This is a genomic window from Pectobacterium parmentieri, from assembly GCF_001742145.1.
Lineage (GTDB): Bacteria > Pseudomonadota > Gammaproteobacteria > Enterobacterales > Enterobacteriaceae > Pectobacterium > Pectobacterium parmentieri.
In genome coordinates this window covers 3341915-3803287 of sequence record NZ_CP015749.1, presented here as the reverse complement: position 1 = coordinate 3803287, position 461373 = coordinate 3341915, and the positions used below count along the sequence as shown (strand labels likewise).

Genomic DNA, 461373 nt, shown 5'->3' with positions numbered 1-461373 from the left:
GTACTTATTTCAGTGGTAGCCTGCAGTAGCCGCACTGCACCGCCGGACGTTTTCTCCAGCGGTTACGTTGCCGATCGTGGCATCGTGCGTATCTGGCGTAAGGATGATGCGCAGAATACGACGGCGCTGACCACCGTGTATAACCCGCTTCAGGGCAATGCTCTCGTGGTGACTCGCTATACATTCCAGCAGGATAAACTACGCGAAATACAGCGTAATCAGCTCGGTGCACAACAAGAAGATATGCGCTTACGCTTTGCTGAAGATGGAACCGTCAGCTTTATGCAGCGGCAGCTTGCCGAAAGACGTGAATCGGTTTCCGATGATGATGTCGCGCTCTACCAGTTTGATGCTAAGCGCATGCTGGAATTGAGCGATGTCCTGCGTGCAGGCAAGGTGGTGTTAAAGCAAGGGAAATGGCTGGAAGGGCCGGTGCAGTCTTGTGACGGCACGGTGGTTCGCCCTGACTTTGACAACGACTCGCGTGAATGGATCGCGCAGCAAAAAACGCATGCCACACGTCCGCTAAACGTGGCGTGGCTGGAAGCACCAGAAGGAACACAGCTATTGCTAGTAGTGGAAGATGACGTCTGCCAGTGGCAGCCATAGCTATAAAAAACCCGGATTTCTCCGGGCTTCAGTATTTATCAGACAATCGTTATCGGACCATCTCTAATCAGGCTTGCTCGCGCTCAATGGCACGGTAGCCGATGTCTTTGCGACAGAATACCTCTTGCCACTGAATACCTGCGGCTATTTCATACGCGCGTTGTTGTGCTTCAGCCACGGTATTACCCAATGCTGTGACGCACAGTACTCGCCCGCCGTTGGTAACGACATTAATCCCATTCAGCTTGGTGCCAGCATGGAAAACTTTGCCATCTTCTGCATCCTGCTGCGGTAAACCAGAAATCACATCGCCGGTATTGTAGTCAGATGGGTAACCGCCTGCGGCCAATACCACGCCCAGAGACGGACGTTCATCCCAGACTGAATCTTTCTGACCCAACGTTCCGTCACAGCCTGCCAGACACAGTTCCACCAGATCGGAGCGCAGGCGCAGCATAATTGGCTGTGTTTCTGGATCGCCAAAGCGACAGTTGAATTCGATCACTTTTGGTTGGCCATCGGCAGAAATCATCAGACCGGCATACAAGAAACCAACGTAGGTATTTCCCTCTGCGGCCATGCCGTTCACGGTCGGCCAAATAACCTGATCCATCACGCGCTGGTGGATTTCATCGGTCACGACCGGTGCTGGCGAATAAGCGCCCATACCACCAGTATTCGGGCCCGTATCTTTATCCCCAACGCGTTTATGATCCTGACTGGTTGCCATCGGTAGCACATTCTTGCCGTCCACCATAACGATGAAGCTTGCTTCTTCACCATCAAGGAACTCTTCTACCACGATACGGTGTCCGGCATCGCCGAATGCATTACCTGCCAGCATATCCTGAATGGCGTTTTCGGCTTCCTGCAACGTCATGGCAACAATCACGCCTTTACCTGCGGCTAATCCGTCTGCCTTGATGACGATAGGTGCGCCTTTGCTGCGTACATAGGCTAGCGCTGGTTCCACTTCGGTGAAATTCTGGTATTCCGCCGACGGGATGTTATGGCGTGCCAGAAAATCTTTAGTAAAGGCCTTAGAACCCTCTAATTGTGCTGCGGCCTGTGACGGGCCAAAGATTTTTAGACCTGCGCTCTGAAACGCATCCACAACCCCGATAACTAACGGCGTTTCTGGGCCAACGATGGTTAAATCGATGTGGTTTTCCTGGGCAAAGGCGACTAACGCCGGAATATCGGTTGCGGCGATATCGATGTTGGTCAGCGCGGGTTCAAGCGCGGTGCCCGCGTTTCCCGGAGCAACATAAACCTGTTTTGCCAGCGGTGACTGTGCAGCTTTCCACGCTAGCGCGTGCTCGCGTCCGCCATTACCAATTACTAAAATGTTCATTTCGGTCAGCTCCAGAATTAATGGCGGAAGTGGCGCATGTCGGTAAAGATCATCGCAATGCCGTGTTCGTTGGCGGCGGCAATGACTTCATCATCACGGATAGAGCCGCCCGGTTGGATCACGCAGGTAATGCCAACGGCAGCGGCGGCATCAATACCATCGCGGAATGGGAAGAATGCATCGGAGGCCATGGCGGAACCTTTGACTTCCAGCCCTTCATCGCCCGCTTTGATTCCGGCGATTTTCGCGGAGTAAACGCGGCTCATCTGACCGGCACCTATCCCGATGGTCATGTTGTCACGTGCGTACACAATCGCATTGGATTTAACGAACTTAGCCACTTTCCAGCAGAAGAGGGCATCGCGTAATTCCTGCTCGCTCGGCTGGCGCTCGGTCACGACACGCAGTTGAGACGCATCGACCATACCCAAATCGCGATCCTGTACCAACAAACCGCCGTTGACGCGTTTGAAGTCCAGAGCCGGAACGCGTTGCAGCCAGCTACCGCTGGTCAGGACACGCACGTTTTGTTTGGCTGCGGTAACCTTCAAAGCAGCCTCGCTGGCGGATGGCGCAATAATGACTTCGACAAACTGACGGCTGATGATGGCCTGTGCCGTTTCTTCATCCAGTTCGCGGTTGAAGGCGATAATGCCGCCGAATGCGGATGTCGGGTCGGTTTTATAGGCGCGTTCGTAGGCATCAAGAATTGAGCCGCTAATCGCGACACCACACGGATTCGCGTGTTTAACGATAACGCAGGCTGGCTCGGCAAATTCCTTCACACACTCCAGTGCAGCATCGGTATCGGCGATGTTGTTATAAGACAGCGCCTTGCCTTGTAACTGTATAGAAGTGGCGACCGAGGCCTCGCGAATATTCTCTTCTATATAGAAGGCCGCTTGCTGATGGCTGTTCTCGCCGTAGCGCATGTCCTGCTTTTTGATATAGTTCAGGTTCAACGTGCGCGGGAAGTGGCCAGATGGCTTATCGGTATCACCGTGGTAAGGCGGAACCAGTGCGCCAAAGTAGTTGGCAATCATACTGTCATATGCGGCGGTGTGTTCGAAGGCTTTAATGGCTAAATCGAAACGGGTTTCGTAGGTCAATGAACCTTCGTTGGCGTCGATTTCATTAATAATAGTGTTGTAGTCACTGCTCTTAACCACGATAGCGACGTCTTTATGGTTCTTGGCGGCGGAGCGTACCATCGTCGGGCCACCGATATCGATGTTCTCAACGGCATCTTCTAACGTGCAGTTCTCACGGGCGACGGTCTGAGCAAACGGGTACAGGTTCACAACAACGATATCGATCGGCTTGATGTCGTGCTGCGCCATGATCGCATCATCCTGATCGCGCCGTCCCAGAATGCCGCCGTGTACTTTCGGGTGCAGGGTCTTTACTCGCCCATCCATCATTTCCGGGAAACCGGTGTAGTCGGAGACTTCTGTCACGGCTAAGCCAGCATCAGCCAGCAAACGGGCGGTTCCGCCCGTTGAAAGGAGCTCGACGCCACGGTGGGACAGAGCTTGAGCAAATTCGACAATACCTGCTTTGTCAGAAACGCTGAGCAGAGCGCGGCGAATTGGACGACGTTGTTGCATGATGGTGTTATCCCCTGGATTTGGGTAGTCAGTAAAGAACGGTATGTGAATATCGTCTTTGTCAGAGCAATGATTGCGGAATAAAGAGAAATATTCAGTTAGCGTTCGCAAAAATACGACGATTTTGAATGGGGTGAATTGTAGCGAAAACGTTTGCGTGATGCTCGTCAATTTTTGAGTAGAATGCTTTCTGTGGATAAGTTTGTGCAAAAATAGGTATAAGGTGGGGTTTTGCTGTGGAATGCAGCAAACAGTCATTTTTCTTTAAAATACCTATTGCGGCAGGTCGAGAAGTCCCTATAATGCGCCTCCATCGACACGGCGCTGTGACTCACAACCGGGTCGATAAAGAAAGAGAAAACGCTTTAAAATAAACGTTGACTCTGAAGGTGATAAGCGTAACATACGCCACCTCGCGAAGCGGATAAGACCGCAACGCACTGCTCTTTAACAATATAATCAGACAATCTGTGTGGGCACTCACAAGACCGTATCTTAACGATATAAAAAGTCTTGAAGAGTGAACAACAGTGAAATTCATTACGAATAAACAGTTTTAATTCTTTGAGCATCGCTGACGAGTTCAGCAAATCAAACAAATCTTAAATTGAAGAGTTTGATCATGGCTCAGATTGAACGCTGGCGGCAGGCCTAACACATGCAAGTCGAGCGGTAGCACAGAAGAGCTTGCTCTTCGGGTGACGAGCGGCGGACGGGTGAGTAATGTCTGGGAAACTGCCTGATGGAGGGGGATAACTACTGGAAACGGTAGCTAATACCGCATAACGTCTTCGGACCAAAGAGGGGGACCTTCGGGCCTCTTGCCATCGGATGTGCCCAGATGGGATTAGCTAGTAGGTGAGGTAATGGCTCACCTAGGCGACGATCCCTAGCTGGTCTGAGAGGATGACCAGCCACACTGGAACTGAGACACGGTCCAGACTCCTACGGGAGGCAGCAGTGGGGAATATTGCACAATGGGCGCAAGCCTGATGCAGCCATGCCGCGTGTGTGAAGAAGGCCTTCGGGTTGTAAAGCACTTTCAGCGGGGAGGAAGGCGATAAGGTTAATAACCTTGTCGATTGACGTTACCCGCAGAAGAAGCACCGGCTAACTCCGTGCCAGCAGCCGCGGTAATACGGAGGGTGCAAGCGTTAATCGGAATGACTGGGCGTAAAGCGCACGCAGGCGGTCTGTTAAGTTGGATGTGAAATCCCCGGGCTTAACCTGGGAACTGCATTCAAAACTGACAGGCTAGAGTCTTGTAGAGGGGGGTAGAATTCCAGGTGTAGCGGTGAAATGCGTAGAGATCTGGAGGAATACCGGTGGCGAAGGCGGCCCCCTGGACAAAGACTGACGCTCAGGTGCGAAAGCGTGGGGAGCAAACAGGATTAGATACCCTGGTAGTCCACGCTGTAAACGATGTCGACTTGGAGGTTGTGCCCTTGAGGCGTGGCTTCCGGAGCTAACGCGTTAAGTCGACCGCCTGGGGAGTACGGCCGCAAGGTTAAAACTCAAATGAATTGACGGGGGCCCGCACAAGCGGTGGAGCATGTGGTTTAATTCGATGCAACGCGAAGAACCTTACCTACTCTTGACATCCACAGAATTCGGTAGAGATACCTTAGTGCCTTCGGGAACTGTGAGACAGGTGCTGCATGGCTGTCGTCAGCTCGTGTTGTGAAATGTTGGGTTAAGTCCCGCAACGAGCGCAACCCTTATCCTTTGTTGCCAGCGAGTAATGTCGGGAACTCAAAGGAGACTGCCGGTGATAAACCGGAGGAAGGTGGGGATGACGTCAAGTCATCATGGCCCTTACGAGTAGGGCTACACACGTGCTACAATGGCGTATACAAAGAGAAGCGATCTCGCGAGAGCAAGCGGACCTCATAAAGTACGTCGTAGTCCGGATTGGAGTCTGCAACTCGACTCCATGAAGTCGGAATCGCTAGTAATCGTAGATCAGAATGCTACGGTGAATACGTTCCCGGGCCTTGTACACACCGCCCGTCACACCATGGGAGTGGGTTGCAAAAGAAGTAGGTAGCTTAACCTTCGGGAGGGCGCTTACCACTTTGTGATTCATGACTGGGGTGAAGTCGTAACAAGGTAACCGTAGGGGAACCTGCGGTTGGATCACCTCCTTACCAAAAAGATGTGTGTTAAGTGAAGTGCTCACACAGATTGTCTGATGAAAATACTGAGCAAGCGCACCTGTTGATGTCATGAGTGTAGACTCATGCTGACGCGATAGTGCCGAATTTCTGATTCGGTACGGATTTTTCGTGTCCCCATCGTCTAGAGGCCTAGGACACTGCCCTTTCACGGCTGTAACAGGGGTTCGAATCCCCTTGGGGACGCCAATCCGATAATGAGTGAAAGACATTATCACCGAATATCTTAAAGATGATTCTTTGGAGTCATGTTTACGATATTGCTCTTTAACAATCTGGAACAAGCTGAAAATTGAAACATGACGGCTGAGAAAACACGATGACCTTCGGGTGCGTCGTGATGCATCAGTCTGTCAATGAGTCTCTCAAATAATCGCAGCGCGAACGTGACCTTGATTTATTCAAGACACCTTCGGGTTGTGAGGTTAAGCGACTAAGCGTACACGGTGGATGCCTAGGCAGTCAGAGGCGATGAAGGGCGTGCTAATCTGCGATAAGCGTCGGTAAGCTGATATGAAGCGTTATACCCGACGATACCCGAATGGGGAAACCCAGTGTGTTTCGACACACTATCATTACGTGAATACATAGCGTAATGAGGCGAACCGGGGGAACTGAAACATCTCAGTACCCCGAGGAAAAGAAATCAACCGAGATTCCCCTAGTAGCGGCGAGCGAACGGGGAGGAGCCCAGAACCTGAATCAGTTTGTGTGTTAGTGGAAGCGTCTGGAAAGTCGCACAGTAAAGGGTGATAGTCCCGTACACAAAAATGCACAAGTTGTGAGTTCGATGAGTAGGGCGGGACACGTGACATCCTGTCTGAATATGGGGGGACCATCCTCCAAGGCTAAATACTCCTGACTGACCGATAGTGAACCAGTACCGTGAGGGAAAGGCGAAAAGAACCCCGGCGAGGGGAGTGAAATAGAACCTGAAACCGTGTACGTACAAGCAGTGGGAGCCTACTTGTTAGGTGACTGCGTACCTTTTGTATAATGGGTCAGCGACTTATATTCTGTAGCAAGGTTAACCGAATAGGGGAGCCGCAGGGAAACCGAGTCTTAACTGGGCGTTAAGTTGCAGGGTATAGACCCGAAACCCGGTGATCTAGCCATGGGCAGGTTGAAGGTTGGGTAACACTAACTGGAGGACCGAACCGACTAATGTTGAAAAATTAGCGGATGACTTGTGGCTGGGGGTGAAAGGCCAATCAAACCGGGAGATAGCTGGTTCTCCCCGAAAGCTATTTAGGTAGCGCCTCGTGAATTCATCTTCGGGGGTAGAGCACTGTTTCGGCTAGGGGGTCATCCCGACTTACCAACCCGATGCAAACTACGAATACCGAAGAATGTTATCACGGGAGACACACGGCGGGTGCTAACGTTCGTCGTGAAGAGGGAAACAACCCAGACCGCCAGCTAAGGTCCCAAAGTCATGGTTAAGTGGGAAACGATGTGGGAAGGCACAGACAGCCAGGATGTTGGCTTAGAAGCAGCCATCATTTAAAGAAAGCGTAATAGCTCACTGGTCGAGTCGGCCTGCGCGGAAGATGTAACGGGGCTAAACCATGCACCGAAGCTGCGGCAGCGACACTTAGGTGTTGTTGGGTAGGGGAGCGTTCTGTAAGCCGTTGAAGGTGGCCTGTGAGGGTTGCTGGAGGTATCAGAAGTGCGAATGCTGACATAAGTAACGATAATGCGGGTGAAAAACCCGCACGCCGGAAGACCAAGGGTTCCTGTCCAACGTTAATCGGGGCAGGGTGAGTCGACCCCTAAGGCGAGGCTGAAAAGCGTAGTCGATGGGAAACAGGTTAATATTCCTGTACTCGGTGTTACTGCGAAGGGGGGACGGAGAAAGCTAGGTTATCCGGGCGACGGTTGTCCCGGTTTAAGCGTGAAGGTGGGTGACTTAGGTAAATCCGGGTCATCGTTAACACTGAGGCGTGATGACGAGTCACTACGGTGATGAAGTAACCAATGCTACGCTTCCAGGAAAAGCCTCTAAGCTCCAGGTAACATCAAATCGTACCCCAAACCGACACAGGTGGTCAGGTAGAGAATACTCAGGCGCTTGAGAGAACTCGGGTGAAGGAACTAGGCAAAATGGTGCCGTAACTTCGGGAGAAGGCACGCTGGCGCGTAGGTGAAGTCCCTTGCGGATGGAGCTGAAGCCAGTCGCAGATACCAGCTGGCTGCAACTGTTTAATAAAAACACAGCACTGTGCAAACACGAAAGTGGACGTATACGGTGTGACGCCTGCCCGGTGCCGGAAGGTTAATTGATGGGGTCAGCCGCAAGGCGAAGCTCTTGATCGAAGCCCCGGTAAACGGCGGCCGTAACTATAACGGTCCTAAGGTAGCGAAATTCCTTGTCGGGTAAGTTCCGACCTGCACGAATGGCGTAATGATGGCCAGGCTGTCTCCACCCGAGACTCAGTGAAATTGAACTCGCTGTGAAGATGCAGTGTACCCGCGGCAAGACGGAAAGACCCCGTGAACCTTTACTATAGCTTGACACTGAACCTTGAGCCTTGATGTGTAGGATAGGTGGGAGGCTTTGAAGTGTGGACGCCAGTCTGCATGGAGCCAACCTTGAAATACCACCCTTTAATGTTTGATGTTCTAACGTAGGCCCGTAATCCGGGTTGCGGACAGTGTCTGGTGGGTAGTTTGACTGGGGCGGTCTCCTCCCAAAGCGTAACGGAGGAGCACGAAGGTTAGCTAATCCTGGTCGGACATCAGGAGGTTAGTGCAAAGGCATAAGCTAGCTTGACTGCGAGAGTGACAGCTCGAGCAGGTGCGAAAGCAGGTCTTAGTGATCCGGTGGTTCTGAATGGAAGGGCCATCGCTCAACGGATAAAAGGTACTCCGGGGATAACAGGCTGATACCGCCCAAGAGTTCATATCGACGGCGGTGTTTGGCACCTCGATGTCGGCTCATCACATCCTGGGGCTGAAGTAGGTCCCAAGGGTATGGCTGTTCGCCATTTAAAGTGGTACGCGAGCTGGGTTTAGAACGTCGTGAGACAGTTCGGTCCCTATCTGCCGTGGGCGTTGGAAGATTGAGAGGGGTTGCTCCTAGTACGAGAGGACCGGAGTGAACGCACCACTGGTGTACGGGTTGTGATGCCAATTGCATTGCCCGGTAGCTAAGTGCGGAAGAGATAACCGCTGAAAGCATCTAAGCGGGAAACTTGCCTCGAGATGAGTCTTCCCTGGGCACTAGATGCCCCTGAAGGGCCGTTGAAGACGACGACGTAGATAGGCTGGGTGTGTAAGTGTAGCGATACGTTGAGCTAACCAGTACTAATGACCCGAGAGGCTTAACCTTACAACACCGAAGGTGTTTTGTGGGTGATGAAAGACTTATAGATTTTGATGTTCAGCTTGTTCAGAGATTGGTTCTGATGGTTGTACTGATGAGAAGCGAAAGCGACTTGGGTATGACGGTTGGAATGAAACAGAATTTGCCTGGCGGCGATAGCGCGGTGGTCCCACCTGACCCCATGCCGAACTCAGAAGTGAAACGCCGTAGCGCCGATGGTAGTGTGGGGCTTCCCCATGTGAGAGTAGGGAACTGCCAGGCATCAAATAGAACAAAAGGCTCAGTCGAAAGACTGGGCCTTTTGTTTTATCTGTTGTTTGTCGGTGAGGGCTCTCTGGAGTAGGACAAATCCGCCGGGAGCGGATTTGCACGTTGCGGAGCAACGGCCCGGAGGGTGGCGGGCAGGACGCCCGCCATAAACTGCCAGGCATCAAACAAGTGGAAAGCCTCTGTCGAAAGACAGGGGCTTTTTGCTATGAGAAATTTGAGTGGATATTTTAGGTAACTGCCCAATGATTCGGTATGAATGGCAGTCTGCTCCGCACAGTGCGAGCGGTGAGAACCATCATACTGGTGATGCAGAGGAAAGCCTGCGCAGATACGCAGGCTGATTGTTCTGCATTAGTGCAGGATTTGTGAAAGAAATGACTGCGTGCGTTCTGAGCGGGGACTAGAAAAGAAGATATCCGGTGGTGCTTGTTCTACGATCTCTCCCTGATCCATAAAGATCACTCTGTCAGCTACAGTTTTTGCAAACCCCATCTCATGCGTTACACATAGCATCGTCATTCCATCCTGTGCCAGCCCCAGCATAGTATCTAGCACTTCTTTCACCATTTCAGGATCCAGTGCGGACGTCGGTTCGTCGAACAGCATAATCTTGGGCTTCATGCACAGCGACCGTGCGATTGCCACGCGCTGCTGCTGGCCTCCAGATAGTTGGCCCGGAAACTTATGGGCATGTGCGACGATGCGTACTCGTTCCAAATAGTGCATGGCCAACTCTTCCGCTTCTTTCTTCGGCATGTGCCTAACCCAGCATGGTGCTAGCGTGCAGTTCTGTAATACGGTTAAGTGTGGAAACAGATTGAAGTGCTGAAATACCATGCCAACTTCAGTCCGAATTTTTTCGATGTTGCGTAAATCGTTATTCAATTCAATACCGTCAACAACAATCCGCCCCTGCTGATGTTCTTCAAGATGATTAATGCAGCGTATAGTGGTCGATTTGCCCGAGCCTGAAGGGCCGCAGAGCACAATTCTTTCCCCCTGTCTGACCTGCAAATTGATGTCTTTCAGTACATGAAAGTGTCCGTACCACTTATTCACACTCTCTAAGGTAATCATGTGATCGGTTGATTGAGTTAATGCAGTCTGATTCATGGATGGCCTCAGTGTGACTTGTGTCCGGTGTTGAAACGATTTTCAAGATGTTGGCTATAGCGCGACATACTGAAACAGAAAATCCAATAGACCATGGCGGCGAAGACATAGCCTTCCGTCGACATGCCCAGCCAGGTGGGATCGACGGTTGCCTGTTGGATGCTGCTGAAGAGATCGAAAAGGCCGATGATGATCACCAGGCTCGTGTCTTTAAAGAGCGAAATAATGGTATTCACTAGTCCTGGAATAACCATTTTTAGCGCTTGGGGGAGAATGACCAGCCCCTGCATGCGCCAATAGCCTAAGCCCAGAGATTCAGCGGCTTCATACTGTCCTTTAGGAAGTGCCTGTAAGCCACCGCGAACTACCTCGGCGACATAAGCGGATTGGAATAAAATCACGCCAACTAATGCCCTGAGCAGTTTGTCGATCGTGGTGCCTTCCGTTAAAAACAGCGGCAGCATCACGGATGACATAAAAAGTACGGTGATTAACGGTACGCCACGCCAGAATTCGATGAATACAACGGACAGCATACGGACAATCGGCAGTGTGGAACGACGGCCTAGCGCGAGTAGGATGCCAAGCGGTAGTGCACCAGCGATACCCACCGCGGCGATAATCAGCGTTAACGTTAATCCGCCCCACTGGTAGGTTTCCACTCGACTGAGCCCGCCAAAACCACCGTAAAGCAGCCACCAGGCGATGAGTGGGTAAGCCACTGTCCAGACGGCAATGTAACGCCCGCGATAAGGAATGGTTTTCAGGAACATCGGCAGGATACTGAGCAGTCCGATAGCGAGTGCAAAGTTAATGCGCCAGACTTCCGTTGCCGGATATAGTCCATACATGAAATGACCAAATCTGGCATGAATGAAGACCCAGCAGGCACCGTCACGCGTACAGTCATTGCGCGTTGTGCCGATCCAGTTAGCCTGAAAGATTGTCCAGTTGAGCAGCGGCGGTATGGCAACCCACAGCAGCCAGAGGCAAAACAGCGTTAACAGGCTATTGCTGATACTTGAGAAAAGATTACGCCGCGCCCACTGGATCGATCTGAGCAGAGGCGGTTGACGGTCTTGCGTAGAATGGTTCATCGTCATGACGTCCTCTTAGCGTTCGACTAACGCGATCTTGCGGTTATACAGATTCATCAGCAGCGAGATCAGCAGGCTGATAATGAGGTAGACCGACATGGTAATGGCGATGGTTTCGATAGCCTGACCCGTCTGATTCAACACGGTTCCCGCGAACAGTGACACCATATCGGGATAGCCAATCGCAGCAGCCAAGGATGAATTTTTCACAATGTTGAGGTACTGGCTGGTCAGCAGTGGAATGATGACGCGTAACGCCTGGGGAAGGATGACTTTACGCAGCGTCACGGGATTGGGTAAGCCAAGAGAGCGCGCCGCTTCATGTTGACCATGAGAAACTGATTGGATACCAGAACGAATAATCTCGGCGATAAACGATGAGGTGTAGACCGAGAGTGCAACAGTCAATGCGGCGAGTTCAGGGATCAACACCATACCGCCGCGGAAGTTGAATCCTTTTAATTCCGGCACATCCCAGTGAAAAGCAGGGCCAAAAATCAGATGGCTGAGTGCGCACAGGACAAGCAACAAGCCCAACGTCAGCGGCCAGGTTCTACGCACCTGACCGGTTAACGCGTGATAGCGCTGATTACGCCGCAGGACGGCCCATGTCACCACCAGTGTAATCAGTAGAGAAAGAAAAAACGCAGCGGTGCCCGGCCCCATCTCGGGGGATGGCAGATAAAAACCTCGGTTGCTGAGGAACGCGATATCAAACGCACTGATTGACTGGCGTGGGCCCGGCAGATTCCGCAGCACAGCAAAATACCAGAAGAAGATCTGCAATAACGGCGGAATGTTACGGAATATCTCAATGTAAATATTGGATATTTTCCGTAATAACCAGTTGTCGGATAGTCGAGCAAGACCAATGGTAAAGCCGAGAATAGAAGCGAATACGATGCACAATGCCGAAACCAAAAGCGTGTTGAATAGACCGACAAGAAACACGCGGGCGTAGGTATCGCCTTGTTGATAGTCAATCAGGTGTTGGACGATGCCAAAGCCGGCGCTTTTATTCAGAAAATCGAAGCCAGAGGTAATGCCTCTTTGTGCCAGATTGGTTACTGTGTTGTGCAACAGGTAGGCTGCGATAGCCAATACCGCGATCACAACGATAATTTGATACAGCCAGGCGCGCACCGCTGGATTAGTCAGTGATAAATCACCTTTTACGGTTGGGCGTTGTAGCATGCTGAAACCTCGATACGGGGGCACTGAGGGGTGCAGCAATACACTGCACCCGGGTTGTTCTGATAATTAACGTACCGCTGGCGCGTACTGGATCCCGCCTTTGTTCCACAGTTCGTTCAGGCCGCGCTTAATTTTCAGCTCGCTGCCCATGCCGACATTACGTTCAAAGACTTCGCCGTAGTTACCGACCTGTTTGATGATTTTGAAGGCCCAATCGTTCGGTAATTTGAGGTCTTTACCGTAGCTGCCTTCATGGCCAAGCAGGTGTGACATATCTGGCGTGGTGGGTTTTGCTGCCAGTTGGTCGACATTTTTCGAGGTCACATCCATCTCTTCTGCATTTAGCATGGCGAACAGTGTCCAGCGGACGATAGAGAACCACTCTTCATCACCACGGCGTACGACTGGGCCCAGCGGTTCTTTGGAAATGACTTCTGGCAGAACGATGAATTCAGCAGGTTTGCTCAGCTTGATACGCAGTGCATAGAGTTGCGACTGGTCTGATGCCAGGGTATCGCAACGGCCGGATTCCAGTGCTTTGGCACTTTCATCAGAACGGTCGAACGTGACAGGGGTGTACTGCATTTTATGGGTTTTGAAGTAGTCAGCGACGTTCAATTCGGTATCGGTGCCGGCCTGAATACAGACGGTTGCGCCATCCAACTCTTTCGCACTGGTCAAGCCCGCCTTATTGTGCGTCAGGAAGCCAATACCGTCGTAGTAAGTCACGCCAGTAAAGAGCATACCCATGCCGCCGTCGCGGGAGGAAGTCCAGGTAGTGTTGCGTGATAGCACGTCAACTTCGCCGGATTGCAGTGCAGTGAAGCGTTCTTTTGCCGTCAGCGGCGAGTATTTGACTTTATTGGCATCGCCAAATACGGCGGCAGCAATGCCACGACACACGTCAACATCAATACCAGAATATTTCCCGTTGGCATCCGCATAGGAAAAACCGGGCAAGCCATCGCTGATGCCACATTGCACAAATCCTTTCTTTTGAATGGCATCCAGCGTTGTACCAGCATGGGCTTGGTTGATGGCGGCAAAGAGTGACGCGCCAGCAACCAGAGTAGAAATCACTATTCTTTTCATAATCATCCTAGCGTCTAGAGTTATCTGCTGTTGTTGCAGTACACAGTTGTGTTGCGGCGCACAATAAGGTGCACCCTACCTGTCTGTCGGTATGCCGACGTAAGCAGAGCAAAGCAAATAAAATGCCAGTTTTCTATTTGATTGATAATGAAGACGAAATGGAATGGTTGTTGATCTAAGTAGGTACTTCTGATTGGGTATGCGCGCACTGTGATAAATGCAAAGAGGCCAATGCGCCCTTTTTTGGTGCGCCAAGATAGCGAGGGCGGAGCATCTTCAGTCTGTTTGCATATTTTCAGGTGTGGAATTGCCTGTTAAGCAGGGAGCAATGGGGGCGTAATAACGTCATCAGCCCAGCGGATGGCGTGGGCTAAGGTAGAAAACGTTAGTGTGTGATGTGGCGCTGATAATACTTTTCGAGCTTAACCTGTAATTGGCTTAGCACCGTGCTGAACATCAGATAAATCAGCGCAGCCTCGACATACAGAATCAGAGGTTCATAGGTAACGGAAACGATGCGCTGAGCGGATAAAAACATCTCTGGCACGGTGATGACGGCGGCCAGCGACGTATCCTTGATTAAAGAAATAAACGTATTGGAGAGCGGCGGCAGCGAAACGAAAACGGATTGGGGGAAGATGACCCAACGAATAGCCTGCCTGCCATTCATGCCGAGAGAATAGGCGGCACTCCACTGGCCTTTCGGGACAGATAAAATTGCCCCACGGACGATCTCCGAACTATAGGCTCCCACACTGACGGTGAAACCAATCAGCGCAGCAGGGAAGGCATCTAGGGTAATGCCTGCACTGGGCAGCCCATAAAAAATCAGGAAAAGCTGCACCAGCAACGGCGTTCCACGAATGACCCAAACGTAGAAATCACCCAGCCATTTCAGTGGCTTTGGGCCATAGAGGCGGACCAGCGCGATGAGAATGCCGAGAGCTAAGCCAAAGATGAAAGACAGGATAGCCAGAGGGACGGTAAATTTCAGTCCCGCAGACAGCAGACTCCAGAAAGAGTCTGCCATGAGTTGTAGCCAAGGCGGCATGAAAACGAGCTCCGATAACGGTATGCGCTAATCACAGCGCGCGCTGATATCATGATATTGATAACAACGCGCTCTGGTAACAGTGCGATTATTGAGAAACATCCTCCCCGAAGTATCGCACAGATATCGTTTTATAGGTGCCGTCTGCTTTGATTTCATCCAGAGCTTTATTCAATGCTTCCACCAGTGGAGCCTGATCTTTACGCACCAGAATAGCGGAAGGTTCGCCGTCCTTTGAGGTCGCCGCAATCTTCACGTTGGCATCCGGCTTATGCTTTTTAAAATCCAGGAATGACAGATTATCGTTTAATGTAGCGTCGGCACGGCCGCTGAGAACCAGATCCAGCGACTGGTTAAAGCCGTCCGTTGGTACAATTTCCGCGCCGTAGCTGGTGGCTTGCTTCGAGTAATTACTGGTCAGGCTTTGGGCTGATTTTTTACCTTTCAGATCGCTGAAATCCTTGATTGCGGTGTTATCACCACGGACAACCAGCACGGCTTTGGAGTCGATATAAGGCTTGGAGAAATCATACTTGACCTGACGTTCTTTGGTTACGCCAACCTGATTGATGACCGCATCGTAGCGCTTAGCATCAATACCGGCGATTAAACCGTCCCAACGTCCTTCAATGAACTGGGCTTTCACGCCGAGCTTCTCTGCCACCGCGCGACCAACATCCACATCGAAGCCAACCAGTTGCCCTGATTTATCATGATAGGTGTAAGGCGCGTAGGTGCCTTCTGTACCGAACTTGATAACCCCTGCGGACTTGATGGCGCTAAGGTCATCGGCATGAGCGAATACGCTGGTAGCAAGCAGGGCGCTGGTCAGTAAAGCAAAACGTATTTTTTTCATTATGAATTCCTGTGAGTGGTATGCAGCAGTGTGCTTATAACTTTTGTTAATAATGAATCTACGCGACAACACATCTGTTTATAAATCACGTTGTGTGATGATTTATATCAGAAGTGAATATAGTCCTGAACGTAGTTTGTAGTGAATATAGTGCGCCTGTCAGGTTTTAACCATCTTGTGCGAAAGGACGATAGAAAAAGTCTGTTGCTGCCGTAATGTTACCCAACTGACACAATCGGCTTCTATCCTCAAAGGACATCATTGCTTTTGCCACAACCCAGCAGGAGATAACAATGAAGATCCGTATCGCCAGCTATAATGTTGAGAACCTGTTCCATCGCACCGCGATCCTCAATCTCCCCGATTCCCAGCAGATCGATGCCTTATTGGAACAGGTCAGGCAGCTTCAGCAGCTTCTTGAGCAGCCCCAATACGATGATGCTTTGAAGGGTAAGGTGTTCCGCCTTTCTATCGATCTACGTCCTTATATTGATATCCGTACCGATGCAGGAACGCTGGGGAGATGGAAAAAGGAGGAGGCCGGTACGGGGTTCAGAATCAATAAAAGCTGCCGTGGCCGTGGGGATTGGATCGGTGAAATCGTGTTTAAATCGCAGGAGTTCAGCAGCCAACAGCGTAAGAATACAGGCAAGATTATTAACCTGCTTAACGCCGACATTCTGTGCGCCGTTGAAGTCGAAAACATGGATGTCTTGCGTGATTTCAACAGCCAGGTACTCGGGAAAAAGAAATTTAGTCAGTTCGTGATGATCGACAGCCCGAATGACCCACGCGGCATTGATGTTGCTTGCCTGACGCGTTATCGAATCGCCCAGCTACGCACCCATATTTTTGATGCCGGAAAGCAGTTCGACCCCGTATTTAGCCGTGATTGTCTTGAAGTCACGCTGGATGCTGGCCTCAAACAGCCCATTTATATTCTGTGTAACCATTTCAAAAGCCAAAGCGGTCAAACAGAGCAAGAACGACAGCGTGGGGCGCAGAAGCGCCGTGACCAATCCGAACGTGTCGCAGAGATTGTCCAACAGACTTACGATCTCAAGAAGGATTACGTGGTCATTCTCGGCGATTTGAACGAAGACTCGTCAAACCCCTGGCAAAGTTTGGCTCCGCTGTTTTCCCTGTCGGACTTGCATCCCGTTATTGACCCTGAACGCCCGGAAAAAGAGCGTTATACCTACTATTTCGCTGGTGGCAAGAAAGGTGCTCGGTTAAATCAACTGGACTACATATTTTTGTCTGCTCCGTTGCATCAGGCGATGGTGGGTTGGGGCGTTGAACGTCGAGGCATTTATAATATCGACAAGATTGCCGCCAAAGAGGGTGCTGAACCTGTTACGCCGCTACCCGAAGTTACCTCATGGGACACCGCCGCGTCCGACCATGCGGCGCTCTGGGTGGAAGTGGATATTACCTGATGGCTTATGATTGCGTGAGAGAAGAGAGCAATCATAGCCGTATAAACCGAGGAAGATGATGAGCCATAAACAAGGATTGGAAAACTACCCAGACGCGTTGCGCTGGTCATTTGGCGACAGCCCCGAGCTGGCAGATGAACTTCTGCAACTGGTGCGGGAAGGGCATAAAACGGCAACCTGTAGCTCGTATCACGCGTTCAAAAACGAGGAAACGCCGCAGGTCGGCGATTACAACATCATTCTGGACGGTGCCGGACAGCCCTCCTGCGTAATTCGCACGCGCTCGTTAACGCTGGTGCGCTACTGCGACGTCACTGCTGAGATGGCGGCGAAAGAGGGCGAAGGCGACAAAAGCCTGGCTTTCTGGCGCGAAGGCCATCAGCGGTATTTTGAAAGAGAAGGCAGCTTCGCCCCAGATATGCTGCTGGTGTTTGAAGAGTTCGAGCTGGTTGAGGTGTTTTGATTCTGGGTTAGCTAGCCAACATTGTATCAATCAAACGAAGTGTCTTTACACGCTGCGCTGCAACGTTCAAACAGAGAAGTACGCCGACTCAACAAACCGCCTAGGGGGCGTTGAGTCGACGTGTTTCGTGAATTCTTGCGTACACTATTCTTCAGATAGTGAAGACTGTAATGGAAGCAGGTAGTCAGAATCATAATCATCCATGAGATCATTTCTGTAGGACGATAATAATCGTAATGCGAAACTGGTCTGTTCAAGGTTTGCTTCATCCATCGCGGCAAATACCGTGAGTTTTACCAGTTCATAAGACTGATTCAGATCGTAAGATCTGGCTTCAGGATCGTCAGCAATTTCAGGATCTATGTTCATCAGCAAAAAAATAGCTGCGGCCTGAAATGCGGTTCTTTTGTTTGCATCATTAAAAGCATGAGCTTTAGCAATGGCTATTAAGTAAAGAGCCGCAAGTTTAAAAATATCGTTGCATGACTCGTAGAAATGTAAATTCTCGACTCTTGAAAGTGCTCCACCCAATCTGTTTCTGTCAGGAGGACCGCTACTAGCCAATGTATCTTGTTGAATTTCAATTACCTGGTCCATAGTGAGAAATTCAAACATTATTTATCTCCGAGTATTTTTATGACACCCGCATGCCGTTTTTGTGTTCTCGTTTTCGCCTCGACAAAACTTAGTTTTTTGGGCAGCGATACTGTTTGTCTTTTTTCATAATGCTCAGCACTGCTACCTCGGCGGGTACTTCCACTTTTAGATACAAAGACAGTCCCGTGTGTACTGGGCGCTGGGAATACCGACACCTCTTCGCCAGTTTTAACTCGGCTACTCCCTCTGGGAGCAGAAGAATACGCACCAGTGCTTTCCTCTGGGAAGTCTGAGATCTGGTTCCCCTGCAACTTGATATCGGGCTTACCTCGCTGAGTAACAATAAAATCTACACCATTACGAAGTTCATCAAGAACTTCGGTCAGATGTTCACGCATGTAGGTATAGGTTATCGATTTCATAAAAATTCCGATGCAGCAAACTTGTACATGTACAGATTAGCAAAAGGAATGCTCTTGCATAAGCTTGTGCCACCCAAAACGCACATTTACTACATTGAAATGGCCGCTGGCTTACGCCATTGTTGAATTGGACAACCTAGAATCGAAAGAGATTTTAACGTTCGTGTTAGCGGAACGGCTAGATAGCCTGCACCGACTCTTTCATGCGTCAGAAACGGATAAACAAGAAGGGATGAGTCATTAACAACGAATTCCTCAACTCGCGGACGAAATAGCTCAGGTTGCCACGCAAATAGAAGGCAAAGAAAAAGGCGCTTAACCCAAGAGGTAAAGCGCCTTTTTTCAAATGCTTAACTGATTAGTATCAGTTCATGCCGTATTTTTTCAATTTCTTACGCAGAGTACCGCGGTTGATGCCCATCATCAGGGCAGCGCGGGTTTGGTTACCGCGGGTGTATTGCATCACCATGTCCAACAGTGGCTGTTCAACTTCAGCCAGTACCAGCTCATACAGGTCACTTACATCCTGACCGTTCAATTGAGCAAAATAGTTCTTCAGTGCCTGTTTAACCGAGTCGCGCAGGGGTTTTTGGGTTACCTGAGCCTGAGAGTTTACAGTGGAAACGGTCAGTACGTCAGAATTCACGCGTTGTTCGAACATAGTTCTGTCAGCTCTTTTTCTGTTTACGCAAGATTTTCAAAATATGCCTTCAACGCCTCCAGCTGCTCGCTGGCATCCTCAATGGCGTTGAATGTGCGCCTAAACTGGTCGTTTGGGGCGTGTTCCTGGAGATACCAGGATACGTGCTTACGAGCGATACGAAATCCCTTGCCTGGACCATAAAAGTCGTGCAATTCCCGTATGTGCTCGATCAACAAGCGCTTGACCTCTACCAACGGCAGTGGTGCCAGCAACTCCCCTGTGTCCAGATAATGCTGGATTTCCCGAAAGATCCAGGGTCTTCCCTGAGCGGCTCGTCCTATCATCAGGGCGTCAGCCCCAGTGTAGTCAAGAACCGCTCTGGCTTTATGCGGGTCTGTAATGTCGCCATTCGCAATAATAGGAATGGAAACGGCCTGCTTAACTGCCCGAATGCTGTCGTATTCGGCGAAACCATTGAACAGGCACGCACGAGTGCGTCCGTGAATAGTTAACGCCTGAATGCCACAGTCTTCAGCCAATTTGGCAATTTCTACACAGTTGCGGTGCTCTGGTGCCCAACCGGTACGGATCTTCAGTGTTACCGGTACGTCTACCGCTTTCACTACCGTAGAGAGGATCTGTTTGACCAAATCCGGATACTGCAACAACGCAGATCCTGCCATCTTGCGGTTCACCTTCTTCGCCGGGCAGCCCATATTGATGTCAATGATCTGCGCGCCGGAATCAGCGTTGATTCTCGCTGCCGCCGCCATCTCATCGGGGTCACAACCGGCAATCTGCACGGCCCTGATACCCGGTTCATCACTATGTACCATTCGCAAACGCGACTTGTCTGAACGCCAGACTTCCGGATTGGAAGACAGCATTTCAGACACGGTCATTCCAGCGCCCATCGCGTGACAGAGTGCTCTAAATGGGCGATCGCTAATACCAGCCATTGGGGCTGCTATCAAACGATTGGTAAGCTGAAATTGTCCAATGTGCATAGACAAAAATTGACCATACTGTGCCTGCAAGGGCGCGTATATTACGCATTTTTTACGTCAGATGAAAGGCCAAACTTTGACCAATTTACGGCTATCGATCAATGAAAATGCAGTTCGTAGAGGCATATGAAAATATTATTCATATTTAACAGTATGTTATGTTTTTGTGTCGATTTTTTGCTCTGTAAAATATTCATCTGCTTACAGAATTTTATCTGTAAGCGAGGTCGTTTTTACTGGAGATACAACAGGCTAGCCATGCTTTATCAGTGAAATGCGTTGGTTAATGCGGCAAAAAAGGGCACCAATTTACCTGAGGCTGGCCGGCAAATGCTCTGACCAGCCTCACGGAGTCTCTTAATGGATGATGATTCGACCATTAAGCGGCTGTATAGGGCGATTATTGGCGTGATGCATGACTGAGCTGAACTGGCTTATTTGTTCAGCAGAGGCGGTGACGGGATGATCCAGCACCAGCCAGCGGATGCCTTCTGAGCACGGTGGCGTGGTGAGTGACCCACTGAACCGATAGTAGTTTAATGACGTCGGTAACAGGGCCTGAATTGCAACTGGCGTGCGCACGTCCTCCGCCTGATCGACACGAGCCGGAATCTGCTGCCATGCCGTGGCTAGCTGTGGATTGGCTGCTCCCTCCTGAAACATCAGCGCAATAACGGTGAGCGCGCCATCCGCGTTTTTATAGACAAAGTGGCCTTCCAGCGGAAATTGTTTACCGTCAATTTCATTTTCACTCGGTGCGTGAAAGTGGAATTGCTGCAAGGTGAATGTCTCGTTATCCAGCAGCAGCGTATTTCCAGGGCTAACGTTGACCTGAATGGTATGCCCGTTGTTGATAATCTGCTGTGTTCCGGACTGGAAAGCCAACTGTAGGGGATCGTGCTGGGTGTTTAGTGCTTGTCGGATATTAATGGGAGATTGATTTTTCCCCGTTTCACACAGCGAAAAATCCGGGGAGAGTTTTCCCCAGTGCGCCGGATCGCCGTTGCCTTCGTAGCCCCAGTGAACCGAATCTGTTGCCGACGCGGAAAAGCAGACCGACAGCATCAATGCGATAGAGAGTTTACCTTTCATTTTTCATCCCTTAAAAATAATGATACGGCGTTGTTGAGTGCCGGGCGTAGGTGCGTCCGGTCGCAAGCATCATACGCCTGTGTATGGGGATCAATCGTGAGATATGACAGGAAGAAGTGCGCCCACCGTTGCATAGACGGTGGGCGGGACTAAAAGGGAATGTTATTAAAAGAGAACGTTATTACGATGCGCGGCGTTGGCCGGTAATGCGGCACCATTCTTCGCGTTCAGCCACGGGGTCGAGCGTGAACTTGTCTGCGTAGGCTTCTGCGACGCCATCGGCCTGCGTGGACAGCACGCCGGATAGGCCGAGGTGACCGCCTGCTTTTGGCAGATCGCTAATCAGCGGTGCCAGTTCGCGCAGTGGGCCAGCGAGGATGTTGGCGACGACGACATCGGCAGACAGGTCGGCAGGTTGGTCTTTCGGCAGATAAAGCTCAAGACGCTCAGAAACGCCGTTGCGCTGTGCGTTGTCGCGGCTGGCCTGAATTGCCTGCGGATCGATATCAATCCCGATAGCGCGTGCTGCACCCAGTTTCAGAGCGGCAATTGCCAGAATGCCGGAGCCGCAGCCGAAATCGATGATGGTTTTCCCTTCAAGATCCAGTCCATCGAGCCATTGCAGGCACAGTGACGTCGTTGGGTGGGTGCCGGTACCGAACGCCAGACCGGGATCGAGCATCACGTTGACGGCGCTCGGGTCAGGAATTTCACGCCAGCTTGGGCAAATCCACAGACGTTTACCGAACTGCATCGGGTGGAAGTTATCCATCCACTCACGTTCCCAGTCTTTGTCTTCCAACTGTTCGATCTTGTGCTTAAAACCCACGCCCAGCAGCGGATCTTGTTCCAGCATGGAGATAACCGCGTTCATGTCGATTTCGGCATCGTACAGCGCAATCGCGTCGGTATCGCCCCACAGACGGGTCTCGCCCGGCAGCGGTTCAAACACGGGAGTATCGTGCGTATCCTGAAACGTAACGGATACCGCACCGCTTTCTATCATGGTGTCACCCAGTTGTTCAGCAACCTTTCCTGAGGTGTTTATTTTCAGTTGAATCCACGGCATAGCAGTCTCTATTACATTTAAAGTGAAGATGAAGCGGCAACTGGCGCTGGTGGGTTATGACCAAAGCGATTGCCAATAATAAACGCCATCAGGCTGAGTAACAGCGATGGCACGATAGGGTGGTATCCGGCCAACTGAAGATTGAAGCTGGCCAGTAAGGTATAGCAAATGGCACCGGAGAACATGGCGCTAAGCGCACCCGCAGCATTCGCGCGTTCCCAATACAGGCCCAGCACCAGCGGCCACAGGAACACCGCTTCCAGCCCGCCAAACGCCAGCAGATTCAGCCAGATAATCATATCCGGTGGCCGTAAGGAGGCCAGCAGTACCAGCAGCCCCAACAGCAGGGTTGTCACGCTGGACAGGATCTTGATGCGACGTTCGTTATGGATCTGCTCTGGGCGCACGCTGAGATAGAGATCCTTGACGATCGTGGCAGACGCCTGAAGCAAATGCGCATTAATGTTGGACATGATAGCGGCCATTGGCGCGGCGAGAAAGATCCCCGCGGCCAGCGGCGGCAGCACGGTGACCATCAGCGCCGGTAGAACCTGATCGGGAATCGTCAGATTTGGCATAACGGCACGCCCCAGCGCCCCAGCCAGATGCATGCCGAGCATCAGAATACCGATGACAATTGTACCGATGATAATTCCACGGTGCAGTGCTTTGCTGTCGCGGTAAGAGATGCAGCGAACGGCGGTGTTCGGCAGGCCGATGACGCCGAAGCAGACTAGCACCCAGAATGAAGCCATAAACGGCATCGACAGAATGCCGCCGCTGCCCTGTGGCGATACCAGCATCGGGTCGATTTGTTGCAGCTTATCCACTGCGCTGTGTAAGCCGCCAGCGGCATAAATCACGCCGACCAGCAGGATGACCGTACCGATTAACATCACGATGCCCTGCATCGCATCATTGAGCACGCTGGCGCGGAAGCCGCCAAACGTGGTGTACAGCGCGATGGTGACGCCGAAAATCAGCAGGCCGATGTCATAAGGAATGTTCGCGGCGGTTTCCAGAAGGCGTGCGCCGCCGATGAACTGCACGGCCATCGCACCGATAAACGCCACCAGCAGGCTGATGCTGGCGAACCATACCAGCAGCGGGCTGTTGTAGCGGGCGTACAGCATGTCATTCAGCGTGATGGCATTGTAACGTCGAGCCAGAATGGCGAATTTTTTCCCCAGAATGCCGAGCGATAGCAGCATCGTGGGAAGCTGGATCATCGAAAGCAGCACCCAGCCCAGCCCGTATTTATACGCCGCACCCGGCCCGCCGATAAAAGAACTGGCGCTGACGTAGGTGCCAATGAGCGTCATCGCCAGCACAAACCCGCCCATCGAGCGGCCACCGAGAAAATACTCATTAAGAAAGTTACCCGCCTGACGGCGACGGTACGCATAGACCGACAGTCCAAAGACCAGCAGCAGGTAGCCAATCAGCGGTAATAAAATCTCAATTTGCATCGTCACTCTCCAGTGAGATATCGCGGAAAATAACGCGCACCATGAGCCAGCACAGCAGCGTAAACACGAGCGGCAGCAGCAGGCAGGCCATCTCAAACCAGTGTGGAAGGCCGGTTATCCCTTGTGTGTTGTCAGGCAAATAGGCGGCAAGCACCCAGGCCACTAAATAAACCAGCGTCAGGCCGAAAGCCCAGCGTGCCTCTTTGTGCGCCTGAGGAAAGCGTGTATCCATGTTCTTCTCCACCGTAAATGGGAGCATAGGTATTGTTATGAGTGTCGTGATGACGAAAGCGGGAATTTTACGGCATGTGGGCCAATTGACTAGTAAGAATTACGTCATAGGTGCAAAAGCCAGCAGCAGGGTACTCAGTAGTTGGTGAAAAAAACGCTTTATCAGAATGTGTCAAAAAGCGGTGTGGCGTGGAATATCATCGTTTAAGTATCGAAATACATGGGGTGACCACATAGAATTCATCCCCCCTGCGGAAACCTCCCCCTGTGTTTCCCCTAACAGCGGGGTTAAGTGACCAGTATTAGGCATGTCACTTTCTTATTTCGGCAACATCACCGATCGATATGGGCGAATATAGCAGATATCTCGCCATGGAAATAACTCTAATTAGGTATGTGGTTTGTTAATGTTGAGGTAATTAGCGAATGATGGAAGTCGTATCGCATAATTTTCTCAGGGGAAAGCATACTATTCCGCTATTATTTCACCTTCAGGTACGACAACGCTGAATATTGGTGATGCGGAAGCGAAATAATAGTCGTGCCACCCGATTGATGGGGCCGCGCATCATGTTGCTTATGTATCGGTGGATATAACAATCAGACAATTCATCATGTCGCAGCTTCCCGCTATCAGTGTGATATTGTGTCTACCGTCTATGTTAAAGATGAACCCAAAGGAGTCGTTATGTCAGTTTCAGCAAGAAATCAATTATCGGGTACGGTATCTTCTATTGTTGAGGGTGCAGTAAACAATGAAGTCGCATTGACGCTGGAGAGCGGAGATAAGCTAACGACAGTCATTACGCGAACCAGTTGTGATTCGATGGCGTTGGCTGTCGGTAAGCCCGCCATTGCCTTAGTGAAAGCACCCTGGGTCATTCTGGCATCGGCTGAATGTGGTTTGACTTTTTCTGCCCGCAACCAGTTTCACGGTAAGGTGAGTTCTGTCATTAAAGGTGCCGTAAACTCGACGGTACAGTTGGTTACCAGCGGTGGTTTGACGTTGACATCAACCATTACCAATGAAAGCACGGAAGATATGCAGATTGAGGTGGGCAGTGAATTGATCGCGTTGGTGAAGGCTTCCAGCATTATTCTGGCTACCCGGAAATAATTACTGCTTTTTTGCGTAAATCATATCGCGCTTAGCCGATAAAAAACCGACGGATACGGGTTTATCGGCTTATTCTTTCCCGCAGATTATTTCTCCCTTCTTTCCCATTCTCTTTGTGAATTGATAAAACGCATCGCATTTATTGTACTGGTTATCAACGTCTAATATCGCTGGAAATGTGATCCGAGTGATTGACCCTGAATTTAGTGTGTGGATAATGTCGGTATATAAAAATATATATAGCGTTGTTATTTAACTTTGGGATCATCATGGGAATGAACAGACGGACTTTCTTGTCGTATCTGGCGACACTTTCTGCGTTGTCTTTCTTACCTGCTTCTTTTGCGCATGCGTTTGACCGAATTGCTGGGCGGTTTGGCCAGATTCCTGAACCTTCTGATATTCAGCGTGTGATCAGCGCAGGGCCTCCTGCTGATCTGCTGCTACTGGCGTTGGTACCGGAAAAGCTGCTGGGTTTTTCATCATTCGATTTGTCGGGTGAGTCGGGGGCATTATTTTCTGAAACTGTCCGTCGATTGCCACGCTTGGGGCGCTTATCAGGCCGAGCGAGTACGTTATCGCTGGAAAAGCTGCTGACGCTGAACCCCGATATCATTATTGATTGCGGAAGTGCCGATGAAACGTATCGCTCACTGGCGCAGAGAACCTCGCAGCAGACCGGCGTGCCTTACGTGCTGGTGGATGGTGGTCTTCAGGATACGCCTTCACAGCTCCGGCAGGTGGGGCAGTTATTGAATGTTACGGTGCGGGCAGAGCAGCAAGCACAGTTTGCTGAGGCTATTTTACAACGAGCCAATGCTTACCGTACCAGCGCACAAACCGAGAAACCGCGTTTTTATTTTGCTCGTGGGGCGATGGGGCTGGAAACGGGTTTGCGTGGCTCGCTTCATACCGAAGCGGTAGAGCTGTTGGGTTTTGATAACGTCGCGACCGCTGGAGAATTAAACACGCTGACTCAGGTGTCGATGGAGCACATTCTGACGTGGAACCCGGATCTTATCATCACGCAGGATGTGCAGAGCTATCAGCACATTACACATTCCGCGCAATGGCAAGGTGTAGATGCGGTGGCACAGCAGCGCGTTATCCTGATGTCCGGTCTGCCGTTTGGCTGGCTGGATGCGCCGCCTGGTCTAAACCGGCTGCTGGGGCTGTGTCGTTTACAAAGCCATTTTGACCCTGCCGCAGCCCAGCAACTTAAAAGCGATACCCGAGCGTTTTTCCGCCTGTTTTACCATACCGATCTCAATGATGAGCAGCTTGAACACCTGCTGAGAGTGGCATGAGGATTCACACTCTTGCTCTGTTGCTGGGGGTTTTGCTTATCAGCAGTGCACTGCTCGCATTAGCGGTGGGGCACTATTCCCTCTCTGTGCATGAAATTCTGCAAATTATCACTTCTCCGCAGGGAACGTCGTCGATTGAACCACGTAAAGCGACCGTATTCTGGAACATTCGCTTGCCGCGCATGTTGGCGGCGATGCTAATTGGTGCCGGATTGGCCGCCGCCGGTGCGGCTTATCAAGGTATGTTCCGTAATCCTCTGGTGTCCCCCGATATTCTCGGCGTCTCTGCGGGAGCTGGCGTGGGGGCGACGTTCGGGATTTTCCTCGGCTTACCCATGCTGTTTATTCAGCTTCTGGCGTTTGCTGGTGGGCTGGGAGCGGTGACGCTGGTCTGTCTGATTGCGCGTATGGCGAAGCGACACGATCCCGTATTGGCATTGGTGTTGGTCGGCATGGCGATCGGTGCATTAGGTGGCGCGGCGATCGCGTTGATCAAGATCCTGGCCGATCCCTATACTCAGTTACCATCAATTACCTTCTGGCTATTGGGCGGGCTCTCCGCCACCACTGTTCAAGACTTAAAGGTTGCAGCGATACTAATTATGATTGGGTTGGCTCCGCTCATGTTACTGCGCTGGCGTATGAATCTGTTGAGCCTGCCGGATGAAGAAGCCCGCACGCTGGGGGTGAATATTCGTTATACCCGGCTGTTATTCATTTTTGCTGCGACGTTAATTACCGCCAGTGCCGTGTCGATTGCGGGAATCATCGGGTGGATAGGGCTGGTGGTGCCACACATCTGCCGTTTGATCGTCGGAGACAATTTCAATCGGCTATTGCCCGTTTCTATTGCTGTCGGTGCGCTGCTACTGTTACTCACCGATACACTGGCACGTACGCTGGCCGCGATTGAACTGCCTTTAGGCATTCTGACATCGTCCATTGGTGCGCCCTTCTTTCTGCTCCTGCTGTTGAGAGGGGAAAGAGCATGATGGATACCTGTATCGCCACGCTTCAGGCGGTTAGCGTCGGATATGGCCGCACCGTGGTGAATCGTGACATCTCATTTTCACTGCCATCCGGGCAGATTACCTGCTTGCTGGGCGCGAATGGCAGCGGCAAAACTACGCTGATGCGTACCCTGCTGGGCTTGATCCCTGCCTTTTCCGGCCAGATACACATCGCCGAAAAACCCATTACTGCATGGTCTGCCAAGGCGCTCGCGAATGTTGCGGCCTATGTGCCTCAGGCGCATGACTCTCCCTTTGCTTTTCGCGTGTTGGATATGGTGCTGATGGGATGCCACCCCCGTTTGTCGATCTTTTCCACACCGGGAAAGCGTGAAATCGCGTGTGCTGAAGCGGTGTTATCCCAGCTTGGGATTCTGTCGTTGAGCCAGCGCTCATACGCGACGCTGAGCGGTGGAGAGCGACAGCGCGTGCTGATTGCTCGCGCATTAGTACAACAACCTTTGCTGATGGTGATGGATGAACCGGCAGCCAGTCTGGATTTTGGCAATCAGATTCGATTATTGGCACACATCAAACGGCTTAAAGAAAGCGGTATTGCGGTGCTGATGTCCACACACCATCCCCAGCATGCGCGAGCTGTGGCGGATAACGTGGTCTTGCTGCACCCCGGGGCGGGTACGGAACAAGGAAGCCCGGACGTGCTGCTGGCACCCGCGAGGCTCGCGGCGCTGTATGGCGTCAAAGAAGCGGATATACACGCCCATTTCCGTACCTGAGTGCAGGTAAGCGGCATCTAATAAAAAGAGAAGTCAGGAAGAGAATATGATTATTGATGAGATTGATTTTTCAGCGCTTTATCAGGCGCATATGGCGCGGGCGGCCAGAACGGCCAAAACACCTGAACACTGGGATAAGCGCGCAGAAAACATGGCAGTAGAGTGCGCAGGGCCACGCGATCCGTATCTGGAGCAGTTCATCGCCAATATGGATTTTTCGGATGCTAAAACGCTGCTGGATGTAGGATGCGGGCCGGGTTCGGTGTGTTTGAATGTAGCGTCGCGGCTTGAACAGGTTTACGGCATCGATTACAGCGAGGGCATGCTGGACGTGGCACGCCGTCGGGCTGATGCCATGGGGATAACGAATGCAACGTTTGCTCACCGAGCCTGGGAAGATGACTGGGCGAATTTGCCCGACTGCGACATTGTCGTGGCGTCGCGGTCTACGCTGGTCATGGATTTGGCGGCTGCACTCTACAAGCTAAACCAGAAAGCTCGACTGCGGGTGTACACCACCCATACGGTTTCTCCTACGTTTGTCGATCCACGGATTTCGGCGGCTATCGGCCGAACGTCGACATCGCTACCGAACTATATCTATGCCGTAAATATCCTCTATCGCATGGGGATTTACGCCAACGTGAGCTTTATTCGCGGGCAGAATTGCCAAAGACATGCCGAAACATTCGAACGTTTTGCGGAAGGCGTGGCCTGGTCATTAGGCAAGCTGAATGAGGAAGAAATACAGCGCCTGAGAATCTATTACGATGCACACCAACATGATGATATTCCGCTCGTTTCGCCGACGAGGGATTGGGCGTTTGTCTACTGGGATGTGGTGCCACATGCGGAGTTTACACGATGATTTACATCCCAGATGCGTACCTTGACCAACTCCTGCTGGAGGATATTCAGTACGGCGATGTCACCACCCGTGCGCTGGGAATTGGGCAGGGAGAGGGGGAAATCACGTTTTTCCATCGTCAGGGCGGATGTGTGAGTGGCATGCCAGTGGCGGAACGTTTGTTGCAGCGGTTGGGACTGCAAGTGACATATGGCGTTCAGGAAGGTGCACGCGTGCAGCCCGGTGAGGCGATGCTGGCTGCGACAGGAAAGGTTGCCGCGTTACATCAAGGGTGGAAGGTCACACAGAACGTACTGGAATGGTGCTGTGGTGTCAGCGAATATCTGTATCAAATGAAGGCTATTTATATTCGCGAGGTTCCATCCGGGCAGATTGCCTGTACGCGTAAAATTATTCCCGGCACGAAACCGCTCTCGACACTGGCCGTGCTGGCTGGAGGCGGTATCGTGCATCGCCTGGGGTGCGCAGAAACTGTTCTGCTCTTCACAAATCACCGCCGTTTTTTGCCGCATCAGGATGATTGGGTCTCTCACATTGCTCAGTTGCGTCACGCTGCACCGGAGAAAGCGATCATCGTTGAAGTGGATCATCCCGATGAGGCGATACAGGCGCTCAACGCTGGACCAGATGTCCTACAGCTTGATAAGTTTACGCCTGAGCAGGTGGCATCCACGTTGTCTTACGCGGCCCGGCATGCGCCTGCTTGTAGGGTGTCGGCGGCGGGGGGAATTAACCTGCAAACGGTTCAACGTTATGCCGCAACGGGGGTGTCGTTGTTGGTCACTTCTGCACCTTACCATGCGCCTTCCGCCGATATTCGCGTTGTTTTAACCCCAATACTCTAACGCCGCTTTCCCGAACGATCGGGTCGGGAGAAACGGTGATATCTATCGTTATATAAAAATTTATACAGCAATGTGTTTTTTTAAGGGAACAATGTCATGCAAATAAAACAATTAAGTTGGTTGTTGTCCGTCAGTTTATTACCAGCCTCTTGTGCTTATGCCGCCGCTGGTGAAACGGCTGAGGCCACGAAGGATAAGGACGTGATGACGGTGTGGAGCAGTCCGGTCGCGGCGACCAACGATGTGGTCAATCAGGAAACCATTAACCGATTAAATCGACGCAACGTGGCGGAAGCGCTGAATATCGTGCCGGGTGTGATGTTACAAAAGTCAGGCGGACGCAGCGAGCAACAGGTGAAAGTCCGCGGATTTGATAGCCGACAAGTGCCGGTTTTCCTCGACGGCGTGCCGATTTATGTTCCCTATGATGGGAATCTGGATCTTGGCCGTTTCCAGGCTTCCGACTTGGCAGCGGTTGAGGTGTCTAAAGGGTATACCTCTTTGCTGCAAGGCCCGAATCAAATGGGAGGCTCGATTAACCTCACGACGCTGCGGCCGAAAAAAGAGTTGGAAGCCAATGTGCGTGTGAATCAGGGTTGGTCACGCGGGCGTGACAATGCCCATAACATGGATGCATCGTTTGGCGGGAAAAGCGAGCTGGGGTTCTTTCAGATTAGCGGTAGCCGCCAGAAGCAACGGTTTACCGGGTTGCCCCATGGAGTTGATAACCCGACTGCCGGTAGTGAAGGCCAACGGATGAATTCCGCCAACGATGATAAGCGCGGCATGCTTAAGGTTGGGTTTACACCACGTGAATCAGATGAATATACGTTCACCTACATCAATCAGGAAGGTGAAAAGAATACGCCGCCTTATGCGGGCAACAGCAGTCAGTCGGCACGTTATTGGCAATGGCCGGACTACAACAAGAAAAGTTATTACTATCAGGGTACGACAAAGTTAAGTGACAGAATGACGTTAAAAAGCCGCTTCTATCACGATGAATTTGAAAATACCTTGCTGATGTATAAAACGCTGGCGGATTTCAAAAGCAAGGTTGGGAACTATAGCCACTATGCGGATTTCAGTAACGGCGCGGGGCTGCAATTAGGCATTGATATGCGCGAACTGGATCAACTGTCGTTTGCCATACACTGGAAAGATGATGTGCATCGTGAAAAAGGGGCATTGGATGCGCCTTACGATCGCTATAAAGATCGTACCTGGTCGATGGCAAGTGAATACCAGTGGAATCTGTCCGACAAGCTGGACGCGGTATTTGGCGTGAGCTACGACTGGCGCGACAGTAAGCAGGGTATGAAGCATGAGAAGAATGGCACCCTGACGAATTATGACCAAAATAATCAGGATGCGTTTAACTGGCAGATGATGACGAAATATCGCTTCGATAATCGCGATGAGCTGCAATTATCGCTGTCTGAACGCAGCCGTTTCCCCACGCTGAAAGAGCGTTACACCACGTCTAAGCCTGCCAAAAATCAGACCGCATTGGTTAATCCAAACTTAAAACCAGAGCGTGCACAAAACCTTGAGCTGAACTATCGCGGTGGCCTTACCGAAGGCTGGGGCTACGATGCCAGCGTGTATTACAACCGGGTATCGGATGCGATTCTGGCGCATAACATTACGCCGAGCCTGATCCAAAACCGTAACAGTGGCCGGGTGGATTACTACGGTATGGATCTGGGCATTCACGGTGATGTCAAAGACTGGCTAACCGTCGGAGTTAACTATGGGCTGATTCATAGTGATGCGAAACGCAAAGACATTGGCAACATTGTGGATCTGCCGAAGCATAAGGTATTTGCCTGGGCAACGATCACGCCTGTTGAGCCGGTCAGCATTACGGTGATGGAAGAAGCGCGTAGCTGGGGATTCAATAATTCAGATAATAACGATAAAACGCGCGGATTTGCGATGACCAATGTGCGGGTGGATTATCGTCTGGGTGCGGGTTTCAGCGTGAATGCATCCGTAAATAATCTGTTTGATACGGCTTACGCTTATCAGGAAGGGTATGTTGAGGAAGGACGGAATTATTGGTTAGGTGTTGCTTACCAATACTAATACCGCGTAGGCATCAATAACAAAAGGCCAGCATGTGCTGGCCTTTTAGCTCAATCGTGCAGCGTTACTGCAAGCCGAGTTTCTTCTCCAGATAGTGGATATTAGTGCCACCTCTCTGGAAGTTTTCATCACTCATGATCTTCATCTGAAGTTCGATGTTGGTTTTGATGCCATCGATGATCAGTTCAGCCAGCGCGTTCTTCATACGGGAAATCGCGATCTCACGGGTTTCACCGTAGGTGATCAGCTTGCCGATCATGGAATCGTAATACGGCGGTACGGTATAACCGGCGTAAATATGCGATTCCCAACGGACACCAAAGCCGCCCGGTGCGTGGAAACGCGTAATCTTACCCGGGCTTGGCAGGAACGTGTTTGGGTCTTCCGCGTTGATACGGCATTCTACCGCATGGCCGCGAACCTTGACGTCTTTCTGCTTGATGGACAGCGGTTGACCAGCAGCAATACGTAACTGCTCTTTGATCAGATCCACGCCGGTAATCATCTCGGTGACCGGATGCTCCACCTGAATACGGGTGTTCATTTCAATGAAGTAGAACTCACCGTTTTCGTACAGGAACTCGAACGTACCCGCACCACGATAGTTGATATCGATACAGGCTTTGGCGCAGCGATCGCCGATATTGCGACGCAGCTCGTCCGTAATGCCCGGTGCTGGCGCTTCTTCCACCACTTTCTGGTGGCGACGCTGCATAGAGCAGTCACGCTCGGCCAGATAGACGGCATGGCCCTGACCATCAGCCAGAATCTGAATTTCCACGTGACGTGGGTTTTCCAGGTACTTTTCCATGTAGACCATGTCGTTGTTGAAAGCCGCTTTGGCTTCCGCACGGGTCATGTTGATGGATTGTTCTAGCTCTTTGTCGCTACGCACCACGCGCATGCCACGACCGCCGCCGCCGCCAGAGGCTTTGATGATGACCGGATAGCCGATGCGTTTTGCATGAACACGGTTAGCGTCCATGTCGTCGGTCAGCGGGCCATCAGAGCCTGGTACGGTTGGAACACCTGCTTTTTTCATTGCGGTGATGGCAGACACTTTATCGCCCATCAGGCGAATGGTTTCTGCGCGTGGGCCGATGAAGATAAAGCCAGAACGTTCAACCTGCTCGGCAAAATCCGCATTTTCGGACAGGAAACCGTAGCCGGGGTGGATCGCGACGGAGCCGGTGATTTCTGCAGCGGAAATAATCGCTGGGATATTCAGATAGCTTTTTGTTGACGGTGCTGGGCCGATACACACGGTTTCGTCCGCCAGCAATACGTGTTTCAAATCGCGATCCGCACTGGAGTGAACGGCGACGGTTTTGATGCCTAGCTCTTTACAGGCACGCAAAATACGCAGCGCAATCTCTCCGCGGTTAGCGATAACGATTTTATCTAGCATGATAAGCCTCGTTATTCGATGACAACCAGTGGCTCGTCAAATTCAACCGGTTGACCGTTTTCGACCAGGATGGCTTTAACCACGCCCGCTTTGTCGGCTTCGATCTGGTTCATCATTTTCATGGCTTCGACGATGCACAGGGTATCGCCAACGTTGACGTGCTGACCCACTTCCACGAAAGATTTAGCATCCGGGCTTGGGGTGCGGTAGAAGGTTCCAACCATTGGAGAACGAACGATGTGCCCACTGATGGCAGCCGGTGCGGCTACAGTTTCCACTGGCGCTGGTGCAACGGCGGCGGCCAGAGCAGGCTGTGGCTGCATCATTGGCGTTGCGTAGGCCTGTTGCATCATCGGGTAGTTAACTGCGGCTGGGGCACGACTGATACGTACTGATTCTTCACCTTCAGAAATTTCCAGTTCGGCGATGCCGGACTCTTCAACCAGTTCGATCAGTTTTTTGATTTTACGAATATCCATGGATGTGGTTCCGTACTCTTTTGTTTAATTGGAAGTTGACAGGCGTTTTACCGCCGTCTGTAAAGCATACTGATAACCATCTGCCCCCAGGCCGCATATCACGCCTACCGCAACATCAGAAAGATAGGAGTGATGACGAAAAGGCTCACGTGCGTGCACGTTGGACAGATGAATTTCGATAAACGGAATGGCGACCGCCAGCAGAGCATCACGTAGTGCAACGCTGGTGTGGGTAAATGCCGCCGGGTTAATCAGAATGAAGTCTGTGTTTCCTCTGGCCTGATGGATGGTATCGATCAGGACATGTTCCGCATTGGATTGCAGATGGGAAAACTTCACGTTCAGTGTCTGCGCCTGTGTTTCCAGTCCGCTGACAATGTCTGCTAACGTCGTCTTACCGTATTTGTCTGGCTCCCGGGTACCTAGCAGATTCAGGTTTGGACCATTCAAGAGCAAAATGTGAAAATTTTCTGCCATTGTGCTGCTATCTCCCGCGATTGACTTGGTGTCGCACAAAATAGCGCGAAGCTATTCGTTTGTCACCTTTCGTGACGAAAATTGTCCGGCCCGAGAAGGTAAAGTCGAGCATTATAACCATATCGTGGCAATTCGCAGCTAATTACTGGTCTTATCTGCGGAGATATTCCTGCGCCAGGTCGTGAGAAGACGTAGATCTTGCGGTGGTTAGCAAGCGCTTTTTCCTGTGTTAACACCGCGCTTAGCGCCACCATTGACGGAATTTCTTATAGCGGAACAGCAGTAATATCAGCGCCGCTAACGCATACAAAATGGGCTGTGGGGACAGCGTTTTAACTGACCAAAGATAGTGGATAGGTGCAAGGATGGCGACTAAATAGACGAAATTATGCAGTTTTTGCCATTGAGATCCCAACTTGCGCATCATGGCTTGCGGTGAGGTTATCGCCAGTGCCAGTAAAATCAGCCAGCTTATGATCCCCAGCGTTAAATACGGGCGGGATATCAATTCCTTACCCAACAGAGCCAAATGGTCCAGGCCCAGTTCCAGCAGCGAATAACTCACCAGATGTAGCGTCGCCCAGAAAAAACACCATAGCCCGAGAAGACGTCGGCAGCGAATTAATAGTGGCTGTTTGCCGTAGCGCGCCAGCGGTGTGACCAACAGCGTCGCCAGCAACAACTTTAGCGCCATTCGGCCAGTAAAGTGCTGGATATCTTTGGCGGGATCGGCACTGAACCACCCCTGATCGACCGACAATATCAGCCACAGCAGCGGCAGAAAACCTGCCAGATGGAGTAGCACTTTTAGCCGATTAATATGTTGTAAAGTCAGTCTCATGCTGAGGTGAGTTCCTATCCCGGTAGGATATTATGGCTAAAAATTGTCGCGCAAATTCAGGCCGCGGTACAGTGAGGCGACCTGTTCTGCGTAGCCGTTAAATAGCAGCGTGGGTTGGCGTTCAACGTTAAGCAGGCCACCTGAACCGATGACGCGCTCTGTGGCCTGCGACCAGCGCGGATGATCCACATGCGGGTTAACGTTGGCGTAGAAACCATATTCGTCCGAGGCCGCCAGATTCCATGTGCAAGGGGGGCGCTCACGGGTAAACCGGATATGGACGATGGATTTGATGTTCTTGAATCCGTATTTCCACGGCGTGACTAAACGGATGGGCGCGCCGTTCTGCGGTGGCAGTGTCTTGCCATAAACACCGACAGCCAGCAGTGCCAAGGGGTTCATCGCTTCATCCATCCGCAGCCCTTCTACATAGGGGTACTCCAACCCGCCGCCCATGAAGCGATCTTTTTGCCCCGGCATCTGTTCTGGGTCGTAAAGCGTCTGAAATGCTACGTAGCGCGCGTTACTGGTAGGTTCGGCGAATTTAATCAGCTTAGCCAGCTCAAACCCGACCCACGGAATCACCATCGACCATGCCTCGACGCAGCGAAAACGGTAGATCCGCTCTTCCAGCGGAAAGCGTTTTAGCAAATCGTCAATATCCAGCGTGAGAGGTTTAGCGACATCGCCATCGATTTTGATGGTCCAGCCTTCGGTTTTTAATCCACCTGCATTGGCTGCCGGATCGGCTTTGTCTAAGCCGAATTCATAGAAGTTGTTATAGCCCGTGACCTTATCTTCCGGCGTGAGTGGAAGATCGAGTTTCCAGTCCGCAGGTTGGCTAAATGTGAGCGGTTTACCCGGCGGGGCTTTGGGTTTATCGCTGCCTTTAAACCAGGCAAGCAGATCGGCCTGTGCGGAAAGCGGCAATGCGAGCGCCGCCGCAGAAATACCCAGTGCTTTTAATATGCGCCGACGCTGATAGAAGAGGGATTCCGGAGTAACGTCGGCTTCAGTGGGTTTGCGATGTTTATGCATGTGAACTCCTGCCAGTTATTATTGTTGATGCAGGGTGGCGTTTCTACTGCTTACCGTTCACTTAGTTATAGATGAATTGCGGTAGAAGAGATGAAATACTTTCTTGCAGGGTGTAACAGCTCAGTCCGATGCCACAGTTGGTGTTCTTGAATAACGCTTTGCCGTCTACCACTGCAATACCATTGATAGTGACAGCCGGCTTCCCACATTAATAATCGGTTCACCCCGCAGTGGCGCTGGGTTCGGTTCGATTTTTAGGCAAACGTGCTTCTACCCGTATAAATTACAACGCATCTTCTGATGTTGGCATGCTTAGAAATTCTTTCAGTGAGTGAGCAATTAATCCTAATCCTTCGCCCATAATTAAATTATCAACATAATGTCGCCAGTGGAATACATGTTTATATGTAACAGAGTCAGGTCTTACATCGTAAATCAGGCAAGCATAACCCGCATCATCATAACTTGAACCTATAACAATTAATCCATTTGGTAACAAAAATCGTTTTTCATAAATGGATTCTTGGGACAGCTTTGTATATTCGACGATATAATTACTGCTATAGGTGATTTCTATGTTAATAATTATTGTTTTATCATTATATTTAACCAAAACACTATCAATACCCTCTGTCGGACCAATCGGTTTATCATTTGTCAAAAACATCAGTTCTTGCATTTCATTAGGAATGATTACTTTCAACTCATTTTGAATGAATGTTATAGATGAATTTATTTTATTCACATCTGGAATGAAATTAGGTTCATCCATATCCCAATTATTAAGGTCTGTTTTCTCAATTGTCATTTAGCATCCCCATTTCGGCACATTGAATGCCCACTATGTATTGATTCTGAGTTATATGCTTCTGTCTGTACCGATGATACCTTTAGCATAAATTACAACGCATCTATCGCTGTTGGTGTGCTGAGAAATGCTTTCAAAGAATGAGCAAGCAGTCCCAGGCCTTCGCTCACAACTACATTATCAACATAATATCGCCAGTTAAAAACGTGTAAATATGTTGGCGAATTAGGTCTAACATCGTAGATGATACAAGAATCAGAGTCACCATCATAGTTCGAACCGATAACTATCAGACCAGTAGGCAACAAATATCGTTCGTCGTATATGGACTCTTGGGATAGTTTTGTATACTCGATGACTTGCTCTGATGGGAATAAAACAGATGTGCGTACAGATCTAACGCCTTGAGCATATTTGGCAAGGCAATACTCTTTTTTTCTAATAGGTGCAATGGCCTCGTCATTTGTTAATGTTAAATAATCATTGAATTCGATTGGTAACTTTACCATGAGTTTATTTTCGATAAGGATAATTGCACTTTTTACCTTATTTAAATTGGAGTCGAAATTTGAGCTATTCATTCTCCAACCAACAAAATCTTTTTCAACTATTCCCATAATTAAAGCTCCGTCTCTCCCTGCATTGAATTCTTGCCACGACTATATTGCGCCTGTTAAAAACAGGTAAGTATGTTGGTGAGTTAGGTCTAACATTGTAGATGATACAAGAGTCAGAATCACCATCATAGTTCGAACTGATAACTATCAGTCGCTTACTGATTAAAGTGCGTCGATCGATGATAATGGATAGGTCGTAAAGACGCTTTACTCTTCTATTCCATTATCATCGTTTTCGTTCTGCAAATTGATGCGTCAACGAAAGGCGTTAGCTGATTTTCACCAGCGTGCGGCCAGTGACTTTGTTTTCCAGTAGCGCGGCGGCAGTGGCAGGTACGTCTTCCAACCCGATTTCCTGCGTCACCTGCTGGTAAAACGACTCCGGCAGGATGGTAGCCAGACGATCCCACGCTTGCTGGCGGCGAGCCAGCGGTGCCATGACGGAATCCACACCTTGCAGGCGAACATTACGTAAGATAAATGGCATCACGGTCGTTGGCAGTGCAATACCGCCAGCCAGACCGCACGCGGCGACCGTCGAGTTGTAATCCATCTGCGCCAACAGCGTCGCCAGCACGTTATCGCCGACGGTATCAACCGCACCAGCCCAACGTTGTTTCTCCAACGGGCGAGGACTTCCGCTGAATTCGCTGCGATCCAGTACCTGTTTGGCACCCAGCTTTTTCAGATAATCCGTATTGTCAGCACGGCCGCTGACGGCGGTAACCTGATAGCCTAGCTCTGCAAGCAGAGCGACTGCCGTGCTGCCGACGCCGCCGCTGGCACCCGTCACAATAATGTCGCCGCTTTCCGGCGTCACGCCGCCGTCTTCCAGTGCCATTACGCACAGCATCGCGGTAAAGCCTGCCGTACCAAGGATCATGGCGTTACGTGCATCCAGCGACGTGGGGAGCGGCACCAGCCAATCGCTCTTCACGCGTGCCTGTTGTGCCAGGCCGCCCCAATGGTTTTCACCCACTCCCCAACCGGTCAGGATGACGGGCTGACCGACAGTAAACCGATCGCTGTCGCTGTGGCGCACGGTCCCGACAAAATCGATCCCTGGAACCATTGGGAAGTTACGAATAATTTTGCCTTTGCCCGTAATGGCAAGCGCATCTTTATAATTAATGCTGGACCAACTGATATCAACAGTCACATCCCCGGCGGGAAGCTGCTCGGCGTCAATCTCGCGAATCTGAGCGTGGGTCAGTCCGTCTGACTGTTCAAGAACTAAAGCCTGCATGGGCTATCTCCTGTGGCAGGATTAAAATGGGGAAGTCATTAACGACTATATACCCGTCATACTTCAAGCCGCATGTGCGTTGGCGTCGTTCAGTCACCCGAATCACTTACTCAAGTAAGCTCATCGGGATTCCCTCGCTCGCCGCCTTCCTGCAACTCGAATTATTTAGGGTATAGTTATTACAGATACTATTTGTTAATACAGTTACCTTCGCTAGTGCTGGTACTATGCGTTGTAGCTGACTTATGCGAACTGATAAAAAACAACAAACTCGCAGAAATGACAATTATTTGGAATAGGACGCAGGGATGGGATTTACGACCAGATTCTCTATACTCGTGATATTGCTGACGGCACTCGCCATTTTCCTTATGCTTTTCAGTAGTATATTTAGCCTCTGTTATTATAGCCAGTCGCAAACAGCGCAGCAGTTACGTGAGGTCACGGCCAGTATCGATCAGGCGTTATTAGTGCAATCGCCTGAAAATATCCGGTATTGGCTGCCGGGGATGATGAAAACGGCGGGAATTGTCGCGCTGGAGATTCAGGATAGCGATTCGATCCTCTATGCAATACAGTTGCCCGAGGCCAGTTGGGAACGGGCGCATCTCTATCATGAAGTCGAATTCCCGCTGATGCATCATTTGAACATGACGATCGCCTTAAAGTATGTCGATCCGCTGATTGGTTTACCGCGCTTTGTGGTGTCGACGCTGTCGGTGTTACTGGCCGCAAGCCTGATGCTCCTGATGCTTTACTTCTCCATTCGCTGGCTACGCCGCCAGACTGCCGGACAGGAAGAGTTGGAAAAGCGAGCGCAGCGTATTCTCAAAGGCGAACGTGAATCGGTGATGCAGGGGGCAGTACATGAATGGCCCGTCAATACCAGCGGGGCACTCGACCAACTGTTGTCTGATTTAGTGGAAGCGCGTGAGGAACGCGGGCGGGTTGATACCTTAATTCGTGCCTTTGCCGCGCAGGATGCTGAAACCGGGCTGAACAATCGTCTGTTTTTTGATAATCAACTGACCACGCAGTTGGAAGATGGCGAAGAGGTGGGGACACACGGCATCGTTATGATGATCCGCGTGCCTGATTTTGAAACGTTACAGGAAACGCATGGCGATAGCGCTATCCTGCAGGAATACCGTTTTACGCTCGTCAACCTGCTGTCGACGTTTGTCATGCGCTACCCCTCTGCGCTGCTGGCGCGCTATTTCAGCAGCGATTTCACCGTATTACTCCCCCACAGTACGCTAAAGGAAGCTAATGCGATTGCCACGCAGTTGGTGAAAGCCATTGATATTCTCCCTGCCTGTTCGCTTATCGATCGGGAGGAGGTTCTCCACATTGGTATTTGCGCCTATCGCGGCGGGCAAAGTGCTGAGCAGGTTATGGAAAGCGTGGAGGATGCGACGCGTAATGCGGTATTGCAGGGGGGCAACAGTTGGTGCGTGTTTGACAGGCAGGTGCCGGATAAAGGGCGCGGCAGCGTGAAATGGCGGACCTTGCTGGAACAAACGTTGGCGCGTGGCGGGCCGCGATTGTACCAGAAGCCCGCTGTCACCAAAGAGGGCGTTGTGCATCATCGTGAAATGATGAGCCGGATTTACGACGGGGAACAGGAATTGCTCGCCGCAGAGTATATGCCTCTGGTTCAACAGTTGGGGTTGGCGGCTAGCTATGATCGCCAACTGGTCGCTCGAATTGTTGATTTGTCAGCGAACTGGCCCGGAGAAACGCTGGCTCTTCCAGTAAGTGTGGACTCACTTTTGCAAAAACCTTTCTTGCGCTGGTTGAACGAAATATTGCTGCAATGTCCGAAAACACAGCGGCAGTGCATTTTATTTGAACTTGCAGAGGCTGATGTTTGTCAATATATCGGTCGCCTGCGCCCGGTTCTTAATGTGATCCTGGAATTAGGCTGTCGCTTGGCGGTAACGCAGGCGGGTTTGACACTGGTCAGCACGACGTATATCAAGTCGCTTCCCGTGGAGGTCATCAAGCTTCATCCCGGTTTGGTGCGCAGTCTTGAACGTCGCCCGGAAAATCAGCTTTTTGTGCAAAGCTTGACCGAAGCCTGTAAAGGTACGCAAACTCGGGTGTTTGCCGCTGGTGTGCGTACCAAAGAGGAGTGGCGGATGCTGTTGGGTAAGGGGGTTTATGGCGGGCAAGGCGATTTTTTTGCCGCATCAATCCCTGTAACGGATGAGCTGAAAAAATATTCACCGCAGCATCGTGTTTAGTATAAACGTCCTGTTCAAATTGACGTAGAATGAGGCGGTTGTTAAATCGGTTAGTGTGTGCTTACGTTAGCGCCAATCCGATTAAATGTTAGATTTTATGTCCTGTGTTAGCGCAATTCTGTCGGGTGGATAGGGGTAAAATGCCTTGCTGCCTGAGGAGAAGGCATTCTGTGCCTACATCCCTGATGTCGACGTGCGCAACTCAGACTTATTTTTCACCGAAGCAGAGCCTTTTCGTGCCTTGTCGCTGCTTCGTGTGGTTGGTAAAGTAGGCGGATTTATTTTTCGCCCCCAGCTTGCAGGATTATCCTTTAGTTATGTTTAAGAAATTTCGTGGCATGTTTTCCAACGACTTGTCCATCGACCTGGGTACCGCCAATACCCTGATTTATGTTAAAGGGCAGGGCATCATACTCAATGAACCCTCTGTGGTTGCGATCCGTCAGGATCGTACTGGTTCCCAAAAAAGCGTGGCAGCAGTAGGCCATGACGCCAAGCAGATGCTGGGCAGAACCCCTGGGAATATTGTGGCAATTCGCCCGATGAAAGATGGCGTTATTGCCGATTTCCAGGTCACGGAAAAAATGTTGCAGCACTTCATCAAGCAAGTGCATAACGACAGCTTTATGCGCCCGAGCCCGCGTGTGCTGGTGTGTGTGCCAGTCGGCGCGACGCAGGTTGAACGCCGTGCCATTCGCGAATCTGCACTCGGTGCCGGTGCCCGTGAAGTGTTCCTGATCGAAGAGCCGATGGCGGCGGCGATCGGTGCTGGTATGCCAGTATCTGAAGCGACGGGTTCCATGGTCGTGGACATTGGTGGTGGTACGACAGAAGTCGCGGTAATCTCGCTGAACGGCGTGGTGTACTCCTCTTCGGTACGTATTGGCGGTGACCGCTTTGATGAAGCGATCATCAACTACGTTCGCCGTAACTATGGCTCACTGATTGGTGAAGCGACGGCAGAACGTATTAAGCATGAAATTGGCTCCGCTTATCCGGGTGACGAAGTCCTTGAGATTGAAGTGCGTGGTCGTAACCTTGCAGAAGGCGTTCCGCGTGGGTTCACGCTGAATTCCAACGAAATTCTGGAAGCGCTGCAAGAGCCGTTGACGGGTATCGTCAGCGCAGTTATGGCGGCGTTGGAACAGTGTCCACCGGAGCTGGCCTCCGACATTTCCGAGCGCGGTATGGTGTTAACTGGCGGCGGTGCGCTGCTGCGTAACCTGGATCGTTTGCTGATGGAAGAAACCGGTATTCCGGTTGTGGTGGCTGAAGATCCGCTGACTTGTGTCGCCCGTGGTGGTGGCAAGGCGCTGGAAATGATCGACATGCACGGTGGCGATTTGTTCAGCGAGGAGTAATCCTGTCTGGAAAAAGGGGGGGACCGGATGGATGAACGCTTGCGTTTTTCATCTCTCGTGGTTACCCCTTTTTTATTTGCCTGTAGCCCTACAGGGTGCTGCTTTGTGACGTTAAAAATCGCCAGGAGCGATTTGAGGTTGCTGTCGAGGAATACGCAAACTTTATGAAGCCGCTTTTTAGCAGGGGGCCTTCCCTGCAATTACGACTTTTCCTTACTGTCGTTACCGCGATTATCGTGATCGTTGCGGACAGTCGGCTCGGTTCGTTCGTTAAAATCAGAACGTACATGGATACCGCCGTCAGCCCATTCTATTTTTTGGCCAATGGGCCGCGTCAGGCGCTGGACAACATGTCCGCCTCACTGGCAACCCGTGAGCAATTAGGTCTTGAAAATACCGCGCTGCGTCAGGAACTGTTGATGAAAAACAGTGACCTTTTGCTGCTAGGTCAGCTCAAGCAGGAAAATGCGCGGTTACGCGAATTGCTGGGTTCTCCACTGCGTCAGGATGAGCAGAAGATGGTCACGCAGGTGATGTCCGCTGGAACGGATCCTTATAGCGATCAGGTGGTGATTGATAAGGGTCAGGCGAACGGCGTGTATGAAGGGCAACCAGTCATCAGCGATAAAGGCGTGGTGGGTCAGGTTGTGGCGGTTGGTCAGTTTACCAGCCGGGTTTTGTTGATTTGTGATGTTTCCCATGCGTTGCCGATTCAGGTGCTACGCAATGATATCCGCGTGATTGCCGCTGGCAATGGCTGTACCGACGATCTGCAACTGGAGCATCTGCCTAATAATACCGATATCCGAGTGGGTGATGTGTTGGTCACATCGGGTCTGGGTGGGCGTTTCCCTGAAGGGTATCCGGTCGGGGTAGTGTCATCGGTCAAAGCAGATACGCAGCGAGCCTATACGATTATTCAGGCGCGTCCGACGGCGGGGCTACAGCGCCTACGCTATCTGTTGTTGCTGTGGGGCGTGGAAAATAATGCCAATACGTCGCTGCCGCCAGCGGAAGTGCATCGGGTTGCCAATGAGCGCCTGATGCAGATGATGCCGCAGGTGTTACCTTCACCTGATGAAATGGGGCCGCCGCTTCCACCTAATGCCCCTGCGCCCACCGCCGAGCCGCAGAGAGGCCGCCAATGAACCGTTATCGCAGGCATGGCAACTGGATTATCTGGCTTTCTTTTCTGATCGCCATGGTGTTGCAGATTATGCCGTGGCCGGATGAGATCTACATGTTTCGCCCCTCCTGGCTGACACTGTTTCTTATTTACTGGGTGATGGCATTGCCACATCGGGTAAACGTTGGTACCGGATTTATATTGGGTCTGATTATGGATCTGATCCTGGGGTCTACACTGGGCGTGCGGGCGCTGGCGTTGAGCATTATTGCTTATCTGGTGGCCTTTAAATTTCAGTTGTTCCGGAATATGGCGTTATGGCAGCAGGCATTAATCGTCATGGTCTTGTCACTGTTGATGGATCTCACGGTGTTCTGGGCGGAATTTTTAGTTATTAATGTCTCTTTCCGACCGGAAACGCTCTGGAACAGCGTCGTTGATGGGGTACTCTGGCCGTGGCTGTTCCTGCTGATGCGTAAAATTCGTCGTCAGTTTACTGTGCAATAAGGTGATTCATGACCCAGCTTTATCTGGCTTCCGCTTCTCCCCGTCGCCGCGAACTGCTCGCGCAGCTCGATATTCCTTTTTCTGTTTTGAATGCGGCGGTGGAAGAACAGCGTTTACCGGAGGAAGCGGCGGACGTTTACGTCCGGCGTCTGGCGCATGAAAAAGCGACCGCAGGCGTTGCGGTTGCTCCGTTGGATTTGCCCGTTCTGGGGGCCGATACCATCGTGGTACTGAACGGACAAGTATTGGAAAAACCGCAGGACGAAATCCATGCGGCAGAGATGCTGAGCCAACTGTCCGGGAAGCAACACCAGGTGATGACTGCCGTCGCGTTGGCGGATAAAGACGACATATTGAGCTGCCTGGTGATAACCGATGTCCTCTTCCGTCCGCTTTCGTCGCAGGATATCGAGCGATACATTGCCAGCGGTGAGCCGATGGATAAAGCCGGGGCTTACGGCATTCAGGGCAAAGGCGGGTGCTTTGTCCGGTCGCTTAACGGAAGCTATTACGCGGTGGTTGGACTACCGTTGGTAGAAACTCACGAACTATTCAGTAATTTTGCTGCGTTGCGGAGTGCAAGAGGAAAACATGACTGCTGAGTTACTGGTAAACGTTACACCGTCAGAAACGCGCGTTGCCTATATCGACGGCGGTATTCTGCAGGAAATTCACATTGAGCGTGATGCGAAACGCGGTATTGTCGGCAATATTTATAAAGGCCGAGTGAGTCGCGTCCTGCCGGGCATGCAGGCGGCGTTTGTGGATATTGGCCTGGATAAAGCCGCATTCCTGCACGCGTCCGATATTATGCCGCACACCGAATGTGTCGCCGGTGACGAACAGAAGAATTTTCACGTCCGTGATATCGCCGAACTGGTGCGTCAGGGACAGGATCTCATGGTTCAGGTGGTTAAAGATCCACTGGGGACCAAAGGCGCACGTCTGACGACTGACATCACGCTGCCATCGCGTTATCTGGTGTTTATGCCCGGAGCTTCACACGTTGGGGTTTCACAGCGTATTGAGAGCGAAGCGGAACGTGAGCGCTTAAAGAAAACGGTCGCGGAGTATTGCGATGATGATGGTGGTTTCATTATTCGTACCGCTGCGGAAGGGATCGGTGAAGAAGAGCTTTCGCAGGATGCCGCGTTTCTGAAGCGTCTATGGGGCAAGGTCATGGAGCGCAAAAAACGCAACCAGACCAAATGTAAGCTCTACGGCGAAGTGGCGCTCGCACAGCGAATTTTGCGTGATTTCGCCGGGGCGGCGCTGGATCGCATTCGGATCGACTCTCGGCTGACGTATGAAGCGCTGCTGGAATTTACCTCCGAATATATTCCGGAGATGACGCGTAAGCTCGAACACTATGCCGGAAAACAGCCGATTTTTGACCTGTTTGATGTGGAAAATGAGATTCAGCGTTCTCTGGACAGAAAGGTTGAATTGAAGTCTGGTGGCTATTTGATCATCGACCAGACAGAAGCGATGACGACCGTCGATATCAACACGGGGGCCTTCGTCGGCCACCGCAATCTGGATGAAACCATTTTCAATACCAATACGGAAGCGACACAGGCGATTGCGCGACAACTGCGCCTGCGCAACCTCGGCGGCATCATCATTATCGATTTCATCGATATGAATAACGAAGATCATCGTCGGCGGGTGTTGCATTCACTGGAGCAGGCGCTGAGTAAAGATCGAGTCAAAACCAGTATTAACGGCTTCTCTCAACTAGGATTAGTCGAGATGACGCGTAAACGCACGCGCGAGAGTATCGAACACGTGCTGTGTCATGAATGCCCGACGTGCCATGGTCGCGGCACGGTGAAGACGGTGGAAAGCGTCTGCTATGAAATCATGCGTGAAATCGTGCGCGTCCACCACGCCTATGATACCGACCGTTTCCTGGTCTATGCTTCACCGGCTGTCGGGGAAGCGCTGAGAAGCGAAGAGTCGCACGCCTTAGCTGAAGTTGAAATTTTCGTCGGCAAGCAGGTCAAAGTACAAATCGAACCCCTGTATAGCCAGGAGCAGTTCGACGTCGTCATGATGTAAATTCGTGCGCTCGTCGTCGGCGACGAAAGAAGGAGAAATTAGTGAGGCGACTGCCCGGAATAGTAGTCATCACGGGTGCCACTCTTGTCGTGATGGTTGCGCTGTTAGTCAGCGGCTTAAGACTGGTGTTGCCACAACTCGACCATTTTCGGCCACAGTTGGTGGCTTGGGCGCAGTCCGCTGCTGGCGTCCCGTTAGAAATCGGCTCAATGACCGGGCGTTGGGAGTCCTTTGGCCCCACGCTGGAAATTGAAAAATTTCGCACTTCTCTGCCGGAATCGGACTGGCAGGTTGAGCGCATTACGCTGGCACTGGACGTGTGGCAATCGCTGCTGCACGGGCGCTGGCAGTTTCGCGATCTCACATTTCATCAGCTAAAGCTCGATCTTAATAGCCAATTTAATGGGCAGCAGCAGGATAGAAAACTGATGGAGTCAGGAAAGGTCAGCGATCTTTTCCTGCGCCAGTTTGACCACTTTGACCTGCGTGATAGCCGGATTACCTTTCTTACCCCTTCTGGTTCCCGAGCGGAACTCAGCGTACCTCAACTGACCTGGCTGAATTCTGACAAACGCCATCGTGCGGAAGGCTTGATTAGCCTGTCGAGTTTTAACGGCCAGCACGGCGTGGTGCAGATGCGTATGGATTTGCACGATGAGCAGGGACTGCTTGGCAACGGCACGTTCTATTTGCAAGCCGACAACATTGATATGAAGCCTTGGCTTAGCCGCTGGATGAAAAACAATACCGGGCTGGAAAACGCTGATTTTAGTCTGGCTGCGTGGCTCAACGTCCGTGATGGTGATATCCACAGTGGCGATGTGCTCCTCAATCAGGGGACGGCAAATTGGGGTGAAGGCCATGATGCGCACCGCCTGAATGTGGATGATATGACGCTACATGTCAGCCGTCAGGAAAATGGCTGGCAGGTGGAGGTTCCTGAGTTGAATCTGGCAACGGATGGCGTTGCCTGGCCGAAAGGTCGACTCTCTGCTCTGTGGCTGCCAAAAAACGAGCACATGCTGGGGCCCGATCGACAGGAAGAGCTACGCGTTCGGGCCAGCAATCTGGCGCTGGAGCGCGTAAGCACGCTGCTTCCGCTGTTGTCCAGTACGACGCCAGCCTTGAAAGCGCGCTGGGATGAACTGCAACCGACGGGCACCTTGAATACCGTTGCTGTCGATATCCCTTTGCAACAGCCGGAGAGAAGCCGTTTTCACGCCAACTGGCAGGATGTGAGCTGGAAGCAGTGGGAATTACTGCCGGGAGTCGATCATTTCTCCGGTTCTGCACGCGGTAGCGTCGAGCGTGGTCAGGTCAGCGTCTCGTTAAAGCAGAGTACGCTGCCCTATGTGGATATGTTCCGCGCGCCGCTAGAAATCAAGCAGGCCAGTGGCACGATAGACTGGCGTAATGATGCGCAAGGTTTGTCACTCTGGAGCCACGGTCTGGATGTACAGGCTAAATCACTGTGGGCTAACGGTGATTTCCGTTATGAACAGCCTGCTAAGCAGGAACCGAAGCTGGATATTCTGGCGGGTATCCGGCTGACCGATGCGGCTGATGCCTGGCGCTATTATCCTGAACTGTTTATGGGTACTGAACTGGTGGATTATCTGAGCGGTGCGCTGAAAGGCGGTCGAGTCGATAATGCGACGCTGATCTTTGCCGGTAACCCGCAGCATTTCCCGTTTACGCATAACGAAGGCCAGTTTGAAGTCTGGGTGCCGGTGAAAGAGGCGACTTTCGAGTTTCAACCGGGCTGGCCTGCGCTGACGCCGCTGGATATCAATCTGGATTTTGCTAACAACGGTCTGTGGATGTTTGCGCCACAAACCTGGCTGGGTAAGGTTGAAGGCAAAAATATTAGCGCGGTTATTCCCGATTATGAAAAAGAGATGCTGCTCGTTGATGGTGAGCTAGACGGTCCAGGACCGGAGGTGGGCAACTATTTCCATCAGACGCCGCTGAAATCCTCGCTGGGTATGGCGCTGGATGAACTAAAAATTGGCGGGTCGGTGAAAGGCTCACTGCATTTGGATATCCCACTGGTTGGTGATGATGTCCGCGCCAGTGGTGACATTGCGCTGAACAATAACACCCTGTACATCAAGCCATTGGATACCACGATTAAGGATCTTACAGGTAAATTCCGCTATGAAAACGGCAATTTGCGCAGTGAGACGCTTCAGGCAAATTGGCTGAATCAGCCAATGGCGGTTAATTTCACGACGGAAGAGCAGGCGCAGGCTTTTTTGGTGAATGTAGACTTGCAGGGTGACTGGCAGCCTGCACTATTGCCCGGTTTACCGGCATCGGTAAGCAAAGTTCTGTCTGGTGCGGCTAACTGGAAGAGTACGGTAGCCATCAATCTGCCGCACTCGGGTAAAACAACCTATAATATTGATGTACAAGCTGATTTAAACAAAGTAAGTAGTCACTTACCTAACCCGTTAAATAAGCCCGCTGGCGAGAACTTGCCGCTGGAGGTCAAAGCCGGCGGTGACCTGAATGGTTTTACGATGCAGGGGCGAGTGGGCAAGGATAACCGCTTCAATAGCCAATGGCTGCTGAAAGGCGACACCGTGATGCTGGCGCGGGCAAGCTGGCAGAATGCGGCAACGGTGGCACCAGCATTGCCAGAGGATGCCGCGCTGATGCTCGATCTTCCGCCATTGGATGCTGAAAGCTGGCTGGGGCTTTTGCCTTCGCTACGTTCCTCGACGCCAGTGGAAGGGAAAAAGGCGCATAGCTCTCTTCGTTTCCCAGACGCGGTGACGCTGCGAACGCCTGAACTGCAACTGTTGGGGCAGCAGTGGCACGATCTGGAAATTACGCGCAAAAATACGCTTGGCGGCAGTGAAGTGCGGGCGAAAGGACGCGAAATTGACGGAACGGTCGCGATACCTAATCGCGGCATGTGGCGCAGCGACATCAATTATCTTTACTACAATCCTCAGTGGAAAGGTAATGAAGCGACCAATCCGGTGGCTCTGGCGGAGAAAAAATCGCCACTGAACGATCCGAGTATCAGCTTTGAAGACTGGCCGTCGCTGGCGGTTAACTGCCGGCAGTGTTGGATTATCGGGCAGAATATGGGGCGTATTCAGGGAACGCTGTTGCCAGAGAAGGAAAAATTGACGCTGGCGGACGGTATTATTGATACAGGCAAGGCTCGCCTGACGGTAAACGGGTCCTGGCAGGAAAATGCAGAAGGCGTGCGGACGGCGCTAAAAGGCCGCCTGACGGGGGAGAGTCTGGAACAGAATGCTAACTGGTTTGGCGTAGCTTCACCGTTGAAGGCCGGTTCTTTCGATGTGGATTACGATCTGTATTGGCGTGGGACACCTTGGGCGCCGGATATTGCTAGCCTGAGCGGAATATTGCACACGCGCATTGGCAAAGGCGAAATTGCTGAAGTCGGCACCGGTCAGGCAGGGCAGTTGCTGCGTTTATTGAGCTTCGATGCGCTGATGCGTAAGCTGCGGTTCGATTTTAGTGATACGTTTGGTCGTGGGTTTTACTTCGATTCGATTAGCAGCACCGCATGGATTAAAGACGGTGTACTTCATACTGATGATATGCTGATCGACGGGCTGGAGGCAGATATCGCGATGAAAGGCGATCTCGACCTCGCTCAGCGACAGGTCAATATGGAAGCGGTTATCGCCCCGGAAATTTCTGCAACGGTGGGCGTAGCAACCGCATTTGCCGTCAATCCGGTAGTGGGGGCTGCGGTGTTTGCTGCCAGTAGAGTGCTGGCACCGCTATGGAACAAGATTTCGCTGATTCGCTACCAGATTTCCGGTAGCCTCGATCAGCCAAAGATTCAGGAAGTGCTGCGTGAGCCGAACAAAAAGAAAGGCGAATAATGCCGTTAGGGCGGCGCAGCGTACTCAGCCAATTATCTGATAAAGAGTGAAAAACTATGAGCCTTTCGTTTGTCAGTGAGCAATTACTCACCGCCAACAAATTGAATCTTGACGATCTCGCCGCTGTGCTGGGGTCGCTTAATGAACGTCGGCTGGACTATGCCGACCTCTATTTCCAATCCAGCTACCATGAATCTTGGGTTCTGGAAGATCGCATCATTAAAGACGGTTCCTATAACATCGATCAGGGCGTGGGTATCCGTGCGATTGACGGTGAAAAGACTGGGTTTGCGTATGCCGATCAGATCACGCTGAATGCATTGCATCAGAGTGCTCAGGCCGCGCGCAGCATTGTGCGGGAACAGGGCGCCGGTAAAGTTCGCACGTTGGGTGAAGTGTCGCATCGCGCGCTCTATCCAACCTTGAATCCGCTGGATAGCCTGACACGTGAAGATAAGATTGCACTGTTGCAGCGTGCGGATACGGTCGCGCGTGCTGCGGATACGCGGGTGCAGGAAGTCTCTGCCAGCCTGACTGGTGTGTATGAGCTGGTTCTGGTGGCTGCAACTGACGGCACGCTGGCGGCAGATGTGCGCCCGCTGGTTCGTCTGTCGATCAGCGTTCTGGTCGAAGCGGAAGGTAAACGTGAGCGCGGTGCCAGCGGCGGCGGCACGCGTGGTGACTATGCGTATTTCTGGGAAGTGACGGACGGCGAGCCTCGCGTCGATGCGTGGGCAAAAGAAGCGGTGCGCATGGCGCTGGTTAACCTGTCGGCGGTAGCTGCCCCCGCAGGGCCGATGCCTGTCGTGTTGGGCGCAGGCTGGCCGGGCGTGCTGCTGCATGAAGCGGTCGGTCACGGTCTGGAAGGTGACTTTAACCGTCGCGGTACGTCAGTATTCAGCGGACAGATGGGGAAACTCGTCGCGTCAGAGCTGTGTACCGTGGTGGACGATGGCACGTTGAGCGGACGTCGTGGCTCCATCTCAATGGACGATGAAGGCGTTCCGGGGCAATACAATGTTCTGATCGAAAACGGTATTCTGAAAGGCTACATGCAGGACAAGCTGAATGCTCGTCTGATGGGCGTTGCGCCGACGGGCAACGGTCGCCGCGAATCTTATGCGCATCTACCGATGCCACGTATGACCAACACCTACATGCTGGCTGGAAAATCCACACCGGAAGAGATTATCTCCAGTGTCGAATACGGCCTGTATGCGCCAAACTTTGGCGGCGGTCAGGTTGATATCACCTCTGGTAAATTCGTTTTCTCGACATCCGAAGCCTACCTGATCGAAAAAGGTCGGATTACCACGCCGGTCAAGGGCGCGACGCTGATTGGCTCTGGCATTGAAGCAATGCAGCAGATCTCGATGGTCGGCAACGATCTGGCGCTGGATAAAGGTGTCGGCGTATGCGGCAAAGAAGGGCAAAGCCTGCCAGTCGGTGTTGGTCAGCCTACGCTGAAGCTGGAAAGCCTGACTGTCGGCGGGACCGCGTAATTTGTTCTGATCCCCCGGTTAAAACCGCGCTTTATGAGCGCGGTTTTTTGTCCTCGCTATCATTCTCACTATAACCTTGATAGATCAGAGCGACGTTTTTGAAGTATTCCGTCATGTAGTTAATGCAGACCTGCACTTTTAGCGGCAGATTGTCCTTACGGGTGTAAAGCGCGTAAACCGGACGCGGGTCGGAGTGGTAGCGGTTGAACAGAATCTCTATTTCGCCGCGATTGATTTCGTCCACGATCCACATGAGCGGAACATACGCGATACCTGCCCCTGTCTTGAGCCAGCGCACCAGCGTTTGCGGGTCGTTAGTGACAAAGCGCCCCTGTGGTGTGATGCGGGTCGAAATGCCTTCCGGTGCGATTAGTTCGAATTCGCTATCGAGTCGTACACTGTATTCCAGCCAGGAAAAATTCCCCATATCTGTCGGTTTCTCCGGCGTACCGTGTTGCGCCAGATAACTTTTCGCGGCACAGACCACCATCGGCATTGAACCCAGACGCGTCGAGAACAGGCCGGAATCCTGCAGCGGGCCGACACGGATAACGATATCTAAGCCGTTGGCGATCAGGTCGGGAGCGGGGATGCCAGCAACCAGATTGACGGACAAACCGGGATATTCTTTTAGCATCTTGGCGGTCATGGTGGACAACACATGCTGCGCCATGGTGGAAGAACTGCCGATGCGCAGCGTGCCGATCGGCGTGTTGTTAAAGGCATAAAGTTGTTCGTGTACTTCATGAGCTTCATGCAGCATGCGGCGACAGCCGTGATAGTAAATTTTTCCCGCTTCCGTCAGCCCAATGCTGCGCGTGCTGCGGTTCAGCAGCTTAACTTGTAGTTCATTTTCAAGCTTGCTGACGGTCTGGCTGACGGCGGATACGCTCATCTGCAACTGGCGGGCGGCGGCGGTAAAAGAACCACATTCCACCACGCGAGCAAACACTGACATACTTTTTAGTCTTTCCATTATTCACTCTGGCTTAAAAGTGATTTAGATCACACTATGTAGATAAGGCGATAATAAGTATTCATAATATAGCCTATCCGTTGGTGTCGGGTGGAGCATTGTCCACCCAAGACTATCCAATGATTATGATTATTTACCCAATAGAGAGTAATACACTGATTTCCCATCGCTAGTCAGCCCCCTGCTGATATCGCTACTCATCAGTTTAACGCTATCTCCTTCGTTGGCCGTCAGCCTGCGGGATGAGGCCCTGTTGTCAATGCAGAACGTCAGCACGACGCAATGGAGCCGCACGACATAATTTACTACCTGGTAGCACACTTGTTCGTTACCGCTATCTACGAGAAAAAGGAAAAGAGGATGAGTTCACTCCCAGTTATGGTGTTGTTCGGGCTGTCATTTCCCCCCATATTTTTTGTCTTGCTGGTGTCGTTGACCCTGTTCTTTGTCGTGAACCGCCTACTGCTACCGACGGGTATCTATGATTTCGTTTGGCATCCGGCGCTGTTTAACAGCGCGCTGTTCTGCTGCTTATTCTATTTACTGTTCCGTTACGGCCTGTGAGGCGTCTGTGAAAAATTTCTTTTTAACCTTGTTTAGACGGCAGGCTACGCTGGCTAAAAAATTGAGCCGTATGGCCATCACGCTAGCCGTTGCGCTGTGTGCAATTGTGGCCATTTTTCGTGTCTGGGCGTTTTATACCGAATCGCCCTGGACGCGTGATGCCAAGTTCACTGCAGATGTGGTGGCGATTGCATCGGATGTCAGTGGGTTATTGACGGATGTGCGCGTTACGGACAATCAACTGGTGAATAAAGGTGATGTGTTGTTTGTTATCGATCAGCCGCGCTACAAGCAGGCTGTGACGCAGGCGGAAGCCGATGTCGCCTACTATCAGGCGCTGGTGACGGAAAAACGCCGAGAGTCAGGTCGTCGGGCGCGATTGGGCGTCAGTGCGATGTCGCAGGAAAATATCGATCAGTCCAGTAACGCATTGGAAACCGCAACGCACCAGCTTGCTAAAGCGCAGGCAGTATTGGTACTGGCGAAATTGGAACTGGAACGTACCGTGGTACGTGCCCCGGCCGACGGCTGGCTCACCAATCTGCATGTGCAAAACGGCGAGTTTATCGAGCGTGGTAACACGGTAGTGGCACTGGTGAAAAAGGATTCGTTCTACCTGCTGGCATACATGGAAGAGACCAAGCTTGAAGGCGTGCGCCGCGGTTATCGTGCGGAAATTACCCCACTCGGTAGCGAAAAGATATTTTACGGCACGGTGGATAGCGTAGCGGCTGGGGTCAATAACAACAGCAACAGTGCAAATACGAAAGGCTTGGCAAATGTAGATTCCAACTTGGAGTGGGTGCGTTTGGCACAGCGCGTGCCGGTGAAAATTCGCCTGGATCGTCAAATGGGTGACCTCTATCCGGCGGGCACTACCGCGACGGTGTTGATTACTGGCGAGCAGGTCAACAATGACAAAAGGCCTTCGCTGCTCATCAGCCTTTTCTATCGCCTGCGTGAGTTCGGTTAAGTGAGGCGATGATGAAAACCTCGTTGTTGGCAGACCCCCTATTCTTTACGACACCACAGCTTGCGCGCTTTCGCTTTGCTTTTAAGCTGACCTTTGCCGTCGTACTTTCCCTGTTCCTGGGGTTTCACCTGCAATTGGGGACCCCGAATACGGCAGTTATGACGGCGGCGATTGTCGCTGGTGGCCCTGCGTTCGTGGCAGGTGGTGAGCCGTTTTCTGGTGCCATTCGCCATCGTGGCATGTTGCGTATTGTCGGTACATTTATCGGCTGTATTGGTGCACTTGCCATCATTATCTCCACTATTCGCGCACCTGTTGTGATGATGCTGCTGTGCTGTATTTGGGCTGGCCTCTGCAATTGGATTTCTTCGCTGGTTAAAATCGAAAATTCCTATATTTTCGGGCTCGCAGGCTATACCACGTTGATTATTATTCTGGCGACGCAAGGGACGCCGATGTTGACGCCGCAGTTTGCTGTGGAGCGCTGTAGTGAGATTGTGTTGGGTATTGCCTGTGTCATTTTTGCGGATTTACTGTTCGCACCGCGATCGATCAAGCAGGATGTTGACCGTAGCCTTCGCGAGCTGATGGTAGGTCAGTACCGGTTACTACAACTCAGCATGAGTGGAGCAGACGAGGGGACGATAGACACGACATGGCACGCGTTGGTGCGCAAGACTACTGCACTAGACGGCATGCGCAGCAATCTGATGATGGAGTCATCGCGCTGGCAGAACAGCAATCGTCGCTTAACGTCGCTGCACACACAATCACTTACGATGATTACACAAGCGTGTGAAACCTATCTGACATTGCAAGATGTTCCTACGCATGTAAAAAGTAGCCTGAAGCAGGTGTTGGATCCGCCCGTCGAATCGTTTGGTGATGTGCATCACCATGTGAAAGCATTGCGCCACCTGATTGCCGCCGACAGTCGCGACGTGCCGCCTACACTGGCTAGTTGGGTTGGGGCGGCAACGCGCTACCTGCTGTTGGCGAAGGGGGTGCAGACTAACGGACGTATCAGTAAGATCGAAGCTGATGTGTTGAACCACGATGTGGAAATTAAAGTACCATCAGCCGAAACCCACCATGCGATGATCAACGGCTTACGCACTGGCGTGGCGACCGCATTGGGCTGCCTGTTCTGGCTCAGCACGGGATGGAGCTCTGGCGGTATTTGTATGATGATGATTGCGGTAGTGACGTCGCTTGCGATGCGCCTGCCGAATCCTAAGATGGTGGGGATGGATTTTCTGTACGGGACGATCTATTCGCTACCGCTGGGGGCGTTGATGTTTATGTTTATTCTACCGTCAACGCAGCAAAGTATATTACTGCTGTGCCTAAGCCTGGGCGCAATGACCTTCTTTCTCGGCGTTGAAGTACAGAAGCGTCGGCTGGGCTCGCTGGGGGCATTGATCAGTACGATTAATGTTCTCTTACTGAATAACCCGATGACGTTTAACATCAGCTTATTTCTGGACAACGCGATCGGTCAGATTATTGGCTGTTTCGTGGCGTTGATGGTGATCCTGCTGATTCGCGATAACACCAAATCGCATACGGGAAGAACGCTACTGAACCGTTTTGTGTATGGCGCGGTTTCTGCGCTGACAACCGATACGACGCGGCGTAAGGAAAATCATCTACCAGCGCTGTACCAACAACTGTTCCTGCTGCTGAACCGCTTCCCTGACGACATGGCTAAGTATCGCCTTGCCTTATGGATGATCATCATGCATCAACGCCTGAGAACGCTGGATATTCCGCAAAACGCGGCGCTGTCTGCCTTTCATCGTCAGATTCGTGCGACGGCTGAGCAGGTGATTTTGGCCCGCCGCGATACCACGCGCAGCCGCTATTTCACGCAGTTATTAGAGGAACTTGAACGCTACCAACAGATACTGACAGAACAGCAACTTCCCCCTAACGTGACGGTACCTGTGGGACGGTTGACTGGGATTCTACGTGATTATCAGCATGCGCTGAGCGACTAATATTGATAACACACAGGATGAGTGAGCTATGCTCCTCATCCTGCGCTTACCGTTAGTCTTTGGTTTCAGCTAGCTCGCGCAGATACTGGAAGATCTGACGGGTGGCTTTCGGCGGTTTGTTCGCTGCTTTCTCTTTCTGCGCATTACGCACCAGAGAACGCAGTTGCTGACGGTCGGCATGGGGATACAGCGTCAGAATCTCTGGAACCACATCGTCTCCCTCGGTAATTAGCCGGTCGCGCAGTTGTTCCAGTTTGTGGAACAAGGCCACCTGCTGATTATGACGGTTATTCAGCTTATCCAGCGCAGTTTGGATCGGTTCCGGATCGCGGGCGCGCAGCATCTTGCCAATTAGCTGTAGCTGACGGCGACGGCCTTCTTTCTTGATCCGCTGCGCCAACTCCACCGCCGCACGCAGATCGTCGTCCAACGGGATCTTCTCCAGGGCGTTTTTCCCCAACTCAACCAGTTCCGCGCCGAGATCTTTCAGCGCTTCGGCATCGCGCTTTATTTCGCTTTTGCTGACCCAGATAATTTCATCATCTTCGTCGTCTTCTTGATTGTCTGAAGCGTCGTTCAGCCAGTCTTCGTACTTTTGCTTCATGGTTGGCTCCTAAAAAGTGTCCAGGAGCAATGCCTAACGCGATGCGCGGTGGCTCCGGGATGGTGAACAGCGTGCCCACCAGAAAAAAGAGGCTGATACTAACAGGTTTGGGCTTTGTGCGAAATTGTCCGTAGATCCTGTTAGACTAGAAAGCATTATGCTACACCATTTTATGCTCGTCATACTTCAAGTTGCATGTGCGTTGGCTGCGTTTAGCCACCCGAATCACTTACTTGAGTAAGCTTATCGGGACTCCTTCGCTTGCCGCCTACCTGAAACTTGAATTATTTAGAGCATATTTCTCTACTACTCATACGGTTCGAGTGAAGATGATGGTGAGCTTTCTTCCACTCATTATGGCAGAACAATGACGATAACTACTCAGGTTGCAGAGCAGCGTAAAGCGCTGGAACTCGCGGTTGCTCAGGCGTTGGAACTGGCGCGTGCCGGCTCCGATGCAGCAGAAGTCGCGGTGTCAAAAACGACGGGCATTAGCGTCAGTACCCGTTATGGTGACGTTGAAAATGTTGAATTCAACAGCGATGGTGCGTTGGGCATCACTGTTTATCACCAACAGCGTAAAGGCAGCGCATCATCAACCGATCTCAGCCCGGATGCGATAGCCCGTACTGTGCAGGCCGCGTTGGATATCGCACGTTATACTTCAGTCGATCCGTTTGCTGGTCCGGCGGACCGCGATCTTCTGGCGTTTGATGCGCCGGATCTGGATCTGTTTCACCCGACTGAGCTGGATGCGGATCGCGGCATTGAGTTAGCTGCCCGCGCAGAGCAGGCTGCATTACAGGCTGACAAACGTATCACCAACACCGAAGGCGGCAGCTTTAACAGTCACTACGGCGTTAAGGTGTTCGGTAATAGCCACGGCTTGCTGAAAAGCTACTGCTCCAGCCGCCATTCCATGTCCAGTTGCGTGATTGCCGAAGTGAATGGCGATATGGAACGGGATTATGCTTACACCGTCGGCCGTGCGCTGGAAGATTTACTTAGCCCTGAATGGGTGGGCGAAGAGTGCGCGCGTCGGACGTTATCTCGTCTGTCCCCGCGTAAATTGCCAACCATGCAGGCACCCGTGATGTTTTCTGCGGAAGTGGCTACGGGTCTGTTTGGTCATTTGGTTGGTGCCATCAGCGGCGGCAGCGTTTATCGCAAGTCCACTTTCCTGTTGGATAAGCTAGGTCAGCAGATTCTGCCGGAGTGGCTGACGATTGAGGAACTGCCACACTTGTTGAAAGGACTGGCTTCTACGCCGTTCGATAGCGAAGGTGTGCGGACGCAGGCGCGTGAAATTGTGACGGCGGGCGTGTTGCAGACGTGGCTGATGACGAGCTACTCCGCGCGTAAGCTGGGGATGCAGAGCACTGGTCACGCGGGGGGGATTCATAACTGGCGGATTGCCGGGCAAGGCTTGGATTTCAACGGTATGTTGAAACAGATGGGCAAAGGCCTGCTGGTGACCGAACTGATGGGGCAGGGCGTGAGCGGTGTGACGGGGGATTATTCTCGTGGGGCATCTGGCTTCTGGGTCGAAAACGGCGAGATTCAGTATCCGGTCAGCGAGATTACCATCGCGGGCAACCTGAAAGATATGCTGCGTAATATTGTGACGGTGGGGAACGATATCGAAACCCGGAGCAATATCCAGTGTGGTTCTGTGTTGCTGCCTGAAATGAAGATTGCAGGGGAATAAACCTGGCCTGTATGAGTAACCGTCGCCGTCGGCAGTGCCCGACGGCTGTTACTCTACTGCGTTTCTCTGGCTTAGCGGTGGTACTCGCCCGCGGCTTCTGGCTGATAGAGTAGTTCTAACACTTCAATTCGCGCTTCTTCACCGTTTGGCAACTGCCAGGTGATAGCGTTTCCCACATGCATTCCCAATAGTGCTGCGCCCAGCGGAGCCATCACCGACAGCGGTTCTTTACTGTCTTTCACCGCGGCGGGATAAACCAGCGTGCGGATATGCTCTTCGTTGGTATTCAGATCGCGGAAACGCACCCGACTATTCATGGTGACGACATGCGAGGGAATCGATGCTGAAGGCAGAATTTCTGCGCGATCCAGTTCCTCATTCAACGCCTGTGCGATATCGCTGTCCGCAAAGGCGGGCTGCTCCAATAACTTATCCAGACGTTCTGCATCTAATTCACTGATTGTCAGGTTAGGTTTCGTCATACTCCTCTCCAGTTGGTATTTTCAGATGATATAAAAATAACCCCCCGCGGATTAACGCAGGGGGTATAAGAAAATATGATATATGTGGATAGTAGGAGGTTCGGAGGGGAAAGTGAAGCACTAAGGTATACAGATAGCCAGCTAAGGAAATAGCTAGTCTTCGTCGAACCCGGCTTCAAACAGCCCGATGACGGCTGCAAGCGCTTGATCTTCATCTGGGCCGGCGGCTTCGACCTCAATGAGACGTCCTTTAGCCGAGTCCAGCATCAGCATGGCAATCACGCTACTGGCTTCGGCTTCGGTGCCGCTGTCATTACGCAGTATCACTTCTGCATCAAAGCTCTGCACCAGCTCGAACAGCTTCATCGCTGGACGAGCATGCATACCGAGCTTATTTTTGATTTCAACCGTTTGCCGGACTGTCATGGGTTACCTGGCTATACTGGTTTGCCGAAGATTACGAGGGTTTACGCTTTTCCAGTGTACGGTGGCGCGACTGTACGTTCTTACCGCGTGAGCGGAAGTAGTCTGCCAACTGCTCCGCGACGTACACCGAACGGTGTTTACCGCCGGTACAGCCAATGGCGACGGTCAGATAGCTACGGTTATTGGTTTCCAGCATCGGCAGCCACAGTTCCAGATAACTGCGAGTCTGGTAGATGAAATTGTGAACTTCGGTATGTCTATCGAGGAAGGACGCTACGGGCTTATCCAGACCCGTCATCGGGCGCAATTTTGGGTCCCAGTGCGGGTTCGGCAGGAAACGCACGTCAAAGACGTAATCCGCATCGATAGGAATGCCGTGCTTGAAACCGAACGATTCGAACACCATCGTAAGCTCGCGTTCCCGCTTGCCGAGCAGCCGTGTGCGCAGCATTTCGGCCAGCTCGTGCACCGACATCTCCGAGGTGTCGATAATCAGATCGGCGCGCGAACGCAGTGGTTCCAGCAGGTCGCTCTCTTCATCAATCGCGCTTTCCAACGACAGATTCTTGCTGGACAGCGGGTGTAGGCGACGGGTATCGCTATAGCGACGGATCAGCGTATTGCGATCGGCATCCAGAAACAGCAGTTGAGGCGAGAAGCTTGATGGCAGTTGCTCCATGGCATGCTCGAAGATCTCTGGAGATTCCGGCATATTGCGCACGTCAATGCTGACCGCTGCGGAAATATTACGAGCAGCGAGCGTATTCGCCAGTTCTGGCAGCAGAACCACTGGTAGATTATCTACGCAGTAGAACCCCATATCTTCCAATGCGCGCAGGGCGACAGATTTTCCTGAACCTGAGCGACCGCTGACAATCATCAGCACCATCTGACGACTCCCCTCTGGCAACGTGATGGCGAATTTTCATTGCCACTATTTTTATGATGTATCGCTAGAAAATGACGGCTTAGCGCATGGATTGCAAGCATTCTCTCGTTCTACCGCGAATAGCCCGTCATCGTGAGTATGGCTATCATCCAGCTTAATCCGCTTCCGTCATAATCTGGTATAGCTCTTCATCGCTTTGCGCCGCCCGCAGACGTCGGCAAACTGTTTTATCCGCTAGCCGCTTGGCAACAAGCGACAGGGTATGCAAATGGGTTTTACATTGTTCCGCTGGAACCAGCAAGGCAAAAAGCAGATCAACGGCCTGATTATCAATCGCATCGAAAGCGATCGGTTGCTCTAGCTGGATGAAAACACCGATGGCACCCAGCGCATTATCGTCTTCCAGCTTACCGTGAGGAATGGCAATGCCGCCGCCGATCCCCGTGCTGCCCATCCGCTCCCGGGTCAGAATGGCATCAAAGATAACCTGCGAGGGAATGTTAAGCTGTTTGGCGGCCAGCTCGCTGATAATTTCCAATGCCCGTTTTTTACTCTGGCAATGGACTGTGCTTCGGGCGCACTCAGGACGTAATACGGTGCTGAGTTGCAATACGGGATCGTGGCTCATTTTATTTTCACTTCTGGTGATCCCGCTCCATCCAACAGATGGGGCGGGTTTGTTCCTTTACCAAATGGTAAAGGAGAAAATTAGTGCTGCTTGAGTTTATCTTTATGCTTATTGAGCTGTCTTGCCAGCTTATCAATCAATAAATCTATCGCAGCGTACATATCTGCTGCTTCGGAGGTTGCATGCAGCTCCCCACCATTAACATGGAGCGTGGCCTCGGCAATTTGCTGAACTTTTTCCACTCTCAATACCACATTGACCTGATTAATCCGGTCAAAATACTGCTCTAATTTGGCAAATTTACCATTTACAAAATCACGCAACGGTTCAGTGATCTCGATGTGGTGTCCGGTAATGTTGAGCTGCATAGTGTCTTCCTTCTCTGTTGAGATCAAATCAGTTGTTTACGCTGATTTGATGGTGGGATAGATAAAGACTCTCGGTATTTTGCGACGGTACGGCGTGCCACGATGATGCCCTGCTCGGAGAGCAGCGTGGTGAGCTTGCTGTCACTTAATGGCTTCGCAGGGTTTTCCGCTGCAATAAGCTTTTTCACCAGCGCGCGGATAGCCGTTGACGAAGCTTCTCCGCCGCTATCGGTATTAACGTGGCTGGAGAAGAAATATTTTAGCTCAAAAATGCCGCGTGGGCTGTGCAGGAACTTCTGTGTTGTCACGCGTGAGATGGTGGATTCATGCATATCTACCGCTTGGGCGATGTCTGCCAATACCATGGGCTTCATGAATTCTTCACCCTGCTCGAAGAAATCCTGCTGCTGCTCGACGATGCGACGGGTTACTTTCAGCAGCGTATCGTTGCGACTTTCCAGACTTTTGATGAGCCAGCGTGCTTCTTGCAGGTTACTGCGGATAAATTGCCCGTCGCTGTCGTTGCGCGCGCTGTTACCCAGTGCTGCATATTGTTGGTTAATCTGCAAACGGGGAACGCTGTCGGTGTTCAATTCAACGACCCACACGCCCTGTATCTTGCGCACCAGCACATCAGGGATCACATATTCGGATTCACCGGTGTTAATTGACTGACCCGGACGTGGATCGAGCGATTGGATCAGCGCCAGCGCTTCTTTCAGCACTTCCTCTTTCAGACGGGTCACGCGGATCAGGCTACGGAAATCATGATTGGCTAACAGATCGAGATGATCGCTGACGATCAGGCGAGCTTCGAGCAAGCGTGGTGTACGGTTGTCAAACTGAGAAAGCTGTACCAGTAGGCAATCACGCAGATCGCGAGCGGCGACGCCAACGGGATCAAAGCGCTGCACGCGTTTAAGTACGGCTTCGACCTCTTCCAGCGTCACGTCGTCGTCACCGATGCTGTCAAGAATGTCTTCCAGCGGCACGGTAAGGTAGCCGGTGTTGTCCACCGCATCAACAATCGACGTTGCGATGGCCGCATCAGTATCTGAAAACGGCGTCAGCTCAACCTGCCACATCAGGTAATCCTGAAGCGTTTGCGTGGTTTCGCCTTGATAAATGGGCAGTTCTTCGTCGCGATAGTCAGAACCCGTGCCCGACGGTGTGCCTGCGGAATAAATCTCATCCCAGGTGGCGTCAAGCGGCAATTCTTCCGGCATATCCCGTTGTTCAAGGGCTTCACCGGTATCCAGTGAATCGCTGTCTGCCTTTTCGAATGACTCGATTTCGTCGTGCTGATCCGTTTGCTCGAGCAACGGATTGCTTTCCAGCGCCAGTTGAATCTCCTGTTGCAATTCAAGCGTGGACAACTGCAACAGCCGAATTGCCTGTTGGAGCTGTGGAGTCATGGCCAGTTGCTGGCTAAGCCTGAGTTGCAAACCTTGCTTCATAAATCGCGCTAACGTCCCATAAGTACTGCAAAGAGAAAATATTACCCTATCAGAGTCGGAAGCCTTCGCCCAGATAGACGCGCTTCACCTGTTCATCGGCCAGAATATCGGTCGGTGAACCGTGGGCGATCAGGTTGCCCTGACTCACAATGTAGGCTCGTTCACAGACATCAAGCGTTTCGCGGACGTTATGATCGGTAATCAACACGCCAAGCCCGCTGTCACGCAGATGCTCAATGATTTTTTTAATATCCAGTACGGAGATCGGGTCTACGCCCGCAAACGGTTCATCCAGCAGAATGAATTTGGGATTTGCTGCCAGCGCTCGCGCAATTTCTACGCGGCGTCTTTCCCCGCCGGACAGCGATTGTCCCAGACTATCGCGCAAATGAATAATATGGAATTCTTCCATTAGTTCATTGGCACGATCTTCCTGCTGTTCTGTGGTCAGATCTTTACGGATCTGCAATACCGCCATCAGGTTGTCATAGACGCTTAAGCGACGGAAAATAGAGGCTTCCTGCGGCAGATAGCCGATGCCGCGCAAGGCACGTTCGTGCAGGGGGAGCAGGCTGATGTCGTCGTCGTCAATGACGATGCGCCCTTCATCGCGCGGGACGATGCCCACGACCATGTAGAACGTGGTGGTCTTCCCCGCCCCGTTCGGCCCTAGTAGGCCGACGATTTCACCGGAATTGACGGTGAGGCTGACGTTTTCCACGACCTTACGGCCTTTGTACGCCTTGGCCAGATTTTCTGCGGTTAATGTTGCCATAACTTATTCAGTGACCCGTGGTTGCGATTGTTGAGAACGAGAAGGCTGGCTCTTTTTCTCTTTCTCCTGAAGCTGAGAGGGGACTAACACCGTCGTCACGCGTTTTCCTTTATCGCTGGTCGCTTCCATCTGCTGCTGTTTCACCAGATAGGTGATGCGATCGCCTTTTACATTGCTGTCCTGCTGTTCCAGATAGGCATTGCCTGTCAGTACCAGAAAATCAGTAGCCAGCTCGTAACGGATTTTTTGCGCGTGGCCTTTTACTGGTTTGCCGTTGTCCTGCATCTGGTAGAACGTCACAGGGTTACCGTAACCTTCCACTACTTCGCTGCCTTGCGTGCCCTGTGGGCGCGTCACGACAACCTTGTCGGCTTTCACTTCAATCGTCCCTTGCTTCACGACAACATTGCCCGTGAACGTCACGGTGTTGCCCTGCATGTCCAGAGATTGCTGTGCTGAATCAATGCGAATCGGTTGGTTGCTATCGCCCGTGACGGCAAAGGCGGAAACGCTGACGGCGAACAGCGAGCTGGCGATCAGGGTGTTACGCATCAGATTATTGGTTTTGGATTTCATAAGAGGTTTTTACCTTTTCGATCAACTCGGCCGTTTTATTACGCAGATTTCCGCGCATTTTCATTCCGCTTGAGGTAAAGCTGGTGCCGTACAGGGTGACTTCATCATCGGAGGAGACGTCCTGCGTTACCAGATTCACCTGGGCATTATTCGTTGTGATGCGCTGAAGCTGCGCGTCCTTCGTCAGGCTATTCACCTCAACGTGGCCGTACAGATAGAGCATCTTGTCTTTTGTCAGCTTGGCGCGATCGGCGCGTACTGACCAGGTTGCAATGCCCTGTTCATTAAACAGCGTGGCAACGGGGGTCGTAAACCAACTCAATTGCTCGTCGTTGAAATACTCCGCTTTTTCCGAAATGAGTCTGTAGCTCAGTTTACCCGCAGGGCTGTATACCTGAGTGTTGGTCTTTTCGCTGGTATAGACTGGCACTGTAGGATCATTTGCATTCGGTGCCGGTACGGTGTCGTCATCCGCAATATTCCAGCCGATGAGGACAAGCACCAACAGGGCCAGAAAAGCGGTCAGCCAACGCTTGGTGTTACTCATATTGACAACCCTTTGGCATGCTCCAGCTTATTCTGCGAGAACAGAATCAAATCACACAGTTCACGTACGGCACCACGGCCACCCGCAATGCGAGTGACATAATCCGCACGCGGTAACAGTAATGGGTGTGCGTCTGCTACAGCAACGCTCAGACCAACCTGTGCCATTACTGGCCAGTCGATCATATCGTCACCGATGTATGCCACCTGATCCGCTGTTACCGATAGTTTATCCAACAGATCGTTGAAGGCCAAAACCTTATCTGATTGCCCCTGATAAAGGTGGTTAATGCCCAGCGTTTTACACCGATCGACCAGCAGCTTTGCGGAACGCCCGGTAATGATGGCAACCTCAATACCAGATGTCAGCAGGCAGCGAATGCCATAACCGTCACGGACGTTAAACGCTTTCAGCTCTTCGCCGTGGTTACCCATGTAAATCAGACCATCGGACATCACGCCGTCAACGTCGCAGATTAACAGGCGAACTTCACGGGCTTTATCCAGTACCTGTTGATCGACAGGCCCATAACAGGTATCGGTTTGCGCCCTGGTTTCACTCATTCACAATTATCCTTTCTTTTTAAACCACGCCAGCCCGCAACATATCGTGCATATGAACAATACCGACCAGACGATCGTTTTCTGCCACCAGCACTGAGGTGATGTGGCGCGACTGCATCAGGTTAAGTGCATCTACCGCCAGCATGTTCGGCGCGACCCGGATGCCGCCCGCGGTCATCACATCAGCAATGCGCGCGCTGTTCAAGTCAATATTCATGTCGAAGATGCGGCGCAGGTCACCATCGGTAAAGATACCCTGAATTTTCATATCCGCTTCGCAGATTACCGTCATACCCAGATTTTTGCGCGTAATTTCCACCAGCGCATCACGCAGTGAGGCATCGTGTGAGACATGGGGGATCTCGTCGCCCGAATGCATGATATCGCTGATACGCAGTAAAAGTTTGCGGCCAAGTGCGCCACCGGGGTGAGATAGGGCGAAATCTTCGGCAGTAAAACCGCGCGCCTGTAGCAAAGCCACGGCGAGTGCGTCGCCCATGACCAGTGTTGCGGTGGTGCTGGTGGTGGGGGCCAGACCGAGCGGGCAGGCTTCCTGCGGAACGTGGACGCACAGGTGTATATCCGCCGCTTTACCCATCGTACTTTCTGGTGCGCTGGTCATGCAGATCAGGAACACTTTCTGGCGTTTCAGAACAGGGATCAGCGACAGGATTTCATGGGATTCGCCAGAATTGGAAATCGCGATCACGATATCGTGCGGCGTCACCATGCCGAGGTCACCGTGGCTGGCTTCGCCCGGATGAACGAAAAAAGCAGGTGTACCCGTGCTGGCGAAGGTTGCGGCAATCTTGCAACCGATGTGACCGGATTTGCCCATTCCCATCACCACCACTTTGCCCTGGCAGTGAAAGATCTTTTTGCAGGCGAGGGTAAAATTGTCGTCAATATACTGATCTAATTGCGCAAGCCCATCGCGTTCGATACTCAGTACCTGCTTGCCCGCCTGCTGGAAATCGAAATCGGGTTGTAGTCTATGTTCGGATAGTGCACGGTCAGACTGCTGTTTTAGGTGAGCGTCTTGTTCAAACTGTGACATACCAATAGTCCTGATTATGGTTAAAAACGGAACAGCGTAATTATGAAAAACAGAACAACACCGTAAGGTAGGCGATAAACGCGCAGCATAATAATACGCCAGCGCCCTGTCCTATACGGCGTTTTTTGCTGAGGCACAGTGCAGTTAACAGCACGCTTGCCGCCAGCATGACCCAGTAGTCGCGCTGAAAAACTTGAGGATTCAGCGCGCCCGGCGAGAGTAGTGCGGGTATGCCGAGTACAATCGCAATATTAAAAATGTTCGAGCCAATCAGATTGCCCAGCGCGATATCATCTTCTTTTTTCAATGTTCCGACGATGGCCGTAGCGAGTTCAGGCAGGCTGGTGCCGATCGCTAATATGGTCAGCCCGATGGTCAATTCGCTGACATCGAAGTAGCGCGCAATGACGGTCGCGTTATCCACTACCATACGGGCGGCCATGGGTAAAATAATCATACCGAGGATCAGCCACAGCACGGCAGCCATCTGGTTGCTGTCGTCTTGCGGGAGCTCTGCCAACTGTTCACGAGTCAGGCTGTCGCCGCCTTCCCGCTGCGCCTGTCGTGCCATACGCAGTATTAACGCCAGACACAGAATAGCGGCAAAGAGCAGCATCATGCCGTCGGCACGGCTCAGATAGCTATCATGCAGTAAAACGCCACACAATAAAGTGACGGACACCATGAGCGGCAATTCCCGGCGCAACAGGGCCGAATGTACGGTTAGTGGGCGAATGAGCGCTGCGCTGCCAAGAATGAGTAAGATATTGGTGATATTGGAGCCAATCACATTACCGACGGCCATGTCGTTCTGATCGTTTAAGGCTGCGGTAACAGAAACGATCAGCTCAGGTAGCGAAGTGCCGAAGCCAACAATGGTGATGCCGATGACGAAAGGCGGTAAGCCGAGAGAACGCGCAAGCACAGCCGCGCCATAGACAAGACGATCGGCACCGTAAACCAGCAGTAGCAAACCAACGAACAAGAGTAGTGTTGCAAAAAGCATGCAGCGTCCTTTAATAGGATATATACCCATCATACTTCAAGCTGTATGTGCGTTGGCTGGGGTAAGTTTCTGGAGACCCACTGCGCCGCCGCCTTCCTGCAACTCGAATTATTTAGTGTATAATCACTGGCTTGTTGTCGAATAAGTCAGTATTTCTGGACGATTTTCGCACAAAAAGCATTTTTCTGTGATGAGTGCTAATTCTGACGGCGCTTGGCGAAAAAGTAAAACCTGTCGCGATAAGTAAAATCAGGTAACGGTTTATGCCGCCATTTTGGACAAGAACTTACGGTAAGTTTTTGTAAAACTCTCACTCTGATTAAAGCCAGCCGTTAGGCTGGAGTGAAAGACCTCTATATGCGTACTGATTGGTAAGGAATGGAAATAATGAACCATGAGGCAACTAATCTGGTCGAGATCCGTGGTCTTAGCTTTCGGCGCGGAGAGCGAGAGATTTTCACGGACATCACACTTAATGTCCCTAAAGGCAAAGTTACTGCAATCATGGGGCCTTCTGGTATCGGTAAAACCACGTTGCTGCGTTTGATCGGCGGGCAACTATCGCCGGACAGCGGTGAAATCTGGTTTGATGGCGAGAATATCCCGGCGCTGTCGCGTAGCGAACTGTACAACGCGCGCAAGAAAATGAGCATGTTGTTTCAGTCTGGGGCGTTATTCACCGATTTGAACGTGTTTGATAATGTCGCCTGGCCGCTGCGTGAGCATACCCAACTGCCGGAATCCTTACTGCGTAGCATCGTCATGATGAAGCTGGAAGCGGTAGGGTTGCGTGGGGCTGCCGAACTGATGCCAGCGGAGCTTTCTGGCGGCATGGCGCGGCGTGCCGCACTGGCGCGAGCCATTGCGCTCGACCCGCAGATGATTATGTTTGATGAGCCTTTTGTCGGGCAGGATCCGATCACATTGGGGACGCTGGTGAAGCTCATCGATGAGTTAAACCATGCATTGGGCGTGACCTGCGTTGTCGTTTCTCACGATGTACCGGAGGTGATGAGCATCGCCGATTACGCCTATATCGTGGCCGACAAACGGGTGATAGCAGAAGGGACTGCGGATCAACTGAGGGCGAACGATGACCCGCAGGTCCGTCAGTTCCTGGATGGCATCGCCGACGGGCCAGTGCCTTTCCGTTTTCCTGCCGGTGACTATAAAACGTCGCTGCTAGGTTCAGGGGGTTAACGCAGTCATGTTATTACGGACGTTGGCGTCGCTAGGGCGTCAGGGGATCTTCGCCAGTGCTGCGTTTGGGCGCGCTGGGCTGATGCTGTTTAATGCGCTAGTGGGTAAGCCCGAATTCAGAAAACAGTGGCCGCTGTTGGTGAAACAACTTTACAGCGTTGGCGTGCAATCACTGCTTATCATCATGGTTTCCGGTCTGTTTATCGGTATGGTGCTGGGGTTACAGGGCTATATCATCCTGACGACGTACAGCGCTGAAGCCAGTTTGGGCATGATGGTGGCGCTGTCGTTGCTGCGTGAACTTGGCCCGGTGGTGACGGCGCTGCTGTTCGCCGGGCGTGCGGGTTCCGCGCTGACGGCGGAAATCGGGCTGATGAAGGCAACCGAGCAGCTCTCCAGCATGGAGATGATGGCGGTCGATCCGCTGCGCCGCGTTGTCGCACCGCGCTTTTGGGCGGGGTTAATTAGCATGCCGCTGTTGGCGGTGATTTTTGTCGCCGTGGGGATCTGGGGGGGCGCGTTGGTCGGTGTGGACTGGAAAGGTATCGACAGCGGGTTCTTCTGGTCTGCCATGCAGGGCGCGGTTGACTGGCGTCAGGATGTGCTGAACTGCGTGATTAAAAGTATCGTATTTGCGATTACCGTGACCTGGATTGCACTGTTTAACGGCTATGACGCGATCCCGACGTCTGAGGGGATCAGCCGTGCAACGACGCGAACCGTCGTGCACTCGTCGTTAGCGGTACTGGGATTGGATTTTGTGCTGACAGCACTGATGTTTGGGAACTGAGTCGATGCAAACAAAGAAAACTGAAGTTTGGGTTGGTGTGTTTATGTTGATCGCGCTGGCTGGCATTCTCTTTTTATGTCTGAAAGTGGCCGATCTCAAATCGATCGGCAGTGAGCCAACGTATCGCCTGTACGCGACGTTTGACAACATTGGCGGGTTGAAAGCGCGTTCTCCGATCAGAATTGGCGGTGTGGTTATTGGTCGCGTAGCGGATATCTCGCTGGATGAGAAAACGTATTTGCCACGCGTGGCGATGGATATTCAGCAGCGCTACGATCATATTCCCGATACCAGTTCTCTGGCTATTCGTACCTCTGGCTTGCTGGGCGAACAGTATCTGGCACTGAACATGGGGTTTGAAGATGAAGAGATGGGCACGACGATCCTGAAGGACGGTGGTGTGATTCAGGATACCAAGTCTGCCATGGTGCTTGAAGATCTCATCGGCCAATTCCTATATAAGAGCGGCGGCAATAGCGAGGATAATGCCGGTCAATCGGGTACGGAGCCGGGTGCCGATCCTGCGGCAAACCCTGAGCACAGCAACGAACCTGTTCCTTCACATCCATAAGAGGATATCTGCATGTTTAAACGCTTACTGATGGTGGCTTTACTGGTGGTTGCGCCATTAGCCAACGCGGCGGATCAAACGAACCCTTATCGTTTAATGAACGAAACGGCAGCAAAAACGTTTGATCGTTTGAAGAACGATCAGCCGAAAATCAAGCAAAATCCTGACTATTTGCGTACCGTCGTGCGCGAAGAGCTGTTGCCGTATGTGCAGGTAAGATACGCCGGTGCGCTAGTTCTCGGTCGTTACTACAAAGATTCGACGCCGGCACAGCGTGATGCCTATTTCAAAGCGTTTGAAGCCTATCTGGAGCAGGCTTACGGTCAGGCTCTGGCGATGTATAACGGGCAGAACTATCAAATCGCCCCTGAACAGCCACTGGGTAATGCTGATATCGTTTCCATTCGCGTCACTATCGTTGATAACGGCGGCCGTCCTCCGATACGTCTGGATTTCCAATGGCGTAAGAACAGTAAAACCGGTAACTGGCAGGCGTATGACATGATTGCCGAAGGTGTCAGCATGATCACCACTAAGCAAAACGAGTGGGCGGCAATACTGCGTCAAAAAGGCGTTGATGGCCTGACTCAACAGCTAGAATCCTCGGCGAAGCAGACCATCACGTTGGATCAGAAAAAGTAATTTGGGTACGAATATGGCGAACGCATTGAACTGGCAGGCGCAGGAATCAACGCTGGCATTAATCGGCGATCTCGATCGTGAAACGCTGTTACCGTTCTGGCAGCAGCGTGAATCGTTGCTTGCGGAGAAAACTACGCTGGATGTGTCTGGTTTAAACCGTGTCGATTCTGCCGGGTTGGCATTGCTGATGCACGTTTACCAGCAGCCGTCTTCAGGCGATGAGATCACGATTGTCGGTGCCAGCGATCGGCTAAAAACGCTCATTGCGCTCTATAATCTGAATGAAATCATTCCTGTGTCTTAAACTGTCTCGCCGATGCCTCATTTCTCCTTCAGGCATCGGCGCATTCCTTGTTTAAGATAGCGCCATATTCATCTAAGATACCTCCCTGTAAATCACTCCCCCCTGACATAGAAATAGAGAGCGATGGAAAATAACGAAATTAAAGATGTGCTGATGAGCGCATTAGCACTGGAAGAAGTTCATGTTTCTGGCGATGGCAGCCATTTTCAAGTCATCGCGGTGGGCGGACTTTTTGCTGGAATGAGCCGAGTCAAAAAACAGCAGGCTGTTTATGCGCCGCTGGCGGAGTGCATCGCGGATGGCCGTATTCATGCATTGTCGATCAAGGCCTATACGCCGGAAGAGTGGCAACGCGACCGTAAACTGAACGGCTTCTAAGTATTCCCCGAGCGAGCGGGGAGAGAACGCCGATATCAGTGTGACGAAATATTGAATTAAGACATTGAGATACAACGACTATGGATAAATTTCGTGTTCAGGGGCCAACCCGCCTAGCGGGGGAAGTGACCATTTCCGGCGCCAAGAATGCTGCGTTGCCCATCTTATTCGCTGCGCTACTTGCAGAAGAACCGGTAGAGATTCAGAACGTACCGAAACTGCGCGACATCGACACCACCATGAAACTGCTTGGTCAGTTGGGCGCGCGCGTTGAACGCAATGGTTCCGTTCATGTGGATGCCAGTGAGGTGAACGTGTTCTGCGCGCCGTACGATCTGGTGAAAACCATGCGTGCTTCTATCTGGGCTTTAGGGCCGCTGGTGGCGCGTTTTGGGCAAGGACAAGTATCGCTGCCCGGTGGCTGCGCGATTGGTGCGCGTCCGGTAGATTTGCATATTTATGGCCTTGAGCAGCTTGGTGCGCAGATCGTTCTGGAAGAAGGCTATGTGAAAGCCACGGTTGATGGCCGTCTGAAAGGTGCGCACATCGTGATGGACAAAGTGAGCGTCGGTGCCACGGTAACTATCATGAGTGCGGCAACGCTGGCGGAAGGCACCACGATTATTGAGAACGCGGCGCGTGAGCCGGAAATTGTCGATACGGCAAACTTCCTGAATACGCTGGGTGCGAAAATTAGCGGTGCAGGCAGCGATAAAATCACCATCGAAGGCGTCGCGCGTCTGGGCGGCGGTGTGTATCGCGTGGTGCCTGACCGTATTGAAACCGGGACATTTCTGGTCGCGGCGGCGGTATCTCGTGGTCAGATTATCTGTCGCAATACCCGTCCTGATACGCTGGATGCGGTATTGGCGAAGCTGCGTGAAGCTGGCGCAGAAATTGAAATCGGCGAAGACTGGATCAGCCTGGATATGCACGGTAAGCGCCCGAAAGCGGTTACGGTTCGCACGTCGCCGCATCCGGGGTTCCCTACCGATATGCAGGCGCAGTTCAGCCTGCTGAATCTGGTCGCAGAAGGAACGGGTGTGATTACCGAAACCATCTTCGAAAACCGCTTCATGCATGTGCCTGAGCTTATCCGTATGGGCGCACAGGCGGAGATCGAGAGCAATACGGTGATTTGCCACGGCGTTGATAAGCTGTCGGGTGCACAGGTTATGGCGACCGACTTACGTGCGTCGGCCAGCTTGGTGTTAGCGGGTTGTATCGCGGAAGGTGTGACGACGGTAGATCGTATTTATCATATCGATCGTGGCTACGACCGTATCGAAGATAAGCTGCGCGCGCTAGGCGCAAATATCGAACGCGTTAAAGAACACGAATAAGCGCTTCACCCGTTTTCTCTTTAAATGATATTTTCCAGCCGGGTGGGGCCCCACCCGGTTTCTTGCTTACCTGCTGATATTTTTATCAACTAGCCTTGGATACCACTATTGGGTGGGGAATTCCTGAATCGTCATTTGTAGCGTGATTTGTTTGTTATCGCGCTCAATCGTGACGGGAATGACGGTGCCGGGGGAGATTTCCGAAACCTGTTCCATGGTTTCGATAATCGAGCGCGCGGGCTTATTGTTCACGCTAACGATGACATCTTCAATGCGGATACCCGCTTTATCCGCCGGGCCACCGGGATCGATAGTCTGAACGAGAATGCCAGTCAATCGACCCTGAGCACCACGATTGTTGGTTAACGTGCTGTTCTCAATATTTTCGAGCTGTACGCCGTTGATACCAATATAGCCGCGCACCACACGGCCATCGCGGATGAGCTTGCCCATCACTTTGGTAGCCAATGCCACAGGGATCGCGAAGCTAATGCCTTCCGGCGTTTCGCCATTGCTGCTTTTATCAAAAGAAAGGGTATTAATACCAACCAGTTCACCGAGCGTATTGACCAGCGCACCACCAGAGTTTCCGTGGTTAATGGACGCATCGGTTTGCAGCAGGTTTTGGCGTCCTACCTGGCTTCTTTGTTGACCGTAAGTGCTGAGGCTGACGCGGCCGGTGGCGCTAATAACGCCCTGTGTAACGGTTTGCCCCAGGTTATAAGGGTTGCCGATTGCCATCACAACATCGCCGACGTGCGGGATACGATCTGGATTCATGGGAATGACAGGCAGATTAACCCCATCAATTTGCAACACCGCCAGGTCGGTCAGGGTATCGGAGCCGATCACGCGGGCTTCGTACAGCCGGCCATCGGACAGCTCGATCTGGATCTGCTGTACATTATTAATCACATGCTTATTAGTTAAAATATACCCTTTGTCGTTCATGATGACGCCAGAACCCAGAGGATGAATAGCGACTTCATTGGGCTTTTCTGTATTGGCAACCCGATTATAAATATTAACCACAGCAGGAGCCGCACGGTTGACGCCCTGATGGTAGCTTACGGGCGAGCCATCAGTATTTCTGTCGTTGCTTTTCAGAAACGACGTGCCAGATCCGATAAACGGCAGTACGGCCAGAATAATTCCGGCGACAAGGGCACCAAATAGTGCTGAACGTAATAATTTAGCAAGCATGGCCGTGAGTTACTGTGGAAAGGGAGGTAAAAGGAGGATATCACGAGAAGTTCGGACACCGCATGATTCGGTGTCCGATTTTTTATGGCGTGGCATCCCTGGCCAGTTAGGCTGTCGTAAAAAAAAGACGAGCGATTAACGTAGCAGCAGATAGATCGTTTCTTCTCCTCGGACGATATTCAGCGCCAGAACGGAAGGTTTCGCTTCCAGCAACTTGCGCAGTTGCGTGATGTTTTCAATACGTTCGCGGTTTACGCCGATGATGATATCGCCTTTTTGCAGACCCACCTGTGCTGCTGGCGTGTCCTTGGCGACGTTATCAATCTGCACGCCTTTGCTGCCGTCTTTCAGTTGACCGTTAGTCAGAGAGGCGCCCTGTAATGAGGGTGAAAGCGTTTCGGCACTAGTCGATGCCGATGTGCTGTTATCCAACACGACGGACACTTCCTGTAGTTTGCCATCACGCAGCAGGCCGATCTTCACGGTTTTACCTGGCGCAGTGGTGCCGACTTTGGCTCGCAGTTCTGCAAAGCTGCTGATCGGTTTACCATCCAGCGTAGTCAACACGTCGCCTGCTTTGATACCTGCTTTGGACGCGGCAGATTTCGGTAAGACTTCGCTGACGAAAGCACCACGCTGGGCATCGACGTTGAAAGCTTTCGCCATTTCCGACGTCATCTCGCTGCCTTTAATACCCAGTAGCCCGCGTTTAACTTCGCCGAATTCAACCAACTGCTGCGCCAGATTCTGGGCCATGTTGCTGGGGATGGCGAAACCGATACCGATATTCCCGCCGCCCGGAGCCAGGATCGCGGTGTTAATACCGATCAGATCGCCGTTGAGGTTAACCAGCGCCCCGCCGGAGTTGCCGCGGTTGATAGAAGCATCGGTCTGGATGAAGTTTTCTAACCCTTCAAGATTCAGACCACTACGTCCCAGTGCGGAAATAATGCCGGACGTTGCCGTCTGACCAAGGCCGAACGGGTTACCAACCGCAACGGCAAAATCACCGACGCGCAATTGATCGGAATCTGCCATTTTCACGGAGACCAGGTTTTTGGCACCATTCAACTGTAGCAGGGCGATATCGGTCTGTTCGTCACGACCGATCAACTTCGCATCATATTCACGCCCGTCATTAAGCTGGACGCGGATTTTGTCGGCGTTATTGATAACGTGATTGTTGGTGAGCACGTAGCCTTTTGCGGCATCAATAATCACGCCGGAACCCAGTCCTTCAAACGGACGAGAATTTTGTTTGTCCGTTGGGAAGTTCGGGCCAAAGAAGAACTTGAACTCTTCCGGTACGCGCTGGCGCTGTACCTGTGTACCTTCAACATGCACGCTGACGACGGCTGGTAAGACTTTTTCCAGCATCGGGGCCAGGCTTGGCGTCTGTTGCCCTTGAACCACGGCAGGCAGCGCAGCATTCGCTGCGGGAAGCGTGGACAGGGTCAAACCTATACTCATTGCCAGTGCACTAAATAATAATGACGTTTTTTTCATTGTTATTAACTCTCTTGCGGCCTGCGGATGAATAAAACGATGATATATAAACTTAAAGACTCGGTGAAGAGTCAGACTGGCGATCAATGTGTAAAGTTCACTGCTGTTTCGTCAGCAGATTGTAACTCTTGCTTTTCATGATGTGTGAGCGGGCGATGGCAGCCTGCGGTGCGTGTCTTAATAAGCGTAGAACAAGGAGAAAAGCGTGGGGCCAGAATGCCCCACGTTTAGGATATATGAGTTGATACTATTTGCGGATTGGGCGTTCGCCCCGCAACAGGCCTGACGCACCATCGGAATAATCGCGTGGTGGCATGTTCACCGGTGCCTGATCGTTATCCGCTTCCGACTCGGTCAGACGGTATTTAAACGGATTATCCTGGCCGGGAACGTTAGGTAACAGGTTATTGGAGCTTTTCGCCATGTGCTGATAAAGCTGGCGATAGTCATCCGCCATGTTATCCAACAGTTCCGCACTGCGGGCAAAGTGTCCAACCAATTCCTGACGATAGTCTTCCAGTTCGGTTTTGCTTTTCTCCAGCTCATTTTGCAAGACCTGCTGTTGCCGCAGCTTACGGTTACCAAAGCGCATGGCGACAGCACCAATAATAATACCGACGACTAAACCTATCAGCGCGTACTCCCAAGTCATAATAGCTCCTATTTTGACGTTGTTGTCCCGTAGGGTTTTTCACTTAATAATAGCCACTATAACCGTTAACCTTGCCTGAGTGGAATCCTGATACTCGATGACTGAGGGGAATGTTGACCTGCCGCAGACATCAAGGTTGTTAACTGCGACGATTACGGCTTAAATCGATGGCAACACACAGCAAAACACGACTAACTTTTTTCTCAGGGATTGCGATGGCTACTCCACAGACAACACCGCAGCAAACAACCCCCTTGGCGCTTTACCAGCAGGCGCTTTCCGCTGGTGAATATCAACCGGACGAGGTACAGCAGCAGACCGTTGCGCGTCTGGAGGCAATACATCAGGCGCTATGCGAACGTGCAACGGATGACGGCGTGGGAGCCCCCGGTCGCGCAGGGAAATGGCGTAACTGGCTGGGGCTACGTGATAAGCGTGAGCCTACCCCGGTTCAAGGGCTGTACATGTGGGGCGGCGTCGGGCGTGGTAAAACCTGGCTGATGGATATGTTTTTCCATAGCCTGCCCGCCGAGCGCAAGATGCGCCTGCATTTCCATCGCTTTATGTTGCGTGTGCATGAAGAGCTGAACCAGTTTCAGGGGCAGGAAAATCCGCTAGAAAAAGTCGCTGATGGCTTCAAAGCCGAAACGGATGTGCTGTGTTTCGATGAGTTTTTCGTCTCTGACATTACCGATGCGATGCTGCTGGCTGAACTGCTGCGAGCGCTGTTTGCCCGTGGTATTGCACTGGTGGCGACGTCGAATATCCCACCAGACGATCTCTATCGCAATGGATTACAACGTGCACGCTTTCTTCCTGCGATTGCGTTGATTAAACAGCACTGTGAAGTGCGTAATGTCGATGCCGGTATCGATTATCGTCTACGCACGCTGACACAGGCACACCTTTATCTCTCGCCGCTAAATGAAGAAACGAGTACTGCAATGCAGCAGATGTTTACGCGTTTGACCGGGAAGAAATGGCAAACGCCGGGACCGGTGCTGGAGATCAATCATCGTCCGTTAACGACGCTTGGCGTGAGTGACGGCGTGCTGGCGGTCGATTTCCACACGTTGTGTACGGAGGCGCGGAGCCAGAATGATTACATCGCGCTGTCGCGTCTCTACCATACGATGCTGTTGCACAATGTGACGGTGATGGAAACGAAGGAAGAGAACACCGCCCGCCGCTTTCTGGCGCTGGTGGATGAGTGTTACGATCGTCGCATTAAGCTCATTATCTCTGCGCAGGCACCGATGTTTGCTATCTACCAGGGAGAGCACCTGAAATTTGAATATCAGCGCTGTTTATCTCGTTTGCAGGAAATGCAAAGCGAAGAGTACTTACGGCAGCCACATTTGGCGTAACACAGGCTGTGGTTTTTCTTGATTTGCGTGTGAAAAAAGGTCGATTTTTGAGAATGACTTCTCTATAATCTTGCGACCCCACGTTACAACAAAGTTTTTTTCCCAAAAACTTTATAGTGCCGGCAATGGCTATTCGAAGGGGTAGGTTTGCTGGACTTGATGGTCGTGTGAGCCTCAACTGTTTTCGAGCGTTAGGGTGTTCACCAACGTGTAACTAATTATTGGGTAAGCTTTTAATGAAAACTTTTACAGCTAAACCAGAGACCGTAAAACGTGACTGGTACGTTGTTGATGCGAACGGTAAAACTTTAGGCCGTCTCGCTACTGAACTGGCTCGTCGTCTGCGCGGCAAGCATAAAGCGGAATACACCCCGCACGTTGATACGGGTGATTACATCATCGTCCTGAACGCTGACAAAGTTGCTGTAACTGGCAACAAGCGTACTGACAAGATTTATTATCATCACACCGGTCACATCGGTGGTATTAAACAAGCGACCTTTGAAGAGATGATTGCCCGCCGTCCTGAGCGTGTGATTGAAATCGCGGTTAAAGGCATGCTGCCGAAGGGCCCGTTGGGTCGTGCTATGTTCCGTAAACTGAAAGTTTACGCGGGCACCGAGCACAATCACGCGGCACAGCAACCGCAAGTTCTGGACATTTAATCGGGATTATAGGCAATGGCTGAAAATCAATACTACGGCACTGGTCGCCGCAAAAGCTCCGCCGCTCGCGTGTTCATCAAACCGGGCAACGGTAATATCGTTATCAACCAGCGTAGTCTGGAACAGTACTTCGGTCGTGAAACTGCCCGCATGGTAGTTCGTCAACCGCTTGAACTGGTCGACATGGTTGGTAAATTTGATCTCTACATCACCGTTAAAGGTGGTGGTATCTCTGGTCAGGCTGGTGCGATCCGTCACGGTATCACCCGCGCTCTGATGGAGTATGATGAGTCTCTGCGTGGCGAACTGCGTAAAGCAGGTTTCGTTACTCGTGATGCTCGTCAGGTTGAACGTAAGAAAGTCGGCCTGCGTAAAGCACGTCGTCGTCCTCAGTTCTCCAAGCGTTAATTTCTGGCTGCTTTGCAGCGAAATCAATGCGAAAAACCCGGTGCTTGTCACCGGGTTTTTTATGCCTAAAAATAAATTTCTTCGAAATATACGCTTTACTTTCCGTATGTTAACGATGAAATTGCGCTTATCTCCCCACAAAACGAACAAAATCTGATAAGCTATTCGCCGATTTTATGCCCGTGTGTCAACTGTCGTCGCTGTTTGAAACGACGTGTTTTTTCAGGTGATGTTTACACATTGGCGAGCAAAATTTCGAATAGCGGTTTGCAGATTACCCATTGCACGGCTATTCGCCGTATTTTCTCGATAAATTTGGAGGTTTTCATGGCTGTCGCTGCCAACAAACGTTCGGTAATGACGCTGTTTTCTGGTCCATCCGACATTTTTAGCCATCAGGTCCGCATCGTATTGGCGGAAAAGGGTGTGAGTGTCGAGATTGAACAGGTGGACATGGATAATCTGCCTCAGGATCTTATTGACCTCAATCCTTACGGTTCTGTGCCGACGCTGGTCGATCGCGAACTGACGCTCTATGAATCACGAATTATCATGGAGTATCTGGATGAACGTTTTCCTCATCCGCCGTTAATGCCCGTCTATCCGGTTGCGCGCGGTAACAGCCGCCTGATGATGCATCGCATTGAGAGCGACTGGTATTCTTTACTGAAGAAAATTACGCATGGCAGCGCTCAGGAAGCGGATGCGGCGCGTAAGCAATTGCGTGAAGAGCTGTTGGCTATTGCCCCGGTGTTCAATGAAGCGCCTTATTTCATGAGCGAAGAGTTCAGTCTGGTAGACTGCTATCTGGCTCCGTTGCTGTGGCGTCTGCCGCAGTTAGGTATTGAACTGAGTGGGTTGGGCGCGAAGGAGCTGAAAGGCTACATGACACGCGTCTTTGAGCGTGATGCGTTCTTGGCTTCCCTGACGGAAGTGGAACGTGAAATGCGTTTGCAAACCCGAGGTTAAACTGTATGGCGTTGTCTCAACTGTCTCCGCGTCGTCCGTATTTATTACGGGCTTTTTATGATTGGTTGCTGGATAACCAATTAACGCCTCATCTGGTCGTCGATGTCACTTTGCCGGATGTTATGGTGCCGATGGAGTTTGCCCGTGACGGCCAGATCGTGCTGAACATCGCACCGCGTGCTGTTGGCGGCCTTGAGTTAGCTGATGACAGCGTTCGTTTCAATGCCCGTTTTGGCGGCGTACCGCGTCAGGTTCATGTGCCGATGGCGGCCGTAATGGCGATTTATGCGCGTGAGAATGGGGCTGGAACGATGTTTGAGTCCGAACCTGCTTACGAAGGCGCAGGCGAATATGAAGACTTTCAGGAAGGCGCACCCGCTTCAGGGACGGTCATGTCTATTGTCGATAGCTCGCCTGATTCTGAAGCACTTGAGGATAGCTCAGGTTCTGATGACGAACCGCCACAGCCGCCTAAAGGTGGCAGGCCCTCGTTGCGGGTCGTTAAATAAATTCGTTCCTAAGGGCACCTTTGCGGTGCCCTTTCTTATATCCGTCATACTCCACGCAACGGTGGGTCGGTTGTGTTAATTGAACACCATTCCGCCATCAATGAGTAACGACTGTCCTGTCATATAGTCTGAATCGTGGCTGGCCAGATAGGAGACGCAGGCAGCAACATCCTCCGGTTCTGACAGACGACCCAGCGTGATGCGTTTGGCAAACTCTTCCGTTGCATACCCACGTGGTTTCCCTGCTGATTCAGAGATCTTCCGATCGATTTCATCCCACATCGGTGTTTTTACGATACCCGGACAGTAGCCATTGACCGTGATGCCCAGTGGCGCTAAATCGCGAGCGGCAGTCTGCGTTAATCCACGAACCGCGAATTTACTCGAGCTATAGACGGCGAGTTCAGGGTTGCCCACATGTCCCGCCTGTGAACAGGCATTGATGATTTTTCCGCCGTGCCCCAGAGATTTGAAGGCATCAAGAGCGGCCTGAATACCCCAGATAACGCCTTTAACGTTGATGTTGTAAACGCGATCGATGACTTCTGGCGTGATATCTTCAATCAAGGTTGAGGGGGCAACACCGGCGTTATTGACGATGACATTAAAGTCACCAAAGCGTTTTTTGGTTTCTGCGACGGCAGTGAAAACTGCCTCACGATCTGCGACGTCGGCCTGTAATGCGATGGCCTGTCCGCCGGATTTTTCGATTTCTTGCGCCACACTGCGCGCGGTTTCTTGGTTATAGTCCACAATGGCGACGGCAAACCCGTCCTTCGCCAATCTGAGAGCAATAGCGCGGCCGATCCCCTGACCTGCTCCTGTTACAAGTGCCACTTCGGTTGTCATATTTACTCCTTAATGAAATCCAATCTCAATAAAGACAAGTAAATGCCGAAGATAAGTGTACGCCTTTATCGTGATGCTGAAGGATTTATTACGAAAAGTTCTTTAAAACGAAGTGGAAAGATGACGGGTTTATTAGCTTATTTGGTGTAAATTCTAAAGAAAAAGAGTGGGTTGCTGACAGGCGCTTCAGATACAGCCGGAAAAGAAAAGGGCAGCCAGCGCTGCCCTCAAGAGACGCGGTGTGTTTCTACACTTCCAGATAGTTCATGATGCCGTCAGCGGCTTTACGACCTTCTGCGATGGCGGTAACCACCAGATCGGAACCGCGTACTGCATCGCCGCCCGCAAAAATTTTCGGGTTGCTGGTTTGGAAGGCGTTATCGCAGCTTTCCGGTGCGACAATGCGACCTTGATCGTCCAGTTTGACGTCATGTTCTGCCAGCCATGCCATTTTGTGCGGACGGAAGCCGAACGCCATGATGACCGCATCGGCTTCCAGAACATGCTCGGAACCCTCTACGATTTCAGGACGACGACGCCCGTTGGCATCCGGTGCGCCCAGCGCGGTACGCGCCATTTTCACGCCGCACACTTTGCCAGCACCGTTGACCTCTACGCTCAGCGGTTGCAGGTTGAATTTGAACTCGACACCTTCTTCACGCGCGTTTTTCACTTCGCGCTTGGAGCCCGGCATGTTCTCTTCATCACGACGATAGGCGCAGGTAACGTGCGTTGAGCCCTGACGAATCGAGGTACGCACGCAGTCCATCGCGGTGTCACCACCGCCCAGCACGACAACACGTTTACCTTGCATGCTGACATAAGGCTCGTCCGCTGCGGCTTCAAAGCCCATCAACTGCTTGGTGTTGGCGATCAGGAACGGCAGAGCATCGTAGACACCCTGAGCGTCTTCATTGTCCAGTCCGCCACGCATAGACTGATAGGTGCCGACACCGAGGAACACGGCATCGTACTCGTCCAGCAGCGCCTTCATCTGCACGTCTTTACCAACTTCGGTATTCAGACGGAATTCGATTCCCATCTCAGTGAAGATTTCACGACGTTTCACCATTACCTCTTTTTCTAACTTGAAAGAGGGGATGCCGAAGGTCAGCAGGCCACCGATCTCAGGGTGACGATCGAAAACAACAGCCTGTACGCCACTGCGTGCCAGCACATCGGCACAGGCCAGCCCGGCAGGGCCAGCGCCAATGATAGCGACGCGTTTGCCGGTCGGTTTAACGTTGGCAACGCTCGGCTTCCAGCCCATCTCTATCGCTTTATCATTGATATAGCGCTCGATGTTGCCGATGGTGACCGCACCGAACTCATCATTCAGCGTGCAAGACCCTTCGCACAGACGATCCTGCGGGCATACGCGGCCGCAGACTTCCGGCAGGCTGTTAGTCTGGTGCGATAACTCAGCCGCTTCGATAATGCGGCCTTCGTTCGCGAGCTTCAGCCAGTTCGGGATGTAGTTGTGTACCGGACACTTCCATTCACAGTAAGGGTTTCCGCATGACAGGCAGCGATCTGCCTGTGCTTTGGACTGGCTTTCTGAGAACGGCTCGTAGATTTCAACAAATTCAATTTTACGAATCTTCAGCGGTTTCTTGGGCGGATCAACGCGCTGTAAGTCGATAAACTGGTAAACATTCTGACTCATGATGACCTCTTACTGCGCCTGAACCCGCAGCTCGGCTGCGGAACGACTACGGTGACCCAACAATGCCTTCACATCACTTGACTTCGGTTTCACCAGAGCAAATTTCGGTGCCCAGGTCGGCCAGTTAGCGAGGATCTCTTCTCCGCGGTGTGAACCGGTCTGATGCACATGCTCGGTGATCAGGCCACGCAGATGCTCTTCATGAATAGCCAACTCTTCAACAGCCAGCACTTCTACCAGCTCTGGGTTTACGCGTTTACGGAATTCGCCGTCTTCATCCAGCACGTAGGCGAACCCACCCGTCATACCTGCGCCAAAGTTCACGCCAGTACGACCCAGCACGCAGACGATACCGCCCGTCATATATTCACAGCCGTTATCACCGATACCTTCTACCACGGTGATACAGCCGGAGTTACGCACGGCGAAACGCTCACCAGCGCGGCCTGCGGCAAACAGCTTACCGCCGGTAGCGCCGTAGAGGCAGGTGTTACCGATGATGCTGGCTTCGTGGCTACGGAAAGCTGAACCTACCGGAGGACGCACGGAGATGCTACCGCCCGCCATACCTTTGCCCACGTAGTCGTTGGCATCGCCCGTTAATTTCAGTTCAAGGCCGCCTGCGTTCCAGACGCCAAAGCTCTGTCCTGCCGTACCGGAGAAGTGCGCTTTAATCGGATCGCCAGCTAGCCCTTGATCGCCATGTTTCTCTGCAATTGCACCAGACAGCGTCGCGCCGACGGAGCGGTCGGTGTTACGGATATCGAAATAGAGCGCTTTGCCCTGTTTTGCATCAATGTGCGGCTGTGCTTGTGCCAGCAACTCTTTGTTCAACAAGCCTTTATCGAACGACAGATTGCTTTCAGTACAGTACAGCGCTTTGCCCGGCTGAGGCTGTGCGGCGTGCAGCAGCGGCGACAGGTCCAGTTTGTTCTGCTTAGCGCTGAAACCGTCCAGTTCAACCAACAAGTCAGTACGACCAATCAGATCCACCAGACGGCTGACGCCCAGCTCTGCCATTAGCACACGGGTTTCATGTGCAATGAAGTGGAAGTAGTTGGCCACACGCTCAGGCAAGCCGTGGTAGTGATCGCGGCGCAGTTTCTCATCCTGCGTTGCAACACCTGTCGCACAGTTATTCAGGTGGCAGATACGCAGGTATTTACAACCCAGCGCGACCATCGGCCCGGTGCCGAAGCCGAAGCTCTCTGCACCCAGAATCGCCGCTTTGACGATATCCAGACCGGTTTTCAGGCCACCATCCACCTGAAGGCGGATTTTGTGGCGCAGTCCGTTGGATACCAGAGCCTGCTGTGTTTCAACCAGACCCAGCTCCCACGGGCAGCCTGCGTATTTCACTGAGGACAACGGGCTGGCACCGGTACCGCCGTCGTAGCCGGCGATGGTGATCAGGTCGGCATAAGCCTTAGCAACGCCGGTGGCGATAGTCCCGACGCCCGGTTCGGACACCAGTTTTACCGAAATCATCGCTTTCGGGTTGACCTGCTTCAGATCGAAAATTAACTGCGCCAGATCTTCGATAGAGTAAATATCGTGGTGCGGCGGTGGCGAAATCAGCGTCACGCCCGGCACGGAGTAACGCAGACGAGCAATGTACGGCGTGACTTTATCACCCGGTAGTTGACCGCCTTCGCCCGGCTTCGCGCCCTGTGCCACTTTAATCTGAATTACATCGGCGTTGACCAGATAGGCTGGCGTGACACCAAAGCGGCCAGAAGCAACCTGCTTGATACGTGAAACTTTATTGGTGCCGTAACGCGCCGGATCTTCACCCCCCTCACCGGAGTTGGAGAAACCACCCAGTCCGTTCATCGCTTCTGCCAGCGATTCATGCGCTTCGGGGCTAAGTGCGCCGATAGACATGGCTGCGGTATCGAAGCGTTTAAACATTTCAGTGGCCGGTTCAACGCTGTCGATAGCGATAGCCGCGCCTTCTTGTGGTTTCAACGCCAGCAGGTCACGTAATGTTGCCGCTGGGCGCTCGTTAACCAGTTTAGCGTATTGCTCGTAATCGCTGTATTCACCCGTTTTTACTGCGGTTTGCAGCGTGGTGACGACATCCGGGTTGTAGGCATGGTATTCGCCGCCGTGAACAAACTTCAGCAGGCCGCCTTGTTCCAGTGTTTTACGCTTCAGCCAGGCCCGCTTGGACAGGTTCAACAAATCTTGCTCGAAGTCGCTGTAGTTTGCCCCGCCGATGCGGCTGACGACGCCAAGGAAGCATTCCGTCGAGACATCTTTGTGCAGGCCCACGGCTTCAAACAGCTTGGAACAGCGATAAGACGCAATCGTCGAGATGCCCATTTTGGACATAATCTTGTACAGGCCTTTATTGATGCCGTTGCGGTAGTTCAGCATCACGGCACGATAAGGTTTGTCGATGGTGTGGTTATCCACCATCCGCGCCAGCGTTTCGTAGGCGAGGTAAGGGTAGATAGCCGTCGCACCAAAGCCTAACAGGACGGCAAAGTGGTGCGGGTCGCGTGCACTGGCGGTTTCGACAATGATGTTGGCATCACAGCGCAGGCTCTTTTCCACCAAACGGCGCTGAACGGCACCCACGGCCATCGGCGCAGGGACCGGCAGGCGAGATTCGCTAATACCACGGTCGGACAGCACCAGCAGAACGGCACCGTCTCTGACCTTGCTCTCGGCTTCGTCACACAGTTTTTCGATGGTCTGTTGCAGCGTTTGCTGTGACGGATCAAACGTCAGATCCAACGTGTCGGCGCGATAGTGCAGCTCATCCTGCGACGTCAACTGGGTGAAATCGGAGTAAAGCAGGATCGGTGATTTAAAGCTCAGGCGGTGAGCCTGACCTTCTGCTTCACAGAACACGTTCATCTCGCGACCAATACTGGTCGCCAGTGACATCACATGCGCTTCACGCAGCGGATCGATCGGCGGGTTGGTCACCTGCGCGAACTGCTGACGGAAGTAGTCATAAATGATGCGTGGACGGCTGGACAGCACGGCGAACGGCGTGTCATCGCCCATCGACCCCGTGGCTTCCTGACCGTTCTCGCCCAGCACGCGGATGACCTGATCCAGCTCTTCGCTGCTGTAACCGTACTGTTTCTGGTAGGTTTCCAGCAGCTCGTTGTCGAATTCACGACTGCCCACCTGATCGTCTGGCAACTCTTCAAACGGCACCAGACGTTTAACGTTTTTCTCCATCCACTCTTTGTAAGGATGGCGACTTTTCAGATCGTTATCGGTTTCGGCAGAGTGCAGAATGCGGCCGCTACGGGTGTCGATCACCATCAGCTCGCCCGGACCAACGCGGCCTTTTTCAACCACCTCATCCGGCTGATAATCCCAGATACCGACTTCAGACGCGCAGGTGATCAGCTTGTCTTTGGTGATGACATAGCGCGCGGGGCGCAGACCGTTACGATCCAGGTTACAGGCCGCATAGCGCCCGTCGGACATCACGATACCGGCTGGGCCATCCCACGGCTCCATGTGCATGGAGTTAAAGTCGAAGAATGAGCGCAGCTCAGGGTCCATATCCGGGTTGTTCTGCCAGGCTGGCGGAACCAGCAGGCGCATGGCGCGGATGATATCCATCCCGCCGCTCAGGAACAGTTCCAGCATGTTGTCCAGCGAGCTGGAGTCGGAGCCGGTTTCGTTAACGAACGGCGCGGCATCCTGCAAATCTGGAATCAGCGGGGTTTTGAATTTGTAAGCACGTGCGCGCGCCCATTGGCGGTTACCGGCAATGGTGTTGATCTCACCGTTGTGCGCCAGATAGCGGAACGGCTGCGCCAGTGGCCAGCGCGGTACGGTGTTGGTTGAGAAGCGCTGGTGGAACAGGCAAATTGCTGATTCCATACGCAGATCGGCCAGATCGAGGTAGAAACGTGGCAGATCCGCTGGCATGCACAGACCTTTATAGATCGTCACCAGATTGGAGAAACTACACACGTAGAACTCTTTGTCTTCGATGCGCTTTTCAATACGGCGACGCGCCATGAACAGGCGGCGTTCCATATCACGTTGACGCCAGCCTGCCGGGGCGTTAACGAAAATCTGCTCAATACGCGGCATAGATGACAGGGCAATTTCACCCAGGACATCCGGGTTGGTCGGAACTTCACGCCAGCCTAGTACGGACAGCGTTTCGTTCTGCAACTCTTCTTCTACAATCCGACGCGTGGCGCGAGCCAGGTCTTCGTCCTGATTGAGAAACATCATGCCAACGGCGTAATTTTTGGCTAAACGCCAGCCGTGCTCTTCTGCCACCAGGCGAAAGAAACGATCGGGCTTCTGAAGTAATAAACCGCAGCCGTCGCCAGTCTTGCCGTCAGCAAGGATTGCGCCACGGTGCTGCATGCGTGCGAGCGCGTGAATGGCAGTACGCACTACTTTATGGCTCGGCTCACCTTCTATATGGGCGATTAGTCCGAAACCACAGTTATCTCTCTCTTGGGATGCATCGTACAACATATTAGTGAACCTCCCCAGGCTCTGTGTGACTCTCACAACCTACTGCGAGAAAGCACCGTGGCGTTGAGCGGCTAGTATTACGCTCTCTTCTTCGGCCTCTCGTGACGGTCTCACAAGTGGTAAATGACTTGTTTTTAGAGGGAGTCTTCATTTACTGCATAAATATGACGAATCATGGACCCGTCAGGAAAGCTTCCAGCGGATCCCCAAATTAGCGAGAAACCCTGTTCAGGTCAAATACCAGTGCAAAATGTGCTGATAAGCGATAATTTTTAATTATATCTATGAAACATAATGATTTTTTTAGAAAAACCATCTCAGGAAATGAATATGGGATCATATTGAAATGTGAGCTGTATCACTATACAAAAGCATAAGAACCCTTATCCATGCTAGGTTCTTTCTGCGTTGTAGAATATTCTGCTGTATATGGCTACTTTTAGATTTTATGAAACTATTTTTAAGTATTGCTTCATCTTTTCATCAGTCGTGTCGACGAGATAAGAAAAATTAATTGCCACAGACGTGAGTTTATTTTCACTAAAAGCGAATAAAAATGCATTTCATTGGCATGTGTGTGATTGATCGCGGTCATCGCGAAGGGGGCAAGAGAGAGGTAGTCTGCTGTTCCTTAAGGGAGCAGGCTAGAATATGCAATTGCAAAAATTAATCAATATGTTTGGCGGAAATCTTCAACGTCGCTATGGCGAGAAGATCCACAAGCTGACACTACACGGCGGGTTTAATTGCCCCAACCGCGATGGCACGCTGGGACGAGGTGGGTGTACGTTCTGTAATGTTGCCTCGTTTGCTGATGAACAGATGCAGCAACGCAGTATTGCGCAGCAACTGGAAGCACAGGCAGGAAAGGTGAATCGCGCCAAGCGCTATCTGGCTTATTTTCAGGCGTATACCAGTACCTATGCCGAAGTTCAGGTACTGGAGAGTATGTATCAGGAAGCGTTGAAGCAGGCCGAAATGGTGGGGCTTTGTGTGGGGACGCGTCCCGACTGTGTACCCGATGCCGTACTGGATTTATTGTCCCGCTATCACGATCGAGGTTATGAAGTATGGCTGGAGCTTGGGCTGCAAAGTGCCTGTGACAAAACGCTGCATCGGATTAATCGTGGTCATGATTTCGCCTGCTATCAGGAAACCACCCGCCGTGCGCGTGAGCGCGGTTTGAAGGTGTGTAGCCATCTGATTGTGGGTTTACCGGGAGAAGACGCACAGCGCTGTCTATCGACGCTGGAGCAGGTGGTCGAGACCGGGGTGGAAGGCATTAAGATTCATCCTCTCCATATCGTGGAGGGCAGCACGATGGCGAAGGCCTGGCGAGCGGGAAGGCTGCCCGAATTAGCCTTGGATCGCTACGTGGAGACGGCGGGAGAGATGATTCGCCATACGCCGCCAGACGTGATCTATCACCGCATTTCCGCCAGCGCCCGACGTCCGACCCTGCTGGCTCCGCTCTGGTGTGAAAATCGCTGGACGGGCATGGTAGAGCTGGACCGCTATCTGCAAACACACGGTGTACAGGGTTCCGCACTCGGCACACCTTACCGCTACGATGGCGTCTGATGTGCTAAAAGACACGGACAGCAGGTGCCGACATTTCGTGTTGTGAATCTACGGTGCAGCCCGTATAGGCCGCTATTTTGCGTTATGATGCGTGGGTTGGTGACTAAGGGAAATCGCTATGAAGCAAATTCGTCTGTTGGCTCAGTACTATGTTGATTTAATGGTAAAACTGGGGCTTGTCCGTTTTTCACTGCTGCTGGCCTCGGTATTGGTGCTGCTGGCGATGGTGGTGCAAATGGCGGTCACCCTGTTGCTCAGTGGGGAAGTCGAAAATATCGACGTTGTCCGCTCTATTTTCTTCGGGCTGCTGATTACGCCCTGGGCCGTTTATTTTCTTTCTGTGGTGGTGGAACAGCTTGAAGAGTCGCGCCAGCGGCTATCGAAGCTGGTGGCGAAGCTGGAAGAGATGCGCCATCGCGATCTGGAACTCAATGCGCAGCTTCAGGAGAACATCGCACAGCTCAATCAGGAAATTGCCGATCGTATCAAAGCAGAAGAAGCCCGTGTGCTGGTGATGAGCCGCCTCAAAGAAGAGATGTCCCGCCGAGAGCAAGCACAAATTGAGCTGGAGCAGCAATCTGCGCTGCTGCGTTCGTTCCTTGATGCCTCGCCAGATCTGGTTTACTACCGTAACGAAGAAAAAGAGTTCTCCGGCTGCAACCGCGCGATGGAGTTGCTGGTGGGCAAAAGCCAGAAGCAACTGATTGGTTTGACGCCGCAGGATGTTTACGCCCCTGATATTGCCGAGAAAGTGATGGAGACGGATGAAAAAGTGTTCCGTCATAACGTTTCTCTGACCTACGAACAATGGCTGGTTTATCCCGATGGGCGCAAAGCCTGTTTTGAGCTGCGTAAAGTGCCGTTTTATGACCGGATGGGCAAACGTCACGGGCTAATGGGATTCGGACGCGATATAACGGAGCGTAAGCGTTATCAGGACGCGTTAGAGAACGCCAGTAGGGAGAAGACCACTTTTATCTCAACAATCAGCCACGAGCTTCGTACGCCGCTTAATGGCATTGTCGGGTTAAGTCGTATCCTGCTGGATACACAACTTGACCCTGAACAGCAAAAATACCTGAAAACTATCCACGTCAGCGCGATTACGCTGGGCAATATCTTTAACGACGTGATTGAGATGGACAAACAGGAGCGCCGCAAGGTGCAACTGGATAATCAACCGATCGATTTCACTGGCTTTTTGGTGGATCTGGAAAACCTCGGTGGCCTGCTGGCAGAGCCGAAAGGCCTGAAGCTGATTATGGATCAGCACCCGCCTCTGCCGCAGAAAGTGATTACCGACGGCACGCGCCTGCGGCAGATTCTGTGGAACCTGCTCAGTAACGCGGTGAAATTTACGCCGAAGGGTGAGAAAGGCGAAAAAGGCGAAATTGTGGTGCGTGTCTGGCATGAAAAGGGTGACCGCCTGCGCTTTGAGGTTGAAGATTCCGGGATGGGCATTCCGGCCGATGAATTGGAAAAAATCTTCGCTATGTATTATCAGGTCAAAGACCAGCACGGTGGGAAGCCTGCAACGGGCACGGGAATTGGTCTGGCGGTGTCGAAGCGTCTGGCACAGAACATGGGGGGGGACATCCAGGTTTCCAGCACGCAAGGCAAGGGCTCCTGCTTCACCCTGACGGTGATTGCGCCGAGCGTCGATGACGCGGGAAGCGATCTGGAAGATGATGATGACATGCCGCTACCCGCGCTGCACGTTCTGCTGGTGGAAGATATCGAGCTGAACGTGGTGGTTGCGCGTTCGGTGCTGGAGAAACTGGGCAATAGCGTGGATGTCGCCATGACCGGGCAGGACGCGCTGGATATGTTCGATCCCGATGAGTTCGATCTGGTGTTGCTTGATATTCAACTGCCGGATATGACCGGGCTGGACGTGGCGCGTCAGCTACGTTCGCGTTATGCCAACCGCAACATGCCGCCGCTGGTGGCGCTGACGGCGAATGTACTGAAAGATAAACGCGAATATCTGGATGCCGGTATGGATGACGTGCTCAGCAAACCGCTGTCGGTGCCTGCGTTGACGGCCGTCATTAAACAATATTGGGATAATCACACAGTGTGGGCGGAAGAACCTGTGGCTGAGGACGGTGATGAAATGGCAAAAGCAAAAGAAGATCTGCTGGATATCCCGATGCTGGAACAGTATCTGGATTTGGTGGGGTCGAAATTGATTCATCAGAGCCTGGAAATGTTTGAACAGATGATGCCAGGCTATCTGGCGATTCTGGATTCCAACATGACGGCGCGCGATCAGAAAGGCATTACGGAAGAAGGGCACAAAATTAAAGGGGCGGCGGGTTCCGTTGGGTTACGGCATCTGCAGCAGATTGCTCAGCAGATTCAAACCTCATCGCTACCGGCATGGTGGGATAACGTACAGGAATGGGTCGATGAGCTTAAGCACGACTGGCGTCATGACGTTCAGGTACTGCGTGATTGGGTAGCAAAAGCAGAAAAAGAGTCCTGATTCGGTATTTGGGCTGATTCAGAGTGCTGCGGCCACAAGGATGTGGCAAGTAACGCGGTTAGAAATTTTTTTTCGTATCATATGACATCATGTGAAAAATGCAGAACGGCGTCAGATTGAGTGGTGTTTACGATGGAAGAGGGATGGGAATGCGGGGGCTTTGCACGTTTTCATACGGTAGAAAAAAATGACCCCGGCCGAAGCCGGGGTGCGCGAATTATGCGCCAACACCAGGGAAAACATGCACCTGCATTTAGATCTCAGGGTTTGTAAACTCGCAAGTGCGGATATTCGTGTCTTTAACGTGTCTTAACTACAACAACAACTTACAACAGTAACCAAACAACTTACAACAACAAGTAAAGCCCAAGTACTGTACATCTTCATCAAGCAACAAAATAGCAAATGTAGAAATCTTTGTTACAAGAATCATTAAAATGTGTGATGTAGATTAGTGTTTGTCAATTAAAAAATCAATTAGTTGATGTAATGAAATGAGGGAAAAGATGATGAAACGAGTCGGCATTGTCCTCAGTGGTTGTGGTGTTTATGACGGTTCTGAGATTCATGAAGCCGTGTTGACGTTACTTGCGCTGGATCGCGCGGGTGCACAAGCCGTTTGCTTTGCGCCAGATAAGCCGCAATTACAGGTGGTTAATCACCTGACGGGGGACGTAACTGGCGAGAATCGCAACGTTTTAGCAGAATCAGCACGGATCGCCAGAGGAAACGTCCAGCCGCTTTCTACGGCGAATGCACAAGATTTAGACGCGCTGATTGTGCCAGGTGGTTTTGGCGCTGTGAAAAATTTAAGTGACTTTTCTACGCAGGGTTCGGCCTGTCAGATCGATAAAACGCTACAATTGCTCACACAGGAAATTTATAAGCAAAGTAAACCAATTGGTTTGCTTTGCATCTCGCCTGTGTTACTGCCGAAGATTCTGGGTATACCTGTTCGTGTAACCATTGGTAACGATATCGATACCGCTGAGGCCGTCGAAGAGATGGGCGGTATCCACGTCGTTTGTCCGGTCGATGATATCGTGGTGGATGAGGAACATAAAATCGTGACGACACCGGCCTATATGCTGGCTAACTCCATCAGCGAAGCCGCACAAGGCATTGATAAGCTCGTTGCCCGCGTATTGGATCTCATCGAATGAGGTGGAGCCGAAGGCGTGGAGGCTTACTCACGTGGCTGAAGCGTCTGGTTGTTCGGAGCATAGTGGTTGTCATCGGTGCGTGGCTGGCTGGCATCCTGCTGTTTTCCTTTCTGCCCGTACCGTTCTCAGCGGTAATGGCCGACAGGCAGGTCAGCGCATGGCTGAACGGCGAGTTTTCCTATGTTGCCCATTCAGATTGGGTGGCGATGGACGATATCGCACCGGAAATGGCGCTGGCGGTGATGGCGGCGGAAGATCAAAAATTCCCCCAGCATTGGGGCTTCGATATTGATGCGATTGGCCGGGCGCTGAAACACAACGAGCGCAACACGCAACGGGTTCGCGGTGCGTCTACGCTGTCACAGCAGATGGTGAAAAATCTGTTCTTGTGGGATGGGCGCAGTTGGGTGCGTAAAGGGCTTGAGGCAGGTATTACTACCGGTGTTGAGCTAGTCTGGACAAAGCGGCGAATTCTTACCGTGTATCTGAATATCGCTGAATTTGGCCCTGGAATTTTTGGCGTGGAAGCGGCTGCCAGACGTTATTTCAACAAACCTGCCAGCAGGCTGACGGCAAGCGAGGCTGCTTTGCTGGCGGCGGTACTGCCTAACCCCATTCGTTTTCACGTCAATGCGCCCTCCAGCTATGTCATTCAACGTCAGCAGTGGATTTTGCGCCAGATGCGGCAGATGGGCGGTGAGGCGTTTTTGCGAGATAACAATCTGAATTAATCAGGCTTACACGTTTAGTATACCGAGAATTTTTTGCGTTAACGGTCGTGTTTTCGACATCAGGAGAAAGTATGCGGTTACGTTATTGGTCAGGTTTACTGGTTGCATTGTGTTGTGTGGCTTCCGTTGCCCGTGCGGACGCGGAGCCTAAAGCGTCATCCCCCGATAATCCCTACGCCTTCTTGCAGCAGTCCCAGCTATCCGTAGTAAAACAGCAACTTCAGCAGAAAACGGAAAAGCCACAGACGCGAATGGCATACGAGCAGCTTATTTCGGAAGCCGATCGTGCGCTGAAAAGTGCTAACCCTAACGTGACGGAAAAAAAATCCACCCCACCCAGTGGTTCAAAGCATGATTATTTGAGCCTCAGCGCCTACTGGTGGCCCGATCCCGATAAAGCTGATGGTTTACCTTGGATTCGTCGTGATGGGCAGGTAAACCCTGCCAGCAAGGATGAAGAGACGGACGGGGTACGGTTGGCTAAATTCACGGCTCAAACGCAGGCCTTGACGCTGGCGTGGTATTTCTCGGGCAAACAGGAGTATTCCGATAAGGCAACGTCAATGATCCGTAGCTGGTTCATCGACCCGGCAACGCGCATGAACCCTAATCTCGATTTTGCACAAGGCGTGCCGGGCATCGCGCCGGGCAGAGGGTCGGGCGTGTTGGACGGGCGCTATTTTTCCACTCGCATTGTCGACTCGCTGATTATGCTGCGTCAGGCACCGGGTTGGACGGCGCAGGATGAGCAGCAGATGCAAAAATGGATGAGCGATTATCTGCACTGGCTACAAACCAGTAAATTGGGGAAGAAAGAGGCAACGGCTCAGAACAATCATGGTAGCTGGTACACCGTACAAGTTGCTGGCATCGCCTGGTATCTGGGAAAAATCGATGTGGTGAAATCCATGGCGCAATTGCAGCGAGAGAAATTGGATCATCAACTGCAACCGGATGGGGCTCAGCCGGAAGAGTTGGCGCGTACCCGCTCTTTCCATTACAGCTACTTCAATCTTCAGGCGATAACAGATATGGCGATGTTAGCGTCTCGTGTCGGGGAGAATGTCTGGCAATACCAAACGCCGAAGGGCAGTGGTGTGATAAAGGCGCTGGATTTTATGGCGCCGTATCTGGACGAGAATAAGGCGTGGCCGCGTAAGACGATGGATAGGCAAAGCAGCCGTCTTATTCCGCTGTTATTGCAGGCGGAGCGTGCTCTGAAAACGCCGCGTTACCAGTCGCAAATCAAACAGGCGGGTTTTACTGAGCTACTGACCGGTGAGGCTGGCACGCGGGATAAAGAACAGAGCCATATCAGTGTCGACACGCGTCGTGCGCTCTGGCTGCTGAATCCTGTAACGCCTTGATTCTATTAACCCCTGATTCTCTCGGGGAAAAAGATGCTTTCGCTGCACAGAAATAAAAACCGCTGATGAGATCATCAGCGGTTTTTGTTCGTAAAAGTGTTGCGTTATTGCAGGTAGGTAAAGGCTGTCGTTACGTGCTTCACACCGCCAACCTTACTGGCAATTTCTGCGGCGGAAGTGCCTTCACGCGGTGTCACCAAACCTAACAGGAAGACTTCGCTGTTTTCCGTGGTGACTTTTACGTTAGAGGATTTAACGGTATCACTTGCCAAAATTTGTGAGCGAACTTTGGTGGTGATCCAGGTATCCAGGGAGGCGGTTCCCATTGAAACTGGGGTGCCTTGACGTATTTCGTTGTAGACTTCGGCTGCACCTTCCACGCCGAGGGCGATTTGCTTAGCCCGGCTTGCCATTTCTGTGCTTGGAGCCTGCCCCGTTAACAGTACTTTCCCCTGATAAGCCGTCGCAACGATACGGGCATCTTTTTTCAACTGCTCGTCTTTGCTGATCGCATTCGTCACGCGGACTTCCAGTGTGCCATCGTCAACCTGCGTGCCGACGGTACGCGGGTCAGTGGCCGTCTTGGTTGCCACGGCACTGCCAACTGCGACAACCCCGACACAGCCTTGTAGCAGCAGGGCGATAGACAGCACGGCAAATGCAGAACTTATCCTCATGTAGTGCTCCTTCAATCGTTCTGGTGTGGAAAAAGTGTGTTATCAATCAAATCGCACAGGCAATTTACTGTCAACATGTGCATTTCCTGAATACGGGCGCTGCGGTGTGACGGGATGCGAATCTCCACATCCTGCGGCCCGAGCAGCCCGGCCAGTTCTCCGCCATCGTAGCCAGTCAAGGCGACAATCGTCATGTCGCGGGTAACGGCAGACTCTACGGCTTTAACAATATCGCGGCTGTTGCCACGAGTTGAAATCGCCAGTAGTACGTCGCCTGCCTGACCTAACGCTCTGACTTGTTTGGCATAGATTTCTTCATGCAAGCGGTCATTGGCTATCGCAGTTAAGACCACATTATCGGCATTTAGTGCGATAGCGGGTAAGCTGGGACGCTCTGCTTCAAAGCGGTTAATCATGCTGGCGGCAAAGTGCTGTGAATTGGCTGCCGATGTTCCGTTACCGCAGCACAGAATTTTGTTGCCGTTTAGCAGAGATTGCACCATTGCAATCGCGCCACGGGAAATAGCGTCAGGCAAGGCTTCTGCCGCTGCAATCTGCGTTTGAATACTCTCGGTAAAACAAACTTTTATTCTATCCAGCACGTTGAGTTAACCTACGTAAATTGAAATCCATCAAGGATATATTATCCCTGTGCAGCAAAGGCATTGGGGAGCCAGTTGAACGCTTTGCCCGTAATAGCCAGTACGTCAAAACGGCAATCTACCGTGTCAAAACTGGCACCTCGCTGCGCTAACCACACGGCGGCGGCATGCAGCAACCGCTGCTGTTTGCGTCGGGTGATGCTGGCTGCCGCATCGCCAAAATGCGCGTTGCGCCGATAGCGTACTTCGACAAACACCCAGATATGACGATCGCGCATGATCAAATCCAGTTCGCCGCCACGTAGCGTAACATTCGCAGCGGTGAAGGTCAGGCCCGCACGTTCAAGATAGCGCCGAGCCTGTTGTTCGTAAACTGCACCAGTCGCTCGCTGATTCAGAGCACGGGTACCAATTGGCCCTGACGGTATTGCTGCCAGGTGAGCTGCCGGTTAATGGTGCAATCCGGTCCTGCGCTTAACATTCCCGTTGCACCAGAAATCTGGTGGCCCGGAATCTGGCGCATTTCGCCAAAGTGGCTGGCGAGCGTCCAGGCATCCATCCCCATGGCATACAGGCGGACTAACGAATAATCGTTTTTAAACTGGCTGCTGACTTGCTGCATCAAGGCCGGGTTCGCGCCTGCTAACAGCGGGATATCGCTGAACTGTAAACCTTCCATTTCGAGGCGGAAGTCAGGGCCTAATCCAGCCTGGAAGCTGCGTGAGCTGGCGTAGAGCGCAGGACGAGCACGTGACGAGGTACGCATATCGATCATCGGCTTAATTAGTGCCAACTCATCTGGCGTGGCGATGATATAGACCGCATCGATATTACCGCTGACGGACGAGCTGGCCGTTGGTTGAACCTGCGATGGGATGGTCAAGCCCCCGATGGTCGTACCCGCCTGTGCCTGCTGCTGCGATACGTTGACGGGCTGGCCGTTCAGGCTTAAACCTGCGCCGCTATTGATGGCCTGTTTTAACTCTGCCGAATTGCCAAAGCGCTGTTGCAGAGCGCTGGTACCGCTTTGCTGGTTCCAGGCCTGTGCGAAGGCGTTGACGATACGGTCGCCCAGCGCGCCGCGAGGGGCTAAGACCAGAGGCTGCTGTTTACCCTGCTGATGGATAAACTTAGCTGCGTCTCTGGCTTCATCTTCTGGCGAGAGCGCGAAATAGCAGATGTTAGGGCTATTTTCTACACGTTCCGGCTGGTTCAACGCCAAAATATTCAGTGGCGACGGGTTGCTCGCCAACTGATCCACTTCATTTTTCAGCAGTGGACCGATAACCAGCGATGCACCATCTTGCTGTGCCTGAGTGAGAATATTAGCCAGCGGCTGTGAAGAGGTATCATACACTTTTACCGGAAGCGAGCTGGACAGCCCTGCGCTTGTAGCCTGTGCTGCAGGTGCTGGCGTCGTTGAGGCCACCGCCTGATCGCTGTATGGCGTGGGCGATTGGGCGTTCTGACCATCTGATGATGGGGTTACCTGTCCGGCTTGTGCGGTATCCGTTGGCGGTGCGACGGGCGCAGAGACGGCCGCTGTGGCTATCTGACCATTCTTTGCTGCGTTAAAACCTTGCTGGATAGCATTAGCGAAAACCTGCGCCTGGCCGTTAAGCGGTAACAGCAGCGCGATGCTACTTACAGACGATGGCTGATAATTGATGACCTGATTTAACTGCATAGGCAGGTTTTTCGCGGCAGGATGATGCGGATAACGGGTTTTCCAGTCCTGAATCGCGCTCTGCAACTGGTCAGGAGACTCGCGGTTGTTCTGGTAGTTATTCAGCAAATCCACCCAGCCCTGGAGTACGTTTTCATCCGCGTTAATCAGCAGCGCCCCAGACTCCTGCGGTGACATTTGCGTCAATGCCAGCCAGGTTTGATCGAGATTCATCTGGTGCTCGTCGCCTTTCAGCAGCGGCTCTTGAGCAATGTAGGCTCGCAGTAGCTCAATGGAAGGACGCCCTTGTGCCGTTTTGATTTGTGTCTGGTAGTAACGCGATTTCTGCTGCTCGGAAAGTGCGCCCACATCAAGCTGACTCAGCGCTGCCTTGGCCGCATCCATATTGTTTTGGGCGGCGGACAGTTCCGCACTGAGTAACTGCTGCTCTTGCTTTTGCGCCGCGCTCAGTTTTTCTGGCAGGGTGTTGAACTGCTGGCTTGCCTGAGGGGCTTTTCCTTCCTGTAACAGGGAACGAATAGCAAGTAATTGCCAGTCAGCCTTGTTATTATCGCTACTTTGCTGCATCTGTTGCAGATAATAATCGGATGATGCGTCAGCTTTGCCCTGAACCTCGGGTGGCGGGCTCTGCGGTGCATGGCTTGGACAGCCTGCGAGAAACAGTGCCGCTAACAAAACAGGGATAACACGCCCTGCCTGGGTACGGACTAAATGAAAGGGAAGCATACTGTATCCAGTGGTTTCTTTTAAAGATGCTCAATATTAAATCGGCAACCCGGATGAAACAATGAATCAAGACCAACAAGCAAACATTTCTGCATCTACCCTCTATATTGTCCCCACACCAATCGGCAATCTGGGCGACATCACGCAGCGTGCGCTGGCGGTATTGGCGAGCGTTGATCTGATCGCCGCAGAGGATACCCGCCATACCGGTTTGCTGTTACAACATTTTGCGATTAATGCGCGACTGTTCGCATTACACGATCACAACGAACAACAAAAAGCGGATGTACTGCTGGCTAAATTGCAGTCAGGGCAAAGCATCGCGCTGGTTTCAGATGCGGGTACGCCGCTGATTAATGACCCCGGTTACCATTTGGTTCGGCGCTGCCGCGAAGCGGGCGTGCGCGTGGTGCCGCTGCCGGGCGCTTGTGCGGCGATAACGGCGCTCTCCGCGTCCGGTCTGGCGTCTGACCGTTTTTGCTATGAAGGTTTTCTGCCCGCTAAGACCAAAGGGCGCAAAGATAAGCTGCGTGAGTTAGGGGAAGAACCCCGCACGCTGATTTTCTACGAATCCACACACCGCCTTTTGGACAGCCTACAGGATATCAGCGAAGTGCTGGGCGCTGGGCGTTATGTGGTGCTAGCGCGCGAAATTACTAAAACCTGGGAGTCGATTCACGGTGCACCTGTAGGCGAATTGCTTGCCTGGGTGAAAGAAGATGAGAATCGCCGCAAAGGGGAAATGGTGCTGATTGTCGAAGGGCATCAGATTGATGACAGTGCGCTCTCTTCTGAAGCACTGCGCACGCTAGCGCTATTGCGTGCTGAACTGCCGCTGAAGAAAGCGGCGGCGCTGGCGGCGGAGATTCACGGTGTGAAGAAAAACGCACTGTATCGCTATGGGCTGGAGCAAGAAGGCGATAGCGATGAATCGGGGGATGACAAGTAGGGTAATTTGCCCTATTATCCGCGCCGGAGTTGACCAGACAGTCGCCGCTTCACTGCCGTCCCTTTCGGGGGAGACAGGTGGAGGGGAGGAAAGTCCGGGCTCCACAGGGCAGGGTGCCAGGTAACGCCTGGGAGGCGCAAGCCTACGACTAGTGCAACAGAGAGCAAACCGCCGATGGCCCACGCAAGTGGGATCAGGTAAGGGTGAAAGGGTGCGGTAAGAGCGCACCGCGCGGCTGGCAACAGTTCGTGGCACGGTAAACTCCACCCGGAGCAAGGCCAAATAGGGGTTCACATGGTACGGCCCGTACTGAACCCGGGTAGGCTGCTTGAGCCAGTGAGTGATTGCTGGCCTAGATGAATGACTGTCCACGACAGAACCCGGCTTAACGGTCAACTCCCTTCATCATAAAACCCCGCTTCGGCGGGGTTTTGCTTTTCCTCATCTTGGAATAGTAGATATTCAGCAATTTCAAATTAATTGATGTTCTCCATCACATAACTCTGACTTTTTCTGTGTCATAAAGCGCGTAAAGTAAGGCCATCGCGTGCTGCGGCACGTTTGCTGACATCTTTCAGAGGATATGACTATGAACAACACTTCCCGGATGCCTGCACTGTTCCTCGGCCACGGTAGCCCGATGAACGTGTTGGAAAATAATGCGTATACTCAGGCGTGGCAAACGTTGGGTGAGGCGCTACCACGCCCGAAGGCGATTATTGCGGTTTCCGCTCACTGGTATACCCGTGGTACGGCCGTGACGGCGATGGAAAACCCACGCACCATTCATGATTTTGGCGGCTTCCCGCAGGCGCTGTTTGATACACAGTACCCGGCACCCGGTTCGCCTGAACTGGCAGCGAGGATCCAGCAGGTGTTGGCTCCGTATCCCGTTACCGCCGATCAAAGCCAATGGGGATTGGATCATGGTTCCTGGGGCGTGCTGATAAAGATGTATCCCGACGCGGATATTCCCGTGGTGCAACTGAGCGTCGATGGCACGCAGCCTGCCGAGTATCACTACGAATTAGGGCGCAAGCTGGCGGCACTGCGTGATGAAGGCATTATGATTGTTGCAAGTGGCAACGTGGTACATAACCTACGGATGGTTAAATGGGACGGCGATGCGGATGCGTATCCGTGGGCAATATCATTCAATCAATTTGTGCGTGATAACCTGACCTATCAGGGTAACGACCATCCGTTGGTTAATTTTATGCAGCATGATGGTGCCGCATTATCCAACCCGACGCCCGATCACTATTTCCCTCTGCTTTATGTACTGGGAAGTTGGGATGGCAAAGAAGCGATCGGTATTCCGGTCGATGGGCTAGAAATGGGATCGCTGAGCATGTTGTCGGTGCTGGTGGGCGGCTAAGCGTTCATGTGAACATGGCACGGTTTTCACCGTGCCTTCTCTTGTTGCCACCATGCAACTCGAATTATGTAGAGTATATTTTGCTGCTTAATCCAGAATGGTGTGTGGATAAAAGCGCGAGAGATCCTGAGTGATCAAGGCGCGATCTTCACGTACACCGATACCACAGGGTAGATCGTTCACCAGCCAGCTACCAATCAGCGTGTAGCTGTCGCCGAACTTCGGCAATTGATGGTATTGCTGGACGATCATGCCTTCTTCGCCGTAAGGGCCATCGGCTGACGCTATCTCTTTTCCGTTTTCGACGATCCGAATGTTCGCCCCTTCACGAGAAAACAGCGGTTTGATGACGTAACTGCCCAGCTCGGGATGTTCATCTTCCGCAAAGTAGGCAGGAAGCAGATTGGGGTGATTGGGGAACATTTCCCACAGCATCGGCAGCAGCGCTTTATTGGAAATGATACTTTTCCAGGCGGGCTCCAGCCAGCGCACGCCAGCATCTTCCAGCTTGGTGGAAAATACCTCACGCAGCATGAATTCCCACGGATACAGCTTGAATAGGTTACTAATTACCTGATTTTCAGGATCGGTAAACTGGCCTTTCTCACCGAGGCCGATTTCCTCGATGTACAGAAATTCGCTCGGCAGGCCTGCTTCCAGCGCGCAATCCTGAAGATATTGCACCGTACCGCGATCTTCTTCCGTATCCTGACAGCAGGCGAAGTGCAGCAAACCAAAGCCATGATTCAGCTTCAGATCCTCAAAGCGTTCAATCAGCTTTTCCTGAATGCTGTTGTACTGGTCAGAATTCTGCGGCAACTTCCCGGCGTTGATTTGATCTTCCAGCCAGAGCCATTGGAAAAAGGCGGCTTCGTACAGCGACGTCGGCGTATCCGCATTGTTTTCCAGCAGCTTAGCTGGGGATTTACCGTCATACGCCAAATCGAGACGTGAATACAGCGAAGGCTGATGGGTGCGCCATGAGTGTCTGACGAATTCCCAGGTGTGTTTGGGAATACGGAATTTGGTGAGCAGTGCGTCGCTGCTGACGACTTTTTCCACCACTTGCAGACACATTTGGTGCAGTTCTGCCGTGGTTTCTTCCAGTTCTTCGATCTGAGCAAGCGTGAACTGGTAGTAAGCCTCTTCACTCCAGTAGGGTTCGCCGTACATGGTGTGAAAACGAAAACCAAACTCGGTGGCTTTTTCCTGCCAGTCAGGACGTGCTGTAATATCTATCCGCTTCATTCGATACGTCCTCAGCCGCCCATACTACGGGAAGAGCTGGAGCTTGAACTGGCGCTGCTACGCTGCATGCTGGTTTGTTTGGCGACGGTTTCGCCAAAGCCACCGCGCGTAATAGTGGATGTCGTTGCAGGCTTCGGTGCCAGTGCGGTTTTAGGCACTGTCATCGTGCGGCCAGTCGTCGCATTGCCGTAGTTTTTGCCGGTAGCATCGACGAATTTGCCGTTAGCTGGGCTGGTGGGGGATTTTGAACTGAACAACGGTTGCTGTGTGAAACCGGCCCCGCCACTCATCATGCGGCCCATCATGTAACCGGCCATCAGCGGCATCCAGGACATGCCAGCGCCCTGTTGCGATTCTGCTGCCATACCTGCCTGTGCAGGAGCTTGGGTACACTGTGCTTCGCCAAATTCCGCTACGCAATCTTCTTTTGTTGCATATTTTGGTGCCGTTTTTTCCGCTTCTTTTAACGCATTATTATACGCGGTGGTGCATTGGGCAGCCATTGACGGGTTAGCTGACGAACAGTCATCTGCATTCTGGTAAAGGGAGACGGTTTCATCGGTTTGTTCGCAGCCCGCGAGGAAAAATACAGCGCTGACGGCTAGGGCAACGGGTGCCAGACGGTACGTTCGCCATTCTTTGCGGAACGTTTCCTGATTAATATTTTTTGTACGTTTCATTGTGTTTATCCCAGAGCAAAGTGTCATGATTAATGACAAATATGTGTCGCTAAGAATAGGGGAACGTTGCCTGAATTTAAAGCGCCAATGGGACTAATGGTCCTAACGAACAGACTCTTTACGTTGTTATACACTCTGTTGTGCGACATTTCGCGTTATGGAGCACGTAACCGTTTCGGTATTTTGGTGCAGCCACATGCTTCTGTGGGAAGCGTGTAGGTATGAAAAAGGGGGAACGGTGGTTCCCCCTGTATTGGATATTGGTTAAAAAGTCGCTACGGATTAACGCTGCGCCGAGGCGGTCGTCGTCTGCGGGGCGCTGTCGTCCGTTATGGTCGGCGTGGTTGACACCGGTTGACCCAGCGACGCATTCAGCGCTTGCAGATCGCTTTCATTCAGCGTTCCCTGCGCGGATTTAATGTTTAACTGGTTGATCAGATAATCATAACGCGCGCTGGAGAGCTGCTGTTTGGCGTTATACAACGTGGTGGTAGCATCCAGTACGTCAACGATGGTACGCGTCCCTACCTGATAACCCGCTTCCATCGCATCCAGAGAGCTTTGTGCAGACACTTCAGCCTGCTTGTAAGCGTTGATGCTGCTGATGGAAGCAGAGATGTTGTTGAACGATGAACGGACAACTTGGATCACTGAACGGTGCGCACTTTCTAGCTGCTCACTGGCGCTGACATAGCTGTGCTGTGCCTGCTTGACCTGAGAGTTGGTGATACCACCGTTGTACAGCGGGAGCGTAAAGTTGATGCCGACTCTGTGTTGCCCAGCGTCGGTGTCGTTGAAGTTGCCGCTATTCGTCCGTGAGCCGGAATAACGGGTATCGCTTACGCCCGTCGATGCGGTGAGTCCTAGTGTCGGCATATAGCCGGTTTCGGATGAGCGAATTTGCTCACGGGCCAAATCCTGACTCAAACGTGCGGACAACAGGTTCAGGTTGCGGTTTTCCGCTTCTTTTAACAGATTGTTGACGGCTTCGGGTTTCTGAGTAGAAAAATGCGTGATGTTCAGGCCAGCAAGCTGTGGGTAGAAATTGCCGGTAATCTGGCGCAGTGATTCCAGGGCATTGTCCAGCGTATTACGCGTCAGAACCTCATTGGCCAGTACGCTGTCATACTGTGCCCGGGCGTTCTGGACGTCGGTAATCGCAACCAGACCCACGTTGAAGCGCTGTGTCGTCTGGTCTAACTGACGATAAATTGCCTGTTTCTGAGCGCTGATATAGGACAATGAGTCAATCGCGCGCAGCACATTGAAATAGGCGGTCGCTGTGTTCAGCATCAGATTTTGCTGCGCCGTCTGGTACACGACATCCTCGATACCGGCTTGTTTTTCCTGCAGCGTCAGCGCACGCCATCTCGACATGTCGAACAGCGTTTGGGTCAGTTGTAATGACGCGCTTTTCTCATTGTTATTGACGCCGTTACTGTCACGGTAACCCTTGTTATAGGTATACTCTGCGTTGATCCCCAACTGCGGCAGTAACGTGCTGCGTGCTTCGTTGATTTTTTCAAACGCGGCGTCTCGTGTTGCCGCAGTGCTGCGTAAATCAGGGTTGGTGCTTTTTGCCTGTTGGTAGACCTGTAACAGGTTTTCAGCCTGGCTCATGGCGCTAAAACCGCCCAGGCTCAGACCAATAAGAAGAGGGAGCAATTTCTTCATTTGCATTCCTTGTTGTGCAGCAATCTCGCTATGGTAGCGCTGTCTGTAGACGAATAATTGTCGATTCTATCAGAATCTGCCAATAGGATAAGGTAGCTGAACGTGCCATCTTTCAGCGCAATACGTTCGAAGAGTCAGATAAATTGACCTTTCGGGTGATTCAGTGTGACGCTTTGTTGTTCAGTAAGATACCGAAAAGCGATGCGGTGTACGGGGATAACCCTCGGTTTCGCTGACGTCACGCCTAATAAATGCTCAAAAACAATGATGAGTATAATGACAGTGGGTTCCGTCCTACAATATTGGATTCCATTAATACTCGTTACAGGAGTGCAGCCGTGGTGTCTTCCGTGTCCGGTCCCGTTACTTTCACCAAAGATGATGTAGAAATTATTGCACGTGAAAAACTGTATGACGGTTTTTTTGCGCTGGAGCGTTATCGCTTCCGCCACCGCCTGTTTAATGGCGGTATGAGCGGCGAAGTCAGCCGTGAGATCCTGGAGCGTGGCCACGCAGTCGTGCTGCTGCCTTACGATCCGGTGCGGGATGAAGTGGTGCTGATAGAACAGATTCGTATCGCCGCCTATGACACCAGCGCGTCTCCCTGGCTGTTTGAACTGGTGGCTGGCATGATTGAGCCAGGAGAAAGCCACGAGGAGGTGGCGCGGCGTGAAGCAGAGGAAGAAGCCGGATTAAGGGTTGGCCGCTGCCGACCGATAATCAACTATCTTGCCAGCCCCGGCGGCACCAGTGAACGCCTGGCGGTGATGGTGGGCGAGGTGGACACGCGTTCGGCGCAAGGGATCCACGGCCTGGCGGAAGAAAACGAAGATATCCGCGTGCATGTGGTGAGCCGAGAGCAAAGTTATCAATGGGTTGAGGAAGGCATTGTTGATAACGCCGCCTCTGTCATTGCCTTGCAATGGTTAGCGTTGCACCATGAAGAACTGAAACGTGCGTGGGTGGGTTGAATTGATGAAACGTTATACCCCGGATTTCCCAGCCATGATGAGGCTATGTGAAACTAACTTCATGCAATTACGGCGTTTACTGCCAAAAATTGATGAAGTTGGTGAAATCGCGGTTTATCACGTCAATAATGCGGTCTATCAACTGACGATCCTTGAATCTACTCGCTATACGTCATTGGTTGAGATTAAGCAGACGGCACCTGCTGTCAGCTATTGGAGTCTGCCAATGATGAGTGTTAGGTTGTATCATGACGCGTTGGTTGCGGAAGTGTGTGCCAGCCAGCAGATCTTTCGCTTCAAAGCACGTTATGATTATCCTAATAAGAAGTTACACCAACGTGACGAAAAGCATCAAATTAATCAGTTTCTTGCTGATTGGCTAAAGTATTGTTTGGCGTATGGTTCGATGTCGATACCGGTTTTTGATACCCAATAGATTTCAATGTGCAGGAAGGTGGCCGTCGAGCCATAAGGGAAACCAACGTACTCTGCAATTTGAAAGATGACGGGTAGAGACAGATTTACGTAACCAAGGACACCATTTGGAAAGCCTGTTGACACTGCCTGTGGCGAGTGGCGCCAGAGTCAGAATTTTACAAATAACAGATACTCATCTTTTTGCGGGCGAGCATGAGACCTTGCTGGGTATCAACACCTATCGTAGCTATCACGCTGTGCTGAATGCCATCAAGGTTCGGCAGGAGGCGGTTGATTTGATTGTCGCGACGGGCGATCTGGCGCAGGATCATACGCTGCAAGCTTATCACCATTTTTCGAGTGGGATTGCACAGATCCCAGCTCCTTGCGTATGGCTTCCGGGTAACCACGATTTCCAACCCGCGATGGTAGACGCGCTGGCTGACGCCGGTATTGCGCCATCCAAACACGTGCTGCTGGGTGATAAATGGCAGATCATCCTATTAGACAGCCAGGTGTTCGGCGTGCCGCACGGTGAACTGAGTGAATACCAGCTTGAATGGTTGGAGCGTAGCCTGCAAGGCCAGCCTGACCGTTTTACCTTGCTGCTGCTGCACCATCATCCGCATCCTTCCGGCTGTACCTGGCTCGATCAACATAGCCTGCGCAATGCGCATAATCTGTCTGCGGTACTGGATCGCTATCCGAAGGTGAACACCGTGCTGTGTGGGCATATTCATCAAGAGATGGATTTTGACTGGCATGGTCGCCGCTTGCTGGCAACGCCGTCAACCTGTGTGCAGTTCAAACCGCACTGTACCAATTTCACCATTGATGACGTGGCACCGGGATGGCGCTATTTGGACCTGCTGCCGGATGGCCGCCTGGAAACGGAGGTCTATCGTCTGTCGGGCAGCGAGTTCCTGCCTGACATGAATTCGGACGGTTACTAATGCCTACGCTTCTTTATCTGCACGGCTTCAACAGTACGCCACAGTCGGCGAAAGCGACCGCGTTAAAAACGTGGCTGGCAGAACAGCACCCTGAAATTGACATGGTGATCCCACAGCTTCCACCTTATCCGGCGGAGGCGGCCGAAATGATGGAATCGTTGATTATGGCGCGGGCGGGTCGTCCGGTGGGGATTGTTGGCTCTTCCCTCGGTGGTTATTATGCCACCTGGCTATCCCAGTGTTTTATGCTGCCTGCCGTGGTGGTGAATCCTGCTGTGAAGCCGTTTGAACTGTTACTGGACCATCTGGGAGAATATCAGAACCCCTACACCGGTGAACAATATGTGCTAGAGTCTCGGCACGTTTACGATCTAAAGGTCATGCAGGTTGACCGACTGGAATCGCCGGATTTGCTCTGGCTGCTGCTGCAGACGGGGGATGAGGTTCTGGACTATCGTCAGGCAGTCGCGTATTACACGGCCTGCCGTCAAACGGTGGAGTCAGGGGGCAGTCATGCCTTTGTCGGATTTGAGCACTTTTTCACATCGATCGTGAATTTCTTAGGGCTTACGACAGACTGAACCGCTGCATATGCATTGAAAAACGAATCGCTGAAGGCGGTTCGTTAAACACCATTCACTGAACTCAAAGAATTAACGCAAACTATGGCTCAATCAAGTTATAACGCTGATGCGATTGAAGTACTCAGCGGGCTGGAACCGGTGCGCCGTCGTCCGGGAATGTACACCGATACCACGCGTCCTAACCATTTGGGACAAGAGGTCATAGATAACAGCGTTGATGAAGCGCTGGCGGGTCATGCACGCCGTATTGATGTGATTTTGCACGCCGATCAGTCGCTGGAAGTGATTGATGATGGCCGTGGGATGCCGGTAGATATCCACCCAGAAGAGGGTGTCCCCGCTGTTGAGCTGATCTTGTGTCGTCTGCATGCGGGTGGCAAATTTTCCGGTAAGAATTACCAATTTTCAGGGGGCTTGCACGGCGTAGGGATTTCCGTGGTGAACGCTCTGTCTACCCGTGTTGAAGTCACCGTGCGTCGTGACGGTCAGGTCTATGACATCGCCTTCGAAAACGGCGATAAAGTACAGGAACTCACTGTAACCGGCACCTGCGGACGTCGTAATACCGGGACTCGCGTGCATTTCTGGCCGGATGAGACATTCTTCGACAGCGCACGTTTTTCTGTCTCTCGTTTGACGCATCTGCTGAAGGCCAAAGCGGTCTTATGCCCCGGTGTAGAAATCGTCTTCAAAGACAAAGTGAACAACACTGAGCAGCGCTGGTGCTATCAGGATGGCCTGAATGATTACCTGTGTGAGGCGATAAATGGCCTGATCACGCTGCCAGAAAAACCGTTTTTGGGCTCGATTACCGGCGAAACTGAAGCCGTAGACTGGGCTCTGCTCTGGCTGCCGGAAGGCGGTGACCTGCTGACGGAAAGCTACGTTAACCTTATTCCTACACCGATGGGAGGGACGCACGTTAACGGCCTGCGTCAAGGGTTGCTGGATGCGATGCGTGAATTCTGCGAATTCCGTAATATTCTACCGCGCGGCGTGAAGCTGAGCGCAGATGATATCTGGGAACGCTGTGCCTATGTGCTGTCGGTAAAAATGCAGGAACCACAGTTTGCCGGGCAGACCAAAGAACGTCTGTCTTCACGGCAGTGCGCTGCGTTTGTATCCGGTGTTGTGAAAGACGCGTTCAGCCTGTGGCTGAATCAGAATGTGCAGGCTGCGGAACAACTGGCGGAGCTGGCAATTTCCAGCGCTCAGCGCCGTATGCGCGCCGCCAAAAAAGTGGTGCGTAAAAAACTGACCAGCGGACCGGCGTTGCCTGGCAAACTGGCGGATTGTACCTCGCAGGATCTGAGCCGGACGGAACTGTTTCTGGTGGAAGGGGATTCGGCGGGCGGATCGGCGAAGCAAGCGCGCGAACGTGAATTCCAGGCGATCATGCCGCTGAAAGGTAAGATCCTGAATACCTGGGAAGTCTCGTCCGATGAAGTGCTGGCTTCGCAGGAAGTGCATGATATTTCGGTGGCTATCGGTATCGATCCCGATAGCACCGATCTCAGCCAACTGCGTTACGGCAAGATCTGTATTTTGGCGGATGCGGATTCCGATGGCTTGCACATCGCAACGCTGCTGTGTGCGCTGTTTGTCCGTCATTTCCGTGCGCTGGTTCAAGGTGGGCACGTTTATGTCGCGATGCCGCCGTTGTACCGTATCGATCTGGGCAAAGAGGTTTACTACGCGCTGGACGAAGAGGAAAAAGCGGGCGTGCTGGAACAGCTTAAGCGCAAGAGAGGCAAGCCGAACGTACAGCGCTTTAAAGGTCTGGGTGAAATGAACCCGCCACAACTGCGCGAAACCACGCTGGATCCCAATACCCGCCGTCTGGTGCAACTGACTATCAACGACGAGGAGATGGAGCAGACGATGGCGATGATGGATATGCTGCTGGCGAAGAAACGCTCGGAAGATCGCCGCAACTGGCTGCAAGAGAAAGGCGATAAGGTGGAGCTCGAAGTATAACGCCTTGATCGGATACCTCATCGACGGCAGGTATATTCGCTTATGAAAGTCACGCTTGAGGAACTTCAGGCTTTTGTTGTCGTGATTGAGACGGGTTCGATCACGGCGGCGGCGGAACAGCTTGGGCAAACCACGTCTGGCATCAGCCGGGCGTTGCGGCGTCTGGAGGACAAGCTGGGGACGACCCTGCTGCACCGTACCACGCGACGTCTCTCTCTTTCCGAAGAAGGTTCAATGTTCCTTGAGCACGCCCGTGGCGTGATTCACGCTGTGGAACATGCCGAAGAACAGGTGTTATTGCGGCACGAGCAACCGAGCGGACGGCTGCGGATCAATTCGGGTTCGGCGTTTATGCAGCATGTGATTGTGCCTCTGGTGCCGGAATTTCGCCGCCGTTATCCCAAGATCGTTCTTGAACTCAACACCGATGATTTCATTATTGATTTGCTAGAGCAGCATACCGATATTGCGATTCGTATCGGCACACTCAAAGACTCCACTATCCATGCGCGGCCGCTCGGTGCAAGCAAGCTGCGTATTGTTGCCAGCCCTGATTATTTACAGCAGCACGGTACTCCCGCGACGGTCGAGTCATTGGCCGATCATCTTTGTCTGGGGTTTACCCAGTCGGAGTCGCTGAATCACTGGCCGCTGCGGCATGGGCTTCAGGACTTCTATACCATCAAACCAGTACTATCAGCCTCAAACGGCGAGATCCTGCGTCAGCTTGCGTTGCAAGGCGAAGGGATTATGCGTATGTCTACCTTCCTGATCCGTGACGATTTGGCTGCGGGGAGGCTGGTGCCGATCCTCACTGAGGAGACGGTGGAAGCCAGTTTGCCGGTTTACGCGGTGTATTACCGCAATAGCCAACTGGCGGCACGTATTACCTGTTTTCTCGATTTTATGAGCGAGAAGCTCACGGAAAACCCGCTGTGAGGCGTGATTCACAGCGATGTAAAAGCGCATAAGTCGCCGATTAGGCAAAGAGTTTTTCCAGATGCTTACGGTAGTTTGCAAGATAAGCGGGGACGTCCGGTGCCTTGATTACATCGTTACAGATGAAGGTCGGCAGTGGGGATAACCCGATAAACTGGTTCGCTTTATGGAACGGTAGATAAACCCCATCCACCCCTACACCGTGGAAGAACTGATCGGGATCGTCAAAGGCTTCCAGCGGCGCATTCCACGTCAGAGACAGCATGTATTTCCGGCCTTGCAATAACCCACCAGAGCCGTATTTCTTGGTGGCATCTGAACGGCTGCGGCCATCGCTGGCGTAAAGCGAACCGTGGCCGGCGGTAAACACGTCATCGATGTATTTCTTCAAAATCCACGGCGTATCCATCCACCATCCCGGCATCTGGTAAATGATGGTATCTGCCCACAGGTAGTTCTGAATTTCCTGTTCAATATCATAGCAGTTGTCCACGACCGTCACGCGGATATCGTGGCCTTGATCGCGCAGAAAACTGGCGGCGACATCGGTAAGAGTATTGTTCAGTTCACCTTTGGAATGGGCGAACGATTTACCTGCGTTAATCAGCAAAATATTCTGCATAGGTTTGTTCTCGAATGGGTTATCAACGAAGAGGTTGGGCGTAGTCTAGGGGAGCGAGCGATGAAGAAAAATGGGTGATGGCGCATAACACTGTTGACTGAATATCAACAATAAGAAACAGAATGACGCTATGTTGAAATAATACATAGAGGGTAAAAGGCAAGAGACTCTTCCCCTTGCCTTGTTCAGATCGTGTGGCGTATCTATCAATATAAAGTGGCTTTTCCTGTTGAGCCGAAGAGCGCCATTTTGTAGCGGATCACCTCTTTTGCCGCGTTAATAGGTTCCGGGTAGATGGCATTAGGATCCCACCAGGTTTCACGGCTGAGTATTTCCCGCGCTTTTTGGAAATAGGCGAATTTCATATCGCTGGAGATATTGATTTTGCCGACGCCCAGCGTCACCGCTTCGGCAATCTCGGCGTCCGGGTTTGCCGAACCGCCGTGTAGAACGAGTGGGATAGAGACCCGCTGCGAGATATCCCGCAGGATATGCATTTGTAGCTCTGGCTTCAGATCTTTGGGGTAGATACCGTGCGCGGTGCCGATGGCAACGGCTAATGTATCGACGCCCGTCCGGTTGACGAAATCTTCCGCCTGCTCGGGATCGGTATAGATCACTTTGCTGACGCCGCCTTCTATCGTGGTGCCCGTATCGCCAATCGTGCCTAATTCCCCTTCAACGGAAACGCCAACGGCATGCGCCAGTTTCACTACTTCGGTGGTGAGTGCCACGTTCTCCTCATAAGGCAGGAGTGAGCCGTCGATCATCACGGAGGTAAACCCGCATTGGATGGCGCGTAGAACGTGCGCAATCGAGGCGCCATGATCGAGGTGGATGACAAATGGCACCGGACTGCGCAGCGTTCTTTCTCGCACATAAGCGAAGAACTCATCGGTGACGAAAGCCAACTCGCTCGGATGGATAGAGATGATGGCGGGGGTATTCGTTGCTTCGGCTTCTTCCACCACGGCGCGGATAAAGCAGCTATCGGCCACGTTAAACGCCCCGATAGCGAAGCGATGTTCACGCGTGGGCTTAAGCATATCGGTCATAGAAATCAACATGATGTGTCTCTCCTGTGTCGGATAAAGGGCAAAGCATTCCTGTACCAGTGGATAACCACTGATGGTGAAAGTCGGTAAAGAGCGAACGGTCAGGCTTTGTTAGTTGAACCAGACCAACTGAGATAATCGACGACCACGTCGCGGCAGGCGGTTTCCATCGTCGCTAGCAGGTCAGATAGTTCCATCGTTGGGTGCTGATGTAGTGCCTGCTGCAATGCCGTTTTTCCAGCCTCAAAAACGGCCGCACCGACGTTGATTTTGGCGACGCCGTGACGGCTGACGCGACGAATGTCGTCGGCTTTAGTGCCGCTACCGCCGTGTAGCGCCAGCGGCACCGTGGATCCCCGATGCAGCGCTTCCAGACGTTCAAAATCAATCTGTGGCGTCACTCCTGTAGGGTAAATACCGTGGGCGGTGCCGACCGATACGGCAAGCAGGTCGATACCGGTTTGACGGATAAAGGGAATGACATCTTCCACCTGCGTCATTTTCACGGTGGCATCCTCAAGGTCGTAGACGGGGGCATCGGCGATATGTCCAAGCTCACCTTCTACGCAGACGCCAGCAGTCACGGCTATCTTCACCACCTGCTGCGTGCGCAGGATGTTCTCCGCCAGTGGGTAGCTGGAAGCATCGATCATCAATCCAGTAAACCCCGCGCGGAACGCCTGCCCAATCAGGCTGAATGCTGTGCCGTGATCCAGGCTGAGCGCCACAGGAATGGTTGCCTGTTCAGCCAATGCCTTGATCAGCGGGACCGCGAGAGGCGGTGGAAAGTGCGTACTGTGCCCTTGGTACACATTAAGGATCAGCGGCGCACGCTGTTGCTCGGCGGCGGTAATGGCCGCACGAGCAGTTTCCAGATTGAAACAGTTGATGGCGAGCACGGCATATTGCTGTTGATACGCGTCATCAATGAGGGTTTTCATTGCGGCATACATGGCGGCTCCTGTTATTCGATAGTGAATTTAATGTCTTCGTCACGCACGCGACTGTCGTCAACGTCGTCGAACTCTTCATCAGCCTGTGTGACGCGTTTTTTAATCAACGACAGCATCACGCCGCAGATTACGGTGCCGATACCGAGCGCCAGACAGAACATCAGCGGCTTGGTAAACAAGGGGACAACAAACATGCCGCCGTGTGGCACGGGTGCCTCCACACCCCAGACCATGATCAGCCCGCCCGCAATGGCGGAGGCGACGACGCAACTGGCAACGACCCTGAACAAATCGCGTGCGGCAATCGGGATTACCCCTTCGGTGATCATGCAGATCCCCATCGGGAAGGCGGCTTTCAGCGCTTCTTTTTCTGCACGGGTGTATTTGTAGCGGGTCAATAGGAAAGAAAGCGTGATGCCAAAAGGTGGAATGATTGAACCGACAAATTTGACGGCTTCCGGCCCATAAATGCCATCGACCAGCATACCGTCCGCGAAGAGCGACATCGTCTTGTTCACTGGTCCGCCGAAATCGAAGGTCGCCATCGCCCCCAAAATCGCGCCCATCAGGAATTTCGAACCGCCCTGCATGGATTCCAGTAGGTGAATCAGCGTTTTTTGCAGCCAGACGATGGGTTGACCGATAAACGTCATCATCAGCAGTCCGGCGATAATGGTGCTGAGCAGCGGCAGGATCATGACTGGCATCAGCCCCTGCATCGACGTGGGTAGCTTGATGTAGCGGCGCAGCAGCAACACCGTGTAGCCGACTAAAAAGCCACCGAGAATACCGCCGATAAACCCGGTTTGAATCTGGCCGCAGATAAAGCCCACAATCAGGCCGGGTGCGAAGCCGGGGCGATCGGCAATGGAGTAGGCGATCGCGGCGCTGATCAGTGGAACAATCAGGCCCATTCCCCAGCCGCCGATCTGATTAAGCATCCATGCGATGCTGCCGGTTTGCTTACCGACATCCGGGCCACCGATGACCTGACCAAGTGCAATGCAGATCCCGGCGGCGACAATCAGTGGGATCATCCAGGAAATACCGGTAAGGAGATGCCGTTTTATTTCCTGTCCAACAGTTACTTTTCTGGTGTTCATAATGATTACCCCGAAATGGATATATTCAGGCACCCGCTAAAGAGCTAGCGACTTTTTCCAGAAACTTGATGGGAGATTTAATAACGACCTCCGTTTTTACCCGAACGATAGGTTTGCCTTTAAATCGCTCCTCTCCTGTTATTTTGATATCGATAGCCAGAATAACGACATCGGCAGCGGCTATTTCATCGGGAGTTAATTCATTTTCGGTGCCAATCGTGCCTTGGGTTTCCACTTTGATCGCGTAATTTAACGCGTTGGCACCTTTAATCAGTTTCTCGCGTGCTATATAGGTATGCGCGATACCCGCCGTGCAGGCGGCAACACAAACAATATTCATTTTGAGCCTCGTCTTATGTCGGAGTGATAGGCGCTGTTTCTGCATACTGACTAAACAGCCGAATAATTTTATGGGGATCGGATTCGTCCAACAGTTGAGCAATCACCTCATCATCGGCCAGTGCACTGGCAACCTGAGACAGCAGGCGAATGTGTGTCGTGTTCTGATCTTCCAGACGCACGGCAAAGAGAATAATGCAGCGAACCTGGCTACCGTCGAGTGTTTCCCAGGGAATATCCTGACGGGTACGGCCAATCGCGAGCGTGGTTTGTTTTACAGCGGATGATTTCCCATGAGGGATCGCAATATGGTTTTCAAAACCGGTCGACCCTTCAGCTTCGCGTAACCAGACATCGTGAATAAAATCCTGTTTGTTGATAATGGCGCCATCGGCATACAACAGATCGGCTAATTCATTAATCGCTTCATCTTTATTAGTCGCGGACATATTTAATTTTACGCGGTTGGCATTCAATATTTTATTGATATCCATTTATCACACCTCATCTCTAAATTTAAAAAATTAACGTTCGGCCAATAATCAATGGGGGACGGCCTGATGCAGTTGATTAGCGATAACTTTTTCGGTAACGCGTTTAATGTCATCGTCATTAAAAAAGGCAGAGACATAAACAACAGGAATCTGTTGCTCTTCCAGATGAATCGTAGAAATAACCAGCTCAATATCTTCCTGTTGGCAAAATATCTGCATATTACTGGCCGAAATAACGCCAACAATAATCCAGTCAGGAAACGCGCGTAGAATTCGATTTTTTAGTAGATGTGACGTTCCTACTCCACTGGAGCACACCACCAGAATACGTTTGTGAGCAATTTGACGTTCCAGCGCAGCTTGAAAATGAATGGTTAGGTAGCCGATTTCATCTTCAGCGACCGGTTTTAATTGAAATCGCTGACAGATTTCACTCATGGCTTGCTGAGTGATGTCATAAATATCGATAAACTCGCTTTTGATATCGTCTAATAACGGATTGCGAATGTGTATGTGATATTTTAACCGGTTAAGCAATGGCTTGATATGAATAAGCAATCCTTCATGTAATAACTTATCCGTGCGCAGATCGATATTGATTAAATCAGAAAATATCTGTGTTAGTACTCGCGTAATTTTTCGTGATTCACCGTTAGAGAATGGGTAGCGGAGTTGTGGATTGTCCGCACGTTCTTCCATCACAATGCCTGAAGAAATAATATATTGGTAAATAAACCAGACCTCATCAGACGGGAGCGTACTTTCGACGCGTTGCTCTATTTGGGTCACCATATTTTGAGCGATGGATAATATGTGATTATCAACCTGCTGATGAACCGATTCTTCCGCCATGATGAGCGCTTTTCCCTGTGCAATGCGGTGCATCATAATTAAGGTATGGGTGAAAATATTGATGTAATAAGGCTCCCCGAGTGGATAAGAAAGCTGTTTTTCCATGTCCTGTAACAGCGCTTCGACGAAGGAAACGTTATTTTCTCCGAAATAGTTAATCAGTGCCCTATAGCTGCCGGGGTCAAGACGAGAGTGGTTAAGCGGGCCGGGTTCTTTATGATGCATAACGTCATTAATCAGTGATGCCATCGCCTGACGCACCTGATTCTCACTGCCTTCAATGTGCGTGCCGCTCTGGCTGCGCACCAGCGACAATCCCAGTGGATGTAGCCAGCTTTCGATGATTTTCAGATCGTTAACGATAGAGGCGCTGCTGATGAAATAGCGTTCAGACAGCTTGCTGATGGAGGTTTCGTGAGGCGTGTCGCTTAACAACTGTGAGGCGATTTTGACGCGACGCGCATTATTGATCAGGGCATCGGTATCTCCATCATCCACGACGAGTTGCTGTTCCAGCAACGTGAGGTGTCTGTCGTTATTCGCTGTTAGCATGATTCCCGCACCGACCTTTTTGTCTGGATAAATATTCCAGACAGAAAGGAAGGCTTCAACAAATTGCATATCACGATAGACGGTTTTTTCAGACACATCCAGGTAATGTGCAATATCTTTAACCGTTACATATCCCTGGTGTTGTAACAGATATTTCAATAAACGGTTCTGGCGGGAGGTGAGTGGTTGCATCATATTACCCTCTGTGATTCGTTAGATTTTCTGATGCTTATCGAATTGATAATTTTTTCTAAATAATTTCCTGTTTTATTTTCTTGGTTCGTTTATTTAAATAGGATGGTGTAGTGATTAATCTAGTCGCGATAGTCGATAGGGACAATACTAAATGCTGTCCGTTGAATAGGACAAAATTAAAACATGATGCTTGCCGAATGTTAATTGAGACGACGATCACGTTATCAGATGGAATAACTGTGATCCCCTCTGCATATTAATTATTTCGTTGAGTCATGTCGTGAGAGTAAAAATATCAGTAAGCCAACGCGGTGAAATAAAAAGGCAAGAAAGCCGTACTGCGCATTCTTGCCTGATGACGGCGGCGATGCCTGAACTGAACATCGCCTTATTTCAGAGGGTCATCGTGTCTGCCGATTAGAAATCGACATTCACACCCAGTTGGAAGGAACGGCCGGGGGCTGTAGACAGGGCGCGATCGTATTGCCCCTGTCGGTCATTGGTTTCGATCTGACGGCTGCTCAGGTAGTCCCAATATTTACGGTCAGTCAGGTTATACACGCCACCACTGATTTTCACGTCTTTGGTCACGCGATAGTAGGCGGTCAAATCCACCATGCCATAACCGGGGATCCGCATATATTCGGCGGTAGAGTCAGTGATTGCCGTGCCTGCATTAGGGTAGTTTTGACGATTCGTATCCTGCGCTTGTTTTCCTTTCTGGAAAGTCGACGTCAGGGCGGCACCATAGCGCTGGGAAGGATCGTCATAGGCGATGCCAATAACCGCTTTCATCGGGGCGACGCTGTCGAGATCGACATAGCGGTCACCAAGATAGCGAGACTGTGATTGACCTTTGGTGTAGCCAAATGCCAGCGTGGTGCTAAGCCCATCCACCGCTGGGAACCAGGTGCCTAGCTGTACTTTGCTACTGATTTCACCGCCGTAGATGTAAGCTTTATCACGGTTTTCTGCCTGAAATATGGTACTGATATTGCTCGGAACCATGGTAAATCTATCTGGATTAGCTCCACGACGGTAGCGGGTATTGGCGATAAAATTCTTATACGTGTTGTAGAACAGCGCTGTGCGGAACGTGACGCCCTCCGTTGCTTCGCCTTTTAATCCCCATTCTATGTTGTTGCTGGTTTCCGTTTTGAGGTCGCTATTGCCGATAAAGGCATACTGAAACGGACCGGCAAAGTTGGCGTCAAGGTTGGTGCTGCCATAAAGTTGGCTGGCATCGGGGAACTGTGCGCCACGACGGTACTGCAAATAGGTCGTCAGCGTCGGGGTAATATCGTAGAGGAAGCTCAGTGAAGGCAGAATTTGTGTATCGCTGTTGGCTTTACCGTACAGTCTGTTGACATCGGATCCACTGATTACGCTACCGTCACCGCTCAGGCGAACTGTGTTGGTCGCTTTGGTACGCTGATGGATGGCGCGCACGGCAGGGACGACCGAGAAGGCGTGCCCAGCCAGATCCCAAGAGACGGTATCCTGCACGAAGCCGCCGATGGTGTAGCTGTCGCTATCGGCTTCTGGCTGCATAATGTTATTCGCACCCGTTTGGTTAGGCGATTGCCTGAACGGACGCTCTGTTTTGGTTTGGCTGGTATTGAGGCCCCAGCTAAACTCGTGACGATCCCAGCTTTTCACCAGATGGGTATCGAAGCCGTAAGTTTTTACATTGTAATCAGAATAGACACGATGGCTATCGGCGGCAGCCATTCCCGTGGTTGCAGGTAGCCAAGTGTTGTCATGCGATTCGCTGTTTTGGAAGTAAATGCGGCTATCAACTAAATCAACCAGTGTGTTGTTGGCGGGCGTCCAGCGGTCTTTCAGGCTGGTGCTCCAGCGGCGAGTCTCGCTGCTTTGTTGCGCGGTGCCATAAATCGTATTATTGCCGCTTGGCAGGCTACCCCAGTAATCGTAGTGGGTGTGGTTGGTTTTATGATAGTAATCCAACGTACCGGTGAGTTGGTGTTCATCATTCGGTTGCCAGATGGCCGATGCCAGAATGGCGTTAGAGTGCCAGTTTGCTGGGTAAGCGGCGATCTCGTCGCTGTTGTTACGCGTTTGCTGGCCGTCACGACGACTGAGAACGACAATGCCGCGCAGTTCGGCATCACCGCCTGCGGCGGTGATGCCGTTATGCCAACCATGGTTGGCAGAGTCATAATCACTCTGGAAGCCGACATACTCCTGTTTATTCGCGCTTAAATAATCATCTGCTGATTTGGGACGGAACGAAACACTTCCGCCTAGCGCATTGATCGCATTTTCCGCTGAGGTTGCACCGGATTCGATATTCACCCGTCCATAAATATAAGGGTCGACATAGTCACGCCCCATGCCAAACGTATTAAACCCAGCTCTGCTGGCATAACTGCGCCCTGTTGCATTAGGCAGAGCGATGCCGTCGGTATCAATGGCGACGCGATTGCTTTCTATTCCGCGAATGTTGTAGCCCGTGTAGCCGCCGCGATCGAAGCCACTTTTCCCTGTATTACTGCCACCGCTGGAGCCCGTGGCGCTGATTAACGGCTGGTAACGCATAATGGTGCCAAAATCGTTACCGCCATTCTTTTGCATATCATTGGCAGTGATTGAGACGGATGAGCCCGCTTTTTTCTCAATTTCAGGGGCGTGTACGGTCATGACGTCACCCGTCGGTTCCGTTTTAGCCGCCGCGTTGTCTTCATTCTTGCCGTTGAGTGCGCTATTGCCCGTGGTGCTATCCGCTGCCATGCTGTGAAGCGCGACGCTAGTCAAGATGCCGGTGAGAAGAATCTTATTTAACTTTTTGTTAATTAACATAATGATACTCTGCTATAAGGTTGTTCTGACCAGCGGCGTTGGGGAAACATGGCGTGCTGGTAGCTAACGTCTGCAAGGGAAATGCAAAACGGCGAATAACATTAATTATCATGTGGTAATGATAATTATTATCAATATGTTAATCATTATCGTTTGTTGCGGCAATGAAGATGAATAATTCTTAATGAAACGGTCTGTGGGTTAGCAAGGTGGCTAACGATGTTGATTGAAATACCTGAGTCCGTTCTTCCCCTTTTTCAGGCGGCAGGCTGGCCACATAACGTCGCGCAATCAGCCCCGTTGTTTGTGTCTGAGAACCATCCGGCTTGCGCGATCCTGCAAGCATTCGGTGAGCTGACGGTTGGGCAATGCGGTACTGGGGAAGAGTGCGCCAGCGGCGATATTGTTTTTGGCGGCAGTGTAGATTTGCAGGGGGATGAAACGCTGCTGGAGTGGCAAGATATTCTAAGCACGACGCTGATTCTTATCGGTGAGACACATCATTCGCACGGTGCTCTGCTTATGGATGCGACGGGGGCCTGCTACGGAATGAGTTTTGTGCATGAGGCGTTCTGGTTTGAAGGGCCGTCTTTCGGCGCTGCCGCTGAGCGCATCCTGTTGGGGCGCAAGGGGCAACCAATGTTGCGGCCAGATCAAACGTCGATTTCCGTCTGGGGTGAAACGGTGACTGCCGATCACCCGAGCGTTTACCACTATCGCTAGCCACCTTCTCTGGCAACCGTCGGATTCATACCAACAATCGCCTGTGGGGCAATGACGTTGTTCCTTGTGACATCACCTCATCAGATAAGGTACTATTCCCGCCAAACATACCGCCGCTATGGCGTGTCGGAAAGCGTAACAATCGCGCCGCGATGTGAGGAAAGTGAGATAAATGAGTGAGATGACTCATGACGGCGCAGAAAGCCTTGCGCTGCGCACGTTTACCGAAAATGCATACCTGAATTATTCCATGTACGTCATCATGGATAGGGCATTGCCGTTCATTGGCGATGGCCTGAAACCTGTGCAGCGTCGCATTGTGTATGCGATGTCCGAGCTGGGGCTGAATGCCAGCGCCAAATTTAAAAAATCTGCCCGTACCGTGGGTGACGTGCTGGGTAAATACCACCCGCACGGCGACAGCGCCTGTTATGAAGCGATGGTGCTGATGGCGCAGCCGTTCTCTTACCGTTATCCGCTGGTGGATGGTCAGGGGAACTGGGGGGCACCGGACGATCCGAAATCGTTCGCCGCCATGCGTTATACCGAATCGCGGTTGTCCAAATACGCGGAAGTGCTGTTGTCAGAATTAGGGCAGGGCACGGTCGATTACACCCCGAATTTTGACGGCACGATGCAAGAGCCGAAGATGCTGCCTGCGCGCTTGCCGAATATATTGCTGAACGGCACCACCGGGATCGCCGTCGGTATGGCAACGGATATTCCGCCGCACAATGTGCGTGAAATCGCTGCGGCAGCCGTCATGCTGCTGGAAAACCCGAAAGCCTCGTTGGACGATTTGCTTCAGCATGTGCAGGGACCAGATTTCCCGACGGAAGCCGAAATCATCACGCCGCGTGATGAAGTGCGCAAACTCTACCAGAATGGTCGTGGTTCGGTGCGGATGCGCGCGGTGTGGAAGAAAGAAGACGGTGATGTGGTGATTACCGCGTTGCCACATCAGGTTTCGGGTGCCAAAGTGCTGGAGCAGATTGCCAGCCAGATGCGTGCGAAGAAGCTGCCGATGGTGGAAGACCTGCGTGATGAATCCGATCACGAAAATCCAACCCGCCTGGTGCTGGTGCCGCGCTCGAACCGTATCGATATGGATCAGGTGATGAACCATCTGTTCGCCACGACCGATCTGGAAAAGAGCTACCGCGTTAACATGAACATGATCGGTCTGGATGGTCGCCCCAGCGTGAAAGGGCTGGTCGAGATCCTGAGCGAGTGGCTGGTATTCCGTCGTGACACCGTGTGCCGCCGACTGAACTACCGCCTGGAAAAAGTGCTCAAGCGCCTGCATATTCTTGAAGGCTTGCTGATTGCGTTTCTGAACATTGATGAAGTGATTCATATCATCCGCACGGAAGACGAGCCAAAGCCCGTTCTGATGCGCCAATTTAGCCTGAGTGAAACACAGGCTGAAGCGATCCTGGAGCTGAAATTACGTCACTTGGCCAAGCTGGAAGAGATGAAAATCCGCGGTGAGCAAGATGATTTGGCAAAAGAGCGCGATCAGTTGCAAGCGCTGCTGGCGTCAGAGCGTAAGCTCAGCAATCTGATCAAGAAAGAAATTCAGTCAGATGCGCAGGCCTATGGTGACGATCGTCGTTCGCCGCTGCATGAGCGCGGTGAATCAAAAGCGATGAGCGAGCATGACTTTGTGCCGTCTGAACCGGTCACCATTGTGCTGTCGGAAATGGGCTGGGTACGCAGCGCCAAAGGGCATGACATCGATCCTACTGGACTGAGCTATAAAGCGGGCGATAGTTTCCGCGCAGTAGCGAAAGGCAAGAGCAACCAGCCCGTGGTGTTCATTGACTCCACCGGCCGCAGCTACGCGCTGGATCCGATCTCGCTGCCTTCTGCGCGCGGTCAGGGTGAGCCGCTGACGGGCAAACTCACGCCGCCGCCGGGTGCGACGATTGAACAGGTGCTGATGGCTGCAGACGATCAGCCGTTGCTGATGGCATCGGATGCGGGTTATGGCTTCGTATGTACCTTCAACGATCTGGTCGCACGTAACCGCGCAGGTAAAGCGATTATTACGTTGCCGGATAATGCGAAAGCGCTGACGCCGATCGAGATCAAAGGCGATGATAATCTGTTAATGGCGATCACCGCCGCGGGCAGAATGCTGCTGTTCCCTGTCTCTGATTTGCCACAGTTGTCGAAAGGCAAGGGCAATAAGATCGTGTCCATCTCCTCGGCTGATTTTGCGGAAGGTAAAGACCGTCTGACCTGGCTGTATCTGCTACCACCACAGGCTTCCGTCACACTGTATTTCGGTAAGCGTAAGCTGGTGCTGCGTCCGAACGAGCTTCAGAAATATCAGGGTGAGCGCGGGCGGAAAGGCACATTGCTGCGTGGGCTACAGCGTATCGACCGAATTGAGGTGGATGCACCGCAGCAGGTTAATACTGGCAGCAGCGAAGAATAAATCCTCTGTATATAAAAGAGTGCAAAGGCGGTGTTATACCGCCTTTCTTTGATGTCTGGTTGCTATCCAGCAGCAAATTGAATCACCGTGTGTTTTAGCGCGAAATCGCTATACTAGCGGCGGCTGTTGGTTAATGAGGTTGCTATGTTATCCATTTTGCGTTTTTTTGTTGTTGTTATATTTTCGATTTTGATCTGTATTTTCGGCTTGTTTTACTGCCTGTTCAGCCCTCGAAATCCCCGCCATGTGGCGACCTTTGGTCATCTTTTTGGTCGCTTATCCGTGGTGTTTGGCCTGAAAGTCGACATGCGGATACCGGAAGACGCGGCGCATTACGGCAACTGTATCTATATCGCGAATCATCAGAACAACTACGATATGGTCACGGTATCCAGCGCGGTTCAGCCTCGCACCGTTACCGTGGGTAAGAAAAGCCTGCTGTGGATCCCGTTCTTCGGCCCGCTCTATTGGCTGACGGGTAATTTGCTGATTGACCGTGAAAACCGCACCAAAGCGCATGGCACCATCGCTCAGGTGGTGAAACACATTAAAGAGCGTAATACTTCCATCTGGATGTTCCCCGAAGGTACACGTAGCCGTGGGCGCGGTCTGATGCCATTCAAGACGGGTGCGTTCCATGCGGCGATTAGCGCAAACGTGCCGATCGTGCCGATTTGCGTTTCTACTACCAGTAATAAGGTGAAATTAAACCGCTGGAATAACGGCCTCGTTATCGTAGAAATGCTGCCACCCATTGATACCAGTGCGTATACCAAAGATCAGGTCCGTGAGCTGGCTACACATTGCCATGATGTGATGGCTGCCAAGATTACGGAGCTGGATGCGGAAGTTGCGGCGCGCGAAGCGGCAGATAAAAAATAAGTTTACCCCATCAGGTTCTACCCGAAATCATTCGAGCGGCAGGAGGCCAACGCCCTGGTCGCTTGAGGGATGACGGGTGTCCAGGATTATTTCTTCCGAATATCTAATCGGAAGTTAAACTTTGCTTACGGTTTATTGGATTTACGGAGTCATTATGTCACTCAACCGACGTCAGTTTATTCAGGCATCGGGCCTTGCGTTATGTGCGGGTATGACGCCACTGGCAGCGAAAGCCAGTGGGAATCCCACCGCATTGCCGATACCGCCATTACTGGAGTCGCGTCGAGGCCAGCCTCTTTTTCTGACGATGCAGCGTGCTCATTGGGCATTTTCTGGCGATCGTAAGACGCCCATTTGGGGCATTAACGGCCGTTATTTGGGGCCGACGGTGCGAGTCTATGACGGCGATGACATTAAGCTGATTTACAGCAATCGCCTGAATGAGCCTGTTGCGATGACGATTGGCGGATTACAGGTGCCAGGGCCGTTAATGGGCGGCGCAGCCCGCATCATTTCGCCGGGGAGCGACTGGTCGCCTGTATTACCGGTTCGTCAGCCGTCGGCGACCTGCTGGTATCATGCGAATACGCCGAACCGCATGGCACCCCATATCTATAACGGGTTGGCAGGGCTGTGGCTGGTGGAAGACAGCATCAGTAAATCCCTGCCGTTGCCCAATCACTACGGTGTCGATGATTTCCCATTGATTATTCAGGATAAACGGCTGGATAACTTTGGCGTCCCCCTCTATAACCCGCCTTCTAACGGTGGATTTGTGGGGGATTCGCTGTTAGTCAATGGCGTCCAGAATCCCTTTGTTGAAGTTTCTCGCGGCTGGGTTCGCCTGAGATTATTGAACGCGTCGAACGCCCGGCGTTACGTAATGCGGCTGAGTGATGGCCGGGCGATGCATGTAATCGCCAGCGATCAAGGGCTGTTACCGGCACCCATGGCGGTGAACCAACTGTCGCTCGCGCCCGGAGAACGACGAGAAATATTGGTCGATATGTCGCAAGGTGAAGAGGTTACGCTGACGGCAGGCGAGTCGGCCGGAATTATGGATCGCCTGCGTGGCTTATTTGAGCCTTCCAGCATCCTGATTTCCACCCAAATCGTTACGCTTAAACCGACGGGGCTGTTGCCATTGGTAACGGACAATCTACCGATGCGTTTGCTGGCCGACAACATCATTGAAGGTAGCATCAGTCGCACGCGCGAATTCCGTCTAGGTGACAGTCTGCCTGGTATCAACGGTGCAATGTGGGACATGACGCGTGCCGATGTGCAAACCCAGCTTGGTCGATGTGAACGCTGGATTATCCACGCCGATACGCCGCAGGCTTTCCACATTCAAGGCGTTAAGTTTCTGGTGCGCAGCGTTAACGGTGGTCCACCGGCAGTAGAAGATAGCGGATGGAAAGATACGGTATGGGTGAATAACGATGTCGAGCTGCTGGTGTATTTCATGCAGCCTTCTTCCATGGCGTTCCCCTTCCTCTATTACAGTCAGACGCTGGAATTGGCCGATCGCGGCTCGACGGGACAGCTCATCGTACAGACTGCGATGTAAATCTCTATCCTGCCTGCAACCCTCCGCCGTTATGGACGTAACGGCAGTGTTTCCCATCTCCGTTTGCTTCTTAATGTGATCCACCTCTATTCAGACAAACCAAAATTAAAGATGCGGAGTCGTGCGGACGATACCTTATAGAGAGAGGTTGCTCTGGACTAAGGGAATATTGCGGCTCGGATACTGGGTTTAATGCGTTATAAAAATATTTTTTATTACAACAAATTCAGAGTCAGAGTGTTTCGTGGCGCCATGGAATTAGGTTCACTTTTGTTTTAACTCGTTCGCAGCCAGAACGCTGCGTCACTGAAAAGGTTGCACTATGCGGGAATTACTGCTTTGGGTCAGGGAGCAACTGACCGGAATGCCGTCGGCGCCTCGCTATATGCAGCTCGCGTCGTTGCTTGAATCAGAAATCAATCGTCGGAAAATGCTGTCAGGCCAGTTCTTACCTGCGGAAAGATTGATTGCACAACATCTGGGATTATCGAGAGTGACCGTCTCCCGTTCCTTATCGTTGCTGGAAGATAAGGGGCTGATTGTTCGCCAGCAGGGGGTCGGAACTCGCATTGCCCAACGGCTTAATTATGCGTTGAGTGCTGAAGATGAAGGGTTCACCGCGCTGGTGTTGAAGCAAGGCGGTGTTGCCGGCAGCCTCTGGCTGGAGAAGGCAATACAGGTTCCGCCCGCGGCTATTGCTGCAAAAATGTCTCAACCGGAGGATGAAACCGTTACCTACCTGCGGCGCGTCCGGCTCAGCAATAGTGAGCCGGTCTCGCTGGAAACGACCTGGATCCCGCAAAAATTTTTACCCGACCCAGAAACGCTCGAACAGTCCCTCTACCAATATTGGATGGCACGTGGGATCACGCCGGACAAAAAACGCTATCGTTTTAAAGCGATGTCCTGTGTGGAAGAGGTTGCTGAACTTCTTGGTATTGTAGCAGAGGCTCCCATATTGTATTGCCAACTGCATGTTTATAACGAACAAGGCGAACTGTTGGAATACAGTGAGGCGCACTGCCGTAGCGATGTGTATGAGATTCAGTTTGCTGATTAGAGAAAAAATGCCAGCAGGGAGAATGCTGGCATCTAAGGCGAGTTAATCGTTTCTTGGCTCGTCAGGGTTCGATCCCAGACGTTTTCCGCAGTCCAGTTTGGCAATCTCACCCAGTTCGTCTTTATCCAGACGGAAATCGAACACCTCGAAGTTTTCCTTGATACGCGAAGGCGTTACCGATTTAGGGATCACCACTAGCCCGCTGTCCAGATGCCAGCGGATCGCAATCTGGGCGGGCGTTTTCCCGTATTTCATCGCCAGTTTACGGATAATAGGGTGATCAAAAACCCCTTCGCCACCCTGCGCCAGTGGGCTCCAGGATTCAGTCTGGATATGGTGTGTAGCATTCCAGGCGTGGAGCTGTTTTTGCTGGAGAAGCGGATGTAGCTCAACCTGATCGATGACAGGCAAGACGCCCGTTTCTTCTTTTAACCGCTGTAAATGATGAATATGGAAATTACTGACGCCGATGCTTTTCGCCAGACCTTGTTCCTGAAGTTTGATGAGCCCGCGCCAGGCATCCACGAAGGTATTCTGTTGCGGCAATGGCCAGTGAATCAAGTAGAGATCGACGTAGTCTAATCGAAGCTTGCGTAGACTCTCTTCCAGCGCTTTCTGAGGGTCGGTGTGATCGCCGTTCCAGAGCTTGGTGGTGATGAACACTTCTTCACGCGGCAGATTCGCGGAACTCAACGCCTGACCGACGGCTTCCTCGTTCTTATAAATCGCGGCGGTATCGATCGCCCGATAACCGATGGACAATGCTTCGGACACGGCGATCACCGTGTCCTCACTGCTTGCTCGCCAGACCCCAAGGCCCAACTGGGGCATGATATTGCCGTCCGCCAGTTTAACTTTCGGTTGCGTCATCTCATTCTCCTTTTATATCCGTTAATCCATAAACGTATCATAGGCTTAACTGGATGGGCGACCTGTTCATATCACGAATAGAGAGGAACGTGATCCCTCGCAGGAACAGGCATATCATTTCAGTCTAGTAGAAAAATGCGTCGGCTATGCGTTACCTGATGAAATCAAACCCATAGCTATTTTGCACAACCAATGTTAGTAATTACTCACTTACACTCTTCGTAAGGGTGCACAAATTATCACCTTATTTGCCATTAACCTATCAATACAACACATTTAAATTGGTTATTCCTTTGGTTAATTCAGCGCTAAGGAAAACTTTCAGCATTACTGCGCATTCTGCGCAACTTCTTGCTCACTTTCTGGTGGAAATCACTGTTTGCGCAATGGATGCCGTTTTTTCGCGAGGTCTGCGCAACTTCTTGCTCAAATTTGGCTTAAGGAAAATATGACTTAAGTTATTATTCAGCAAAAACAATAGGATAAAAATTGGCATGCGAATTGCTATACAGAACGTGAAGTTATTCATCCCGTTCAACAACAAGGAGCAATACCATGCCAACTCCATGCTATATCAGCATCGAAGGAAAAACTCAGGGCAACATTACCGCGGGTGCTTTCACCTCTGACTCTGTCGGCAACATCTACGTGGAAGGCCACGAAGACGAAATGCTGGTGCAGGAATTCAAGCACATCGTCACCGTACCAACCGACCCGCAGTCCGGTCAGCCATCCGGTCAGCGTGTCCACAAACCGTTCAAGTTCACCGTCGCGCTGAACAAAGCGGTGCCGCTGATGTACAACGCCCTCGCCTCCGGCGAAATGCTGCCAACCGTCACCCTGAAGTGGTATCGCACCTCAGTGGAAGGCAAACAGGAGCACTTCTTCTCTACCGTGCTGACCGATGCCACCATCGTTGACGTTAACTGCCAGATGCCACACTGCCAGGACCCGGCCAAGCTGGACTACACCCAACTGATTGAAGTCTCGCTGGCCTACCGCAAAATCGACTGGGAGCACACCGTCGCGGGCACCTCTGGCTCTGACGACTGGCGCGCGCCGGTCGAAGCCTAATCGTTCTGTCTCCAACCCGGCCACCGTGCCGGGTTTTTTGCCTGCCCTACACTGAGGTCTGGTATTCCCAGACCTCAGTGTAGACAACGCGGTTTTCATCACGGGAAGCGAGGGAATAAACGTGGCCAACAGTACAGGATTACAGTTCACCGTGAAGGTCGGCGCATTACCGGCCTCGACGTTTGCGGTGGTCGATTTTCAGCTCAGCGAGGCGCTTAACCAGTCGTTTGCCCTGTCCCTCAATCTGGCCAGCGCCCTGCCGGATGTGGATTTTGGCGCCGTGCTGGACCAGCCCTGTGAGCTGCTGATTTGGTTCGAAGGCGAGTTGAAGCGACGGGTGAGCGGGATAATCAGCGGCTTTGCCCAGGGTGACACCGGCTTTCGCCGCACCCGCTATCAGGCGGAAGTGCGTCCGGCGTTGTGGCGACTCGGCTTACGCACCAACGCCCGCATTTTTCAGGCGCAGAAGCCGGAGGCGATTATCGGCACCCTGCTGGAGGAAGCCGGGATTACCGACTACGCCTTCTCGTTACGTCATGACCATGCCCCGCGTGAATACTGCGTGCAGTACCGGGAAAGTGATTTGGCGTTTGTCATCCGACTGGCCGCAGAGGAAGGGCTGTACTTCTTCCACGAGTTTGAGGAAGGCAAACACCGGGTGGTCTTTGCCGATGATGCCGGGGCGCTGGCCAAAGGCCCTGAACTGTTCTTCAATTTGGCGACGCAGGGGTTGAGTGAAGGCGAATATGTCCACCGTTTCCGCTACGCCGAGCGGGTCAGCATCGCCGAGGTGGCGCTCAAGGACTACAGCTTCAAAACCCCGGCCTATGGCCTGCTGCACAAGAAGATGAGCAGCGAACTGGCACACCAGCGCGAAAGCTATCAGCACTTTGACTACCCCGGACGCTTTAAAAAAGACCCGAGCGGCAAGGCGTTCAGCCGCTACCGGCTGGAGGCGTTACGGGCGAATGCCATCACTGGCGCGGGGGACTCCAACGCGGCGATGCTGATGCCGGGCAGCAGTTTTACCCTCACCGAGCACCCCAACCTGACCCTCAACACCGGCTGGCAACTGGTGGCCATCACCCACAGCGGGCAGCAACCGCAGGCGCTGGAAGAAGAAAGCGGCGGCGAACCGACCACCTACAGCAACAGCTTTGAGGTCATCAGCGCCAAAACTACCTGGCGTGCGGACCTGCCGTACAAGCCTATGGTCGATGGCCCGCAGATTGCCACGGTGGTGGGCCCGGCCGGTGAAGAAATCTACTGTGACGAATACGGCCGCATCAAGCTGCAATTTCCGTGGGACCGCTACGGGGCGAGCGACGACCAAAGCTCCTGCTGGGTACGGGTGAGTCAGGGCTGGGCGGGCGGCCAGTACGGGCTGATAGCCATCCCGCGCATCGGCCATGAGGTGATTGTCAGCTTCCTCGAAGGCGACCCGGACCAGCCGATAGTGACCGGCAGAACCTTTCATGCCACCAATCCGTCGCCGTACCCGTTACCGGCCAACAAGACACGTACCTCGCTGCGGACCGCCACGCACAAGGGGGCCGGTTTCAACGAGCTGCGCTTTGAAGACCAGGCCGGGCAGGAGGAAGTGTTTATCCATGCCCAGAAGGACATGAACACCGTGGTGTTGAATAACCGCAGCACCGGTGTCGGGGGGAGTCATGAGGAAAAAGTCAGGTACGATCAGCTCAGCGTGGTGGGACGAGATCAGACGATTGAGGTTGTCCACAATCAGGAGACCAAGATCCAGGGCACCCAGGGGATCTTCGTCGGTGAGGGCCGTAAAACCGATGTCACGTCCAACGACACGCTGACTGTGACGGGCCACATTACCGTGACATCTACCGGTGGCACCATCACGCTGAAGGCGGGAGCGAGTTCGCTGACCCTTTGCAATAATGGCGACATTGAAATCAAGGGCGTGAACGTCAATGTGATCGGCAGCTCGCGTATCGATTTGAATAAATAATCAGGAAAGGCGTCATCCCGCTGAGGCGAGCGTGACGTCCTCCATCACCCTGTGAGACACCGTACCATGACGACACCCTCTGCTTCTTATTGCCGCTTTACCGAAGGCGGTATCACGCTCCCTGATGGCTATCAGGATCGCACCCTGAACGCCTTCACCCCCTGTCAGGAAGGTGAGCCCGCGTTGACGATTTCACGCGACAGGCTGAACGACGGGGAAGCGTTAGGCGATTATATCGACAGGCAACTGGCGCTGATGACACAGCATCTCAAGGGCTGGAAAACGCAGAGCCGTGACGCCATCTGGTTAGGCGACCGTCTGCTGGAAGGGGAACGTATCCAGGCGAGCTACCTGCGCGACGGTCAGCGTCTCTGGCAACAGCAGGCGGTATTCGCGCTTGCTAACGCCCAGATCCTGGTTTTCACCCTCTCAAAAACCACCACGCTTTCGACTGCCGATGGATCCCGCTTCAACGCCCTGCTGGGGAGTTTTACGTTTAACCAATAACGATAAGGAATATTGTTATGTTTGAAGCTGCGCGCGTTGGCGATGGAATAGGACACTCCAGTGCTCTGACTGGCATGATCCTGGGCACCATCGCTGGCGGATTGATTGCTGCCGCCGGCGGTATTGCAGCCGGTGCTCTGCTTGTGGCGGGGCTGGGCTCCTGTGTGGTGGGTGGCGTGTTACTGATTGGCCTCAGTGCTGCGGTGGGGTGGGCGACGGGCGAGCTGGCAGAAAAGGTTCGTGACGGCATTGCCGACTCCTTTGCCAGCAGCATGTCAAAGGCCGGCACGATTGACGAGGGCTCACCCACGGTCTTTATCAACGGCATGAAGGCCGCCATGGCTATCCTGAGTATAGCCAGTTGCAATAAAGACGGCCCTTCCATGCAGGTGGCGGAGGGCTCCGCAACGGTCTACATCAACAACCAGCCCGCCTCCCGTCTGGGGGACAAGGTGAACTGCGGTGCCACTATCACAGAAGGCTCATCCAATGTGTTCATTGGGGGGGCGACGAAACCCATGCTGCCAATCCGGTCAGAAGTGCCGGCCTGGCTCTATAAAGCCTCTGATTTAACGCTGCTTTTCGCCGGGCTGATTGGCGGGGTGGGGGGCATGGCGGGCAAAGCCGGAAAACTGGGTAAGCTGCTGCGGGAACTTCCCGGTCTCAACAAGCTCCAGCGTCTTGCCTGCCGTTTTGGCGTACTCATGACCAGTATCGCCGCCGGGGGGATTATTGCCCGCCCAATCGACATCGTGAGCGGGCAAAAATTTCTGGCGGATGAGGAGGAGCTGGATTTCGTCCTACCTTCCCGCTTGCCCGTCTATTGGCAACGCTGCTGGCGTAGCGGCAATCCCGGTGATAGCGTATTGGGAAAGGGATGGAGCCTGTTCTGGGAAACGACACTGACCTGCTATCAGGACGGTCTGGTCTGGCGCGCCCCGTCAGGCGATCTGATTTCCTTTCCTTTTGTTCCCGTCGGCCAGCGAAGCTACTGTCCGGCAGAAAAGCGCTGGCTGGAGCACCATCAGGATGAAAGCTGGTCGGTTTATGGGCCGGACGGCGAAGTATGGTCTTACACCGCTTTGTCTCCACAGGGGAAAGCGGTTCTGGCACGCATTGCCGAACCGTGTGGTCATGACATTCTCTTTTTCTGGAACGATGATGACACGCTTCAGGCGCTAACGGATAGCGCCGGACGGCACCTCACCTGCCGGTATCGTGACGGGCGACTGGACAGTGTCTGGCTGGATGAATCGACCTGTCTGGTGCACTATACCTACAATGCGCAAAGGCAGTTGATTACCGTCACCGGGCGGGGCGGTAGCGTGCGCCGTCGTTTTACTTGGCACGATGACGGGCTGATGGCCAGCCATGAAGAGGCGAGCGGCCTACTCAGCGAATATCAGTGGCAGGAGATTGCCGATTTACCGCGTGTGGTGGCCTACCGCAACAGCGCGGGTGAGCAGCTTACGCTGGAGTATGATTTCGCCGGACAACGGCGAACCGCCCGCCGAGAGGATGGTCTCATCGCGCAGTGGTTACTTGACGACGAAGGTCACGTCACTCACTTTACCGATTACGACGGCCGTGAGACCACTCTGAGTTATGCCGATGGCGAACTGTGTGACGTCATCATGCCCGGTGGGGCGAGCCGCAAAACGACCTGGGACGATTATGGTCGTTTACTCAGCGAGACCGATCCGCTGGGTCGGGAAACTTGCTACCAGTGGTATCGGCTGACGGGTCACATTACGCTGGTCACGTATCCCGACGGCAGCCGCGAGCAAATGCAGTATGACGACCTCAATCGTCTGGTTGAGGAAATTGACGCACGGGGTAACTCAACTCGCTACCAGTACCCCACGGCACAGGAAAGTTTGCCGGACAGCATCACCGACGCACTGGGCGGCACCGTCACGCTGGTCTGGAACCGACAGGGGCTGCTTACGGCACGTACCGACTGTTCCGGGCAGTGCAGCACCTTTGAGTATGACCATGACGGGCAGTTGCTGGCATCTGTTGATGCCGAAGGTCACACCACCCGCCGGGAATGGGATGCCTGCGGGCACCTGACAAGCGTTATCTACCCGGATGGTCGCCGGGAAACACTGCGCTGGAATGCCCGGGGTCAGTTGCAGGCCTGGCGTGACGCACAGAACAGCGAAGTCCGCTGGCACTATAACGTCCTCGGCCAGCCCGTCAGTGTAACGGACCGTCTTCGCCGGACAACGCGCTGGCACTATGACGCTCGCGGGTTGCTGTTACGGCTGGAGAACGGCAACGGCGCAGCGTACCAGTTTGGCTATGATGCCGTCGGCCGACTGGTTAACGAGCAGCGCGTGGATGGCGTCGAGCTGACTTTCCACTACGACGCCGCCGGTCACCTGTGCCAGCGGTCGCAGCGCGGTCATGCCGCGAATGACGAAGCTATCTCACACATTTATCAGCACGATGCGGCCGGGCAACTGGTGCGTCGTGAACATGCCCACGCCGTGTTCCACTACCAGCACAACAACAGAGGGCAACTGCTTTCCCTGAAGCGTGAACCAACCGGGGAAGGCCTCGCGCTGGGTCTCACCGCCGATGAGGTCAGGCTGACCTATGACGCAGCGGGCGACCTGTCAGGCGAACACGGCAGTGAAGGCGACATCGGCTATACCCGGGATGCACTGGGCAACGTGAGTGCCCTGTCGCTACCGGATGGTGACACGCTGCGCTGGTTGCGCTACGGCTCCGGCCACGTCAGCGCGGTAAAATTCAACCATCAGGTGGTCAGCGAGTTTACCCGTGACCGGTTGCACCGGGAAATCAGCCGTACTCAGGGCCGCCGCACGCAGCAACGGGCGTATGACAGCCTCGGTCGCCTGACCTCGCAGCGCAGCGGTCTCTGGGATGTCGCGGAGCCGGAGCAGCAACTTCTCTCGCGGGCGTTACGCTACACGGCTTCCGGCGAACTCGCTTCAGTCAGGGACAGCCTGCGGGGTGACGTGCAGTATGATTACGATGCAGAAGGTCGCCTGCTGAAACGGATTGACGTGCACTGGCAGGTGCATCATCGGGCATATGGCTATGATGCGGCTGACAATCTGCAGGATAGCGCTTATTCACCGTCTGCCCGCCCACTCTCCGACAACCGCCTGCTGAACTGGCGTCATCTGTGGAACCAGTATGACGGCCAGGGCAACCTGATACGGCGGCGTGAAGGCACAACGGAGCAGTTTTACCAGTATGATGCGGACAACCGTCTGGTTGAAGCCCGGGGCCGGGGGCCACAGGGCGAGTTTGTGGCCCGCTATGGCTATGATGCGCTGGGCAGACGCACCCGTAAAACGGTCACCTGGGGTGACAGCGGGAAACAGGAAGAGACGCGTTTCCTGTGGGAAGGTTTTCGGCTGTTGCAGGCCAGACAGGCTGACCGGACAGAAACCTACCTTTATGACCCGACTATCTGGTGGTCGCCGTTAGCACGTATCACACAGCAACCGGGCGCGCCTGACGGTGATATCCGCTGGTTCAATACCGAGCTGAACGGCGCGCCGCTGGAGATGACGGATGCGGAAGGTGCGGTCCGCTGGAGTGGAGATTACGGCAGCTTCGGTGCCATCAATGGACAGACGCAGGACAGTGAAGGACTGCGCCACGGCAAGCCGGTAGAATCCCAGTCGCTACGCTATGCCGGACAATACGCGGATGAGGAAACGGGGTTACACTACAACCTGTTCCGCTATTACGACCCCACCGTAGGCCGCTTCACGACACAGGACCCGATAGGCCTGGCGGGAGGGCTGAATCTTTATGCTTATGCGCCGAATCCGCTGGGGTGGGTGGATCCGCTGGGGTTGGCCAAAATATTAACCGATGGTGTTGTCTATCGTATGGGAAGTGGAACCGACTCAAATTTGACCCCTCGACCAGGAAAAGATACAACGACAGGACTATCTACAACTATCGAGAAACCTTCTAATGGTAAATATCAAACTCTTGATGTGAAAACGCTAAATGATGGCGGATTAGATGTAGTTAAAGATGGTAAAAATCATGCTTCTGTCAGGCCAAGTAATGATCCAGATATGTCTAGATTGAGAGAATGGGCTGATACCAGAGGAACCGAGAAATCGTCTTCTTATACAAAGACTGTAAAGAAATCATGTGGATAATAAAATGAACAACTTAATTTTCAATAAAATTAATTCATTAAGAGATCGATATGATTTTAATGCTATTCAATCCTCATCAATTGAAGTAAAAATTGTTGGTTCACACTCTGCTTTCTATTTTAGTATTTTAATTAAGAAAGAGTGTGTTTTAGATGAAGATTGTGATGAGGTTGTTATTGAGGTACGTTCTAAAGATAGTATATCTTATAGCATAGATGTCTCAGATTCTCATGGGAATATATATTATGAAAAGCATAGTGTTAATGATTTACTTGGAATCAATGACTCCATAGAAGAATCATATGCCATAACAATAAAAATATTGAGGGAAATCTCGAATATTAGTTAGATCTTATAGAAAAATACCCTTGAGAATAACCGGAAGCGATCTCCAAGATCCTTCCGGCTTTATTTTATCTGCTGTTTATCGTGTGCGGCGTCAGAGATTAATCTCAGTCTCAATCACCAACCTCCCACGCTTCACGGTAATAGTGATGGGCACCCCGTCATAAACCTCGATTCTTCCAGCCAGCGGCCCTTAAGGTTGTTGGCGGACGGCAGCGCCACAGGGCGAGTTTGTGGCCCGCTATGGCTATGATGCGCTGGGCAGACGCACCCGTAAAACGGTCACCTGGGGTGACAGCGGGAAACAGGAAGAGACGCGTTTCCTGTGGGAAGGCTTTCGGCTGTTGCAGGCCAGACAGGCTGACCGGACAGAAAGCTACCTTTATGACCCGACTATCTGGTGGTCGCCGTTAGCACGTATCACACAACAACCGGGCGCGCCTGACGGTGATATCCGCTGGTTCAATACCGAGCTGGACGGGGCGCCGCTGGAGATGACGGATGCGGAAGGTGCGGTCCGCTGGAGCGGAGATTACGGCAGCTTCGGTGCCGTCAATGGACAGACGCAGGACAGTGAAGGACTGCGCCACGGCTGTAAGTATCCCTGCAAAACGGCCCATTCACTTTTAGAGATCTTCCGACATACTGATTATGTCACTTGAGGAGATCGTCATGCGTAAAGCCCGATTCACTGAGCACCAGATCATCGCCGTTCTGAAGTCCGTCGAAGCTGGACGTACCGTCAAGGATGTCTGCCGCGAAGCCGGCATTTCCGAAGCCAGCTATTACAACTGGAAAGCGAAGTTTGGTGGTATGGAAGCTTCTGATATCAAAAAGATGAAAGATCTGGAGGATGAAAATCGTCGTCTGAAACAGATGTTTGCCGATCTGAGTCTCGAGTGTCGTGCTCTGAAAGATGTCATCGAAAAAAAGCTTTAAAACCAGCGATAAAGCGTGAGCTCGTCAGTTACCTGACCGCGCAGTTTGCGATGAGCATACGCCAGGCATGCAGGACATTGTCGCTGAGCAGGACGGTGTATTTTTATCAGCCGGACACCTGTCGTGATGAACCGGTGATCCAGGCTCTGGCGGAGGTGGCTGAACGCTATCCCCGTTACGGTTTTAAGAAGCTGTTTCAGGTGCTGCGCAGGCAAGGCAATGCCTGGAATCATAAACGCGTTCATCGCATTTACTGCCTGCTGAAACTGAATTTTCGCCGTAAGGGAAAGCAACGTCTGCCGGTGCGCAATCCGACTCCGCTGGCGACGCCGGAAGCACTGAACCAGAGCTGGTCGATAGATTTTATGCATGATGCGCTGGTCTGCGGCAGACGCTTTCGGACCTTCAATGTGGTGGATGACTTTAACCGCGAGGCTCTCGCAATAGAAATCGATCTGAATATCCCGGCGCAGCGGGTGGTCAGAGTACTGGACAGGATCGTGGCAAACCGTGGTTATCCGCTGAAACTGCGGATGGACAATGGCCCGGAGCTAATCTCGCTGACTTTGGCACAGTGGGCTGAAGAGCATGGCGTGATGCTGGAATTTATCAAACCGGGAAAACCAACGCAAAATGCCTTCATCGAACGTTTTAACCGAACGTACCGGACAGAGATACTGGATTTTTATCTGTTCAGAACCCTGAATGAAGCGAGGGAAATCACAGAACGCTGGCTGACGGAATACAACAGCGAGCGGCCTCATGAATCCCTGAATAACCTGACGCCGGAAGAGTACCGGCTGATGGCTGAAAATCCGGAAATCTCAAAAAGTGTGTGGAACTAAAACAGGTGTGCTTACAGAGCCACTGGGACTCAAATGTACTCATTCAGCCAAAAATCCTAAGCAGGCTCATGCTGCCATTAAAGATAAGTGGGGGCAATCTATGTCTAAAAGAGATATGCGTGAACTCCAGAATACTGTTGATAGAATTAAATTGAATAAACCTCATTACTCAAATGATGGAACAACTTTTGATAATTTCTACAAAAAAGCAATCCGAATAGTCAGAGGCTTGATACCGGAAGTGGGCCATATAAAGAGTGGACTGTAAAAACTCCAGACCTTGGTGGTAATGGTGCAAGGCGTATAGTTGTTGATACTAAAACTGGAAAGGCTTATTACAGTCACGATCACTATGACTCATTTATTGAGATAAATACTGGAGGATGGAATTGATGAAAATAGGGAAAACAGTTCAGATTGATTTTTCACACATAAAAACAGTAGATCAATTTTATACTGAGCTATCTAATCTATTTGGGTTTCCTGGCTTTTTTGGTAGGAATGTTAATGCACTAATAGATTGTTTATTTAGTCTTCGCTATCCACATGATGAGATGACAAAAATTCACATAACGACCTCTGAATATTTATTGATGGAGTTGAATTATTTTTCATCCGCACCGGATGAAATAAAAGAGTTGCTGATGATTGCTATTGAGAATGTTAGTTTGAAATGTAGGGAGAAAAATCAGAAATCGTCAATAGTCCTGCTGTTAAATTAATAATAACCCGGAGGGTTATTATTAATCTTCCGGTTTTTTATCTATAGTCCATCAGAATTAAATACATTGATTTTATGTTTTTTCGTCAGAAATAATAGTCGGGAATCCCTCCGCAACTTTCACAATAACACCAGAACAAATCGGCGATCCACATTTTAAAGGGAAAGGATGGTCTAAGATGGAAAAAAATCAATGATATAAATATACATTATATGGCTAAAATAGATAAGACGGGTAGAATGACACACGTTACTGATTTCAAGATAAAGGATTAATTATGAAATTTACTTATAAAAATAAAAAAGAAAAAAATGATCACTGGCTTAACTGTGAAAAAAATCGCGCCCCCTATATAGAGTTAAGTAATGTAAACAAGGAGTATGTTAATATTTTTTATGATGTAAGTAATTATAATATCGATTTGGAATTATTATCCAATGACATAAAAAACATGTATTCCACATATTTGAGTTTTTTTATTATTAGCGATCAAATAATAGAAAACTTAGAAACCCAATATTATTTTTTTAATTTTATAGTTAAAGCTGAGCATGCTTGCTATTTGGCGGATAAATTGTATGACTACCTAGAATATAAATTAATGAGATGAAAAGGCATTGAGATATATCATATTGATAATATTAAGGACAATACACGGATGAGGAAACGGGGTTACACTACAACCTGTTCCGCTATTACGACCCCACGGTAGGCCGCTTCACGACGCAGGACCCGATAGGGCTGGCGGGGGGCTGAATTTTTATCAGTATGCAGCGAACCCGCTGGGGTGGGTGGATCCGCTGGGACTCGAATGTACTCATTCAGCCAAAAATCCTAAGCAGGCTCATGCTGCTATTAAAGATAAGTGGAGGCATGATATGGCTCCGAAAGAAATGAGAGAAATACAGAACACAATAGACAATATAAAATTAAACCGTCCGGCCTATGCTAGAGATGGTATAAATTTTGAAAATAATTATCGTATATCTCCTAATAGTCAACGACTCGATACAGGTAGTGGTCCTTACCAAGAATGGACAGTAAAAACGCCTGGGGTAGGTAACCGAGGGACCAGACGTATTGTTGTTGATAAAAAAACTGGACAAGCATATTACAGCTACGATCACTATGATTCCTTTATCGAAATTAATCTTGGGGGGGGTAATGAAGTTAAAAAAATTGTCTATCGATTTTTCCTATATTAAGACTGCTGATGAATTTCACAATGCGATGAAGGTGTTATTTGGATTTCCTGATTTTTACGGAATGAATTTTAATGCATTTAATGATTGTTTGAATAGCCTTCGGTATCCAGAAGATGGTATGAGTAGTATTCAGCTCAAGAAAGATGAATGTTTATTGTTGGAAGTAAAGAAAATAGACCATATATCTGATGAGCTTAGGTATAATTTTTTGTTATCAATAAAGACAGTTAATTATGGTTCAATATCATTTGGTGATAACCCTTTAATATATTTATTACTTGATTAATAAGAACTGTAATTTAATAAACCGGAAGCGATCTTAACGATCCTTCCGGCTTTTTATTATCCGCCGCCTACAGATTAATCTCGGTCTCAATCACCAACCTGCTCCGCTCCACAGTAATGGTGATGGGCATCCCGGTCATAAACCCTGACTCCTCCAGCCAGCGGCCTGCTTATCAAAGAAACCGCGCCGGACGATACGCTGTATTACCGCTATGATGCGGCAGGTCGGCTGACCGACGTGGCATCGACCACCAGTCATGTCCAGTTGGCGTATGACGAGCGTGACCGTGTGGTACAGGAACATAACAGCGGCACGGCAATCCGACGCCACTATCAGGACGCATCGCACACCGTTACCTGCTGTCGGTACTGAGCGGTGGTGCGGGGCGCACCGTTAACACCGAAGAGCAATATCGCTACACCCGCAGTGGGCTTCCGCAGGATGCGACAAGGCTGACCGACTGGCAGGCCGGACGGCTGACCCAGCAGGACAACACTCACTATCAGTACGACAAAGCCGGGCGGCTGATACGCAGGCAGGTGGTGCAACCGGGCTATCGGCCGCAGGTGTGGCACTACCGCTGGGACAGCCGCAACCAGTTGCGGGACAATACCGTGACGACGAAAGTGGCTTATGCTATAACCGTTTCAGGTATTATGACCCGAGAGGTGGTTGTTATATCTCGCCTGACCCGATAGGGGTATTGGGTGGTGAAAACAATTATGGATATGTGCATAATCCCAATGAATTAATCGACCCATTAGGATTAGCTGGATGCAGTAAGTACCTAAAAGGATGGGGAAGAGGAAAAGCAGGATTTGAGAACTTCTGGAATAACTCGACACAGAAGCAATTCATGAACGCATGGAGTAATCCAAAGTTTAACGAAAATATCATGGATCGACTTCGTAAAACTGGTGGTTCAAAAGGCGGGGGTTTCCATGAATGGTTACCTGTCTCTCAAGCTGACAAATTTAAACAAATGGGTGTGTCGTTTAACGACTATATGAAGTGGAGAACACCGACTGGCCAAGTCAAATTCTTGGATGATCTTGGTGTTATGGGGATGCATACTCTACCACATAGCGATGGTGTTACATCAGCATCGAAAATAGCTCATGCTGAGTTAATTGACTTTGTTAAATCGTCTAATTCGATAGGTGAATATATTAGCGGTGTAAAATATTGGGCCGGTTCGCACCTACCATTTGGTATATTTGACCTTCCTTTTTAAGGTGGAAAAATGATATATAAAACCATTGAATCAAAACATTCCGTGTGGGTTTCTCAAGAGCCTTCTTTTGATAAAATCAAACTTAATTTTATCAAAAAAAAAGGAGGCTCTAAATTCGAAAAAGATTTTAAAATAAAAAATAGATTTATAGATTACGATCATGCTATTTCCATATGGTTGCTCGATGGGATATCGTCTGGTTTTGAAAGCATAGTGGATGAAGTTAAAAATGCATGTAAAGGATATATTGGAGACGATGATATAACATATATTTATGCTCTAGAAGAATTTGAGTATGATGCTTGCATTCAGGAAAATGACACCTTGAAATTCTTAGGTAATATTACCTTACATTTAAAAATTAGAGATTGGAATGCAGAGAGGAGAGAAATAGAGGGTTATTAGAAATTAAATCTATGGCCGACAGAGGGTAGCTTAGTAGATAAATATATCCTCTTTTTTCGCCAACTCAATTTAGACATCCGATATTTGGTGGCGCTGGAGACTCTGCGGTAAAGCAACCAAATCGCCGAGGTGCGTCATTATCGCAACGGCGAGCTGATTGCCTGTCGGCACTGGGTACACAACGGCTGGGAACTGCTGGTTCAGCAACGGCAGGATAATCACGGACGCTGGGACACCGATTTTGTCGCCAGCAGCCAGAACGGTGAACCCCAGGCCCTGTACAAGCCCGACGGTACCCTGCGCTGGCAGGCACCCAAAAGCACCCTCTGGGGCCAGCGACGCAGCGCTTATGCAGACAATGCCGACCCCGGACTCGGCTTTGCCGGACAGTACCGTGACACCGAAAGCGGGCTATGTTATAACCGTTTTCGGTACTACGACTCGAACGGTGGATTTTACGTCTCGCCTGACCCGATAGGGGTAGCGGGGGGAGATAACAATTACGGCTATGTTCAGAATCCGCTGGATTGGGTCGATCCGCTGGGGCTTGCTGGTTGTTCATCTAAAGGATTTAATAAAAGAGATAGAATTACCAGTCGCTGGACTGATCGTTTGACAGGGAAAAAACCTGCGGATGTTCATGATTATTTAACGTCGAAAGGCTGGTCGAGAACATATCCTCAGGCTTGCAAGCCAGGCGCTATCCAGCATACTCAATACGTTAAAACAACAAAGTCAGGTACTACTTATAAATTAGACTATCACCCAGGTGGATCTGGCTCTCAGAAGAACATTCATGGGAATGACTACTGGAAAGTTTATCGTGATGTTAATGGTAAAGATGTCGTTTATGGTCGAATAGGTCTCGGTGGGTTTAAAAATTATGATCTTATTACAGAGTCGCCAGTTTATATTGATGGTGCCTTAATGAATGGTGGGCTATAAATGTTCGATATCAATGCCGATATTATTTCCAATAAATCGATTGGAAATATCGTTTTAGGCGATAATATTGAAAAATATTTCAGTGAAATGTATTCAAATCATGCCGTTAGGGTTTTCGATTATTTTTTGCCTGATGATGAAAAAAGAATTGCGTATGTTGTTAATGAAACAATTACGATAGCTACATTATCTAACGGTTTAATTATATCTGTCGGATGCAATGAGATATATAGAGGTCATTACATGAACTCTTTGCATACTGGAATGAGAATGTCCGATATAATTAAATTGACTGGTAAACAACGTATCTTTAATGGCTGTATTATAATAAATGATGATTTTGGCTTTTCAATTGATCTTCCTGAGCCATATGATGAAATAGCAGATGATATAGATCACATTCCTTTAGATCTTATTCTAAAAGAAATGAGAGTTTCTGATTATTATTCATGGAAACCTAAAAAATAGGTAATAAACCGGAAGCGTTCCCAACGATCCTTCCGGATTATTTATTTTTACTGCCTGCTACAGATTAATCTCGATCTCAATCACCAGTCTTCCCCGTTCAACGGTAATGGTGATCGGCATCCCGGTGATAAAGCCGAACTCTTCGAGCCAGCGGCCTTTAAGATTAATCGCCGACGGCGGGTTGGGCTTGCCGTTTTACTCGTCTCATTTTGAGACTCGCCCTGCGAGCTAGCTAAAGCTGTTCAAACCTGTTTATAACAGGTTTGTGCGGGGCGTATCCCACCGTGTAGTAACGCTATGTTTTGGTTGCTTTATTTACTGTGTTGCGTGACATAGAATCGTGCGCAGCCATAGTAACTACTCCTGTTAGTTGCTTGTGGTGAGCGGCGCTAACGGGCTGCAACCCGTTAACGCCGCGCTAGTTATCGTTTACTGGTGATGTTCATCACCTGTTCCACCATTGCCTTCTTAACGAAATAACCTCTTGTCTTGCGGGCCTCGCCAGCCCGCGCCTGGCAGACGCTTCTCCGTCCCACAGGCAATCTGTGGAACGGCTCGCGCCGCGATAAACGCCGGTTCAACAGCAAACGAACGACTAATGGCAGTAGCGGCTGCTATGATGTGGCGCAGGCAGACAGGGACGTCACAGCGTGGCGGTAGCGTGTCTGCGGGTAAAAGTGCGCGTCGGGTCGTTGGGGTTATGGGGCTGTTAATGTGGACAAAAATGCTGCCTGAAAGGCCGTTGCTTCAAGGAGTTAAGTGCGCTAAAAAGTACGACTGCATCAGGATCGTCCCTATGGCCCGATAGGGATAGCAAGGGGTGAGAGTAACTGCGGATATGTGGCGAATCCCAATACGTGGGTTGATCCGTTTGGGCTGGCTGGGTGTGCAAGTGTTGATAAAGATGGGGTGCTAAGCATTAAAAACAAATTTTTGCCAGATTCAGCCGAAGACTTGGCACTACAGAAGCATGTTGCAGATTGGAATGCGCAAATTCAGGCTAATGGAGGCTCAATGACAAGGCAAGTTGTCAGTCCAGAAATGCGCGCTTCTGCTAATAATGCAGCTAACGCAGCGAAGAGAGCAACACCTGAATTATATCCAAAAGGCACAGCTCCGGATCATACCCCTGATGTTGGATGGGGCGGTGCAACTGAAGGGCCAATAATTTCGCTCCTGTCTAGAGTTAATAGTTATATCGGTGGGGCTACTCAAGCAGTTCCTGCTGGGACTATATGCTCTAAAATGATTATTATTTAAATTCCGAAGTGTTTTATGAAAGAAAAAATAAATTCTGTAATTGAAAAGAAGAAAAAAATTGATAGTGATTTTTTTATCAAACCAAATTCTCCTGAATCTATTTTTCAGGGGAAGATACCGACGCTAATCAAAGGCGTGTATAGAGATGCCAGCCGGTGCAACAGCGCCAGACTGTAAATAGAAGCTGGGAAACCGACTTTGTCACCAGCGGCCATAATGGTGAACCGCAGGCTATATTTAATCAGGAAGGCATCGTATTCAGGATGCTGATATGGTTCATTTAACTGATGCTGTTAAATATTGGAATCAAAAGGGTGGGTACTATGGGGCGAAGTCTAAAGAGGTTAGAGCCTTTATGCGAGACCCCAAAAACTATGAGTTAGAGTATTTTGGACATAACCGTTCTCAGGGTGCAAGCCTACCTGATAGATATAGAAATCCAAGTGATTTTATTGGGCCTGCGGAAATCGTGAAATACTTTCTATGATTGAATAGGTGCGTAATGAAGATTCTTTCTGATGTAAGTCAAGAGTTAGAGGGATTAATAGTATCTGTAGTCGAAAAGGGTAATCACCTTCATGATGAAAAATCTTATGGACAGGCATTAGAAGAATATAATGAAGCTTGGAGATTACTCCCTGAACCAAAGCTAGATTGGGAAATTTCCAGTTGGATTTCTGCGTGTATATATAGTGCATATTCCGATATGGAGGATTTTCATGAGGCTAAAAAATGGGCAGAAATTGCGTTACAAACCAGAGGGTCAGATATAGATACGGCTCCGCTAATTGATCTTGGGATGGTTTGCTATGAGTTAGAAGAATATGATATGGCTTATAAACATTTTCATGATGCGTATAGCTACGGAAAGAAAAGAGCTTTTCAGGATCGACCTAAAAAATATCTTGATTTTTATTTGAATAAAATATCGAAGAATTAAACTTTCTGTAAAATTAAAATGGCATAGAGTTTCTTATTTCGTAAATGTCGTGATTATTAAATGAAAAATGGCAGATTTATTTTTTGACCAGTCAAATTTTTTAGTAAATCTGTCTTTTTTAATACGCAGGCAGGTGACTCAACCGAACTACCTGCCCACAGGTATGGGTACCATTGGGACAGGCTAGAGGCTAATCTCCATATCAATCACCAACCTCCCCCACTCAACCGGCACGGCGATCGGCGTCCCGGTCATAAATCTCGACTCTTTTAGCGGCCAGCCTTTAATAATGATGGATGGTATGCCTATTCGGTCTAAAGATATGTGGAATGCAGACATCTTTAGTAAGGACATAGGCCAAGTTGGTAGGCAGGGGGTGTTTATACTCTAAAAGAAACTATAAGAAAAAGGAAAGAGTATCTTTTGAGGAAAAAGGCAGGGCTAGCCGATAATTCTGAATATGATAAATTTGTTAAGGAAGTAGATGATTAGTGTCATTATATTTTAATGATGGTTAGTGTGCAGAGATATCTGAAATGGGATGGAATTAAAAATAAACTCGAAGAACTTTTTGATATTTTAAAAATAGGTGTTTTTCCCTGTGGCGTGAAAAAAAACTCTAATGAGATAGTTGTTTTTGATCCATCTATATTGAGGTCAGGTTAACTCCTCGATCATAGGGGGTATTATAGCAAGAAGATGTAATTCACCTAATAGGTTGTAAAGCTGTATGCGATAAAACATGTATTGTGCTTCACTAATTTATCCACCCTATTATTCCGAGTTGTCAGCGGGGCAGACGCAACCCCTTCAGAGTGGTGTATACCCTGAATAGCAAACACTACGACCAGACCCATGAAGATATCCGCTATCTGTGGGATGGGGACCAGATCGCCGAAGTGCAGCATGACCGCGACGGCGAACTTGTCTCACGCCGCCACTGGATACACAACGGCTGGGAACTGCTGGTGCAGCAGCGCCAGAACGCCGCAGGGAAATTATATGTAACAGATACTTTGATGTCTCCCAACGATATTATGAGATATCTTCTAATTACTGATCCCTTACATGCAGGACGTAGTGACTATGCAATCATTTTTAAAGCAGATTCCGTCCAAATGAGTAACATTAAGAGATTTTCTATGTTGGAATATATTCATTCGGGTAAGATAGAATTAAATGATGTTTTATACTCTGGAAGCAATCCATACTCAATAACGTCTAATATAAACTATGAGGCCAGGAATAAGCTAACCCTCAATCAGATAAGTATGCGAGGTAAATGCGGTGTTAGAAAATGAGAAAAACATAATCATTACGCAGGATGAGATCAGTGCATTGAAAAAGCTCATTATGTATACTAAATTTTCTTGCAGTGATGTCGAATCACTCCAATTCGCTGGCAGTACTGCTATAAATTCACTATTCGATAAAATTATTGAGGCCGATTATCTTGGAAAGTATGAGAAAGAATTTTATAGCCAAAGAAATATAGCTAATGAAACTTTCTTAAAAGAAAAAATGGAAGGGTATAAAAATAAATCAATTAATAAATCAAGTGATGAACTATTAAGAGAAGCATTTAAAGAGTGTATTCATCCATTCCCATCGGAATGATTTTATTAATTAATAGTAATAATTAAAGTAAAATCCGAAAGTGATTCCAGCGATCCTTCTGGCTATTTTTTATCTGCTGTTTATTCCTTGATGTGTGACGTCAGAAATTAATTTCGGTCTCAATCACCAGTCTCCTGCGCTCAACTGTAATGGTGATGGGCATCCCGGTCATAAACCCCGACTCTGACGCGCGTTATCTACCCGGATGGTCGCCGGGAAATTCTGCACTGGAATGCCCATGGTCAGTTGCAGGCCTGGCGTGATACACAGAACAGCGAAGTTCGCTGGCAGTATAACGAGCTCACGCTTTATCGCTGGTTTTAAAGCTTTTTTTCGATGACATCTTTCAGATCACGACACTCGAGACTCAGATCGGCAAACATCTGTTTCAGACGACGATTTTCATCCTCCAGATCTTTCATCTTTTTGATATCAGCGGCTTCCATACCACCAAACTTCGCTTTCCAGTTGTAATAGCTGGCTTCGGAAATAGCGGCCTCGCGACACACCTCTTTGACGGCCTTGCCAGCTTCGACTGATTTCAGAACGGCGATGATCTGGTGCTCGGTGAATCGTGCTTTGCGCATGGCGATCTCCTCAGTGACATATTCAGTATGTCGGAAGATCCCTAAAAGCGAATGGGCCGTTTTGCAGGGATACTTACAGCACTGCCTATCCGTTATTTCCAGATAGGCAGTGCTGTCGCTAAATACGAAGTGCTTTAACGCGCGGCTTCATAAATCTTCTGGCTTTCTTCCAGTGTGATATCGCCATGTTCGCCTAATGCGGTCAGGCCATGCTCGCTGAGTTTGGCGACCAGCGTGGGAATAGAACTGCCATCCAACTGATAGTCAGACAGGCGGGTTGGTACGCCCATTTTCTCGAAGAAGTCACGAGTAGCGGCAATCGCGCCGTTGATGCGCTGGTCTTCGCTACCGTCGCGCAGATTCCAGACGCGTTCGGCGTATTGCAGTAGTTTGTCTCGCTTCTGGATTTTTCTTGCCGTCAGCATGGCGGGCAGGACGATAGCCAGTGTCTGGGCATGGTCGAGGCCGTGTAATGCCGTTAATTCGTGTCCCAGCATATGAGTTGACCAGTCCTGCGGTACGCCTGCGCCAATCAAGCCGTTCAGCGCCATGGTCGCGCTCCACATTACATTGGCTCTGACCTTGTAGTTTTCCGGTTCAGCCAGCGCGCGCGGGCCTTCTTCAACCAGCGTCAGTAGCAAACCTTCCGCAAAACGATCCTGTACTTTGGCATCAACGGAATAGGTCAGATACTGCTCAACCGTGTGAACGAAGGCATCGACCACGCCGTTCGCGATCTGGCGAGCGGGCAGGGTGTAAGTCACGACCGGATCGAGTACGGCGAAAAGCGGCTGTGTGTGTGGTGAACGGAAAGCGAGTTTATCGTTGGTGGATTTACGGGTGATGACCGCACCGTTGTTAGATTCCGAACCGGTCGCTGGCAGAGTGAGTACCGCAGCGAGTGCGATGCCGCGATCGATTTCCGCTCCACCAGTTTGCAGAATATGCCATGGATCCTGTGCCGCCTGATAATCTGCGGCGGCAGCGATAAATTTCGTGCCATCAACCACTGAACCCCCGCCAACCGCCAGCAGGAAATCAATCTTCTCCGCACGGACGACTTCGACGGCTTTCATCAGCGTTTCATACGTTGGGTTAGGCTCAATGCCGGAAAATGCGTGTACGTTGCGGCCTTCCAGTGCGCGATAGACCTGATCCAGCACACCATTGTGCTTCACGCTGCCGCCGCCGTAAGTGATGAGAATACGGGCATCGGCAGGAATTTCTTTGCCTAATTCAGCAATCTGGCCTTCGCCAAACAAAATCTTGGTAGGGGTATGGAGTGTGAAATTTAGCATAGGTTATTTGTCCAGTTTAAAGCCCTGTTGAAGGATCGCGGGCAAGACTTTAGGGAAGTAGATGTGTTGGTAATAGCTGGCGGTGTTATCGCCCCAGTTGTCGCCGTCAGCGCGGCCAGTTTGCTGCCAGTGCGCCACCAGCGTGTGGTTATATTGTTCAATCGCTGCAGGCAGAACGTCCTGATGATAGGTTTCATCATGGCGGAATGAACTCAGCGGCAGGCGCGGTTTCTGATGCGCAGGGGTATCGATGTAGCCGATAGCAACGCCGGCGACAGGGAACGTCAGCTCAGGAAGCTCCAGAAAGTCGATCATTGCTTGTGGTTCACGACGGATGCCGCCAATCGGGACGATACCCAGCCCAAATGAACGTGCGGCGGCCATCAATGTGCCGAGCGCGATGCCGACATCCGTTGTACCAGCGATCAGGCTTTCGAGACTTTCATGCGCGTGCTGCTGTTTGCCGCTCATGGCAATCCCAACCTGCGTTTTATGCATATCCAGCACGACGGTGATGAATACAGGCGCTTTGGTAATCCACGGTTGGCCACCGGCCAGTTCGGCAATGCGTGCTTTGTGCGCGGGGTCGCGGGTGACGATGAGTGAAACCTGCTGAGAGTTCACGGACGTTGGTGCCAAATGTGCGGACTGAATAATGGCATCCAGCACGTCATCGGGAATCGGTTTATCAAGATAGCTACGTTCGCTGCGATGTGACGTAAACAGTTCAATCGTTTTATTCATGTCTTTTCCCGAATGATAGTGGGCAAATGTATGCTTAGTATTGTCATCAACCGAGGGAAGACGTTCAATGCACATTTCTGTTTGGTTATTGCCTATTCCTACAAAATACAGGAGAAAAGGGTGATAATAATTCGCAGGTATGCCATTTTGTTTCTCCTGTCAGGAGAAAGGCTTCAGGCAGGAAAAAATAACGGGTAGCGAGATAACAACTATGTTGATGGAAAACCAAGGCATGTTGACGAAAGGCCAGGGCATGTCGATGGAGAGCCAATGCGAGCGGCTTGTTCAGAAACAAATAATTCAGAAACAAACAGAACAGCAACAGGCTGCGCGGCAACGCATCGTGCAGCAGGCTATACGCTGTTCAACCAAAAGCTGGGTCACGCCTTCGCTCGTGCCACAGGTTCGAATTCTGTATACGGAACAGCATCATCCTCGAGTGCCAGTGATGTATGATCCGACGATTGTCATCATTCTTCAGGGCAAAAAAATTGGCTATCTGGGCGGAAAAACGTTCCTGTATGACCCCGAAAACTACCTGTTGATGACCGTTCCGCTGCCGTTCGAATGTGAAACGATAGCCAGCGTTGAGAACCCGCTGGTAGGGATTGCGATTAGCATCGATATCCCGATGCTTCAGGATTTGCTGATTGACATCGGTGATGATGACAGCGCGATCCGCCCCTGTTCCTGTACCTGCGGGGTGAATAGCGCACCGCTGAACGATGAGATTCTGTGTGCCGTTGAGCGGCTGCTGGATGCGATGAATAACCCGCGCGATGCCCGTGTGCTAGGCCCGACGATTGTGCGTGAGATTATCTATCATATGCTTTGTGGCGAACGTGGTGCGGCATTACAGGCGTTGGTGAATCGGCACACGCACTTCAGCCAAATCACCAAAGCACTGCGACGCATTGAGAATCACTACGCCGATAGCCTGAATGTGGAACAGTTGGCTGCCGAGGTGAATATGAGTGTCTCCGCGTTTCATCATAACTTCAAGGCGGTCACTAACACATCGCCGCTGCAATACCTGAAGTCCTACCGCTTACATAAAGCACGCGTGATGATGCTCAATGATGGCCTGAGAGCGGGCGTTGCGGCAGCTCGTGTCGGGTATGAGAGTGCGTCGCAGTTTAGCCGGGAATTTAAGCGCTATTTTGGTGCGACGCCAGGTGATGAAGTCACGAGATTAAAGGCCAATAATATGGCGGTTGAAGAAGGCTGATTGCGGCAATAAATCGAACGGTTGACCGATTAGGCGACCGTCCGTTTTTTACGCCACACCACAACAGCCATGCCGATAAGGCCGCTGACCAGTAAAATAATAGGCAGCAGGATCAGCGCGGTCATCACCTGATCTTCATAGCGTTTGACCAGCGGAATATGGCTAAGCGCATAGCCGAGCGTGACGATCCCGCCGACCCACAGCAGCCCGCTAAGCCAGTTGAAAATTTGAAAACGCGTATTATTTAACCCAGAAATTCCCGCCATCGTTGGCAGTAACGTGCGGATAAAGGCTAAAAATCGCCCCACCAGCAGCGCCGTCAGGCCGTGGCGATGGAACAGGTGATGGGCGCGCTGGTGGTAATGTGCAGGAAGTTGCAACAGCCAGCCTTTTACTAATCGGGTATCGCTCAGCCAGCGCCCTTGCAGATAACTGAGCCAACAGCCGAGACTGGCGGCGATGGTAAGCAGAATCATTGTGGGGAAAAAGCTCATCACGCCTTTGGCAATCATGGCTCCGGTGAGCAGCAGTAGGCTATCGCCGGGCAGAAAAGAGGCCGGTAGCAGGCCGTTCTCCAGAAACAGCGTTGTGAACAGAATACCGTAAATTACCCAAATGACGTGGGGATCGGCCAGCGCACTAAAATCCTGCTGCCAGAGCGCCTGAATAATGTCGTGAACCATACTCATATTACTTCCCGCGTGACGATATTCATTATTTCTCAGGCAGCGGCGGTAGAGCGCTGGGTTACCTGAAATCTATTGCCTATCAAGCCCTAAAATCGGTATGGGGCAAATGCCTTGTCGCATTGTGATAATACGGCAGGGCTTAATGCTACATTTTGGTTAAGGTAACGCCGTTTTTTGGTAAGCGTTGACTCACGATTATCATAACGCATTACCCACTGCGCCGCAGGGGAAATCAAGACGCGGCGGCTTTATGGTCGTCACACTTTCTGTATTTTTTTCCTGCCGTTGGCCTAAGCATCCGCTTGCTGACGCCTTGTTAGGCGCTCAGTCTGCTGAAACCTGCGGTCAGATCGTCGATCAGATCGTCACTGTCTTCAAGTCCAATATGTAACCGAATAAGTGTACCGGTAAAATCCACGCCGCTCACAGGACGAATGGCCGCAAGTTCTTCTGGCTGATTCGCCAGAATCAGGGACTCAAAGCCCCCCCAGGAATACGCCATACTGAAATGCTCAAAATGGTCCAGATAATGTGCCAACGTTTCTTTGCTTAATTTCTCTTTCAAAACAAAGGAGAACAAGCCGTTGCAGCCGTTAAAATCGCGCTTGTAGAATTCATGCCCTTTGCATCCTGGTAACGCGGGGTGGTTAACGACCGCCACTTCTGGCCGTTCCGCCAGCCACTTCGCGATGCGGATGCTGCTTTCCTGATGCTGTTTGAGCCTAACGCCCAATGTACGCAGGCCGCGGCTGGCGACATAAGCGGTATCTGCATCTACCATTTGCCCCATCAGGTAAGAGTGCTCACGTAGCTGTACCCAGCAGCGTTCGTTAGCGACTGCTGTGCCGATCATAGCATCGGAATGGCCGACGATATATTTCGTACCGGCCTGAATCGAGATATCAATATCGAAGTCGAACGCCTTGAATAAGATGCCCGCAGCCCAGGTATTATCAATCATGATAACGATCTCGGGATTGATACGGCGCACGGCTTGGACGATGGCCGGCACATCGTGGACTTCCATGGTGATAGAGCCCGGTGATTCAAGAAAGACCACTTTGGTATTCGGCTGGATCAGCTCGGCAATTCCGGCACCAATGAGCGGATCGAAATAGGTAGTGCTGACGTTCAGCTTGCTGAGTACTTTCGTGCAGAAATCTTGCGTGGGTTCGTAGGCCGATTCCGTTACCAGAATATGATCGCCTGCCGCAACGAAAGAGAGGATTGCGTTAGAGATGGCTGCTGCTCCACAAGGGTACAGCGCACAGCCAGCGCCACCCTCCAGTTCCACCATCGCCTCCTGAAACGAGAAATGGGTCAACGTGCCACGGCGACCGTAGAACAGCGCGCCGTTGGCCCGGTTAATCGTGGCATGTTTCTTGTCCTGCACGGTATCGAATACCAGAGAAGAAGCGCGTTGAATAACGGGGTTTACGGAGCCGTGGGTGAATTTCTTGCTGCGTCCTGCGGCGACTAACGCGGTTGCCGTTTTTTTGCTTGTCATAACCACTATCACCTTTTTCTGTTCAGTCTTGCCGAATGACTCACTGCGCTGACTATTTCCGACGGTGAGCGCGGTGGGAATCGCGGGGCATGATTGGATTCATGAGCGTTCAATTTATAAGGTCTACGTTATCACGGCTTGGGCGGCGTGTGGTCGGGTTTTGTCGCGACAGAGAAAAGGCTCAGCACTGCTGATATCCAGCAGCGAAGGGGCTTTTCGCCGATTTTTCTGGGATAAGATCGGAGGTAGGTGAAAATATTTCAGGTAAGAAAAGCGCCATGTTTTTCTGCATTGCTACGAATAACATGGCGCAATTAGGAGGGGTTAACCCGTGTGGACGCCAAAGAATTTCGGCAACCAGAGCGAGATAGCCGGAATATAGGTGACCAACATCAGTACAAAGAAGAGCCCACAGTAGAAAGGCAGCATCGCTTTAACGACCTGTTCTATCTTCTGTTTACTCACCGCACTGGCGACGAAAAGTACCGACCCTACCGGCGGCGTGATCAGGCCGATCCCAAGGTTAACCAGCATGATCATACCGAAATGCACTGGATCGATGCCGAGCGAGTGGGCGACAGGCAGCAAAACGGGGGTCAGGATCAGGATCAACGGTGCCATGTCCATCAGCGTACCGACCAGCAGCAGCATGATGTTAATCCACATCAGGATGACGTACTTGTTATCCGAAATGGAGGTGAAGAACTCGGTAATGCGGGCGGGCAACTGCATGTAGGTCATGATGGCACCGAATGCGGCGGCGAAGCCGATCAGGATCATGACGATCGTGACGGTTTTTACCGTGCGGTACATCAGTTTGGGCAGCTCAGACCATTTATAATCTTTATAGATAAACATGGTCACGAAGAAGGACCATAGGCAGGCGATGGCCGCAGACTCCGTCGCGGTAAAAATGCCGGACAAAATCCCACCCATGATGATAACAACCGTCATCAACCCCCACAGGGTATCGACAAAGATTTTCAGCGCCTGACGGAACGGTACGCGTTCACCTTTCGGGTAACCCCGTCGATGTGCGAAACCAACACACATCACCATCAAGGTCAGGCTGAGCAGCAGACCGGGCAGGATCCCGGCGATAAACAGCGAGGCGATCGAAACCGTGCCGCCGGTTGCCAGCGAGTAGATTACAGAGTTGTGGCTCGGTGGTGTCAGAATTGCCTGCACGGAGCCGCTGGCGGTGACGGCAGCGGAGAAGTCGCGTGGGTAGCCCTTCTTCTCCATTTCTGGGATCATCACTGAGCCGATTGAAGCCGTGTCTGCCACAGAAGAGCCGGATATCGCCCCGAAAAACGTCGATGCGACGATGTTAACGAGTGATAAGCCGCCGCGAATAAAGCCGACAAAAATATACGCGAAGCTGACCAGCCTGCGGGCGATGCCGCCTTCGGCCATAATGGCCCCAGCCAGAATAAAGAAGGGGATCGCCAGTAGCGAAAATTTGTTCACGCCGTTGGTAATCTGAATCATGACAGCCTCAAGCGGCAAATCGATCCAGAAGGCACCAACAATTGCGCTCAACCCTACCGCGTAGGCGACGGGAACGCCGACCGCCAACAGCACTGCCAGCGTGGCAACAAGAATAAATGCATCCATGGTGTATTGGCTCCGAATTAAGAACTGCCAAGCATGACCACAGGGCGTTTATCCTGCGGGCCGAAAAACATTTTTTCGATGATGAAAAGCACAGTAATTAACGAGCCGATAGGCAGCGGTAAATAACTTTCACCCGCAGTTAATAATGGGAATTCTGCGACGGGCTGTTCCCATAATTCCAGACAGAGCACTGTGCTGTAATAAAGAATAAACAGGCTGATCAAGAGCATCAGGAGATTCGACAGATGAACGCAAATCTTCTTACCGGATTCTGGCAATCTGTCGGTCAACATGCTGACAGCAATATGTGAATTAGAACGATAGCTGACCGCCGCACCTACAAAAGTAAACGTCACCATACAAATAATTGAAATGGGTTCTGGCCAGGATAATGCCGCATTTAAAACATAACGTGCGAATATGCCGATAGGAATTATTAGCGTCATAATGAGTAACGCCAGACCAGAAACCCACATGGCAATACGATAGAGTACATCCATACTTAAGTGATAAGACTGTGCCATTGTGTCACCTATATTCACTCAGTGAGTGATAAGCGAAGGATAATTTTTTTATCAAGCTATTAAGGGTGGCGGATAAATAGAGTTATCAACGTTCCTCTATTTATCCGCTGAGATGAGATATTGATTATTGGACGTCGGCGACGGCTTTAATCAGATCCTGATATTTGGCACCAAATTGATCGCGTACAGGCTGTGTCGCTTTGAAATAGTACTCGTTATCGGTTTCATGGAACTGAACGCCACCGGCCTTCATTTTATCCAGGGATTGCTGAGTATATTCATTCCACAGTACGCGCTGCTCTTGCTGCGCTTCTTTCGCCAGTTTCAGGATCAGATCCTGATCTTCCTTGGAAAGCTTATCCCATTTGGTTTTGGAGTACAGGAACAGCTCAGGAATAATGAAGTGGCGACTCCAGGTGAAATTCTTGGCAACAGGCATGTAGTTATGTGCCACATAAGTTGGTGGATTATTTTCGGTGCCGTCAATCACTCCGGTTTGCATGCCGCTGAAGACTTCGCTGGTGCCCATAGCGATGGCGTTAGCGCCCATAGCTTTCAGCGTTGCGAGAGCAACCTGGCTGGTTTGAACTCGAATTTTCATACCTTTGAGGTCTTCTGGTTTCGCCACGGGTTGCTTGGTGATTAAATTACGCGTTCCCGCATCCATCCAGCCCAGGAAAACCAATTTTGATTTACTGCTATGGGTAATTTTGTCACCAATTTCCTGACCGATTTTTCCATCCAGCACTTTATGCAGATGATCTTCATCACGGAAAATATAGGGCAGGGTGAAGACTTCTATTTCTGGTAAAATAGCGGCAACGGGCGTCATTGAAACACGGATAATATCAATTGCACCGAGCTGAGCCTGTTCAATCATTTGCTTCTCATCCCCTAATACGCCGCCGGGGAAGGTTTTAATTTCCAGCCTGCCATTGGTAGCAGATTTTAATTTTTCTCCCATTTTCTGTACGGCGACGATATTAGGATAACCTTCAGGGTGAACATCAGAGGCTTTAATTTGTTGTGCCTGAATCGCTTGGCTCATCAGGAATGCAGTAGAACCCAGACAAATGCCGATCAATGTTTTCGACAGCTTCATTGAATTATCTCCAGAGGTAGGGGGACATTATCGATAATAAAAGGGTGATTAAAAAATCAAACCCATGAAAAATAGAATAATTTATTGTGGTGCATCGGTGAGAAGACGGCATCCTTGTATAGCTATTATCGTGGCGCGCGTCGGGATTCTCTGTGGGTTAAGCTAACCTATTATACAACTTCGTAGAATGACTCGTGTCACAAAAGAAAAAGCTAATATGAAATGCTGTTTTATAGGGTTTTTATTCCTATTTTCTTAATCTAAATCTTCATAACATGATGTTTTTATTTGTCTTGTTGTGTGTTTGTGTTTCTATTCATTTCATTGAACTTATCGCCAGTCACCATGAAATGGTGTGATAACTTAATGTCGATCACAAAAACCTTACAGTATAAGGCAGTGTTTTAGGCGAGTACCTGCAGCTATCGCCTGCCAGATATATTCCTGAATGCGATTCTTCATGCTTCTTTATGCATTTTCCGTCGAAATGCAGGTAATACCCCCAAAAACCCTGTCAGAACGCAAGAAAAAGTGTGTTATCTGACGTAAATAATAATGAGAACGACTATCAATTCGTTCAGGGTTTGGTATCATTTCAGGCTGCGTTATTGCGGCATGATACCTACGGGTGTGTGCGCGTTATTGTACAGAACGAATGGTGGAGGCACAGCGTGAAAACGGCTGTCAGTAATACAACTCAACAGGTGTTATCAACCTGGCAAAAAAAACGTGGTGCGTTCAGCGCATTTTCCCGTAGCGTGCTGGTTATCCTGCTATGTACGGCGGGACTAAGTGGAAATGCGTTTGCGGCTCCGGCAACGACGCCGTTATCGACAGAGAATGCGGCACCAACTGCGGCACCCTCTCCAATACCCGTGACAACCGAAGCATCCGCGCCGACGTCAGCGCTTACGCTTCCGGCTAGTGCGGTGCCGGGTACGAATAACCTGATGAAAACCGATTTATCCGTCTGGGGTATGTACCAGCACGCCGATGCCGTGGTGAAAACGGTGATGATCGGTTTGCTGCTGGCTTCCGTGATTACCTGGTCGATTTTCTTCAGTAAAAGTGTCGAAATGTCTGGCGCGAAACGTCGCTTGCGTCGTGAGTATCTGGCGCTGGAGCAGGCGAAAACGCTGGACGATGCGCTGGAGACGGCTGATTCGTTCAAAGCAGGCAGCGTAGCGCAGCAATTGCTGGAGGATGCGCAGAACGAACTGGAACTTTCTGCACGTTCAGATGATAACAACGGGATTAAAGAGCGCACCGCGTTTCGTCTGGAACGTCGCGTGGCGGCAACTGGGCGTCATATGGGGCGTGGTAATGGCTACCTGGCCACGGTCGGTGCAGTTGCACCGTTCGTAGGGCTGTTCGGTACGGTATGGGGCATCATGAACAGCTTCATCGGTATCGCACAGACGCAAACGACTAACCTGGCGGTGGTTGCCCCGGGGATTGCAGAAGCTCTGCTGGCGACGGCGATTGGTCTGGTCGCGGCGATCCCTGCGGTTGTCATCTATAACGTCTTTGCGCGCTCGATTGCTGGTTACAAAGCGACGGTCGGTGATGTGGCGGCACAAGTGCTGCTGCTGCAAAGCCGCGATCTCGACGTGGCTGCCAGCAACGATAACCGGGCGTCTTCAGCAGCGCATAAACTGCGGGTGGGTTAAGTCATGGCGATGCATTTGAAGGAGGACGTAGGTGATGATGGTGAAATGCATGACATCAACGTCACGCCGTTCATTGACGTCATGTTGGTTCTGCTGATCATCTTCATGGTGGCAGCCCCGCTGGCAACGGTGGATATTCGTGTCGATCTGCCAGCATCATCAGCCGTGCCGCAGCCGCGCCCAGAGAAGCCGCTTTATCTGACGGTAAAAGCGGATAAGCAAATGTTTCTGGGGGAAGAGGCGATTAACGAGCAGTCTCTGGCTCAGGTGTTGGATGCAAAAACCAGTGCCAACAAAGAAACAACTATCTTTTTTCAGGCGGATAAAAGCGTCGATTATGAAACCATCATGAGCGTGATGGATTCACTGCGTAAAGCGGGTTACCTCAAGGTTGGTTTGGTCGGTGCGGAAACCGCTGCTGCTAAATAACGATTACGAGTGATGTTTTAAGAAGGAATGCGGGGTGAAGGTTCAAACCGCATTCCTTTTTTTATTTCAACGTGAAGTCCGGTGCCGCATGAACGCTGGAAAGCGCCGCTAGTCCAGCGTTCAGAAAGGCAACCAAGGCACCATTTCCCGCAGCCTTTATCAAGACGCGCGACAGGGTTAACTCGCCGCGCGGTCGTCTTTCTATGCAACGTGGTCGCATGAATCAGCGCTGGCGGTTGCTGCTTTCCACCAGAGAGTTGTAGTTCCTGATGAGCCTGTCGGCGCTGCCATGTACCATCCAGCCGGAGTTCTTGGACAGCAGTATACGATCGCCTTGGCTGTAGGGCGTCTTATCACGCACTCGGCGCAAGCGCTCTTTAGCGGACATACGATAATCTTCCAGTGGCAAATTCATCAGAGACCATGTCGCGGGTTTCACTGTGTTGGGCTGCTTGGTCAGTTCGATCAGTGCGTCGACGTTGTCCTCATAGGCTTTAAGCCGGGCCGTGGCGGTGTTGATGTCGAAGTCATCCTGCGTTAGCACATTTACCAGTTGCTTGGCGCTGAGCATAGTGGCCATATGCCAGTAATTGAACTGGCGGCCTTCGCTCTTCTCGATTTCTGCCAGTTGCTTTAGTTGGCGCTCGTCGTTAGCTTCTTCCAGAGCCTGATTGAACTGGCGACTGGCTGTGTTGAATGCCGCATAGTGCTTGACGATGTCGCCGTGCATCGCCTTGCCGCGTGCCATCGCATCATCTTTATAGTTCTCGCGATCGTAGTAAGTCGAGGCTTCCTGCAGCGTTTGGCCCCAGGCGATTACTGTTGCAGAGTAGTCTTTGGCGGCCGTGTCCAGCGCGGGCATGGCTGGCTCGCTTTGGGCCGCGCTGATAACGGGGTCTCTACAGTCTTTCAGGCTGGATTCCGATACCGAGTAGGTGCCGTAAATAACGCGTTCCTTGCCCGTAGGGCCTGCTTTCATATCTTTTACCCAGGATGTGTAGCGCTCCATCGCCTTGTGGGCAGAAACATGGGTGGAGTTGAAGCATTCGATGTAGATATTGAGCTTCTGGTTAGCATCCACCTGAGGTTTCGCCGCCGGTGCGGGTGCTGCGCTGGCGGTGGCAGAAGCGGGCTGGTCTGGGGCTGCTGCGACGTCGGGCTTGTCTTCGCAGGCCGTTAAGCCGATGGTGGCGGCAACGAGCGCGGCCAGCCTAGCGGGTGTCCGGATAGTGCGAACGTTCATGTGAATCTCCCTTTTCTTTGGTCGTGATATATGATGGTTATGCCGTCACATCAGGGCTACCGTTAGACGCCCTTGGGTGATGCGCTACATGTGGTGATGACTGTTTTTGAAGAGGTGATGCTTCTTTGAACGCAGAGTGGCTGAGGAAAGCAGCGGGGGGCTAATTGGCTGAGCGGTGCCTTATTAATTACCTTATTTATCATCCAGATGAACCTTAGCGTCTTCCTTGACCATCATGCTTAGACAAAATGATTCCGCATTATTGCTATCAATGCAACCCTTAACTTCCCGCTAGGTCAAGCCGTCGTGACGGGAATATTTGCGTTAATAGCAGAAGACGCCATAGACCTGCTAGCAATAAGGTGATTGTAGCGAATAACCGCTTGAGAACCGTTTTGAACTATGCCCGTGAGTCAGGGTGACGCCAGTGAATACGCGTCGGGATATAGCGCCGGTCTTCTTCAAGCGGCTGTTGCGCAATCAAACTTGTAATCATTTCAAAGCTGTTGCGCGCCAGATTTTCACAATCCTGTGCCACGGTATCGATCTTCAGCGGTAAACAATCGAACAGATAGTGATCGTCAAAGCAGCACAGCCGGATACCGCTTCCCATCAGGTTATGCTGGTTCATATAGCGCAGCACGCCTTCCATTAGGCCGCAGGCGGCAACAAACAGTGCTTTTGGCGGACGTCCCAGTGTCGCACACAACTGAGCAAACATTTCATAGCCCGCGCTGGGGTGATAGCTGCCATGAAGGATCCACTCTGGCTGGCAGTCGATACCGGCACGCGTCAGCCCAAGCTGGAAGCCTTCCAGACGGTGGCGAGTCGGGGAAATACGCGGCTGGCCGCCAAGGAAATAGAACTCATCACGGTGCTGACGGGCGATACGTTCGACCATTTCCGCCGTGGATTCTACCGCTTCGGAAATCACCATCGGCAGCGTGGAATCACCAATAACCCGGTCAAATTGTACAACGGGCAGTTGCTGATTAATTTTTTGATATTCGACGTCGCTCAACAGGCTGGAAGCGACGATCAAGCCATCGACCTGACGCTGTACCAGACTGTTAACTGCCATCATCTCCTGACTGGCATTCTCGTCGGTACAGGCAATCAGTAACTGTAACCCTGCTTCACGGCACCGCATCTCCAGTTCGCGGGAAATCACGGCGAAGCCGTAGTTGGTCATTTCCGGCACTACCAGCCCTAGCGTGTTGCTGCGTGAGGAACGCAGAGAACGTGCGTGAATGCTGGGTTGGTAACGCTGCTCGTGCGCAACGGCCAAAATGCGATCGCGGGTTTCATCAGAAACGCGAAACTCTTTACTGCGGCCGTTAAGCACCAGACTGGCGGTGGATTTTGATACACCGGCTAGTGCGGCGATGTCACTGATTGTTATGCGTTTAGTCGGTTTCACCGCGTGGTCTGCTATCAGAAAAAAGGGATGTTATTCTATCACGCATGGCGCTAACAGCCAGTGTTGTAGCGTTAATCGTCCAGAGCCGCTGAACATGATGGTCGCCTCGCTTTCCGGGAAGTAGCGTGCAGACATCACGGCCTCGCCATCGTTGATAAAAATCTCAATGCTGGAGCGATCGCACAGTATCTGCAATTGACGCAGATCGCCGCGCCAATAGCGATGTTCGGGTTCGCCAGTGCGACGGTTGTGTCGGCTCATCGTGACGCGTTCGCCGTCCCAACAGAGAACGATCTGCGAGGCAAGGTTGAACTGGAACTCTCCCTGAGCGGTGATGAGTATTTCCGCGCGGCTAATGGCGAACTGCGGCGCGTAGTCTGCGGCACCCTGCCAGATATCATGCTGCTTGCGTAACTGTTGCAATTCTCGGGCAGGACGTTGATAAACGCGATCGCCATGCCGTGTGAGTTCACGCGGGCAGGTCATGGTATGGATCCAGCCATGTTCGATTGTCGGTTCAAAAAACTCATTGTCATCAGGAATCGACATCCAACCGAACAGCAGGCGTCGCCCGTCTTCACTCAGCGTAGTTTGCGGTGCGTAAAACTCGAAGCCGAGATCCAGTTCGTGAAACCCCTGATGCGGATAAGTACCGCTTTCGTAGTCGAGTGAACCAATAAAATAACCAGCCTGAAAGGTATTCAGGTAGCGTTCCTCTTCGGCGGGAATACCCTGTGGGCAGCAAATCAGTACATCTTTGCCATCCAGCGGGAACAGGTCTGGACACTCCCACATATAGCCAAAATCACCGAGCCCACCTAAACGGGAACCGGCGATCTCGCCGATCTTGTCCCATGCCAGCAGATCGGCAGAACGATAAAGCAGTACTTTTCCCTGAAGATCGAGATCTTGTGCACCGAGCACCATGTACCACCGATCGTCATGACGCCACACTTTCGGATCGCGGACGTGGCCAGTGTAGCCGTCGGGGAGCGTTAGCACTGCTCCCAGCTTGTCATATTCACCGTTGGGGTTTTCGCGGGCGAGGCACTGAAACGCGGTACGTGAGCCATCGTCGTATTTCACGTTACCCGTATACATCAACATGATCGCCTCCTGATCTACCACGGCGGAACCGGAGTAGCAGCCGTGGCTTTCATAGCTTTCGCTCGGCACCAGCGCCACGGGTTCATGCTTCCAGTTCACCAGATCGGCGGAGCTCCAGTGCCCCCAGAATTTTGCTCCGTGGGCACAGGCTAAAGGATTCCACTGATAAAACAGATGGTAACACCCGTTGTGATGAATAAACCCATTCGGATCGTTAAGCAGGCCAACGCTCGGGGACAGATGCCAGTCCGGGCGATAAGGATCGTCTTGTTTCCGTGATTGGCCTGACATCAGGGCGTGCGCCATGCGCTTGAGTAAGTGGATTTCCTTCATGATTCGCTATCCGTTTTGTATTTCAGCAGTAAGGAAATGACAAAGGCGGCACCGAATGCAATCAACATCCCAATCAGGTAGTTAAGCATCGATCCCCCTTGCACAATCGCCAGCCCCGGAAAACCAGTCAGCCCGACGGCCGTCATATTGACGTGATTGAAGACTACCCATGCACCACCGAGCGCACCGCCCGCCAGTGCTGCCAGGAACGGCTTAATGAAGCGCAGGTTGATACCAAAGATCGCTGCTTCCGTAATCCCCAGCAGACAAGAAAGCCCTGCCGGAACGGCAATGGCTCTGGTTTTGGCATCACGCGTTTTGAAATAGACCGCCAGACATGCGCCACCCTGCGCCACGTTGGCCATCGCCCAAATCGGCAGCAGGAAGTTGACGCCGATAGCCGGGTTGCCAAGCAGACCAGCTTCAATCGCATGGAAGCTGTGATGGACGCCAGTGATTACAATGGCGGAGTAAAGGCCACCAAACAGTAAACCCGCGAACCAGCCAGCGTGAGCAATCAAGGTGCTGAGGACGAGAGAAATGCCATCACCCAGTGCACGCCCCGCCGGCCCGATGATCAGCATGGCGACAAAGCCGGAAATGATGACCGTCAGGAACGGCGTGACGATAATGTCCAGTGCATCGGGTACGATTTTACGCAGACGTTTTTCCACGATGCTCATGAACCAGACGGCCAGCAGTACCGGGAATACGGTGCCCTGATAGCCAATCATGGCAATGTCCATGCCGAAGAAATGCATGGTCTGGAAACCCCCTGCGACGCCCCAGGCGTTGGTCAGTGCCGGATGGGTCAGAATGCCGCCCAGCGTTGCACCCAGATAGGGGTTGCCGCCGAATTCTCGTGCGGCGGTAAAACCGATCAGAACAGGCAGGATAATAAAGGCTGCGGAACTGAACATATCGAGCATCACGAAGATCGCGCTGCTGGCATCGACCCAGCCGTAGGTTTTGATCATGCCGAGCAGCCCCATCAATAGGCCGGAAGCGATAATCGCTGGCATGATAGGGACGAAGATGTTTGATAGCAGACGTGCCAGCCGTTGCAGCGGGTTCAGCTTTCTCGCCGCGATCGAGGCGGCTTCGGACTTGCTTGATTCACTGATGCCAGCGGCTTTAATGAACTCAGCGTAGACCTTATTCACCAGCCCCGTTCCGAAAATAATTTGCATTTGTCCGGCGTTCTGGAAGCAGCCTTTAACACCGTCAACATTCTCGATCGCTTTTTTGTCTGCCAGGCTGTCGTCGTTTAGCACCAAACGTAGGCGAGTGGCGCAGTGGGCAGCGCTGGCGATATTCTCTTTTCCGCCAAGCAAGGGGATGAGCGCGGAGGCAGTTGCGTTGATATCCATGTTATTCCTCTGTGTATACCGTTTCTTTGGCGTCGATTAGCGTGTCATCGACGCCAAGGCTAGCCAATCATCAGAACCAGGTTTCCATCTGGATGCCAAAGTTCCATTCGCCGCCTGCTTTAAAGCCGGTGGAGCCAAACGTATCTTCGCTGGAGTAATTATCCAGTCGTTTATCCCAGTCCATATAACTGGCAAACACGCGCAACTCAGGGCGGCTGAAGAAGTTGCCGATATCACCGACTTTGAACGTCGGCGCGAAGGTCAGTTTATAGAAGCCGCCGCTAACCTGATTCAGGCTCCGATAACCGCGCGGATCGAGGTCCATGTATTGATAGCTGCCTTCATAGGCCAGTGCAAAATTTTCGGTGATTTCCTGAATCAGGCGCGCATTAAAAGTCACCCATTCGTAGCTGTCGCCGTTGACGTAACGGTCTTTGCTGGTTTGCGCCAGAATGGACGGCGCGAAGCTCCAGGTCTTGTTCAGCGCTGTTGTGCCGTAGGTCGCAAACCGCCAGGTGTTGGCGTCATTGGTCAGGTTGCCGTCGGAGCCGATGACCTTCACTTCACCGCCCAGTCCGTGGCCGTAAAGGATCGCGGTTTTTGATGTCCCGTCGCGTAAGCCGTAGAAGCTGTCGCCGTGGTACGCCACCATTGCGTGATAGCCTTTATCGCCCGCATTAGGGTTACTGACCCACGTAGAATAATCGCGGTTGGTTCCTGCCCTTGCGATATCACTGGCTCTGGCTGAGTCGATATCGTTGTTTTTCGCCTTCATGCCGCTCAGCATGAACTGGAATGGCCCGACGTAGTTGTTGGCGGTAAAGACGTAGTTTTTGATGTCGTTGTCCAGCGCGGTAATTTCGCCGAGGCTGCGGCCATACAGCGAGAAATTACTCTTGGCGCTATCTGCCCATTTCACGTCATAGATCCCGCCACCCGTGCCAGCAAGGAACACCACGTCGCTATCGAGCCAGTGAATATCGAAGTTATCGCGATCGAAGCGTTTACCTGCCCACAGCGTGGTGTCTTTAAACGCGCCAGTGAAGGTCGGCAGCGATCCCAGCTCGACGAAGGCTTCGCGGATGTTCAGGTCGCTGGTGGCGGCTGTCCAGTCGTTATAGCTGCGCTGGCCGTCTGCCATCATTACCTTGAAGCGCGTGGTCGCGCCGTTATCCAGCTTTTGTTTGTGCTCTAGTTTGAGCTCAACGTAGGTGTCATCTTCATTCCCCAGGCGACCAATATGTCCACCTGTCTGACCGGCAGGGGACATGCCCGGCCCGATATCGGTTTTGGAACTGGTCGCGGAATCATTGATTGACAGACCGGAACGCGCATAGCCGTGGAATTCAAATCCATCGGCGAACGATTTCTGCTTGGCCAGCGCCGTCGTGCGCTGTTCCACCTGCTGAGTTTTCTGTTCGGTTTGTGTGGTACGGGTGGCGAGTTGCTGGGTTTGTTTCTCGGCGGCAGTGGCTCTGGCCTCGGCGGCTTGAGCGCGGGCTTCAGCCTGTTGTAAACGCTGTTCCATTGCGTTCAGACGTTCTTCGATACTATCGGTGTTGGCAGCAGAAACATAAAGCGGGGAGGAGAGTAATAATCCTATCGTCACAGCAAGGTGGCTTGGTTTCATTTTTTCGTTCTCGTCGTGAAGGAGATTTATTGTTTTTGGATTTCTCATGTTTAGCTAAATTGCTAAACCGGTTTTTCATGAGGAAAATAAAAGCCAGAAGAAGGGTTAGCAAGAAATTTCACTCGCCCGATTCTGTAACTGTGATCCTGACTACAAAACCGGGCGGTAGCGGCACGAAACGGAGGGATTAGGGTTTGATTACGGGGAGGGCGTGCAGCGCTTGGGCGTAGGGGAGTGCGGTCATTGCGCCTTTTGCCGTGGTGGCTAGCGCACCGCACCGCTGTGCCTGCTCGATAATCGGATCCCAGCTAAGCGGCTGCGATAGATCGTCATATTCCGCCAGGCCGTGCAGTAAACCCGCAACGAAGGCATCCCCCGCGCCAGTGGTATCGACAGGCGTCACCGATGGCGCAGCAAAGTGCCGTAGCTGGTGGCGATCGTGCAGCCAGACGCCTTCACTGCCCAACGTCACCAGCAACAATCGAGTAGGGTAGCGCTGTATGAACTGCTGGATGCCTTCTTCAACGTCGAGCGTTGAACAGAGAAAGGCCAGTTCTTCACGCGACAGCTTCACCACATCGGCCAGCATGAGCGCCTGTGTCAGACAGTCGCGCAGCTCCTGCTCGCTTTGCCAGAGATCGTCACGGATATTGGGATCGAAACAAACCCGCCCCAGCGCGGCTTTTATCTGCCGCATTGCCTTAAATGCGGTATTACGCGACGGTTCCTGCGACAGCGCGATGGAACAGAGGTGCAGCCACTCTCTCCGATTAAACACCGGTAGATCTTCCGGCTGTAAAAATAGGTCAGCGCTGGGGCGTACCATAAACGTGAAGGTGCGTTCCCCTGCCTCATCAAGGTTTACGACCACGGTTGATGTTCGGTGGTGCCTGTCGTGCGCCATGTAGTGGGTATCGACGTTTTCCTGTTCCAGCACCGTTTTTAGAAAATGCCCAAACACATCGTCGCCGACGCGACCGACAAAGGCGCTGTTTCCCCCCAGTCTGGCAATGCCGACCGCGACGTTGGCTGGCGCACCGCCGGGGCATTTCAGATAGCGTTCCGTACCTTCTGGGATGAGATCGACAACGGCGTCGCCCATGACCCAAATTCTGTTTGCCATAAAGTTACTCTTATCAGCGATAGTTAGACTGTTTGCTAACATAGAAGAATCGGTTTAGCTAAGCAATCCTCTTCACTGCGGAGATGCACTTACATCAAGATAATTTATATTTCCACGTCTCATTGGTGAAAATTTATGCGATAGTCATCACGCGCTACGGTCGCCGGGCTAAATAAAAAGGCTGACTATCCGATATCTATGGGGCGTGGCCGGATGAAACCGAAAATTAAGCCGCAAAAAAGGACGAATGGAGAAGGATATGTATTACCCCACCTCTTTCTGGGTTTATCCCGGTGCGTAATTACAACCTGCTTTGGGGAATATGGGCGATATGGGCGATATTGGTTGTCGCCTGGCTTGTTGATATTTATAGCGAATTTCCCCTTCGCTATTATGGTCAGGGAGTGGCAGTCGTGCTGGCCGCGAGTGCTGTGATTGCATTTTTCTATACTGTTAAAAGGAATAACACCATGTTTTCATTTGATAAAAATAAAAAAGACGTAAAAGAGCCGCAAGGGCGCAGTGAAATAAATAACTCTCCCGCCATCAGCCCATCGAACGAGTTGATTAATTCAGTGAACCCTGTGCGCGTGAAAAAGGATACCTTCATTTCTCAGGGTGCGCGGATGACGGGCTCTCTAAGCGTTGATGGCAACATCACTGTAGAAGGTCAGGTAGAAGGTGATGTGCAGTGTGATAACACAATTAAAGTGGAGCACACCGGTCAGGTAAACGGTGAAATGAAATCGCAACAGATCGTCATTAACGGTCGTGTGGAAGGTCGTGTAGTCGCCAGCGTTGTGGCGATTCTGGCGCAAGGAAAAGTGTTCGGCGATATTTTTACTGATGAGCTTTCCATCGAAAAAGGCGGTATTTTCACCGGCCAATCCCACCCGTTAACCCCGCCAACGCAAAATCAGGAAAAACTGACCTACGTGGAAAAGAAAAAAGAGAAAACCAGCAAAGCGCCAGCAGAGCAAGAAAACGTCGTGGCATTAGCGGGAAGTACACCGACGGCGTGAGGCAGTTGGTAAGAGGTGGTAAAGTCTATGGACAAGGAGGGCATCATCGACCGGCGTTATTTCCACTATTGGGGCAAAGCGAATAGATCAACGGATGCGCTGGTGGGTGACGATTATCACCTACTGCCTTATCACTGTTTGGATGTGGCGGCCTGTGGTTATTTCTTGTTAAAGGGAAATTATTTTCAGGCTAGCCATGTACTGCGCGAACTGGCATCTGGTGATGATGATGTTGCTCCATGGTTTGCGTATTTTCTCGCCTGGCACGATATCGGAAAATTTGCCCGTGGTTTCCAGCGTAAATATATCAACCCGGATTCCCCGCTGGTTCAGTCTTCAGGGCAGGTCGATACGGCGCGGCATGACGCGTTAGGTTTCTGGCTTTGGCAAGAGCGTGATGACTTTCCCGATCTATTACCTTTCTCTGCGGACATGCTCACCTCTGACTCCCAAAAGACGCTTGATATCTGGCTGAACATCGTTACCGGGCACCACGGCAAGCCGCCAGAGGTGGTGAAAAAAGGGAGTCTGGCCTTTCATCGTGACGATTATCGGGCAGTGCAAGATTACCTGCATGATGTAGCAACATGCTTTCCTGAAGTGTCCGTTTTTCCTATGTGCTTTGCGAACAAGAGCTGGCGAAACAGGTTGAAGCAACAAAGCTGGGGATTGGCTGGTTTGACCGTACTGGCAGACTGGCTGGGTTCGCGTCAGCAGGACTTTTGGTATTGCAGTACGCCAATGCCGCTCGAAACCTACTGGCGTGAGCATGCGCTACCGATAGCGGAAAAGGTTGTCTCGCGTTTGCCGCGTACTCCGTCTCCCGCTTCTTTTCATTCTATCCAACGGCTCTTTCCCTTTATGCAGCAACCGACGCCGCTACAACAGAAAGCGCTAGAGGCTGATATTTCCGCTGACGGTCCGCAGCTTTTCATTCTGGAAGATGTGACGGGGGCCGGGAAAACGGAAGCGGCAATGATACTGGCGCATCGACTGATGGCGCAGCGAAAAGCGAGCGGCATTTATGTCGGTCTGCCGACGATGGCGACGGCAAATGCCATGTATAAACGGCTGGCGCAAGCCTATCGCGCATTATATTCACCAGAACATAACCCTTCGCTGATGCTGGCGCACGGTGCGCGACATATGTCATCGGCCTTTATGCAATCGCTATGGGAAGGTGACAGTCAGGGGCAGGCGCAGTACGACAAGGAAGAAAATGCCGCCAGCAAAGACTGCAACATTTGGTTTGCGGACTCACGCAAGAAAGCGCTGCTGGCCGATATCGGCGTGGGTACGCTCGACCAGGCACTGATGGCGGTGATGCCGTTCCGCCACCAGTCGCTACGGGTGCTAGGGCTACAGAATAAACTGCTGATTCTGGATGAAGTACATGCGTATGACGCCTACATGAGCAAGCTGATCGAGCTGTTGATTGGTTTCCATGCACAGCAGGGCGGCAGCGTGATTATCTTAACGGCGACGTTACCGCTTACTCTGCGAGAAAAGCTGACGCGGGCGTTTGCGCAGGGCATAGCCTGTGAGGCTGCTCCGCCCGATCCCAATGCCACGTATCCGTGGCTGACGCAGTTAACGCGTGAAGGATTGCGGGAAACGAAGTTGGAAACGCGGAAGGAAGTGCGGCGCGAGGTCAAGATTGGCTGGCTGACTGAGCGGTTGCAGGGCATTGATTGCGTTAAGGCTGCGGTGGCGGCAGGGCAATCGATCGCTTGGATTAGGAACACGGTGGATGATGCTATCGCGGTTTATCGCCAACTCATTGAGGCGGGTGTCGCAGAGGACAATATGCTGCTATTCCACAGCCGTTTTGCCTTTTGCGATCGGATGGCGATTGAAGAGCGGGCGCTGGCGTGGTTTGGCAAAGACAGTATGCCGGATGAGCGTGCTGGTAAGGTGCTGATTGCCACGCAGGTTGTCGAGCAGTCGCTGGATATTGATGTCGATAACATGATTAGCGACCTTGCGCCCATCGATCTGCTGATTCAACGCGCAGGGCGGCTACAGCGACATATTCGGTTTCTCGACGGGCGTCGTAAAACTGAGGCGGACGCTACACCGCTAACGGATGAGCGCCCGGCAGCGGTGCTGCATATCATGGCGCCAGTCTGGCAGCCGGAAGCGGAGGCTGACTGGTTGGGCGATGAACTGCGCAATAGTGGCTATGTTTACCCCGATCATGCTGCGCTGTGGCGCACGCAGGCGATGTTGCGTGAGTGCGGTGCGATCAAAATGCCGGAAGCGGCGCGTCTGCTGATCAACAGCGTGTATGAAGAACAGATCGCGGTGCCTCCGGCATTGGAGGCAATAGCCAACAAGGTACTGGGCGAGCGTTACGGCCAGCGTTCAGTGGCGAGTCAGTCGTCGTTAGCGCTTGTCCACGGTTATTGTGCCCAATCCAGCGAAGCAGGCTGGAGCGATGCAGTGGACATTTCCACCCGTCTGGGGGAGGAAACGCTGGATCTGTATCTGGCATGGAAACCAGAAAACGATGGTGAGCTACCTCAGCCTTATGCCATATCGGACACTTTTGCCTGGGAACAGAGCCGCGTGCAGGTACGAGTTAGCTGGTGGCAGAAACGTAAAACCGGATTACCGATACTGGAAGGTGAGGCACTGGAACGGTTTCGGCAGCAATTACACCGCCCACAGGCGGAAGTGCTGCTGTTGCATCGAGGGGAAAACCACGCATTTTATAGCGAACAGGTGGGGTTGATGCTATTGGGCTCGTGAGAGGAACGAGCTGCATTGTGAGGCGTCGTCGCAGTATTCACCGATAGGTATGAAATGCGCTTTTTTGATGGCCATCCTGCCGTTATTGCTTTTGACTCGGAAATTGAAATGTTCCGGGGAGAATTTATTGGCTTGAATGGCGGCGCTGATTTTTATGCCTATAGCGTTGATGAACTGAAAAAAGAAGGGGCAACCTCTCTCGCTATTTTTCTTCTCGCGGTTTGTCCCCGCTGGCGCGGGGAACGCAAGAAAGATCTTATTTCATCCTAGCGGCGCATTTCGTGGAAATCAAACTACGACGGAAGGAATGAATAGATTGTTAATTATTCCAATTGTCCCTATTACGATAAACATCACCATTTATCAAACCAAAGCGGAGGCACCGCCGCCGCATCCCACCTGTATTGTCCCGTCTCTCAACCACAAACGTGAGCCATCTCTCTGGCGTCGCGGCTTGAATGCGTTAAAAAAGAGACTGTAGAACCAGCCTGAATCTGGCTTGCCGCAGGGATGCGGCACACACAGGAGGTACGATGTTTTCATTGATTGAAGAACCTTGGCTGCCCGCCGTATTTGCGGATGGCCGAATGAGTAACATTTCCCCGTTGCAACTCCCCGACGACAATATTATCGATCTCGCCTGGACGCGTGCCGATTTTCAGGGGGCGAGCTATCAGTTGCTGATCGGTTTACTGCAAACCGCCTATGCGCCCGCCGATGATGATGACTGGGATGCGATTTGGGAAGATGGTCTTGGCACCGATTTCTCGCAGGCGTTAGCCGCGCTAGCACCGGCGATGCAGTTTGGTGCGCAGAAGCCCGCGTTCATGCAGGATTTCGCCACGCTCGACAGCGACCCGACGCCGATTTCCGGCCTGCTGATCGATGCCCCCGGCGGCAATACGCTCAAGCTGAATAAAGATCATTTTATCAAGCGCGGTACGGTCAACGCGATATGCCCGCACTGTGCGGCAAGGGCGCTATTCACGCTGCAAACCAATGCGCCATCCGGCGGGCAGGGGCACCGCACCGGGATGCGCGGCGGCGGGCCGATCACCACGCTGCTTATGCAGGAAGACGCCAGGCTACCGCTGTGGAAAAAGCTTTGGATGAACGTGCTAACGCAGAAGGTGATGCCAAAGGGCAAGCCTGATGCCACGGTGTTCCCGTGGTTAGCGGCTACACCCACCAGCGATGGTACTCACCCGCCCGTGACGCCGGAAAATTCGCATCAGCTACAGGCTTATTGGGGCATGCCGCGTCGTATCGAGCTGGATTTCACCACGTTACAGACGGGGGAATGCGATCTGTGCGGTACGGAATCGACTGCGTTGCTCACGCAGTATCGCACCAAAAACTACGGCATTCAGTACGATAGCTGGCGGCATCCGCTTACCCCTTATCGTCGGGCGCTGAAAGGCGACGATGCCCCTTTTCTGTCGGTGAAAGGGCAGCCGGGCGGGCTGGCGTACCGTGACTGGCTAGGGATGATGGTGTCAGTGGAAGATAAGCTCAACCACACCTATCCCGCCGCCGTTGTGCAGCACAATGCTGGCAAGCGGGCGCTGCGCAACGCGGGGTTATGGTGTTTTGGCTACGACATGGACAACATGAAGGCGCGTTGTTGGTATGAACACCACGTTCCGCTGCTGTTTTCCCCGGCTCGCTTCCAGAGCGATGCGCTTTCGTTGCGGGAATATAAAGATCACTTACAACTGGCGGTGGAGCTGGCGCGGGACAGCGCCACGCTGCTGCGTCAGATGATTAAGGAAGCCTGGTTCTCGCGTCCGAAAGACGCAAAAGGGGATTTCAGCGCTATTGATGTCGCGTTCTGGCAGGAAACGCAGCCCGATTTTATGCGGTTGTGCCGGTCGTTGGCGCAGGGTGATACACCCGCTACGACGCTGAATATCTGGAAAAAATCGCTCTATCGCTACCTGTTGAATAACTACGATACCCGTGTTTTTAGCAACCCGGATGAACACCGCGATTTGGCCAAAGCGGCGGAAACGCGGAAAAAACTGAGCGTGTTTTTCGGTAAACAGAAAGCGGCAGAAACCATTAAACAAATGCAGGAGGCAGTGGATGGCGAACACGGCTGATTTTTTAGTTATCACCAAGGATGACGCGAAAAAGATTAATGATTGGTTCGACGGTCTACAAAACCGCCACGGCACTCCCGGTAATGGTCGTGCGCGACGGGCAGAGTTGCGCCGTGCCAAACAGCCCCCCTACGGTGTGCTGACCTGTCAGGGGTATCACGATCTGGCGGGGAAATTAGCGGCGCGGTTAACACAAGAGCATCACATTGTGGCGCTGGCGATGTTTGTTTCTGTCGCGGCACATGCAGAGAAAAATATGTTGAAGACCAGTTTCGCTGCCCAGCTAGGTGAAAAACAGGGCGGCGACCGTCCTTTTCTTTCCCCTTTGCGTTTTGAACGGCTACAGCGTGCGCAAACGCCGGAAGAACTGCATCGCCAGCTTTTTCGCGCGGTACAAATACGCGGTGAGGCAGGCGTAAACCTTCCTTCACTGGCGGACGGCATTTTCCTATGGGTAGAAGAGTGGCAGGCACGGCAGGAAAACCGCGCACCTAACCTTCATCCCTTGCGGCGCAATGCTGTGCGCTGGGCATGCGAATATGCGCGAGCGTCACAAAACATCACGCCCGATGAGCCAGACACCACAGAAACGTCAACGACAGCTTCAGACAAGGAATAACTGATGACCACTTTTATCCAGCTTCACTTTTTAACCGCTTATCCTTCTTCCAATCTGAACCGTGATGACGCGGGTCGTCCGAAAACCGCAATGGTCGGTGGAGTGGAGCGACTGCGGGTTTCCTCGCAAAGCCTGAAGCGTGCATGGCGCACCTCTGAGGTATTTGAAGACGCACTCGATGGACATATCGGCACCCGCAGCCGCCGGGTAGGGCGTGAGGTATACAACGCGCTGATTGCCAGAGGCATGGTTGAAAAGCTGGCAGATAAAGCGGCGCTGAGTATCGCAGCCCAGTTTGGTAAACCGAAGAAAGAAGAGAAAGACAGTAAAGATCCACTAGAAAAATATGATATCGAACAGCTTGCACATATCAGCGTGCAGGAAAAAGCGCGGATCGATCGCTTGATCGCCCAGCTAGCGACAGAATCTCGTGAGCCAAATAGCGAAGAGCTGAAATTACTGCGCAAAGATGCCGCCAGCGTCGATATCGCGCTGTTTGGTCGTATGCTAGCCTCCAGCCCAGAGTTCAATATTGAAGCGGCGTGTCAGGTCGCGCACGCGCTGGGCGTGAGTGCCGTTACCATCGAAGATGACTTCTTTACGGCGGTGGATGACTTGAATACGGCAGCCGACAGCGGATCGGCGCATATGGGCGAACAGAGCTTTGCCTCTGCGCTGTTTTATCACTATGTGTGCATTAACCGCGATCTGCTGCTGGAAAACCTGAACAACGATGAAGATCTGGTGGCACGAACCCTACGTGCGCTGACCGAAACAGCATTAACCGTGTCGCCGGGCGGCAAGCAGAACAGCTTTGCCAGCCGGGCGCTGGCGACCTATGCGCTGGCAGAAAAGGGAACCGATCAGCCGCGAACCTTGTCCGTCGCATTTTTCAAACCGATTCGCAGTGCTGATCAGGTTAATGATGCCATCGATCTGCTGTGCCAACAAAAGGCCAAATTTGACCGGGTGTACGCCTCTGGGGGCTGTGTTCCTTCCTATGAGCTGAACGTGGAAGCGACCAATGAGGGCGGATCGCTGCAAGGGTTACTGGATTTCATCAGCCAGTAGGAGCGTGCTATGGATAACTATCTGGTTTTCCAGATCTATGCCCCGCTGGTGTCATGGGGAGAAGCGGCGGTCGGTGAAGTGCGCCACACCTCAACGGTGCCTAGCCGTTCCGCCCTGTTGGGGTTACTGGCGGCGGCGCTAGGGATTCGACGTGACGATCGGGCTGCTCTGACGGCGTTTAACCAGCATTACTCTGTGGCGGTGCGGCCGCTTTCCGATCGCGAAACCTGGCTGAATGACTACCACACGGTGCAGATGCCGAAAGAAAACCGCAAAGTGCCACGCTATACCCGGCGTGATGAACTGCGGCCGGAGGCGGGGCAATCACTTGAAACCATGCTGACCTCACGCGAATACCGCTGTGATGCCTATTACCACATTGCCATTAGCGTCACACCGGATGCGCCTTATTCGCTAACTGCGTTGCGTGACGCGCTGTTATCTCCGGTGTTTGCGCTCTATTTTGGGCGTAAAAGTTGCCCGCCCGCTCTGCCGCTGGCACCGCACCTATTTTCAGGCTCGCTGGCCGAGGTGTGGCAGCAGGCAAGGCAGACGCCTGCACTGAACGATCTCGCGTTACAGTTAATCGGTCGCGCCGAAGGGCTGTGCTACTGGGAACAGGAAAGCGACACCGGGTTAACGCCGCAATACCGTGTTGTGCGCAACGATCAGCCTGCCGATCGACGGCGCTGGCAGTTCACTTCCCGCGTGCAATACGTCGGTAGTGAGAAGGGAGAGGAATAATGTATTTTTCCAGAATAACGCTGAACCTTAATGCGTTACCGCATGCTATGGCGACAAAGCGGTTACATGCAGGGGGCTATGCCAGCCATCAATGGCTCTGGCAACTGTTTCCCGACCAGCCACAGCGGTCATTCCTCTTTCGCGAAGAGGAACAAGAGACCAAGAGCTTGTTTTATCTGCTCTCCGAACAGGCACCGCAGGTTGACCATAATCTGTTTCGGGTTGAAACCAAACCGTACCAACCGCAGTGGCGTGACGGTATGACGCTGGCGTTTTCACTGCGTGCTAACCCGGTTGTCACGCGGGATGGCAAGCGTAGCGATGTGTTGATGGATGCGCGGCATCAGGCGAAAGCCGCTGGGCTTTCTGGTGTGGAATTGTGGCTGCACCAGCAGCAGCGTGCTCGCGACTGGTTGGTGCGTCAGGGTGAAAACGCAGGCTTCACGCTGTCGTCGTGTTGTGTGGATGGCTATCAACGTCACCGCCTGAATAAACCCGGCCAGTCGGCGGCGATCGTGTTCAGCAGCGTGGATTATGACGGGATGCTCCACATTACGGATGCCGAACGGTTTGCGGCATCTGTCCAGCAGGGATTAGGAAAAAGCAAAGCATTGGGGTGTGGCCTGCTGCTATTGAAACGGGCGTAGCGCACCCAATTACAGGGAGAGTTGACGATGTATGTTCCGCTCAACCCTATCCCTCTTAAGGATCGGGTTTCACTGATCTTTCTGCAATACGGGCAGATTGATGTTATCGACGGTGCGTTTGTGCTGGTGGATAAAACCGGCGTGCGCACGCATATTCCCGTTGGCTCGGTGGCCTGCATCATGCTGGAACCGGGTACGCGGGTTTCTCATGCTGCGGTGCGGCTGGCGGCAACGGTTGGCACATTGCTGGTGTGGGTCGGCGAAGCGGGCGTGCGGCTGTACGCGTCTGGTCAGCCCGGCGGCGCACGGTCGGACAAGTTGCTCTATCAGGCTAAGCTAGCGCTGGATGAGGAATTGCGTCTGAAGGTGGTGCGCAAAATGTTTGAGCTTCGCTTTGGCGAACCTGCACCGAGCCGCCGTTCGGTCGATCAGCTCCGAGGGATTGAGGGTGCCCGCGTGCGCCAAACCTATACGCTGTTGGCACAGCAGTACGGCGTGAAATGGAATGGCCGCCGCTACGACCCGAAAGACTGGGAACGTGGGGACAAAGTGAACCAGTGTATTAGCGCGGCGACATCCTGCCTGTACGGTATTACGGAAGCGGCCGTACTGGCGGCGGGTTACGCCCCTGCGATCGGGTTTGTCCACAGTGGTAAACCGCTCTCTTTTGTCTATGACATTGCCGACATCATTAAATTCGAGGGCGTGGTAGCGAAAGCCTTTGAAATTGCTGCCCGTAACCCTGCCGAGCCGGATCGTGAAGTGCGGCTTGCCTGCCGTGATATTTTCCGCAGCCAGAAAACGCTGAGCAAACTGATTCCCTTGATTGAAGAGGTATTGTCTGCGGGAGGGATTACGCCACCGCTGCCACCGGACGATGCTCAGCCGCCTGCGATCCCTGAACCGAAACCGTTTGGTGACAGCGGCCACCGAGGACAGGGTTAAATGAGCATGCTGGTGGTTGTGACGGAAAATGTTCCGCCGCGTTTACGCGGCAGGCTGGCGGTGTGGTTGCTGGAGGTTCGTGCGGGTGTTTATGTGGGTGACACCTCGCAGCGGGTGAGGGAGATGGTCTGGCAGCAGATTATCGAACTGGCAGAACAGGGCAACGTGGTAATGGCGTGGGCGACGAATACGGAGTCCGGTTTTGAATTCCAAACCTGGGGTGAAAATCGCCGAATGCCGGTAGATCTGGATGGCCTGCGGTTAGTCTCTTTCTCACCTATTGAAAATCAATAAGTTAGCGATCTTTAACAACATGGAAAAATCGGTGGGATTTTTTCTACCGAAAAAAGTGTTATAAAACAACTCTCTACTTTTAGAGTGTTCCCCGCGCCAGCGGGGATAAACCGCATTTACCCGACAGGAATAAATAATATGGCGAGTGTTCCCCGCGCCAGCGGGGATAAACCGCGCTCGGCAGCAGCAGGCTCTATATGCTGGACGTGTTCCCCGCGCCAGCGGGGATAAACCGGCGCATCGCAAGGTCGAAGTCTGATTTAGTGTGTGTTCCCCGCGCCAGCGGGGATAAACCGCAGTTGGGCCTCAAGTCTGGAGGGGATGAATCGTGTTCCCCGCGCCAGCGGGGATAAACCGGACATGGAGAACATCAAGAACCTTGTTTGGATGTGTTCCCCGCGCCAGCGGGGATAAACCGAGACTGCTTAACTCTGCTGCCGTCTGGCGCTGGTGTTCCCCGCGCCAGCGGGGATAAACCGAGCGGCACCGATTTGCCCTGACATTGACGTGTGTGTTCCCCGCGCCAGCGGGGATAAACCGGTTCGTGGATCATTCGCCACTGGTGGATACCTGTGTTCCCCGCGCCAGCGGGGATAAACCGATCGCAAATAAGCCCAATAGGTCGATTCATTGGTGTTCCCCGCGCCAGCGGGGATAAACCGAAATCGTTATCAGGGACGCCCATGTTTACGGAGTGTTCCCCGCGCCAGCGGGGATAAACCTGGTTTAATGGCGAATCGGTGCCAAGAAAGGAGGTGTTCCCCGCGCCAGCGGGGATAAACCGGCTGCAACTGAGTTTGCAGATCAAAGAAACTTGTGTTCCCCGCGCCAGCGGGGATAAACCGCCTCCGAAGAGGCTATTCATCTGGTTTTAATTGTGTTCCCCGCGCCAGCGGGGATAAACCGTCGTATGTATCGATCGCTGATAACAACACGTCGTGTTCCCCGCGCCAGCGGGGATAAACCGGGGGCTGGTGTGTTTGGAGAGGCGGGGCCAGAGTGTTCCCCGCGCCAGCGGGGATAAACCGGTTAGATAGCTCTCTCGTAACGGAGGTGATCGGTGTTCCCCGCGCCAGCGGGGATAAACCGTGCTAATTTGTAACCTTCCGGTATTACCGGAGAGTGTTCCCCGCGCCAGCGGGGATAAACCGTTCCAACCCTTTCAGCAAGCTCTACCTGAGTAGTGTTCCCCGCGCCAGCGGGGATAAACCCTAATCCGTGGAAGCGGCTACAGGATTAGCTGTTCTGGTTCGCAGTGGTACAGCTTAGCCAGCTTTTCTCGGGTGCGCTTCTGCGGCCTTGAATCTGGGGATTCAAGCTGAGAGACGGCCGCTTGGGTCATGCCAAGCGCGGTTGCAACTTCTTGCTGAGAGAAGCCTCTGAAAATTCTCCAGGCTGCCTGTAAGCTGACGTCTTGATCAATGTGGATGCTAACCACTTCATGAGGAATAGAGACGTCATCCTCTGCGCTATGATCGTAGGGAATGCTCTCATAGAGGGCGGGGTCGTCAGCATTTTCAATAAGTTTCTGATATAACTCGTACGGAACAACAGCATATTCAGGTTTACCGCTTTTATCCCGAATGACTTGTATGCTCATAGTGTATTGCTCCAACATTTTCTTTCGATGGGTGAAAATCAGTTGTGGTGTAAAGAAGGACGCATTTTCCTCCTCAATATGTCGTCGTTGTCCTGCGTTTGATTTCAAGTATCTCGCACACTTGTGGTACATCGTTGATTAGCTCAAAGATAATGCGGTAATCCCCAACCCGTAGCCGATATTGTTTACCAGACGATTCGAGTTTTTTCAGGTCCAGATTCACATCTGGAAATGTACTCAGCTCACCCACTTTTTCTTTGATTCGTTTTCGATATCTGGTGTCAATGGTGCCGAGTTGTTTTAATGCCCGTTTTGACCAACTAACCTTAAGCATGAATCCCTCAAACGAAACCCTTCCTTGATATAAGTTAATTATAAGATAATTTCAGGTTTTTTTCATTTTTTCTTATTTCTTGTCGATGATTATGCTGCTCCTTCAGGGATAAACCGCAGTGACGCAATACGGTGAAGAGAGGCAATGTAAAGTGTTCTCCCGGGCACCTTTTGACACTGCAATCGCCCAATTCCCTAATCAGGCGGCAGCACTGGCTGACCTATACCGGACGATAAAGCGTGAAATATATGCAACGCCGGACGATATGAAAAAACGTTTCCCCAGCTTAGACAGGATGAAGTACAGGGAAAAGTGGTGGGTTATTGATATTGGTGGTGGGCATCTTCGGGTGATGTTTTTCGCTGATTTTGAGCGAGGGAAAATTTTTATCAAACACATCACATCCCATGCAGAGTACGGCAGTCTGACAGAATATTACCGGAGGAATAAAGAATGATGTACGCAGACGCAATCAAGGCCGCTAACAATCTGACGAGTATCGTACCGCTCCTCGGAGGTAGCACCTCTTGTAAAGATTATGAGGATGCGCTGAAACTCATTGAATATTTACTCGAGAGCGAGCCTGATAGCCCGCTAATCGATATGCTGACGGCTAAAATTGACAAATATGAAGAGGATGCGCCAGAGTTTGTAGCTTTCAACGAGCGTATTAAAGCGCTCCCTGCTGGTATCGCTTTGCTGCGCATACTTATGGATCAGCATGGGCTAACGCAAAGTGACTTTGAAGCTGAGATCGGTAAAAAATCTCTGGTATCCCGAATTCTAAATGGTGAGCGTACACTAACGGTTGATCACATGAGCGCACTTGCTAAACGATTTGATATTCCCGTGAGTGCTTTTGTTGATTAGTACGATTTTTGCCAAGTACAGCATGATGCGTCATGTAATAAAGACTGCCGTGCTGGAGTGTTATCTGAATAATCCCTGCGTTAGCAGGGATTACTTTATGGCTGAGACGCATTGTAAGAAATTATTGAAAGGAATGCCGGTAGGTCTGGACGGCCTGCTGTTAGCCTCTTTTTCATCTATTGAAAATCAATAAGTTGGCGATATTTAACAACATGGAAAAATCGGTGGGATTTTCTCTACTGAAAAAAGTTTTATAAAACAAACCTCTACTTTTAGAGTGTTCCCCGCGCCAGCGGGGATAAACCGATTGTTGTTGAACTGCTCCAGTTTCATGCCCAGTGTTCCCCGCGCCAGCGGGGATAAACCGGTGTCGTACTCCACTGCCCCCTGTGTGGCTCAGTGTTCCCCGCGCCAGCGGGGATAAACCGCCCTCTCCGGAGGGTTTTTTTACGTCTGGAGAGTGTTCCCCGCGCCAGCGGGGATAAACCGGAAATCAGAGCCCTTGGTGGAGATGGGAGCGCGTGTTCCCCGCGCCAGCGGGGATAAACCGCAGGTTCGCGGTTTGCAAGAATACGTCCGCGAGTGTTCCCCGCGCCAGCGGGGATAAACCGCGCGATCCTGCCGTTCAGGTAATGTCCTACCGGTGTTCCCCGCGCCAGCGGGGATAAACCGGGCGCTAGACTGGCTAAGACTGGATTCATCAAGTGTTCCCCGCGCCAGCGGGGATAAACCGGTTTTTTTGATCTCTCGGAATCTACCAATGCAGTGTTCCCCGCGCCAGCGGGGATAAACCGTCCTGTTGAGTTAACGCTATGGATTTAACTGAGTGTTCCCCGCGCCAGCGGGGATAAACCGGAACATCATCCAACCATATTTTTTGGCGATATGTGTTCCCCGCGCCAGCGGGGATAAACCGCATGAAAGACAGATACCGTGATTTATCTAGAAGTGTTCCCCGCGCCAGCGGGGATAAACCGGGCGGAAAAGCCGCATTGCCGTGGCAAGTTGCGTGTTCCCCGCGCCAGCGGGGATAAACCGTTATTGAATGTTGTGATTGCCGGAATCAGATCGTGTTCCCCGCGCCAGCGGGGATAAACGGTTATACCCCTTGTTGCATGTTGGTCTAAATATTCCCCGCATGCGGACAAATCCCGCTTCTAGCTGGCGCGATGGCAAATTGCGTGTCAGTATTACAGAACGCTGTTTTTGTGCTCACCGTACTGGTGCGGCACGATATCCATAATTTTTTGTCTTCCATACGTTACCCGTAAGGAGGTGGTATGAAAGTTGAAGCCGCAGAGTCCTCCGTTTTTGCCAGCCAGCAGGTGATGGCGAAGCGTTCCACAGAGCATGCGGAGAAAGTGGCGCTGTCCGAACAGCTTCAGCCTTATCAGGCGGGCAGCGGTGCCGTTCCTGCTGGTCAGACGACACGCTATGATTTTACCCGCATCAGCCCTGCCGAACTGTATGAAACGGTAGAAGGTCTTGTCAGCAGCGGACAACTGGGGCGCGAAGAGGGCTCCGCACTGCTGGGTTTTATTTCGTCGCCGCGAGAGAATATCGGCAGTGTGCCGCCTTCTAATGTGTTCCAGCCAATTAATGTTTTCGACACCATCCAGCAAGGTGCTGCGGGTGCATCATCCCGTAGCGAAGTGCAAAATACCGAAAGCCTGCAACGTGCGGCAGAGGCGCTGAATCGCTTTCAGGGGCAAGTCTCCAGCATTAGCGTTTACGTCTAGCGCATCGGTATGCAATGGTCTGATGACGTCGTCCTTTATCTTCTCCCCGTGTTTGCGGGGAGCGTTGTTTTACGCTGCGATCAGCGTTGGGTCTGAGCTTTGATTTCCGTCAGCAGCGTGATGAGCGCCTGCACGTTGTCGTCCTGTGTGCGCCAGGATGACACGCTGATACGCAATGCTGGACGCCCTTGCCAGACGCTGCCGCCAAACCATGCCTTGCCCGAAGCCTGTAACGTCTCCCGTATTGCTGTCGTTTGACCGTCGGTTTCCCCACGCAGCAGAACCTGATTGAGTACCACCCGATTTAATATTTCAAAACCCGCATGGCGCAGGCCCTCGGCGATTAACGTTGCCTGTTGGCAGTGCCGTTCGATCATCTCAGCTACACCATCACGCCCCAGCGTGCGTAGCACCGCCCACACGGGGATCCCGCGTGGGCGACGGGAAAATTCGAGCGTTAGATTCTTCTGGGCATCGCGTGCCGCACTTGAGTAAACCGCATCAGCGTTCATTGCCTCGGCTAACACGTCCGCACTGCGGCAAATTGCCATCGCACAGTCGTAAGGAGTGTTCAGCCATTTATGCGCGTCCGTTGTCCAACTGTCGGCCAGCTCGATACCCTCTGTGAGCGCTGAGTGGGATGAAGCTCTGGCCCATAGCCCGAATGCGCCATCAACGTGAACCCAGGCACCCGCTGCTTTAGCGGTTGGAATGATCTGCGCAAAATCATCGAACTCGCCCGTGTTTACCTCACCGGCCTGCAAACAAAGAATCATGCGCTCGTTGAGCGGAGGAAGCTGTGTCACATCGATCTGTCCAAACGCATTAACAGGTGTGACGATGATATGGCGTAGTCCAAAGCCGAGTACGCGTAGCGCTTTCTTCACGGTGATGTGCGTCAGTTCCGAAATCACGACCTTAATTTCAGGTGCGCCGATCAGCCCATCGTTGTCAAAATCCCAGCCCTGTTTTGCCAGAAGAGCACGACGCGCGGCCGCCAGGCAGGAAAGCGTGCAGGCGGTGGCGCTGGTGCCGAATCCAACGGCGCTTTCTTTTGGTAAGTTCAGGGCGTCGAGCACCCAACGGCTGGTGAGGCGTTCCAGCGTGGCTGATATTGGTGAATTATCAAAGGTGGAGGCGCACTGATCCCAGGCGATCATCAATCGCTCGGAGGCGGCGGCAATCGGTAATGCTGCACCGATAACAAAGCCGAAATAGTTTGGGCCATTGGATGCAGTGGTGGCCGGTGAACCGACCTCATCCAGTAGCGTCAGAGTGTCTTCAGCCGAAAAACCCTGTTGAGGCAACGCCTCATCAAAACGCGCCAGCGCCGCGAGAGCCTCTGCATCGGGGAAAACCCGACGCTGTGCATTCTCTACCAAATAACGTCGGCCGCGCTCATCGGCATCGGCCAGTAATGTCAATTCGCTCATGGTTTTTCCTTCATCAATAATCATTTTTTGTTATCTCGACGGTGTGAATGCTGCCGGTGGCGACGCTGAAATGTGCCGCGTTATTTTCCAGAAGAGTAAGGCCAGCAGACTGACTGCGGCACCAAGAAAGCATACGCCTGACCAACCGGCAGCGTCATACGCCACCGTCGTTGCCATCGCGCCAAGCCCGCTGCCGATGCTATAAAACAGCATATAGCAGCCAACCAGACGGCTGTGTGCATCAGGGTGAGTCTTGAAAATCATGCTTTGGTTGGTCACGTGAATGGCCTGTCCGCCCAGATCGAGGGCGATGATACCGACGACTAATGCGAAGAGAGAATAAGGGGCCAGCCACAGCGGTAGCCACGATGCCAGAAGCAATAATAGGGCGATACCGCTGAGCCACTGTTCGCGGCCTTTATCGGCCAGCGAGCCTGCTTTCACTGCCGCCAGTGCGCCGAGAATACCCACCAGACCAAACGCACCGATAACTGTATGAGAAAAGAAATAGGGTTCGCGACTCAGCAGCAGAACCAGTGCGCTCCAAAAAATGCTCAGGGCAGCAAACATCAATAGAGCGATGATGCCGCGTATTTGCAACACGCGTTCTTTACGCAGCAGGATCAGCATCGAAAGCAGCAGCGCGGAATAGTGTGGGCGCTGCTGGGCTGGCGGCTGATGTGGTAGTGCACGCCACAGAAATACGGCAAGCAGTAGCATTAGTAGCGCGGAGAAAAAATACACGCTGCGCCAGCCTGCTATATCGGCGATGAAACCGGACAGTACGCGAGCCAGCAAAAGCCCAATCACCACGCCTCCCTGCGCTGCACCCACAACGCGCCCACGCTCCTGCGGTGCAGCAGCCGTCGCGGCATAAGCAATCAGGCCCTGAGTCATGGCCGTGCCGAACATGCCCACGGCTAGCATGCCGATCAATAAATACAGGGATGTGGTGGCTAGTCCAACGGCAATCAGCGCCACGATGAGCAGACTTAACTGGGCCAACATCAAATAGCGTCGATTGAGGATGTCGCCCAGCGGCACTAGCAGAATTAACGCCAGCGCACAGCCAAGCTGTGTTGCTGTCATCACACCGCCAACGGCGGCGATACTGATGTGAAAATCTACCGATAACGCATCCAGCAGTGGCTGTGCGTAATAAACATTGGCGACACTGAGAGCGCTGGCACAGGCAAACAGCAGCACTAACGCGCGCGGTAATCCCGTCTGCGCAGGTAGCCTTTTGCTGTAAAGATCATATTCAGTGACGGATGACGTGGTATGAATAGGACTATTTTTCATAATATTGGCTTTCATTACTCATTTTGGTTTCAAAATAAAACCAGTTGAAGCATGGGCGATCTGGTTTTACTCTGCAACCAAAAAATGAACGGTCGGTTTTTCAGCTTGTGGATAAGGCAGGCAGGATGAACAGGAAAAAGGGGAGGAAATAGGTATGGTGAAGCGCAAAAGTCTGAAAGAGGATGTGTGCCCCGTCGCGCGCGCGCTGGATGCCGTTGGCGATCGTTGGACATTGCTGATTATCCGCGATGCTTTCGATAATCGCCGCCGTTTCAGCGATTTTCAGCGCAGTTTGGGCGTTGCCAAAAATATTCTTACCGACCGTTTGCGTACCCTGGTTGACGAGGGCATTTTGTCCGTTCAGCCCGTTTCCGAAAGCTCGGCCTATCAGGAATATGTTCTGACGCCAAAAGGTGAACAGCTCTTCCCACTCGTTGTGGCGCTACGTCAGTGGGGCGAACAGCAGCTATTTGCTGAAGGGGAATCTCACTCCCTGTTATTGGATAAGCGTACTGGCCAGCCTCTGCAAGCCATGTTGCCGCATTCTGCGCAAGGCCAACGATTGGTCGGGCAGGATACGTTCGTTCAGAAAATCGATTGAGGGGCCGTGATGCAGACAGAATCGAGAGAAACAGATAGCGATCTTGAGGCAATCACCCGCTATCTGAAGAAGTCGCACGTACTGACGTTATGCGTGGGTGAAAATTCGGAATTATGGTGTGCGAGTTGCTTCTATACTTATGACGATCAACAGATAGCCTTCTATCTAATGACGGAGTTACACACGCGCCACGGTGAAATCATGGCAAGGTTGCCGCAGGTGGCCGGTACGGTCAGCGGCCAACCGAAGAGCGTGATGCTGATTAAAGGCGTGCAGTTTCGGGCGCAGGCGGTGCAGTTGGAAGGGGATGACGCACTGCAGGCCAGGGCGCGATACAACGCGCGCTTTCCTATTGCTCGTGCATCACAAGCACCGATCTGGAGGCTCGACCTGATAGAAGTCAAAATGACGGACAATATGCTGGGTTTTGGTAAGAAACGTTACTGGCAGCGCGATGAACAAACGGGCCAGAAAGCACACGACAAGCATGAAAAGATGAGAGAGTAAAAGACGCAAAGCAAGGGGGAAAACGGATGAGCCAGGTACTGTTATTAGGTGCAACGGGGTTAGTGGGACACGAACTGTTAGAACTGCTGAAAGTTAATAACCGGGTAGAGACGATCTATGCGCCGACCCGTAAACCGTTAATGCTTTCTGATAAAGTAGTCAATCCGTACAACACCGATCTGTCTGCCGCACTGGCGCAGTTGACTGAGCCTGTCGATATTGCATTTTGTTGCCTGGGGTCGACGCTCAAGACGGCAGGCAGTAAGCAGGCTTTCCGCTATGTGGATTACACGCTGGTCGTGGAAGGATCAAAAGTAGCGCTCGCGCTGGGCGCGACGCACCTTTTGGTGGTCAGTTCACTGAGCGCGAATGCAACATCGCCTTTCTTCTACTCGCGAGTGAAAGGGGAAACGGAAAAATCGCTGCGTCAGCAGGGCTGGCAGCATCTGACATTGGCACAGCCGTCGATGCTGCTGGGGGAAAGAGAGGACAGTCGCACACTGGAGAGCCTTGCCGCGCCGCTGTTTCGCCTGTTTCCGGCGAAGTGGCGGGCGATTGAGGGGAAAACGGTGGCGCAGGCGTTGTTGAATCAGGCGTTCTCGCCAGAGCCAAAAGCGCGGGTGACGGTACTGGAATCCGATCAATTACGTTCGCTAGGTCAGTGGCAACCGCTTCAGTAGCTCTTTATCGATCAACGCAGGCGGTGGACAACCTGATTGCTGCTGCCGCGCCAAATCAGTGCGGGATCTTTCAGATCTTGCACAAATTTTCCATCGACTAATACGTTGATGAGATCGACCACCTGCTGTTGTTCCGGCGTGATGTCTGCCAGCACGTAGCCGGTCCAAACCCAGATATCTTTGCCTGGGCATTCCGCACGGATACGTTCGACCAGCCGCAGAATATCAGGCACATTTTGTGGGTGAAGCGGATCGCCGCCAGACAGTGAAATTCCCTGACGTGGAACCGCTGTATCCTGAAGGTCGGCGATGATCTGGTCTTCCTGTTCCTGCGTAAACGGCTGACCGGAGTTCAGTCGCCAGGTGCTTTTGTTGTAGCACCCAACACATTCATGCACACAGCCAGCGACAAACAGCGTGCAGCGAGTGCCGGGGCCGTTGACTACATCAACGGGATAATATTGGTGGTAATTCATACGGTAGAGCCCATGTTATGAAGCGGGCGTGTGCTAACGGTGCCGCGAAAGGTGGGCCGCATTGCTGCGACCCAGAAGGGATCATCCCAGTTGACCGTTACCCAGATGCTTAATCCGGCGTTTAACTTCTTCCTGCTTACCGGCGTTGAACGGGCGTGCATCCGGGCTACCGAGATAGCCGCATACGCGGCGCGTCACGGAAACGCGAGCCGAATCGTGGTTACCGCATTTCGGGCAGGTGAAGCCTTTACTGGTGCACTCGAATTCACCGGTGAAGCCACACTCATAGCATTCGTCGATCGGCGTGTTGGTACCGTAGTAAGGCACGCGGGTGTAGCTATAATCCCACACGTCTTCCAGCGCTTTGAGGTTGTGCTGTAGGTTCGGGTACTCGCCGTAGCAAATGAACCCACCGTTAGCCATCGGCGGATAGGGCAGCTCAAAGTCGATTTTCTGGTAAGGATTCACCTTCTTCTCTACATCGAGGTGGAAGCTATTGGTGTAATAACCTTTGTCCGTCACGCCCTGTACGACGCCAAATTCGGCGGTATCCAGGCGACAGAAGCGATCGCACAGGTTCTCGCTCGGCGTGCTGTACAGACTGAATCCGTAACCCGTTTCGTCTTTCCACTGCTCGGTGGCGGCTTTCAGACGAGCGATAACGGCGACGGCTTTGGCTCGCAGCGCTTCATCATCAAACACGTGTGTTTGGCTACCGAAAAGCGCATTGATGGTTTCATGCAGGCCGATATAGCCCAGTGAAATTGAGGCGCGTCCGTTTTTGAAGATGTCTGCGATGCTGTCGTCCGCGTTTAAGCGCACGCCGCAGGCACCTTCCATATACAGGATCGGCGCGACACGCGCTTTCACGCTTTCCAGCCGCGCAATGCGCGTCATCAGTGCTTTCTTCGCCAACGTCAGACGCTGATCGAGCAGCGTCCAGAAGCGGTCTTCATTGCCCTCGGCTTCAAGCGCAATACGTGGCAGGTTCAAGCTGATGACGCCCAGATTATTACGACCGTCGTGAATCTGCTGGCCGTCTTCTTCATAGACGCCGAGGAAGCTGCGGCAGCCCATTGGCGTTTTGAACGAACCGGTGACCTTGACGACCTGATCGTAGTTCAGGATATCGGGATACATGCGTTTGCTGGCGCACTCTAGCGCGAGCTGCTTGATATCGTAATTCGCATCGCCTGCTTTATGGTTCAGGCCGTCGCGGATAGCGAAGACCAGTTTCGGGAATACTGCGGTTTTGTGATTTTTACCCAGCCCGGCAATGCGGTTGCGCAGGATGGATTCCTGAATCAGACGCGATTCCCAGCAGGTGCCAAGCCCGAAGCCAAAGGTGACGAACGGCGTCTGGCCGTTCGCGGTGTGCAGTGTGTTGACTTCATATTCCAGTGACTGAAAGGCGTCGTAGCACTCTTTTTCGGTGCGGGTTCGGGCATAGTTTTCTGCATCTGGGATCTTCCACTCTTCCGCCACCGCTTTGTGCTTTGCATGGCTGGCGGTGACGAACGGGGCCAGAATTTCATCAATACGGTTAATGGTGGTGCCGCCATAAATGTGGCTGGCGACCTGCGCGATAATCTGCGCGGTGACAGCGGTAGCGGTTGAGATCGACTTCGGTGGCTCAATTTCCGCATTGCCCATTTTGAAGCCGTTGGTCAGCATGCCGTTCAGGTCGATCAGCATGCAGTTGAACATCGGGAAAAACGGCGAGTAGTCGAGGTCGTGATAGTGAATCTCACCGCGTTCGTGTGCCAGCACCACATCACGCGGCAGGATGTACTGTTTGGCGTAATGCTTAGCGACGATACCCGCCAGCAGATCGCGCTGGGTTGGGATCACTTTACTGTCTTTGTTGGCGTTCTCGTTCAGCAGCGCCATGTTGCTCTGCTCGACCAGACCGCGAATTTCCTGATTCAGGCGACCGTGGCGTTCACGCGCAATATCTCGGTCATGACGGTATTCGATGTAGGTACGCGCCAGTTGCTTATAGTTGCCAGACATCAGCAGATTTTCGACCGCATCCTGAATATCGCGGATATCCACACGCGATTTATCCTGCATTTGTTGAGCGACCGCACAGGCCACCGTTGCACAGTAGTCTGCATCATTGACATCGGCTGCACGTGCCGCGCGTTCGACCGCCTCTTTGATACGAACTTCATCAAAAGGCACCTGGCAACCGTCCCGTTTAATCACAACTGGTTTCACGTTTTTTTCCTCTAGAAAGGTTATCCACAGGCGAAAGCCCTAGCCGACAAGGGTTGATGAGGGCTGTGGATGACACTGTGGATAAACACTATATATGGGTCGTGTTTATAGGATAGGCACTATATATTGAAATTGCGTAGGGGTGTTTGCGCTTTTATCGCTGCAAAATTGATGTAGAGCAAAGAAATCATCATGTCGGAGTGAATTTGAACCTGAACAAAAAATAGCCAAAAAAGGCGATTGAAGCGTGAAGGCTTGCTACGCGCGGGTTGGCAGAAATTCGTCTGTTTTTTGGCCGTGATGTGTGTCTGAGATGTCCATAATCTTGTTGTGGTGAAAGAAAAAGCAGAAAAAAGCGCACTGGTTACCGTGCGCTTTTCGGGGATTGTACTGCCGATCGTTAGCGGCGAACGGCGATCGCTTCGATTTCGATTTTCACATCTTTCGGCAGACGGGCGACTTCAACGCAAGAGCGAGCCGGGAACGGTGCATCATGTTCCTTAAAGAAGGCTTCATACGCGGTATTCACGAGGGTGAAGTCGTGCAGATCTTTCACGAACACGGTCATTTTCACGATATCGGAAACTTTCAGGCCGGCAGCTTCCACGATCGCCTGAACGTTTTCCAGTGACTGGCGGGTCTGAGCGGTGATGTTGTCAGCGACCAGACCGCTTTTCGGGTTCACGGGGATCTGACCAGAGGTGAAGATCATGCTGCCAAGGTCGACGCCCTGAACATAAGGGCCGATGGCGGCTGGGGCGTGCTCAGTGCTGATAATGCGTGACATGGTATCTCCTTGATGGGGGCGTAAAAGGAACGCGGACTCAGCCATTATTCAAAAAAGCCCCGTGGCAGGCAATGTCCATGACGGGGCAAAGCAGAAAACTAGCGATCTTGCAGCACCGCTTGACGCTCAAACTCTTTCTCACAGTACTTACACTTCAGGTGAACGTCGCCGTCGCGTTGTTTAACGCTGAACGACGATGACACCGGTTCGCTGCGGCTGATGCAATTGCTGTTCGGGCAAGTGAGCACACCAGTAATGTGGTCTGGCAGCGTCGGCACTAGCTTTCGCACCACGTCATACTCATCGATCTGATTGACGGTTGCCTGCGGTGCGTAGATCGCCAACTGATTCGCCTGCTGCTCAGTCAGAAATATGTTTTCGATCTTGATCAGATCTTTGCGGCCAAGATGGTTGGACGGCAAATTCAGGCCGATGGTGATGCGCTGGTCTGTCGCAGTCAGTTTAAACAGCGTCAGCAGCTTAAAACCGACCTGTGCGGGAATATGGTCGATCACCGTGCCACGTTTGATCGCTTCAACCTGTAATTTATTATCGTGTGTCATGATGGTTTCTTCCTCTTACAGAACCAGTTCGCGATTCAGGACCAGCGCCAGCAGCGCCTGACGGGCATAAATACCATTACCCGCCTGTTGGAAATAATAGGCGTAAGGCGTGGCATCCACATCAATGGTGATCTCATCGACGCGCGGCAGCGGGTGCAGCACTTTCAAATTCTGACGGGCGCTGTCCAGGTCGGCAGCGCGCAAGACAAATTGGGATTTGATGTTGATGTATTCGGACGGGTCCAGACGTTCTTTCTGAACGCGCGTCATATACAGAATGTCCAGTTCGCCGACAACTTCATCGATGCTGTTGTGCAGGCTGTAAGCAATATTCTTCTCTTTCAGCATGCTCAGAATGTAATCCGGCATCGCCAATGCGTCCGGGGCGATGAAGTAGAAGCGGTTGCCTTCGAACTTCGCCAGCGCCTGCGTGAGTGAATGCACGGTACGGCCATATTTCAAATCACCGACCATCGCAATGTTGATGTTGTTCAGTCGGCCTTGCGTTTCCTGAATGGTGAACAGATCGAGCAGCGTTTGCGTCGGGTGCTGGTTCGCACCGTCCCCGGCGTTCAGCACCGGAATGCCGCCGGAAAATTCGGTGGCAAGGCGTGATGCGCCTTCCTGCGGATGACGCATCACGATGGCATCAACATATTGGCTGATAACAGAGATAGTGTCGGCCAGCGTTTCGCCCTTTTTTCCCAGCGACGTGTTGTTGCTGTCAGCGAAACCGACGACGGAGGCGCCCAGGCGGTGCATCGCGGTTTCAAAAGATAAACGCGTCCGGGTGGAGGCCTCGAAGAAGCAACTGGCAATCACTTTATGTTTTAACAGCTCAGGCTGAGGTTTGGCTTTCAGGCTGGCGGCGACATTCAGCGCCAGTTCTAAATCTTCCCGACTGAGGTCGTTAATCGAAATGATATGTTTTTGATAGAGCGGATTGACCATGTTGTCTTTCTCCTAACGAGTAAACAGGAAATGTCGTATCTGGCGGCCCGAACGGCGGGCAAAAAAAAGCCCCTCATTGAGGGGCTTTCTTAATTGATCGATTGAGCGACGGAAAGGAAAACGCTGGCTGGCTGCCGGATGGCAGTTGTGGTTGAGAACCAACATAAGCAGCGGATTTTTTGGTGTAACAGTGCATAACCCCTCCCGGCAAACTGTCGGGAATTATACGCGCCGACTAGGCTATTTCAAGCATAAAACGTGGTTTTTTACGCACTGCAATCGGTTGCGGAGCGAATGCTCTCTGCATGATGGCCGTAGGCGAGAGAAGGCTGGCCGAGAAGAGTGATGAACAGTTCACTTTTTTGGATTAACGTGCTGGCGGGTGTCACGTTTGCAGCGTATAAGGTTTGTAAAACAGGGTTTCATTTTTCATATCAATGAGGTTTTTATGATTACTGGCAACGTCCACCATCTTGAACTGGTTCCTTATCTGCCTGCTAAACTGCGTGAAGCGATTGAGTACGTGAAGCAAAACATCACGGCGGATACCCCGCTGGGCAAGCATGATATCGAGGGTAACAACGTATTCGTGCTGATTTCCAACGACAGCACCGATCTGCTGGAAAAGCGCCGCGCCGAGTATCACGCCAAATATCTGGACATTCAGATTGTGCTGTCTGGCGTAGAAGGGATGACGTTCAGCAACCTGCCTGCTGGCAAGCCAGATACCGATTGGCTGGCTGATAAAGATATTGCTTTCCTGCCTGCGGGCGAACAGGAAAAACTGTTTGTGATGCAGGAAGGGGATTTTGTCGTCTTCTTCCCAGGGGAAGTACATAAACCACTGTGTGCCGTCGGTGAACCGGCGCACGTGCGCAAAGCCGTGGTGAAAATCGACGCATCGCTGGTGTAGGATTTCTGTGAACAATGACCGGAAAAATGTATTCATTCAGCAATTGATTAATGCCGATCGGGTTCGCCAGATACACCGGAGAACCACGTCACCTTCCCAAGAGCAGTAAAGGAAAAACCAGGTAAATACGGTCAGGCCTGGAAAAAAACAGCCAGTCAGTTGCTTAACTGACTGGCATATTCAGAAAATAATTTTCTTGCTAGAATATTTCATGATCTTTCGATTAGAGGTATGTTATTACTTTAAACTATGTAGGATGTTTGCCCTGGTATTGGCCTGTCACAGACTTTTTATTCTATTTTAGTTTTGATAAACAGGTATATATCAGGTACGGCATATTTTATGTAGGGTAATTTTAATGTAGGGATACTCTGATGAAGCCAATTACATTACCTGACAGATTAATCGCAATGTTCGAAAGCGATCCTCTCGTCGGCTGGGCAATAAAAGACACAAGCTCCCGTTTTATTTATGTCAATAACACCTTTAAAACCTGGCAAACCATATCAACTCGTTATGATTATGAAGGCTTGAATATTAGGGATATCCCTGTTCCTGTAGCCGAATTTTCAGACATTTTTAACCAGCAGGAACGAGAGATAGAACGCACAGGTAAGGCGGTGAGAGCCATTACCACGCATATTCAAGGCACGGAAAAAATAATGCAGCCTGCCTACAATATTCAGGAGCCAATTTATGATGAACATCGCAACTGTGTAGGCACAGTTATCAGCGTCAGACATGTTAGGATCATCACGCCGACCTCGTTGCTAAATGGAACAATAATGCAACACTCCACCTTCGAGCCCCCTTCTGAAATATTTACCGAGAAGGAATGGGAGGTTATTTACCTACTGGTCTGTGGGATGATGCTTAAAGATATAAGCAGCATCCTCTCAATCACCGTCGATGCCGTTAACAGCAGACTCCGAAGCTGCTACAGAAAAACAGGCTTGAATTCACTATCAGGCCTAAAAGAATACTGTAGAGATAACAAGTTTGATAACTACATCCCGCTGTTCTTTCTGAAAAAAGGACATATCATTATCAGAGGCTAACCTGATGGATCCAGATTTGACTCCTGTTGAGTATTACTTTGATAACTCTTTGTTTGGCTGGGCAATAAAGGACTGCAACTCCCAGTATGTTTATGGCAATAAGATGGTATGTCAGTATTTCGGTGTAACAGAAAATAAACTTTTAGGCTGTCTCGACACTGACTTAACGCCCGATGTCAGCGAGCACTATGACCATATACTGTATGACGACCAAAAAATATTGACCACAAATGAAATGAGTATCGTCCTCAAAACATTTGATTACGGAAGACGAAATAGACTCAGATCTTTTCTGGTGGAGAAGCGTCCTTGGCGGCTCAATGATGGCACTGACGGTATTGTTTGCACTTACATAGAAATCACCAATGTTTACTTTTCAACTTTTCTTATGCCATGCGAAAGGAAGCCCTTTGTGTTCACCCGACCGGCAAATATTTTTACAGATAAAGAGTGGGAAGTCGTTCTTTTGCTGCAGTGCGGGGTGAAGCAGAACAGTATTCCAGACATACTCGGTATAAGTTCTTCAACGCTTCGTAACAGGATAATGCGTTGCTGTGATAAAACAGGTGTGGCAAACAGCGCCACCCTGATCCAACACTGCAACCAAAAAGGATGGGATAACTACATTCCCCCTTTTTTTCTGATAAAAGGGCATGTGTCGATTACCTGAGGGGCGGTAGTTCAGTTGAGCGATCCAACTGCTGTGCAAGAATCCGAAAACGCGCCTGGTTTTCGGATTTTTTTATGTACATTGCTCAGACTATCGACTTTGTTTCCCGCTACGACGCTACCTGTAATCCTCTGATCTGTTTTTAAAACATCTCAAAGGCAGGCTAAACCTTAATCCTGCGCCAGCGTAGCGACCATCACTGCTTTGATGGTGTGCATACGGTTTTCCGCCTGATCGAACACGATACTGTGCGCGGATTCAAAGACTTCGTCCGTGACTTCCATTCCACCGTGCAGGCCATACTGTTCCGCCATTTGTTGACCCATGGTTGTCTGGTCATCATGGAACGCTGGCAGGCAGTGTAGAAACTTTACCTGCGGATTGCCCGTTGCAGCGATCATCGCCATGTTCACCTGATAAGGTTTCAGCAGCGCGATACGCTCTTTCCAAGTTTCTTTTGGTTCACCCATAGAAACCCAAACGTCGGTATAGATGAAATCTGCGTCCGCGACGCCTGCGGCGATATCTTCCGTCAGCGTGATGCTGCCACCCGTTTGCTCTGCCGCCGCCTGACACTCAGCCACCAGACCGGCATCCGGCCAGCAGGCTTTTGGCGCAACAAGGCGTAAATCCAGCCCGGTCAGCGCCGCCGCTTCCAGCATGGTGTTACCCATGTTGTTACGCGCATCGCCAGCGTAGACGAGCGTCATGTCTGACAACGCTTTACCCGGCAAATGTTCCTGCATTGTCAACAGATCGGCCAACAACTGCGTGGGGTGGAATTCGTTTGTCAGTCCGTTCCACACGGGAACGCCCGCATATTGTGCTAGCGTTTCAACAATGTGCTGGCCGTAGCCGCGATATTGAATGCCGTCGTACATTCTTCCCAGTACGCGGGCGGTGTCCTTAATGGATTCTTTATGGCCAATTTGACTGCCGCTTGGGCCGAGATAGGTCACTTGTGCGCCCTGATCGTATGCAGCAACTTCGAAAGAGCAGCGAGTACGAGTCGAATCTTTTTCGAAGATGAGTGCGATGTTTTTACCTTGTAGGCGGCGGGTTTCGGTCCCGCTTTTTTTATCGGCTTTCAGTTTCGTCGACAGGGCTAAAAGATGGGCAATTTCTGCAGGTGTAAAATCCATTAACCTTAAAAAGTGACGCTTATAGAACGGTTGCATGATGTACTTCTCCATGTGACCCAAGATTATCTATTGAATTAAAATTCACTTTATATGTGTAATTATTCAAATTCAAGTGGTGATATCAAACTTTGTGGTGGAGCAAGCCGCAGGGCTGTGGGACAATAAGCAATATTACGTCGATTAATGAGGACTGAGGCATGGCAAATCGCGAATTACTGGAAGAGCAACGGGAAGAGACACGCCTGATCATTGAAGAACTGCTGGATGATGGCAGCGATCCTGACGCGCTCTATACCATTGAACACCATTTCTCTGCTGAGAAGTTTGAAGTGTTGGAGAAAGTTGCTGTAGAAGCCTTCAAGCTGGGCTATGAAGTGACGGATGCGGAAGAACTGGAAGTGGAAGATGGTGTGTTGCTGATGTGCTGTGATGCGATCAGTGAAGTTGCGCTGAATGCGGAACTGATCGACGCACAGGTAGAACAGCTACTGGCGCTGGCAGAACGTCACGGTGTGAATTACGACGGGTGGGGTACTTACTTCGAAGATCCAGATGGTGAAGGCGAAGAAGGGGATGATGAAGATTTTTATGACGAAGATGATGACGGTAAGCGCCATTAATCATTGAGCTTCAACCCTGCCTCACAGAATGCCGCGGGAATATCCTGCGGCGTTTTTATTTGGTTTTTACGCGATCGTTATGTCGATCGCTTAAATGCGGATACCGTATTTCCCTCGGAATCTCGATCCTGAAACAATCGGTATGGCTGTCTACAGCACTTTCAGCATCGTTACTTCACAATCGGTGTGGCCTGTGTTGCCCATTGAATGGGGGATCGCATCGAAGCCCAGCGACGCATATAGCCGAATTGCGCTGGTCAAGTGGCCCGTCGTTTCCAGATAACAGCGGCGAAAGCCATGCTGACGAGCAAAATCAAGTGCTTGTATTGCTAACTGACGTGCCAGACCTTTGCCCCGCACGACGGGTAAGAAATACATTTTCTGTAATTCACAGACATCTTCTTCACCCGCAACCAACGGCGCAATCCCACCACCGCCAACCACGCGGCCTTCATATTCAATAACCCAATAGGCGCTTTTCGGCTGGTTATACAAGGCAAACAACGCATCCAGATTAGGGTCGGAAACGGTGTAACCTTTATCGGCCGTTAAACCAAATTCAGCAGAAACCTGACGGATGACCTGTGCAATCGTGGCATCGTCCTGCGCAGTGATTAGGCGTACCTGAAGATTAGTGGAGGTCGCAGTTGTCATAATACATACTCTTGTTCTTACGGTTTATGAGGGTAATGATCTTGACCGATTGTAATACCATTTCAGACCACCTCGATGCAACGTCTATACCTGTCATAGTTCAAGTGGCAGCACGTCAGTTTCTCTATGAATTACCCTATTCCTAATAATTAATCAGTATATAAATTTGTTTAATTGCTGTTAACTTTTATTGTTGTCGTTAACAGGACATGCTTAAATAAGCCGCTTTTTGTATGCCGATAGCGTGTCCAATAAAGCATTTATGAGGTTTATTTCTTTTAGGATGAAAGGGTTATGACTACCAATACTTCAAAAAATAACACGCAGCATCGCGTGCAGTTTCATGGTAAGGCTGGGGAATATTTTGCAATTTGGCTGGTGAATGCGTTATTAACGGCAATCACCTTGGGAATTTATTCTGCATGGGCGACAGTGCGCCGCCGCCGTTATTTCTACGGCAATACGGAAATTAATGGTGACCGTTTTGACTACCACGCCGAGCCTATTCAAATCTTAAAAGGGCGTTTGCTGGTTATTGCCGGTATTATTCTTTTTTATGCCGTAATGGCCGCGTCACCGACGCTTGGCGTACTGCTCGCGTTGGCATTTGCGGCCCTCATTCCGATTATTGTAATCCGTAACTGGCGTTATAACGCCATTATGTCCAGCTACCGTGGTATTCGTTTTAATTATCATTGCCAGACAGGCCGCGCATATTGGGTATTACTGCTTTGTCCTATTTTGCTTCTTCTGGCTTTGTATGCCGTGCTGGTTGTTGTGATGGTTATTGGTATGCAGAGCAATAGCCCGATTCTGGCTATATTCATCGCCCTAGTGCTTGCTACTCCGGGTTTTGCTGTGGTGAATGGCATCATGAAAATGATGCAGCTTGATTTCTATGTGAATAACCTGTTTTTCGGTAAAACGGCGTTTAACGCGGAATTGACGAAAGCGGCATTCATTAAAATTGGCCTGATTGGCGTACTGATTATTATTCCTTTTGTGATCGTAGGACTGTCATTCATGAGTTCGTCCTTCTTAACATCATTCCAGACCGCGATAACGGGTGGCGGAAATGAAGATGAGGTGATCAGTATGATGGCGAGCAATACTCTTAATCTGATGATCACGCTGCTTGTGCTGCTGCTGGGGGGGCTGGCTTCTACTTGCTACCAACTGGTCGCACAGCGTAATTACCTGTTCAATCAGACATCGCTGAGCGGCGGTGTGAAATTGCACTCTTCCATGCAAACGCTGTCTTACATATGGCTGCTGATAACCAATAGCCTGATTACGGTCTTTTCTTTCGGTTGGGCTGCACCGGTGGCAGAGATTCGTCATGCTCGCTACCTCGCGAATGCGACGATGGTTGAAGGTGATCTGGCACTGCTGCACGTTCAGGCGCATCAAGACACGGCAAACAGTGCTCTGGCCGAAGAAGCCGTACAAGCCCTCGATTTGGGTGTCGGCCTGTAAGTTATAAGGCAGGAATATGAATATTGAGGGGCATTATCAATACCCCGGATTGGCGGCCCGCGTGGCCGCTTCTCTTCATTTAACGGACAATGGTTCGATGATGGTGCTGAGCACGGAGTCATCGAATACGACATTTACACTGGAGCAGGTCGCGGTTTCCGATGCGCTGGGATCCATTCCCCTGACGTTAACGTTTCCTGACGGCGGTCGCTTTGTTCCTGCCGACGATCCTACATTTCGTGCGTGGTATTCCGCGCGCCGTCGCCCTGGGCTGGTCCATCGTCTGGAACGCCATAAGCGTGGCGTGATTCTCACGTTATTTGCCACGCTATTCATCGTCATAAATTATGTCTATGTGGTGTTGCCGTGGGCGAGCTCCGCGTTGGCGCTACACATTCCTACCGCGATCGAACAGCAATTGGGGCAACATACGCTAACGCTGTTACGGCACAGTGATTTTAAACCTTCAAAACTGCCTATTGCTCGCCAACAGGCGATGCAAACGCTGTTTCAACAGGTTATGCCCGCTGACATGCGGGAAGACAAAACGCCGCTGCGCCTGGAGATTATGTCGGCGCCTATTGGGCCGAATGCCTTTATGTTGGCAGATGGCACGCTGATTATCAGTGACGATCTGGTAACGCTGGCGAAAAGTGATAACGAGCTGGCTGCGGTGATGTTGCATGAAATGGGACACCACGCCTACCGCCATCCAATGCGTATGGTCGTGCGTTCGTCATTGGTATCGCTGACGTTCATGTGGATGACAGGAGATGTGAGTGGCGTGGGGGATATCGTGTTGCAGTCTGCCGCTTTTATCAACGAGATGCAGTTTTCTCGCGATATGGAGCGGGAAGCCGATGCATGGGCAATAGCAAAAATGCAACAGCAAGGGCGTTCGCTTCAGTCCATGCAGGCAATGTATCAGGCCTTGATCAATCACGACCGCAGCGAGGATGAAGTTGAATCGCTGGATTTACCTGACTGGCTGAGTACACATCCAGATATGGACGAGCGGCTGAGAACGATTGAAAGAGAAATGAATAAGCACTGATCCTCAACGCTGATTTTACCCCCTGCCATATGCCGATAGTGCGCGGATATTACTGTGCACTATCGGCATTCTTATTCGTGATGTGAACAACTTCCCCCTGCTTTTTGCTGTTTTTATGGACGTTAATGTCGAGCGGAAAGTATGAGCGGCGTAGTCAGTTGATTAACAGGAATGTGTTAAATATCATTCTATTGGAAATTTCTTATAGAATCGTTCGCTATAAATAAAAAATCCAGATAATAATATCTTTTTATTATTAGCTCACTTATGGTGATTGGGATTTTTCCTAATAGACATTAAAATCGCGGCTTCACGACGTCATGATTACCGAAGAGCTATTTATGGTTAACCGAATACTATCAGGGGTGGTGGGTGCATTTCTGTTAATGCTGTCACCATTAACGTATGCACAGATAAATTTTTCAGCACCACAAGAAGGCGACTGGATCGCGCCTGAATTTACCTTCAGCAGTGGCGAAAAATTAAAAGATCTGCGCATTCACTATTACACGCTCGGTGATAAAACCAAGCCCGCCGTGTTATTACTGCATGGAACAAACCAGCCGATTAAAGCGCTGTTAGCAAATGGTTTTGGCGGGGAGTTGTTCGGGCCGGGGCAGGCACTGGATAGCAGCAAATACTTTATTATCATGCCGGAAAGCATTGGTTCTGGAAAATCCTCCAAACCGTCAGACGGCTTACGGATGGCATTTCCCCAATACGATTATAACGATATGGTGCAGGCCCAGTACCGCTTAATCAAAGAAGGACTGGGTATTAACCACCTGCGTCTGGTGATGGGATATTCCATGGGGGGAATGCAGACCTGGCTCTGGGGGGAAAAATACCCGGACATGATGGATGCATTGGTGCCAATGGCGTCGCTGCCAAATGAGCTGTCTGGCCGTAACTGGATGATGCGTCGCATCTTGATTGAGTCCATCAAGAACGATCCGGCCTGGAATAATGGTGATTACACGCAGCAGCCGCCAACGCTGAAAACGGCTAGCATCATGTTCAGTATCGCCACTACTGGCGGAACGCTGGCCTATCAGAGCAAAGCGCCGACGCGAGCACAGGCAGACAAACTGGTAGAAGATCGCCTTGCTGCACCGTCAAGCAGCGATGCCAATGACTTTATTTATATCTGGGGGTCGTCTGCAAATTATAATGCTGCCCCGGAGCTGAATAAAATTAAAGCGCCTGTTCTGGTGATTAACTCTGCGGATGATGAGCGTAATCCTGTTGAAACAGGCATCCTGGATAATGAGCTTAAGAAAATTAAGCAGGCAACCGTGTTCCTTATTCCCGCCAGTAGCGAAACCAGCGGGCATGGCACGATGATGTCGGCGAAGTTTTATAAAGATGAGTTGCAACGTTTCTTAGACAAAAATCAGTCTCAGAAAAAGAATAAAAAATAAATTTTAATGGCCGACAGAAAATAGGTTTTCTGTCGGCCATGATCTTCTTTATTTGTTCCTTTATTTATTACGCTTTTACAATGGATTTATTTCAGTTCGTGGAATCAACACGTCTGGAAATTGAAATATAACGACTATTACGTAAATAACTGAACGGCTCTGCTCTGGAGCTGGCACCCACCCTTCCTTATTTTCAGACTACAGGGATAATTTATGTTTCGTAAGATAAAGATCCGTACTGCCCTCAGCATGATGGTGTTTTCGTTAGCGGCGCTACTGCTTTTTGTCGGCGTTTTAGGGTTGGTTGCAGTTCAGTCGGGGAATAAATCATTTGCCCGTGTCGATATGGAAGTGCTGCCAGGGCTAGTCGCGTTGAATGATAGTTCCGAACTGCTGTTGCGTGGTCGGTTAGATTTACGTCTGTACGAATCATTAATGGGGAAAGGAGACGTCGAGGCAGCGAAAGTTGCACTGGGACGCGCCAGAGGCAAGGTCGATGGTGCCAGCGAGAAATGGCAGAACTACCTGAAATATCCACAGTCTGCAGAAGAAAAAATCATTTCTGCGGACATGGCTGAGAAACGTAATACGCTGATGCAGGAGTTTATCGATCCAGCATTTGCGGCGCTTAACGCAGGGAATTTGGATGAATATCGCCAGCGTGCCGGGAAATCGACGGTGCTGTATGCCGCGTTTGATAAATCGTCTAAAGCGCTGGTTGCCTTTAAGCTGAAGAGCATTGATGAAGCCTACGCGGATTCGAATGGGCGTGTGGAGTTGATGGAAACTATCCTGTACGCCGCCATTGCCTGTGCGTTGCTGCTGGCAGCACTGGCCTGGTCTGTGATGACCAACCTTATTGTAAAACCATTGAATCAGGCTATTTCCGTCTTTGACCGCATCGCGGAAGGTGACTTGCGCGCACAGATTGATAGCAGCGGGAAAAATGAAATTGCACAGTTGTTCGCCGCGGTTCAGCGCATGCGTGACGGGCTGGAAAACATGGTGCGGGTGGTACGTAACGGCACTGATGCGATCAGCGTTGGTGTTGAGGAAATCGCATCCGGCAATATCGATCTCTCTAGCCGTACCGAGCAGCAGGCGGCCTCGTTGGATGAAACGGCTTCAAGCATGGAACAGATCATGTCAACGGTGAAAAACAACGAAGACAACACGCGTAAAGCCAACGATCTGGCGTTGAAAGCCTCGGATTCTGCATCTCGCGGCGGGAATGTTGTCACCGAAGTGGTTGATACGATGCGTTCTATTAAGCAGAGTTCTGCCAAGATTTCCGACATTGTTGGAGTGATCGACGGCATTGCCTTCCAGACCAACCTGCTGGCACTGAACGCTGCGGTGGAATCTGCCCGTGCGGGTCAATACGGCAAAGGCTTTGCGGTGGTTGCTTCTGAAGTACGGATGTTGGCTGCGCGCAGTGCGACGGCAGCGAAAGAGATTGGCACCATGATTGATGCTTCCCTCAGCCGCATTGAAAAAGGCGCAGGGCTGGTTGAACTGGCCGGTAACACCATGGACGAAGTGTTGATGGATGTGAAAAAAGTGGTTGATATCATGGATGAGATCACGCTGGCTTCCAGCGAGCAGAGCCGCGGTATTTCGCAGATTAACATCGCTATTAATCAGATGGACGGTGTGACGCAGCAGAATGCGTCACTGGTATCAGAAGTGGCGACCTCAGCAAATGCGCTTCAGGAACAGGTTATTAACCTGCAACAGTCTGTTTCCCGTTTTCAGATCGCAAGAGAAAACGTGGAAATGAACGGTATTCTGCCCGGCTTGCGTCAGAACATTGCACTGTCCGATGCCCGCTAATCGTTAAATGCCCCACCGTCTGTTCCCTTACCCGTTTTCGCTAAGGGAACAGACGGTTAATTCCTCAGAACCGCAGCATTATGCGGTACATATCTCGATGCTCAAACCTATCTGAACGCCTCTCTCACCCATTCGTTTTCCCCGCGATCCTGCCAATTACCCATAAGAACGAATAAGACTGTTCCCATTCCTAATATTTTTATCTGAGATGAAAATGTAACTAATTATTTTAATGCTCAGGTTTATTTACCATGACAAGGAACGTTTTCATTGGTTTTTTTTCATTAAAAATCAATAAAATAAAATCCATCCCATTAACGCTCTCTGTATTGTTTCGTCCGTTAGCCTTCACGCTGCCTTTACCTTTCTTTGCAGTCATGGTGAATGCCGCCACGCCAGTTGAGCTGCAACAGCTCGATCAACGTCAGATCAACCAGCAGCAAATTAATCAGCAGGAACGGCAGCGTGCGCAAGAGCGACAGCTCTCACCTCAGGCTCCAGATGTCCGCCTGCAAGAGCCGGGGGCATTTCTGACACGGTTGCATTTTCCCGTGGAGATGACGCCCTGTTTTCCCATCAACAAGGTGGAATTACAGGGAACGAAGGATTTCCCCAGTTGGCTACCGTTGCAGCGGCTGGCCGATCAGGCAGTGAACCAATGTCTGGGCGGTAAAGGCATTAACTTGTTAATGAGCGCGTTGCAAAATCGCCTGGTGAATCACGGCTATGTAACTGCCCGCGTATTGGCGCCCGCTCAAGATCTGAAAAGCGGTACGCTGAAGCTGGTGGTGATGGCTGGTAAGGTTGGCAAGATAACGCTGTCGCCGGACAGTGACCGCTATATTCATCTCTATAGCGCTTTGCCTGCACGTGAAGGTGAACTGCTTGATTTACGCGATATCGAGCAGGGGCTGGAGAATTTGCAGCGCGTGCCGACAGCACGGGCTGATATGCAACTGGTTCCAGGAGAGAAACCGGGCGAGAGCGATATCGTTGTTAGCTATAAACAAGCAAAACACTGGCGGCTTGGTGCGACGCTGGACGACTCCGGCACCAAAAGCACAGGGCGCTATCAGGGCGGTCTGACGTTTTTCCTCGATAATCCCTTTTCACTGAGCGACACGTTCTATCTCTACGGTGGTCACGATCTACAAGGGCGTACCAGCAAAGGTAGTAAGAGCTACGTTGCCCATTACTCGGTGCCGTTTGGCTACTGGCAGGCTGGGATGACCGCCAGCGGTTATGACTATCACCAGACGATAGCCGGATTGAATGAAAACTATACCTATAAAGGTGAAAACGAGAGCCTCAATTTTCAACTGAGTCGAATGTTACATCGTAGTGGTAGCCAGAAGACGTCGGTGAGTTATGAGGTCATGACGCGTGAATCACGCAATTTTGTCAATGATACCGAGGTTGAGGTACAGCGGCGTAAAACGGCGGGATGGCGTCTGGGCTTACAGCATCGTCACTATATTTCCCAAGCCACGCTGGATGCTGCCGTTAGCTATCAGCGCGGTACTCGCTGGTTTGGTGCGCAACCCGTTCCAGAAGAAACCAATAATGAAGGAACCGGGCTATCAAAAATTATTCAGTTCTCTTCCGAGTTGGATGTTCCCTTCGCCGTGTTTGATGAAACTTTCCGCTACAACGTGCAATACCGTCGTCAGCTCGCGAGTACCCGCCTGACGGCACAGGATCAATTCTCGATTGGTAACCGCTGGACGGTTCGCGGCTTTGACGGTGAGCTCACGCTCAGCGCCGACGACGGTTGGCTGGTACGCAATGAGCTCGCCTGGCGCACGCCGCTTCGGAATCAGGAACTGTATCTGGGTGTGGATTACGGTGAGATCAGTAACAACAGTAAAGAGCGGCTGATTGGTAACCATTTGGCAGGTGGTGTCATTGGAGTACGTGGCAACGTATTGAACACCGGCTATGACCTGTTTGCGGGGATTCCGCTTTCCAAGCCTGATGGTTTTGAAACCAGCCCGGCTGTCTTCGGTTTCAGCCTGAACTGGCGGTACTGAAGCAGCCGTTGGAATGCACCAGTCGTAAACCGGTTTGTTGAAAAATTTCCTTCTTTGAATGGATAACAAGAATGAATAAGTACCTGTATCGCATCGTTTTTAACCGCGCTCGCGGCGTGTTGATGGTGGTCTCTGAACTGTGTCGCGGCTGCGTCAAGGATTCCTCTCCGTTGGGCCTTGGGCCAACGCTGAGTCAGATAACCGGGCGACTCTCTCCACTGACGTTCCTATTGCTGGGGGTGATGGGATTTGTCACGCTTGCGCCTGTGGCACAGGCGAACATTGTCGCGGACGGCAACGCGCCCGGTAACCAAAAACCTAACATCTTACAAACGGCAAACGGGACGCCACAGGTCAATATTCAAACGCCAAGTGAAGGTGGCGTATCGCGCAATGTCTACAGCCAGTTCGATGTGAATCAGCAGGGTGCCATTCTCAATAACTCGCGTAATCAGGTGCAAACACAGCAAGGTGGTTGGGTTGCGGGTAACCCGTGGCTGGCTAAAGGCGAAGCAAAGATCATTCTGAATGAAGTGAATTCACGCGATCCCAGCAAATTAAACGGATATATCGAAGTCGCAGGGAAAAAAGCACAGGTCGTCATCGCCAACCCGTCTGGCATCACCTGTGACGGCTGCGGTTTCATCAATGCGAACCGGGCGACGTTGACGACCGGCAAGGCGATGATGGAAAACGGTCAACTTAAGGGCTACCAGGTTGAGCGAGGCACTATTCGCGTTCAAGGGGCGGGGATGGATTCCAGCCGTCAGGATTATACCGACCTGATCGCACAGAGTGTAGAAATCAACGCCGGGCTATGGGCGAACGATCTGAAAGTGACGGCAGGGCGCAATACCGTTGATGCCGAGCAGCAGAAAATTGAGAAAGCAGCGACGGCCTCAGCGTCAACGGCTAGCACAGAGCCGAAGCTGGCGGTGGACGTAGCACAACTCGGCGGTATGTACGCGGGTAAAATCCAGCTCATTGGTACGGAGAAAGGCGTTGGGGTACGCAACGCGGGGGCGATTGGCGCACAGGCAGGAAGCGTAACGATCTCTGCCGATGGCCGCATTGAGAACAGTGGCAGCATTAATGCCTCACAGGATGTACAACTGGCAGGCCGTGAACTGGATAATAGCGGCAAGGTTTACGCCCAGCGTGATGTCGGTGTCAGCACTCGGCAACAGACCGCTAACCGTGGCGTACTGGCTGCGCAGCGCAATGCGACAGTGAAAGCAGCAAATATCACCAACCAGAAAGGCGCAGTGCTGGGGGCGGGAATCAACAGTGACGGCTCGGTGGCGCAAACGGGCAATCTATCTCTGACAGCTAGCCAGCGTGCTGATGCTAACGGCCAGCAACTTGCGGGCGGGTCGCTGACAATGGCGGCGGCAGAGGTGAATACCGATGGCGGTCAGACGCAGGCGACCGATGTTACGCTCAACGCCACCAGCGGATCGGTTTCAAGCCGTAAAGCGAAAGTCAGCGCGGATAACACCCTTAAGGTGACGGCGGCGAAAGCCGTCAATAATACTGGCGGCACGCTCATCGCCGGGAAAAAGCTGGATGTACAGGCCGATAGCCTGAGCGGCGACGGCCAACTGTTGTCACTGGGTGACATGTCGCTCACGGCCGCACAGCGCTTCGATAACCAGAGCGATGTGATTGCAAACGGTAAACTCGATCTCTCGGTGGCAGGGGACGTCACCAACAGCCAGAAAATTCAGTCCGGCAGCGAACTGACGCTGACGGCAGCACGTCTCGATAATCAGGCCAATGGTGAAATCAGTAGTCAGAAGACGCGGTTGGCACTGTCGGATTCGTTAACCAACCGTGGCCTGATCGATGGGGGGCTAACCCGTATTGATGCGGGCATGCTAAACAATATCGGTAGCGGTCGCATTTATGGCGACGGGATCAGCCTGCAAGCGCAGACGCTGAATAATCTGAATGAAGCTGGCATGGGGGCGACGATCGCCGCACGCCAGCGTCTGGATCTGGGCGTTGGTACGCTCAACAATCGTCAACACGGCCTGATTTATAGCGATGGCGTGATGGCGTTGGGACGTAATCTGGATGCGGAAAGTAGAGCGACAGGCCAGGCTGATGCCATCAATAACCATAGCGCCACGATTGAGTCCATTGGTGATATGACGTTGTCCGCTGGCCAGATTAATAACGTTAACGATAATTTGGTGACGGAAATCGTTACCAGCGCGACCCACATCGATGAAGCCGTACTGCGTGGACATACCACACGCTACAACTGGAGCGATATTTGGCTTACAGACAATAAATACGGTGTGAACACTGCACATATGCCGGATGGATATGCCAGTGAGGACTTCTATCGCTACATCTATACCCGAACGGTGAATGAAACCCGGGTGAAAGAGAGCGATCCGGGGCAGATTCTGTCCGGTAATAATCTGTATCTGACAGCGGCACGGATGACCAACAGTGATAGCCGTGTGATTGCGGCAGGTCTGTTGATTGACGGTGTGAAGGAGCTGAGCAATCTGGCGACGCCGGGCGAACGTACTACGTCTGAGAGTGGGTGGCAGGAACGCTGGTATGCCAAAAAGAAAAAGAACTGGCGCGGGGTAACAAAAACCTCACAGGGGATTGACGGTAATAACTATGCCCCAGCCGCGCAAGTCGAAACGATCGATCTAAAAGTGCATGACTGGCGCGATCAGGCTGCATTTGACGGTTCGGGTTATGTAGTGACGGCGCTGCGTGCCAACGGTGTTAATCAACAGGTTGGTTCGCCGACGATCAATTTGCCAAACAGTAGTCTATTTACGCTGCAACCCGCCGCAGAAAGCCGCTATCTGGTGGAAACGGATGCGCGCTTCACCAACCAGAAACAGTGGCTTAGCTCTGATTATATGCTACAGGCCTTCAGTATCGAGGGGCAGGATAAACGACTAGGCGATGGCTTCTACGAACAGCGAGAAGTACGCGAACAGATCGCCCAACTAACCGGGCAGCGCTATCTGGCGGGTTATAACAGCGACGAAGCACAGTACAAGGCATTGATGAATGCGGGTATCGCATTTGGTCGTCAGTTCTCATTGACGCCGGGTGTGGCGCTGACGCCGGAGCAGATGGCGTTGCTCACCACCGACATGGTCTGGATGGTGAGAAAATCGGTGACCTTGGCAGACGGATCTTCACAGACTGTACTTGCTCCGCAGGTTTACACCAACGTCCGCTCGAATGAACAAATCGGTGCGGGTAGTCTGCTAGCAGGGAATACGATCTCTGTTGGGCTAGCGGGTGGAATGCTGAACAGCGGACGTATTGCTGCGCGCGATACCCTGTTTATCTCGTCTGATGCGTTGGACAATCAGGGAGGTTCTCTGCTGGGTAAACAGGTGCAGCTACAGGTTCGTACTGATCTGAATAATGTCGGTGGCGTCATTCAGGCGGAAGATAAATTGACCGCACTGGCGGGCGGCAATATCACCAGTACCAGCACGTTGGGTGGCGGTGAGGATAATCGCATTCTGGATCGCATAGCGGGTATGTATGTTCAGAATGATAAGGGTGAACTGACGCTGGCGGCCAGCAAAGATATCAACTTGATCGGTAGCCAGGTGATTAACTCGGGGGCCGACAGTTCCATGCTGATCAGCGCGGGGAATAACCTGAACCTGGCGACGCTGACGACCACGGAAACGCAGAATAGCGACTGGGACAGCAATAATTATCGCCATTATCAGGCGAGCAAAGATATCGGTAGCGAAATTGCCGCCAATGGTCAGATAGCGTTACGCGCGGGACAAAATCTGAATGCGACGGCGGCATCCGTCACCGCGCAGCAGGGGTTACAGGTTCAGGCGGGCAATGACATCAATCTGACCAGCGGTGAGTCATCCTATACGTTGACGGAGCACAGCAAGCAAAGCAGTCGCGGTCTGCTCTCTGCGCAGTCCAGTGAACGCCATGATAGCATTCAGCACCAATCGGCGGTGGGGAGTTCGTTCAGCGGCGAGACAGTGGCGATCGGTGCTGGCAATAACGTGCAGATCGTGGGTAGCTCCGTTGCGGGTACGCAGGATGTCAGCATTACCGCCGGGCGCGATATTACCGTGACGACGGCGAATGAAAATCATCAGGAAACTCATTTAAAGGAAGAGAAAAAATCCGGTCTGATGGGCAGTGGCGGTATCGGATTTAGCATTGGGCAGGCCAGCCAAAAGAGCACGACCGATACCGATGGCATGAGTGAGAAAGCCAGCATCATAGGCAGTGAAAAAGGCAACACGACGCTGCTGGCGGGTAATCAACTGACTGTGAAAGGTAGTGACGTGGTTGCCGGACAGGATCTGGCGCTGCAAGGTAAGACGCTAGCGGTGACGGCGGCGGAGAACAGTCAGACGCAGCGGCAGACCTATGAACAGAAGCAGAGTGGGTTAACGCTGGCGCTGAGTGGCACGGTTGGCGGAATGGTGAATACGGCGGTACAAACGGTACAGACGGCTAAAGAGACGGAGGATAGCCGTCTTCAAGCTTTGCAGGGTGTGAAAGCGACACTAAGTGGCGTACAAGCGGGGCAGGCTGCCTATCTGGCTGCGCTGAAAGGTAAGGACGATCCTACGAATAACAATGTTGTGGGGGTCAGCGTCTCGCTGGGAAGCCAGTCATCGAAATCCGAGCAAACCGTGGAGCAGCGCACCGCGCAAGGCAGCAGCCTGAACGCTGGGAGGAACCTGTCTCTGACCGCAACGGTTGATGATATTCGGGTGCAGGGAAGCGAGCTGCGCGCGGGTCAGGATGTGGCGCTGGATGCCGCTCGTGATATCCAGCTAGTGTCCGCGCAGAACAGTCAGCACACGGAAGGAAGCAACAAGAGTAAAGGTGGCAGCATTGGCCTGAGCCTTGGTGCTGGCAGCGGCGGCTTTAGCCTGAGCGTAAACGCCAGCATGAACAAAGCGAAAGGCAACGAACTGGGTGAAGGGCTGAGCCACACTGAAACGCTGCTGGATGCGGGGCGTCAGGTACGGCTAAACAGCGGTCGCGATACCACATTGCAGGGTGCACAGGTCAGCGGGCAGCAGGTAACGGCACGCGTCGGACGCGATCTGCTGTTGCGTAGCGAGCAGGACAGCGACGTGTATAACAGCAAGCAGCAGAGCATGAGTGCAGGCGTCAGCATTCCGATTTATGGTGCGGGAAGCGCGTCAGCCAGTTTCAACATGAGCAAGGACAAAATGCACAGCGATTATCGCAGCGTGCAGGAGCAGACCGGGCTGTTTGCCGGACAAGGTGGCTACGATGTACAGGTGGGCAACCATACGCAGCTTGATGGTGCGGTGATTGGCTCCACGGCAGAGGCTGCGAAAAACCGATTAGACACCGGGACGCTAGGCTTTAGCGATATTGAAAACCGAGCAGAGTTTAAGACCTCGCATAGTGGCGTCGGTATCAGTACTGGCGGGCCGGTAGGCATGCAGATGCTCAGTAACTTGGCATCCAACTCGCTGATAAGTGGAAATAATGACGGTAATGCGGCGAGTACCACGCGTGCGGCGATCAGCAATGGACAGCTAGTCATCCGTGATGAGGCCAACCAGCGTCAGGATGTTGCACAACTGAGTAACGATGTCGAACATGCAAACCAGACGCTGAGCCCGATTTTTGACAAAGAGAAAGAGCAGAAACGCCTGCAACAAATGCAGGTGATTGCAGAAATCAGCAGTCAGGTGATGGATATTGCCGGTACGCACGGGGCAATCATTGCGACGAAAGCGGCGAAAGCGGAGGCCGATGCGAAGGCCGCAGGTCTCTCTGATGCTGACAGGAAGATGGCGAGAGACGCGCTTGCGACAGGTAATAAGCCGAACCTGAATCCGACAGAGGCCGAGATTCGGCAATATGTTTATCAGACGACGTATGACAAAGCCTATACTCAGGCCTTGAACAGTTCGGGTCTTGGCACGGGTGGTGCGATCCGTCAGGGTATAATGGCGGTCTCGGCGGCGGTGCAGGGACTGGCGGGGGGTAACGTTGCACAGGCGATAACGGGTGCAGCGGCGCCGTATCTGGCGGCAGAAATCAAGAAAGCGACGACGGATGCAAATGATAACGTCAATATTGCAGCCAATGCGGTAGCGCACGCGGTGCTGGGCGGGATAGTGGCGGAAGCCAGCGGTAACAGTGCGCTGGCGGGTGCTGCGGGTGGGGCGACGGGTGAGCTGGCGGCGCGAGTCATTGCCGACAGGCTATACCCGGGTAAAGCTATCTCGGAGATGACGGAAAGCGAAAAACAGACGGTCACCACGCTTTCGCTTCTGGCAGGTGGTCTGGCGGCCGGCACGGTGGGCGACTCGACGACGAATGCGGTAGCGGGTGCGCAGGCAAGTCAGAATGCGGTGGAGAATAACGCGCTGAGTGACATTATCGAGAACAAAGTCTCTGGTGTGTCACAGGAAGAGAAGTATCAGAATGCGCAGAAACAGCTTGTTGCAGCGGTTGAGGAGTTCAAGGCACAGCACTGTGCTGGAATGAGTGCAGAAGCGTGTTCGGCCAAGATAAGTGAACATCGCAATGAATTGCTGAAAGGCGCTGCTGGTTTTGGAGTAGACTTCGTGCCTGTGGTCGGTGATATCAAAGGCTTTGCGGAAGCGCAGAGTGCGATTGATTATCTTGCCGCAATGGTTGGGTTAATTCCGATTGCGGGCGATGCTGCGGGTAAAGCGATTAAAGCAGCAGAAATGGCGCTGAAGAAAGGGGATGTTGCTGAAGCGTCTAAGCTGATCAATAAGGCTAGTGATGAAATTGCTGGCTCAGTCGCTCATACGGGAGCCGCTGTTAACCTTGACGAAGTAAACCGATTGAAGTTTGATCCTCACGCTGGCAAGAACAAGCTTGCAGAAGGTTCAGCCGCCACCGAATTGCAAAATACTATGGGTGGGAAATTGGAACGTGTTGATCCTGATGCCAGTGGTGCCGATTTTGTATTTTCCAGCGGACCAAATAAAGGGAAAACTGTTGACTTTATGTTTACAACAGCAAAAGGATCAGAGAAAGAAATTGAAGGGATGAATAAGTTTTTTAATAACAATTGGGATAGAAATATTACACAGTTACGTACACACTTAGATAAAGCAGATATAGTCCCCTTAGATTTCAGGAATTTAAATGTTGAAAATCAACATAAGCTATTGAACCACATCAACTCATTGTCGCAGGCAGATAAAGCAAAGATTGTTATCATGAGGTGAAGATGGCCGGTTTTTTATTTTTTTCAAAAAATAATGGTGTGTCATTGGGGTCTTCAGCCATAGATATTATGGCTGATTATTTACGCCCCTACATGAGCCAAATAAGCAAAGAGATTATGGAGGAAATCTATGAAACTTATGATTTCTATGATCAAACCTTAGATTTTTCTAAGCTATCGAAATCCAATTATATGCAATGCTATAGAAATATAGAGAAAGCAATAGAAATAGACCTCAAAGCTAATCCTGTAATAAATAGTCGTCCACAAGACTGGATTTTTAAGGCTTGGTATGAAGAAATCAAGCCCAAAATGCAGGCCTCGCCTTTGTACGATCCTAACATGTTGGATAAGTAATTCGGACGTTATAAATAGTTCTGTATGCAGGTTTCTCGATTGGTTATGTTGAATTAAAAAATCCCGGCCCCTAAAAAGGCCGGAATTTTTTTGTTTGCCAGTCAGAACCTTAGCTCAGTCTCAATGACCAGTTTACCGTGCTCAACGGTGACAATCACCGGCTGTCCGGTGTTGAAGCCGAGGTCTTCCAGCCACTTGCCGCTGAGCTTAAGCTGCGGGCTGGGCGGTTTTTGCCCGCGGTTGTGGTTCTTTTACTTCAGTTGTGCAGAGGGCTGACTTGACGTCGTGTTCAGCCTTATCAACGTCGAGAACCGAAAGCGAAGACTGCGGGGCATCTCTGATGCTGACAGGAAGATGGCGAGAGACGCGCTTGCGACAGGTAATAAGCCGAACTTGAATCCGACAGAGGCCGAGATTCGGCAATATGTTTATCAGACGACGTATGACAAAGCCTATACTCAGGCCTTGAACAGTTCGGGTCTTGGCACGGGTGGTGCGATCCGTCAGGGTATAATGGCGGTCTCGGCGGCGGTGCAGGGACTGGCGGGGGGTAATGTTGCACAGGCGATAACGGGTGCAGCGGGTGGGGCGACGGGTGAGCTGGCGGCGCGAGTCATTGCCGACAGGCTCTACCCGGGTAAAGCCATCTCGGAGATGACGGAAAGCGAAAAACAGACGGTCACCACGCTTTCGCTTCTGGCAGGTGGTCTGGCGGCCGGCACGGTGGGCGACTCGACGACAAATGCGGTAGCGGGCGCGCAGGCGAGTCAGAATGCGGTGGAGAATAACGCGCTGAGTGTGCAGGAAAACAAATCCCGTAGTCAGGAAATGGCTCAGTGTCAGGGCAGTACTGCCTGCGAAAATCCCATTATTGATAAATACAAGAAAATTAACGCCGAACAACATGAAAGTGTTGTGGGATGTACAGGTGCCAAGGACTGTGTTGATAAGGAGAATGAAGTTAGCAAGTTACAAGCTGATTATGCTAATCGCACCAATCAGTTGTTGGAGCAAGCGCGTGTTAATGGTGGTTTAAGCTCGGAAGAGCAGGATGAATTATCTATTCTTCAGGTGACGACTATCCAGCTTGAGTCGGACAGAATTGCGGCGATACATAATGCACTGTCGTCCGGTGATTCTCCTGGGGCGAAGCAACTTGCGATAAACTCGTTGGCACAGGTTGCAGGAACTAGTGCGGCGGGGATTGCGGCGGGGATTGGGAAAAAAGGAATCAATGAGCCAGTCACGGTTAAACCGACAGGAAATACTTCCTCATTTGATGCTAATGAAATCCGTTTTTCACAAAATACCGTTTCCCACAATAAAACAGATCGAGGTACAGGTGTGAAATACACTTATGATGATCTTGTTTCCAGCATGAAAAAGGATGGCTGGAAGGGTGATCCAGTTGATGTTATAAGGATGCCTGATGGCAAAATGACCAGTATGGATAATACAAGGATCAGTGCCGCCAGAGAAGCTGGCGTCAGAAGCTATAATGAAAAATTAACGTATTCTGAAATCGAACGGTTTTCAGACAGAAAACGTGGATTTGTGCCTCAAACGTGGGGAGAGGCAATCACGGGGAGAATAAATAAACAATCTGGAGGCTTTGGTACTCAAAACCCTTATGGTTCAAATGAATATCCCAGAATTACAGGAAGAGGAAAATAGAAGATGAGCGCGTATTTATATACAGAGGATGAACTTCCTGAAAAGTTTAAGTATCCATCCTCTTATATCGAAATAATGTCTATGGATGTCATTCCTGATATCGAGCCGTGGTCATTTATTTGTGAATTTAAGGAATCTTCTGCTTTCTGGATGAGGGAAGTAAAGGGAAAGTACCCAACCCGGAGGTTAGTGCCTTTTGCCAAAGTAAATTACTCTGATGATATAGCTTGTTTTGATGGAGCAGATACATCAGGAGAACCAAAAGTATATTATGTTCATGCCTTTGCTTCTGCTGGTTGGGAAGACAGAGGTTATACAGATAACTTTGCAGAATGGTTAAAAATGGCTCGCTTTGAGTCAGCCCGCTATAAAGCAGAGCAGGCTGAAGATGATGTGTAATTATTCTTGAATAAACCGATAAGGAACGATGTCTGTTAACCAGACCCCGTTATCAGCTTGGTAGAATTTAAAACCCTGTTCATACATAGTCAGGGCTTTTATTTTTAGTACAATCGGTTTTCCATGCCGACTTCCAACTTGAATTGCTGTCTCTTCATCGGCAGATAGATGAACATATTGTCTATCTTTTGCATGTAATCCCTGAGCACGAATTGATATTAGAAATCGTGTTGCAGTTCCATGATATAAAAACTCGGGGGGAGTTTTTTCTTCATACTTTATATCAACCTGTTGTGATGAATGTCCCTGAGCTGCCCGGATACGTAATCCATCATCTGAAATCGTAAAGCGTTTTTTATCACTATTATTAACGATACTCTGAATAAGATTATTGTCGAGTGTATAGCCTTCTTCCGCGGCACAAAGAACAAGATCGCTTATAACGGCCCATCCTTCCTTGTCCAAAGATAAACCAATAGCTTCAGGTTGATGACGTAATATGTAACTTAAAAATTTACTGATATCTGTGTTTTTTTTGCTCATGATAATAATCTCAAATGAGTCCCGGCCACTAAAGAGGCCGGAATTTTTTTGTCTGCCAGTCAGAAGCGCAGTTCCGTCTCAATCACCAGTTTACCGCGTTCAACGGTGACAATCACCGGCTGTCCGGTGTTAAAACCGAGGTCTTCCAGCCACTTGCCGCTGAGCTGCTGGCTGGGCGGTTTTTTTCCGCCATTGGGAGGAAGCACACTCGTTTTAGTTCCACACCTTTTTAGAGATTTTTTGACATATTCATTATGTTCCTTTAAGGAGATCGCTATGCTTAAACCCGATTCACCAAGCATTAGATCATCGTCGTTTTGAAACCCGTTGAAACTGGACGCATCGTAAAAGATGTTTGCCGCGAAGTGGGGATAGTATCCTTTCCTTGCGAAAGAGGACTGTAGATAGTCAATTACATCTTTTTTTATAGTAATAATGTCTATCTTAAAAAATAATTGAAAGTGGATGGTACGGGAGGTAGTGTGTTCTCTGTTTTTATTAATTAATGATTAGCTTGTTAATTTAAAGGGTGGTAAATATGAACATGGATAAGTTTATTGAAGCGTGTAGAAAAGCGCCTAGAGTGAATGAAATGGCTGATTTTTTTTCTCTTACTGCGGCAGGAAAGGAAAATGTTCCAATTAAAGAAATATATCCAGACACCCGATTATTTGATAATGATAAGAAAGTTGCTGATTTTTCTAAAGTTTTAAATAAAAACATCGGCCCATTTGTTCGGCACTATTTTTCAAGCATTCCATATAGTTTAGAGGAGGAATGCAGATTAGGCTCTACTATTTGTCAATATTTTGAAGAAAAGGATAAATCTGATTTTTTTGATGTTTATTGTCTTGGGATGGCTGAAGGAACTATGGCTCGGACAATTTCTGAAGTATCAAAAGGTAAAATAAGAACATTAACAAGCAGTCCGACTAAAATTAATGAAAAAAATTTCTATATGCATGGTGAACCTTATAATTCTTTCTTTATTCATTCGCCTTTTTTTCTCATTACAAAGAATAGCTTGGGAATGCATGATAAGCTTTCACATTTTAAATGTGGTTTTGATCTTCTCATTGAAGATACGACATTTCAAATGTATTCTAGAGAGCGGGAAGAAAAAATACAATTTGTATCCGAGTTAATAAAGCCAGATGGCCTAGCTATTTTTACTGAAAAATGCAGTTGTGATAGTGATGAATATACAATGAGAGAATTGCAAAAAGATTATTCTTTCAAGCATCGTTTTTTCTCAGATGATGATTTACAAAAAAAGAAAGAAATTATTCTCTGTCGAATGAATAAAAATGAAGCTACCGTAGATGAAGTTGATAGTGCAATAAGAAAATTTTTTAATTATTCTGTTATAATATGGAACTCTGGTAATTTTTATACTTTCCTTGCTGGGAATTCGTATCGTGAAATAAAAAAATTCGTATCTAAAATGATCCAGCCGTGCATTCCTTATGAGTATGTTTATTGTGATTTGCCAAATATGTTATCTACAGATAATGTTCCTCTCGTTTCATTCAGAATGCCGGTATTTTAATAATGTTAACGCTATCGACAATTATTTATTTCAGTATGATTGCATCTCTGCAAACACTTTCTCCAGGTCCGGCGGTAACGCTTTTAATTAACGAAGGGATTAGTAACGGGTTTAAAAAAACACTTCCTTTTATGATTGGTTTTCGTTTAGGTGAGGTGATGTTGATTACCGCATCTTTAGTCATTACCTATGTTGGGGCTAAAGCATTTAGCGAATATGTTTATCTTATAAAATTATTTGGTGGCGCTTATCTTTTATTTTTAGGTTGTAGAATTATTTTAAATAAAAGAAGAGTGAGTAGTGTCAATAAAAAGGATGATGATAGATTTTTTGTTAATTTAATAAAGGCAATGGTGACGACATTATCTAATCCTAAAGCTATTATTTTTTTCTCCACATTTATCCCGTCATTTTTATACTCTTTATCTGACTATGAGTTTAATTTTATTATATTAGGTGCTGTCTTTATTTGTGTGAGTATGACGACAGATCTTCTATATGCAGCGGTTTCTTCTATTGGGAAAAATATTGTTAATGCTTCATTTATTAAAATTCTCTCTGTCATTAGTGGGAGTTCGTTAATTCTTACTGGCAGCTATTCTATTTTCTCTGGTTTGTCTTAATTAATACTGATGCGCACGAGAAAAAATAAAAGCCCCGTTTTGCAACGAGGCTTTCATATTAAGATACTACTGCTGGGAATCGGTTAGTGTTACAGCGCCGCGATGACTGCTTGCTGCTCCAGCAGCTTAGCTTTGTCTACGGCGTAGCCGTCCAGCTTCTCACGCTCTTTGGCAACAACCGCTTCCGGTGCACGCGCCACAAAGCCTTCGTTGGACAGCTTGCTTGCGATGCGCTCAATCTCTGCTTCGATTTTCGCCACTTCTTTCGCCAAACGATCCAGCTCTGCCGCTTTGTCGATCAAGCCTGCCATTGGGATCAACAGTTCGGCACCATCGATGAGCTTAGTGACGGAAACCGGACCCTTGTCGCCCGCTGGCAGCAGCGTAATGTTTTCCAGACGCGCCAGCGTTTGGATAAAGCTGCGGTTCTCTTCCACACGACGCTGTGCTTCGGCAGTGGCATCGCGCAGTAAGACTTCCAGCGGCTTGCCCGGTGCGATATTCATTTCTGCACGAATGTTACGCACGGCGATGATCGCCTGCTTGATCCACTCCAGATCGTTCAGCGCCAGCGTATCTTCCTGCGCGGTATCGAACTCAGGGAAGGGCTGCAACATGATCGTGTCGTCGTTAATGCCTTTCAGCGCTTTAACGCGTAGCCAGATGGTTTCGGTAATGAACGGAATAATCGGATGTGCCAGACGCAGCAATGCTTCCAGTACGGTAACCAGCGTGTGGCGTGTACCGCGCAGTTCTGCTTCCGTACCACCGTTCATCACGGGCTTCGTCAACTCCAGATACCAGTCGCAGAACTGATTCCAGGTGAATTCGTACAGAATGTTGGCGGCAATATCAAAGCGATAACCGTCCAGCGCATCGCGATAGGCTTTCACCGTGCGGTTGAATTCCGCCAGAATCCAGCGGTCAGCCAGAGACAGCACTTTTTCACCAGCACCAAAACCGCAATCCTGATCTTCGGTGTTCATCAACACAAAACGGCTGGCGTTCCACAGCTTGTTACAGAAGTTGCGGTAACCTTCCAGACGCTTCATATCCCAGTTGATGTCGCGACCCGTTGAGGCCAGCGCCGCCAGCGTGAAGCGCAGGGCGTCCGTACCGTGAGGCTCGATGCCGTTCGGGAATTGTTTCTCAGTACGCTTGCGGATTTTTTCCGCTAGCTGTGGCTGCATCATGTTGCCAGTACGTTTTTCCAGCAGCGCTTCCAATGAGATACCGTCGACCATATCCAGCGGGTCGATCACATTCCCTTTGGATTTGGACATCTTCTGGCCTTCTTCATCACGGATCAGGCCAGTCATGTAGACGGTGTGGAATGGCACCTGTGGTTTGTTGTCTTCATCTTTGATGAAGTGCATGGTCAGCATGATCATGCGAGCAATCCAGAAGAAGATGATGTCGAAGCCACTCACCATCACGCTGCTTGGGTGGAACGCTTTCAGATCTGGCGTTTGTTCCGGCCAACCCAATGTAGAGAACGTCCACAGCCCGGATGAGAACCAGGTATCCAGCACATCTTCGTCCTGATTCAGAACGACATCGTCAGCAAGGTTGTTTTCACTGCGTACTTCCGCTTCGGTACGGCCCACATAGACGTTGCCATTGGCATCGTACCAGGCTGGGATACGGTGGCCCCACCACAGTTGGCGGGAGATACACCAGTCCTGAATGTCGCGCATCCAACTGAAGTACATGTTTTCGTACTGTTTTGGCACGAACTGGATGCGGCCATCTTCTACCGCTTCCACCGCAGGTTTAGCCAGCACGGCAGCACGCACGTACCACTGGTCAGTCAGCATCGGTTCAATAACAACACCGCCACGATCACCGTAAGGAACAGTCAGATCGTGTGCCTTGATCTCTTCCAACAGGCCGAGTTCATCGAATGCGGCGACGAGGGCTTTACGTGCGGCAAAACGTTCCAGACCCTGGAAGGCTTCTGGAATTTCGCTGCTGTAAGCAGTACTGGCTTCGCCATTGGTATCAAAAATTTCTGCGCTCTGGCGGATATCGCCGTCGAACGTCAGGATGTTTACCATCGGCAACTGATGGCGTTTACCCACTTCGTAGTCGTTGAAGTCGTGGGCTGGCGTGATCTTCACGCAGCCAGTGCCTTTTTCCATGTCGGCATGTTCGTCGCCAACGATCGGAATACGACGGCCAATCAGCGGCAGGATCACTTCTTTGCCGATCAGATCTTTATAACGCGGATCTTCCGGGTTAACGGCAACGCCGGTATCACCCAGCATCGTTTCCGGGCGGGTGGTGGCAACGACCAGATAGTCTTTCCCTTCGGCGGTTTTCACGCCATCGGCCAGCGGATAACGCAGGTGCCACATTGACCCTTTCACGTCGCGGTTTTCGACTTCCAGATCGGAAATCGCCGTGCGCAGTTTTGGATCCCAGTTAACCAGACGTTTGCCACGGTAAATCAGGTCTTCTTTATACAGGCGGACGAACACTTCTTTCACCGCGTTGGACAGGCCTTCATCCATGGTGAAGCGTTCGCGCTCCCAGTCAACGGAGTTGCCCAGACGGCGCATCTGATTGGTAATGTTGCCACCGGATTCGCCTTTCCACTGCCAGATTTTGTCGATGAACGCCTCGCGGCCATAATCATGGCGAGTTTTGCCTTCTTCTGCGGCGATCTTGCGCTCAACCACCATCTGTGTGGCGATACCTGCGTGGTCAGTACCTGCCTGCCACAGGGTATTTTTTCCCTGCATACGTTGATAACGGATCAACGTATCCATAATGGTTTGCTGGAAAGCATGACCCATATGCAAGCTGCCAGTGACGTTGGGCGGCGGGATCATAATGCTGAAGCTTTCTTTACTCGTGTCGCCGTGCGGCTTGAAGTAGCCTTGCTTTTCCCAGTGTTCGTAGAGCGGCTGCTCGATATCTTGCGGGTTATATTTCGTTTCCATTATGCTCAAAATTCAGTGAGTTGGCGGCGTAGCCGTGGTCAATTGGAAGCCGACGCTGCGATAGGTTTTATAGCGGTCGCGCGCCAACTGTTTTAAGGATTCTTCGTAAGGGACAAAGTCTATCACTTCATGGAAAGCGGTGGCAAAATCTGCGAACTGCGGCAATAGGCTGATCAGCAGGTCACGTGGTGCATTACCACGCCGTTGCGGCCACGCCAGTTCGACCGGTGCGCCGTGACGCGGCCCTTCGCCTGCCAGATTATGTGGCACGAACGCGTTGGGATCGCGCTGCCATAATGCTTCATCCAGCCTGATAGCCTGCTGTTCGTCTTCGCAGGCAATCAACACGCGTTTTCCTGCTCGCCAACGTTCTGCCGCCAGATCGCATGCCAGTACCTCATGGGCGCTGAGCTCACCGCTTTTGCTGTCGTGTTCGAGAAGATAGAACGTTGCGTTTTTCATTGTTTACACTATGGATTGCTAAGAGCCAGAAAGTGATAAGGGCCGGAAGTCCGGCCCATAAGACGACAATGACATGATAAGGCCATCGCACTGACGTGAAAGCCTTATTCTACGTCGTTCTGTCCGGCGCGGTTCAGCAGGAACTGTGATAACAGCGCGACTGGACGGCCCGTTGCCCCTTTGGCTTTGCCGGAACGCCAGGCGGTGCCTGCGATATCCAGATGCGCCCAACTGTACTTACGCGTAAAGCGCGACAGGAAGCAGCCTGCGGTAATCGCACCGCCAGGACGACCACCAATATTCGCCATGTCGGCAAAATTGGATTCCAACTGCTCCTGGAATTCGTCGGTCAGCGGCAGACGCCATGCACGGTCGCCAGATTGCTCGGACGCGCTCAACAGCTCGTGCGCCAGCGGATTGTGGTTCGCCATCAGCCCGGTGATGTGGTGCCCTAGCGCAATCACGCACGCCCCCGTCAGCGTCGCGACGTCAATCACGACATCTGGCTCATAACGCTCAACGTAGGTCAGTGTATCACACAAGACCAGACGACCTTCCGCATCGGTGTTCAGGACTTCTACCGTTTGGCCGGACATCGTCGTCAGCACATCGCCCGGACGGTATGCACGCCCGTCGACCATGTTTTCACAACCTGCCAGTACGCCGATGATGTTCAACGGCAGCGCCAGTTCGGCTGCCATACGCATCACGCCGTAGACTGTTGCCGCACCGCACATGTCGTATTTCATTTCGTCCATGCTGTCGGCAGGTTTGATGGAGATACCGCCGGAATCGAACGTCAGCCCCTTACCAACCAGCACAATCGGACGCGTTTCCGGGTTCGGATCGCCTTTGTATTCGATCACGGACATCAGCGATTCATTCTGTGAGCCCTGACCCACGGCCAGATAGGCATTCATGCCCAGCTCTTTCATCTGCTGTTCGCCAATCACGCGCGTGATAATATTCTGGCTGTAGGTGTCGGCCAGTTGACGCGCTTGCGATGCCAGATAGGCGGCATTACAGATGTTCGGCGGCATATTGCCGAGATCTTTCGCGGCTTTGATACCGGCAGCAATCGCCAGACCGTGCTGGATGGCGCGTTCACCGCTGGTCAGCTCACGGCGCGTCGGCACGTTGAATACCATCTTGCGTAGCGGACGTCGCAGCTCGACCTTATTGCTCTTAAGCTGATCGAAGGTATACAGCGTCTCTTTCGCGGTTTCGACCGCCTGACGCACTTTCCAGTACGTGTTACGGCCTTTCACGTGCAGCTCGGTCAAGAAGCAGACCGCTTCCATCGAACCAGTTTCGTTCAGGGCGTTGATCGTTTTCTGAATCACCTGTTTGTACTGGCGTTCATCAAGCTCACGCTCTTTCCCGCAGCCAATCAGCAAAATGCGCTCAGAAAGAATGTTAGGTACATGGTGCAAGAGCAGTGATTGCCCCACTTTGCCTTCTAATTCACCACGGCGAAGCAACGCGCTAATATAGCCGTCGCTGATTTTATCGAGTTGTTCGGCAATAGGGGACAGACGACGCGGTTCAAACACGCCGACGACAATGCAGGCACTGCGTTGTTTTTCCGGGCTACCGCTTTTTACGCTGAACTCCATGTACTCTCCTGAATCTTAAAGACAAAGGCGGGGGCAACGGCTAGTATGTGATACTCCGTAATACTTTCCCGCCGTTGCGTTAACATAACCTGTGTTAATCTTAACGACGTAACGAACCTGTTTTGGTGACTATAAGCAGGTTCTGATACAACAGCTCAAACGCAGTGTGTTGTAATACAGTCTTAGCTAAGAGGGCTGCCAAAATGAGTATAAATGGCGCGTTAGCGAAGAAACTATCGATTTTCCTGCAAAAAGACAAGTTTTCACAGGCGTAATTAAGCGTGATCATCATTCGATATCTGGTACGGGAAACCTTTAAGAGCCAACTGGCCATCCTTTTCATTCTGCTACTGATTTTCTTTTGCCAGAAATTAGTGCGGATACTGGGTGCAGCCGTTGATGGTGAAATCCCGACAAATTTGGTTATCTCCCTTCTGGGATTGGGCGTACCAGAGATGGTGCAACTCATCCTGCCATTAAGTCTGTTTCTTGGCGTATTGATGACGTTTGGCCGCCTCTATGCGGAAAGCGAGATCACCGTCATGCACGCCTGTGGGCTGGGAAAACGCGTGTTGCTGAAAGCTGCGCTGGTCTTGGCGGTGTTCACTGGCATTATCGCAACCATTAACGTCATGTGGCTCAGCCCGTGGTCGTCCCGGCACCAGGAAGAAGTGCTGGCGGAAGCGAAGGCGAACCCTGGCATGGCTGCGCTGGTAGAAGGACAGTTCCAGTCCGCACAAGGTGGCAACGCGGTACTGTTTGTCGGTAATGTGAAAGGGTCAGAGTTTCAGCACGTCTTTCTGGCGCAACTACGCCCCAGCGGTAACGCACGGCCTTCTGTCGTCGTGGCCGATCGTGGTCATATAACCAACGAAGAGGGGGCGCAGGTTGTGACATTGGACAACGGCTCGCGCTACGAAGGCACCGCGCTGTTGCGTGACTTCCGTATTACGGATTTCACTAATTATCAGGCCGTGATTGGCCACCAGGCGGTGACGCTAAATAATAGCGATGTACAGCAAATGGATATGCGTACCCTGTGGAACTCGGATGCGCACGATGCACGAGCAGAGTTTCACTGGCGGCTGACGTTGATTCTTTCCGTGCTGATTATGGCGCTGATGGTGGTGCCGTTGAGCGTGGTGAACCCACGTCAGGGCCGGGTGTTGAGCATGCTGCCTGCGATGCTGCTGTACCTGATTTTCTTCCTGCTGCAAAGTTCGCTGCGCTCTAACGCCAGTAAGGGAAAAATCGACCCGATGGTATGGGTCTGGCTAACCAACCTGATGTACTTTGGTATTGCGGTCATGCTCAACCTGTGGGATACCGTGCCGATGCGCAAAATGCGCGCCCGCTTTAAGCCTCGTACTCTTAGAATACAAGGAGCGGCCTGATGTTTGGTGTATTAGACCGCTATATCGGCAAAACGATTTTCACTACCATCATCACGACGCTGTTCATGTTGGTGTCGCTCTCCGGCATCATCAAGTTTGTTGACCAGTTGCGTAAAGTCGGGCAGGGCGAGTATTCGGCGCTGGGCGCGGGGCTGTATACACTGCTTAGTGTTCCAAAAGACATTGAGACTTTCTTTCCTATGGCCGCACTGCTCGGTGCGCTGCTGGGGCTGGGTCAGCTTGCGACCCGCAGCGAGCTAGTGGTGATGCAGGCTTCTGGTTTTACCCGCCTGCAGATTGCGACTGCCGTGATGAAAACTGCGATCCCGCTGGTATTGCTGACGATGGCGATTGGCGAGTGGGTCTCTCCGCAAGGGGAGCAGATGGCGCGTAACTACCGTTCTCAGATGATCTCCGGTGGGTCGATGATCTCTACGCAGGGCGGATTGTGGGCAAAAGATGGCAATGACTTTATCTATATTGAACGGATAGTTGGCGATAAAGAACTGTCTGGCGTCAATATCTATCACTTTGACGAGCAGAACAAACTGCTATCTGTACGCTACGCGGCCTCCGCCGAGTTTGACAAGGACAGGAATGTTTGGAACCTCTCGCAGGTTGATGAATCCGATCTGAGTGACGGTAAACAGATTGGCGGCAGCCAGACGCTCAGCGGCGAATGGAAAACCAACCTGACGCCGGATAAACTGGGCGTGGTGGCGCTGGAGCCTAACGCGTTGTCGATCCGTGGGCTGCATGATTACGCCAAATATCTGAAACAAAGTGGTCAGGAATCAGGCCGCTACCAGCTCAATATGTGGAGCAAAATCTTTGCACCCGTCTCGGTGGCGGTGATGATGCTCATGGCAGTCTCTTTCATCTTCGGCCCGTTGCGTAGCGTGTCAGCGGGTTCACGTATCGTGATAGGGATCAGTTTCGGCTTCTTCTTCTATTTGTTGAATGAGATTTTCCGTCCGCTCAGCCTGGTCTATGGCATTCCGCCGATATTGGGCGCGGTTTTGCCTAGTTCGGTGTTTTTGTTCATCAGCGTGGCGTTGCTGCTGAAACGGCGATAATGCTAAACGAGTATGAAAAAGCGTCGAGCGGATAAATCCCCGGCGCTTTTTTGTTGTTCACAACCACGTTCGCACCACACAATATTGACGACAAAGTAGCCATAACGCGTTGCTGAAGATGATTTTTTCAGCACTTAACCGAGTGTAGAGTGGATTAACGTTGCGCATGGGCCGTCAAACGGTATAATGCCCACGTTTTCCGCATACTACTTCTGTGCCGAAGTGGCGAAATCGGTAGACGCAGTTGATTCAAAATCAACCGTAGAAATACGTGCCGGTTCGAGTCCGGCCTTCGGCACCATCGTATGAAAATTAAGTCACCTCAGGGTGGCTTTTTTTATGTCCGTAATCGTCCAGTAATGTCCATATCTATCTGTAAAATAACGATTTTAATTTCATTCCACACTCTGCAATTTTGTCTATTTTATCCACAGTGGTCTTTTCCCGTCCATTGACATCCAGATGATTTGGGGGTCAAGATAAGGGTCAATTCACTTCGATTATGAGTTGACCCCCAAATTATGGCACTGACCGACGTTGTTGCCCGTACCGCAAAGCCCCGCGAGAAAGCCTATAAGCTCGCGGACGCGCACGGCTTGTATCTTTTGGTGAGTCCTAACGGCTCTAAGCGCTGGTATCTCAAATATCGCTTTGAAGGTAATGAAAGCCGGATTGCGTTCGGTGCCTATCCGCTAGTCTCGCTGGCAAAGGCCAGAGAAAAGCGCGATGAGATACGATTGCTGCTGTTGGAGGGCATCCACCCAACGGAAAAGCGCGAAGAAGAAAAAGAGCAGGCGCAAGAGGCTTTGAATACTTTTGCGAAGGTCTCGCAGGACTGGCACCGAAACATTAGCCAAAATCGGTGGTCAGAAACACACGCCGGACGGGTATGGCGCGATATGGAACGAAATCTACTGCCTGCTATCGGGCATCGCCATATTACCGACCTGAAAACCAAAGACCTGCTGGAGCCGCTGAAAGTCGTCGAACAGAACGGTCATCTTGATTTGGCGTCACGGCTGCGCCAGCGCGTCACCGATATCATGCGTTACGCGGTGCAGAACGATCTAATCGAGCGCAACCCTGCGCAAGATCTCTCCGGGGCGATAGCCGCGCCAAAAGCTACCCATCGGCCAGCCCTGAAGCTGAATAAACTGCCGGATTTTCTGGCAAGGATAGAACGCCACAAAGGGCGGGTGTTAACCAGACTGGCGTTAAAACTCACGCTGTGCGTTTTTATCCGCTCCAGTGAGCTACGTTTTGCCCGCTGGCCGGAAATCGATTTTAAACGCGCCATGTGGACGATACCGGCTGAACGCGAAGCCATTCCCGGCGTGAAGCATTCGCAGCGTGGCGCAAAGATGCGCTCAGAACATCTGGTGCCGCTATCCCGACAAGCTTTAGCGCTACTGGAAGAGATTAAGGCTATCAGCGGCGCTCATGAACTAATCTTCCCCGGCGATCGTCGACCAACCAAACCGATGAGTGAAAACACCGTCAACAACGCATTACGAACCATGGGCTATGACACCACTACAGAGATTTGCGGACACGGCTTCCGCACCATGGCCTGTAGCGCACTGGTGGAGTCCGGCCAGTGGTCGCGGGATGCGGTAGAGCGCCAGATGAGTCATCAGGAACGCAACGGCGTTCGTGCTGCCTACATCCACAAAGCGGAACATCTGGATGAGCGTAGGCTAATGCTGCAATGGTGGGCGGATTATCTGGATGCCAATCGGGATGAGTATGTGGTGCCGTATGAGTTCAAGAAGTGATGTATTGATATACTCCATTATTATGGTATTTAATCATTTCATTGATTTTAAATAGATTGTTAGCCTTGTTCAGAGAGATATATATGGAAGGAATCAAAGAGAGCGAGTTAACCTCTTTTTTTAATAATGCTAAAAAATGTTTTCTTTATGCACTGAAAGTTTCACCAATATGCATCCTACTCTCCATAATTGTTGTTTGGGGATATTTAGGGCATTTTTCACGTCTTGACCTATTGATTGGTACTATTGATAATAAAACAACACTTCTTTCAATATTTGGCTCATTTATATTCATTTCTGTATTAATGTCATTTGTATTTGTACTTCCAAGTTTTAATCTAATGCTTTTTTCATCTTTTGTTAATGAAAGCTATATTGCTAATACAAAAAAGATGCCATATATTACTTTGATAATGATAATATCTATGTTGGTTTCTATTTTGATATTATCATCGGATGGTTTTTATGAATTTTCTAAAAAGTATGTATACATAGGGAAAATTTTATTATATATAGATGAACCATTTCGTTCTTTACTCATATCTTTTATTGTTTCTACAATTTTTACTGTGTTTCCATTTAAAGTAAAAAACACTCACGCCTATCGCGATAGCGGATTTAAAAAGTTTATTAAAATAACTGGCTCTATTATTTCCACCTTGTTTATATGCTTTTTAGCCTCAATATCAATAAGTTTGTCTATTTCTTTGCTTTTGATGAATATGGATGGGCATACTTTTTATGGGTTTGTTTATGCTTTCTTTTTTTATCGTTTTACTCAGTGTTATCATTATTTCCAGCAATGATCTTTTATTCAAGAAATTTTTCGTTTAATAATAATGGGGTTTTTAATTTTGAAGTGGCAAAAGAAACGATTTTTTCTGTGTTAGCCTCATTATTTTTGGTTTTTTTCTTTTGGCCTAATGGCTTTTTATTTATTAGCTCGAATACATTAAGTACAATCGGAGTGTTAGATAAAAGAACTCATTATTACCATGTTACATCTGATAAGTACTATAAAGAATTATTTCCTAATTCAATATGGGATACGAAATCTTTAAAAGATAGAAATGATTTCTTCATTAAGGCTGTTAATATGTTCTCGCTTAATGGGAAAAATCTAATTTGCCCTGAATATGTAGAGAGTCTGAGAAGAAAAACATTGATTTCAAGTTTCGATCATTTCCCTCCAAAGCAAGATAAAAACCTTACTGAAAATTTTAAATCTATGGCAAAAGGTTGTGTAGTTCTTAGTAGTGACGAATTTAAACAGTGGGATACTATTATGAATGCGGAAGGAAAATTTAAAATTTGAGACATATTATCCACCACGCCAGCCCCTTTTTTGGGAGGGGCTGGCGCTCATTTTTCTTATGTGGATGATTTTCCAGCTACTCATCATACCTAAGTATCATTTCCGCCAGATCGTTTTCCACCTTATAGAAGTAGCAAGCCGGAACCTGTAGTACTGATGCTAACCGGCAAACCAGTGCAAAATCCGGCTTATAAATACCGCGCGAATCTTAACCCAGTGACAGCTTAAGCTGCATACCGCAAGCAGCAGCATACCGTTGTAAGGTTGAGATACTCGCACTGGAAACATTTCTCTCAAGGCGGCTCACCGCAGGTTGGCTTACACCCATGCGAGCGGCAATTTCTGTACTTGTCAGACCTGACTTGGACTTCATTTCGATCAGAACAGCGCGAAGCGCTTCTTCTTGAGTTTCGTCCTCATACGCTTTTTTAACTTCAGGATTAGAAAGCGCTTTCGCTTTAACTTCAGAGAAGTTGATACCTTTAACTGCCATCTTTCAATTCCTCCCATCTTGACTTTGCCAGCGCTATTTCAGCTTTCGGGGTCTTAGGGGTTTTCTTTACGAATGTCCTTAAAATATAGATCTTACGTCCTTTTGCGTAAGCAAAAAACGTTCTGCTTATGTCTTTTCTACCAACCCGTAGCTCAAATAACCCACCTTCGATGATGTCCGTATCTGGATATCTTAGCTCGGGCCCTTTAGCTTCAAGTTTTTCAAGCCCTTTAAGCGCTTTTGCCTGCATAACAGGTTCGAGGTCATAAATTTCGCTTGCAGCTTCGGGGTGAAAAATCAATTCATACATGTCAGTCCCCTTATTAACGGGGAATATAACTCATAAGTTATAATAACTCAAATGTTATATTTAGCGTGTATCGGCAGAGTAAAACATTAGCAAACCATCCCCCACTTTTCCCCCACTGACTCAGGGATCACGGCTTCCCCCACCTTATTTTCACCACTCTGTTAAAAATTTTTATTTATTATTGAGTTAAGTCATTCCCCCACTTCGCACCTATATATGCGTGGGAAGTGGGGGAAAATGCCGGATAGAAGGACTTCTTATCCGTTCGCCCCCCACTTTCCCCCGTTTAATCCTCCACCTTATTCCGTTGCGATAGCGGCGTAATCCGCTCCCCCTCAAAGGCGATCAGGCCATCCTTTTCCAGCTTGTCCAGCCAGCGGGTGAACTTCTTGTTCACATCAAAGCCCATTGCCCGCATGTCATCCCGCACTAATGAACGGGTACAGCCTTCACCGTTGGCCGTGCGTGAGCGAATAGTCTGCCAGAGGGCAAAATGGTTTTCCGTCAGCCGTGGAATACCGGCTAAATCGGGATCGCTGGCAGCCTCATCTTCTCTGACTTCACGGCCTTCATCGTTCAGCACCAGTGAGGTGATCTGGTCGCCATCATCGTCCACGTACAGATCGACGCTATTCAGGTCATAGGCGCGACGCGGCGGCTCTTCCGCATCCTTCATTTTGGTGCAACTGAGGATCAACGCGCCGCCGTCACCTTCACGCCTCACATTAAATTCCACGTCCAGCGCGGCACGGAAGGCGCTGGAGCCCCGCGCTCCTTTGTCCTGATCTTTACCGGAATGATGGATAATCAGCACCGTGGCCTGTGTTGCCGCTTTAATCGCGTCACATCCCTGAATAAATGCGCCCATATCTTTAGCCGCGTTCTCATCCGAACCGCCAAAACAGCGGGCGAGTGTATCCAGAATAATCAGGCGAACCGGCATACCGGAGGCGACTTTCACATCGTGGGCGGCGCGTATCACCTGTTGTACGCTCTCCGGGCTGGCCGGAAAAATCGGGCAATCGACGCGATAAAGCGCATCAATCGGACTACCGCCGTTAAGCGTTTGCTCCCATGCCCGGATACGGCGGGGAACGCCGATCCCGCCTTCACCAACGACATAAATCACCGCCCCCTGTGTCACTGGCTTGCCTGCCCACGGTTTGCCGGTGGCGATGTGGCATCCCCACGATACCGCCAGAAAAGACTTATATGAGCCGCTGGCACCGTAAGCACTGGCGACGGATGAACTCGGCAGATAGCCTTTAATCAGGTAGTCCTGCCGCGTATCAAAACCGTCAGAGCCTTTGCGCAGGGGTAATGCGGTGTTGAAGGCCGGTGTAGCAGAATCGGTGCGCACTAACGGGGTATACATCGTGTCAGGCTGATAGCGTTGTTTATTGAATGCCGATTTAGTGGCCTCAAGACCATATTGCTGGCGGTAATCATCCCAGTCACAGAGCGTTGTGGTGGGCGGTAACGACACCCAGCCGTCCACTGCCAACGCGGCTTTTTCAGCCTGTTCCTTACCGATATTGGTTGAGCCATCGGCATGCAGGTCATGATCGCCCGCCAGAATGATAGTGGCATTGGGATACCAGCCTCGCAGGGCTTGTGCGACATTCATCAGGTTATTGGCCGATACCGCCGCAACCACCGCCGCCGTAGTGATCTGGCTGATGGTCAGGCCGGTGGCATACCCTTCGGTGATCACGATGGTGTCCGGCTCTTTCGGGTAATGCACCGCGATGAAAGCGCCTTTCAACTGTGAGCCCGGCAGCAGGCGTTTTTCTCCGTCGTCGTTGATCAACTGTGCGCCGATCAGTTCACCGGAAACGCGATGCAATTTCAGCAGCAGGCTTCCCTCATCAAACAGCACGCCGCCGATGCGCATTTTTTGCTGTGCAGTCAGGCGGGCATGGACGATAGAGAACCCTTTGGCTTTCAGGTAGGCGCTCTCGCCGTTCCTCGAATGGGTCAGCATCTGCTTGATTTTGTCGGCCAGCGGCGGGCGCTCAGCGGCTTTTTCCCTGGCTGGCGCGGTTGAGGCGGGGATCGTCAGCGCGGCCACCTGTTTTGCGGCGTCTGACAGGTCGCAGTTTTTCACCCGTGCGACCAGATCAAGACCATCGCCATGACCGCACTGATTGCAAAACCACGTTCCCCGTCCTTCTTTGTCGTCAAAGCGGAAGCGATCTTTGCCACCGCAGGCAGGACAAGCGCCATGTTTACCGCCAGAAGGCACCGGAATAGCCAGTGCGGACAGAATGGCACGCCAGCGGTGGCGCGACTGTGCGGTAATGTCTGAAACGAACTTACTCATCGTCAGCCACCTCCGCTTGCAGTGCGTCATTCAACTGGTTCAGACGTTCCCACAGGATAAAGATCAGCAGCTCTTTCGCGAGTGCGTTGTCGAGTTCAATGATGGCGTAGGCCAGTGCCCGACAGTGATCGACGAGTTCTTCTAACGTCAGGGGAGTGGGGTCATACATGATGTACCCCGGCAGAAAAAAAGAAAGATTGCGGGTAAAGAAAGGGAAGGATCGTAGCCATAAGGCAGCCTCCAGACTGTAGCTTCTTAGACAGCTACCACCAGAGACGCCAACCTCAAGGGTGGTAGCCCGTACGGGGTTGGCGTTACCGGACAGTCTGGCTACCGGCGCTCCTTGCGGAGCCCCCGCACGAGCCACCATTGCAGGTACGGCTCGATGCGTGCCTGAACAGCAATGCGCATGACGCGCATATTCAGGCACCAGACATTTGTTCGGAACGCCAATTCCGGCTGCGGATTTTGCCGCAGCATCAGCAGTATATCGTAAATTGCCCGCCAGAAAAAAATAACAATGCATCATGGTTTAACCTCCCCGCGCTGGCTGATACGTGCCGCGATCCAGTCATTGACCTCACTTTCCACCCACGCTACTGAGCGGGCGCCGATTTTGACCGTCTGAGGGAATTCCCCCTGCTTCATCAGCAGGTAAATCCATGATTTCCTGAGGCCGGTTTTTTTCATCACACCCGATAAGCGAATCAACGTGATATCCGTCATGATCAATCCTCCTTCCGGGTGTAAACCCGCTCGACATAGCGCCCCCGACCATCACCGTGGCCGAGATCCATAGAGGTTAATGCTCTGGCTTCACTGCGGGAAAAGCCCTGTGACAGGTAATAACGCATGGCATCCTGCGCCCATGCGTAGCGCAGGCTGTGTGGGGAGTAGTGGCCGGTCAGCCCTAAGCGGGTGGTCTGCGTGCGCCAGAAGTTCATGGCGGTTTTCAGGTCGGGTTTATCGATCAACCTGCCATTACGCGCTTCGGCCACCTTTAGCGCTTCGTTTACTGCCCGTTGAATCGCTTCGCGATCGATAATCCGGGTTTCGCGTGGCCTGCCGCCTTTCGTGCCAAATACCACGGTCAGCGTCTGTTGATGGCGCTCAAGCTGCTTTTCCCATGTCTTCAATGAACTGGCGCATTGCACCGCTTCCTGAGAACGCAGCCCCAGCAATCGGGCAAGCTGAAGTGCGCAGGCCAACCCTTTATCACGCTGTTGCGCTGCAAGCAGAACGGCCTGATAACGTTCGTCCGGAATGGCGAATTTTGTCCCGGCACGGCTTGCCCCACTCAGCCCCAGCGCGTTATTGGTCAGGCGGTCGGACGCGGCGAGCTTTTCCCGTCCTCCCTGCTTAAACACCGTGCGCAACGCTGCCATTTCGTTGTGCAGGGTACGAAGGGCAATCCGCTGTGACAGGCGTTCGGCGACATAACTTTCGATATGTCTGGCTTTGAGATACTTAACGTCACGCACCTGAATATTCAGCGCCAGCAGGTGGCGGCACAGCTTGTCCATGATGCGGATACGATCATGAACCGTCTTGTAGCTCCCGCCAGCTTGTTTCGCCAGCGTGGTCATTTCACGACTTAATTTACTCATGCAACTTACCTCTCATAATTCAACTGGATGCTTTTCTCTGGCGCATGGGAAAGGGCAGAAACAATCGCGATTGACCTGCCTTGAACGATACCTGTGCGCCAGAGCGGACAGCAGTTGAGGTCTTGGGAGGTGTCGGCGATGCACTCGGTGCGGCCGCCTGCGGTTGCAGGATTTCCTCTCAGGCCGTTAGGCCTGCCTCGGTATCGGTTCAATCTCCTGTAAAAAAAGCGATCAGTCCGGCACAAACGGGTGTGTCAGATTCATGACGCTGTGGGTGAGGTGCATGTCTCAGGGGCTGATGGGGTCTTCGGCTGCGGCGTCACTTTCATCCGTTGACACGGAAAAAGTGACGCCGGTGTAGACGTTGCCGGCAGGCGCGTAGCAGATGCCTGACGGCATAGCAACGCGCAGCCAGCACGTTCACACGTGCAGACGCAAATCATTGAGACGAGTAAAATCGAAGTCGCGCGAAAACGCGAACTTACGAGGATAAGCGCTGTTTAAGCCGCTTATGAAGTGAAATCACCACAACGACAAACGTTGCAGCTACGGCCAGTCTCCTACGGTATGGAAGCCGCTCTCTGGCTGGGTATAGTAAGCCCACGGCAATGTTGGGCTTGAAGTAAAGTAGTCAAAACGGACCTTCATCACCACGCTCGCAACGGCGTTCAAACTACCCGGTGATATCTGCTTCCAAAGGCTGGCAGATTTACCACACGCAACTGAGCGTGTTCTTCCTTGCAGGCTACGGAAGTGTTTGTGGTCGCCCGAAGGCGTCAGTCTCAGACCACGCTCCATTCCTATGACTTTGGCAGTGTGACCACCCGAAGGCGTTTCTCACAGGTCACTCGTATCATCCCGATACTGGAAACATTGCTGGCTGTCATCGACAGCAGGTTTTCATGGTCAAAAATACGACAAAGTGTTGCCGGTTTCAAGTGCTTTGACTCTGCCAAAAAAGAGAGCAATATAGCACTAAGTGCTATAGTTAAGGTTGCAGAATGTCGGCCTGATGCGCGTATTCAAAACTAAATGGTTCAGTAAGGCGGCTAAATCGCACGCAATTAAAGATAGTGAGTTATGCCAGATTAAGCGGCTGTCCCGGTAAGCTGTCAGACTGCTGTCCTCCCTCTCCGACACAAACTGCTGCATCATTACCGGCGCTGAAGCACCAGCGGAAATCTGCGCCAGCATAGCCGCGCTAAGCATGCCCTTGGTTCTGGTAGTTAGGGCCATTATTGCTTCTCTACCTGCTTCAGCGCGCTGTTAATTGTGCCGATGACCTTCTGCGCTTCATCGTGCTCAGGCGATCCTGCTTCGCCTGTTTGCGTTTAAAGTACAGGTTCACCATAAACGTAGCCACGCCCAACACGGCGCCGGAGAGCAGGCCGATAAAGTTCCGATCCCAGTTTTAAATCAAGTCGGCCAAGTGGTAAAGGCCATTACTGATGAGACCACCTGATGTGCAGGGCAACCCCCTGATGCAATTTTGCCAGGTATAGTGGTTTTCTGTATGTAAATGGAGGTAAAAAGAAAGGGCTCGGCTACTAACGATCCCCTTGTTACGCGGGTTGCACCATTTCGGTTTGTCAGCTAGGGCTTTTCGTTTGTTTCGAATGTTGCTTGTTTCGTTTGTTTCGATTACTATTATGAGGCTGACGCATTCGTCAGCATAAAAATTTATCTTCAAAATTGTCACGAAACTGAACACGCGAAAAATCTGAAACCGAAACCGAAACCGAAACCGAAATTAACGAAATTTGAAATTGGAAAAAATCATGACTAGCTCAATTCTGGACAATGTAAGCCTTCCGGCTCAGAAGGAAATTGAGGTTGCGTTACGTGGACAAAGAGAACTGGCAACATTTCTCACCACAAAGTTCGAAACGCAAAAAATATCGATTCACGATGCAAACGACGAAAAACACCAGATCGAATTGCCAACCTCAGCACTGAGATTGCTAATGAACATCTTGGGTGAACTCGCTGAAGGGAACGCGGTTCAAGTTGTCCCTGTGCACGCTGAATTAACTACACAGGAGGCCGCCAATATTCTGAATGTTTCACGCCCTCACATGGTGAAGCTTTTAGAAGAAGGAAAGCTTCCACATCATAAAACAGGCCGTCATCGCCGCGTTCTTTTTGCTGATTTGATGCGCTATAAAGCTCAGCGTGAAACTGAGAGCAATGAAGCAATGCAAGAACTGGTTGATTTGAGCCAGGAACTTGGTTTTTATTAATGAATCATTCGCCTTACCCAGTCGTACTTGATGCCTGTGTCATTTATCCCAACATGCTCCGCGATCTGCTTATGGAGGTTGGGAAATCGGGTCTGTATCAACCTAAATGGACGGCCACCATTCATGATGAATGGCAAAGAAATTTGGTTGAAAACGTACCGGATTTAACGCGTGAAAAATTGAAGCGCGTAGAGGATCTGATGAACAAAGCCCTACCTGATGCTCTTGTAACGGGCTTTGAAAATCTTATGGAAGGGGTTTCACTCCCAGATCTTGACGATCGCCATGTTGTAGCTGCAGCGATAAGATCCGATTCAGAGGTGATCGTAACCTTCAATCTTAAAGACTTTCCAAAGGAGAGCCTGGCTGAGTTTGATATTGAAGCAATTCATCCTGATGAGTTTATCGCTGATTTGCTGGATTTAAATCAAGCCTTAGTTTTACAGGCTGTCCAAAGGCAGCGAGCCCGGCTAAAGAACCCCAAAAAATCAGTAGATGAATATTTCGACATACTACTGAAACTAGGCTTGCCGATGACGGTTAAGGCTATAACTGCTTATAAATTAATGATTTAGTTGGCGAGGCAAGGGTGGGAAGGATATTCCCAATTTCTAAATAAAAACCCTGCCCATTGGCAGGGATTAGATATTTAGTAGCTTGCGGATGCAGCTTTGTGAAGCGTAGAGGAATTTAACCCGTTTTTTAGTCAAATCACAGCAGATTTGTTTTTATTATGACGCATTTTAACCAAAGTTTTTATACTTATAAATTGAAACCAAGTTGTCGGCCTGAGGAACTATCGGTCTGTTAATACCGAAGTTGTCGCGTACAAATTCGGGCTTAATCATTGCATCTTCCAACACAGCTTCCCAAGAATGATCATCAAGCATACTGATAGCTTGTTGCATCATCCCCGGAGAGTCACCGGTGATGCGATCGTCCCCCTTCTCTGTAGATACAAATCCCTTCGAGTTGAGATGAATAAAGCCCGTCCTCATTTTTTCAGGGGTTATTAATCCTAACAAACAGGCGCGATACAGAGACATACGCAAGCTTATTTTCCAACGCACCTTGAAATCCTCCAGAGCGTTCCAATCCAAATGAGATCCCCGCATTTTGGGAAACTCATTGATAAATGAAACCCTCGGGATCATGAAAGCACTTGAAAAATGGTCCGCTTGGTTCTCGGTTACTTTATCGCCAGTAATTACCCCTTCATGTAGAACTAGGTGGCCTAACTCATGCCCTATATCTGAACGATAACGACAAATGCTCTTTTTGGCATTGTTGCGAATTATGATTGGACGAACGTTGTTAACGGTAAAAGCATCAATTCTGTCATCAACATCTGAAACATGAGCAATTACAATACCTATGCTTTCGACGAAATTAGACATTGAGTTAATGGGGCCTAAGCCCAGCGTCCAATAACGTCGACACTCTTCAGCGATGCGTTCTATATCAGATGGCGACTGCAACGGCAACTCTGAGACATCCGGTAAATCTAGAACAGGAAACTCAACCTCAACCTCTAACCTGCGAATGAATTCGTCCAGTATCTCCGCCCTGGCCATGACAGTATTTGCCAATGTCTGAGTTCTTGAGCGTTTACTGCGAAAATGACAATGCTCTCCATCCAGAGGATGGGGGCGAGGTGTAAAGAAAAATGAATCGTATACGCCCAAAACATTAGCAAGTTGCGACAACATGGCATCCGCAGGCGGATAGCCTCTTTCAAGTTTTGAAATAAATTGCTTGGTAACACCGAGGGCGTTAGCCACATCCTCTCCGGACATACCCTTAGCTAACCTCGCTAATTTTACGCGGTCACCCCGGTACTGAGTGAGAGAGTCAAAGAGTTGCATTTTTACCACTTTGGTCTTTGTCGTCTTTTTTACTTCTGCGCTTGAGTTTAGTTGGAGGTATTTCATTAGGCGCTGGAAGCTGATTAATTTGATCTGGATTTAGATCTTCAGGCGCTGAAGAAATAGGCGTAATTACTTTAGATATATGCTCATAAAGACTAACCTTGCGGCCTGTTTCATCCAAGCCAACCATGGTAATTATCCAAGTAGGTGGAGCATCTTTGTCAGTAACATCATCGATAAACCTTTCAGCATAAACACGCCAAATTAAACTATTGCTGGTATCTTCCTCATCGAAAATGGATATCTGGCGCTGTTCTTTCTCATTGCGAAGAAGGCGGTGGCGCTTTCTTGGACGATCCAGTCTGTCAGTGACAAACTGCAATGGAACCTCATTAAGCGAGAAGACGAAATCCATTGCAGTGCTGACAACCTTAACTCCGCGTAAATTAGAGTGATTTTGTTCTATGTACTCTTTTACCCAACCATACGCGCGACAGCCTGTAATCCAATTTGAATCAAGCTTGTGCTTGTTGGCCCAAAGTTGCCCTAATACATCAGCGATGCTCGATAGTAAGATATCAACAGACATTTGATCTAAATTGTTATTGATAGCAAAGCAAGGCTTCAAATTTTTAGAATACGCTGACATAATCTTTTCGCCATATCGTGAATTAGTAAACCATATCTTTTCGCCTTTTCCTTGATTTGTCAACTGGTCATTTTTGAACTTATCTACCGCGTAGAATCTTTCAGGATTTACTTTAAACGCTTTGCTCACAGGGTCCGTTACGGTTAGCCACATATCCACGCGGCGCTTGCATGTCGATAACGATAAGTCTGTGTGCCTTCCTGCAGCTCTTTTGCAATGCTCAGCTTACTTCAAACCTCTCCAAGTACTGCATTTTCAGCTCGCTCATTAGCCTTGGACTATTGGCTAATGTCTCGCAAATCATCCGATCCATCAGCCCGCTCTCAGCCTCTGTGCAGAACACTAGGCTGCTGGTGGCGCTTTCGCGTTGCATCTGGAACAGCCAGAACTCGAGCTCATTGCTGGTGCAGCCGGATTTGCACAGCAGCCAGATTGCGGTCTAGATATCCTGCGCCGTGATGGTGCTTTTCTTCAGCAGGCCTTTAATACATGCTCACTTCTTCCGACATGTCGCTGTAGCTGGCTCAGCGGCCTCACATTTTCAGTTTTCCTTTCCATAGTGTGCAGGCGCAGCTCTTTGCCGTGGGCTTTAGCGATCCTTCAGATTTGTTAACCTATTTTGATATGAAGAAGGCTGTTCTTCCTTCTTATCTACTGTATATAGTGGTTAATTCCGTGTTGCATAAAGTATTATGGGGGTCGGTATGGTGGTCATTTATTTTATTTATTTTTTAAATTCATTAAGAATCAAGTAAATATATTTGGTGGCGAGTCCGGCCTTCGCACCAACAGTATGTAAATAGACCTCAACTGAGGTCTTTTTTTATGCCTAAAATCCAGTATTTATCCCCCTTTCCCGCTATATTAACTCTCTCAGGGTCAACCGACTTCAACGTACATCTACCAACAGTTGTTGGTACAGATGATGGTATTTCCGGTTCGATAATGCATATACCAACAGGGAGGGCCTAAACATGGCGCTTACTGATATCAAAGTCAGAACAGCCAAGCCTGCCGATAAGCAATACAAGCTTACCGACGGCAACGGCATGCATCTGCTGATTCATCCTAATGGTTCAAAGTACTGGCGCTTACAGTATCGCTTTGGCGGCAAGCAGAAGATGTTGGCACTGGGTGTTTATCCTGATGTCTCTCTGGCCGATGCAAGAGCGCGTCGTGATGAAGCGCGTAAGCTGCTGGCGAACGGCAGTGACCCTGGTGATAAAAAGAAATCCGATAAGATTGAACAGAGCGAGGCGCTGACCTTTCAAGAAGTTGCCATTGAATGGCATGCCACCAATAAAAAGTGGTCGGAAGAGCACAGCCGCCGCGTGCTGAAAAGTCTGGAAGATAATCTTTTCTTCGCTATCGGTAAACGCAAGATTGCTGAACTCAAAACGCGTGACCTGTTAGCCCCGATCAAGGTGGTTGAACAATCAGGCCGTCTTGAAGTGGCATCACGACTTCAGCAACGTACAACCGCAATAATGCGCTACGCGGTACAAAGCGGATTAATTGACTACAACCTCGCGCAGGAAATGGCGGGCGCTGTGGCGTCCAGCAATCGACAGCATCGCCCTGCACTGGAACTAAAGCATACTCCCGAACTGCTTCAGCGCATCGATAGCTACACTGGCAGGCCGTTAACGCGTCTGGCGGTCGAGTTGACGCTATTGATCTTTATCCGCTCCAGCGAACTGCGCTTTGCCCGTTGGTCGGAAATCGATTTTGAAACATCAATGTGGACCATTCCCCCTGAACGTGAACCCATAGAAGGGGTGAAGCACTCTCATCGTGGTTCTAAGATGCGTACTCCGCACTTGGTGCCACTGTCCCGACAGGCTTTAGTTATCCTGAAGCAAATACAGCAATTCAGCGGCGATCATGAACTGATCTTTATTGGCGATCACGATCCGCGTAAGCCAATGAGTGAAAATACGGTGAATAAGGCTCTGCGGGTTATGGGGTATGATACCAAGGTTGAAGTCTGCGGACACGGCTTCAGGACAATGGCCTGTAGCTCGCTGATTGAATCGGGGTTATGGTCGAGGGACGCGGTGGAACGGCAGATGAGCCATATGGAACGTAACTCGGTACGAGCAGCTTACATCCACAAAGCGGAGCACTTGGACGAACGCAAGCTGATGCTGCAATGGTGGGCGGATTTTCTCGATGCGAATCGCGAGAAGGCGGTTAGTGCGTTTGATTTTGGGAAGGTTAGTAATCAACTAAAATAGAAACTTTTCTTTTCCTGCATCTGTTCTGAAAAATTTCACATAAATGGCATTCTCCACTGATTTTTGCGTAGGTGAAGAATGTCGTTTATTTTTTTGTTGTGGTTACTGTCGGATTTTTTATATCAATATGCCGCTCAGGATATTTAGAAATATTCGGCCATTTTGGCCTGCAACAGTCGAATGCTTAGCGCTGGTTAAGTCATTGCCCAACCTCAGTGTTCATTTCGTTGCCCTGTATCGTTTGCGATAACCTTCGTTGCGGGTATTATTTTGTGAATTACATTCTAAAACTGAATTTATGCTTGGGCATCTTTGCGCTATGGCAGTGATCTCTTCTAAGGATTTTCATGACTAACACTAACTTTTCTCAAACGGCTGCCTTTATCTGGTCAGTTGCTGACTTGCTTCGTGGAGATTTTAAGCAATCCCAGTATGGGCGCGTGATTCTGCCTTTTACTCTGTTGCGTCGGCTTGAGTGCGTGTTAGCCGCGAGTAAAGAAGCGGTGGTGGCGGAGGCTGAAAAATTAAAGGCCAGCCCTTTGCCGGAAGAAGGGAGAGAGAAGTTTTTGTTACGCGCCACGAATGGCCTGTCGTTCTTTAATACCTCGCCGATGGATCTTGGCAAGATGGGGCAGAACGACATTAAGGCGAATCTGGAGAACTATGTTCAGTGTTTCTCTAAGGATGCGCGTGAAATCTTCGAACACTTTAAATTTAGTGAGTTTGTTGGCCTGCTGGATGACGCCAATTTACTGTTCAAAATTGTTAAAAAATTCGCCACGACGGACCTAAGTCCGAAGGCTATTTCCAACTATGAAATGGGGCTGGTGTTTGAAGAGCTCATCCGACGTTTTGCGGAAAGTTCGAATGAAACAGCAGGGGAGCACTTTACTCCACGCGATATCGTGCGTTTAACGACCTCGCTGGTGTTTATGGAGGATGATGAAGCGTTGTCTAAAGACGGCATCATTCGCACCATTTACGACCCGACGGCTGGAACGGGCGGTTTCCTCTCTTCGGGGATGGAATATGTGCATGAGCTTAACCCGAATGCGGTGATGCGCGCGTTTGGTCAGGAGCTGAACCCCGAGTCTTACGCCATCTGTAAAGCCGATATGCTGATTAAAGGGCAAGATGTTAGCCGTATCAAACTGGGCAACACCCTTTCTAACGATCAGTTACCGCAGGACCAGTTCGACTACATGCTGTCGAATCCACCGTTTGGTGTGGACTGGAAAAAGATTGAAGGTGAGATTAACGACGAGCATCAGTTGAAAGGCTTTAACGGCCGTTTTGGTCCGGGCTTGCCTCGCGTTTCTGATGGTTCTCTGCTGTTTCTTCTGCATCTGATCAGCAAAATGCGTAATACCCATAATCCAGATGGTTCAATCAATGGCGGTGGGCGCATCGGTATTATTCTTAACGGTTCTCCGCTGTTTACCGGCGGTGCGGGTAGCGGCGAGAGCGAAATCCGTCGCTATATTCTGGAAGAGGATTTGCTGGAAGGCATTGTCGCGCTGCCGACGGATATGTTCTACAACACCGGGATTGCGACTTATGTCTGGATTCTGTCGAATAAGAAAGCGGCAGAGCGTAAAGGCAAGGTTCAACTGATTGATGGCACTAACTTGTGCGGCAAGATGCGTAAGTCGCTGGGTTCCAAGCGTAATCTGATGGGTGAAGAGGACATCAAACTGATCACTCGCACGTTTGGTGATTTTGAGGTGGTTGAGGCGATTTCTCTTGAAGCATTAGGCCTTGAAAAAGCACCGGAGCAAAAATCTAACCGTGGTCGCCAGTCTGCAACGGCTAAAACGGAGGCCCCGAAAACCTTCGCCAGCAAAATCTTCAGCAGTACTGATTTTGGGTATCGACGCCTGACCATCGAGCGCCCGCTGCGTCTGTCTGCACAGATTACCGATGCAGCGATTGCCAGCTTGCGCTTTGCGCCGAAGCCGTTTAATGCCCCGATGGAACGTCTGTATGACGAATTCGCTTCGCAGTGGCAGGACGCTTACTACGGGGATTTTGCAGAAATTGAAGCGGAAGCTCGCGCGATTATTAAAGCTGAATTTGCCGAGCTGAAAGAGAAGCAAATTAAAGACCTGCTGGACATCAAATTATGGCTGGCGCAGCGTGCGTTAATGGAAAAAGCGCAGCAGATTCAAGCGGCGTTAGGCACACAAGGCGGTGGGAAAACGCAGGTCAGCGACGACTTTAACCAGTTCCAGCTTACCCTGAAAGGCGCAATTAAAACCGCAGGCGTTAAGCTGGATACGAAAGAGAACAAACAGTTTATCGACGCGATTACCACGAAAAACCCGGCCGCTGAGTCGGTGGTGAAGAAAGTGCTGAAAGAGGCGGCTCAGCCGCTGTATGGTGCGTTTGAGTACCAGGGGAAAGTGGTGGAGTTCGAGCAAGATGGCGATCTACGTGATAACGAGAACGTACCGTTAAATCCTCAGATTGCTACCAGCACGCTGATTGAAGACTACTTCAAAGTGGAAGTACTGCCGCACGTTGCTGATGCCTGGATTAATGCCGATAAGCGCGATGCCAAAGACGGTGATATTGGTGTTGTCGGCTATGAGATTCCGTTTAACCGTCATTTCTACGTTTATCAGCCACCGCGCCCGCTGGAAGAGATTGATGCCGATCTGGATGCGGTCAGCACCGAGATAATGAAGCTGTTGCAGGAGGTACATTCCTGATGGCTAAGTATAAGGCATATCCTGAATATAAGGATTCTGGGGTTGAGTGGTTGGGAAAAATCCCTGAGCATTGGCAGTTAAGTAAATTGAGGTATATGTTTACTTTTGGTAAAGGGCTTACCATTACGAAAGAAAATCTTCAGGATGAGGGGATTCCATGTGTCAATTATGGTGAAGTACATTCAAAATATGGATTTGAGGTTGATCCTCAGGAACACCCATTAAAATGTGTAAGTGAAACATATCTCAAAAATAACACTACCTCACTTTTAATTAAGGGGGATGTTGTTTTTGCTGATACATCCGAAGATATTGAAGGTTCTGGTAATTTTACGCAGTTAATCAGTAATGTTACAACTTTTGCAGGATATCACACTATTATTGCTCGCCCATTAAAAAGAAATAATAGTCGTTTCTACGCTTATCTTTTAGATTGCAAAGAGTTAAGAGCTCAAGTAAGGCATGCTGTAAAAGGTGTTAAGGTATTTAGCATAACTCAAGCAATTTTAAGAAATATTTCAATATGGCTTCCATCTGAGAATGAGCAAGGAAAAATATCAGCATTTCTCAATCACGAAACCGCAAAGATAGATAATCTAATCGAAAAACAACAACAACTGATTGAGCTGCTGAAAGAAAAACGTCAGGCCGTGATTAGTCATGCCGTGAATAAAGGGTTAAACCCAAATGTGCCGATGAAAGACTCTGGTATTGAGTGGTTGGGGGAGGTGCCTGAGCATTGGGTTATTTCTCAATTAAAAAGCAATGTATCTACTCGAAAAGGTATTGCATTTAAATCAACTGATTTTAGTGATTCTGGTATACGAGTTGTAAAAGCGAGTGATATTAAGAAAAAGACTATACATTGCTCAGATGTTTTTTTGCCAGAAAAATTTTCTGAGGATTATCCGAAGGCTATATTAAAATTTGGTGATATAGTATTAAGTACTGTCGGTAGTAATCCTGATGTGAAAAACAGTGCTGTTGGGCAATTAGGATATATTCCTATTGAACTTGATGGTGCTCTTTTAAATCAAAATACAGTTGTATTCTCATCTTCCTCTAACGTCTTAGACCAATTTTATTTATTTTTCCTGATACAAACTGATGTATACCGTGACCACTTAGATCTACATGCGCATGGAACAGCGAACCAAGCAAGCCTTAATGTTTCCGATATGTTGGATTTTAAATATGCTCGCCCCCCATTATCTGAACAAGTTGAAATTGTAGAATATATTCAGAATTATAATTTGAATTTTGATAACCTTGAGGCTCATAGCGAGGCAGCAATTAAATACTTACAAGAACGCCGCACCGCCCTAATCTCCGCTGCCGTCACTGGCAAAATCGACGTACGCGACTGGGTTGCGCCGGTGAATAGCGAAATGGCAAACATTGAGGAATCACCGGAGGTGAATGCATGAGCATGGACTCGACCAAAGAAGCCATCTTCCAAAGTGAAATGATTGCACAGATGGTTGAGCATGGCTGGATCGTCGGCAAAGGTGATGGCTACGATCGTGAACGTGCGCTGTATTCGCAAGATGTGCTGACTTTCGTTAAAACAACCCAGCCACTGGAATGGGAAACGCTGGTTAAGGTTTTCCCTACCGATACCGAGCGCCATTTCCTTGATGCGCTGGAGGCTCAGCTTAAAAAAGCCGATATCAACGCTACCGATAAACTCTCACGCACCTACGGTACGCTGGGCGTATTGCGCAATGCACTGAAGATCCGCAATGCGCGTTTTACGTTATGCCAGTTTAAGCCCGAACATAATTTAAACCCGGAAACGCTGGCGCGTTATCAGCAGAATATCTGCCGTATTGTGCCGGAACTGGTTTATAGCCCGTATGCGTCGAACGCCGTGTTTGAAGAAACCGGTTCAAAGGCCAAAAAGTGGCGTATCGATCTGGTGCTGTTTGTTAATGGCCTGCCGATAGCGACGCTGGAATTGAAATCCGAGTTTAAGCAGGCGGTACAAAACGCGATTAAACAATATAGGAAAACGCGTTTGCCGAAAGACCCGGTAACCAATAAGCCTGAACCGCTGCTGACCTTCAAACGTGGTGCGTTGGTGCACTTTGCCGTCAGCCAATATGACGTGTTTATGGCCACGAAATTAGCTGGCGATGACACCTTCTTCCTGCCTTTTAATAAAGGCACAGCAGACGGCGGGGCAGGGAACGATATTCCCGAAGATGCCAACGAGTACGCCACCAGCTACTTGTGGAATGAAGTTCTGCTGCCGGACAATTTGCTGAACATTCTTGCGCGTTTTGTGCATTTGCAAATTGAAGAGAAAGAAGACTGGAACGGGCTAAAAGTTAAAAAAGAGAGTTTAATTTTCCCGCGTTATCACCAGTGGGATGTGGTAAATAAACTGATTCGCGCCGCCACGGAAGAAGGCACCGGTAATAAATACCTTATTCAACACAGTGCGGGTTCCGGTAAGTCCAATTCTATTGCCTGGACGGCTCACCAGCTTTCTACGCTCTATGATGAGAAAGGCGAAAAACAGTTCCACTCGGTTATTGTTGTCACCGACCGAACGGTATTAGACGATCAGCTTCAGGATACGATTTACCAGTTTGAACATGCGGATGGTGTCGTCGGGCGCATTAATAATAAAGAAGGCGACGGCTCTAAATCAGAGAAGCTCGCCAGTGCGCTGGAAAACTCCCAGCCGATTATTATTGTTACCATCCAGACCTTCCCGTTTGTGCTTAAAGCGATCGAAAACAGCGTCAGCCTCAAGCAGCGCAAATATGCGGTGATTGCTGACGAGGCGCACTCTTCTCAAAGCGGTTCCACGGCGCGTCAGCTAAAAGAAGTGCTGATGACCGAAGAAGCGGATGATGATGTGGTGCTGTCGTCGGAAGATATTTTGGGTGCCACCGTTGCCGCGCGAAAAGGCAGTAATAATCTTAATTTTTATGCATTTACCGCTACGCCAAAAGCCAAAACGCTGGAGCTGTTTGGTCGTCGTCCTAATCCACTTGAACCTGCATCCAAGACGAATAAGCCGGAAGCATTCCACGTTTATTCGATGCGCCAGGCCATTGAAGAAGGCTTTATTCTTGATGTGCTGAAGAACTACACCAACTACAAAGTGGCGTATAAGCTGCTGCAAAAGCTGGATGATCCCGACAGGGAAGTGGACAGTAAAAAGGCCAAAATTAAGCTGAACCAGTGGGTGACGTTGCACGAACATAACGTTTCACAAAAAGTAAAAGTGATTGTTGAGCACTACCGAAAAAACGTTATGCATTTACTCGGCGGACAGGCGAAGGCCATGGTCGTGACCAGTTCACGTAAAGCGGCGGTGCGCTACAAGCTGGCGTTTGATCAGTATATTGCTGAGAACCACTACCAGAAAATTAACGCGATGGTGGCGTTTTCAGGCGAAGTGGAATTTGCTGAAGGCGATCAAAATAGTCTCGCGCTGTTAAATAGAAAGTTCACTGAAACCAATATGAATCCCGGTCTTAAAGGACGGGATATGCGCAACGCTTTTGATAGCGATGATTATCAGGTGATGCTGGTCGCCAATAAATTTCAGACGGGTTTTGACCAGCCCAAGCTGTGCGCGATGTATGTGGATAAGCCCCTTGGCGGTGTGGAGTGCGTACAAACACTCTCGCGCCTGAATCGTGTTTATCCAAGCAAAGCGCAGTTTGGCACCTTCGTACTCGATTTCTACAATGAACCGGATGATATCCTGGGGGCTTTTAAGCCTTATTATCAGACCGCCGAACTGACAGATGTCAGCGACCCACAGTTAGTCTTCGAGCTATTCGAGAAACTTCGCGCCAGCGGTATTTTCTTATGGAATGAAGTTGAGCAATTCTGCGACGCATTCTTTACCAAAAACAAATCCAACGCGGCAATTAGCAATATTTGTAAACCCGCTGTTGAGCGCTGGAAAAAGCGATATACCTCGGCCATTGATGCCTATGTGTTGGCTAAAGAAATCTTTGAGCGCACGAAAAAAACCAATGATGTGGTGCTGATTACCAATGCTGAAAACAGTTTTAAAGACTGCAAGTTGGAAAAAGACAAGTTGGATATCTTCAAGAAAGATCTCGGTAGTTTTGTCCGTTTCTACGAGTTTATGTCACAAATCGTTGAGTTCGATGACAAGGAACTGGAGAAGCTCAGTCTGTTTGCCCGCCATCTACGGCCATTGCTACATGAACAAAATGTGGAAGAAGATGAGGTTGATTTAAGCAATGTGGAGATGAGCCATTACCGCTTGTCGAAAATCCACGAGCAGCATCTGAAACTTCAGGAAGATGCCGAAGAATATGGCATAAAGCCGGGCAATGACATTGGCACAGCCAAGCCGAAGGATAAGAAAGAAGAGTTTCTGTCGCATATTCTGGCACGTCTTAATGAGCTGTTTATTACTGATAATCTTACCGATAAAGACATGATTAATTATGCCTTTAGCGTGCGCGACAAGTTATCAGAAAATCAGGCGGTGATGACGCAGATTGCGAACAACACTCGTGAACAAGCCATGCTGGGCGATTTCCCTAAAGCCATTGATGACGCGGTGCTGGATAGCAATGACGCCCAACAGGCCATGATGATGCAATATCTGTCTAATCCTGAACTGGCAAAAGGGTTTGCGCGGGTGGTATTTGATATGTTGAAAGGGGCTTGAGTTTTTCACTGACCGGATATCACCATCCGGCTGATGGACCATAAAAACGGAGGCTGTATGACAGATAAATATTTACCTCAAGCCCCTGCCGGTGAATTCATCATGTTTACCAGTCAGGATGGCAAAATACGTATTGAATGCCGTTTCGAAAACGATACGTTATGGTTATCACAGGCGATGATCGGTGAGTTATATGGTAAAGCCAAATCGACTATCAGTGAGCATATCAAAAACATCTTTGAAGACGGTGAATTGGATGAAGATTCAGTTGTTCGGTTTTACCGAACAACTGCCAGCGATGAAAAAAATTATCAGGTTCAATACTTTAATCTGTCATTGGTACTGGCCGTCGGTTACCGCGTCCGTTCAACTCGGGGTATCCAGTTCCGTCAATGGGCTACGCAGACCTTGCAGGAATACCTGATTAAAGGTTTTGTAATGGATGATGAGAGACTGAAAAATCCACCAGTCGGCCCGTCAGTGGTGCCCGATTACTTTGGTGAGATGCTGGAACGCATCCGTGATATTCGGGCCAGTGAACGGCGCGTCTATTTACGGGTACGGGAAATCTTTGCTCTTGCAGCGGATTATCAACCCTCACTAAAAGAGACCACTCTCTTTTTCCAGACTATCCAGAATAAACTGCATTTCGCCTGTACCGGCAAAACAGCCGCTGAGCTGATCCACCAGCGCGCCGATGCCACTCTTCCGCATATGGGGCTGACCAGCTTCAAGGGCGATGAAGTGCGCAAAGGCGATGTCACCGTCGCCAAAAATTATCTCAATCAACGCGAAGTCGATGAACTGAACCGCGTGGTCAATATGTGGCTGGATTTTGCTGAAGATCAGGCCAGACGTCGTCAGCAGATATTTTTACGTGACTGGCAGGAAAAATTAGATCAATTCCTGCAATTCAATGATCGTGATGTATTAAACGGTGCAGGTACGATCAGCAAGAAAATAGCAGATGACAAGGCTCAGGCTGAATATGAACTGTTTGCTGAGCAACAGCGCCGTATAAAAGAAACAGAGGGAGAGCGTGATATCACTGAGCTATTACAGTGGCAAACCAGTCCGAAAGCTAAGGATGTGCCATGAGTATTGCGCATGCGCAAACTCCAGGAAGAATACAGCACTGAGATTCCTGCACTGACATGACTCACCAGCCGAGCGTTTCCTGAACTCCTAGGGCATTGGGCATTTTCCCGGCAAATAGCCTTCGAGGGTGGTTACTACATACATTCAGATCCAGTTGATGATCGGGGTACTGCTCCGTATTGGATAAGTGGGAGCTGAGCTGACTGTGAACGGCTTCGGTGACCTTTTAATACGACTCGCTGACGCAGTGCTTCCCCACCTCAGCCATTCCATGCTCTGATAAATTGGTGGGGTAGTATCATCCGCTCTGTTTAGGGTGGAGTTATTACATTGCTATCACTATTTACGATTGTAATTCCCTGCACAGGATGATGACACGCTACAGCCACAGGCCAGTTTGCCAGGCTCAAATATCATGGGGCGTCCATTATGAACCGCAGAACCATCACCGCCTGAAACTAGCGGAAACGTTCCCTTGTGGGTGGGACATACCGCGTTATCGCCAAGCAGACACTGCGAAACGCCATTAACAGGAAAGCCACTGGCTTCAATCATTATTCCTCCACCTGAATGGGCATCCCCCAGGCGAATGGCACCACGTCCTGACATAGACTTTCTCCTTCGTTACACAGCACCGTCAATTTTATCTACTATCGCAACCGAGTTTCTTGCGCATCTGGTATTTCATGATAGCTGCTACCTGTTCTGACTGATCACTGTAAGCCCTGTCTACATTCTCACATCCTTTCGGCTGCGGCGGTGGTGGCGTATCGCCTTTTAGCGTTCCCCATACCACGTAGAGAGAGAAAACGACTATCACGGGTAGCAGCAACCACAAAAATATTCTGGTCTTGAAGTGGTAACGTGCATCCCATTGACTCTCTTTATTGGCACCGTGCCTGAAATAGGTTGACACCTGCGCTTGCCCATAACGCTGTATGGCCCGCAGCCAATGCTCTGTGGGCACCAGCAGCCACTCTTCAGTGTCATTGACAACACCTGCTTCTGGACGTCGGTAGAGGAAGAGGTATCGATCTTTCATCAGTCGTTCGAGCTTCGCCAAATCCTGCTCGAACCCATCCGTTCCCATGGAGTGATGAGATAGCACAAGCACCCTGTCGCCAAAGCGCACTTTCACCGTCTCGTAGTCATCATCAAAATCGGCGGTGAAGGTATCCCCCAGCTTTTCTTCCAGCCACTCGATAATACTGAAAGTGCCTTCTTTATAATCCAGAAGGTAACCATCGTTTGCGATTATGGCATCCACATAGTTGTCTGCCGATGATGCAGCCGGATCGTTATCGCATTCGCCGTATTGCTGGAGCAATGCCTTTCGCACAGCCTGTGCCTGCTTGTCGCCGGAGGCGGCGAATACAGCAGAAAATTGTTCCCACGTTGGAGTTAGCATGGCAGCGGTTCGATCTCTCATAGGCCTGATGGCAGCACTTGAGGATCACGCTGACGTACCACGTCGAGAAAACGGTCAAGTAATTCATCGCGTTCAGTTACTTCACCGGGTTGGCAGGTAATCGCGGCATAAGGTGTCTGCATCAGTGGATGGTCAATGTGGGCTGGGTTCATCAACCCTATGATTTCGCGCAGACGCAATACGGCCAGGATCTCTGTGGGATGGACTGCGAGGAATACGGAACCAAATTCAAATTGTCCAGTGTCGTCTTCACGTTCAGTCAAGGCAATGCGTTCAATATGGGTATCACAAGCGGTGAATAAAACAGGTAGAAATTTTTCTGGGTCTGGTTCACGCCAATGTGCCACCAACTGGCCCCAGGCGGGGTCGCGTGGCAAAGCGTGCTTGTCCAAGTCCAGAGGTTTTCCTAACCAGTCGCCGATAATAGTCAGGCCGAAAGCGGCGTAGCGCAGTGTCGTGCCGAGTGGGAGATTGTGTCCATCATGAACACCATAACCGCCATCAACACCATCTAATACTGTCTGATAGTGGGGTTGCACTAACTCAGGTCGCCCAATTGCAATTGCCCCGAGCATCAAGTGTGTTTCGGTATCCAAATTTCCTGCGATTCGTCTGTCGGTGCCTTTCATTTCACGAATATCAAACATATTGGCCAGGATCATTCGCGTAAATGCGTGGGCCATATGTTTATTGGCATCACCGTGAGCCCCGTCTATTGCGGCGAGCAGGCTTTGATCGACCTTCGCCATTCCGTAATCAAAGAGGTCAGTATTAGCAAGAATTAATTTTCCTTCACCAGATAAATAAGCTGTGAGCCGATGTCCTCTTACTGGTGAAGTTCCCTGTGCCCATTGTTTGACGCTATTTAATGATTTATCCAGCCTGCTTTTGGTCTTACTAATCATGCTCTATCACCAAATGTTAAGTTGTATACCAGAGTTTTTCCCAACGAGACTATTTAAATTCCCTTGACTGTCAAAAAATATTTGTGCATGCAGATACTTAATGGCACTTAATTTAGTCGCGTCATTAATAGCGTCGAGCTTATCCTGTACGTTTGGATCAACTTCCAACATTTTTTCCTCAGTCCATCCTTGCCTTCGATTTCTGATCTTTTTTTGGAGCTCATTGAGCTTATCTGCTCCGGTCGACTGTGTCTTATTAAATCCCGGCGTCTTAGTTCCACCCAATGTCGCTTTGGTTTCAATCACCAACAGCGTGTCTTCCTTGAAGTGTAGCGTCTGGGTTGGTGCAGGAGTACCGTTTGCTCCATCTATGCTGTGGCGCATAGTATTGGTTGTCGGTGCTCGCACAGTCAGAGACGGCGGCGGCGGCACCCAGACCAGCATATCCAGACCGTGGCCGCTCATCCGTCCATACACGCAGGCTATGTCTTTACCATAAACTGGCTGGCAATTAATTCAGTTCCACAGACTGTTTTCATTCCTGCCACTGCAATTTTTTTCCTTTAAAGCTAACCAAATAGGGCGCATCAAGAATTGGATAAACCCCTTTGCACAAAGGACACATAACCATATCGCGTGCGCAAGCAACCTCTTCGCCATATATTTTTAATCCAGATTGGGCTGGAATAACTTTACCACCATGTGACGTTGGGTCATTTATTCTGATTGCAGCATTCATTTCCATCTCTATTTTCTTATTAATTATAAATACCCGGTTATATGATTAAAATATAGTGGAAAAAGTGGGTAAAATACCATGATTAGCCAAAGTTATCTCTAGAGCATTAGCCAGAGCTATATCATTTTCATCTGAACCGTCAAAAAAGTTGAGTTTAGATAAAAATAATGTCCCGACAGCCTGCCCGTTTTTTGTCATGGTGTGCATCTGTTTACCTAGGTCTAATATTTTTTCATCATAAATACTATCAGTGTAGAACATCCAACCTACTGAAAGTCTATCAGGAAACACCTGATGTTCTTCCAATGTATAATCATTAGTTTCAACCTTTATAATCTTGGGTGATAGCTCATAAATTAAAACTTTAAGTATTTCAATTACATAATCTTTTTCAATTTCTTGATGTCCAACGCTAAAACAAATCCCATAAGAAAATAGATTTATATCACTTTGCATGTAATTTCTACAAATAATGTAATCTTTATCATCGTTCCATATCTTGCCAACTATAATAGGGTAGTCATTGAATAATTTACTTTTCATCATGGAATTAGCATTTTGAGTTATTATTCCTTCACTGATTACTTTTTTTTCATGGCATCTTTTTGGGATTTCCCTGTTAAAAACCAGTCAGTGCTTCCTTTTTTAGCATTATCTATAATATTGGCAATGCTAAGGAATCGCTTAAGCAGTATATCCACACCATCAATCACGTTAGTATTTCGATCATTTTCATCATCAATTTCTTTGATGTCATTCTCTCTTAAATAAATACCAAAATTAATTTTTATCATATAGCCACCATTAAGCGTTAAATACAGTTATATTAGAAAGTTCAGCCATCATCATTTTATAATGCCTGTAACTTTTTGGCTCCATAAAATGCCAGTGGCACTGCGGTATGTTATCGCATAAATCTATAGCATTCTGTTGCCTACCGGCCTGTAAGTTCACTGTTTTAATATTAACAGGATTTCGACGTGTCCTGAATTACCGAACCACTACAGATTTGCTATGCCGCCATTTCTCCCCGCTATAAAATCGACGTTTTACTCTGAGAATTGTTTACTTCTACTAATCAATTACATGTTAATGTAACGCGCATGCATCTGGAGGGCTACGATGCCCTTGCTACTCTTTGGGCTGGTAACTGTGCTGAGATGCGTAGCATCCAGTCGCGGTTACTCATTCTGGGGTTGGTTCATTTTGGGGATGGTCATTGACCCATTACTGGCTGGTTGCTGCATTACCTGATTTGCAGGGGAAATAATATACGAACGCTGTTGAGGCTTTTGGCTGCTTTATGCGTTGGTATATCACGCTGGTGATTTTTATGTCCTACCTGCTTTGTATCATCAATACCGTTGACGGATGGAACGGTTTTTGATTCGAATAGAAAGGATTGATGTAATGAAAAATAAATTACTGATTACCGGACTGCTGACGGTATCGTTAATACCCAGTCTCGTTCAAGCCTTTGGTAACCGGAATGAGTGGGTGAGCGGATGGGGGCAGGGTGTTTCTGAGTATAGTATTTTAGGTAAAGGAAAATCGAGATTATACTTAGCTTGTGATGATTCAGGTTATCGCCCAGAAGTACTCATATTTACTGATGTAAATGGTCATTCTGTGAGCACGGATACAAATGAAATCATAGAAGTAAAAATTGATGATGATGACGCGTTTAGTGTTAGTGAAACCTCGAGCCGGGTAGGAGAAAATAATTTTTCCTGGATGTGGGATAAATTACGTACAGGAAAGCGCGTTATTGTCTCTGGCAGTGGAGTTAAACCAGCGGCTTTTACCTTAAATGGTGCTAAAAGCGTCTTACCAGAATATAGTAAGACAGGGTGTACGCCAAGTACCTCCTGATTTCGTTCTATTCTTATTATTTTATTACCGAGTTATTATTAATTATTAGGAAACCAACATGTCTGATATCTCCGATCTCAAACAGCGTCTTGATACTAAAACGCTCAATTTTGTTTTATTAACCATGGTTACGTGCGGCGTGTGGCCTATAGTATGGCTTTTCAAAAAACAAAATATAATTAGTGAAGTAACTAAATATCCATTTTCCAATGAGCTATTTGTTCTTTGGATTGCGATATGTTTCGGAATGTCTCGTCAACTGGCTTCAATGGTGTCGCCGGATATTTATGGATACGACCCAACCGACGATACTCTGCTGGCATTGAGTGGGATTCTGTCATTGGCTTCTGTAGTACTCTATGTTGTTTGGGCTTTTAAAGCACGGACAGCGTTACGACATTATGCGTTGATGGAATTCAAATTTGATCTGAAAATGAATGTGTTTTATACCATTGTGTTTAACGTTTATTATATTACATACTGCATCAACGCTATGCCGGACGCTTTGGCAAAACATAAAATCATTTATGGTTCTTCTTCATTTGTGGGAGATCAGCCAAAACAAACACCACCCACGCAGCAATGACAATCTGAATTTTAACGCTCGCTTATATAAGCGAGCATTTTCATTTTTGGTAGATAGAAGTATTTTATTCAGCGAAGCCAATATCCTCAGTACCTTTAAATCTCTTCACCAGAGCAAGCAAGAAATATTCGTGTGTGGGGAGGTTAACGTATTTAAAGGGCTACTTTGGGATTATACGCTCCCTTCCTTGTTACTTTGTCAGAAAAAGATCTGCCCGTGCTTGCATTGGGTCGGTGTCCATATATAGCCTATTTAGGCTGATAACCGATTCTAATCCTAGCAATTCCCTGACTATCACCGCACGATGGGTCTAAGGCAAATGGGGTCCATAATAAACGGTAGCGATCGGCCTCCACCGGTAATTCATCGGGGCCATCACCGAAGGGGGGAAAGTGATTATTTTGTCTTACGAAGGCACCATTCTGCTCGATTTCATCGATATCCTCCGATGTCGCGATATTACCTGCAGTAGTCGTACTCATAGTGATATCTCATAGTTATTATTTATAATCACAATCAACCCTTTTCTGTGTACAGAAAAATAAATGATTAACTGAGCCTAAATATTTTTCAGTATTCGCGTAAATAAAATTAAAGTTAAATGAAGAAAATAGATATGCTTAGTGTAAAAACAGTAAATATCACTATTGTTGTTATGAGTGAGGTGTTTATTCATTATGATAAAAATAATTTTTTCATGGTTGAATTTAAAATCCTATTAACAAGTTTTTAATTTTTAGAGTGAATTATTGTGGTTGATAACGCCAAGGGGAATATGATAAACGCGAAAATATACACAGAGAATATGGAAAAACTGTAATGTCGCTGTGCCTTATGACCGTTTTAATCAGATTCGGACGTAGTGTGGCGCTGGATTGAAGGATGTGTGGGCGTTATTTCAGAGAAAGGCAGGCCCGCTGACCTGATGGCCTGCGGGCATGTGGTTTATTGCGGTTCTAACATTTTTTGAAGCCCAGTGAGTTGCCCTTGCAATTTTTGCAGTTCCATCTGCTTTTGCATTTCTGACTCGGAAGGGCGGTTTTGTGCTTCTTTCATACTTTTTTCTAGAGCGGCGATCTCTTTTTGTGCATCTGCGCGTCCCGCACTCTTTTTCTTCAGTTGTGCCACCAGATTATTCATCGAACGCTGCAATTCTTGCTGCGATTTACGTTTAGCGGTAACACTGGCATTGCTTTGCGTCTTCTCCTGTTCGATAGCCGCATATACGGCATTGAACTCTTTATTCAACGCTTGTTCATGTTGCAGTGTCTGCTGTTTCTCTGTAACCCGTTGATCCCACGTTCCAGAATAGTTGCAGTTAAATTTAGTGACGATATTGACGTCACCAGTTGTTGGGTCACAGCTCTGCGGATTGGTCACGCATCCCGCGAGCAGGAGTGTGGTGAACACAGGCAATAAAGCGCGCATGGAACTCTCCTTAGCTCACTTTCAGTGCTGTACGTTGGTTATAGAGGCTATCCAACTCGCTCTGTAATGAACCGATCTTGTCACGCATTTGGGCAATTTCCGTATCTAATTTTTTGGTATTGTCGCCAGACTTTTGCATATCAGCGGAGACGTCCTGCCACTGTTTTTCATGTTTTTTCATATCGGTAATCGTGTTACGCAAATAGGCGATATTGGCGTCGACTCCTTTGATCTGCTTTTGCATTTCCTCTTTTTTTACCGATTTTGTAGCGATCTCTTTTTCTATTTTGGCCAGCGTTTGCTTATCGCTGGCGATAACCGATTTCGCTACACTCGCTGCGCCCTGAATTCGGGTGTTTTCCGCCTGTATATCTTTAATCGATGCATTGAGTTGTTCTTCCTGAGTGGCGTATTTTTTACGCTGATTATCCAGGTAAGCATTGGTGCCAATACCGATGCCACAGCCAGCCACGGCTGCTGCAGCCATACATACTGTTTTATTTTTAGCATCGGCTACTGCACAAGCCAGTATCCCTATCGCCGCACCAGCAGCACAAGCCTGTAGCCCTGATTTGTTAAAAAATTCGATGTCTTGGCTCTTCGAAAGACGTGGATCGATGTCGCTGCCGCCTAAGCGTGATGAATTCTGACAGCCAGCCAGAAGTACGATTAATCCTATAATTGTCGCTGTGCGTAATGCTTTAAACGTTACCATTACCTACTTTCTCCTGATTATTACTTAGTTATTGTTTTTGCATGCGTTAAGCCACGCATCCCGTGCCACTTTGCCATCCTTCCAGTACCCTTGAAGATTTTTCCAGTAGGTATCCAGATATCCGTTTAGATTGGTTTTACCGCGTGCCGCCATCAGTTGTTGTACGATGGTTATTTGTGATTCGATAAGCGATTTGTTATAGGTTGAGCCCATGTCCACCAGCGTGTCGGCGTAATAGCTAGTGATAAAGTCGAGGGCTTTCTGATGCTGTCCTAATTGTTCCTGGCGACGAGAGCAATTATCATCTAGCTGATTACCCGCAGCACAGGTTTTCGCATTGAGCTGGTTGAGACGATCAAAGAATTCGCCGTCATCTTTCATCTTTGTGCACAAAAATGCCCCTAGCTGCAGCGATGTTCTTATCGCCTGATCGCGCTGTTCATCGCGTAATTGGCTATTGGCACGTAGCTCACCGCGCAGTTGTTCTAATTGTTTCTTTAGCGTCTCGTCTTGTACTTTGGCGGAAATTTCATTGAGGTTTTGCAACGAGCCTGTGGCTTCTCCTGTACTCGCCGTATTTTTTTCCGTGCCGAGGGCTTGCCATTCCTTCTCAATTTCTTTGACACGATCGCGGGATGTTAGCGTCGTTGATACCAAAACCAGCCTCATTCCCGTAGTTTTGCTGCCATTTTCTCCCTTGGCATCGTAATAGGGTTCTTCACCACGCAGAGAACTACGAATATCGCTCTGTACTGTCATAATGCTTCCCCCGCGCACGATATAGCCCCCTGCTTTACCATGTAGGCGATCAAGCTTGTTAAGGCGAAACGGCTCGAACATTATCTCGGCAGCGTTACCGAGCATATCGTGCAATCCGAGTGGGTTGGGCTGTAGCAAGCCTGTTGGATTAAGTTTCCCGTTTGCGGACTGCGCGCCAGCAAACCAGGCATAACTATTCATGCCCTCTGGCATTGGAAAATGCTGGTCGCGGAATTCTGACGATGACACCGATTGCCCGCCCCGGGCGGCAAATTCCCACTCGGTTTCGGTAGGCAGGCGGAGAAAGCCAGGTTGGCCGTCATCTTTGGGTAAACTCGCCAGTTTCTCTTTCCGCAACCAGAGGTTGTAGCGGTTAGCAAAGGCCATCGCATCCATCCAGCCAATATTCACTTTTGGCAGACGGCCTTTTATATCCGGCGTTGGGCAGTCGCCAGAAAGTGACAGAAACTGTAAATCGCTAAGCTCATACTTAGCCATCAGGTAGTAGCGGCTCTGTCCTTTTTTCTCAGAGAAACTCCCTGAGATATGCTCCTGCCGAGCTTGCTCCACATATCCCCATTCATCGCCTTCCTGCCCGACCACAATACCGTAGTCATCTAGCAGGTTATTTTGCGGAATAATCACTTTCCTAAACGCCATCGCGCCATCACAGGGCAGAGGGAGGATGACGTCATCTGCCAGCGGTTTTGGGTTCCAGAATTTTTCATCCCAGGCTGCATGTGCGGCGCAGGTATACCCCATTCCAGCTATAAGCAGGCTCAGCGCCAATTTATATTTCACGTAGACTCTCCGCAGGTTCGATTTTCAGCGCCCGTAGCGCACCAATGGCGGCAACGCTGAATGCCACCGCCAGTACGCACAGAAGTGCAGTAACAAAATGAATGGGTTCGAGGTGGCAAACGAACCGGTGATCGGGAAGGGATGTGCCAAATATGCGATTAAATAATTCACTTCCCAATAGGTAGATCGCCAACGCGACACTGAATGCCACACCCGTGAGACAAAGCGCCTGGATCACGATAAATAGGGTAATCGCCCGACGACGAAAGCCGAGAAGACGGAGTACGGCCATGTCGGTGCGTTTGCGGTCGATGTTGGCGATAAAAGCGCCGATCAGGGAGGCAATACAGCCGGAAGCCGAGATCCATGCGATGACCGCAAAGATGAGACCCAGCACGCGATCAATGGCACGCACAGATTCTATCTGCGCCGCCTGAGTGACTGATTCTATATGCTGTGCTTCCAGCCAACTGGCCAGTGGCGCGACATCATCTAGCGTACTGGCATAAAGTCGTGCTCGGGCAAAGCGCATACGCGGCCGTGACGGTTCCCCTTCGCTAACCCCAAGTAACGACACCTGAAAACCATCACGGTAATCTTCCAGTGCGACCAGAAGCGGCAGGGAAATAAACGCGGCGGGACGAGAGAATTTGGCTTCATCAAGTATCCCACTGACGGATAGCTCAAGCGTTGCGCGCTGGTTCTGCCCCTCAAGATTGCGGTTGATCCGCAGATGGAAGCTATCCCCGGTTTGGACATCAAGACGGCGTGCCGCACTGGCGCTTAATACAACCTGCGTGTCTTGCTGTAGCGGAGGAATGCCCTGAAGTAATGGGTCACCTGCTCCGGTGGGGATGACCTCAGCATTCGCGGCAAAATGCTGGCTGTCTCGTACCAAATCCGCCTGTGTATTCAACGATCGGGTGAGAGGGATCGTGAAACCGACTTCCGGGCGCTGTGCCAACTGCTCCAGCCAGGTGAGGTCATAGTTGCCATTACCCGTCATACGCACTTCCCGCGTGCGCGGATCGTCCAGCAGGTCGTGGCGTAGTTGGCTGACGATGCCGTTCTTCAGGCCAAACAGCAATAATAGCGGTGCGATTACCGCAATCAGCGAAAAAACAATACACAGCGTGACTTTGCGATCGTGCAATAAATCGCGCAGCGCCATACGTAGCAGAAGTGTATGTTTTGGTTGAAGTTCAGGCAGGGAGGAAGACACTTTGCCCCTCCGCCACGGATGCTTTGTAACAACGCAGGCCTAAATCTGAGACTCGCTGCCAGTCATGGCTGACAATGATGACTGCCATGTCCAAGGTTCGCACCATCTCAATCATCAGCGCAAAGAGCCGTTCTGCATTGTCGGGATCCAGCGCGGCCGTTGGCTCATCGGCCAGCAGTAAACGCGGCTGGTGGGCAATGGCTCGAATAAATGCCACCCGCTGACGCTCGCCGATGGAGAGTTGGGAAGGCATTTTAGCGAGTAATGAGCGGATGCCTAATCGATCGATGGCGTCATCCAACCACTCTTGATGGGTTGTCATCCCCACCAGTTGCCGAGTCAGGTGGATGTTTTCCGCAACGGAAAGCCACGGTAACAGCCCGCCATGCTGGAGCATAAACCCCAAGGCCCGCGCCCGGATAGTAGACAACCGGGCTTCATCTTCTGCTAATAGTGGCGTAGCGATATCCAGCTCGCCCAGCCGATACTCTTTGAGCCGTGCCGGACGTAGAAGTGTCCCCATCATTTCCAGCAGCGTGCTTTTTCCACATCCACTAGGCCCGACAAGGGCCGCTATATCGCCACGGGATAGCACGAACTCAGGCAATGATACCCGGTAGCCACTGACCCCGCCTCGGCGGATATCCATATCGCAGATCCGTATCATTAGGGTAAATTTTCTAGAGGAACCGGGTAGACGTTATCCCGAGGGTCGCTGTCTGGTGCTAAAGCGATCCAACGATCAACATCCTGATTGTAACGCTGATAGTAGCTGAGCTTGGTGTTGAGGCGACGAATAAACCGTTCCTGTTCCAAGCCATCCCAGCTTTTCCAGGTTTCTTCATCCAGACTTAATACCTCACTGAGATAGGGGAGGCTGTCGATGTATTCTCCCAGAAGCCCCATCTCACCAAGACGGGTGGCACTCTTGCTTTTTGCCTGGTTTGGATCATTCCCCATCGTTGCAGCGAGTGAACGCAGACTGGCAAACATGTCATCCGGTGAAATCATCCCTTCATTAGCCGCGTTGATGATTTTTTTCATCACATCGCTTAAATCGCTCAGTTCGCTCTTGGTGAGCAGCACCCGGACTTCTGTTGCTGGAATATTTTGCTTCACCAGATCGCGGTCGCTAATCCATGACTTAAACACTGGCGGCGCCTGTGTACCCTGCTTTTCGCCAAGATAGGCAAGGCGCATCGCGTTACTCAATTTCTCGGCATCGCTTAATAATGGGTTAGTTTGTTTACCGGCATATTCTGGGCTGGCACCGAGCGCACTGCCCACTGTATTCTCGCCACTCCAGGCTGCTTTTATCTGCCCGGTAATGGCGTTAGCCAGCCCATCGACCATTTTGCCAAAGTTGTTCACGTCTCCAGAATCGATCGGGTAGTACAGGGGTTTATGCAGAAAGGGGTTCAGCGTCAGATCCTGATACTGAGCTTCCGCCGAGGCGTGGTTTTTCTTTCCATTTGGGGCCTTGAGGTGCATGGCGTAAAGTGCCACGCCACGGTAAGCCGCTTCCTGGCGCACCTGGGCTGCATCTAGCGACGTTGAGGATAGGCTGTCAGATCCCTCCAGTGCTCCGGCATCGGTAATGAGTACGACATAACGGGCACCAAACTGGGTCCAGTCGACTTTATCCAGCGCCATCATTACGCCACCGTAGGCATCCTCGTCCATTTTGCTGCTTGATACCGTGGCTTGTTTAAGATCGTGCACTTTGGCGAGAAAATCTTTACCGCTTTTCACCGTGTTAGGATCAACATACATCTTGCTGTCGTATTCCAGACCTGGCACAACTTTGACGCTGGAACGGTACGCGACCAAACCAAACTTCACCTTATCCTGTAGCTGCTCTTTCTCAATGCGCTGATAAATCTTATCGATAGCTTCTTTGGTTCGTTCAATGTAAGGCCCCATGGAAATGGTGGAATCGATCACGAACACCACTGATGCGGAGAAGCCTTTCATCATATTTTTTTCGTTCTGCCCGGTTTGTTCGTCCGAAGTCGAACCTCCTGCTCCTGCTGTGGCATTGATTTTTTCACTAACCGATGCAACATTCAGAACGCGAACCTGAAAGCCGGTGTCGGTGAAAATATCGTCTGATCCAAGTACCGGCAGAAGATAGAAATTTTTAAGCTGATCAACCATGTAATCTGGCTCTCTCGCCAGTACTTGCGGTACGGGCTGTTTATTCTTCAAACGAGTCAGAAGTGGAGCCAGCATTGCAGAGGGTTTCTTACTATTGAGAATGGATTCAACGTCACTCTTATCACGGAAGAACAGCATCGGGTGGCGGCCTGCCGGATTGGTAAACGCCAGCGTCAGTTGCATTTTCCAGTCCACGGTACAAGACGATTTCATCCAACCGGCAACACGGCCCAGGCTATCTGGCCCTACTTGTAGCCATTCATCTTGCCCGTGCTGGCTGCGTTGATACACGTAGAAACGGCTAAACGCAGGCTGTTCTTTACCTGAGTCACCCATGTTACTTGCCAACTCACAGCCCGGATAAGTCAGCACGCGCTGGTACAGCGTGTGTTTTCCTTCCTGAAGGAGCGGTTTTTGATCGGCTGAGAGTGCCGGGAAGCTAAAGGCGGCGGCGCAAAATAGGCCACTGAACCAGTGAGCGTAATTCATTTTTTTATCCTATTTTTTTAGCGCGGTTAATCGAGCTTTAGCTTCGTTATTTTGCGGATCGTTATTGACGATGGTCTCGTACCAGTAGACTGCCGTTTGTGCATCTGGGCTAAAACAGCCGCCAGATTGCGCCGTTTTGGGATCGTATTCCTGGGCATAACGCATTGCCATTTGCGTATCTCCTGACTGCGCTTTGTAGGCATATAAACGTTGAGCAATGTCGCAATGCTTCTCTGCCTTGGCTTTACTAATCACGTCAAGCAACTGAGCACTGCTCGGCTGGCTACGTAGGCAACCTTTGACGAACTCCAGTTCGTTGCTGTTTTTCATCTGATCATCGCCGCAAGGCCCGCTGACCTTGGCTACGGGGGGCGCGGTAGAGGTTGTCCCCGCTGGGGCTGGGCTGCGGGTAAACCACCATACCGCAGCGGCAAGCAATATCAGGATGAGAATAGCGATGGCGACCAGCACACCTTTTTTACTGCTCTTCGGCTTATCACCAGCGGTGTCGACACGCCCTTCAGGTTGTGGTGCTGGCGTAGGAAGTTCTGGCTCAGGTTCAGGCTGCGGTTCTGGGATGGGCGCTTCCTGCACCGGCGCGTCTTCCACTGGGCGGACATTTGCTAATGGATTACTTTCACCGCTTGCCTGGGAGCTCAGCAGACCATCAGTGATGGTTAACACGCCAACATCAGTCGTGGCGATGTCCTTAACCGTAATCCTGTACGCGGCTTGCCGGTTTGCCAGCAGTGGGTCGAGAAAATCTGGACCAACCTGCACGCCAGGGACATCATCGTAAGGTGTCAGAGGCGACAGGGTTAAAAACACTTCACCGCTGCTCCACCGCCCGCTGTCATCGAGATAAAGATGGTCCTGATTACGTAACACCGAGATCGTGACGCCTTCCTCGCCCCCTTTCCATGCCCGTAACAGCAGTAGTGCGTAGCCCGGCTGGACGGGGGTTAAGGGTTTTAGCTCTGGTTTGATCACGTCAGGTTACTCCTGTGCAGTTTTAATACGGTGAATGATTGCGCCGAGCTTTTCATTTTGCGCCACGCTGATTTCCCGTCCGGCGGAATGACCGGCATTCTCAGCGATCAAGGCTTCCAGGCCGATCAGCCAATCGATAATAAAAATGGCGCTGTAGTTAAGCTGTTGCGGGGTCAGGCGAGTGAGACGCTCGTCATCCATCCACTGTACGCTGTCGCACTGCACTGGGCGGGTGAAAATGGCTTGATCCTGCATGTTGGGGCGAACGGGGCGTTTTGTCTCAGGGACAGTCAAATAACCAAGCCAGGTGACAAAATTGCTCATTACGTGCAGTACGCGTGATACCTGACGTTCGACCATTCGCTCGCGGCGGACACCCGCTTGCTCGGTGTTGGTCATTACGCTAACCAGCGCATCTTCTAGCTTCAACCGTAACAAACCGGTGATCAGTTCATCCACCAGCAGCGCGATGACCGGTCTTGGCAGATTGATATAGTTCTGCATTGCCTGTGTTTCTGGCAGGTCACGCAGATGGTTAATCCAAAGCTGCAATGCCTGACGGGCAAAGGCGGTTTCATGGCTATGTGTCGCGGCGACTGGGGCATCGAGACCAAAGGCATCGTCAACGCCGATATCAAAAAAATCGGCCTCTTCTTCAGTCGCTTCCTCTGGTTCCACCGAGATTTGCTGTAGATAGAGTTCCTGTAGGGAACGCCGGGTGGGCACAAGTCGCGCTAACAGTTCGCCATGCATGCCATTGCGTTTTTTCAGTGCGGCGAGGATCTCTTGAGCGATGAGATTTTTTTTCGCAACTTCTTCTTCACCTTCGGGCTGATACCATTTTCCTAATCCACCTTCTACCAGTTCACCGCGCATATCCTGTAACTGTTCTGCAATACGCTCTAGCTTTACTTCCGGGCGGGCGACCTGGCTCAGGTAATCGGCCATTCGGCGCATACCACCGTCATTCAAGCTGAGCATGGCGTCCCAGGCGGCGTCCGGGGTAGCGATATAACGGGTAACGGCACTATCTTCCAGGAAAGTTTTTCGCATCAGCGCCAACTGCGCTTTGCTTTCTTCGCGGATGGCGTCTTCTTTCTCGTTCTCTATACGGATAAAAGGGGTTATCTGGCCCGGTTTACGTACCAGAAAGGTATTGTTGAATGCTTGTCCCTGCTGCCACTCCTGCATCCATTTAAATTTACCAAAACGTTCTGTCATCGCCATTTTGATCATTCCGCCAAGGCCCCAGGACTGACGAAGAATGGCTTCGTCATGGGATAATCCTTGGCTGATGCGCAAATCAAACATGGTAAGCGCCCAGATTAAGCCGGGCAGTCGCCGTCCGCGTGCCTCTGTGTCTGCGCCTTGGGTGTAGTTGATCCACTCATTCAGTACATCACCAACCTCTTTTACATCAGATTGCTTAGTTGATGCCGTGCAGACAACCAGTACGTTCATTTCCTGGTTTTCGGTATATCGTTCAAAGAGATAGGCGACTTTTCCACGAAGGATTAACTGCGCTAACGGGTTGCTATCTTCACTTTTCACTTCCCGACGTATGTCATCCATCGATTCAACCCCCAGACGACCTCGATAACCAGGGAAGTCGAGCAGATCTACCGATTCAAAGAGAGGCTCACGGGGGGGCGTTAGCAGTGGAATGTGCAACTCAACGGTCAGAGCGGCCAATTCGGCCAGAGAAATCTCAACGGGCGCACCCGCCTGACCATCCTGTACCGGTGTGACGTCAATGCGTACATCGGGTTCTTTATTCAGACGCTCCAGCATGTCAACGTTCATAATGCTGTCGTGCTGAACCAATAAGCCGTCCTTTTCCTGTACCAGCGTGTGTAACGGAGCTCTGACTTCCGGTGCGCCACCCAAGCGCTGCAACGTCTGCGCAAACTGGGTGTAGGCTTCTGTGAGTTCCGGCACGTCACCCCATAAAACAGAAAAAAGCACCCCACGATCCTTCGGCGTTAGCCAAGGCGCCAGCGCAATCGCCTGAGGCCAATAGTGCAATGCCAAACGGCTCTGGCTCTTTCCTGCATGACGGCTGAGATAGTCCCATAGTGATACCACGTCATCTTCTGTGACGCCCGGAACTCGAGAAGCGTTGCGGCGCTTCGCCAGCGCCATTAGCAGGTTATGGGTTCGCTTCTCATCGTACTGCCAGTTAAATTTTTCCTGATTAAAATCATGAATAAAGGCATTAGCGAGGATTTTCCCCATTTCCACTTCACTGAAGAGTAGCAGCGAAACCTGTTGATGCTCACGGAGGCTCGCGCCGCGTCGGCTGAAACGAGTGACTAACCCAGTGGCTTCTTTCCCTCCACCGGGAGGGTTGATGTGCTTCAGAAAATCAAGCTGTTTACCGGCAAGTTGTGTCTCCAAATTACCGTTTTCTCCTGCCGCGAGAGCGGAGATCAAATACGATTTACCAGCCTGTGATAAACCAAAGAAGCCTACCGTCATCGGTTTCGCCGCTGCCTGCGCTAATCTGCGGGCTTTGTTACGGCTGCGACGTAGATTAATGGTGAGGTGATCGGCTTCTCTATCCAGATGCGGGGCGTCCTCACGAACGGTCGCGATCCAGTCAATTGCCTGTCCTGCGCCAGCCTCAATATTTTGCCAGCCCTGAATAATCTGCTCAGAATTGATGGTGCTCATTAGCTTTTAACGCTCCCGCTGTCCAGCCAGTAATGGGTTTCTCCCATGCCATTACCGACCATAGTGTTCAATTGGAATGCAACATCTTTGCGACCGTAGTTACGGCGTGCATTCTCCATTTCCAACGATTCAATGCGGAATCGCTCTGGGCTGACGGCTTCTTCACCATTGCGGGGGCGTCCCTGCTCGGCTAGCAGTTGCAAACGCATAACGGCATCGCCTGCAAGTTCGCTGGCAAGGTTGGGGTTGGTTATTTTCAAGGTGTACAGTGCCGATGCGGGCCAGCGCTCATTGTCAAGCTGTCGGAAACCAATGCGGACTTCGCCTCGGGACTCAAACCCTTGCGCCTGATCAAGCTGGAAGTTCTCGGCATCCAGATCGATATCCCGATAAAATACGTTACTGTCTTTGATGATATTGTTGCCGTCCAGCATGCCCAGATAGCGAATGGTGGAATAGGGCACAAAGTTTGCCGTGCGGAAGTAAAAGTTATTCAGCCTGGAGTTTTCTGCCAGCAGGCAGAGCATGGCCCCGACGACAGCGGTAGACTTGGGATCGTCAATACATCCCTTTTTGTTAAACGGATACCAGCCGCCAGTTTCATACCCATGTAACGGCAGCACGCGTGACGGTGGGACTGGCTGTAACTGGCGGATCAGCGCTTGAATGCCGGGCAAACGTGATGGACGACCCGTCAGCAACAAAATATCGCAGTTGTAATGCCACAGGACTTCGCACAGCGCACGCAGACTGTGGCAAATATTCATCCGGCCGCTACGCGGATTGATAAATTCATTATGTAATTGGGATAAATCGACCTCTAACGGAACATCAAGGATCGAGAACGGAACACAGCCGCTGTCCTGCCCAGGACGAACGGCGTCGTTCACATAGTCCTGTACTTTTTGCGTTGGTACATTGATCTCCAATAGCTCACGAAACGTGTAACTAAGAAGCTCACGTCCCTCATCGGGCTGGTACTCTTCGTAGCGGTGCAAAATCGCTAGAGCCAGCGGCGCGAAGATTTGCAGCGTCAATTGCTGACGCAATACTTGTTTGCCAGCCTCAATCGATTCGCTGCCAAACAGTTGTGACATTATCGACTCGGACGCAACATCGCTGTGTCCCACGTTCATCATCGCGGCTTTTACCGCTGGCTGTAGATAAAGGCGGATGACATCAAGCAGAATATCGTCTCCCGCCACTTTGAATCCTTCGCGGAATAACTGTTTCGGGATGATGCGTACATTAATGCCCTGACCTTCATCCAGGGTGTAGCGGGAAATAACCAGATCTGTCGTGCCTCCACCAATATCGATTGAGGCTACTTTCAGGCTGCGTTTTTCCGTTCCTGACATCTGATTATCTGGACGGCGGGTGGCGGAAAAGAATTCGTCGGTGCGTCCGCCAAAATAATTTTGCGTCTCGTTATACAGGTAGACAAGTTGACCACAGGTCGCTTCATCCCATTTGACATGTACACCTGGGTGGGGATGCTTCAACTGCTGCGTATCGCTACCTTCATATTCCATCGCTTCCCAGCCGAGAGATTTCCACACCAGACGAATTGCATCGTGCATGCTTTGTTCGAAAATGGCGCGTTCGGGCTTCGGCATGGCGGGTGGCACAGTCATAATGACATTACGCAAGCGGCGTGGCGTGCTGGCATGGTTCATCTTCAACCGTTGTGCCGGGCTGTTTATTTGCATTAGCGCCTGACTCAACACTTCTGACAACATCATGGTCATTAGTGAGCTGCGGCTGTAAATCGGTGAAAAGACGGGCATCCGCTCATCTTCGGGCAGGCGTATCAATAATTTGCCCTGATCGTTAAGCATGTAGAGCAAGGGGGCCGCCGTCGCCAGCGGCTCACGATCCGATTTCACGAAGGCCTGACTGAATCGCCAGCCGGGTGAATAGGATTGATCGTCCCAGAGGTATCGTTTCGGACTGGAAATGCCCGTTGAGCCTTCAGTACCAAGGCGTTGGGCTGCCATGCGGAAGGCTTCACCGCCAACTCGGCCGATTGTTGGCCACGTAAAGGCGTCGCTACGGCCGCTCTTTAGCGAAAAATCCTGCTTACCAAACTCTGCCTGAGCAAATTCCAGCCGGCTGTCAAATGGTTCATTATAGACATATTGGGGTTGGCTCAGGTCGCGTAGCTGTAGCTGGTAGAGTTGTGATAATCCTTTATTATCATCACGATGTTCTTCAATAAGAATACCGCAGCTTCGCGAATTGCCAATATCTAGCACCAGATCGACAGGGATTGCTGTATCGCGAATTTTGACGTCGTTAACCTGTACTTCCGGGACGTGAATGGTGTCGCCCAGCACACTGAGAAGATTCAGGTAATGCGCCTGATGTTCTTTAAGCACCAGCTTTTCTTCATTATCTTCATAGTGCTGGCGTAATCGCTCGCGCGCTTGAGTGGTGTAGACATCCTTCAGCCATTCCTCTACCCAGTGTTGGGAAAGAAAATCGCCCATTTCGTGTACGTGTTTGGCTAGCGCAAAGCCTGCACCAGAACGAACGTCATCCTCACTGGGAGCCAGATACTGGGTGTTTTCACGATCGGGAAAAATTTTAGTATCAAAAATCAGAGTGGCGCGCCAGGTGTTACCCTTATCGTCCGGTTCAGTTAGTTCATGAAATTGAACGCGAGCCCAGTTGGCTGGCCCTTGTGAAAAGGCGCGTGGCGGGTTGAAGCGGAAATAGGGGAGAGGAACCCAGACTCCCTGATACAGCCGTAATGAGTCTTCAATTGCCAGAGAATATTCTGACTCGACGGAGCGTGGCATTTCGTTATCGTGCGCTGGAATGTGGTACTTATCTTCGCGCTCGTTATAGACCAGTCGTAGAACAGGGCCATCACCTTGCTGGCGTAGAAATTCACCGTACTCTTTACGTGCAGGTAACGTAAAAGCAAAATCAAGAAATTGGATCCCGCTGTCACGAATGAGTTTGACCTGTTTTTTAAAATCAGTGAGTTCAGCCAGCATTTAGTTACTTGCCTCCTGCTTCATCGAGATAGGGAAAAGAGTATTGGCATCGTAACGGCCTTTACAATCCGCGATATTTTTTGCGCCAGGCATACAGATAATTTCCGGCATTTGATAAACCGAGCCATCGGTGCACTGAGCTTCGCCTTGGTTATTAATGGTGAGCTGCCCTGAACGGGTCTGTGCATTAACGGCCCCCTTGCAAGAGACGCCATCGCCACGCACCATCTGTACTTCACCTTCTCCACCTTTGATCTGGTAACTCAGGCTCAGAGGTTTACCCGTGCGCTGATCTTGAATACCTGCACCGGCATGCCAGAGTCCGTTCAGAAAAGCCGTACTTCCTTGTGCCAGCGCTTCTGGCGGTAGGCTTAGCGGCGTTCGGGTTTCAGAGGCCGAATTGATTGCCTCGGAAGCCGTTGAAAGAGAGGGGGCTGGTGCGATTGTCGGGGCCGGTATAGGAGACGTGACTTCCGGTAATGATGTTCCTAACAGGGGAGGATCTGACTTCTCTGACCCCGCATTCGCGGATATCGCTGTAGATATACTGCCACTGACTGAACTGACACTGGATTCCGTAACGGCCAGGCTTGTGCCCTCCGTAACCGATGAAACCAGTGGTAGTTCTGGTGTATTCAGGTTTATTGCTGGTAATTCGGGTCCCTTCATGCTGAAACCGGGGATGGGAATGGTGATCCCCGGTACACAGCCACGCAGAAGCAGCAGTGCCAGTAACAGAAGCAGCAACAAGGGGAGCAACCAGCACAGCCAGGCGGGGAGGAACCTCCGTGCGCCGCGCCGAACGGGGGCGTTAATGCTGGCATCCGTGGTCGCAGAGGGAGCGCTCGTCGTAGCCGTGGTGGTGACGGTTGGAATCAATGGTGCCACGGGGCGTAAGCAGTCCAGCGGGTCAAGCCTAACCTGATGCTGGGCGTTCACAAATCCCCAGAAACTAATGATAGGTTTTCCACCGACGAGCCAGACGTGCTGCTGATCGGGAAACTGTAGCGCTTTTTCCAATAATTGACCGAATAGCCGCTGTTCCGGCTGAGTATTTCGGCACTGTTCTTCGCTTAGCTGGCGTAGTGCTGCCTGACTGACTTCGAGCTGGTTTAGCGCTGATTGGCGCTCACTGTCGGTAGCGGCAGACCATGGGATGATGTCGCCAGAAAATGGCGCATACCAATCGATGCGGTTGCCATGTTCATTGATTTGGGGAATGGCAAGGGTATCCGCGATAGCGTGCTGTTTGCGCAAACGTAATGTTTCACGAAGTTGCAGTGCTGAAATATGTACAGCTTGCCCGTTTTCGCCCATGGACTGATACTTATCGAGCTTATCACTGCACAGAAACATCTCTTTCACGTTTGCAAGCCTTTGCTGTGTTAATAAAGAGGTAGAAAGACGCGATATACTATTTTCGCGATCGTTAAAAATGTCGTGTACGAGCCATTTGATTAGCCTCTACGCGATAATAAAGGCTCTCGGTATTCCTCTGGCATAATTCAGGGTGAACACACGCTATTCCTTCGATTGGAATATACCCGGCATACTGCAAATTGCCTGTATGTTGGCTTCCCTTAATCACCCCAGTCACATACTCGTGTAAGCTTCTGGGGACTCGTGCCACCGCCCTGCAACTCGAATTATTTAGGGTACAAATATGTTTTCTAGGCACTACATTGTTTTCTTTGCGACGACGCTTCAGTCTCTATGAAAACCCAGCCCCATTATTGACACCCTTCAGGGATATATTCTTTCATTGCCTTATTCATGATATTGCTGAATTCTTGAGTATTGTTAACGGCAAAAACGCTACCGCCAGTATTGCTGGCAATGCAATTGCCCGCGCCTGTATTCAGGATATCAACCACATTTATTTGTAACCGAGGCTTGCTCTTTTTAAGCTTGCTGGCCACTTCACAGGGATCGCCGCCACAAGTTTCATCACCATCGGTAACCAGCAGGATAATTGCATCGCGTTCGACACCATCTACCAGTTTGCCTGCCTGTTCCAATGCTTCCGCCAAGGCCGTTTTTCCTATCGGCTCAATACGATTGATCTGGTTTTTTAATGCTGTACGCTTCGACGGTGGGAACGGCGTTGAGGCGGTAACCTTACGGCAATCGGCCGCTGCTACCAGGCTGATATTCATATCCTTGGGTAATTTATCAATAATATTACTTGTTGACTGGCGTGCCAGGCTGATTCGACGCGGTTCACGTTCGATGTCTCTGACTAACTCATTCCCTTCCAACCAACGTTCTAGTTCATCCGGTGTGGCATCCATACTGAGTGCCATTGAACCGGATGCATCAAGGATAATCACTACCTCTGGAGCCTGCTGAACGGTTCGCTGTGCCGGACAAAGTGCCTTAGTTACTGGCGGTGGTACAGGCTTTGGTGGCTTTATGGGCGCAGCGGGTTCGGTTGGCTGTACAGGTTTTTCGGGCGTGACGGGCTCTGTTGGTGTTACTGGCTCTGTTGGTGTGACTGACTCAGGTGGCTGTGCAGGCTCTGTTGGTGCCACAGGCAGACAACCGCGTAATAGGAATAGAGCCAGAACAGCCAGCAATAACAGCAACAATAGCCACGGCCACCAGATGCGTCGAGGCGCGATGACGGGGGCTACCGCGATTATCGGAGGGGGAGACAGTTCCGTAATTACAGGCTGGTCACCAATCACCCAAATGCTTGAATCGGCAGGCTGTTGGCTGGCAAGAGTCAGCATCCGCAGCACATCTTCGGATACACGACGGTCTTGCGCTAATTTATTCTTTAACTCACTGATTATGTGCTGTTTCTGCGTTAGCAGCGCTTCTGCTCGCATCCTTTCCGATGTGGGCAGGTCCGTCAACCGTATAGGCTGACCATTGAGCTCGCTATACCATTCGATTGCACCATCATTTGCCTGCATGGGTTGTGCAAAGATATTTCTGTGGGACAGGGATAAATGTGGCTCAACGGCGGAAAGCATTGCGGGATAGCAGGTGAGCTGCCATTGCAAGTTCGATGATGGTTCAACAGTCCTTGTTATTCTTATCATTTAGGCAGCAACGCTATCGACGTAGATTGATATGATTGAGAATGAAAGCCAATATAGCTTATATAAAGGATGTTAATAAGATTAATCTTATTTGGCAACCCCTGAAATTTGAGAAAAGTCAGTCCAATACGCCGTTGTTTACTCAAGCTTATCAACGCTGTTGTATCGGATTATTCCCTAATAAATCCTCCGGTAGCCGTCGGGTGCTGAAGCGGTCAATGTAAGGTCGCAACCACTTTACTTTTCACCTCTCTGAACACCTGCCCATTGACCAATGACAAAGTAGCTTTGGTATCACCTTCTTTATAATCAGGCTCGTTTCTCTTCTCACTGGTGTGAATGCATGGCTTATCAACTTAATCTTAATTGGCCCGAATTCTTAGAAAAATACTGGCAAAAAAAACCTGTTGTACTGAAGAATGCTTTCCCTAATTTCGTCGATCCGATTACGCCGGACGAGCTGGCAGGTCTGGCGATGGAGGCTGAGGTTGATAGCCGTCTGGTTAGCCATAAAGATGGTCAGTGGCAGGCCAGTAACGGGCCGTTTGAACATTTTGATCATCTGGGTGAAACCGGCTGGTCGCTGTTGGCTCAGGCGGTGAACCACTGGCATGCGCCGTCTGCTGAACTTGTACGCCCGTTCCGTGTGTTGCCGGACTGGCGTTTAGACGATCTGATGATCTCCTTTTCCGTACCGGGCGGCGGTGTTGGCCCACACATCGATCAGTACGATGTCTTCATCATTCAGGGGATGGGCAGCCGCCGCTGGCGCGTGGGCGACAAACTGCCAATGCGTCAGTTCTGCTCGCATCCTGCGCTGCTGCATGTCGATCCGTTCCCGCCGATCATTGATGAAGATCTTGAGCCGGGTGACATTCTCTATATTCCGCCAGGCTTCCCACATGATGGCTTTACGCACGAAACCGCCCTTAACTATTCTGTGGGGTTCCGTGGGCCGAACGGTAGAGACTTAATCAGCAGTTTTGCTGACTACGTGCTGGAGAACGATCTCGGCGGTGAGCACTATAGCGACCCTGATTTGACCTGTCGGGAACATCCTGGGCGGGTTGAAGCCTATGAGTTTGACCGTCTGCGCGAGATGATGATCGACGTGATTAATCAGCCAGAAGCGCTTAAAGCGTGGTTTGGTCGCTTTGTGACAACGCCGCGCCACGAGTTGGATATCGCTCCGGCGGAACCGCCTTATGAGCAGGATGAGATTATCGGTGCACTGATAGACGGTGGTGTGTTGACGCGTCTGAGCGGGCTACGAGTTTTGGAAGTGGGCGGTGACTACTTCATCAATAGCGAACGGCTGGATACCGTCGATCCAAAAGCGGCTGATGCATTGTGTCGTTACACCGTTCTCGGTAAAAAAGAACTGGGCAAGGCACTAGAGAATCCGGCATTCGTGGCTGAATTAACCGCGTTGGTTAATCAGGGCTACTGGTTCTTTGACGAATAAATTCCCTTCTCTTTAGCGGCTTCTGAGCACGTCTTGCATGAGGTGATTTAGGAGCCGCGCATTATCGTCCGAATGGTTCGCAGTACCGCACGCGTGTAGACTCCTCCGGTGAATACCCGTCAGTCGATCTGGCGTTGGTAACGCCAATGTAAAGATCGTTATAACGTTAACTTCTCTTGACTAAAAATTAGCTAACTATTGAATTTATTGATAAAAATAACCTCCTTTACGCAATTTAATCCATAACTGAACTATCTTTAGAGTGATGCCCACTTAAATAACTCTGGAGAAAAGTTATGTTTCATGTGCCTAAACTAAAGCAAAAACCCTTAGCGTTACTTCTGGCTATTTCTGTCGGGATGATGGCTCCGCTGACTTTTGCTGAGACGAAAACGCCGGGCACCCTGATAGAAAAGACGACGTTGGATACGAAAAACGGCCTCATGGAGGCAGGGGAACAATATCGGATCCAGTATTATTCGAAGAGCGGGGTCGATGGCAAAAGCCTACGGGAAGACACCGGCGCGGTTTTCATCCCCAAAGGTGAGGCACCAAAAGAGGGTTGGCCGGTTGTGGTATGGACACATGGGACGATTGGCGTGGGCGCCTCCTGCGCGCCTTCTCTCAATCCGCGTTCCGCTCGGGATGCTCAGTATCTGAATACTTGGCTGTCGCTGGGTTTTGCTATTGTGGCACCGGACTATGCGGGGCTTGGGTCTGCTGGCTTGCATCACTACCTCAATTCACGTGGTGAGGCATGGAGCGTGTTGGATAGCGTCAAAGCATCACTGACCACATTCCCGCTGCAAAATAAGTTGACGATCGTCGGCCAGTCGCAAGGGGCACACGCGGCTTTTGCGAGTACGGGCTATCAACCGGGTTATGCACCGAACCTGAATATCGCATCGACCGTATTGACTGGCACGCCCTATTTTGATGATAAAACCTCGGCGGCAGAACTTTTTGCCGGGGGAAGCACAGAGGGCGGCGATCCTAAAATCCCTTATGTGATGTATATCTACCTGTCAGCAGCCGATGTAAATAAAGGGCTTAATGTCGATGATTATTTCACGCCGAAAGCGGCTGCCCTTGTAGAGGATGCTCGTACAATGTGTATCGGCGAACTGACGCAAAAAGTGATGGATGAGGGGCTGAATGCTGCCAATAGTCTGAAACCAGCGATCCAGCAATTACTGGATAGCCAAACCGCGAGTTTGCGCTATAACACACTCTATGTTACCCCTCCCGTCTTTATCGGGATTGGAACCAATGACATCAACGTGCCTACCAAGATGCAGGTTCACTTTGCGGAAGATGTCGTGAGTGCGGGGACGTCAGCCGATGTGCACGAATATAAAGGCATGAACCACAGCGAAACGGTTAACGTTTCACTGCGTAATTCTGTTCCCTTCGTGTTGGGAAAATAGTCAGACATGACAGCAAAACCGTAAACCTCTTGTCCCGGTGTGTCCGCCGGGACAGTATTCCCGTTATTGACGTGCGGCCCGATTTTCTCGACGGTGTTGCCGTTGCCGATACCCGAGCATACCCCACGCCAGCAGGCCGTATATCCCCGCCAGCATCCACAGGTGCCACCAAAATGCGCCGATCTGGGTGAAATCCGCCCCCATCTGATTAAGACGCAATATTCCCTGAATCGTGAAAACAGCAGGGATCCACTGAGCCAACCAGTTCAGCGGTGCTGGGATCATTTCTACGGGCCAGATGAAGCCAGCAAGAAAGACAATCGGAATGGAAGACAGCAGCACCGCCTGACTAGGGAGATCTTTACGCGTAAAAGCGGCGCCCAGCACCACGCCGAGCCACAGCGTTGAGAGTAGAAAAGGCAGCGTAAACAGCAGCAGTTGGCTCATGCTAGCCTCACGTGCAATACCATAGGCATCAAGGCAAAAACCGAGCATGTAGAGAAGCGAGAGCAGGTAGGCACCGCCAATGACTGCGGTACGTGCCAGCAGTAAACGCCACGGCGCGGCATATTGCCAGTAGCGAACGCCGCCGGAGCGCGTGCGCTGATTTTGTCCGGCACCGAGCAGGCCGCACCCCATCAGCAAAATCTGGTGCAATATCAACATGAAGACACCTGGAACTACGTAATCGACATAGCCCATGGTTGGGTTAAATACCGGTACGGCATTCAGTGAAGTGGCTTGCCATTGTGAACTGGCGGCGGGCATGCCTTCCCCCTGAGCCAGCAGCCGGGCGACTTTAACTTGTGCGCCAACAGTACCGCCGACTGTCGCGAGAGACTGCGCGATCGCGCCGTAGATCAGGAAGTAGCTGGCATCGGCTGAATAGCTTACCGTAACGCTTTTCCCCTGCATGATGTCGCGATAGAAGTGGCGTGGAATGTAGAGAATCCCCTTCGCTTCGCCTTGCAGAAGCTGCGTTTTTGCTTCCTCCAGCGTATTGCGCTGCGCCACCAGTCGTATTTCCGGCGTGGCGTCAGCCATAAAGGCGAGGCGGCGTGAGAGCTGGGTTCCATCTTCATCGACCAGCACTACTGGAAGTTCGCGCGGCGTTTGGGCGAGGTAAGGACGCGGATAGATAAAGGAATAGAGCAGGATGCCGCCGAACAGGGTGAGCAAAATGGTCGGATCGCGCAGTAAGCTGCGCAGCTCAAACCGAATGAGAGTGGCGAGGGTTAGCATGCTGTCTCCTTGTCACTGAGTCGGTAGCACCAAAGGGTGAGCGGGAGCAGTAACCAAAAGCAGGCGAGCGCAGCCAATGCGGGCGTGATCTGCATGATTCCGGCACCGTAGCTGGTGATGGCAATCGCGATATCGCCATAGTGCGCGACGGGCAGTAACTGTCGCCAGAATGTGGCGAAGGTCTCCATCGCCGCAGCGGGAAAGGTGATGCCCATAAACGCCAGGCCGGGGGCCATTAACGCCCCGACAATGGAGACGGCGCGTGCCGGATCACGAATCAGCGCGTAAAAGGCCATGCCCAGTGCGACGCAGGCACCGGCGACCACGCCGATCGAGGCAAATAGCAGCAGTGCTGAACCGTTGAGCGGGTAATCAAGTAGGCTATACAGCCCATAGCTCCAGATGCCGCCCCATGCCCAGCCAATTAGCCAGTGTGTCAGGAATTTAGAACCGATAGCGGTAGCAGGGTTCTCTGGCACCCAACGTGCCCCGTGCCGATCCTCTCGAGCCAGCGTATTCAGGCCGTATAGCGCGAGCAGCACCGACCAGATCGAGGGGATAATCGCGTTCAGCAAAAACTGGGCGTAGTTGGCGTTCTGGTTGAACAGTGCGGTAATCTGCCCGCCAATCGGCACTGCCAACCCTTTGGCTTCGGGAACGGCTGCTCCCTGAGATAATGCCTGCACCACGGCAATCTGTCCGTTGAATGTTCCCGCTACCAGCGCCAATGAACTGTTGATGACTTTGGCAATCAGGACGAACTGCCCATTATTCCAGGCAGTAATCGTCGGTAATGTTTTTAGACGAATATCACGCTCAAAGTGGCGGGGGATAACCACTAGCGCATAGATCTCGCCGCCACGCAACGAGGTCGAGCCTTCTGCTATCGATGAAAATTGATGGTTCAGGTCGAAGGATGATGAGGCATGCAACTCTCTGGCGAACTGGCGTGACATCGTGCTGTTGTCCAGATCAATCAGGCCGATGGGAAGTTCGCGGACAATAGCGCCGGATAGCGTCCACCAGACTATCAGCATCGTGAAAAGCGGCAGCCAGAGCGCTAAAGCCATCCCCCAGCGGTCACGCCACAGCGCCCTCCATTCGCGAATCATCACATTTCTACCAGTGCGCTCATGCCAACGCGCAGCCCGTTAATCAGTTGAATCGGCCGGGCTTCTACCTCAAACGTCCGCATATCAAACCCTTGTCGGGTGTCCGTCGCCCGCCATGTGGCAAAATCCCCCATAACGGAAACGTAAGACACCTTAAACCGGAATGTCTGGTTATTGAGGGCTGGGATACGTGCCTCAAACTCGGTGCCCATCGCAAAGTGCTCAAGCAGATCTTCGCGTACCGCCAACTGTATCCAGATGTCACTCATGTCCAGTAGCGTAACCACGGGAAAACCCTGTGGTGCAATTTCGCCGCTGCGCAGTAGCACATTGCTGACTTCACCCGTGTGCGGGCTGACGACGCGCGCTTCTGCCAGATAGGCTTCCACTTCTGCGACGGAACCAGCAGCCATACGGGCTTTTTCCTCTGCGGCAACCTGGGTTTCTTTACGGGTGCCTTCTAACGCCATTTGGTATTCCTGCCAGGCCATCCCTTCGGTATAGCGTGCGGCATCCCACGAGGCTTTGGCTTCATCCCGTTTTTGCAGCGGCAGTACACCTTCCTGATAGAGATTTTGCACACGCAGATAGGTTTTATGGCTTAGCTCGGAACCGGCCTTGGCTTTTTGCCACTGATCTTTTGCAGCGGCGATCTGCTGCTCACGTGCGCCTTTTTTGGCCTCCAGCGCCACTGCGCCAGCCGCGGCTTCACCCGCTTTCGCCTGTTCCAGCTTGGCATCGAGTTCCGGGGTCAGGAGCGTGAAGACGAGATCGCCGACGTCAAGCTGCTGGCCTTTTTCTACTCGTACATCAGCAATGCGGCCTGGTACTTTGGAAGACACCGAATACTGCTGCGCTTCGATTTGCCCCTGTAACCGTATTGGTTCGGGCTGGTAGGCAAGCCAGAAGCGATACGCTATCCAGATCACCACAATCACCAAGATAGCCTGAAGGATCCATTTGCGCTTCGAACGCGAAGAGGAGTGCGGTTGTGTCATGGCATCACCTGTATAGCGTATTGGGTCTGGTAGTCAGAGAAACGGTTTATCTGGCTGGAAATAGCCATCAGCCTAGCGATGGAAACCACGTAACGATAGGCTGCGGAGGCGCGCTGTGTTTTGGCTCCGGCCAACTGATTCAACGCATCTACAACGTCCAGCGAAGTAGACATGCCTTGCATAAACGCCTTGTTGCGTAATTGAACGTTCTCTTCTGCCAGTTTTTCCGTCGAAGACAGGGAATTGAACTCTTCCAACGCTAACCTGGCTTCTCGCCACGTGCTTTCGACCGCGATCTCAAGGTTTTGCCGCATATCTGCTTCCAGATGGTTAACCTGCATTTCTGCGCTTTTCGCGGCGGCGATATTATCAGAACGGCCTTCACGGCTGATGAGCGGGACGGATACGCCGACGCCTACCATCCAATCTGGCGTCGTTCTGGCTGCCAGCGTGTCCTGCTCATAGAGTTGATAGTTGCCGAATAGAAATACGTCAGGAGCGTATTTGGCGCGCTCAATACGGATGAGATCCTTGGCCTGATCGCGCTTGGCGGAGAGCACCTTTAAGCCGGGGTGCGTATTGAGCGTTTGTTTCACCAACGCCGGCAGTTCGGGAAGCGTTTTGTTGACGAACAGCGAAGAGGAGGGCGTTGCGCCTTCTGTCTTGATGAGTTTGGCGAACACCATTTCCGTGGTTTCCATACTTCGCCGTGCTTTTTGTGTTTCTATACGCGCCATGTCATAAGCGGATTGTGCGGACAGTACTTCGACTCTGGCTATTTGTCCCTGAGCTTCTAACTTGCGAGCGTGGTCATAATGCTGCGCCATGCCTTTCTCTATATCCTGACGCGTCTTCATTACCTGATGTGCCATCACCACGCCGTAGTAGGTCTGTGCCAGTGCCTCAAACTGCGCCAGCGTGCGGACAATCAGCATCTGTTCTGCCTCGTTGACCTGTGCGGCACGGATCGACTGCGCGGCATCAATCCGGCCTCCAGTGAATAACGGCCAGACGACCTGAACGGAACTGGTGACCACGTTTTGTTCTGTGAAGCGGGTGACGAAGGGATTGCCGCTGATGTTAACAAGCTGGTTTAGTGCGGCGAAGATGTCCCGATGATTTGCCAGTGGATTAAGGTCACGCGCATCCAGTTCGACAGGCTTATCAAGGCGCGTATAGCTGGCACCTACGTTGACCTGTGGCCAATAGAGGCCTTTGGCGGATTCTTGTAAGGACTGAGCGCGATCGACTCCTGCATGTTCGGCGGCAATGCTGTCATCGCTTTGCAGAAGACGAACCCAGGCCTGACTAAATGAGATAGCTTGTCCGAAAGCCGTGGACGACCAGCATAGCAGTAGTGCTACGGGGAAATAGGCCAGAAGCCGAGTTTTACCGTGTGTTATTCGAGCCATTTAGGTGAAATCATCCTTTTACCTAATTACAGCCAAGTTGATAAAAATAGGTCCGCTGAAAAAGTGATGCCTGTGTATACCCGTCATACTTCAAGTTACATCTGTGTTGGCTGCGTTCACTCACCCGAATCATTTACCTGAGTAAGCTCATCGGGATTCCTTTTCTTGCCACGTTACGAGTCCCATAAATGAGCCTCGCCCTAAAGGGCCAACGTTTTGCGTTGTTCAAAACGTTAACGTTTTGTCCTGAAACTCGAATTATTTAGGGTATAGGATAAAAAAACAGGGCTAACGCTGAGGTAAACAAACCGCGCTACCGCTATTATTTTTCGGAGATGATTTAGTTTTGGTCTAAATCCCAAATTATTCAAATAATATAAGAGATTGAATCGGAAAATTTATTTTTAGGGGAGAGAAACGGTGCGGGATAAGTCGTGGCGTGACGAGGGAGTTGCACATCATCATGAGTGGGACGTGAGTTTTCAAATCATCAGACGTTTTCCTGCTAAAGAATTTGATGGTTTATTGACCTGTGGAATTGCTTATGTGCACAAGTTCACGGGTTTTATCCGGCCACGTCACCCTCTTTATCTTCCCCGTACTGATATTGTTCCCGCTGCAACTTCAGCAGTGAGTAATATTCTCCACGCGCCTGCTCTAAATCTGCAGGTGTGCCTCGTTCGACAATTTCTCCCTGTTTGAGAACAATAAGGTAGCTGGCATGCTTCACCACACCGAGCCGATGGGTGACCATGACAGCGGTTTTTCCGTGAACAAGGGTAGAGAACTGACGAAATATTTCTGCCTCAACGCGGGGGTCCATGGCGCTTGTTGGCTCATCCAGAATAATGAGTTCGCCGGGAGTATACAGCGCGCGGGCGAGGGCCAGACGCTGCCATTGCCCCCCCGACAGTTCTGTACCGGCATATTCCTTGCCGATAAGGGTATCTGGCGCGATACCATTGCCCAGAGCAAACTGGGCTTTTGCACAGGCATCCAGAAAGCCACGCTCTGTTTCCAGAGTGGAGAGATGGGTGAACGTCACGTTTTCTTTTATATTTAGATTGTAGTGACCAAAATCCTGGAATATGGCGCTGAGTTGGCGGCGCCACTGATAAATATCTATTCTGGCGATATCTGTACCATTGCAGGTTATGCGCCCTGATGTTGGATGATAGAGCCTGCAAAGCAGCTTTATTAGCGTGCTTTTACCTGCACCGTTTTCCCCCACGATCGCAAGATGGTCACCAGCGCGAAGCGTCAGGTTGATGTTCTTCAACACGAAATTATCATCCTGATAGGCAAATGAGACGTCCTCAAACCGGATCTCATGTAGCGGAGCTGGCCACGGCTCCTCAGGGGGAGCCTGAGGCGCTGCTGCCACGGTTTCCAATGCTTTCAGCCGGGCGAAAAAACCGAAGCAGACACCCACGTTGGCAAATGAATACACCATCCACTGGCAGGACAGGCCAAAGAAGGAGATGGACTGGATCGTTCCCAGCAGCCCACCCACGGAGATTTTCCCGGTAGAAAGGTAATTGACAAACCAGAACATGACGCCCAGTGAGCACAGCAGATAAAGCAGGTTCCAGGGCTGGGGACGCATCAGTTGTTTTCTTCGTACCTGATTGAGCTCATCTTCAAGTTCGTTGAAAGACTGTCGGTGTTTATCGAGGAAAAAACCGGAGAGGTTGAACAGCCGGATTTCTTTCGCAAGCTTCACATCCAGCAGTACGGAGAGAAAATACTTTATCCTTCTTGCTGGCATCCCTTTCCCAAGCATTGCTTTGAAGATATCTATCTGCGAATACGCTACTGCAAACGTCACGGGAACCAGCGGGAGCAGAAACGCCAGCGGTAGCCACCATACCACCGATGCCAGGACCAGAGACAAACTGAGCAGCGTCAGAGTTCCCCTGAAAATATCGATCAAATTGACCAGTAGATTAAGGGGGCGGTGTGCTGCTTCTCGGGATAAGACCTCCAGATCGTCATGAAGATCTGGCGATTCAATCAGCATCAGGTCGTCAATCCGGCAGGCGGCCTCCATTATTTTTCTTTGCGTCAGGAACGTGGCTTTAGAATTCAGAATGCTTTGTAGCGTACTGATAACTGGGGCCAAAACCCCTGGGATAACGAAGGTCAGCGCCCATAGTATGGCAACGGTTGTGAGCCCGCTATGGTCTGCACTGCTGATAATGTTCCCAAGATGTATGCTTGTCATCACGCTCAGCGTAGGCAAGAGTCCCTGTAGCGTAATTAGTATCAGAAAAAGGCAGGACAACGTCGGCGAAGAACGAAGCAAAAGCGAGACTGAGTATTGGATAAGCTGTAGTTTTTCCTTGGCCTTACCCATGAGAATGCTCCACGGTGATAGGGTGACCCAAAGGGTATACGATCACGTCATCGTAATGCCGAAAATATCCCCATTTTGTTGCTGAGCTATCTGGATGTGTTCCGTATGATTTCTCGGGGGTGGCAGCGTAGGATGAGTCACGGTATATCTGCTACGTCAGCACTCGGCGGATAAAAATAATATCGTCATACTGTAAATAATGAATAAGAAAAAGCCCGAAGTTTCCTCCGGGCCTGCGTAACAGCGATCGAAAATAGTGACAGAAAATGAAAATTAAACGGCTTCGTTTTCGTCGGTGTAGCGTTTGGCTTTGTAAGCTGGGTGCATCAGGTTCTGGATAGAGAAAATGTCGTCCAGTTGTTCTTCGGTCAGCAGGCCGCGCTCCAGCACCACTTCACGCACGCTCTTGCCGGTTTCGGCACAGATTTTCCCAACGATATCGCCGTTGTGGTGGCCGATGAACGGGTTCAGGTAGGTCACGATACCGATAGAGTTGAAGACGTAAGCTTCACACACGTCTTTGTTGGCAGTGATGCCGTTGACGCATTTTTCCAGCAGGTTGTAGCAAGCGCTAGACAGAATCTGGATGGACTCGAACATCGCTTGTCCGATAACAGGTTCCATCACGTTCAACTGCAACTGGCCTGCTTCTGCCGCCATGGTGACGCAGGTATCGTTGCCGATCACTTTGAAGCACACTTGATTCACGACTTCTGGGACAACCGGGTTAACTTTGGCTGGCATGATGGACGAGCCCGCCTGCAATTCCGGCAGGTTGATTTCGTTCAGGCCAGTACGCGGACCGGAAGACAGCAGGCGCAGGTCGTTACAGATCTTCGACATTTTAACTGCTACGCGTTTCAGGGCGCTGTGCATCATAACGTAAGCACCGCAGTCGGAGGTCGCTTCGATCAGGTCTTCAGCCGGTACGCAAGGCAGGCCGCTGACTTTTGCCAGATGCTGAACAGCCAATTTCTGGTATTCATCCGGCGTATTCAGGCGCGTACCGATAGCGGTGGCACCCAGGTTCACTTCCAGCAGCAGCTCGGCGGTACGCAGCAGGTTACGGTTTTCTTCTTTCAGCAGTACGTTGAACGCGTGGAATTCCTGACCGAGCGTCATCGGCACGGCGTCCTGCAACTGGGTACGGCCCATTTTCAGGATGTTTTCGAATTCTTTCGCTTTGCGCTCAAAGCCATCGCTCAACTGGGTAATCGCTTCAACCAGTTTCAGGATGGAGGTGTACACCGCGATACGGAAACCCGTCGGGTACGCATCGTTGGTGGATTGGCATTTGTTCAGGTGGTCATTCGGGTTCAGGTACTGGTATTCACCTTTCTGATGTCCCATCAGTTCCAGACCGATATTCGCCAGCACTTCGTTGGTATTCATGTTGACTGACGTACCCGCACCGCCCTGATACACATCGACAGGGAACTGATCCAGACACTTGCCGTTATTCAGCACTTCATCACAGGCTTGCAAAATAGTGTCGGCAATTTTACGCGGAATGGTTTGCAGTTCTTTATTCGCCAGCGCGGCCGCTTTTTTTACCATCACCATCGCGCGGACAAATTCTGGAATATCGCTGATGGTGCTATTACTGATATAAAAATTCTCAATCGCACGCAGTGTATGGATACCATAATAGGCATCAGCAGGAACTTCACGGGTACCTAACAGGTCTTCTTCAATACGGATATTGGTTGACATGGGTCTTCTTCCTTTTTTTTGTTCGATGTACATAGCATCGTTTTCAATATTAAAATTTTGATTTTTATGGGTTTTTATTCTTGCCGTCTTGTTTTCAGGTAACAAAAACCCATCACGATTTTGATAAAATCATGGCTAAAAAAGAGTTCTCGGGGAGACGAACGTTGAATAAGCATCGTTAAATGGCTATTGGTGGATATATTCCTCCATTTTGGTTCCGTCTCCCAATCATGAATAGTTATACCTAACTGTTATTCCGAATTATCTGGGGTAATCTCAACCAGCTTTTCTATTCCGCGGTTTAGCGTTTTCAATTTTGGAATAAATACGGTTTTGATAATGTCATGCGTGACATCGCACGCTTCTTCAAAGAACGCACTGTATTCATCACGGTGGCCAACAATATAAAGCGAACGCTTGATATTTAGCTGTTCCGGCATATGCGTGAGCACCTCGCGGGAATGTGCAACGGATTGCAGGAAGCTAAGCGGGGTGGTCACCGCCCAACCGATGCCTGCTGCCACCATCGATGTTAAGGTATCTGCATTATCAAATTCGAGCATGTTCGGTACGCGGATATCGATGCGGCGCAGGTAGCGCTCAATCTGCATCCCAATCTGCGAGTTCCGGTTAAAGCGCACCAGCGGCAGTGCAGCGGAAAGCTCGCGGATATCCTCAACCGTTTTGATGCGCTTGCGGTAATCCGGTGGCGTGATAATAAAATAGCCTTCGGAAAACAGTTGATGGCGCACCACGCTATCGCTGTCGATCAACGGGTCGCTGGTGACGATCAGATCCAGCTCGCGGCGCATGAGCGCTTCACCCTGCTGTGGGCTGAGCCCAGTACGAATCAGCAACTGTGACGAACTCTTCATCAAACTCTTGGTAAACACCGAACCACAGGTGATGGCAAATGAATCCACCAGGCCGATACGTAAGTCGGGTTTGATGCCTTTTCCCGCTTCCAGTACCTGTGCCTTGAGGTTTGCAATCTCCTCCGTCAGGATTTCTCCCCGGTTTTTCAACGCAATGCCGTAGGGTGTCAGGACAAAGGGGCGACGAGCCCGGTTAACCAATTTGACGCCGAAATCTTCTTCCAATAACCGAATCGTTTGCGAAATGGCAGAGGGCGTCAGGCCTAACCGCGCAGCGGCTGCCGTCATGCTTCCTGCTTCCGCCATCGTCACAAAAACATAGACGGCGTACATATCGATCGATTTATTGGCGGACACTGTGCGTTTAACCATGTGAGTTTGCCTACGCTGCAAGGTGAATGTCGTCGAAATATGAAGCGTTAGTCTATCTCATCTCGCTGACTACGACCTCGCTAACTGATGTCAGAATAGTCGGCTAACTTCAGAAAAAATACAGGTTGCATCACTGATTAATTTTTTCTTATTTCTAGCTTTAGCGGATCTGAAGATGAAGCATGAAGAGAGCTTGAACGCTGCCTGTAAGAGTGATTCAGCTATTTCCTCCCCGTCTTCAGGGGCTGCCTCTTAGTCATATTTTTTATGCAAACTGAGAGACGGTTTCGTGCGCTATAACATCGATATTTTTATGCTATCTCGTAGCACGCGCCCGACTCGGGACGGCTCAAACGCCGCTCGCCCCGAGACCCCAGGCTTTTGGCGGAAATTATGCCGCTTTGCGGTGCCATCGGTGTTCATGAGCACTAGTCGAGCCGCCAGTGACGCGTTTACTCGCCTCATAAATGGGGCTCGCCCTTCGGGTCAGCACGAGTGCTGTTCAAAAACGTCTCTGACGTTTTTGTCCGACGCGGCACTGGCTTTCGCGGCATCCATGCCGCTCACTCGGTGCTCATGCCCACTGCTGCATAATTTTTTACGCCGGATAACGGTAAACCCGTCATAAATTGCGGCACTTATATAAGAGTATAAGTGCCACCTTGCAAAGGAGGAGTAAGGGAACGCTCCACCTGTAATGCATAAAGTATTGTTTTTATTGTGTCGTAAGAGGCACGTCACTCACTGCCGTTACCGTGCGCACGTGGCGTTCCGCCTGTTCACACATTTCCAGCAGTGCCGGAATCAGGTGTGCGGTGGCGTTGAGGCACGCGCCGAGCTGGTTGAGGCTTTCTTGCGGCAGTTCCACGTCGTTTTGTAGCGTGTCGCCGAGGTAATGCAGGCCGTGGCACAGGCCTTCAACCGATTCGGCGGCAATCGCGCCGAGGTCGCAGAGCTGAACGTCATCTAACTGCGCGAAAGGCAGGCTGGCGATCAGATCGCGGAAAATAGTAATGGTGCTGTCATCGAGTGTGGCGTGAGTGTCCGTCATGGTCATTTTTTCCTTGAGATAATTAAGTCCGCCACCACACAAGGTTCCAAACTTGGGGGGTGACACAGACAGGATTGGAACCCCGGCTCTCAAGAAGACCGGTCAACCTTGCGGTTGCCCTGCCTGCGTCACCATAAAGAGTGTGCACGCAGCCCCTGAAAAAACAAAGCGTTTTTCAGTCTTGAGAGGTTCGGGGTTCCAAGCCCGGTTGCGGATTTTGCCGCAGCACAGAGACTCTATTCCAACGGCGAAAAACGTGAAATAGGGTGGATAGATTTACAGTGGAATTACAGTGCGTTTTGGAATGAAGTTCGCAGAAACAGAAATGAAAGCCTCCGCTGGCAAACCGCGATACACGGGGCGACCACAGGGGTGAGGCCTCCCTGCGGGAACCTCCCCCTGTGTTTCCCCTAAAATGAGGCTAGCTAGGGTTGCTTGTGGGCACGAGGAATCTTACACGCATTATTGATGAACAGGGGAGGGGGGGCATTAAAAGCGTTGATCGTAAAGCTAAGGAGGTGGCCGAACAACGGCTAAAAGCGCTTATGGCTGATGTCAGGGAGACTGAACGCTGTAAAAAACGTTAGCCTGCTGATTCGATTTCAGTTATAGCGATGGATGCCTGATGTAGGCTTGGCATCGACATCTTCGCGCGGAAACCGAGTGCATCCAGCATGTCGAACATGGCGTCAATAGTGAAAAGCTCGATCTTGGCATTTTTCAGTTCTGAAACGCGCGACTGGCTGATACCCAGTTTTTCCGCTGCCTCTCTTTGTGTCCAGCCTTTCTCTTTGATTAAATTAGTGATCATGATTGATAAATCCATTTTCATTGCCATCTTGCTGGCAATCTCAGCGTCATGCGTTACATGAAACGGGCTTTCGTAGAATTTTAGCGCCATAATGCTTACCTCCTTATCTCAGTAAATAAAATATCTAATATTTTAGATATTTCGTCAAATTTACTGGATAGAAAGTGTCCTGTTTACTGATTCGGAATTAATCAGCTCAACACATGATAGCGATAGAGCATTTTCTCAAGGTCCTGTTTCATGCTGACAAAAAGCAGGATCTCTATGATGCGATGCTCTTCATCAACATCATATAAACAGCGAAAATCATCTTCTATCGAGAGACGCTCACGGAGCGCGATTCCCTTATCGGATAATATCGCGTTGTGCCTGTAGCGGGCAGGATCTTGAGAAATGGCCTGTATGGATGATAAGAACAACGATTCAGACCACGTAGCGGCCTGTGCAATGCCAATATAGTGAGATTTATAAGACTCAGCATCCTGCAAAGACCAGACAGCCGCAGGGGCGACTTTAAGGGTATATGAACTCGCCAAGTTGGCTCCTTGTTTTACGTCCGTGCTTCACGTAGTTTTTGCAGGGCTTCCTCGGCGGACATGCCATGACCGTCCTTAATTTCTTTTTTGGCTGTCATCACCAGTTTTAAAAGCGCGTTAGATTGCCTTTCTCTTTCTCTTTCAAGCAGTTCTGCTTCCCGTTCTGCCGCCGTTTGCACGAAGAGCTCTGCGGAGCCGTTCTTCGTTACGTAAACACCGCCCTGGAACAGTTCAGGGTTGCCAAGGCCTTCACGGGCCGACTTCTGAGACATTGTGGTTTTCATATCATCTACCTTAATTAAAACAATCGCTTATAGCAAGTATGGCTATAATCTGTAGACACCTGCTATGTGGTGATAGCGAATACTTTCATCTTGCCGTTGCCTGATGGGAACAGAACAATTATATCGTAGCCTACACATAAGGTATAAATTTATGATGAATTTATACCCGTTTCAACCCCTCCCAGCTCAGCCCAAAACGTGCCAGATACTTACGCAGACGGTCGGCGTCGTTGGGCTTTTGTTTTTGCTGGCGTGAGACGGCGAACAGCAGGCGACCGGCTTCGGAGAGCGAATTGGCGGTGCGGCAGACGTCGAGCGCGGTTTCAAGCTGGCGCTGTTCAAACAGGTCGATGTTGGCGAGTTCGGGCGGTAGCGCGGTTGCTGGCGCATCACTCCGCCAACTGGCTTGCAGGCGAGTAATTTCTTCTTCTACCAGAGCAACGGTGATGCGGCCTTGTTCCGCCAGTGTCGCCATGCGGGCGATAGAAGAGCCGAGTTCGCGGAAGTTGCCATGCCACGCTGCCTGCGGTGAGCAGGCAAAGGCGAGGTAGCGCTGTCGTGCCTCTTTATCGAAGCGAATCTGTGTTTGATGATCGCGTGTGAAGCGCTGGAGCTCGTATTCAATGTTGGGTTCGATGTCTTCCCGCCGCTCCGACAGTCCCGGCAAGGGGAAGGTCCACATATTAATACGCGCATAGAGATCTTCACGAAATTTGCCCTGTGCGATCCACTCGCGCAGGTTGCGGTGCGTGCCAGCAATTAACTGAAAATCGCTGCTGACTTCTTTATCTGAGCCAAACGGGAAAAAGCGTTTTTCCTCAATGGCCTTGAGCAGCATGGCCTGTTCATCCAGCCCCAGTTCGGCGATTTCATCCAGAAACAGCATGCCGCCGTCCGCTTCACGCAGCAGCCCGCTTCTTGCCTGCAATGCGCCAGTAAATGCGCCTTTCACATGGCCGAACAGCGTTGACATCGCATTGTCACCGCGCAGCGTGGCACAGTTAACCGCAACAAACCGCCCGCTAACCAGATGGCGAGACTGGCGTAGCTGGTAGATGCGTTGCGCCAGAAAGGATTTCCCCGCGCCCGTCGGCCCAGTCAAGAGCATCGGCGCGGTGGATCGCAGCGCGACGCGTTCAATCTGGTCGATCAACGTATTGAATGTGCTATTGCGTGTTTCGATGCCGGATTTCAGGAATGAGACGGAGCGCTGCTGTTCGTGTTGGAAACGGCTAGTGAGGGTGGCGTAGCGGCTGAGATCCAGATCGATGACGGCGTAGATACCCTGTGGTGCAGGGCGATCCGCTTTCTCCCCCGGTGCGGTTTGCAGCAGCTTGGCGGGCAGATAGCGGGCTTCGGTTAGCAGGAACCAGCAAATCTGCACGACGTGGGTGCCGGTGGTGATGTGGACGAAATACTCTTCGTTCTCAGTATCGAACGGGTAGTGGCTCGCAAAGTCCAGAAAGGCGCTGTAGACCTCTTCCAGATTCCAGGGATCGTTTAACTCAACAGTCTGAAGCGTGACCTGCGTGGCGGGTGACACCACGGCAACATCCTCTGCCACCTGCTGTGCCATTCCCTCGTTGCGCGATTGATGCAGCAGTTCCAGACGATCGACCGGAAAATCCGGCTGCTGACACAGGCCGACAGTAGGCCGCCATTTCGTCCAGCGATTCTCCCGTTTACCCCGTCTATCCAGCGTGGTGCCCAGCACACCAATGACGACGCGACGTTTCATGTTATACCTTGTTATAAATTATTATCCTATAGGATAAAGTTACCTGTTTTTTTGTGCCGTCGCTAGTTTGTGTGTTTTATTTTTTAATCATTATTTATCAATTATTTATGTTTTTATTTTGTCTTTTTCAGAAATCTGGCACGTCTTTCGCTATATCTCAGGTGAACAATGACAAACAAAGAGAAGAAAAAATGGAAGAGATGAAAACGCAGGATTACGACATGATGTCGCCAGTGAATAGCGCACCGGTAAAAATGTGGACACAGGGTGTACCTGTGGAACCGGAAGCCCGCGATCAACTGTTGAACACGGCCAAAATGCCGTTCATTTTTAAACATCTGGCGGTGATGCCGGATGTGCATCTGGGAAAAGGATCGACGATCGGTAGTGTGATCCCCACGCGTGGCGCGATTATTCCCGCTGCGGTCGGCGTAGATATCGGCTGTGGAATGATCGCGGTGCGAACATCACTGGTTGCCAGTGACTTGCCGGATAACCTGCTGGGGCTACGTAGCGCGATTGAACAGGCGGTGCCGCACGGACGTAGCGTTACGCGTTCCAAGCGCGACGTCGGTTCCTGGCAGAATCCACCGCAAACGGTGGATTCGCATTGGTCACTGCTGGAACCACGTTTTAAACGTTTGACGGATAAATATCCGCAGTTGCTGAAAACGAACAACTACCAGCACTTGGGAACGTTAGGGACGGGTAACCACTTTATCGAAATCTGTCTGGATGAGGTGGATCGCGTGTGGGTGATGTTGCACAGCGGATCGCGTGGTGTAGGAAACGCGATTGGATCGCTGTTCATCAAGCTGGCGCAGGAAGATATGCAGCAGCACATTGCAAATCTGCCGGACCGTAATCTGGCGTATTTCGAGGAAGGAAGCCTGCACTTTGAGGATTACATGGAAGCGGTCGAGTGGGCGCAGGATTTTGCTCGTCATAACCGTGAAGTGATGATGTCGCATACGCTGGCAGCGCTGTCCCGTATTGTGACGAAGCCGTTTACCACCCAGCAGGAAGGTGTGAACTGCCACCATAACTACGTGCAGCGCGAAACGCACTTTGGTGAATCGGTGCTGATCACCCGTAAAGGGGCGGTATCGGCGCAGAAAGGTCAAATGGGGATCATTCCGGGATCGATGGGGGCGAAGAGCTTCATCGTGCGCGGATTGGGGAACGAAGACAGTTTCTGTTCCTGTAGCCACGGTGCGGGGAGAACCATGAGTCGTACTGCGGCGAAAAAACGTTTTACCGTGGAAGATCAAATCCGTGCGACCGCGCACGTTGAGTGCAGAAAAGATAGCAACGTTATCGACGAAATCCCGATGGCGTACAAAGATATCGATAAGGTGATGGCGGCACAGTCATCGCTGGTGGAAATCGTGCATACGCTGCGTCAGGTGGTGTGTGTAAAAGGATAAGATCATGATGGAAAAGGATTATCGCGTTGATGCTGCCATGCGGACGCGGATAAAATTAGTCTTACAGGACGTGGAAGAACGTTATCAGGTGAAGGTGCTTTATGCCTGTGAATCGGGCAGCCGTGGCTGGGGATTTTCATCCCCAGATAGCGACTACGACGTGCGCTTTCTCTACGTGCACCGGCCTGAATGGTACTTGCGCGTGGAGCCGCAGCGCGATGTGATCGAGCTGCCTATCGACGATGAACTGGACGTCTGCGGCTGGGAGTGGCGCAAAGCACTCGGCCTGCTTAAGCGGGCTAACCCGACGCTGATCGAATGGCTGGATTCGCCTGTAGTCTATCAGGAAGATCGGGACACTACGTCCGAACTGCGGGCAGCGGTGCCTGCATGGTTCTCGCCGTCCAAGGCACGCTGGCACTATTTGTCGATGGCGCGTAAAAACTTTCGCGGTTATCTGCAAGACGAGACGGTACGCCTCAAAAAGTATTTCTACGTCCTGCGCCCGCTGCTGGCGGTGCGCTGGATAGAGGCGGGTAAAGGGATGCCGCCGATGCGTTTTTCGCAGTTGCTTGCAGGAACGGTAGACGATCCGCGCCTGCTGGCTGACATTCATCAACTGTTGGAGATAAAGCAACGGTCGGGTGAGGCGGAATATGGCCCGCGTCGGGAAGTGATCCACGCGTTCATCACGCAGATGCTGAACGAAGCGGATAGCTCCGTTGCGTTACCAGACAGTAAGACCGTTGATGACACGATGTTGAATGCGCTGCTGTACCGGACGGTGATGGCGTAATTGGCAGTGTTCCTGCTGCCAGAGAAAGAGGACAGGGAATATGGCATCTTACGATTTACTGCTGCAACAGTTGGAAAAGCTCGTGACTTTGCCGGACAACTATTATCAGCCCGCGCAGGCTGGCTTGCTAGACTCGGCGTCACGCCTGATAGCGCTTACGCGCCACTATAACGGGCATATTCGGCAGCGTGCGGTGCTGTGTCTGGGCTTCATGGATGAGGTATCTGCCTTGCCAGCACTGATTGAACGGGTGAACGATTGGGCTGAACCAGTACGCCGTGCGGCCAAACAGAGCGTGCGGTTGCTGTTAACGTCGGATAATACCGCGCATTTTGTCGCCAATTTGCCTGATATTTTCTGGCTGCTGGAATGTCAGAGGGAAAATCACCAGCCGCTGGTGGATGAAATCGTCAGTTTTCTGGCTGAGAAGGCACACATCCCGTCGCTACTGGCAGGACTGTCTTCGGAAGACAAAACCGTCGCTCGATTATCTCTGAGTATTCTGGTTGATCGTGATCTGCTCCCACTGAAACAGATCTTTGTGCAGGCGATGTTGCATCGCGATCCGTTAGTAAGATCAAACGCGGCGCAGTATTTGCTAAGCGCGGATCAGGATGTCGATCATGACGTGATGGCGATTCTGTTGAAAGATACGTTCGCACCGATCAAGCAGGCGGCATTGCAGTACGTGATGGGCAGCGCGTTCCCCGTTCCCACTCCTCTGCTGATTGCTTTACTGTTTGATAAGAATGCATTAGTGCGCCAGCGTGCCTCAGGGCTACTGCGTGAGCAAAACGACGATCCGGTCACCCATTATCTTGCGGCACTGGATCGAGCGACGACGGTCACAATGTGTAAAATCACGCTGTGGGGACTCGATGAGCATCGCTACGACGGCATTGTGGCGCTGGCGGAACGCTATCTGGATGAGCGCTACCCCAGTCTTTATCACAGCGCTTTGCGTATTCTTATTCTGCGTACCGGTGACGATGCTCGTGAACAACTGTTTGCTGCTCTGCGACATTCCTCGTTTGCTATTGCGAAGGTTGCGTGGAAGCTGTTTGATCAGCAGAAAATTTCTTTGTCGCTGCCTGAACTCCAGCGCTGTCTGGAAGAGGCATCTTCTAGAGAACACGTTGAGGTGTACTACTTTTTAGCGCACAAGTTGAATAAATGGGACTGGCTGATTTTCCTATTGGATAACGAGCAAGCAGAAAATGCTGCGCTAACGCAGGCTAGCTTGACGTATTGGATACAGCGATTCAACCATTCGGGCATCTTACCGAATACACGGCAACAGGCGCGTTTGCGGGACTTGTTAGATAAAAGCCCACACGTTATCTCGCGCAAAAGTCCGTATATCGCTCTGTTTTTGCAGTGATGATGTTACCCCTGTCCCAAAAAAATATGCTCACGGTGGTATGCCATCTGTGACAGATCGGGTGGGTAGGCGTCTGGCAGGTGGATTTGCTTGCCTTCGTACTGGGCGAAGTTGACGTCGCTGATGGTGCTTTTCAGCTTTTTGATGCGTGGAGACAGTAGCATCTCCAGCGAGTCGTTGAAGCTGATCAGCCCCATATCAAAGGCTTTGTCGTGCAGGCTGGACAGGCAGAGGCCGTTGCTGGGATCGAGGCGGTGTTCTATTGCTGTTTTCCACGGGCGAATATGACTGGCGACCAGCAACGTAGACTCTTCCAGCCCGGTAACACAGCAACGTTCGCCATAGTTACTGAGCACGCGTTTGCGAAATAGCTGCTGACCAATGCGTGTTTTCACCTGTGCGAGGCGCTCGCCGCCGCGGTAATTCGGGATGTCGCTCTCGCTGGCTTGGAACAGTGATGGCGCTTCTGTCGCTCCGGTTTCGAGCGATACCATCGCTTTCTGGCACAACTGTTCAAATAACTCAGGGTTGTTGTCCATCTCCTGCCATAGCGCGCGGTCGGCATTGGAGGCCCCACGCAGGCCAGTGCGACCAGAATCGATAATGAACGGATCGAGGCTGGCGAGGTTAACCAACTTCATCGCCAGCGCAGAAGGTGTGCGGTTAATCAGCGCTGCGTAGCGAATGATGTCGGGGTTACGCGAATGCAATCTGCCAAACGGCAACTGACTGTAAAGGGTGAAGGCGATCAGCAATTGATCCCGTGTCCAATGGTTGGTAGCAGCCATGCGTGTGTTGTCCGTTCGTTAGCGCATTCGGTTAGTGATAACGCTAACTATGCCAGGACAGTGCGTAAAATGCATGTACTCACCTTAGCTGGATAATTGATACGGGCTGCGTTAACGTTCTGACAGCCTTCTTATCATGATGCCGAGAAACTATGCTCCGTTTTTATCCTCCCTTGTTCCGTCCCCTGTGCGCGCTGGCTCTGCTGGTGCTGGTGGGTTGTGCTAGTAAAACGGCGACGACACCGGGATCACGGCCTGCGGATGTTCGTGCTCAGCTACTCAAACTCTTGCCGGACAACGTGAAAGATCGTCAGGGGTGGGCGACCGATATTGCCACGGCGTTTACGGCGCAGGGGCTCGCTCCCAGTAATGAAAACCTGTGTTCGGTGCTAGCGGTGACCGAGCAGGAATCGACGTTCAATGCCGATCCGCAGGTGCCGAATTTGTCAAAAATTGCCTGGCAGGAGATCAACCGCCGCGCGGAGAAAATTCATGTACCGGTGTTTCTGGTGCGCACCGCGCTACTCATCAAATCCCCCAACGGAAAAAGCTATAGCGAGCGGCTCGATAAGGTACGCACGGAAAAAGAACTCAGCGCGATCTTTGATGATTTCATTGACATGGTTCCGATGGGGCAGCAACTGTTTGGTCGCCTGAACCCGGTACATACCGGTGGGCCGATGCAGGTGAGCATTGCGTTTGCTGAAGCTAACGCAAAGGGCTATCCATATACCGTGGATGGCACCCTTCGGCAGGAAGTATTTAGCCGCCGGGGCGGAATGTATTTTGGCATCAAGCACCTGCTGGGCTATCCGGCGAATTATCCGCAGTCCATTTATCGGTTCGCAGATTTCAACGCAGGCTGGTATGCCAGTCGGAATGCGGCGTTTCAGCGAGCTGTCAGCCGCCTGACGGGGGTTAAGCTGGCGCTGGATGGGGATTTAATCAACTACAGTTCGGATAAAGCCAGCGCCACGGAACTGGCGGTGCGTGCGTTGGAGAAGCGGTTAGATATGAGCGAGAGCGCGATTCGTCGTGCGTTGGAGAAAGGCAATAGTCGCGATTTTGAAGACACCAGCCTGTATGAGCGTGTCTTTGCGCTGGCGGATAAATCGGGCTCGAAAGCGCCGCGCGCTATTCTGCCGGGAATTACGCTGGAAAGTCCGAAGATCACCCGTAAGCTCACTACGGCATGGTTTGCCCAACGTGTCGATGAACGCCGCCAGCGGTGTTTAGCGAGAGATAAATAGCTCACGCCCTCGATGAGGGAGTGAGTATCACCATGTTAAAAGAGCAAACCGGCTATTAGGGGGGCGTCTGCGCTTCTCGAACGGTATCGTCTGCGCTACCTTGATAACAGCGCATGTGGTAAAGGTTGCAGTGGTGCGCTGTCGTCAACCTTGAAGCGGCTGACCAACGATTCCATTTCAATTGCCTGTTCATCCAGTAATTGGCTGGCAACGGAAGCCTGCGAAACCAGTGTCGCATTCTGCTGTGTGACCATATCCAATTGGCTGAGCGCTTCGTTAATTTGCGCGATGCCCAGAGACTGTTCATCAGCGGCGACCGCGATTTCATTCACCAGATCGCGCACTTTACGTGTGCCAGTGACAATGTTGTTAATCTCCCGGTTTGATTGGTTAACTAGCTTCGTCCCTTCACTGACGCTGGCAATGCTATCGGCGATGAGTGCGCGGATTTTTCCTGCTTCGTCAGCACTACGCTGCGAAAGTTGACGAACTTCCGCCGCAACAACGGAGAACCCTCGGCCATGCTGTCCTGCCCGCGCAGCTTCAACCGCGGCGTTCAGCGCCAGCAGGTTGGTTTGAAAGGCAATGGCATCAATGGCGGCAACCACCGCATTCACGCGCTGGCTGGTATCCTGAATTCTTTCCATCGCACTGCTGGCCGATTGGGTGATCGTTCCGATACGGTGAGCCTGATCGTCTACCTCTGTCGTCAACTGACGAGTCTGTCCGGCAAAGTCGGCGGTTTGTTTTACCGTGACGGTTATTTCTTCCATGCTGCTGGCGGTTTGCACCAGCGAAGCGGATTGCTCTTCGGTGCGCTGTGCCAGATCCTGATTGCCGTTGGCGATCTCGCTGCTGGCTCGCCCGATGGTCTGTGAACTGCGTTTAATACTTACTACCATATCGGCGATGTTTTCCAGTGAGGCGTTATATGCCTGATTCAACTGAGAAAGTTCATCGGTCCCCGGTACGCGCAGACGGCGCGTAAGATCCCCGCCCATCTCGCGAATAGTCGTCAGCGTTTGCTGAAGTTGCTCGTTGATGCTGCGCATAATCATTAAGGCCAGACCGATCGCCATCAGTAGAGAAACCAGTGCGCCCGCTAAATAGCTAATCCAAGACTGTCGAGCATCGGCAGCTAACGCATTAACCTGTGTGGCCAGATCGTGGGTGGCGAACTGTTCAACCTTTTTCAACTCATCGATTTTTGCCGTTTGTTGGTTAAACCACTGGCTGGCATCAATCGCAAAATTACCGCCAGGGGAAGCGATAGCCTTATTGCGCATTTGCAGCGCGCTCTGAGCAGCAGGGGTGTTAAGGGCTTGTTCGAAAGCCTTACGCTGTTCGGCATTGGCGAACATGTTATAGGCGGTGATATACGCCTCTCCCTTACCCACCATCTGGTTCAGACGCTCGAACATCCCGGTGGCAAAGTTATCGGCAGAGAAGGTGTTGGAGAGGACGGCACGTTCAAGCCCTGCCTGTTCTTTGACGTTCAGCAGGTTGTAATAGGCCGCCAGCCGTTGGGCAATACCGCCGTCGCTGACCAGATGGGTCATATCCCCGACAATATTCAGCAGATAGGTGACGGAATCGGAATAGTAGCCGAGCGCCTGGGTGACTGGGATCGAGATATTATCGACGTTACGGCGATGTTCGCCGAGTTGTTGTGCTTTCTGCGCAATTTTATCAAGCTCTCCGCTAACGGCAGAACCCAGTTCGTCCTGACTCAGATTAGCGGTGGTTTGCTCCAGCACCTGTTGTGCCCGATCGGTCGCTTGCCGCTGCGTCGTGAGTTCCGCACCAAAATTTTTTCCCTGACTGCCAAAATAGCCCGCACTTAAACCGCGTTCACGCTGGAGTTGGTAAGCGAACTCGCCTGCATCGTGCGCCAGAGTAATCAGTTTCGCCATGCGGATCATTTCATTTTCTGCGCTGCGCCGCTCCACCACGCCAGAAAAACTGAACCACAGTAGAGCAAGGATTGGCGGTAGGAGGGCCAAAATGAACTTACTACGGATCGATATGTGGTGTAGGGATTTCATAGATATGCTCCATTGCCTGCAATCCGTCCGTTTCTGACATGTGCAGTGTGCAAAAGTAGACGAGGGTTTATTTTAGTTTCGGCGTAATGGGGTAATGGTTTAGCACTGATTTCATCATTCCCTTAAAAAAATCACGCCTATTTTTTTTACCACCATGTTGATGGAAATATATTTATTATTATTTAATGGGTTATGTGTTTTTTTTGCAATAAGATCTTTAGCTTATTATACAGCTAAAGTGGTATCTGTTTTTTGCCTCTGGAACGGTATTTTTACGATCTGAATGATGGCGAGACGTATCGTGATACGGCGGGTAATCGCGTACCCGCCGTGAAGATGTGATGACAGGATTAGAACCATTGGCCGAAGCGGTGGATGTAGGCGCGTTTAACCAGTTGTGCGACGGTGCAGTAGCCAATCAGCGTAGCAGCCAGCCAAGGGAAATATTCCCACGGCAGCGGTTGCAAACCGACCAGCGTCCCCACCGGGGAGAAGGGCAAATAGATGCCGAGTGCCATCACCAGTCCGGTCATCAACATCACCGGCAGCGCCGCCGTACTTTGAATGAACGGGATCTTCTGGGTACGCAGCATGTGCACCACCAGCGTTTGTGACAACAACCCTTCAACGAACCAGCCTGACTGGAACAGTGCCTGATGCTCAATGCTGTTGGCGGCAAACACGAACCACATCAGTGCGTAGGTGGTGATGTCAAAAATCGATGACGTCGGCCCGATACACAGCATGAAGCGCCCGATGTTTTTAGCATCCCATTTGCGCGGTTTGCGCAGGAACTCCTTATCCATTTTGTCCCACGGCAGCGACAACTGAGAGATGTCGTACATCAGGTTCTGAATCAGCAAATGGATCGCTAACATCGGCAGGAAAGGAATAAAGGCGCTGGCGACGAGTACCGAAAACACATTGCCAAAATTGGAACTGGCGGTCATGTTCAGGTATTTGATGATATTACCGAACGTTTCGCGCCCTTTGATAACACCGGCTTCCAGCACCATCAGGTTTTTTTCTAAGAGAATGATATCGGCTGACTCTTTGGCGATATCCGTGCCGGTATCGACGGAAATTCCGATATCGGCATCGCGCAGAGCGGGTGCATCGTTGATGCCGTCGCCCAGAAAGCCGACCGTATGGTCATTACTTTGTAATGCTTTCAGTACGCGGGATTTTTGTAGCGGCGTCAGCCGGGCAAAAATGGTGCGCTGTTCTACCAGCACGCCGAGCTGTTCATCGCTGAGCGCATCGATCTCGTTCCCCTCTAGCACTTCGCCCGGCTCCAGCCCAACATCGCGGCAGATCTTGCTGGTAATGATCGCGTTGTCGCCGGTCAGGACTTTCACCGTCACGCCGTTTTCATGCAGGGCACGAATCGCGGCAGAGGCGCTTTCTTTCGGTGGATCGAGGAACGTCAGCAGGCCGCAGAGGGTCAGATCGCGTTCATCCTCGGCGCTGAGCGGCAGCGTGCTGCCGACCGGGTTCAGTTCGCGGGTGCCAATCATCAGCACGCGAAACCCTTGCTGGTTGTAGCTTTCAGCCAGTTTTTTCAGCGTGTGGCGGCGCTCATCGTCCAGTTCATGCCGCTGTCCGTTCTCATTGACATGCGTCGCGACGGCTAGCATTTCTTCTACCGAGCCTTTGCAAATCAGGCGTTGCTGGTTGTGCTCATCGGCAACAATGATGGACAGACGACGACGAATAAAATCAAACGGCAGTTCATCGATTTTGCGATAGCGACCCAGCGCGGCGATGGCCGGATTATGGCGACCAAAATGCATGATGGCCTGATCCATCAGATTTTTCATGCCGCTCTGGTGCGCGCTGTTGAGCCAGGCGAGTTGCAGCACGTTCCCATCGACCTGACCCTGCGTATTGAGGTGATGCTCAAGGATGATGCGATCCTGCGTGAGCGTACCGGTTTTATCGGTGCACAGCACATCCATCGCACCAAAGTTCTGAATCGCGTTTAGCCGTTTGACCACCACTTTATGCCGCGCCATGGCAATCGCGCCCTTCGCCAGATTGGAAGAGACAATCATTGGCAGCATTTCTGGCGTCAGGCCTACCGCAACGGCCAGCGCAAACAGACTGGCTTCCATCCAGTCTCCTTTGGTGAAGCCATTAATCAACAGTACGACAGGCACCATCACGATCATAAAGCGGATCAGCAACCAACTTACGCTGTTAACGCCGCGATCGAAGGCGGTTTGGGTACGGGTGCCGACGATGGATTTTGCCAGTGACCCGAAATAGGTGTAGCTACCGGTTGCCACCACAACCGCCGTTGCCGTGCCGCTGGAGATATTGGTTCCCATGAGGCAGATGTTGGATAACGCCAGCAGATCGCTTTCTCCGTCACTGTCTGCGGGCTGGCAGCCTTTGGCGCTGATATCGCTGAATACGTCGTATTTTTCTATCGGCAGCGATTCACCGGTCAGCACTGCCTGACTGACGAACAGATCGCGTGATTCCACCAATCGGACATCCGCAGGCACCATGTCACCGGCGGAGAGCATCAGAATATCGCCGGGAACCAGTTGCTGAAGTGGGATTTCCTGCATGACGGCGGTGGCGCAGGCGTGAGGGCGACGCAGTACGGTAGCCGTTGTCCGTACCAGGGATTTCAGCGCTTCTGCGGCCTTATTGGTGCGAAACTCTTGCCAGAAGCGCAGCAGGCCGCTCAGGCTAACCATCACCAGAATGATGACAACGCCAGTGAGTGACGTCTCTTCGTGACTACGCAACGGTAGCCAGTAATCGGTAAAAAAGCTGATAGCGGCCAGCGCCATCAGCACGTAAATAAACGGGTTATTAAATGCGCTAGCCAACTGCACCAGCGCGTGCGGTGCTTTTTCATGGGCGACGCGGTTTTCGCCATAGGTTTGCTGGCGTTCAATGACGTCATCATGGCTTAAGCCGTGCAGATGCGTATTCAGGTTAGCCAACGTTTGATCGAGGCTGTTTTGTGCCTCGCGGGCAATCGCAAAGGTAGCCGTGGATGTTTTACGGGCGCGGCGATGCCCCGTTTGCGTGATCATATCGGTCATGATGCTGCTCTCTTAATGTTGCCTGTCCGCTGCGCACGGGCGCGCATCCCGGATAAAGGGACGTAAAGCGGGAAAAAATGAAGGTATTAAGGGAGGTAAACGGCGCAGACGGAGAGAACAGAGAAGTCGAGGAAGAAGACGGTCCTTATTCTAACGGATGCGGTTTACCGGGCCATCTAGGGTGTTCGTCCATGTTGTCTCCTTATCGCCGTGTGGCGAAATAGCAAAATAGTTGTTGGCTGGCGAAACAAAGTACGTAGAAACAAAGTACGTAGTTTAGTGGTGCAACTATAACTTCGTTTCCCTAAACCGGACGTCAACGTTCACTCATGAGTGATATCAGGTGGGCTTGTTGCCCATCAGCGGGTGTTGCTGCGACGTATTGCACGATGGGAAAGAGGCTTAAAGAAATTAATTAGAAACAAGGGGGGTGCCCCGCCGGGTAGCCGACGGGGCTGATGAGAATTAATGAATTCTCAGCATGTGGTCCTGATTAACTTTGAAGAAACGAACGGCATCGCGCAGTTGTTCGCCCTGCTCTGTCATCGCGTGTGCTGCCGTAGCGGATTCTTCGACCAATGCGGCATTCTGCTGGGTGACCCGATCCATTTGTTCTACCGCGACGCTGATCTCCTTGATGCCGATATGCTGCTCGTTGGATGCCTGAGAAATCTCCGCCACGATATCCGTCACTTTTTTAACCGACTGCACAATCTCCGACATCGCCTGACTGGCTTTATCTGCCCGTGCGGAGCCGTCAGTGATCTTCTCAACGGTGCCCTCGATCAGCGTTTTGATCTCTTTAGCGGCGTTAGCACTCTTCTGTGCCAGCGTCCGTACTTCGCCAGCGACAACGGCAAAGCCTTTCCCTTCGCTTCCTGCTCTGGCCGCTTCCACTGCGGCGTTCAGTGCCAGGATATTGGTTTGGAAGGCAATCCCTTCGATCACCGCGATAATATCGACGATCTTCTGTGAACTGTCGGAGATCTCGTGCATACGTTTAAGCATGTCGTCCACGATAAGCCCGCCTTGAGAAGCGGTTTCCGACGTTTGCTGCGCCAACTGGCTGGCTTCTTTAGCGTTATCCGCATTCTGTCGCACGGTGTGCGTTAGTTGCTGCATGTTGGCCGATGCCTGAATCAGCGACGCCGCCTGCTCTTCGGTACGCTGTGACAAGTCACTGTTGCCTTGAGCAATTTCGCTTGACGCCAGCGAGATGGATTCACTGCCGTTCATGATGGTATGCACGATGTTCATCAACTGTTGGTTCATGTGGTTGATTGAAGCGAGCAGACTCGTGTTATCGCCCTGACGCAGTTGGATTTCTGCTGTCAGGTTACCGGATGAGATCTCGGTCATGATTTCTTGGGCGTAGTGAGGATCGCCGCCGAGTTGGCGAGAAATATTACGTGAGATAATCGTAGCGATAGCAACGGTTGCTAGCAGGGCTAACATCATTAGCCCCCACACATAGTATTGCGAGGTGCGGTATGTCGTTTCGGCGCTGTCTACGATGCCTTTTGTGGTCGCGACTTCCATTTCGACCAGTTTCGCCAGATCTTTCATAAGCTGGCTGCGATACTTGCCGGAGCTTGCGCCACTGATCTTACTGGCTTCTGCCAGATCGCCCCGATTCACGATATCAATCAGCGTGGCGTTGACTGAGTTGAAAGCAGAGAAGTTTTCACCAATCACTTTGATCAGCGCTTTTTTATCCTCAGTGCTGGCAACCGCTTGATAGTTCTTAAATGCTGCAAGGAAGGCATCGGCGTTTTGCAATAATTCCTTGCGGTGGCCCTCACGCTCCTCAGCGGTTTTTGAGTCAATATACTGTACTTGCTGTAAACGCGTTTCAGACAGCACGCCGCGCATTTCCAGGCTATATCGCACGCCAGGTAGGCTGCTGCTGCTTAATTCATCAATACGACTATTATTAACGCTAAGCTGGAGTAGTGAAACCACACCTAATAGCAACATCATCGCTATCAGCACGGAAAAACCGAGTAACAGCTTGGAAAGTACTGTGAGTTGAGAGAATTTCATCGCTATTCTTATTGATTATATAGAAAAGGTAGTAGTAATAACGGCAGAGAAAATAAGATCTTTATAATACGGAATTCGATAAATTGGCTTTAATGGATTAATGGAGTTTAAAATTAATTGATGTCATTTTTTCGATATTAAATACCGATAAATAATAATTTGATGATGTTTTGTTTTGGTGGGGTGGTGGTAAACATTATTTTAATAAATGTTTATATTATTGACGCTAAGGGGAGCTATTCACAAGTAGGATAAATAAAATGTGACTGTCATCAACAATCTCTAGTTATTTATATCTTTAAAAATAACAATTATCTGTAACAGAATTTATTAGTTAACTGACAACTAATTTCTTTATTCATCAAGTTACGGAGGTAATATATTTATTATATTATCTCCGTGGGATTATTCTTAGTTCAAAGTGTTCCTCAGTCCAAATAGAACACAGGTTTCAGCGCAGCGCTGACCGGGCTGTTATCGGGGTTGGAGGGCATCACGTCGCCCATGTGTTTCCACCAGCGTTGGCAGACTTCCGTTTGCGCAATTGCCTCCCAGCGCGCTTCAGACTCTACTTCTACATAACCGAAGAGCAGATTGCGTTGCTCGTCCAGAAAAATGCTGTAGTGGTGCGCCCCGTGGTTTTTCAGTACTTCGGCCAGTTCCGGCCAGATTGGGTTATGACGACGCTGATATTCGTCGTGGTAGTCAGGAAAAACCGACATCACAAAAGCTTTACGCAACATGGCTGCGTCCTCCATCATCGTTGGCATAACAGAACGCCACGACGTTATGTCGCGGCGGTTTGAGGTTGAAGGCCGTTATATGAACTACACGCGCAGTGCGGCTTCCAGTGGCGTGACGCCGAAACGTTTACCCAATGCGATTAGCTCTTCGGTAGAGATGGTCTGTTTCTTACCGCCCATCGATCTCACTTTCACCATGACTTCGGCGGACTTCTCGGCAGTATCGATCAGGCCGAAGGCATCATCCAGCGTTGGGCCAGTGCCGAAGATGCCGTGAAATGGCCACAGTACCAAAGAATGGCGTTTCATTTGCTCGGAGGTGGCATCGCCAATGGCATCGGTGCCCGGTACCATCCACGGCACAATGCCTACGCCGTCGGGGAAGACGACCAGACACTCCGTGCTACCTTCCCATAGTTCACGGGTGAATTTGGCGGTATCCAGCTCCAACACATAGCTCAGAGCAATCAGATTGGTCGCGTGGCAGTGCATGATGACGCGATCCTGTCCGTGGGTCACGCCCATACGCACAATGTGCGACTGAAAATGCGAGGCCAGTTCAGAGGTTGGCAGGCCGCCGTTGGTCAATCCCCAGAAGATGCGATAGCCTTTGCCGTCGCTGTCGACCTGTAACACCACCAGTGAATCTGCCGGATCCAGTTGAACATTGCGGAAGAATTTGCCGGAGCCAGTGACGATAAACCAGCAATCTGCCAGTTCCGGCATCGGCTGTGATAGCGTTTCATGGCGCGGCTGCGGATAGAAATCGCTTTCATAAGGCGTGACATCCTCAGCCGTCAGGCGCAGGCTGACGTTACCGCCGTTACGTTCGTCCCAGCCTTTGAGCCACATGTCGCTGGTGGCTTTAATCATTCCCTGTACAAACCAGGAAGAGAGAATTGCTTGCATAGTCTTACCCTTGACGTTGAGTGAGGATAGTTTCTTCATACTGACGTACCTGTTGCAGCCAGTCGCTGCCCGGTATGACGTCATGGCGCTGGCAGTAGTGTTCCCACACGGCCTGCCATGGCAGCGATTTTTGCTCTTCCAGCAAGGCCAGACGCGCGGTGTAATCGCCATTTTGTTCCAGTGTGCGCAGCGTTTCCGTAGGTTCAAGCAGCGCGCGCAGCAGGGCTTTCTTCATATTGCGCGTGCCGATGACCCAGGCCGCGATGCGGTTGATCGAGGCATCAAAGAAATCGAGCCCGATATGGACGCGGTTAAGTAATTTATGGCGTACGATTTCGTGGGCGATAGCCTGCGTTTCGTCATCCAGCAGCACGACATGATCGCTGTCCCAGCGTACCGGGCGGCTGACGTGCAGCAGCAGGCGTGGTACATAGAGAATCGCGCTGGAAATTTTGTCGGAAATCACTTCGGTCGGGTGGAAGTGTCCGGCATCCAGACAGAGTGCGGTGCCGCGGCTGGCTGCATAACCGAGATAGAATTCGTTGGAACCGACGGTGAAACTTTCCGCACCTATTCCGAACAGCTTACTTTCCACCGCATCAATATGGTGTGACGGATCGAGCGGTTCGGCGATGACTTCATCCAGCGCGCTGAGCAGTCGCTGACGGAACGCCAGACGATCGATGGTCAAATCTTTCATGCCGTCCGGCACCCAAATGTTCATGACGGATGGCGTACCGAGTTCGCGACCGAAGTAGGCGGAAATCCGGCGGCTCGCCTGGCAATGCTCAATCCAGAAGCGGCGCACTTTTTCGTCCGGGTGTGACAGCGTAAAGCCGTCTGCACTCAGCGGATGAGAAAAGCAGGTTGGGTTAAAGTCTAGCCCAAGCTGGTGACGTTTGGCCCACGCGACCCAGGAACTGAAATGCTCGGGGGCAATCTCGTTGCGGGCGACAGGCTGTGCGGATTCCAAATAGATGGCGTGCAGGTTCAGCCGTTTGGGGCCGGGGATTAACGCAAATGCCTGTTCCAGATCGGCACGCAGTTCATCCGGCGTACTCGCCTTGCCAGGGTAGTTGCCGGTGGCCTGAATACCGCCAGTGAGAGGTCCGCCGGTATTCTCGAATCCGGCCACATCATCACCCTGCCAACAATGCATTGACACCGGAATCTGGTCGAGCTGTTCCAACGCGGCCTCTACGTCAATATTCAGGCTGGCATAACGCGCTTTTGCCAACTGCCATGCGGTTTCAATTGGTGTGCTCATTGCGTAGTCTCCTTTTTGCCCTGTGGGGCGGTTTCTGGCTGGCTGAGCGCCTGAAAGCGACGCCAGTGCCCGGCAAAGTCACTCTCCGCACGCGGGTTATAGCGATGCAGAGGGAAATTATGAGTCAGCATGTGACGGAATGCGGTCAGGTCGGTGACGGCACCTAGCGCCATCAGTTGGCAGCCGATATTGCCAAGCGTAGAGGCTTCGACCGGCCCGGCGAGAACTGGGATCTGGCATACATCCGCGCACAGTTGGTTCAGAAACGCGTTCTGGCTGCCGCCGCCGACAATATGCAACTGGCGGATCGGTGCGTGGCGCAACTCACCCAATTCCAGTACGACCTGCCGGTAGAGCAAGGCGAGGCTGTCGAAAATGCAGCGTGTCAATTCGGCATCGCTCTGGGGAATGGGTTGGCCGTGTTCACGGCAATAGTCACGGATCGCCTGATGCATGGACGGCGGGTTGATAAAGCGATCGTCATTAGGATTAATCAGGCTAACGAAAGCGGGCAGGGCGGCGGCGGACTGAATTAGCGCACCTAAATCCTTGATGTCACGCTCCTGACAAACGCGCTGTAGCAGCCACAGGCCCATGATATTTTTCAGCACCCGATAAGTGCCGTCTACGCCACCTTCATTGGTGATATTGGCTGCTAGCGCCTGCGGACAGTTAAACGGGGTATCACTCTCGATGCCCATCAGCGACCAGGTGCCGGAACTGAGGTAGGCGCTGTCGCGGCTCTGCAATGGCGCACCGACTACTGCACTGGCGGTATCGTGCGTCGCGACGGCGGTGACGGGGATCTGGCGTCCGCTCGGTGCGATCCAGTTCCCGACAGCGTGCCCCGGCTGCACCGGATTGCTCAGCCAGCGACGCGGTACGCCAAGGTAGTCCAGCAGTTCGCCGTCCCAGGTTTTCTGCTTCAGGTTAAGCAGTTGGGTTGTGCTGGCGTTGGTGTATTCGCAAACCCGTTGGCCCGTAAGGCGATAGTGAAAATAGTCGGGGATCATCAGCAAATGTTCTACTTGCTCCAGATCGTCGGAAGGCAGGTCGCACAGCGCTTTGAGCTGGTACAGCGTATTGAACGGCAGAAACTGAATGCCGGTACGCTGATAGATGGCCTCACGACTCAGTTCCGCGGTGACGGCTGCCATCACGCCGTCGGTGCGGTGGTCGCGATAAGAATAGGGTAAGCCGACGCGCTGCCCGTTTTTATCGAGTAGCACATAGTCCACGCCCCAACTGTCGATCCCAATGCTATCGGGGGCAAGACCCATAGCATCAATTTGGTGTAAGCCGGTAAGGATGTCGCGTTCCAGCGCTGCCAGATCCCACTGGTGATGACCGTCCTGAAAAACCAGCGTGTTGTTGAAACGGTGAATTTCTTTCAGCGTCAGATGCTGCGTTGCGGTATGGAACGTCGCTAGCATCACCCGACCACTGGATGCGCCCAAATCCACCGCCACGATATTCTTCACCGCCATAGCCGCCACTCCTTATCGTTGAATGTGTTGCAGTGTAAGGATCGGTAACAGAAGCCACCTTCCGGTGAGTGCCACCTGTAACAGGCGATTGGCAAAATGACAAAGCTGACCGTGAAAGGGCTCACAATCTGAGGAATTACTTAGAGAATAACCATGAAAAAAACAGGGAAAAAGCCGTGTGATCCTTGCCACACTTCAATCAATTAGGCAGGGCGATCTTAAAAAAAGTGCAGTCAGATGGTGCGTGGGTGACGGTATTTGAAGGCTGGTTTTGTGGCTTATGGCTACTCTTTTTCAAAGGCTGCCTTTTTCAACGGCTGTATTTTTTAAAAGTCGCGTTTTTGCCAAAGGCTGAATGGAGAACTGAAATGACGTTACTTCGTGGTGATGATTTTTTTACTTCGCGTGCCGTGACGGTCGCGGTAGAGCCGCGTACCCCACAGACGGCCTTTCCTGAGCACTATCATGATTTCTGGGAAATTGTGCTGGTGGAGCAGGGTGCTGGCGTCCATGTGTTTAATGACCAACCCTACGCGCTGTGCAGCGGGACGGTGTTCTTTGTTCGCGATAACGACCGACATCTGTTTGAAGATGTAGAAGGGCTGTGCCTGACCAACATGCTGTACCGTTCGCCGCGCGGGTTTCGTTTCCTGTCTGATATCGCTGCATTTTTGCCGTATGGCCCGAACGGCGAGTGGCAAGGGCAGTGGCAGGTGAATGCGGCGGGAATGCAACAGTTAAAGCAGTCGCTGAACAGTCTAGCGGAACTGGCGCAAAGCGATGCGCCGGAAGCAATTGCCGCCAGCGAGAGCCTGTTTTTGCAAATTTTGGTGCAACTGCGTCAGCATTGTTTCCAAACGCAGGGTAACGGCTCTGAACGTCAGGGGGTGCAGGCACTGTTGGGCTGGCTGCAAAATAATTACAGCGAAGAAGTTAACTGGGGTGGTCTGGCCGATCAATTCTCGCTTCCGCTGCGAACACTGCACCGTCAGCTAAAACAACATACGGGTATGACACCACAACGCTATCTGAATCGGTTAAGATTACTGGAGGCGCGTCGGCGGTTGCAGCAGAGTGATGACTCGATCACCACTATTGCGCACGCCTGTGGATTTAGCGACAGCAATCACTTCTCGACGCAATTCCGCAAGGCATTCTCGCAGGCGCCCAAGTCACTACGCCATCAGGCGTTTTCTCGTGAAGAGTAGGCAATAGCAACTGCGGGTGAGGGAATGGCGACAGCAATACGGGGTTTGAAATTACAGACTGAAGACTATTTCCTCACTGACAAGAATGCCGTGATGGTTGCCGAACGGCACCCACAGCCGGTGTTCCCGCTGCATCATCATGATTTTGACGAACTGGTCATTGTCTGGCGGGGCAATGGTCTGCACCTCTGGAATGATGTGCCTTACCGTATTACTCGCGGCGATATGTTCTATGTTTCCGCGCACGATCGCCACAGCTATGAATCCGTCCATGAGCTTGAACTGGACAACATTCTCTATATCCGCAATCGCCTGACGTTATCCGCCGACTGGCAAATGTTACTGCCGGGTGGAGAACATCCACAAAGCCAGCGCCACTGGTGTTTGGGCTCGGAAGGCATGGATACCATCCGTGAGAAGGTGGATGCGCTGACGCAAGAGTGTATGAAATCGGATGCACTGTCGCTGCAACTGAGTGAGGCGTTGCTGTTGCAGATCGCTCTGTTGGCAGCGCGCTATCGCCACACGCCGGATAATCCGCAATTGGCGGATGCCCACCAGCTAGATATGCTGATGAATGCCCTGCGCGCTAGTATTGCTGCACCGTTCCGTTTTGAAGCTTTCTGTGAACAACACCACTTTAGCGCGCGTAGTTTACGTTCGCGCTTTAAAGAACAAACTGGCATGAGCGTGCCGCATTACCTGCGCCAGCTACGGCTATGCAAGGCGATGGAGCTGCTGCGTTATGACTTGCAAACGATCGGTGAAGTTGCGGCACTGTGCGGTTTTGAAGACAGCAATTACTTTTCTGTGGTGTTCCATCAGGCGTTCGGCGTTTCGCCTAGCGCCTACCGCCAGCGCTTCCTGGATGCGGAGTGACTTTATTTTTTTCCCGCATACTCTTTTTAGCTATAGGTGTGATGAATCACTAAACGGTTAATAGTGGTAGCGGCAGGCAGCGATCATCATGGCGTCATCGGTGATGGCATAGACCAGACGATGTTCTTCGGTGATACGGCGTGACCAGAAGCCAGCAAGGTTATGTTTAAGCGGCTCTGGTTTTCCTTTTCCCTCAAAAGGCGTTCTGCGAATTTCTTTTATTAATTCATTGATTTTTTTGACTATCCGATTATCGATATCCTGCCAGTACAGGTAGTCTTCCCATGCTGCTTCTGACCAGATTGGCTTCACTCAATGATATCTCTTTCTTCGCCATTGCCAGCCTTAAGGCTCTCGATTGCATTCATCAGTCTTTTGGCATTGGCGGGAGAACGCAGTAAATACGCGGTTTCTTCTAGAGAGTTATACTCTTCCAGAGACATCAGCACACAGGCTTCGCCATTCTGTCGGGTGATAAGAATGGGAGCACGGTCTTCGACCGTTTTCATCATGGTTGCTGATAGGTTTTGGCGGGCTTCGCTGTAGCTAATTGTACGCATTTGTACCTCCTATATGTACTTATCGTTGTACAATGCTGTTGCGTTTTTAACCATTCAATCTTTCGTCAACATCGCTATTCCGCCACCGTCGAGAGCAATAAACGCGTGTAAGGGTGCTGCGGCTGGTTGAAGATCTGCTCGACTGGCCCGGTTTCTACGATATCCCCGTCTTTCATTACCGCAATGCGGTGGCTCATGTGCTGCACGACGCCCAGATCGTGGGAGATGAACAGCATCGTCAGCCCTAACTGGCGCTGCAACGCGACCAGCAAATCCAGCACCTGCGCCTGTGTGGTGACATCTAATGCTGATACTGGCTCATCGCAGATCAGAATTTCTGGCTCCGAAGCCAGCGCCTGTGCGATGGAAACGCGCTGACGTTGCCCGCCAGATAACGCCGTCGGGCGTCGGGTCAGTAGGTCGGGTGTTAGCCCGACATATTCCAGCAGCGTCAGAATGCGCCGTTGTTTTTCATTCTCGCTCAGATCGCGGCGTAAGCGCAGCGGTTGGCGCAAAATTTGGGCGACGGTAAATTGCGGATCGAAAGAACTAAGTGGATCTTGCGTGATGGTTTGAATGCGCGCACGCAGCGGTCGGCGCTCGCGTTCTGTCAGAGTGCTCCAGGCGCTGTCTGCTAATCGAACGTCTCCGCTATCTGGCTTTTGTAGCGCCAGAATGACTTTCCCCAGCGTCGTTTTACCTGAACCGGATTCCCCGACGATGCCCAGTGTTTCACCGCGTTTGATCTGGAGAGAAACCTGATTCACCGCCTGCATCCGGCTACCGTCCGGGCGTTTGAATGACACGGCAATCCGATCCACCGTCAGCGCTACCGTGTCGGTAGTGATGTGATCCGTTGTCAACGATGGCGCAATACTGCCCTGTAACGGATCGGCACCGGCCAGCCATTTTCCACGCGTGGAGGCCGTTGGGATCGCCGCCAGTAGTTTGCGGGTATAGGGATGCGTCGGTGCTGACAGGATCTGTCGTGCCTCTCCGCCTTCAACCAGCGAACCTTGTTGCATGACGATAACGCGATCCGCGACGTCTGCGACAACGGCAAGATCGTGAGTGATCAGCAGAACACCGTGGCCCGCCTGTGCCAATGCGGTGAAGACTTTTAACACCTGCTTCTGCACCGTAGCATCCAGCGCAGTGGTAGGTTCATCGGCAATCAGCAACTGTGGACCCGCAGCCAAGGCGGAAGCAATCAGCGCGCGTTGACGCAGGCCACCGGAAAGCTCATGTGGGTACTGTGCGGCTCGATTCTCTGGGTCGGGGATGCCTGCTTTCGTCAGGAGTTCGGCGACACGTGCAGGAACCTGCTGGCGAGGCAACAGGCGATGGGTCAGAATCGGTTCGGCGACTTCTTGCCCGATCTTGCGCAGCGGGTCGAGAGACACCAGCGCATCCTGCAAAACAAAACCAATTTCGCGACCGCGAATTGACCGCCAGTCGCGATCGGTCAGATAGCGTAAATCGCACTGGCTACCGTCATGGCGCGTGAGTTCAATCGCCTTTGCCTGAACATCGACACCTTCACCGGATAATCCCACCAGCGTGCGTGCGGTGACGGATTTCCCTGAACCCGATTCGCCAACCAACGCCAGAATTTCTCCCGCATTGACCTGAAAAGAAAGGTTTTTAACCGAGCGAACCGGACCGAAGGGGCTGGGAAAGGTAACGCTCAAGCCGTCTACGCGCAGCAGTGGCGTCTTCGCCGATGTATCTGAAGAGGGGTGAGAAGGTGTGTTCAGGCTCATCGGGCCTCTCCTTTTGCCAAAATAGCCTGTAAACGACGGCCGAGCACGGTAATGGAAATCACCGACAGCGCGACGACGCTGGCGGGTAGCAAGCTGACCCACGGTGCGATATCCAGGAAATTACGTCCGTCGGCGAGCAGTGCGCCCCATTCTGCGGTCGGAGGGACGACACCCAGCCCCAGAAAGCTCAGCGCCGAGGCGGACAGTACGGCATGACCGACGCCAATGGTGGCGACAATCAGCAACGGGCGCAACGTATTGGGGATGATATGGCGGAAGACGATATATAACGGGTGTTCGCCCAGCGCAATCGCATGCTCGACATAGCCGGATAACCTGACCTGCAGCACCTGAGAGCGAATCAGACGGGCATAGCCAGCAATGCCTGCCAGACCGACGGCCAGCATCGTGTTTTCTGGCCCGCGTCCCAGCACGGCGATCACCAATAGCGCCAGCAGCAGATCGGGAAACGCCAGCATGATGTCTAGCAGGCGTACCAAAACCTGACGAATACGCAGTGGTGCGAGCACCGACAGCGTACCAAACAGCATGCCGCCGAAGCAGGCGATGAGCATTGCTCCGACGCCAATACCTAGCGACAGTGACGTACCGTGAACGATGCGGGCAAAAATGTCGCGTCCCAGTTGGTCGGTGCCGAACCAATAGGTGGCATTCGGTGACTGAAATACCGCGCCCATATCCATTTCATCTGCGGCGCGACTGGTAAACAGTGACGGAAAAAAGACCGCCAGCGCGAGCAGGAAAACGATGGCGGCGGGTAGCAGTGTCGCTGTGGTCAGCCACGGGCTGCGATAATGTTTTCTTGATGGCGTCTGCGTGTAGGGCATCGATTCACTACTCATGGGCGCTCGCCTTCTTGCGTAAGCGGGGATCGATGATGAGGTACAGCGCATCCACCAGCAAATTTATGATGACGAACAGGAACGCGGACAGCATAACGACACCCAGCACCAGCGGCATGTCGCGGTTTTCAATCGCGCTTAGCGTGACCTGTCCGATACCCGCGCGGCCAAATACGGTTTCAGTCAGCACGGAACCACCGAGCACGCTTGCCAGTAACGTACCGGTCAGCGTTGAGGCTGCCAGTGACGCATGGCGTAAACCGTGGCGGAAACGCAGCCGGATTTCGCTGACACCGCGAGTACGAACGGTTAACGAGAACGGCTGGGATAATGCATCTTCCAGACCATCACGCAGTACCTGACTTAAAATAGCGGCAATCGGCAGGCTCAGTGTGATCACCGGTAATACTAACGACATAAAACCGTCGTTGCCGGTGACAGGGAACCATTGCAGGCGAAAACTGAACAGGCTGAGTAGCACGATACCGATCCAGTAAACCGGGGTGCTAAGCAGCGTCAGCTCCAGCCATGATACGGCGTTGCGTAGCACGCCATAGCGACCTGCGGTGAGTAGAGCACTGACGATAGCGAGGAACAGTGCCAGTACCAAACCGCCGAATGCCAGCGGCAGGGTTTGATGCATGGCATCTGCGATGACGGAACCGACAGGTTGGCGATAGAGATAACTGACGCCAAAATCACCCTGTAGCGCCTGCCCGCAGTAGCGCAGATATTGCACCCATAGCGGTTGATCCAGGCCAAACTGTTTGATGAGCACGGCGCGATAGGCTGCATCCACCACGTTTTCGCCGCCGCTGAGAATGGCAACCGGATCGCCGGGGATCAGTTTAACGGCAATAAACGTCAATGTGGCTGCGCCCCAGAGCACAGCCAGAATGGTGAAGAGACGTTTGCCTAACGCGAGCAGGTTAACGTTTAATCCAGACATCATAGAAGTTCGGTTTTGCGTTGGTGGCCCAGCTTATGCCCTGTACCTGTTTGGACAAGCCGAGCTGATAAGCAGGAACGTACAGAGGAACGACATACGCCTGATCGATAACTTCGTGCTGTATTTCGGTATAGAGCTGTTTGCGCTCTGCGTCGCCTGCGCCGATGGCTTTCCTCAGTTTGTCGTCCAGCACGCTGATACGAGTAAAGCCGTTGCCGTTCGGTGGCGCATAGGCCGAATCAAAGACGGTACGCAGAATATCGGGCTCTGCACGCACGAAGAAGTTAGACGCGATGTCGTAGTCGTTAGCGTTGGTACGCGTGGTGAATTCACCCGCGTCGACGGGCGTCAACTGGACGTCAAAACCTGCCTGTTTCACCTGGAATTGCACGGCCTGGAACAGGGCGACATCCGCAGCTTCAACGTTGGTTGACGCATAGACAAAGCTGACGCTCAGGCGCTTACCATCTTTGGTTCGGAATCCTGCGCTGTCTTTCTGTTTCCAGCCTGCGTTATCCAGCAGGTCGTTGGCCTTTTTCACATCAAAGCCCCAACGGGACGCGACGCTTGGATCGTAGTACAGCGTGGCTGGGCCGAGCACGTTATCAGCCGCTTTTAGCGTACCGAAGAAGGCGACTTTTACCGCCGCGTTACTGTCTACTGCGCTCTGGAATGCTTTACGCACCGCAACGTCCTGGAAAGGACCTCTGGTGGTGTTGAGATAGAGGACACGGTTAACGCCTGGATTTTCATAGGTGATGACTTCCAGTTTCGGATTACGTTTCACCGTTGGGAAATTGGCAGGCGGTACGGCATCAATTGCCTGAATCTGCCCGCTGCTCAGTGCGCCAAGGCGAACTGACGCTTCCGGCAGATATTTGAATACCAGACCATCCAGATAAGCAGGGCCGGTATGTTTTGCATAGCCCGGCCCCCAGTTGTAATCAGGGCGTTTTGTCAGTTTGCTGCCGCTGCCTTTCACGAAGGAGTCGAGAATAAACGGCCCAGAACCCACCACGGTATTACTGGTGTTTGGCGTGTTCTTCAGGTAAGTCGGAGACTGAATACCCAGATACGGCAGGCTCAGCCCTTGTAACAGCGGTGCAAACGGTGAACTGTAGTGGAGCACAACCGTATAGTCATCCGGCGTTGAGATTTTGTCGATCGGGCCTAACAGCGATTTGGCGTAACTGGAGGTAGTTTTTGGATCGAGAATGCGTTCGATATTGTATTTCACCGCTTCAGCATCCAGCTTGGTGCCGTCGCTGAACGTGACATCTTTGCGCAGATGGAAGGTGTACTCGGTATTGTTATCGTTGATCTTCCAGCTTTCTGCCAACCAAGGCGTAAAGCGGTTGTCCTCTGCTTGCCCAACCAGTGAATCAACCACGTTACGGGAAATCAGGGCGGCCACGCCGTAGGCGGTAATGTGCGGGTCGATAACGGGAGTATCGCTGCCCAGACCGACATTCAGAATGCCGCCGGATACCGGTTTTTCAGCACTTTGCGCCGCGTAAGCGCCGGGGTTGAGTGCGAAGAGTAATGAGAGCAATCCTGCGGCGAGAGTCGTAACCTGCGGGTGATTTTTTTCCATTCCCAGTGTCCTTTACCAATGTCATGAGGCCATACACGGCGGTCTTTTCGCTACTCTAGAGGGCCGCCTTATGCATGTAAAAGAATAAAAATCGATTTTCAATTCCATAAAAATATATATGGGAGGGGCTTGGTAGAAATGCTTTTGCTTCGCTGATGTGATTTGGCTGGCTACGTGGAGGGGCGTTCTTTGTCACTAGGTTGTGTAATGAAAAAGTGAGGGTTACTGAATTGTTATTATTTAACAAATAAATAACCAGGCTATTTGTTATTTACGCGTTATTGATGAGTTATTATTCGTTTCTCTCTGTAAATATACATTTCGTCTACGTTATTGAATCTGGTTTTTCAATTATTGAATAAAAGTTTCACAAAAATTCAATGCTTGATTTATTTTATAAAATTTAAAATAGTATTTCTAATAACAAAATAACCTAGAGAGATTGTAAGATATATCAATTAACCTCTTTATCAGTACATGATACTTATGTAAGACTATAACCTTTAATGGTTAGATTGGTAAAAAAATGAACTTTTTCGAACAAACCCCTCCGTCCCGCAGACGTTATGGGTTAGCTGCTTTTATTGGTTTGATTGCGGGTATTGTTTCTTCTTTTGTAAAGTGGGGCGCAGAAAATCCGCTTCCTCCACGTAGCCCTACGGATATATTTAGTGGTGCTTGTGCACCTGAATCATTGATTAGAGCTGCTGAGCAAATTGATTGTTCTCGTAATTTCCTCAACCCTCCCTACATTTTTTTACGCGATTGGCTTGGGGTCGTTGACCCTAATGCGGCTGTTTATACCTTTGCCGGCCACGTATTCAATTGGGTTGGTGTGACGCATATTATTTTCTCTATTGTTTTCGCTTTAGGTTACTGTGTTGTTGCTGAGGTATTTCCTAAAATAAAATTATGGCAAGGTTTATTGGCTGGTGCGCTGGCTCAATTGTTTGTCCATATGATTTCATTCCCATTGATGGGGCTGACGCCTTCTCTATTTGTTCTCCCTTGGTATGAACATGTATCAGAAATCGTGGGTCATCTCATTTGGTTCTGGTCTATTGAGATTATTCGTCGTGATTTGCGTAATCGTATGACTCACGAACCTGACCCAGAGATTCCTTTGGGCGCGTCACGATAAATCGTGGTTTTATTTTAGATATATAAATTATTGCGATGCTTATTATTTTCTGTCTCACAGTAAAAATAAGCTCGCAGTAAAAATAGAAGCTATTTCAGAACGCCTTGAGGCTCTCTCAGGGCGTTTTTATTTTCTTAGTTATCAAAGCGATTGCCACTCGGACTGTAAGCTTTACATCACAGGAAAGACGATCGAATGAGCATAAAGCATCGAAGATTACGTCAGTTTGTGTTTTTTATGCATTCCGAGATTCAGAAACACAGTACTTTAATTGAGTGGTCAACCTGTGCCTGTGCGTCTTAGCTATCCAGCCACCAATATAGAAGCGTCTCGTCTTCATCGTCGTCAATGTTCTTATAAATATTTGAAAAATACCATTCGATGCCTGTTTTTTCGCGAAAGGCGTCTAAAACATCGGCAATCTTATCCATCCCATTCCTCGCAGGAACGGCCAATGTCAAATTTCCCTCAAATATGCCGTCTAAGGTTCCATTCAGTTGGCTTAGTACCTCATCCTCTAAACGGGTGATATCTTCAGGGGGAAGTTCATCGGCATAAATATGAATGCAAAAATTGCCGCCTCTTTTCAGTACTTCTGGGTGTGTGTGCTTGCCTTTAATTCGGAAGATATCTCCGCGTGCCAAATTTAGCGCCAGACCAGGAGAAGATAACAGTTCGTAAGTCTCTTTCTCGATTTCTCGGACGGGGAGTTGTTCAAACACCGGGCCATCATCATTATTTGCTACATAGATATGAACTAACATAGGTGGGTATTACCAATATTTGAGTCAGGAACGTAAAATTATGTCCCGATGTTAGCCTAAAAATACACATCCGTATCCCGTTTTCCATTAGGCTATTTTTTGTACGGCGAATCGCTACGATGATCGAGAAAAGTTTGTTGGTGTATCGGTAAATATCTGCCGTAGCGAGGTTTCAATTTCGTCAATGGTTTCCCACTCAGGTGTGAGTCCTATCTCAATCGTTTTTATCGTTTTGCACCAGTTTGTGTCTTACCCGTGAAAATTTGCAATTTATCTGTCATTAACGTTATGTCTGTCAATCTTGGCTACGCCTTCACCGGTATCCACCAGTAATTTCTCAAGAATTTCAACGGGCGCTTTCCTGTTAGCTGCAATTGCCACTCGCACTGTGCGACTTGTATCGTGAGAAAGGCGATCGAACAAGGCGTGTGACAGCTTTCTTTTACTCGCGACACACGCTCTCGTCATTTCATCGAACGCACACAACGCATCGAGGATTGTCTGGTGGCACCGAACGTAATGATGAAACGCTTACACGGCCATGCCTAATCCAACAATATTCGCCGCCAGAATAATTACCATGCAGCCCAGAACCAGCATGCGCACGGGCTTCTGCCCCACGGCTTTCCACTCCTTAAACAGCAAGCCGACGATGCCACCGCACAGCACGTAGAAGCTCATGTGCAGCATCCAACTGATATAGGTGTAGTCTGCCGGGATGTTGGCGTGCCCCCAGGCATAGAAGAAAAACTGCAAATACCACATGACACCGCCCAGAATGGCGAAGAGCGCATTGGCGATCAGTAAAGGTTTAGCTTGCGCCAGATCGGCTTTCAATGAGATTCCCTTGCACGTAGCCAAACGGATGAAACAGAAGCCCAGATTTACGATGGCACCGCCCCCCATGATCACCACATAGCTGGGGAGGGCGACGTACAGCGCGTTGATTCCTAGCGCCTGTGCGGCGGTGTGCATCGGTTTGGCGGCATCCATCGCAAAGGACATGCCTGCGGAGAAGATCCCGCACAGGACGGCCAGAATCAGCCCTTTTTTCAGGTTGAATTCTTCGGCACGAATGCCGAGTGCACGTTCTTTCAACAAACCCGCGTAGCTGACAATCGCGACGCCGATGACTGCAATCAGCACGCCCAGTAGTGTCATTTGGCCACCTGCCGAGCCAAACAGAACCGAGAATTTACCTTGCAGAACGGGCGTCATCAGCGTGCCGATAATCAGCGTCACGCCGATAGCGATACCGATGCCCATCGACATGCCAAGATAGCGCATCGTCAGCCCGTAGTTGATATTGCCGATCCCCCACATGGCACCGAAGAGGAAGATCGGCAGCAGGGTTGCAATATCGAACGAAGAGTAATAACGCCAAAAATCAGGAAGTAGCCACCAACTGATGCTCCAGGGCAGGATAATCCACGAGAAAAATCCGCCGAGTGACCACATCGTTTCCCACGACCAATTTTTGACCTGCTTAAACGGTGCGTAGAAGCAGGCTGCGCTGGCCGCGCCGATGAAGTGCCAGAAAATACCAAGAAGAATAGGATTGCTCATGCGTAACCCCTTGTTTTTACTTTGTAGTAAGCCTGTAGTCGGCTTTGTATGTAGAGTACGGTGTATGATTGTTGCCAGACCGGCTGGCGCTATACCCGTCATACTTCAAGTTGCATGTGCGTTGGCCGCGTTCAGTCACCCGAATCACTTACTCAAGTAAGCTCATCGGGATTCCTTCGCTTGCCGCCTTCCTGAAACTCGAATTATTTAGGGTATAGGCAGTGTAGAAAGGTGAAAAAACACTCACCTTCAGATGCGTGCCACCAGAGGGAGAAGAGCGGCATCGGTTTGAAGGTGGATGTAGGCAGGATCACAAAACGCGGAAATCATCGTTGAAGGCGCGATAGGGCAGAACATTCCACAAATGGCGTATTCTGCTCAAGAATTGATTACCACCGCAGCAGAATTTTTCGCTATTATTTCCCTCTTTTTTCACCTGCATATAGTGAGTTATGGAACGTTTTATTGAGAATCTGATGTACTCATCGCGCTGGCTACTTGCCCCTGTTTATCTTGGGCTATCGTTGGGGCTGCTGGCGTTGGCGATCAAGTTTTTCCAGGAGGTATTCCACGTCCTGCCCAATATCTTAGATATTGCGGAAGCGGATCTGGTATTGGTTCTGCTGTCGCTGATCGACATGACGCTGGTCGGCGGATTGCTGGTGATGGTGATGTTGTCCGGTTACGAAAATTTTGTGTCGGCATTGGATATCACTGAAGGTCGGGAAAAGCTGAGCTGGCTGGGGAAAATGGATTCTGGCTCGCTGAAAAACAAAGTGGCTGCCTCGATTGTCGCTATCTCGTCTATCCATCTGCTGCGCGTGTTCATGGACGCGCGTAATATCCCAGACAACAAGCTGATGTGGTACGTGATTATCCATTTGACGTTTGTGCTGTCTGCGCTCGTCATGGGGTATCTGGATCGCATGTCGCGTTACGAAAAAAGCAAAACGGCATAATCAACGCCGCACGGTTTGCGTAGCCAGAAGAAAGAACAGATCCTATTGTTAACGAAGTGATTTCATCAACGCGCTTTGTCTAATGGAGGATAGTATGCCGCAAACCGATCGCATTAACCGTCGTGTGGTTCTGGCCCAGCGCCCGCACGGCGCGCCGACACAAGAGAATTTTCGTCTGGAACAGCAGGCCGTCCCGTCAGTAGAAACGGGGCAGGTGTTGTTGCGTACCGTATTTCTTTCCCTCGATCCTTACATGCGTGGCCGCATGAGTGACGCGCCCTCTTATGCTAAACCCGTCGAACTGAATGACGTGATGGTCGGTGGCACCATCAGTCGCGTAGCTGAGTCAAAACACCCAGATTATCAGGCGGGCGACTGGGTACTGTCCTACAGCGGTTGGCAGGATTATGTGCTTTCCGATGGTAAAGGATTAACTAATCTGGGGCAGTCACCCACCAATCCTTCCTATGCGCTGGGTGTGCTCGGTATGCCGGGCTTTACGGCGTATATGGGGCTGACGGATATCGGCCAGCCGAAAGCAGGTGAAACGCTGGTGGTGGCGGCTGCGACCGGGCCGGTAGGCGCAACGGTTGGTCAGGTTGGGAAACTGAAAGGCTGTCGGGTCGTTGGCGTAGCGGGTGGGGCAGAGAAGTGTCGCTACGCAGTTGAGGCGCTGGGATTTGATATTTGCCTCGACCATCGGGCGGATGATTTTGCCGAACAACTGAAACAGGCCTGCCCACAGGGCATCGATATCTACTTTGAAAACGTCGGCGGGAAAGTTTTTGACGCGGTGCTGCCGCTGCTGAACACCTCTGCGCGTATTCCGGTGTGCGGATTAGTCTCTGGCTACAATGCAACAGGGCTGCCTGATGGACCTGACCGCTTATCGCTGTTGGCGGGGACTATCCTGAAAAAACGCATTCGCATGCAGGGCTTCATTATCTTTGATGATTATGGACATCGCTTTGACGAATTCTGGAAAGAGGTGTCGCCGTGGGTTGCACAAGGCAAGATCAAATATCGGGAAGAAGTTGTCGACGGTCTGGAAAACGCCCCAGAGGCCTTTATCGGCCTGCTACACGGTCGCAACTTCGGCAAATTAGTGGTCAGAGTAGGGCCGGATGCATAGCAACAAATGCGCACTGGCGTTGACGGAAAACGAGTTGGCGTAAAAATTGCCTGATCCCCTGTGCCACCATTGCGGGGGAGAAGGCCAATGCATCCTGATTCTGCGTCGTTTCGCGTGCGGCCATTGCAGCCGTGGTTTGCCATCAACGCGGCGGAAGATTACCTGAAGAAAAACGTCAGTCGCCTATTGCTCATTTTTACAGTTTCACGGTCGATCCACGTATTGGGATTCTAAACATACCCGTAATGACTCTCACCTCCGCTAACCATTACCGTTGAGCGCGGCAGGTTGGTGATTGAGACGGAGATTAATCTCTGACGACACACACGATAAACAGCAGATAAAAAATAGCCGAAAGGATCGTGCGATCGCTTCCGGCTTAAGTAATAACCAATTCATTTATATAAATAAAACGCGCCGTCATTTATCTGTATCACATAACGAGGCTCATCCTTAAATTTGGGCGATATCAATAAATTCCTTAAATCATCAACTTCTATAGATTTTTCTAAAAAATTAACTAATGACTGCTTGGAAGTTATAAAAAAAAGCCCCTTCAGGAATGGAGTGTTTCCTTTATAAGAAACTATATTGTGTATAATGAAGTAAAATTCATCGTTGAGATCCTTCTCTATTTCTTTAATACCATCAAGGTGATAAATATTTCCATCCATTGTCAAATTTCTCATTTTAAAAAATAATTCATTTTTATCAATGAGATCATAGGGATCTTTTTCTAAAAGGCTCTTAAAAGAGTAATTATTTTTCATAATCAGTTTGGTATGTCATAAAAGATATTGCCATCGCTTCCGTTATTATATCATTTGATATGAGGGGTATCGCCTAAACTGCTTTCGGGATGTAAGCAGATCCGTTTTAGTTCCACACTCTTTTTGAGATATCCGGTTTTTCAGTCATCAGCAGGTATTATTCCGGCGTCAGGTTATTCAGTGATTGATCCTACCCACGTAATATGGACACAGCCCTAAGCGAGGTTCTGGTTGTTTAGTGGGTTGGACAACGATGGCTAAATAGAAAACAAGAAGGGGGAACTATCTTTCTCCCGACCTTAACATCAACAAATTGGGTTACTTACTACATACACTCTTTTATTTTCTTTAAAATTATCGGAGATAAATACACTACAATCAGACACCCCAATAGAAAACAAATATTCTCTTGTTATATTTTCTTCAATAGTTTGCGTCTCTCTTAGATTTAAAAAAGAAAGTAACCATTTTTTTCTCAAGGAAATAAATATATTGGGTGTTAAGCAACCTATTTCATCGTAATCATCCCAATTGGTCAAACTAAGGCAAATAAAATAGTCTCCTATATTTTCATTATTAATAATGGTTCTATTTTCAGCAATCAGATCAAGACATTTTTTTATTAATACTTTATTTTTCTCATTAAAGGAAAGAAATGACAAAAAAGAAATACTCTTCCATCTCGAAAATAATGGTATTTCTTCGAAGGTATCGTAATCAGCAAAAAAAATAGACGGGTTATCTAACCCCTCTTTTTTTATAAGTTTCCGTATTTCTTTGTCAATTTTTTTCATAACCAATCATCCACATTCCATCCATGATCTTTTAACCATTTAAGCGTTTTTTTGGAAAAAGATGGAGGACCATCATGGATCGAAACGTCCTGATTTAATGCAGGGTTCTTCCCTTTTTCCGGTTTTGTTTGGTGGGTATGCCATTGACTACCGGGAACACTTTGCTCCGGCTCATCAATATGCTTGATATCTTTAGGTCCCTGCCCTTTATTAACTTTTTTCTGCGCGTCTTTAGGTGTACCACCACATCCAGCTTTAGCTAATCCCAACGGATTCGGCGCATACTGATAAAGAATTAATCCCCCGTCGGCCCTATCGGGTCTTGTGCAACAATCCAACCGTCTGATGAGTCGTACTATCTATTTCAGCCGTAAGTGACTTTCATCCAGTCGTCATAATGTAAGAAATCACTCATGCTACCGCCTATCCACGAGGGAGTTAATCATGGCTAAGGCACATTCTAAGTCAGGCGTCACCGTTAATAAAACAACCAAAACAGAACGTTACTATACCGTGGGATACGCCCCGAACAAACCTTTTATAAACAGGTTTGAACCGCTTTAGCTAGCCCGCAGGGCGAGCCTCAAAATGAGACGAGTAAAAGGGTAAACCCAACCCGCCGTCCGCCATCAACCTGAAAGGCCGCTGGCTGGAAGAGTCGGGGTTTATGACCGGAATGCCGATCACGGTGACGGTTGAGCGGGGCAGGATAGTGGTTGAGACCGAGATTAATCTCTGACATCGCACACGATAAACAGCTAATAAAATAAAGCAGGAAGGATCGTTGTGATCGCCTCCGGCTATTTTTACTAAGAAATATTATATTTTTTAATAAAATCAGAATAAATTTCTTTTATATCATCATTATTGCTTTTTTTACACTCATCCATTAACCGCTCTCTTAAATCATTATAACTTAAAAAAATCAATAACTCTGCAACTCTTCTATACATATATTCATCTCGAGAGATAATCAGTTCATCAAAAATAGATGTTAACCCATCCCTGACAATATTATTCTTTGAGTTTTTTATTAATACATCTCTTGCAAAATGAAAATTATCAATATTACCATCCACAGCAATATCGATAACTATTGGTATTAGTATTTCAAGATGTGAATTATCAAAATCTTCATCTCTTATAAATCTTAGCACTGCCCCCTGCTCAGATACATTGTTAATAATTAGCAAGATTTTCTCAAAAAAATCATGAGATTTTCTAAAATAATGTTTAGCAAATAAGAAGTTATTTTCTGCCTCTTTTACCGAACTCCATTCTCCAGAATAAACATTTCCAATCGTCATATCTTTCCACCATATTGCCAGTGTATTGAATCAAATAAATTCTGAAACTCGGTCATTGACATGTCACGTGTAGGGTAAATAGTAGCATGACCTGCTGCATGTGGTGAATCAGGAATTACATCCTTTCCATCAACTTTAATGCCTAGACCATCAGGTAATTTACTTCTTTCAGGAATTGTATGGTAATGCCCACTTAATGGCGATTTATTAGGATCCAGTGTAGTAGAGGTTCCCTGCGGTAATAGCTCGTCAGCTTGAGATTTCACCATTCCATTAGCGTCAACATCAATATCAATATCTTTTCCTGGCCTTGGTGCGCGAGGCTTATTTTTGTTTCCAAATGCGCAATGTCCATTCAACCCCAGCGGATTCGGCGCATACTGATAAAGATTAATCCCCCCCCGCCAGCCCTATCAGGTCAAGGTGATGAAATTTACTCGATCACGGATCATACTGATGGTTTGGTTCATACATAAATAATACTACTGAATCGTAGTTCATATATCACAACCAGAACTTGATAAATTCGTTTATCTACACAATTATTATCTTCCTATTAATATGATGTGTATAAATCATACTATTATTTTTCGCCAACTACCTGCATCAGCTTCTTTAATATTTCTATTTCATCAAGTAATCTAGGTATATCCTGTTTTGCATGAGCTATGAAATCTTGATCTTCTATCGTAGCGCCAATAAGCTCAAGATCTTCACCTCTATTATCTCCCTCTCCTGTCATAATAAAATTAGAACCACTAGTATGATCCCTCCCTTCAACATAAGAAATCCACGGCCCCGGTGTCGTTTTAGCACAACGCTCTTTTATCAAATTTAATTCTTCATCCAAAATTTTATCATACTGCATTAGCAACTTCTCCCACCTTTCAATTTTGGCTTCGCTGACGGATTTTTTTGAGTTGGCGTCATTAAATCCTGTGCCTGATCTGCTGTAATGCCAGAGCAGGTGGCATGATTGGGATTATTTCTCGTAGGAGACGAAGCAACATCTCCTCCTTTAGCCCGAATATCCCCAACTGTTGTAACTCCTACTTTGTTATGAGGTATGCCTTCTGTTAGTTGTTCTAATGTCTTACCCGCTGCACTATTAACCGAAACACCATCCAACTTACCACCGCCATCTACAATAACACCACTACCATTCTTAAACGCATCGGCAAGACATGCACCACCTCGGCAAACTATAGCTTTCATCCGGTAATACTTTAGGAGATAACCCCAGTGGATCCACCCACCCCAGCGGATTCGACGCATACTGATAAAGATTCAGCCCTCCCGCCAGCCCTATCGGGTCCTGCGTCGTGAAGCGGCCTACCGTGGGTCGTAATAGCGGAACAGGTTGTAATGTAACCCCGTTTCCTCATCCGCGTATTGTCCGGCGTAGCGTAGCGACTGGGATTCTACCTGCTTGCCGTGGCGCAGTTCTGCGTCCGGACCGAAGCGTCATTAACTCATAGTGATATAATTATATGTTTTAAATATATCATATAGAGTATATAAGATTATATAGAGTAGTTTCTTCCCTATCAGGTAAGTTCAAATGTTCAGCAAGCCCCATATTAATGAAAGTGTCTTCATTAACTATAATTCCCCTGAATGCTATAGATGATAATATTAAAGAGAAAATAGTGTCGTCGCCAACGTATTTTTTAAGTGACATTATTTTCTTGTTATTGTTTTTTAATATGTAATAAGAGTAGTTCATTAATATGGAGTTTGAAATAAATAAATTTTCATTTGATTGGTATTTATTAAAACAATCTATTAGTGAGTCAAATATTATTTTTTTTGATTTTTTATATTTTAATAAAAAAGCCTCAGGATTAACAAGATGTTTTTTAATATCGTTAATAGGTATTTCTTTCATTTTATTTTTTTTTGAAAACAATAAGTCCATGACGGAAAGCTGAAATGATTTTATATTTTCAATGACCTCTCTGTTTTTGTTGCTTCCTATTTTGCTATAAAATTCAATAATATGGTTATAAACATCAATATTACCTAATTTTTCTGATTTCAAAAGCAATCTATTGTCATGAACATAAAACTTATCGTATACCTCGTCATCAATGCCGAGTTCAAAACATAAAAATTTAAAAAAATAATTTATATCTTCTCCGTTTTTTTTGTTTTTCTTTAGAAAAATTAACTGAAAAACATAGAAGATAACATGAATATCTTTGTTTGTTCGTTGTCTGTTGTCTATTTGAAATAAATACCCAAATCTGGAAAGTATCATTTTTATAGCGTAACAATCTTTTTCACTAAAACCTATTTCATGTGTTATTTTATCTATTTTCCTTTTTGGGAAAATATCATGCCATCTTGTCAACGAATACAGCTTCCCATTTTCTCCTTTAACAGAAATCAAATAAAGATCTCTTTCATCCTCTTTGTAATAATAAGGGGGGAAGTCTTTTCTATAACATCTTGGATTGATAAAGTTTTCAAGTTTATAAAAGAAAACATCAATAATGTTCATGTGATTTTCTTTCCGCACGATTTCCATTTTCTGTCCTTACCCTTTTTCTCAACCCTAAAGGATTTTATCGAATTATTAAATCTATCAATCACATTTCGCCCAATACCTCTGGCTTTGGGCTCATTCTGCTTAGAAAGCACACCATCTTTTAATCCCGTTTCTTTATAATTTACAGTAGAAATATCTTGATGCTTATTAAGCATATCGACACCATTGTTATCCACGGTCATTACCGTTCTATATTTCTCATTACCTGGATTAAATCCAGGTTTACTGTCATGGTTGACCCAAACAGCCTTATCTCCACGGTTATTAGGAACTAGCCCCCCTTGGCCATTACGTTCAGCAACGGAAGAGATTGCCTCATCTTTTCCCATGTAACGAATGATTTCGCCTGGAGTCAAACCCAGCGGATCAACCCACCCCAGGGAATTCGGTGCATACTGATAAAGATTCAGCCCGCCCGCCAGCCCAATCAGGCCCTGCGTCGTGAAGCGGCCTACCGTGGGGTCGTAGTAGCGGAACAGGTTGTAGTGTAAACCCGTTTCCTCATCCGCGTATTGTCCGGCGTAGCGTAGCGACTGGGATTTGCCGTGGCGCAGTCCTTCACTGTCCTGCGTCTGTCCGTTGACGGCGCCGAAGCTGCCGTAGTCTCCGCTCCAGCGCACCGCGCCATCCGCATCCGTCATCTCCAGCGGCGCCCATCCGGGTAGATAACGCCCGTCAGAGCCGGGCTTTATGACCGGAATGCCAATAACAGTGACGGTTGAGCGGGGCAGGTTGATTATTGAGACGGAGATTAATCTCTGACGCCGCACACGATAAACAGCAGATAAAAAATAGCCGGAAGGATCAGCTTAGTCGCTTCCGGCCATAAATTGAAATAAATAATGTCAGTCTTCTACACCATCTTCAAAATGAAGATGTTCCATAGATGCGCAGGTGAAACCACCTATAAATGATGGCGTTTTATGTTTATCTTCAATTGCACAAAAAAAATTATTTTCAATAGCCCAATCATAAACTCCTTTATTAACAGGATATTTTGTTAATACTCCTGTTAGTCGATTTTCTTTTATCCAGCCTTTAGCATTATCCAAAGAAAAGAATATTCCCGAAGGGAAACGTGCCATAGCGCCATTAAACACCCATATTTCTTCCATATTCACTTTAATCATTCACTCTAAATTTTGGTATTTAAACCATCGTTGTATTTTATCGACAGTTTTACGGATTATGGAACGGTTGGCATCCACGACTACTTGCTGCTTAGACGTTAATGGTGGCGAGCCTTTGATTAGTTTCCCTGCTTGACCGATTTTTGTTTCGGGGCCACCACTTTTAACATGAAGGTGTGCAGGGCCATGATCCCCACTTCTTGTATAATGAACAATTTCAACATCCCCTTGCTTCGTAACCACTTTGGGAGGCAAGTCAGGTTCAGTATATTTACCCCCCTTTTAGTTAAACCACATTCCTTAGATAGATCCAGTGGATCCTCCCACCCCAACGTATTCGGTGAATAAGTATAAAGATTAATCCCCCCCGCCAGCCCTATCAGGTCCTGCGCCTGTCCGTTGACGGCGCCGAAGCTGCCGTAGTCTCCGCTCCAGCGCACCGCGCCTTCCGCATCCGTCATCTCCAGCGGCGCACCGTTCAGTTCGGTGTTGAACCAGCGGATATCACCGTCACGTGCGCCCGGTTGCTGCGTGATACGTGCTAACGGTGACGACCAGACGGTCTGGTCATAAACGTAGCTTTCTGTCCGGTCAGCGTATCTGGCGTGCAGCAGCCGAAAACCGTCCCACAGGAAACGCGTCTCTTCCTGCTTCCTGTTTTCACCCCAGGTGACCGTCTTAGGGGGGCGTCTGCCCAGCGCATCATAGCCATAGCGTGCCACAAACTCGCCCTGTGACTTTAAACAAAATTATACTTACAAGTGTATTGACAATCGAACTCCTACATTATTAAATTCGGTATTCTATTTGCTATTTTTTGTAAATAGATTCTATTTTTCTTTTTATCGCTTTGTCATTTTTGTATTTACTCAAAAAACAAACATTGTCTTCTCTGTTTTTAAAATAGTTGTCACTTATCCATATTATTATATTTTTTTTCTGAAATTCACCATGTTCTGAATTTAGATAGCCTTGACTATTAATGATTTCATGAATATCATTAATAGATGGTTTTTTTTCAAAAATATCTATAAAGTAAGAAATGTAATAATTGTATATCAAATCGTTAATGGTTGTATTCTTCTTAGGCGAATAATATAACCACCTTTCAGAGAAATATTTTCCAATCTCTTGTGAGATTTTTTTTTCGTAATACATTTCATTGATTGAGAAATGTATTTGACAAAGATAACTTAAGGTGTGGACCACCTCGTCGAGATTAATATATGTAGCATATTCATCTATAAGTTTTTCTGATATTTTTACAAACTCAGCGCCTGAATATAGGCAATCTCTCAATGCTGAGGAGATGAATTTTGTAAGTAAATCATTTACCTCTGATTTCTTTATAGGTGATGGTATCTTATTAGCTAAAATAAATAACTTCTTTAATTGAAATGTCGTTGAGTCATCTATTTGGCTAATTGTTATGTTTTTTTCTTTGAGAAATTCAATTTGTTTCATTATCTACCTCCACATCCTTTAAACCATTTCCCTATTCTTTTACCAATGTTAGTGAATCGAGATTTATTTTCCTTGAATACAACCTCAGCTTTAGTGGGCAAAGGCTTGGATTCCTTTAAAGGCTTACCGCTAGGGAAAACCCTATACTCATGCTTATCCGAACCTACGGTAACATGATAATGAATAGGAGCATGTTCTTTGGGAGTTCCAATACCAGCACCTAAATTTCCGTAATTATGCCATACGCGCACACTATTTTCGTTGTAGATGATTTTGCTCGGTAATTGAGTAGGGGTTTTATTCAACCCCAGTGGATCCACCCACCCCAGCGGATTCGGCGTATACTGATAAAGGTTAATTCCCCCCGCCAGCCCTATCGGGTCCTGCGTGGTGAAGCGGCCTACCGTGGGGTCGTAATAGCGGTGTAACCCCGTTTCCTCATCTGCGTATTGTCCGGCATAGCGTCGCGGCTGGGATTCTACCGGCTTGCCGTGGCGTAGCCCCTCACTGTCCTGCGTCTGCCCGTTGACGGCGCCGAAGCTGCCGTAGTCTCCGCTCCAGCGCACCGCACCTTCCGCATCCGTCATCTCCAGCGGCGCTCCGTTCAGCTCGGTATTGAACCAGCGAATATCGCCGTCACGTGCGCCCGGTTGCTGTGTGATACGTGCTAACGGTGACCATCAGAGGGTCGGGTCATAAAGGTAACTTTCTGTTCGGTCAGCGTGTCTGGCCTGCAACAGCCGGAAGCCTTCCCACAGGAAACGTGTTTCTTCCTGCAATCTAAATTATTTAAAATATATTCTTTAACATAGTTGACAATTCCAAGGGGATTCTAATGATAGGGTATTATTTATTTTCTAAGATAGAAGATATTATTTTATATTTTTTATCAAAATTAATTTTGAAATAAATCTCCGCATCAGTAGATAGCTTCCCTTCTTCATAGGCCCATGAAAGAAGATACTCCTTAAGATAATTGCTTATACTAAATGAACTTGGAATTAAATCATTTAATACTATATCTTTTTTTTCAGAAAAAGATATAGTATTTCTTGCCGCAAGCATTAATGGATACTCAATCCATTCCGAATAGCCGTCTATTCCGCCAATAAAATCACTCTTGTAAATTATTTTCTTTATTAATTCATTGGAAACAAGATTGTTATTAAAAAAAAGATTCATAAAAATTCCAATTTTAGAACCTGTTTTTTTTTCAATTAATTCTAAATCCAAGACGTTCTTTACAAGAAATACTGAAGTGTATGATATGAAATATTTTGCATATTCATGTTGAGAGGTTTTCTTTGATAGAGAAAAATCCATATCAAGGGAAAATAACAGGAGCTGAAAAAAATCATCATGATTACGCCACAGGAGATCCATCTTTTCGCTCTCACGGTAATAAGATTCCAATTTATCTAAATAATCAGTTTGCATTATACACCTCCACAATTTCTTTTAGGACCTCTAGCTCCAGGTTTAAACGGTTTACCGCCAACCTTACTGTTCCCGACCTTTCTAATGTAATTAGCGATTTTCTTCTCAGATCTACGCATCTTATTTATTATTTTTCTATCACCCAACATCTCAGATGACTTTTTGTTTAACTTACCATCAAGTAGAGTCCCATCTGCTTTTACTATTCCCAATAGACTTGCCATTTTCTTCAATATGATAATGAATCGGATCTGCATGCTCCCTAGATAAGTCGTCATAATAATGGACAATACTTGTATTTCCATTAGAAGAGATAATTCTATCTGGCAGAGAAGGGGCTGTATTTAACCCCAACAGATCCACCCACCCCAGCGGATTCGGCGCATACTGATAAAGGTTAATCCCCCCCGCCAGCCCTATCGGGTCCTGCGTCGTGAAGCGTCCGACGGTGGGATCATAGTAGCGGAACAGGTTGTAGTGCAAACCGGTTTCTTCATCCGCATATTGTCCGGCGTAGCGTAACGACCTCAGCTCCGTTCAGAGCCGTGTTGAACTATGTAATTTTATCAGTTACCTAATTGAAACCATAGCTATCTTACCTTCTCTGGATAGGGCTAAACTTATTCCATCTCCATAAATTTTGGTGGTGTCGCTAATTAATTCTATATTCCACGATTTGCTTTTTGCCAATTTAATCCAATCCTCTAAATTCCAATTAGCCATATCCTCTAGTTTAATAAAGTTGTTGCTTTTTCCATGGAAATCAATGTTTATTGCAACTACAAACTCATCTTCAACTAAAATACTTACATTCCCATACGAATAGTTATATATTTTTGATTTTCTACTTATTTTTTCTGGCTTTGAATTAGGCTCACCTAAAGATGATGTAATATCTAATATAGAGGAGCCTATTTTCACACTTCCAAATTTATTAGAATTTATGATGTCGTGTAAATTTCCATTTGTTAGACAATATTTTTTCTTTTCCATTACTTACATCCTACCCTAGAATTGAATCTTTTAACATTTCTAGATATATCTTTAAGCTCTCTAGAGCGACCATTAGCGAGATCTCGCAATGAACCAGATTCTCTCTTCGCGTGTTCCAGAACGGATTTTACACCATCATCTGACTTCCTGATTATATCGTTTCTAAATCTAGCATCTGTTTCGAATTTTTTCTTAGCTTCAATTATTGCTCTCTCAACTTTATCATTTCCTGATTGGTTTGGTATGGCATTCTTAAAGGTTATTCCTCCTTTGTGATCGGGCCTAACTGATAGTTCCACATTGCCTGGAGCATAAAAATGAAGTCCTTTTTGTACAATATCGTTGTATCCCGGAGAATGAATTTGCCATACAGAATAGTCGAGCCCCAGCGGATCCACCCACCCCAACGGGTTAGGCGCATACTGATAGAGGTTAATTCCGCCCGTCATCATGCCAGGTAAAACGACGGCGCACGCTACCGCCCCGCCCGGTGACGGTAATCAACTGCCTGTGCGCATTATAGGTATAGTGCACCAGACAGGTCGATTCATCCAGCCAGACACTGTCCAGTCGCCCGTCACGATACCGGCAGGTGAGGTGCCGTCCGGCGCTATCCGTTAGCGCCTGAAGCGTGTCATCATTGTTCCAGAAAAAGAGAATGTCATGACCACACGGTTTGGCAATGCGTGCCAGAACCGCTTTCCCCTGTGGAGACAAAGCGGTGTAAGACCATACTTCGCCGTCCGGCCCATAAACCGACCAGCTTTCATCCTGATGGTGCTCCAGCCCGCGCTTTTCTGCCGGAGAGTAGCTTCGCTGGCCGACGGGAACAAAAGGAAAGGAAATCAGATCGCCTGACGGAGCGCACCAGACCAGACTGTCCTGATAGCAGGTCAGCGTCGTTTCCCAGAACAGGCTCCATCCTTTTCCCAGTACGCTGTCGCCGGGATAGGCAGTGCCACAGCGGAATCACATACTCACCACACCTGTTGTCGATAAAATATCACCCAATGGTTACCGTTCCCCCGCCAATCAACACGCCACCGCAACTCACCCCATCACCAGAACGTGCAGCAGGTTTACTATCAATGAACACACTGGATGAACCACTACTAATGCTCCGACTGTGGCCGTGAGGAGGCAGAGGATCACCCTGACGAGCCAAAGGTAAACCATCGACCTTAATTGTTGATGAGCCCGCAATAACTGGCGTTGGTGGGTAGTTAGCGTGCCCAGTGTCGCTATCACTTAATTTAACGGCGTTGCCCATATAATTACCTTCTGGAGTGGAGGTCTGGGTCTGCCCACACCGCCGCTCAGGCAAAAAACCCGGCACGGTGGCCGGGTTGGAGACAGAACGATTAGGCTTCGACCGGCGCGCGCCAGTCGTCAGAGCCGGAGGTGCCGGCGACGGTGTGCTCCCAGTCGATTTTGCGGTAGGCCAGCGAGACTTCAATCAGTTGGGTGTAGTCCAGCTTGGCCGGGTCCTGGCAGTGTGGCATCTGGCAGTTAACGTCAACGATGGTGGCATCGGTCAGCACGGTAGAGAAGAAGTGCTCCTGTTTGCCTTCTACCGAGGTGCGATACCACTTCAGGGTGACGGTTGGCAGCATTTCGCCGGAGGCGAGGGCGTTGTACATCAGCGGCACCGCTTTGTTCAGCGCGACGGTGAACTTGAACGGTTTGTAGTTCATCGCCCAGAACGTTTCGCTGTTGCTCTGGGGGCATTGCCGCATTGGGCTATCTGTCCGCCAGTCGTATACGTATCTCATCGCCGCAGGAAAATATGCAGTAGATTCGTTCTACCATAACCAACCGGACTTGTGATGATGAGATGAGCCCGGTTTTATTGGTGGATCGCTCTTGTTAGTGATGTTGTAAGTATCCCAGCTTTAGTTCCACGCACTTTTTGAGAGTTCCGGTTTTTCAGCCATCAGCCGGTACTCTTCCGGGGTCAGGTTGTTCAGGGATTCATGAGGCCGTTCGCTGTTGTATTCCGTCAGCCAGCGCTCCGTGATTTCCCGTGCTTCGTTCAGCGTTCTGAACAGGTAAAAATCCAGGATTTCTGTTCGGTACGTCCGGTTAAAACGTTCAATAAAGGCATTCTGTGTTGGCTTGCCCGGTTTAATAAATTCCAGTGCTACACCATGCTCTTCCGCCCATTGCGCCAGCGTCAGCGAGACCAGCTCTGGACCGTTATCCATCCGCATCTTTAGCGGATATCCTCGGCTTGCCACTATCCTGTCCAACACCCGAACAACGCGTTGTGCCGGGATATTCAGGTCAATTTCTATCGCCAGCACTTCACGATTAAAATCATCCACCACGTTGAACGTGCGAAAACGCCTGCCACACACCAGTGCATCATGCATAAAATCCACTGACCAGCTCTGATTCTGGTGTTCCGGGGTCACCAGTGGTGCGGGATTACGCACAGGCAAACGCTGCTTTCCCTTACGACGAAAATTTAGTTTCAGTAAGCAATAAATACGATGAACGCGTTTATGATTCCATGCGTGACCCTGCCTGCGTAGCTTCTGGAACAACTTCTTGAAGCCGTATCGCGGATAGCGTTCAGCCATGTCGGTCAGCGCCTGAACGACCGGCTCATCACGCCGGGTGTCGGGCTGGTACAAATACACCGTCCTGCTCAGCGATAACGTCCTGCATGCCTGGCGGATGCTCATCGTAAATTGCGCGGTCAGGTAATTGACGAGCTCACGCTTTATCGCTGGTTTTAAAGCTTTTTTTCAATAACATCTTTGAGTGCACGGCACTCCAGACTCAGATCGGCAAACATCTGTTTCAGCCGCCGGTTTTCGTCCTCCAGATCTTTCATCTTTTTGATATCAGACGCTTCCATACCACCAAATTTGGCTTTCCAGTTGTAGTACGAGGCCTCGGATATCCCCGCTTCGCGACAAACGTCTTTGACGGTACGTCCGGCTTCAACAGACTTCAACACGGCGATGATCTGGTGCTCGGTAAATCGGGCTTTGCGCATAGCGATCTCCTCAATGGAACATAATCAGTATGTCGGAAGATCTCTAAAAGTGAATGGTTCGGTTTACCGGGATACTTACAATGTTATGGGCAGAACATTAAGAAATAATGTATCTACATTTTTATGGTATTTTATTTGTACGGACAGATGCTAATTCGCGTATAAAAACTGCCTGAGTAATACAGCAAAATAGCAAGATAAGTAATGATTTTTGGCGGAGTCCGTTTAACCAGAAGAAAAGGGATGGATAAAGGAATGATGATGAAATTTAAAAAAGCATCCGCATCATTTCTTGGCGTTTCACAGAACGTTTCAAGCGAGGTGTTGCCAAACATCCATCCAGATCTTGTTGAGGAAAAAGCATCAATTAAAAAAATACACAATAAGGAATAAGCATAAAAATAGACATTGTAGGTATAGTTTTTTTTCAACATGTTATGACCCCTTTTAATAAGCGATTGGACAGAGGCTAATTCGTGTATAAAAACGGTATGAATGATATATCAGGATAGCAAGATAAGTAATGATTCTTGGCGGACTTCGTTTAACCAAAAGAAAAGGAATAGATAAAGGAACGATGATAATGCTTAAGAAACCATCGGCATCAGCCTTTGGCACTTCACAGAGATCTTCAATTGAATCGCCATCTATCATCCATTCATATTTGATGGTAGAAAAAGCATTTATTAAAAAAAAGCATAAGGCAGAATAGATATAAAAATATATATTGTAAATGCAACTATTTTTTCTTAACATTTTATCGAGCACCTGATCCAATCTATGAATTGCAATGGTTTTAGTGAAGAAAATCATCCTTTAATAAATGAGATGTCAATCGTTCTTTCTTTATCATCTTGTATTAGATTAACCTCGTCATGTCCTTTTATCCACGCTTCACTTATATTTCTGTAACTCCATGGGATGTTTTTGGTTTTTTTAAACCCAAGCATCTCTATGTATTCTACCAATTCGGCTTTACGCTCAGGTATGGGATTATAAAAAACTACACCATTGGTTAATCGCTGGGTGCCATCTTGTGAGTAATAGTAAAATTCATAATTGTCAGAAATAACAGGTATGTCTTTTACCTCGTCGAGGGTGAGAATATAATAGGTAAAATAATTATTTTTTTTGTAGTGGTAGCTTTCTTCGTAAAACAAGATCGCGGAGACAATAAATACGCCAATTGAGAAAAATAGCAAGAATATTGCTTTGATGAAGTCGCTGTATTTGAATTTTAACACAAGTCACCATGTAAAAATACATATCATTGTTTTTCATTTTACTGATATTAACACATAAAATCTCCGTTCCCCATCGCTGAAGAAAAATATTTTTTGACGTCACCATTTTCAACGGGCTCATTATGATTAAATGGGCCCAGTCTAGTGGTTAAGTGATTTTTTAATTATTGGCAAAAATTAAATCGAATATAAAAACTCCATAAGTAATAAAATAGAATAATAATATAGGTAGTTGTTCTGGCTATGCTCCTTTTTACAAGGAAGAATGGGATAGATAATGGGATAATGATAAATGAAAAGAATCCATCAGAATCTCCCTCTGGTATCTCGCAGAGGTTTTTTATTTCTACCCCATCGACCATCCCTTCGTAATCTCTTATTGATGTGATCAATATGATCATAGCGCAGAGAAATGAGTAAAGATAAAATGTAATGTTGTAAGTGATTTTGCTATAGCTTTGCATGTAAGTATTCTCGTGGTTTTAATTACTGCCACCATTTTTTTGGGTAGTAACATCATAAAGAAGTTTTGTTATTCTTTCTCGATGATTTAGCATCGATCTGCCGTATGACGTCCAATCCCTTTCTTCTTTCGAACTTTTTTCTTCATTTATTGATATAAATCGCTCTGGCTTCGTTCAATACTTCGATTGTAGCGCGAACCTGCAAGGATGAACTGTTCGTCGGTTAGGTTAAAAGTGTCAGTGCTAGGGTAATCATAAATTATTAATTCATAAAGATGACGAGCGACCATTGTTAAGTTTAAATTATCTTTATTTGAGTAGATTGAGATATGTATTGCCTCGGTATCGCTTAATTCTACGGGGTTATTTTTAAAAATTTCGGCAACCACCCTAATTTGCATGGCGATAATGCCTATTGATGTCTTCTCTAGGAACGTTATAACGTAAGTTTTTATTGAAAGGAAGTAGAGACTGAGTGTTTAATGAGAATATTATTTATGCCAGAAAGATATCGTTTCTAAAAATAGTTAATTATGTATTTTAAATAATAAAATTATAGCGGAATGGCGGTGTATCGCGATAATTATTTCTAAACGATAAATTTCATTATTTACGTAAAATGGTATCAGTAGATTAAATATCAAGATAAGTAGTTAAGATTACTGATTTCATTAAAAATGAATCGTTATTGATAACCCGCCGCCTAAGCGGCAAGGTTAATTATCCATTCCAATTTTATTATTTTCCGGCACTGAGCCAGTCTGGCAGATCGTGTAATCCCATTGCCTGACGGACCAGCGTCGGTTTAATGCCGGGCAGTTTGTCCGCGAGTACCAGTCCGACGTCACGCAGCAGCTTTTTCGCCGGATTGTCACCGTTAAACAATTCGCGGAACCCTTGCATGCTCGCGAGCATCACGGCGGCGCTGTGTTTACGGCGACGTTCATAGCGCCGCAGATAAAGATGCTGGCCGATATCTTTGCCCTGAGCCTGTAAGCGTTTCAGCTCTGCAATCAGTTCGGCGACATCCATGAAGCCCAGATTGACGCCTTGCCCTGCCAGCGGGTGGATAGTGTGCGCCGCGTCGCCGACCAGCACTAGTCGGTGTGCTGCGAAGCTGCGAGCGTAGCGCCCCATTAGCGGGAACGTCTGGCGCTCGCTTTCCAGTTCACATAGCCCTAATCGCATATCAAATGCCATCGCCACCTGACGGTTGAATTCCTCTACTGGCAAGCCTTGCATCGCCTGTGCCTGCTCTGGTGAAAGCGACCAGACAATCGAGCAAAGGCGCGGATCGTCCAGCGGCAGGAATGCCAGAATGCCATCGCCGTGGAACGCCTGACGCGCGACGGATTGATGCGGATGTTCAGTACGAATATTGGCGACCAGCGCGTGGTGTCCGTAGTCCCAAAAGGTCAGCGGAATATCGGCATGCTGGCGTAGCCACGAGTGGGCACCGTCCGCGCCAACTACTAGCCGGGCGGTCAGCATGCTGTCATCCTGCAACGTAATAAAGGCTTCGTTCTCCCCCCAGGCGACCTGTTTTAATGATGCGGGGGAGAGCAGGGTGATGTCGCTTAACTGGGAAGCCCGTTGCCACAACACCTGCTGAATCACGGGGTTTTCAATGATATGCCCAAGATGAGAAAAACCGAACTCTTCACCGCTAAAGCTGATTTTGCCGAAGCTGTCTTTGTCCCAGACCTGCATGTCGTTGTAAGGGCTGACGCGCTGTGCCACGAGGTTTTCCCAAACGCCGATATGGCGCAGGAGGCACTCGCTGGCGGCATTAATGGCGGAGACGCGCAGGGCATGGTTTTTCCCGAGCGGCTGGGATACTGCCGTCTGCTTTTCCAGCACGGCGATGCGCAGGCCACTACCCTGTAGGCCGCAGGCCAGCGCCAAACCGACCATACCGCCACCGGCAATAACCACGTCGAATGATTGCATTTCCGTATTTTCCTGTTGGCGAGCTTTAATTAACGTTTTACCCAACCCAGCGTGCGACGGGCAAAAGCATCGCGCATCAGCGGCAGGTTATTCATAGCGATCAGGCCCAGATTGCGGCCGACGGCCAGCGCGGTATAGCGGTTAGCAAACAGTCTGACCAGACCATCGGTAATCGCTACAGTAGTGTGTTGGTCTGGTTCGCGGCGTTGCTGATAACGGCTGAGTACGCTGTACTGGCCGATATCTTGCAGGTTCTGCGCGGCATCGACTATCGTTTCCGCCAGCGACATCACATCGCGAATCCCCAGATTAAAGCCTTGTCCTGCAATGGGGTGCAGCGTTTGTGCCGCGTTGCCGACCAGCGCCAGCCGATGACTGATGTGCTGGTTCGCCGTTAGCAAGCGCAGCGGGTAACTGTGGCGTTCGCCGATGTGGGTGAGTTGCCCCAGACGCCAGCCAAAAGCCTGCTGTAACTGCTGGCGAAATTCGGTTTCGCTCCACCCATCGACCTCAGCTTGACGATGTTGATCATGACACCAGACGAGCGAACAGCGACCGTTATTCATAGGCAATAGTGCCAGCGGGCCGTGTGGGGTAAATCGCTCAAATGCCCGCCCGCAATGGGGTTTGGTAGTGGTCACGTTGGCAATAACCGCGATCTGATCATACGCATGCTGTTGCCAGTGAATTCCGCAGGATTGCGACAGCATAGAATGTGACCCATCCGCGGCAACCAGTAGTTGACCCGTTAGCTCCGTACCGTTGTCCAGCGTTAGCGTCGCGTTTTCTTGCGTCCGTTTGACGGCAACCACTTTGGCAGGACAGTGCAGGCGCACGCCGGGGGCTTGTTGCAGCAGAGAAAACAGGCGTTGCCCGACGTCGTGCAGTTCAACCACATGGCCCAATGCCTGAACATGATAGTCCGACGCGTGCAAATCCACCGCGCTAGCATGTCCGCGTTCGCTGACATGAATGTCGGTAATCGCGGTCGCATGACCCGACAGCGCTTGCCAGATACCCAGCGCCGCCAACTGCTGGCGTGTGCCATCGGACAGCGCAATCGCGCGTGCGTCAAAGCCAGGATGTTCCCTATCGAGCGGAGAATAGGCTTCAACCAGCTCGACCGGGATCGTACCTTGCGAGAGCCGCGATATTGCCAGCGCTAGCGTCGCGCCTGCCATTCCGCCACCGACAATCATGACCGCCATGTTTTAGTCCTGTTGAAAAAGCGATTTATGCTTGTTTGTCATGCTGCTGTGCCATCAGCGCTTCGATGGCATCGGCGTCTTTGACCACGCCAGCCGTCAGATTTTCATTACCGTTTTCGGTGATCACGATATTGTCTTCGATACGCACGCCAATTCCCCGGTACTGTTGTGGCACTTTGGCATCGGGCGCGATGTAAAGACCTGGCTCGATGGTCAGTACCATTCCGGGCTCAAGCGGACGTCCTCGGTCGGTTGTGCCGTAGTTGCCGACATCGTGCACATCCAGACCTAACCAGTGGCTGAGGCCGTGCATAAAGAACTGACGATGTGCCTGTTCAGCAATCAGCTCTTCGACTTCGCCCTTCATCACGCCGAGTTTGATGAGCCCGTTAACCATGATGCGCACCACCTCTTCGTTGACGTCGCGGATGCTGCGACCCGGCCCGAACAGCTCCAGCGCCCTCAGTTGTGAGCGCAGTACGATGTCATAAATGGCCCGCTGTGGCGCGGTAAACTTACCGTTGACGGGGAAGGTGCGGGTAATATCACCAGCATAGCTTTTGTATTCACAGCCTGCGTCAATCAGTACCAGATCGCCGTCGCGCATTTGTGTTTCGTTTTCGGTGTAATGCAGGATACAGGCGTTGTCACCGCTGCCAACAATGGTGTTGTAAGACGGGTAGCGCGCGCCGTGACGAGTAAATTCGTGGTGAATTTCGCCTTCAAGCTGGTATTCATACATGCCGGGACGACACTTCTGCATGGCGCGCGTATGGGCCAGCGCGGTAATTTCGCAGGCGCGACGCATGACGCTGATTTCTTCAGGCGATTTGAACAGGCGCATTTCATGCACCCACGGGCGCCAGTCGGTCAGCGTCGCGGGAGCGGCAAACCCCTGACGGGTGCCGTTGCGCAAGGTATCCAGCGCGGTGAAGACCAGTTTGTCGGCGTAATCGTACTGCCCCTGCGCGTGGTACACGACGTCCAGTCCATTCAATAACAGATGCAGTTGTGCGCTGATTTCGCCAAACGGCAGGGCGCGGTCAACGCCGAGTTTGGCGGGGGCGGCTTCCTGACCAAGGCGACGACCGAACCAGATTTCAGCGGTCAGATCGCGCACACGGTTGAAGATGACGCTGTGATGATGCTTGGCATCGCTTTTTACCAGCAGTAGAACGGCTTCTGGTTCATTGAACCCTGTGAAATACCAGAAATCGCTATTTTGACGATAAGGATAGTCACTGTCGGCATTGCGCTGTGCTTCCGGCGCAGCAAAAATAATCGCCGCGCTGCCCGGTGCCATTTTTTCCAACAGACCCTGACGACGACGAAGAAATTCTTGTGGATTCATCACCTGCTCCTGAAAGTAGTCCGTGCGGTTGTTTTTCCCTTCCGCCCTGCGTAATTCGGTATTAGTGCAACGTTGGTTTTTGCTGCTCGGGCGCAGCCACAACGTGCTGGCTGGTAAATTCGGTATGGCACAAAATGGCAGAAACGCGAACATACTCAATCACTTCTTCCAGTGATTGTTCCAATTCTTCCTGATCTTCATCTTCGTCGTAGCCAAGCTGTGCGATGTTGCGCAAATCGTCGATGGCTTCTTTCAACTCGCCCTTAACCTTGTTCAACTTTGGCTGAATGACGCCCAGGCCAAGCAGGAAGTGGTTGACCCAACCTGCCAGCGCATCGGCGCGATCGAAGACGCTCACCTCGTCCTGCGAGTCATCTGGCAGGAAAAGCTGAAACAGGAAACCATCATCTTCCAGCGCTTCACGCGTGGCCTGATACAGATCCTGAAGCGGTTGCGACAGCGTTTGAGTAAACGCCATACCTTCATTAGTCAGTTCAAAAACCAGCGTTCTCCAACTGTCGTCATGGTTTCCACCACACAGCATTCCGCTGATCAAGCCGTGCATTTCTGCTGCAGTCAGCGCGACTTGCTGTTGGTGAAGCAGTTGGTTAAGGCCCTCATAGGCGGGAAACGTATTCTCTATAGACATGCGGATTCGTCATCGTTGGCTGGATTGGTTCGTGCTATGCTACCACCAAGCTCCCTTTGGATTCCAGAAAGGGCTTGTATCTTAGATCCCGGCTATATATAGTTGCGCCCGCTTTAACGAACCCGATGTAACGGGTAATGCTCATGCTATGCGACACGCTGGCGCAAGAACGAAAAAAGGCAGGAAGGTGGTATGTCTGCACAACCAGTAGATATTCAAATTTTTGGCCGTTCGTTAAGAGTGAATTGTCCGCCAGAACAACAGGAAGCGTTGAATCAGGCTGCGGAAGATCTTAACCAGCGGTTGCAAGATCTGAAAGTTCGCACTAGAGTCACCAACACCGAGCAACTGGTGTTCATTGCCGCGCTGAATGTGTGCCATGAATTGGCGCAGGAACGGGGCAAAACGCGTGATTATGCGTCGAATATGGAACAGCGTATTCGTATGTTGCAGCAGACTATTGAGCAGGCGTTGCTGGAACAGGGTAAGATCACGGAGCGTCAGGGTACGCAATTTGAATAACGTCGTATTTTGACAAAAGTACGGTGTTTTTACGCGATAAGACGTGCTAAGGTTTATCGCGAGTAACGAATAAAATTTCTCTGAGATGTTCGTCAGCGGGCCAGTCCCCTGAGCCGATATTTCATACCAAACAGAATGTAATGCTCTGCGGTTGGTGAGCACGCTCGGTTCGTCCGAGAAGCCTTAAGACTGCGACGTTATGTTCACCTTGAACCAAGGGTTCAAGGGTTACAGCCTGCGGCGGCATCTCGGAGATTCCCTTTCTTTTATTATTCTTGACCCGTGGCGTATGCAGCCCATGTCATCTTCTGAACCGACAATCCTTCCCGATACCTCATTCTCTTCTACAGCAGCATTACGCCAGCAGATCCGTCAGGCTGTACGCCAGCGGCGACGCTTATTGACGCCGGAACAGCAGGCGCACTTTGCGCAACAGGTGTGTGAATGCGTCGTGGCGCACCCGAAAGTCCTACAAGCAGATAGCGTGGCGGTCTTTCTGTCGTTTGACGGCGAGCTGGATACTTCACCGCTGATTCACCAGCTATGGCAGCAGGGGAAGCACGTTTACTTGCCGGTTCTGCATCCGTTTCGTGCCGGGCATCTGCTGTTCCTGCGCTATGCGCCGGACACTGAGCTGGTGCGCAATCGGCTGAAGATTATGGAACCGCGTCTGGACGTGCGGCAGGTATTGCCATTACCGCAGTTGGATATTCTGCTGACACCGCTGGTGGCGTTTGACGATCGGGGGCAGCGGTTGGGCATGGGCGGTGGTTTTTACGACCGCACGTTGCAGTATCGTAGCCATACGGACATCGGGCCTTACCCGATGGGGCTGGCCCACGATTGTCAGATGGTTGACGCACTGCCAGTGGAAAGCTGGGACATCCCGCTACCGGAAATTATCACCCCTTCCCACCATTGGCAGTGGAACACGCACTAGCTTTTTATTTGTTCAGGCGACCGATCGTGCCCCAACATTTGCTGTACCAATTCCACACAGTGCAGGAAGCGTGAATCGTAGTCCGACTCTTTGATGTAAACGTACGGGATATTATTTTTAGCCAACATCGTTTTCAGCAGGTTCTGGAATTCCGAACGGGCGGTGGTACTGCCTAAGCTGCGCAGCCCGTCGGCTACCCAAGGCGTATTGTTTTCCAGCAGAATCACCAGATCGAAGCGGTATTCGTCGACCAGCGCCTGAACGAATGGATGCTCACGGCCCTCATATTTCTTGCAGAATGCCTGCGTGGTGACAAAGTCGGTGTCGATAAAGGCCACTTTATTGGCATATTTGACCGCAAAATCAATGTACTGTGCCTGACCCAGCGCGATCTTGTCATAGTCGGAATATTGCAATGCCATCTCGTCGCCACCCAGATGGGAGAACACGTAATCGCGGCCATATTCCCAGGCGCTGGTGGTGTTGAAGATATTAGCCAGCTTGTTCACCAGCGTGGATTTACCGCTGGATTCTCCGCCAAGAATGGCAACGGTACGCACAAAGAACGGCTTCACTTCTGTCGGGATATAGTCCCAGTAACGGAAAGGATCGTGACGGATCTGCGAACCGCTGATGTTCATGAAGGATCGCTGCGGGTCGATCAAGACGGCTTCAATCCCCAGGTGCTCGCGATATTGCGCGGCATCCTGTTCTTCGCTGGTGTAGACGAAATTGGGCGTGATGCTTTTTTCCTGCATGAACGCTTGAATACCCTTACTCCACACATCCCAGCCGTGTGGGTAGGGTTCCATTCCTTGCTCATTAAAGGCGTGAATATGAATATTTTTCTGATATTTAAAGGTTTGCAGCAGCCAGCGCAGGCGGTCGCTGACGGTGGGCTGCTGTGACATCGAACTGTTCTCAAACATCAGCCGGTCGCGCGGTTCGTCGTAGCCTAAAATCACATGCAGTTCATCGACCTGACTACAGGCGCGCTGAATCAGATAAATATGGCCGGTGTGTAGTGGATAGAACTTGCCGAAGACAATACCAATATTCTTTTCATAGCGGGGGAATTCCAGCTCGAGAAAACGATGCAGTGCTTCCAGTTTTTGTGCGCTAGGGCTTTTGATTTTGGCATTAAGTAATTGACTGAGATAGCCTTTAGTCATATCGGTTGCGTCGGCAACCTGCTGTAGGGTGCAACCCTTCTGGCGGATAGCGGATTTCAGGTAATCAAATGATGACATAGTGCAACACTCTTGTTTAGCTTACTAAACAAAATACCACAAGATAAGGTAACCTCCGCTACTCTTTCACACGCCTGTTTGAGCTAAAGGGACACAGGGCGAAGAGCAACGGATAGCTTTCTGTGGTTCGTTTAGAGATCGTCGAGGATCGCCAGCGCGTCGGCCAGCTTTTTCACGCCGAACACCTGCATGCTGGCTGGGGCTTTCTTCGGCATATTGGCATGAGGAACGATGGCGCGTTTAAAACCGTGTTTGGCGGCCTCGGTAATGCGCTCTTGTCCGCTGGGAACCGGACGAATTTCGCCAGCCAGACCGACTTCACCGAAGATGACCAGATCCTGCGGCAGCGGGCGGTCGCGGAAGCTGGAAACCAGCGATAGCAGCAGCGCCAGATCGGCACTGGTTTCGGTCACTTTGACGCCGCCGACGACGTTCACGAACACATCCTGATCTGACATCTGCAAGCCGCCGTGGCGATGCAGTACTGCCAGCAGGATCGCCAGGCGGTTTTGCTCTAATCCGACGGCAACGCGACGTGGGTTAGCCATCATTGATTGATCTACCAGTGCCTGAATCTCAACCAACAGCGGGCGTGTACCTTCCCACACCACCATGACCGAGCTACCGGACGTCACTTCATCCCCGCGGCTGAGGAAAATGGCCGATGGATTGCTGATCTCACGCAGCCCTTGTTCCGTCATGGCGAACACGCCCAATTCATTGACGGCACCGAAACGGTTTTTATGGCTGCGCAGCGTGCGGAAACGGGAATCGGCATCACCGTCCAGCAGCACGGAACAGTCGATGCAGTGTTCCAATACCTTCGGACCAGCGAGTGAACCGTCTTTGGTGACGTGGCCGACCATCACGATAGCAACGCCGCGCGTTTTGGCGAAGCGCGTCAGGTAGGCGGCGGTTTCGCGCACCTGCGCTACGCTGCCGGGGGACGATTGAATATCGGCGAGATGCATGACCTGAATGGAGTCGATCACCATCAGCTTCGGCTGTTCCTGCTCGGCAATCAGGCAAATTTGTTCGATGCTGGTTTCTGACAGCATGTTGAGATTCTGGGTCGGCAGATTGAGCCTGTGTGCCCGCATCGCGACCTGCTGCAAGGATTCTTCCCCGGTAACGTACAGAGTTTTCATGTTCTCTGACAGCTTACAGAGCGTTTGCAGCAGCAGGGTACTTTTACCTGCGCCGGGGTTGCCGCCGATCAGGATCGCGCTGCCAGGAACGACGCCGCCGCCCAGAACGCGGTCAAATTCCTGAAAGCCAGTGGAAAAGCGGGGTAACGCTTCAAGGCTGATTTCCGAGAGTTTTTGCACCCGGCTGACACCTGCACTCTCACCCGCATAGCCGGTGAGACGGTCGGAGCGTGATACGGACGCCGACGCCAGGCGGACTTCAGTAATGGTATTCCAGGCGTGGCAGGCGCTGCACTGCCCTTGCCAGCGTGGGTAATCAGCCCCACATTCATTACATACAAACGCCCGTTTGACGGCTTTTGCCACGGTTCACCTCCTACTAATTAACGCTTTTCGTGTCTCATGCTGCCGCTGAGGATGCAGAGCACGCCAGTGAGATCGGCATGACGGATCGTTACCGTAGACTGCTCATTAACCTTGGGTTTGGCGTGATAGGCAATACCTAAGCTGGCGGTTTTGATCATCGGAAGATCGTTCGCGCCGTCACCGATAGCAACGGTCTGATGCATTGGGATTTCTAGCTTTTCCGCCAACTGTTGCAGCGTAGTGGCTTTATATTTTGCATCGACAATCGTACCGATGACTTCACCCGTCAGTTTGCCGTCTTGCATGCCTAATTCGTTGGCAACGGCGGCGACCAGACCCAGCTCGTCACGCAAGTAATCAGCAAAGTAGGTAAACCCGCCCGATGCAATCGCAACGTGCCAACCCGCTTCCTGAAGCTGGCTAACCATATGAGTTAGACCCGGCATCAGTGGCAGGGTTTTGCGTACCGTTTGTAAAATAGTGGCGTCGGCACCTTTTAATGTCCCTACGCGCTGACGTAGGCTGGCGGCGAAATCTAGTTCGCCGCGCATCGCGCGTTCGGTGACTTCAGCAACCAGCTCACCAGTGCCTGCCAGCTTGGCGATTTCATCAATGCATTCGATCTGAATCGCGGTGGAATCCATGTCCATTACCAGTAAACCCGGCGACCGCAGCGTCGGTGCGTTGCGCATGGCCGCGACATCGATACCCAACTCGTGAGCCAGCTTGGTTGCGCGTGGTGTCAATGTGCCTGCCAAACGGACGACCTGATAGTCGCCGACGTTCCAGGCGCTCACGATGACCATGGCGCTCCCCAACTTACGCTGGTAGCGGGAAATCAGGTTTTTATCGAGGACGTCGCTATAAATCAGCCAGCCTGTGTCGCCAGCGCGGTAGTCAAGCGGCATCACTTCGTCACCGCTCAGTGATAATGGCAGTCCCGGCCAACAGTTGATCTCATCTGGGAGATCACAATAGGTCAGACTATTCGACATGGGGAAAATCCTCTGCTGGCAATAGTGCAATAAAGTCGTGCGATAAAAAAGGATGTGGCGTCGACCAAACATATCCCTTCAAAAACTGGGCAACAAGCTATCCTATCGCTGGCGCTTCTGGCAACATGAAAGTATCCAAATCGTGTAAGGATTATCATGGTTCGCGCCCGGGTGAAATTTCGTCTCCACCGCACGGCAATTGTGCTGATTTGCCTCGCCCTGCTGGTGGTATTAATGCAAGGTGCGTCCTATTTCAGTTTAAGCCACCAGATGGCACGCTCTGAACAGGTCGAAGATCTGTCGCGCACGCTGTCCAGACAGGTGGCTTACAGCCTTTCGCCGCTGATGAGCAGCGTGGATGATAATGGTCAAAAGATTACGACCATCCTCAAACAGCTCACCGATCATAGCCGTATTCTGGATGCTGGTGTGTATCAGCAGGATGGTTCGCTGGTGGCGCATGTGGGTGAACAGGTACAACTGCGAGACCGGTTGGCGCTGGACGGCAATCGGGTCGGCAGTTACTTTAACCATCAACTGGTGCAGCCCATTGAGGGAAAAGAAGGGCCTATCGGCTTCCTGCGCATCACGCTGGATACGCATGTGTTGGCAACCGAAGCCAGACAGGTGGATAACACCACCAATATTCTTCGTCTGATGATCTTACTGTCGCTGGCTATCGGCATCATTCTGACCCGAACGCTGTTGCAGAATCGTCGTACTCGCTGGCAACAGTCTCCTTACCTTCTTACTGCGAGCACGCCAGTGAAAGAAGAAGAGGAGGAGAGTGACATGCAACCGGATGGCAGCCCGGTAGTGAAAAAAGACGGAGAAGAGAAGAGCCTCTAATGGTCATCTCGTATATCCCCTAAAGATGTGGTCACGCTGGTTTGTGCTATCACCGATACAACGCTTAACATCACCTTTGATTAGCTTCTATATATCAATCATACAGAATGATATATAGAAGCTAATCAATCTTGTGCTCTTTTGATTGTAGTGATATATTTTTATATATATTTTATGATGATTGATATATTAAAGAATATCAAATATGAGCTATGTAACAGAGCAAATACTAGAAAGTCTTCGAGAAGCACGCGCACGTAAGGGGTTTAGCCAGAGAGAGCTAAGCGCCCGTTCGGGTGTACCTCAAAGCCATATCTCGAAAATCGAGTCTGGAGGCGTTGATCTAAGGGTTTCCAGCTTGATTGCACTCGCGCGTGTGCTTGACCTGGAGCTATTTGTCGCGCCTAAAAAGTCTGTGCCAGCGATAAAGTCGATCATTCGAAGTAGCAAAGGAACTCAGGATGAGGGGGAAGGGATGTCACTTGCATACCATTTAGATGGAGACAATGATGACTAATAATGTATCCACTTTAAACGTTTTGCTCTACGGAGCGCCTATCGCAACGATCACCAACGTTGGCAATGACAAGACGCTATTTGCTTTTACGGATACTTACGCGAATGATGAATTCCGGCCTGTGTTAGGACTTGGCTTTAAGGATTCGCTCGGTGGCTTGGTCACTAACTTCAAACCTACCCAAACCAAGTTAACACCGTTTTTCTCCAATCTCCTGCCAGAAGAAACGATGCGTAACTACTTGGCAGAGCGTGCGGGTGTGAACCCCGCGCGGGAATTTTTTCTATTGTGGGTATTAGGACAAGATTTAGCGGGAGCGATTACTGTTGAACCTGCCGATGGTGAAGCGCTACCGCCTAATGTGCAGCAAGAAATAGAAGATGAAACCAAATACGAAGCACCGATGCGCTTTTCATTGGCAGGTGTGCAGTTGAAATTTTCAGCCGTGCAACATGCCAATGGCGGGTTGACGATCCCAGCTACAGGTAAAGGTGGCTCGTGGATTGTGAAATTGCCGTCATCTCGCTTTGAAGCCGTGCCAGAAAATGAATATTCGATGATGGTATTGGCGCGAATGTTAGGAATGGATGTGCCAGAGATTCAACTGCTACCCATTAACCAGATTGCTAACATCCCAGAAGGAATCGGAAAGTTTGGCAATAGTGCCTTTGCAATCAAGCGTTTTGACCGTGCTGAAGGGCAAGCAATACATATTGAAGACTTTGCGCAAGTCTTTGGCGTATATCCTCAAGATAAATACAAAAAAGCCAGTATGCGTAATATCGCGCAGGTTATCGGTATAGAGGGTCAAGAGGAAGACATTGCTGAATTTATTCGCAGGTTGGTGTTCAATACCCTAATTGGTAACGCTGATATGCATTTGAAGAACTGGTCTGTTATTTACAAAGACAAGCGCACAGCATCAATTGCACCAGCTTATGACTTTGTCTCGACCATTCCCTACATTCCCGATGATAGCGCCTCGTTAAAAGTTAGCCGCAGCAAAAAATTCAGTGATTTTACTCTGGATGAATTATCGCACTTAGCGGCCAAAGCCATGTTGCCAGAAAAGTTGGTGTTGGATACGGCCAGGCAAACTGTGGCAAGCTTCCATGAAGTATGGGCGAAAGAAAAAGCACACTTACCGCTGACCAAATCTATCATGGTATCTATTGAGAAACACTTGCGAGATATACCACTGCGCTAATAGGCTAGGGTTCCGTGTGCGTTCTTCTATATCATTTAAAGCTCTAAGCCGTTGGCTATGAGCTGAAGAAGCAACGATTGCAAACAGCGACAACTGAGCGTTGGCGCACGCTGAGAGTAAATGTAATCGATTAGGCGACCATTGATTGTTTATAACGCCAAGATCAGAGAAAATAGCGGCCAATTACGATTAACACGACGGATTTGACAAGCGAAGAACTGAAAAGAGAGTACTTCCAGAAGTGTGTACAAATCCGTGTACAAACTAAAAGAATTTATACATGGCAACCCAAGATTTTCTTAATGAAATCAATAAGCGAAGAACGTTCGCTATCATTTCTCACCCCGATGCCGGTAAAACGACGATTACCGAAAAGGTCCTGCTGTTCGGACAGGCGATTCAGACTGCCGGTACGGTAAAAGGGCGTGGTTCCAATCAGCATGCGAAATCCGACTGGATGGAGATGGAAAAGCAGCGTGGTATCTCCATCACTACGTCTGTGATGCAGTTTCCCTATCACGAATGTCTGATTAACCTGCTGGATACCCCAGGGCACGAAGATTTCTCCGAAGATACCTACCGTACACTGACGGCGGTGGACTGCTGCCTGATGGTGATCGACGCGGCAAAAGGGGTCGAAGATCGTACTCGTAAACTGATGGAAGTCACTCGCCTGCGCGACACGCCGATTTTGACGTTCATGAACAAACTTGACCGTGACATCCGCGATCCGATGGAAGTGCTGGATGAAGTCGAAAGCGAGCTTAAAATTGCCTGTGCGCCGATCACCTGGCCGATTGGCTGTGGCAAATTGTTCAAAGGCGTATACCACCTTTATAAAGACGAAACCTACCTGTATCAGACCGGTAAAGGCCATACGATTCAGGAAGTGCGTATCGTTAAAGGGTTGAATAATCCGGATCTGGATACCGCTGTTGGTGAAGAATTGGCTGCACAACTGCGTGAAGAGCTGGAGTTGGTGCAAGGGGCCTCGCACGAGTTTGAGTTGGATGCGTTTCTGGCCGGTGAATTGACGCCAGTCTTCTTTGGTACGGCATTGGGTAACTTTGGCGTTGATCACATGCTTGACGGGTTGATCGCCTGGGCACCTACGCCGATGTTGCGTAAAACGGATACTCGTGAAGTCACGGCGGCGGAAGAGAAATTCACCGGCTTTGTGTTCAAGATCCAGGCCAATATGGATCCGAAACACCGTGACCGCGTGGCGTTTATGCGCGTCGTGTCTGGGACATATGAAAAAAGCATGAAGCTGCGTCAGGTTCGCACGGGCAAAGACGTGGTGATTTCCGACGCGCTGACCTTCATGGCAGGCGACCGTTCCCACATTGAAGAAGCCTACCCGGGCGATATCATCGGGTTACACAACCATGGCACGATCCAGATTGGTGATACGTTTACCCAGGGTGAAGAGATGAAATTCACCGGTATTCCCAACTTTGCGCCGGAACTGTTCCGTCGTATCCGCCTGCGCGATCCGCTCAAGCAGAAACAACTGCTGAAAGGGTTGGTGCAGTTGTCCGAGGAAGGTGCCGTACAGGTATTCCGTCCGTTGACCAACAACGACCTTATTGTCGGTGCTGTCGGGGTGCTGCAGTTTGATGTGGTGGTTGCCCGTCTGAAAACGGAATACAACGTTGAAGCGATTTACGAGTCCGTTAACGTTTCAACCGCGCGTTGGGTTGAGTGCAGCGACGTGAAGAAATTCGAAGAATTTAAGCGTAAGAACGAACTGCATCTGGCGCTGGATGGTGGCGATAACCTGGCCTATATCGCCCCGACGATGGTGAACCTGAACCTGACGCGGGAACGTTATCCTGAAGTCACGTTCCACCAAACGCGTGAACATTAATTGCTTATAACGACATTGGTTTTGAACAATGCAACCACGGCTTCATGAAGAAACAGTGACGGTGGCGTTTAATTAGTGACCATGTTGTTAAAATAATCATCACCCGGTTATATTTGGTTTTAGGCCAAAAATGCCGGGTGTTTTTATTTTAAAATAGATTAAAAATCAATGTTTTATATTTTAATTTCCCTTCGCACTATCTCTCATCTCGGTGCAGCAGACAAATCTGAATTGCTGTGCATGCGCCTTCGTTACCCTGTGATTTCTCATTCTGTGGGCTATAGTTAACAGCGTGTTAACTTATTTGGCTCGTTAAACTGTTAACATAATTTAATTTGGTTCATTATTTTTATTTTTTTCGCCTTTGTAATTCAATGCTCTGATTTTTTATGCGGAAGTAGGGAGTTATTAGAGCATTGGTAACGTCATCATCGCCTTGATTTGCTGATGACGGTGTAGGCGTTAACGTGACCCTGATAGGTTATTTCGGGTTTATAGAAAAGCATTAAGAAGGAAGACATCGATGAAAAAAACCACATTGACACAATCGCTGATCGTCGTTGCCCTAGGTTCGATTCTGGCTGGCGGTGCTATGGCTGAAGAAACGTTAGGGCAGAAGGTAGATCGTATCGCGGATACAACGGGTGCAAAAATCGATAGTTCCGCGAATAAAGCGTCTGGTTACATGAACGACAGCGCTATTACGGCAAAAGTGAAGAGTGCATTGCTGGAAGACAAATCGATTACTAGCAGCGATATTTCAGTTGAAACGTCAAACGGTGTCGTCACGTTGAGCGGCTTTGTCGGCAGCCAGGCTCTCAGCACCCGAGCAGTGGAAATTACCACTCAGATTGATGGCGTCCAATCCGTTAGCGACAAACTGCAGGTTAAGGATAATCCATCACAATCGGTTGGTGCTTACGCTGATGATGCCGTGGTGACGAGCACGATTAAGGCTAAACTGTTGGCGGATGACATTGTTCCGTCTCGTAAAGTGAAAGTCGAAACTCAGGAAGGCGTTGTGCTACTGAGCGGTGAAGTGGACAACAAAGCGCAGTCCGATCGTGCTGAAAGTATTGCAAAAGCCGTTGAGGGCGTGAAAAGCGTCAAAAACGATCTGACAGTCAAATAACTGTCGCCATTTCGTACCGGGCTATCCGTCATGGCGTATAGCCCTACTTCATCTTCATAATAAAACACCACCCGTGGATACGCAGTCAGGACGCACGATGCGCGTCAGGATGACCACCATGATTTTTCATTTTGTCTGGTAAGGAGAGCGTATGTTTCGTTGGGGCATTATATTCTTAGTTATCGCACTGATCGCGGCAGCACTGGGTTTTGGCGGGTTAGCCGGTACGGCAGCGGGTGCGGCGAAAATCGTCTTTGTTGTCGGTATTATTCTGTTTCTGGTTAGCTTGTTTACTGGTCGAAAACGGCCGTAGCGTAGCGCATTATTTGATCTAAATAATTGTCATACAGAGCACACAGCCGCGCCACGCGGCTGTCACATTTTACCGGCACACTGTCCGTGTATTTGCTGCATTTCGACAGTTTATCAGGAGGTTTATGATGAATAGCGATATCGTTGTTGGCAAATGGAAACAGTGGAAAGGGAGCTTTCTGGCGCTGTGGGCCGATTGGTTTGACAGCGACTGTGCCTGGCTGGAAGGAAGTAACGATTACTTGTCCGGCGTTTTGCAAGAGGGTTACGGAAAAGCGCACGAAGAGGTATCCTCAGAGAAAACCACGTTACACTGAGGCCTCACTGCAACGACAGGTTCGATTCTGCCATAATGCTTTGGCTGGATATGACTTGCGCGTCGATTGGGTCGCCTCATCTTGACGGAGAGAAGCGACGTGCCTTCTGAACGACACCGTTTTATCGATACCCACTGTCATTTCGATTTCCCCCTATTCTACGATGATGCACCAGAAAGTTTGCGTCTGGCACGAGACGCTGGGGTGGAACGCATCATTATCCCAGCCGTTGCTTCCCAGCACTTTGAGCGCGTGTTGACGCTTGCTCATACCTACTCTCCGCTTTACGCCGCGCTTGGCCTTCATCCACTTTATATCGCCGAGCATCAGAAGAACGACCTGCTCCGTCTGGAAGATGAACTCAGCCAATTGCCTGCAAAGCTGGTGGCGATAGGGGAGATTGGGCTGGATCTCTATATGCCGGAACCGCAGCTCAAGCGGCAGCTTACTTTCCTGGAGGCGCAGCTTCGGCTGGCGAAAAAATACGATCTTCCAGTGATCCTGCATTCGCGCCGCAGCCATGACAGACTGGCACAATTACTCCGGCGTCTTGACGTGCCACGCACTGGTGTGGTTCACGGTTTTGCTGGCAGTTTGGCACAGGCGCAGGCTTTTATCCGGCTGGGTTATTACATCGGTGTAGGGGGAACGATTACCTATGACCGAGCGAATAAAACCCGTCAGGCAATCGCGCAACTACCGTTAGAACGGCTGCTGCTGGAAACGGATGCACCCGATATGCCGATGAGTGGTTATCAGGGGCAGCCAAACCGACCTGAGCGTATTCCTTGTGCGTTTCAAACGCTGTGTGAGCTGCGCACTGAACCGCCCGAGGAGATTGCCGAGGCGCTCTGGCAGAATTCGCTCAGGCTATTTGAACGGCTCACCCTGGCATAGCGCGGCTACCGTTGCGCTACGATCATTCCCCCAAGCGGAAGGCGGAGCGGCTTCCGCTTTTCTGTTATTTCTGTGCGAGAACATGCAGAACAGTCATTTCGATTTCATATATCAACCATGAAATTGTGATCAAGATCTCCTTTTTGTGTTTTTGGCTGTTCGATGTTGTGTGTATTTGTGACATAAATTAGCGCGCTTCACGAGCCACTCTTTATACTCGTCATACTTCACGTTGCATGTACGTTGGCTACGCCAAGTCACCCGAATCACGTTCATCGGGATTCCTTGGCTTGCCGCCTGCCTGAAATTTGAATTATTTAGAGTATAGGATTCGTTCGCCAGCACGTGCTGACCGTTCTGGCGAAATGACTTTTTATTATGCACTCACTTTTTTCACGCGTTATAGGGAACTGCACATGCAACTCGTTATGAGTCTCATCGGCATGATTGTTCTGATACTGTGCGCGGTTATGTTGTCCAATAACCGTAAAGCTATCAGATTACGCACCGTAGTTGGTGCTTTCATTCTTCAGATCGGTATCGGTGCATTGGTGCTGTATGTACCCATCGGGCGTAAGATTCTGGAGGGATTGACGGGGGGTGTAGCAAACGTTATCGCTTACGGAAATCAAGGCGTGTCGTTCATGTTTGGTGGTCTGGTTTCCGACAAAATGTTCGAGGTATTTGGTGGTGGTGGGTTTGTTTTTGCACTCCGCGTCTTGCCGATTATCGTCTTTTTCTCTTCCCTGATCGCCGTGTTGTACTATATGGGTGTTATGCAATTGGTCATCAAGGTACTTGGTGGCGGATTGCAGAAACTGCTGGGAACCTCTCGTACTGAATCGCTCTCTGCGACGGCCAATATCTTTGTCGGCCAAACGGAAGCCCCGCTGGTGGTGCGTCCGTATATTGCCAATATGACGCAATCAGAGCTGTTTGCTGTCATGTGTGGTGGGTTGGCATCAATTGCTGGTGCTGTGATGGCAGGCTATGCTCAGATGGGCGTGCCGTTGGAATACCTGATTGCTGCATCCTTCATGGCGGCACCGGGCGGGTTACTGTTTGCCAAACTGATGGTGCCTGAAACGGAAAAAACGCACGATCATGATGAAATGGTTGGCTTTGTTGATGAAGACGATCGCCCGGCTAACGTTATTGATGCCGCGGCAAGTGGTGCAGCTTCCGGTATGCAGTTGGCGCTGAATGTGGGCGCGATGCTGCTGGCATTTATCGCCTTGATCGCTGTGCTGAACGGCATTCTTGGCGGGATTGGTGGCTGGTTTGACTACCCGCAACTGTCAATGGAACTGATTTTGGGCTGGTGTTTTGCGCCCGTGGCGTTTCTGCTCGGTATTCCCTGGAGTGAAGCAACCGTTGCTGGTTCGTTCATTGGGCAAAAACTGATCGTCAACGAGTTCGTCGCTTACATGAATTTCAGCGAATATCTGAAAGCCGATGACGTCGTGCAGGCCGCTGGCTTGCAGGTTCTGTCGGATCATACCAAAGCGGTGATTTCGTTCGCACTGTGCGGCTTTGCTAACCTTTCGTCTATTGCTATTCTTATTGGAGGTTTGGGCAGTATGGCACCGACTCGGCGTCAGGATATTGCCCGCTTTGGTTTGAAAGCGGTTGCGGCAGGTACGCTTTCTAACCTGATGAGCGCCTGCATCGCAGGGTTCTTTTTGGCTCTGTAAATGTAACCAAGCATTCTTGCAGTAGCGAGATGATGGGCGGCGAAAGTCGTCCATTTTTCGTTTTAAACCCTGCGTTTTTCAGGGTTTAAGCGTGATCTACGCGATGTTTACTGAATGCGGGCGCGATTGCTTGCCTGAGTGGAGTGACATGCTTTCTGCTTTTATTGATGATGTTGAATGGATTACTTTTCCACGGGCAACGGACGGTGCCGCCTACCCAGGTATTACTGCTCGCTGCCATTTCCATTCTTCTGCCTATGATGATGCGCTTTTTGCTGAAGCGAACATTCCTTTTTCCGATGCGCTAGAGCGCGCCGTACCTAAACGACGTGCTGAATTTCTTGCTGGACGCTACCTTGCCAGACACGTATTGAACAAGCTGGATCACCCCGATTTTATTCTGCATAGCGGGGAGGATCGCTCGCCGCAGTGGCCGGAAAACATCGCCGGTTCGCTGAGTCATAATAAAGACAGCGTTCTTTGCGCTGCGCATGTGCGTAATGGTGAGCTGTCGTGCGTGGGGGTTGATATCGAAGGATTTATATCCGACGAACGTGCGCAGTCGCTGTGGCCCGGTATCATTGGTGACGAAGAGTTCCAGTGGTTTCTGGGGAGAGAGGAGTCGTTCTGCTGCCTGCTGACGGTAAGTTTCTCGGCGAAAGAGAGCCTGTTCAAGGCACTTTACCCGCAGGTTCGGCACTACTTCGATTTTCTGGATGCCAGACTGGTGGCGCTGGATATTACCAAACGCGAGTTTGAGCTGGAGTTGCTGACCGATCTGACGCCAGCGTTTTACTCTGGACGCCGCTTTAAAGGCGCGTACCTGTTGAGAGAGTACGATGTCACCACTTTTCTCTGTTGCTAAAAAAGCCCGCGCGAGCGGGCTAAAAGCCATTCATTAGAACGTGTTGGTATCAGAACTTATAGCTAACGCCGCCGTACACCGTCCGTCCAGACAGGAAGTAGTCGTTGTTGGTTGCGACGTAATCCCGTTTTTCGTTGGTCAGGTTCGTGACACCCAGTTTCAGATCCACATTTTTAATCGGCGTATAGGTCGCACCAATATCCACCGTGTTGAAGCCTCTGGTTCTAAAGACTTCTTTATCACGCAAATATTGGTTTCCCGTGTACTGATAGGATACGTAGGTCGAAAGGTTATCCAGCGCTTGCCAATTCAACTGCGTGTTAAGCGTATTTTTCGGCGTTTGTTTCAGACGCTTTCTGGTGGTGCGGTCTTCGGCATCGACGATAGTCCAGTTGGTGGTCCAGTTTAGATCCTCTGTCAGATCGATCCAGAATGAGGTTTCAATCCCCTGGATACGTGCTTTATTCACGTTGTAATAAGTAAGATTGACTGGAGGAGTAGACCTGACACCATTCCAAGCTTCAGCTTGGATCATATCCTTGATATCGTTATTAAATAGCATAACGCCTGCGCCGAAGCGCTCAGCTTCATAGGCAGTACCGATTTCATAACTGATAGAGGTTTCTGCTTTGAGGTCTGGATTGCCTATGCGTCGGCAGAATATGCGGCAGTCCGCTTTGGAATAGCCTTTGGTGAACTGAGCCAGCGTTGGGGCTTTAAATGCCTTATTGACACCGCCTTTGATCACCCAGTTGTCGGTTAAACTATAAGTGGCGTAGGCGCGTGGACTGAATTCTGTTCCATAGACTTCATGGTGGTCGACGCGGCCACCAAAGGTGAGGGCTAAATCAGCAATCTTGAACTCGTCCTGCAGGAAAAGGGCGCTCTGATTGACGTCGACTTTACCGCCTTTCATGTTCATGCTGTGTTCCAATGACGTTATGCGGTATTCGCCGCCGCCGGTCAGAAGATGGTCTCCCAGATAGCCAGAAATCTGCCCATCAACCGTCTGATTATTCTGGGTAATGTCGGCTACGCTTTCATTGAGCTGAGAGTTGTCCATTAAGTCGATGTTTTCGTAGTAGTAGCGCAGCCGCGTATCGAAATTATCCCAGCTACCGTTATGTGTGAGTCCGAGACTGAGGCGATCGATTTTTTGTGTATTATGGGCGGTGGTGCCAAAGTTATTCCAGTCGACGAAGCGGTCATCTTTGGTATACGTTGCATCAAAATCCAAACTCTGCTGTGAATCGATCAACCACGTCAGGTTACCCAGCACGCTATAGTTATCACGTTTTTCCAGTGCATCTGAGTTGCGATTCTTAGATTGTTCGGTACGCCATGCGTCACGTTTGCCGCCGTCTACAATCAAACTACCTAGCAACGTATTTTCTATTAATGGCCCGCTGACGTAGCCATTCAGACGATTATTATCGCCGCCGGACCCTTCGGTTGGTGCCTGAAAGTTATAGCCGATCTCACCGGCAACGTTCTCACCCGGCTGGCGCAGTATTACGTTTACCACACCGCCTAGTGCGTCGGCACCGTACAGCGAAGACATCGGACCGCGAATCACTTCGATACGTTCAATCGCCGACATCGGAATGGAGCTAAGATCGAAATCATTCCCCATATCGGTCGCGAGTGATTCTTGGGAGTTGATACGACGACCATTCACCAGCAGCAGCGTGTAATCAGCCCGCATACCGCGGATCTTAATTTCGTTACGGCCATAGGTAGATGACGGATTGATGTTAATGCCCGGCAGCTTTTTCACCGCGTCGGAAACGTTATTCACCGACATCTTTTCCAGCTCGGTGCGGGTGATAACAGAGACGCTGGCGGGGGCGCTCAGCGTGGTGTGCTTCGTCTGTGTTGCGGTCACAACGATTTTTTCATCTGCCGCGTTTTCTGCCTGTGCGAGTGCAGGCAGTGCCAGTAACCCGGTCACCAGCAGGGCGTGATACACCTTGCTGTGTGGGAAATGATGATGTGAAACACGACTTTCTGGTTTTAGCTGCATGTCAAAGATCCCTGTCAAAGAGTAGAAAAAAATATCCCCGTAAGTAACACACGGTGTTGCTGTATTGCCGACCCACTCGTTGCGTGAGTCGATCGGTTTATTGCCTTGTATACCCGTCATACTTCAAGTTGCATGTGCGTTGGTTGCGCTACTCGACGCCACTGGCGCGCTGCTATTTTTCGGCTGCGTTCAGATAACTGTGGAATCAAGCGTATGGTCAGCAGCATCGCCGCCAGAATAAGCAGCAGTAAAAGGTGGGTTTGGTTAGTGGCAAACATGCAGGTAACTGTCAGGCCAAAGCACGACATCAGTAAGACGAGCAGGGCATGTTTACGGTTAAATCTGTCCAGATAAGGCGCAGTGAGGAAGCCGACGATGGCTGAGGCAAACGTTGAACCGCCGCTAATGTAGCCGATGTTCTTGGCATCCATGGACAGTACACTGATGAAGCTGAGGTCTACCAACATCACCAGGCTACCGAGGGAAAGCATGTTGATGAGTAACGCCAGATGCACAACGGAACGAGTGTGCTGGCGATACATGCTTTCATCCATGACAGGCTCACATTTAGACACAGTTAGTAAAATATTGGCGCAGTTTAACGCAGCTTAATTTCATTGACAATGAATGATAATTGTTTCCATTATCATTTGTGATGTGGGTTTTATAATCAATACATTCCTATTGTTAATCATTAACAGTTATGAAAGATGAACAATAAAATTGATTAACATCAATATAACCCCTACTCAGATAGAGGCAATAACCTGTCTATGGGAGGATTGACCAAACGTGTGACTTCATTGTAACTTAACTGCGCTTAATATAAATGGTAATGATTTTAATAATCATTGGTATTTAACTTGCGAGCTCAGGAGTTACCTTGTGGATACACTGATTACAGAAACTGAAACATTTAGCGGGCTAACCTATTCGGAACAGACTGCTTTTTTATATGCATCGGAACACCGAAGCCTTTCTACTTCCGGCTTATTTGAACGTATTTCGTCCCCTGTTTGTGTTCCTGACTCGCATGATGACAGGCTTAGCCCTGCAATCGCGCAGGCATTTCAGCGGGCGCGTCAGGCAGGGCAGACGCTGCCTATTGTGGTGGGGGCGATCCCCTTTGATACCACGCAGCCATCTTGTCTCTATATCCCTGATAATTATACCGTTACGACGAAATCTGAACTTGTCAGCCGTGCCCGGAAGCACAGGACAGCATCACCCACCGCATTAACGCTAAACAGCGTTCCAGACGAACGGCAGTTCAAGTCCATTGTTGCACAAGCCGTTGAGCGCTTCCGTCGTGGAGAACTGAGCAAAGCGGTGCTGTCGCGTATTCTGGACATTGAGCTGATAAGGCCCGTTAAGGCGCAGACGATCCTCAACAACCTGATGGTACAGAATTCGGGTGGATATCACTTTTCGCTGCCGCTGCCAGATGGGGCCGTATTACTGGGTGCCAGCCCAGAGTTGCTGCTGCGTAAGCAGGGAAATGTGATTGTCTCTAATCCACTGGCGGGTTCGGCTCGACGGATGAACGATGAACATCTGGACTATCTGAACAGCCAGAGTTTGCTGAATTCTGGCAAAGATAAGCACGAGCATAAGCTGGTGGTGGACGACATTCGCCAACGCCTGACGCCGTTGTGCGCGTCGTTAACCATTCCATCGGCTCCCTCGCTGATGAGCACTGCCTCCATGTGGCACCTGTCCACGGCGATCCGCGGTGAACTGGCGAACCCGGATATGACAGCACTTCAGGTCGCCTGTCAGCTACATCCGACCCCTGCACTGTGTGGCTTCCCCACGCAGGAAGCGCGTCAGTTGATCGCCGAACTGGAACCGCACGATCGTGGCGTATTCAGCGGCATTGTTGGCTGGTGTGATGCCAACGGCGATGGCGAATGGGCGGTAGCCATTCGTTGCGGTACCATCAAACACAATAAAGTCCGCCTGTTTGCGGGAGCGGGCATTGTTGAGGCATCCGTCCCTGAAGATGAATGGGCCGAAACCGCCGCCAAATTAAATACGATGCTGAATGCGTTTGGGCTTAACTCCGGTGTGGATGGATTATGAGCATTGAATTTACGCCCTGGCCAGAGGAACTGGCACAGCGTTATCGCGACAAGGGGTACTGGGTTGGCTTGCCGTTAACGGATGCCTGGGAACGCCATCTGACGACACAGCCGGATGCGGTTGCCGTCGTTTGTGGCGAACGTCAGTGGAGCTATCGAGAGCTGGACCAACAGTCTTCCGCGCTGGCATCGCGCCTGACGGAAAGCGGCCTACGCTGTGGTGACACTGCGCTGGTACAACTGCCGAACGTCGGCGAATTTTATCTGACCTTTTTTGCGTTGCTGAAAATGGGCGTCGCGCCAGTTAACGCGTTGTTCAGCCATAACAAACTGGAACTGCTGTCGTATGCCACGCAGATCGAACCGCGTTTGCTGATCGCATCGGCCGAACATCCACTGTTTGGCAACGGTGAATTTCTGGATCGGCTACAAACGCAGGTTCCTGGCCTGCAAACGGTGGTGATGCTTGGCGACAGCCCGCTGGGGCACAGCCTGTCTGACTGGCTGCAACTACCTGCTTCAACCAGCGAATATCAGCCTTCCGCATCGGGACAGGTCGCCTTTTTCCAGCTTTCCGGCGGCAGTACCGGCACGCCGAAGCTGATTCCCCGTACCCATGATGATTACTACTACAGCGTGCGCCGTAGCGTGGAAATTTGTGAGCTAACGCCACAAACCCGTTACCTGTGCGCGTTGCCAGCACCGCATAATTTCCCGTTAAGCTCGCCCGGTTCGCTTGGCGTGTTTTATGCCGGTGGGCGCGTGGTGCTGGCGTCCGATCCGGGGGCGATGACCTGCTTCCCGCTGATCGAACGACATCAGATCGATATTACCTCGCTGGTGCCGCCTGCTGCCGCGTTGTGGATCCAGGCGGCAGAACAGTTTGGCGCGGCGCTGCGTAGCCTGAAAGTCTTGCAGGTGGGGGGCGCAAAGCTAAGTGAAACCGTCGCCCGACGCATCCCGGCGGTCTTGGGTTGCCAGCTACAGCAGGTGCTTGGGATGGCGGAAGGGCTGGTGAACTACACCCGACTGGATGACAGCGATGAACATACCTTTACCACGCAAGGCTGCCCGATGAGCCCGGACGATGAAGTGAAGGTGTTAGACATAGAGGGTAATCCGGTGCCGAGGGGCGAAGCGGGGCTGCTGGCGACGCGTGGCCCGTACACCTTCCGTGGCTATTACCGCAGCCCGGAGCACAATGCCCGTGCTTTCGACAGTGAGGGTTTCTATCATTCGGGCGATGTAGTGCAGATGACCGAAGAAGGCTATTTGCGCGTGGTTGGGCGGGAGAAAGATCAGATTAACCGAGGTGGTGAAAAAATCGCTGCCGAAGAGATTGAAAACCTGTTGCTCAAGCATGACGGCATTCTCCATGCTGCGCTGGTATCCATGCCCGATCCGGTCATGGGCGAAAAGAGCTGCGCTTTTCTGGTGGTCAGCGATCCCTCTCTGAAAGCCATCGCGTTAAGAAAATATCTTCGTAATCAGGGGATTGCTGAATTCAAACTGCCGGATCGCTTTGAGATGATCGATACCTTGCCCGTCACGCCGGTCGGCAAGATTGATAAGAAATTACTCCGTCAGCGCATTCAGGCGCAACTGAGCATTCAAGACCCAACGTAGTATTCAAAACAGATAAGGATGTTGTGATGGCAATTCCTTCTATCCGTCAGTATCAAGGTGTCCGATTGCCGGTTTGCCGCTATCTGGACAACAGCCTGTCACAGGATGAAAACAGCGTGGAAATGGTGTGGTAGGGAAAATGATGAATAAGGTACAACCTCTTCAGTTTGATTTCAGTGGGAAAACCGTCTGGGTAACTGGTGCGGCGAGCGGCATTGGTGAAAGTATTGCCCACCAGTTTGTCGCGCTAGGCGCGAGCGTGATCGGCTTCGACCGTGAATTCCGACATCAGACCTCCCCGTATAAAGATCGCCCATTTTCCTGCGTGACGTTGGATATCAGCGAGCCGGACAGCGTGGCAGTCGTGTGTCGCCAGCAACTGGCTGAAATGGGGCTTGACGTTCTGGTCAACGCCGCTGGCATTTTGCGCCTGGGTGATCTTGATACGCTGAGTGTGGATGACTGGCACCAGTGTATTAACGTCAATGCTTCCGGCGCATTTTACCTGCTGAATGCGCTGGTGCCGCATTTTAAGCGGCAGCGCCGTGGCGCGATTGTCTGCGTCGGATCCAATGCCGCGCATGTTCCCCGTATGCAAATGGCGGCGTACTGTGCTTCGAAAGCGGCGCTCACTAGCCTGTCTCACTGTGCCGGGTTGGAACTGGCACCTTACGGCGTGCGCTGTAATGTGGTGTCGCCAGGATCGACGGATACGCCGATGCAGCGCGGTATGTGGCACAGCGCTGATGCGGAACAGCGCACTATTGCGGGTTTTCCTGACCAGTACAAGTTGGGGATCCCGCTGAGCAAGATTGGGCAGCCGGAAGAGGTCGGCAATACCGTGGTTTTTCTGGCTTCCGATCTAGCCAGCCACATCACTATGCAGGATGTGGTGGTGGATGGTGGGGCAACGCTGACGGCCTGATTTACGAAGAAAGTGGGCAGCGTGGCTGCCCACTTTCTATCGCGTAAAAATGGCGTTCTCAGGCGTGGCAACGATGCCTATCAGAACGATTGTAAGGTACTGATTTTGCCCTGCTGCCAGTTGGCGTCAGATTGACGCAGTGACTGGCTGATATCCACAAGGCTATTGGATGGCAATGATTTCGGTAGCAAATCCAGTCCGATCGTCGAGAATATCTGGCCGTAGGTATTACGTAGTTCTGCATAGGCCAGATCCTGACGCAGGCTGGCGTTGAGGGCGTTTAGCTCACCTTGAATCAATTGCAATTCGCCGATGCTGTTGGCCTTATAGCGGTTTCGTAGCTGTTCGACGATTTGGGTATCGAGATCGCGCAATTCTGCACTGGTTTTATACTGTCGCTGTGCCTCATTGAAGTTGGCTCGGGCGATGTATAACTGCGCCATAATCGCCAGCGACATCGCCTGACGCTGTACTTCCGATACGGATTCGTTAGCCTGTGCCACTTTACGTGCGGCTGGGCCGGACAGCAGGTTAAACAGGTTCCAGGTCGCTTTCACGCCGACGTCAGCCCAACTGTTGTTAACCAGGAAGGAGTTGCTGTCATAATGGCCGCCTGCGCTAATTTCTACGCCGGGTAGCATGCGCAGCAGCGCCTTGCGGGTTTCAGCGGCATGAATTCTTACCTGGTAATCCTGTTCGCGCAATTCCGGGCGGCTGACCAGTGCGGTTTCTTCCAGTACCCTCACATCGACATTCAACTGCGGTACGACTTCATCGCCGCTCTGTGGTAACGCGAGCTTGTAGGCCGTATCCAGCGGCAGATTCATCAGGGTTGCTAACTCCGTCTTGGCTAGAGACAGAGCACGGCGCTGCTCTTCCAACTGGCGCGTGGCGTCGATCAGCGCGCGCCGGTAGCTTAGTGATTCAATCGGATCGCCAATCTGCTGCGATGACATGCGCTCGCTCGCGTCGCGTGCGGCGTTAACGCGGGCGATCAGGCTGTCAATCTGCCCCAGCAGACGCTCGGCAGCCACGGCGCGCCAGTAGGCGGAGCGCACGTCTTGCAGGATGGTGTGCACCACCTTACGTTTACGTTCTTCGGCTATCCAGCGCTGATCCGATTTTTGCTGGGCGGTAACGTAGCTGACGCCAAAGTCGAGCACGTTCCACACCATGGTCAGATCGGCTACATCGCGGTCGCGATCCTGTGAGGTTGACGGTTCCAGAGAGGTACGTCCCGTTTCTACGCTGCGGCTACTGGAGGCGCTCATATTGTTACGCCCCACGTAGCCTGCCGATGCCGCCAGCTTTGGCAGCATATCGTAACGTGCCAGCTCCACCTGTTGCTGGCTCAGCGCATATTCCATCACCTTTAGGCGTGATTCGAGGTTGTATTTCAGTGCACGCGCCATAGCATCATACAGCGTGATCGGTGCCGTAACCGGCTCCTGCTGGCTGAACATGGCGACTCGGTCCTGCTGGCTACGCTGCCCGCTTTCGACCTTGCTGATCGGCTGGGTGGTTACGGCACAGCCGCTGGCGGCTAGCACGATGGCGCTAAGGCTAAATAGTTTCCGACCCTTTAACACGATTCCGCTCCTCGTCATTATCATCATTACCAATGTTATTCTTGTGATGGCTGTGCTTGCGATCGTCTTGCGTATCGCCAGTTGCTGCGTTGTCGCACAGGGTTATCCTTGCTGCTGACCACTTTCCTGCAATGCTTGCTCAATGGCTGCCAGACGTTGCAGTTCCGAGTCACCTATCTGTTGTAATTGCTGATGCAGCGAGGGCATAAATGCCACGGAACGCCCAGTGCCGTCATCGGTGCTATTCGTTGTGCTGCCCGCGCTATCGATCGGAATGTTCTTCCAACTACCGCCGGAGAAGACCTCCATTGGCATCAGTGAAGGCAGATAGATCCCCGAGAATGCGCTAGCCAGCGATGAGGTGCCGCCTAGTGCGGGATCTTTACTAAAGCTGGGGAAGGAGCCTAGGGTGCTGTCGAAGTTAATGCCAATGCCGCTGGCGACTCCGCGTCCGAAAGTGCCCGCAACCTGGCTGACCGGTATGGTGCCTCCCTCTGTGTTCTGGCGTCCGGTAGCGAAAATGGCAGACATCACTGACATTGGTGCACCGTCGTTACCCACGGTGAAACTGCCGAGCGACGGGTTGGTAATCAGGCCATTCAACGTCGGCGGTGCCGTTGTGGCATCCTGCGTAGACAACTGGCGCGCATCGCTTGATGACGGCGTCCGGCCAATACCGTCGTTGGCTTTGAACTGCGGATCGCTGCCTACAATGCTGCGCGTCACCGTCAGACCAAAGCTGGTGCTAATGGACGTATTGCTGCCGTCGGTGGCCGTTACTCTGATCACCAACGTACCGATATCGCCATTGCCCGGCGTACCGGAGAAGGTGCCGATGGTGGGATCGAAGCGCAGCCAGCTCGGCAGCGGTGACCCGTTGGCGAGGGTGGCACTGAGCGTCAGGGTATCGCCATCCGGATCGGTAAAGGTGCCTGCGGGTACGGTAAAGTTAAAGCCACCATCCTGCGCCACGCTTTGCGGCGGGATCGGGGTGGACACCACTGGCGCATCGTTAACGTTAGTGACTGTCAGACCAAAGCTGGTGCTGATGGACGTATTGCTGCCGTCGGTGGCCGTTACCCTGATCACCAACGTACCGATATCGCCATTGCCCGGCGTACCGGAGAAGGTGCCGATGGTGGGATCGAAGTGCAGCCAACTCGGCAGCGGTGACCCGTTGGCGAGGGTGGCACTGAGCGTCAGGGTATCGCCATCCGGATCGGTAAAGGTGCCTGCGGGTACGGTAAAGTTAAAGCCACCATCCTGCGCCACGCTTTGCGGTGGAATAGGGGTGGATACCACAGGAGCTTCATTAACGTTAGTGACTGTCAGACCAAAGCTGGTGCTGATGGACGTATTGCTGCCGTCGGTGGCCGTTACCCTGATCACCAGCATACCGACATCACCATTGCCCGGCGTGCCGGAGAAGGTGCCGATGGTGGGATCGAAGTGCAGCCAGCTCGGCAGCGGTGACCCGTTGGCAAGGGTGGCACTGAGCGTCAGGGTATCGCCATCCGGATCGGTAAAGGTGCCTGCGGGTACGGTAAAGTTAAAGCCACCATCCTGCGCCACGCTTTGTGGTGGGATTGGGGTGCCAACCACTGGGGCATCGTTGATGTTAGTGACTGTCAGACCAAAGCTGGTGCTGATGGACGTATTGCTGCCGTCGGTGGCCGTTACTCGGATCACCAGCATACCGACATCACCATTGCCCGGCGTGCCGGAGAAGGTGCCGATGGTGGGATCGAAGTGCAGCCAGCTCGGCAGCGGTGACCCGTCAGCGAGGGTGGCACTGAGCGTCAGGGTATCGCCATCCGGATCGGTAAAGGTGCCTGCCGGTACGGTGAAGTTAAAGCCACCATCCTGCGCCACGCTTTGTGGTGGGATTGGGGTGCCAACCACTGGAGCATCGTTAACGTTAGTGACCGTCAGGCTAAAGGTGGTGCTGACCGAGGCATCACCGTCGTTGGCGGTGACTTTGATCGTCAGGTTGCCTACATCACCATTGCCCGGCGTGCCGGAGAAGGTACCAGTGGCCGGATTAAAGGTGATCCAGCTTGGCAGCGGTGAACCGTCTGCCAGCGTGGCGCTCAGGGTCAGAGTGTCGCCATCGGGATCGATAAACGTGCCAGCGGGAACAGTGAAATTCAGGCTACCATCCTGCGCGATACTCTGTGCCGGTATCGGTGTGCCAACCACTGGCACATCGTTGACGTTGGTGACGGTCAGGCCGAAATCCGTATGTGCCGCCGCGCTGCTGCCGTCGGTGGCGGTGACGCGGATGCTCAGATTACCGACATCGGCGTTGCCCGGTGTGCCGGAGAAGGTGCCAGTGGCCGGATTAAAGGTGATCCAGCTTGGCAGCGGTGAACCGTCTGCCAGCGTGGCGCTCAGTGTCAGGGTATCGCCATCGGGATCGATAAACGTGCCAGCGGGAACGGTGAAATTCAGGCTACCATCCTGCGCGATACTCTGTGCCGGTATCGGTGTGCCAACCACTGGCGCATCATTAACGTTGGTCACCGTCAGGCCAAAACTGGTGCTAATTGAGGTATTACTGCCGTCGGTGGCGGTGACGCGGATGCTCAGATTACCGACATCGGCGTTGCCCGGTGTACCGGAGAAGGTGCCAGTGGCCGGATTAAAGGTGATCCAGCTTGGCAGCGGTGAACCGTCTGCCAGCGTGGCACTCAGGGTCAGAGTGTCGCCATCGGGATCGCTGAAGGTGCCCGCAGGCACGGTAAAGTTGAAGCCGCCATCCTGCACTACACTTTGCGGCGGGATTGGTGTGGATACTACGGGAGCCTGGTTCGCTGGCGTAACTGTCAGACTGAAGGTGGTACTGATCGAGGCATCACCATCGTTGGCGGTGACCTTAATGCTCAGATTGCCGATATCGCCATTGCCTGGCGTGCCGGAGAAGGTGCCAGTAGTCGGATTAAAGGTAATCCAGCCCGGTAGCGGTGAGCCGTTAGCCAGCGTGGCGCTCAGGGTCAGAGTGTCGCCATCGGGATCGATAAACGTGCCAGCGGGAACGGTGAAATTCAGGCTACCATCCTGCGCGATACTCTGTGCCGGTATCGGTGTGCCAACCACTGGCACATCGTTGACGTTGGTGACGGTCAGGCTGAAATCCGTATATACCGAGGCGTTGCTGCCATCGGTGGCGGTGATGCGGATAGACAGGCTACCAACATCCGCATTAACCGGTGTGCCGGAGAAGGTGCCAGTGGCTGTGTTAAAGGTGAGCCAGCTTGGCAACGGGGAGCCGTTAGCTAGCGTGGCGCTCAGGGTCAGGGTATCGCCATCCGGATCGGTGAAAGTACCCGCGGGAATGATGAAATTCAGACTGCCATCTTGTGCCACACTTTGCGCCGGTATCGGCGTCGCGACCACCGGAGCGTCGTTGGCGTTGGTGACGGTTAGGCTAAAGGTGGTGCTGATCGATGCCCCACTATCGTTGGCGATGACCTTAATGCTTAGGGTGCCGACATCTGCATTGCCCGGTGTGCCGGAGAAGGTGCCGGTGGCCGAATTAAAGGTGAGCCAGCTTGGCAGCGGTGAACCGTTGGCCAGCGTGGCGCTCAGAGAGAGAGTATCGCCATCCGGATCCGTGAAGGTGCCTGCGGGTACGGTGAAGCTCAGACTGCCATCCTGTGCCACACTTTGCGCCGGTATCGGCGTCGCGACCACCGGAGCGTCGTTGACGTTGGTGACCGTCAAACTAAACGTGGTGCTGACGGACGCATCGCCATCGTTGGCGGTGACCTTAATGCTCAGGGTACCGACATCTGCATTGCCTGGCGTGCCGGAGAAGGCGCCCGTGGCCGGATTAAAGGTAATCCAGTTCGGCAGCGGTGAACCATCGGCCAGCGTGGCGCTGAGGGTCAGGGTATCGCCGACATCCGGATCGGTGAAGGTACCTACCGGTACGGTGAAGTTCAGGCTGTCATCTTGTGCCACGCTTTGTGCCGGTATCGGCGTCGCCACCACCGGCGCGTCGTTAACGTTGGTGACGGTCAGGCTGAAATCCGTATATACCGAGGCGTTGCTGCCGTCGGTAGCGGTGACGCGGATAGACAGGCTACCGACATCGGCGTTACCCGGCGTACCGGAGAAGGTGCCGGTGACCGGATTAAAGGTGATCCAGCCTGGCAGCGGCGAACCATCTGCCAGCGTGGCGCTGAGGGTCAATGTATCACCGACATCCGGATCGGTGAAGGTGCCTGCCGGTACGGTGAAACTCAGGCCGTCATTCTGGGCGATATTTTGTGCGGGGATCGGTGCGGCAACCACAGGGGGATTGCCAACGACCACCGTCAACGTCGAGGTCGCGCTGCGGCTGGCATCGTCATTGGCGGTAACCGAAATGGTACGTGCACCGCCGCTAGGGGTCGTGGCCACATTGACATACACGATAGCGCGTAGTGCGGTCTGGAAGGCTTCTGACGTAGCGCCGCCAGTGAGAGTCAGGGTTTGGCTGCCATCCCCGGAGACGTTGATGCCTGCTGCATGAGCTGCCAACAGAGCCTGCTGCGATAGCGTCATATATTCGTTACTGCCATCGGTGTTGCCAGACAGCGCGAGCGTCAGTGTCCACAGACGAGTATCGCCATCAGTTTGTGACAGCGTTGCCAGCATATCGGTTATAGGCACGCCTGTACTCAGACCGGTAGAGACGGTAGCGCTATAGTCACTGCCAGAGCCTGCACCGTTCAGGTCCACTTGTGGACTCACACCCGAAGTAAACTGTGATTCGTAAGCACCGATGTCGACAGCCCCTTGTCGCACACGATCCAGGCCCCGCGCATCACCATTGCCGGTAACAGAGAAACGGTCACCCTGATTAATGGCATTGCTGGCTGTAGTAGCCAGACGAGGATCTGATGATGACACGAGATTAACGTTACTGCCGATCAGGTTATTACCGCCATTTAGGGTATAGGAACCGTTAGTGGTGGTGTCGTTATGGATGACAATATCGACAGTATTGCCCGATATAATCGAGTTGCGCACACTGGCAGCCCAGCTAGAGGCATGGTTGATGAAGTGAAACTCAATACCGGCATCCTGACCGGTGATGGTGGTGTTCATCAAGGTGACATGGGTGTTGGGGGCGTTGGTGCTGCCGTTTGACGCCAAGTAGAGACCTGCCACGCCAATCGACCCATTGGCCGCATTGGCACCATTATTGTTGTAGATGGCTGAATTGGTGAGTGACAGCGAGACGGTTTGCTGGGTGCCGGACACGAACAACTTGATCACGCCTTCTTCATTCGTGCCGCCCAACTGGGTATTATCATGGATATTGACCTGATCGAGATCGAAGATGTAGGCGCCCTGTTGAATATGGCTCAGGTCAATCATGCCATTGCCCCAGCCATCGTCGGTGTTCCCCGTAATATCAACGTTGTACAACCTGAAGTTGATATCTAATGCGCCAGCATTGATCCCCAGCACACCACCCGAGTACAGGTTGTTGATGGTGGTGAAATGGGTCAGGGTTAGGTTCTGGATGGCGAACGTCAGCGACGAACTGGTGATCTGAAAGCCAGAATAACCGCCACCGTTCAGGGTGAAACTCTGACCGTCGATAAGCAGGGTCTCGGTGGGTGACAAAATGGAGCTGCTCAGCGTCACGTCGGTCTGAAATACGATACGATCGATGCCGGGGGTCTGGTTGGCCCAATGCAACGCTTCGCGCAGGCTGAGCCCGCCGCCATCATTGAGATCGTCTTGTAAGCTATTGCCGAAAGACGCATCAGCGCCGGTATCGTCTCCAGAGGTAACATACAGCGCGCTGTTGCTGGCTAATACATTCACTGACGACGTAAGGCTTAGCGACGTGGTGTTGTTACTGGTCCCGCTATCGCTGACGGCGGTTAAGGACACATCCCGTGTGGCCGCCGTAACGCTGCTGTTGCTATTGCCGTAGCGTAAGCCATCCACCAGACCGGCAAATTGCGTGTTGCTGGCGGTCATCCCGCTCAACTGTAGCGTCACAGTATTGCCGACGCGCGTTACCGTATAACTGCCGATGCCGGTCAGTGTGCCGCTGCCATTGCTCGCCAGGCTGATGGTGTTGCCCGCCACGCTGATAAATTCACCGCTGTCGCTGACGTTGGACACGGTCAGAGTCAGTGCGTTAAAGGTCTGCCCGCTGTCCCGCGTGTCGGCGCTGACGCCGCTGAACAGATCGACAGCACCCGCCATACCGCCAATAAATACCGGATTGCTGCCCGTGGCGGACAGGGTTGGTGCGGTGCTGCTTGCGGCGGTCGTGACATCAAGCTTGACGACGCTGACGGTGGCATTACCGGCGCTGTCTCTGGCGACCACATACACATCATAGGCGGTGGCGGCGGCTAAACCCGTCAGGGTCAGGGATTGACTGTAGGGCGCGCTGCCGGCTAACTGACTGCCGAAAGCGAGTGCCAGGCTACCTGAGGCGTTCTGCCCGTTAATGACCTGAGTGACGCTCGGTGCACTGGCGCCATCGGAGAGCACAACATAATAGATGGTGCCCCGCTCGTTGAGGTCAGTATTAAGGGTAAAACCGCTCACTGTCGGTGCGGTGATCGTCGGTGTCGCGTCAAATGTAGGCGCGATATCGTCGGCCACCGTTAGGGTGACGACCTTCTCATAGGTCGCTTGCCCGTCGGAGACCTGGATACGCACGGAATAGGTTCCGGCTGCCATGGTGGCGGCATTAACCGCTCTCAGCGTGCTGCCGCTGAGGGTAAATAGCGCATTATCAGTACTGCCGACACCACTCACCAGGCTGTAGGTAAATGTGGTGGAGTCTGCGTCGGTTGCCGATAACGTCCCGATAATACCGTTGCTGCCCAGAGACTGGCCGAATGTCGTGTTGGAAAGCGCCAAATCCGTTGGTGCATCGTTGACGGCAACCACGGTGACGGTGCTGGCGATATTGCCGGGGCTGTAGCTGTTGTTGCTGGCACCAGAATCGGTGACCTGAGTCAGGGTCACGACCCGTGCGGTGGTATGGGGATTCTCGCTGCTGTTGCCGTAGGTCATGCCAGATAGCAAGGTGCCCATATCGGCATTGCTTAATATCGCTCCGCTTAGGCTGATGCTTGCCGTGCCAGCGCTGAGGGAGACACTGGCCGAACCGTAGCCGCTGCCGAGTGAGACGCTATTGCCATTGATCAGCGATACCTTGAAGCCATTGATGTTCAGGTATTCGGTGCTGTCTGTTACGTTGGTTACGGTAAAGGTGGCACCGGTAAAGGTTTGTCCATTGTCGTTGGTATTAGCGATTACGTTGGTAAATAAGCCGACGTCGGTGCCGTTTTCGGTGTAGGTCGGATTGGTGCCGCTACCGCTGACGCTTGGTAGGGTATCACTGCTACCGCCAAGATTGGTCGACGTGAAGTGCCACACTAAAACCCCATCGCCTTTTGTACCGTCGTTGTCGACATGGAAGGTGATGGTTTTGTCGGTGCCGATAACGCTGGCTGAAAGCTTCGCCTCACTGGTGGTTACGCTGTTATCCTTGGTGATCGAAGTGATGGCGAGTAATGTGCCGTTAGTGAGGTTATTGAACACCAAGTCGAACGACTCAAGCCCCACATACGGCCCTTGACCGTTACGTATGGTCATGGTGATGGTCGAGGTGACCGGGTCAATATCAATGTACCATTCGGAACTGGCCTCATCCCTTAAATCTAGGAATACTTCGCTGCCTGGCCCCACTGGGTTGGTGCTATAATCTATACCATCGATCCACAGTGTTACCTCAGTGTTGCTGACGTGCAAGGCATGCTGGTAACTGTCTATTTGTAGCGCTGCGGCTTCAATCACCCCAGTCTGTATTTCAAGATCCCAATCTCCACCCAGACCCGTGGTATCGTTAGAGGCCGCGATATCGGCCCCCGTGATTTGTGCCAGCAGAGAAACGAAGCTCTGCCCGGAGCTTTGCGCGACTTCACAGCCGTACAACAGTAAATCTCCTGATTCCGTCAGCGCTGCGCCCAGCGTGGCTAAATCAGCGGCACGTGCGTCGGCGGTCTTGCTGTCCAGCGTTAACGAACCCAATTGCAGTTCGCCCTCACCACCGTGGCTAAGTACATGAATTGCATCATAACCGCTGTGGTTTTTTGCCCACTCTGCCAGTTGGCTTAGGCCATCTTTGCTGCCATCCAGCAATACCACCTCGATACCGGTAGGTACGTTGTCGACCAGCGTTTGGTAATCGGTTAATGAGGTATCGATAAACACCACTTCTTTGCGGGCAGTATCCCCAGCAACCGCGATGTCGCTGGTTGCATCCTGGGTATCCGTTGCGTCCTGCCCTGTGCGGTGGTCGGTTTGAGCACTGGATTGATCTTTTTGGGTGTCATTGGTTGTTGCTGAGGCGGTGTTGTGTGCCGCATCGCTGGCGGTTTGCCCGGCATCGGCTTGATTCACGGTGGCGGCGACGGCGCCATCAAACATCATGCGTGCTTCAAGGGCGTACCCTAGCGGTGTCGATAAATCTGTCACCGTGTCGCTACTGGTACGATCGCGTTTACTGCATGAAGATAAGAAATGGCGCCATTGCATAGCCTGTACTCCCAGTAATCATTGTTATTACATAACAACCTAATCGATGTGGTAGGGAGACGTAAAAACGCCATGTAGCACTAAATGTAAAGCAAATGATTGCCACATGATTGTTCTGTTGTCTTAATGTAAATTTAAGTGAAATATTAAAACTTGTGAATATAAATTTCCGAAAAGTAAGATGAATCTCTATTGATTTTTTTTGTTTATAGGATTCGCATTTCTAATGGTGAAATTGTCTTACGATACTCAATCATTAACTCAATGATATTAATATCTAAATTACTGAATAAAGAAAGTGCCGGGAAAATACCCGGCACGCTTAATATTTCAAAAATCGGAATGTCAAAACCCGACTAGTTTGGATTGATTGGGTAGAGACCTTGCACGGCAATACAGGCGGTCAACCCCATCGCGGGATCGCGCACCGAGAATGGCATTCCCCCCCCGGTATTATTACCCACCACGGTTTCCGGCACTTTGACGGTGAACGACGGTAAGCTGGCTACGCCCGTCACGGTCACATCGGCGGGCAACGTCGATCCGCTGCCCGGTTTGGCTGCCTGATACGGCCCTTTAAAGCTGGCATTCTGAGTTGCTGCACCGACCGGTACGGTGGCACTGATCGCCGTCAGGAAGTTTGCACCTGCCGTCGGCGTGGCACCGCCCGTAGCGGGCGTAGCAGCGGCGAGCGGTAGCGCGGCCGTAACATTGAGATTGCCTGTGGTGGCAGGCACTAGCACATTAAAGGTGTTGGTGAGTGATTGCGTGGTGGGATGGGTGTGAGGTGCGATATTGCTTGCCGCTAGAGTGGCGGTTTCGGCACCCAGCGATTGGCCGCGTGTTATCAGGCTGAGCCCCGTACCTTGCCCTGAGCCAACGAGGCTTCTACCGCGCAGGTCGGGCAACGTAAAATTGCCGGTTTGCTGCGAGCCGCCCCATAAATTGCCGATCAACGAATAGAGTGCCTGATAAGTGTTGATCGAGAGTGATTGTCCCGCAGCAGGTAGATAACCGCTCGGACAGTAACTGGTGACCATATAACATACCGAGCCGATATAGGGTTCATCGCCTGCACAGGCGGAGGCGTCTTCTGCATGAAACATCATAACGGCCAACGATGCCGCAAGGGCAGACTTGGCATAGAATCGTTTAGTTAACTTCATCATGAATCCCCTTGATAGAATGACTGTTTTTTTGTTGGTTTTACTCGGGTAAAGAGCGCGTTGATTAGCTGTCTTATTATTTTGTTGTTATCATATTGACTTGTTTTTTAGTCACTTATGAACCATAGCTTAAGCGCGACTTTTTGTTGGTTACCGGCAGAAAAAAATAGCAATATTTTGAAAAATACCGCTTCACAGTAAATAGGCTGATGAGGGGAAATAGGTTGGCTGCGGGCTTAAAGGCGAGGTACTGCCCGCAGGGGGGACTAAGATCGATCAAAAACCACTTTCGCGGATACCTAAGGCGGCGACGCGGCGCCAGGTGGCTCCCAGTAGTGATTCTTTCTCTCCCGCGACGACGACGCTACCGCGCAGAGGCTGTTGTGGTAACGGCGCTTGAGGGGGCAGGGTAAACTGCACGCGGTATTGTGCTTGCACCGGCTGCGGATTACGTTCGTTATCGCGTCGCACGGCAATCGGGCCGTGGCGATCGGACGCGAGCATTTCTTGTTGCAGGTAAGCGCTGCCTGTGGGGGCGATGTCATGAAGCGTGACGTCAAGACGTGGGAAAGCGGGATCGTCGGCAAGGAAGACGCCCAGCATGCCCTCTTGAGTGCGCCGGAGTGATTCCTCGGGGATATAGCCAACCACCCGACCCTGAGCGGGGTCCACCACTCGTAGTAGGGGGGTATCTGCCGTTAGCCAGCGTCCTGTTGTCAGGTCACGTGCCAGATCGCGTACCACGCCCGTTTGCGGTGCCCGAATCGTTAAGCGTTGACGCTGTGCTGCCAACCCTCGATAGCGTGCTAGCGCTTCAGCTAACTGCCGATCCATGACCTGAATTTCACTGGCGGTTTCCTGCCGTGCCGCTCCACGCTGCCGCTGCTGTTGTAATTGGGCGATACGCTGACGTTCAATATCGAGACGATAATCCAGATCGACCGACGTCAGTTCCAGCAGAATGTCCCCCGCATCCACCTGTTGACCATCGGTTACGTGTAGCCGGTTAACCTGTGCGGGTACTGGACTGTAGAGGGTACTGACCTTTTCCGCTTCCAATACGGCAGGGATGTGGATACTCCCCCCCCATGGATAAAGCAAAATAAATGACAGGATCAGGCACAGCAGGGCGCTGCGTAAAAAAGCGATGGGGTGTATTGATTTGCGCATGGACCACCAGGCATAGGCTTCTTTGGCTATCGGTAGCGCGATAAACCAAACGATCTCAACCAGCATTAAACCAATGCCGATCACCTTGATAAAAAAGTGGTAAACCACCAGCGCGATGCCAAAGAACAGGAAAAAGCGCCATATCCAGGAGGCATAGCCCCACACCAGCAGCTTGCGTTGCAGGGATGGGGAAAGGTTTTCCGGCGCTGGGTGACCATGACCGAACAGACTTTCCCGCAACCGCCAGCGGCAGAGCGCATAGGCACGTTCTTGCAGATTTTCTACGCGCCAGAAATCGCTAAGTAAAAAGTAGCCATCGAAGCGCATCAAAGGATTAAGGTTTACGACTAATGTGGTCAGCCACGTCGCGCTGGAAAGCATAAAAGCGGCTGTTCGTGCCGGGCCATCTGGCAGTAATGTCCAGGCCAATAGCGCAATAACCGCCAACATCAGTTCGGCCAGAATGCCGCCCGCGCCGATCAGCAAACGTGCCTGACGATCCTTCAGTTTCCAGGCGTCGGTAGTGTCAGTGTAAAACAAGGGAAATAACACGATAAAGGCAACGCCCATACTTTGCACACGACAGCCCGCTCGTTTCGCCATAAAGGCATGGCCTAGCTCATGGATAAATTTGGCGAACACCAGAGAGACACCGAACACAGCCATACCGGACAGGCTGAAGAGGTGTGGAAATGAATGGGTGTAACGTACCCAGTCTCGACTGACTAAAAATAAACCCAGCAGCAGGATTAATGGAAAGATCCAGACCAGAAAGGGCGCACCATAGCGCTGTAGCCACGGCCAGCAGCGGTTGAGTACCGGATCGGGTCGCCACAGAGGAATACGGAAAAACAGATACTGATGCAGCACGCTTTTCCACAAGCTGGTGCGCATCGCCTGAGCTTTGCCCAGATAGCGCTGACGTTGTTCTGGGTCGCTTGCCGCGACCAGATCGTGCTGGCGTAGGAACTGTAGCAGTTGCTCCAATTCTTTCACTCGCAGCGGCAGGCCGGGCTCCTTGTTGGCGGCGTCCAGTATTTGCTGCGGCTGGCGCAATGGCCAATGACGCAGCAGGCGGATAGCCGAGGGAGTCAGGGTAAAATAACGCCCGGTTATCGGATCGGACAGCACCCACTGCGGGGCTCCGTTGATGCCCGGAGCCGATTCTACCAATTGAAGATCGGCGCGCAGGGGAGGCAGGTGCGGATTCATAACCCAATCGCCTGACGGATCACTGCCAGCGGTCGACGGAATAGATAAACGGCAAGGGGAACATAGTCGCCGGAAATTTTTGCCGTGCCGCGCAGGCCGATACGTGGCGGTGTGTCAGTGAAGCGTGCATCCAGACGGTAGGCCAGATTGCCGGCTGGTGTCTGTTCCGACTCATAGGCGATACGTTCTAACAATGCGGCGTGCGGTGTCAGCGGGTCGCTGTCCAGAAACAGTGTGATGGGTGCCTCTTGCTGCAACTGGATGGCGTCGCCTACGTCCAACTCAATGCGTAATGCGGTGAGAGCGGGGTCTGCCAACTCCATCAAACGTTCGCCGGTGCGTACTGGCTTACCCATCCAGCGCGTGGCATCGGCGAACACCGCAATACCATCTCGTTCGGCACGGATTTCTGCGCGGCTCAGCAAAGCATTGGCGTAATCGCGTTCTGCTCGTTTTTGTGCCACCTGAGCGGCAAGAAAGTCGAGCCGAGCTTTGGAATCCGCATCTTGAAACGCGCGTTGAGAACTCGCTCGGTGCTCCGCTTCGGCGACATTCAATGCTCGTTCGGCTACATCTGCCTGAGCTTTCAGGGTTGTACTGTCAAAGCGAACCAACACCTCCCCTTGGCGTACACTCTGGTTCGGTAACACCGTGAAGGATTGGATCACACCGTCCAGTGGGGCGGCGACGACACGGCCCTGATGAGGAATAACTTCGGCGGGTGCCAATACAGACTGACGCACCGGAATAAACAGACAAGCGATCAGTAGCAGCGCAGGTACGGCGATTTTCCATCGAGTCTGTCGTCGCCGCCAGCGGGTCGTTTGCGGTTCGAGTGCCAGCCAGGCGTGGCTAAAAGCACCGCTGAGTTGCTCCGCCAACACCTGATCGGTACTTTGCCATGGCTGTTCTCGCGCATACCAAATAGCACCGAAGGGTTTCCCCTGACGATCGTTGAGGGGGGACCACAGAGCCTCGGGGGCAGACAGCGCCAGCCAATCTTTACGGCTTTGTTCATCAAGCTGTGAGGCTTCAATCACTGTGCATTGGGCCAATGCTTTCTCATCGGCGGATGACAACTGGGTGCAGGCACGTTCGATAAACGCCACAAAGGGCGCATGGGGCGCGGGTTGGGTGACGCCGGTGACTGCGCGTACCCGGCCATTGATGATCAACGCGGCATGGCGAAAACCGAACAGCGGCTGGCTGTCGTTGACGATGCAATAGGCCAATTCTTCGGTACTTTTTGCTGCTCGCGCTTGCCGCTCAACGTCAAGGAAGCGGGCAAAAGCGGCGGCACTGGCAGTGGTTGCCGGAGTATTCACCGCACCTCCGAGAACTGTGCTGTACCGCTCATCCCAGCCATCAACGTATCGTCCGTGTGGGCTAGCGTACCCGTCAGGCCAAGGGTTTGGCTGCTCTCATCAATACGTGCGCCAAGCCGTGTGACTTTGGCTTGTAACGGTTTGCCGGTTTCATCGGGAGTGAAGGTAAAGGTTAATCCGGGTTTTAGTACCGACAATAGCCGTGATGGCACCAGCAGGTTGATCTCCAGATGGCGATTATTGACGATATCCAGAACCGGTGCGCCAATGCCGACGCTTTCGTATGTTTGGGAGCGGCGTTTTACTACTTGTCCATCGAACGGGGCCAGAAGTCGGCAACGATTGACCTGGATTTGATAGACCTGGCTTTCTGCCTGAGCCTGTGCAAAGTGCGCTGCGGATAACGATACCGCGTGTCTCCCTACCGATTTCATCTGTGCCAGTTGCTGATTTTGGCTCAGTTCCGCTTCTGCAGCTCGCGTGGCAGCAGAGGCTGCGGCCAATTGGGCCTGATAAATCGAACAGTCAAACCGCACTAACAGATCGCCTTTCTTGAAGGATTCCCCTTCTCGAAACGGTATTTCTACAATACGCCCAGCCAAATCACTGGACAGCGTGGCCTGATCGACGGCGATGAGGATCCCACGCGCCTGATTGTCTGCGGGCGCAGCGGTTTGATTATCATGAGAAGGCATTGCCAGGAGTGGGTCGCTCGTTTGGGCATGAGCGCTAAACGCCAATAGACAAAATGCCAGCGGCGTAAAAGCGCGACGAAGTGCTGAGTTATTGAAACTATTCACACTGACCTGCCTTAATTTGTTGAGGTGTGTGCCACGTCAGAAAAGGTAAAGAAACTTTCTGAATTTCACTTCATTAGCGGTACTGATTTTGGAAGATATCATGGTACAGAATGGGTCAAACTGACAACATCAATAAAGCGTCGTTGAACAATTCCTGTTCATATCTTTGTGCATCACTGCGATTACGATGAAAGGCTTGATGATGAGGGCAGCGGGCTGCCCTACGACATGATAGCGATGTTATTCCACCTCGATGGGAAGGAAAAGAGGCGCAGGGCGCAACTTACTGGTGTTCCCGATCGGCGTTATCACCAAACGTGATAGCACGTCCACGTGCGTCAATACGCGCTTTATCGCGGTTGAAGCCCATCTTCGCTCGGACGCCGCCCAGCATACCGCTCCGTTGATAAATTTCGTTCGCACGGTCGTGGTTGTACTGGCTATCGGGGGTGATTTCCAATGCGCGATCGATCCACACTTTGGCCAGATAGCTATTTTGGGCTACGCCTGCACCGTTGCGGAAAGCATGCGCGTAGTAACCTGCCGCATAGTCGCGGTTGGCATCATCTTCGTCGTTCCATAATTCCGGCAGGACCGCATCCAGACAGAATTGCTGATCTTCTACAATATCGCTAAACAACAACAGTGAACTCAATTCCCTTGCTGCACGTGTCCAGACTATTCTTCCCACGTTAGGACGGTGCAGGACACCGAGCATCAGTTCACGTGCGCGCAGGTATTGCTCTGGTGTCAGCGTCTCATTATCTCTTACCAGGCCATAGGCAATGTTGTATTGGCAAATTTCATTGCCAGCATCTGCGGCTTTTTCCTGCCAGTATTTCGCGTTGTCTCGATCTTCATAAGGAGAGGGATCGCGCCCGTTACGACGGGATAAATGACCGGAATATAAATCGGAGAGCGTCGCCATTGAAGAGGCTTCTCCCCAGCTCGCGGCTTCGTGCAACAGAAAGACGCCCGCTTCCTCAGAAACCGACTCGAACAGGTTAGCAGCGGCTTGGCCAAAATTGACATCGGATTCGAGAGTGCTGCAACGTGCAAGTAAGGCGTCACTATCGAATTGACCCTGAGCGATGCCATAGAAACCAAATTTGCTAGCGATCGCGGCGATGGTGGTTTCATACGCCGAATCTGCCCACGCCTGACAGCGTTCCAAAAATTTTGGCATCAAATTGAAACGGTCTTCAATACTGGCAAAATTCACACAGCTAATTAAGGTATCGAGCGCGCCCTCATCAGGGTGTGATTCAGGGTGATCAACCTGCCACGCTTCAACCATCAGGTCATAGGCCTTCTGCATATCAACCTTATTCCAGTGAATTTCATCGCCTTCTTCGGTTCGCGCATAGTGGCTGAGGAAACTGGCATATTTACGGAGCACCTTTGCCCGTTCATCCACATCAAGCTCAAGCGCCAGCAACCTGTCGAAGGTTTTTCGGCAGTACGCCACGCTTTCTGTGTCCTGAGCATCAGGCAGCAGTGAGTCATAGCCGATATAGTCCCAACATTGGGTAACACGCAGGCTGTTACGTTCGGATTCTGTCAGTGCTTCACACAGTGGCCCATCAATAAATTGTGCCATTATCTCATGACTGCCACCCCAGCGTGGGTATAGGAAGTAAACGCACTCTTTACGAATGGCTACGTCCTGTGGACGAGTCGCTAAGGTGACCCGCAGCCAGTAGTGCATAGGCTCTTCCCATTCGTGCGTCTTTCTGGCTGGCAGCGGGGTAGGCAGAGCAACAGGAAGTTCAACAAGCGCTTGTTCCCCTTCATTACGCAAGTGTTGCAGACCCGCTTCCCAAAGTTCGGGTTCAACCTGCGCCTGACGCTGTGCGTAGGTCAGGGGATCACCACCTTGCAGTAATACGCCTAGCCACTGCGGTTCACCTAAATAGCAGGTCAAACGAAACAGGCGGGAAAAGGTCAGGGCAGGTCGCTGATGTAACGCGCTGGCACGCAGGTAGGCGGCAACGCCCAGATCGCGAGCCAGTTCGGCCCCCATCCAGCGATCGTCTTCGACATATTGTCCGCCATTTGAGGTACGAATTCGTGCGGCGGCATTTTCCCAGTACTGCCCGGTGAGATGATGGGCGTGATAGCTCTCAGGACGTGCAGCAACCCAGGCTTGCAAGTGCGACAGAATATCAGCGTGTGATACCGCTGGGTCAAAGATCGAATTCATGTGCCAGTTATAGGTATAAGGCAGGTTCGGGCCATCCAGCCAAATCTGGTGCTCTTGTTCCAACAGGGTATCAAGCGTATCGAATTGATGCGTTGCGAACATCTCACGCAACTGCGCGCGGGATTTCACCAATGCGGTGAGTGATTCAGAGATTGATGTCATAGAGTAAATTCTTAGGCTGTTGTTGAGTCATTACGCCGACAACATCTTTCTTCCTTAGAAGCATGTGTGGGCAGGATATGGGGAGATTAACGTGTTGTATCTGCTTGATAATGATTACCGTTATACCAATAAACTGGTGTGTGGACATCGATTTTTACATAAATGTAAACCACTGTTTAACATGGTGTGATTAGGAGCGGGATCGTGGGAATGAGGATAGGAGGGTTAATGGTACATATTGAGCGTCGCTCGTGCTGCTATCGTAAAAATAAATCAAAATTTTAGGGTATAGAGACTTTTATCTTTTCATGATAATTATTTATTGGCGAATTATATGTTCAACGATAAATGCTCATAGCAATAGGTTTTTTTATTGCCATCTCCATTTCAGATATTTATTGAACTAAAAAACCATAAAAAAGATTTTTTTTAGTTTTTTAACATGAATAAAAATGGTTATTGTTATTAATGTTCTGTTTTTAGAGTTTCTTTATCGTTTAAATTGATGCTATTTCAATAAGGTAGACAAAGTGAAAAAATAAACGAAAAATTTTTACCCCTATTGCAGTGTTTTTTCCAATGAATAGAATTGCTCCGTTGGTATATTTAATCGAAATAAATATAAAGTCGCGTGGTCTTTTGATTGTTGCACTTGGTTTGCTAGGGAAAGTTTACCCCAACTCTATGGTACATAGGAGATAACCATGTCTATCATTTTACCTCATCATGCCCCAACGGATTCATATAAGGGGTGTACGCCAGGCTCACGTCGTAGTGCACTCCGTGAATTATTGCAGCAGCAAAAAGGCATTCGTGTGATGGAGGCTCACAGTCCGCTTTCTGCTTTATTAATCGAGCAAGCTGCTTATGAAGATGGCGATATTCATTATCAATTTGATGCGTTTTGGTCTAGCTCACTCACCGATTCCACTTTGCGTGGAAAACCCGATACGGAGTTAGTAGACATCAGTCATCGTTTTCAAGCGATTACGGAAATATTTGATGTTACTACCCGCCCATTAATTTTTGACGGTGATACTGGCGGGCAAACTGAACATTTATCCCACCGGATCCGTGCCGCCGAAAATCTGGGTATTTCCGCCATGATTATCGAAGATAAAACCGGCCTGAAAAAGAACTCTTTATTTGGTAATGATGTAAAGCAAACGCAGGCTTCTGTAGCGGATTTTTGCGAAAAAATTACGACTGCAAAAAAAGCACAACTGACGCCCGAGTTTATGTTAATCGCGCGTATTGAGAGCCTGATTCTGGACGTCGGTATGGAAGATGCGATAAACCGTGCCTTACATTATGCTGATGCCGGTGCCGATGGCATTATGATCCACAGTCGGCATAAGAACCCTTCTGAGATTTTAGCTTTCGCTAAACAATTCCGCGATCATTATCCACATTTACCTTTGGTTTGTGTTCCTACCAGTTTTAACGATATTACTTTCGATCAACTGATTGATGGTGGATTCAATATTGTTATTTACGCAAACCATATGTTACGTGCGGCTTATCCTGCGATGAAATCAATTTTACCAGAAATCCTCAAGCATGGTCGAACGCTGGAAGTTGAGGATCAATGCATGTCGATAAAAGATATTCTGGATCTTATACCCGGCACGCGATAGCGAAATATTTTGGGGCGTCAGTATAATTATTTTCATCACGCTATTCATTGGCGTGGTAGGCGTGTTGTTATTATTTAACGCCAGTGCGGTGCCCCAAATTATCCACACCATATAATGATAAAATCAAGGCGTCATCATTGTTGTTAATGACAACATTGAGCGACAAGATGATGCTAAGGGAAGGTTTATTATGATTGACCCTAATAAGCTTATCGAGTTTCTGGTTCAACGCGGCGTGCATTTTTTCAGTGGCGTCCCTGATTCATTATTAAAAGCGTTTTGTCTGGCGATCGGAAGTAATAACGGCGGGCTCGCGCACCGTATCGCGAGTAATGAAGGTTGCGCAATGGGGATGGCGATTGGGCATTACCTGTCGACGCGAACGCTACCCGTGGTCTATATGCAAAATTCAGGGTTAGGCAATGCGATCAACCCCCTTTGCTCCCTGGCTACGCCGGATGTGTATGGTATTCCGCTATTGCTGATTATCGGCTGGCGTGGCGAAGTCGATGCCAGCGGTAAGCAACTGCATGATGAGCCGCAGCATGTTATGCAGGGGCGAGTCACATTGCCTCAACTCAATGTGTTGGATATTCCGCATATTGTGCTGGATAGCCATAATCCCCCTCTGTGGGATGATATTCAGGCTTTGCTCCAGCGTGCGCATGATGAACACCGTCCTGTGGCGCTGGTGGTGAGAAAAAATACCTTTTCCTCGGCAGCCACGCCTGACCATCCAGCCGCTGAGCAGGTGCTGATGCGGCGAGAAGCCATTGTCGCTGCATGCCTGAACGAGTTGCCGTCCACTCTCCCCATTGTCAGTACCACGGGCATGCTGTCGCGTGAGCTTTATGAATTACGCGAACAGCGTGGTGAAGGGCACCAGCGAGATTTTCTGACCGTCGGGGGCATGGGGCTTGCCAGCCAGATCGCACTGGGCCTGTGCGACGCGCAGCCACAGAGAAAAGTCGTTTGTCTGGATGGCGATGGGGCGTTGTTGATGCACATGGGCGGGCTGACGAACACCGCCCAGGCCAACAACCTGATACATATCGTCATCAACAACGGCGCGCATGACTCTGTGGGAGGACAGCCTACGGCGGCCTCTCGCTTGCCGCTGGCACCCATCGCTGCAGCCAGCGGTTATGGAAAAACGTACTACGTCGAAACGCAAGAAGCCTTACAGACTGCGCTGCAACAGGCACTGCAGGCACAAAGTAGTCAATTCATTGAGGTGCGATGCCGAGTGGGTCATCGCAACGATCTGGGGCGACCAGCGACCTCCCCTGCGCAAAACCGCGATGCATTTATGCAGTTTCTTAATACCCCCTCTCAGGCTTCTTGATGGCCCGTCCCTTAGCGACAAGGATTGCCGATATGACTCATTCTGTTTCTTTAGTTGGCGTTGGTGTATTAGGAAAAGCTATCTCGCTCAGACTATTACAGCGCCATTTTTCGCTCAGCGTGTTCAACCGGACTCACTGTAAAGCGAACGAGGTTGCCGCCGAAGGCGCACAAGCTGTCCCTGAACTGCATCAACTGTTCACGCAGGAAAAACAAGTTGTGCTTATCTGCCTGAAGGATGCGGAGGCGATACGTGAGGTTTTTCAGGCGGAGGAGGTCAGACAGAAACTGACCCGCTATCGCCCTCTGTTACTCAATATCAGCACGATAGGGCCGGAAGAGAGCCGCTGGATGGAAACCTTTTTTCACCAGCACGGTGCGCATTATGTGGAGTGCCCCGTCTCGGGGGGCCCAGAAGGTGCGCGGCAGGGCAAACTTGCCGCTTGGGTAGGGCCTTATGCTGATGGCTTTGCCAACGCGATTAACGATGTCATCACCAGCCTGTCAGATCGCTATGTACTGATGGCGAGTAACCACAGTGCGCAGACCATGAAGGTGATTAATAACTATTGTGAGGCGGTGCATCTGCTGGTGGCGGCGGAAGCGCTATTGCTGGCGGAGGCCCATGATATCGCCCCGGATGTGCTGGCAAATGCGCTAACGCTGGGGCGCGGACGCTCGACCTACATGGAGGTCATGCTGGATCGCTACCTGAACCCGCGTGAAACTGTGTCGGTTCCTTTATCCATCCGTCTGAAAGATCTCGACCTGGCCAATACGCTTTTCCAGCGCTCTGCGATCCACAGCGAATTCTTCGATACGGCGCGCCAGCGCTATCAAAACACGGCCGATCTCTCGGCCGATCCTCAGGATCAAACTGCCTGCTTTTCTTATCTTTCACGTACCTTGCTGACGGGGAGGGATTAGATGCCTGAGTTAACACAGCGACAACGTTGGATGTCTATTCTCGCTCATAGCGACCCTGCTGAGCTGGAAGCGCACTGGGACACGCTGCACTTTTCCGCGCACTACCAGCTCTTGCGCCCGACGCAGATTGGTTTGATCCAGTTGCAGGGGAGAATGGAAGTTGATGGGCCGCGTTTTATTGTGGGTGACATGACGGTGACCCGCGCGGCGGTACAACTGGAGGATGGGACGTGCGGCTACAGCTATATTGCGGGCAGAAACAAGCCACATGCCGAGCTCTGCGCCTGGATCGATGCGCTCCTGCAAACCCGATCCTATTTCCATGAAATATGGGAGCGAATCATCACTCCGTTAGCAGACCAACAGCGTGTTCACCGGGAACAGCAACAGCAGGAAGTGGCTGCCAGTCGGGTGAATTTCTTTACTTTGGTCAGGGGAGAATGATTTGTCATGACAACGATGACGGGCTTCGCCCACCCCGTATTTGGCACACAGCTCTGCTTTCGCAAAATCGTGAAAGCAATGAGTGAGCCGGGTTCTCTGGTTACGGTTCCCAATGTTTCTGGTCTGGAAGCCATGTCGTCTGCAACGGCCGCTACGCTGCTTACGCTGACCAGCCACACCACACCGCTGTTTATCGATCCCAAGATCGGTAATCCACTGCTGCTGCGCACGCTGTGCCTGCATACGAATGTGCCGATCACTACGGTGTTTGAAGAGGCTTATTTTGTGCTGTTGAGTGGAAACCGTTTTTCTTATGACCTGATGGCGCTCTCCTGCGGCAGCGAAGTCGAACCAGAAAAATCCACCACCATTATTTTAGAAGTCGAAGGTATGCACGACGGGCCGTGTTTGAAGCTGACCGGGCCGGGCATCAAGACGCATCGCATTATTTCTCCCCGTCTGCCCGGTAGTATTCGGCACTACCTGTGCAACCGTCCCCATGCCTTCCCGACAGGGTTGGATTTTCTCTTTACCTCTGGGAAAAAGCTCTTTGCAATCCCCAGAAGTACCCACGTGGAGGAATGCTAATGTATGTTGCCGTCAAAGGTGGGGAAAAGGCCATTGAGGCTGCCCACCAGTTACAATTCTGTCGCCGCCGCGGGTGTACGGATATACCAGAACTAGACTGTTCACAAATAGAACAGCAGCTTAATTTAGCCGTCGATCGTGTCATGACTGAGGGCAATATTTATGACCGCCAACTCGCCGCGCTGGCCATCAAGCAGGCCAGTGGCGATCTGGTGGAAAGTATCTTTCTTTTACGAGCCTACCGTTCCACGCTGCCACGCTGGGGGATCAGTCAGCCGCTTAACACGCCCAACATGCGCCTTGAACGCCGTGTTTCGGCCATTTTCAAAGATTTACCAGGTGGGCAGTTACTGGGCCCAACCTATGATTATACCCATCGCCTGCTGGATTTCTCTCTGCTTGCTGACGGTGAGGATCCCGTCGCTCCGCAACCTGGCGCTGTTGATGAGGATGAAGAAACTCGTGAACACATTCCCCATGCGTTTCAGTTTCTTTCTCAACAACACCTCGTCCCTGAACGGAATATCAGCGACGATAGCGATCCACCAGATATCACAATGGATCCCCCAAGTTACCCCGGCACGCGTGCGGCGCGTCTCCAGCAACTGTTTCGCGGTGATGAGGGGTTCCTTTTATCACTGGGGTATTCAACCCAGCGCGGCTATGGGCGTAATCATCCGTTTGTTGGAGAGATCCGCACGGGATACATCACCGTCAGTATCGTCGCCGAAGAGGTGGGGTTTGCCATCGATATCGGGGAGATCCTGCTCACCGAGTGCGAAACCGTGAACGGGTTTGTTAAACCTGCCGACGACGCACCCCATTTTACCCGTGGTTACGGGCTGGCATTCGGTCGCTCGGAACGTAAGGCCATCACGGTGGCATTAGCCGATCGCGCACTTCAGGCCGCTGACTATCAAGAAGAGGTGCGCGGCCCGGCTCAGGATGAGGAATTCGTCCTCTCTCATGCCGACAATGTCGAGGCTGCGGGTTTTGTCTCACATCTGAAGCTCCCGCATTACGTCGATTTCCAGTCAGAGCTGGAGCTATTAAAACGACTGCGTGAGGAACACCTCGCTGCCACGCCAAGGAGAAAAGAGTGATGAATCAGACAGCGACCTCCCACCAGAAAGATAGCCCGCCAGAAACGGAATGCAGCGATTCAGAAACGGAATATAACTACGCCTATCTGGATGAAAGCACGAAGGGCATGATACGGCGCGCTATCCTGAAAGCGATTGCCATCCCCGGTCATCAGGTGCCGTTTGGCAGTAGGGAAATGCCCATGCCCTACGGCTGGGGCACTGGCGGCATTCAAATCACCGCCAGTATTATCGGGCCGGACGATACGCTCAAAGTGATCGATCAGGGTTCCGATGATACGACCAATGCGGTATCGATCCGTGCTTTTTTCCGTAAGGTTGCTAATGTGCCAACGACGGAAAAAACCAGCGACGCGACGCTGATCCAAACGCGACACCGCATTCCTGAAACGCCGCTTAAGGAAGATCAAATTCTGGTCTTTCAGGTGCCGATCCCTGAGCCTCTGCGCTTCATTGAACCGCGCGAAACCGAGACGTGCAAAATGCATGCGCTGGAAGAATATGGCGTCATGCAGGTGAAACTCTATGAAGATATTGCCCGGTTTGGGCACATCGCCACGACCTACGCCTACCCGGTGAAAGTCAATTATCGGTATGTCATGGATCCTTCGCCGATCCCGAAATTCGATAACCCGAAGATGAACATGATGCCCGCGCTGCAACTGTTTGGTGCCGGGCGAGAAAAGCGGGTCTATGCCGTTCCACCGTATACCGTGGTGGAAAGCCTCGATTTCGACGATCACCCTTTCACCATACAGCAGTGGGACAAACCGTGTGAGCTGTGCGGTGCGCGCGACAGTTTCCTTGATGAAGTGGTAATGGATGATGACGGTACACGCATGTTCGTCTGCTCTGACACCGACTATTGCCAGCAGCGTCAAAGCCAGGGAGGAGAATCATCATGACGACTGACTATCACGCATCCGATGCCGCTTTGCTCGATGTGCAACACCTCACACACCTGTACGCGCCGGAAAAAGGTTTTCTCGATGTGTCGTTTCAACTGTGGCCGGGGGAGGTGCTAGGGATTGTCGGCGAATCCGGCTCGGGGAAGACGACGCTGCTGAATGCGATCTCTGCCCGTCTGGCACCGCAAGAAGGTGAGGTGATCTACCGCAACGCCGAGCAGCAGAGGCTCTCGATCTATGACATTAGCGAACGGCAAAGGCGAGCGCTGGTGCGTACCGAATGGGGGATTGTCTGGCAACATCCGCTGGCAGGGTTACGCCCCACCGTGTCGGCGGGAGGCAATATCGGCGAACGACTCATGGCCATCGGTAATCGGCATTACGGCGATATCCGCAGTAAAGCGGTGCAGTGGATGGAGAACGTGGAACTGCCCGAAAACCGTTTGGACGATCTTCCAACCACCTTTTCCGGCGGGATGCAGCAACGCCTTCAGATTGCACGCAATTTGGTCACCGCACCGCGGCTGATATTTATGGATGAACCGACCGGTGGGTTAGATGTGTCGGTTCAGGCGCGGCTGCTCGATCTGCTCAGGACGCTGGTTGTGGAGATGCAGCTTTCTGTCGTCATCGTGACGCACGATCTCGGCGTCGCCCGTCTGCTGTCACATCGCCTGCTGGTGATGCAGCGTGGGCGGGTGGTCGAGCAGGGGTTAACGGACAGGGTGCTCGACGATCCTAGCCATCCTTACACCCAATTGCTCGTTTCTTCCATTTTGTAAATCCAGCCAAAAGGACGCTTGATGGATACTCAATTGCGCATCGAGAACGTTGATAAAACGTTCGTGTTATATAACCAGCAGGGCACACAACTACCGGTTTTCCACGATATCAGCCTGTCTGTGAAAGGGGGGGAATGTGTGGCGCTGCACGGGCATTCCGGGAGTGGGAAATCCACGCTACTACGTTCCTTGTACGGCAACTATCAGCCCGACGGCGGACACATCTGGGTCCGTCATCGCGAACGTTGGGTCGATATCGTCAATGCGGACGCTCGCCATGTGCTGGAAATCCGCCGAGAAACGGTGGGCTGGGTAAGCCAGTTCCTGCGTGTCATTCCACGTATTAGCACATTGAACGTGGTCATCCAGCCTTTGTTGGAACGCGGTATGTCGCGTCAGGAAAGTGAGATTCGTGCTGGCGAATTGCTGACGCATCTGAACGTCCCTGAGCGGCTTTGGTCGCTCGCACCCGCCACTTTTTCCGGTGGTGAGCAGCAGCGTATCAATATTGCTCGCGGATTTATTGGCGATTATCCGATTCTGCTGTTAGACGAACCGACGGCCTCGCTGGATGCCAAAAATCGACTGGCCGTCACGCAACTCATCGATGATGCAAAAAGTAAAGGATGCGCTGTCGTTGGAATTTTTCACGATGATGAAGTGCGCCAACACGTCGCCGATCGCCTTTACTCGATGACAATGACTTCCCGCACTCAGGAGAACGTAAATGATCATTAATAACGTCAATATGGTGCTCTCTCGGGAAATTATTCATGGCTCATTAGAGGTGCGCAACGGCGTGATTCACCACATCAGCGATAGGCCCAGCCGTCATCCTGGTGCGCTGGATGGTGAACAGGCCTGGCTCCTGCCGGGGCTTGTCGAACTACATACGGATAATCTCGATAAGTGTTTTACCCCGCGCCCCGGTGTTAACTGGCCTTCTGAAGCGGCGATGCGCAATCACGATGCGTTGATTATCTCCAGCGGGATTACCACCGTTCTTGATGCCGTTGCGGTAGGGGATGTCCGTGATGGTGGGCATCGGCTTGAGAACCTGCGGCGCATGACGGATGCGGTGCTGTACAGCCAGCAGCATGGCACCAATCGGGCCGATCATTATTTGCATCTGCGCTGTGAGCTACCACATCAGGATACATTTCCCCTTTTTGAACAACTGGCGGGTATTCCACTGGTCGCGCTGGCGTCATTAATGGATCACTCTCCGGGGCAGCGGCAATTTTCTTCTCAGGAGAAATATCATCAGTACTACAAAGGTAAGTATCACCTGAATGATGAACAAATGGCTGCGTTTGAAGAGGAGCAACTCGCCGGATCGCGCCGCTGGTCGCAGCCCAACCGGGAAGCCGTTGTCCATCTTTGTCACGAGAAAGGCATCACGCTAGCCAGTCATGACGATGCGACACCGGAACATATCACCGAGTCCCACCAGCACCGTGTTGCTATTGCCGAATTCCCTACCACGGAGATCGCCGCGCAGCAGGCACACCGTGTCGGAATGAACGTACTGATGGGAGCACCAAATGTCATCTGCGGCGGCTCGCATTCTGGCAATGTATCGGCACATCATCTGGCTACGCTTGGCGTGCTTCACATCCTGTCTTCGGACTATTACCCAGCCAGTTTGTTGGAGGCGGCGTTCATGATCGCAGAGGATGAGCGTAATGATTACGATCTGCCACGCACGATTGCTCTGGTCAGCAGCAACCCGGCTCAGGCGCTAAAATTTGACGATCGCGGCTGTATTGAAGAAGGACGGCGAGCCGACCTGCTGCTCGTCAAACGGCATACGCCGCACATGAAGCTGATGCGCGTGTGGCGTCAGGGCGTTCGGGTATTCTGATTATGACGAAACTCATCTACCTGATTGGCCCTTCCGGCGCAGGCAAAGACAGCCTGCTTCGGGCGATCCGCCAGTTGTCGTTGCCGCACCTACTGGTAGCGCACCGGTACATTACCCGTCCCGCAGAGATACAAGGAGAGAACCACATCGCGCTGACCCCCGAAGAGTTTGCGATCCGTCAGCAGCTTGGCATCTTCGCACTCAATTGGCAGGCGCATCAGTGCCATTACGGCATCGGGATAGAGATTGATTATTGGCTACAGCGGGGAAGTGACGTCATTGTTAACGGTTCGCGAGCTTACCTGACTCAGGCGCGTGAACGCTACGGCAATACGCTGTTTCCGATATGCCTGACCGTCTCCGAATCGGCACTACGGCAGCGGCTACGTGCCAGAGGGCGAGAAAGCGAACAGCAAATTGCCATGCGCTTGCAGCGTGCCGAAGAAGAGCAAAACCGCTTACAAAGCGACTGTGTTTTATTGAATAACGACGGCGATCTGCAACACACCTTATCTACCTTCCAGTCGCTGCTGCCGCTCGACCGAGCCTGCACAGCGCATCGCGAATAATCGTACCGGATAGCAGGAGAAAGCCGATGGTAGTGAATAATGACGGGATTGTTTTTCACTTTCTGGGAACCGGCGGCGCGCAACAGGTCCCCGCATTTGGCTGTGAATGTGAGATTTGCCAGCAGGCGCAACGCGATGAAAAAAAGCGACGCCGAGCCTGCTGCGCGGCAATCACAACCAAAGACAGCGTCATTCTGATTGATGCCGGGCTGCCTGAGTTATCACCGTATCTGCTTCCCTATTCGCGTCGGCATATTCTACTGACCCACTACCACATGGATCACGTTCAGGGATTATTTCCCCTGCGCTGGGGCTATGGCGATCCCATTCCGGTCTTTGGCCCCCCGGATGACGTCGGTTGTGACGATCTCTTTAAACACCCGGGGATCCTACATTTTCAAAAACCTCTGATGCCTTTCCAGCCGCTCGAACTGGACGGCATCAGGATCACACCGGTTCCCTTAATCCATTCTAAATTAACCTATGGCTACCTCATCCAGACACCGACGCATACGCTGGCCTACCTGACCGATACCATCGGTCTACCGCCTGAAACTGCTCAATTTCTCTCAGCGCACTCGCTGGACTATGCGGTTGTCGATTGCAGCCATCCTCCCCAGACGACGCCTCCACGCAACCACAATGACGTCACTCGCACGTTGGAGATCTTTACCCAGCTTAACCCTAAACAACTGTACCTGACCCACATCGGCCACAAACTGGATCGCTGGCTCCAAACACAAACGCTGCTGCCTGAGCATGTTCATGCTGCTTATGATGGGGCTGAGTTGGGGTTGTAAGGATGGGGTCACATATAACGTTCATCGCTCCACATATCGCGGAGCTAAAATCTGACATGCCGATTAGGTATTTTTGAGATAACTGAAAATCATGACCCAAATTAGTCCCTACGAACCCCGACTAAAAACGTTGCTCCAGAACGGCTCCAAGCTTGCCGGAGCGCTTATTGAAAGTGACGATTCTGCGTTAAGGTTGGCGCTTTGACAGGCTTATCGATTGCCTTGCTCTGCTGAGACTCACGCTGAGTGAACCCATTCCTCCACATCTGAAAGTTGGGTAGATCAACACCGCGGAAAATATCATGGCCTGGGCTTTACCCTGAACGGCGAAATTTTACTCTTTATCTACCACATTGAAATAATTATCTAATGCAAATATTTAAAATTAAATAATAATAAAATAAATATTCCGAGAGAATTACTGACGTGAAAATTTATATTTTATAAGTTAATGATTATGGCTGTAGAAACTAGCAGTTTGTGCGCTTTGCTAAAAAAAATTTAAGATTGATCTGATTGTTATTTTAAATTTTGTTTAAGTGATATATCATCCGGGACGGAAAAACGGCAATAATAAAAAACTTAATGGATTATGATTAAAAAGTGTCTACTAATCAGATAAATATTTCCTATGGGAATGACTTTTTTGTTATTAAATTGATGGACTTTTTATCAATTAATTTAGCATTAATAGTCAGCGCTAGGCTATTTTTGATGGGCGATTTTGATGACGTTATTATAATTAGCCTGCTATTTTCTACCTCTTTTTTACTTATTGGAGAATATACCGGACTATATCGCCATAGTCTTAAAAATATGCAGACTGGTGGGCAGCGGAGACTGTGGGGTTCCGCATTATTGTCGGTTATCTTTGTGGAGACGGTCAGGAATTATACCGGTGCGCTGTACTCTCTGGGTCTATTGCATCAACTCGATAATATATATTTTTCCGCAATGCTGTACTGGTATATTCTTTCGCTATGTAGTCTCTATATCGCGCGTTTAATTACGTTTAAATTTACGACTAAAAAGCGGATGCGAATTGCTATTGTGGGATTAACGCCCGGTGGGTTAGCGGCGGAAAAAGCATTGCTTAAAGAGTATGCCAACATGCAGTTGGAATTGGCTTTTTACGACGATCGTAGCCCATCCCGTTGTGGCTATCTGTTTAAGAGCCAATTTAAAGGCAAAGTGAGCGAGTTGGTTGAAGACGCTAAAGCGGGCAGGGTGGATGAGATTTATATTGCGCTGCCAATGGTTGCGCTACAACGCATTCGTTATTTTCTGTCGATGATGTCCGATACGACGGTAGATACCTACATCATTCCCGATCTTTATTCCTACAGCTCATACGTATCGCAGTTTCGCTCTATCAATAACATTCAGACCATCAGTATTTTCAGATCGCCGTTTGATGGCATTGGCTCGGTGATTAAGCGCGTTGAGGATTTAGTGATTGGCGGCATTATTACGCTAATGATTTCGCCATTGCTGCTAGTGATTGCTATTGGTATCAAACTGACGTCACGGGGGCCGGTGTTATTCAAGCAGGATCGTTACGGCCTGAGCGGCAACAAAATCAAAGTGTGGAAATTCCGCTCGATGCACGTGATGGAAAACGCCGGCGTTGTGACGCAGGCGACTAAAAACGATCCGCGTGTTACGCGTTTTGGCGCATTTTTACGCCGCACGTCGCTGGATGAACTGCCGCAATTTTTCAATGTATTACAAGGGACGATGTCGATTATTGGCCCGCGTCCTCATGCCGTCGTGCATAACGAGCAGTATCGCCAGCTAGTCGAAAATTACATGATTCGCCATAAAGTGAAGCCTGGAATTTCAGGCTTGGCGCAGGTTAATGGTTATCGTGGCGAAGTGGATACCCTCGATAAAATGGAAAAACGGGTTCACTACGATATTGCCTATATTCAGAGTTGGTCCTTTTGGTTGGATATCAAAATTATCTTTAGAACCATTTTCAAAGGGTTTATCGGTGAAAATGCGTACTAAATTGATCATTGCCGCCGGAATGATCATCCCCCATCCCTCCTGGGCCGACCTGATGCCGAAATCGCATATCGGCGTCGCTGGTATTGATTTTCAAAGCCAGGTGGGTCTGGACTATGGGCATGAGAATAACGTGACCTATCAGGCTGACGATCAGGATGCGGTGAGTTCTAATTTTCAGAGCATCAGGCCAATGATTAAGGCTATTGGCGCGCGCTATCAGGATCAATATCTGTTGATGTATTCCGGTGATTATCGTCGTTACTATAGCGATCCGGCGGATAATTACACCGACCATTTCTTTCGCTTTAATGGCGCATGGCGCTACGGGTTGAGGCATGGATTAACGCTCAGTCTTGAGGAGACGCTTGGGCACGAAGTGCGCGGGCGCGGTATTACCGAAGGTTTTCGACCACAACAGTTCAGCGATTTCGGTATTCATTCGCCGCTGAGTACCGCACTTTTCAACAGTGAATTACGTTATAGCTATGGCGCGCTGAAAGGGCGCGGTAAAGCCGACGTCGCGTTGCTGTTTAGAAAACTGCGGTTAGGCCACTCGGAGGATATTAAAAATACCAATATTGATTTTTATAACTATGTTCTTGGGCAGGAATGGCACGAGAACGCTTTGATCGCCGAATTATCTGACCAATACACGTCGGCAACGCGTTTTCGCTACCGTTTTATTGGTAATCAGCGGCGTTATGAAATCGCTCCGCAAAAAGATAATGATGAATATTCTCTGGAATACGGTATTAAATCGCAGCTTACGGGAAAAACAGGTATTGATGCCAATGTGTCTTGGCTATACAAGACATTCGATAATAACCCAAACGCCAGGAATTTTAGCGGGGTAAATTGGGATATTCAGACGGAATGGAAACCACGTAAACAATCCGTTTTTACCGTACATACGTCGCAGCATATCAAAGATCCGTCAGAAATTGGCGGCTATATCCTGGCTTCTCAATACGGCATCTCTTATCAGCATTTTTGGCTCGTCGATCGTTTCTCTACCACGTTTGACTATTCATACCTGACGGACGTTTACAAGAATTACCCGCGAGATCGTAAAGACAGAAACAGGGTGTTCACATTCGCCATGAGTTATAACTTCAGGCCCTCTATTAACGTTGAATTAAAGTATCAACTGAACACGCTACGTTCCAATCAAGATAGCGATTCTTTCTTTATTGGCCCTAACGGCGATCGCCAGGTCGTCAGAATGCTGGGCCGTGATAACGCTCTGATTATGTTTACGGCTAAGGTACAGATCTAACGTGAAAATAATAAAACTGTGCATTTTTCTGTGCCTCAGCGTCTGGCTGGCGGGATGCTCCCTGTCGAGCCAGCGGCAAATGGACAACCCTGAAAGCGAAACCACCGGTTATCAGTTAGATGAAGGCGATGCTGTCAATATTCTGGTGTACGGCGAACCGGAGATGACGATGAAGTTCATGCTGGATAAAAGCGGCGCAATTACCTTCCCCTACATTGGTCAACTGGTGTTGAAAGGGAAAACGCCAGAGCAGGTGGGCGAGGAGTTGGCTAATCGCCTGCGCGGCGACTATCTGCAAAATCCGATGGTGACGGTCAGCATCGCCGAGTTCCGAAAATTCTACATCATCGGTGAAGTCGAGAAACCGAACGGGTATGCCTACGAGCCGGGCTTAACCGTTGAAAAAGCGCTGGCGCTGGCCGGCGGATTTACCGATCGCGCAGACCGCAAGGATGTGGGGCTTCGTCTGTCTAATAGCAATCAACTGATTGAAAATGTTGATGTAAGACGCGCCGTTCATCCTGGCGACACGGTGATTGTCGGTATGAGCTTTTTCTGACCATGAGTCTATCTATCGTGGAAAATGGCAGAAAACTGGAAAGTACCATCGATTTCTCCAGATTTGCCCAAGAGATCAAACAGAACGGTTGGAAGATCATGCTGGCCTGCCTGATTGTGGCGGTAGTGGCTTACCCGCTGATTAGCATGATCACACCCAAATATGTGTCGACCGCAACGGTACTGCTTAAAGCGCAACAGGATAACGTTTCGCCTTTGCCGCAGGTCGATGGTTATGATTCCACCCGTAGCGGCTATTACGAAACCCAGTATGCGTTGATGCAGTCGCGTATTGTGCTGGAACAAGCCGTGCGGGACATCAAGCTGGACCAAAATCCGGCGTTTAACGGCGATACAGACAAAAACGCGGATAACCGTGGCGATGAGCAACAGCGGGTCGATCACGCGCTGGATACGATAGTGAAAAACCTCACTATCACCGGTGTTCGCACTACGCACCTTGCCACTATCTCATACGAATCGGCGTCACCTGAGCTAGCGGCCGACATTGCTAACGGCGCGGCGCAGGCATTTATTGACTATACGGCCAGGCAAAAGCACCTCAAAACACTGAAAGCCAAAGCGTTGAACCAAAAACAGATGGAAGAGGTGTGGCTGCAAGTTGTCGAGCAACAGGCCACCATCGACCAGTTTCTGAAGAAAGAAGGGCTGCTGACTTTCCGCGGCGTGGATGGTTTCGAAACTGAACAACTGGGGATCGTCACCACCAAGTTAGCGGATGCTACCCAGCGTCGCATCAGGGCGGAAACGAACTACAACAGCGTGCGTTTGAACGCAGGTACGTCGCTGGAAAACATCATTTCTTTGCCTGATATTTCTAATCATGCCCAAATTCAGGATTTGCGCATTGCGCTGATTCAGGCTCGGCGTTCTTTATACGATTTACGAAAACGCTACGGGCTGAAGCATACCAAAATTTTAGAAGCCGAAGCCCAGGTTCAGGCGATTGAAGAGCAGACCCACACCGTGTTACTTGAACTGAAAGCGGGGCTGAATAAGCAGTATCAGGCGGCGTTGAGGGATGAAAAATATTATCAGCAACTGCTGGAGCAGCAGAAAGCGGATTTCCAAACGCTGGCGTCTAAACGTGATGAATACAACAACCTGACCACCACGCTGGATAAAACAAAAGAGCTGTATAAGGCGCTCTATCAGCGCACCAAAGAGCAGACGCTGGCGGGTCACTATTTAGAGCCGGATGCGATACTTTACGACCCTGCCGTGCTGGCTGACCACCCGTCGAAACCCAATAAAGCGATGCTGTTGGTGATGGTTGTCATGCTAACCCTGATTTTCTCGGTGGTTTACTTCATCGTGAGAGCCGCGCTGGATAATTCAATCAACAGTATCAGCCAGATGAAAAAGCGCCTGAATGTGGCGCCGGTGGGGGAAATTCGCACCTTCGCCAGTGGCGTGGAGCGCTCAAAGGTTGTGCGTTTGATCACTACAGCGCCGCTGGACGTCGATATTGTCCACAGTATGCGAACCCACATTTTGTTATCGCATCCATCCTGCCAGGCCATTGCCATCAGCTCGGCAGAGCATGGCGAAGGGCGATCGTTGCTGGCGCATTTGCTGGCGACATCTTTCAGCGCTGACCAAAAAACGCTGCTTATCGACCTGGATTTCTTTAACGACGACGGGCTGACGCAAGACCTTGCATCCCCTTCCGCTATTGGTGTGGCGGAACTGCTGCAAGGGCAATCACCGCTGGATGCCGCACTGGTGACAATCAGTGAAAATTTAAGCTTCCTGCCGCGTGGCAATGCCATGATGTCTTCTTTACTGATGCTGTCGTCCGAGCATGTCGTGACGCTGATGGCTGAATTGAGAACACGCTATCAGCGAATTATCGTTGACGTGGCCGCGGTGAACCAAACGCAGGATGGTCAACTCATTAGCCGGGTAATAGACGGGGTGGTTTTTGTGCTGAAAGCCGGCGAGTGGCGTGCAGGCGATGTGCTTAATGCCATGGAGAAAGTGAATCAGCACCGCGCGGTGCTGATTGGCGCGGTAATGAATCAGGTTGCGGATAAAAACCTCGAAACCAAAGAGGGGATACGTTCCCTGAACCATCGCATGAATGCGCTAATCGACAGTACCGGTCACCTGTGAGTTTATTAAAAAGATGAGTTTACTAAAAAGCGTTTCTACCATTGCGGGTTCATCGGTAGTTTCACAATTGATTGGCGCGCTGTCTATCTGGCTGATTTCGCATAAATACAATATGGCCGAGGTGGGGATCTACGCGCTGAGTTACAGCATCGTGTTGGTGGGAGCGCAGGTCTGTACCTTTGCTTCGCAACTGCTGATTCCGAAACAGCAAGATAGCGAACTGGCGCAGAGTGTGGTGTTCAGCACACTGCAAAGTCTGCTTACCGCAGTGCCCTATGCGATGTTGACCGCATGGCTGTTTCAGCGAAATGTGTTCTTTCTCTACCTGCTCACGCTGTCCTATGCGTTGGTGCTGATCTCGGAGAATTTGTCGCTGCGCGAGGGTAACTACCGTTTTCTGGCCTTTCAGCGACTCGCCGTCTCGGTGGTGGTCGTGCTTTCGCTGGTGTTCACTTCACATACCACCGTGTTTTATTGGTCCTGGGCCTGCGCCATGATGGTGCTGATTAGCGGCTGTATTCTGTTCTCGTTCAATATTCACACCATTACGTTTGGACATTTTAGCCCGCAACGTAATATGGCTTTCTTTCATCAGCATGCTCATCATCTCACCCGCGTTGGCAGCGCCGAAGTGCTGGCGATGGTTAATAATAATTTGCCGGTTATGCTGATTAATTTTTGGTTTTCCGCGTTGACGGCAGGGTATTTCTCGGTGGTGAGCCGTTTTTGTTTATCTCCGGTGGTGATCATCGGCAATGCGGTGCGTAATTCTATTTTTTCAACCTGGTCTGCCGATTTCAGAAATAAACGTTTCAACTATGATGAGTTCAAAAAAGTTCGTCTGGTATTATTGATGGCGGGGGTGGTTTGCACATTAGGGGTGTTTGTTTTTTATCCGTTAGTGATGCATCTTTTTTTTAGCGAGGAGTGGATTAATTCCATTCCAAGCTCTCGCTATATGTTGCCTTATTTATTTCCGGCGCTGGCGGTGTGTCCGCTGACGGTGATTGAGTTAATATTTGGCTCTCATCGCTATTTCTTGCGTATCCAATTAGAACAATTGAGTGTGGTATTAATCGCATTTGTGATTGTGCCTTATTTTTATAATCACTATGCCGCATCAATGATTCTTTTTTCTGTGCTGACGTTTGTACGCTACGCGTTTATTTATCTCAAAGTAAACAAACGTGCTAATGGTCTGAAAAATATGATGACAGAACCATGAGCTTGAATACCGGGCTCTACCTACAGGTTTATGTTGTTATCACGCTGGTATTTTGCGGATTGACGCAGTATTTCACCGGTTTGCTGGCGGTGCTGTGGTTACCATTTATCTTGGCGCTAAACATGGTGGGGCTGCTGATTATGCAGACTCGCTACGATAGATTGCATTTGGATGCGCAGGAATTGATGGTTCTCACGCTTTACCTCTCTTTTCTGGCGATGGCGGGATTATCTACCCTGTTACAGGGCGGGATAACCGTCGCTATCGTTGGGTTTAAAAACGAGGTTGCATTGTCGCTGATGATGCTTTGCCTGCTGCTGGGGTTTTGCCGCGAATCACAGATTTATCGCGTGACCCGCAGTTTGTATTGGGTGTTCTACGCGCAGTTCCCGGTGGTGATTTATCAGGTGTTGTTTGTTTTGCCGCGGCGGGTGGCATTACGGGGAGAAGACGAAAAATGGGACTCGGTAGTCGGCACTTTCGGCGGCGACCCGATGGGCGGGGGAAATACCGCAGCGATGGGGTTGTTCTGCCTGTTGATTATGCTGCTGAAAGTCTCGGAATTTAAACATGGTTTGACGTCGTTTAAATCCACTGTGATGCATATTGTTTTGGGATTTGGCTTATGTATCCTGGGGGAAGTGAAATTTGTGATCCTGGTTTCACCGTTATTACTGGCCTGGGTTTGGTTAATGCCGAGCTACATCAAAGGCATGAATAACGTAAACCTGAAAGCGATTTTGCTGATTTTTATCGGCATGGCGTTACTGATTACCGTGGCGATTACCATTTTGGCCTCGGGTTACTCCTCGGCGTTTGGCGGCGATCCGACGAAAAGCGCAATGAGCGTATTTCTGGATTCATTGAATTATATTTTTGATACCGACTACATTATGGAGTCCGGTGAGCTTGGGCGTCTTACTACGCTATTTTTCTGGCTGAAAAATCACGATATGTGGGGGATCTCCGGCACGTTGTTTGGCTATGGATTAAGTGCGACAAATAGCGGCAGCGCTGTCTCTCCCGGCTTTTTGAATATCATCTATAACCTGATCATCGATTCAACCTCATTAAGTGTGCTGCTATGGGAAGTCGGTGTGGTTGGAACGCTATTTTTCATCGGGTTAATTATTTATATCTTAATCATTGTGCAGCCAAAGCCGGTGTTGGATCGTAATGAAATAGACCAACAGGACCTGCAATTGCTGAGTTTTTCTCCGGCCTTTAACGTTTTTGCGGTTGGGTGCCTATTGAGTCTGCCTTATAGCCAGATCCTGATGATTATTCCCATGCTGCAATTCCTGTTTTATTTATCTCTGGGCTCAAGTCTGGTGATTCGCCATTCTGTCCGCCGTTATATCGGAAAACTGTATGAGTGATAAACCTTTTATTTCAGTGAGTATTAAGACATTCAATGAGGCGGAATGCATCGAAAAAACCATCGATAGTATTCGTCGCCATATTGTGGAGTACCCTCATAAAATTATTGTTGCCGATAGTTTATCAACCGACAACACGCAGCAACTTGCCAGCGCCAAAGGCGTTGCCGTGGTGTCGCTGACTGAACCGTCCGAACGCTGTTGCGGTGTGGGGCATCAGCTTGGTTATCTGTACAGCCAGGGGGATTATTTGCTGCTGATGGACGGCGATATGGAGCTGGAAGATGGCTTTATTGAGCAGGGCATCGCATTTTTAACCGCACACCCTGATTACGCCGGCGTGGCTGGAACGGTAGAAATGGATGGTGCGGCGAACTATGAGTTTACATCACGTAAACAGCGCCTTCATAAAATATATCCGCTGGGTGACTGCGGTCATTTAGGCGGTGGGGGCTTATACCGCCGCTCGGCAATTGAAAAAATAGGTTATCTCACCAACCGCAGCTTGCATGGTTATGAAGAGGCTGAATTAGGCATTCGTCTGCGTTATGCCCACTATAAATTACATCGACTTAATGTGCCTTATTTCCGTCACACGTCGTACACCATGCCAACATATAAAATGCTGCAATATCGATGGCGGAATGGTTTTCTCTGGGCACCGGGCGAACTTTTACGCAGTGCATGGGGGATGCCTTATTTCCGTGAGGCATTGCATATCGTAAAAAACGAGGCGGTCTTTGCGGTTTATCTGCTGGCGCTGTTGATGAGTTTATTGACGTTTAACGCCGCGGTTATTGGCGCTGCGTTGCTGCCGTTACTCGCTTTTGTGGCATTAAAAACGATTAAGAACCGTTCACTGCTGAACGGGATACAGAGTGTGATAAACCTGGCTGTATTTTCTGCGGGATTGATAAAGGGGTTAACCAGACCCGTGCGCGACCCGATGACACCACCAAATAGCAAGGTTATTCATGAATAGGCAGGTATGATGAAAGTCTTATTGGTCAATAAATTTTTCTATATTAAGGGCGGCGCTGAAACGGTTTATTTTCAAGAGATTGATATGTTGAAAAAGGCGGGCGTTGACGTAATTGCTTTCTCTATGCAGCATGAAAATAACTTCCCATCAGACTACACGCCCTATTTTGTCGGCAATGTGGATTATCATCAAAATAGCAGCGCGATTGGGGTAATTAAAACCGCAGTTAACTTTATTCATAATGCTGAGGCATGTAAGAAATTGCTGGCATTATTGCGTAAAGAAAAACCGGATATCGTTCATTTTCATAATATCTACCACCAGCTCACGCCGTCGTTGATTAAAATTGCCCGTCAGTTTGGGTGTAAAACCGTGTTAACGGCTCATGACTACAAGATTATCTGCCCCTCGTACACCATGCTGCGCGATGGCAAAGTCTGTGACGCCTGTTTAACCGGTTCGGTATTTAACGCTTTTAAATATCGGTGCCAGCAAGGTTCTGCATCGAAAAGTCTGCTGCTTTCGTTAGAAGGCGCCTGGCAGAATATTGCCAAAAACTATCAGGCGCTGGATGTGATCGTTTCGCCCAGCGAATTTCTGCGTAACCAATTAATGCGCAAGTTGCCGAATGTGCGTATTGACGTGATTGTGAACGGCATTAATGACAGCCTGTCGGAGGAGGAAGTTAAAGACGACGGTTATTTGCTGTTTATTGGCCGCCTGAGTCGGGAGAAAGGCGTTGCTACGCTTGCCAGGGCGCATCAGAAAATGCGGAATAAAATTCCGTTAAAAATTGCAGGTAGCGGGCCGCTATATAACGATTTGGTCGCGCAATTTCCGCATGCGGAATTCCTGGGCTATAAACAGCAGGGCGAAGAACTTAACCGGCTGATTAAATACGCACGCGCGGTGGTGGTTCCTTCCGAATACTATGAAAACTGTTCAATGTCGGTATTGGAGTCGATGGCATTCGCTAAACCGGTAGTAGGCGGGCGTATTGGCGGTATACCTGAACAAATTCGCGATGAGATAGACGGTATTTTATTCGAACCCGGTAATGTTCAGGCATTAGCCGATGTGCTGGATGACCTGGCGTTGAATCCGCAAAAAGCCAGAGAAATGGGATTAAATGCGCGTCAACGTCTCCGCGAAAAATATTCATTGCGTAAACACACAGAATCTCTATTAGCGCTTTATCAGGAAATATTAATCGAAAAATAATATGACGACGAAAATTACCGTTCTGGGAACACGTGGTATTCCAAACGTGTTGGGTGGCGTGGAAACACATTGCCAAAATTTATATCCGACGATTAAACAGCAATTCGACGTGGATATTTGTGTTCTCGCACGTTCACCTTATGTTAATTATAAAGAATCACAATATCGAGGCGTGATGACTCGCGCTTTATTTTCGCCGAAAAAACGTTCATTAGAGGCTATCGTTCATTCGGTGCTGGCGGCATTTATCACCTGTTTTGATCGGTCCACAGTGGTGCATGTTCATGCTATTGGCCCGGGACTGGTGGTGCCGCTTCTGCGTTTGCTGGGTAAAAAAGTGGTTTTTACTCATCATGGCCCGGACTATGACCGACAGAAATGGGGGGGCTTGGCAAAGAAAGTTCTATTGCTGGGTGAAAAGGTTGCAGTGAAATATGCTAATGAAGTGATTGTAATCTCCGAGGTTATTAATAATATTATCAAGCAGAAATATGGCCGCGATGATGCCCATCTTATCTATAACGGTGTGAGTCTATCCCAGCCACTCACTGCGGACGTTATCAATCAAACATTGGTGCGTTTTTCTCTTCAGCCACAAAACTATTTGGTTGCGGTTGGTCGCTTCGTAGAAGAAAAAGGCCTGCATGATCTTATCGCGGCCTATCGGCAATCAGGCGTCACGATGCCGCTGGTTTTGGTTGGCGATGCCGATCACCCCACCGCGTATAGCATGCGATTAAAACAGTTAGCCCATGAAACCCCGAATGTGATCCTGACCGGATTTTTAACCGGTCAGGCACTACAAACTGTTTTCTCACAGGCTAAACTCTTTGTGATGTCTTCATATCATGAAGGGTTACCCATTGCGTTGCTGGAGGCCATGTCATTCTCATTGCCTGTCGTGGTCAGCAATATTCCAGCCAATCTGGAGGTGAATTTAGCGCCAGAAACTTATTTCAATGTAGGAGACGTGGCGGATTTATCCGAAAAAATCACATTGCGCTCTAAATCGTTATCTGTTGATTACTCTGAATATTTACAAAGGTATAATTGGCAACAAATCGCGCAACAAACGATGGCCGTTTACACCGCAGTAAATAAATCAATAGGTTAATAGTGATTGAATCGAATAAACGCCCGTTAGTCATTGAGCGCTTCTATGAAGCCCTTGATGGAAAAACCGACACAGAACTTACCTCGGAACAGCGACTGGCCGTTGAGCAAGCGGTGCTGTCGATTACGGCATCTTCAATGCATTGGGTCGACGTGCGTAAGAGTTTCCCCTTTTTGAACAGGCGCTATTACTTCGTTTTTTTGTTCGGTCTGGATCACCGCAAGCGTCCACGCAAAGAGTCAACGCTATTTCGCATACTGCTGACTGCGTTGATCCTGTTTTCCGGTTTGTTCTGCACGTTTGCGACGCTATTGACGCTGTACATGATTAAGTCTGCCTTGGGTATTGATATTTTCCCACATTTCCACTTAGGAATTTGGGATTGGTGGCTCAGCCTGAAGGATCACTGACCTCCGGTTTCTACTGATGTGGAAATAAGGAGTCATAAGTGAATTTTAAAATTATCGCTGTAGGAGGTTTGCTATTTTCTGTATTGGGTGTGGCCGATGGCGCGATGACGACCGTCACCCCCAGAGGACTAACTGGTCCGCTAACGAACCCGGGCAATGGCGTTGCCAGCTTTAACAAGGGTAATGGCACAATGTTGTCACTGGCGAATTATCCGGATACTGGCATTGAATATGACCGCTTTTACTGGAGTGAACTGGAACCGCTAGAAGGCCAATATAATTTTCAAGCCGTGGACGCTATTTTCGAGCTGGCTAGCCAGCATCACCCGCCAATGAACGTGGGGTTGCGCTTTATGGCGCTTGATGAGCCTGCCAGTGGTTCGAAGATTCCTGACTGGCTGATCCAAAAAGGCATCAAGGGCGAGTGGACGCCGGACAAAAAAACCTTTGTGCCGGCTCTGGACGACCCGGTGTTTATCGAATATAGCCAGCGTTTGCTTAATGCTTTTGGACAGCGCTATGACGGTAATTCGAATTTGGCTTATATCGATATTGGGTTGGTGGGATCATGGGGCGAGTGGCACAACACCAATTTTCCAACCATTACGCCGCTGCTTGAGCGCTACACATCAGCCCAGTTGGATAAATACGTGAAAATGTATTTTGCCGCGTTTCCCAATAGCCCAAAAATTATGCTCATTAACGGTGGTGACGCGTTGGTCAGCGCAGTGAAGCAAGGTGCTGGATGGCGTGCGGACTGCTTGGGAGACTGGCATAATTTTTCGACCAAATGGAGTCACATGCAAGATGATTATCCGCAGCGGCTGCAAAACGCGGAGGCGCTTTATCCAAATTTTAGCTCTGCGTGGCAACGTGCGCCGGTGAGTCTGGAAATCTGTGGTTATATGTCGGAGTGGCAGAGCGTACAGCACTATACTCGTGCGCAAGTGCAGGTGGCCTTTGACTGGGCGCTGGCACAGCACGCTAGCACCATTAATCTGAAATCGCGCAGTGTGCCGACGGAATATCGGGACATTGTGGATAACGCGCTGACCAAACTCGGCTATCGTTTTCGCTTGGCCTCGTTAACTCATGAGTCTGAACTGGCACAAGGTCAGAGTCTGACGTTAAACCAGCAGTGGTTTAACGACGGCGTAGCGCCCATTTATCTGAAATATGATGTGGCCTATCGGGTGGTGAATGATGCCAACACCGTAATGAGTATGGGAAAAATGGCTTATGACATCCGCACTTGGTTGCCGGGGCAACATACCTCCGTCTACCAATTGGCGATGCCGAAAGCACTGCCAGCCGGGCAGTATCATATTGAAATGGCGATGCTGGACGCAAAGGGAGTATCGCGAATTAATCTCGCCAACGAGGGCAAACAGGCCGACGGTTGGTATCGAATTTCCACGGTAACGGTGCGCTGAGCACGGAATAAAGAATAGATATTCATATGCTGAAAAATATCGGTCATGTATGGTGTGAAATAAAAGCAGCGGGCAGTATTAAAGCTAAACTGGTAATACTGCTGTTTCGCCTTTCAACTATTTACCAGTCATCAAATGCGCTGCTGAAAATGATCAGCGTACCTTTTGTTGTCCTGAATAAAGTGATTAATGAGTGGCTGTTCTGTGTAGAAATTCCGCACAGAACTCAAATCGGTTTTGGGCTGAAAATATATCATCCGCACTGTATTGTGGTGAATTACGATGTCATCATCGGGGCGAACTGTACATTACGGCAGGGGGTCACCATTGGTAGCGTGATAAATCGTGAAGGTCATGTCACCAAAAGCCCGGTGCTGGGCAACCAGGTGGAGCTTGGCGCCAATGCTATTCTGCTAGGCGACATTACATTAGGTGATAACGTAAAAGTCGGCGCCGGAACGGTGGTAACAAAAAGCCTTGCTGCCGGAAAGGCGGTCGTGGGGTATGGAACCAGGGAATTGAATTGAGTCTGTATGCTCATTTCTGCGAGTGTCATGTGACAGCGGGTTGCCATTCTTGCTGCCTACTAAAATGATGGGATACATGCGATAAAGAAATACCCGATTCATTCCTGTGGTTCGATTTCCTGCGATGTCGATAAGTTGTAATGACATTAGTGTTACGTTATCTGTATGATTAATATCCGAATCATATGCAGAGGATCGCGTCATGCCAGTGACAAAAGGTGCTTCAGTTACGGTCCATTGCGTGCGGTAGAGCCAGTGGGCGGTATTCATCCCGTTAACCCTCGTCTATCTGGGAAGATCACGATTACGACCTTATATCCCTCTGAACCGTTGGATATTACCACGCTGTCAGCCTAGGGAGTTGGGACGCGCTCCGTTGTGGTGTTACGCGTTCGCAATACGTCCAGTCGAAAGATCGTCCTCGATCCCCGGGTTCTTCAGGGACAGTTTGTTTCTGCCACGTTCCTGCATCGTTGGGTAGGGCCAATGGGCACACCAGAAGACACGACAACATTATATCTGGTTACCGATAACCGTCCGGAACTGGCATTTGCCGCAGAGCCGGTCGCCAAAATGAGTTCGGTATCGGGTAAGGCCAGTAAGAAGGAGCGTGCTCATGCAAATTAAGTCCAACCCGAGACTCAGATAGTCTGGCTGGATGCGCCAGAACGGTTGCAACGCTCCGCGTTTGGCGAGTTTCCAGCGTCAATGGAACAAGCGGCAGCACAGGCTCAGGCTGTCATGCGTTCTCCACAGTGGCAACAGCATGAGAATGACCTGCAAACTGCCTATCGTGGTGTGGTGCATGCATGGGAAATTGGCGTGCAAAAATATCCCGCTGTTGTTTTTGACGAGCGTGACGTGGTGTACGGCACGGCTGATGTTGCCAAAGCACTTGAGTATAAAATGCAGGAAGGGGGACGACCATGAGTCGATGGAGAACCCGGTTACGGCCGATTGCAGTTGGCATTATGCTCACGACCGCGTGTGAGCCTGCTGCGATTGCTGCCGTTAACACTGCGCAAATTGTTGCCAGTGCTATTTCACCAGGGTGTATAAGATGGCGCGTCAGTGGCATCTGTTACTGGCTATTCTGCACGAAATTCGGCTGTACCATTCGAACGTCCGTCAAGGTATCCCACTTTATTCCTGATGCAGTGGTATCCACGTACATGGCTCCTGGAGGCAATCCCTGGTCAGAAATGTCTCTGGTCAGTCAAGGTGCAGGTGGGTTGGAAAGTACGGTGACCAGTGGGTTAAGCGCTGCTTCAGCGTTTGGGGATATAAACCGCGTGATATTTACAATCCTATTTCATATAGCTTAAGCCCTGATAGTCTTTCATCACGAATTCTCATCTCTTAGCGGAGATTTCAGATTTGCATGACTGACTTAAAGGTCAAACCTTTCGGAGTTCCCCGGCAAAGTCGGGGTTCACCAGATTTAATTGACAATCAGAAAATTCTCGAAAAATCCTACTAAAGGGAATATATATTTTAGAATGTTTTTACATAAAATTAATTATTACCCAACTTAATTAAACCATATATCAACAATAATTAAAAACTACACCACAGAATGAAAAATCACACCACAAAATGAAAAATCACACTACAGAATAAAAGTAACAAAAGGTTATAGTTAAATTTATTTTGAGATAAAGATCACGGAATAAGTATCATTCTCATTTACAAAAGCCGACAGATATTCAATGATTATTGGGTCACATAGGTGGCAATTTAATAAATTAAGACTATTAAGGAGGATCCCATGGAACATACAACTAATAACTAATTAGTGAAAAAAACCGCCCTCTAACATAATTGTGGAGGGCGTCCATATTCTTTGATTGAGAGGGACACATGGAGCAGAAATATTTATTAGGGAAATATACACGGGTGCTTTTACGTCCGAATGATGCAATATTTGGTGCCGGCTCAAAACAGCATATCATCACTGACAGAACGTACTGGGAAAACCTTGTTCTGGCTGCTTCACAGTGGACTGAAAAAAAAACCGTAGCTGAAGCATACGAGCACGTTGCCGAGCGGATGAGTAAAGAGGTGTTTGATCGCGCATTCGACTTCCTTATATCAAATTACTTTCTGATGCCTGCTGAAACCTCGGATAATATTTTCCTGAATCGATATTCCCGCAATCACCTGCACTATCAGAGTTATGGTGTCGATCCTGAGGTTATACAGAACAGGCTATCGGAAAAGAAAGTTCTTATTTTAGGATGCGGAGGGGTAGGAAATCATGTTTCGACAATAATGGCCACATCAGGTGTAGGTGAAATTATTCTAGTTGATAATGATGAGGTTGAAATGACGAACCTCACCCGTCAAATTTTATTTACCGAGGGTGACATTGGCTGCCCTAAAACGTCCGTGCTTATGCGAGAACTGAAAAAAAGAAACAGCAGCACAGTTATTTCTGAAATACAAATGACCATCGGAGCTAAATCAGACATATCGCGGCTGCCAAAAGCCGATATCTGGATCATTTCAGCTGACGAGCCTTATTATCTTGTGCCATGGTTAAATGAGTGGTGCGTTAAAAACGGTCAGGCATACATCAATGCGGGTTATGTTAATGACATTGCCGTTTTCGGCCCGCTATATATACCGGGAGAAACCGGCTGTTATGCCTGCCATTCCACTGTGGGCGATCTGCCTGAAACAAAGGACAAAAGAATAGAAGAAGCTTGCAGGGCAATTAATAACAATTTCAAGGTGGCAACCTTTCCGCCAGTGAATGCCCTCACTTCTGCGCTGTGCGCAAACGATGTTTTAAAGTTTCTAGGTGGCTACGGGCAGCCTCTTTCAGTCAATCGGCGCGTAGGGATCTGGAGCGATCGACTTTTTATCGAGGAAAGGCCTCTTACGAAAAATGCAAAGTGTATAGTCTGCGGTGAACTTTCATGAACATCCCGAAAACTCTGTCAGTCACTTACGGTTCATATAATGCCGTTCGTATGCTGATAGGTGTTTATCACGCTATATTTTTGTTATCTACCGGTGTCAGTCTGCCACAGCTTGCAATGCTGCAGGTGATTTTTTCAGTAACAATTCTAGCTCTCGATTTTCCGTGTGCTGTACTGGCGGACAAATATCACAGAAAATACTCTGTCGTGGCGGGGGTTGTTCTCACGGCTTTATTCTATCCCCTTTGCCTGCAGTCGCCGGATATGGTTTACCTCGCCCTTTCTGAGGTTGTATATGCAGCAGGCATCTGCCTGATCACCGGGGCAATTAACGGATGGGTATACCATTCTCTTGAAAATGAGAGTGACTTATTTTCATATTATGCTCATCTTTGCCAGAAGGTTAACTCCTTCGGAAGCGTCATCACAGGCATAGCCGGCATTGCCACGATTTACTTTTCGGGAAATTACGCTACGGGCTATATAATTTCGGGGTTGATGATGGTGGTCATTACACTTACCTTTATAATCATCCCTGAAAAAGACAGTGTGTTAAACGAAGGTCATAAAAAGAAAAGTTTTGTTCAGAATGCGCAGGAAACATTATGGATCTTTAAAAATACAGCGGGCGGTTCTCAGTTTATTCTCCTGACCTGTTTTTTCGGTGCCGGTATCCAGATCATTTTTCATTTCTGGCAACCAATCATACTTTCCAGGCAAGGCCACGGGCACATGGATACCGCACAATTGCTGGTCCTTATGCTCTGTCACATAGGCGCATTCTCATCGCAGTATATCGCTAACTCAATTATGTCTCGGCATCATGTGTCCGATCAGAAATATACAAAACTGATAAAGCACTTCTCATTTATCTCTTCGGTTATGTGCATTGCTTTATATGGACTGGTCACTGCCGGGCAGACCTTTCTGGCCGTCATCGCGTTTTCCCTGATACATGGCTTTATCTGCACCGTACCGATTGGCGCAAAGAGTCTTTTCTTTTCCGAGCTGAACGACCAGCAGGCTGCTTATATTTCAGGCATTGTCGGCGCGGTATCATTCAGTAGCCGCATTTTTTCAGTCATCGTACTGAGTATTATTTCATTTCTTCCTGAAAGAATACCTCCAGTCAGTTACCTGATATTACCGACCGTTGCCTTTTTTCTCTGTGGTCTGGTAGTCCTTCGCTGGTTATCCGTGATAAAGAAACAAAACAATGAGGAAGTTATATGATTGAACATGATGATAAAGTCATTACCCCTGAATATCTCCGCTCCATGAGCTATCCGGACTTTGTGGCGTTAATGAAGCAGGATAATACGCCACCAGGCAGTGCCTACACCGTTAATTACTGGATTGAACATGCAGGTCTCAGCAATCACTCGGTCCTGCTGGATCTTGCCTGTTCAACCGGTTACAGCTCCCGATACTGTTTCAGCAAGACGGGTTCTTCTGCTGAAGGAATTGATATTTCTGAAATGGCTATCAGCACTGCACGTGAAAAAGCAGCCGCGCTGGGCGCAGAGGATAAATTACGCTATCAGGTGTCTGACGCATGCAGTCTTCCTTTCAGCAATGACACTTTTACGCATATTCTCGGTGGATGTAACTTCGCGTTTATTCAAGACAGAGAAAAAGCGCTGGCTGAGGTTGTCCGTGTGCTGAAACCGGAAGGCATTATCTGCACGTCAAATTTTTATTACAGAACCCCCCCCAGCGAAGAAATCATTAACGGAGTTTACAATGCGATAGGTTTCAGGCCCGATCCCGAATGGACTCTGCAGTACTGGCAGGATTTTTTTGCCAGTGCGGATCTTGAATTATATCACGAAAAAAACCACGAGTTGTCATCGCAGCCTAGGGATGAACTTAAGAAAAACCTGCTGAGTTATGTAACCGCTGAGAACGAATATACCCGTCATCTGGACGAAACCACTCAGAACGCCTTTTATGAGCGGTATCTTGCTATTCGTGAACCTCTCAACGATCAACGCAACTATCAGGGGGTAACCATACAGTTATGGCGCAAAAAATAGTTGACCCGAGCATCATTTCGGTGGCTGAAGCGATTGCTGCGCGCCCGTCCCACTCAGAACGGCCTTTTTTTATTTTTGATGCCGATGCAGCCCTAGAACGAGCTCGACATCTGACCGCGGCCTGTAAAGAGTATTTTCCGGATGCCGTTATTGCGGTTTCGGTTAAGTCCTGTTCTCTGGGGATATTTCTGCGCCTGATTGCTGAAGAGGGATTAAGTGCAGAAGTCTGCTCAGCAGACGAGTTTAAGCTAGCCATTAAGGCCGGCTTTACCGGCGATCGGATCATCCTGGACGGCCCCTACAAAAACTCAGAGGATCTTTCCATAGCACTAGATAAGGGAGCTCTTATCCATGTCGACAGTGCTCATGAGTTAAGTGAAATCATCCGTTTACTGTCCGGTCACAACCAGAAAATCGGCGTTGGAGTAAGGCTGTCGCATTTCTACAGTGACACACAGCGTTCCCGCTTCGGTGTAACCGCTGAAGAGTTCTGGGATGAAATAGTCCCTCTCCTGACATCCTGTCCGGATATCAGCCTCAGAGGATTTCACCTGCATACCGGATCGAATCTTGAGAACCCTTCTAAAGTCACTGACAGCCTCAGAGACTGGCTGCCGTTTCTGGTAAAAAACATGCCTGAGGGAGGCCACCTCGATATGGGGAGCGGATTCCCGGCAGACTCCTTTTCACCGGTAGTGGATGTACCGACAGTTCAGCCTTCAGCTTTTTTTAGGGACATTTTCAGCGTTCTGTCTGAGTATGATCCTGCTTTACCTGAAAAGTGGAAACTCGTTTTCGAACCCGGAAGAACTCTCAGTGAAGATCATGGATATGCGGTCGGGAAAACTCTGAGTGTGAAAAACCGCTACGACTCACAGGTTATTCAGACAAACCTTGGGATCAACTGGATACCTTCCGTGCATAACTGGCATCATTCTCTTTTGCCGTTAGGTAACAATAAGCGCATCCCAGATGATACGGGTCAGATACTGGCCGGTTTTAACTGCTTTGAGAACGACAGCCTTTTCCCCAGAGGCCCGCTTCATCTTGATGACAACCAGTTATTTATTATCCGCGGCTGCGGAGCATATGATTTACAGACGGCTAACGAATGGACCCGAACCAGGCCTCCGGTTTATGCTTTGCTGAACAAAGAAATCATCACGGCAAGGCTCCCGTCGCCAGCTTTACCTTCTGACATGCTCGATCTTATGCATGGCGAACAGACCCTTTGCGTTGATGAAAACATACAGCTGGTGCCTGCCTCCTCCCGCTTTGCCGTAGAGCTTTTCAGCGTGGTTGGTAACAACCGGGAGGAATTCAGCAAATATATGGCATGGCCCCAGTTTGTTAAAACAGCAGATGATGAGTCCGGCTTTCTTGACGCCTGCCTGTTAGCTCATCAGAAAAATGAAGGAAAAACATATGTTATATTGTTCAAAGATGCGGCTGTGGGCTTACTGTCATTTAACAGTATCGATAGTGCCAATAAAACCTCATATATCGGATACTGGCTCGATATGAGGGTGCAGGGTCAGGGGGTAATAACCAGAGCCCTGAACGCGTTGGTGAAATATTATTCGGACCGTAAATTAATAAGTCGGTTCGTAATAAAATGCTCCGTCAGTAACACAAAAAGTAATGAAGTCGCCCGACGCTGCGGTTTTGTCCTGGAAGGCAAAATGCGGAAGGCTGAGTTACTTAACGGCGTTTTTCACGACCAGAACGTATACAGCCATATAGCGCCATAATGGGACCTCCTTAAGGGGGGCCGTTTACCCCATCCTGTTACAAAGGAGGTTTAGTAGACTGGATTTACCGGTGCCTGAGCATGAACCGGTTTGATCCCGACTGCATGAACCGCCTTATCCTGCTCATAAGGGAGCCTTTCTGGCGGATACGGCAGCCTCACCTTTCTCATAACAACCAGAAATTTAGGAAATCGCGCACCTATAGGGGGAGCATGAAAAAGTGTGGGGCAATCATCAAATGGGTCGCCTGCCTATGAAGATCTACGTCATCAAAATCGCGGTTCGTGGTGTCAGCCCCATGGTCTGGCGTCGGCTGAGAATCGCAGATGATACGCCACTGGCCGCGCTTCACTTCATTTTCCAGATCGTGCTGGGCTGGGGCAACGACGACCTTCACCAGTTTCATATTCATGGCAAAGATTTGGTATTTCTTACGACGGGGGCATTGGCTTTCCGGATGGCCCGTTCCGGATCGTGATTGATGATTTCGCTTTTGATATCGGCGATCGTTTTACCTAGGGACCAAAGGCCAGACGGTTCTCTTTACCGCCGAGGCGATAGCGGAAATACCATAGCTTAGCGCCGCTGGTGGATACCGTGAGGTACAGGCCTTGCGAGTCAGTGAGTTTGTAAGATTTTGCGAGAGGTTTCGCGGATCGGACTTTGCTGTCAGTTAACATGTGAGGGTCACTCCCGTTCATCGAACTGAATGACCCACAATCTGACCCACAAATTCCCCGATACGAAGGGATAAATCAAAACGCATCGGAAAAGATTTTCACGCCAACTTATTGAATCGCAACAACATAGGGATTGATAAGGAAGCATAAAAAAGGAAAGGTGGTGCCCGGACTCGGAATCGAACCAAGGACACGAGGATTTTCAATCCTCTGCTCTACCGACTGAGCTATCCGGGCAACGGGGCGCATTAAACCTTAATCCCGTATGATCGTCAACCCTATTTAGGGAAAAGCTGTTCAACTGCTTAACTTTACGGCAATCTGACGGCGGGATGTCGATTTTGCACAAATCTTCCAGATAGATGCGTATGAAGTGGCAATGCTGATAGCGAAAAGAGGGGAGCGATATGGCGAAAGACTGGCTTGAGCTACGTCAGCATGCAGATACGGGGATTGAAACGATCAAGGCGCACTTTGAGGGGCATGCCTACGATCCACACTGGCACGACAGCTACCTCGTGGGGGTGACCCTTTCCGGCACGCAGCAGTTTCACTGCCGCCGTGAGCGGCATCGTAGTCGTCCAGGTGACGCATTTTTGCTGGAACCGGGTGAAATTCACGACAGTGATGCGCCGGTCGATGGCGGGTTTACCTATCTGACGTTTTATCTTGACGAGCAGTGGCTGACCAATGCGCTGCACGGCTTGCATGAGTCCACTCCCGGAAGTTACTCACTCCATTTTGCGCAAACACTGACTCGCGAGCCACAGTTGGTTCGTTCGATTGGCGATACGTTCACCACGCTTCACAACGATGAGATGAAAATTGTGCAGCAGAGCACCATGGATAATCTGCTCTTGCAGATCACTGCGCATTGCCACTGGCGAAAAAAGCTACCATCACAGTTGCAAAGCACAGCAGTGGCTCATCGCGCACGCGATTATCTTTATGCGCATGTGGGCGAAAATATCGGCCTGTCTGACCTCGCCCGGGAGACGGGCACCGATCGCTTCACGTTGACGCGCTGCTTTAAACGTGAATTTCATCTGGCTCCGCACGCCTGGCTTATCCAACTTCGTTTGGCGAAAGCACGGCAGTTACTGGCATACGGCGATCAGCCTGCCGATGTGGCTGCGGCCCTGGGTTTCTCCGATCAAAGCCATCTTGGTCGCTGGTTTCAGCGGGCATATCGGATCTCGCCTGCCCATTACCGTCGGTTATGCACAAACCTTCCAGACGTTTCCAGAAGATAGCGGCACAGTCAAGGCTCTTAAAAAAGGAGTGACCTGTGAATTTGATGCCGTTTCTGCTGTTTGCGTTTATTGCCTCGATAACGCCGGGGCCAACTAATATCCTGATTCTGACCAACAGCCAGCGCTATGGCGTGAGAAATACGCTACCTGCGGTGGTCGGTGCCTGTGTGGCAGCAAGTGCTATCGTACTGATTTCAGGGGCTGGTGCGGGGGAAATACTGCGTCAGTATCCGGTCATACGTCAGGTGATGAGCTGGGCGGGTGTGCTGTGGCTAAGCTGGATGAGCTGGCAGTTATTCAGAGCGCCAGCGGCTAATCTCTCTGGCAAATCGCACAACCGTTTTACGGCGCGCGCCGCGGCATTGTTACAGGTGATTAACCCGAAAACGTGGATGATGGCATTGGCCGTCGTCAGCCTGTTCACCCCTGCGGGGGATCGCGTGTTGCGGGATGTATCGATAATGGCGCTGTGGTTCTTGATTATCTCTATGGCGTGTTTGGTGTGCTGGGCATGGCTGGGGAAGGCCGTGAATAGGGTGTTTCGCACCACCGTTGCAATGGTGCGCTTTCAGCGCCTGATGGCGCTGTGTCTGTTCGTTTCAGCCTGGGTCGGAATGCTCGCTTAGGTCAACGCCCCACCCTTGCGGCACAGCGCGAAGCGTAATACATCTTCTGCCAGCCGTTGGGCGGTGGCGATGCTGGCGGCCTGATGCTTGACCAGCAGGTTGCTTAGGCAGCCTTCCAGAATCAGTTCCATCTGTTGTGCTACCATCTCGGGATCGTCGGTTTCCAGCTCTTCCAGCAAATCTCGGGTGTAGCGGTAAGAAGCCTGCTTCTGCTGTTCTGCAATTTGGTGGATAGGGTGATTGATATCAGGGAAGAAGCTGCACGCGGCGATAAACAAGCAGCCAGGATAACGCTGTTTGTTCACCGACTCATGCAGTACCTGATAGCGCGCCAGCAGCTTCTGCTCGATGCTTTTCTCGTCGTCTAATAGCAACTGACGCCGCCAGGTATCGACCTGTTGGCTGTGATGGCGCAGGCCGTCGTACAGCAGCGCCTCCCGATCCGGCCAGAATGGCGTCAGTTCCTCTACAGGAACCCCCAGTTTCTCCGCCAGCATATCCAGTGTTGTTGTGGCAAATCCGTGCTGCTCCAGTAGAGTAAGCGCATGTTCAAGAACATCTTCCCGTTGCATTAGGTCTCCTCCAGAAGCACAAAATCGAATAGAAAGTGTCGTTTATGGGCTGAACTTCCGCAAATGTGCCTGAAATTGTTCAGCGTTCATAAAACCGGTGACGCGCGCGCCGGGGATCTCTTTCCCTTGGGCGTCAAAAAACACGATGGTCGGCAACCCTAAAACCTGTAGCTTTTTCAGCAGCGCGTTCTGTTCTTCACGATTGGCGGTGACATCCGCCTGTAGCAGCGTGATGCGCGACAGATGGTTTTGCACCGCCGGGTCGCTGAACGTGTATTTCTCAAACTCTTTGCAGGCCACGCACCAGTCAGCGTAAAGATCGAGCATAACAGGCTGAGCGCTCTTTGCCAGCGCGCTGTTGAGATCGGCAATATTAGCGACAGGAGCGAAGTTCAGTGCTGATGTGTGGGCTTGCGCCACGCCAGCCGGAGGAAATATCCAGTCTTGCAGCGGTTTGGCGCTGATCACCACGCCTGCCAGCAGCAGTAGCTGTACGCCACGTATCCAGCCTTTGCTGCTGCGCAGCGTCAGCATGAGCGCCCAGCCGAAGAAGGCGATACCCAGTGCGCTCCACAGCCGCATTCCCCACGTTTCACCCAGAATGCGTTCCAGCAGGAAGACCGGAAGCGCCAGAATAATGAAACCAAACGCTTCCTTAACGTACTGCATCCACGGGCCGCTGCGTGGTAGCAGTTTATTGCCGAACAGCGTGACCAGAATGAGCGGCAAGCCCATGCCAAGTGCGTAGAGATAAAGTGTGCCGCCACCTGCCAGCATGTTGCCGCTCTGGGCGATGTAAAGCAGGATGGCGCTAAGCGGAGCCGTGGTGCAGGGGGAGCAAATTAGCCCTGCCAGTGCGCCCATACAGAATACGCCAGTAACTGAGCCGCCTTGCTGACGGTTACTCCACTCTGTCAGCCGGGTTTGTACCGATGATGGGAGTTGGAGCGTATAGAGGCCAAACATGGACAGCGCTAGTGCGGCAAACATCACCGACAGGCCAATCAGGATAGCTGGATGCTGGAGCGCCGCCTGGAAGCGTAATCCGGCGGCGGCGACAACTAGCCCGAGCAGCGTGTAGGTCAGCGCCATACCCTGAACATAGGTCATCGACAGCAGCAGCGTGCGGCGCGGTGTTAGCTGTTCTTTTCTACCCAACACCAAACTGGCAATCAGCGGATACATCGGTAGGACGCAGGGGGTAAAGGCGACGCCGATGCCAATCAACAGCGCCCACCACGGCGAGAACGGCATCGGCGTGGTCTGCGGCGGTACGGTCTGGTCTAATGGTCTTGCCTTGTCTGATAGGGTATTGAGCGGCGCGTCGCTGCTCGTGGTAGCAAGCACCTGGCTGAGGGGAACGATGCGCGTTTCCGGCGGATAGCAGAAACCCGCATCGGCGCAGCCTTGATAGGTCACTTTGACCGTTGCACCGCTCTCGGCCTGTTCAATCGGAACCGCTAGCTCCAGCCGATCCCGTAGAATAAAGACCTGACCGAAGAACTCGTCGTTATGGCTTTCGCCTTGTGGCAACTCCACCTTGCCAAGCGTGGCGTCGTTCCCTTCGATCTTGATTTGCGCACGGTACAGGTAGTAATCGGGATGGATATCCCAGCGCAGATTAAGCTGGTTCCCCTGTTGCTGAAACTCAAAGGCAAAAGCGCCATCGACGGGCAGAAACCGTGACGTCGTACTGTTGCCAAACAGTTTCTGACCAAAAGAGGAAGCGGCCACATTCGGTGTACCGACAGCCGTCCATAACAGGAAAATCAGCGTAAAGATGCGTTGAGCCATGTCAGATAATCGCCATCGCCCCTGGATACCGGCAGGACGAGCAGCTCTGGCGTATCATAAGGGTGTTGTTGTTTCAGGTGAGTCAGCAGTGCTTGCTGATGTGAGGTATCGCTTTTTATCAGCATTTGTACTTCTGATTGCTGTTCGAGCTTGCCGTTCCAATAGTAGAGCGAACGTGCACCGGGCAACAGCGTGACGCAGGCGGCAAGCCGCGTTTCCAGCAGCGAGTTGGCAAGTTGCTGCGCACAGGCGTCGTCAGGTGCGGTACATAATATGACGACGGCATCGCAAAGCGGGCGGTCAGACATCATATCCTCCGTGTCAGATGAACAAATCCCAGACAACCAGAACCACACTATACCTTGCTTTATTTACGTGAGGAAATGATACGGATCGACGCGTCAGGTCGATCCGCGAGGGGCTGCCTGAAAGGCAAGCTTTAGATCAGGATGCTGCCAAGGATAAAGCCAAATATCACCGACAGCGTGATGGCTATGACGCCAGGAATAAGGAAGGAGTGGTTAAACACAAACTTGCCGATACGCGTTGAGCCGGTGTCGTCCATCTCTACCGCCGCCAGCAGGGTCGGGTAGGTTGGTAGAACGAACAAGGCAGAAACGGCAGCAAAGGACGCCACTGCCGTGACCGGAGATACGCCCAGTAGAAGCGCTGCGGGCATCAGTGCTTTCGCCGTTGCCGCCTGAGAGTAAAGTAGTGTGGCAGCGAAGAACAATACGACGGCCAGCATCCACGGGTAGCTTTGCAGCAGCGCACCAGCGGTGTCCTGAATATCTGAAATATGCGCTTTAACAAAGGTATCACCCAGCCAGGCCACGCCCATCACGCAGATACAGGCGCTCATGCCGGACTTAAACGTGCTGGCGGAGAGAATACGTGAGGTGTCGATTTTGCAGGTGATGCAAATCAGCGTAGCGATGGTCAGCATGAAAACCACAATCGCCTCGTTACGTGGCAGAACCGGGTTCTGAATCAGCCCAACGGTGCCGCTGATTGCCGTCGCATACAGAACGACAGCAACGATACCAATCAAAAATAGCACCACGGACAGCTTTGCCCCCGGTTTGATCTCATGTTGGCTATTGCCGCGCAGCGTAGTTTCGCCTTTTTTCAGACGTTCCTGATAAATCGGATCGTCTTTCAGCTCTTTACCCAGGAAGTTGGTCACAATCGCCGTCAGCATAATCGCTGCCAGGGTGGTAGGAATGCAGATCCCCAACAGCAGCAGGTAGCTGACGCCATGTGGTTCAAGAATGCCGGCGACAAACACCACCGCCGCAGAGATTGGCGAGGCGGTAATCGCTATTTGCGATGCGACAACGGCGATGGAGAGTGGGCGAGAAGGGCGAATACCTTGCTCTTTAGCGACCTCGGCGATAACGGGCAGGGTGGAAAACGCGGTGTGCCCGGTTCCCGCCAGGATCGTCATGAAGTAGGTGACCAGCGGCGCGAGGAAGGTGACGTATTTCGGGTGCTTACGTAGCAGTTTCTCCGCCAGGCTGACCAGATAATCCATTCCGCCCGCCACCTGCATGGCAGCGATGGCAGCGATAACGGCCATGATAATTTCAATCACATCAAAAGGGATTACGCCGGGCTTTATCTGAAACCCTAGCGTAAGTACCAGCACCCCTAGGCCACCGGCGAAACCAATGCCGATGCCTCCTAGTCGTGCTCCCAAATAGATGGCGAGCAGAACGATGAGTAACTCAAGACCAAGCATGACTATGCTCCTTAATTAATAAAAAACTCATAACTTATTCTTATGGCCGTAGACGGCAAAAAATAAAGGCACGGCGTTCTTCGTGAACGGACGTGCCTGTAGGTATTAGGTGTTGGTGTTAGGGAAGCTCGTTTTCATCAGTGTAGCGTTTGGCTTTGTACGCTGGGTGCATCAGGTTCTGGATGGAGAAAATGTCATCCAGCTCAGCTTCTGTCAGCAGGCCACGCTCCAGTACGACTTCACGCACGCTCTTGCCTGTTTCCGCACAGATCCTGCCGACGATGTCGCCATTGTGGTGGCCGATGAACGGATTCAGGTACGTCACAATGCCGATGGAATTGAAAACATAGGCCTCACAGACGCTCTTATTGGCAGTAATGCCGTTGACGCATTTTTCCAGCAGGTTGTAGCAGGCATTGGTCAGGATGTAGGTCGATTCAAACATCGCCTGACCGATAACCGGCTCCATCACGTTTAACTGTAATTGCCCGGCTTCCGATGCCATGGTGACGCAGGTGTCGTTGCCGATGACTTTGAAGCACACCTGATTGACCACTTCTGGCACCACGGGGTTAACTTTTGCGGGCATGATCGAAGAGCCTGCCTGTAACTCCGGCAGGTTGATTTCATTCAGTCCAGCGCGAGGGCCTGAAGAGAGCAGACGCAGGTCATTACAGATCTTCGATAGCTTCACGGCCAGGCGCTTCAGAGAACTGTGCACCATGACGTAGGCGCCGCAGTCTGACGTGGCTTCGATCAAATCTTCTGCCGGCACGCACGGCAGGCCGCTGACTTCCGCCAGACGTTGCACCGCCAGTTGCTGGTAGCCGTCCGGCGTGTTCAGACGCGTACCGATCGCCGTGGCCCCCAGATTGACTTCAAGCAGTAGTTCCGCTGTGCGCAGCAGGTTTTTGATCTCTTCCTGTAACAGCACGTTAAACGCATGAAATTCCTGACCGAGTGTCATCGGCACGGCATCTTGTAACTGGGTTCGACCCATTTTCAGAACATCTTCGAATTCGTTGGCTTTGCGCTCGAAGCCATCGCTCAACTTCGCTATCGCATCTGTCAATTTCAGTATGGCCGCGTAGACCGCAATACGGAATCCGGTGGGGTAGGCATCATTGGTGGACTGACATTTATTCAGGTGGTCGTTAGGGTTCAGATACTGGTATTCACCTTTCTGGTGGCCCATCAGCTCCAGACCAATATTGGCTAATACTTCGTTGGTATTCATATTGACCGACGTACCAGCGCCCCCTTGATAGACATCTACCGGGAATTGATCCATGCATTTGCCGTTATTCAGCACGTCATCACAGGCGCGAATAATAATGTCGGCGATTTTTTTCGGGATCGTTTGCAGCTCTTTGTTCGCCAGCGCGGCGGCTTTCTTCACCATGACCATACCGCGCACGAACTCAGGAATGTCACTGATTTTATTATTACTAATATAGAAATTTTCGACGGCACGTAGCGTGTGAACGCCATAATACGCGTCTGCGGGAACTTCTCGGGTGCCTAACAGGTCTTCTTCAATACGGATGTTTTCTGACATGAGAGTGCCTATCCTGTTGTGCGACTAGTGATGCAACTAGACGTTGTGGGCTGGTTATCGCTCGAAAAACAGTTATCTCAGAAAAGTAGTTATCTCAGAAAAATAGTGTGGCTTCGGATAAACCGTCTTATATCGGCAATCATCTTGGGATGTTTGACCAACCAGATATCCATTGCCGTGAGGATATGTTGTTACGATAGTTAAAAACAGGTGTTTAGATCACTATACTGACGTTCTCTACCGCTACGGTAAATGAACTGTGATTGTAGTCACGAGTCACTATTTTAGAACAACAATCGTGAAGTGGCGGCTTGAAAATAGGCAAAGGCGCACCCATTTAACTAAATCATGATATGCCGGATCGCAGAACAGAGCGTGTACTTTGCCTAATCCATTGGGAGTAAAACGTATCTGGATTTGCAATCGCGATGGCTTAACACGTTTTCATTAATACGCGTGCTTATTAACGACAGTACGCGTAAAAAACACAGGAGAACCGGGTGCGCTGGTTACCGTTATTACTGATTTTTCTTTTAGCTTACATCGAGATATCGCTGTTTATTCACGTGGCTGACGTGCTGGGTGTTGCCATGACCTTGCTGCTGGTAGTTTTCACGTCCTGCTTGGGCGTCTCGCTGGTGCGCAATCAGGGGATGAAAACGCTGGTGCAGATGCAGCAGAAAATGGCGGCAGGCGAAAGCCCTGCTGCTGAAATGGTAAAAAGTGTGTCACTGGTGCTGGCAGGTTTCCTGCTCCTGATCCCTGGCTTCCTGACTGACTTTCTGGGGCTGTTGCTATTGCTGCCGCCGGTGCAGAAAAGCCTGACGCTCAAACTGATGCCTCACCTGCACATCTGGGGTTCCGGCTCCGGTGCAGCGCCTTCCGGTGGGAACACCTTTGAAGGTGAATACCAGCGTAAGGATGGCGGGCGCGGAAATATTGAACACCGGGACGATCGGGATGACCGCTAACGTCGCGACAGTTTGAAAAATCGCTAAGGATTATCATGTTGATAATCCTTATTTTTTATCTGCTATCGGTAATACATAGCCGCCTAACGCAAAAAAAATGAATTGTCTCCCTTGAAGGGCGATTAAACGCCCCCACTTAAAACACCACAAGGCCGATTATGAAAACATAGTCGTTATGAAAACATAGTCGGCGTTTATCCTAAACCGATATGGACTTTCTCAAAGGAGAGCTATCAATGAATATTCGTCCATTGCATGACCGCGTGATCGTCAAGCGCAAAGAAGTTGAGTCAAAATCTGCTGGCGGTATCGTACTGACTGGTTCCGCTGCTGGTAAATCTACCCGTGGTGAAGTTCTGGCCGTAGGTCACGGACGTATCCTGGAAAATGGCGAAGTGAAGCCGCTGGATGTGAAAGTGGGCGACATCGTTATTTTCAATGATGGCTATGGCGTGAAAGCAGAGAAGATCGATAACGAAGAAGTGTTGATCATGTCTGAAAGCGACATTCTGGCAATTGTTGAAGCGTAATTGCGCGTAATCATCTGAACTGAACGAATTTAAGGGAAATACACCATGGCAGCTAAAGACGTAAAATTCGGTAATGACGCTCGCGTAAAAATGCTACGCGGCGTGAATGTACTGGCTGATGCAGTGAAGGTTACCCTGGGCCCGAAAGGCCGTAACGTAGTTTTGGATAAATCCTTCGGTGCACCGACCATTACTAAAGACGGCGTATCTGTAGCGCGTGAAATCGAACTGGAAGACAAGTTCGAGAACATGGGCGCACAGATGGTGAAAGAAGTTGCCTCTAAAGCGAATGACGCAGCAGGCGACGGCACCACGACCGCAACCGTATTGGCGCAGGCAATCATCACTGAGGGCCTGAAAGCTGTTGCAGCGGGCATGAACCCGATGGATCTGAAGCGCGGTATCGATAAAGCTGTTATCGCTGCTGTTGAAGAGCTGAAAACACTGTCTGTACCGTGCTCTGACTCTAAAGCTATCGCTCAGGTTGGTACCATCTCTGCTAACTCCGACGAAACCGTAGGCAAAATGATTGCCGAAGCCATGGATAAAGTCGGTAAAGAAGGTGTTATCACCGTTGAAGAAGGTACCGGTCTGCAAGACGAGCTGGACGTGGTTGAAGGTATGCAGTTTGACCGCGGCTACCTGTCTCCGTACTTCATCAACAAGCCAGAAACTGGTGCTGTAGAACTGGAAAGCCCGTTCATCCTGCTGGCTGACAAAAAAATCTCCAACATCCGCGAAATGCTGCCAGTACTGGAAGCCGTAGCGAAAGCGGGCAAACCGCTGGTTATCGTTGCTGAAGATGTTGAAGGCGAAGCGCTGGCAACGCTGGTGGTTAACACGATGCGTGGCATCGTGAAAGTGGCTGCGGTGAAAGCTCCGGGCTTCGGCGACCGTCGTAAAGCGATGCTGCAAGATATCGCTACGCTGACTGGTGGTACCGTTATCTCTGAAGAGATCGGTCTGGAACTGGAAAAAGCGACGCTGGAAGATCTGGGTCAGGCAAAACGCGTTGTTATCAACAAAGACACCACCACCATCATCGATGGTACGGGTGAAGAAGCTGCGATCCAGGGCCGTGTTGCTCAGATCCGTCAGCAGGTTGAAGAAGCAACCTCAGATTACGACAAAGAAAAACTGCAAGAGCGTGTGGCTAAACTGGCTGGCGGCGTAGCCGTTATCAAAGTTGGCGCAGCAACTGAAGTTGAAATGAAAGAGAAGAAAGCACGTGTTGAAGATGCCCTGGCTGCGACTCGCGCTGCGGTAGAAGAAGGCGTGGTTGCTGGTGGTGGCGTGGCGCTGGTTCGCGTTGCAGCTAAACTGGCTTCTCTGACTGCTCAGAATGAAGACCAGAACGTGGGTATCAAAGTTGCGCTGCGCGCGATGGAAGCTCCACTGCGTCAGATCGTTTCCAACGCTGGTGAAGAGCCATCTGTGGTTGCGAATACCGTTAAAGCGGGTGAAGGTAACTACGGTTACAACGCGGCAACGGAAGAATACGGCAACATGATCGACTTCGGTATCCTGGATCCGACCAAAGTTACCCGTTCTGCGCTGCAATTCGCGGCTTCCGTTGCTGGTCTGATGATCACCACCGAATGTATGGTCACCGACCTGCCTAAAGGCGATGCGCCTGACTTAGGTGCTGCTGGTGGCATGGGCGGTATGGGTGGTATGGGCGGCATGATGTAATGTGGCACCCTTGTCGCCGGAAGCCATTTTCCGGTGGCAGGACGTCAGGTTACAGAAGTACGTCTTTCTGTCCCTTAAAGAGCACTATCCGGTTGCGATACCGGGTGGTGCTTTTTTTATGCGTTACACATTGAGTCCCATTGCTGAAATGTTGCCGTATCGTTGATGAATGCCTTTATAGCGTGTTATCGAGAGAACCATTCTGCGCTACAATAGGGACGCTTACTTTATTTACGAATGCTTTATTGATAAGCGACCCTGTCTGGAGTAGGGACAATGTCTGACGATGCGTCAACGCTTCTGCGCACCATATCCTGGTTTACTGAACCCCCTTCGGTATTGCCTGAACACATTGGTGACTGGCTGATGGAAACCAGTTCCATGACGCAGCGGCTTGAAAAATACTGTGCCCAACTGAGGGTCACGCTTTGTCGTGAGGGGTTCATTACGCCACAGGCGTTGGGCGAAGAGCGCGATCAACTCCCGCTTGATGAACGTTACTGGCTACGTGAAGTTGTGCTGTATGGTGACGATCGCCCCTGGCTTTTCGGTCGAACGATTGTCCCACAACAGACACTTGAAGGTGCCGGTGCGGCTTTGACGAAAATAGGTAATCAGCCGTTAGGTCGTTATCTGTTTGAGCAAAAATCGCTGACGCGTGATTACATTCATACCGGATGCTGCGAAGGCTTATGGGCGCGGCGTTCCCGCCTGTGTCTTTCTGGGCATCCGTTACTGTTGACTGAGCTTTTCTTACCGGAATCACCGGTTTATTACACACCCAGTGATGAAGGTTGGCAGGTAATTTGAGGAGATAAATCCTTGGAAAGAAGTGTTACAGCAGGGAAATGGCTGGCTTATTGTCGCTTGATGCGAATTGATAAACCGATAGGTTCTCTGTTACTGCTGTGGCCAACGCTATGGGCGCTGTGGCTGGCAGGAGGGAGAACACCTGCACCGTGGACGCTCTTTGTTTTTGTCGCTGGTGTTTTCTTAATGCGAGCAGCGGGCTGCGTTATCAATGATTATGCCGACAGGCATTTTGACGGCCATGTAAAACGTACCGCTTCTCGCCCATTGCCCAGCGGTGAGGTGAGCGAGCAATCTGCCAAAGTTCTGTTTGTGGTGCTGGTCTTACTGGCGTTTGGTCTGGTGTTGACGCTGAATAAGATGACGATCCTGCTGTCTGTCGCCGGTCTGGCTCTGGCGTGGATTTATCCGTTTATGAAACGGGTCAGCCATCTGCCTCAGTTTGTGCTGGGGGCGGCATTCGGTTGGTCGATCCCCATGGCCTACGCGGCAGTCAGTGAAAGCCTGCCCGTGACCTGCTGGATGATGTTTTTGGCGTATATTTGCTGGACGGTGGCTTACGATACGCAATATGCGATGGTGGATCGTGATGACGATCTAAAGATCGGCGTGAAATCTACTGCGATCTTATTTGGTCGTTTTGACAATATCATCATCGGGTTGTTGCAGCTTAGTATGCTGGCGTTGTTATTGGCTTTGGGATACATCACCGGACTGGGAACCCCCTACACTATTTCTCTGCTGGTGGCTGGTGGGATGTTTGTCTATCAGCAAATACTGACTGCTGGGCGTGAACGTGATGCCTGCTTTAAGGCATTCCACAATAATAAATATGCAGGTATGGCGATATTTATCGGTGTGCTGTTCGGTCTGTAAGGTAGACAGTAGAGACAAAAAAGCAGCGATTTCTCGCTGCTTTTTTTATGACGGAATGTTCGGTGACGTTTATTATGCTAAACGCATCCACGGCTTGATGGGGGCATGTTATCCGCCATTTTCCCGTTACTCCGGTCTGGCTATTCCTGCTTTGCCTCTTCCACCGCCTGACTGGCTGTTTCCATTTCGGTGGATGAGCTGGCGCTTTCGATAGTCAACCGAACTTCTGGAGTGATCAGATCGCCAAGGATGCTGTAGATTGCCATAATATCGCCTTGCGCTGCTTCCGCACTGTCGGTGATATACCCGGCTGTGCGTAACGTGGCAACCAGCGTCGAGAACACCGCTTTATCAAAAAACTCCGGTGCATTAATACCGTGCAGAACGGACAGACGTTGTGCCATATTCCGGCTTTCTTTTTCCAGCGTTCCACGATTGATTTCTGGATTTGCACATAGCAAAGACAGTGTAATCGCATAACGTTGCAGTGTTTCACGCACGCCAGCAGACAGCAGTTGTAGTGTGCGGATGCGTGGCGGATTGATGGCTAATTCGCCATCACGGCTGCACAGTAACTGTTGTCGAATCAGTTCATTAGCTAGTGTTTCCAGCACGTCCGGTAATTGCTCTTTGGAATAATGCAGGAACAACTCGGCTTGCAGCAGCGGATAGATTAGCGTGATTTGTTGCACGACGTCGGCAAGTGTAATCCGACGATGATGGATGACGATGCTGGCGATCAACGACGGTAAGACCAACAGATGCTGGATGTTATTGCGATAATACGTCATCAGAACCGCCTGCTCGCGCGGCAGAATGATGATATCGCCAATGCTGTCCTTCTCCACTTCGAATTTGTTCATGCTCAGCGCGTGTTCCAGCAATTCATTCGCTGTCTTTTTGGGAGCCGTAATATCCTTGTGGTAAGGAGTTTGACGCAGCAGTTGCAGGTAGCAATCGAGCTGTTCGTGCATTTGCTCACGCGTCAGTGAACGCTGTCGCGATGCTAATAACGCCGTAGAGCACAGGTTCATCGCGTTTGCTGCCGCCGAATTATTGATGCGCACCATGATATCCATAGAGATATCCTGCACTGTCGGCGTTAGCCAGCTTGGACGCTGCGCCTCGATGGGATCAATCGCATCACGCCACTGAGGTACATGCTGGTTCAGATAGGTTGTCAGCGGGAGCGGTTCACCGAAGTTCACATAGCCCTGACCCAGGTTACGCAGTTTGCGCAGACCGCGTACCATCTGCATAAAGCCTTCTTTTTCCTTCACCGCGCCGCGCAACTCTTTCGCATAAGTGCCGACTTCCATCACGTGTTCGTAGCCGACATAAATCGGCACCAGTGTGATAGGGCGCGTGCCGCCTCTGAGCATGGCCTGAATGGTCATGGCCAGCGTGCCGGTTTTGGGATCCAGAAGACGCCCCGTGCGGGAACGCCCGCCTTCCATGAAGTATTCAACTGAATAACCACGGGCAAACAGCTCGCCCAGGTATTCGCGGAAAATCGTGGAATAGAGTTTGTTACCTTTGAAGGTTCGACGAATAAAGAACGCGCCAAGACGGCGGAAGATCGGGCCCGCCGGCCAAAAATTAAGATTAATACCTGCGGCGATGTGCGGCGGGACTAAGCCTTGATGGTACAGGACGTAGGACAGCAGCAGATAATCCATATGGCTACGGTGGCAGGGCACATAGACAATGCCGTGACCATCCTGCGCCAGTTGGCGAACGCGTTCGGCGTTATGAACGTTGATCCCCTGATAAAGGCGGTTCCACGTCCAGCTCAATACGCGATCCGACAGTCGCACCGCTTCGTAGGAGAAATCGGCGGCGATTTCTTCCATCAGCGCAATCGCATTTTGCTGCGCTTTCTCATGAGAAATCTTCTTACTGCGAGCCTCATCGTCTACGGCTTTCTTGATCGCTTTGGAATCCAGCAACTTGTTAAACAGGTCCTGACGCACCGGCAAGCGTGGGCCAACAGCCGCTAAACGCTGGCGAGAGAAGTGCATACGCGCGACGCGCGCCAGTTTGTGGGCTATGGTTTTGTCAGTGCCATGCTCGGTTGCCATATAGCGCAGCGACACCGGGCTGGAGAAGCGGACAAAGCTGTCGCGGCCTAGCCACAGTACGGCAAAGAATTTTTCGATACCGTTGAGTAACCGCAGGTGTGGCGTGGCCTGAGAATGACCTTCCCGACCTGGAGAGCGCCCAAACATCACGGAAACGGGCACCATCTGCACGTCTAAATCTGGATTGGCGCGATGCAGATCCAGATAGTCGTGGAATAGCTTGACGGATTTCTGCTTGGGAACGTAATAACGGAAGACACGCGGCCCGTCATTAATAAAGACGTGGCTAGGGAGTTCAACGCCATTGAATTCGAACGGTTGCGAGGGATCGGGTAAGCCCAATGCCAGACATTTCGCGCGTAGCGTCAAGAGATCCGCCTGAGAGTTATAAGGCAGAACATAGAGTATAGGACGTGAGGGATCTAACCCCAACTCGACCACTGGATCTGCGGGAATAACTTTGCTTTTTACCAGCAGTTTCAGCGGGAGATTCAATAGTTTATAGTAAATTTTACGCCAACCTGACATAACAACGTGGAGCCTCTTGTTAGCAATTCGCCGCAAGGATACCAGAAACTGCGTCGGAGATCTGTGGTGATGAGACAACGTAAGCGCGTTAAAATGCGAATTATTTAGAGTATAAAAATGGAGGATAAATGAATAAAGCAACGGGGATGACCCGGATTATTAAGGCTACCGGTTATTCCCTTAAAGGGCTGAAGCAGGCGTGGCAGCACGAGGCGGCGTTTCGTCAGGAAACGATACTGACGATTGTCGGCGTTATTATTGCTTGTTTACTGCCGGTTACGCTGGTTGAGAAACTGCTGCTGATTGGTTCTGTGGTATTGATTATGCTGTTTGAACTGGCTAACAGCGCCATTGAAGCCGTCGTCGATCGCATTGGTTTAGAGCACCACGAATTGTCCGGTCGTGCGAAAGATATCGGGTCGGCGGCTGTCTTTGTTGCCATCTTGTTAGCCGCTGTTGTATGGGGCAGCATCCTCTGGCAACATTTTGCCTGACGCCCCGCATAAATGAATAAAAGTCAGGGGCTTTGCCTATATCTCGATTCCCAATTGTGCCTTACCTGTATATACTCACAGCAAGACTGTATAAACAACCAGGGGGCGGAATGAAAGTATTAACAGCAAGGCAGCAGCAGGTTTATGACCTGATCCGCGATCATATTGCGCAAACCGGAATGCCGCCAACGCGGGCGGAAATTGCCCAACAACTGGGGTTCCGCTCTCCGAATGCGGCTGAAGAACATCTGAAAGCGCTGGCGCGTAAAGGCGTTATTGAAATTGTATCGGGCGCATCTCGTGGTATTCGTCTGCTAATGGAAGAAGAGACAGGTATTCCTCTGGTTGGTCGTGTGGCCGCAGGTGAACCCTTGCTGGCACAGGAACATATCGAATGCCGCTATCAGGTTGACCCTGCCATGTTTAAACCTAGCGCCGACTTTTTGTTGCGTGTCAGCGGTATGTCAATGAAAAATATTGGCATTATGGATGGCGATTTGCTGGCCGTACATAAAACAGAAGATGTGCGCAACGGCCAGATTGTGGTGGCGCGTATTGACGATGAAGTGACAGTGAAGCGCTTGAAGAAGCAGGGGAATACGGTGCATCTTCTCGCTGAAAATGAAGAGTTTGCCCCTATCGTTGTCGACCTGCGTCAGCAAAGTTTTTCGATAGAAGGCTTAGCGGTTGGCGTTATTCGTAACAGCGACTGGAGCTAGCCGTTAGCAAAAAACGATAGCCCTTGGGGCTATCGTTTTTTAATCGGAACAGTATGGTCGTGATCGCAATGATCCGGCTGCTTGCATGATGCCACTTCCTGACAGTCCCCACATAACCCATGAGCTTCCACAACGCTGTGACGCAGCGTAAATCCTGACTGCTGCGCTAAGTTACGTAGCGTTTCTTCCACACCCTCGGTTTGACGTTCAGTGACTTGTCCACAGCGATCGCAGATGAAAAGGGCAGACGTATGGCTGTGGTCTTCGATGTGGTGGCACAGCACATAGCTGTTGTTTGATTCAACGCGATGAATGAAGCCTTGTTCCAGCAGAAAATCCAGGGCGCGATACACGGTAGGCGGTTTAGCCTGAGGTTCAGTGAGTCGCAGAAGATCCAGCAGGTCATACGCGCTGATCGCACCCGCCTGTTGTGCCATAAGGCGTAAAACCTCCAACCGCTGTGGCGTTAGACGCACCGCGCGCTGCTGACAAATCTGTTCAGCCTGGGCAAGAAGTTTGTCCTGTTTGGTTGAATCCATTGTCATATCACCCTGACACATTGAGGAACAAGACGGATATCTTACCACGACTGAATAAAAACGCCGAGTGAGCGGCGTTTTCCTACGAAGGTGACGGGAAGAAGAACTACACGACCAGATCGATGAGCAGTGCCCGCAAAGGAGTGTCTGCCTGTAGCGTCAACGCTGTTTCTTCCTTGATGAAGGCACCATCGCCGCAGTGTAATGTTTCACTGTGCTGGCCACCGTTCACCGTCGTTGAACCGTGAATCAGTTGGAGATACGCCTGATTTCCCTGTAGCACTATCGTGCTTTGTTCATCCGGTTGGAGATCGACATGGTGGATCCAAACCTGTTGGCGCAGTTGCAGGCTATCTTGCTCGCCTTCCGGTGAGGCAAGCAGAGTATGATTTGATGAATTGAGTCCCATGCGCTGCAATGGGATGTTCTCTCTGGTCTGGCAGGCGTTCAGCCATAATTGCAGCCGTGTTAACGGCTTGCTGGCGCTGGTATTATGTTCGCTGTAGCTGACGTTTGGCTGAGTGGCGAGCAACAAAACATCGCCAGCTTTAGCCTGAATATGGCCGCCGTTGCTGTCACGGTATTCTGCTTCGCCCTGAAGAATAATGTTCAGGATATCAACCCGTGGGTAGGTGCGCGGCTGGAATGATGCCCCCGGTGCCAGTACTTCCTGATTGAGCACGCGAAGAGAAGCATAGCCCAGCAACTGTGGGTCAAAATAGTGACCGAAAGAGAAAGTATAGCGTGCCTGCAACCAGCCATAGTCGGCTTGGCCGCATTGCCCCGCTGCTCTTCGTGTGATCATAATTTTTATCCCCCAGATAATTATTTCTTAAACCGATAGTAATTGTGTGGACGTTGGATTGTTAGCTAGTTAATCTGGTCGGTATATTCAAAATTCCTGAATGAGTACGAAGATGGCGAGAGAACGAGCATTGACGCTGGAAGCCCTGAGGGTGATGGATGCGATCGATCGTCGTGGCAGCTTTGCCGCTGCGGCAGACGAGCTGGGTAGGGTGCCTTCGGCACTGAGCTATACCATGCAGAAACTGGAAGAAGAGTTAGATGTGGTGTTGTTCGATCGCTCCGGGCATCGTACTAAATTCACGAATGTCGGACGCATGCTGCTGGAACGTGGGCGTATTTTGCTGGAAGCCGCAGATAAGCTCACCACCGATGCGGAAGCGCTGGCTCGCGGTTGGGAAACGCACCTGACGATTGTGACGGAAGCCCTGATTCCAACTCAGCGGATTTTTCCCCTAATCGATAAACTGGCGCTCAAAGCAAATACGCAGGTATCGATTCTGACGGAAGTGCTGGCAGGGGCGTGGGAGCGTCTTGAACAAGGGCGTGCCGATATCGTGATTGCGCCAGACATGCATTTTCGTGCGTCTTCTGAGATGAATACCCGCAAATTGTACACGATGAACAACGTTTACGTCGCTAGCCCAGAGCATCCCATCCATCAGGAGCCTGAGCCGCTGTCGGATGCGACTCGTGTGAAATACCGTGGAATTGCCGTCGCAGATACCGCGCGTGAACGTCCAGTTCTGACCGTGCAATTGCTGGATAAGCAGCAGCGTCTGACGGTGAGCTCGCTAGATGATAAACGACGTGCATTGCTGGCTGGATTAGGTGTTGCAACCATGCCTTACCCGATGGTGGCGCAGGATATTGCCGAAGGGCGTTTACTGGTGATTGGGCCAGAACATCAAATGGAAAGTCAGATTATTATGGCGTGGCGACGAGACAGCATGGGCGAGGCGAAATCCTGGTTCCTGCGGGAAATTCCCAAATTGCTGAACCAACCCTAAATTCCACGCTTTTCTGCGGCAAGGTGTGGCGGTCACACCTTGCCTCAGCACTTCATGCGTTACGTAAAACTTTAGTATAAATCGACAAACGTCTTATCACGCTGATGAGGTTGGTTCAAATCTTGCTCTGGACCCAGAGAAATCACGCCGTGCGGATTAATCGTACCGTGGCTGCAATAATAATGATGACGAATGTGCGCCATATCGACGGTATCAGCGATACCGGGCATCTGATAAATATCACGCAAAAAGCCGAACAGATTGGGATAATCGCTCAGGCGATATTTATCGCATTTAAAATGTGTGTGATAGACCGGATCGAAACGGATCAACGTCGTCCACAGTCGCAGATCGGCTTCGGTTAACTGCTCACCGGTCAGATAACGCTGTTTTGCCAGAATGGCTTCCAGATCGGATAGCGCCGCGAAAACGGTGGTGGCAGATTCATCGTAGGCCGACTGGCTCGTCGCAAAACCGGCTTTGTAAACACCGTTGTTGACCTTGTCGTAAATCCAGCCGTTCAATTCGTCAATCTGAGTACGTAGCGCTTCTGGGTAGTAATCTCCGGCTGTTGCGCCTACACCATCAAAAGCGCTGTTCAGCATACGGATGATATCTGCGGATTCGTTACTGACGATAGTATGTTGCTCAGTGTCCCACAGGACGGGAACAGTCACACGACCGCTGTAGTCCGGTTTGGCATGAAGGTAGAGTTGGTAGAGAAATTCGTGCTGATAGAGCGAGTCACCCGTCGCGGCCTCAAAATCGGTACCGAACGTCCAACCGTGATCGAGCATGAGTGGATGAACTACCGAAACCGCGATGTGATTTTCCAACCCTTTCAACTGGCGCATTAACAGCGTTCGATGCGCCCACGGACAGGCGAGTGAAACATACAGGTGATAACGGCCAGACTGAGCGGGAAAGTTGCCTTTGCCAGTGAGGCCAGGGGAACCATCAGGCGTTACCCAATTGCGGAATACGGATTCTGAACGTTTAAAGTGACCGCCGGTAGATTTGGTTTCATACCAGGTATCGTGCCATACGCCGTCAACCAATTGTCCCATAAATCCTCCCGTTAGTGAGTGATGATAAGAAGACGGCAAGCCTTGTGTGCTTGCCGTCTAATTCATATTCGATGATTAAGTGTAGTACAGGCCAGAAAAGGCTTTTCTTACCACTTTTTGCCCAGCAGACGGTCGATGCTGAATGCGCCTGGGCCAGTTACCGCCAGCAGGAGGTAACCACCAGCGATGGTCAGGTTTTTCATGAACATCAATTGGTTCATGCCTTCCGCAAAGTTAGAGTGGAAAAGCAGAGCTGTCAGCAGCGTAAAGCCCGCGGTAAACAGCGCGACGGTACGAGTCAACAGTCCGAACAGAACCGCCAGACCACCACCCAGTTCCAGCAGAATTGTCAGCGGCAGCAGGAAGGTCGGTACGCCCATTGCCTGCATATATTGTTGTGTGCCCGCATAGGCATCACCCAGCTTACCGTAACCTGCAACGATAAACAGAATTGGCATTAAGATACGTGCAACCAGTAGTGCAGTGCTTTCTAAATTTTTCATCATCTCTCCAATTAATTTTGTTGTGGGCTATATGGCCCTGTTGTGTTTGTTGCAGCAGGTGTTGTCTGAAAATTTGGCCCGCCATCAGGTTATGGGCAGATAGTATAGGGAGATGATTTGTGCTACCAGCGAGTATAATTGTTGTTTTATTTCAGAAAAATTGATGTTTGGTTAAATTGTTAAGAACGCGCTGTCATCGCGTGAGCGCGTTAGGCAAAAAGTGAGATGAAAAGTGTCTAATAGGGAAGGCAAATAACCGATGCAACAGAAGGCATTACGGACGTTGGTCAAACGTTTTGCGTACGAGTCGGAATGTCCCCCATAGCCCGGCAAGGCGGCGTCCCCAGCGGATCATGCGGCTAGGGTGGCGCACGCCATAGAGCGCCACGAGGCTGGAGCCAGCGATCCAGTATTTACGCCACTGCATCAGGCTTTGCCAGCCACGATCGTAACGGGCGGTGCTATCCAGCCAGTGTTTCTTACCCGCCGCTAAATCCAACCGTTGCTGCTGTATCTGGCGCAGTAGTTGGGCTTTTTCTCTATCTTGTCGCTGGCGTTGGTTCACTTGGCATCCTCCTCCAACAGCGATCTGTCGGTTGCCAACTCCTTACGCGTCGCTTTGAGCAAGGTCGAACGGCGTACTTTCAGGAGTGTCCATATGCCGCCTATCAGCGCCAGCCCAAGCAATGTGGCGGTAATACACCCCAGCGCAAAGAGGCGATATTGTGGGTCGATGCCCCAGATGATCAGCGCTATCAGGCTCATAATGCCAAAAGCGGCAAAAAGCAGCGTCAGGCCGACCATAATCAGCAACTGAATCAGATTGGCTTTCTCTTCCTCTAATTCAATCACGGCCAATCGGACGCGGCTTTCCACCATACTGACAATAATGGAGATGATGCGCTGAGCAGAAGCCATGACCCCGCTTGCGGGGCCTTGTTGTGATTTATCCGTCATAGTAATCGGTTAATTAGCGACGAGACAGTAGGACGCCAAGCACGACGCCGACTGCTGCGCCAATGCCGACACCAGTCCACGGGTTCTGGCGCACATAGTCATCCGCTGATTCAACGGCTTCTTTGGTTTGGGATGCGATGCGCTCACCGGTATCGCTCAGGCGGCTGCGGGTTTCTTTCAGCGCGCTCTCTGCCTTATTGCGCAACTTGTCCAGTTCCGCTTTAGATTTATCGCTGGAGGTGCTTAATACTTCTTCCAGCGTGTCCGCCAGTGATTTCAATTCGGCGCGCAGGTACTCAGAATTTTGATCTTTAGCCATATTAATAACCCTTCATGTTATAAACCTGAACGTTAACTATAGCTGAAGCTGAGATTTATGCCGCCCCAGATAGGTACGGACAATTCTGATAACTCGCTGTAAATTTTAGTGATTTGGTTTTCGAGGGCAAAATGAATCGTTGACGTGTGTTTTGTATGGGGCAATGCGTTGTAGCATCAGCGTGGTGATGCGTTATTGCTATGCAGCGCTTTCCGCCGTGCGCAATACCTACCCAGCCTCAGCCTGTTTTCTTTCATGCCGAGGTGTGTATCTACGTCATCCCAATTTGGATTGTTTCTGTGTCAGTTTTTGCTGCCAGAATGGTGTCGGCGTTGTCGCCTGCTGCGCAGTAACACTAACTTTAGGTAAAGACAAACGCAGGACATCTCTGGCTGCGATGCTCTGTTCTGGTGAGGCAAGACGGACGATCAGGCTATCTTGCTCTGGCGTAATGCTTTTGATCGCAATCCCTTTTTCATTGAGACGCTGATACACGTAAAAACCATCTGGCAACGCGGAACCCTCGTAGGGCTTGATATGTAGCATCGCATCATCTTGGGAATGGCGTAGTGATTGGGACTGCGTCAAGGCAATAAGTGGCAGAGCAAGCAAGAGCAGTATGCGCCCTACTTTTCTGGGGGAAAGCTTCGGGAATAGCCCGCGAATTGACACAGTTAGCGTCCTTTTTCTGCATTATTGGCGTTAGCATCACGCTTTTTACGCCAAAGTACAAAGAGCGATCCAAACAGGCCGACAAACAGCAGTACCAGCGGCAGCATCATCAGGCAGAACATGAGCTCGTCTTCATATTTCAGGAAGATCGTCGTTTTTCCTAAAGCGAAGCCCAGCGTAACCAGAATAAACACCCACAGGAATCCGCTCATCCAGTTGAAGAACTGAAAGCGCGCGTTATTCAGGCCCGACAAGCCTGCAATGGTAGGTAACAGCGTTCGGACAAAAGCCAGAAAGCGGCCAACTAAAAGTGCGGATAAACCATGGCGGTGGAAGAGTTGGTGGGCGCGTTGGTGATAGTGCGCGGGCAGATGTGATAGCCAGCCCTGAACAATTCCCGTATTACCAAGCCATTTCCCTTGGATATAGCTGGCCCAGCAGCCGAGGCTAGCGGCCGTCGTCAGTAGAAATATCGTAAAAGGGTAATTCATTGTGCCTTTGGCGACGAGAACGCCGACCAAAATGAGCAGGCTATCGCCGGGCAAGAACGCGGCGGGAAGCAGGCCATTTTCCAGAAAGATAATCAGAAACAACAATATATAGATGGTCCACACCAGCTTGGGGTCGGCTAAAATATCGAAATCCTGATGCCAGAGTGCGTTTAACAGTTCTTTGATTAATTCCATCCGGTATTCCTAATACTGCTGTTTCATTTTAGCCTTGGCGACAATCACGCTTCTGGACATGACAAGAGTGAATACAGTTATACCCGTCATATTTCACGTTATTTAGGGTATATCCGGGCACAGGATTATGATTTTTTTGATGATCTCTGCTTTTTTCTGCCCGATAGCGGCGCTGGTGTCTGACTTAATGCTCGCTTTTCGCTGCGAACCCGATAAACAGGCAGCTTAGGGATTGTTTGGTCTTGGCAGACTTTACGTCCGAAGCGATGGGTTAAGCGTAAGAAAGACACGTTAACTGTAACAAAATAGGTGTTACTGAGACAGGGAAATATTACGACAACCGAGGGGATTTAGGGGGATTTTTCGAAGAAGAGTTGAGGTTTCTGCGATATTTTACACTCGCTGACAGAAATCAACGTTTTCTGACCTTTTCCGTGCGTTCAAAAATGTCACCCCTCGTTCAAACACAAGGGGCAAAAAGCGTTTTAGGGTTTACCTGCGTGTATCTGGTCGAGATGAACGACTGGGTTCTCGGCGAACATATAGCGATCGACGTTAAATTCAAAATCATCCGTTGTGGCGCGAAATAGCATCTGTTTGGTATTTTCCAGATGTTGCCACATTGCCAGTTTGGCGGCGTAAGGATCTTTACGAATCAGCGCCTTAAGGATGCGGTCGTGTTCTTCACACCAGCTTTCAATGGACTTGTCGTCAATGTGCTCATGCAGTTTGCGCCAGTAGGGATTGTGGATCCGTTGGCTCCACATTTTCTCTACGATGGTTGCCATCGCGGAATTTTGCGTTGCCAGTGCGACCTGAACGTGGAATTTGAGATCCCACTGAGAATCACGGAAGCGATCTTCCTGACGCGCATATTCCTGAATCTCCATCAGTTGGATGATGTCCTGACGGGTCACCTGCGTGGCTGCAAATTCAGCAATGTTGCTTTCAATGAGTTGACGAGCCTGAAGTAGCTCAAACGGGCCAGCAGCGACGAATTCAATATCGCCGCTACTAACGAACGGATTCTTCTGCTGGTTGGAAATAACGTGAATACCTGAACCCTTGCGTACTTCAACGTATCCTTCGACTTCCAGCATGATGATGGCTTCACGCACTACGGTGCGGCTGACGTTCATTTCTTCAGAAATATAGCGTTCTGCCGGTAATTTTTCGCCGACCTGGTACATACCGCTTTCGATACGCTGTTTTAATTCTGCGGCTAACTGCTGGTATAGCCGCCTGGGTTCAGTGAGTGCCATGATAATGTCTACTCTCGATAGATGGCGGTCCATGTGCCACGTCAGGGCCTGAGTGTCTATCTCGTTAATCTTTGAGGGATGATTTGTTATACCACTTAATAACCGCAGCAACTAATGTTGCGGTCACAGTTATTACGATGTGTTACAAGGGAGGTGGCTCACCCGGAATCAAATCATACCGGATGAGCCAGGATAATGCAGGGATTATCAGTGCTGATTGGCTTCTTTCAATGTTTCAGTTGCGGCAGCGACTTCTGAAGCAGGTTGATTTTTCAACACGGTCCAGATGACGACGGCACCTAACAGGTCAAAGACTGCCAGTGCAGCAAACAGCGGGCTGAAGCCCATGGTATCGGCCAATGCGCCGACCACCAATGCAAACATGGTGCTCGCCATCCAGGCAGCCATACCGGTCAAGCCATTCGCCGTCGCGACTTCATTACGACCAAATACGTCGGATGACAGGGTAATTAGTGCGCCAGACAGCGACTGGTGTGCGAAGCCACCGACGCACAGCAGTGCGATGGCAACATAAGGACTGGAGAACAGCCCAATCATACCAGGACCAATCATCAGTACCGCACCCATGGTAACGACCAGCTTACGAGAAACGATCAGGTTCACTTTGAAGTGCTTTTGGAACAGCATTGGCAAGTAGCCACCCAGGATGCAGCCGATATCGGCGAACAGCATTGGCATCCAGGCGAACATGGCAATTTCTTTCAGGTTAAAGCCGTAGGCCTTAAACATGAACAGCGGGATCCAGGCGTTGAACGTTCCCCACGCAGGCTCAGCCAGAAAACGTGGCAGGGCGATACCCCAGAATTGACGGTTACGCAGGATCTGCCAGGCAGACATTTTTTTCGCGTTATTGGTTTGGTGCTGTGCTTCTTGCCCATTAAGAATGTAGTCGCGCTCTTCGTCGCTGAGTTTTTTCTGATCTTTCGGGTGCTTGTAGAAAATGAGCCAGCAGATTGCCCAGACCATGCTGAGTGCACCAGTAATGATAAAGGCCATCTCCCAACTGTGCGCCACAATGGCCCATACCACTAATGGTGGGGCGATCATCGCACCGATGGATGATCCCACGTTGAAGTAACCGACGGCGATAGAGCGCTCTTTTGCCGGAAACCACTCGCTACTGGCTTTCAAGCCAGCAGGGATCATCGCTGCTTCTGCCATACCGACCGCGCCGCGGGCGATAGCCAGACCACCCCAACTGTTTGCCAATGCGGTGCCCATGCAGCAGATTGCCCAGATAATGGCAAACATGGCATAGCCGACTTTGGTGCCGAGCAAATCCAGTACGTAGCCAGCGATGGGCTGCATAATGGTATAACAAGCTGAATAGGCAGCCACGATGTAAGAATACTGCTGTGTGGTGATGTGCAGTTGATCTTGTAGCGTCGGTGCGGCGACGGAAATTGCATTACGCGTCAGATATCCCAGCACGGTGCCAATAGTCACCAGGCCGATCATATACCAGCGTAATCCTTTGATTTTACGCATTTAACTTTCTCTCCGAGTCAATAAAAAACACAGTGTGGCTCTTGAGTAGCGTCACGGTGTTAAGTGTCTTGTGATGTAATGCGACACGTTTTTTTGTTGTGCTGAACAGGAAAACCCTTCTCTTTGTGAGATAGCGATTGAATCCCTGCTCAAGGCAGCGCTACAATAATTTGTCATACAACTTTAAAAGTTGAGTGACATCACAAAACCATTATTTTTATGCGGAATAATGAATTATTTGCTTAAGTAGTGAAGAGCCAGCCATAAAGGGCCATGAATGCTGAGTTATTGTACTGCTTTGTTACATTTTTGCGATCATGACCTCACAAATGCTGTGAGATATTGCGCATAATTGGTGTGATATCTTTTAACGACCAACCCATTTGGTGCACAAGAAGCACGGTAAGTAAGGAAGAAAACATGCCCCAGTTTCTGAGTGAAGATTTTCTGTTAGACACTGAATTTGCCCGTCGCCTTTATCATGAATATGCCGTCGACCAACCGATATTTGACTATCACTGCCATTTACCACCTGAGCAGATCGCGGAAAACTATCGCTTTAAAAATCTGTATGACATCTGGCTGAAAGGCGATCACTACAAGTGGCGTGCGATGCGCACCAACGGCGTGCCTGAACGTTTGTGTACGGGCGATGCCAGTGATTGGGAAAAATTTGAAGCCTGGGCTGCTACCGTGCCGCACACCATCGGCAACCCGCTTTACCACTGGACACACCTGGAGCTGCGCCGTCCATTTGGCGTAACCGGTACGCTGCTGTCACCAAGCACGGCAAAAGATATTTGGGATCGTTGTAATGCCATGCTGGAACGCGATGACTTTACCGCGCGCGGCATCATGCAGCAGATGAACGTGAAAATGGTGGGTACGACAGACGATCCGATTGACGATCTGCGCCACCACAAAACTGTTGCTCAGGATTCAAGCTTCTCTATCAAGGTGCTGCCGAGCTGGCGTCCAGATAAAGCGTTCAATATTGAGCAGGCAACTTTCAACGACTATATGGCGAAGCTGGGTGAAGTTTCTGACACCGACATTCGTCGTTTCAGCGATCTGCAAACGGCACTGACTAAACGTCTGGATCATTTCGCTGCACACGGTTGCAAAGTTTCCGACCACGCGCTGGATGTGGTGCTGTTTGCTGAAGCGGATGACGCAACGCTGGACAACATTCTGGCGCGTCGCCTTGCTGGCGAAACGCTGAGCGAACATGAAGTGGCACAGTTCAAGACCGGTGTTCTGGTTTGGCTGGGTGCGGAATATGCCCGTCGTGGCTGGGTTCAGCAGTATCACATTGGCGCACTGCGCAACAATAACCTGCGTCAGTTCAAGCTGCTGGGGCCGGATGTTGGCTTCGACTCCATCAACGATCGTCCAATGGCGCAGGAACTGTCTCGCCTGCTCAGCAAGCAGAATGAAGAGAACCTGCTGCCGAAAACCATCCTTTATTGCCTGAACCCGCGCGATAACGAAGTGCTCGGCACCATGATCGGCAACTTCCAGGGCGAAGGCATGCCGGGCAAGATGCAGTTCGGTTCTGGCTGGTGGTTCAACGATCAGAAAGACGGTATGCAACGCCAGATGACGCAGCTAGCACAGCTTGGTTTGCTGAGCCGCTTTGTCGGCATGCTGACCGATAGCCGTAGCTTCCTGTCTTATACCCGCCATGAATATTTCCGCCGCATTCTGTGCCAGATGATTGGCCGCTGGGTGGAAGATGGCGAAGCGCCAGCCGATCTGCCGTTGCTGGGCGAAATGGTGAAAAACATTAGTTTCGATAACGCTAAAAACTATTTTGCCATCGAGCTGTAATTCCACCGCGTCGTAAGGTGTGAATTGCACGGGAGCGCGGCAGTAAGATTCCCAAAGGGGCTTACGCCGCAGCTCTCTGTGTCTCGGTCTTTTGTCATCAGCACCTGTGGTGATTTAGTGCTGGTGAATATGAATGTAGGGCAAGGATGACGGTGGTTGATCGGTCGTGCCCTGAATGTGAGATTCGTCCTGAGGTAGCCTGTTAATGCAAACGTTAAATCGTCGTAATTTCCCCGGTCGTCAACACCCGGATCGTGTTATCCAGTTTGGTGAAGGTAACTTCCTGCGCGCCTTTGTTGACTGGCAGTTGGATTTGCTGAATGAGCACACCGATCTGGATGCGGGGGTTGTCATTGTTCGCCCGATCGATTCCGATTTCCCGCCCGCGCTGGACACCCAGGATGGGCTGTACACCACTATTATCCGTGGCCTGAATGAGCAAGGTGAAGCCGTTCGCGAACCACGCCTGATCCGTTCGGTAAACCGTGAAATCAACGTGTATCGCCAGTTTGATGACTATCTGGCGTTAGCGCACGATCCGAACATCCGTTTTGTGTTCTCTAATACCACTGAAGCCGGTATCAGCTATCATGCGGAAGACCGCCTGAGCGATGCGCCGCCAGTCAGCTTCCCTGCGAAATTAACGCGTCTGCTGTATGAGCGTTTCTGTCATTTTGACGGTGCGGCAGATAAAGGCTGGGTGCTGCTGCCATGCGAACTGATTGATTACAACGGTGTGGCGCTGAAAGAACTGGTACTGCGTTATGCCGCACAGTGGGAACTGACGCCAACGTTTACCGCCTGGTTGAACGATCACAACACGTTCTGCTCAACGCTGGTGGACCGCATTGTTACGGGCTATCCGCGTGCCGAAGTTGAGGCGCTCCAGCAGGAAATGGGCTATCAGGATACATTCTGGGATACGGCGGAACACTTCTATCTGTTCGTCATTCAGGGGCCACAGTGGCTGGCGGAAGAATTACGTCTGAACAAGTTGGATCTGAACATTCGTATCGTTGATGACATCAAGCCATATAAAGAACGCAAAGTGGCGATCCTCAACGGTGCGCATACCGCGCTGGTGCCTGTCGCATTCCTGGCGGGTCTGGATACCGTTGGCGAATCGATGGATGATGCCCTGATTGGCAAATTCGTGGAAAAGACCATTGCCGAAGAGATTGTCCCGGTATTGGATTTACCGCATGACGAATTGACTTCATTTGCTCAGGCCGTGCTAAGCCGCTTCCGTAACCCGTTCATTCAGCATCAATTGCTATCTATCTCGCTGAATGGCATGACCAAATTCCGCACCCGCATTCTGCCGCAGTTGCTGACTTATCGTGAACGTCACGGTGAATTGCCTGCTCGCTTGACGTTTGCGCTGGCGGCTCTGATTGCATTCTATCGCGGCGAGCGCAGCGGTGAAGGCGATGCATTACAAACCTATCCGTTGCAGGACGACGCACATTGGCTGGAGCGTTATTCCTCGCTATGGGCGGGCGTAAAAGAAAACACCGTCAGCCTGGCTGAGTTGGTGAATGTAGTGCTGCGCGATGCAGACCATTGGGAACAGGATTTAACGCAGGTTCCTGGACTTGCTGCGCAGGTGACAGAACAGTTACAAACCATCGTTGATCGCGGTATGCGCGCAGCCGTGGAAGGTTATTGCTAATCAGCAAGAAGGGTTATCCATGCAAAGTATTATAAAAATTCATTCTCTGGACAATGTGGCTGTCGCCTTGCGTGATGTTGAGCAAGGCGAAACGGTGTCGGTGGATAGCTATACGGTGACACTTCAGCAACCTGTCGTGCGCGGACATAAGTTCGCGCTGGAAACCATCGCACCGGGAGAAATGATTACCAAGTATGGCCTGCCTATCGGCCATGCGCTGGTATCTATTGCTCCTGGAGAACATATTCACTCTCAGAATGCGAAGACCAATCTGAGCGATCTGGATGAATACCAGTACCAACCTGAATTTCTCGAACTGCCTGCACAGATGGGCGATCGGGAGGTGCAACTCTACCGTCGCAAAAATGGCGATGTTGGTATCCGTAATGAGTTATGGATCCTGCCAACCGTCGGCTGCGTAAACGGTATTGCTCGCCAGATTCAGCAGCGCTTCCTGAAAGAAACCAACGATGCGGAAGGTATCGACGGCGTTTACCTGTTCAGCCATACCTTCGGCTGTTCACAGTTGGGCCAGGATCATGAGAACACCCGCACGATGCTGCAAAACATGGTGCGTCACCCGAATGCGGGCGCGGTGCTAGTGATCGGTCTGGGTTGTGAGAACAATCAGGTTGATGCATTCCGCAGCACGCTGGGGGGCTTTGACTCTGACCGCGTCACGTTCATGGTCTGTCAGCAGCAGGACGATGAAGTTGAAGCGGGTCTGGAGCGTCTGCACACGCTGTATGAAGCGATGCGTCATGACAAGCGTGAACCAGGCAAGCTGAGTGAATTGAAGTTCGGTCTGGAATGTGGTGGCTCCGATGGATTATCTGGTATTACGGCCAACCCGCTGCTAGGCCGTTTCTCCGACTATCTGATTGCTAACGGCGGCACCACGGTGCTGACCGAAGTGCCGGAGATGTTCGGGGCGGAACGCATTCTGATGAGCCGTTGCCGTGATGAAGCGACGTTTGAGAAAACGGTGCACATGGTGAATGACTTTAAACAGTACTTCATCGCGCACAACCAGCCGATTTACGAGAACCCATCGCCGGGTAACAAAGCGGGTGGGATCACCACGCTGGAAGAGAAATCGCTGGGCTGTACGCAAAAAGCCGGACAGAGCAAAGTGGTGGACGTGCTGAAATATGGTGAGCGCTTACATACTCCGGGGCTCAACCTGCTCAGCGCACCGGGAAATGATGCCGTAGCAACCAGCGCACTGGCGGGAGCGGGCTGTCATATGGTGCTGTTCAGTACTGGACGTGGCACCCCTTACGGCGGATTTGTTCCTACCGTAAAACTGGCAACCAACAGCGAGCTGGCGAAGAAGAAACCGCACTGGATTGATTTCGATGCGGGGCGTCTGATCCACGACATGCCGATGGATGAACTGCTGAGCCAGTTTGTTGAGCTGATTGTCGAGACTGCTGACGGTAAGCGTACCAAGAATGAAGTGAACGACTTCCGCGAATTGGCCATATTTAAGAGCGGTGTGACGTTGTAAATCTCATGCATTCCAATTAAAATAAAACGGCGTTTCATTTTTATAATGGCGCCGTTTTTTTTCGCCACAACTTTTTCGAGGCAGGGATCATGACACACTATTGGGTTGCCCAGTCTGTTGGTGTACTGGCTTTTCTGGTCGGTATCACCATGTTTTTCAACCGTAACGATAAAAAATTTAAAATACAGCTCTCGGCATACAGTGCGGTGATTGGCCTGCATTTCTTCCTGATGGGAGCAAATGCGGCGGGTGCTAGCGCCTTGTTGAACTCGGCACGGACGCTAATCTCACTCAAAACACACAGCATCATCGTGATGTTTGTTTTTATTTCATTAACGCTCGTATTTGGTTTGTCGGGTATGCACCATGCGATGGAGCTGTTGCCGATAGCGGGGACGGTCGTCAGTACCTGGGCGTTGTTCCGCACCTCTGGGTTAACGACGCGTTGCGTAATGTGGTGCTCAACCGCTGGTTGGGTTGCGCATAATATCTGGCTGGGTTCGATTGGTGGATCGCTGATCGAAGGCAGTTTCCTGCTGATGAACGGCTTTAACATCATCCGTTTCTGGCGTATGCAACAGCGCGGTATCGATCCTTTCAGCGTAGAGAAGAAGGCATAATTTCAGGCTTTGCTCGTCATCTTAACGCCGCTCGTGCTTAAGCGAACGGCGTTAAAGATCAAATAGAGTTAATCCCTACGATTTACAGCAGATTCAAACGATCTTTTTCCGCCAGCTTGGCATCTTCTGCGTGACACACGGCGGCGATGAACATGACATCCGTAGAGGAATTTACTGCGGTTTCTGCCGAGTCCTGCAAGACGCCGATGATAAAGCCTACGGCAACCACCTGCATGGCGATATCGTTGGAAATACCAAACATGCTGCACGCCAGCGGAATTAGCAACAGTGAGCCACCCGCTACGCCCGATGCGCCACAGGCACACAGCGATGCTACGACGCTGAGCAGCAGTGCAGTCGGCACGTCGATCTGAATGCCCAGCGTATGTGCGGCGGCCAGTGTTAGTACCGTGATGGTAATCGCTGCGCCTGCCATATTGATGGTGGCACCCAGTGGGATAGCGACAGAGTAGGTGTCTTCATCCAGATTCAGCTTGCGACACAGTTCCATATTTACCGGAATGTTAGCGGCGGAGCTACGGGTAAAGAAGGCGGTTACGCCGCTCTCACGCAGGCAGCGCAGCACCAGTGGATAAGGGTTGCTGCGAATCTTCCAGTAAACGATCAGCGGATTGACCACTAATGCGACCAGCAACATGCCGCCGATCAGTACCATTAACAGATGGGCGTAGCCCCACAGCGCGCCAAAGCCAGTTTCCGCCAGCGTTGATGCCACCAGACCGAAAATCCCCAGCGGTGCGAAACGAATCACTACGCGCACAATCATGGTCACCGCATTGGAGGCATCGTTAATCATGCTCTTTGTGCTGTCCGAACCGTGACGGAACGCAATGCCCAGCCCGACGGCCCAAACCAGAATACCGATGTAATTCGCATTCAGCAGAGCATGAATGGGGTTGGCGATGACGCTCATCAGCAGCCCTTCCAGTACTTCGACAATACCTGATGGCGGCGTGATATCGGTAGCTTGTGCATTGAGCGCCAGCGTGGAAGGGAAAATGACGCTTAGTACTACGGCAATCAGCGCGGCGGAGAAGGTTCCGATAAGATAGAGAAATAAAATCGGACGAATATTGGTTTTCTGGCCTTGCTGGTGGTTAGCGATAGAAGCCATGACCAGTACCAATACCAGAATGGGGGCGACAGCTTTTAAGGCACCGACGAACAGTGTTCCTAATAACCCCGCAGCCAGCGCGGCCTGCGTAGACAGAGAAGCCAGAATGATACCGGCTACAAGCCCTAGAAGGATCTGTTGAACCAGACTGCCGCGAGTAATGTACTGCAAAAAACGAGACTGTTGAGTTTCCATATTTTTGACGGTGTAACCGTTCCGCTAAGTGGTTGTGTGTACGGACTGACACCTCTGACATGTGTCGGGTGGCTTTTTCTTTCCGTAACTAAATGTGTTTGCGTGTATCAGTATATGAAAATTTGCTTTTGAGAAAAGCGCTGATGTGGTTTTTTATGATGGACATCCTTGTCCATCACCCTTCGGGCCGTTGCTACGCAACGTTGAAAAACGCTCCCAACGTTTTTTTATGACGGACGTCCTTGTCCATCACCCTTCGGGCCGTTGCTGCGCAACGTTGAAAAAGGATTAACGCTCAGCGCGTTTGTTCACCCAGATGTTGATCAGCATAGTAATAACCAGGATGCTGGCGACGACGCCCAGAGAAATGGCTACCGGAATATGGAAGATGTCGATGAGCAGCATCTTGATACCGATGAAAATCAGGATGACGGCCAGACCATATTTCAGCAGTGAGAAACGTTCAGCCACACCAGCCAGTAGGAAGTACATGGCACGCAAACCCAAAATGGCAAACAGATTAGACGTCAGTACGATAAAGGGATCGGTCGTGACGGCGAAAATTGCTGGGATGCTGTCGACGGCAAAAATCACATCGCTGATTTCAACCATAATCAGCACCAGAAACAGCGGCGTGGCATACAGCAGGCCGTTACGGCGCACGAAGAACCGTTCATTCTCGATGCTGTCTGTCATACGCAGATGGCTACGCAGCCAGCGCACCAGCGGCTTGTCACCGATCGCCCCATCCCCGTCTTTAGCCAGCGCCATTTTAATGCCGGTGAACAGCAGGAATGCGCCAAACACATAGAGCAGCCACTGGAACTGCGTGACCAACCAACTGCCGCCAAACACCATCAGCGTCCTGAGAACGATGGCACCCAACACGCCGTAAATCAGCACGCGACGTTGATATTGCGCAGGAACCGCGAAGTAGCCGAAGAGCATCAACCAGACGAAGACGTTATCAACGGCGAGGGCCTTTTCGATCAGATAGCCGGTCAGGAATGCCAGTGACTGAGCGTTAGCAACATCGCGACCCAACGTACCGTCCAGATACCACCAAAAACCCGCGTTGAACAGCAGAGAGAGCGTGACCCAGATGACAGACCAGACGGCAGCCTGTTTGAACGTCATGACCGTCGACCCTTTGCGCCCTTGGTAGAGCAGGTCGATGGCCAGCATCACAATAACGATGGCAGCGAAGCTGCCCCATAACCACGGAGTGCCGATGGTGTGCATAGCAAGATCCTTAAATAGAAACAAAAACGGCCAACATCGGAAGGACGCTGGCCGCTCATGATTAAAGCTGCAAATGCACCTCGCCTTCCGGCAAGGTCTCACTTACAACGTTAATGAAGCTGTTTCATCAAGGTTGCCCAGTAACCGGATGCGATAACCCTTCATCTTTCACACAGCAGGTGTGTTGGCTGCTCTTACTCACCCGAATCACTTACTTATGTAAGCTCATCGGGACTCGCTCGTTTGCCGCCTTCCTGCAACGTGAAATCTATTGGGTATATAAGCATCGTAATGACGATTAGCTGGCGGAAAAGTTACTCCCCTTTGCCTGACAGAAGATAGGTGAAAAGAGGATCCTGGTCAAATAATTAGCACCACCTTACTCTGCATTCCCCGGCGTAGCGGCATCGGCTGGAAACACGACACCCGTTTGTCGGCGTATTTCTGTCAGCAGCCCCGCGACAGTGCGTGAGCGCGCCAGTTCAGCATGGTTAATATCGTTGTCGTTCACCAATGCGGCAAAGACTTCCGCTTCGTACAGCATGCTATTGATATGCTGTGGCTGGCTGAGATCCAACTGCTTACCTTCACGCGGTATGAATTTCACGTTATGGCATTCGGAGACTTTTTCAATCACCAGCGATCCGTCTTCCCCCTGAATTTCACTGGGAATGGCGGAGTGGCTGACTTTGGAATGAATGATGGCGACATCGAAATCGCCGTAATTCAGGATGATGCTGCCATGTGCATCCACACCGCTTTCCAGCAGTGTCGCGCTGGCCTGCGTGGTGCACGGCTCTCCCCACAGCGCTACGGCGAAGGCCAAACAGTAGTAGCCGATATCCATGATGGAACCGTTGGAAAACGCCGGATTGAACGTATTCGGGTTTTCGCCTGCCAGATAGCGTGGGTAGCGTGAAGAATATTGGCAGTAATTCAGCACCACTTTACGCAATCTGCCAACTTTCGGCAGTGACTGCTGTATCACGCTAAAATTGGGGAGGCTGGCCGTTTTGAACGCTTCAAAGAGCACAACCTGATTTTCTCTGGCACAGGCGATCATTTGTTCGACTTCATAGCGGTTGGAAGCCAGCGGTTTTTCGCAGATGACGTGTTTACCATGGCTCAGGAAAAGCAGAGCCTGTTCGCAGTGCAGTGAGTTCGGGCTAGCCAGATACACAGCGTCGATAAGGTCGGATTTCGCCATCGCTTCCAATGAATCAAAGAGCGTATCCACCATGTAATCGGTTTGAAACGGCTGCGCTTTTTCTGCCGTTCGGGAATAGATAGCGGCGAGCTTCAACTGGCCGGTTTCATGGGCGGCATCAACAAACTGACGGGTGATCCAACTGGTTCCTACAATAGCGAAGCGAATCATAAGTGTTTGGTATCCTGAGGGCATCGGTGATGAATAGGCAGATTATCACGGTGAAATGACAAGGCAACGTCAATCATTTCCCTTTCTGGCAGAGAAAAGCATTTACTGACGGGCTATTTTAAGGGATAAACAGCGCAAATTTTATGATGCAGGAGAGGCTAATGAGCCAACTCGAATTGGAAACGTGCAACCTGACGTTGGTGCGTTACCCTCAGGTCGCTGAAAACTCGGCGCTACAGGCGTGGGATGCCGCAGATGAATATCTGCTGCGTGAGCTGGCCAGCATGGAAATCGCGCCGGGTCCGCGCCTGATTTTCAATGATACGTTTGGTGCGCTGGCCTGCGGTTTGCAGGCGCAATCGCCTGTCAGTATCAGCGACTCTTATCTCAGCCAACTGGCGACGCGACATAATCTGGAACTGAACGGTTATGATGCCGATGCGGTAACGCTGTTGGATAGCATGGCGGAGCTACCCGATGCCCCTGCGCTGGTGGTGATGAGGATACCTAAAACGATCGCACTGCTGGAACAGCAGTTGAGAATGTTGCGTCAGGTCGTCACGCCGCAAACGCGCATTATTGCCGGGGCGAAGGCACGCGATATTCATACCTCTACGCTGCAATTGTTTGAGCGCGTGATGGGGCCGACAAAAACCTCGCTGGCCTGGAAAAAGGCGCGTCTGGTTCACTGTGAGTGGGCAGAGCTAAAAGTCAGTGAGCAGTCACTTACTACTGAGTGGGAGCTGGATGGTTACGGCTATCGTATTCAAAACCACGCTAACGTGTATTCGCGTAATGGGTTGGATATCGGCGCACGTTTCTTTATGCAGCATTTGCCGGAACAGATAGACGGCAAGATCGTCGATCTCGGCTGTGGCAATGGTGTCATTGGGCTGGCTGCGCTGAAAGCCAACCCGGAGGCCACCGTCGGTTTCTTTGATGAATCCTACATGGCGGTGGCCTCAAGCCAAATGAACGTTGAGGTTAACTGCCCGCAGGATATCGAGCGCTGTAGCTTTGTGGTGAACAACGGATTGGTTCGCGTTAAGCGTGATACGTTGCAGGCGGTGTTGTGTAATCCGCCATTCCACCAGCAGCAGGCGGTGACGGATGAAATCGCCTGGCAGATGTTTATGGATGCCCGCCGCTGCCTTCAGGTTGGTGGAGAGCTACGCATTGTGGGTAATCGCCATCTGGATTACTTCCACAAGCTGAAGCGTCTGTTCGGCAACTGTGAAACCATTGCCAGCAACACCAAGTTCGCTGTGCTGCGCGCGGTTAAAACGAATTCGTCCCGCTAAACTGAGCCTGTCTAAGCTACAACGTTAACGCCAGCCGGGTAGCCTGATCGATTGCCCGGCGAGCGTCTAATTCCTGCGCCACATCGGCACCGCCAATCAGATGAACATGACACCCGGCAGCCAGTAAGGGGTCATACAGTTTGCGGTTAGGCTCCTGACCGGCACAAATAATGATGTTATCTACGGGCAGACAGCGTATTTGCTGGTCGTGGATAATATGCAGCCCTTCATCATCAATATGGTGATATTCCACGCCGCTCAGCATTGTTACGCCGTGGCGCAGCAGCGTGGTGCGGTGTATCCAGCCTGTCGTTTTACCCAGATTTTCGCCGGGTTTGCCCGCCTTCCGCTGTAATAAGGTAATGTCCCGCTGGTGGGGAAGCTCGCCAGATTGATGGGGCAGCAGGCCGCCCCGGTGCTGTAGCTGTTTATCGATGCCCCATTCCGCATAAAAATCATTGCGTTCAGACTGAGAAGAAGAGGGGCTAAGGTGATGATGGTTGCTGCCAATAAGGTGCTTTTCAGTCAAAAGATAGTGCGCAGTATCAAAACCGATGCCACCTGCGCCGACGATCGCCACGCGTTTGCCGACCGGCTTTTTATCACGCAGTACGTCCAGATAGCTTAGCACGCTTGGGTGATCGATGCCTGCAATCGCGGGGATACGTGGCACAATGCCAGAGGCCAGAATCACATCATCAAAACCGAGTAAATCGGTGGGCGTTGCCTGCGTGCTCAGGCGAAGCGTGACGCCAAGCAATTCTAGCTGGCGACGGTAGTAGCGCAGCGTTTCATAAAATTCCGTTTTACCGGGGATCTGTTTGGCAATATTGAACTGCCCGCCGATATAGGAAGACGATTCAAACAGCGTGACGTGATGGCCGCGTGCGGCGGCGTTGACGGCAAAAGCCATGCCTGCTGGACCTGCGCCCACCACCGCAAAGCGTTTACTGACACGTGCAAGCTGGATGGGCAGCTCGGTTTCGTGACAGGCGCGTGGGTTGACCAGACAAGAAGTGACCTTCCCAGCAAAAATCTGATCGAGGCAGGCCTGATTGCAGCCGATACAGGTATTGATTTCATCGGCACGCCCCGACTGCGCTTTTGCCACTAATTCAGCATCGGCGAGAAAAGGACGAGCCATCGATATCATGTCGGCACAGCCCTCGGCCAGCAACTGTTCCGCCACGCCGGGATCGTTGATGCGGTTGGTGGTAATTAGTGGGATGCGGACTTTCCCCATCAGCTTCTTCGTCACCCAGCCGAATGCGCCGCGTGGCACCAGCGTGGCGATAGTTGGAATGCGCGCTTCATGCCAGCCAATACCGGTGTTGATGAGCGTGGCCCCCGCCTGCTCAATGGCCTGCGCCAGTTGTACAATTTCCTGCCAGCTTGAGCCTTCTTCTATCAAGTCGAGCATGGACAAGCGGTAAATCAGGATGAAGTCAGGCCCGGTGCGCTCTCGCACGGCACGGACAATCTCAAGTGCAAAACGGCAACGGTGCTGAAAATCACCGCCCCATTCATCGTCGCGATGATTGGTGTGCGTCACCAGAAACTGATTAATCAGATAGCCTTCCGAGCCCATGATTTCCACGCCATCGTAACCTGCCCGCTGTGCCAGCACGGCGCAATGAGCAAAGTCGTCGATGGTTTGCATAATATCCTGCGTGCTCATTGCCCGTGGCGCAAAGCGGTTAATCGGTGCCTGAATGGCGGACGGCGCGACCGGATCGGGCTGATAGCTGTAGCGTCCGGCGTGGAGAATTTGCAGCGCAATTTTTCCGCCCGCGTCGTGTACCGCCTGCGTGAGTACCTGATGATGCGCCACCTGTACCTCGTCGTGTAGGGTCGCGCCGCCTTTGGCGACGGCTCCCTTGGCGTTTGGCGCGATACCGCCTGTAACAATCAAACCCACGCCGCCCCGCGCCCGCTCACGGTAAAATGCTGCCAGCCTTTCTGCGCCTTCCGGGTGTTCTTCCAAACCGGTATGCATGGAACCCATGACTACGCGGTTCTTTAGCGTGGTGAAGCCAAGATCGAGTGGAGCAAGCAGCATGGGGTAGGCAGTCATTGCACTCTCCGGTGAAGTTAACTGGTCTGATGAGTCATTGCGTTCAATTTAGCGGTAATTGAGTGAGTTGTGAAATTTATGTTTGTTTATTGTGAGTGAAGTCATTGCTAATCGTAGGGATAAACGAGAGTAGATAAGGGATCGTGTGCCGGAGTGTTTGTTGTCGGGGGCGTGTGACATTATAATCCGCGGGTTTATTGGGCAAAGGTATCGTTATGCGGGTGGAAGAGTTGGAATATCGGCTGGATAGCGCGCTTCGGGCGTTGGAACAAAGCGTTCAGCGTCAGCAGCAGGCGTGGCGGCAGGAGCATCAGTCCCTTCAGCAGCAGTTGCTTCAGGCCAAAGAGCGTGACGCTTATCTTTGCACGCAGATTGAACGGCTCTCTGCGCAGTTGAGCGCGATGGATAGCTCGCCGGAGCGAAATCCGCTGATTCAAAAAATGAAAGTCATTCATACCCATCTTGATGTGTTGGCACAAGAAGCCACTGCCTTTAGACGCTCACTTCGGTAATCGCACGGCTGGTGCTTTTCCGCTTTCTTACACAATTCCTCCTCATTCTCCATAATTGCCGCAAATGTGGAGCTGACACTTGCAGAGATTTACCCTTGTTCTAATTAACTGAAGGTGTCGAGCCTATACTTTCTCTTGTAGCACGGCACTCGCCGTCGATAAGTTAATTCAGAGAGAGGAATAGAATATGCGTAAACTCACTGCAATGCTGGTTGCTTCTTCTTTGGCATTGGGCGCGGCAGGCCTCGCGCATGCTAATGACGCACCGAAAGGGCCTGCATCAGAACACAAGATGATGATGAAAGAGGGCCGGGAACACCGTGGCATGATGGGGCCGGATGCGATGTTTAAGGAGCTGAATTTGACGGAAGCGCAGAAGCAGCAAATTAAAGACATCATGAAAGATTCACGCGAGAAAATGCACAAAGCCATGCAGGACGATCGTCGTGATATGCATAGCCTGGTCGCATCAGACACTTTTGATGCCGCAAAAGCGCAGGCGCAATTGGATAAAGCTGACGCTGCACACAAGGCCAGAATGCTTAATGGGCTGGAAACCAAAAACAAAATTTACAACGTTCTGACGCCAGAACAGAAGAAGCAGTACAACGACAGCTTTGAAAAGCGCCTGACCCAACCGCAAAAACCGGATGGCAAGCTAACGCCTGCGGAATAATACATTATTCATGAGTCCGCGCCAGGCCTGAAATAAATAAGCCAAGACCACCGGACTGATGGGCTGCCAACAAGCAGTGCATCAGTTCGGTGGTTTTTTTATTTTTTCCCTTAAGCATCGTGCTGAGTAGAGAAATGATTAATGTTATTCTCACGTAGATGAAATGAGTGGATCTATCGGGTAGCGGGCGGTAAAGGGCAGATGAATAACGATTGGGTGTTGAAGACTAAAAAATTCATGCTGTTTTTATTTGTAACCACCCTCATTGTGAGCTGTATGGGATTCCGGTTTCGCGTGCTGGATGAGCTATCGCTATTTTGGCCCGCCAATATTCTGGTTTTTTGTCTCATGGTGAGTTTCAGGGACAGAAAAGGGACGATAAAAGAGAAGACACTCTCTATCTGCATGGTTTTTTTGGTGAGTTATGCGGCGATGCTGTTAGCTGCACTACTGATGGACAATAATTCACCGTTAAAAACCAAGGTGCTATTGTGCTTGTGTAATATGGTCTTTGTGGTGACTGCCTGGTGCGCTTTTTGCCTGATGTGTCGGTTTACCGGAAAGTGGTCGACATTTGAAAAATTCAGCAAATATTACGTCTATATTATTTTCGCCTCGACGTTTTTAGGCGCTTTCTCATCCGGGGTGGCATATGGGTTTTATGCCTACGTCTACGATACGGGGAACCGCTATGACGAGTTTATGGACTGGTTCAGTGAGCAACTGGGAACCGGCATTATCCTCGCGTTCTTTTTTCTGCGGGGTAAAGATATCCTGCGGGCGTTACGGAATATTCCGCTTTGTCCTAAGCACATCAGAGAAAATATTTTTCCCTTTCAGGTCTTTATTATTTTCTTACTCGTTAGCCTATTTTTTCTGGATGCTAGCCTGATTACGCTGTCCGTTATTCCGCTCACGCTGTGTGCGTTTAATTACTCTTTCCCGGTTATGTCGTTGCTCTGTGCAATTACGGGCGTAATACTAAATTATCTCTATATTAATCAAGTCGGTATACTCATCAATTCAAATTCAGAAGCGTACATTAATTCGTTTCTTACCACGGCACGGCTTAACATCGCGATGTTAATTATGGCGATGTTAAGCGTCTCTCATTTTGTCTCGATGAACCGGCGATTGATTAAAATCATCGAAAGCAACAGCCTGAAGGATGCGCTCACCAATACCTTTAATCGTCGGGCTTTCCTCAGCATGCTGAATGGGAAACAGAACGTGCCGGCGCATAAGAAAAAGCGCCAATTAACGCTGCTATTTCTGGATATCGATTATTTTAAGCAGGTCAATGATACCTACGGCCATGCCTGCGGTGATGAATTGATCGTCAATTTTGCCCGTATGCTGAGCGCCAATATTCGGCCGAGCGACATTCTGTGCCGCTGGGGCGGAGAAGAGTTCATCATTGCGGCTTATGGCCTGACGGTTGAGCAATCCGAAGCCGTTGCCGAAGCGCTGCGGCGTCTGACGGAGTCGACTCCGCTTACGCTGCACGATGGTCGGGAAATTCATTTTACGATCAGTATTGGGGTTGCCATTTTTTCCCAGTATGAAGGCGGCAACATTTACGATCTGATCGGGCTGGCGGACGAACAGCTCTATAAAGCGAAGACGCAGGGACGTAATCGCGTCTGCGTGCGCTCGACTGAAGGGCTGTGATGAAGAACGCCCATTTTTTACGGCGTCGTGGGTTAGGCCCCTTCGTCTGATTGGCAAAAATTTAGTGACTGTTTTCACAGAATAAAACGTAGAGGTAGCTTTTTCTGCGCTAACTTGTTAGAACACAGGAAAGGACGTCACCAGAATTTTCTGGGCGAGACCTGGATAAAGCCGCGTATATAGCACGCGGCTTTATCCAGGTTTTTTTTTGCGTGTTTTCCGGCTGGCCAGTGGATAACAAGCGGGATGATGTGTATTGGGCAATTGCAGCCATTGACGAAACGGGAAGTCATTATGAATAGCAAAGTGCTAGCTGAAAATATTTTGAGGTTGGTCGGGGGAGAGGCGAATGTCTCCACTCTGGTTCATTGTGCAACACGCTTGCGCTTTAAGATCGTCGATCACAGCAAAGTGGATGTGGCTGCGCTGGAGGCAGAGGACGGTGTCATTACGGTTCTGAACGCTTCAGGGCAGTTGCAGGTCGTTATTGGGAATCGGGTGCCGGAAGTGTACCGCGCATTTGGTTTCATCTCTGGTTTACTGGACGATGGTGCTAATAAACAGAAGCCAGTAGAAAATGAAAAATCAGTTTCTATGATGGGACGACTGATTGATCTGGTCGCGGGTATTTTCACCCCGCTGCTAGGGGCAATGGCGGCAGCGGGGGTACTGAAAGGTGCACTGGCGATTGTTATTGCCTGTGGGTGGTTAGGTCCAAAAGAAAGTACTTATGTGATACTGCATGCGGCCTCTGACAGCTTGTTCTACTTCTTACCTATGCTGCTGGCTATTACCTCCGCGCGTAAATTTGACACCAATATTTTCGTGGCAGTATCGATTGCGGGCGCGCTGGTTTATCCCTCAATACAAGGGCTATTTGAGGCGGGTCAGCCTGTAACATTCTTAGGCTTGCCGGTCGTGATGATGAAATACACCTCTTCGGTGCTCCCGATTATTTTCAGCATATGGCTGATGTCTTATCTCGAGCGTTTCCTGAATCGTCATATTCACGAAAGTGTGCGTAATATTTTAACGCCGTTCTTCCTATTGACGCTGATGGTGCCGTTAACACTGATGACCATTGGCCCAATCGGTATCACGGCTAGTAAACTCGTCGCTTCACTGTTTGTTAGCATCTATAGCTTTAACCCGATCATTGCTGGTGCGTTGATTGCGGCTTCATGGCAAATCTTGGTGATTTTCGGTATTCACTGGGGTTTCGTGACCGTCTTTATCAACGATATTTCCGTTATGGGGCACAGTTACCTTAAAGCGGCATCTAGCCCGTCCGTCTTTGCTCAATCCGGTGCGTTATTAGGCGTTATGGTGCGAACCAAAGATAAGAAGCTCAAAGCGTTGGCGGGGAGTTCGCTCATTGCGTCGCTGTTTGGTATCACCGAACCGGGTGTCTACGGTGTAACGCTGAAGCTGAAAAAACCGTTTATCTGTGCGGTGATCGCCGCAGCAATGGGGGGCGCTGTCGCCGGTTATGCGAAAAGCTCGGCAATTTCCATGGGGATGCCTGGATTACTGACACTGCCTATTTTCTACGGTGAAGGCTTCGTTGGGTTCCTCATCGGCTGTGCCATTGCCTTCGTGGCAAGTTTTGTGCTGACTATTGTGGTCGGGTTTGATGATCCAACTCCGTCAGCCGGGAAAGATCCAGCACCAGTCACTGCGCCGACGGCGACATCCACTTCCACAACAACATCTACTTCCACAACAACATCCAGTACATCGGCAACCTCGGCTTCGGCCGCGAATGTGATGCTATCGACAATACCGTTGGCAGAGGTTCCCGCAGCGGCAGAGCAATTGGGTTCGCCAGCAAAAGGTGAACTCATCCCGTTGGAAGAAGTCAATGACAAGGTGTTCTCCTCTGGTATTGTTGGACAAGGTGTTGCTATTGTGCCGAATGAAGGCCGCATTTATTCACCGGTGGATGGTGTAATTGCCAGCACGTTTGCCAGTGGTCACGCCGTCGGTATTCGCTCGCAAAACGGTGCAGAAATCCTGATCCATGTGGGTATCAATACGGTTCAACTGGAAGGGCTGCACTATCAAATGCGTGTTGAAGAAGGTGATGAAGTGAAGAAAGGCCAACTGCTGTTAGAATTCGATCTGGAAGCGATCAAGAAAGCAGGTTACGACATAGCGACGCCGGTGATTGTGACAAACCCGGAAAACTATCGCGTATTTGGCCTGAGTTCTGTTCGTCACCCGCAGGCTGGCGACACGATCATCGCGCTGGCGTAATACGCGAATGGCGGATTGACCATTCGCTTGGCGGTACAACCATACGGGCGTAGTGATGAAAATAATAAGAATATTAAGTAATAATGCGGTCTTGGCAGTGACTGATAAGGGGGAAGAGTGCGTCGCGCTGGGGCGGGGCATTGGATTTGGTAAAAAGGATGGTGACAGCGTAAATGAAGATCAGATAGACAGTCGATTTCTCAAAACCAGTAATGGACTGAATGCGTTTTTTGCTGAAATACTGGCTGACATTCCGCCTGTTTATCTGAGTATTACCGAGAAAATTATTATGCTTGCGCGGGAAGTGCTGGGTATCGAATTACAGGATACGTTATTTTTGGCATTGAATGATCACATTAATTTTTCGGTAAAGCGCCATAATGAAGGGATAAAGATAAATAACCAGCTACTCTGGGAGGTTAAGCTTTTCTATCCGAAGGAGTTTTCAGTCGGGTTAAGAGCACTTGATATTATTGAAGAGAAATTGCAAGTGCGTTTGCCTGAAGATGAAGCCGGTTTTATTGCTTTCCATTTAGCGAATGCAGCAAACAATAGCAATATGGAAAGCACGATGCAAAGTGCTACGCTTATTAAGGATATTTTGACGATTGTAAAATATGACCTTAATATTAACTATGATGAAAATTCGATTGATTATCAGCGTTTTATTACGCATTTAAAGTTCTTTTCATTACGCTTATTCAATCGAACACCCGTGAGCCATGCTGACGATAGCATTTATGACGGTATCAAAGAGTTAATGCAAGTGGCTTATGCTTGTGCAATGCGCGTTTTTTATTATGTCGAGAAACATTATCAATATAAATTAACGACAGATGAAATCATGTTTTTAACGATTCACATTAATCGTCTTAACCGTAATCCTAAATGAGTTGAATTCTTTCAGGTGATGTTGCTCACGTTTCTAAATTGTAAAAATTGAAATAATGATTTTAAATAATTATACTAATTTCTAATTAGGACGTAACTGATTAAATTCAGGCGAAACCTGTCTTGTCAGATGAATGTTTTTCATCTGGCTGGATAGGTTTTTTTTTGACCTAATAAACAGAAGGGGATGGAAAACCTACAGACGAATTGAAGGATAATAGTGAGAAAGTGACTACTTCGCCACGCCAGGGTTATATCACGGTGACACTTACTCTGTGATAGCAGTCAAGAAAAATGAGGAATAACATGATAAATAATAAAAAAGTGAGAAATAAAAGGCTGACATTCAGAAAAAAAGCCGCTGTGTTAATGTTGTTATCTTGTTACGGTTTGGCACCGGACGCGATGGCACAAAAATTAACGCTTGAACAACGTATGGAATTACTGGAAACACAATTAAAACAGACTCAGGAAAAGCTACAAGCTTATGAAGATAAAGAAAAAAAACAAAATTCATTAGTTGGTTTATCCTCTGTAAATACGGTTGCGGGGCATGAAAGCGTGGCGCAACCAGCGGTAGCATTACAAGCCAAATCCGCAACTGCGGAGAGCGATCCGGTATTATCAGAATCGGCACTGAAAAAAATTAGCAAATATGTTCAGGAAGACACTGGATTTAAATATTCCGGTTATTTCCGTACTGGTTATGCATCAACGACTAATGGTGGCCCTAAATCCTGGGCCGCAGGTTCGCTGGGGCGATTAGGTAATGAATATGATGGTTGGTATAACCTATCATTTAAAAAACGTGCCTGGCAGGAAGGCAATAAATCAATTTGGGCTAACGTACAGTTTGAAGGCGATTTAGGATTATCTCAGAGTGATGAATCCTTTGAGAAAGGCATGGCTGGCGGTGGAATGGGAAAACTCAGCAAATTATTTGTTGAGACGAAGGGCTTCCTACCCTTTGCACCAGAAGCGACATTTTGGATCGGTAAACACACACTGCCACAATATGAAATCCAAATGCTGGATTGGAAAGGTAGTCGGACACTTTCTGGTGCAGGTCTGGGGATTGAAAATTGGAAAATGCCTGTTGGATCATTAAGCATGGCATTGACGCGTAATGATATCGATAATTACAGCACGACCTGTACAACGGCAACATGTAATAAAACCACTCAAGTTAATGTGAATATTGCTGAAGTTAGATATAAAGATATTCCATTGAGCAAAGACTTGTCTCTTGAAGTAGGGGTGAAACATGCTTTTGCTAACCAGACTGATGAACAAAAAGCGGCGCAATCTGCCGGTAATGACTATAAAGTTAAATCTGCCTGGTTAGGTCAGGCTATTTTACGTCACCCAGTGCTAGGCGGCTTTAATGAATTAACCGCGCAAGTTGCTAATAATTCTTTTGCTAGCCAGTTTATGAATATTTCTGGCCCGAATCCCGATTTTGACTATAAGAGTGCTTATTACGGTATTCATAGTGAAGGCATTGGCTGGAGATTAATCAATCAAGGTGAGATATACCTGCGTGATAATGTCATCATGGCGCACTCTCTGGTATATGGCCGTGGTAATGATCTTTACTCGATCAATAACGGTGCGCACACGGATTTTGAGACCATGCGTGCGGTGATCCGTCCTTCCTATATTTGGGACAGAACGAACCAGACCGCGATAGAGCTTGGTTATTTTGTGCAGAAAAATACCACTAAAAATAGTAGCTATGATGAATCCGGTTATAAGGTGACTCTGGCTCATATCCTCAAAGTAGATACTAGCCTTCTAAAATCTCGACCAGAAATTCGTTTCTACACCAGTTATCTTAAAGCGCTGGACAATGAGATTGATAAACACAGCTTTAACGATGAGAAAGATTATCAAATCAGTTTTGGTGTTCAGGCTGAAGTCGTTTTCTGATGAGGAATAATTATGTTTTTATCGACGAAAGGCATTAAATCGATTTCGCTAAGCGTTTGTTTAGCAACGGCCTGTGTTCCGGTATTCGCGACTGCCGCGGCGGCTTCCACGGCAGGAGAGAACGTTGAGCAGAAAAACGTCGTTAGTGCAGAGAAAACACGCATCTTGATTCTGAGTGACATCGGCAATGAGCCGGATGACTCACAATCGCTGGTCCGGTTTTTACTGTATAGCAATGAGTTTGATGTTGAAGGGATTGTGGCAACAACCTCAACCTGGCTGCGCGACAAGGTCAATACTCCCATGATCCATGAACGTATTGACGCTTATGAACGTGTTCTGCCTAATCTGCAAAAGCATGCACAAGGCTATCCTTCCGCTAAATCGTTACGTGATGTTGTTCGCAGTGGGCGGGCCGGTTTCGGGATGGCGCATGTTGGTGAAGGGAAATCCACCGATGCATCGAAATTGATTATTCAGGCCGTTGATAAACGCGACGATCGCCCATTGTGGATCACCCTATGGGGCGGCGGGGTGGATTTAGCTCAGGCTCTGCATGATGTGAAAGCAGAGAGAACACCGCAGGAAGTGGATGCGTTCATTAGTAAAATCCGTGTTTATGCTATTTCCGATCAAGATAATACGGGTGCCTGGATTCGAGGGAATTTCCCACAATTGCGTTATATCACCAGTATTCATGCCTGGAATGAGTATTTTCTCTCTACGTGGATTGGCATGTCTTCATCGCGCGCGGTCGGTGGGGACATGAGTAAGGTGAATAACGATTGGCTGGCAGAAAACATCCGGCGCAAAGGCCCGTTGGGCGCAGTCTATCCTCCTTTGGAATACTCCATGGAAGGCGATTCTCCATCATTCTTATATTTGCTTCGTACTGGCCTGGGCGATCCTGAGCATCCAGAATATGGCAACTGGGGGGGGCGTTATGGCGAGATTTCGCCAGGGAGTGAACTTGGTTTGCGTGTCAGCACGTCAGATGAAGTCGTCGGTATCGATGGTAAGAAATACCGTACCGCACCTGCCACTATCTGGCGGTGGCGTGATGCGTATCAGAACGACTTCGCCGCGCGTATGGACTGGACGTTGACGGGGGATGTGAAGAAAACGAATCATAACCCGCATCTGGTGCTGAATGGTAAGCCGGGGACGGAAATCGTTTCCTGGCAGGTAAAAGCGGGTGAGTCGGTCACGCTATCGGCGCACGGTTCAGGTGATGTCGATGGTCACGCGGTGACATATCGCTGGTGGCAATATAAAGAGCCAACAGCGACGGCGATGGGCGTCCACTTTGGCCCTGGTATTACGCTATCGCAGCCTGAGGGGGGAAAAACCAGCTTTATCGCCCCAGCCGTTAAGGTCCCGACACCGTTCCACATTATTCTGGAAGGAACCGATAGCGGATCGCCAGCATTAACGTCTTACCGACGTGCGATTGTGACGGTTGTACCTTCAGAAAAGTGATAGCGTTTTTTAGGCGCGGCTATTTCATTGATGGTGTGATGAAAGGGCTGGGTGCGTTGTGAATGATAGCGCATTGCCGCCATATAACGAGTAGTGGCGTCCGGATCAAGACGTCTGAGGAAGCAGAAATGATGAAGAAAACCCCTCTGGTGGCGGCCATGCTGGCTGCATTGTCGCTGTCTGGTCAGGCAATGAGTGCCGATTTTTCCGCCCAGATCGCCAGCCCACGCCCGAACGTGGTGTTGATTGTCGCGGAGGACATGAATCCCCGTCTGGGCGCATACGGTGATACGCAGGCGCGAACCCCTAATCTGGATGCGCTGGCAAAAGAGTCCGTTGTTTTCACGCAAGCTTTCACGATGGCGGGGGTATCCGCACCATCACGGGCGGGATTAATTACCGGCGTATTTCAACATGCCACCGGATTGCAGCACATGCGCACGGCGACCCGACCCGCTGGTGGTTATTTAGGCGTGCCGCCTTCTTATGTGAAAGGCTATCCCGAACTGCTGCGTCGCAGCGGTTACTTCACCTATAACGACACCAAGACGGATTACCAGTTTACCAAAGGCCATGCTGATGTCGGCCCCTTCACCTTGTGGACGCGCCACGGGGAATATAGCAGCATGGACGATCTGCATATTCAACTGGCCTGGCGTAATTACGATCTGAAAGGCAAGCCGTTCTTCATGAATTTCAATCCGCAGATTACGCATGAATCGGCGCTCTTTACGGCGCAAAACCACCCAGCGGGCCAATCGCGCTTTGTTAAGCAGTGGGATACCTTCCGCCAACAGTACCGTTATACGCCAACGGATCCGCAAAGCCTGAAGCTGGAGCCTTATCTGCGGGATGCGCCGCAAACCCGGCAGGAACTGGCGCAGCATTATGACAATATTCATATTATGGATATGCAGGTTGGTAAGCTGTTGGACGGGCTGAAAAAGGACGGGCTGTGGGATAACACTATCGTTATTTTTACCGCGGATAACGGTGATGGAATTCCGCGTCATAAGCGTGAGGGCTACGATTCCGGCACCCATGTCCCGCTGATCGTTCATATTCCAGAGAAATATCGTCCGGCAGGCTGGTCGACGGAGGGGAGCCAGAATGAACGGCTGGTATCGTTTGAGGATCTGGCACCGACCATTCTGGGATTTGCCGACATCAAACAGCCTGATTATATGCGTGGCATCAGCCTGGCACAGGATTTTGCGCCGCCGCGTCAGTTTGTCTACGGCGTGCGCGGGCGGATGGATGAATATGACATGCGCGCCTATTTTGTCAGGGATCGCGACTATCAGTATGTCCGCAATTTGGCGACTACGCCGGGGGGCATCGGTATCGCTTTCCGCAACGCGCTCGGGTCAATGAAAGATTTGAATGCGGCGCATGATCAGCATCAGTTAAGTGCGGATCAGCAAAGCTGGTTTGCCGATCGTCCGGCGGAAGAGCTTTACGATCTGCAACGCGATCCTTTGCAGTTGCATAATCTGGCAGCCGATCCTGCCCAACGTGCCGTACTGGTACGGATGCGTGAGGAGATGGATCGCTGGCGTAACAGTGCGAATGACATGAATCTGATTGCGGAAGATCAGATGGTGGTCGATTTGCTGGATGAGCAGGGCAAGCAGCGCGCCACGCTGACGCCAGTAGCGCAGTGGGATGCGGTCAGCAACAAAATTTATCTGGCTAACCGCACGCAGGATGCCTCCATCGGCTATAGCTGGGATGGCAAAGAGTGGGAACTGTACACGGGCAGCATCACGCCGCTGAAGAGCGCATCGCAACTGCAATTCAAAGCGATTCGCTATGGCTGGCAGGAAAGCCCGGTCGGTACGTTGCCTATTCAACCGTGAAAATGGGGGAGAATCTGCTTGCTCTCTCAGGGAAGGAAATAGTGTGTTGTCGATAAGTTAAGTCGAGGTGCCAATGAGTCAATCCATTGCCAATTTTCAGTTGATGGCAAAGCCTTCAGGGTCTGTGTGCAATATCGATTGCTCATATTGTTTTTATCTTGAGAAGGAACACCTTTATCCCGAGCGAAAAAGCCGCTGGAAGATGGATGGCGATACGCTGGAAAACTATGTACGCAAGAACATCAGTAGCCAGCAGGCACCTGTCGTTGATTTTCCGTGGCAAGGCGGTGAACCGACGCTGCTGGGCATCGATTTCTTCCGCGAAGCGGTGCGGTTGCAGAACCAATACCGTGGCACAAAGCAGATCAATAACTTCTTTCAGACCAATGGCACCAACATTGACGATGATTGGGCGCGTTTTTTGAAAGAAAACCAGTTTCTAGTGGGACTGTCGATTGACGGTGACCGTATCAGCAATGATGCACATCGCCTTACGCGGGCGGGGAAAAGCACCTTTGATGACGTGATGAAAGGACTGGAAGCTCTGAAGCGTCACAAGGTCGAGTTTAATACCCTGACGGTGGTGAATGCGGAAAACGTGAAGCGTCCGATGGATGTTTACCAGTTTCTTAAGCGCATTGGCAGCCGCTATATGCAGTTCATTCCGCTGGTGGAGCGCCGTGCCGCCCAACCGGACGACAACGGATTGGTGCTGATTCAGCCGGATTTTTCGGGTCAGTGCAGTGTGACGGAGTGGTCAGTACCCGCCAAAGCTTATGGCCGTTTCCTGAATACGATTTTTGATTATTGGGTTCAGCACGATCTGGGCAATGTGTTTGTCATGAACTTCGAGCAAACGTTGACCAAAATGACCGGGCAGCTTAGCGCCTGCGTCATTAATGAAACCTGTGGCGGCAACCTGATTGTTGAAGCAAATGGAGACGTGTATTCCTGCGACCATTTTGTTTATCCCGAAAATAAGCTCGGTAATGTTAATCAGGACGATCTGGCGTCGCTGGTGAATTCGCCACAAAACCTCGCCTTTGGCGAAAATAAGCGGAAGAACATCAGCAAAGATTGCCTGAACTGTGAAGTGAAAGCGGTTTGTCATGGCGGTTGCCCGAAGCATCGGTTCGAAATTTCCAGCGATGGGCGGCCGAATAAAAACTATTTCTGCGATGGATTTAAAACACATCTATTCCATGTTTTACCTCGCATGAATGCCTTGCTCTCGCAATTGGGGCGCCAGGAATCGATGAAGAAAATTAGAAGGAATATAAAGACCGAATTTTATTAACAGATGCCGAATATTCTCCACGTGCTCTGGAGAGGAGTGGCATAAAAAAAGGAACGGATATGAAAAGAAACAGACTGCTGGCTGCGATCACGCTGGCCTGTATGCAAACGGCGGGAGTACATGCTGCAACGGTGGCTTCTCCTTCCGTTGCTGTGCCTCCAACTGGGGACAAGCAGCCAAACGTTGTTTATATCATTCTGGACGATCAGCGTTACGATGCGTTCGGTTTCCTGAATTCGGCAATTCACACGCCGAATATGGATAGCATCGCCAAAGAAGGAACGTATTTTAAGAATGCGTTCGTTACTACATCACTGTGCTCGCCCAGCCGTGCCAGCATTCTGACGGGGATGTACGTGCATAATCATGGGGTGTCGGATAATAACCCATCCGATCTCTCTCATCTAAACTATTTCCCGGAACTGCTGCGTGACAAAGGCTATCAAACGGGCTTCTTTGGCAAATGGCACTTCGGCGGCGCAGATAAAACGGCCACGAAAGGCTTCGCCGGCTTCGATCGCTGGGTCGGGCTTCTGGGGCAAGGTAGCTATTATCCGATTGATAACTATGGCAAGCCGACCATGCTCAATATTGATGGAAAGATGGTGCCGCAAAAAGGCTACATTACCGATGAGCTGACGGACTACGCCGTAGATTGGTTGAACACGCTCGATAAGAAAAAACCATTCATGATGTACCTATCGCATAAGGGCGTGCATTCTGATTTCCTACCTGCCAAACGCCATCGTGGCAGCATGAAAGAGGTAACGTTCCCGCTGCCGGATACCTATGCCGATACGCCGGAAAACTATGTCGGCAAACCGATGTGGGTGAAGAACCAACGTAATAGCTGGCATGGCGTGGATTATCCCTATAACACGGATATGGATCTTCAACAGTATCAACGTGACTACTATGAAACGCTGCGCTCGGTGGATGACAGCGTGGGACGCGTGCGTGACTGGTTGCAAAAACAGGGGCTGGATAAGAACACGATTATCATGGTGATGGGGGATAACGGCTTTATGTTCGGCGAACATGGGCTGATTGATAAGCGTAACGCTTATGAAGAGTCGATTCGCGTGCCATTGATTGCCTCCGGACCGGGCTTTGCCAAAGATAAAGTCGTGGAAGACATTGTCAGAAACATTGACGTTGCCCCAACGATCCTGGAAGCCGCAGGTGTTGCCGCACCGAAGCATTATGATGGGCAGAGCTTCTGGCGTCTGGGGCTGGATGGTTATAACACGCCGAAGCGTAGCGATTACTTCGTCTATGAATACTTCTGGGAATACAGCTTCCCGCAGACGCCAACCACGTTTGCGATACGGACGCCGGAATACAAATACATCCAATATTACGGTGTGTGGGATAAAGAAGAACTGTACGACATGAAGAACGATCGTGAAGAGAAACATAACCTGATCGATTCTACCGATGAGAAGATCGTCAATACCAAAATTGCGTTGCGCAAAAAACTGTATGAAGAGCTGGGCGATCGGCAGGGGAAAAACGTGATCCCGTATAACCAACGTACAGGGCAAGGGCAGATTTATCGCCATGAAGGTGCCGGTGAGCAGCTAGCCCCATTCCCGCGCGAATGGCTGAAAGGGTACAACCACGAAGATATTCTCGCCGGATTTATCCCCGATCAGATCGGCAAAGAAGCGAGGGTAAAGGCCTCGAATGAAGCGGTAAAGAAGAGTGCGCCGCAGCTAAAAGAGTTAATGGATAAATAGTCATTTTGACCAAAGGTATTGCCATGAGATTAATTGATCTGTTTTTTGAAAGAAAAAAACTCTGCTGAACTATGGCTGGCGT

At 50.7% G+C, this 461373-nt stretch carries 414 protein-coding genes, 3 tRNA genes, 3 rRNA genes, 2 other RNA genes, 16 pseudogenes and 2 CRISPR repeat arrays (1 of these 440 running past the window's edge); of the genes and pseudogenes, 219 read left to right on the top strand and 219 right to left on the bottom strand.

The window, feature by feature from the left end:
* A protein-coding gene (locus A8F97_RS17255) for a DUF1481 domain-containing protein (RefSeq protein WP_014698489.1) crosses the window boundary here: on the top strand, positions 1-609 show its 3' portion. 75 nt of this gene lie to the left of the window's left edge; the window shows 609 of its 684 coding nt (coding positions 76-684); its start codon lies beyond the left edge, outside the window; it ends in the stop codon at positions 607-609.
* A 67-nt stretch (positions 610-676) separates the two neighbouring features.
* Here A8F97_RS17255 and purD read toward each other — a convergent pair whose 3' ends face one another.
* Both purD and purH read right to left on the bottom strand, forming a co-directional pair.
* On the bottom strand, positions 677-1963 hold the full coding sequence (gene purD / locus A8F97_RS17250) for a phosphoribosylamine--glycine ligase (RefSeq protein WP_033072324.1): 1287 nt from the start codon (positions 1961-1963) through the stop codon (positions 677-679).
* 17 nt (positions 1964-1980) lie between these two features.
* Positions 1981-3570, bottom strand: a complete 1590-nt coding sequence (gene purH / locus A8F97_RS17245) for a bifunctional phosphoribosylaminoimidazolecarboxamide formyltransferase/IMP cyclohydrolase (RefSeq protein ID WP_033072323.1) — start codon at positions 3568-3570, stop codon at positions 1981-1983.
* A 604-nt stretch (positions 3571-4174) separates the two neighbouring features.
* On the opposite strand from purH, the gene A8F97_RS17240 reads away from it, so the two are divergent.
* From A8F97_RS17240 to rrf, 4 genes are all read left to right on the top strand, one after another.
* Positions 4175-5717, top strand: a 16S ribosomal RNA gene (locus tag A8F97_RS17240).
* A 140-nt stretch (positions 5718-5857) separates the two neighbouring features.
* Positions 5858-5933, top strand: a tRNA-Glu gene (locus tag A8F97_RS17235).
* 234 nt (positions 5934-6167) lie between these two features.
* Positions 6168-9075: ribosomal RNA gene (locus A8F97_RS17230) — 23S ribosomal RNA — on the top strand.
* Between the two features lie 139 nt (positions 9076-9214).
* Positions 9215-9330, top strand: a 5S ribosomal RNA gene (rrf, locus tag A8F97_RS17225).
* Together the 16S, 23S and 5S rRNA genes with 1 tRNA gene alongside form the textbook arrangement of a ribosomal RNA operon.
* Positions 9331-9690: 360 nt before the next feature.
* On the opposite strand, the gene A8F97_RS17220 is transcribed toward rrf, so the two are convergent.
* The 6 genes from A8F97_RS17220 to A8F97_RS17195 all read right to left on the bottom strand — a co-directional run bounded on the left by A8F97_RS17220 (position 9691) and on the right by A8F97_RS17195 (position 15742).
* Positions 9691-10452: an amino acid ABC transporter ATP-binding protein gene (locus A8F97_RS17220; protein WP_033072322.1), complete on the bottom strand. Its 762-nt coding sequence runs from the start codon at positions 10450-10452 to the stop codon at positions 9691-9693.
* Between the two features lie 8 nt (positions 10453-10460).
* Positions 10461-11555 carry an amino acid ABC transporter permease gene (locus A8F97_RS17215; RefSeq protein WP_033072321.1) on the bottom strand — a complete coding sequence of 365 codons (1095 nt, stop codon included), beginning with the start codon at positions 11553-11555 and terminating at the stop codon, positions 10461-10463.
* Positions 11556-11564: 9 nt separating this feature from the next.
* The gene (locus A8F97_RS17210; RefSeq protein ID WP_033072320.1) at positions 11565-12743 is read right to left on the bottom strand and encodes an amino acid ABC transporter permease; all 1179 of its coding nucleotides are present in this window, start codon (positions 12741-12743) and stop codon (positions 11565-11567) included.
* Positions 12744-12809: 66 nt separating this feature from the next.
* Positions 12810-13835 (bottom strand): amino acid ABC transporter substrate-binding protein, encoded by a 1026-nt coding sequence (locus tag A8F97_RS17205; RefSeq protein WP_033072319.1) that lies wholly within the window; start codon positions 13833-13835, stop codon positions 12810-12812.
* 385 nt (positions 13836-14220) lie between these two features.
* Positions 14221-14886 (bottom strand): amino acid ABC transporter permease, encoded by a 666-nt coding sequence (locus A8F97_RS17200; protein WP_005975327.1) that lies wholly within the window; start codon positions 14884-14886, stop codon positions 14221-14223.
* 88 nt (positions 14887-14974) lie between these two features.
* Positions 14975-15742 carry an amino acid ABC transporter substrate-binding protein gene (locus A8F97_RS17195; protein WP_005975330.1) on the bottom strand — a complete coding sequence of 256 codons (768 nt, stop codon included), beginning with the start codon at positions 15740-15742 and terminating at the stop codon, positions 14975-14977.
* Positions 15743-16035: 293 nt separating this feature from the next.
* On the opposite strand from A8F97_RS17195, the gene A8F97_RS17190 reads away from it, so the two are divergent.
* The gene (locus A8F97_RS17190) at positions 16036-17181 is read left to right on the top strand and encodes an endonuclease/exonuclease/phosphatase family protein (protein WP_012822052.1); all 1146 of its coding nucleotides are present in this window, start codon (positions 16036-16038) and stop codon (positions 17179-17181) included.
* 58 nt (positions 17182-17239) lie between these two features.
* Entirely contained in the window at positions 17240-17644 is a 405-nt protein-coding gene (locus A8F97_RS17185) for an ASCH domain-containing protein (protein ID WP_033072318.1), read from the top strand.
* A 144-nt stretch (positions 17645-17788) separates the two neighbouring features.
* On the opposite strand, the gene A8F97_RS17180 is transcribed toward A8F97_RS17185, so the two are convergent.
* From A8F97_RS17180 to A8F97_RS17145, 8 genes are all read right to left on the bottom strand, one after another.
* Complete coding sequence (locus A8F97_RS17180) at positions 17789-18259, bottom strand: type II toxin-antitoxin system death-on-curing family toxin (RefSeq protein ID WP_033072317.1); 471 nt, start codon at positions 18257-18259, stop codon at positions 17789-17791.
* Positions 18259-18663 (bottom strand): type II toxin-antitoxin system Phd/YefM family antitoxin, encoded by a 405-nt coding sequence (locus A8F97_RS17175; RefSeq protein ID WP_033072316.1) that lies wholly within the window; start codon positions 18661-18663, stop codon positions 18259-18261. The genes A8F97_RS17180 and A8F97_RS17175 overlap by 1 nt, the downstream gene beginning before the upstream one ends.
* 364 nt (positions 18664-19027) lie before the next feature.
* Complete coding sequence (fis, locus tag A8F97_RS17170) at positions 19028-19324, bottom strand: DNA-binding transcriptional regulator Fis (RefSeq protein WP_005975342.1); 297 nt, start codon at positions 19322-19324, stop codon at positions 19028-19030.
* 23 nt (positions 19325-19347) lie between these two features.
* A complete protein-coding gene (gene dusB / locus A8F97_RS17165) occupies positions 19348-20313 on the bottom strand; it encodes a tRNA dihydrouridine synthase DusB (protein WP_012822055.1) in 966 nt (321 codons plus the stop codon).
* A gap of 357 nt (positions 20314-20670) precedes the next feature.
* Positions 20671-21405: a carbonic anhydrase gene (locus A8F97_RS17160; protein WP_033072315.1), complete on the bottom strand. Its 735-nt coding sequence runs from the start codon at positions 21403-21405 to the stop codon at positions 20671-20673.
* 181 nt (positions 21406-21586) lie between these two features.
* Positions 21587-22474 carry a 50S ribosomal protein L11 methyltransferase gene (prmA, locus tag A8F97_RS17155; RefSeq protein WP_033072314.1) on the bottom strand — a complete coding sequence of 296 codons (888 nt, stop codon included), beginning with the start codon at positions 22472-22474 and terminating at the stop codon, positions 21587-21589.
* A gap of 17 nt (positions 22475-22491) precedes the next feature.
* Entirely contained in the window at positions 22492-23943 is a 1452-nt protein-coding gene (gene panF / locus A8F97_RS17150) for a sodium/pantothenate symporter (protein ID WP_012822058.1), read from the bottom strand.
* The gene (locus A8F97_RS17145) at positions 23933-24175 is read right to left on the bottom strand and encodes a YhdT family protein (protein ID WP_010681541.1); all 243 of its coding nucleotides are present in this window, start codon (positions 24173-24175) and stop codon (positions 23933-23935) included. The genes panF and A8F97_RS17145 overlap by 11 nt, the downstream gene beginning before the upstream one ends.
* 687 nt (positions 24176-24862) lie before the next feature.
* Between A8F97_RS17145 and A8F97_RS17140 the strand changes: the two genes are divergently transcribed.
* From A8F97_RS17140 to A8F97_RS17110, 7 genes are all read left to right on the top strand, one after another.
* The gene (locus A8F97_RS17140; RefSeq protein ID WP_012822059.1) at positions 24863-25291 is read left to right on the top strand and encodes a TOBE domain-containing protein; all 429 of its coding nucleotides are present in this window, start codon (positions 24863-24865) and stop codon (positions 25289-25291) included.
* 269 nt (positions 25292-25560) lie between these two features.
* Positions 25561-26598 carry an ABC transporter substrate-binding protein gene (locus A8F97_RS17135; RefSeq protein WP_025920061.1) on the top strand — a complete coding sequence of 346 codons (1038 nt, stop codon included), beginning with the start codon at positions 25561-25563 and terminating at the stop codon, positions 26596-26598.
* Positions 26595-27590 (top strand): FecCD family ABC transporter permease, encoded by a 996-nt coding sequence (locus A8F97_RS17130; protein WP_014698501.1) that lies wholly within the window; start codon positions 26595-26597, stop codon positions 27588-27590. Before A8F97_RS17135 ends, A8F97_RS17130 begins: the two co-directional genes overlap by 4 nt.
* Positions 27587-28345 carry an ABC transporter ATP-binding protein gene (locus A8F97_RS17125; protein ID WP_014698502.1) on the top strand — a complete coding sequence of 253 codons (759 nt, stop codon included), beginning with the start codon at positions 27587-27589 and terminating at the stop codon, positions 28343-28345. Before A8F97_RS17130 ends, A8F97_RS17125 begins: the two co-directional genes overlap by 4 nt.
* A gap of 46 nt (positions 28346-28391) precedes the next feature.
* On the top strand, positions 28392-29213 hold the full coding sequence (locus tag A8F97_RS17120; RefSeq protein ID WP_012822063.1) for a class I SAM-dependent methyltransferase: 822 nt from the start codon (positions 28392-28394) through the stop codon (positions 29211-29213).
* Entirely contained in the window at positions 29210-30058 is an 849-nt protein-coding gene (gene modD / locus A8F97_RS17115; RefSeq protein ID WP_033072313.1) for a ModD protein, read from the top strand. The genes A8F97_RS17120 and modD overlap by 4 nt, the downstream gene beginning before the upstream one ends.
* Positions 30059-30154: 96 nt before the next feature.
* Positions 30155-32146, top strand: coding sequence for a TonB-dependent receptor plug domain-containing protein (locus tag A8F97_RS17110; RefSeq protein ID WP_033072312.1), 1992 nt, complete (start codon positions 30155-30157; stop codon positions 32144-32146).
* Positions 32147-32210: 64 nt separating this feature from the next.
* Here the strand turns inward: A8F97_RS17110 and accC are convergent, their stop codons facing one another.
* From accC to acuI, 8 genes are all read right to left on the bottom strand, one after another.
* A complete protein-coding gene (accC, locus tag A8F97_RS17105) occupies positions 32211-33554 on the bottom strand; it encodes an acetyl-CoA carboxylase biotin carboxylase subunit (protein ID WP_012822066.1) in 1344 nt (447 codons plus the stop codon).
* 11 nt (positions 33555-33565) lie between these two features.
* Entirely contained in the window at positions 33566-34033 is a 468-nt protein-coding gene (gene accB / locus A8F97_RS17100) for an acetyl-CoA carboxylase biotin carboxyl carrier protein (RefSeq protein WP_012822067.1), read from the bottom strand.
* Between the two features lie 24 nt (positions 34034-34057).
* On the bottom strand, positions 34058-34510 hold the full coding sequence (aroQ, locus tag A8F97_RS17095) for a type II 3-dehydroquinate dehydratase (RefSeq protein ID WP_012822068.1): 453 nt from the start codon (positions 34508-34510) through the stop codon (positions 34058-34060).
* Between the two features lie 241 nt (positions 34511-34751).
* On the bottom strand, positions 34752-35351 hold the full coding sequence (gene msrQ, locus A8F97_RS17090) for a protein-methionine-sulfoxide reductase heme-binding subunit MsrQ (RefSeq protein WP_012822069.1): 600 nt from the start codon (positions 35349-35351) through the stop codon (positions 34752-34754).
* 36 nt (positions 35352-35387) lie between these two features.
* Entirely contained in the window at positions 35388-36389 is a 1002-nt protein-coding gene (gene msrP / locus A8F97_RS17085) for a protein-methionine-sulfoxide reductase catalytic subunit MsrP (protein ID WP_012822070.1), read from the bottom strand.
* Positions 36390-36672: 283 nt separating this feature from the next.
* Positions 36673-37197 (bottom strand): SMI1/KNR4 family protein, encoded by a 525-nt coding sequence (locus A8F97_RS17080; protein WP_014698507.1) that lies wholly within the window; start codon positions 37195-37197, stop codon positions 36673-36675.
* A 92-nt stretch (positions 37198-37289) separates the two neighbouring features.
* Positions 37290-37814: an SMI1/KNR4 family protein gene (locus tag A8F97_RS17075; protein WP_012822072.1), complete on the bottom strand. Its 525-nt coding sequence runs from the start codon at positions 37812-37814 to the stop codon at positions 37290-37292.
* 268 nt (positions 37815-38082) lie between these two features.
* Positions 38083-39060 (bottom strand): acrylyl-CoA reductase (NADPH), encoded by a 978-nt coding sequence (gene acuI, locus A8F97_RS17070; RefSeq protein WP_014698509.1) that lies wholly within the window; start codon positions 39058-39060, stop codon positions 38083-38085.
* Positions 39061-39368: 308 nt separating this feature from the next.
* On the opposite strand from acuI, the gene csrD reads away from it, so the two are divergent.
* The 8 genes from csrD to tldD all read left to right on the top strand — a co-directional run bounded on the left by csrD (position 39369) and on the right by tldD (position 51735).
* A complete protein-coding gene (csrD, locus tag A8F97_RS17065; protein ID WP_012822075.1) occupies positions 39369-41306 on the top strand; it encodes an RNase E specificity factor CsrD in 1938 nt (645 codons plus the stop codon).
* Between the two features lie 317 nt (positions 41307-41623).
* A complete protein-coding gene (gene mreB / locus A8F97_RS17060) occupies positions 41624-42667 on the top strand; it encodes a rod shape-determining protein MreB (RefSeq protein ID WP_005975401.1) in 1044 nt (347 codons plus the stop codon).
* Between the two features lie 164 nt (positions 42668-42831).
* Entirely contained in the window at positions 42832-43815 is a 984-nt protein-coding gene (mreC, locus tag A8F97_RS17055; protein WP_012822076.1) for a rod shape-determining protein MreC, read from the top strand.
* Complete coding sequence (mreD, locus tag A8F97_RS17050) at positions 43812-44300, top strand: rod shape-determining protein MreD (protein ID WP_012822077.1); 489 nt, start codon at positions 43812-43814, stop codon at positions 44298-44300. Before mreC ends, mreD begins: the two co-directional genes overlap by 4 nt.
* 8 nt (positions 44301-44308) lie before the next feature.
* On the top strand, positions 44309-44902 hold the full coding sequence (locus A8F97_RS17045; RefSeq protein WP_025920069.1) for a Maf family protein: 594 nt from the start codon (positions 44309-44311) through the stop codon (positions 44900-44902).
* On the top strand, positions 44892-46361 hold the full coding sequence (gene rng, locus A8F97_RS17040; protein ID WP_005975412.1) for a ribonuclease G: 1470 nt from the start codon (positions 44892-44894) through the stop codon (positions 46359-46361). The genes A8F97_RS17045 and rng overlap by 11 nt, the downstream gene beginning before the upstream one ends.
* A gap of 41 nt (positions 46362-46402) precedes the next feature.
* A complete protein-coding gene (gene yhdP, locus A8F97_RS17035) occupies positions 46403-50233 on the top strand; it encodes an AsmA2 domain-containing protein YhdP (RefSeq protein ID WP_033072311.1) in 3831 nt (1276 codons plus the stop codon).
* Between the two features lie 56 nt (positions 50234-50289).
* On the top strand, positions 50290-51735 hold the full coding sequence (tldD, locus tag A8F97_RS17030; protein WP_012822080.1) for a metalloprotease TldD: 1446 nt from the start codon (positions 50290-50292) through the stop codon (positions 51733-51735).
* A gap of 31 nt (positions 51736-51766) precedes the next feature.
* Here tldD and aaeR read toward each other — a convergent pair whose 3' ends face one another.
* Positions 51767-52711 carry an HTH-type transcriptional activator AaeR gene (aaeR, locus tag A8F97_RS17025; protein WP_012822081.1) on the bottom strand — a complete coding sequence of 315 codons (945 nt, stop codon included), beginning with the start codon at positions 52709-52711 and terminating at the stop codon, positions 51767-51769.
* Positions 52712-53071: 360 nt separating this feature from the next.
* On the opposite strand from aaeR, the gene aaeX reads away from it, so the two are divergent.
* The 3 genes from aaeX (at position 53072) to aaeB (ending at position 56248) form a co-directional block, all read left to right on the top strand.
* Positions 53072-53275: a p-hydroxybenzoic acid efflux pump operon protein AaeX gene (aaeX, locus tag A8F97_RS17020; RefSeq protein WP_012822082.1), complete on the top strand. Its 204-nt coding sequence runs from the start codon at positions 53072-53074 to the stop codon at positions 53273-53275.
* A gap of 70 nt (positions 53276-53345) precedes the next feature.
* Positions 53346-54248 carry a p-hydroxybenzoic acid efflux pump subunit AaeA gene (aaeA, locus tag A8F97_RS17015; RefSeq protein ID WP_232486954.1) on the top strand — a complete coding sequence of 301 codons (903 nt, stop codon included), beginning with the start codon at positions 53346-53348 and terminating at the stop codon, positions 54246-54248.
* 11 nt (positions 54249-54259) lie between these two features.
* A complete protein-coding gene (aaeB, locus tag A8F97_RS17010; RefSeq protein ID WP_033072310.1) occupies positions 54260-56248 on the top strand; it encodes a p-hydroxybenzoic acid efflux pump subunit AaeB in 1989 nt (662 codons plus the stop codon).
* A gap of 52 nt (positions 56249-56300) precedes the next feature.
* Here the strand turns inward: aaeB and yjgA are convergent, their stop codons facing one another.
* Positions 56301-56852, bottom strand: a complete 552-nt coding sequence (gene yjgA, locus A8F97_RS17005) for a ribosome biogenesis factor YjgA (RefSeq protein ID WP_012822085.1) — start codon at positions 56850-56852, stop codon at positions 56301-56303.
* Between the two features lie 367 nt (positions 56853-57219).
* Between yjgA and pmbA the strand changes: the two genes are divergently transcribed.
* Positions 57220-58560 carry a metalloprotease PmbA gene (gene pmbA, locus A8F97_RS17000; protein ID WP_005975435.1) on the top strand — a complete coding sequence of 447 codons (1341 nt, stop codon included), beginning with the start codon at positions 57220-57222 and terminating at the stop codon, positions 58558-58560.
* 71 nt (positions 58561-58631) lie between these two features.
* Here the strand turns inward: pmbA and rnk are convergent, their stop codons facing one another.
* The 12 genes from rnk to A8F97_RS16940 form a co-directional block, all read right to left on the bottom strand.
* Positions 58632-59042 carry a nucleoside diphosphate kinase regulator gene (gene rnk / locus A8F97_RS16995; protein WP_012822086.1) on the bottom strand — a complete coding sequence of 137 codons (411 nt, stop codon included), beginning with the start codon at positions 59040-59042 and terminating at the stop codon, positions 58632-58634.
* A gap of 153 nt (positions 59043-59195) precedes the next feature.
* On the bottom strand, positions 59196-59468 hold the full coding sequence (npr, locus tag A8F97_RS16990; protein WP_012822087.1) for a PTS phosphocarrier protein NPr: 273 nt from the start codon (positions 59466-59468) through the stop codon (positions 59196-59198).
* A gap of 31 nt (positions 59469-59499) precedes the next feature.
* Positions 59500-60357 (bottom strand): RNase adapter RapZ, encoded by an 858-nt coding sequence (gene rapZ / locus A8F97_RS16985; RefSeq protein ID WP_012822088.1) that lies wholly within the window; start codon positions 60355-60357, stop codon positions 59500-59502.
* 154 nt (positions 60358-60511) lie between these two features.
* On the bottom strand, positions 60512-60985 hold the full coding sequence (gene ptsN, locus A8F97_RS16980; protein ID WP_033072309.1) for a PTS IIA-like nitrogen regulatory protein PtsN: 474 nt from the start codon (positions 60983-60985) through the stop codon (positions 60512-60514).
* Between the two features lie 80 nt (positions 60986-61065).
* Entirely contained in the window at positions 61066-61353 is a 288-nt protein-coding gene (gene hpf, locus A8F97_RS16975) for a ribosome hibernation promoting factor (RefSeq protein WP_005975449.1), read from the bottom strand.
* Between the two features lie 23 nt (positions 61354-61376).
* A complete protein-coding gene (rpoN, locus tag A8F97_RS16970; RefSeq protein ID WP_012822090.1) occupies positions 61377-62810 on the bottom strand; it encodes an RNA polymerase factor sigma-54 in 1434 nt (477 codons plus the stop codon).
* 49 nt (positions 62811-62859) lie between these two features.
* A complete protein-coding gene (lptB, locus tag A8F97_RS16965) occupies positions 62860-63585 on the bottom strand; it encodes an LPS export ABC transporter ATP-binding protein (RefSeq protein WP_010296638.1) in 726 nt (241 codons plus the stop codon).
* Positions 63586-63588: 3 nt separating this feature from the next.
* Entirely contained in the window at positions 63589-64161 is a 573-nt protein-coding gene (gene lptA / locus A8F97_RS16960; RefSeq protein ID WP_012822091.1) for a lipopolysaccharide ABC transporter substrate-binding protein LptA, read from the bottom strand.
* A complete protein-coding gene (gene lptC / locus A8F97_RS16955) occupies positions 64142-64708 on the bottom strand; it encodes an LPS export ABC transporter periplasmic protein LptC (protein WP_012822092.1) in 567 nt (188 codons plus the stop codon). The genes lptA and lptC overlap by 20 nt, the downstream gene beginning before the upstream one ends.
* On the bottom strand, positions 64705-65271 hold the full coding sequence (kdsC, locus tag A8F97_RS16950) for a 3-deoxy-manno-octulosonate-8-phosphatase KdsC (RefSeq protein ID WP_012822093.1): 567 nt from the start codon (positions 65269-65271) through the stop codon (positions 64705-64707). Before kdsC ends, lptC begins: the two co-directional genes overlap by 4 nt.
* Positions 65272-65290: 19 nt before the next feature.
* Positions 65291-66328 (bottom strand): arabinose-5-phosphate isomerase KdsD, encoded by a 1038-nt coding sequence (kdsD, locus tag A8F97_RS16945; RefSeq protein ID WP_033072308.1) that lies wholly within the window; start codon positions 66326-66328, stop codon positions 65291-65293.
* Between the two features lie 40 nt (positions 66329-66368).
* The gene (locus tag A8F97_RS16940) at positions 66369-67334 is read right to left on the bottom strand and encodes a calcium/sodium antiporter (protein ID WP_012822095.1); all 966 of its coding nucleotides are present in this window, start codon (positions 67332-67334) and stop codon (positions 66369-66371) included.
* A gap of 387 nt (positions 67335-67721) precedes the next feature.
* Here A8F97_RS16940 and mlaF point away from each other — a divergent pair, with 387 nt between their 5' ends.
* The 7 genes from mlaF (at position 67722) to murA (ending at position 72562) form a co-directional block, all read left to right on the top strand.
* Complete coding sequence (gene mlaF / locus A8F97_RS16935; protein WP_012822096.1) at positions 67722-68534, top strand: phospholipid ABC transporter ATP-binding protein MlaF; 813 nt, start codon at positions 67722-67724, stop codon at positions 68532-68534.
* A 7-nt stretch (positions 68535-68541) separates the two neighbouring features.
* Positions 68542-69324, top strand: coding sequence for a lipid asymmetry maintenance ABC transporter permease subunit MlaE (gene mlaE / locus A8F97_RS16930; protein WP_014698515.1), 783 nt, complete (start codon positions 68542-68544; stop codon positions 69322-69324).
* Between the two features lie 4 nt (positions 69325-69328).
* Entirely contained in the window at positions 69329-69895 is a 567-nt protein-coding gene (gene mlaD, locus A8F97_RS16925) for an outer membrane lipid asymmetry maintenance protein MlaD (protein WP_012822098.1), read from the top strand.
* A gap of 12 nt (positions 69896-69907) precedes the next feature.
* Entirely contained in the window at positions 69908-70537 is a 630-nt protein-coding gene (gene mlaC, locus A8F97_RS16920; protein ID WP_012822099.1) for a phospholipid-binding protein MlaC, read from the top strand.
* A gap of 13 nt (positions 70538-70550) precedes the next feature.
* Positions 70551-70841 carry a lipid asymmetry maintenance protein MlaB gene (gene mlaB, locus A8F97_RS16915; protein ID WP_033072307.1) on the top strand — a complete coding sequence of 97 codons (291 nt, stop codon included), beginning with the start codon at positions 70551-70553 and terminating at the stop codon, positions 70839-70841.
* A 123-nt stretch (positions 70842-70964) separates the two neighbouring features.
* Complete coding sequence (gene ibaG, locus A8F97_RS16910; protein WP_033072306.1) at positions 70965-71219, top strand: BolA family iron metabolism protein IbaG; 255 nt, start codon at positions 70965-70967, stop codon at positions 71217-71219.
* Positions 71220-71299: 80 nt separating this feature from the next.
* Positions 71300-72562 (top strand): UDP-N-acetylglucosamine 1-carboxyvinyltransferase, encoded by a 1263-nt coding sequence (gene murA, locus A8F97_RS16905; protein ID WP_012822102.1) that lies wholly within the window; start codon positions 71300-71302, stop codon positions 72560-72562.
* Positions 72563-72667: 105 nt separating this feature from the next.
* Here the strand turns inward: murA and degS are convergent, their stop codons facing one another.
* The 3 genes from degS to zapG form a co-directional block, all read right to left on the bottom strand.
* Positions 72668-73765, bottom strand: a complete 1098-nt coding sequence (gene degS, locus A8F97_RS16900; protein ID WP_012822103.1) for an outer membrane-stress sensor serine endopeptidase DegS — start codon at positions 73763-73765, stop codon at positions 72668-72670.
* 135 nt (positions 73766-73900) lie between these two features.
* Positions 73901-75271, bottom strand: coding sequence for a serine endoprotease DegQ (gene degQ / locus A8F97_RS16895; RefSeq protein ID WP_012822104.1), 1371 nt, complete (start codon positions 75269-75271; stop codon positions 73901-73903).
* Positions 75272-75518: 247 nt separating this feature from the next.
* Complete coding sequence (gene zapG / locus A8F97_RS16890) at positions 75519-75923, bottom strand: Z-ring associated protein ZapG (protein WP_005975485.1); 405 nt, start codon at positions 75921-75923, stop codon at positions 75519-75521.
* Positions 75924-76138: 215 nt separating this feature from the next.
* Between zapG and zapE the strand changes: the two genes are divergently transcribed.
* The 5 genes from zapE (at position 76139) to sspB (ending at position 79841) form a co-directional block, all read left to right on the top strand.
* Positions 76139-77290 (top strand): cell division protein ZapE, encoded by a 1152-nt coding sequence (gene zapE / locus A8F97_RS16885; RefSeq protein ID WP_012822105.1) that lies wholly within the window; start codon positions 76139-76141, stop codon positions 77288-77290.
* 236 nt (positions 77291-77526) lie between these two features.
* Positions 77527-77955, top strand: coding sequence for a 50S ribosomal protein L13 (rplM, locus tag A8F97_RS16880; RefSeq protein WP_005975488.1), 429 nt, complete (start codon positions 77527-77529; stop codon positions 77953-77955).
* Positions 77956-77970: 15 nt separating this feature from the next.
* Positions 77971-78363: a 30S ribosomal protein S9 gene (rpsI, locus tag A8F97_RS16875; RefSeq protein ID WP_005975490.1), complete on the top strand. Its 393-nt coding sequence runs from the start codon at positions 77971-77973 to the stop codon at positions 78361-78363.
* Positions 78364-78690: 327 nt separating this feature from the next.
* Positions 78691-79332: a stringent starvation protein SspA gene (sspA, locus tag A8F97_RS16870; RefSeq protein ID WP_012822106.1), complete on the top strand. Its 642-nt coding sequence runs from the start codon at positions 78691-78693 to the stop codon at positions 79330-79332.
* A gap of 5 nt (positions 79333-79337) precedes the next feature.
* Positions 79338-79841 carry a ClpXP protease specificity-enhancing factor gene (sspB, locus tag A8F97_RS16865; protein ID WP_012822107.1) on the top strand — a complete coding sequence of 168 codons (504 nt, stop codon included), beginning with the start codon at positions 79338-79340 and terminating at the stop codon, positions 79839-79841.
* Positions 79842-79916: 75 nt separating this feature from the next.
* Here the strand turns inward: sspB and A8F97_RS16860 are convergent, their stop codons facing one another.
* The 3 genes from A8F97_RS16860 to gltB all read right to left on the bottom strand — a co-directional run bounded on the left by A8F97_RS16860 (position 79917) and on the right by gltB (position 86826).
* Positions 79917-80690, bottom strand: coding sequence for a (S)-acetoin forming diacetyl reductase (locus A8F97_RS16860; RefSeq protein ID WP_012822108.1), 774 nt, complete (start codon positions 80688-80690; stop codon positions 79917-79919).
* Positions 80691-80937: 247 nt separating this feature from the next.
* The gene (locus A8F97_RS16855; RefSeq protein WP_012822109.1) at positions 80938-82356 is read right to left on the bottom strand and encodes a glutamate synthase small subunit; all 1419 of its coding nucleotides are present in this window, start codon (positions 82354-82356) and stop codon (positions 80938-80940) included.
* Positions 82357-82365: 9 nt separating this feature from the next.
* Positions 82366-86826, bottom strand: a complete 4461-nt coding sequence (gene gltB, locus A8F97_RS16850; protein WP_014698517.1) for a glutamate synthase large subunit — start codon at positions 86824-86826, stop codon at positions 82366-82368.
* Between the two features lie 651 nt (positions 86827-87477).
* Here gltB and mnmL point away from each other — a divergent pair.
* The 5 genes from mnmL (at position 87478) to A8F97_RS16825 (ending at position 94156) form a co-directional block, all read left to right on the top strand.
* Complete coding sequence (gene mnmL / locus A8F97_RS16845; RefSeq protein ID WP_033072305.1) at positions 87478-88407, top strand: tRNA modification radical SAM protein MnmL/YtqA; 930 nt, start codon at positions 87478-87480, stop codon at positions 88405-88407.
* A gap of 118 nt (positions 88408-88525) precedes the next feature.
* Complete coding sequence (arcB, locus tag A8F97_RS16840; RefSeq protein WP_033072304.1) at positions 88526-90895, top strand: aerobic respiration two-component sensor histidine kinase ArcB; 2370 nt, start codon at positions 88526-88528, stop codon at positions 90893-90895.
* A gap of 509 nt (positions 90896-91404) precedes the next feature.
* Positions 91405-92058: an isoprenoid biosynthesis glyoxalase ElbB gene (gene elbB, locus A8F97_RS16835; RefSeq protein ID WP_025920081.1), complete on the top strand. Its 654-nt coding sequence runs from the start codon at positions 91405-91407 to the stop codon at positions 92056-92058.
* Entirely contained in the window at positions 92055-92789 is a 735-nt protein-coding gene (gene mtgA, locus A8F97_RS16830; RefSeq protein WP_033072303.1) for a monofunctional biosynthetic peptidoglycan transglycosylase, read from the top strand. The genes elbB and mtgA overlap by 4 nt, the downstream gene beginning before the upstream one ends.
* 71 nt (positions 92790-92860) lie before the next feature.
* Entirely contained in the window at positions 92861-94156 is a 1296-nt protein-coding gene (locus A8F97_RS16825; RefSeq protein WP_033072302.1) for an alginate lyase family protein, read from the top strand.
* Between the two features lie 104 nt (positions 94157-94260).
* Here the strand turns inward: A8F97_RS16825 and dolP are convergent, their stop codons facing one another.
* Genes dolP through A8F97_RS16805 form a run of 4 tightly spaced genes read right to left on the bottom strand, consistent with a single transcriptional unit; the run spans position 94261 to position 97848 of the window.
* Complete coding sequence (gene dolP / locus A8F97_RS16820) at positions 94261-94833, bottom strand: division/outer membrane stress-associated lipid-binding lipoprotein (RefSeq protein WP_012822116.1); 573 nt, start codon at positions 94831-94833, stop codon at positions 94261-94263.
* An 11-nt stretch (positions 94834-94844) separates the two neighbouring features.
* Positions 94845-95435 carry a DnaA initiator-associating protein DiaA gene (gene diaA / locus A8F97_RS16815; protein ID WP_011091952.1) on the bottom strand — a complete coding sequence of 197 codons (591 nt, stop codon included), beginning with the start codon at positions 95433-95435 and terminating at the stop codon, positions 94845-94847.
* A 41-nt stretch (positions 95436-95476) separates the two neighbouring features.
* The gene (locus A8F97_RS16810; RefSeq protein ID WP_012822117.1) at positions 95477-95833 is read right to left on the bottom strand and encodes a YraN family protein; all 357 of its coding nucleotides are present in this window, start codon (positions 95831-95833) and stop codon (positions 95477-95479) included.
* On the bottom strand, positions 95830-97848 hold the full coding sequence (locus A8F97_RS16805) for a penicillin-binding protein activator (RefSeq protein WP_033072301.1): 2019 nt from the start codon (positions 97846-97848) through the stop codon (positions 95830-95832). The genes A8F97_RS16810 and A8F97_RS16805 overlap by 4 nt, the downstream gene beginning before the upstream one ends.
* A 61-nt stretch (positions 97849-97909) precedes the next feature.
* On the opposite strand from A8F97_RS16805, the gene rsmI reads away from it, so the two are divergent.
* The 3 genes from rsmI to ygiD all read left to right on the top strand — a co-directional run bounded on the left by rsmI (position 97910) and on the right by ygiD (position 100175).
* Positions 97910-98797: a 16S rRNA (cytidine(1402)-2'-O)-methyltransferase gene (rsmI, locus tag A8F97_RS16800; RefSeq protein WP_014698523.1), complete on the top strand. Its 888-nt coding sequence runs from the start codon at positions 97910-97912 to the stop codon at positions 98795-98797.
* 25 nt (positions 98798-98822) lie between these two features.
* An RNA gene (rnpB, locus tag A8F97_RS16795) (RNase P RNA component class A) lies at positions 98823-99201 on the top strand.
* Between the two features lie 185 nt (positions 99202-99386).
* Positions 99387-100175 carry a 4,5-DOPA-extradiol-dioxygenase gene (ygiD, locus tag A8F97_RS16790; protein WP_033072300.1) on the top strand — a complete coding sequence of 263 codons (789 nt, stop codon included), beginning with the start codon at positions 99387-99389 and terminating at the stop codon, positions 100173-100175.
* 87 nt (positions 100176-100262) lie between these two features.
* Here the strand turns inward: ygiD and A8F97_RS16785 are convergent, their stop codons facing one another.
* From A8F97_RS16785 to tolC, 3 genes are all read right to left on the bottom strand, one after another.
* Entirely contained in the window at positions 100263-101423 is a 1161-nt protein-coding gene (locus A8F97_RS16785) for a glutathionylspermidine synthase family protein (protein ID WP_012822125.1), read from the bottom strand.
* An 11-nt stretch (positions 101424-101434) separates the two neighbouring features.
* Positions 101435-102103 carry a DUF1190 family protein gene (locus A8F97_RS16780; RefSeq protein ID WP_033072299.1) on the bottom strand — a complete coding sequence of 223 codons (669 nt, stop codon included), beginning with the start codon at positions 102101-102103 and terminating at the stop codon, positions 101435-101437.
* Between the two features lie 282 nt (positions 102104-102385).
* On the bottom strand, positions 102386-103777 hold the full coding sequence (gene tolC, locus A8F97_RS16775; RefSeq protein WP_012822127.1) for an outer membrane channel protein TolC: 1392 nt from the start codon (positions 103775-103777) through the stop codon (positions 102386-102388).
* A gap of 338 nt (positions 103778-104115) precedes the next feature.
* On the opposite strand from tolC, the gene nudF reads away from it, so the two are divergent.
* From nudF to A8F97_RS16745, 6 genes are all read left to right on the top strand, one after another.
* On the top strand, positions 104116-104748 hold the full coding sequence (gene nudF / locus A8F97_RS16770) for an ADP-ribose diphosphatase (RefSeq protein ID WP_012822128.1): 633 nt from the start codon (positions 104116-104118) through the stop codon (positions 104746-104748).
* Position 104749: 1 nt separating this feature from the next.
* On the top strand, positions 104750-105184 hold the full coding sequence (locus A8F97_RS16765; protein WP_069704158.1) for a DUF1249 family protein: 435 nt from the start codon (positions 104750-104752) through the stop codon (positions 105182-105184).
* Between the two features lie 106 nt (positions 105185-105290).
* The gene (gene cpdA / locus A8F97_RS16760; RefSeq protein ID WP_014698529.1) at positions 105291-106118 is read left to right on the top strand and encodes a 3',5'-cyclic-AMP phosphodiesterase; all 828 of its coding nucleotides are present in this window, start codon (positions 105291-105293) and stop codon (positions 106116-106118) included.
* The gene (gene yqiA, locus A8F97_RS16755; RefSeq protein WP_033072298.1) at positions 106118-106699 is read left to right on the top strand and encodes an esterase YqiA; all 582 of its coding nucleotides are present in this window, start codon (positions 106118-106120) and stop codon (positions 106697-106699) included. Before cpdA ends, yqiA begins: the two co-directional genes overlap by 1 nt.
* Before the next feature lie 84 nt (positions 106700-106783).
* Positions 106784-108679 (top strand): DNA topoisomerase IV subunit B, encoded by a 1896-nt coding sequence (parE, locus tag A8F97_RS16750; protein ID WP_012822131.1) that lies wholly within the window; start codon positions 106784-106786, stop codon positions 108677-108679.
* 42 nt (positions 108680-108721) lie between these two features.
* The gene (locus A8F97_RS16745) at positions 108722-109618 is read left to right on the top strand and encodes a LysR family transcriptional regulator (RefSeq protein ID WP_033072297.1); all 897 of its coding nucleotides are present in this window, start codon (positions 108722-108724) and stop codon (positions 109616-109618) included.
* A 40-nt stretch (positions 109619-109658) separates the two neighbouring features.
* Here the strand turns inward: A8F97_RS16745 and A8F97_RS16740 are convergent, their stop codons facing one another.
* The 8 genes from A8F97_RS16740 to A8F97_RS16705 all read right to left on the bottom strand — a co-directional run bounded on the left by A8F97_RS16740 (position 109659) and on the right by A8F97_RS16705 (position 118603).
* Positions 109659-110240, bottom strand: coding sequence for an NAD(P)H-dependent oxidoreductase (locus A8F97_RS16740; protein WP_033072296.1), 582 nt, complete (start codon positions 110238-110240; stop codon positions 109659-109661).
* A 206-nt stretch (positions 110241-110446) separates the two neighbouring features.
* Complete coding sequence (locus A8F97_RS16735) at positions 110447-111307, bottom strand: ketose-bisphosphate aldolase (RefSeq protein ID WP_012822134.1); 861 nt, start codon at positions 111305-111307, stop codon at positions 110447-110449.
* Between the two features lie 89 nt (positions 111308-111396).
* Complete coding sequence (locus tag A8F97_RS16730; RefSeq protein ID WP_012822135.1) at positions 111397-112248, bottom strand: class II fructose-bisphosphate aldolase; 852 nt, start codon at positions 112246-112248, stop codon at positions 111397-111399.
* 11 nt (positions 112249-112259) lie between these two features.
* Positions 112260-113351: a PTS fructose transporter subunit IIC gene (locus A8F97_RS16725; protein WP_033072508.1), complete on the bottom strand. Its 1092-nt coding sequence runs from the start codon at positions 113349-113351 to the stop codon at positions 112260-112262.
* Positions 113352-113376: 25 nt separating this feature from the next.
* Positions 113377-113691: a PTS fructose transporter subunit IIB gene (locus A8F97_RS16720; RefSeq protein ID WP_010297459.1), complete on the bottom strand. Its 315-nt coding sequence runs from the start codon at positions 113689-113691 to the stop codon at positions 113377-113379.
* Positions 113692-113704: 13 nt separating this feature from the next.
* Positions 113705-114184 carry a PTS sugar transporter subunit IIA gene (locus tag A8F97_RS16715; protein WP_033072295.1) on the bottom strand — a complete coding sequence of 160 codons (480 nt, stop codon included), beginning with the start codon at positions 114182-114184 and terminating at the stop codon, positions 113705-113707.
* A gap of 48 nt (positions 114185-114232) precedes the next feature.
* Positions 114233-115783, bottom strand: a complete 1551-nt coding sequence (locus A8F97_RS16710; protein ID WP_082218657.1) for a BglG family transcription antiterminator — start codon at positions 115781-115783, stop codon at positions 114233-114235.
* A gap of 417 nt (positions 115784-116200) precedes the next feature.
* Complete coding sequence (locus A8F97_RS16705) at positions 116201-118603, bottom strand: TonB-dependent receptor domain-containing protein (protein ID WP_033072294.1); 2403 nt, start codon at positions 118601-118603, stop codon at positions 116201-116203.
* Positions 118604-118822: 219 nt separating this feature from the next.
* Between A8F97_RS16705 and A8F97_RS16700 the strand changes: the two genes are divergently transcribed.
* From A8F97_RS16700 to A8F97_RS16680, 5 genes are all read left to right on the top strand, one after another.
* A complete protein-coding gene (locus tag A8F97_RS16700; RefSeq protein WP_033072293.1) occupies positions 118823-119326 on the top strand; it encodes an SUKH-3 domain-containing protein in 504 nt (167 codons plus the stop codon).
* Positions 119327-119498: 172 nt separating this feature from the next.
* Complete coding sequence (gene parC, locus A8F97_RS16695) at positions 119499-121769, top strand: DNA topoisomerase IV subunit A (protein WP_014698535.1); 2271 nt, start codon at positions 119499-119501, stop codon at positions 121767-121769.
* A gap of 144 nt (positions 121770-121913) precedes the next feature.
* Entirely contained in the window at positions 121914-122651 is a 738-nt protein-coding gene (locus tag A8F97_RS16690) for a 1-acylglycerol-3-phosphate O-acyltransferase (protein WP_012822141.1), read from the top strand.
* 154 nt (positions 122652-122805) lie between these two features.
* Entirely contained in the window at positions 122806-124221 is a 1416-nt protein-coding gene (gene ftsP / locus A8F97_RS16685) for a cell division protein FtsP (RefSeq protein ID WP_012822142.1), read from the top strand.
* A gap of 322 nt (positions 124222-124543) precedes the next feature.
* The gene (locus tag A8F97_RS16680) at positions 124544-125281 is read left to right on the top strand and encodes a GntR family transcriptional regulator (protein WP_012822143.1); all 738 of its coding nucleotides are present in this window, start codon (positions 124544-124546) and stop codon (positions 125279-125281) included.
* Positions 125282-125323: 42 nt separating this feature from the next.
* Here the strand turns inward: A8F97_RS16680 and dkgA are convergent, their stop codons facing one another.
* On the bottom strand, positions 125324-126151 hold the full coding sequence (dkgA, locus tag A8F97_RS16675) for a 2,5-didehydrogluconate reductase DkgA (protein ID WP_012822144.1): 828 nt from the start codon (positions 126149-126151) through the stop codon (positions 125324-125326).
* A 555-nt stretch (positions 126152-126706) separates the two neighbouring features.
* Between dkgA and A8F97_RS16670 the strand changes: the two genes are divergently transcribed.
* The 13 genes and pseudogenes from A8F97_RS16670 to A8F97_RS16615 all read left to right on the top strand — a co-directional run bounded on the left by A8F97_RS16670 (position 126707) and on the right by A8F97_RS16615 (position 138212).
* Positions 126707-127225, top strand: a complete 519-nt coding sequence (locus A8F97_RS16670; RefSeq protein ID WP_012822145.1) for an Hcp family type VI secretion system effector — start codon at positions 126707-126709, stop codon at positions 127223-127225.
* Between the two features lie 121 nt (positions 127226-127346).
* The gene (locus tag A8F97_RS16665) at positions 127347-129206 is read left to right on the top strand and encodes a type VI secretion system Vgr family protein (RefSeq protein WP_069704188.1); all 1860 of its coding nucleotides are present in this window, start codon (positions 127347-127349) and stop codon (positions 129204-129206) included.
* A 66-nt stretch (positions 129207-129272) separates the two neighbouring features.
* Entirely contained in the window at positions 129273-129713 is a 441-nt protein-coding gene (locus tag A8F97_RS16660; RefSeq protein WP_012822147.1) for a DcrB-related protein, read from the top strand.
* A 17-nt stretch (positions 129714-129730) separates the two neighbouring features.
* A complete protein-coding gene (locus A8F97_RS16655; protein ID WP_069704187.1) occupies positions 129731-133870 on the top strand; it encodes an RHS repeat-associated core domain-containing protein in 4140 nt (1379 codons plus the stop codon).
* A gap of 4 nt (positions 133871-133874) precedes the next feature.
* A complete protein-coding gene (locus tag A8F97_RS16650; protein ID WP_012822149.1) occupies positions 133875-134219 on the top strand; it encodes a hypothetical protein in 345 nt (114 codons plus the stop codon).
* A 229-nt stretch (positions 134220-134448) separates the two neighbouring features.
* Positions 134449-134877, top strand: a complete 429-nt coding sequence (locus tag A8F97_RS16645) for an RHS domain-containing protein (protein ID WP_069704186.1) — start codon at positions 134449-134451, stop codon at positions 134875-134877.
* A gap of 10 nt (positions 134878-134887) precedes the next feature.
* Positions 134888-135999 (top strand): IS3 family transposase gene (locus tag A8F97_RS16635; RefSeq protein ID WP_099092839.1). Its coding sequence is split into 2 segments (ribosomal slippage): positions 134888-135149 and positions 135149-135999, totalling 1113 coding nucleotides; the frame shifts between segments, so codons are not numbered across the junction.
* Between the two features lie 282 nt (positions 136000-136281).
* A pseudogene (locus tag A8F97_RS24920) lies at positions 136282-136392 on the top strand (RHS repeat-associated core domain-containing protein); the annotation flags it as partial.
* Positions 136392-136721 carry a barstar family protein gene (locus tag A8F97_RS16625; protein WP_025919442.1) on the top strand — a complete coding sequence of 110 codons (330 nt, stop codon included), beginning with the start codon at positions 136392-136394 and terminating at the stop codon, positions 136719-136721. The pseudogene A8F97_RS24920 and the gene A8F97_RS16625, both read left to right, overlap by 1 nt.
* Before the next feature lie 277 nt (positions 136722-136998).
* Positions 136999-137331 carry a hypothetical protein gene (locus A8F97_RS16620; protein ID WP_014698553.1) on the top strand — a complete coding sequence of 111 codons (333 nt, stop codon included), beginning with the start codon at positions 136999-137001 and terminating at the stop codon, positions 137329-137331.
* 35 nt (positions 137332-137366) lie between these two features.
* Positions 137367-137530 (top strand): annotated as a pseudogene (locus tag A8F97_RS25230) (RHS repeat-associated core domain-containing protein); the annotation flags it as partial.
* A 69-nt stretch (positions 137531-137599) separates the two neighbouring features.
* Positions 137600-137926 carry a ribonuclease domain-containing protein gene (locus A8F97_RS24760; protein ID WP_227001561.1) on the top strand — a complete coding sequence of 109 codons (327 nt, stop codon included), beginning with the start codon at positions 137600-137602 and terminating at the stop codon, positions 137924-137926.
* A complete protein-coding gene (locus A8F97_RS16615; RefSeq protein WP_014698555.1) occupies positions 137886-138212 on the top strand; it encodes a barstar family protein in 327 nt (108 codons plus the stop codon). Before A8F97_RS24760 ends, A8F97_RS16615 begins: the two co-directional genes overlap by 41 nt.
* Positions 138213-138279: 67 nt before the next feature.
* On the opposite strand, the gene A8F97_RS23490 is transcribed toward A8F97_RS16615, so the two are convergent.
* Together A8F97_RS23490 and A8F97_RS25225 are read right to left on the bottom strand one after the other, a co-directional pair.
* The gene (locus tag A8F97_RS23490) at positions 138280-138342 is read right to left on the bottom strand and encodes a hypothetical protein (protein ID WP_230856881.1); all 63 of its coding nucleotides are present in this window, start codon (positions 138340-138342) and stop codon (positions 138280-138282) included.
* A 202-nt stretch (positions 138343-138544) separates the two neighbouring features.
* A complete protein-coding gene (locus tag A8F97_RS25225) occupies positions 138545-138787 on the bottom strand; it encodes a hypothetical protein (RefSeq protein ID WP_232487940.1) in 243 nt (80 codons plus the stop codon).
* Between the two features lie 26 nt (positions 138788-138813).
* On the opposite strand from A8F97_RS25225, the pseudogene A8F97_RS25220 reads away from it, so the two are divergent.
* The 4 genes and pseudogenes from A8F97_RS25220 to A8F97_RS16595 form a co-directional block, all read left to right on the top strand.
* Positions 138814-139446: pseudogene (locus tag A8F97_RS25220) on the top strand (RHS repeat-associated core domain-containing protein); the annotation flags it as partial.
* A 9-nt stretch (positions 139447-139455) separates the two neighbouring features.
* The gene (locus tag A8F97_RS16605) at positions 139456-139851 is read left to right on the top strand and encodes a hypothetical protein (protein ID WP_033070754.1); all 396 of its coding nucleotides are present in this window, start codon (positions 139456-139458) and stop codon (positions 139849-139851) included.
* A gap of 114 nt (positions 139852-139965) precedes the next feature.
* A pseudogene (locus tag A8F97_RS24210) lies at positions 139966-140410 on the top strand (RHS repeat-associated core domain-containing protein); the annotation flags it as partial.
* 386 nt (positions 140411-140796) lie between these two features.
* Positions 140797-141264 (top strand): hypothetical protein, encoded by a 468-nt coding sequence (locus A8F97_RS16595; RefSeq protein WP_012822163.1) that lies wholly within the window; start codon positions 140797-140799, stop codon positions 141262-141264.
* A 57-nt stretch (positions 141265-141321) separates the two neighbouring features.
* Here the strand turns inward: A8F97_RS16595 and A8F97_RS23470 are convergent.
* Positions 141322-141456: pseudogene (locus A8F97_RS23470) on the bottom strand (SymE family type I addiction module toxin); the annotation flags it as partial.
* A gap of 648 nt (positions 141457-142104) precedes the next feature.
* On the opposite strand from A8F97_RS23470, the gene A8F97_RS16585 reads away from it, so the two are divergent.
* From A8F97_RS16585 to A8F97_RS16560, 6 genes are all read left to right on the top strand, one after another.
* A complete protein-coding gene (locus A8F97_RS16585) occupies positions 142105-142524 on the top strand; it encodes a hypothetical protein (RefSeq protein WP_033070757.1) in 420 nt (139 codons plus the stop codon).
* A gap of 15 nt (positions 142525-142539) precedes the next feature.
* Entirely contained in the window at positions 142540-142701 is a 162-nt protein-coding gene (locus tag A8F97_RS24380) for a hypothetical protein (RefSeq protein WP_154665126.1), read from the top strand.
* Positions 142702-142795: 94 nt separating this feature from the next.
* Positions 142796-143011, top strand: a complete 216-nt coding sequence (locus A8F97_RS16580) for a GH-E family nuclease (protein WP_033070758.1) — start codon at positions 142796-142798, stop codon at positions 143009-143011.
* A gap of 15 nt (positions 143012-143026) precedes the next feature.
* A complete protein-coding gene (locus A8F97_RS16575) occupies positions 143027-143464 on the top strand; it encodes a tetratricopeptide repeat protein (RefSeq protein ID WP_033070759.1) in 438 nt (145 codons plus the stop codon).
* Positions 143465-144279: 815 nt separating this feature from the next.
* Positions 144280-144765, top strand: coding sequence for a hypothetical protein (locus A8F97_RS16565; protein WP_033070760.1), 486 nt, complete (start codon positions 144280-144282; stop codon positions 144763-144765).
* The gene (locus A8F97_RS16560) at positions 144752-145081 is read left to right on the top strand and encodes a hypothetical protein (RefSeq protein WP_033070761.1); all 330 of its coding nucleotides are present in this window, start codon (positions 144752-144754) and stop codon (positions 145079-145081) included. The genes A8F97_RS16565 and A8F97_RS16560 overlap by 14 nt, the downstream gene beginning before the upstream one ends.
* A gap of 100 nt (positions 145082-145181) precedes the next feature.
* On the opposite strand, the gene A8F97_RS23465 is transcribed toward A8F97_RS16560, so the two are convergent.
* The 4 genes and pseudogenes from A8F97_RS23465 to A8F97_RS16545 all read right to left on the bottom strand — a co-directional run bounded on the left by A8F97_RS23465 (position 145182) and on the right by A8F97_RS16545 (position 147710).
* Positions 145182-145244, bottom strand: coding sequence for a hypothetical protein (locus A8F97_RS23465; RefSeq protein ID WP_230856882.1), 63 nt, complete (start codon positions 145242-145244; stop codon positions 145182-145184).
* A gap of 131 nt (positions 145245-145375) precedes the next feature.
* Positions 145376-145668 (bottom strand): annotated as a pseudogene (locus A8F97_RS16555) (transposase); the annotation flags it as partial.
* 134 nt (positions 145669-145802) lie between these two features.
* Positions 145803-146966, bottom strand: a complete 1164-nt coding sequence (yqhD, locus tag A8F97_RS16550) for an alcohol dehydrogenase (protein ID WP_012822171.1) — start codon at positions 146964-146966, stop codon at positions 145803-145805.
* 3 nt (positions 146967-146969) lie between these two features.
* Entirely contained in the window at positions 146970-147710 is a 741-nt protein-coding gene (locus A8F97_RS16545) for an NADPH-dependent oxidoreductase (RefSeq protein WP_012822172.1), read from the bottom strand.
* A 232-nt stretch (positions 147711-147942) separates the two neighbouring features.
* Between A8F97_RS16545 and A8F97_RS16540 the strand changes: the two genes are divergently transcribed.
* A complete protein-coding gene (locus A8F97_RS16540) occupies positions 147943-148938 on the top strand; it encodes an AraC family transcriptional regulator (protein ID WP_025919454.1) in 996 nt (331 codons plus the stop codon).
* A 29-nt stretch (positions 148939-148967) separates the two neighbouring features.
* Here A8F97_RS16540 and A8F97_RS16535 read toward each other — a convergent pair whose 3' ends face one another.
* The 5 genes from A8F97_RS16535 to A8F97_RS16515 all read right to left on the bottom strand — a co-directional run bounded on the left by A8F97_RS16535 (position 148968) and on the right by A8F97_RS16515 (position 154377).
* On the bottom strand, positions 148968-149627 hold the full coding sequence (locus A8F97_RS16535) for a DedA family protein (protein WP_005973777.1): 660 nt from the start codon (positions 149625-149627) through the stop codon (positions 148968-148970).
* A gap of 316 nt (positions 149628-149943) precedes the next feature.
* On the bottom strand, positions 149944-151134 hold the full coding sequence (gene metC, locus A8F97_RS16530) for a cystathionine beta-lyase (RefSeq protein WP_012822174.1): 1191 nt from the start codon (positions 151132-151134) through the stop codon (positions 149944-149946).
* A 324-nt stretch (positions 151135-151458) separates the two neighbouring features.
* Complete coding sequence (locus tag A8F97_RS16525; RefSeq protein ID WP_014698566.1) at positions 151459-152751, bottom strand: TRAP transporter large permease; 1293 nt, start codon at positions 152749-152751, stop codon at positions 151459-151461.
* A 17-nt stretch (positions 152752-152768) separates the two neighbouring features.
* Positions 152769-153275, bottom strand: a complete 507-nt coding sequence (locus A8F97_RS16520; RefSeq protein WP_014698567.1) for a TRAP transporter small permease — start codon at positions 153273-153275, stop codon at positions 152769-152771.
* Between the two features lie 124 nt (positions 153276-153399).
* A complete protein-coding gene (locus A8F97_RS16515; RefSeq protein WP_033070763.1) occupies positions 153400-154377 on the bottom strand; it encodes a TRAP transporter substrate-binding protein in 978 nt (325 codons plus the stop codon).
* A gap of 671 nt (positions 154378-155048) precedes the next feature.
* On the opposite strand from A8F97_RS16515, the gene exbB reads away from it, so the two are divergent.
* Both exbB and exbD read left to right on the top strand, forming a co-directional pair.
* Entirely contained in the window at positions 155049-156047 is a 999-nt protein-coding gene (gene exbB / locus A8F97_RS16510; RefSeq protein WP_014698569.1) for a tol-pal system-associated acyl-CoA thioesterase, read from the top strand.
* Between the two features lie 3 nt (positions 156048-156050).
* Positions 156051-156476 carry a TonB system transport protein ExbD gene (gene exbD / locus A8F97_RS16505; protein WP_005973764.1) on the top strand — a complete coding sequence of 142 codons (426 nt, stop codon included), beginning with the start codon at positions 156051-156053 and terminating at the stop codon, positions 156474-156476.
* A gap of 223 nt (positions 156477-156699) precedes the next feature.
* Here exbD and A8F97_RS16500 read toward each other — a convergent pair whose 3' ends face one another.
* From A8F97_RS16500 to A8F97_RS16475, 6 genes are all read right to left on the bottom strand, one after another.
* Positions 156700-157719, bottom strand: coding sequence for a YiiG family protein (locus tag A8F97_RS16500; protein ID WP_033070764.1), 1020 nt, complete (start codon positions 157717-157719; stop codon positions 156700-156702).
* 400 nt (positions 157720-158119) lie between these two features.
* Positions 158120-159139: a substrate-binding domain-containing protein gene (locus A8F97_RS16495; RefSeq protein ID WP_005973759.1), complete on the bottom strand. Its 1020-nt coding sequence runs from the start codon at positions 159137-159139 to the stop codon at positions 158120-158122.
* 30 nt (positions 159140-159169) lie between these two features.
* On the bottom strand, positions 159170-160579 hold the full coding sequence (locus tag A8F97_RS16490) for a glycoside hydrolase family 32 protein (RefSeq protein WP_012822180.1): 1410 nt from the start codon (positions 160577-160579) through the stop codon (positions 159170-159172).
* Positions 160576-161949: a sucrose-specific PTS transporter subunit IIBC gene (locus A8F97_RS16485; protein ID WP_012822181.1), complete on the bottom strand. Its 1374-nt coding sequence runs from the start codon at positions 161947-161949 to the stop codon at positions 160576-160578. The genes A8F97_RS16490 and A8F97_RS16485 overlap by 4 nt, the downstream gene beginning before the upstream one ends.
* Positions 161950-162019: 70 nt before the next feature.
* Complete coding sequence (locus tag A8F97_RS16480; RefSeq protein WP_012822182.1) at positions 162020-163579, bottom strand: carbohydrate porin; 1560 nt, start codon at positions 163577-163579, stop codon at positions 162020-162022.
* 187 nt (positions 163580-163766) lie between these two features.
* Positions 163767-164702 (bottom strand): aminoimidazole riboside kinase, encoded by a 936-nt coding sequence (locus A8F97_RS16475; protein WP_014698573.1) that lies wholly within the window; start codon positions 164700-164702, stop codon positions 163767-163769.
* A 470-nt stretch (positions 164703-165172) separates the two neighbouring features.
* On the opposite strand from A8F97_RS16475, the gene A8F97_RS16470 reads away from it, so the two are divergent.
* The 10 genes from A8F97_RS16470 (at position 165173) to cas2e (ending at position 174897) form a co-directional block, all read left to right on the top strand.
* The gene (locus A8F97_RS16470; protein WP_012822184.1) at positions 165173-165724 is read left to right on the top strand and encodes a bactofilin family protein; all 552 of its coding nucleotides are present in this window, start codon (positions 165173-165175) and stop codon (positions 165722-165724) included.
* 27 nt (positions 165725-165751) lie between these two features.
* Positions 165752-168475 carry a CRISPR-associated helicase/endonuclease Cas3 gene (locus tag A8F97_RS16465; protein ID WP_033070765.1) on the top strand — a complete coding sequence of 908 codons (2724 nt, stop codon included), beginning with the start codon at positions 165752-165754 and terminating at the stop codon, positions 168473-168475.
* A 54-nt stretch (positions 168476-168529) separates the two neighbouring features.
* Positions 168530-168745 carry a type II toxin-antitoxin system HicB family antitoxin gene (locus A8F97_RS16460; RefSeq protein ID WP_014698575.1) on the top strand — a complete coding sequence of 72 codons (216 nt, stop codon included), beginning with the start codon at positions 168530-168532 and terminating at the stop codon, positions 168743-168745.
* Between the two features lie 263 nt (positions 168746-169008).
* Positions 169009-170577, top strand: coding sequence for a type I-E CRISPR-associated protein Cse1/CasA (casA, locus tag A8F97_RS16455; RefSeq protein WP_033070766.1), 1569 nt, complete (start codon positions 169009-169011; stop codon positions 170575-170577).
* Entirely contained in the window at positions 170561-171196 is a 636-nt protein-coding gene (casB, locus tag A8F97_RS16450; protein WP_033070767.1) for a type I-E CRISPR-associated protein Cse2/CasB, read from the top strand. Before casA ends, casB begins: the two co-directional genes overlap by 17 nt.
* Positions 171197-171199: 3 nt before the next feature.
* On the top strand, positions 171200-172267 hold the full coding sequence (gene cas7e, locus A8F97_RS16445) for a type I-E CRISPR-associated protein Cas7/Cse4/CasC (protein WP_033070768.1): 1068 nt from the start codon (positions 171200-171202) through the stop codon (positions 172265-172267).
* A gap of 9 nt (positions 172268-172276) precedes the next feature.
* Positions 172277-173011: a type I-E CRISPR-associated protein Cas5/CasD gene (gene cas5e, locus A8F97_RS16440; protein ID WP_012822189.1), complete on the top strand. Its 735-nt coding sequence runs from the start codon at positions 172277-172279 to the stop codon at positions 173009-173011.
* The gene (cas6e, locus tag A8F97_RS16435; protein ID WP_012822190.1) at positions 173011-173658 is read left to right on the top strand and encodes a type I-E CRISPR-associated protein Cas6/Cse3/CasE; all 648 of its coding nucleotides are present in this window, start codon (positions 173011-173013) and stop codon (positions 173656-173658) included. Before cas5e ends, cas6e begins: the two co-directional genes overlap by 1 nt.
* 27 nt (positions 173659-173685) lie before the next feature.
* The gene (gene cas1e / locus A8F97_RS16430; protein WP_012822191.1) at positions 173686-174603 is read left to right on the top strand and encodes a type I-E CRISPR-associated endonuclease Cas1e; all 918 of its coding nucleotides are present in this window, start codon (positions 173686-173688) and stop codon (positions 174601-174603) included.
* Positions 174604-174897: a type I-E CRISPR-associated endoribonuclease Cas2e gene (gene cas2e / locus A8F97_RS16425; RefSeq protein ID WP_005973730.1), complete on the top strand. Its 294-nt coding sequence runs from the start codon at positions 174604-174606 to the stop codon at positions 174895-174897.
* Positions 174898-174981: 84 nt separating this feature from the next.
* Positions 174982-176109: direct repeats of the CRISPR family, unit length 29 nt; unit sequence GTGTTCCCCGCGCCAGCGGGGATAAACCG.
* Positions 176110-176125: 16 nt separating this feature from the next.
* On the opposite strand, the gene A8F97_RS16420 is transcribed toward cas2e, so the two are convergent.
* Both A8F97_RS16420 and A8F97_RS16415 read right to left on the bottom strand, forming a co-directional pair.
* A complete protein-coding gene (locus A8F97_RS16420; RefSeq protein WP_012822192.1) occupies positions 176126-176497 on the bottom strand; it encodes a helix-turn-helix domain-containing protein in 372 nt (123 codons plus the stop codon).
* Between the two features lie 73 nt (positions 176498-176570).
* Positions 176571-176831: a type II toxin-antitoxin system RelE family toxin gene (locus A8F97_RS16415; protein WP_012822193.1), complete on the bottom strand. Its 261-nt coding sequence runs from the start codon at positions 176829-176831 to the stop codon at positions 176571-176573.
* Positions 176832-176982: 151 nt separating this feature from the next.
* Between A8F97_RS16415 and A8F97_RS16410 the strand changes: the two genes are divergently transcribed.
* From A8F97_RS16410 to A8F97_RS16400, 3 genes are all read left to right on the top strand, one after another.
* A complete protein-coding gene (locus A8F97_RS16410; protein WP_033070820.1) occupies positions 176983-177288 on the top strand; it encodes a type II toxin-antitoxin system HigB family toxin in 306 nt (101 codons plus the stop codon).
* Positions 177285-177701 carry a helix-turn-helix domain-containing protein gene (locus A8F97_RS16405; RefSeq protein WP_033070769.1) on the top strand — a complete coding sequence of 139 codons (417 nt, stop codon included), beginning with the start codon at positions 177285-177287 and terminating at the stop codon, positions 177699-177701. Before A8F97_RS16410 ends, A8F97_RS16405 begins: the two co-directional genes overlap by 4 nt.
* Before the next feature lie 277 nt (positions 177702-177978).
* A CRISPR array of direct repeats spans positions 177979-178800; the repeat unit is 29 nt; unit sequence GTGTTCCCCGCGCCAGCGGGGATAAACCG.
* A gap of 181 nt (positions 178801-178981) precedes the next feature.
* Positions 178982-179440 carry a hypothetical protein gene (locus tag A8F97_RS16400; RefSeq protein WP_012822197.1) on the top strand — a complete coding sequence of 153 codons (459 nt, stop codon included), beginning with the start codon at positions 178982-178984 and terminating at the stop codon, positions 179438-179440.
* Between the two features lie 80 nt (positions 179441-179520).
* Here A8F97_RS16400 and A8F97_RS16395 read toward each other — a convergent pair whose 3' ends face one another.
* Both A8F97_RS16395 and A8F97_RS16390 read right to left on the bottom strand, forming a co-directional pair.
* Positions 179521-180873 carry a pyridoxal phosphate-dependent decarboxylase family protein gene (locus A8F97_RS16395; RefSeq protein ID WP_033070770.1) on the bottom strand — a complete coding sequence of 451 codons (1353 nt, stop codon included), beginning with the start codon at positions 180871-180873 and terminating at the stop codon, positions 179521-179523.
* Between the two features lie 30 nt (positions 180874-180903).
* Positions 180904-182175 (bottom strand): MFS transporter, encoded by a 1272-nt coding sequence (locus A8F97_RS16390; protein WP_033070821.1) that lies wholly within the window; start codon positions 182173-182175, stop codon positions 180904-180906.
* 154 nt (positions 182176-182329) lie between these two features.
* Here A8F97_RS16390 and A8F97_RS16385 point away from each other — a divergent pair, with 154 nt between their 5' ends.
* Genes A8F97_RS16385 through A8F97_RS16375 form a run of 3 tightly spaced genes read left to right on the top strand, consistent with a single transcriptional unit; the run spans position 182330 to position 183963 of the window.
* Positions 182330-182776 (top strand): winged helix-turn-helix transcriptional regulator, encoded by a 447-nt coding sequence (locus A8F97_RS16385; RefSeq protein ID WP_012822200.1) that lies wholly within the window; start codon positions 182330-182332, stop codon positions 182774-182776.
* A gap of 9 nt (positions 182777-182785) precedes the next feature.
* Positions 182786-183283 carry a YhbP family protein gene (locus tag A8F97_RS16380; RefSeq protein WP_012822201.1) on the top strand — a complete coding sequence of 166 codons (498 nt, stop codon included), beginning with the start codon at positions 182786-182788 and terminating at the stop codon, positions 183281-183283.
* 26 nt (positions 183284-183309) lie between these two features.
* Entirely contained in the window at positions 183310-183963 is a 654-nt protein-coding gene (locus A8F97_RS16375; RefSeq protein ID WP_012822202.1) for a Rossmann-fold NAD(P)-binding domain-containing protein, read from the top strand.
* A gap of 11 nt (positions 183964-183974) precedes the next feature.
* Here A8F97_RS16375 and nrdG read toward each other — a convergent pair whose 3' ends face one another.
* The 5 genes from nrdG to pyrB form a co-directional block, all read right to left on the bottom strand.
* On the bottom strand, positions 183975-184439 hold the full coding sequence (gene nrdG, locus A8F97_RS16370) for an anaerobic ribonucleoside-triphosphate reductase-activating protein (protein WP_012822203.1): 465 nt from the start codon (positions 184437-184439) through the stop codon (positions 183975-183977).
* 81 nt (positions 184440-184520) lie between these two features.
* The gene (gene nrdD, locus A8F97_RS16365) at positions 184521-186659 is read right to left on the bottom strand and encodes an anaerobic ribonucleoside-triphosphate reductase (protein ID WP_033070771.1); all 2139 of its coding nucleotides are present in this window, start codon (positions 186657-186659) and stop codon (positions 184521-184523) included.
* A 400-nt stretch (positions 186660-187059) separates the two neighbouring features.
* Positions 187060-187446 carry a 2-iminobutanoate/2-iminopropanoate deaminase gene (gene ridA, locus A8F97_RS16360; protein ID WP_005973705.1) on the bottom strand — a complete coding sequence of 129 codons (387 nt, stop codon included), beginning with the start codon at positions 187444-187446 and terminating at the stop codon, positions 187060-187062.
* A gap of 98 nt (positions 187447-187544) precedes the next feature.
* Positions 187545-188009 carry an aspartate carbamoyltransferase regulatory subunit gene (pyrI, locus tag A8F97_RS16355; RefSeq protein ID WP_010298253.1) on the bottom strand — a complete coding sequence of 155 codons (465 nt, stop codon included), beginning with the start codon at positions 188007-188009 and terminating at the stop codon, positions 187545-187547.
* Between the two features lie 15 nt (positions 188010-188024).
* Positions 188025-188960 (bottom strand): aspartate carbamoyltransferase, encoded by a 936-nt coding sequence (gene pyrB / locus A8F97_RS16350; protein WP_012822205.1) that lies wholly within the window; start codon positions 188958-188960, stop codon positions 188025-188027.
* A 448-nt stretch (positions 188961-189408) separates the two neighbouring features.
* On the opposite strand from pyrB, the gene A8F97_RS16345 reads away from it, so the two are divergent.
* The 3 genes from A8F97_RS16345 (at position 189409) to A8F97_RS16335 (ending at position 191601) form a co-directional block, all read left to right on the top strand.
* Positions 189409-189873, top strand: coding sequence for a NanQ anomerase/TabA/YiaL family protein (locus A8F97_RS16345; protein ID WP_012822206.1), 465 nt, complete (start codon positions 189409-189411; stop codon positions 189871-189873).
* Positions 189874-190247: 374 nt separating this feature from the next.
* Positions 190248-190931 carry a helix-turn-helix transcriptional regulator gene (locus A8F97_RS16340; RefSeq protein ID WP_012822207.1) on the top strand — a complete coding sequence of 228 codons (684 nt, stop codon included), beginning with the start codon at positions 190248-190250 and terminating at the stop codon, positions 190929-190931.
* Positions 190932-190935: 4 nt separating this feature from the next.
* Positions 190936-191601, top strand: a complete 666-nt coding sequence (locus A8F97_RS16335; RefSeq protein ID WP_025919469.1) for a PAS domain-containing protein — start codon at positions 190936-190938, stop codon at positions 191599-191601.
* 170 nt (positions 191602-191771) lie between these two features.
* On the opposite strand, the gene argF is transcribed toward A8F97_RS16335, so the two are convergent.
* Positions 191772-192779, bottom strand: a complete 1008-nt coding sequence (argF, locus tag A8F97_RS16330; RefSeq protein ID WP_012822209.1) for an ornithine carbamoyltransferase — start codon at positions 192777-192779, stop codon at positions 191772-191774.
* Between the two features lie 161 nt (positions 192780-192940).
* Here argF and rraB point away from each other — a divergent pair, with 161 nt between their 5' ends.
* Positions 192941-193363, top strand: a complete 423-nt coding sequence (gene rraB / locus A8F97_RS16325) for a ribonuclease E inhibitor RraB (protein ID WP_005973685.1) — start codon at positions 192941-192943, stop codon at positions 193361-193363.
* Positions 193364-193513: 150 nt separating this feature from the next.
* Here rraB and A8F97_RS16320 read toward each other — a convergent pair whose 3' ends face one another.
* Positions 193514-194017 carry a GNAT family N-acetyltransferase gene (locus A8F97_RS16320; RefSeq protein WP_012822210.1) on the bottom strand — a complete coding sequence of 168 codons (504 nt, stop codon included), beginning with the start codon at positions 194015-194017 and terminating at the stop codon, positions 193514-193516.
* Positions 194018-194311: 294 nt separating this feature from the next.
* Between A8F97_RS16320 and A8F97_RS16315 the strand changes: the two genes are divergently transcribed.
* From A8F97_RS16315 to A8F97_RS16285, 7 genes are all read left to right on the top strand, one after another.
* Complete coding sequence (locus A8F97_RS16315) at positions 194312-195493, top strand: YjgN family protein (protein ID WP_012822211.1); 1182 nt, start codon at positions 194312-194314, stop codon at positions 195491-195493.
* A 16-nt stretch (positions 195494-195509) separates the two neighbouring features.
* Positions 195510-196547: a M48 family metallopeptidase gene (locus tag A8F97_RS16310; protein WP_012822212.1), complete on the top strand. Its 1038-nt coding sequence runs from the start codon at positions 195510-195512 to the stop codon at positions 196545-196547.
* Between the two features lie 341 nt (positions 196548-196888).
* Positions 196889-197968, top strand: a complete 1080-nt coding sequence (locus A8F97_RS16305) for an alpha/beta fold hydrolase (protein WP_025919470.1) — start codon at positions 196889-196891, stop codon at positions 197966-197968.
* A 213-nt stretch (positions 197969-198181) separates the two neighbouring features.
* Entirely contained in the window at positions 198182-199801 is a 1620-nt protein-coding gene (locus A8F97_RS16300) for a methyl-accepting chemotaxis protein (RefSeq protein ID WP_012822214.1), read from the top strand.
* Positions 199802-200178: 377 nt separating this feature from the next.
* A complete protein-coding gene (locus A8F97_RS16295; protein ID WP_227001635.1) occupies positions 200179-201831 on the top strand; it encodes a ShlB/FhaC/HecB family hemolysin secretion/activation protein in 1653 nt (550 codons plus the stop codon).
* A gap of 71 nt (positions 201832-201902) precedes the next feature.
* Complete coding sequence (locus A8F97_RS16290) at positions 201903-209063, top strand: two-partner secretion domain-containing protein (protein ID WP_082218585.1); 7161 nt, start codon at positions 201903-201905, stop codon at positions 209061-209063.
* 2 nt (positions 209064-209065) lie between these two features.
* A complete protein-coding gene (locus A8F97_RS16285) occupies positions 209066-209419 on the top strand; it encodes a hypothetical protein (protein WP_025919473.1) in 354 nt (117 codons plus the stop codon).
* A gap of 101 nt (positions 209420-209520) precedes the next feature.
* Here the strand turns inward: A8F97_RS16285 and A8F97_RS23455 are convergent, their stop codons facing one another.
* Complete coding sequence (locus A8F97_RS23455; RefSeq protein ID WP_198338176.1) at positions 209521-209610, bottom strand: SymE family type I addiction module toxin; 90 nt, start codon at positions 209608-209610, stop codon at positions 209521-209523.
* Positions 209611-209773: 163 nt separating this feature from the next.
* On the opposite strand from A8F97_RS23455, the gene A8F97_RS16280 reads away from it, so the two are divergent.
* A complete protein-coding gene (locus tag A8F97_RS16280; RefSeq protein WP_033070773.1) occupies positions 209774-211093 on the top strand; it encodes a VENN motif pre-toxin domain-containing protein in 1320 nt (439 codons plus the stop codon).
* Positions 211094-211096: 3 nt separating this feature from the next.
* Entirely contained in the window at positions 211097-211492 is a 396-nt protein-coding gene (locus A8F97_RS16275; RefSeq protein ID WP_012822218.1) for an SMI1/KNR4 family protein, read from the top strand.
* Here the strand turns inward: A8F97_RS16275 and A8F97_RS16270 are convergent, their stop codons facing one another.
* Together A8F97_RS16270 and A8F97_RS24755 are read right to left on the bottom strand one after the other, a co-directional pair.
* A complete protein-coding gene (locus A8F97_RS16270) occupies positions 211493-212035 on the bottom strand; it encodes an RNA 2'-phosphotransferase (protein ID WP_012822219.1) in 543 nt (180 codons plus the stop codon).
* 59 nt (positions 212036-212094) lie between these two features.
* Positions 212095-212241 (bottom strand): SymE family type I addiction module toxin, encoded by a 147-nt coding sequence (locus A8F97_RS24755; RefSeq protein WP_071822816.1) that lies wholly within the window; start codon positions 212239-212241, stop codon positions 212095-212097.
* 338 nt (positions 212242-212579) lie between these two features.
* On the opposite strand from A8F97_RS24755, the gene A8F97_RS16265 reads away from it, so the two are divergent.
* Positions 212580-213584 carry a hypothetical protein gene (locus A8F97_RS16265; RefSeq protein ID WP_033070824.1) on the top strand — a complete coding sequence of 335 codons (1005 nt, stop codon included), beginning with the start codon at positions 212580-212582 and terminating at the stop codon, positions 213582-213584.
* Between the two features lie 2 nt (positions 213585-213586).
* A complete protein-coding gene (locus A8F97_RS16260; protein WP_025919476.1) occupies positions 213587-214207 on the top strand; it encodes a LysE family translocator in 621 nt (206 codons plus the stop codon).
* A gap of 89 nt (positions 214208-214296) precedes the next feature.
* Here A8F97_RS16260 and A8F97_RS16255 read toward each other — a convergent pair whose 3' ends face one another.
* The 3 genes from A8F97_RS16255 to pepA form a co-directional block, all read right to left on the bottom strand.
* Positions 214297-217152 (bottom strand): valine--tRNA ligase, encoded by a 2856-nt coding sequence (locus A8F97_RS16255; RefSeq protein WP_033070774.1) that lies wholly within the window; start codon positions 217150-217152, stop codon positions 214297-214299.
* Between the two features lie 12 nt (positions 217153-217164).
* On the bottom strand, positions 217165-217614 hold the full coding sequence (locus A8F97_RS16250) for a DNA polymerase III subunit chi (RefSeq protein WP_012822224.1): 450 nt from the start codon (positions 217612-217614) through the stop codon (positions 217165-217167).
* A 104-nt stretch (positions 217615-217718) separates the two neighbouring features.
* Positions 217719-219230, bottom strand: coding sequence for a leucyl aminopeptidase (pepA, locus tag A8F97_RS16245; protein ID WP_010284628.1), 1512 nt, complete (start codon positions 219228-219230; stop codon positions 217719-217721).
* Positions 219231-219511: 281 nt separating this feature from the next.
* On the opposite strand from pepA, the gene lptF reads away from it, so the two are divergent.
* The 6 genes from lptF (at position 219512) to A8F97_RS24745 (ending at position 224790) form a co-directional block, all read left to right on the top strand.
* Entirely contained in the window at positions 219512-220624 is a 1113-nt protein-coding gene (gene lptF, locus A8F97_RS16240) for an LPS export ABC transporter permease LptF (RefSeq protein ID WP_033070775.1), read from the top strand.
* The gene (lptG, locus tag A8F97_RS16235; RefSeq protein ID WP_012822226.1) at positions 220624-221700 is read left to right on the top strand and encodes an LPS export ABC transporter permease LptG; all 1077 of its coding nucleotides are present in this window, start codon (positions 220624-220626) and stop codon (positions 221698-221700) included. Before lptF ends, lptG begins: the two co-directional genes overlap by 1 nt.
* A 216-nt stretch (positions 221701-221916) precedes the next feature.
* A tRNA-Leu gene (locus tag A8F97_RS16230) sits at positions 221917-222001 on the top strand.
* Positions 222002-222221: 220 nt separating this feature from the next.
* On the top strand, positions 222222-223475 hold the full coding sequence (locus tag A8F97_RS16225) for a tyrosine-type recombinase/integrase (RefSeq protein WP_033070776.1): 1254 nt from the start codon (positions 222222-222224) through the stop codon (positions 223473-223475).
* An 83-nt stretch (positions 223476-223558) separates the two neighbouring features.
* Positions 223559-224281 (top strand): hypothetical protein, encoded by a 723-nt coding sequence (locus A8F97_RS24750; protein ID WP_033070777.1) that lies wholly within the window; start codon positions 223559-223561, stop codon positions 224279-224281.
* Positions 224282-224334: 53 nt separating this feature from the next.
* Positions 224335-224790 (top strand): hypothetical protein, encoded by a 456-nt coding sequence (locus tag A8F97_RS24745; protein WP_227001560.1) that lies wholly within the window; start codon positions 224335-224337, stop codon positions 224788-224790.
* A gap of 208 nt (positions 224791-224998) precedes the next feature.
* Here the strand turns inward: A8F97_RS24745 and A8F97_RS16210 are convergent, their stop codons facing one another.
* The 7 genes from A8F97_RS16210 to A8F97_RS24195 form a co-directional block, all read right to left on the bottom strand.
* A complete protein-coding gene (locus A8F97_RS16210) occupies positions 224999-225283 on the bottom strand; it encodes a helix-turn-helix domain-containing protein (protein WP_005971242.1) in 285 nt (94 codons plus the stop codon).
* Positions 225273-225593 (bottom strand): type II toxin-antitoxin system RelE/ParE family toxin, encoded by a 321-nt coding sequence (locus tag A8F97_RS16205; RefSeq protein ID WP_005971241.1) that lies wholly within the window; start codon positions 225591-225593, stop codon positions 225273-225275. The genes A8F97_RS16210 and A8F97_RS16205 overlap by 11 nt, the downstream gene beginning before the upstream one ends.
* A 286-nt stretch (positions 225594-225879) precedes the next feature.
* A complete protein-coding gene (locus A8F97_RS25215) occupies positions 225880-227916 on the bottom strand; it encodes an AAA family ATPase (RefSeq protein WP_033070779.1) in 2037 nt (678 codons plus the stop codon).
* Positions 227909-228445, bottom strand: coding sequence for an ash family protein (locus A8F97_RS23440; protein ID WP_033070780.1), 537 nt, complete (start codon positions 228443-228445; stop codon positions 227909-227911). Before A8F97_RS23440 ends, A8F97_RS25215 begins: the two co-directional genes overlap by 8 nt.
* Positions 228442-228642: a helix-turn-helix transcriptional regulator gene (locus A8F97_RS16190; protein WP_014698606.1), complete on the bottom strand. Its 201-nt coding sequence runs from the start codon at positions 228640-228642 to the stop codon at positions 228442-228444. The genes A8F97_RS23440 and A8F97_RS16190 overlap by 4 nt, the downstream gene beginning before the upstream one ends.
* Positions 228643-228644: 2 nt before the next feature.
* Positions 228645-229523 carry an integrase domain-containing protein gene (locus tag A8F97_RS16185; RefSeq protein ID WP_033070781.1) on the bottom strand — a complete coding sequence of 293 codons (879 nt, stop codon included), beginning with the start codon at positions 229521-229523 and terminating at the stop codon, positions 228645-228647.
* Between the two features lie 546 nt (positions 229524-230069).
* Complete coding sequence (locus A8F97_RS24195) at positions 230070-230321, bottom strand: hypothetical protein (RefSeq protein ID WP_127087855.1); 252 nt, start codon at positions 230319-230321, stop codon at positions 230070-230072.
* Between the two features lie 214 nt (positions 230322-230535).
* On the opposite strand from A8F97_RS24195, the gene A8F97_RS25210 reads away from it, so the two are divergent.
* Entirely contained in the window at positions 230536-230631 is a 96-nt protein-coding gene (locus A8F97_RS25210) for a type II toxin-antitoxin system RelE/ParE family toxin (RefSeq protein ID WP_227001633.1), read from the top strand.
* Here A8F97_RS25210 and A8F97_RS24725 read toward each other — a convergent pair.
* Positions 230607-230759: pseudogene (locus A8F97_RS24725) on the bottom strand (lysozyme); the annotation flags it as partial. The gene A8F97_RS25210 and the pseudogene A8F97_RS24725 overlap by 25 nt on opposite strands.
* A gap of 19 nt (positions 230760-230778) precedes the next feature.
* Positions 230779-230886: a class II holin family protein gene (locus tag A8F97_RS24720; RefSeq protein WP_232830233.1), complete on the bottom strand. Its 108-nt coding sequence runs from the start codon at positions 230884-230886 to the stop codon at positions 230779-230781.
* 415 nt (positions 230887-231301) lie between these two features.
* On the opposite strand from A8F97_RS24720, the gene A8F97_RS16175 reads away from it, so the two are divergent.
* Positions 231302-231763 carry a helix-turn-helix domain-containing protein gene (locus tag A8F97_RS16175; protein ID WP_033070783.1) on the top strand — a complete coding sequence of 154 codons (462 nt, stop codon included), beginning with the start codon at positions 231302-231304 and terminating at the stop codon, positions 231761-231763.
* Positions 231763-232338, top strand: coding sequence for a PIN domain-containing protein (locus A8F97_RS16170; RefSeq protein WP_033070784.1), 576 nt, complete (start codon positions 231763-231765; stop codon positions 232336-232338). Before A8F97_RS16175 ends, A8F97_RS16170 begins: the two co-directional genes overlap by 1 nt.
* Before the next feature lie 168 nt (positions 232339-232506).
* Here A8F97_RS16170 and A8F97_RS16165 read toward each other — a convergent pair whose 3' ends face one another.
* The 3 genes from A8F97_RS16165 to A8F97_RS25205 all read right to left on the bottom strand — a co-directional run bounded on the left by A8F97_RS16165 (position 232507) and on the right by A8F97_RS25205 (position 234653).
* On the bottom strand, positions 232507-233544 hold the full coding sequence (locus A8F97_RS16165; protein ID WP_472462553.1) for a helix-turn-helix domain-containing protein: 1038 nt from the start codon (positions 233542-233544) through the stop codon (positions 232507-232509).
* A gap of 70 nt (positions 233545-233614) precedes the next feature.
* Complete coding sequence (locus A8F97_RS16160) at positions 233615-234439, bottom strand: hypothetical protein (protein WP_127087856.1); 825 nt, start codon at positions 234437-234439, stop codon at positions 233615-233617.
* 61 nt (positions 234440-234500) lie between these two features.
* Entirely contained in the window at positions 234501-234653 is a 153-nt protein-coding gene (locus tag A8F97_RS25205) for a hypothetical protein (protein ID WP_418303264.1), read from the bottom strand.
* Positions 234654-235254: 601 nt separating this feature from the next.
* Between A8F97_RS25205 and A8F97_RS16155 the strand changes: the two genes are divergently transcribed.
* The 5 genes from A8F97_RS16155 (at position 235255) to A8F97_RS16135 (ending at position 244998) form a co-directional block, all read left to right on the top strand.
* Positions 235255-236517, top strand: coding sequence for a tyrosine-type recombinase/integrase (locus tag A8F97_RS16155; protein WP_033070786.1), 1263 nt, complete (start codon positions 235255-235257; stop codon positions 236515-236517).
* A gap of 347 nt (positions 236518-236864) precedes the next feature.
* Entirely contained in the window at positions 236865-239228 is a 2364-nt protein-coding gene (locus A8F97_RS16150; RefSeq protein WP_033070787.1) for a type I restriction-modification system subunit M, read from the top strand.
* Positions 239228-240655: a restriction endonuclease subunit S gene (locus A8F97_RS16145; RefSeq protein ID WP_033070788.1), complete on the top strand. Its 1428-nt coding sequence runs from the start codon at positions 239228-239230 to the stop codon at positions 240653-240655. Before A8F97_RS16150 ends, A8F97_RS16145 begins: the two co-directional genes overlap by 1 nt.
* Positions 240652-243900: a type I restriction endonuclease subunit R gene (locus A8F97_RS16140; RefSeq protein WP_033070789.1), complete on the top strand. Its 3249-nt coding sequence runs from the start codon at positions 240652-240654 to the stop codon at positions 243898-243900. The genes A8F97_RS16145 and A8F97_RS16140 overlap by 4 nt, the downstream gene beginning before the upstream one ends.
* Positions 243901-243957: 57 nt before the next feature.
* On the top strand, positions 243958-244998 hold the full coding sequence (locus A8F97_RS16135) for a virulence RhuM family protein (protein ID WP_033070790.1): 1041 nt from the start codon (positions 243958-243960) through the stop codon (positions 244996-244998).
* A 339-nt stretch (positions 244999-245337) separates the two neighbouring features.
* Here A8F97_RS16135 and A8F97_RS16130 read toward each other — a convergent pair whose 3' ends face one another.
* The 7 genes from A8F97_RS16130 to A8F97_RS16105 all read right to left on the bottom strand — a co-directional run bounded on the left by A8F97_RS16130 (position 245338) and on the right by A8F97_RS16105 (position 248865).
* A complete protein-coding gene (locus tag A8F97_RS16130) occupies positions 245338-245607 on the bottom strand; it encodes a PAAR domain-containing protein (RefSeq protein ID WP_033070791.1) in 270 nt (89 codons plus the stop codon).
* A gap of 34 nt (positions 245608-245641) precedes the next feature.
* Positions 245642-246406: a hypothetical protein gene (locus A8F97_RS16125; protein ID WP_033070792.1), complete on the bottom strand. Its 765-nt coding sequence runs from the start codon at positions 246404-246406 to the stop codon at positions 245642-245644.
* A gap of 17 nt (positions 246407-246423) precedes the next feature.
* A complete protein-coding gene (locus A8F97_RS24715) occupies positions 246424-247332 on the bottom strand; it encodes a hypothetical protein (RefSeq protein ID WP_198340247.1) in 909 nt (302 codons plus the stop codon).
* A gap of 6 nt (positions 247333-247338) precedes the next feature.
* Positions 247339-247797, bottom strand: coding sequence for a hypothetical protein (locus A8F97_RS16115; protein ID WP_050512595.1), 459 nt, complete (start codon positions 247795-247797; stop codon positions 247339-247341).
* A gap of 70 nt (positions 247798-247867) precedes the next feature.
* Entirely contained in the window at positions 247868-248077 is a 210-nt protein-coding gene (locus A8F97_RS23415; RefSeq protein ID WP_050512596.1) for a PAAR domain-containing protein, read from the bottom strand.
* A 39-nt stretch (positions 248078-248116) separates the two neighbouring features.
* Entirely contained in the window at positions 248117-248617 is a 501-nt protein-coding gene (locus A8F97_RS16110) for an Imm52 family immunity protein (RefSeq protein ID WP_050512597.1), read from the bottom strand.
* 35 nt (positions 248618-248652) lie between these two features.
* Positions 248653-248865, bottom strand: coding sequence for a hypothetical protein (locus A8F97_RS16105; protein ID WP_014698624.1), 213 nt, complete (start codon positions 248863-248865; stop codon positions 248653-248655).
* Between the two features lie 616 nt (positions 248866-249481).
* On the opposite strand from A8F97_RS16105, the gene A8F97_RS16100 reads away from it, so the two are divergent.
* The 3 genes from A8F97_RS16100 to A8F97_RS25200 are packed head-to-tail and all read left to right on the top strand — an operon-like array spanning position 249482 to position 250776.
* Positions 249482-249943: a hypothetical protein gene (locus A8F97_RS16100; protein ID WP_012822236.1), complete on the top strand. Its 462-nt coding sequence runs from the start codon at positions 249482-249484 to the stop codon at positions 249941-249943.
* 58 nt (positions 249944-250001) lie between these two features.
* Complete coding sequence (locus A8F97_RS16095) at positions 250002-250529, top strand: DUF4234 domain-containing protein (protein ID WP_025919504.1); 528 nt, start codon at positions 250002-250004, stop codon at positions 250527-250529.
* Positions 250471-250776 (top strand): DUF4942 domain-containing protein, encoded by a 306-nt coding sequence (locus A8F97_RS25200; protein WP_373370589.1) that lies wholly within the window; start codon positions 250471-250473, stop codon positions 250774-250776. Before A8F97_RS16095 ends, A8F97_RS25200 begins: the two co-directional genes overlap by 59 nt.
* Position 250777: 1 nt before the next feature.
* Here the strand turns inward: A8F97_RS25200 and A8F97_RS24515 are convergent, their stop codons facing one another.
* The 12 genes from A8F97_RS24515 to A8F97_RS24970 form a co-directional block, all read right to left on the bottom strand.
* Positions 250778-251011, bottom strand: coding sequence for a hypothetical protein (locus A8F97_RS24515; protein WP_014698625.1), 234 nt, complete (start codon positions 251009-251011; stop codon positions 250778-250780).
* Between the two features lie 463 nt (positions 251012-251474).
* Positions 251475-251957, bottom strand: coding sequence for a coiled-coil domain-containing protein (locus tag A8F97_RS16085; protein ID WP_012822239.1), 483 nt, complete (start codon positions 251955-251957; stop codon positions 251475-251477).
* 10 nt (positions 251958-251967) lie between these two features.
* Positions 251968-252672: a coiled-coil domain-containing protein gene (locus A8F97_RS16080; RefSeq protein ID WP_012822240.1), complete on the bottom strand. Its 705-nt coding sequence runs from the start codon at positions 252670-252672 to the stop codon at positions 251968-251970.
* Positions 252673-252696: 24 nt separating this feature from the next.
* A complete protein-coding gene (locus A8F97_RS16075; protein WP_014698628.1) occupies positions 252697-254232 on the bottom strand; it encodes an SUMF1/EgtB/PvdO family nonheme iron enzyme in 1536 nt (511 codons plus the stop codon).
* Positions 254222-255454, bottom strand: coding sequence for an ABC transporter permease (locus tag A8F97_RS16070; protein ID WP_033070793.1), 1233 nt, complete (start codon positions 255452-255454; stop codon positions 254222-254224). Before A8F97_RS16070 ends, A8F97_RS16075 begins: the two co-directional genes overlap by 11 nt.
* Entirely contained in the window at positions 255435-256103 is a 669-nt protein-coding gene (locus A8F97_RS16065) for an ABC transporter ATP-binding protein (RefSeq protein WP_012822243.1), read from the bottom strand. The genes A8F97_RS16070 and A8F97_RS16065 overlap by 20 nt, the downstream gene beginning before the upstream one ends.
* Before the next feature lie 17 nt (positions 256104-256120).
* On the bottom strand, positions 256121-258100 hold the full coding sequence (locus A8F97_RS16060) for a vWA domain-containing protein (protein WP_033070794.1): 1980 nt from the start codon (positions 258098-258100) through the stop codon (positions 256121-256123).
* Positions 258101-258109: 9 nt separating this feature from the next.
* The gene (locus A8F97_RS16055; protein WP_033070795.1) at positions 258110-259090 is read right to left on the bottom strand and encodes a hypothetical protein; all 981 of its coding nucleotides are present in this window, start codon (positions 259088-259090) and stop codon (positions 258110-258112) included.
* Between the two features lie 6 nt (positions 259091-259096).
* A complete protein-coding gene (locus A8F97_RS16050; protein WP_014698631.1) occupies positions 259097-261763 on the bottom strand; it encodes a putative virulence factor in 2667 nt (888 codons plus the stop codon).
* A complete protein-coding gene (locus tag A8F97_RS16045) occupies positions 261763-264765 on the bottom strand; it encodes a virulence factor SrfB (protein WP_012822247.1) in 3003 nt (1000 codons plus the stop codon). The genes A8F97_RS16050 and A8F97_RS16045 overlap by 1 nt, the downstream gene beginning before the upstream one ends.
* Positions 264766-266121, bottom strand: a complete 1356-nt coding sequence (locus A8F97_RS16040; protein WP_033070830.1) for an SrfA family protein — start codon at positions 266119-266121, stop codon at positions 264766-264768. It lies immediately after the preceding gene.
* 374 nt (positions 266122-266495) lie between these two features.
* A complete protein-coding gene (locus A8F97_RS24970) occupies positions 266496-267683 on the bottom strand; it encodes a vWA domain-containing protein (RefSeq protein WP_261340658.1) in 1188 nt (395 codons plus the stop codon).
* 472 nt (positions 267684-268155) lie between these two features.
* Here A8F97_RS24970 and A8F97_RS16030 point away from each other — a divergent pair, with 472 nt between their 5' ends.
* Both A8F97_RS16030 and A8F97_RS16025 read left to right on the top strand, forming a co-directional pair.
* Complete coding sequence (locus A8F97_RS16030) at positions 268156-269277, top strand: ribosomal protein uL16 3-hydroxylase (protein WP_014698635.1); 1122 nt, start codon at positions 268156-268158, stop codon at positions 269275-269277.
* A 296-nt stretch (positions 269278-269573) separates the two neighbouring features.
* A complete protein-coding gene (locus A8F97_RS16025; protein WP_033070797.1) occupies positions 269574-270704 on the top strand; it encodes a lipase family protein in 1131 nt (376 codons plus the stop codon).
* A gap of 63 nt (positions 270705-270767) precedes the next feature.
* Here A8F97_RS16025 and A8F97_RS16020 read toward each other — a convergent pair whose 3' ends face one another.
* From A8F97_RS16020 to rtcR, 12 genes are all read right to left on the bottom strand, one after another.
* Positions 270768-271946, bottom strand: coding sequence for an ABC transporter permease (locus A8F97_RS16020; RefSeq protein WP_033070798.1), 1179 nt, complete (start codon positions 271944-271946; stop codon positions 270768-270770).
* Positions 271940-273058 carry an ABC transporter permease gene (locus A8F97_RS16015; RefSeq protein ID WP_014698637.1) on the bottom strand — a complete coding sequence of 373 codons (1119 nt, stop codon included), beginning with the start codon at positions 273056-273058 and terminating at the stop codon, positions 271940-271942. The genes A8F97_RS16020 and A8F97_RS16015 overlap by 7 nt, the downstream gene beginning before the upstream one ends.
* On the bottom strand, positions 273058-274056 hold the full coding sequence (locus tag A8F97_RS16010) for an HlyD family secretion protein (RefSeq protein ID WP_033070799.1): 999 nt from the start codon (positions 274054-274056) through the stop codon (positions 273058-273060). The genes A8F97_RS16015 and A8F97_RS16010 overlap by 1 nt, the downstream gene beginning before the upstream one ends.
* Positions 274053-275468 (bottom strand): TolC family protein, encoded by a 1416-nt coding sequence (locus tag A8F97_RS16005; RefSeq protein WP_033070800.1) that lies wholly within the window; start codon positions 275466-275468, stop codon positions 274053-274055. The genes A8F97_RS16010 and A8F97_RS16005 overlap by 4 nt, the downstream gene beginning before the upstream one ends.
* Positions 275469-276033: 565 nt before the next feature.
* A complete protein-coding gene (locus tag A8F97_RS16000) occupies positions 276034-277824 on the bottom strand; it encodes an ABC transporter ATP-binding protein (protein ID WP_033070801.1) in 1791 nt (596 codons plus the stop codon).
* 273 nt (positions 277825-278097) lie between these two features.
* Positions 278098-279537 carry an aspartate ammonia-lyase gene (gene aspA / locus A8F97_RS15995; RefSeq protein WP_005971181.1) on the bottom strand — a complete coding sequence of 480 codons (1440 nt, stop codon included), beginning with the start codon at positions 279535-279537 and terminating at the stop codon, positions 278098-278100.
* A gap of 251 nt (positions 279538-279788) precedes the next feature.
* On the bottom strand, positions 279789-280784 hold the full coding sequence (locus tag A8F97_RS15990; RefSeq protein WP_012822257.1) for a LysR family transcriptional regulator: 996 nt from the start codon (positions 280782-280784) through the stop codon (positions 279789-279791).
* Between the two features lie 715 nt (positions 280785-281499).
* Positions 281500-281835: a hypothetical protein gene (locus A8F97_RS15985; protein WP_012822258.1), complete on the bottom strand. Its 336-nt coding sequence runs from the start codon at positions 281833-281835 to the stop codon at positions 281500-281502.
* 583 nt (positions 281836-282418) lie between these two features.
* The gene (locus tag A8F97_RS15980) at positions 282419-282736 is read right to left on the bottom strand and encodes a helix-turn-helix domain-containing protein (RefSeq protein ID WP_012822259.1); all 318 of its coding nucleotides are present in this window, start codon (positions 282734-282736) and stop codon (positions 282419-282421) included.
* A gap of 101 nt (positions 282737-282837) precedes the next feature.
* Complete coding sequence (locus A8F97_RS15975) at positions 282838-283182, bottom strand: hypothetical protein (RefSeq protein WP_014698642.1); 345 nt, start codon at positions 283180-283182, stop codon at positions 282838-282840.
* Positions 283183-283196: 14 nt separating this feature from the next.
* Positions 283197-283466 carry a hypothetical protein gene (locus A8F97_RS15970; protein ID WP_012822261.1) on the bottom strand — a complete coding sequence of 90 codons (270 nt, stop codon included), beginning with the start codon at positions 283464-283466 and terminating at the stop codon, positions 283197-283199.
* A 160-nt stretch (positions 283467-283626) separates the two neighbouring features.
* Positions 283627-285204: an RNA repair transcriptional activator RtcR gene (gene rtcR, locus A8F97_RS15965; RefSeq protein WP_033070802.1), complete on the bottom strand. Its 1578-nt coding sequence runs from the start codon at positions 285202-285204 to the stop codon at positions 283627-283629.
* A 191-nt stretch (positions 285205-285395) separates the two neighbouring features.
* Between rtcR and A8F97_RS15960 the strand changes: the two genes are divergently transcribed.
* The 3 genes from A8F97_RS15960 to A8F97_RS15950 are packed head-to-tail and all read left to right on the top strand — an operon-like array spanning position 285396 to position 288808.
* Positions 285396-286631, top strand: coding sequence for an RtcB family protein (locus tag A8F97_RS15960; protein ID WP_012822263.1), 1236 nt, complete (start codon positions 285396-285398; stop codon positions 286629-286631).
* A 4-nt stretch (positions 286632-286635) separates the two neighbouring features.
* Positions 286636-287427, top strand: a complete 792-nt coding sequence (locus tag A8F97_RS15955; protein ID WP_012822264.1) for a nucleotidyltransferase domain-containing protein — start codon at positions 286636-286638, stop codon at positions 287425-287427.
* Positions 287428-287467: 40 nt separating this feature from the next.
* Entirely contained in the window at positions 287468-288808 is a 1341-nt protein-coding gene (locus A8F97_RS15950; RefSeq protein ID WP_033070803.1) for a HEAT repeat domain-containing protein, read from the top strand.
* Between the two features lie 5 nt (positions 288809-288813).
* Here the strand turns inward: A8F97_RS15950 and A8F97_RS15945 are convergent, their stop codons facing one another.
* On the bottom strand, positions 288814-289596 hold the full coding sequence (locus tag A8F97_RS15945; protein WP_033070804.1) for an HNH endonuclease: 783 nt from the start codon (positions 289594-289596) through the stop codon (positions 288814-288816).
* A 152-nt stretch (positions 289597-289748) separates the two neighbouring features.
* Between A8F97_RS15945 and A8F97_RS15940 the strand changes: the two genes are divergently transcribed.
* Positions 289749-290846: a DUF1615 domain-containing protein gene (locus A8F97_RS15940; RefSeq protein WP_033070805.1), complete on the top strand. Its 1098-nt coding sequence runs from the start codon at positions 289749-289751 to the stop codon at positions 290844-290846.
* 95 nt (positions 290847-290941) lie between these two features.
* On the opposite strand, the gene A8F97_RS15935 is transcribed toward A8F97_RS15940, so the two are convergent.
* The 7 genes from A8F97_RS15935 to rhaB form a co-directional block, all read right to left on the bottom strand.
* Complete coding sequence (locus A8F97_RS15935; protein WP_012822268.1) at positions 290942-292891, bottom strand: methyl-accepting chemotaxis protein; 1950 nt, start codon at positions 292889-292891, stop codon at positions 290942-290944.
* Positions 292892-293241: 350 nt separating this feature from the next.
* A complete protein-coding gene (mgtA, locus tag A8F97_RS15930) occupies positions 293242-295953 on the bottom strand; it encodes a magnesium-translocating P-type ATPase (RefSeq protein WP_033070806.1) in 2712 nt (903 codons plus the stop codon).
* Positions 295954-296418: 465 nt separating this feature from the next.
* A complete protein-coding gene (locus tag A8F97_RS15925; RefSeq protein ID WP_012822271.1) occupies positions 296419-297996 on the bottom strand; it encodes a methyl-accepting chemotaxis protein in 1578 nt (525 codons plus the stop codon).
* A 428-nt stretch (positions 297997-298424) separates the two neighbouring features.
* The gene (gene rhaM / locus A8F97_RS15920; RefSeq protein WP_012822272.1) at positions 298425-298739 is read right to left on the bottom strand and encodes an L-rhamnose mutarotase; all 315 of its coding nucleotides are present in this window, start codon (positions 298737-298739) and stop codon (positions 298425-298427) included.
* An 84-nt stretch (positions 298740-298823) separates the two neighbouring features.
* Positions 298824-299648, bottom strand: coding sequence for a rhamnulose-1-phosphate aldolase (gene rhaD, locus A8F97_RS15915; RefSeq protein ID WP_025919524.1), 825 nt, complete (start codon positions 299646-299648; stop codon positions 298824-298826).
* A 4-nt stretch (positions 299649-299652) separates the two neighbouring features.
* On the bottom strand, positions 299653-300915 hold the full coding sequence (locus A8F97_RS15910; RefSeq protein WP_012822274.1) for an L-rhamnose isomerase: 1263 nt from the start codon (positions 300913-300915) through the stop codon (positions 299653-299655).
* The gene (gene rhaB / locus A8F97_RS15905; protein WP_012822275.1) at positions 300912-302402 is read right to left on the bottom strand and encodes a rhamnulokinase; all 1491 of its coding nucleotides are present in this window, start codon (positions 302400-302402) and stop codon (positions 300912-300914) included. The genes A8F97_RS15910 and rhaB overlap by 4 nt, the downstream gene beginning before the upstream one ends.
* Before the next feature lie 368 nt (positions 302403-302770).
* Between rhaB and rhaS the strand changes: the two genes are divergently transcribed.
* The gene (gene rhaS, locus A8F97_RS15900) at positions 302771-303610 is read left to right on the top strand and encodes an HTH-type transcriptional activator RhaS (protein WP_005971146.1); all 840 of its coding nucleotides are present in this window, start codon (positions 302771-302773) and stop codon (positions 303608-303610) included.
* A 24-nt stretch (positions 303611-303634) separates the two neighbouring features.
* Positions 303635-304489, top strand: a complete 855-nt coding sequence (locus A8F97_RS15895; RefSeq protein ID WP_012822276.1) for a helix-turn-helix domain-containing protein — start codon at positions 303635-303637, stop codon at positions 304487-304489.
* Positions 304490-304546: 57 nt separating this feature from the next.
* Here A8F97_RS15895 and A8F97_RS15890 read toward each other — a convergent pair whose 3' ends face one another.
* The 6 genes from A8F97_RS15890 to A8F97_RS15865 all read right to left on the bottom strand — a co-directional run bounded on the left by A8F97_RS15890 (position 304547) and on the right by A8F97_RS15865 (position 310218).
* The gene (locus A8F97_RS15890; protein WP_025919527.1) at positions 304547-304801 is read right to left on the bottom strand and encodes a Txe/YoeB family addiction module toxin; all 255 of its coding nucleotides are present in this window, start codon (positions 304799-304801) and stop codon (positions 304547-304549) included.
* Positions 304798-305049 (bottom strand): YoeB-YefM toxin-antitoxin system antitoxin YefM, encoded by a 252-nt coding sequence (gene yefM / locus A8F97_RS15885; protein WP_033070807.1) that lies wholly within the window; start codon positions 305047-305049, stop codon positions 304798-304800. Before yefM ends, A8F97_RS15890 begins: the two co-directional genes overlap by 4 nt.
* A gap of 74 nt (positions 305050-305123) precedes the next feature.
* A complete protein-coding gene (locus tag A8F97_RS15880; protein WP_014698652.1) occupies positions 305124-306812 on the bottom strand; it encodes a dipeptide ABC transporter ATP-binding protein in 1689 nt (562 codons plus the stop codon).
* Entirely contained in the window at positions 306809-307675 is an 867-nt protein-coding gene (locus tag A8F97_RS15875) for an ABC transporter permease (protein ID WP_033070808.1), read from the bottom strand. Before A8F97_RS15875 ends, A8F97_RS15880 begins: the two co-directional genes overlap by 4 nt.
* Positions 307668-308627 carry an ABC transporter permease gene (locus tag A8F97_RS15870; protein WP_012822281.1) on the bottom strand — a complete coding sequence of 320 codons (960 nt, stop codon included), beginning with the start codon at positions 308625-308627 and terminating at the stop codon, positions 307668-307670. Before A8F97_RS15870 ends, A8F97_RS15875 begins: the two co-directional genes overlap by 8 nt.
* On the bottom strand, positions 308605-310218 hold the full coding sequence (locus A8F97_RS15865; RefSeq protein ID WP_033070809.1) for an ABC transporter substrate-binding protein: 1614 nt from the start codon (positions 310216-310218) through the stop codon (positions 308605-308607). Before A8F97_RS15865 ends, A8F97_RS15870 begins: the two co-directional genes overlap by 23 nt.
* A 526-nt stretch (positions 310219-310744) precedes the next feature.
* Here A8F97_RS15865 and A8F97_RS15860 point away from each other — a divergent pair.
* Positions 310745-311359, top strand: coding sequence for a YagU family protein (locus tag A8F97_RS15860; RefSeq protein ID WP_012822283.1), 615 nt, complete (start codon positions 310745-310747; stop codon positions 311357-311359).
* 299 nt (positions 311360-311658) lie between these two features.
* Here A8F97_RS15860 and A8F97_RS15855 read toward each other — a convergent pair whose 3' ends face one another.
* Both A8F97_RS15855 and rhaT read right to left on the bottom strand, forming a co-directional pair.
* The gene (locus tag A8F97_RS15855; RefSeq protein ID WP_033070810.1) at positions 311659-312123 is read right to left on the bottom strand and encodes a DUF4265 domain-containing protein; all 465 of its coding nucleotides are present in this window, start codon (positions 312121-312123) and stop codon (positions 311659-311661) included.
* 531 nt (positions 312124-312654) lie between these two features.
* Entirely contained in the window at positions 312655-313689 is a 1035-nt protein-coding gene (rhaT, locus tag A8F97_RS15850; RefSeq protein WP_025919532.1) for an L-rhamnose/proton symporter RhaT, read from the bottom strand.
* Positions 313690-314141: 452 nt separating this feature from the next.
* Between rhaT and A8F97_RS15845 the strand changes: the two genes are divergently transcribed.
* The 3 genes from A8F97_RS15845 (at position 314142) to A8F97_RS23915 (ending at position 316014) form a co-directional block, all read left to right on the top strand.
* Entirely contained in the window at positions 314142-314648 is a 507-nt protein-coding gene (locus A8F97_RS15845) for a TIGR00645 family protein (protein ID WP_012822286.1), read from the top strand.
* Between the two features lie 94 nt (positions 314649-314742).
* Positions 314743-315780: an NADP-dependent oxidoreductase gene (locus A8F97_RS15840; RefSeq protein WP_033070811.1), complete on the top strand. Its 1038-nt coding sequence runs from the start codon at positions 314743-314745 to the stop codon at positions 315778-315780.
* An 87-nt stretch (positions 315781-315867) separates the two neighbouring features.
* On the top strand, positions 315868-316014 hold the full coding sequence (locus A8F97_RS23915; protein ID WP_012822288.1) for a hypothetical protein: 147 nt from the start codon (positions 315868-315870) through the stop codon (positions 316012-316014).
* A gap of 161 nt (positions 316015-316175) precedes the next feature.
* Here the strand turns inward: A8F97_RS23915 and A8F97_RS15835 are convergent, their stop codons facing one another.
* The 3 genes from A8F97_RS15835 to A8F97_RS15825 form a co-directional block, all read right to left on the bottom strand.
* Entirely contained in the window at positions 316176-316550 is a 375-nt protein-coding gene (locus A8F97_RS15835) for a hypothetical protein (protein ID WP_012822289.1), read from the bottom strand.
* Between the two features lie 305 nt (positions 316551-316855).
* Positions 316856-317344 carry an Imm15 family immunity protein gene (locus tag A8F97_RS15830; protein ID WP_033070812.1) on the bottom strand — a complete coding sequence of 163 codons (489 nt, stop codon included), beginning with the start codon at positions 317342-317344 and terminating at the stop codon, positions 316856-316858.
* Positions 317341-317613, bottom strand: coding sequence for a hypothetical protein (locus tag A8F97_RS15825; RefSeq protein ID WP_033070813.1), 273 nt, complete (start codon positions 317611-317613; stop codon positions 317341-317343). Before A8F97_RS15825 ends, A8F97_RS15830 begins: the two co-directional genes overlap by 4 nt.
* 175 nt (positions 317614-317788) lie before the next feature.
* On the opposite strand from A8F97_RS15825, the pseudogene A8F97_RS25195 reads away from it, so the two are divergent.
* Together A8F97_RS25195 and A8F97_RS25190 are read left to right on the top strand one after the other, a co-directional pair.
* Positions 317789-317873: pseudogene (locus tag A8F97_RS25195) on the top strand (SymE family type I addiction module toxin); the annotation flags it as partial.
* Between the two features lie 75 nt (positions 317874-317948).
* A pseudogene (locus A8F97_RS25190) lies at positions 317949-318083 on the top strand (SymE family type I addiction module toxin); the annotation flags it as partial.
* A gap of 70 nt (positions 318084-318153) precedes the next feature.
* Here A8F97_RS25190 and A8F97_RS15820 read toward each other — a convergent pair.
* The 7 genes and pseudogenes from A8F97_RS15820 to A8F97_RS24685 all read right to left on the bottom strand — a co-directional run.
* Complete coding sequence (locus A8F97_RS15820) at positions 318154-318651, bottom strand: hypothetical protein (RefSeq protein WP_033070814.1); 498 nt, start codon at positions 318649-318651, stop codon at positions 318154-318156.
* Positions 318648-319010: a Tse2 family ADP-ribosyltransferase toxin gene (locus tag A8F97_RS15815; RefSeq protein WP_025919535.1), complete on the bottom strand. Its 363-nt coding sequence runs from the start codon at positions 319008-319010 to the stop codon at positions 318648-318650. Before A8F97_RS15815 ends, A8F97_RS15820 begins: the two co-directional genes overlap by 4 nt.
* A gap of 224 nt (positions 319011-319234) precedes the next feature.
* Positions 319235-319519 carry a hypothetical protein gene (locus A8F97_RS15810; protein WP_012822291.1) on the bottom strand — a complete coding sequence of 95 codons (285 nt, stop codon included), beginning with the start codon at positions 319517-319519 and terminating at the stop codon, positions 319235-319237.
* Entirely contained in the window at positions 319519-319866 is a 348-nt protein-coding gene (locus tag A8F97_RS24185) for a hypothetical protein (protein ID WP_033070832.1), read from the bottom strand. The genes A8F97_RS15810 and A8F97_RS24185 overlap by 1 nt, the downstream gene beginning before the upstream one ends.
* A 16-nt stretch (positions 319867-319882) precedes the next feature.
* A pseudogene (locus tag A8F97_RS24690) lies at positions 319883-320076 on the bottom strand (RHS repeat-associated core domain-containing protein); the annotation flags it as partial.
* Between the two features lie 79 nt (positions 320077-320155).
* Positions 320156-321154, bottom strand: coding sequence for a hypothetical protein (locus A8F97_RS15800; RefSeq protein ID WP_033070815.1), 999 nt, complete (start codon positions 321152-321154; stop codon positions 320156-320158).
* Positions 321151-321855, bottom strand: a pseudogene (locus A8F97_RS24685) (RHS repeat-associated core domain-containing protein); the annotation flags it as partial. The gene A8F97_RS15800 and the pseudogene A8F97_RS24685, both read right to left, overlap by 4 nt.
* A 37-nt stretch (positions 321856-321892) precedes the next feature.
* On the opposite strand from A8F97_RS24685, the gene A8F97_RS25185 reads away from it, so the two are divergent.
* On the top strand, positions 321893-321964 hold the full coding sequence (locus A8F97_RS25185; RefSeq protein ID WP_081483335.1) for a SymE family type I addiction module toxin: 72 nt from the start codon (positions 321893-321895) through the stop codon (positions 321962-321964).
* Between the two features lie 83 nt (positions 321965-322047).
* On the opposite strand, the gene A8F97_RS15790 is transcribed toward A8F97_RS25185, so the two are convergent.
* From A8F97_RS15790 to A8F97_RS15685, 20 genes and pseudogenes are all read right to left on the bottom strand, one after another.
* Positions 322048-322317, bottom strand: coding sequence for a DUF7710 domain-containing protein (locus A8F97_RS15790; RefSeq protein WP_103808087.1), 270 nt, complete (start codon positions 322315-322317; stop codon positions 322048-322050).
* 134 nt (positions 322318-322451) lie between these two features.
* Positions 322452-323054 (bottom strand): RHS repeat domain-containing protein, encoded by a 603-nt coding sequence (locus tag A8F97_RS15785; protein WP_069704184.1) that lies wholly within the window; start codon positions 323052-323054, stop codon positions 322452-322454.
* Between the two features lie 88 nt (positions 323055-323142).
* Positions 323143-323796 (bottom strand): hypothetical protein, encoded by a 654-nt coding sequence (locus A8F97_RS15780; RefSeq protein ID WP_033070816.1) that lies wholly within the window; start codon positions 323794-323796, stop codon positions 323143-323145.
* Between the two features lie 296 nt (positions 323797-324092).
* Positions 324093-324569, bottom strand: a pseudogene (locus A8F97_RS24980) (RHS repeat-associated core domain-containing protein); the annotation flags it as partial.
* A 73-nt stretch (positions 324570-324642) separates the two neighbouring features.
* Positions 324643-325233 (bottom strand): hypothetical protein, encoded by a 591-nt coding sequence (locus A8F97_RS15770; protein WP_025919543.1) that lies wholly within the window; start codon positions 325231-325233, stop codon positions 324643-324645.
* 345 nt (positions 325234-325578) lie between these two features.
* Positions 325579-325755, bottom strand: a pseudogene (locus tag A8F97_RS25180) (RHS repeat-associated core domain-containing protein); the annotation flags it as partial.
* A 48-nt stretch (positions 325756-325803) separates the two neighbouring features.
* Positions 325804-326226, bottom strand: coding sequence for a hypothetical protein (locus A8F97_RS15760; protein ID WP_012822298.1), 423 nt, complete (start codon positions 326224-326226; stop codon positions 325804-325806).
* Complete coding sequence (locus A8F97_RS15755) at positions 326226-326678, bottom strand: RHS repeat-associated core domain-containing protein (RefSeq protein WP_050512601.1); 453 nt, start codon at positions 326676-326678, stop codon at positions 326226-326228. Before A8F97_RS15755 ends, A8F97_RS15760 begins: the two co-directional genes overlap by 1 nt.
* Positions 326659-326943, bottom strand: a complete 285-nt coding sequence (locus tag A8F97_RS24675; RefSeq protein WP_069704183.1) for a hypothetical protein — start codon at positions 326941-326943, stop codon at positions 326659-326661. Before A8F97_RS24675 ends, A8F97_RS15755 begins: the two co-directional genes overlap by 20 nt.
* A 286-nt stretch (positions 326944-327229) precedes the next feature.
* Complete coding sequence (locus tag A8F97_RS15745; protein ID WP_069704182.1) at positions 327230-327496, bottom strand: type VI secretion system PAAR protein; 267 nt, start codon at positions 327494-327496, stop codon at positions 327230-327232.
* A 91-nt stretch (positions 327497-327587) separates the two neighbouring features.
* On the bottom strand, positions 327588-327962 hold the full coding sequence (tssD, locus tag A8F97_RS15740; protein WP_012822300.1) for a type VI secretion system tube protein TssD: 375 nt from the start codon (positions 327960-327962) through the stop codon (positions 327588-327590).
* 156 nt (positions 327963-328118) lie between these two features.
* Positions 328119-329230 (bottom strand): IS3 family transposase gene (locus tag A8F97_RS15735; protein WP_121313211.1). Its coding sequence is split into 2 segments (ribosomal slippage): positions 328119-328969 and positions 328969-329230, totalling 1113 coding nucleotides; the frame shifts between segments, so codons are not numbered across the junction.
* A gap of 131 nt (positions 329231-329361) precedes the next feature.
* Positions 329362-329664 carry a DUF2645 family protein gene (locus A8F97_RS15725; protein WP_012822301.1) on the bottom strand — a complete coding sequence of 101 codons (303 nt, stop codon included), beginning with the start codon at positions 329662-329664 and terminating at the stop codon, positions 329362-329364.
* 13 nt (positions 329665-329677) lie between these two features.
* A complete protein-coding gene (locus A8F97_RS15720; RefSeq protein ID WP_025919551.1) occupies positions 329678-329986 on the bottom strand; it encodes a DUF2645 family protein in 309 nt (102 codons plus the stop codon).
* A gap of 53 nt (positions 329987-330039) precedes the next feature.
* Entirely contained in the window at positions 330040-330474 is a 435-nt protein-coding gene (locus tag A8F97_RS15715) for a hypothetical protein (RefSeq protein WP_012822303.1), read from the bottom strand.
* Between the two features lie 164 nt (positions 330475-330638).
* Positions 330639-330875, bottom strand: a complete 237-nt coding sequence (locus tag A8F97_RS15710; protein ID WP_230856851.1) for a DUF2645 family protein — start codon at positions 330873-330875, stop codon at positions 330639-330641.
* Between the two features lie 801 nt (positions 330876-331676).
* The gene (gene ubiI, locus A8F97_RS15700; protein ID WP_033070850.1) at positions 331677-332888 is read right to left on the bottom strand and encodes an FAD-dependent 2-octaprenylphenol hydroxylase; all 1212 of its coding nucleotides are present in this window, start codon (positions 332886-332888) and stop codon (positions 331677-331679) included.
* Between the two features lie 29 nt (positions 332889-332917).
* Positions 332918-334096 (bottom strand): 2-octaprenyl-6-methoxyphenyl hydroxylase, encoded by a 1179-nt coding sequence (gene ubiH, locus A8F97_RS15695; protein ID WP_033070851.1) that lies wholly within the window; start codon positions 334094-334096, stop codon positions 332918-332920.
* Positions 334097-334121: 25 nt separating this feature from the next.
* Positions 334122-335447, bottom strand: coding sequence for a Xaa-Pro aminopeptidase (gene pepP, locus A8F97_RS15690; protein WP_012822307.1), 1326 nt, complete (start codon positions 335445-335447; stop codon positions 334122-334124).
* Between the two features lie 61 nt (positions 335448-335508).
* On the bottom strand, positions 335509-336096 hold the full coding sequence (locus tag A8F97_RS15685; RefSeq protein WP_012822308.1) for a YecA/YgfB family protein: 588 nt from the start codon (positions 336094-336096) through the stop codon (positions 335509-335511).
* Between the two features lie 192 nt (positions 336097-336288).
* On the opposite strand from A8F97_RS15685, the gene zapA reads away from it, so the two are divergent.
* The 3 genes from zapA (at position 336289) to A8F97_RS15670 (ending at position 337558) form a co-directional block, all read left to right on the top strand.
* Positions 336289-336618, top strand: a complete 330-nt coding sequence (gene zapA / locus A8F97_RS15680; RefSeq protein WP_005971092.1) for a cell division protein ZapA — start codon at positions 336289-336291, stop codon at positions 336616-336618.
* A 74-nt stretch (positions 336619-336692) separates the two neighbouring features.
* Positions 336693-336877, top strand: a non-coding RNA gene (gene ssrS, locus A8F97_RS15675) — 6S RNA.
* 39 nt (positions 336878-336916) lie between these two features.
* Positions 336917-337558 carry a 5-formyltetrahydrofolate cyclo-ligase gene (locus A8F97_RS15670; protein WP_033071930.1) on the top strand — a complete coding sequence of 214 codons (642 nt, stop codon included), beginning with the start codon at positions 336917-336919 and terminating at the stop codon, positions 337556-337558.
* Here A8F97_RS15670 and nadR read toward each other — a convergent pair.
* From nadR to serB, 3 genes are all read right to left on the bottom strand, one after another.
* Positions 337555-338808 carry a multifunctional transcriptional regulator/nicotinamide-nucleotide adenylyltransferase/ribosylnicotinamide kinase NadR gene (gene nadR / locus A8F97_RS15665; protein WP_033070852.1) on the bottom strand — a complete coding sequence of 418 codons (1254 nt, stop codon included), beginning with the start codon at positions 338806-338808 and terminating at the stop codon, positions 337555-337557. The two genes, A8F97_RS15670 and nadR, sit on opposite strands and share 4 nt — an antisense overlap.
* 131 nt (positions 338809-338939) lie before the next feature.
* The gene (gene radA, locus A8F97_RS15660) at positions 338940-340322 is read right to left on the bottom strand and encodes a DNA repair protein RadA (RefSeq protein ID WP_005971086.1); all 1383 of its coding nucleotides are present in this window, start codon (positions 340320-340322) and stop codon (positions 338940-338942) included.
* 17 nt (positions 340323-340339) lie between these two features.
* On the bottom strand, positions 340340-341317 hold the full coding sequence (gene serB / locus A8F97_RS15655; protein WP_033070853.1) for a phosphoserine phosphatase: 978 nt from the start codon (positions 341315-341317) through the stop codon (positions 340340-340342).
* A gap of 156 nt (positions 341318-341473) precedes the next feature.
* On the opposite strand from serB, the gene A8F97_RS15650 reads away from it, so the two are divergent.
* The 10 genes from A8F97_RS15650 to A8F97_RS15605 all read left to right on the top strand — a co-directional run bounded on the left by A8F97_RS15650 (position 341474) and on the right by A8F97_RS15605 (position 350977).
* Positions 341474-342166 (top strand): YtjB family periplasmic protein, encoded by a 693-nt coding sequence (locus A8F97_RS15650; RefSeq protein WP_014698672.1) that lies wholly within the window; start codon positions 341474-341476, stop codon positions 342164-342166.
* Between the two features lie 205 nt (positions 342167-342371).
* Complete coding sequence (locus A8F97_RS15645) at positions 342372-342683, top strand: helix-turn-helix domain-containing protein (RefSeq protein ID WP_012822313.1); 312 nt, start codon at positions 342372-342374, stop codon at positions 342681-342683.
* On the top strand, positions 342673-343890 hold the full coding sequence (locus A8F97_RS15640) for a type II toxin-antitoxin system HipA family toxin (protein WP_425311598.1): 1218 nt from the start codon (positions 342673-342675) through the stop codon (positions 343888-343890). Before A8F97_RS15645 ends, A8F97_RS15640 begins: the two co-directional genes overlap by 11 nt.
* A gap of 280 nt (positions 343891-344170) precedes the next feature.
* Positions 344171-345760 (top strand): peptide chain release factor 3, encoded by a 1590-nt coding sequence (gene prfC, locus A8F97_RS15635; protein ID WP_033070854.1) that lies wholly within the window; start codon positions 344171-344173, stop codon positions 345758-345760.
* A gap of 523 nt (positions 345761-346283) precedes the next feature.
* Complete coding sequence (osmY, locus tag A8F97_RS15630) at positions 346284-346892, top strand: molecular chaperone OsmY (RefSeq protein ID WP_012822316.1); 609 nt, start codon at positions 346284-346286, stop codon at positions 346890-346892.
* 151 nt (positions 346893-347043) lie between these two features.
* Positions 347044-347205 (top strand): DUF1328 domain-containing protein, encoded by a 162-nt coding sequence (locus A8F97_RS15625; RefSeq protein ID WP_003019081.1) that lies wholly within the window; start codon positions 347044-347046, stop codon positions 347203-347205.
* Between the two features lie 127 nt (positions 347206-347332).
* Positions 347333-347521, top strand: a complete 189-nt coding sequence (locus A8F97_RS15620) for a CsbD family protein (protein WP_012822317.1) — start codon at positions 347333-347335, stop codon at positions 347519-347521.
* A 99-nt stretch (positions 347522-347620) separates the two neighbouring features.
* Positions 347621-348418 carry a TatD family hydrolase gene (locus A8F97_RS15615; RefSeq protein ID WP_033070855.1) on the top strand — a complete coding sequence of 266 codons (798 nt, stop codon included), beginning with the start codon at positions 347621-347623 and terminating at the stop codon, positions 348416-348418.
* 416 nt (positions 348419-348834) lie between these two features.
* Positions 348835-350112 carry a NupC/NupG family nucleoside CNT transporter gene (locus tag A8F97_RS15610; RefSeq protein ID WP_014698674.1) on the top strand — a complete coding sequence of 426 codons (1278 nt, stop codon included), beginning with the start codon at positions 348835-348837 and terminating at the stop codon, positions 350110-350112.
* A gap of 148 nt (positions 350113-350260) precedes the next feature.
* The gene (locus A8F97_RS15605) at positions 350261-350977 is read left to right on the top strand and encodes a 4'-phosphopantetheinyl transferase family protein (protein WP_012822320.1); all 717 of its coding nucleotides are present in this window, start codon (positions 350261-350263) and stop codon (positions 350975-350977) included.
* 49 nt (positions 350978-351026) lie between these two features.
* Here A8F97_RS15605 and A8F97_RS15600 read toward each other — a convergent pair whose 3' ends face one another.
* A complete protein-coding gene (locus A8F97_RS15600) occupies positions 351027-353000 on the bottom strand; it encodes a TonB-dependent receptor domain-containing protein (RefSeq protein WP_033070856.1) in 1974 nt (657 codons plus the stop codon).
* A 116-nt stretch (positions 353001-353116) separates the two neighbouring features.
* Positions 353117-353554, bottom strand: coding sequence for an MFS transporter (locus tag A8F97_RS15595; RefSeq protein WP_012822322.1), 438 nt, complete (start codon positions 353552-353554; stop codon positions 353117-353119).
* A 331-nt stretch (positions 353555-353885) separates the two neighbouring features.
* Here A8F97_RS15595 and A8F97_RS15590 point away from each other — a divergent pair, with 331 nt between their 5' ends.
* The 3 genes from A8F97_RS15590 (at position 353886) to dhbA (ending at position 357632) form a co-directional block, all read left to right on the top strand.
* Entirely contained in the window at positions 353886-355082 is a 1197-nt protein-coding gene (locus A8F97_RS15590) for an isochorismate synthase (RefSeq protein ID WP_012822323.1), read from the top strand.
* On the top strand, positions 355079-356707 hold the full coding sequence (locus A8F97_RS15585; protein ID WP_033070857.1) for a (2,3-dihydroxybenzoyl)adenylate synthase: 1629 nt from the start codon (positions 355079-355081) through the stop codon (positions 356705-356707). The genes A8F97_RS15590 and A8F97_RS15585 overlap by 4 nt, the downstream gene beginning before the upstream one ends.
* A gap of 139 nt (positions 356708-356846) precedes the next feature.
* Positions 356847-357632, top strand: a complete 786-nt coding sequence (gene dhbA / locus A8F97_RS15580; protein WP_033070858.1) for a 2,3-dihydro-2,3-dihydroxybenzoate dehydrogenase — start codon at positions 356847-356849, stop codon at positions 357630-357632.
* Positions 357633-357712: 80 nt separating this feature from the next.
* Here dhbA and A8F97_RS15575 read toward each other — a convergent pair whose 3' ends face one another.
* The 7 genes from A8F97_RS15575 to A8F97_RS15545 form a co-directional block, all read right to left on the bottom strand.
* Positions 357713-359221 carry a TolC family protein gene (locus tag A8F97_RS15575; protein ID WP_012822327.1) on the bottom strand — a complete coding sequence of 503 codons (1509 nt, stop codon included), beginning with the start codon at positions 359219-359221 and terminating at the stop codon, positions 357713-357715.
* Positions 359222-359323: 102 nt separating this feature from the next.
* The gene (locus A8F97_RS15570) at positions 359324-367786 is read right to left on the bottom strand and encodes a putative Ig domain-containing protein (RefSeq protein ID WP_069704181.1); all 8463 of its coding nucleotides are present in this window, start codon (positions 367784-367786) and stop codon (positions 359324-359326) included.
* Between the two features lie 356 nt (positions 367787-368142).
* Positions 368143-368955 carry a phage tail protein gene (locus A8F97_RS15565; protein ID WP_012822329.1) on the bottom strand — a complete coding sequence of 271 codons (813 nt, stop codon included), beginning with the start codon at positions 368953-368955 and terminating at the stop codon, positions 368143-368145.
* Positions 368956-369228: 273 nt separating this feature from the next.
* Entirely contained in the window at positions 369229-371334 is a 2106-nt protein-coding gene (locus A8F97_RS15560) for a site-2 protease family protein (RefSeq protein ID WP_014698684.1), read from the bottom strand.
* Entirely contained in the window at positions 371331-372659 is a 1329-nt protein-coding gene (locus A8F97_RS15555) for an efflux RND transporter periplasmic adaptor subunit (RefSeq protein WP_033070860.1), read from the bottom strand. Before A8F97_RS15555 ends, A8F97_RS15560 begins: the two co-directional genes overlap by 4 nt.
* Entirely contained in the window at positions 372656-373459 is an 804-nt protein-coding gene (locus A8F97_RS15550; RefSeq protein ID WP_014698686.1) for an efflux RND transporter periplasmic adaptor subunit, read from the bottom strand. Before A8F97_RS15550 ends, A8F97_RS15555 begins: the two co-directional genes overlap by 4 nt.
* A 283-nt stretch (positions 373460-373742) precedes the next feature.
* Positions 373743-375824 (bottom strand): DUF4034 domain-containing protein, encoded by a 2082-nt coding sequence (locus tag A8F97_RS15545; protein WP_033070861.1) that lies wholly within the window; start codon positions 375822-375824, stop codon positions 373743-373745.
* 704 nt (positions 375825-376528) lie between these two features.
* On the opposite strand from A8F97_RS15545, the gene aepX reads away from it, so the two are divergent.
* From aepX to A8F97_RS15390, 32 genes and pseudogenes are all read left to right on the top strand, one after another.
* Positions 376529-377461 carry a phosphoenolpyruvate mutase gene (aepX, locus tag A8F97_RS15540; RefSeq protein ID WP_012822335.1) on the top strand — a complete coding sequence of 311 codons (933 nt, stop codon included), beginning with the start codon at positions 376529-376531 and terminating at the stop codon, positions 377459-377461.
* 190 nt (positions 377462-377651) lie between these two features.
* Positions 377652-378806: a phosphonopyruvate decarboxylase gene (aepY, locus tag A8F97_RS15535; RefSeq protein ID WP_050512606.1), complete on the top strand. Its 1155-nt coding sequence runs from the start codon at positions 377652-377654 to the stop codon at positions 378804-378806.
* A 32-nt stretch (positions 378807-378838) separates the two neighbouring features.
* Positions 378839-379732 (top strand): NAD(P)-dependent oxidoreductase, encoded by an 894-nt coding sequence (locus A8F97_RS15530; RefSeq protein ID WP_012822337.1) that lies wholly within the window; start codon positions 378839-378841, stop codon positions 379730-379732.
* Entirely contained in the window at positions 379733-380176 is a 444-nt protein-coding gene (phnG, locus tag A8F97_RS15525) for a phosphonate C-P lyase system protein PhnG (RefSeq protein WP_012822338.1), read from the top strand.
* 6 nt (positions 380177-380182) lie between these two features.
* Positions 380183-380764, top strand: a complete 582-nt coding sequence (gene phnH, locus A8F97_RS15520; protein ID WP_033070862.1) for a phosphonate C-P lyase system protein PhnH — start codon at positions 380183-380185, stop codon at positions 380762-380764.
* A complete protein-coding gene (locus A8F97_RS15515) occupies positions 380764-381867 on the top strand; it encodes a carbon-phosphorus lyase complex subunit (RefSeq protein WP_014698689.1) in 1104 nt (367 codons plus the stop codon). The genes phnH and A8F97_RS15515 overlap by 1 nt, the downstream gene beginning before the upstream one ends.
* Before the next feature lie 107 nt (positions 381868-381974).
* Positions 381975-382772 carry an alpha-D-ribose 1-methylphosphonate 5-phosphate C-P-lyase PhnJ gene (locus A8F97_RS15510; protein ID WP_230856852.1) on the top strand — a complete coding sequence of 266 codons (798 nt, stop codon included), beginning with the start codon at positions 381975-381977 and terminating at the stop codon, positions 382770-382772.
* Entirely contained in the window at positions 382769-383557 is a 789-nt protein-coding gene (phnK, locus tag A8F97_RS15505) for a phosphonate C-P lyase system protein PhnK (protein WP_033070863.1), read from the top strand. The genes A8F97_RS15510 and phnK overlap by 4 nt, the downstream gene beginning before the upstream one ends.
* 21 nt (positions 383558-383578) lie before the next feature.
* Entirely contained in the window at positions 383579-384295 is a 717-nt protein-coding gene (gene phnL, locus A8F97_RS15500) for a phosphonate C-P lyase system protein PhnL (protein ID WP_012822343.1), read from the top strand.
* Complete coding sequence (phnM, locus tag A8F97_RS15495) at positions 384285-385421, top strand: alpha-D-ribose 1-methylphosphonate 5-triphosphate diphosphatase (RefSeq protein ID WP_033070864.1); 1137 nt, start codon at positions 384285-384287, stop codon at positions 385419-385421. Before phnL ends, phnM begins: the two co-directional genes overlap by 11 nt.
* Positions 385422-385423: 2 nt before the next feature.
* Positions 385424-385990 (top strand): ribose 1,5-bisphosphokinase, encoded by a 567-nt coding sequence (gene phnN / locus A8F97_RS15490; RefSeq protein ID WP_012822345.1) that lies wholly within the window; start codon positions 385424-385426, stop codon positions 385988-385990.
* A 47-nt stretch (positions 385991-386037) separates the two neighbouring features.
* Positions 386038-386790 carry a phosphonate metabolism protein PhnP gene (phnP, locus tag A8F97_RS15485; protein ID WP_375154062.1) on the top strand — a complete coding sequence of 251 codons (753 nt, stop codon included), beginning with the start codon at positions 386038-386040 and terminating at the stop codon, positions 386788-386790.
* 603 nt (positions 386791-387393) lie between these two features.
* Positions 387394-388800, top strand: a complete 1407-nt coding sequence (locus tag A8F97_RS15480; RefSeq protein WP_012822347.1) for an undecaprenyl-phosphate glucose phosphotransferase — start codon at positions 387394-387396, stop codon at positions 388798-388800.
* Positions 388790-390076 (top strand): outer membrane beta-barrel protein, encoded by a 1287-nt coding sequence (locus tag A8F97_RS15475; protein WP_012822348.1) that lies wholly within the window; start codon positions 388790-388792, stop codon positions 390074-390076. Before A8F97_RS15480 ends, A8F97_RS15475 begins: the two co-directional genes overlap by 11 nt.
* Before the next feature lies 1 nt (position 390077).
* Positions 390078-390635 (top strand): polysaccharide biosynthesis/export family protein, encoded by a 558-nt coding sequence (locus tag A8F97_RS15470; RefSeq protein WP_012822349.1) that lies wholly within the window; start codon positions 390078-390080, stop codon positions 390633-390635.
* 2 nt (positions 390636-390637) lie between these two features.
* Positions 390638-392770 carry a GumC family protein gene (locus A8F97_RS15465; RefSeq protein WP_033070866.1) on the top strand — a complete coding sequence of 711 codons (2133 nt, stop codon included), beginning with the start codon at positions 390638-390640 and terminating at the stop codon, positions 392768-392770.
* A 13-nt stretch (positions 392771-392783) separates the two neighbouring features.
* Positions 392784-393995 (top strand): lipopolysaccharide biosynthesis protein, encoded by a 1212-nt coding sequence (locus tag A8F97_RS15460; RefSeq protein WP_012822351.1) that lies wholly within the window; start codon positions 392784-392786, stop codon positions 393993-393995.
* Entirely contained in the window at positions 393992-395374 is a 1383-nt protein-coding gene (locus tag A8F97_RS15455) for a hypothetical protein (protein ID WP_033070867.1), read from the top strand. Before A8F97_RS15460 ends, A8F97_RS15455 begins: the two co-directional genes overlap by 4 nt.
* Positions 395367-396356: a glycosyltransferase family 2 protein gene (locus A8F97_RS15450; protein WP_012822353.1), complete on the top strand. Its 990-nt coding sequence runs from the start codon at positions 395367-395369 to the stop codon at positions 396354-396356. The genes A8F97_RS15455 and A8F97_RS15450 overlap by 8 nt, the downstream gene beginning before the upstream one ends.
* 9 nt (positions 396357-396365) lie before the next feature.
* Positions 396366-397577 carry a glycosyltransferase family 4 protein gene (locus A8F97_RS15445; protein WP_033071935.1) on the top strand — a complete coding sequence of 404 codons (1212 nt, stop codon included), beginning with the start codon at positions 396366-396368 and terminating at the stop codon, positions 397575-397577.
* 1 nt (position 397578) lies between these two features.
* Complete coding sequence (locus tag A8F97_RS15440; protein ID WP_033070868.1) at positions 397579-398691, top strand: glycosyltransferase family 4 protein; 1113 nt, start codon at positions 397579-397581, stop codon at positions 398689-398691.
* Between the two features lie 2 nt (positions 398692-398693).
* A complete protein-coding gene (locus tag A8F97_RS15435; RefSeq protein WP_012822356.1) occupies positions 398694-399101 on the top strand; it encodes a hypothetical protein in 408 nt (135 codons plus the stop codon).
* 38 nt (positions 399102-399139) lie between these two features.
* Positions 399140-400534, top strand: a complete 1395-nt coding sequence (locus A8F97_RS15430) for a DUF4832 domain-containing protein (RefSeq protein ID WP_033070869.1) — start codon at positions 399140-399142, stop codon at positions 400532-400534.
* Positions 400535-400560: 26 nt separating this feature from the next.
* On the top strand, positions 400561-401061 hold the full coding sequence (locus A8F97_RS15425) for a serine acetyltransferase (protein ID WP_033070870.1): 501 nt from the start codon (positions 400561-400563) through the stop codon (positions 401059-401061).
* Positions 401062-401289: 228 nt separating this feature from the next.
* Positions 401290-401688: pseudogene (locus tag A8F97_RS23375) on the top strand (DUF3438 family protein); the annotation flags it as partial.
* 45 nt (positions 401689-401733) lie between these two features.
* The gene (locus A8F97_RS15420; protein ID WP_050512607.1) at positions 401734-401991 is read left to right on the top strand and encodes a TIGR03757 family integrating conjugative element protein; all 258 of its coding nucleotides are present in this window, start codon (positions 401734-401736) and stop codon (positions 401989-401991) included.
* A pseudogene (locus A8F97_RS15415) lies at positions 401988-402356 on the top strand (TraU family protein); the annotation flags it as partial. The gene A8F97_RS15420 and the pseudogene A8F97_RS15415, both read left to right, overlap by 4 nt.
* A gap of 565 nt (positions 402357-402921) precedes the next feature.
* Positions 402922-403986, top strand: coding sequence for a HesA/MoeB/ThiF family protein (locus A8F97_RS15410; RefSeq protein ID WP_012822359.1), 1065 nt, complete (start codon positions 402922-402924; stop codon positions 403984-403986).
* Positions 403983-405218, top strand: a complete 1236-nt coding sequence (locus A8F97_RS15405) for an MFS transporter (RefSeq protein ID WP_012822360.1) — start codon at positions 403983-403985, stop codon at positions 405216-405218. Before A8F97_RS15410 ends, A8F97_RS15405 begins: the two co-directional genes overlap by 4 nt.
* Positions 405215-406021: a class I SAM-dependent methyltransferase gene (locus A8F97_RS15400; RefSeq protein ID WP_012822361.1), complete on the top strand. Its 807-nt coding sequence runs from the start codon at positions 405215-405217 to the stop codon at positions 406019-406021. Before A8F97_RS15405 ends, A8F97_RS15400 begins: the two co-directional genes overlap by 4 nt.
* Positions 406006-407772 (top strand): GNAT family N-acetyltransferase, encoded by a 1767-nt coding sequence (locus A8F97_RS15395; protein WP_033070871.1) that lies wholly within the window; start codon positions 406006-406008, stop codon positions 407770-407772. The genes A8F97_RS15400 and A8F97_RS15395 overlap by 16 nt, the downstream gene beginning before the upstream one ends.
* A gap of 253 nt (positions 407773-408025) precedes the next feature.
* Positions 408026-408250: a plasmid pRiA4b ORF-3 family protein gene (locus A8F97_RS15390; RefSeq protein ID WP_227001559.1), complete on the top strand. Its 225-nt coding sequence runs from the start codon at positions 408026-408028 to the stop codon at positions 408248-408250.
* A gap of 40 nt (positions 408251-408290) precedes the next feature.
* Here the strand turns inward: A8F97_RS15390 and A8F97_RS15385 are convergent.
* Positions 408291-408452: pseudogene (locus tag A8F97_RS15385) on the bottom strand (Arm DNA-binding domain-containing protein); the annotation flags it as partial.
* A 161-nt stretch (positions 408453-408613) separates the two neighbouring features.
* A tRNA-Phe gene (locus A8F97_RS15380) sits at positions 408614-408689 on the bottom strand.
* Positions 408690-408859: 170 nt separating this feature from the next.
* Here A8F97_RS15380 and A8F97_RS15375 point away from each other — a divergent pair.
* Together A8F97_RS15375 and A8F97_RS15370 are read left to right on the top strand one after the other, a co-directional pair.
* Positions 408860-409705, top strand: a complete 846-nt coding sequence (locus A8F97_RS15375) for an AraC family transcriptional regulator (protein ID WP_033070873.1) — start codon at positions 408860-408862, stop codon at positions 409703-409705.
* Positions 409706-409740: 35 nt separating this feature from the next.
* Positions 409741-410331 (top strand): LysE family translocator, encoded by a 591-nt coding sequence (locus A8F97_RS15370; protein ID WP_012822474.1) that lies wholly within the window; start codon positions 409741-409743, stop codon positions 410329-410331.
* Here A8F97_RS15370 and A8F97_RS15365 read toward each other — a convergent pair.
* The 5 genes from A8F97_RS15365 to aspA (A8F97_RS15345) all read right to left on the bottom strand — a co-directional run bounded on the left by A8F97_RS15365 (position 410328) and on the right by aspA (A8F97_RS15345) (position 415996).
* On the bottom strand, positions 410328-410903 hold the full coding sequence (locus A8F97_RS15365; protein ID WP_012822475.1) for a transcriptional regulator: 576 nt from the start codon (positions 410901-410903) through the stop codon (positions 410328-410330). The two genes, A8F97_RS15370 and A8F97_RS15365, sit on opposite strands and share 4 nt — an antisense overlap.
* Positions 410904-410945: 42 nt before the next feature.
* The gene (locus A8F97_RS15360) at positions 410946-412697 is read right to left on the bottom strand and encodes a protein-disulfide reductase DsbD (RefSeq protein ID WP_025919587.1); all 1752 of its coding nucleotides are present in this window, start codon (positions 412695-412697) and stop codon (positions 410946-410948) included.
* The gene (gene cutA / locus A8F97_RS15355; RefSeq protein WP_012822477.1) at positions 412673-413005 is read right to left on the bottom strand and encodes a divalent cation tolerance protein CutA; all 333 of its coding nucleotides are present in this window, start codon (positions 413003-413005) and stop codon (positions 412673-412675) included. Before cutA ends, A8F97_RS15360 begins: the two co-directional genes overlap by 25 nt.
* Positions 413006-413136: 131 nt before the next feature.
* A complete protein-coding gene (locus A8F97_RS15350) occupies positions 413137-414438 on the bottom strand; it encodes an anaerobic C4-dicarboxylate transporter (RefSeq protein WP_033070874.1) in 1302 nt (433 codons plus the stop codon).
* 118 nt (positions 414439-414556) lie between these two features.
* Positions 414557-415996, bottom strand: coding sequence for an aspartate ammonia-lyase (gene aspA, locus A8F97_RS15345; protein ID WP_012822479.1), 1440 nt, complete (start codon positions 415994-415996; stop codon positions 414557-414559).
* 500 nt (positions 415997-416496) lie between these two features.
* On the opposite strand from aspA (A8F97_RS15345), the gene A8F97_RS15340 reads away from it, so the two are divergent.
* The 5 genes from A8F97_RS15340 (at position 416497) to ubiA (ending at position 420875) form a co-directional block, all read left to right on the top strand.
* Positions 416497-416967 (top strand): FxsA family protein, encoded by a 471-nt coding sequence (locus A8F97_RS15340; protein WP_014698701.1) that lies wholly within the window; start codon positions 416497-416499, stop codon positions 416965-416967.
* A gap of 236 nt (positions 416968-417203) precedes the next feature.
* On the top strand, positions 417204-417497 hold the full coding sequence (locus A8F97_RS15335; RefSeq protein ID WP_005971295.1) for a co-chaperone GroES: 294 nt from the start codon (positions 417204-417206) through the stop codon (positions 417495-417497).
* A 45-nt stretch (positions 417498-417542) separates the two neighbouring features.
* A complete protein-coding gene (gene groL / locus A8F97_RS15330; protein ID WP_005971297.1) occupies positions 417543-419189 on the top strand; it encodes a chaperonin GroEL in 1647 nt (548 codons plus the stop codon).
* Positions 419190-419465: 276 nt separating this feature from the next.
* Entirely contained in the window at positions 419466-419999 is a 534-nt protein-coding gene (gene ubiC / locus A8F97_RS15325) for a chorismate lyase (protein WP_012822481.1), read from the top strand.
* Between the two features lie 12 nt (positions 420000-420011).
* Positions 420012-420875: a 4-hydroxybenzoate octaprenyltransferase gene (gene ubiA / locus A8F97_RS15320; protein WP_012822482.1), complete on the top strand. Its 864-nt coding sequence runs from the start codon at positions 420012-420014 to the stop codon at positions 420873-420875.
* 140 nt (positions 420876-421015) lie between these two features.
* Here ubiA and plsB read toward each other — a convergent pair whose 3' ends face one another.
* Positions 421016-423484: a glycerol-3-phosphate 1-O-acyltransferase PlsB gene (gene plsB / locus A8F97_RS15315; protein WP_033070875.1), complete on the bottom strand. Its 2469-nt coding sequence runs from the start codon at positions 423482-423484 to the stop codon at positions 421016-421018.
* Positions 423485-423612: 128 nt separating this feature from the next.
* Here plsB and A8F97_RS15310 point away from each other — a divergent pair, with 128 nt between their 5' ends.
* On the top strand, positions 423613-423978 hold the full coding sequence (locus A8F97_RS15310) for a diacylglycerol kinase (RefSeq protein WP_012822484.1): 366 nt from the start codon (positions 423613-423615) through the stop codon (positions 423976-423978).
* Between the two features lie 110 nt (positions 423979-424088).
* Positions 424089-424697, top strand: coding sequence for a transcriptional repressor LexA (gene lexA / locus A8F97_RS15305; RefSeq protein WP_005971310.1), 609 nt, complete (start codon positions 424089-424091; stop codon positions 424695-424697).
* Positions 424698-424726: 29 nt separating this feature from the next.
* Here lexA and zur read toward each other — a convergent pair whose 3' ends face one another.
* Together zur and A8F97_RS15295 are read right to left on the bottom strand one after the other, a co-directional pair.
* Positions 424727-425236 (bottom strand): zinc uptake transcriptional repressor Zur, encoded by a 510-nt coding sequence (gene zur, locus A8F97_RS15300; protein WP_033070876.1) that lies wholly within the window; start codon positions 425234-425236, stop codon positions 424727-424729.
* Between the two features lie 106 nt (positions 425237-425342).
* On the bottom strand, positions 425343-426041 hold the full coding sequence (locus A8F97_RS15295) for a pirin family protein (RefSeq protein ID WP_033070877.1): 699 nt from the start codon (positions 426039-426041) through the stop codon (positions 425343-425345).
* A 112-nt stretch (positions 426042-426153) separates the two neighbouring features.
* Between A8F97_RS15295 and A8F97_RS15290 the strand changes: the two genes are divergently transcribed.
* A complete protein-coding gene (locus tag A8F97_RS15290) occupies positions 426154-427050 on the top strand; it encodes a LysR family transcriptional regulator (protein WP_005971317.1) in 897 nt (298 codons plus the stop codon).
* Between the two features lie 71 nt (positions 427051-427121).
* Here A8F97_RS15290 and A8F97_RS15285 read toward each other — a convergent pair whose 3' ends face one another.
* The 9 genes from A8F97_RS15285 to A8F97_RS15245 all read right to left on the bottom strand — a co-directional run bounded on the left by A8F97_RS15285 (position 427122) and on the right by A8F97_RS15245 (position 434025).
* Positions 427122-428117 carry a glutathione S-transferase family protein gene (locus A8F97_RS15285; RefSeq protein ID WP_033070878.1) on the bottom strand — a complete coding sequence of 332 codons (996 nt, stop codon included), beginning with the start codon at positions 428115-428117 and terminating at the stop codon, positions 427122-427124.
* A gap of 107 nt (positions 428118-428224) precedes the next feature.
* Entirely contained in the window at positions 428225-428620 is a 396-nt protein-coding gene (locus tag A8F97_RS15280) for a DoxX family protein (RefSeq protein ID WP_012822487.1), read from the bottom strand.
* Between the two features lie 274 nt (positions 428621-428894).
* Positions 428895-429185, bottom strand: coding sequence for a YqjK-like family protein (locus A8F97_RS15275; protein ID WP_033070879.1), 291 nt, complete (start codon positions 429183-429185; stop codon positions 428895-428897).
* On the bottom strand, positions 429182-429577 hold the full coding sequence (locus A8F97_RS15270) for a phage holin family protein (protein WP_005971324.1): 396 nt from the start codon (positions 429575-429577) through the stop codon (positions 429182-429184). The genes A8F97_RS15275 and A8F97_RS15270 overlap by 4 nt, the downstream gene beginning before the upstream one ends.
* A gap of 13 nt (positions 429578-429590) precedes the next feature.
* Positions 429591-429896 carry an ElaB/YgaM/YqjD family protein gene (locus A8F97_RS15265; RefSeq protein WP_005971326.1) on the bottom strand — a complete coding sequence of 102 codons (306 nt, stop codon included), beginning with the start codon at positions 429894-429896 and terminating at the stop codon, positions 429591-429593.
* 276 nt (positions 429897-430172) lie between these two features.
* Complete coding sequence (mzrA, locus tag A8F97_RS15260) at positions 430173-430568, bottom strand: EnvZ/OmpR regulon moderator MzrA (RefSeq protein WP_012822489.1); 396 nt, start codon at positions 430566-430568, stop codon at positions 430173-430175.
* Positions 430569-430570: 2 nt separating this feature from the next.
* Complete coding sequence (locus A8F97_RS15255) at positions 430571-431254, bottom strand: DedA family protein (RefSeq protein ID WP_005971331.1); 684 nt, start codon at positions 431252-431254, stop codon at positions 430571-430573.
* A gap of 485 nt (positions 431255-431739) precedes the next feature.
* Positions 431740-432516, bottom strand: coding sequence for a transcriptional regulator ExuR (exuR, locus tag A8F97_RS15250; RefSeq protein ID WP_005971335.1), 777 nt, complete (start codon positions 432514-432516; stop codon positions 431740-431742).
* A gap of 207 nt (positions 432517-432723) precedes the next feature.
* Positions 432724-434025: an MFS transporter gene (locus tag A8F97_RS15245; RefSeq protein ID WP_014698705.1), complete on the bottom strand. Its 1302-nt coding sequence runs from the start codon at positions 434023-434025 to the stop codon at positions 432724-432726.
* 420 nt (positions 434026-434445) lie between these two features.
* Here A8F97_RS15245 and uxaC point away from each other — a divergent pair, with 420 nt between their 5' ends.
* The 4 genes from uxaC to A8F97_RS15225 all read left to right on the top strand — a co-directional run bounded on the left by uxaC (position 434446) and on the right by A8F97_RS15225 (position 439657).
* Complete coding sequence (gene uxaC / locus A8F97_RS15240) at positions 434446-435855, top strand: glucuronate isomerase (protein WP_014698706.1); 1410 nt, start codon at positions 434446-434448, stop codon at positions 435853-435855.
* Between the two features lie 205 nt (positions 435856-436060).
* Positions 436061-437527 carry a tagaturonate reductase gene (locus A8F97_RS15235; RefSeq protein WP_012822492.1) on the top strand — a complete coding sequence of 489 codons (1467 nt, stop codon included), beginning with the start codon at positions 436061-436063 and terminating at the stop codon, positions 437525-437527.
* Positions 437528-437546: 19 nt separating this feature from the next.
* The gene (locus A8F97_RS15230) at positions 437547-439037 is read left to right on the top strand and encodes a UxaA family hydrolase (RefSeq protein ID WP_014698708.1); all 1491 of its coding nucleotides are present in this window, start codon (positions 437547-437549) and stop codon (positions 439035-439037) included.
* 89 nt (positions 439038-439126) lie between these two features.
* Positions 439127-439657: a YgjV family protein gene (locus A8F97_RS15225; protein ID WP_012822494.1), complete on the top strand. Its 531-nt coding sequence runs from the start codon at positions 439127-439129 to the stop codon at positions 439655-439657.
* 82 nt (positions 439658-439739) lie between these two features.
* Here A8F97_RS15225 and sstT read toward each other — a convergent pair whose 3' ends face one another.
* The 3 genes from sstT to A8F97_RS15210 all read right to left on the bottom strand — a co-directional run bounded on the left by sstT (position 439740) and on the right by A8F97_RS15210 (position 443607).
* Positions 439740-440987: a serine/threonine transporter SstT gene (sstT, locus tag A8F97_RS15220; protein WP_014698709.1), complete on the bottom strand. Its 1248-nt coding sequence runs from the start codon at positions 440985-440987 to the stop codon at positions 439740-439742.
* 288 nt (positions 440988-441275) lie between these two features.
* Positions 441276-442229, bottom strand: a complete 954-nt coding sequence (locus A8F97_RS15215) for a TerC family protein (RefSeq protein WP_014698710.1) — start codon at positions 442227-442229, stop codon at positions 441276-441278.
* Positions 442230-442608: 379 nt separating this feature from the next.
* A complete protein-coding gene (locus tag A8F97_RS15210; protein WP_033070880.1) occupies positions 442609-443607 on the bottom strand; it encodes a Gfo/Idh/MocA family protein in 999 nt (332 codons plus the stop codon).
* 161 nt (positions 443608-443768) lie between these two features.
* On the opposite strand from A8F97_RS15210, the gene rlmG reads away from it, so the two are divergent.
* The gene (rlmG, locus tag A8F97_RS15205; protein ID WP_033070881.1) at positions 443769-444908 is read left to right on the top strand and encodes a 23S rRNA (guanine(1835)-N(2))-methyltransferase RlmG; all 1140 of its coding nucleotides are present in this window, start codon (positions 443769-443771) and stop codon (positions 444906-444908) included.
* Positions 444909-444924: 16 nt separating this feature from the next.
* On the opposite strand, the gene A8F97_RS15200 is transcribed toward rlmG, so the two are convergent.
* Positions 444925-446982 (bottom strand): NADPH-dependent 2,4-dienoyl-CoA reductase, encoded by a 2058-nt coding sequence (locus A8F97_RS15200; RefSeq protein ID WP_033070882.1) that lies wholly within the window; start codon positions 446980-446982, stop codon positions 444925-444927.
* A 215-nt stretch (positions 446983-447197) separates the two neighbouring features.
* Here A8F97_RS15200 and A8F97_RS15195 point away from each other — a divergent pair, with 215 nt between their 5' ends.
* The 10 genes from A8F97_RS15195 (at position 447198) to A8F97_RS15150 (ending at position 461291) form a co-directional block, all read left to right on the top strand.
* On the top strand, positions 447198-447494 hold the full coding sequence (locus A8F97_RS15195) for a hypothetical protein (protein ID WP_012822500.1): 297 nt from the start codon (positions 447198-447200) through the stop codon (positions 447492-447494).
* A gap of 187 nt (positions 447495-447681) precedes the next feature.
* Positions 447682-448170: an ATP-independent periplasmic protein-refolding chaperone Spy gene (gene spy / locus A8F97_RS15190; RefSeq protein ID WP_012822501.1), complete on the top strand. Its 489-nt coding sequence runs from the start codon at positions 447682-447684 to the stop codon at positions 448168-448170.
* A 201-nt stretch (positions 448171-448371) separates the two neighbouring features.
* Positions 448372-449841: a GGDEF domain-containing protein gene (locus A8F97_RS15185; RefSeq protein ID WP_033070883.1), complete on the top strand. Its 1470-nt coding sequence runs from the start codon at positions 448372-448374 to the stop codon at positions 449839-449841.
* Positions 449842-450135: 294 nt separating this feature from the next.
* A complete protein-coding gene (locus A8F97_RS15180; RefSeq protein WP_033071938.1) occupies positions 450136-452097 on the top strand; it encodes a beta-glucoside-specific PTS transporter subunit IIABC in 1962 nt (653 codons plus the stop codon).
* Positions 452098-452152: 55 nt separating this feature from the next.
* A complete protein-coding gene (licT, locus tag A8F97_RS15175; protein WP_012822504.1) occupies positions 452153-452989 on the top strand; it encodes a BglG family transcription antiterminator LicT in 837 nt (278 codons plus the stop codon).
* Positions 452990-453294: 305 nt separating this feature from the next.
* Positions 453295-454917 (top strand): carbohydrate porin, encoded by a 1623-nt coding sequence (locus A8F97_RS15170; protein WP_050512608.1) that lies wholly within the window; start codon positions 453295-453297, stop codon positions 454915-454917.
* A gap of 12 nt (positions 454918-454929) precedes the next feature.
* On the top strand, positions 454930-456396 hold the full coding sequence (locus tag A8F97_RS15165) for a DUF1593 domain-containing protein (protein WP_012822506.1): 1467 nt from the start codon (positions 454930-454932) through the stop codon (positions 456394-456396).
* A gap of 128 nt (positions 456397-456524) precedes the next feature.
* A complete protein-coding gene (locus A8F97_RS15160; RefSeq protein ID WP_033070884.1) occupies positions 456525-458255 on the top strand; it encodes a sulfatase family protein in 1731 nt (576 codons plus the stop codon).
* A 73-nt stretch (positions 458256-458328) separates the two neighbouring features.
* Positions 458329-459552 carry an anaerobic sulfatase maturase gene (locus tag A8F97_RS15155; RefSeq protein WP_014698721.1) on the top strand — a complete coding sequence of 408 codons (1224 nt, stop codon included), beginning with the start codon at positions 458329-458331 and terminating at the stop codon, positions 459550-459552.
* Between the two features lie 59 nt (positions 459553-459611).
* Positions 459612-461291, top strand: a complete 1680-nt coding sequence (locus tag A8F97_RS15150; protein ID WP_012822509.1) for a sulfatase family protein — start codon at positions 459612-459614, stop codon at positions 461289-461291.
* Positions 461292-461373: the final 82 nt, after the last annotated feature.

Bases quoted from the DNA above. Each gene is read 5' to 3' on its own strand.
- purD (WP_033072324.1), bottom strand. From the start codon at position 1,963: ATGAACATTTTAGTAATTGGTAATGGCGGACGCGAGCACGCGCTAGCG.
- purH (WP_033072323.1), bottom strand. From the start codon at position 3,570: ATGCAACAACGTCGTCCAATTCGCCGCGCTCTGCTCAGCGTTTCTGAC.
- A8F97_RS17220 (WP_033072322.1), bottom strand. From the start codon at position 10,452: ATGAATCAGACTGCATTAACTCAATCAACCGATCACATGATTACCTTA.
- A8F97_RS17215 (WP_033072321.1), bottom strand. From the start codon at position 11,555: ATGACGATGAACCATTCTACGCAAGACCGTCAACCGCCTCTGCTCAGA.
- A8F97_RS17210 (WP_033072320.1), bottom strand. From the start codon at position 12,743: ATGCTACAACGCCCAACCGTAAAAGGTGATTTATCACTGACTAATCCA.
- A8F97_RS17205 (WP_033072319.1), bottom strand. From the start codon at position 13,835: ATGAAAAGAATAGTGATTTCTACTCTGGTTGCTGGCGCGTCACTCTTT.
- A8F97_RS17200 (WP_005975327.1), bottom strand. From the start codon at position 14,886: ATGCCGCCTTGGCTACAACTCATGGCAGACTCTTTCTGGAGTCTGCTG.
- A8F97_RS17195 (WP_005975330.1), bottom strand. From the start codon at position 15,742: ATGAAAAAAATACGTTTTGCTTTACTGACCAGCGCCCTGCTTGCTACC.
- A8F97_RS17190 (WP_012822052.1), top strand. From the start codon at position 16,036: ATGAAGATCCGTATCGCCAGCTATAATGTTGAGAACCTGTTCCATCGC.
- A8F97_RS17185 (WP_033072318.1), top strand. From the start codon at position 17,240: ATGAGCCATAAACAAGGATTGGAAAACTACCCAGACGCGTTGCGCTGG.
- A8F97_RS17180 (WP_033072317.1), bottom strand. From the start codon at position 18,259: ATGTTTGAATTTCTCACTATGGACCAGGTAATTGAAATTCAACAAGAT.
- A8F97_RS17175 (WP_033072316.1), bottom strand. From the start codon at position 18,663: ATGAAATCGATAACCTATACCTACATGCGTGAACATCTGACCGAAGTT.
- fis (WP_005975342.1), bottom strand. From the start codon at position 19,324: ATGTTCGAACAACGCGTGAATTCTGACGTACTGACCGTTTCCACTGTA.
- dusB (WP_012822055.1), bottom strand. From the start codon at position 20,313: ATGCACATTGGACAATTTCAGCTTACCAATCGTTTGATAGCAGCCCCA.
- A8F97_RS17160 (WP_033072315.1), bottom strand. From the start codon at position 21,405: ATGAAAGGTAAACTCTCTATCGCATTGATGCTGTCGGTCTGCTTTTCC.
- prmA (WP_033072314.1), bottom strand. From the start codon at position 22,474: ATGCCGTGGATTCAACTGAAAATAAACACCTCAGGAAAGGTTGCTGAA.
- panF (WP_012822058.1), bottom strand. From the start codon at position 23,943: ATGCAAATTGAGATTTTATTACCGCTGATTGGCTACCTGCTGCTGGTC.
- A8F97_RS17145 (WP_010681541.1), bottom strand. From the start codon at position 24,175: ATGGATACACGCTTTCCTCAGGCGCACAAAGAGGCACGCTGGGCTTTC.
- A8F97_RS17140 (WP_012822059.1), top strand. From the start codon at position 24,863: ATGTCAGTTTCAGCAAGAAATCAATTATCGGGTACGGTATCTTCTATT.
- A8F97_RS17135 (WP_025920061.1), top strand. From the start codon at position 25,561: ATGGGAATGAACAGACGGACTTTCTTGTCGTATCTGGCGACACTTTCT.
- A8F97_RS17130 (WP_014698501.1), top strand. From the start codon at position 26,595: ATGAGGATTCACACTCTTGCTCTGTTGCTGGGGGTTTTGCTTATCAGC.
- A8F97_RS17125 (WP_014698502.1), top strand. From the start codon at position 27,587: ATGATGGATACCTGTATCGCCACGCTTCAGGCGGTTAGCGTCGGATAT.
- A8F97_RS17120 (WP_012822063.1), top strand. From the start codon at position 28,392: ATGATTATTGATGAGATTGATTTTTCAGCGCTTTATCAGGCGCATATG.
- modD (WP_033072313.1), top strand. From the start codon at position 29,210: ATGATTTACATCCCAGATGCGTACCTTGACCAACTCCTGCTGGAGGAT.
- A8F97_RS17110 (WP_033072312.1), top strand. From the start codon at position 30,155: ATGCAAATAAAACAATTAAGTTGGTTGTTGTCCGTCAGTTTATTACCA.
- accC (WP_012822066.1), bottom strand. From the start codon at position 33,554: ATGCTAGATAAAATCGTTATCGCTAACCGCGGAGAGATTGCGCTGCGT.
- accB (WP_012822067.1), bottom strand. From the start codon at position 34,033: ATGGATATTCGTAAAATCAAAAAACTGATCGAACTGGTTGAAGAGTCC.
- aroQ (WP_012822068.1), bottom strand. From the start codon at position 34,510: ATGGCAGAAAATTTTCACATTTTGCTCTTGAATGGTCCAAACCTGAAT.
- msrQ (WP_012822069.1), bottom strand. From the start codon at position 35,351: ATGAGACTGACTTTACAACATATTAATCGGCTAAAAGTGCTACTCCAT.
- msrP (WP_012822070.1), bottom strand. From the start codon at position 36,389: ATGCATAAACATCGCAAACCCACTGAAGCCGACGTTACTCCGGAATCC.
- A8F97_RS17080 (WP_014698507.1), bottom strand. From the start codon at position 37,197: ATGACAATTGAGAAAACAGACCTTAATAATTGGGATATGGATGAACCT.
- A8F97_RS17075 (WP_012822072.1), bottom strand. From the start codon at position 37,814: ATGGGAATAGTTGAAAAAGATTTTGTTGGTTGGAGAATGAATAGCTCA.
- acuI (WP_014698509.1), bottom strand. From the start codon at position 39,060: ATGCAGGCTTTAGTTCTTGAACAGTCAGACGGACTGACCCACGCTCAG.
- csrD (WP_012822075.1), top strand. From the start codon at position 39,369: ATGGGATTTACGACCAGATTCTCTATACTCGTGATATTGCTGACGGCA.
- mreB (WP_005975401.1), top strand. From the start codon at position 41,624: ATGTTTAAGAAATTTCGTGGCATGTTTTCCAACGACTTGTCCATCGAC.
- mreC (WP_012822076.1), top strand. From the start codon at position 42,832: ATGAAGCCGCTTTTTAGCAGGGGGCCTTCCCTGCAATTACGACTTTTC.
- mreD (WP_012822077.1), top strand. From the start codon at position 43,812: ATGAACCGTTATCGCAGGCATGGCAACTGGATTATCTGGCTTTCTTTT.
- A8F97_RS17045 (WP_025920069.1), top strand. From the start codon at position 44,309: ATGACCCAGCTTTATCTGGCTTCCGCTTCTCCCCGTCGCCGCGAACTG.
- rng (WP_005975412.1), top strand. From the start codon at position 44,892: ATGACTGCTGAGTTACTGGTAAACGTTACACCGTCAGAAACGCGCGTT.
- tldD (WP_012822080.1), top strand. From the start codon at position 50,290: ATGAGCCTTTCGTTTGTCAGTGAGCAATTACTCACCGCCAACAAATTG.
- aaeR (WP_012822081.1), bottom strand. From the start codon at position 52,711: ATGGAAAGACTAAAAAGTATGTCAGTGTTTGCTCGCGTGGTGGAATGT.
- aaeX (WP_012822082.1), top strand. From the start codon at position 53,072: ATGAGTTCACTCCCAGTTATGGTGTTGTTCGGGCTGTCATTTCCCCCC.
- aaeA (WP_232486954.1), top strand. From the start codon at position 53,346: ATGGCCATCACGCTAGCCGTTGCGCTGTGTGCAATTGTGGCCATTTTT.
- aaeB (WP_033072310.1), top strand. From the start codon at position 54,260: ATGAAAACCTCGTTGTTGGCAGACCCCCTATTCTTTACGACACCACAG.
- yjgA (WP_012822085.1), bottom strand. From the start codon at position 56,852: ATGAAGCAAAAGTACGAAGACTGGCTGAACGACGCTTCAGACAATCAA.
- pmbA (WP_005975435.1), top strand. From the start codon at position 57,220: ATGACGATAACTACTCAGGTTGCAGAGCAGCGTAAAGCGCTGGAACTC.
- rnk (WP_012822086.1), bottom strand. From the start codon at position 59,042: ATGACGAAACCTAACCTGACAATCAGTGAATTAGATGCAGAACGTCTG.
- npr (WP_012822087.1), bottom strand. From the start codon at position 59,468: ATGACAGTCCGGCAAACGGTTGAAATCAAAAATAAGCTCGGTATGCAT.
- rapZ (WP_012822088.1), bottom strand. From the start codon at position 60,357: ATGGTGCTGATGATTGTCAGCGGTCGCTCAGGTTCAGGAAAATCTGTC.
- ptsN (WP_033072309.1), bottom strand. From the start codon at position 60,985: ATGAGCCACGATCCCGTATTGCAACTCAGCACCGTATTACGTCCTGAG.
- hpf (WP_005975449.1), bottom strand. From the start codon at position 61,353: ATGCAGCTCAACATTACCGGACACCACATCGAGATCACTGAACCGTTG.
- rpoN (WP_012822090.1), bottom strand. From the start codon at position 62,810: ATGAAGCAAGGTTTGCAACTCAGGCTTAGCCAGCAACTGGCCATGACT.
- lptB (WP_010296638.1), bottom strand. From the start codon at position 63,585: ATGGCAACATTAACCGCAGAAAATCTGGCCAAGGCGTACAAAGGCCGT.
- lptA (WP_012822091.1), bottom strand. From the start codon at position 64,161: ATGAAATCCAAAACCAATAATCTGATGCGTAACACCCTGATCGCCAGC.
- lptC (WP_012822092.1), bottom strand. From the start codon at position 64,708: ATGAGTAACACCAAGCGTTGGCTGACCGCTTTTCTGGCCCTGTTGGTG.
- kdsC (WP_012822093.1), bottom strand. From the start codon at position 65,271: ATGAGTGAAACCAGGGCGCAAACCGATACCTGTTATGGGCCTGTCGAT.
- kdsD (WP_033072308.1), bottom strand. From the start codon at position 66,328: ATGTCACAGTTTGAACAAGACGCTCACCTAAAACAGCAGTCTGACCGT.
- A8F97_RS16940 (WP_012822095.1), bottom strand. From the start codon at position 67,334: ATGCTTTTTGCAACACTACTCTTGTTCGTTGGTTTGCTACTGCTGGTT.
- mlaF (WP_012822096.1), top strand. From the start codon at position 67,722: ATGAACCATGAGGCAACTAATCTGGTCGAGATCCGTGGTCTTAGCTTT.
- mlaE (WP_014698515.1), top strand. From the start codon at position 68,542: ATGTTATTACGGACGTTGGCGTCGCTAGGGCGTCAGGGGATCTTCGCC.
- mlaD (WP_012822098.1), top strand. From the start codon at position 69,329: ATGCAAACAAAGAAAACTGAAGTTTGGGTTGGTGTGTTTATGTTGATC.
- mlaC (WP_012822099.1), top strand. From the start codon at position 69,908: ATGTTTAAACGCTTACTGATGGTGGCTTTACTGGTGGTTGCGCCATTA.
- mlaB (WP_033072307.1), top strand. From the start codon at position 70,551: ATGGCGAACGCATTGAACTGGCAGGCGCAGGAATCAACGCTGGCATTA.
- ibaG (WP_033072306.1), top strand. From the start codon at position 70,965: ATGGAAAATAACGAAATTAAAGATGTGCTGATGAGCGCATTAGCACTG.
- murA (WP_012822102.1), top strand. From the start codon at position 71,300: ATGGATAAATTTCGTGTTCAGGGGCCAACCCGCCTAGCGGGGGAAGTG.
- degS (WP_012822103.1), bottom strand. From the start codon at position 73,765: ATGCTTGCTAAATTATTACGTTCAGCACTATTTGGTGCCCTTGTCGCC.
- degQ (WP_012822104.1), bottom strand. From the start codon at position 75,271: ATGAAAAAAACGTCATTATTATTTAGTGCACTGGCAATGAGTATAGGT.
- zapG (WP_005975485.1), bottom strand. From the start codon at position 75,923: ATGACTTGGGAGTACGCGCTGATAGGTTTAGTCGTCGGTATTATTATT.
- zapE (WP_012822105.1), top strand. From the start codon at position 76,139: ATGGCTACTCCACAGACAACACCGCAGCAAACAACCCCCTTGGCGCTT.
- rplM (WP_005975488.1), top strand. From the start codon at position 77,527: ATGAAAACTTTTACAGCTAAACCAGAGACCGTAAAACGTGACTGGTAC.
- rpsI (WP_005975490.1), top strand. From the start codon at position 77,971: ATGGCTGAAAATCAATACTACGGCACTGGTCGCCGCAAAAGCTCCGCC.
- sspA (WP_012822106.1), top strand. From the start codon at position 78,691: ATGGCTGTCGCTGCCAACAAACGTTCGGTAATGACGCTGTTTTCTGGT.
- sspB (WP_012822107.1), top strand. From the start codon at position 79,338: ATGGCGTTGTCTCAACTGTCTCCGCGTCGTCCGTATTTATTACGGGCT.
- A8F97_RS16860 (WP_012822108.1), bottom strand. From the start codon at position 80,690: ATGACAACCGAAGTGGCACTTGTAACAGGAGCAGGTCAGGGGATCGGC.
- A8F97_RS16855 (WP_012822109.1), bottom strand. From the start codon at position 82,356: ATGAGTCAGAATGTTTACCAGTTTATCGACTTACAGCGCGTTGATCCG.
- gltB (WP_014698517.1), bottom strand. From the start codon at position 86,826: ATGTTGTACGATGCATCCCAAGAGAGAGATAACTGTGGTTTCGGACTA.
- mnmL (WP_033072305.1), top strand. From the start codon at position 87,478: ATGCAATTGCAAAAATTAATCAATATGTTTGGCGGAAATCTTCAACGT.
- arcB (WP_033072304.1), top strand. From the start codon at position 88,526: ATGAAGCAAATTCGTCTGTTGGCTCAGTACTATGTTGATTTAATGGTA.
- elbB (WP_025920081.1), top strand. From the start codon at position 91,405: ATGAAACGAGTCGGCATTGTCCTCAGTGGTTGTGGTGTTTATGACGGT.
- mtgA (WP_033072303.1), top strand. From the start codon at position 92,055: ATGAGGTGGAGCCGAAGGCGTGGAGGCTTACTCACGTGGCTGAAGCGT.
- A8F97_RS16825 (WP_033072302.1), top strand. From the start codon at position 92,861: ATGCGGTTACGTTATTGGTCAGGTTTACTGGTTGCATTGTGTTGTGTG.
- dolP (WP_012822116.1), bottom strand. From the start codon at position 94,833: ATGAGGATAAGTTCTGCATTTGCCGTGCTGTCTATCGCCCTGCTGCTA.
- A8F97_RS16805 (WP_033072301.1), bottom strand. From the start codon at position 97,848: ATGCTTCCCTTTCATTTAGTCCGTACCCAGGCAGGGCGTGTTATCCCT.
- rsmI (WP_014698523.1), top strand. From the start codon at position 97,910: ATGAATCAAGACCAACAAGCAAACATTTCTGCATCTACCCTCTATATT.
- ygiD (WP_033072300.1), top strand. From the start codon at position 99,387: ATGAACAACACTTCCCGGATGCCTGCACTGTTCCTCGGCCACGGTAGC.
- A8F97_RS16785 (WP_012822125.1), bottom strand. From the start codon at position 101,423: ATGAAGCGGATAGATATTACAGCACGTCCTGACTGGCAGGAAAAAGCC.
- A8F97_RS16780 (WP_033072299.1), bottom strand. From the start codon at position 102,103: ATGAAACGTACAAAAAATATTAATCAGGAAACGTTCCGCAAAGAATGG.
- tolC (WP_012822127.1), bottom strand. From the start codon at position 103,777: ATGAAGAAATTGCTCCCTCTTCTTATTGGTCTGAGCCTGGGCGGTTTT.
- yqiA (WP_033072298.1), top strand. From the start codon at position 106,118: ATGCCTACGCTTCTTTATCTGCACGGCTTCAACAGTACGCCACAGTCG.
- parE (WP_012822131.1), top strand. From the start codon at position 106,784: ATGGCTCAATCAAGTTATAACGCTGATGCGATTGAAGTACTCAGCGGG.
- A8F97_RS16745 (WP_033072297.1), top strand. From the start codon at position 108,722: ATGAAAGTCACGCTTGAGGAACTTCAGGCTTTTGTTGTCGTGATTGAG.
- A8F97_RS16740 (WP_033072296.1), bottom strand. From the start codon at position 110,240: ATGCAGAATATTTTGCTGATTAACGCAGGTAAATCGTTCGCCCATTCC.
- A8F97_RS16735 (WP_012822134.1), bottom strand. From the start codon at position 111,307: ATGTTGATTTCTATGACCGATATGCTTAAGCCCACGCGTGAACATCGC.
- A8F97_RS16730 (WP_012822135.1), bottom strand. From the start codon at position 112,248: ATGTATGCCGCAATGAAAACCCTCATTGATGACGCGTATCAACAGCAA.
- A8F97_RS16725 (WP_033072508.1), bottom strand. From the start codon at position 113,351: ATGAACACCAGAAAAGTAACTGTTGGACAGGAAATAAAACGGCATCTC.
- A8F97_RS16720 (WP_010297459.1), bottom strand. From the start codon at position 113,691: ATGAATATTGTTTGTGTTGCCGCCTGCACGGCGGGTATCGCGCATACC.
- A8F97_RS16715 (WP_033072295.1), bottom strand. From the start codon at position 114,184: ATGGATATCAATAAAATATTGAATGCCAACCGCGTAAAATTAAATATG.
- A8F97_RS16710 (WP_082218657.1), bottom strand. From the start codon at position 115,783: ATGATGCAACCACTCACCTCCCGCCAGAACCGTTTATTGAAATATCTG.
- A8F97_RS16705 (WP_033072294.1), bottom strand. From the start codon at position 118,603: ATGTTAATTAACAAAAAGTTAAATAAGATTCTTCTCACCGGCATCTTG.
- A8F97_RS16700 (WP_033072293.1), top strand. From the start codon at position 118,823: ATGTTGATTGAAATACCTGAGTCCGTTCTTCCCCTTTTTCAGGCGGCA.
- parC (WP_014698535.1), top strand. From the start codon at position 119,499: ATGAGTGAGATGACTCATGACGGCGCAGAAAGCCTTGCGCTGCGCACG.
- A8F97_RS16690 (WP_012822141.1), top strand. From the start codon at position 121,914: ATGTTATCCATTTTGCGTTTTTTTGTTGTTGTTATATTTTCGATTTTG.
- ftsP (WP_012822142.1), top strand. From the start codon at position 122,806: ATGTCACTCAACCGACGTCAGTTTATTCAGGCATCGGGCCTTGCGTTA.
- A8F97_RS16680 (WP_012822143.1), top strand. From the start codon at position 124,544: ATGCGGGAATTACTGCTTTGGGTCAGGGAGCAACTGACCGGAATGCCG.
- dkgA (WP_012822144.1), bottom strand. From the start codon at position 126,151: ATGACGCAACCGAAAGTTAAACTGGCGGACGGCAATATCATGCCCCAG.
- A8F97_RS16670 (WP_012822145.1), top strand. From the start codon at position 126,707: ATGCCAACTCCATGCTATATCAGCATCGAAGGAAAAACTCAGGGCAAC.
- A8F97_RS16660 (WP_012822147.1), top strand. From the start codon at position 129,273: ATGACGACACCCTCTGCTTCTTATTGCCGCTTTACCGAAGGCGGTATC.
- A8F97_RS16655 (WP_069704187.1), top strand. From the start codon at position 129,731: ATGTTTGAAGCTGCGCGCGTTGGCGATGGAATAGGACACTCCAGTGCT.
- A8F97_RS16650 (WP_012822149.1), top strand. From the start codon at position 133,875: ATGAACAACTTAATTTTCAATAAAATTAATTCATTAAGAGATCGATAT.
- A8F97_RS16625 (WP_025919442.1), top strand. From the start codon at position 136,392: ATGAAAATAGGGAAAACAGTTCAGATTGATTTTTCACACATAAAAACA.
- A8F97_RS16620 (WP_014698553.1), top strand. From the start codon at position 136,999: ATGAAATTTACTTATAAAAATAAAAAAGAAAAAAATGATCACTGGCTT.
- A8F97_RS24760 (WP_227001561.1), top strand. From the start codon at position 137,600: ATGGCTCCGAAAGAAATGAGAGAAATACAGAACACAATAGACAATATA.
- A8F97_RS16615 (WP_014698555.1), top strand. From the start codon at position 137,886: ATGAAGTTAAAAAAATTGTCTATCGATTTTTCCTATATTAAGACTGCT.
- A8F97_RS16605 (WP_033070754.1), top strand. From the start codon at position 139,456: ATGATATATAAAACCATTGAATCAAAACATTCCGTGTGGGTTTCTCAA.
- A8F97_RS16595 (WP_012822163.1), top strand. From the start codon at position 140,797: ATGTTCGATATCAATGCCGATATTATTTCCAATAAATCGATTGGAAAT.
- A8F97_RS24380 (WP_154665126.1), top strand. From the start codon at position 142,540: ATGAAAGAAAAAATAAATTCTGTAATTGAAAAGAAGAAAAAAATTGAT.
- A8F97_RS16580 (WP_033070758.1), top strand. From the start codon at position 142,796: ATGGTTCATTTAACTGATGCTGTTAAATATTGGAATCAAAAGGGTGGG.
- A8F97_RS16575 (WP_033070759.1), top strand. From the start codon at position 143,027: ATGAAGATTCTTTCTGATGTAAGTCAAGAGTTAGAGGGATTAATAGTA.
- yqhD (WP_012822171.1), bottom strand. From the start codon at position 146,966: ATGCTAAATTTCACACTCCATACCCCTACCAAGATTTTGTTTGGCGAA.
- A8F97_RS16545 (WP_012822172.1), bottom strand. From the start codon at position 147,710: ATGAATAAAACGATTGAACTGTTTACGTCACATCGCAGCGAACGTAGC.
- A8F97_RS16540 (WP_025919454.1), top strand. From the start codon at position 147,943: ATGTTGACGAAAGGCCAGGGCATGTCGATGGAGAGCCAATGCGAGCGG.
- A8F97_RS16535 (WP_005973777.1), bottom strand. From the start codon at position 149,627: ATGAGTATGGTTCACGACATTATTCAGGCGCTCTGGCAGCAGGATTTT.
- metC (WP_012822174.1), bottom strand. From the start codon at position 151,134: ATGACAAGCAAAAAAACGGCAACCGCGTTAGTCGCCGCAGGACGCAGC.
- A8F97_RS16525 (WP_014698566.1), bottom strand. From the start codon at position 152,751: ATGGATGCATTTATTCTTGTTGCCACGCTGGCAGTGCTGTTGGCGGTC.
- A8F97_RS16520 (WP_014698567.1), bottom strand. From the start codon at position 153,275: ATGGCACAGTCTTATCACTTAAGTATGGATGTACTCTATCGTATTGCC.
- A8F97_RS16515 (WP_033070763.1), bottom strand. From the start codon at position 154,377: ATGAAGCTGTCGAAAACATTGATCGGCATTTGTCTGGGTTCTACTGCA.
- exbD (WP_005973764.1), top strand. From the start codon at position 156,051: ATGGCGATGCATTTGAAGGAGGACGTAGGTGATGATGGTGAAATGCAT.
- A8F97_RS16500 (WP_033070764.1), bottom strand. From the start codon at position 157,719: ATGAACGTTCGCACTATCCGGACACCCGCTAGGCTGGCCGCGCTCGTT.
- A8F97_RS16490 (WP_012822180.1), bottom strand. From the start codon at position 160,579: ATGAAGGAAATCCACTTACTCAAGCGCATGGCGCACGCCCTGATGTCA.
- A8F97_RS16485 (WP_012822181.1), bottom strand. From the start codon at position 161,949: ATGGATATCAACGCAACTGCCTCCGCGCTCATCCCCTTGCTTGGCGGA.
- A8F97_RS16480 (WP_012822182.1), bottom strand. From the start codon at position 163,579: ATGAAACCAAGCCACCTTGCTGTGACGATAGGATTATTACTCTCCTCC.
- A8F97_RS16475 (WP_014698573.1), bottom strand. From the start codon at position 164,702: ATGGCAAACAGAATTTGGGTCATGGGCGACGCCGTTGTCGATCTCATC.
- A8F97_RS16470 (WP_012822184.1), top strand. From the start codon at position 165,173: ATGTTTTCATTTGATAAAAATAAAAAAGACGTAAAAGAGCCGCAAGGG.
- A8F97_RS16465 (WP_033070765.1), top strand. From the start codon at position 165,752: ATGGACAAGGAGGGCATCATCGACCGGCGTTATTTCCACTATTGGGGC.
- A8F97_RS16460 (WP_014698575.1), top strand. From the start codon at position 168,530: ATGCGCTTTTTTGATGGCCATCCTGCCGTTATTGCTTTTGACTCGGAA.
- casA (WP_033070766.1), top strand. From the start codon at position 169,009: ATGTTTTCATTGATTGAAGAACCTTGGCTGCCCGCCGTATTTGCGGAT.
- casB (WP_033070767.1), top strand. From the start codon at position 170,561: ATGGCGAACACGGCTGATTTTTTAGTTATCACCAAGGATGACGCGAAA.
- cas7e (WP_033070768.1), top strand. From the start codon at position 171,200: ATGACCACTTTTATCCAGCTTCACTTTTTAACCGCTTATCCTTCTTCC.
- cas5e (WP_012822189.1), top strand. From the start codon at position 172,277: ATGGATAACTATCTGGTTTTCCAGATCTATGCCCCGCTGGTGTCATGG.
- cas6e (WP_012822190.1), top strand. From the start codon at position 173,011: ATGTATTTTTCCAGAATAACGCTGAACCTTAATGCGTTACCGCATGCT.
- cas1e (WP_012822191.1), top strand. From the start codon at position 173,686: ATGTATGTTCCGCTCAACCCTATCCCTCTTAAGGATCGGGTTTCACTG.
- cas2e (WP_005973730.1), top strand. From the start codon at position 174,604: ATGAGCATGCTGGTGGTTGTGACGGAAAATGTTCCGCCGCGTTTACGC.
- A8F97_RS16420 (WP_012822192.1), bottom strand. From the start codon at position 176,497: ATGAGCATACAAGTCATTCGGGATAAAAGCGGTAAACCTGAATATGCT.
- A8F97_RS16415 (WP_012822193.1), bottom strand. From the start codon at position 176,831: ATGCTTAAGGTTAGTTGGTCAAAACGGGCATTAAAACAACTCGGCACC.
- A8F97_RS16405 (WP_033070769.1), top strand. From the start codon at position 177,285: ATGATGTACGCAGACGCAATCAAGGCCGCTAACAATCTGACGAGTATC.
- A8F97_RS16400 (WP_012822197.1), top strand. From the start codon at position 178,982: ATGAAAGTTGAAGCCGCAGAGTCCTCCGTTTTTGCCAGCCAGCAGGTG.
- A8F97_RS16395 (WP_033070770.1), bottom strand. From the start codon at position 180,873: ATGAGCGAATTGACATTACTGGCCGATGCCGATGAGCGCGGCCGACGT.
- A8F97_RS16390 (WP_033070821.1), bottom strand. From the start codon at position 182,175: ATGAAAAATAGTCCTATTCATACCACGTCATCCGTCACTGAATATGAT.
- A8F97_RS16385 (WP_012822200.1), top strand. From the start codon at position 182,330: ATGGTGAAGCGCAAAAGTCTGAAAGAGGATGTGTGCCCCGTCGCGCGC.
- A8F97_RS16380 (WP_012822201.1), top strand. From the start codon at position 182,786: ATGCAGACAGAATCGAGAGAAACAGATAGCGATCTTGAGGCAATCACC.
- A8F97_RS16375 (WP_012822202.1), top strand. From the start codon at position 183,310: ATGAGCCAGGTACTGTTATTAGGTGCAACGGGGTTAGTGGGACACGAA.
- nrdG (WP_012822203.1), bottom strand. From the start codon at position 184,439: ATGAATTACCACCAATATTATCCCGTTGATGTAGTCAACGGCCCCGGC.
- ridA (WP_005973705.1), bottom strand. From the start codon at position 187,446: ATGTCACGCATTATCAGCACTGAGCACGCCCCAGCCGCCATCGGCCCT.
- pyrI (WP_010298253.1), bottom strand. From the start codon at position 188,009: ATGACACACGATAATAAATTACAGGTTGAAGCGATCAAACGTGGCACG.
- pyrB (WP_012822205.1), bottom strand. From the start codon at position 188,960: ATGGTCAATCCGCTCTATCAAAAACATATCATTTCGATTAACGACCTC.
- A8F97_RS16345 (WP_012822206.1), top strand. From the start codon at position 189,409: ATGATTACTGGCAACGTCCACCATCTTGAACTGGTTCCTTATCTGCCT.
- A8F97_RS16340 (WP_012822207.1), top strand. From the start codon at position 190,248: ATGAAGCCAATTACATTACCTGACAGATTAATCGCAATGTTCGAAAGC.
- A8F97_RS16335 (WP_025919469.1), top strand. From the start codon at position 190,936: ATGGATCCAGATTTGACTCCTGTTGAGTATTACTTTGATAACTCTTTG.
- argF (WP_012822209.1), bottom strand. From the start codon at position 192,779: ATGCAACCGTTCTATAAGCGTCACTTTTTAAGGTTAATGGATTTTACA.
- rraB (WP_005973685.1), top strand. From the start codon at position 192,941: ATGGCAAATCGCGAATTACTGGAAGAGCAACGGGAAGAGACACGCCTG.
- A8F97_RS16320 (WP_012822210.1), bottom strand. From the start codon at position 194,017: ATGACAACTGCGACCTCCACTAATCTTCAGGTACGCCTAATCACTGCG.
- A8F97_RS16315 (WP_012822211.1), top strand. From the start codon at position 194,312: ATGACTACCAATACTTCAAAAAATAACACGCAGCATCGCGTGCAGTTT.
- A8F97_RS16310 (WP_012822212.1), top strand. From the start codon at position 195,510: ATGAATATTGAGGGGCATTATCAATACCCCGGATTGGCGGCCCGCGTG.
- A8F97_RS16305 (WP_025919470.1), top strand. From the start codon at position 196,889: ATGGTTAACCGAATACTATCAGGGGTGGTGGGTGCATTTCTGTTAATG.
- A8F97_RS16300 (WP_012822214.1), top strand. From the start codon at position 198,182: ATGTTTCGTAAGATAAAGATCCGTACTGCCCTCAGCATGATGGTGTTT.
- A8F97_RS16295 (WP_227001635.1), top strand. From the start codon at position 200,179: ATGGTGAATGCCGCCACGCCAGTTGAGCTGCAACAGCTCGATCAACGT.
- A8F97_RS16290 (WP_082218585.1), top strand. From the start codon at position 201,903: ATGAATAAGTACCTGTATCGCATCGTTTTTAACCGCGCTCGCGGCGTG.
- A8F97_RS16285 (WP_025919473.1), top strand. From the start codon at position 209,066: ATGGCCGGTTTTTTATTTTTTTCAAAAAATAATGGTGTGTCATTGGGG.
- A8F97_RS16280 (WP_033070773.1), top strand. From the start codon at position 209,774: ATGGCGAGAGACGCGCTTGCGACAGGTAATAAGCCGAACTTGAATCCG.
- A8F97_RS16275 (WP_012822218.1), top strand. From the start codon at position 211,097: ATGAGCGCGTATTTATATACAGAGGATGAACTTCCTGAAAAGTTTAAG.
- A8F97_RS16270 (WP_012822219.1), bottom strand. From the start codon at position 212,035: ATGAGCAAAAAAAACACAGATATCAGTAAATTTTTAAGTTACATATTA.
- A8F97_RS16265 (WP_033070824.1), top strand. From the start codon at position 212,580: ATGGATAAGTTTATTGAAGCGTGTAGAAAAGCGCCTAGAGTGAATGAA.
- A8F97_RS16260 (WP_025919476.1), top strand. From the start codon at position 213,587: ATGTTAACGCTATCGACAATTATTTATTTCAGTATGATTGCATCTCTG.
- A8F97_RS16255 (WP_033070774.1), bottom strand. From the start codon at position 217,152: ATGGAAACGAAATATAACCCGCAAGATATCGAGCAGCCGCTCTACGAA.
- A8F97_RS16250 (WP_012822224.1), bottom strand. From the start codon at position 217,614: ATGAAAAACGCAACGTTCTATCTTCTCGAACACGACAGCAAAAGCGGT.
- pepA (WP_010284628.1), bottom strand. From the start codon at position 219,230: ATGGAGTTCAGCGTAAAAAGCGGTAGCCCGGAAAAACAACGCAGTGCC.
- lptG (WP_012822226.1), top strand. From the start codon at position 220,624: ATGTTTGGTGTATTAGACCGCTATATCGGCAAAACGATTTTCACTACC.
- A8F97_RS16225 (WP_033070776.1), top strand. From the start codon at position 222,222: ATGGCACTGACCGACGTTGTTGCCCGTACCGCAAAGCCCCGCGAGAAA.
- A8F97_RS24750 (WP_033070777.1), top strand. From the start codon at position 223,559: ATGGAAGGAATCAAAGAGAGCGAGTTAACCTCTTTTTTTAATAATGCT.
- A8F97_RS16210 (WP_005971242.1), bottom strand. From the start codon at position 225,283: ATGGCAGTTAAAGGTATCAACTTCTCTGAAGTTAAAGCGAAAGCGCTT.
- A8F97_RS16205 (WP_005971241.1), bottom strand. From the start codon at position 225,593: ATGTATGAATTGATTTTTCACCCCGAAGCTGCAAGCGAAATTTATGAC.
- A8F97_RS25215 (WP_033070779.1), bottom strand. From the start codon at position 227,916: ATGAGTAAGTTCGTTTCAGACATTACCGCACAGTCGCGCCACCGCTGG.
- A8F97_RS23440 (WP_033070780.1), bottom strand. From the start codon at position 228,445: ATGATGCATTGTTATTTTTTTCTGGCGGGCAATTTACGATATACTGCT.
- A8F97_RS16190 (WP_014698606.1), bottom strand. From the start codon at position 228,642: ATGACGGATATCACGTTGATTCGCTTATCGGGTGTGATGAAAAAAACC.
- A8F97_RS16185 (WP_033070781.1), bottom strand. From the start codon at position 229,523: ATGAGTAAATTAAGTCGTGAAATGACCACGCTGGCGAAACAAGCTGGC.
- A8F97_RS24195 (WP_127087855.1), bottom strand. From the start codon at position 230,321: ATGGAGCGTGGTCTGAGACTGACGCCTTCGGGCGACCACAAACACTTC.
- A8F97_RS25210 (WP_227001633.1), top strand. From the start codon at position 230,536: ATGCGCGTATTCAAAACTAAATGGTTCAGTAAGGCGGCTAAATCGCAC.
- A8F97_RS16175 (WP_033070783.1), top strand. From the start codon at position 231,302: ATGACTAGCTCAATTCTGGACAATGTAAGCCTTCCGGCTCAGAAGGAA.
- A8F97_RS16170 (WP_033070784.1), top strand. From the start codon at position 231,763: ATGAATCATTCGCCTTACCCAGTCGTACTTGATGCCTGTGTCATTTAT.
- A8F97_RS25205 (WP_418303264.1), bottom strand. From the start codon at position 234,653: ATGCAACGCGAAAGCGCCACCAGCAGCCTAGTGTTCTGCACAGAGGCT.
- A8F97_RS16155 (WP_033070786.1), top strand. From the start codon at position 235,255: ATGGCGCTTACTGATATCAAAGTCAGAACAGCCAAGCCTGCCGATAAG.
- A8F97_RS16150 (WP_033070787.1), top strand. From the start codon at position 236,865: ATGACTAACACTAACTTTTCTCAAACGGCTGCCTTTATCTGGTCAGTT.
- A8F97_RS16145 (WP_033070788.1), top strand. From the start codon at position 239,228: ATGGCTAAGTATAAGGCATATCCTGAATATAAGGATTCTGGGGTTGAG.
- A8F97_RS16140 (WP_033070789.1), top strand. From the start codon at position 240,652: ATGAGCATGGACTCGACCAAAGAAGCCATCTTCCAAAGTGAAATGATT.
- A8F97_RS16135 (WP_033070790.1), top strand. From the start codon at position 243,958: ATGACAGATAAATATTTACCTCAAGCCCCTGCCGGTGAATTCATCATG.
- A8F97_RS16130 (WP_033070791.1), bottom strand. From the start codon at position 245,607: ATGTCAGGACGTGGTGCCATTCGCCTGGGGGATGCCCATTCAGGTGGA.
- A8F97_RS16125 (WP_033070792.1), bottom strand. From the start codon at position 246,406: ATGCTAACTCCAACGTGGGAACAATTTTCTGCTGTATTCGCCGCCTCC.
- A8F97_RS24715 (WP_198340247.1), bottom strand. From the start codon at position 247,332: ATGATTAGTAAGACCAAAAGCAGGCTGGATAAATCATTAAATAGCGTC.
- A8F97_RS16115 (WP_050512595.1), bottom strand. From the start codon at position 247,797: ATGAGCGGCCACGGTCTGGATATGCTGGTCTGGGTGCCGCCGCCGCCG.
- A8F97_RS23415 (WP_050512596.1), bottom strand. From the start codon at position 248,077: ATGGAAATGAATGCTGCAATCAGAATAAATGACCCAACGTCACATGGT.
- A8F97_RS16110 (WP_050512597.1), bottom strand. From the start codon at position 248,617: ATGATGAAAAGTAAATTATTCAATGACTACCCTATTATAGTTGGCAAG.
- A8F97_RS16105 (WP_014698624.1), bottom strand. From the start codon at position 248,865: ATGATAAAAATTAATTTTGGTATTTATTTAAGAGAGAATGACATCAAA.
- A8F97_RS16100 (WP_012822236.1), top strand. From the start codon at position 249,482: ATGAAAAATAAATTACTGATTACCGGACTGCTGACGGTATCGTTAATA.
- A8F97_RS16095 (WP_025919504.1), top strand. From the start codon at position 250,002: ATGTCTGATATCTCCGATCTCAAACAGCGTCTTGATACTAAAACGCTC.
- A8F97_RS25200 (WP_373370589.1), top strand. From the start codon at position 250,471: ATGGTTCTTCTTCATTTGTGGGAGATCAGCCAAAACAAACACCACCCA.
- A8F97_RS24515 (WP_014698625.1), bottom strand. From the start codon at position 251,011: ATGAGTACGACTACTGCAGGTAATATCGCGACATCGGAGGATATCGAT.
- A8F97_RS16085 (WP_012822239.1), bottom strand. From the start codon at position 251,957: ATGCGCGCTTTATTGCCTGTGTTCACCACACTCCTGCTCGCGGGATGC.
- A8F97_RS16080 (WP_012822240.1), bottom strand. From the start codon at position 252,672: ATGGTAACGTTTAAAGCATTACGCACAGCGACAATTATAGGATTAATC.
- A8F97_RS16065 (WP_012822243.1), bottom strand. From the start codon at position 256,103: ATGGATATCCGCCGAGGCGGGGTCAGTGGCTACCGGGTATCATTGCCT.
- A8F97_RS16060 (WP_033070794.1), bottom strand. From the start codon at position 258,100: ATGAATTACGCTCACTGGTTCAGTGGCCTATTTTGCGCCGCCGCCTTT.
- A8F97_RS16050 (WP_014698631.1), bottom strand. From the start codon at position 261,763: ATGAGCACCATCAATTCTGAGCAGATTATTCAGGGCTGGCAAAATATT.
- A8F97_RS16045 (WP_012822247.1), bottom strand. From the start codon at position 264,765: ATGCTGGCTGAACTCACTGATTTTAAAAAACAGGTCAAACTCATTCGT.
- A8F97_RS16040 (WP_033070830.1), bottom strand. From the start codon at position 266,121: ATGTTTCTGTGCAGTGATAAGCTCGATAAGTATCAGTCCATGGGCGAA.
- A8F97_RS24970 (WP_261340658.1), bottom strand. From the start codon at position 267,683: ATGCAGGCAAATGATGGTGCAATCGAATGGTATAGCGAGCTCAATGGT.
- A8F97_RS16030 (WP_014698635.1), top strand. From the start codon at position 268,156: ATGGCTTATCAACTTAATCTTAATTGGCCCGAATTCTTAGAAAAATAC.
- A8F97_RS16025 (WP_033070797.1), top strand. From the start codon at position 269,574: ATGTTTCATGTGCCTAAACTAAAGCAAAAACCCTTAGCGTTACTTCTG.
- A8F97_RS16020 (WP_033070798.1), bottom strand. From the start codon at position 271,946: ATGCTAACCCTCGCCACTCTCATTCGGTTTGAGCTGCGCAGCTTACTG.
- A8F97_RS16015 (WP_014698637.1), bottom strand. From the start codon at position 273,058: ATGATTCGCGAATGGAGGGCGCTGTGGCGTGACCGCTGGGGGATGGCT.
- A8F97_RS16010 (WP_033070799.1), bottom strand. From the start codon at position 274,056: ATGACACAACCGCACTCCTCTTCGCGTTCGAAGCGCAAATGGATCCTT.
- A8F97_RS16005 (WP_033070800.1), bottom strand. From the start codon at position 275,468: ATGGCTCGAATAACACACGGTAAAACTCGGCTTCTGGCCTATTTCCCC.
- A8F97_RS16000 (WP_033070801.1), bottom strand. From the start codon at position 277,824: ATGGGTAAGGCCAAGGAAAAACTACAGCTTATCCAATACTCAGTCTCG.
- aspA (WP_005971181.1), bottom strand. From the start codon at position 279,537: ATGTCAACCAATATCCGTATTGAAGAAGACCTGTTAGGTACCCGTGAA.
- A8F97_RS15990 (WP_012822257.1), bottom strand. From the start codon at position 280,784: ATGGTTAAACGCACAGTGTCCGCCAATAAATCGATCGATATGTACGCC.
- A8F97_RS15985 (WP_012822258.1), bottom strand. From the start codon at position 281,835: ATGACGGACACTCACGCCACACTCGATGACAGCACCATTACTATTTTC.
- A8F97_RS15980 (WP_012822259.1), bottom strand. From the start codon at position 282,736: ATGGCGCTAAAATTCTACGAAAGCCCGTTTCATGTAACGCATGACGCT.
- A8F97_RS15970 (WP_012822261.1), bottom strand. From the start codon at position 283,466: ATGAAAACCACAATGTCTCAGAAGTCGGCCCGTGAAGGCCTTGGCAAC.
- rtcR (WP_033070802.1), bottom strand. From the start codon at position 285,204: ATGAAACGTCGCGTCGTCATTGGTGTGCTGGGCACCACGCTGGATAGA.
- A8F97_RS15960 (WP_012822263.1), top strand. From the start codon at position 285,396: ATGGAAGAGATGAAAACGCAGGATTACGACATGATGTCGCCAGTGAAT.
- A8F97_RS15955 (WP_012822264.1), top strand. From the start codon at position 286,636: ATGATGGAAAAGGATTATCGCGTTGATGCTGCCATGCGGACGCGGATA.
- A8F97_RS15950 (WP_033070803.1), top strand. From the start codon at position 287,468: ATGGCATCTTACGATTTACTGCTGCAACAGTTGGAAAAGCTCGTGACT.
- A8F97_RS15945 (WP_033070804.1), bottom strand. From the start codon at position 289,596: ATGGCTGCTACCAACCATTGGACACGGGATCAATTGCTGATCGCCTTC.
- A8F97_RS15940 (WP_033070805.1), top strand. From the start codon at position 289,749: ATGCTCCGTTTTTATCCTCCCTTGTTCCGTCCCCTGTGCGCGCTGGCT.
- A8F97_RS15935 (WP_012822268.1), bottom strand. From the start codon at position 292,891: ATGAAATCCCTACACCACATATCGATCCGTAGTAAGTTCATTTTGGCC.
- mgtA (WP_033070806.1), bottom strand. From the start codon at position 295,953: ATGACCGATATGATCACGCAAACGGGGCATCGCCGCGCCCGTAAAACA.
- A8F97_RS15925 (WP_012822271.1), bottom strand. From the start codon at position 297,996: ATGAAATTCTCTCAACTCACAGTACTTTCCAAGCTGTTACTCGGTTTT.
- rhaM (WP_012822272.1), bottom strand. From the start codon at position 298,739: ATGTTGCGTAAAGCTTTTGTGATGTCGGTTTTTCCTGACTACCACGAC.
- rhaD (WP_025919524.1), bottom strand. From the start codon at position 299,648: ATGCAAGCAATTCTCTCTTCCTGGTTTGTACAGGGAATGATTAAAGCC.
- A8F97_RS15910 (WP_012822274.1), bottom strand. From the start codon at position 300,915: ATGAGCACACCAATTGAAACCGCATGGCAGTTGGCAAAAGCGCGTTAT.
- rhaB (WP_012822275.1), bottom strand. From the start codon at position 302,402: ATGGCGGTGAAGAATATCGTGGCGGTGGATTTGGGCGCATCCAGTGGT.
- rhaS (WP_005971146.1), top strand. From the start codon at position 302,771: ATGACGTTACTTCGTGGTGATGATTTTTTTACTTCGCGTGCCGTGACG.
- A8F97_RS15895 (WP_012822276.1), top strand. From the start codon at position 303,635: ATGGCGACAGCAATACGGGGTTTGAAATTACAGACTGAAGACTATTTC.
- yefM (WP_033070807.1), bottom strand. From the start codon at position 305,049: ATGCGTACAATTAGCTACAGCGAAGCCCGCCAAAACCTATCAGCAACC.
- A8F97_RS15880 (WP_014698652.1), bottom strand. From the start codon at position 306,812: ATGAGCCTGAACACACCTTCTCACCCCTCTTCAGATACATCGGCGAAG.
- A8F97_RS15875 (WP_033070808.1), bottom strand. From the start codon at position 307,675: ATGAGTAGTGAATCGATGCCCTACACGCAGACGCCATCAAGAAAACAT.
- A8F97_RS15870 (WP_012822281.1), bottom strand. From the start codon at position 308,627: ATGATGTCTGGATTAAACGTTAACCTGCTCGCGTTAGGCAAACGTCTC.
- A8F97_RS15865 (WP_033070809.1), bottom strand. From the start codon at position 310,218: ATGGAAAAAAATCACCCGCAGGTTACGACTCTCGCCGCAGGATTGCTC.
- A8F97_RS15860 (WP_012822283.1), top strand. From the start codon at position 310,745: ATGAACTTTTTCGAACAAACCCCTCCGTCCCGCAGACGTTATGGGTTA.
- A8F97_RS15855 (WP_033070810.1), bottom strand. From the start codon at position 312,123: ATGTTAGTTCATATCTATGTAGCAAATAATGATGATGGCCCGGTGTTT.
- rhaT (WP_025919532.1), bottom strand. From the start codon at position 313,689: ATGAGCAATCCTATTCTTCTTGGTATTTTCTGGCACTTCATCGGCGCG.
- A8F97_RS15845 (WP_012822286.1), top strand. From the start codon at position 314,142: ATGGAACGTTTTATTGAGAATCTGATGTACTCATCGCGCTGGCTACTT.
- A8F97_RS15840 (WP_033070811.1), top strand. From the start codon at position 314,743: ATGCCGCAAACCGATCGCATTAACCGTCGTGTGGTTCTGGCCCAGCGC.
- A8F97_RS23915 (WP_012822288.1), top strand. From the start codon at position 315,868: ATGCATCCTGATTCTGCGTCGTTTCGCGTGCGGCCATTGCAGCCGTGG.
- A8F97_RS15835 (WP_012822289.1), bottom strand. From the start codon at position 316,550: ATGAAAAATAATTACTCTTTTAAGAGCCTTTTAGAAAAAGATCCCTAT.
- A8F97_RS15830 (WP_033070812.1), bottom strand. From the start codon at position 317,344: ATGAAAAAAATTGACAAAGAAATACGGAAACTTATAAAAAAAGAGGGG.
- A8F97_RS15820 (WP_033070814.1), bottom strand. From the start codon at position 318,651: ATGACGATTGGAAATGTTTATTCTGGAGAATGGAGTTCGGTAAAAGAG.
- A8F97_RS15810 (WP_012822291.1), bottom strand. From the start codon at position 319,519: ATGCAGTATGATAAAATTTTGGATGAAGAATTAAATTTGATAAAAGAG.
- A8F97_RS24185 (WP_033070832.1), bottom strand. From the start codon at position 319,866: ATGAAAGCTATAGTTTGCCGAGGTGGTGCATGTCTTGCCGATGCGTTT.
- A8F97_RS15800 (WP_033070815.1), bottom strand. From the start codon at position 321,154: ATGAACATTATTGATGTTTTCTTTTATAAACTTGAAAACTTTATCAAT.
- A8F97_RS15790 (WP_103808087.1), bottom strand. From the start codon at position 322,317: ATGGAAGAAATATGGGTGTTTAATGGCGCTATGGCACGTTTCCCTTCG.
- A8F97_RS15780 (WP_033070816.1), bottom strand. From the start codon at position 323,796: ATGAAACAAATTGAATTTCTCAAAGAAAAAAACATAACAATTAGCCAA.
- A8F97_RS15770 (WP_025919543.1), bottom strand. From the start codon at position 325,233: ATGCAAACTGATTATTTAGATAAATTGGAATCTTATTACCGTGAGAGC.
- A8F97_RS15760 (WP_012822298.1), bottom strand. From the start codon at position 326,226: ATGGAAAAGAAAAAATATTGTCTAACAAATGGAAATTTACACGACATC.
- A8F97_RS15755 (WP_050512601.1), bottom strand. From the start codon at position 326,678: ATGATGACGGGCGGAATTAACCTCTATCAGTATGCGCCTAACCCGTTG.
- A8F97_RS15745 (WP_069704182.1), bottom strand. From the start codon at position 327,496: ATGGGCAACGCCGTTAAATTAAGTGATAGCGACACTGGGCACGCTAAC.
- tssD (WP_012822300.1), bottom strand. From the start codon at position 327,962: ATGCGGCAATGCCCCCAGAGCAACAGCGAAACGTTCTGGGCGATGAAC.
- A8F97_RS15725 (WP_012822301.1), bottom strand. From the start codon at position 329,664: ATGTTGAAAAAAAACTATACCTACAATGTCTATTTTTATGCTTATTCC.
- A8F97_RS15720 (WP_025919551.1), bottom strand. From the start codon at position 329,986: ATGTTAAGAAAAAATAGTTGCATTTACAATATATATTTTTATATCTAT.
- A8F97_RS15710 (WP_230856851.1), bottom strand. From the start codon at position 330,875: ATGATCATATTGATCACATCAATAAGAGATTACGAAGGGATGGTCGAT.
- ubiI (WP_033070850.1), bottom strand. From the start codon at position 332,888: ATGCAATCATTCGACGTGGTTATTGCCGGTGGCGGTATGGTCGGTTTG.
- ubiH (WP_033070851.1), bottom strand. From the start codon at position 334,096: ATGGCGGTCATGATTGTCGGTGGCGGAATGGCAGGCGCGACGCTAGCG.
- pepP (WP_012822307.1), bottom strand. From the start codon at position 335,447: ATGAATCCACAAGAATTTCTTCGTCGTCGTCAGGGTCTGTTGGAAAAA.
- A8F97_RS15685 (WP_012822308.1), bottom strand. From the start codon at position 336,096: ATGTCTATAGAGAATACGTTTCCCGCCTATGAGGGCCTTAACCAACTG.
- zapA (WP_005971092.1), top strand. From the start codon at position 336,289: ATGTCTGCACAACCAGTAGATATTCAAATTTTTGGCCGTTCGTTAAGA.
- A8F97_RS15670 (WP_033071930.1), top strand. From the start codon at position 336,917: ATGTCATCTTCTGAACCGACAATCCTTCCCGATACCTCATTCTCTTCT.
- nadR (WP_033070852.1), bottom strand. From the start codon at position 338,808: ATGTCATCATTTGATTACCTGAAATCCGCTATCCGCCAGAAGGGTTGC.
- serB (WP_033070853.1), bottom strand. From the start codon at position 341,317: ATGTCGAATAGTCTGACCTATTGTGATCTCCCAGATGAGATCAACTGT.
- A8F97_RS15650 (WP_014698672.1), top strand. From the start codon at position 341,474: ATGGTTCGCGCCCGGGTGAAATTTCGTCTCCACCGCACGGCAATTGTG.
- A8F97_RS15645 (WP_012822313.1), top strand. From the start codon at position 342,372: ATGAGCTATGTAACAGAGCAAATACTAGAAAGTCTTCGAGAAGCACGC.
- A8F97_RS15640 (WP_425311598.1), top strand. From the start codon at position 342,673: ATGATGACTAATAATGTATCCACTTTAAACGTTTTGCTCTACGGAGCG.
- prfC (WP_033070854.1), top strand. From the start codon at position 344,171: ATGGCAACCCAAGATTTTCTTAATGAAATCAATAAGCGAAGAACGTTC.
- osmY (WP_012822316.1), top strand. From the start codon at position 346,284: ATGAAAAAAACCACATTGACACAATCGCTGATCGTCGTTGCCCTAGGT.
- A8F97_RS15625 (WP_003019081.1), top strand. From the start codon at position 347,044: ATGTTTCGTTGGGGCATTATATTCTTAGTTATCGCACTGATCGCGGCA.
- A8F97_RS15620 (WP_012822317.1), top strand. From the start codon at position 347,333: ATGAATAGCGATATCGTTGTTGGCAAATGGAAACAGTGGAAAGGGAGC.
- A8F97_RS15610 (WP_014698674.1), top strand. From the start codon at position 348,835: ATGCAACTCGTTATGAGTCTCATCGGCATGATTGTTCTGATACTGTGC.
- A8F97_RS15605 (WP_012822320.1), top strand. From the start codon at position 350,261: ATGCTTTCTGCTTTTATTGATGATGTTGAATGGATTACTTTTCCACGG.
- A8F97_RS15600 (WP_033070856.1), bottom strand. From the start codon at position 353,000: ATGCAGCTAAAACCAGAAAGTCGTGTTTCACATCATCATTTCCCACAC.
- A8F97_RS15595 (WP_012822322.1), bottom strand. From the start codon at position 353,554: ATGGATGAAAGCATGTATCGCCAGCACACTCGTTCCGTTGTGCATCTG.
- A8F97_RS15585 (WP_033070857.1), top strand. From the start codon at position 355,079: ATGAGCATTGAATTTACGCCCTGGCCAGAGGAACTGGCACAGCGTTAT.
- dhbA (WP_033070858.1), top strand. From the start codon at position 356,847: ATGATGAATAAGGTACAACCTCTTCAGTTTGATTTCAGTGGGAAAACC.
- A8F97_RS15570 (WP_069704181.1), bottom strand. From the start codon at position 367,786: ATGCAATGGCGCCATTTCTTATCTTCATGCAGTAAACGCGATCGTACC.
- A8F97_RS15565 (WP_012822329.1), bottom strand. From the start codon at position 368,955: ATGATGAAGTTAACTAAACGATTCTATGCCAAGTCTGCCCTTGCGGCA.
- A8F97_RS15560 (WP_014698684.1), bottom strand. From the start codon at position 371,334: ATGAATCCGCACCTGCCTCCCCTGCGCGCCGATCTTCAATTGGTAGAA.
- A8F97_RS15545 (WP_033070861.1), bottom strand. From the start codon at position 375,824: ATGACATCAATCTCTGAATCACTCACCGCATTGGTGAAATCCCGCGCG.
- aepX (WP_012822335.1), top strand. From the start codon at position 376,529: ATGTCTATCATTTTACCTCATCATGCCCCAACGGATTCATATAAGGGG.
- aepY (WP_050512606.1), top strand. From the start codon at position 377,652: ATGATTGACCCTAATAAGCTTATCGAGTTTCTGGTTCAACGCGGCGTG.
- A8F97_RS15530 (WP_012822337.1), top strand. From the start codon at position 378,839: ATGACTCATTCTGTTTCTTTAGTTGGCGTTGGTGTATTAGGAAAAGCT.
- phnG (WP_012822338.1), top strand. From the start codon at position 379,733: ATGCCTGAGTTAACACAGCGACAACGTTGGATGTCTATTCTCGCTCAT.
- phnH (WP_033070862.1), top strand. From the start codon at position 380,183: ATGACAACGATGACGGGCTTCGCCCACCCCGTATTTGGCACACAGCTC.
- A8F97_RS15515 (WP_014698689.1), top strand. From the start codon at position 380,764: ATGTATGTTGCCGTCAAAGGTGGGGAAAAGGCCATTGAGGCTGCCCAC.
- A8F97_RS15510 (WP_230856852.1), top strand. From the start codon at position 381,975: ATGATACGGCGCGCTATCCTGAAAGCGATTGCCATCCCCGGTCATCAG.
- phnK (WP_033070863.1), top strand. From the start codon at position 382,769: ATGACGACTGACTATCACGCATCCGATGCCGCTTTGCTCGATGTGCAA.
- phnL (WP_012822343.1), top strand. From the start codon at position 383,579: ATGGATACTCAATTGCGCATCGAGAACGTTGATAAAACGTTCGTGTTA.
- phnM (WP_033070864.1), top strand. From the start codon at position 384,285: ATGATCATTAATAACGTCAATATGGTGCTCTCTCGGGAAATTATTCAT.
- phnN (WP_012822345.1), top strand. From the start codon at position 385,424: ATGACGAAACTCATCTACCTGATTGGCCCTTCCGGCGCAGGCAAAGAC.
- A8F97_RS15475 (WP_012822348.1), top strand. From the start codon at position 388,790: ATGCGTACTAAATTGATCATTGCCGCCGGAATGATCATCCCCCATCCC.
- A8F97_RS15465 (WP_033070866.1), top strand. From the start codon at position 390,638: ATGAGTCTATCTATCGTGGAAAATGGCAGAAAACTGGAAAGTACCATC.
- A8F97_RS15460 (WP_012822351.1), top strand. From the start codon at position 392,784: ATGAGTTTACTAAAAAGCGTTTCTACCATTGCGGGTTCATCGGTAGTT.
- A8F97_RS15455 (WP_033070867.1), top strand. From the start codon at position 393,992: ATGAGCTTGAATACCGGGCTCTACCTACAGGTTTATGTTGTTATCACG.
- A8F97_RS15450 (WP_012822353.1), top strand. From the start codon at position 395,367: ATGAGTGATAAACCTTTTATTTCAGTGAGTATTAAGACATTCAATGAG.
- A8F97_RS15445 (WP_033071935.1), top strand. From the start codon at position 396,366: ATGAAAGTCTTATTGGTCAATAAATTTTTCTATATTAAGGGCGGCGCT.
- A8F97_RS15440 (WP_033070868.1), top strand. From the start codon at position 397,579: ATGACGACGAAAATTACCGTTCTGGGAACACGTGGTATTCCAAACGTG.
- A8F97_RS15425 (WP_033070870.1), top strand. From the start codon at position 400,561: ATGCTGAAAAATATCGGTCATGTATGGTGTGAAATAAAAGCAGCGGGC.
- A8F97_RS15410 (WP_012822359.1), top strand. From the start codon at position 402,922: ATGGAGCAGAAATATTTATTAGGGAAATATACACGGGTGCTTTTACGT.
- A8F97_RS15405 (WP_012822360.1), top strand. From the start codon at position 403,983: ATGAACATCCCGAAAACTCTGTCAGTCACTTACGGTTCATATAATGCC.
- A8F97_RS15400 (WP_012822361.1), top strand. From the start codon at position 405,215: ATGATTGAACATGATGATAAAGTCATTACCCCTGAATATCTCCGCTCC.
- A8F97_RS15395 (WP_033070871.1), top strand. From the start codon at position 406,006: ATGGCGCAAAAAATAGTTGACCCGAGCATCATTTCGGTGGCTGAAGCG.
- A8F97_RS15390 (WP_227001559.1), top strand. From the start codon at position 408,026: ATGAAGATCTACGTCATCAAAATCGCGGTTCGTGGTGTCAGCCCCATG.
- A8F97_RS15375 (WP_033070873.1), top strand. From the start codon at position 408,860: ATGGCGAAAGACTGGCTTGAGCTACGTCAGCATGCAGATACGGGGATT.
- A8F97_RS15365 (WP_012822475.1), bottom strand. From the start codon at position 410,903: ATGCAACGGGAAGATGTTCTTGAACATGCGCTTACTCTACTGGAGCAG.
- A8F97_RS15360 (WP_025919587.1), bottom strand. From the start codon at position 412,697: ATGGCTCAACGCATCTTTACGCTGATTTTCCTGTTATGGACGGCTGTC.
- cutA (WP_012822477.1), bottom strand. From the start codon at position 413,005: ATGTCTGACCGCCCGCTTTGCGATGCCGTCGTCATATTATGTACCGCA.
- A8F97_RS15350 (WP_033070874.1), bottom strand. From the start codon at position 414,438: ATGCTTGGTCTTGAGTTACTCATCGTTCTGCTCGCCATCTATTTGGGA.
- aspA (WP_012822479.1), bottom strand. From the start codon at position 415,996: ATGTCAGAAAACATCCGTATTGAAGAAGACCTGTTAGGCACCCGAGAA.
- A8F97_RS15335 (WP_005971295.1), top strand. From the start codon at position 417,204: ATGAATATTCGTCCATTGCATGACCGCGTGATCGTCAAGCGCAAAGAA.
- groL (WP_005971297.1), top strand. From the start codon at position 417,543: ATGGCAGCTAAAGACGTAAAATTCGGTAATGACGCTCGCGTAAAAATG.
- ubiC (WP_012822481.1), top strand. From the start codon at position 419,466: ATGTCTGACGATGCGTCAACGCTTCTGCGCACCATATCCTGGTTTACT.
- plsB (WP_033070875.1), bottom strand. From the start codon at position 423,484: ATGTCAGGTTGGCGTAAAATTTACTATAAACTATTGAATCTCCCGCTG.
- A8F97_RS15310 (WP_012822484.1), top strand. From the start codon at position 423,613: ATGAATAAAGCAACGGGGATGACCCGGATTATTAAGGCTACCGGTTAT.
- lexA (WP_005971310.1), top strand. From the start codon at position 424,089: ATGAAAGTATTAACAGCAAGGCAGCAGCAGGTTTATGACCTGATCCGC.
- zur (WP_033070876.1), bottom strand. From the start codon at position 425,236: ATGGATTCAACCAAACAGGACAAACTTCTTGCCCAGGCTGAACAGATT.
- A8F97_RS15295 (WP_033070877.1), bottom strand. From the start codon at position 426,041: ATGATCACACGAAGAGCAGCGGGGCAATGCGGCCAAGCCGACTATGGC.
- A8F97_RS15290 (WP_005971317.1), top strand. From the start codon at position 426,154: ATGGCGAGAGAACGAGCATTGACGCTGGAAGCCCTGAGGGTGATGGAT.
- A8F97_RS15285 (WP_033070878.1), bottom strand. From the start codon at position 428,117: ATGGGACAATTGGTTGACGGCGTATGGCACGATACCTGGTATGAAACC.
- A8F97_RS15280 (WP_012822487.1), bottom strand. From the start codon at position 428,620: ATGAAAAATTTAGAAAGCACTGCACTACTGGTTGCACGTATCTTAATG.
- A8F97_RS15270 (WP_005971324.1), bottom strand. From the start codon at position 429,577: ATGACGGATAAATCACAACAAGGCCCCGCAAGCGGGGTCATGGCTTCT.
- A8F97_RS15265 (WP_005971326.1), bottom strand. From the start codon at position 429,896: ATGGCTAAAGATCAAAATTCTGAGTACCTGCGCGCCGAATTGAAATCA.
- A8F97_RS15255 (WP_005971331.1), bottom strand. From the start codon at position 431,254: ATGGAATTAATCAAAGAACTGTTAAACGCACTCTGGCATCAGGATTTC.
- exuR (WP_005971335.1), bottom strand. From the start codon at position 432,516: ATGGCACTCACTGAACCCAGGCGGCTATACCAGCAGTTAGCCGCAGAA.
- A8F97_RS15245 (WP_014698705.1), bottom strand. From the start codon at position 434,025: ATGCGTAAAATCAAAGGATTACGCTGGTATATGATCGGCCTGGTGACT.
- uxaC (WP_014698706.1), top strand. From the start codon at position 434,446: ATGCCCCAGTTTCTGAGTGAAGATTTTCTGTTAGACACTGAATTTGCC.
- A8F97_RS15235 (WP_012822492.1), top strand. From the start codon at position 436,061: ATGCAAACGTTAAATCGTCGTAATTTCCCCGGTCGTCAACACCCGGAT.
- A8F97_RS15230 (WP_014698708.1), top strand. From the start codon at position 437,547: ATGCAAAGTATTATAAAAATTCATTCTCTGGACAATGTGGCTGTCGCC.
- A8F97_RS15225 (WP_012822494.1), top strand. From the start codon at position 439,127: ATGACACACTATTGGGTTGCCCAGTCTGTTGGTGTACTGGCTTTTCTG.
- sstT (WP_014698709.1), bottom strand. From the start codon at position 440,987: ATGGAAACTCAACAGTCTCGTTTTTTGCAGTACATTACTCGCGGCAGT.
- A8F97_RS15215 (WP_014698710.1), bottom strand. From the start codon at position 442,229: ATGCACACCATCGGCACTCCGTGGTTATGGGGCAGCTTCGCTGCCATC.
- A8F97_RS15210 (WP_033070880.1), bottom strand. From the start codon at position 443,607: ATGATTCGCTTCGCTATTGTAGGAACCAGTTGGATCACCCGTCAGTTT.
- rlmG (WP_033070881.1), top strand. From the start codon at position 443,769: ATGAGCCAACTCGAATTGGAAACGTGCAACCTGACGTTGGTGCGTTAC.
- A8F97_RS15200 (WP_033070882.1), bottom strand. From the start codon at position 446,982: ATGACTGCCTACCCCATGCTGCTTGCTCCACTCGATCTTGGCTTCACC.
- A8F97_RS15195 (WP_012822500.1), top strand. From the start codon at position 447,198: ATGCGGGTGGAAGAGTTGGAATATCGGCTGGATAGCGCGCTTCGGGCG.
- spy (WP_012822501.1), top strand. From the start codon at position 447,682: ATGCGTAAACTCACTGCAATGCTGGTTGCTTCTTCTTTGGCATTGGGC.
- A8F97_RS15185 (WP_033070883.1), top strand. From the start codon at position 448,372: ATGAATAACGATTGGGTGTTGAAGACTAAAAAATTCATGCTGTTTTTA.
- A8F97_RS15180 (WP_033071938.1), top strand. From the start codon at position 450,136: ATGAATAGCAAAGTGCTAGCTGAAAATATTTTGAGGTTGGTCGGGGGA.
- licT (WP_012822504.1), top strand. From the start codon at position 452,153: ATGAAAATAATAAGAATATTAAGTAATAATGCGGTCTTGGCAGTGACT.
- A8F97_RS15170 (WP_050512608.1), top strand. From the start codon at position 453,295: ATGATAAATAATAAAAAAGTGAGAAATAAAAGGCTGACATTCAGAAAA.
- A8F97_RS15165 (WP_012822506.1), top strand. From the start codon at position 454,930: ATGTTTTTATCGACGAAAGGCATTAAATCGATTTCGCTAAGCGTTTGT.
- A8F97_RS15160 (WP_033070884.1), top strand. From the start codon at position 456,525: ATGATGAAGAAAACCCCTCTGGTGGCGGCCATGCTGGCTGCATTGTCG.
- A8F97_RS15155 (WP_014698721.1), top strand. From the start codon at position 458,329: ATGAGTCAATCCATTGCCAATTTTCAGTTGATGGCAAAGCCTTCAGGG.
- A8F97_RS15150 (WP_012822509.1), top strand. From the start codon at position 459,612: ATGAAAAGAAACAGACTGCTGGCTGCGATCACGCTGGCCTGTATGCAA.